This is a genomic window from Arthrobacter sp. 08Y14 (genome assembly GCF_002929455.1).
Lineage (GTDB): Bacteria > Actinomycetota > Actinomycetes > Actinomycetales > Micrococcaceae > Arthrobacter_B > Arthrobacter_B sunyaminii.
On sequence record NZ_PJIX01000001.1, the window covers coordinates 821157 to 1271191 of the forward strand.

Sequence of the window (450035 nt, forward strand, 5' to 3'; positions counted from 1 at the left end):
GATGAGTCCTGGCCGGCGCGCGGCATCGCCAGCTCGCACTACAGCCGGCACAAGGGCGAGCAGGAAGCACTGCTGGACAAGTTTGTTCGCGAGTACCCCGAAATCCCGGTGGCCCGGCTTCGTCCGGGGCTGATTTTCTCCTCGGATGCCGGCACGGAAATCGGCAACTACTTCCTGGGCCCGCTGGTGCCGAAGTTCATCCTGAACAAGCTGCGGCTGCCGCTCATCCCCCTGCCCAAGGAGTTCTCCTTCCAGATTGTCCACGCTGATGACATCGCCGATGCCTATTGGCGCGTGGTGGACCAGCGGGCCGAGGGCGCCTTCAACATTGCCGCCGATCCGGTAATCACCCCTGAGCTGCTGGCCGGAGTACTCGGTGCCCGCCGTCTGCTGAACATCCCGGTGAAACTGGTGCGCGCCGTCGTCGGCCTGACCTGGGCCGCGCACCTGCAGCGCACCGATCCGGGATGGATCGACATGGCTGCCGGTGCTCCGCTCATGGACACCTCACGGGCACGGGATCTGCTGGGCTGGACTCCGCGGCGCACCTCGGTGGAGGCGTTGAGGTTTGTCCTGGACGGAATGACGGACGGAGACGGAGTCAAAGGCTCGCCGCTGCTCGCTCCCCGCCGCTGAGCGCCGCCTCGGTGTCCTCCTCCAGCAGCTGTGCGTTCAGCGCCACTGCCAGACGGTAGGCGTCACCGGCTACCGCCACCACCTGGCCGGACGGATCGGTGACGTTCCCGACGGCCCAAATCCGGTCCGCCCCGGTCCTGCCGTTGTCATCCGTTTCCAGGCACCCGTCCGCGTCCAGGGTGCATCCCGGAATGTCGGCCAGCGCAGGATCAACAGTGGCCACCGGTTCGCAGAACAGGGCACGGCACGGGACGGTCCGGCCGTCCGCCAGGACCACCGCGTCCAGGGCGTCCTCGCGGATGAGCAGCCGCTGTGCTGTCCCCTCCACAACGTCCACGCCCATAGCCTCAAGGGAACGGACATCATCGTCTGAAAGCACGAGTCCGTCCTGCACGATCAGGGTCACGTCCGCGGAGAAACTCCGGACCAGGATGGACTGCTGGACGGAACTTTGCCCCGTTCCCAGGATGGCCAGCGCCTGGTCCCTCATCTCCCAGCCGTGGCAGTAGGGGCAGTGCAAAAGGTCCCGGCCCCACCGTTCCCGGGCACCGGCAATGTCCGGCAGGGTGTCCCGGAGTCCGGTCGCCAGCAGCAGATGCCTGCCCTGCAGCACCCTGCCGTCGGCAAGCTCGGCCTGCCGGTCCTCGTTCACGCGGATCACCTGGCCGGACACCAGCTCAACGTCGTACCGCTCCAGGTCCGACCGGCACAGCCGCACAAGTTCCGCAGGCGAAATGCCGTCCCGGGAGGGAAAGCCGTGAACCTGGTCCGCGGGACCGTTCCGGGGCTGGCCGGCGTCCACAACCGCAACCCGGCGGCAGGCCCGCCCCAGCAAGGTGGCAGCAGTCAGACCGGCTATTCCGCCGCCGATGATGACCACGTCATAGCGGTCGGCGGGCTCCACAAACACATTGGAAGATCGAGGCATGATTCTTTTCTATCGCACTTTTCAATAATCGTCAGCAAGCTTACTTTTACTCCATGACGAACAACCCGCAGGCAGCTTCCGCCTCGAAACTCAAACAGGGCATCACCGGTCCCATGCTGTACCTCTTCATCCTTGGGGATGTCCTGGGTGCAGGCATCTATGCGCTGGTGGGCGAGGTGTCCGGCGAAGTGGGCGGAGCCATCTGGGTGCCGCTGGCGGCAGCGCTGCTACTGGCGCTGCTCACCGCTTCCTCGTACGCCGAACTCGTTACGAAGTACCCCAAGGCCGGCGGGGCCGCTGTCTTCGCGGAGCGCGCCTTCAAGCGTCCGGCACTGTCTTTCATGGTGGGGTTCTGCATGCTCGCCGCCGGTGTCACGAGTGCTGCCGGACTGTCGCTGGCCTTTACCGGCGACTACCTCAACGCCTTCCTGGACGTTCCTCCGGTGCCTGCAGCCATCGTTTTCCTGCTCCTCGTCGCCCTGCTCAACGCGCGCGGGATTTCCGAATCAGTGCGGACCAACGTGGTCATGACCGTCATTGAACTCTCAGGCCTTGTCCTCGTCATCGTGCTGGTGGCCGTGATGGTTGGCCGGGGCGACGGCTACACGGAACAGATCACCGAGTTCCCCGCAGGCTCCAACCCGGCAACGGCGGTGCTGGCAGCTTCCCTGCTCGCCTACTACTCCTTTGTGGGCTTTGAGGTCTCGGCCAACGTTGCGGAGGAAGTCCGGGACGTCAGCCGGGTTTATCCGAGGGCCCTGTTCGGGGCGATGCTCACCGCCGGGGTGGTGTACCTCCTGATCGGGATCGCCGCATCCAGCGCCCTTCCCACGGAGGAGCTTGCAAATTCCAGCGGCCCGCTGCTGGCGGTGGTCAGCGCCACGGGCTTCGGCCTGCCGGATTGGTTCTTCAGCCTGATTGCCCTCGTGGCCGTGGCCAACGGCGCCCTGCTGACCATGATCATGTCGAGCCGGCTGACCTACGGAATGGCGGAGCAGGGCCTGCTTCCCGCAGTTTTCGGCAAAGTCCTTCCCAACCGGAAAACGCCGTGGGTGGCGATTGTTGTCACCACCGCCGTCGCCATGGTGCTGACCATGACCGGCGGCTTGGCCTCCCTGGCCGAAACCGTGGTGCTGCTGCTGCTCCTGGTCTTCCTCAGCACCAACATTTCAGTGATCGTGCTGAGGAAGGACTCCGTGGACCATCCGCATTTCCGTACTCCGCTGGTGCTGCCCTACCTTGCCATTGCATCCTGTGTCCTGCTGCTCACCCAGCAATCAGGGGCGGTATGGCTGCGGGCCGGAATCCTGCTGGCGATCGGCGGAGTGCTCTACCTCGTCCGCCGCGCCGTCAAGGGCAAGGTGGGCTGAGGGCCTACTTGAGGTCGTCGTCGTAATCCTTGCCGGCGTGCTGCTGACGCAGCTTGCGGCCCTCCTCGATGTCTTCTTCCATCTGTGCCTCGCGCTTTTCCGTCTGGCGGGTGTCACGCGGTGGCAACTGAACGCTTTCTTCAGCCTGGATACCGGCCTGCAGCTCGCGTCCGCGTTCCACCTCGGCGTCGAACTCCGCACCGAACAACAATGACAAGTTTGCCAGCCAGAGCCACAGCAGGAGAACGATCACACCACCGATGGCGCCGTAGGTTGCGTTGTAGTTGCCGAAGTTGGCCACGTAGAAGCTGAATCCCAGCGTGACGATCCCCAGCACGATCAGCGCAATGAAAGCACCCATGCTCATCCAACGGAACTTGGGCTGCTTCACGTTGGGCGTGGCGTAATACAGAATGGCGACAAGCAGCACGGCGAAGATCAACATCGCCGGCCATTTGGCGATGTTCCAGATCATGACGGCCTCTGAGCCGAGGCCAACAAAGTTGCCTATGGTCTCAGCGATCGGGCCGCTGAGCACCAGCATCATCAGCAGCGCGGCAACCAGCAGGACGAGCACCAGGGTGACCAGGAGCTGGGTCGGCAGCAGCTTCCAGGCCGGCCGGCCCTCGTCCACTTCGTAGATCCGGTTCATGGACCGGCCAAAGGCTTTGACATAGCCGGAGGCGGACCAGAGAGCGCCGACAATACCGATGATCAGGGCGAATCCTGCGCTGCTCGACGACGTCAGCTGGGTGATGGGGCCTTCCAGGACGTCCACTGCACTGGCCGGGGCGAACTCTCCGAGGAGCTCCAGCATGGCCTTGGTGGTGCTTTCAGCCTGCCCCACCACGCCAAGGATGGACACCAGCGCCAACAGCGCCGGGAAAAGCGCAAGGACCGTGTAGTACGTCAGCGCTGCCGCGAGGTCGGTGCACTGATCCTTGCTGAACTCCCGGATAGTTTTGCGGGCGATGTATTTCCAGTTGGGCTTCGTGACCTCGGCCGGAGTGTCCGGCTTGCTCGCGTCGTCCGGACTGGGAGCCGTTTGCGCCTGGTCCCCGCTGTTTTGCTGCGCCATGACAGCCTCCTCGGTGCGTTGGATGATCAAATTTCATCCTATTGCTAAGGAGGCTTACTACCAAAGACTGCAGGGGGCGGGTTTCGGTTTTATCCTGCCGGTGAGGTCAGAAATCCTTGTAGTAGTCCGTCAGCAGGGTCTCCTCCGCCGGGCTGAGCGCGCCGTCGGGATCAACCTGCGGCGAGTCATCCACCACCTGCCGGCTGTAATTCACGTAGATGTCGTCGTCGTCCCGGCGTGCGCCCGCCAAAGGAATAAAGTGCTGGCGGGCTTCAAACAGGCCCAGCGCAACAGTAATCCACTCCGGCACACCGGTTGCCCGGTCCAGGTGGACCTGGCCCACCAGCCCCAGCCGCTCACCGTCCTTGGCCCAGACAGTGGACCCCTGAAGTTCGTGGAGGACAAATTCATCTGCCATAACCGTTCCCCTTTTCATGTCCCGCCGGAGCGCACGTTATCCCAGCAGGCCAGAAGAGTGCCTGCCTGTCAACGGACAGCGGGAAGATGTCAGCGGCGCCGGAGTCCCTCGTCCTCGGCAGAGTTCTCCTCCCGCTCCGCATAAACCTCTTTCCCCGGCCCGGCAAAGGAATGCCGGCGGTCCACGGCTTCAAGCGAACCCGTGAAGAACTGCGAGGTGCTGGTGTCCGCCGGATCCCCGCCGGCCTGCGGACGGGTATTCCGATGCACCTCCGGGGCCTTGGACTTCACTTCTTCCCAGCGCTGGCGGGGCAGGCCTCCCGGATGCCATTCCTGCATATAGGTCACCATCGCTTCACGCACCAGGCAGCGCAGGTCAAACAGGGCACCGCTGTCCGCGGCACTGACCAGGATGCGCACCCGCACCAGGCCTTTTATCGCATCGGTTATCTGGAGAACACCGGTGCGGCCGTCCCAGAGGTCGGTTTCCGCCAGAGTCTTCTTCAGATGGGTGCGCAGGTCCCCCACGGGTGCACGCCAGTCCAGATCCAGTTCCACCGTGCCGAGGATGGCGGACTGCTTCCGCGTCCAGTTCTCGAACGGCGTGGTGGTGAAGTAGGTGGAGGGCAGGATCAGACGGCGGTCATCCCAGAGGTGCACCACCACATAAGTCATCGTGATTTCTTCGATGGTTCCCCACTGGGCTTCCACCACCACCACGTCATCCACCCGGATGGCGTCAGTGAAGGCAAGCTGCATGCCGGCAAAGACATTGGTCAGCGTGCTCTGCACAGCCAGACCGGCAACGATGGAAATCAAACCGGCGGAGGCAAGGATACCGGCGCCGAGGGCCTGAACCTCAGGAATGGTGAGCAGGACGCAGGCCACGGCAATCGTGATGATGATGGCCACGCCTACCCGCCGGCCCAGCATGACCTGCGTCTTGAGCCGGCGCATCCGGCGGTTGTCCTTGGTGTCCGTCGTGTACTTGGTGAGCAGCATCGCTTCGATGATGAGCAGGACAACAACGGCCAGCCAGGCCAGCGAGGCAATCAGGGCCAGGGTGAGGATATAGCTGACCGGTCCGAACCAGTCGAAGCCCACAGCGGTGGCACCGAGGGCAATCCGCGCACCGATCAGGGACAGCACCAGCCGCAGGGGGTTGCGTCCCAGCGCGATGACCTCACGGATCCGCGGGACGCGCCGGAAGATCTTTGCCATGGACTCACGCACTATCCGCGCCAGCACCAAGGCTGCCGCGACGGCGATCAGGAGGGCAAATACGGGTTTGAGGCCGGAGGCAACAGAGAGGACGTCTTGCATACCTTCGATCGTGTCAGCACCCCCGGGGGTGCTGTCCAATCGACAAAAAAGGGCATCCCGGCCACGCCGGGATGCCCTTTTGCACCGAAACTACTTGGCGGCGTCGGCCGCAGCGGCTGCTTCCGCAATCATCGGCACTACATTCTCCAGGGCATACGGGACGCTCAGGACGTTGATGGCTGAGACGGAGAAGACACGCTCGGCATCGGCATCGGCAACTAGGGCGCCGTTCTTAACCGCAGGAATCTGGCCCAGCAGCGGGTCGGCCTCCAGGGCCGCAGCGGCTTCGTCATCAGCCACCCAAGTTACGAAGATGTCGGAGTCCAGCTGGTTGGCGTCCTCATCGGCCCACGGAAGGTAGAAGGCGTCAGCCGGGGCCTTCTCATCCACGATCGGCGCCTGGACCATGCCCAGCTCAGTCAGGAACTTGGGGCGGTTATCCAGGGAGGTGTAGACGGAGGAGGCACCCTTGGCGAGGTTGCCGTATATGAAGGACTTGCCCTCCAGCTCCGGGTACTTGGCGGCAGCGTCCTTAATCGACTGCTCCGTATCTGCAACCAGCTGCCCGGCCTTTTCACTCAGGCCCAGCGCTTCACCGGTCATCTCAGCAGTTTCCTGCCACGAGGTGCCCCAGGGAGCGTCCGGGTACGCGACGACGGGGGCGATCTTGGAGAGCTTGTCGTATTCTTCCTGGGTCAGGCCGGAATAGGCGGCCAGAATAACGTCCGGGTTCGCGGCAGCAACATCTTCGAAGTCGATGCCGTCGGTGTCCGAGTACAGCGCCGGAGCATTCTCGGATCCGATCGGCGCATCCAGTTCTTCCAGCGCCTCATCAATCCAGGGCGTGGTTCCCTGTTCGTTGCCGCCGTAGCTGATGGCCGGCATGACCACCGGCACAACGCCGAGAGCCAGAGCTGTTTCTGCATTCGACCAGGCAACGGCTGCCACCCGCTCGGGAGCGGACTCTATGGTTGTTTCGCCGTAGACGTGTTCGATGGTGACCGGAAAGGAATCGGTTGCCGCTGCAGTGGAGCTGCCGCCGTCGCCCGCTTCACCGGTGGCACCGGTTGAGCAGGCGGAAAGGGACAAAACGGCGACGGCGGCAACAGCCGCAGCGCGGCGCATCCGGGACAGGGCCATGGTGGGCTCCTTGACTAAGGGTTGGACTCTTGAGGCAAAACCAGTGTCCGGAGAATCCGGACAAAAGTAAGGCTAACCTATCCTCAGATTAAATACGCAACGTCTGCCTTGCGTATTACGGCCACCATCCATCAGTTCACTGTTCCGGCGCTTCCCCCGGGTAAAGGTAGATGCCGTCGTCACGCGCTTGGACTCGATGCGTCTTGGCGTTCACCATGGCCGGCAAGCACAGGGCCTGGCCGGTGCGCAGGCAGAACCGCGCCGAATGGACCGGGCATTCCACCTCCGTATCCTCAATCCAGCCTTCCGACAGCGACGCTTCCTCATGGGTGCAGGTGTCATCCAGGGCGTAGTAGCTTCCGTTGTCGCTGTGGAAAACAGCAATGTCGTCCGAAGTGCCGGCAACCTCGGCGTCGACCTTTAATGCAGTTCCTTCATCAATTTCATCCGCAGCCGCAACACGAATGCCTTCGGCCATCAGTACCCTCCTCCAGCACGGGATGTAACAAGGTGTTCCTCCCTCCAACCACGTTACCCGGCACCCCGGCCTGCCCGCACAGGACATGGGACGGACCTACGCGGGGGCTACAGGGAGGCCGAGGCTCCTGTACGCCGGATCTCCAGCTCGCGAATGAGCCCGATGAGTTCCCGGCGAAGCTCCGGCCGGAGAGCTGCAGTGAAACCGGACCGCTCGATGTCATCGGCACGCCCCAGCACCTTCCGCCCATACTGGGAAATACTCACTGCGCGGCGCGAGCCGCTGGGCTCGGGCGGCAATTCCCCCACCAGCCCCTGGCGGGACATCGTCACCAGTGACGTGCCCAGCGTCTGCGCCGTCACCCGCAGCCTCCTCGCCAACTCCGCCCGCTTCATGGGCCCCTCAGCCTCCAGGACCCGAAGCACCGTGACCCGCTCCTGCGTCAGGCCAATGCTCCTCAACCGGTTGTCGACCTCGCGGCGCACCAGCCGGGCTGCCGTGGACAGCAGCCGGACAGCTTCCCATTCCCCCTCGTTCTGCATTTGCCTGCTTTCCTGTACGTATCTCCAGTTGGCATCAAAACAATCAGTGTGCTTACTATTCCAACGCCATGGTGGGGGGTCTTGTCAACAATTTGGACGTACGGCCGTCCGGCGGGGTCAAAGTCATCGGCCGAGAAGAGGGGCACCTGCACACCCTTTCTGCCCGCTGCCGCCGCGCGTAAGCTGTGGCGCACAGCCAACGGAGGTTGCCTGGAGCAGCCCGGAGCGAGGGGAAGTGCCATGAGCACCAAGGACCTGCAGGATGCGCGCACCACCGGCAGTGACGGCGTTCGGGAAGTCAAGGAACGCGTGGTCACTGCCCAGGATGCCCGTGCGCTGGCTGAAGAGTCCCGCATCGCCGAGGATCGGCGCCCCGGTTTTGCCAAAGGCATTTACATGGGCAGTTACAACTTGGATCTGATTCGGCCCCAGCCGGCGGATCCCGAGGAAGCCATCCGCGAGCGCGATTTCCTGGACCGGCTGGAAGCCTTCTGCGGCACCTTGGACGGGCAGGTCATTGAAACCACCGGCGTCATCCCCGATGAGTACCTGCAGGGGCTGACGGATCTGGGGGTCTTTGGCATGAAGATTCCGCGCCGCTACTCCGGACTGGGATTGTCCCTGCTCGCCTACGGCCGCGCATTGATGCTGCTCGGCTCCGTGCACCCCAGCCTTGGCGCACTGGTCTCGGCCCACCTGTCCATCGGCGTACCCGAGCCGGTCAAGGTGTTCGGCACCGACGAACAAAAAGAAAAGTACCTTCCCCGCTGTGCCGGCGGAGCCATCTCTGCGTTCCTGCTGACCGAGCCCGACGTCGGCTCCGACCCGGCGCGGATGCGCGCCACCGCCGTGCCCTCCGGGGACGGGAGCGAATATGTCCTGGACGGAGTAAAGCTCTGGACCACCAACGGCGTGATTGCCGAGCTGGTGGTGGTCATGGCCGCAGTGCCGCCGCACGGCACGGAAAAGGGCGGAATCAGTGCCTTCGTCGTGGAAATGGACACCCCCGGCATCACGGTGGAAAACCGGAACAACTTCATGGGGCTGCGCGGCATAGAAAACGGTGTGACCCGGCTGCGCGGTGTGCGGGTTCCCGCGGCCAACCGGCTGGGCAGGGAAGGCCAGGGGCTGAAGATTGCCCTCACCACCCTGAACACCGGGCGCTTGTCCATCCCGGCACTGTGCGCCGGTGCCGGAAAATGGTCGGTCAAGATCGCCCGGGGGTGGACCGGAACCCGCGAGCAGTGGGGCCGGCCCATTGGCCGCCATGAGGCCGTGGCAAAGAAGGTGGCTTTCATCGCTGCCACCACCTTCGCCCTGGAAAGCGTCTTCGAGCTGTCCGCCTCCCTGGCCGACGCCGGCACCAAGGACATTCGGATCGAAGCCGCGCTGGCCAAATTGTGGGCCTCTGAGATGGCCTACCGGATTGCCGATGAGCTGGTGCAGATCCGGGGCGGGCGCGGTTTCGAAACAGCAGCTTCCCTGGCCGCGCGGGGCGAGCGGGCAGTTGCCGCCGAACAGCAGCTGCGGGACCTGAGGATCAACCGGGTCTTCGAGGGCAGCACGGAGATCATGCACCTGCTGATTGCCCGTGACGCGGTTGATGCGCATCTGAAGGCAGCGGGTGACTTGGCGGTGGCGGATGCCTCTTTGGGCAACAAGGCCAAGGCAGCCGTAAAGGCCAGCGGATTTTACGGCCGCTGGCTCCCCACGCTCGCCGCCGGAAAAGGGTCCGTTCCCACCGCCTATGCGGAATTTGGCCCACTGGCGGGCTACCTGCGTTACGCGGACCGAGCTTCACGCCGGCTTGCCCGCTCCACGTTCTACGGGATGGCACGGTGGCAGGCGGGGCTGGAACACCACCAGGTGTTCCTGGGCCGGATAGTGGACATCGGCGCGGAGCTTTTCGCCATGTCCGCTGTGTGCATGCGGGCAGAAACCCTCCGCCGCAGGAATCCCGAAGAGGGTGCGCAGGCGTATGAGCTGGCTGCAGCCTTCTGCGCGCAGTCACGCGTGCGGACTGAAACACTCTTTGACGATCTGTGGCGCAACTCGGATGCAGAGGACCGCAAGCTCACCAAGGGCGTGCTTGCGGGACGCTACACCTGGCTGGAGAAAGGGGTGCTGGACCAGTCCGAGGGCACCGGCCCCTGGATCTCCGCGTCGGCAAACGGGCCGGATGCAGGTGAGGACCTGCACCGCCGGTACCGGTGACTACCGTTGGTTGCCCCACTAACCGTCAGCTACCCATGGCCGCGCGGGAAATCACCACATACCGGGCGGCCAGGTCTTCCGGGGACAGCTCACCGGCAGAGTGGTACCACTGGGCGACGCCGGTGCACATGGTAATCACGGCACGCGCGGATTCCGCCGGGTAAGGCGTGGCGAACACTCCGGCGGCGACGCCGTCGTTTACCACCTCCGTCAGCAGCAGCTGCTGACGGTCACGGGCGGCAATGTGCGCTGCGCGGGCATCATCATGGAGGCTGCGGATTTCCGATGCCGCAATGAAAGCGTGCTCGCTGCGGTGGGCATGAAACAGCACCAGACACTCGATGAGCAGCCGGAAGCGCTCCTCCACTCCCGGGCCGGCCTCCGCGAGGGCGGCTTCGCTCCGCTGGTACAGATCAGTCATCGCGCGCTGCGCTATGCCTTCCAGCAGTGCATGCTTTGAGGAATAGTGGTGATAGATCCCGGGAACGGAGAGACCGGCACGGCCGGCCACCTCCCGGATGGTGGTGCCGTGATAGCCCTGTTCCACGAAACATGCCAGGGCAGCCGCCAGCACCGGCGGCAGTTCCTGTTCGGAGTAATTCCGCCAGTCCGTGCCTGCGGCGGCCGACCGCTGCGCTTCCCCGCCGATACTGCCGCTGCCCATGCCGCTCCATCCCCTTCAATCGGCCGTAAGTGACCCTTGACACAGTTTTGCCCCTGCACCAGACTTAGCATACCCATGCGCCATACCGATCGGTTGCTCGGTCCAATGCTGTCGGTCCGATGCTGTCGGTCCGGTTCCTGCCGGTCCCCGTTCCATCCTGAGGAGCTCCATGCCAGAGAACAGCGTTCCCGCCCCCCGGCTGGAGGGAAAAACGGCCATTATCACCGGTGCCAGCCGCGGCATCGGTTTGGCAGTGGCCCGCCGGCTGGCGGCTGAAGGCGCCCGCGTCTGCATTACGGCCCGCAAGCCCGGCCCCCTGGCCGAAGCCGCAGCATCGTTCCCCGAAGGGTCCGTTCTTGCCATCGCGGGCAAGTCGGACGACGCGGACCACCGGGCCGAAGTACTGGACACAGTGGCAGCGGAATTCGGCCGGCTGGACATTTTGGTGAACAATGCCGGCATCAACCCGGTCTACGGTCCGCTAATGGATCTGGAGCCCGAGGCCGCCCGCAAGATCACCGATGTCAACCTGTACGGCACCCTCGGCTGGGTGCAGGCCGCCTATCACCACGAGAAGCTCGATTTTGCCGGCCGTGGCGGTTCCGTGATCAACCTGTCCTCGGTCAGCGCCCAAACGCCGTCTCCGGGCATCAGCTTCTACGGGGTCAGCAAGGCCGCCATTGAGCAGCTCACCCGTTCCCTGGCCGTGGAGCTTGGCCCGGCCATCCGGGTCAACGCACTGGCTCCCGCCGTGGTCAAGACGCAGTTTGCCCGGGCGCTCTATGAGGGGCGGGAAGAACAAGTGGCTGCTGCGTACCCGCTGGGCAGGCTGGGCACCCCGGAAGACGTGGCGGCCGCAGCCGCCTTCCTCGCCTCCGATGACGCAGCCTGGATCACCGGCCAAATCCTGAACCTCGACGGCGGCCTGCTGGCTGCCGGCGGCAACGCATAAGCCACGCAAAGGACACCGAATGAATACTCTCCCCCCGGACATCGAAGACCTGCGCTTGCGCACCCGGGACTTTATCCGCACTGTGGTCATGCCGGCGGAGCCCGCTCCGGGGGACCGACTGTCGGAGAATGAACGGGACCGCCTGCAGGCAGCCGCCAGGAACGCCGGCGTGTTCGCTCCTCATGTGGCGCGGGAATACGGCGGACAGGGTGTTCCCCTGCAGTTCTGGTCCCCCATCTTCCAGGAGGCGGGCTATTCACTGATCGGCCCCACGGTGCTCAATTGCCAGGCACCGGATGAGGGCAACATGCACATGCTCGAACTCATCGGCACGCCGGCACAGAAGGAGCAGTATCTGCGTCCCCTCGTCTCCGGTGCTGCGCGTTCCTGCTTTGGGATGACCGAACCGCATCCGGGCGCCGGATCGGATCCGGCTGCGCTGCGGACCTCGGCGGAGAAGGCTGACGGCGGCTGGGTCATCAACGGCCACAAACGTTTTATCAGCGGCGCCAACAATGCGTCCTTCTGCATCGCCATGGTGCGCACGCCGGCAATCGAGGCCACGGCCGACGGCGCCTCCTCCCCCGCCCCGGCCGGAGCCACCATGCTGCTGGTGGACATGGACACCCCCGGCGTCCGCATCGGCGAACAAATCTCCACCATGGACCGCGCCATTGGCGGCGGACATCCCCATCTGCACTTTGAGGACGTCTTTGTTCCGGACTCTGCCGTTCTGGGTTCGCCCGGAGAGGGCTTCCGCTATGCGCAGGTCCGGCTGGGTCCGGCGCGGCTGACGCACTGCATGCGCTGGCTCGGGCTGGCCCGGCGGGCAATGGATATTGCCCTGGACCGCACCAACACCCGCGAGATTTTTGGCTCCGCCATGCATGAACTCGGCATTGCCCAGGACATGCTGGCGCTGAACGTGATGGACCTGGAAACGTCCGATGCGATCATCACCAAAACGGCCGCCCTGCTGGAAGCCGATGCGAAGGCCGGCTCGGCGCTCTCATCGGTGGCCAAGGCACACACCTCCGAGGCTGTGTACCGGGTGATCGACCGCTCATTGCAGCTGTGCGGGGGCGACGGGGTTTCCGACCGCCTGCCGCTGGCGTCCTACCTTAACGAGGTGCGGGCCTTCCGCATCTACGACGGGTCCAACGAAACGCACAAGTGGGCGATTGCAAGGCGGGCATCCGCTGCCCGGCGGCGCGAGGTGGAAGCGGGAGCGCCGTTCCAGGCTTCCGTGGACACCGCTGCGGCCTACAGTTCCACGGAAGCCTAGGCATGGCTGTCACCGCAGCTTCCATGCACTCGGTCCCTGACGGCAGCGAGGTGGTGGCGACCTCGGCTGAGGCCGCCGCGCTCGCTTCGCCTCCGTTGCTGATCCTGGACGCAGTCACAGATTTCCTCGACAGCCACAACCTCGGCTCCGGCCCCCTGTCCTGGGCTCAGATTGGCGACGGACAGTCCAACATCACGTATCGGCTGGAGCGAGGCGGCGACGTGTTTGTCCTCCGCCGAGGCCCGCGGCCGCCCCTGCCCCGTTCAACGCATGACATGGTCCGCGAAGCGCGGATCCAGCAGCTCCTGCGGGGCCGCGGCATTCCGGTTCCCGCCATCCTTGCAGTGTGCGAGGACGAGTCCGTCCTGGGCGTGCCGTTCTACGTGATGACTTTCCTGGAAGGTCTGGTCATCACCAACACCATTCCACCGGCCCTGAGTTCTGCCGAACAGCGGCTGGCCACCAGCAACGCCGTCGTCGATACCCTGGTTCAGCTGCACGCGGTGGACGTGGCGACCGGCGACCTGGCATCCTTCGGCCGTGCCGACGGTTACCTGCGCCGGCAGGTGGAACGTTTCTCCGCGCTCTGGGACATCAACACCACCCGCTCCCTGCCCGACGTTGCCCTGCTGGGGAATTGGCTGGCCGACAACCTGCCAGCCAGCCAGCAGGCCTCGGTGCTGCACGGGGATTACCGCCCCGGAAACCTGATGTTCCATCCATCGGCGCCGGCACGCGTTACTGCCGTCCTGGACTGGGAGATGGCGGCAGTGGGCGATCCCCTGGCCGATCTGGGCTACCTGACCGCAACGTACGCACAGCCGGACAGCCCGCCCAGCCCGCTGGAGCTGACCGCCGTCACCCGTAATCCGGGCTATCTGACGCGCGGCCAGCTAATTTCCCGCTACCAGGAACAAACCACCCTGTCCCTGGACGCCCTCCCCTGGTATCAGGCGCTGGCCCTGTGGAAGGCCTCAATCTTCTGCGAAGCGATCTACACCCGATGGCTCAAAGGAGAGCGTCCCAACGACACCCTGTTCGCGCCGACACTGGAGGACGGCGTTCCGCAGCTGCTAGCCCAGGCACGCGTGTTTGCAGGCCTATCCCCCGCTGCCGCGCGGTAGGAAAAGGGCAAGCTAGGGAACGACGACGGCGCGGCCCAGGATCTGGTTGTTCTTGAGTTTTTCGTAGGCCTTCGGTGCATCGGCGAGGGAGAAAACCTCGGTGTGCACGTTGATCCCGCTGGACCGGGCCAAATCGAAGACTTCAATCAGTTCAGGCCGGGTGCCCCAGTACGGCGAACGGATGGATGCCTCCCAGGCACCGGCCATCAGTCCGACGGGCAGCACTCCGGCGCCCACACCAACCAGGACCTGGTCCCCCTGCGGCCGGATCATGGCCTGGCCCAGGTCCATGGTGGCCTGGTTGGCGACAAAGTCGAATACCACGTTGGCCCCTTCACCGCGGGTCAGGTCCCGGACCAGAGCCACCGTTCCCTGCTCGGACGGGAACGTGTAGTGGGCTCCCACTTCCGTGGCCAGGTTCAGTTTGTCCTCACTGATGTCCAGGGCAACCACCGTGGCCGGGGTCATCGCACGCAGCAGCTGCACTGCCACGTGCCCCAAACCACCCACGCCGATCACCACACAGGTGGCACCGGCATGCAGTTTGGCCAGTGAACCCTTGATCGCGTGATAGGGCGTCAGCCCCGCGTCGGTCAGGGACACGTTCTTCACCGGATCCAGGTCACCCAGGGGAACCAAATGCCGGGGACTGTCCACAATCATGTATTCCGCCATGGCTCCGGGCGCGCCCAGCCCCGGCGGAACAATGCCGTAGCGGGCAGCATTGGTGCAGTAGTTTTCGCTGCCTTTGGAACACTCATAACATTGTCCGCAGCCCCACGGGCCGTAGACCGCCACCGATGTTCCCAGCTCCAGGTGCTCCACGCCGTCGCCCAGCATGTCCACCACTCCGGCGCCTTCGTGGCCAAGGGTCTGCGGCCTGCCGTACACATACTGGTCATCGGGCAGGCTCATGATGAACTCATCGGAATGGCAGACACCGGCAGCGCTCACCTTGATGCGGACCTGCCCCGGGCCGGGCTCGGGAGTCTCGATTTCCACGACCTCAGGCGCCGAACCAATTGTGCGGTATTGAAGTGCCAACACGTCATACTCCTTTTCTCCGCGGAGCCGGCCGGGGCCGGAGCGGAACTGTTGAGTGGCTTGGTCCCCCATCGTGACACCGCTCCGGCCGCCAACACACCCCCTTCGGCGCAGTGGCGGCGGGAAATGCCCCAACAGCGTGCCGGGCGTCAGCCGAAGAGGGCAGCAGCCCGGGACAGGGTTTGGAAGACTCCGTAGGCCAGCGGCACACCCACCAGGAGCCAACTCACGGTGATCCGGATACTTGTCTTACTCACTTGTGATCCTCCTCCAGTTTGGCGGTGTCCGGCTTGCCGGCATTTCCCCCGCTGCCCGCGCCCCTGACCTTCTGATGCTTGTCCGGTTCGTGGTGCTTGGAATCGACCGGGCGCACCAAGAGGTTGGCAATGAAGCCAATTACCAGCAGGGCCACCATTGTGAGCAGTGCCGGCTGGTAGGCCTCGGCGTTCAGTTCCCCGGGTGTCCCCTGGGCATCAAGGAACGAGTTCACGATCAGCGGTCCGGCGATGCCTGCAGCGGACCATGCCGTCAGCAGCCGTCCGTGGATGGCGCCCACCTGGAAGGTGCCGAACAGGTCCCGCAGGTAGGCGGGAACCGTGGCAAAGCCGCCGCCGTAGAAGGAGAGGATTACAAAGGCCAAGAGAACATACAGGATGGTCGATGTGTTCCCGAACAGGGCGAGCATCAGGTAGAGCACTGCTCCTGCTCCCAGATACACCATGTAGATGCGCTTTCGCCCGATCACGTCGGAAGTGGCGGACCAGACAAAGCGGCCGCCCATGTTACCGATGGAAAGCAGGCCCACAAAGCCTCCGGCGACCGCCGCGCTGACGAGGGAAACGCCGTCGGGCTGGCGGAAGAAGTCCTGGATCATGGGCGCGGCCTGTTCCAGGATGCCGATTCCGGCTGTGACGTTGCAGAACAGGACAATCCAAACCAGCCAGAATTGCCGGGTCTTGATCGCATTGGCTGCAGACACGTGGTTTGTGGTGACCAGTGCCTTGGACGCAACTGTTTTTGGATCGAACCCTTCCGGCGCCCAGCCATCCGCCGGCACCCGGATGGTCAATGCCCCGTAGAGCATATATACGAGATAGATGGCGGCGAGGGTCAGGAAAAGTTTCCCGACGGCGTCGCCGGCGTTCGCTCCGGCAGTTCCGAAATCGGGATCGTAGAAGGTCAGCAGTGCCGAGGAGAGCGGGCTGGCGATCAGTGCGCCGCCGCCAAACCCCATGATGGCCATCCCCGTTGCCAGCCCGGGACGGTCGGGGAACCATTTGATCAGAGTGGAGACCGGAGAAATGTAGCCGATGCCCAGCCCGATGCCGCCAATGACTCCATACCCGATGTAGAGCAGCCAGAGTTGGTGAGTAAAGATGCCGAGTGCGCCCACTAGGAAGCCGCCGGTCCAGAAGACAGCGGAGACGAACATCGCCTTGCGCGGCCCGTTGCGGTCAACCCAGGTCCCCATGACGGCGGCGGAGAGGCCGAGCATGACAATCGCCACCGAGAAGATGATGCCGATCTGGGTCAGGCTGGCGTCAAAGTGTTCCACCAGGGCGTTCTTGTAGACGCTCGTTGCATACACCTGACCAATGCACAGGTGGACGGCCAGAGCCGCGGGAGGGATTAGCCACCGGTTGAATCCCGGCGGGGCGATGGTGTTTTCACGGTCGAGCCAGCTCATCCATAACTCCCTTGTGGTGCTGCGGCACGTGCTTAACTGCTGTGTCAGCCAGCATTCCCCATGCCGGCCTGCGGAAGACCGTGACACGCCGCCAGCCGGTTATCCGACAGACCGAAAATCCGCAACCTACTGGCCGGTAACTTTTTTCACCAGAATCCTTGCTTTGTTACCGAGCAGTAAGTTAGATGTAACAGACATCACACTCGTGTCGGGGGAATTCGTCATCAGAGCAGCGGCGCTTTCGGTCCGGCACGACCGAAATCGAGGGCCCACCGGCGCACTCCTCGCTGCCTGTCCGGTTATCGGACCGGCTTATGACCACAAAGGAATTTCAATGACGAGTTCTCTTTCCGGCCGGAACCGTTCCCGGCCGCATGCCCTTCTAACAGCTCTGCTGGCTTTGTTCCTCATCCTCCTCCTGGCTTTCTTTGTGCTGTTCACCAGCAGGGTTGCTGCGGGGGCCAGCCAGCTCAGTGACGGTGCCGTGCGCGCGTCGACCGGTGCCGGTGATCTGAAAGAGGGAGCCGCCAAAGCCCGGGAAGGTGCCGACAAGGTTGCCGCGGGCAGCGAGAAGGTCGACGCCGGTGCCAACACCCTGGCTGACGGCATCGCCAGCGCCAAGACCGGTGCCACGTCCCTGAAGAACGGCGCCGTGGCCCTGGATGAGGGAGCGGTAAAGCTTCAGACCGGCGCTGTATCGGCAGCCGACGGAGCGCTGAAGATCGCCGCTGGCGCGGGAACGGCCAACGCGGGTGCAGGCCAGCTCGCCAACGGCGGCATCCAGCTTCGCGACGGTGCGGCCCGCGCTTCCGACGGTGCGCAGCAGCTTGCTGCCGGTTCGGGGGAACTGAACAAGGGAGCGCTGAGCGCCGCTGAAGGTGCCGGTGCGCTTAACGCCGGTGCCGTAAAGCTCAACGACGGCGGTCTTGCACTTCGCAACGGAGCGGGACAGATTGTGGGCGGGGCCAAGGCGCTGAACGACGGCGGCGTGAAGCTCCGCGACGGCGCCAAAGCCGCCAATACCGGAGCGGGCCAAGTGGCCGCCGGAGCCGGGGACCTCAACAAGGGGGCCCTTGCCGCCAAAGACGGTGCCGACAAGCTGACCGTGGGCGCCGGAGCCGCCAAAGACGGCGCCGACAAGATTTCCGGCGGCGCCGGGGCCCTTGCCGACGGCGCCTCTGCTCTCACCGACGGCAGCGCCAAGCTGAAAACCGGTGCCGAGGATGCTGACAAAGGAGCACAGCAGCTCGCCGCAGGCACCAAGAACCTCAACGACGGAGCGCAGTCGGCCAAGGTTGGAGCCGAGGAGCTGGCAGAAGGTGCTGTCAGGGTAAACGCAGGCGCCTCCAAGCTGGCCAAGGGCGCCGGCGATCTCCGCGTAGGCGCAGTGGCCCTGTACGAAGGAACCGGATCTGCGGTGGCGGGCACCGAGGCGCTGCTGGCCGGCGCCAACCGGGTGAATGCGGGAGCGGCGGCTCTCAGCGACGGCGTCAACACGGCTGCAAACGGCTCAGCCGAACTGGCCGCGGGCGCACGGAACCTCTCCAACGGCATCAACGCCCTGGTCAACGGCGGACCGCTGCTGCGTGACGGTGCTGCAGAACTCGCAGCCGGGATTCCCCTGGTCAACGGCGGAGCAGCCGTCCTGGCAAGCAGCGCCGATACGGTGGCAGGCGGCGCGTCCAGCGCGTCCGCAGCCGCAGCAAACATGGTGGCCCAGCTGCAGCAGCTGCAGCAGGATGCACCGTCGCTGACCGAAGCTCAGCTTGCCGAGCGCCTGACGGCCATCACGGCACAGGCGCAGGGAACCAAGGCCGGCGTGGACGGCATCGCCGCCGGTGCCACCGATTTCAGCAATGCCTACAACACCCAGCTCAAGGACGGGCTGGAGCAGGTTCGTGCCGGCGCCGTGGATGCGGGTGCAGGCGCAGCGGCCGTGGCTGCCGGAGTCCCCGGCGTACGGGACGGCGGAATGCAGGTTGCCGCCGGCGCCGAGGCGCTGAACAACGGCATCCTCGCCATCAAGGCCGGTTTCGACGGCCAGGGCACGCCGGAGGAACCGGGTCTGCGCAACGGAGCCAAGGGCGTGGCCGACGGTGCCGCAGCGCTTGCCGCGGGTTCCCTGCAGCTGCAGGGCGGGGCGAAGCAGCTTGTTGACGGAGCCGGTGCGCTCGAAACCGGTGTTGCCGACCTGGCTGCCGGAACCGGCGCTTTGGAGAACGGATCCGCTGATCTGGCCGACGGCAACGGAAAGCTTGCTGCCGGTGCCGGACAGCTGGACACCGGGGCCCAGACCCTCGCGGCCGGCACCCCGCTCCTCTCCGCAGGTGCAGGTCAGCTCGCTGCAGGTGCCGGAGCGCTGAATGCCGGTGCAACGGAGCTTTCCACCGGAGCGTCAGACCTCTCCACTGGACTTGCCACGCTGCGCGCGGGTGCCGGCAGCATTGCCGCCGGCAACGGAACCATCGCTAACGGTGCGGGCACGTTGAATGCCGGTGCAACCGCTCTGGCGACGGGCACCAAGGCCCTGGAAACAGGCGCCACCCAGCTGGCTACCGGTGCGGGTGTCCTCACGGCGGGTGCTGAAACGCTTTACGCAGGAACCGGGGAACTCTCCACCGGTCTGGCCACGCTCCGGGCAGGTGCCGGATCGCTGGCATCAGGCAACGGTGCCATTGCAGAGGGCGCCAACAAGCTCAACGCCGGAGCATCCGAGCTGGCCGCCAAGACACCGGAACTGGTTGCCGGTGCAGACAAGCTCGCCACCGGCGCGCAGACCCTCTCCACCGGCTTGAGCACCCTTGAGACCGGCGCGGTGACGCTCTCGGAAGGCAACGACAAACTGGCTACCGGGGCAACCACTCTGGCCGAAGGCACCAGCAAGCTGGTGTCCGGCAGCGGCTCGCTTGCCGACGGCACCGTCAAGCTGGATGAGGGCGGCAAGACGCTCACCGCAGGAACGGGTGACCTGAAGGACGGCGCCGCTGAACTGGCCGAAGGCAACACCAAGCTGGCCGAGGGCAGCACAACCCTGGCCGACGGCAACGGGGAAATCTCCGACGGCGCCGACACAATGCGGGCCAGCACCACGGCCATGACCCCGGGCGAAATCGTTACTTCCCCGAAGGTTCTGGCAGTGCTCATCCCGCTGCTTCTGCTCATGATTCCGGCGGTCATGCTGGTTTCCGGCCGCTCACGCGAGTCACAGCACTAACAGCAAAATACGTCCCGCAGAAAGGGCGGAGCCGCGCACGCGGCTCCGCCCTTTCTGTGTGGACGCTCTTTGTGGACGCAGTGGCCTCTAGCCGGGCTCTTGGCCGTTGAACTCCTGGGAAATGGATGTGGCGGCAGAGCGCAGCAGCGGAACAGCACGCTTGGCAAAACTTTCATCCACCCGGGAGATGGGTCCGGAAACAGAGACCGCAGTGGGCGTGGGAGCATCCGGCACGGCGATGGCGAAACAGCGCACGCCCAGCTCCTGTTCCTGTTCGTCGATGGCATATCCACGCTTGCGGATCCGCTGGAGGTCAGCCAGCAGCTCATCCACGGTCCCGATGGTCTTGTCGGTGGGTGTCGGCATCCCGCTGCGGGCGACGATGTCGCGCACCTTGTCGTCAGGCAGCTGCGCCAGGATGGCCTTGCCGACACCGGTGGCATGGGGGTGCACCCGGCGGCCCACCTCGGTGAACATCCGCATCGAGTGCTGGGACGGGACCTGCGCCAAGTAGACCACCATGTCTGAGTCCAGCACCGCGATGTTGGCCGTCTCTCCGAGCCCGTCGACCAGCTTCTTGAGCTGGGGAAGGGCAAGGGATCCCAGCTGTTTTGTTGCCCCTTCCCCCAACGGGATGAGGCGAGGACCCAAGGTGTAGCGCCGGCTGGGCAGCTGGCGGGCATATCCAAGCGTTACCAGGGTCCGGAGCAGCCGGTGGATGGTGGGAAGCGGCAGATCCGTGGAAGCCGAGAGTTCGCTCAGTGTTACGGCTCCGCCGGCATCTGCAATGATTTCCAGCAGCTCAAAAACGCGTTCGACTGACTGCACGCCGGAACCGGCGGCTTTTCCGGCCATGAGTTTTCCTTCCGAGATTTTCCTGCAAACTTTATCGCATGGCGGAAACTCTTTATTGCACTTCGGTTAGAGACCGATGCGCGGCCCCATATCCGCGGTTCCGAAAGGGATCGGCCGCAGCCGCAGGTGGAAGGTACCGCTGGCCAGGGTTTCCGATTCGAGAACCTGGAACCCTGACGGTACGGACCCGGCATCAAAGAGACGCTTTCCAGTCCCCACCACCACGGGAAAGACGAGCAGCCGGAACTCGTCCACCATTCCGGCATCGTGCAGTGATCTGGCCAGCCGGTGACTTCCGTGAACCTGAATCTCGCCGCGTCCGCGCTTCAACTCTTCGATGGCATTGAGCGGATCCCCGGGGAGAACCCGGGTGTTGTGCCACGTCGGGTTTTCCACGGTGGAGGAGACCAGGTATTTCGGAAGGTGGTTGAGGGCGTAGGCAACGGGGTCGTCCGGGTCGGTGACAAGCTCCCAGAAGGGTTGCATCATGTCGTAGGTATACCTGCCCAGGAGCAGCGAATCAGCCCTCGCCAGCCAGCTGTTAACAATCTGTCCCACCGTTAGGTCATGGAGGTAAGGCGCCAGCCAGCCGCCGCGGTCAAAGCCTCCGGACAGGTCTTCGTCCGGTGAACCCGGGCCCTGCATCACGCCGTCCAGACTCAGGAAGATGTTGACGGAGAGTGTCATAAGGGAAAATTTACGCCGCGGCAGGGCGCCGCCGGTATGACCGCTGCACCTTTTGCCGCTCCGGAGCCTTAGCTCTTTGTCCCCTGTGCCCAGGCGTGCGGCGCCGGTCGGCGGGTGCTCGGGAGTGCGCCGTCGGCCCGCCACTGCCGAACCCACTCGGGCAGTTCCAGATCCGAGGGAGGCAGGACTCCGGCTGCTTTGAAGATCTCTTCGTTGCTCACCGGACCGTTCTTGGACACAAAACGTGCGGCAATGTAGGCACGTGCGTAAATCTCGCCGTCGGCCACCATGCGCTGCTCAATGTAGCTGGCGCGGTCATCGAAACCGATGACCTTGGTTTCGATCGTGTACCGCTGGCCCAGCTGAAGGGATTTGCGGAAGCTGATCGTCTCGTTGCCCACCACCGGACTCCAGCCGTTGCGCCGCATGCTGTCCCAGAATCCGCTGCGGACCATGAGGTCGAAGCGGCCGAGGTCCATCAGCGAAAAGTACATGCCGTTGTTCAGGTGCATGGCGATGTCGATGTCGGTGGGAAGCACCCGCATCGGGAGCGAGGACGAATCGAAGAAGTCCAGTTTCGGACGCCGGCGGGAACGGAACAAGACGAGGAGGGTGCGAAAAAGAAGGTGCATGGACGCTATATTACTGGCCAGTAACTTAGTGGGCTACCCATTGCCGTGGGGGAAACGGCTGCCCACACTGGTTTTATGACGAATTCACCCGACGCGAACCCGCGGTATGCCGTGGGCGACCAGGTTCGCTGGAACTACCGGGGATCGGATATTAGCGGCGAAGTCACGGAAATCCATACCGCTGACTTCGAGTTCATGGGCCGGGTCCGGGCCTGCTCCGAGGACGAGCCGCAGTACAAGGTCCGCAGCGACTCCTCGCACCGCCACGCGGTCCACAAGGGTTCAGCCCTCCGGGCGGCGGACGACTGAAGCTTCCCTCGTGGTGCGGCCTTAGGTTGGGAGCCCGCGCTGATTTCCCTCCACTTTGGGAAACGGCGACCGTTTTGGGAAAACGCTGCCGGTTTAAAACGGCAGTGAATTCCCAAAGTGGCAGGGAATTCCCAAACCGGAGCGAAACGAGGGCCGGAAAAGTGTCAGCTGAAGGACCAGCCCGCCGCTAGTTCTTCGCCGCGTCCCGCAGCGCCTTCCACGCACCGGTGGACCACAGGGCCCAGATCACCAGCAGGGGCTGGAAGAACAGCCGGCCCAGACGCTTGCCATCCGTATCCAGGCCAAAAGCATCAGTGTGTGTGACGTACTGGGAAATGTTGCCGGGGAAAATCACCACAAAGAACGCCGCCGCAGCCCATCCCACCGGCACCCGTCGCTTGCGGAGGAGGATCAGCGCCGCGCCAAGACTGATTTCCGCCACCCCGGAAAGCAGCACCACGGCGTCGTCATCCAGCGGAACCCAGTCCGGAACCTGCGCCTGAAACTCCGAACGGGCAAACGTCAGGTGCGATGTTCCGGCAAACGCCAGGAACGCACCCAGGGCGATGGCTCCCAGCCGTCGGGGTTTCGACGTCGGCGGGGCAGGACGGGCCGCAGCCGCGGCAAGGCGTGAAACGAGAGACATGCGGCCAAGCCTACGTCAGGCGGTTGTAGGCCAGCTGGGCCAGTGCGGCGGCCTGGTCACCCAGCACCGAGTCATCGAAAAGCACCCTCGGCGAGTGGTTCCAGGCCGCCGTTGCAGGATCCAATGACGGCGGCGTGGCACCCAGGAACAGAAAGGTCCCGGGGATTTCGTCCAGCACCAGGGAGAAATCCTCGGACCCCATCAACGGATCCCGGGACTCCAGCACCCGGTCCTCGCCGAACAACCCCCGCAGGTCCGTAAGTGCCTCACGGGTGCGGCCGGCGTCGTTGCGGGTGACGGGATAGCGGACGGTGAAATCGACGTCGACGCTGCAACCGTGCGCGGCAGCAATCCCTTCCGCGAGCGCCTTCGACTCCACAATCACCCGGTCCAGCGACTCCTCGGACAGTGTGCGCACGGACGCACCCAGTCTGGCCGTATCCGGAATGACATTGATGGCGTCCCCGGCCTCCAGCTGCGTAACGGTGAGGACAATCGGATCGAAGACGGAGAACCGGCGGGTGGACATGGTCTGCAGCGCGGAGGCAATCTCCGTGAGCGCAGGGACGGGGTCGACGGCGGTCTGCGGCTGGGAACTGTGGCCGCCTGAACCTTTGACCGTAATGCGCAGCTCGTTTGCTCCGGCCATCAGCGTGCCCGGCTTGGTGCGGAAAACTCCCAGCGGACCGGGACGCACGTGGATCCCGTAGGCGGCAACGGGGCGTTCTCCTGCGGCGTCGAGCACTCCCTCATCGATCATCAGGCTGGCTCCGTTGTGGCCTTCTTCGCCGGGCTGGAACATGAAGATGACGCTGCCGGCCAGGTCCTGCTGCTGAGCGCAGAGCAGCTTTGCGGCGCCAACCAGCCCTGCCACATGCAGGTCGTGCCCGCAGGCGTGCATGTTTCCGTTGGTCGAGGCGTATTCCAGGTCCGTCAGTTCGGTCACCGGCAGCGCATCCATGTCCCCGCGCAGCAGGACGGCCGGTCCCGGCTCGGCTCCCCGTAGCACGGCCACTACGGACGAGGCCTTCAACCCCAGAGTGATTTCCAGGTCCAGGCCCTCCAGCGCAGCAACGATGCGGGACTGGGTCCGCGGCAGGTCGAGCCCGGTCTCCGGATCCTGATGGAGTTCGCGCCGCAGCGCTACAAGTTCAGGGAGAATCGCCTGTGCTTCAGAAACAAACATGCATTGAGTCCTGTCATCCGCGCTGATGCCCGGCCGCAGCAGCGGCAGGAGTGTTACTAAGGAGTAAACCATCCCTGTTGCCCACGGCACAGCCGCCGCAGCGCTCCGGGACAGTCTCGGAAGCAACAGAACAAGAACATGACCCGCGGAAGTTTTCCACAGCCGGCAGCATTACGCTGCCGGTACGGAGCGTCCCTGCCTACTCTGTGCACACGAGTCTGGGGCACACGAGGGGGCAAGCCCATGAACTATGACATTGACACAGCAGCCGTACAGGCTGTGCTCATGGCCGTTGCCGTCGAGGGCACGGCACTGAACGAGTCAGCTAACGCTGCCAGGCAGGCGGGCGACGACGCCGCGGCCGGGTTCGGCACGGCGCAGGAAGTGGCGGAGGCCTTCACCAACTTCTGGAGAACCCGGGAAGATGTGGCACAACGGGTTTCCAGCTTGGTGTTCCGCAAGGCCGGCAGCGTCGCTGAAGCCGCCCAAGCCTTCGTCGCAGCCAACCAGGAGATGATGGACAGCGCCCATCAGGCTCTCACCCGCATCAATACGGACTTTGCCGCCCCCGTGCCACGGCACCGGCCGAAAACCCCCGTGGCCTGACACCATGGCATCCATCGACCCGGTTCTCCACATCGACGTCCCCTGGACTGACCTCACTGTTGCGGTGGAGGACATGCGGGCCAAGGCGTCGACCACCCCGAGCATCTTGGATGCTGCATCCGCTGCCTGGAACGGGCTGCAGCAGGCATATCGCCACCCCGGCACCCAGGACCGGGTTTACGCTGCGCTCAAGGACCTGCGTGATCCCACAGTCGATTGGGCCGTGGCGCTGTCCTTTGCCTGCGCAGCCGTGCAGGATTTTGCGGCGGCCGGGCGGCCGCTGCAGCGCGAATCGGAGTCCCTCGAAGCCGAACGCGCCGGGCTCCTGAGAACGGCCGCCGAAGCGGAAGACTCCAGCACTGAGGACCAGGACTCCGCAGAACGCGCCGTGACGGATTTCAATGACCGGGTCCGGTCCCTGCGGGACAGGTGGAACAGCCTTACTGCGAGCACAGCTGCAGAACTCGCCGGTATCACGGGAGGCACCGGAGACGGACTCCCGGTAACAGCCGCAATTGGCGGCCGAACACTCCCCTCGGTTGACTGGCTTCATCTGACTTCCACTCTGGACAACATCAGCGCAATCGATCCGGAAGCCGTGGTGGACTCCATCCTTCACCTTAACGCTGAAGAGCTCCGCGAGTGGGCCAAGGTCAATCCGGAGGCGGCCCTTGTCCTTGCGACAAACAAGATGCCCCACCACGGTCGGGATCCCGAGCGGACCATGGGCAACGTCAGCAGCTACGGTTACCGCCGCGAGCGGGGCAGCCTCGCCGCAACTCTGGCGCCGGAAGGCATTGCCCTGATCCGGGAGACCTGGCTGAATCTGACGGACCTGGAACAAAAGCGGCTGCTGCTCCTGTACCCGGGCACGTTCGGGAACATGAACGGCATACCGATGGAACAGCGCGCCTTTGCCAATATCGTCACGGCTGCCGGGTTGCGCGAACAGGTCACCCGGCAGATGGCCGCCATGGGAGGGGAACCGGTTAAGAGCAGCTTCGCGCAGAACCTCGGGGAGCAGGCGCTGTACACCTCACTTCGCTCCGTCTGGGACGAACTCAATAAAAAGAAGACGGGGCTGGACAATGCCGTGGAGAATAACCGGCAGGTGGTGATGGCCAGTTTGGAGGGAGACGGCCGTATTGTCACCATGAACGGCACTCCTTCGCAGGACGCTAAAACCAGCACCATACTGGTCCCCGGCACCAGCAGCGACCTGTCGGCTCTGGAGGATTACTCCCTGCGGCTGGACAACATCACCTCGGACCGGGGGGCGGACGATGTCTCGTTCTACTGGCAGGGCACCGATCTTCCCAACAAGGTGCCGGATAACAGGTTCAGCTCCTACAACGAAAGCGGCGGACCTCTTCTTGCCGGCTTCGACGCAGCCCTTGACCTTGAGTTGTCGCCGGAGACGAGAAGCACGTACATCGGGTACAGCGCCGGAGCCGCCCTTGTGGGGACCGCTGAACGCGAAGGACTCAATTCCACCAACATCATCTATCTCGCCCCTTCCGGGGCCGGCAACGAAGTCGACGGCGTGGAAGACACCCGAAACCAGGAAGCCCACAGATATTGGATCCAGACCCGGGACGATCCCATTGTGCTGGCGCAGCTCCTCGGCGGCATTTCCCAGGGTGGAGACCCTCAACAGATGGATGTGGTGCGGCTGGAATCCGGGTTCATAGACCACGCCAAGGGCGGCCCGTTGGTTTCGGGCCACGAGGAATACTTCTCACCGGACTCAACGGCCATGCTGAACATGCGCCGGGTGGTGCTCAATGAAGCCGTTTTTCCGTACGTTCCTGATGAAGCCTTCGTGGATGAAGGCGGCGTGTGGACGTACAGTCCATTACAAACCAGACCGCAGAATTACGCGGGAGAAAAAATGCCCTCGGTACCCGTGGAAAGTGCAGGCCCCTGATGCAGGAACGTTCCTCGAAATCGCCGCGTCTCGCGGCCGCCGCACTGTTGATCTTCAGCCTGGGAGGCTGCACCTTGATTTCAGAAGCCGGAACACCCGATCCGTCCACCGCATCCTCGCGTCCCGCCGCCCAGGTGCTGCCCGAACTGGAAACCATCCTGCCGGACCTCTTGGCGCTCGGCGGTGAGGCATCGCCGCTTGCCGTCCAGCAGCTCAAGGAAGAATCCTGTCTTGACCCCTTGCAGGAGGACAACTGGAATACCCAGACCCGCGCCCTGGGGTGGCTGGTAGGCAGATTCACGGATCATGAGTCAGCCCAGGGAGCCATGGACGCATGGAAAAGCCACCTCGAGACAGGGGGATGGGTCCAGGACGACGAGTTGCGCAACGCCCCGGAAACCAACGGCGATGTCCACGTCATGCGCTATCACAGCGAGGACCTGCAGCTGAGTGCCCGCTACGACCATGCCGAACTTAACGGCAGCCGGAACGTGAGCGTCGTGATCACCAGCCCCTGCATGAAGAACCCCGAAGACCACCGGATGACCCGCTCCAAGCTGGACCCCGACTACGGGGTCAGCAGTAAGTACTATGACTCCGATGCCGAAAAGGCTGACCCCGCCTAGCCCCGGAAGACATGCCGTCCCGCCCTAGACTGTGTTCCATGATCGAGAGCGCGACCATAGGCGAAACCGCCCCGCCCCAAAGCACCGGTTGGATCCGGGAGCGGCTGCGGAAGAAGAACGACGACGACTGGGAACGTCCGGCGCCTACGCGGGATCAGGTGCGGCGGGACGTCATTGGAACCGCCGCCGTCATTCTGGTTGCCGCAATTGCGCTTGAAACCAGCCGCGGATTCGGCGCCCTGGGCGGGGAGGACCGTCCGTTCTGGCTCCAGCATCTGGTGCTCGCGCTGATGGTGGTGCCTCTGGCTCTGCGGCGCCGCTTCCCGATCAGCGTCCTGCTGTTGTCCTCATTGCTTTTCTTTCTCCTGAGCACCTATATGCCGGCCATCAGCACCCAGCTCGCTTTTCAAGCCGCGTATTTCGCCTCCATCTACTCGGGTGTGGCCTGGGCGCGGGACCGGAGGATGCTTCGGCTGGCACTGGTGGCGGTGATCGCGGCAATGGCGCTGTGGTTGATCCTCGGCTTCACCGTGTCCAGCGCCTATGACTCCTTCCTCGAAAACCTCAAAGAGAACGCCCCGGCAGACGATGAAACCTACGGCGGTCTATTGCCTCCGCTGGCCTCCTACGCCGTGTACTCATTCCTGATCAATGCCGCCTTTTTCGGCGGAGCCATCCTGTTCGGCCTCACCTCCTGGCGCAGCGCGCACCAGCGCGAACGTCTCGCTGAACAGGCAGGGCAGCTGCGCGCCCAGTCGGCGGAGCTGGCGCACCAGGCGGTGGTGAACGAACGGCTGCGGATCGCCCGGGAACTGCACGACGTCGTCGCGCACCATATCGCGGTCATTGGCGTGCACGCCGGGGCGGCACGGCGCGTGATGGAGAAGAAACCCGAAACCGCTGCGGGCGCCCTGCAAACCATCGAAGATTCGAGCCGTGAGGCGGTGCAGGAAATGCGTTCCCTGCTGGGCGTGCTGCGGGCCAGCGATGAGACCGATCCCGCCGGCGACGGCGCCCATCGCCGGCCGGAACCGGGCCTTGCGGACCTGGATGCGCTGGTGGCCGAACATCTGGCCAACGGACTGCAGGTGACTTTCACCCGGGTGGAAGACACTCCGGGGGCGCTCGACGCCGTCGCGGCTCCGCTGGCGCTGTCCGTCTACCGCACCGTGCAGGAATCCCTCGCCAACGTGCGCCGCCATTCCACCGCCGGTACCGCCGTCGTTGCCCTGCGCAGCGGCTCGAGCGACGGCGTGCGCTGGCTCGAGGTGGAAACGGTCGACGACGGCCTTCCCCGGACGGGTGGACAGCCCGGCTCCGGATTCGGGCTGCGGGGAATCCGGGAGCGGGCGGCCCTGCACGGCGGCACTGCGGAGATTGGACCCCGGCCCGGCGGCGGGTGGCGGGTACGCGTCCGCTTCACACAGCGTTGAGATTCCGTGCGGCGGGAGGAAAGCCCGCTAAGCTCGTTGCCGGGGGATGAGGGACACCATGAAACCAATTCACGTACTGCTCGCTGACGACCAGGCCCTGGTGCGGGCCGGCTTCGCGATGATGCTCTCCGTCGAGGACGAGATCCATGTGGTGGGCCAGGTGGCCAACGGCGCCGAAGCGGTGGAATTTGCCGCCGCAAACCCGGTGGATGTCATTCTGATGGACGTGCAGATGCCGGTTCTGGACGGAATCCGCGCCACGGAACAGGTGGTGCGCGCCGGCACGGCCAAGGTCATCATCCTGACCACTTTCGAACGCGAGGATTACCTCTTCGATGCCATCCGGGCCGGCGCGAGCGGTTTCCTGCTGAAGAATGCGGACCCCGATGACCTGGTGGCGGCAGTGCACGCCGTCGCCTGCGGCCATGCCCTGCTGGCTCCGGAAGTCACCATCCGCGTGATCGAGCGGTTCGCCCGCTCGCTCGAGTCCGAGTCCGAGTCCAAGTCTGAGTCCGGCTCTGAGGAAAGGGCAGCTGGAACGTCCCTTCCCGCCACGCCCGCCACGCCCCCCACGGAGCAGCAGAAGCTCCTGGACACCCTGACCTCCCGCGAGCGCGAGGTTCTCATCCAAATCGCCGCCGGCCGGAGCAACGCTGAAATCGCCCGGGAAATGTTCCTGGCCGAAGCGACAGTTAAGACCCATATCTCCAACCTGCTCGCCAAGATCCAGGTTCGTGACCGCGTGCAGGCGGTGGTGTTCGCCTATGAAAGCGGTCTCATCCTTCCGGGGGAGAACCCGTCGGATCCCGCTGCCCGCAGCTCCTCCTAGCCGGCAACGGTTCACCCGCACGGCCGATCCGCCGCCTTCCCGCCGCACCTAGGGTTAAGGGAGAAGATTCCCACCATGCCCGGCGCGGCCGGGAAAAGGAGCAGCCACCATGCTGCAGGTGCAAAACCTGACCCGAACATTCGGGGACAAAGTGGCGGTCGACAACGTCAGCTTTGATGTTCCGTCCGGCCAGATGACCGGTTTTGTGGGCGCCAATGGTGCCGGCAAGACCACCACCATGCGGATGATCATGGGGGTCCTGAGCGCCACCTCCGGCGAGGTGCTGCTCGACGGTGCTCCCCTGACGGCCCTGGCCCGGTCGACCTTCGGGTACATGCCCGAGGAACGCGGCCTCTACCCCAAGCAGCCCATCCTGGATCAGCTGATCTACCTCGGTCAGCTGCACCGGATGAGCCAGTCGCAGGCCCGCAAGGGCGCCATGGACCTGCTGGAGCGGTTCGGCCTCGGCGGCCGGACCAAGGACAAGCTGGAGTCCCTGTCCCTGGGCAACCAGCAGCGGGTGCAGATCGCCGCTTCGCTGCTGCACAAGCCAAATGTGCTGATCCTGGACGAGCCGTTCTCGGGCTTGGACCCGGTGGCCGTGGATTCCATGGTGGAGTTGCTGCGTGAACGCACCTCCGCCGGAGTTCCGGTGCTCTTTTCCAGCCATCAGCTGGATCTGGTGGACCGGCTCTGCGACAGCATGGTGGTCCTGCAGCAGGGCAAGGTGATTGCCTCAGGCACGGGCGACGCCCTGCGTGCCCGGGCAGTCAACCGGCACCGCATTACGGTTTCCCCGGATGCCGGCTGGGTGCGGGACGAGCCGGGGATACGCGTCCTCGACGTTGCAGGTCCCACTGCCGTCCTGGAATTCGACGACGACGACGCGCGGCAGCGGCTGCTCGCCACCGCGCTTACCCGCGGCTCCGTAGAGGAGTTCGCCCCCATCCGACCGTCCCTGAGCGAAATCTACCGTGAGGTGACCGCAGTATGAGCTCCGTTTCCCGCCCCACGCCCCCGTGGGCGATCGTCACCCTCCGCGAGGTCATGGTCAAGGCCCGCGACCGCAGCTACCTGATCTCCACCTTGGTCACGCTGGTCCTGATTGTGGGCACCGTGGTCTTCAACGCCTACATGAGCACCCGCGCCGACGAATACACCGTGGCGGTGACCGAGATGCAAAGCACCGCCCTCGAAAATCCCGCCAAAGAAGTTGTTGAAGCCGCCAATGAAGCAGGCCAGGCCGACGACGGGAACACCAGTTTTGAGGCGATCTCCGCGGACTCGCCCGAGCAGGCCGAGGAACTGGTCCGTTCCGGGGAGGCCGACGCCGCACTCCTGATGGGCTACGACGGCTGGACGCTAACCGGCAACGAGGAACTCGACGGCGGCCTGCAGCAGGGCATCGCCGACGCCCTGCGCGCCTACACCTTGGAGATCAACGCCGGCTACGCCGGGACCACCGCAGAGGCACTGCTGACAGGCAGTGAGTTCCAGACCGCCCTGTTGGACGGAAACACGGAAAACCAGTTCATGGCCCAGTTCACCGGCTTCGTGTTCGGGTTCCTGTTCTACATGGCTGCGATCATCTTCGGGATGGCGATCGCCACCTCGGTCCTCGAGGAAAAGCAGAACCGGGTGGTGGAGATTCTGGCCACGGCCATTCCGATTCGGCAGCTGCTCTACGGCAAGGTGGCCGGCAACACCGTCCTGGCCATGATCCAGCTGGCCCTCTATGCCGGGGCTGCCCTGCTTGCCCTGAACTTCACAGACACTGCGGAACTGGCCGGGACCATCATTCCTGCCTCGGGCTGGTTCCTGGTCTTCTTCCTGGCCGGCTTCCTGATCCTCGCTTCCCTCTGGGCCATGATCGGTTCCATGGCTTCGCGGTCCGAGGATCTGAACAACAGCTCGGGGCCGGTGCTCACGATCATCATCGCGGCGCTCTTTGCGGGCCTGTTCGCCAAGGGACAGTTGCTGGTCGCGGCGTCCTACGTCCCCGTAATCTCCACCGTGGCGATGCCGGTACGGATGCTGAACGGCGACGTGCCGCTGTGGGAGACCTTCCTGTCGTTGGCGATCGCCCTGGCCGCGGCCTACGCACTGCTGCGCTTCGGCGAGAAGATTTACCGCCGGGCAGTGATGCAGAGCGGCGGCGCGTTGACCCTGCGCAAGGCGATGAAGCTGGAGTCCTGATCCGAAACCATCAGCACGGTACGCGGCACTTTGTACCGGGCCGGACGGCCGAAGAGGTGTTCATGCACCTCTTCGGCCGTTCCCCCGGACAGCTAAGTCAGATTGCGTCCCTGAGCAGGTCCGCCAGGGAGTTGAAACGCTCGTTGGACGGCAGATCATCAAGCAGAACGGCTTTGCCGTCCGGGCCGCAAAGCGGAATGCGCCAGTTAGGATACTCGTCCCCGGTGCCGGGCTGGTTTTGGGTGCGCCGCTCCCCCACCGCATCAGCCAGCGCGACGCCGATGAGCACGGACGGCGACTGGAGGATGAAGGAGTGCAGTGCCTCCACGGACTGCTGGACGTTATCCGTACCGCTGGCCCCAGCAGGCAGCAGCCCGGCGCTGCGAACCAGCTCCAGGACGGACTCCCGGGCCGCAGCATCCGCTGCCCGTTCCTCCTCCACCGGACGGTTCAGAAGCCCCAGGGACTCTCGCAGGTCCACGTGCTCTCCGGCCAGATAACCGGCAGTGGGCGGCAGGTCATGGGTGTTGACGGAGGTCAGGGCGCCCTTCCGGTATTCCGCCGGCGGGCGGGGACCGGCGTCGCCGTGCTCAAACCACAGGATGGACGTGCCGAGCACGCCGCGCTCGGCGAGGTACTCCTGCACCCAGGGCTCAAACACCCCCAAATCCTCGCCGATCACCACGGCACCGGCGCGCTGTGCTTCCAGGACCAGGATTCCAATCAGCGCCTCGTGGTCGAAGTGCACGTATGCGCCGTCGCCGGGCCCTGAACCCTGCGGGATCCACCACAGGCGGAACAGGCCCAGGATGTGGTCAACCCGGATGCCGCCCGCGTGGCGGAGAATGGTGCGCAACATGTCCCGGTAGGGAAGGTAGCCCGCGTCCGCGAGCCGCCGGGGATGCCACGGCGGCTGGCTCCAGTCCTGGCCCTGCTGGTTGAACATGTCCGGCGGAGCACCCACTGACACTCCGGGAGCCAGGACCGGGCGCAGTATCCAGGCATCTGCTCCGGCAGGGTGCACGCCCACCGCCAGGTCATGGACAATACCGATTTCCATGCCGGCGCTCCGGGCGGCACTCTGGGCTGTCTCCAGCTGCTGGTCGCAGATCCACTGCAGCCACTGATGGAACCGGCTGCGCTCCGTGAAGGCGGAGCGGTGCTGCCGGACCCATTCGCTGTCCGGACCGGTAATCTGCTGCCACTGGGGATCATCTGCCGGCAGCTGCTCGGACAGCGCACACCACAGAGCGAAATCCTGCAGTCCCTTGCCCTCCAGTGTGCAGAAGCGCTCAAACTGCTGCTGCCGCGCAATGCTTCGCGGCACGGCAAAGATTAGTTCCAGCGCCGCCAGTTTGGCGGCGTAGGTCGCGTTGCGGTCCAGGTTCTCGGCAGAATGGTTGGCCGCCCCGAGGGTCCGTGCAGCTTCCTCAACCCGGGCACGGTCTGCTCCCGGAAGATAGCCGTATTCGGGAATATCCTCTACCCGAATGTAGAGCGGGTTAAAGAATCGGCGCGTGGTGGGCAGGTACGGCGAGGGTTCCACCGGCGGAACCGGTTCCGCCGCATGCAGCGGGTTGGTCAGGAGGAAACCGGCGCCGTGGCGTCCGCCGGAGAGCGCTGCGAGATCTGCCAGGTCGCCCAGATCCCCGATGCCCCAGGACCGGGAGGAGCGTACCGAGTAGAGCTGAGCCATGAGTCCCCAGGCCCGGTGGCGGTCAAGGCCGGCGGTCGTCGTCAGCCGTTCCGGCGTGACCACGAGAACGGTGCCGGCCTGTCGCTCCCCGGCAGTCACTTCGAGCCGGTGCCAGCCCAGTGGAAGGTCCTCCGGGAGCGGAATCAGGGTGCGGCCGGTGAGGGTCCCGTCAACGTCCAGTTCCTCGCCGGGCACCGCCGGCCACTCCAGCTCACGCCGGTTTCCGTCCTCCAGCACGATCCGCACGTCCGCGTGCACTCCGGCAGGCAAATGGACGGGGACTGTTCGGCTGCGGTGTTCACGCACGACGACGGCGCCCGGCAGTGTTTGGTGCCACCCCTGCAGGCGTGCCGAAGCCAATGACTGCGACAGGTCCTCCCCCGTTGCCGTGGCCACCCCCAACGCGCCGAGCACTTTTTTCAGGGTCCCATTGGAAACCTCGCGTCGGGTTCCGTCCCAGCCGTTGAACGTGGTTGCTACATGGTGATGTTCGGCCAGCTCCTGCAGGAGCGCGGTCTCGCCGGCTGGTTCGCCTGTGATATTCGCTTCAGTCATGTCAGCCAATCTAGGCGTCCCGGGGTGCCTTCGCCCAGCCGGGTGGAACCAGCTATCCTCAGCTGCGTTTTTCGGTGAGCCGCCAACCATCCTGATAATCGGGGTGGTCCTGGTAGCCAGCAGCCATGGAGGCCAGCGCCAGCGAGGTCCACTCCAGCTCATCGGCGAACAGTTTGCCCTGGCCATCGGGATCCAGAAGCATCCGTGCCAGGGCATTGCGCCGGGCACCGCCGATGATGTCGATCAGCATGAGCTTGGCTTCGCACTCGCGCAGCAGCCGTTCCTCGTACCAGCGGTCAGACGGTGCAACGCCCCTGGCAGTAAGGAGCTTCCGGGACTCCGCGGCGTCGTCCTGAAAGCGTGTCAACAGGAAATCCACGATGTCCATGTCCATGCCCATGATCGTACGCAGGGATAAATGGCGGTGTCAGGGGTGGTACCCAAAATCCGCATGCCGGGGCAGGAATATTTCTTGCCGACGCTTGGTTGACATAACTAGTCGACCGAAAGAGAGCCCGTGCCAGCTGTCAGCGCACCGCACCACCCCTCACCCACCCGCTCCAAGCGGGTACGAAACATTCGCTCCATCCGCCGCGGAGATCATGTTGAAGTACGCAGCGGCGAACAGGTTTATTACCGCGGAGAAGTCCGTGAAACGGCTCCGGGTCTGGGCACCATCTGGATCCGCGGCGACGAAGAAGGAATCCGCACCGCAATCAGCGTTGAGGACTTCACCATTTGGAAGCTTCCGGCGTAGCCGGAAGCTTCACCTGACGGAACGCGCGTCACCGTGGCCGTGACTGTCGACGGTCACACCCAGGAAAGCACGGGCAATTGTTAGGATCAGGCATGGAGAATCCGACTGATATTCCCGAGCCGTCCTCCAATTACCGTCCGGGCGAGCCCCTGCGAGAATGGGAGGACACCCGCCCTGCCGGAATTGACCTCGCTCTGACAATCCAGGGAGCCCAGGCCGGAGAAGCACTCGTCCGCCTTATCAACGGGGAGGAGCTGTCCAAGGATGACATCATTGCTTTCGGGCGGCTGAACGCCATGGCCGTTCAGCTCTGGTACGAGCCCCTGATAAATCTCCTCGGCCCCAACAGCCCGTGGATGCCTCCCCAGTTCATCGAACTGGTGCGCAAGCACACCGGACTGTTCCGCCAACAGTAAGGGTTGGGTCAGAGGCCACCCTCCCCCTGCCGCACACATAAAGGTTCTGCCACCAAGGCATGGCGGGGAGATCCGCGTCGTCTACCGGTCGTGCCGGCTAGCGGTCCATGAGCGCCCCTGCACTGATATTCAAAGTTGCGGCAGTCATGCTTCCGGCTTTATCCGAAGCGGCAAAGGCTGCAGCATTCCCCACCTCTTCCAGGGTTGCCGCACGCCGCAGCAGGGTGGCGTCGACGATGCTGTTGGCAACGTCCTTCCTCCCTTCCATATCCGGCGGCAGCGATTCGGGGATGCCGCCGCTGCGCAGGGTCACAACGCGAATGCCGTGCGGCCCAAGCTCCACCGCGAGCTGGCGCCGCATGGCTTCCATCGCCTCGAAGGCGGTGATCAGTCCGCCCAGCCAGAGGCCGGGCGAAGGGTTGCCTGAACCTCCGAAAGCCAGGATCACGCCGGAACGCTGCTGCATCATGTGCCGGGCAGCGGCGCGCGAGGTCAGAAACATGGTTTGCACCGCCGTGGATACCGGCCGCAGATAGTCCTCCACGTACATATCCACCATTGGCTTGCCCTGCACATCACCGTGTTGAATGACATTCATGGAGATGTCCAGACTCCCTGCCGTAGCCGCGACATCATTGGCGTGGTCATCCACCGCCTGCCCGTTGGTGGCATCCAGCAGCGCGGATTCCACCAGCCCTCCGTTTGCCCGGATGTCCCGGGCAACCCGCTCCAGGGGTTCAAGGTGCCGGCCGGCCAGGAAAACGCGTGCTCCTTCCCTCGCGAAGGCCCGGGCCACCGCTCCCCCAATCGCTCCGCCTCCTCCGTAGATAACGGCATTCTTCTCGTTGAGCAGCATGGGAACCTCTTGCGTTAGCGGGGCATCTTCGGTAGCTGTGGCTGTCCATCATGGCACCGCAGTCCGGGCATGCACAGGGGGGCCGGGGTGTTGCCCGGGCCCCCTGTGCGCATTAGCGGGTTACTCTTTCTCCGCTGTTACCAGCGGACCTTTTTCTCCCTCCGCCCCTGTTTACCGAAGCTGTGCGTGGGCTTGTGGTCCTTGCCCAGGCTCTGCCACCCGGGGAGGGCGCTCTCGGTGTCCGTGCCGGGAACCGGCTTATCTCCGCCTTCGGCACCAAGCTTGGCTGCAGCTGCCGGGGCGATGTTCACTGTTGCCGTTACCGGCACCTCAGAGGTGACCGCAGACACGGACGTGAGGGAAGAGTCAGGGGCAGCAAGCCCCTTGAACGGAGTGGACGGGTGCTTTTTGGATGATGCCATGGTTGATCTCCGGACTGTTTAGGTACCGGCCGGGAACTGCGCTGATGATGGCCGTCCTGCACTGACAGCATGGACCGCCTACCCGGGCGATACGGGCGAATGGGGTCAGCGATGAGAGCGGGTGCTCGGAGCCGGTAATCCGGCCCGGAAGGTCCCTACTCGTAAATCAGTTCCATGGGCAAAACCTTAACAAGAAAAGACGGCACCGGGATAGACCCGGTGCCGTCTTTTCTTGTTGCCGAATGTGCTGACTAGATCAGGGCATCCGAGAGGTGGTTCGGCGTCCCGAAGCGGTGCGCGGTGATGCTCACGGCCTGCTCATGCAGGAACGGCAGCAGCTCAACGCGCCCCGCCTCGGTGACCGGGTTGGCGTAGACGGCCACATCGGGCCGTCCTCCAAGGGCGGTGGCCAGTGCCGAGGCGCCGGAGCCGATCAGCCGGATCCGGGTCCCCTGCGCTGCGGGGTCAAACCCTGCAGCGGAAGCCAGCCATTCGGCGTCGTTCTCCTCCGCCACGGGGACTCCCTGTTCCGTCAGGACGGCCCGGAGCGCCAGCGGCAGTTCGACGCCGGTGGAGACCCGCAGCGCGGATCCGGCCAGCAGCCCGGCAGCGGCTACGCGCACCAGGGCGTCGAGCGGCTCATCCTCGGACAGCCGGATGGTCACCGGCAGCGGCCGGTAGCGGAACACGTTGCGTTCCGCACTCAGCGCGGACACGTCCTTAGCGGTGCCAAACTCCTCGGCCCACGCCGCGGCATCGCTGCTCAGCGCACGCTGAAGGAAGGCGGTGTCAGCAAAGCTGCCGGACACAGCGGCGGCCAGGAGCTTGGCGGCACCCTGGTGGCTCACCGGAGCTCCGCTGCCGGTGGCCTTTGCAGGCTCCCATCCACCCAGGCCCATGAGGTAGTTGGGGCCGCCGGCCTTGGTTCCGGCACCGACTGCGGATTTCTTCCAGCCGCCGAACGGCTGGCGCTGGACGATGGCGCCGGTGATACCGCGGTTGATGTACAGGTTGCCGGCCGAGATGTTTTCCAGCCACAGGTCCATTTCCGCCGGATCCAGCGAGTGCAGGCCGGAGGTCAATCCGTAGTCAATCTGGTTCTGCAGCGCGATGGCTTCTTCGAGGGTATCGGCAGTCATCACGCCCAGGATGGGACCGAAGTACTCCGTGAGGTGGTACTCGGAACCTGGACGGACACCGGTGCGCACGCCCGGGCTCCAGAGACGGCCGGAGTCATCCAGCTGCTTCGGTTCGATGAGCCAGGACTCGCCGTCGCCCAGCACGGTCAGTCCGCGCAGCAGCTTGCCTTCGGCGGGTTCAATGATCGGGCCCATCTGCGTCACGGCATCCACCGGATAGCCGACCTTGAGCGACTGCACCGCGTCCACCAGCTGGTTGCGGAAACGCGGGGACTTGGCCACCGAGCCCACGAGGATCACGAGGGAGGCTGCCGAGCACTTCTGCCCGGCGTGGCCGAAGGCGGAGGAAACGACGTCGCGCGCGGCCAGGTCAAAGTCGGCGCTGGGCGTGACGATGATGGCGTTCTTGCCCGAGGTTTCCGCCAGGAGGGGCAGATCCGTGCGGAAGGACCGGAACAACTGTGCCGTTTCATAGCCTCCGGTGAGGATGACCCGGTCCACGGAAGGATCCGAGATGAGTTGGCGGCCGAGCTCACGCTCGCCCAGCTGCACCATCTGCAGGACATCGCGGGGAACGCCGGCTTCCCAGAGCGCTTCCACCATGACGGCTCCGCTGCGCGCGGACTGGCGGGCAGGCTTGATGATCACGGAAGAACCGGCCGCCAGGGCAGCCAGGGTGGAACCGGCCGGAATGGCTACCGGGAAGTTCCACGGCGGGGTGACCACCGTGAGGCGGGCCGGGACGAAGCGGGCGCCGTCGACCTTTTCCAGGTCCTTGGCCCGCTCCGCGTAGTAGTGCGCAAAGTCGATGGCTTCGGAGACCTCGGGATCGGACTGGTCCAGGGTCTTGCCGGTTTCGGCGGCCATGACCTCCATCAGGTCCGCCCGGTGATCTTCGAGGACGGTTCCTGCGCGGTGCAGGATCTCGGCACGGTCGGCGCCGCTGAGGGCGGCCCAGCCCTTGCTGGCAGAAACTGCTGTCTCGATGACGGCGGAGAGCGCCTTTTCGTCGGCCACCTGGGCGTCGGCGACGGCAGCCTTGCCCAGGGGTGAGCCCTCGATGCGGGTCAGGATGGACCGGCCCCAGGCCTGGTTGGCCGGCAGCGACGGGTCAGTGTCCGGCGTGTTGGTGAAGCCCGGATGGGCGCCGCCGGCTCCGGTGGGAGCATCCGGGCGCGGCTGGCTGCGGTCCTGGGTGCGGTTCGGGGCAGGAACCCGGTCATCCAGGTTTTCCAGCGAAGTGAGGAAGCGCAGCTTTTCGCGTTCAAAGAGGGCCTCGTTCTCGCTGAGCTCGAAGACCGCCGACATGAAGTTCTCGGAACTGGCGCCCTCTTCCAGGCGGCGGATCAGGTAGGCGATGGCGACGTCGAACTCCGCCGGGTGCACCACCGGCGTGTACAGCAGAAGCGAACCGACGTCGCGTTTGACCACCTCCGCCTGACCTGTGGCCATGCCGAGCAGCATCTCGAATTCGATGCCCTCGGTCACGCCGCGCTGCTGGGCAAGCAGCCACGCGAAGGCGACGTCGAACAGGTTGTGTCCGGCCACGCCGATGCGCACGTTGGCGACATGCTCGGGCTGCAGGGCGTAGGTGATGACGCGCTTGTAGTTGGTGTCCGTTTCAGCCTTGGTGCCGCAGGTGGCCAGCGGCCAGTCATGCAGCGAGGATTCCACCTGTTCCATGGGCAGATTGGCACCCTTGACGACGCGGACCTTGATGGGCGCGCCGCCGTCGGCCCGGCGGGCCGCAGCGAACTCCTGCAGCCGCATCATGGCGGAGAGGGCGTCCGGGAGATACGCCTGCAGGACAATGCCGGCTTCCAGGTCCTTGAATTCAGGCATGGACAGGAGCTTGGTGAAGACCGCCATGGTCATCTCCAGGTCCTTGTACTCCTCCATGTCCAGGTTGATGAATTTCTTCTGCGCGGAGGACGCTGCCCGCCGGTAGAGCGGGGTGAGCTTTTCCACCACATGCTCAACGGCTTCATCGAACGCCCAGTGCGAGTGCGGCGAGACGGTGGAGGACACCTTGATGGAGACATAGTCGACGTCGTCGCGCGCCAGGAGTTCGTGGGTGCCCTCCAGGCGGCGGGCGGCTTCGCGTTCGCCGAGCACGGCTTCGCCCAGGAGGTTCATGTTGAGCCGGACATCGTCCTTGCGGATGCCGGCAATGGCCTTGCCGAGGCGGGCATCGGTGGCGTCCACGATCAGGTGGCCGACCATCCGGCGCAGCACCTTGCGGGCCACCGGAATGACAACGTGCGGCAGCACCGGCGCCATAGCTCCGCCCAGACGGACGGCGGAGCGCATGTACCAGGGAAGGAAGCCCGGCACCCGGGGCGCGAGTGCGGCCAGATTCCGGCCGGCCACGCGGAGGTCTTCGGGGCGGATGACGCCGTCAACGAACCCAACGGTGAAGTCCAGTCCGGCCGGATCTTTCAGCACGCCGGCAAGCTGCGCAGCGGACGCGTCCACCGGGACGGTTGCCGCCTCGGCGAGCCAACGGCGGACAAGGGCTACGGCCTCATCAGCCAGGGCCTGTGGGGTGTCCGATCCCGCGGTGGTTTCGGTGGTGATGTTGCTCATGCGGGCAGCTCATTTCAACGTGCAACTGATAGGTATTCCTCTAAGTATCCGCACTATTTCCCATTAGGCAAAGATGGGTTTTCTTACCGATATAGATTAGATTTACTAATGAATTGAAAGGGGGAAATAACGGTGCTCGATGTTCGCCGCATGATCCTTCTCCGGGAAGTCAAAGCCCGCGGAACCCTGGCCGCAGTGGCGGAAGCGCTGAACCTCAGCCCTTCCGCGGTATCCCAGCAGCTGGGCCAGCTGGAGAAATCCGTGGGGGTGGAACTGCTGCGGAAAACCGGGCGGGGTGTACAGCTGACACCGCAGGCTGAGATTCTGGTGGCCCATGCCTCCGACATCCTTGAATCGCTGGAGCGGGCCGAAGCGGACCTGGCGTCGTCGCTGACCTCGGTGACCGGATCCATTCGGATAGCGGTGTTCCAGTCAGCCGCCTTGGCCCTGCTGCCCGATGCCCTCCGCATCCTTCGCCGTGAGCACCCGGAACTGCGCGTGGAAATGGTCCAGCGTGAGCCCGAGACAGCACTGTACGAAACCTGGGCACGCGACTTTGACCTGGTGATCGCTGAACAGTATCCAGGACATGCCGCCGTCCGGCATGCCCAACTGGACCGGGTGCACCTGACCTCGGATGCCATCCGCCTGGCCGTACCGCATGAGGGCCTTCCGCCGGTGCAGTCCCTGGCGGACACCGCGGGGCTTCCGTGGGTGATGGAACCGCGGGGCGCGGCCTCCCGGCACTGGGCGGAGCAGATTTGCCGGCGTGCAGGATTTGAACCTGATGTCCGTTTTGAGACGGCCGATCTGCAGGCCCAAATTCGGCTGATCGAGTCCGGAAACGCCGTGGCGCTGATGCCGGACCTGGTGTGGACCGGCCGGGATCCCAGCGTCCACTTAATGGATTTGGACGGCAAGCCGCACCGAAGCATCTTCACGTCCGTCCGGCGGGCCGGCGCCAACCGGCCGGCGGTCCTGGCCTGCCGTGAGGTGCTCGAGCGCACTGCCCGCCAGGTGGCGGCGTCATAAGAAAGCCATAACACCATGCGGGGTTCCGGCAACTGCCGGAACCCCGCACTCAAACGCTGCGCTTCAAGTTACCTGCCGCTGCCCGAGCTGCCCGAGCCGCCGCCGGAACCGCTTTCCCCGGACGTGCCGCCGGAGTGCCCGGAACCGCCGTGGGAATCCGTGCCGGAGCTTCGACGGATACCGTCGTCCGTCTCGGTTTCAATCTGCTCCTTGCGAACTTCCTCGGACACGCTTTCCGTGTCCGTGACGGTTTCGGTATCCATCCGGACCCGCTCCACCGGCACCGTCTTCTTGCTGATGACCGGCTCCTCGGCGTGAAGCGTCACCTCGTGCTCTTCTTCGCTGAGCTCCCGTCCGGCCATGGCGGAATCGACATTGGAATCCGTGATCGGCTCCGTCTCAATGCGGACCTCTTCATGGCTGACCGGAACCTCGGTGGTGACGGTCTCAGTGACGATGTACTTCCGCAGGCGCGCCTTGCCGGTCTCACGCGACCGGGTGCCCACATCCAGCCGCTCTTCCGAGCGCGTCATGGCGTCATCAGTGGTGGGGCCGGAAGTATCCCTGCCCACCGTCGCATCCGCTGACATGCCCGAGCGCGTCATGTCGCTGTCCTCCATGAAGTCCGACCGGTCGCCGGTCCGGGTTCCGACGCCGGAATCCGTCATGGTGCCCGAATCCGTCATGGTGCCCGCGTCCATGGTGGAGACGTCGTCACTGCCGTCGTCGTAAGTAAACCCGTAGTACCGGTAGAGCGTCACTTCCTCTTCAGGGGTGATGGATCCATCGGATTCGACCTGCGGGGAGTTCTTAACCTCGTCCTTGGAATAAGGAACCAGGACGTCCATACCCTCCACCGTTGCTTCGCTGAGGGGCACGAAGGACTCGTTCGTTCCGAGAATTCCGGTGTTGACCGTGACCCAGGCGGGCTCATTGGTCTGGTCATCCAAATAGAACGTTCCAACGGCGCCAATCTTGTCACCGTTGGGCCCCAAGACGTTGCCGGACCCTGCCATGAGACCTTCAACTTGCTGGTTGCTGATCATGCTGTTCTCCTTCAGCTGTGAAACCATCGCCGTTGTGCGGTCTGGTTTCACGTTTGGGCCGAACCTGCAACAGGCATCGCGAAGATACCTGCGGTGGCCTTATTGGGCGGCTGTAGTATCAGGCAGACTGAAATGCCAAGCCTGCTTACTATTCCAACCCAACGCCTTCGGAGCGTCAATAGGTAATCCGGAAGGGAGCCTACTTCTCGTTGGTCAGCAGTTCGCGCACCTGGCGGCGGAGCACCTTGCCCAACAGCGACTTGGGCAGCTCCTCGATGGCCACAATCCGGCGGGGAACCTTATACGGGGTAAGCCGCTCGCGGCACCAGGCCCGCAGCCCGGCTTCATCCAGTTCCGCACCCTCGGTCAGGACAACGGCCGCCACAACCTGCTCGCCGCCGTCGGGACGGGGCAGGCCCACCACGGCGACGTCGGCAATAGCCTGGTTACTGCGCAGCACTTCCTCCACCTCGGTGGGGGAAACGTTGAAGCCGCCGGTGATGATCAGTTCCTTGCGGCGGTCCACCACCTTCACGAAACCGTCATCATCCACTGTGACAATGTCGCCGGTACGCAGCCAACCGCCGTCGAGCAGCACCTGCTCGGTATCCTCTGTGTTGTTCCAGTAGCCGGCAAAGACCTGCGGACCGCGGATCAGCAGCTCACCCGGAACACCGTGGGGCACGTCGGAGGAGGGCTGTTCCGGATCGACAACGCGCATTTCCGTGCTGGGGAACGGAACACCGATGGTGCCGTTCCGGCGGCTCTCGGCAAACGGGTTACCCAGCGCGACCGGCGAAGACTCGGTGAGGCCGTAGCCCTCCACCAGGAGTCCGCCGGAGACCTCTTCCCAGAGCTTCACGGTGGCTGCCGGCAAGGTCATGGCGCCGGAGATCGCGAAGCGGATGGTGGAGAGGTCAATGCCGCGCTTCTTGGATTCCAGCGCCGTCTTTTCGTAGATCGGCGGGACGGCGCAGAAAACGGTGGGCTTGGATTTCTTCGCGGCTTCCAGCACCAGGTCCACATCAAACTTGGGGAACAAGACCAGCCGGGACCCGGTCAGGACGGAGAAGGTCAGGTACAGGGTGAGGCCAAAGGCATGGAACATCGGCAGCACGCCGTAAATGACTTCCTTGCCCTCCTGCGCGCCGTGCATCCAGGCCTGGCCCTGCAGCGCGTTGGAGCGCAGGTTGAAGTGGGTCAGCATCACGCCTTTGGGAACACCCGTGGTGCCCGAGGTGTACTGCAGTGCGGCGAGGTCCCGCACTGACGGACGCGGATGCGCGCTGTCGATGGGAGCTGAGCTCAGCAGCTTTTCCCACGACATCGTGTTCTCGGTCTTGACGGTGAGGCCGGCCCGGGTTCGGCGGATCGAGGGCAGCGGCAGCCGCAGCCCGATTCGCTTGAGCCGCGGCATGGCCTTGGTAATGTCCACGGCGATGACGGTCTTCACGGCAATGTCATCGGGGAAGTCCTGGATCTTCTCCACGGCTTTGTCCCAGACAATGGCCACCTGCGCGCCGTGGTTTTCAAACTGGTGGCGCAGTTCGCGCTCCGTGTACAGCGGGTTGTGGCCGACGACGACGGCGCCCAGGCGCAGCACGGCGTAGAAGGCAATGAGGTACTGGGGGCAGTTGGGAAGCACCACGGCAACACGGTGTCCCCGGCGCACGCCCAGCTTCCGGAGCCCCTCGGCCGCCCGGTTGATCTGGTCACCCAGCTCGGTATAGGTGGTTTCGGCACCGAAGAATTCCAAAGCCACCTTGGACCCGTAGCGGGCGACGGCGTCCTCCACCATGTCCGTCAGTGACTCGGTGGGCAGCTCAATGGTTGCCGGAACGCCGGACTGGTAGTTCTTGACCCACACTGGTTCCTGGGCGGCAGTCATTGGAGGAGCTCCTTCGGTTTCGATAACCCTGACTATATCGACGGGTTGCGCCGGGGGATAAATTGTTTGTCCTGCACCACGTCCCCCCGGTGCAGAAAGATGCGCCCCCCTAGGCGCCAAGCCCCTTGAGGTACTGAGCCAGCGCGCGGGGCGCCGAACGCGGGGCGGCAGCTTCGACCACGGCGTTGTAGTTGGTGTTGGTGTTCACGTCGTAGGTAAGGATGCGGCCGTCTGCCGTTTCCATGAATTCGATTCCGCAGACCTCCAGCCCGTTGCGCTTCGCGAACTCGATGTACTTGCCGATGATGGGATGGTCAAAGCCCTCCCGCAGGCTGAAGAGCTGGGTGTCTTCATCCGGAGCGATCGTGGCGCCGGGCGGCATGATCGGCTTGCCGGTGGACGGATCAATGGCACAGGCGTCCGCGGGGCAGAGCTGGAATCCGCCGCGGGCGGTGTCTGCGCGGATGGCGTAGATGAACTCCCCGCCCACGATCTCCACGCGGGTGATGAAGGGCTCGGCTGCGTTGATGAACTCCTGAATGAGGGTGATGCCGTCAGCGGGTTCCTCGAAGTCGGGCCCCGCCACATAGTCGGCGAGCTCGCCGTGGGACTCGAATTTCCGGACCCCCAGCCCCTTGCCTCCCTGGTTGTGCTTGGTGATGAAGGGAGCCTGGAATTCCTTGGCAGCGTCCAGGATGGAGTCCCGTCCGACGGCGGCCACTGTGCGCGGCGTGTCGATTCCGGCGGCCCGCAGCGCGGTGAGCTGGTCCACCTTGCTCATTTCCAGTTCCAGGATCCTGCGCCCGTTGACGGTCCGCCGGCCGTGGGCTTCCAGCCAGGACAGCACCGCCCGGGCATAGTCCTTGGACAGGGCGTGGTCCCGGGTGTGGGAGGAAGCGCTGATCCGGGACCAGAAGATGCCTTCCGGCGGCACGGAGTCCAGGTCCAGGACACCGTCGGTCAGCAGCCACTCCTCCACTTCCAGCCCTTCGGCTTCGAACGCGCGGGCAAACGGCGGAAACCACTCGGGGTTCTCGTGCAGGGCGTAAATCTTGGGGCTGGTCGAGCTCATGGCGCGTTGCCTTTCCTCTGTAGTTATTGGAATCCAGCGCTTAGCCGTCGATGTATATTCCATTGCCGGGGCCCATGGGCAGGCCGAAAACGAAGAACACGGTCAGCACACCCACCCACGCGAGCCAGAACAGCACGGTGAAGGGCAGCATCCGGGCGATGACCGTACCCAGCCCGGCCTGCGGTTCATATTTGCGGAGCATGGTCAGCAGCACAATCATGTAGGGGTTCAGCGGGGTAAGGATCTGCGTGGCGGAGTCCCCCACCCGGAACGCGCCCTGGATGAAGGCCGGTTCGAAGCCGAGCAGGGCGAACATCGGCACAAACACCGACGCCATCAACGTCCACATGGCTGAACCGGAGATGATGAACAGATTCAGCAGTGAGGCCAGAAGGATGAACCCGATGATGGCGGGGTAGCCGGTCAGCCCGATGGACTCCAGACCGGAAGCGCCGGCGACAGCCAGCCAGTTGCCGATTCCCGACCAGTTGAACAGCGCGATGAACTGCCCGAGAATGAACGCCAAGACCAGGAAGCCGCTCATGTCCTTGATCGAAGCCCCCATGACCCGCGGAACGTCCTTGCCGGAGGCAATGGTTCCGGTGATCTTTCCGTAGACCAGCCCCGGCACTGTGAACATGATGAAGACAATGAAGACGATGGAGCTCAGCAGCGGTGATTTGGGCAGGTAGCCGCCGTCTTCGTTCCGCCAGGGTGAATCCGGCAGCAGCGCTCCCGTGAGGATGACAGCGGCGACGGCGGCGCCGGCCACGACTGCCCAAATCACGCCGCGTCGTTCAACCGCGGTGAGGGTGGAGGACAGCGCGGCCGCAGGCAGGCCGCCGGGCTGCACACCCGGGACGGAGTCCTCGTCGGCGGCGGTTTCCTCGGTGGGCACATCCTGCCGGCGCAGCCGCGGTTCCAGGATCTTGTCGATAATGAACCCGGCCAGCAGGATCAGCACGATCGAGGACGCCGCGTTGAAGAAGTAGTTCGACAGCGGGTTCACCGGGGAACCCGGATTCGGCAGCGTCTCGGTGACCGCCGTCGTAATGCCCGAGAAAAGGGCATCGAGGCTGGTGACGAGCAGGGAGGTGGAGTAGCCGGCACCGGCTGCGGCAAAACCGCCCAGGAGACCGGCCACCGGATGGCGCCCGGCGGCCTTGAAGACCAGTGCCGCCAGCGGCGGGATGACCACGAAGGCGGCGTCGGACATGATCGAGCCGGTGACTCCCACGAAGCCGACGGCGTACGGGAGCGCCCACCGCGGCGCAGACCCGAAGGCTTTGCGGATCAGCGCCGAGAGCAGCCCCGATTTCTCGGCCACACCCACCGCCAGCAGAATGGGCAGCACCGTGGCCAAGGGCGGGAAGCCCAGGTAGTTCGCGCCCAGGGTGGTGGTGAACCAGCTCAGGCCCTCCGCGGTGAAAAAGCCCTTAATCACCGTTTCCTCGGTTGCCCCGGGAACGGTGACCGCAACGTGTCCCCAGGCCATGCCCGTGGAAGCCACGGCCACGATCAGGAAAAGAATCAAAAACAGCATGAACGGATCCGGCAGCTTATTGCCCACGCGTTCAATGCCGCCCAAAAGGCGGTCCGGAAAATTGGAGCGGCTCTTGACGGATGCAGAGGGGGTACTGGTCATGCCGGTCTCATTTCCTGTCAGTCGAAATAGCGGGCAACGTCAACCGGCCCGCCGGCAGCGGCAAATTCATCGGCCACGGCACGGCGGAGTTCCGGATCGCACAGATAATCAAGGGCCGTTAGGGCCAGGCCCGCGGCGCCGTCGAGTGCCCCGGATTCCGCGGCGGGGGATGCGGCCGCTTCAGCGAAGGCCCGGGTATGCAGGGCAACGTCCGCGGGCGCAATGCCAATCAGCGGATGGATGCCCGGAATCCGGTAACTGACGTTGCCGAAATCCGTGGAGGCGGCAATGGTTTCCGACACCACGCCGGCAGGCAGAGGGCTGCGGCCGCGGCGCTGCTGCGCGCTGACCCAGCGCCCGGTCAATGTGGTGTTGGTGCGGACCGGCAGCGACGGCGGATGTTCGTCCCAGTCAATGGTGACGCCGGTGCCGGTCATCAGGGCGGCACCGCGCGCAATGTCTTCCAGCCGGGAGCTGAGGTCCTTCAGCGTTTCCGGATACTTGGACCGGGCATACAGCTTCAGAACGGCCTTTTCGGGGATCACGCTGGGACGCTGCCCGCCCTCCGTGATGATGGCGTGGACCCTGTCCACGGGCGGCAGCTGCTGCCGGAGCAGGCCGATGGCACTGTAGGCCAGGGACGCGGCATCCAGGGCATTGCGTCCCATGAACGGCTGAGCGGAGGCATGGGCTGCGATGCCGGAGAAGGTCACGGTCAGCAGCCGGCGGCCCAGCCAAACCTGCTCGGCCAGGTCCATGGCATACGGGTGCACCATGACGGCCGCATCCACGTCGTCGAAGGCGCCGTTGCGGGCCATCACTTCCTTGCCGGAATGCCCTTCTTCGGCCGGCGTGCCCAGGAACACGACCCTGCCCGGGAAGGCCTGCGGGTTTTCCTCAAGCGTTTTCGCCAGCGCAATGAATGCCCCGGCTCCGGTGGCTGCTATGACGTTATGCCCGCAGGCATGACCCACCTCGGGCAGCGCATCATATTCGCTGAGGATGGCGATGGCGGGTTCGCGGTCCGCCCCTGTCTCTTCGGCCGCGGAGCCTGCCGTCCCGATTTCAGCCCTGACGGCAGTGGGCAGTCCGTAGGCCCCAAGCTCAGCCTTGATGCCGTGGCGGCGCAGCAGATCCACGAGGAACGCCGCGCTTCGGTACTCCTCATAAGCTGTCTCCGGATCCCCGTGCAGCGTATGGACAACGTCGTTGAGGTCCGCAGCCAGCGCATCCACCTGTGCTTCCACGGCCGCCGAAAGCCCGGCGGAAGCTCCGGCAAAAGCCGACACCGGAGCCTGCGCTGTTTCCATGCGGCGCCCGGTTTCGGCGTCGAGCTGGTTGAGGTACGCGGGACTGGGGTTTGTGGCGCTTGTCATAGCCACCCACACTAGGGGGCGGGCCCCGGAAGGATCGAGCTGGATTACGGCGTGTTCCGGACCGGGGGCGGCTACCGGCCGCGGCCCGCGATGCGTGCCACGAGTGCCTGCGGCCCGCGGGCGCCAAACCAGGCCAGCGCCTTGTACCGCTTGCTGGGAATGGAGATGCCCTTGCCGGCAAAGGCATCCGCCAGACCCTCGCGGACCACGCGTTCGGCATCCAGCCACATCCAGTCCGGATACAGGGTCTTGTCCATGTCCATGCGCTGGTGGAATTCCGTATGCACAAACCCGGGACACAGCGCCGTGACGTGCACGCCGCGTCCGCCGTAGCTGATGTTCGCCCAGCGGCTGAACGTAATGACCCAGGACTTGGCCGCACTGTAGGTGCCGCGGGGAATGAACCCTGCCACCGAGGCCACGTTGATGATGTGGCCCCCGGGTTCTTCCATCTTCGAGAGCATCGTGTTGAGAGCGGTGTGACTCAGCTGCAGCGGTGCCGCCACCAGAACGTTGAGATGGTCCATTTCGGCGGCCAGCTCATTGCGTTCAAAGCTGTTCTTCAACCCGTAACCCGCGTTGTTCACGAGCATGGCGATGTCCGGTTTTTCCAGCCGGCGGCTCACCCGTTCAACACCTTCGGGCTCGGCCAGGTCCGCCGCGATGTACTCCGTCTGCACGGAGTACTCGGCTGCCAGGCGGCCGGCGGATTCCTTCAACCGTTCCTCGTTCCGGGCGGTGAGGACCAGGTTGTAGCCGCGGTTCGCGAGCTGGCGGGCAAATTCGGCACCAATGCCGGACGTGGCGCCGGTAATCAAAGCTGTGGGAGTCATGGGTCCACCTTTCCACGCCCACCCTGCTATGCCCGGCAACCTTTCGCAATCCGCCGCACGGGATCACTGCCGGTGCCTTGCCAGCCGTGCCGGCGGCACCCTACCGTGTCAAGAAACCGGCCCCTGCAAGGAGGAGCCATGGCACCATTTAGCCGGTATCGGAACAGGCAGGACGCCGGAGTCCAGCTGGGCGTAGCGCTCGCTCCCTACCTCGGCGCGCCAAACCTGGTGGTGTTGGGCCTGCCGCGCGGCGGCGTGCCCGTGGCTGCCGAAGTCGCCAAGCTGCTCCACGCGCCGCTGGATGTTGTCGCGGTGCAGAAAGTGGGCCTCCCCGGGCAGCCCGAACTGGCCGCCGGAGCACTGGCATGGGTGGCCGGGACAGTCACTACCGTGCAAAACGAAGCCGTTCTTGCAGACTGGCAGAGCTCCCTGCATTCCGGCACCTCCTCCAGCGACGGTCCCGGCTCCGCGGAACAGGCCTTCGAAGCCGCCGCCGCCATCGCGCAGCTCGAGCTGATCCGCCGCGACAAGCTTTACCGCATGCGGCGGGACCCGTTGAATGTTTCCGGCCGCACGGTGGTGCTGGTGGATGACGGGCTGGCCACGGGCGCGTCCATGCGCGCCGCTCTGCTGGGACTCCGCGGGCAGAACCCGGCCAGGCTGGTGGCGGCGGCTCCCGTGAGCTGCGGGCCGGGTGCGGAAACCGCAGTGGCATTGGCGGACGACGTCGTCATCCCCTGGCAGGCGGTTGGGCTTACCGCCGTGGGCCAGGCCTACGAGACCTTTGACCAAACCACCGATGCCGAAATCCGGCACCTCCTCGGCCTGCCGTAAAAGCATCCTGTGAAGGGGAACACTCAATGAACAGAGCATCAGCAGACTGGACCGGAGCCCGGTACGTCGCCCTGGGCAGTTCGTTCGCATCAGCCCCCGGACTGGGCACTCCGGTGCCGGGCAGCCCGCCTGAGGCCGGGCGCACTGACGTCAACTATCCCCACCTGCTGGCCCGGCAGCTGCAGCTTTCCCTCACTGATGTCACCAGTTCCGGAGCCACCACCGCGGACGTGCTGTGGCGCTCCCAGTACGGGCAGGCGCCGCAGGCGGATGCCCTGGCGGCGGACACGGACCTGGTCACCGTCACCATCGGCGGCAATGACATTGGCTTCGCGGCGTCCCTCATGGCAGCAGGCCTGCCTCCGCTGGCCCGCCTCAAGCACCTGCCCTCCCTCGAAATGCTCAAGGCCCTTGCACCGGCCGTCCTGAACCGGCGGCTCGCGCTGCTGCCTGCGGCCATGGCCTCCGTAGGGCAGCTGATCCGCCGGCGCTCCCCCAACGCCGTCGTCCTGTTCGTGGAATATCTGACTGTGCTGCCGCTGGACCCGCACATCCGCGTGGCCGGCATGAAACCGGCGCAGGCCGCCGCCGGCCGTGAGCTGGCCGTGCATCTGGCGCTGGCAACCGAAGCCGGGGCCAACGCCACCGGCGGTTCCGTGGTGCGCGTGGCCAAGGCCAGCGCTGACCACTATGCCGGCTCGGAAGACCCGTGGACGGTGGGCGCCTTTGTCCCCACCGAGGGTGGGCCGCTGCCCTACCATCCGAACCAGGCCGGGCATGAAGCCGTGGCGCAAATGATCCAGGACCACCTCGCCCGGCTCGCAGGTACGGGTTCCGGCTTGCCGGAACGAATGGGTTAGCGTGCGGATGGATTAGATTGGGCGGATGACTGCGCAGACGCCCCCGGATATCCGCACGGAACCGCCCGAAGCAGCCGGGGAGCGCGAGACGCTGACCGGCTTTGTGGACTACTTCCGGGCCACCGTGGTTCTGAAGGCTGCCGGACTCAGCGATGCCGACGGCGCCAAACGGCTGCTGCCCTCCCTCACCACGGTGTCCGGGCTCGTCAAACACCTAACCGATGTTGAGCGCTATTGGTTCCGCACCCGGCTTGACGGGCAGCGGGATGTGCCCACGCGATGGTCTGCCGCTGACCCGGACGGAGAATTCCGGGTCGATGACAATGACAGCCTCGCGGAACTCATCAAGGATTATGAGGCTGCCTGCCGCGAATCCCGGGAGGTGCTGGAACGCTACGACCTCGAGGACCGCTGCCGCAGCAGAAGCGCCGGCGAGGGTGACGGGGACGGCGACGGCGACGGGCAGAACGTGCGGTGGGTCCTGGTGCACATGATCGAAGAAACCGGCCGTCACTGCGGCCACCTGGACATCCTGCGTGAACTGCTGGACGGATCCACCGGAGACTGACCGGCACGTTGTCTGGCCCTTCCGAGGGCTCTGCGGCAAGCCATCCCTAGAGATCAGGGCATCCCCGGAAGGATAATTTTTGGAACAGGGGCGCTGCCAGCCCGACTCTACGGGAGGTTCCACATGTCCATGTCAGGAAGTACTTTTGGGTTCGGCGGGTTGAGCCTGGACGTCAGCGAGCTCACCCACAAGGTGGTCCGGGGCATCCGCACGGGCATGGTCGTCACCGGGGTCCTCTCAGTGGTGCTGGGTGCGCTGGTTCTGTTCTGGCCCGGAGCCACCCTGGACGTGATTGCCGTCCTGTTTGGCCTGTATTTCGTCGTCTCCGGGGCGGTCCGCGTGGTCACAGGGCTGGTGACTCCGCTGGTCGGCGGACTGCGCGTCCTGAACATCCTCATCGGCCTTCTGCTCTTCATCGTCGGAGTGGCAGCGATCCGTAATCCGACGGCCTCCCTAACCGTCCTCGCCCTGTTCATTGGAATCGCCTGGATTGTGGAGGGCATCATGTCCCTGACCGAGGTGGAGAGCGGCGGATCACGGTGGTACGCCATCATCTACGGGATCGTCAGCATTATTGCCGGCGTGGTGGTTCTGTTCCTCCCGGTGAGCTCCCTTGCGGCACTGGTGATTTTCGGCGGCGTTGCCCTGGTGGTGCTGGGCATTGTGGAAGTGGTGCGTGCCTTTTCCTTCGGCCGCGGAATGCCGCTCAACTACTAGGAAACGTTCAGCGGGCATCCAGCAGCTGTTAACACAGGGATAACTTGCGCGGAAACGCGTTTGTAATACGGGGCGCCCACGCTGGGAGTAGCACGGTTTCCACCCGCCGCTCCGGCCCGCGCGGCCGGCCACCCCCGAATGGAGTATCTCCATGGACTCTGGAAACACCGCCTGGCTGCTCGCCAGTGCCGCCCTGGTTTGCTTGATGATTCCCGGCATCGCGTTCTTCTACGGAGGAATGGTCGGCTCGCGCCGGATCCTCAACATGATGTTGATGTGCTTCGGCGGCGCCAGCCTTGTTGCAACACTCTGGGTGCTGTACGGCTACTCGGCAGCCTTCGGCAACTCACTCACCGGCGCCGGTCTGCTCGGAAACCCGCTGGAATTCTTCGGTCTGTCCCAGTTGCTGGTTGAGGATCCGGACTCTTCGATTCCCGTGGCGTTGTTCGCCGCCTTCCAGCTGATGTTTGCCTGTGTGACCACGGCACTGGTGGCCGGCGCCGCCGCCGGCCGGATGAAGTTCGGCGCGTGGATGCTGTTTGCCGGACTCTGGGCCACCCTGGTCTACTTCCCCGTGGCGCACTGGGTCTTCGCCTTCAGCAGTGAAGACGGGTCGGTCACCGGCGGCTGGATCGCCAATCAGCTCGGCGCCATCGACTTTGCCGGCGGCACTGCCGTCCACATGAACGCCGGAGTCGCAGCCCTTGCGCTGGCCCTGGTCCTGGGCCGCAGCAAGGGCTGGCCGCATGCCTCCGGAAAGCCGCACAGCCGCCCGCTGGTACTGCTCGGCGCCGGGCTGCTCTGGGTGGGCTGGTACGGATTCAATGCCGGTTCGGCCCTGAGTGCCGGGCACTCCGCCGCCGTCGTCTTCCTGAACACGGCTGTGGCAGCCGCCGCCGGCCTGCTCGGCTGGATGCTGATGGACCGGCTGCGGCTGGGAACCTCGTCCTCCCTCGGAGCTGCCTCGGGTTTGATTTCCGCCCTGGTGGCCATCACTCCGGCCTGTGGTGCCGTCAGTCCGCTGGGCGCCTTGGCCATCGGACTGATTGCCGGCCTCGTTTGTTCCCTGGCCATCGAATGGAAGTACCGGCTCGGGTACGACGATTCCCTCGACGTCGTCGGCGTCCATGCCGTGGGCGGCCTGCTGGGCACCCTGCTGATCGGCCTGTTCGCCACCGACGCAGCTCCCAACGGTGTCAGCGGCCTGTTCTACGGCGGCGGGCTCGAACTGCTGGGCATCCAGGCCCTGGCCTCCGCTGCGGTGCTCGTCTACTCCTTCGTGGTCACCTGGGTCATCGCCAAGGTCCTGGCGATGACCATCGGCCTGCGCATTCCGGAGGAAAGCGAACTGCAGGGCATCGATATGGCAGCCCATGCCGAATCTGCGTACCTGAACGACGAGGAGCCCGTGCAGCTGGGCGCCCGGCCGTAACGTTCCGCCTGCGCAGGGATCAGCCCTCCAAGGCTTCTTCTTGGCGGAGGTAGACGGACAGGAGGTCCCGGGCGTGCTGCGTCTGGGGCCCTTCCTTTTCCATCGCTTCCATCATGGATGCTGCCTGTGCCTTGCCTCCGGGGAACGGCGGCAGGAGCGGAACGTCAGGATCCGAGACCACCTCAATGATGCACGGCCGGTCAGCCGCAAGCGCCTGGTCCCAGGCAGCACCGAGCTGCTCCGGATCGTCCACCCGGATGCCCTCAAAGCCCAGCAGCTCCGCGTAGCCGGCATAGTTGAAGTCCGGAAGCGCCTGGCTGTCCGGGAAGCGCGGTTCGGTTTCCATCTCCCGCTGTTCCCACGTCACTTCAGCCAGTTCCCGGTTGTTCAGGACGCAGACAACAAAGCGCGGATCCTCCCACTGCTGCCAGAGCTTGCTGACCGTAATCAGTTCAGTGATCCCGGCCATCTGCATGGCGCCGTCTCCGGACAGGGCAATGAGCGGGCGGTCCGGACGGGCAAGCTTTGCGGCCAGGCCGTAGGGCACAGCGCATCCCATGCTTGCGAGCGTACTGGACAGATGCGCGGGAACGCCGGCCGGCAGCCGCAGTTGGCGGGCGTACCAGTAGACGCTGCTGCCCACATCCACGGCTACCTGGGCGTCCGCAGGCATGCGCCTGCTCAGCTCGTAGACGGCGCGCTCGGGGTTGACCGGATCAGCCGGGGTAAAGGCCCGCTCTCGCGCCAGCTCATGCCAGGTACGCACCGCCTGTTCGACGTCGTTCCGCCACCCGGAGGGTCCGCGCTCCGCCAGCAGCGGCAGCAGGGCGTCCAGGCATGCGGCAGCTTCACCGGGAAGCGCCACTTCCACCGGGTACCGGTTGCCGATCGCCGCCGAATCGATGTCGATCTGCACGGCCCTGGCAGCCCCGGGCGGCGGATAGAACTCGGTCCACGGGTCATTGGAGCCAATGATCAGCAGCGTGTCGCAGTTGGCCAGCACATAACCGCTGGCCGAGGTACCCAGATGGCCCATGACTCCGGCCGCCAGCGGCAGGGACTCGTCCACATACGGCTTGCCGAGCAGGCTGGTGGTAACGGCAGCGCCCAGCTTCTCGGCCAGGGCCATCACCTGTTCCTGCGCGCCGCGGGCTCCCTGCCCCACCAGCAGGGCTACTTTCTTACCGCTGTTCAGCAGGTTGGCGGCAGCCTGCACGTCTTCGTCGCGGGGCAGGATCCGGGCCGGCCGCCATACCGGAGCGGTGGTGAGCACGCCGTGCTCCTGGTCCAGTTCCGGAGCCGGCGCCTGCTGAACATCATGCGGCAGGATCACCACGGAGGGAGTGCGGGTGGCAAGGGCTTCCTTGAAGGCCCGGTCAATGACCAGCGGCGCCTGCTCCGGGCTGGACACCTGCTGGCGGAATCCGGACGCAACGTCCCGGAACAGGTGCATCAGGTCCACTTCCTGCATGTAGCCGGACCCCAAAACGCTCAGGCTCTGCTGTCCGATGACGGCCACCACCGGCGCCGAGTCCATCCGGGCGTCATACAGGCCGTTGAGCAGATGGATGGCACCCGGGCCCTGGGTGGAGACCACCACGCCCACTTCCCCGGTGTACTTGGCGTGGCCCACCGCCATAAAAGCTGCGTTCTCCTCATGCCGGGCCTGGACAAACTCCGGTCCGCCCGCCCGCCGCAGGGCACCCATCAGCGGGTTGATGCCGTCGCCGCTGTACCCGAAGATCCGGCCCACTCCCCATGCCTGGAGCCGCTGGACCACCAGGTCCGCTACCAATTCCGGTTCATCCTGTGGTCCTGTGCCGCCCATTGCATGCCTCCCATGGAAGATCAGTGTGCTTGGTATCCCCCACTCTTCCATCCCGGGGGCAAGAAATGCACGTTTGGACGGCCCGCTGCTCATGCATTGATGTGTGACGCCGTGCCCGCCGCTATGCTCAAACGCATGGGTAAGGTCATCTATTACGTTGCATCGTCACTGGATGGCTACATAGCCACCGAAGACAACAAGCTCGACTGGCTGCTGGACTTCGGCTTCGAGGCGTTCCAAACGCACTATGACCAGTTTTTGGCCGGGGTCGGCGCCCTGGTGATGGGCTCGGTAACGTACGACTTCGTCCGCGCCGAGGACCCCGGTTCCTGGGCCTACGGCACCCTGCCCTGCCAGGTGCTGACCAGCAGAAATCTACAGGCGCCGCCGGACACCGGCGTACGTTTCGCCGCCGGAGACATCCGGGATATCTGCGCAGCCGCAGTGGCCGACGCCGGCAACCGGAACGTCTGGGTGGTGGGCGGCGGTCATGTCGCGGCCCAGTTTGCCGACGCCGGGCTGCTGGACGAAGTGCGGGTTACCTATATGCCCGTGGCGCTCGGCAGCGGGCGCCCCCTGCTTCCCGTCGCAGCGCCCACCGGCCGCATGCGGCTGACGGGGACGACGTCGTTCAACGGCGGGGCTGCCGAACTCCGCTTTTCCGCCGAATAGGCCGGCAGCCGCAACGTATCCCTGCCCGCTTTCCGGTTCACTGTAGAGTGTGTTCCGTGCGCGCCCTCTGGTGGCCCGGCCCCGCTTGCTGCGCACATCCTCCGCCAGTCTCAGTCTCGCTCTCAGTTCATTTCAAAGCCGAAGGTCATCTCATGGGGACAAACAGCCGTGTACGCAACAACGTTCGCATTCTGGGCAACCCGGAGGGCCCGGTGCTGATGTTTGCACACGGCTTCGGCTGTGACCAGGGCATGTGGCAGCGCCTGCTGGGCCGCTTCATGCCGGACTACCGAGTGGTCCTGTTTGACCACGTGGGCGCGGGCAATTCGGACCCGGACGCCTACGACTCGGCCAAATACTCCTCCCTGGACGGCTACACCGCCGACGTACAGGACATCATGGCGGACCTGGACCTCCGCGATGTGACCTTCGTGGGACACAGCGTCGGCGGGATGATGGGCGTGGCCGCCGCTGCCGCTGATCCGTCGCGGTTCAAAGCCCTGGTTTTCCTCGCCTCCTCCCCCAGCTACATGGACTACCCGGAGGACGGCTACGACGGCGGAACCTCGCAGGAAGACATTCGCGAGCTGCTTGCCTCGCTGGACAGCAACTACATGGTCTGGGCTGCCACCATGGCCCCGGTCATCATGGGCAATCCAGGATCACCACAGCTGCACACCGAGCTCGAGGGGAGCTTCTGCCGGATCAATCCCACCGTAGCCCGTGAATTCGCCAAGGTGGCCTTCCTCTCGGACGTCCGGCACCTGCTGAAGGAGGTCAGCGTTCCCACCCTCGTCATGCAGTGCACGGATGACCTGCTGGCTCCCGTGCATGTTGGCGAATACACGCAGCAGCACCTGCCGAACGCAACCCTGGCAGTCATGAAGGCCACCGGGCACCTCCCCCACGTCAGCGCCCCGGAGGAAACTGCAGACACGATCATCAGCTACCTCAACCGCGCTGCCTAACCTGACCAGTGGACGACGTTCCCGCAACCAAGCCGCTGCTGGACTATGAAGCCCTGTTTCAGGATGCCCCCGCCGGCTACGTGGTCACGCTTGAAAACGGCACCATTGTGGATGCCAACCGCACCCTGCTGGCATGGCTGGGGAAAAGCCGTGACGAACTGGTGGGAGCCAGTTTCCTGAAGCTGCTGCCCATCGGGGACCGCATCCTGTACGCCACCCACGCGTCTTTGCAGATGGGGGTGGCGGGTGCCATGGCCGAACTGGCGGTGGACATACTCAGGGCCGACGGCTCCAGAATGCCGTCCCTGCTCTCCGCCCGCCGCGTGCGGGCTTCCGGCCTGGATGAGCCGGCGCTGGACCGGATCATCATCTTCAATGCCTATGAGCGCAGGCTTTATGAGCAGGAACTGGTGAGTACGCTGCGCAAAACGGAGGAGGCCGAGTCGGCGCGGGCCAGCGCCGAAGCGTCGGTGGCTGCCCAGCAGGAGGTGCTCCGGCAGAAAGACCTGATCCTGAAGGAAAGCCTGGCGGAGAGCCAGCGGAAGGAATCCCTGCTGGAAACCATCCTGAACACCGTGGAAGTGGGCGTGGTGGTGGTTGATGAGGCGGGAAACAATATCCTCACCAACAGCCGCCAGGAGCACAACCGCAGGCGTGCCGTCCGGCCCGGAACCCGCGACCAGGACGAGTGTGAGCTGCTGATTTTCGGCCCCGACCGTGTGACGCCCCTTCCGGCGGACCTTCGTCCGATCCGGCGGGCTGTCCTTGGCGAATCCTTTTCCGATCAGCTGGTGTGGTTCGGTCAGGGAGACCAGCAGCAGGGCCTGAGCGTTTCGGCCCGTTCGGTCCGGGGCGAAGGCGCCTTCCGCGGATCCGTCATTGCCTTCAGCGATGTCACCGGGCTCGTGGACGCCGTGCGGGCCAAAGAGGACTTCGTTGCCAATGTTTCACATGAACTGCGCACCCCGCTGACGTCGATCATGGGATATCTGGACCTGGCCCTCGAAGACGCCGGCGACCTGCCGGGGCACGTCACCGCCTCCCTGAAGGTGGCGCTGCGCAACTCGGAAAAGCTGCTGGCACTGGTCTCGGACCTCCTCACGGCCGCCACCGGCGGCAGCACCGTCTCCCTGGAACCGGCGGACCTGACCGAGCTCATCCAGTCGGCAGTCAGCACCGCAGCTCCCCGGGGGGAGATCAACGGCGTCCGGTTCTCGACCGATCTTCCGGCATCTTTGCCGGACATTGTGGATCCGCGGCGCATGGGCCAGGTCTTGGACAACCTGCTTTCCAACGCGGTCAAGTATTCACCCGACGGCGGACGGGTCCTGATCCGTGCCCGTCGCACGAGTACGGAGACCCGGATCGAAGTGGCGGACTCCGGCATCGGCATGACCGAAGCTGAGCAGGCAGAAGTGTTCACGAAGTTCTTCCGGTCCGCCACAGCCCGCAAGGCAGCCATTCCCGGGGTGGGTCTGGGGTTGGTGATCAGCCGCAGGATCGTTGAAGATCACGGCGGCACCATCACTCTGCGCAGCGAGGCAGGGCGGGGCACTGTCTTCACCGTCACGCTGCCGGTCGGCGCCCCCGAGCCCAATTTTGTGCCCGAAGGGCGGCTGTGAAAACATCCAAAAGGAGCCGGCACCCTACCGGGCAGATTCAGCAGGGGAACAACCACATGGCGCAGCACGGCATCTCACCCATCCGCAAGGTACTGCGGCGCCTGGGATCTTTCTCCCTCGTCGGCGCAGTGGCCTTTGTCGTGGACGTTTCACTGTTCAACGTCCTGGCTTCGACCGTGCTCAATGACAGCCCCATTACCGCCAAGGTCATTTCGGTTACCGCTGCCACAGCTGTTTCCTGGGTGGGCAGCCGATACCTGACCTTCCGCAGCACCCGGGGGCGGAGCGTCCGCAGCGAAACCCTGCTTTTCGCCCTGACCAACGTGGTGGGGCTGCTCATCGCCACCGGCTGCCTGTACGTGTCTCACTACGTGCTGGGTTTCACCAGCCAGTTTGCGGACAACATTTCCGGCAACGTCATCGGTGTCCTGGCCGGCAACGTGTTCCGGTACTTCGCGTACCGCTACGTCGTTTTCACCACGGAAGAGGAACGGGCAGCCCGGAGTGCGCTGAAAGAAAACGCATAAGGGCTGCCCGACCGTTCGGCTACGCTACTTCCGGGACTGCGGCGTGCGGATCAGCTTCTTGTTGACGAACTCATCCATGCCGTAGCGTCCCAGTTCCCGGCCCACGCCGGAGCGCTTGACGCCGCCGAAGGGCAGGTCTTCCTGGGTTCCGGACACGCCGTTGATCCATACCATGCCCGATTCCAGCCGGTCAGCAACCTCAAGGGCCTTGTCCTCGTCAGCGCTGAAGACGGCGCCGCCCAGGCCGTACGGTGAGCTGTTCGCCAGTTCTACTGCTTCATCGGCGCTGGAGACCTTGTAGATCACGGCAGCCGGACCGAAGAGCTCTTCGGAGAAGGCACGCATATCTTCCGTGACGCCCGTCAGCACCGTGGGCTGAACGTAGGCGCCGGGCCCGTCCACCAACGCACCGCCGGTGTGGAGAGTTGCGCCCTTGTCCACGGCATCCTGAATCTGCTCCACCAGGGAGTCTGCGGCAGCCTGTGAGGACAGCGGCCCAAAGCGGGTGCCCTCGTCCAGCGGATCACCGGGCTGGATCTTCTGCATCTTCGCGGTGAACTTCTCCACGAAGTCATCGTAGAGATCCTCCATGACGATAAAGCGCTTGGCGGCGTTGCAGGCCTGTCCGGCGTTGCCCATGCGGCCGGCCACGGCGGACTTGACCGTGGTGTCCAGGTCCTCGGAATCCAGCACAATGAACGGATCGCTGCCGCCCAGTTCCAGCACGTACTTCTTCAGGTTCCGGCCGGCCACCTCGGCAACGGCGGAACCGGCACGCTCCGAACCGGTCAGGGAAACGCCCTGGATCCGGGGATCCGCAATGATGTCCGCGGCCTGGTCATTGGTGGCGAAAAGGTTGATGTAGGCATCCCGGGGCAGCCCGGCATCGCGGAAGATCTGCTCCATGGCCAGGGCTGACTGCGGGCAGTTGTTGGCATGCTTGAGCAGCACGGTGTTGCCCAGCATGAGGTTGGGGCCGGCGAACCGGGCCACCTGGTAGTACGGGTAATTCCACGGCATGATGCCCAGGATTGCGCCGATCGGTTCGGTGCGCACGGTGGCCCCGCCGCCGCCCTTTACGCTCAGTTCCTCATCGGCCATGAAGCCGGGGCCTTCGGCGGCGTAGTAGTCGTAGATGTCTGCGGAAAGGGCAACTTCGCCCTTGGCCTCACGCAGGGGCTTGCCCATTTCGGTGGCGATCAGGGCCGCCAGCTCACCACTGCGTTCGCGGTACAGCTCGGCCACCCGGGCGATGATCTTGCTCCGGGCCTCAACCGGCTGGCTGCGCCACGAGGCAAAGGCACCGTGGGCTGCGCTGATTGCTTCGTTGATTTCGGCGTCGGTGGCTTCGGCGAATTCTTTCAGTGTCTCCCCGGTTGCGGGGTTCACGGTTTTGTAAGCAGTCATGGGGCTCACGTTACCGGCGGCTGTGGCAGGAGCCACAGCGGTTCGCTCTTGGCTCAACCGCCGCGCCCGGCACCTCGGACGCGGCTAGCGGCGTGCCGGGGCGGCGTCGCCGTCGGGTTCCGGCGGATTCCGGCGGGCGGAACGAGGCCGGGGAAGGCGGCCGAACCGGGGCCGCGGCCAACCCTGTTCCTTCTTGCGTGAGCCGGCTTCGGTTGGCCCGGATCCGCTGTGTTTGCTGCGCGTCCGGCGCGGAAGCCGCACGCTCAGCTCCCCCGGGCCGGGCAGCCGCCAGCCGCGGCGGCGGGCCACCGTGCAGATAACGGCGGCAGAAACGATGGCCACGGCCATGCCTACATTGCGCAGTCCCAGATGATAGAGGACCGCCATTTCAATGGCGGCAATGAGGGCGCCGGTAGCGTACAGGGTGTTGCCGCCGAAGATCGCCGGCACCCGTCCCACGGCGATGTCGCGGATCATGCCGCCGCCCACCGCTGTGGCCACGCCGATCAGGATGGCAGGCAGCCACTCCAAGCCAAAGCCCAGGGCTTTGGATGTCCCGGTGGCAGCCCAGCAGCCAAGGGCAAAGGAATCAATGACTATCAGGAACCGATTAGCCCATTTCCCCTTGAGTTCAATCAGGTAAGCGATGAACGCACCGGCAATGGCGGCAAAGAGGTAGGCGGGATCGGTCAGCGCCACCGGGGTGCCCGCCTGCAGCAGCGTGTCGCGCAGGACACCTCCGCCCAGGGCTGAGGTGAGCGCCAGGACCACAAAACCCACCGGGTCCATACGCAGCTGCCGGGCAACCGCTCCGCCCAGTACGCCGTTCGCCAGGACTCCGGCCAGGTCCACGACCCTGAACACGGCCTCCGGATCCAAAATCTCCACGCCGCTCCCGCTGTTGATTGGTGCCGTGTTTTCCGGCGTCCAGTCTAGCGCGGCAGGCTCCCGGCTACGGCAGCATCACCTTTTATCAGTCACCGGACCGCAAAATGATCCGCCAGCTTTTCCAGCGTTTGTTCCAGACTCGCAGGATGCCGCCGGGTCACTCCCATGATTCGGTACATGACACGGTGGCGGACGCCCCTGGCATCCCACTGCTCGGTTACGAGGGTCCCGCCGTCTGCAGGCTCCAGCAGGTAGCGCCAGATATGACCGCCCATGTGCCGCCAGGCAATCCTGTGCCCCTCCTGAAACTCGGTGACCGTGTTGCTGATCTTGTAGGGAACGCCCATCTTCATATCCATGCCGAAAGTGGCTCCGGGGGCCAGTCTGGCAGGACCGTGGGGGTGCGCGTCACGGACGGTTCCAGACCCGTCGATAACACTGTGCATGGCCGGACGGGCCAGCAGGTCAAACACGGATTCCGGCGAGGCGGGAACAAAGCGCTCGCGGCTGATCAGGTAGGGGCTGTTCATCGGGCCAGTCTAACGGCACGTGAATTTCGGGCTCCGGGGTTCGGGTTCCGGGGTCCGGTTACAGGGTCCGTTCGTAGAGCCAGCTGTCTGCGCCCATGACCAGCCGGTGCCGGGCCTCCGGGTCACCGGGCAGCTGGGGGTACTCGGCGTCGCCGTGCCAGACCATTACCGGCGGCGTCTGGCCGGGCAGCTGGCGGGTTGTGTAGGTCTGCGGCGCGGCAGCGCCGGCCGCTGCGAGCGCGGCGGCAACCGTTTCCACCCCCAGCAGCCCGTGCAGGGTCACCCAAGTGGGCGGGTACAGTTCCATGCTCCCCTCCCGCTGCCGGCGGAAGGCCTCGGCGGGAGTCAGCCAAACCGCGTCCACGTGTTCTTCGGGGCTGAGCAGGATCTCTCCTTCGGGTGCATCGGCCAGGAAGAACCACGTCCTGTAGCGGCGCGGCGCTTCGGGCGGCGGCTCCCAGCAGGAAAGCTGCACCAGGTTGGGCTCCGCCAGGCGGAGCCCGGTTTCCTCTTCGGTTTCACGCACGCCGGCCCGGAGCGCGGCGGCGAGTTCACCGTCGTCGTTCGCCGTAGGCTGCGCTGAATCCGCCGGCAGTCCGTAGTCCTCGGGATCCACCCGCCCACCGGGAAACACCCAGGCTCCGGCAAAGGATCCCCGGTGGCGGGGACGCTCCAGCAACAGGACCTGCAGTCCGTCGGGCGCATCGCGCAGCAGCACCACTGTGGCGGCCGTGCCGTGAAGCATGATGGATTCCGTTCGTGAGGGGGAGACTTGCGGGACCGTACTGGAGTCCCTTGAAGGATGGTAGCCGTTATCCGCAGGCAGTAGCCGCGGGCACAGGACCCGCCCTATCCTGAAAACCCCGTGGAAGGGCGCGCCTGCTATGGAAAAGGCTGTAACGGACAAGTTCGACTTCAAGAAAAGCTACCCCGAGCTCTACGCCCCCAAGTCCGGCGATTTCGCCCTGGTTGAGGTTCCGGCCCTGCAGTACCTTGCCTATGACGGGCACGGGGATCCCAACACATCGAAGGAATATCAGGGCGCCTTGGAATGCCTCTACCCCACGGCGTATACGGTGAAGTTTGCGTCCAAAAAGGACCTCGGCCGCGATTTCACCGTGGGCCCGCTCGAAGGACTCTGGCGTGCGGCTGACATGGACGCTTTTATCCGCGGTGACAAGGATTCCTGGGACTGGACCATGCTGGTGGCCCAGCCGCCGTGGATTACCCCCGGCCTGGTTTCGGATAGCGTCGCCGCGGTTGCCAGGAAGAAGAACCCGCCGGGGCTGGACAGGGTGCGCCTGGTGACCCTTGAGGAAGGCACCTCGGCGCAGATCCTGTACATCGGAGCCTACGACGCCGAGGGCCCGGTCCTTGAGCGCCTGCATCACCAGTGGATGCCGGCACACGCACTCACCTTCAACGGCGACCACCACGAGATCTACCTCAGCGATCCGCGGCGGACCGCGGTGCACAAGCTCAGGACCGTGCTGCGGCAGCCGGTCCGCCCGCTGGGCCCTTCCGCCTAGGCTGGTTTGTCTGCCTAGCCTGGTTTGTCTGCCTAGGCTGGTTTGTCTGCCTAGGCGGACTTGTCCGGCCCGTGCGGTTTGGCGGCCGGTGAGCAGAGCATTGCTTCCAGTCGGTCATCGCTCACCCGTGTCAGGGCGGTGAGCAGTTTCACGATGCGGGCACGCTCCCGGGCGTCGAAGCGGGTGGCATCGAGGATGTCGCTGACCCACAGCCCGTCCATGGCCAGCCGGACAATAACGCCGATGACTCCGGTGGGCTGCCCGGGATCAAGGTTGTCCCGGTCCAGCCTGCGGTTCAGGTAGATCAGGGACTCTGCCAGGTTGGGGCGTCCGACGGCGGTGGCCAGCAGTGCCCCCTGGTCAGTGTCGCTGTTGGACTCGGCATCCGAGAACGCCTTGATGTAGGCGCGGTCCGAGGCTCCCACCTGTTCCGGGTCCGAGTCCGCGAGCCGGCCCAATTCGTGGACCAGCTCGATAATCATTGCTTCAACGTCCTGTTCGATTTCCTCCACAGGTGCGCCTGGCCTGAACATTTTTCCTCCAGCTCAACAGTCAACCGCCGTTCGGTTGACCGACCAGCTTAGCCCGGTTCCGTTTTATTCTCAGCTCCTGAACGCTTGCCGCGGCCGTGCGGGGCACCGGTTTGTTTACGGGTGGAAAACCGGCTTGTCTTAGTCCATGACGTGGATCACCGTACGCCGTGCCGTCCAGCTGCTGGCCGGCCTCTTTTGCTATGGCTTTGCCATCGGCATGATGATCCAGGCTCATCTGGGCGTTTCCCCCTGGGATGTGCTGGGACAGGGCGCAGCCCGTTCCTCGGGCATTCCATTCGGCGTCGTGACCGTCCTGATTGGCGCGCTGGTGCTGCTGCTGTGGATCCCGCTCAGGCAGAAACCCGGCATCGGCACCGTCCTGAATGTGCTGCTAATTGGTCCCAGCGCCGAAGTTTGCCTTGCCCTGGTGCCCGCTCCCGATCAGCTTTGGGCGAGGGTTTTGCTCTTCGCCGGCGGTCTGGTGCTGCTGGCTGCCGCCACCGGCGTCTATTTAGGGGCACGGTTGGGGCCGGGCCCGCGGGACGGGCTGATGACCGGGATGCACCGCCGCTTCGGATGGCCCGTTTGGGCCGCGCGCACCGGCATAGAGGTGGCAGTGCTCAGTGCGGGGTGGGCGTTGGGCGGCACCGTGGGTCTGGGAACAGTGGCCTTTGCCCTGCTGGTGGGGCCGCTGGTCAGCCGTACGATGCCGTTCTTTGATATCCGTGCGCTCGGTCCGCTTCCGGGAGCCTCACGTCCGCGGCCCGTAGGTCAGGATGGCATTGCCTGATGCAGTGGTCCGGGACTCGAGCAGCTTTAGCCGGGTGAGCGGGTCTCCGGGCTGAAACAGCCGCTGCCCCGAACCGGCCACCACCGGGTGCACCATGAGTGTCAGGGAGTCCAGCAGTCCGGCGAAAAGGAGCTGGCGCACCAGTGAAATGCTTCCGTTCACAGCGATGTCACCGCCGTCGCGCTCCTTGAGCCGGCGGACAAAGGCCTCCAGCTCGTCATCCATCAACCGGGAGTTGTTCCAGCTCAGGTCCTCGTCCGTGAGCGTCCGGGAGGCCACGAATTTCCGGACCGGGTTGATGAAATCCCCGAAGCCGTCCCCGGTGTTACCCGGCCAGTAGTCCGCCCATTCCTGATAGGTCGTCCGGCCCAGCAGCACCGTATCCTGGCCCGCCAGGACGGATGCCATCAAGGGCCCCATGTCCTCGTCAAAATGGTCAAACTGCCAGTCTCCCGGGTTCTCCACCACGCCGTCGACTGAGCTAAAGAGTGCCGCCGTCACCTTGCGCATCGTGTCCTCCTGCAGCTGCCGGTCTTGGAAACGTGTCCGCCAAATCGGGCTTCCTCCGCGAAGGTACCGCAAGACCCTTCCGGGCGGGAGGGAGCGGACTTAGGATGGCCGTGCCGGTTCGCCCTTCCGCAGGAGGAATCATCATGGTTGACGGCCCGTCTTCACCATCCGGAACGCAGGGACCGCCTGCCGGCTACGGCAATGTTCCGGTGATTTTCTCCGCCGTGCTGGCAGCGGTCGCGGGCGTAGCCGTGGCCGTCTTTTCCACCGGCGGAACAGAGCGGGAATTCCGGTGGGAGCTGGGACTCGCCGCTGCCTGCGCCACCTTCATCGTGTCCCTGCTGATTTTCCTGCTGCTGATCATCACGTCGCGCCCCAACCCTGAAGAATTGGGCAAGGGCACCGGCATCAAGAGAAGCTTTGGTTCCCTTCCGGACACGGCCGACGGCGATGACAGGTTCCGCCCGGACGGCACCGACCAGCGTTAGCTAGCTGCCGAAGATCCTCTCCAGGAGTACCCCTGCACGTTCCATGATGCCGGTGTCCGGCCAGACGCCGTCGTGCTCCAGGTGGTTCTGCTGCAGCACCACACGGACCACCCCCAGAGCCAGACCCACCACCATGCCGGCCTCCGCGGCGAGGTCCGGTTCGGATTTGCGGAGACCCGCAGCCGCGTAACGTTCCATCACCAGGTCCGTTAACTGTTTCTCGTGATCGGCCATCCATTCGTTCTGTTTGGAAAACAGAACAGGTGAGGCCATGATGGCCTTCATCCTGCGGCCGGCCAGCTCCGGATCGGGCTGGCCGGCCACCAGGGCGGAGACTACGGCCGCGGCAAGGCTCAGGACAACCGGGGTGCCGTGGTCGGGCAGGAACTCGCGGGCCACGGCGTCGCGCATTTGGGCGGGCGGCGGACCCAGGAAGACGCCTTCCTTCGAACCGAAATAGTTGAAGAACGTCCGCTGCGACACCATGGACGCAGTGCAGATCATGTCCACGGTGACGTTGTCATAACCCCGTTCCAGGACCAGCGCCACAGCCGTTTTTTCGATCTCATGCCGGGTGGCTGCACGCTTGCGGGCACGCAGCCCTCCGGATGCTTCAACGCCTTGGTCCATCGCTCCGCCTTCCGCCGTGATGCACTTTCCTGATGCCGCTGCTTACTCGTACCGCAGGGCGTCGATGGGGTTCTGCCGGGCTGCCCGGCGAGCCGGCAGCGTGCCGGCAAGGAACGCAATCAGCATGACGACGCCGATGATGACTGCTACGGAGGCCGGCGTGAACAGCATAATGCTCAGGCCGGGAAGGGCTGACAGCACCGTGTTGGACAGGACGGAGCTGATCGCCGTGCCGAGCCCGATGGCCACGCCGGCTCCCAGCGCGGATCCAAGGAAACCAATAAAGATCGCTTCGAAGCTGAACAGCGCGAAGATCTTGCCGCCGCCCATACCCATGGCCTTCATGAGGCCGATCTCGCGGGTGCGTTCCTGCACGCTCATCAGCAGGGTGTTGACGATGCCGAACCCGGCAGCCACAAGGGCGATGACGGCGAACGCGTTGAGGACGCCAATGATGCCGTTGATGACGGCCTGGATGGCACCGATCTGGTCCGCCACGGTCAGTGCGGTGAAGCCCTGGTCTGCGAGGTCGGACTTGATGCCTTCCAGCTCGTCCGCACTGATGTCCGTGGACAGGTAGGCAACGGAGGTGATGTAGCCGCTGGGAACACCGGCAGGCATGCCGGTTTTCTGCAGGGCGTCCATTTCGGTCCGCAGCTCCTCGTTGAATCCGGCACCGTCGCCAAACAGGGAATCGTTCTGCACACCGGCCACCACGGCATCCACCGTGTGCTGGGTTCCGGCGTAGTCAGTGACCGCAATGGAGACCGTCTGGTCCAGGGCTGCCTGCTCGTCGGCGAAGCCCATCGGCTCCAGGTATGAGGACGGAAGCAGCACTTCACGCGATCCGCTGCCGTCTTCAAGCTGCCGCCCGGCGGCAAGATCCACATCCGCCATCCCGATCATCGGGTTGACGGTCAGCTCGAACTTGGTCCCGCCGTCGTACTGGATGAAGTCCGGTGCCAGCATGGCGGCCGGTTCAACCTTGTCGATGCCGTCCGTGGCGCGGATGGCTTCGATGTCCGCCTCGGAGAGCAGCGTGAAGTTGCCCTGCATGGCGGCACCGTCGGGATCGTATTCCTTGGGCCCGTCATCGGCCGCTCCGGTTTCTGCGGCGGGCGAGACGGTGAGCAGATCGTCGCCGCCAATGGCGCCTATTTGCTTGTCGATATAGTCCGAGACGCCAGCACCGATGGCGCTGGTCAGGGTCAGCGTGAAGGCACCGATGAAGATGGCGACCACGGTCAGTGCCGTGCGGACCTTGCTGCGGAAGGTGTTGGATACTGCTGAGCGGAGAATGTCGCCGGCGGTCATGCTGAGGCCCCTGTGGTGATGGTGGTCGAGATGAGTTCATCGGCGGACACTTCGCGTCCGTCCTTGATGTAGAACTGGCGGCTGCAGCGGGCCGCGAGATCCGTGTCGTGCGTGACGGTAATCAGGGTGATGCCCTGTTCCCTGTTCAGCGAGAACAGAATGTCTTCCACGACGGCGCCGGTGGCGGTGTCCAGGTTGCCGGTGGGCTCATCGGCGAAAATCACCGACGGATTGTTGACCAGGGCGCGGGCAATGACCACGCGCTGTTTCTGGCCGCCGGAGAGGTCAGTGGCCTTGTTTCGAGCCTTGTCCGCCATTTCCAGGCGCTCCAGCGCCTCCATGCCGCGCTTTTTGCGTTCGGCGGGCTTCACACCGGCGATCATCAGCGGCAGCACCACATTGTCCAGCACGGAGGAGTTGGGGGTGAGGAAGAACTGCTGGAACACAAAACCGAAATCCCGGTTGCGCAGTTCGTTCAGCTCATTTTTTCCCAGCGAACGCGCATCCTGGCCCTTGACGGAAATGGTCCCCTCGTCGGGGCTGTCCAGCAGGGCGAGCAGGTGCATGAGGGTGGACTTTCCCGAACCGCTCTTGCCGACAATCGCCAGGGACTCGCCGCTTTCCACGGCCAGGCTGACGCCCTTCAGGGCATCAAACCTGTTTCCCCCCTGCCCGTACGTTTTCGTCAGGTTCTGCGCGCTGAGTACGTGTGGTGTCATCTTTCCGACGTTACATGCAGTTCCTGCAAGTTTGCCGGGCCTGCAACTTGGGCGGCTTTGAACCGGCTGGGCCGGCAGTACTCAGATCTCTGGAATCCAGGCGGGATCGCGCCCGGTCAGTCCCACCAGCCGGTCCAGCGGCGAAGCAGAGTCATCAACCGGAACCACCGGGCCGAAGAGATCCGGGTTACGGGGCTGTTCGCCGAGGAACTCCACACAGGCCTGTACGGCGCGCAGATCCGGGTTGTAGCTCTGTCCGGTGGAGCGCGCCAGATCCCAACCGTGCACAATGATCTCGTCCAGGGCAAACATGCCGGCTTCCACGGCATCGAGCGGAACCCGGCCCGCCACCGTCTCCCCGTCCCACGCCGAAGGATCCGCCCAGGCGCCGGCCAGGGCAGTGAGCTGGTTGGGAATGCGCTCACGCCAGCCTTCGGCCAGATTCCTGCCGTCCGCTTCAGGCACCTCCCCGGCTCCCGGCGGCAGGGCAGTCTTGTGCGCGGAGAGCTGGAATTCCAGCGACAGTCCGTCGATGTGCTCCAGAAGGTCGCCCACCGTGTAGTCGGGCGACGGAGTGGGCCAGCTGAGCTGTTCATCCTGGATTCCGGCGATCACGGCGCCGGTGTCACGGGCTGCATGATGGAAATCGACTGGAGCATGCATGGTTCCTCCTCGAGGAAAACGCATCGGTGTCTTTTCAAAAACCTGACTCTCTGACCCTGCCGTTATCAAAAACGGTAGCAACGCGGACTTCCGTCCGTAAGGGGAACCGGGTTCGGGCATTGCCAAGAGGTCCGGCTACCTATTGCAATATTGTGTCTAACACACCATAGTGTGACGCATGGAAGACGATCTGCTGGGTGGACACCTTCAGGAACTGCGCCGGGGAACCGTGGTGCTGGCCTGCCTCTCCATCCTGAAACAGCCCGGCTACGGCTACGGCCTGCTCGAAGAACTGGAACGGGCAGGGTTCGGCGTCGAGGCAAACACCCTCTACCCGCTGCTGCGCCGCCTGGAAAAGCAGGGACTGCTCACCAGCTCCTGGGACACCGAAGAAGCACGCCCGCGGAAGTTCTACACCACCAGCGAGCAGGGCATCGAGCTGCTTCAGGCCCTGTTGAAGGACTGGGAATCCCTACATACCTCCATCCGCCAGCTCAACGAAGGACAACCATCATGAGTACCCTCACTGACCGTTATGTCTTTACGGCGCTGCGCTCAATCCCTGAGGGACAGCGCGGCGACATCGAACGCGAACTGCGCGGCTCCATCACCGACGACGTCGAAGCGCGGGTGGAGGGCGGACAGGCACCTGCCGACGCCGAAACCGCGGTACTCACCGAACTCGGGGACCCAGCCCGCCTAGCGGCGCAGTACAGCGGCCGGCCGCTGTACCTGATTGGACCGGACCTGTTCCTGGACTGGTGGCGGCTGCTGAAGACCCTGGCCATCATCATCACTCCGTTTTCCTTCGTAGGCTCGGTCGTGGTGCGGATGGCCCTTGAGCCCGGTGACCCCGCCGTGGCCTTCGGAGCAGCGATCGGCACCGCGATCAACGTCCTGGTGCACTTGGGTTTCTGGGTGACGCTGATCTTCGCGATCATCCAGTTCAACGGCACCCGCCGGAAGGACCTGGGACTGCAGCCGTGGTCGCCCGCCATGCTCCCCCAGATTCCCCGGAAGTCCCAGGTGTCCCTCGGCGACACCATCACCACGGTGGTCTTCATCGCGTTCTTCATCGGCCTGCTCCTCTGGCAGCGGATCGGTTCGCTGCTGTACCTGAACGGGGAACCGGTGCTGGTCCTGCAGGAAGGCCTCTGGAGTTTCTGGCTTCCGTACGTGATCGTCCTGCTGGTCATCGAGGCGGGCTTCACCGTCGTGCTGTATCTGACCGGGCGGTGGACGTATGCCTTCGCCGCGGTCAACACCATCCTGGCCCTGGCCTTCATGGTGCCGGTGCTCTGGCTGCTGGCCACGGACCAGGTCTTCGACTGGACCTTCCTTACCAACATGGACTGGGAACCGGATGCCTCCACCTGGATCGCCGGCATCACGGCTGCGGCGGTGCTGCTCATCAGCGTGTGGGACATCGGCGACGGATTCAGAAAGGCCGCTAAGGTCTCACGCCAAACGCCGGCAGCGTCAATGCCGGCAGTCCCGTCTAACTGATCAGCGAAGCGCCCTGTTCAGCGAGCAGCATCAGGGACAGGCAAACCATCAGGACACCGCTGGCCAGCGTGACGGCACGGGCACCGCCCGGCCGCGAGCGCAGCAGCCGTCGGGCCGCAAGTGCCACACAGGTGTAGACCAGCACGGACACGCCAAAGTGGGACAGGCCCAGGACCAGGGTCTGCAGCGGTACGGCCAGGCTGGCATCGGCATCCACAAACTGCGGAATGAGCGCCAGATAAAGCAGCAGCGCCTTCGGGTTGGTGCCGCTGGTGCCCAACCCCTTGAAGAAGTCCTGCCGGCCCTCGCGGCGGGCAGGCCCGGGGCGGACAGGAATCGGAGGGGCGAGGGTGGCCAGCATGCCTCCGGCGTCAACCGATTCCGGCTGGGCCCCGCCGGGCAGGACGGGTCCTGCCCCGCCGGGCAGGACGGGTCCTGCACCGCCGGGCAGGACAGGTCCTGCACCGCCTGTCGACCCGCCGGCACCGGAACCCGAAGAACCCGCCGTCGTCGTCGTAAAACCGGCCGAACGCCAGGTGCGCAGCGTGGAAATCCCCAGCCAGAGCAGGTAAGCCGCACCGAGCAGTGTCAGGCCGGCCAGGAGCTGCGGGGTGGCGGCAATCAGCGCCGCGAGCCCGGCCACGATCAGTGCGGTGTGTAAAAGGTAGCCTGCGGACAGCCCGGCCACGGCGGGTGCAATCCTTCGGGCGCGCAGGCCGGAGGAGATGCAATATGCCCAGTCGGCCCCCGGAGTCATGGCCAGGGTGACAGAGACGATCGCAAAGCCCGCGAATTGCTGAAAATCCATCCCTCAAGCCTAGGGATCCAGCGGCGAAAAGTGCTGACCGGAATAGGCCCGCCCACGGCTTTGAACGATACGATTCTTGCGTGATTGACGCTATTGACCGTGAAATTTTGCGCCTGCTTCAAAATGACGGGCGGATGAGTGCCACGGCGCTCGCTGCTGAGGTGGGGCTGACGGTTGCGCCCTGCCACCGCCGCATCAAGGAGCTTGAACGCAAGGGAGTGCTGACGGGCTATCGTGCCGTGGTTGATCCCGCCGCCGTCGGGCTGAGTTTTCAGGCTTTGGTGTTCGTAACCCTGCGCGACCGCGCGCAGATGCTTACCTTTGAGAAGGCAGTGGGTGTTCACGAACAGATAGTGAAGGCGGACAGGCTTTTCGGGGATCCGGATTTCCTGCTCAAGGTCATCGCGGCGGATCTCCTCGGCTACCAGCAGTTCTACGATGAAGTGCTCGTGGGCCTGCCAGGCGTCGAGAAGCTCACCAGCACCATCGTGATGAAAACCGTGAAGGAAGAAGCCGGCCTGCCGCTGTGAGGTGAGAGGCCCGGACGAGTCCCGTAAATTGGAACCATGCCAGCTCAGTCCGAACATCTCACCGTGGCGGTCGGTGAGGGTAAAGTCAGCGCCGTCTGCGCACGGCCCGCCGATTCGTGGGCATCCCTTGTCGTGGCACACGGCGCCGGTTCCGGCATGGAGCACCCATTCCTCACCGGGTTTACCGATGCAATGAACGACGGCGGCGTGGCCACCTGGCGGTTCAACTTCCCCTACCGGGAGGCCGGGAAGAAATTCCCGGACCGAGCCCCGGCAGCGATTGAGACGTGGCGCGCGCTGATGTCCGCCGCTGAGGACCGTGCCCACGGATTACCTGTGTGGGCGTGCGGAAAGTCCTTTGGCGGGCGGATGGCGTCCATGGCCGTGGCCGAGGGGATGCAGGCAGCGGGACTGGTGTTCCTGGGCTACCCGCTGCATCCGCCCGGCAAACCCGAGAAGCTGCGCGACGAGCACCTGTACGGGCTTTCCCTGCCCATGCTGTTCTTGCAGGGTACCCGGGATCCCTTCGCGTTGCCGGGCGAGCTGGAACCGGTGGCGGAGCGGATCGGCCCGTCCGCCGTCGTCGAACGGATTGACGGCGGAAACCACATGTTCGAAGTGCGCGGGAACAAGCGTCCGCAGGAGCAGATCGGTGCATCCCTGGCGACGCCGGTGCTGGACTTCATGCGGAGCCATCAAGGCTAGAAGAGCCGCTCGTGCCGATATTCTGCTGGGGTGAAAAACGTGCCGCAGCCACAGACACTTCCACCGGAAGAATTCCGGGTGCCGCAGGGATGGACCCGGTCACCGAACCGGAATACCAGCCGATACGCCATGGAAGCCGCCTACGGTCGGCATGCCTGGCGCGGTGTCTACCTCAACGATGGAAGGGGCAACGGGTATTTTGCCCCGGGCTGGGACGGGCGACGGCTGGCGCGGAACATGCGCCGAGTACAGCGCATCCTTACCGCACTGACCGTGGCGGTAGCACTGTTTTTCACCGGCTGGGTAGTACGGGAGTACCAGAACAACATCAATTACTACCGGCTGGCGAAATCGGGGGTGGCCGCCACCGCCGTAGTGGGTGCGGTCGGGGTGGAACACAGCTACCGCGCCGGGCGCAGCAGTAACAGATATGTCACCGAAACGACGGCGGAGGTGAGGTATCAGGTGGACGGTCAAGTTTATGACGGCGTGCTTGAGGACCGCATGTCCTACGGCGACAGCTATCCGGAACCGGAGTGGGCTACAGGTGAGTCGGTGCTGCTCTACACCGAGCCCGGGGAACCGGAATCCTTCGTGGAATATGACGCCTATCTGGAGGACCGGGACGGACCGTTCACCGGCGCCATGGTTTTCCTGGCTGCCATCGGCTCACTGCTTGTCTCCGTCTTTGCGACGGTTGCCCTGGTCGCGCGGTCCAGCCGGCGCAAAGCGGAAGCACTGTGACAGGGTTCAGCCCTCCGCGCCGCTAAGCTCACCCCTATGAGAACGGATTTTGATCCGGCCGCCATGGGCGGCCCCAGTTTCTACCGGCTGCTTACCTCCGTGGTGGTGCCGCGTCCCATCGCCTGGGTTTCGACGGTCTCGGCCAACGGCGTGGACAACCTGGCGCCGCATTCCTTCTTCACTGTCGCCTCGGTCAACCCGCCGGTGGTGTCCTTCACCTCGGTGGGCGAGAAGGATTCGCTGCGGAACATCCGCGAGACGGGCGAGTTTGTCATCAGCCTCGCCCCGGAGAACCTGTTTGAGGCGGTCAACGCGACCGGCACCGGTTTCACCGCGGAGGTCAGCGAGTTCGACGCCGCCGGGATTGCCCGGGAGCCCAGTGCCACGGTGCGCCCTCCCCGCGTTGCAGGCTCTCCGGCTGCTCTTGAATGTCGACTGCGGGAGATTCATCCAGTGGGCGACTGTTTTGTGGTCTACGGCGATATCACCTTTGCGGCCGTCCAAACGGACGTGCTCGACGGCGATTCCCACCCGCGCATCGACAAGCTTCGGCCGCTCTCCCGGCTCGGTTTGAACGAGTGGGGTACCGTCGGCGAGGTCCGGGAGATTACCCGGATCCGTCCCGAAAAATGGCCGGGCCATTACCGGGGCGAGCAACTCCAGTAGGGCGCCCGCGATACAGCGCGCCGGCGATCCGCTAGGACGTTTTCCGGCGCTGGAGCCAAGGCTGCAGCAGCCCGGTGACCCAGGGCAGCACCCAGTACGCCATGATCGGCGTGAGGATGGCGGTGGTGAGGAACACGCGGAGCGGCATCAGCAGCGAATCCCACCACTCGGGCAGCAGCAGGCCCACCAGGGCGGTGAACGCAAGGTTCACGGGGAAGAAGCCCAACCAGATGGCTACAGCCTGCTTCCAGCGCGGCGGCTTGACCGGTGTCTCGAGATCGGTGGAGACCGACGGCGCATCAAACCAGCCCTCAATGCCGGTGCGGCGCAGAACGTGGCGGTCCTCGACCATGTCGCGGCCCCGCTCCAGCCAGGCAAGGCGGGGTTCGGAGTGCTCCCAGGCGTCCAGCGCTTCCTCATCGGCGAAGCGGTAGAGCATGTGCCATTCATCGGACTCGGCGGAGGCGCGGACCCAGCCGGAGCCCAGGAAACCGGGCCAGCTGTTGGCGAGGTTAACGCCTTCCTGGACCCAGTGGGTGGCCTCAGGCACACGGAGGGGATCGACCCGCCGGGTGATGGAGACCGTTACCGCCCCCGGCCCGCGGAGCGGGAGGGCGTCAGCGTGCGTTGAAGTCATGCTTTCCAGTATCCGGGGAGGATGACGCCGACGGCGAATCGGGTGCGGGATCCCACAGGCGCCTCACGCGTCAGTAGGGCGTGTGCTGGTGCCGGGCTAGTTTCCATGCGCGGTCTTCGCAGGTCCGGGGCCGCTTCCCTATCGCTCTGAGCGCCGGAAGTGTTTACTGGAGCTCCGCGACCCACGAAAAGGTCCGTGCCGCCCAGGAGCCACAAAGGAGTGGATATGGCCAACAATTCCCCGTCACAGCTGGACACCTCAGTTCAGGACTGGCTCAACAACCTCAACACCGCCCTCACAACCCGGAATACCGAAGCGGCGGCCGACTTGTTTGAGGACGACGGATTGTGGCGGGATTTCGTCTCCTTCACCTGGAACCTCAAGACGCTCGAAGGCAAGCAGCAGATCACAGAGATGCTCGATTCCGTCCTCGATGACGTGCAGCCCTCCGGCTGGACGCTGGCGGAGCCTGCCGCCGGCAACGCCGATGCAGCCGAAGCGTGGATCACTTTCGAAACCGCCGCGTCGCGCGGCTGGGGCCACCTGCGGCTGCGAAACGGAAAAGCCTGGACCCTGCTCACCACCATGCAGGAACTCAAAGGGCATGAAGAGAAAAAGGGTGCCACCCGGCGCAAGGGAGTGGAGCACACCGTTGAGCGCGGCCGGAAATCCTGGCTCGAGGAAAAGGAACTGCACCAGGCGCGCCTGGGCTATGAGGAGCAGCCCTACTGCGTCGTCGTCGGCGGCGGACAAGGCGGGATCGGACTCGCCGCACGGCTGCGCCGGCTAAACGTTCCCACCATCGTGATCGAACGGAACGAACGGGCCGGCGACTCCTGGCGCAAGCGCTACAAGTCCCTCGCCCTGCATGACCCGGTCTGGTATGACCATCTCCCCTACCTTCAGTTCCCCGACGATTGGCCGGTCTTCGCTCCCAAAGACAAGATTGGCGACTGGCTGGAGCATTACACGTCCCTCATGGAACTGGATTACTGGTCCGGCACGGAGTGTCTCGGCGCGCAGTACGACGACGAGGCCGGAGCCTGGGAGCTGAAAGTCCGGCGCGGGGGCCAGGACATTACACTGCATCCACAGCAGCTGGTGTTTGCGCTGGGAGTCTCCGGATATCCCAACATTCCGGAGTTCGAAGGAGCCAACGCATTCCTCGGCGAGCAGTACCACTCCTCGCAGTACCCCGGCGGCGGTGACCAGACCGGCAAGAAAGCACTCATCATCGGCTCGAACAACTCGGCCCATGACATTGCCGCCGACCTCTGGGAGCACGGCGCCGACGTCACGATGCTGCAGCGTTCCTCCACCCATATTGTCCGCAGCGAATCGTTGATGGAGTTCGCCCTCGGCGACCTGTACTCGGAGCGCGCCCTGGCAGCCGGCACCACCACTGAAAAAGCGGACATGCTCTTTGCCTCCCTCCCCTACCGGATCCTGCCGGAGGCGCAAATCCCGATCTACGAGAAGATCGCCGAGCACGACGCCGAATTCTATGATCAGCTGCGCGCAGCTGGGTTTGACCTCGACTTCGGCGAAGACGGGTCCGGGTTGTTCCTGAAATACCTGCGGCGCGGTTCCGGCTACTACATCGACGTCGGCGCCTCCCAGCTGATCATCGACGGGCGCGTGAAGCTGAAGCAGGGCCAGGTTGCCAAGTTCACGGGCAACGGAGCGGTGCTCGACGACGGCACCGAACTGGACGCGGACGTCGTCGTCTACGCCACCGGATATGGATCCATGAACAACTGGCTGGCGGACCTGATCTCCCCGGAGGTCGCCGATCAGGTGGGCAAATGCTGGGGCTTCGGCTCCGGGACCACCAAGGATCCCGGACCCTGGGAAGGGGAGCTGCGCAATATGTGGAAACCCACCAATGTGGATAATCTCTGGATCCACGGCGGGAACCTGCATCAAAGCCGGCACTACTCACTGTTCCTGGCCCTGCAGCTCAAGGCCCGGATGGAGGGCCTGCCCACCCCGGTCTACGGACTGCAGCCGTCCCATCATTCCCGGTAGCCCGGTCCGCAGCCGCATACCCGCCGCAGCCGGCTGTACGTGATGCAAGCCGCACCCCCTGTGAATGCGGGCAGCGCTTTCGGTAAGCTGTCGCCATGCTGAAGAGAGTGGCAAAGAAAGTCGCGGTGGCAGCACTCATTTTTACGGCCTTTGTTGCGGGCCTTGCTGCGGTACTGGGTTACGGTGCACTCCAGCTCGTCCAGGCTGCGGTGTTCGGTGACGAGGGCGACCCCTCCGTCTGGTCCTTCTTTGCCGCCTTCATGGCGCCGTCGCTTTTTATCGGAGCCCTGGTGCTGCTGACGGTGGGCGTGCGTTCCTCGCGGCGCCGCGCCCGGGCGGCGCAAAACAGGCGCAGCAATGCCGCTGCGCAGGCCGAGTCCTGGCGCCGGTTGTACGTACGGAGGGACGAACTGCTGGTGCGGTGGTCCCGTTACGAGACCGACGTCGCCCTAATGATCGACTATCCCGTCATGACGGACTACACGGACCCGGTGGTCCGGGACGTCATTGTCGCCATGCAGGGCATCCGTGCCGCCGAAGCCGAGGCTCTGGATCTGGACCGTGGCCCGGCCGAAGCATCCAAACTCTTTCATGCGGTCAACAGGTTTGAGGTTGCCTTCCTGACAGCTGAAAAGTATGCCCGGCGCTGCGGGCAGTCCAAGCTCAATCCCGCCGAACGCACCAAGCTTGCCGGCGCCCGGCAGGCACTGAACATCATCCTTGACGGCGCGGCGACGCCGTCCGAGGTGGAGGTTGCCTACCGAAGCCTGCGGGGTTCGCTGCGCGGGATCATCGATCTGCCGGACCGTGCCGTGGCTGATCTCCAGGCCCACACCCGGCAGAGCCTCGGCGTGCGGCCCCACGGTTCGTCACCGGCACCTGCTCCGGCACACCGGGCAGCCTAACCGCAGCAGCCCACCCGGTTACTGAGCATTCCCGCGGGGATACTCGTCCTCGTCGGTATCTCCGCTTTCCGTACTCTGCTCCAAGCGGTCCGCTTCCGAACCGTCAGCACGCAGCGGGTCACCGTGTGCCTGCACTGGGTCCTGGGATCCGGCGTCCTCCTGCCCGTCGGGGATGGCAGGGGTTTGCTGTTCCTGGGCATCGGCTTCGTTTTCGGTAGGTACAGCGGGGCGGTCATCTGCTTCGGACATCAGCATTCTCCTTTGCCGGAAACGTTTTCCTTTTGCGAGAAACGGGGTTTTCAAGCTCCGCTGTTGACGAAGAACGCGGACAGGTCCCCGTAGGGGTTTACCGCCGGATCGGCATCGAATCCGTTGTATTGCTTCCGCAGTCCAATGACGGCACGGGCGGTCTCATCGGTGATATCCGTGTCGCGGGCGAGACCCCAGGGGCCTAGTTCGGCGTCGAGCACCCGGCGGGCATCCGGCGCGTGCAGGTCACGGGCATTGGCGATCAGGTCAGCTGCCTCGTCCCTGTTGTTTGGCTCCAGGGCCCAGGCCAGTGCAGCCTCATAAGCCTCCCGGAAACGGAGGGCCGTATCCCGGTTCTCGGCATACCAGTCCCCGTTCCAGGCGGCCACGCTCCCGACGTAGGGCAGGCCAAGCGCTGACTCGTCGGCCAAATGATTCATCCCCTGTTGGCCTGCCAGTACTTCCAGTCCGTCGCTCAGCAAAGTGGCGGCGGCGTAGCCGTCTGTCATCTTTCGGTAGCGTTCGGCAACGCTGCCGGAGCTGACCACCGTATAGTCGGCGTCGCGGCGCAGCCCGGCTTTTTCGAGGATGGAGTAGAGAACGTACGCGTAGCCGCTGTTCGGTGCGTCCACGGCCACCTCGCCTCCCCGCACCGCCTCCAGGGACGTGATTTCCGGTGGACTGATGACGCTGAGGCCCATCCCCAGATCCAGGGCGAAATCAGCCAGGACGTTCAGAGTGCGTCCCAGGTCATTGGAAGCGTTGCACCGGTAGTTGACCACGTTGTCCCAGGAGGTTTGCAGGACGTCGTAATTTCCGGCGTCGAAGTCCCTGAACTGCTGTTCAGGGGACTCCACCTGTTCCAAGGTCACATGCACGTCATTGTCCGCAAAGTATCCCTTCTTCTCCCCCGCCGCCAACGCTGCCGAGATTGAAAAAACGCCCATTCTCAGGGGATTTGTGCTGCTGCCTGGCTGTGCCATTGAAGGTCCTTGATCTCTTGAAGGAAGCCCCCTGTCCATGTTCCAGCGTAGGGAGGCGCACCGTGCTGGAAAAGAACCCACGGTAATAAGGGCCATCTACAACCTGATGCGGCACACTGAACGCATGGGGACACACGGCCAGATCAGAGCCTCGGAGCTGGAGCTTCTGGCGTCCTCCACCCGGCGCGATGGGGCACGTTTGCGCCGCCTGCTGCACCCTGAGTTCCTGGAGATCGGACGCTCGGGGCGGCGGTGGACACGTGAAGAGATGATTGCGTCCCTCGGCGACGAGGAGCAGCGGCCTGCCCCGGAGACGGATGAATGGGAATTCTCGGCTCTGGCTCCGCACCTTGTCCTGGTTACCTACCGGATCCAAACCGGGACCACGGCGGATCCCGGACACCCGCAAAGCCGGCATACCTCCGTATGGGACACCTCGTCCGGGCAGCCGCGCCTCCGCTTCCATCAGGGAACTCCCGTCCTGGGCAGCAGCGAATGAAAACGCGAAAGGCCTGCCCCTGGGGACAGGCCTTTCAATGCCGCTGCGTGGAGATGGGGGGAATCGAACCCCCGTCCGATGTTGTATTGCCAGGGCTTCTCCGGGCGCAGTATGCGTCGGATTTTCTCGGCCCCAGCCATCCTGCAAACAAGTGGCTGATCCGGGCCCAGCCGTCCAAAAGTCCCGAACACCCAGACGGCGGGAGTGTTCAGCAGTGGCCCTCTAAACGACGCCAGGATCCGGAGCGAGAGCGGCTCCGGGCTGACGGACTACTCCGGCTGCTTAGGCAGCGAGAGCGAAGTCAGTGCGCATAGGTTTGGCACTTATTTTTTTGCAGAGAGCGTTTACGAGATAACTCTGCGTTCTCGGCCCGCTTCCCCTGACTCAACAGACATCGTCGAAACCGATCATCCCCGTATTCAGTTGCCAAGCCTTCCGGGCCGCCGCCTGCTGCCGGCGTCCACCATTTATAACGACACGGTACCGCGGATGATTCCCGGGCAGGAACCCTCCGTGGCGCTGGAATCAATGGCTGGTGGTTCCCTGCCGCGATTCCAGGTCAGGCGCAATCCAGGCGTCCGACACCATTCCGGTGACCCACGCGTAGATGGCCTTGTGCAGGACGTCGATAGCTCTTTCCTTCGCCGGCCAGGTTGCCGGTGGAGCACCGATGCCGGTGGCGTTTTCCAAGGTTTGGTCCGTTGCCAGCCGCACCACGGTGAAACCGGTGTTGGCTTCGGGCCCGCGGATACCGGTCACGGACCAGACACCGCGCAGCGCACCCAGCACGGCACCGGTCCCCCAGTGCATGGCGTGGTCCCAGACCGGCGGCTGCGCATCCGGAGCGGGGTGCCGGCCCAGCAGGCTCAGGAGCGTCCGGGCCGGAACATAGGAGTTGGGGCGGCTGGTCACTGCTTGTTCGAGCTTCTCGCCTGCGGTCATCGCGGCCACCCCTGCCAGACCTGCGACGGCACCCTGTCCGGCGGCTTTCAAGAGCATGCGTCCACGGGATTCTGCCATGTCTGCCTCCTGGTTGGGTGGGTCGAATCAGGACGGTTCGTGCCGCACTAGCGGCGGCGCCCGAAAATCAGCGAAGCAGCCGCCGTGGCAGCGGTGACCGTATAGACGGAGGGCCAGGCGCCGAGTTTCTTGGCCAGCGGGTGGGACAGCCCAAACGCTGCCACATAACCGGCGGTAAGGGCAGCGGCCGTGCCGGTTCCGGCGTCGCGCTTCCACATCATGAAGGCCGCCGTACCCGCCGCAGCCAGAACCGCACCGCCGAGCTGGCGGTTGCCGGTATCCCGGGCGGTCTTGTAGCCGCCGATCAGGCCGGCGCTGGAAACGAGGGAGGTCAGAAGTGCGCTCACAGTGGTTTTTCTCCTCTTGGCTGCTGATTACTGCTCCCAGCCTATCCCTCCGCGGCAGCGGCCGGAGTGTGTCTAGACTGTGAGCAAACTTCCCCCAACGCCAAAAGGACCGCGCATGCCGACAACGCCGCAGACTCTGCTCGCCCAGGACGCCGCAGTGGAGAAGGTGGCCACCGGAGCACAATGGGCCGAGGGGCCGGTGTGGATTCCCGCCCGTTCCGCCGTGCGCTTCAGTGACATCCCGGGCAACCGGATCCTGGAGTACCGCGAGGCCACCGGCGCTCTGGAGGTTTATGCCGCGGATGCCGAATTTACCAACGGCCGTGCCCTCGACCGCGAGGGCGCCGTGATCCAGTGCTCGCACGGAAGGCGTGCCGTTGAGCGCGACACCGGCACCGCGCCCGACGCCGTTCCCGCCGTTTCCACGCTTGTGGACTCCTGGAACGGCCGGCGGCTGAACTCACCCAACGACGTCGTTGTGAAGTCCGACGGCACCATCTGGTTTTCCGACCCCTCCTACGGCATCCAGAAGGAGGAAGAGGGACATCCGGGACAGGAAGAGTACGGCGACCGCTGGGTGTTCCGCTTCGATCCATCCAGCGGTGAGCTGACACCGGCGGTCATCGACGTTGAAGTCCCCAACGGGCTGGCCTTCTCACCGGATGAATCCATCCTCTATGTCTCCGACACCTCGCTGGGCACCCCCGCCATGGACGGCGGGCCGCGGCTGCACGGTCACGCGATCCACGCGTACGACGTCGTCTCCGGCCGGTTTGCGCGAAATGGCCGGATTTTTGTGGAGGTTGGGCCGGGAGTTCCCGACGGTTTCCGCGTGGACGTGCACGGGAATCTCTGGTCCTCCTCGAAGGAGGGCGTGCAGGTCTTTTCGCCCGAGGGTGAACGCATCCTGCAGATAGCTGTTCCGGAAACCGTCAGCAATGTCTGCTTTGGCGGCGACGACGGCCGCACCCTGTACATGACCGCGTCATCGAGCCTGTACCGGATCCGGACCACCGTCACCGATGCCGCTGCTGCACTGCGGACCTCCGAGGCTTAACGCCGGAAGGTCCGCAGGGATGCGACTAGTTTGCCGTTCCTTCACTTCCTCCGGCGGGGCGGTAGCTCCACAGCTCGGCGCTGACTCCCACCGGCCGGGCCCGGCGGGAATCTGACGAGGTGCCGCCGTCGGCCGTTTCCTGCCCGTGTCCATGGGCAAAATTCTTCGATGACACCCAGTCCTGGAAAGACTTCTCATCCCGCCAGCGGGTAACCACCAGCCAGGTGGTGCGCTCATCGGTGGGCTGCAGGAGTTCAAACCCTTCAAACCCCTCCTGCCCGTCCACGGCGCCGGCGCGTGCGGCGAACCGCCGGGCCAGCTCGTCTCCGGAGTCGGCGGGAACAGTTATGGCGTTGATTTTGACGATGCTCATGGCCCATTATCCCCACATCCGGCGGTGAACATCCTCCGGTGCGGGAGTATCCGGGAGGACTGTCCGGTTTGGCGGTGCCGCGTTTGCTACCCTAGGTAGCCAAGACCGGATCCCGGTCTCCGGACGACGGTTCAGTACCCGGACAGCGACAAGACTGGCCAAAGGATTTAGTCATGGCATGGGTCATCCTTGTTCTCTCCGGCATGCTGGAGGCCGTCTGGGCCACCGCACTGGGCAAATCGCAAAACTTCCGCCGGGTCTGGCCCACGGTGATCTTCGCCGCCGGCCTCCTGCTCAGCATGGCCGGACTCGCGGCGGCCATGCAGTCCATTCCCGTGGGCACCGCGTATGCGGTCTGGGTGGGAATCGGCGCAGTGCTGACGGCTGCCTACGCGATGGCGTTTGGCGGCGAGAAAGCCACCGCGCTGAAGGTCCTGCTGCTGCTGGGCGTCGTCGGCTGTGTTATCGGCCTGAAGGTGGTGGGCTGAACATGCCGTGGATTGTCCTGCTCCTGAGCGCCGTCCTTGAAGCCGTGTGGGCCACCGCCCTGGATGCTTCAGCCGGGTTCACCCTCCTGGTCCCCTCCCTCATCTTCCTTGCCGCATGCGCGGCCTCCATGGTGGGACTGGCTTATGCCATGAACTCCATTCCCGTCTCCACGGCGTATGCCGTATGGACCGGACTGGGCGCTGTCCTGACGGTCGCGTATGCCATGGTGTTCGGCAATGAACAGCCCGGACTGCTGAAGATCCTTTTCCTTGCCGGAATCATTGGCTGTGTGGTCGGCCTGAAATTTGTGGAGTCTGCTCCCCGGGACAAGAGCCCGGACACTGTTCCCAGGGACCCGGCGGGTTGATACTGCTCTGAGCGCCGGGAATGCTCCGGCGTACCGCGGTACCGGCAGCGATGATCGGAGCCTTCCATGTCCACAGCGGAAAGTGCGTCTTCCTCCCTTTTCCGGCGCAAGCCAATCGACGAGGTCGAAGACGAAAGGAGCGGCAGCAAACTCTTTAAAAGCCTGGGGCTGTGGCAGCTCACGGCTATCGGCGTCGGCGGCATCATTGGCATCGGCATCTTCACCCTTGCGGGTTTGGTTGCCAACGGCGGGCCTGACGCGCCCGGCGTCGGGCCGGGCGTGCTGATCTCCTTCCTTGTCGCGGGGCTGGCAAGTGCTGCAGCAGCCCTGTCCTACGCGGAATTTGCCGGAATGGTCCCGCGAGCCGGTTCCGCCTACACCTATGGTTATGTGGCTCTGGGCGAGATCATCGGCTGGTTTATCGGCTGGGACCTGCTCCTGGAATACACGGCCATTGTGGCCGTGGTTGCCATTGGCATCTCGGGCTATTTCACCGAGTTCATGAGCGGAATCGGCATTGACGTTCCGGCCTGGATGCAGGGCACCGGCGACACCGTTGAGGGCGGGGTAGTGAACGTGCCGGCCCTGGTGGTCTGCCTGTTCATTACCTGGATCCTCAGCCGGGGCACCAAGACCTTCGGGCGTTTCGAGCTGGTGGCGGTCGGCCTGAAAGTGCTGTTGATTCTCTTTATTGTGGGGCTGGGGTTCTTCTTCGTGAATACGGCCAACTACACGCCGTTCCTGCCGAACGGTTTTGGTGCTGTCTTCACCGGTGCGGCTACGGTGTTCTTCGCGGTGTTTGGATATGACGCGATGAGCACGGCCGCTGAAGAAGCTACCGACGGCAAAAAACACATGCCCAAGGCCATCCTGCTTTCGCTGGCCGTGGCCATGGTCCTGTACGTCCTGGCAACGCTGGTCCTGACCGGCATGCAGAATTACACCGAGATCAGCCCGACCGCCGGATTTGCCTCCGCCTTCCAGGCCGTAGGGCTTCCGGTCATTGCCACTGTCATCTCCGCCTTCGCCGTGCTGTCCATTCTCACCGTGATGCTCACCTTCCTGCTCGGCGTCACCCGGGTTTGGTTCTCCATGAGCCGCGACGGGCTGCTTCCGGGCTGGTTTTCGGGAACGGACCGGCACGGTACACCGCAGCGGGTCACCTGGATTGCCGGAATTGCCTCGGCACTGCTGGCCGGAGTGTTTCCGATCCGTGCCGTGGCGGATCTGACGAACATCGGCATTCTGGCGGCATTTGTGGTGGTTTCGGTGGCTGTGATTGTGCTCCGCCGGCGGCAGCCGGACGCTCCGCGGGAGTTCCGGCTGCCGCTGATGCCTTGGATTCCGGCCTTCGGCGTGCTGTCCTCAGGCTTCCTGATGCTGCAGCTGCACTGGGAGACCTGGCTGCGTTTTGCCATCTGGCTCCTGATCGGCATTGTCATCTACTGGTTCTACGGCCGCCGCCACTCGCTGCTGAATCCAAACAGTCCGCGTCTGGCCAAGCCGCCGCCGGCTCCGGAAACCGCCTGAGGCGCAGAGCCGACGTCATATTTTCAGCTCTCCGCAACGGCACTTCAGCTCTCCACAACGGCTGCGGTACGTGCGGTCATCCAGCGAAGGACCAGGCCCAGAACTACGCACACGAGGTAGCCGGTCGCCACAAACAACCAGCCCGCGAGGAATCCTCCCGAATACTGCAGCAGCAGTCCCATGGCCAGCGGACCCGAGGCGAATCCAACGTACATTCCCAGCGAGACCACACCGGATGCCGCCCCTACCCGGCCCGGCTCCACCTCCCGTATTGCTCCTGCCATCACCACCACATTCACCCCGAGCACCGTGGCCCCGTGGAGGGCCACTCCGGTCCACAGAAGTACGGGCATCCCTGTTTGCCCGGCGGCCAGCAGAAGCGCCGTCCCTCCGATGGCTCCCAGCGCCAGGATGAGCAGCAGCGACGCCACCGCGGTTCCGCCGGCAATTCGCCGACCCCACAGCACCCTGGCCGCTACGCCAACCACTCCGGCAACCGCGGCAGCCGCTCCGGCCATCAGCAGTGAAAAGTCCAGCTCGCGCTGCGCAAACATCGGCAGGTAAACGTTGGTGGCCTGCATCCCGGCGCCCGAAAACAGGGCAAACCCGGCCAGCAGCCAGACCGTGGGCGGGAACGGGTCGCGCGGGCCGGAAGCCGCACCCGTCCTTGGCAGCGCCGGAGGTGCAGCAGGCAGTTTGTTCCACGAATACATCAGGAGCACCGCCATGACGACGGCGGCTCCGGCGGCAGCGCCGCGCCAGCCGACCAGCAGTGCCGCAGCGGGGAAGAAGAGGCTGGAAAACAGCTGGCTCGCCTGCACACCGGACTGCTTGATCCCCAACCAGCCGGGACGCCGGACGGGGTCCACCTGGTGGGCAATCACCCTGTTGGTCGTGGGATTGGAAATCGCCTGTGCCGGTCCCGCCAAACCTACGGCAATCAAAAGCCACAAATAGCTTCCGGACACAGCCATCAGCGTGAGTGCGAGAGCCGTGCCTCCGAAAATAAGGATGAGCTGGGCACGTCCGGAAATCCTGTCGCTAAGCCGGCCCAGGGACACGGAAGACAACGCCGCGCTGAGGAAACAAACCGTGGCCAGCAGCCCAAACTGCGCTTCGCTGATGCCCAGGTCGCCGATGATGAGCGTGCTCGTGGCGCTGATGCCGTAATTCATGACAGGTCCGGCACCCATTGCGCACACCAGCACAAACAAAAGTCCGGGACCCGCTTTGTTGTTCACTTTCTGCCCTTCTCGCAACGACACAGTACATTCTGGCTCACCGGTGAACAACGCACTGACAAATAGCGGCTATCATCTGCTTAGGGCCGGTATAACCAGGCCTATTAGCTGGGGGAGTAGAAATGGGCGGGGAGTCTCAAACAGTGCCTTCTGTGCGGAAAAAATCCGCCATGCTTTTTCGTCGCGGGCGAACCATGCTCGCGCTGGTGGCCGTCTTTTGGCTGTGGCTGCTGCTGGGTAGCGCGAACTTCATAGCCGGCCTCTTTGATACCCCCTTTTACGCGATGCTGGCCCTGTACGGGCTGGGCGTGGTAACCCTCATTTCCCTGGGTGTGGCTGGAATGGCCATTTTCTACATGGTTGTCAACAAGCCTGCGCGTACAGAACTCCCCGCTGGCAGCTCCGCCCGTCCCGGTTTCTCGGAGCTTGCGCCCGTTATCCGCCTCGTTCCGCGCCGGGTTGCCGACCACAGTGCAGCCCTCACCAACAAAGCCGCTGCCAAGTGGCGGGATCTGGCTTCCTGACTTCCGGTTTTTAGAACTCCCGGCGTTCCGGTCCGGTCCCCGTCCCGGCCGCCTGACGGAACCGGATCGTGCGGCACATCAAAATGTCAGTGCCGCACGACAGTCTTGTGCCATGACAGTCACCCACGCCCCCTACCGCCGCGAGCCGTACGTCCGTTTTCGGACGCCGTCGTCGTTCATTGACGGCAAAGCTGCGGCCTGGACCCGTGTCTCGGTGCTCCTGCATTGGATTGACGACCTCGGGCGCGCCCACAATCGCTGGGTGCCGGCAGAAAACGTCCGCCGTGTGGCCCGGGATGATTCATCGTGGCAGGACCCCTATGACGACTGGGCCTTCTACTATCCCGGCGCTGCCGCAGGTTCTTCTCCGGAGCGTTCTTCCCAGGAACTTCTGCCGACGGCCGCCTAAAGTCCTTCCGGGCTCCTTCCCTTGACACGGGCCGGAGCCCACCCGCTTATGGAGGTACGGGCGGTTCGGCCCACGGGAGCAACCATTGGAACCGGTGAGTGGAGCAGAGCATGGAATTCAAGGGCATCATTGAAGCCACCGGCGAGCTTGTGGACCTGGCCGGGGTAGCCGTCATCATTGTTGGTGCCGTCCTCGCTACGGCGTCCGTGGTGCGCACCCTTCTGCGCCGTACGGGCCGCCCTGTCTACGAGGCGTACCGGCAGCAGCTGGGCCGGTCCATCCTGCTGGGCCTGGAGCTGCTGGTTGCAGCGGACATCATCCGGACCGTGGCTGTAACTCCCACGTTTGAATCGCTCGGGGTGTTGGCTCTCATCGTCCTGATACGGACCTTCCTTAGCTACACCCTGCAACTGGAAGTCACCGGACGGCTGCCCTGGCAGCAGGTTCGCCCAGCCGAAGCGGCACCTCCGCCGGGGTAGCCGGCAGATCGGGGACGCGTATCCGGCACTTGCGGAACGGTCGCCCGCGAGGCCTACCTGTCAGGCGCGGCGGTCGTCCCGCACCGAGACCACGAGCAGAGCCGCGGTCAGCCCCAGGGTCAGTATGCCCACCGGGTTGGCCAGTGCGGCGGAGAAGCCTGCCGCTTCCGCTCCGAGCAGCGCGGACATTACTGAACCGTCGCGCCCTGGTTCTCCGCCGACGTCGGGCACCAGGAAACCAAAGGCCCCGCCTGCCAGCCACAGCCCCAGCAGAAGAAAAGACGTGCGCAATGGTGCCCCGAAACGCGGCCGCCGGGCGGCAGCCACTGTGATGCGCGCTGCCGACAACAACATCAGGATGGCCATCAGCGGCCCAACAGTTGCCGCAAAGATCACTACCAGGTTCCCCTGGATGCCAAACAGCATCCGTCCTGCTGTGATCCACAAAGGAACCAGCAGAGCCATCGGGAGGCTTAACGCCGCCGCAACAGCAGAAAAAACGGCTGCGGGACGGACCATGGACCGTGCCGGGGATGTGGTGCTCATGGTTTAAGGCTAGGCGAGATTCACGGCTAAACATGTTTCCTGTCAGGCGCACGGGCAGCTCCCGGCCGTACTACTTGGGGACGGTACGGATCGCCCGCATGTCATCACAGGGGATGAGGTTATTTGTCCTGCCGGAACCCTATTCTGGAATGGCGTCCACCCCCCAAATAAACGGCGCGACCCCGTTCATTGTTTGTTCTGACTCCGTTCATGATGAAAGAGCATGGTTTTCGTTATGCCTATCGAATACCTGATGTGGGCTCCTCTGGTGGTGCTGTCATTGGTTCTGTACCTCACTTTGGCTGCCGCAGCGCTCTACAGTCTGGCCGGTTCTCCGTGGGTTTCCAGCTCGGCACGTCGCGGGTGGATGCTTGCTGTTGTGCTGCTTCCGGTGGTGGGGTCGGTGCTGTGGTTGGCCGCTTCCCACCGGAGGACGGCGGGCTTTCCCACCGACGACGGCGAAAACCCTCCCATGTCTGAGGCACCCGACGCGGCTGACACGCCGGAGGTACCTGATGCACCCGAAGAACCTGATGTCCTGCTGGACATCCGGGAGCGCTAGAAGGGCGGGGGATCGTCCCCGTAATCGTCCGGATTCTCGCTCACTGTCCCGCCGTACGAAACGAGCACAGCACCAGGTCTCCCCGCTGATTTCCCCGGCACCGTTCCATGGTCAGGCGCCAGAGTGAGGTGCGGGTCGGTGCGGTAGGTCCTTCCGCCGGGCGAGGTCCACTCGATGATCCCGGGTGCGTGTTGTCGGGCTTTCCAGAAGCCGCGGGTTTTGAACATGTGGTGTCGTCGGCAGAGATGTTCCAAGTTGTCGTGGTCGGTGGTCCCGCCGTGGGACCAAGGTTTGGTGTGATCTATCTCGGCGATCACGGCGTTGGTCCGGCACCCCGGGAACCGGCAGGTTCCGTCCCTGGCCCGCAGCCAGCGCTGCAGTCCGGCAGGGACTTTCCGGCGGCGTCCGACCCGCAGGATCTCGTCGGTGTCCGGGTGACGTTCCACGGGTGTCCAGTGCGCTGCCTGCCGGGCCAGCCGGCGGGCAGTTTCGGGGCTGATCGGCCCGTACCCGTGCAGTTCGGCAGGCTGTTCATCAGCTCCGAAGAGGGTATCGGCGGTGATGAGGACCAGGATTTCGGTTCGGGCTCGGGCACGGGACTTCTTCTCAGAGGCTTTGTCATCGCCGGCATCGCTACGGGTTCTGCCCTCACGGCCCGCAGCCCCGTGGTTACCACTGCCTTCATGACCACTGCCTTCGACATCCCTGTCACCCTCGAGATTCCTGTCACCGTCGAGCAGGTCAGCCAGAATGTCCGCCCGCAGCTCATCCACCCGCCGGATCTCCGGCAGCCTGTTCACCCCGGGCAGCGGTCGTCAGCTGCGTATAAATCAGCTGGGCACGTGCCGCCGGCAACAACGTCGACAACCATGACATGCCATCCTCATCCGGCGCCAGACAAACCCTTCGCCGCTCAAACGCTGTCTTATGCCGGACGCTAATTGTTTCCGGATACGCCTTTTCCCGCATCCGTTGGGCTTTCACTCGGAACTGGCTCGGCGTCAGACCCGCTGCCGCAACCGCCAGCAGATCCTTTTCAAAGCCAGCCAGATCAGCCTCGGGGACATTCTGGGACTGGTCCAGTACCGTCTGCACATGCCCGTAGCTGAGGGTGCCCGCTTCCAGGCCAGCCAGCGTGCCAGTGTGGGTGGAACACAGCTGTCCGGCGTCGCTCATCAGCATCTTCGCGGTATTCGTGGGAACGCGCAGGATGGCTGCGGCTTCCTCCGCCGCCAGGCTGAACGTCAGGGCCGGATCCTCCCGGCCAACATCTTCGAGCAGCTCGTCCCGGAAGAGGATTTCCATCCGGTGCAGCACTTTGGCCTGCTGAGCCTGCGCCCACCGCACCAAAGCATCCAACCGGGACAACACCACACTGGCTTCATCCTGGGTCAGGGCCTCCGCGCCCTGCAGGACCAACGAACCGGTAAGCCCGTCGCGGTAGGCCGGACCATGGGCCGGGGCCGGACCATGGGCCGGGGCCGGAGGGAAACCGTCTTGGTCGGAACCTGCATCAGCGACCCTGCGCGAAGCTTCAAAGACCGACAGGCTCGGGCCAGCAGCCTGGCCAGCAGCCTGCCCGGCACCAACGCAATCACCGGTGCCGCGTCGAAAAGATCCGTTCTGATCCATGCCCTCAGGCTTTCACCTGCCACCGACATTTCCGTCCCGAAAACAGCCCCAAAAACCCCAAAACAGGCCTCTTTCGGACGTTCCAAATACTCGACTTTTTTCCGGAACTACTTGCCAGGAGGAGGGCTGCCTACGTCGCGCCGGCCCACACCTTCAAAGCTCTCTATATCTGTTCCGCACATCCGCCGTCCGCCCCACCGTGGACGAACCCCCTCCCACCCCACCCCACCCGAAAAGTTCGCCATCCCCGCTACACCGTCTTCGGGGCACCGAACTTTTGTGTTACGTTGCTGTCATGAGCCGCAAGACTGCCCTCCTGAGGCCTGCCAAGCCGGCAACAGGCGCGCCTTCCCCTGTGCCCGCTTCCCCCACCGAAATACCCGCTGCCCCCAAACGCCTGATCTGGATGCTGGGACCCGCACTGGTTGCGGGAGTCGCCTATCTGGATCCGGGAAACGTTGCCAGCAACATGACGGCGGGCGCACGGTTCGGCTACCTGCTGGTATGGGTTGTGGTTGCCGGGAACATCATGGCCTGGCTCATCCAGTACCTCTCCGCAAAACTTGGACTGGTCACCGGCAAGTCCCTGCCCGAACTGCTGGGAGAACGCCTGGGCCGCAAAACCGGACGCCGCCTCTACTGGCTCCAGGCGGAGCTCGTAGCCATGGCCACCGATGTGGCCGAGGTGATCGGCGGCGCCGTGGCCTTGTGGCTTCTGTTCGACCTGCCGCTGCTCCTCGGCGGCGTCATTACCGGGGTCATATCCATGGCTGTTCTGGGCCTTCAGGGCAGCGGACGTCACCGCACGTTTGAGTACGTGATCGTGTCCATGATGGCGATTATCGCCGTCGGCTTCACGGCCGGAATCGTGATTTCACCGCCCGACGGGGGCGCCGTGGCTGACGGCCTCATCCCCCGCTTCGAGGGAAGCGAATCCGTGCTGCTCGCAGCGTCCATTCTTGGCGCCACGGTCATGCCGCACGCCATTTACGCGCATTCGGCATTGACCCGGGACCGTTTCCCGGACCGCACTGCTTTCCTAACGACCCCAAGGCTGATCCGCGCCACCCGCTGGGATGTCACCATTGCGCTGGCTGTCGCCGGAACCGTGAACCTGGCGATCCTGCTCCTGGCAGCGAGCTCCCTCCAGGGCGTCGCCGGAACGGACACCTTGGAAGGTGCGCACGCTGCGATCGCTGCGTCCCTTGGCGGCGCCGTCGCCACCCTTTTTGCCGTTGGCCTATTGGCATCGGGTCTGGCATCCACCTCCGTAGGCGCCTACGCCGGCGCCGAAATCATGCAGGGGCTGCTGAAGATCCGCATGCCGATGCTGCTGCGCCGCCTGATCACGCTGATTCCCGCTCTGCTGATCCTGGCGGCCGGTGTCGACCCCACCTGGGCGCTCATCCTCAGCCAGGTCATCCTGTCCTTCGGCATTCCGTTTGCCCTGATTCCGCTGGTGTGGCTGACCTCGCGCCGGGATCTGATGGGTGTGCACACCAACCGCTGGTGGACCACCGCACTGGGAGTTGTGGTGGCCATCCTGCTGGTGGGGCTGAACATTACGCTGCTCGTGCTGACCTTCACCGGCGCGGCTTAGCGCCGGGAAGGTCCAACACCACAGCACGACGACGGCGGGAACCTCCGTGTCACCGGTCCACCTGCTCAGTCGTTCAACGTCCCCTCCACCAGCGCGGTGGCAATGCTGTCAGCATCCTGCACCGCGGCCAGATAGCGTTCGGCGTCCAGAGCTGCGGCGCACCCGGTGCCGGCGGCGGTGATGGCCTGACGGTAGCGGTGGTCCACGGCATCACCGCACGCAAAAACACCGTCGGCGGAGGTAGCCGTGGTGGGTGCAGCCACCGTTATGTAACCCTCCGCGTCAAGGTCCACCTGTCCATGCAGCAGTTCAGTACGCGGCACATGCCCGATGGCGACAAACACCCCGGTAGCCGCCAGCTCGCGCCGTTCTCCCGTGACCGTGTCGGTAAGGGTCACCCCCGTCACCTTGTCCTGGCCGTGCACCGCGGTCACTTCGCTGTTCCACTCAAATCGGATCTTGTCGTGGCTCTTGACCCGCATGGCCATGATGCGTGAGGCCCGCAGCTCGCTGCGCCGCACAATCACCGTGACGGTCCGTCCGAACCGGCTCAGGAACAGAGCCTCCTCCATGGCGGAATCGCCGCCGCCCACCACCAGCACATCCTGGTTCCGGAAAAAGAAACCGTCGCAGGTGGCGCACCATGAGATGCCGTGGCCGTTGAGCCGTTTCTCCTCCGGCAGACCCAGTTCCTTATACGCTGATCCGGTGGCCAGAATAACGCTGCGCGCCTTGTGCTTGCCTCCGCCGCCGGTCTCCACCCGCTTCACATGCCCGCCCAAATCGACCGACACGACGTCGTCGTACTGCACCACGGCACCGAACTTTTCCGCCTGCCGGCGCAGGCTGTCCATCAGGTCCGGGCCCTGAATACCGTCCGGAAAGCCGGGAAAGTTTTCCACTTCAGTGGTGTTCATTAGGGCGCCGCCCGCGGTCACCGACCCGGCAAGGACACGCGGTTTCAGACCTGCCCGGGCCGCATAAATGGCCGCTGTGTAGCCGGACGGACCGGAGCCGATGATGAGAACCTGATCGGTATTCATGAGGTAGTCCTTGGCATGCGGTCTGGTCGGGAACAGCAAGGGCACTGATTCCAGTGTGACCGCCCCGGCTCCAGCCGGGAAGAAGTTCTGAGCCGGCGCCCCCATAATGGAGCGATGCCCTCTCCTTCACCAGCTCCTGCCCGGCAGCACCCCGCATCCCGGCGGCCTCCCATACACCTGGCGCAGTTGCCCGTGGCTGCCATTGACGCGCTGGCAGCAGGGGACTTGGACACCGCCAACCGGCACTCCCCCGTTCCCCTCACCCGGCATTTTTCCTCCGACCGGCAGTCGCTGTGGAAAATGCGCAGCGCCCAGCTTGCGGCAGCGCCCGACGACGCCGGCTGGATCACCGGGGCCATCGTCGACACGGAGTCGGGTAAGGCTGTGGGCTGCGCAGGTTTTCACGGACCGCCGGATCCGGACGGCATGGTGGAACTGGGCTATTCCGTGGATCCATCGTTCCGCCGCGGCGGCTACGCCCGCGCCGCACTGGAACTGCTGCTGGCCCGGGCCGCCCGCGAACCGGACGTCCGCACGGTGCGCGCCACCATCAGCCCGGATAACGAAGCCTCCCGCAACCTGGTGCTGCAGTACGGGTTCGAGGAAAACGGTTCCCAGTGGGATGAGGAAGACGGGCTGGAGATCATTTTCGAAGTGGCAGCGGGAAACCAAGCCGGCCCCCCAGTAGGCTGATCTGATGCTTCCCGAAAACCTCTTTGCCAACCAGGCCACCTTGACCACCGCCCGGCTCCGGCTGGAACCGCTCGGGCCGGAACATTTTGAGGGCGCCTGGGCCAGCCTGCAGGATCCGGAAGCACGGCGCCTGACCGGAACCCACGCAGAATTCACCCCCGAACAGATTCAGGCATGGCTGGCCGGGCTCGCCGGACAGCATGACCGCGGAGACTGGGCCGTCATTCGCCGCGCAGACGAAAACCACCCGGAGGAACGGTACTTGGGCGAAGTGGTCCTCAATGACCTCGATGCCGACAACGGGTCGGTCGGATTCCGGATTGCCCTGGCACCGGCGGACGTGCGGGGACAGGGGTACGGGACCGAGGCGACGGCCGCCGTCGTCGGGCACGCGTTTGATGACCTCGGCCTGCACCGGGTGGCGCTGGAGGTCTTTGCGTTCAATCCCCGGGCCCAGCGCGCCTATGAAAAGGCCGGGTTCACAGTGGAGGGCCGCCAGCGCGAGGCTCTGCTCTGGGACGGTGAGCGGGTGGATGCGATCAGCATGGGTATCCTCGCACGTGATCCGCGTCCTGCCCTGCCGGTCCCGACTGCCTGAATCAGCCGATGCGGCGCCGGATCTGAACGGCAGCCAGCAGGGTGAACACCACCGTCATGGCAACCAGAATGAACACCACATAGGGGTTGGTGACGGTCCAATCCCCCACTGACGCGGTGATGCCGAAAACCTCCCGCAGCTCGGTGGCGGCAGCCGGCTGGTCCGCCGCCAGGACCTGCAGCGAATCCGCCGTCATCTCCTGGCGGATCGGCAGCGCAGCCTGCATAAACGGCAGGGCGCTGACCACGGTGCGCACGCCTTCGGGCAGGGCCCCCACCGGAATGTAGGCGCCGGCCAGGAACCCCAGAATGGTGCCCACAATGGTCGACAGGGCTGAGTACGCTCCCGCAGTCCGCACAAACGAGACCGCAAAGGAGCTCAGCGCCGCAAACGCCAGGCAGCTTAGAGCCAGGAAGCCGTAAACGGTGGCGATCTGCCCGGCGCTAAAACTGATCCCGTCCACCAAATACAGATAGACCAGGCTGATGATCAACATCACGGTGGTCATAATCAGCGCCACAACGCCGGCAGAGGACAAATAGCCCAGGATCAGTTGTTCCCGGCGGATCGGCGAAACCATAAAATCCCGGAAACGGCCCGATGACGAATCCTCCACAAACACGTTAAGGGCGCCCAGACCGGTGGTGATGGAGGTAATGCCGACGATGCCGGCGAACATCCAGGTGTCCACGAAACCCTTGACGTCATCCCTCGTAGCTCCCGGGAAGGACTGTTGGAGGTCATCAATCTGGGTGCTGCCGAGAAACAGCGTATAAAGCAGGAACAGGATCAGCGCCGAGAGCAGCGAGAAAAACACGCCCATCCGGTCACGGAAGAACAGCCGCAGGTTGCGCAGCATCAGGTTGCCGACAATGTTCATGCGCCCTCCCCCTCGTGTCCGGTCAGCGCCAGAAAAACGTCATCCATGGTTCCGTGCCGGAATTCAAAGTCCGCCACGGCGTCACCGTGCTCCGTTAAAATCCTGCGGGCCGTCTCGGCGGTGTCGACGACGAGCCGCACCACCCCGCCGTCGTCCTCATCGCGGATGCCGGCGCCCGCAGCGGTTGCCAGCGCCAGCAGCGCCGGCCGGTTGTCCGTGGTGATGCTCAGGACGGAGTTGCTGTGCCGGGCGCGCAGCTGGGCGGGCGTGCCGTCGGCGATGATCCGGCCGCGTTCAATAATGCACACCCGGTCCGCTTCCTCGGTTTCCTCCATGTAGTGCGTGGTGAGGAAGACGGTGAGCCCGTGCCGGTCCCGCAGCTCACGGATGGTGGACCAGACCATGGCGCGGCTGGCCGGGTCCAGCCCGGCGGTGGGTTCGTCCAGGAAGAGGATCGACGGCGAATGCAGCAGTGCGCGCGCAATGTCCACGCGCCGCCGCTGTCCGCCGGAATAGGTGCCGTAGCGGCGGTCGACAAAGTCGTCGATCCCGATCATGGCGCTCAGTTCCTGGATCCGGGCATCGTTGGCCGCGGTGTCGGCCGAATAGAATTTGGCCCTCGTCCGCAGGTTTTCCCGGCCCGTCAGCAGCGGATCCAGCAAAGAATCCTGGAAAACGACGCCGATGTCCTTGCGGACTTCGCCGGCCTCGCTGCGTACGTCGTGCCCGCTGACGATTGCTTCACCGGCGTTGAAGGGAATGACGGTGGTGAGGCAGGAGATAGTGGTGGATTTGCCGGCGCCGTTGACCCCCAGAAAGGCGAAGACCGTACCGGAATGCACTTCAAAGGACAGGTCATCAACGGCTGTGGTGGCACCGTATTTCTTGGTCAACCCACGGACGGATATAGCGGTATCTGCGGATAGTGGCACGATTTCCCCGGCTTCCCGTTCTTCCGGCGGCATCGGCCGGGCTGGAGAAAGTCTAGCGGGAGAACTGGCGCAGATCGTCCCATTCAAAGGAGGTAGTCCCGTTGCTTTCCCAATCCTGCCGCAGGATGGCGTAGGCCACCGACGCCACCCGCGTACCATCCGCCGTGGGCCAGCCGAGGCGGTAATGGGCCTCCTTGAGAAAGCCTGCCCGGACGAAAGTCTTGCGCATGGCAACGTTGTCCTCCCGTGTCTGGCCTTCAAACCGCACCGGATCGGGAAACTTTTCAAACACCAGTGAGCACAGGGCCTTCAGGACCTGCGGCCCCAGTCCCCGGCCGCGGAAGTCCTCCGCCAGCCGCAGGTCGAACATGGGGGTGTCCTCCTCCAGGTCATCAAGCACCACCATCCCGACAGTTTTGGCATCATCGACGATCCAGTAGCCCACCGATTCCTCAGACCAGAACCTGCCGCTGTCCACCGCTTCCCGTGCCGACTTCGCCGTATGTTGTGCCGTCATATGGAAAGGAAAACTGTTTGAAGTCAGGAATTGCACAATTGCTTCCGCCTCAGACTCCGATTCGGCCATCAGGCGAAAGTTAATAACCATGGTGGGAGCCTATCCGACACCAGTAGGGTGTTGGTCATTAGGTGTCCACCAGCATTCCCACCCATTCCAAACCAGACTTGGGGATATTCATGAGACGAGTTGTTTCGACCGGGGAAATCACCGTTGAGTCGGCTGCACGGAATCTGCAGGACTATTTCACCGAACTCATGCCGCGGACCGGCAGGGTCCGCAGCAGTTCCCGCTTTGATTCCTGGGCCGGCGGCGGCGATGCCCCGGGCGTGGTGAACCGGTTCACGGCCGACGACGTCGTTGCCGCCTCCTTCCGCTCGGTGAAGATTCCGGCGCGGACGGCAGTTGCCCTGCTGGAAACGCGGGCCGGAGACATTTCCGATCTGCTGGCTTCCATCCCGGCGGACGTCGATCTGCCCGACGCGGACGCGGTGCAGGATTTGGGTGCCGGCAGCCCGGCGCGCCAGCTGTGGAACATCCTGCGCGGCAGGCACGACGACAACGGCGGCTGGGGCGTGGGCCCGAGCACCGCCAGCAAACTCCTTGCCCGCAAGCGGCCCCGGCTGATTCCGGTGTACGACTCCATCATCCGCCGGGTCACGGCGCTGCCCGGGCCCAAGGACCAGTGGGAGTACTGGCACGCCTCCTTTGCGGACGGGGTCCTGGCCGAACGGTTGACGGAGATCCGCGCCAAGTCGGGCATCACCGAACCCATTTCCGACCTTCGGGTTCTGGATATTGTGCTGTCCATGCACGGCAAACGGCAGGGGTTCGAAGCCCAGGAGGAGGATCTGGAGTCTTGAGCGCCCTCCCGTCTCCACCGTCCGGCGCTGGCGGGACCACCGTCCGCCCGGGTCCGGCCAGCCCATGGCTGGGTACCCCGCCGGGCATCATTGCCCTCACGGCGCTGGTCCTGTCCATTGTCCTTATACCGCTGTTCTTTCCGCTGGCCGGGCTCGCCCTGGTACTCGCGGTCGTGGCTTTGGTTCGGCGGCGGCCGCAGCCACGCAGCGCCTGGGTGATCGCAATTACCAGCGGTGTCCTCCTAGTCGTCGTCCTGGCCATCGGCATTCTGGCGTCAGTTTTCCTCTTTACAACGGAATCCGGCGGCACCGGCGATCCACAGCCGGCTACAACCTCGGTGTCCGTTCCCGCCGGCGAACCCTAAACAAAGGAAATGGCGGCCCATCCGTCGCCGCGCACCGGAATTCTCCTCATTTAATGCCGCCTGCAGATGAGATGAAAACGTTACTGGCCGCGAGCATAGTTCCGGGCCGGTTGTGAGGCATTCTTTGAGGTACGTGAGCCCGCAGGTTCACCGCCCGCACTCCTAAAAGAGGATATCCGTGCACCATTCTCCGCGCGCTGCTGCGCTTCTTGCCGCTTTGTGTTTCTCCATCGTCCTCGGCGGGTGTGGTTCGTCCGGTGAAGCTGAAGAACCTCCTGCCGCCAAGGATTCCCCTTTGGCCGAATTCATGTCCTCCGCCTATGAGAGCGGGATGAGCGTGGAGGAGCAGGAGAAGGAATACGCCGAACGGGAGCGCAAGCGGGAAGACCTCGTGGCCCAGTGCATGACGGAGGAAGGTTTCGAGTACACGCCGAATGTCCAGGATGTGTCCTTTTCCATGGGAACGGACACGGAATGGAATCCTGATTCCCGGGAATGGGTGTCCCAATACGGCTACGGAATGATCAATTTCCCCGGCCGGGATGACGAGCCCGTGGCCAGCGAACAGGAGTACGTAGATCCGAACGCGGATTATGTCTCCAGTTTGTCGGAATCTGAGCAGACCGCCTTTTATGAGGCGCTGCACGGCCCCACCCCCGACGAAGAGGATATGCCCGCCGAGGGGGAAATGACGGAATGGGACTGGACCACCGCGGGCTGTTACGGATGGTCGGAGAACGAAATAAACGGCGACGACGTCGACACCTCCGAGAAGCACCAGCCGCTGATGGATTCCATGAACGCCCTCTACGAGGACATGATGAGTTCCCCGGAACTCACCGAGGCAGATGCCGAGTGGTCCTCCTGCATGGCCGACGCCGGACACCCCGGGTTCACGGCTCAGATGGATGCGCAGAACAGCATCAATGAAAAGATGAACTCCGCCTACAACGGGGTGAGTGACAGCACCAGCGCCACCGCCGAGGCTGTTGACCCCGGCGCAATGGTCGAACCGGACATGGACGAGCTGGCCGAGGAAGAAATTACCCTCGCCCTCGCTGACCTGGACTGCCGGGAGAAGACAAACTACAAGGACACCATGGAGAGCGTGCAGTTCGAGCTCGAGCAGCAGTTCATTGATGACCACAAGGCCGAGCTGGAAGCTTTCCGCGCGGACATCGAGCAGGGCAACTGAGTGGCGGGGCTTGGACGCAAGGGTGCCGACCGGCCGGCGGACCAGGCATCGGGCGTGGGCCTGCTCCTGGAAGATGCTCCGGACCGGGCCCAGGAGCAGGACGTTCCCGCACGGTCATCAGCATGGGCAGGCATCATCACCGTTTTCCAACGTAACCGAACTCTCTGGATTGTGGCTGCTGCCGCTGTTCTGAGCCTGGTTGCCGGCCTGCTGCTGGGGCGGTTTCTGGTCTCGCCGGCTGACGCAGCAGGTGCGGCCGAGCCTCCGGTGCCGGGGCTGGTGACCGTTCCCGTGCAGTACGGCCAGCTCAGCAATGACGTAACCATCCGCGGAGAGGTGGCCTACGCGGACCCGGTGGAAGTGCGCATCGACACCACATCAATAGCCGGCCCCGCCGTGGTCACGGGCCAGGTGCCGGAGGTTGGAGCGGAACTGAAGCCCCTATCGATAGCCCTGGAGGTTGCCGGCCGGCCCGTCATGGTCCTGCCCGGCGAACTGCCTGCCTACCGGACCCTTTCCCTCGGCGCATCGGGCCCCGACGTGGTCCAGTTCAAGACGGCGGTTCGGACGGTGGGAATCGACGCCGGCGATCCGTCCGACCCGGTGTTTGGCGCAGACGCAGCCAACGCCGTCGCAACCCTTTATGCCACGGCCGGGTATTCGCTTCCGGAGTCGGAGGAGGGAAGCGCCGAATCCGTCCGCGCAGCGCAGGAATCTGTACGGATGGCAGAGCAGGGTTTGTCCTCAGCCCAGAACGAGCTGGCCATGACGCCGGTGGGTGCAACACCCGTGGAGATCCGGGAGGCCGACAATGCCGTAGCCGCCGCACAGCGCGAACTGGCCGCCGCGCAGCAGGCCACACCCCGGGATGCACTGCAGATCGGCAACCTGGTGGATGCCCTTGAACTGGCTGAACTGCGCCGGCAGCAAATCGGCGCCGACCGAACCGACGCTCCACAGCGGGCAGCAGTTGACGCCGCTGCGGTGCAGCTCGCGCAGGCGCAGGAGGACCTGGTCCTCGCCGAGCAGGCTGCGCTGCCGTCACTGCCTGCTTCAGAGGTGCTGTACCTGGCCGATCTGCCCCGCCGCGTCGACACCGTCACCACCGCGCGGGGTTCCATCCTGGAGGGATCTTCCATGACGGTCTCCGGCGCAACGCTGGGACTGTCCGGTTCCGCAGCGGAAGCTGATGCCCGCCTCCTCAAGGCCGGAGACAAAGCGTCTTTTGACCTGCCGGACGGCACCGCGCACGCGGCCACCATCACGTCCGTTGCAGCCGGAGAAGGCGACTCCGCGCGATGGACCGTTCAGCTGCAGCCGGACCCCCTGACGCCGGAGCAGATCCAGGAACTCCAGGGAACCAACGTTCGCGTGTCGATCGCCGTCGGCGCCACCGACGGCGATGTTTTGTCTGTTCCCTACGCGGCCCTCACCGCCGGCCCCGGGGGCGAAACACGCGTGGAAGTGGTGGAAGGAGATCCCCGTGAGGGCGAACGGACGGCCACCCGGCTGGTGGTTGTCCGCAGCGGTTTGGCGACTCCCGGTGCCGTGGAAGTCATCCCGGTGGAAGGGGAACTGGCCGAAGGGGACCTTGTTGTGGTGGGCAAGTGAGTGTCCCCCTCCTCGAACTGCGTGATGTCACAAGGTCCTTCCCGGGTCCGCCCGAAGTGCAGGCGCTGAAGGGCATCAACCTCACTGTGCAGCAGGGCGACTATGTGTCGATTGTGGGCCCCAGCGGATCGGGCAAATCCACCATGCTCAACATCCTCGGCCTCCTGGACCGGCCCAGTGTGGGCGAGTACCGCTTTGACGGCCATCTGACCGGAGTTCTGGACGAGGACACGCGCGCTGCCGTCCGCGCGCAGCGCATCGGGTTTGTTTTCCAGGCCTTTCACCTCATGCCTCGGCGGTCGGTCCTGGAGAACGTGATGATGCCCATGCTCTACAGCGGAACCCCGCGCATCGAGCGTGCTGACCGCGCCCGGGAGGCGCTCCAGCGCGTTGGCCTCGGCCACCGCATCGATTTCCTGCCCGGCACCCTCTCCGGAGGTGAGCGCCAGCGCGTGGCCGTGGCGCGCGCCGTCGTCACCCGCCCCAGCGTGCTTCTGGCCGATGAGCCCACCGGCAACCTCGACGGCGGCACCACGCAGGATGTCATGACGCTGTTCGAGGAACTGGTGACCGACGGGCTGGCCCTGGTCATCATCACGCACGACCAGGGCGTGGCCCGGCGTGCACCCCAGTGCGTCCGGATTGCCGACGGAAGGGTGGTCACGCCCGTATGAAGCTCGCGCGCGCCACACGAAACCGTCCCCCTGCCGACCCGCCAGCGGCAGGACTCCTGTCCCCCGTTCCTTCCGCAGACCGCTTCAGCTTTATCGACCTGCTGATCGAAGCCACTTCCGACCTCGGGACACGGCCCGGCCGGCTCCTGATGACGCTGGCCGGAACCATCCTGGGCATCGGAGCCCTGGTCGCCACACTCGGCTTCGCCCAGACCACCGCCGGACAACTGGCCAAACAGTTCGACGCCTTCGCCGCCACCCAGGTCATCGCCTCTCCCGCCACGGCCCAGAACGCCGACGGCAACAGCGTTGCCACCGCTTCCCTCCCCTGGGACGCCGTGGAACGCATGGAACGCCTTGCCGGCATTGAACAGGCAGCACTGATCACCGAAGTGAAACTCCGCGAAGGCTCCGTCACCGCCGTTCCCGTCAATGATCCTTCCGCACCCCTCACCTCACCGCCGCGGGTTTTTGCCGCCTCCCCCGGACTCATCGACACGCTGGAGGGCAAGGTCCTGCACGGCCGGCTCTTCGACGCCGGACACGACCAGCGGCATGACCGCGTGGCTGCATTGGGCAACCGGCTCGCAGACCGTCTTGGCATCACCCGGGTGGATTCCCAACCGTCCATCTTCATCGACGGCCTGCCGTACGCCGTCGTCGGTGTTTTCGGCGACGTCCAGCAGCGCTCCGAGCTGCTGGAGAGTGTTGTCATCTCCACCGGCGCGGCCCGTTCAGACTTTGGCCTTGGTGCGCCGGGAGAGGTGCAGGCGCGCATTGTTGTTGGCGCCGGCCCCCAGGTGGCGGACCAGGCTGCCCTCTCCCTCTCCCCCGATGAGCCCGGGCGCATCGACGTCGCAGCCCCGCAGGGACGCTCCCAGCTCGCGGGCAATGTCCAAGCGGACGTCAACCTCATTTTTGTGGTCCTGTCCGTGGTGGTGCTTCTGGCGGGCGGCGTTGGAATTGCGAACGTGACGATGCTTTCCGTCATGGAACGCACCGGAGAGATCGGTCTGCGCCGTGCCATCGGTGCCACCCGGCGCCAAATTGCCGCGCAGTTCGTCGCGGAGTCAGTCATTATCGGACTCCTGGGCGGGATCCTCGGCGCGGCCGCGGGAGTTTTCGCCGTCATCGGAATCTCCCTGTCCCAGCAGTGGACGCCCGTCCTTAACCCGCTTGTCGCCTGCGGCGGGGCGCTCCTGGGAGCGCTCGTCGGGCTGGTCGCCGGCGGATTTCCGGCCCGCAAGGCCACGCGCATTGAACCCGTCGTGGCCCTGCGGGGAGCCTAGTGCGCTTTGTACGGCACCGGGTCCGGCAGCCCCGCTTCACGGCGTACCCGGCGTGAGAACCGTTCGATGGATTTCAGTGCGGCTTTGACGTCGGCTGGACCAACATCGAACGGCATGGACTTCATGGTCTCAGCGGGAACAGTGGCAGCCTCCGCCACCAGATCCAGTTCACGGGCGTCGTCCACGGACAAACCCACCTCGGTAAGGGTGTTCGGCAGGCCGACGCGCGTTGTGAACTCCACAAAATCCCGGATCTCAGCGGTGGGAGCGCCCTCCAGCACCAGCTGCGTCAGTGAACCGATGTTCACCTTCTGTCCGTGGGCCAGGCCGTGCGTCTGGGGTGCTGCGGTCAACCCGTTGTGGATGGCATGGGCGGCAGCCAGTCCGCCGGACTCGAACCCCAGGCCGGACAGCAGGGTATTGGCCTCGATGACCTTTTCCAGCGCCGGCGTGACGAGGTTGTCCCGGGCGGCGTCCAGAGCGGGAAGCGCGAACTCCCACAGCACGTCCCAGCTCAGCCGCGCCAGCGCGGTGCCGGTCTCCGTGGGCAGGCCGCCGGCCATGGTCAGCGAAAAAGATGCAGCCGTGGCGCGTGCTTCCAGCCAGGTGGCCAGCGCGTCGCCCACCCCGTAGGCAAGGAACGACGCCGGCGCGTTGGCCACAATCTGCGAGTCCACCAGCACCAGATCCGGGTTCCGGGTGAAGAACCGGTACTCCTCGAAGGCTCCGTCGGCGGTGTAAACGACGGCGAGCGCCGACGTCGGCGCGTCAGTGGATGCGACGGTGGGCACCGATGCCCAGCGGATGCCGGCTGCGTCGCCGGCGGCCTTGCACGCGTCGATGGTGCTGCCGCCGCCCACTCCCACCACCACGTCAGCGCCCGCGGCGCGGATGGCACCGGTCAGCCGGTCAATTTCAACGGCTGTGGGTGTTCCATTGAAGACTTCCCGGGTGAGTGGCAGCTGGGCAACCTGCAGGGACGTGCCGATGTCATGGCCGACAAAGCCCCAGACGACGTCGTCGGCCACCAGCAGCGGTGTCTTCCCGACCTGGCTAAGGAACTCTCCGAGCCGGTGGATGGCGCCGGCGCCCTGTACATAGCGGCCGGGACTGATGACGGTACGAATTGGTGCCTGCTTCATCGTGAGCTCCTGAGGCGGTTCCGACGGCGGCCGACTGGCTGCCGCTGCCAGCCTAGGGGCCGGCCGAAACGGCAGCTAGGGGCAGCCTGCATCCGGGTGCGCTGATCACCCGATCCCGACGTCGCGCCGCCGGAAACCCGTAAAACCCGCCGCGACGAGGACTGCTGCACCCGCCGTCAGAACCGCCAGCGGGGCAGCCTCCGGATCGGCGCTGGGCACCAGCGCCACATGGGCGAGGGGTGACAGGTCCATGGCCCAATCGGGCAGAGCCAGCAGCTGTCCCAGAAAGAGCACAATGGCGCTCCACACCACCGGCGCCCACGCCAGTGCAGCGAGCCGGGGAAACAGACCGTAGAGGGCCACCGCGAGGGACGCCGTCAGTGCCAGGGCGGGCAGGTAGGTGAGGGCGGCCAGGGCCAGCCTTCCGGACCACCCGCCGTCGCCGGTTCCCGCGGCCACTCCCAAACCTGCGCCGAGCCCCACGACGGCGGTCATCAGGACGGTCTGCGCGGTGACAACGGCAAGCCAGGCGCCCAGCAGTCCGGAACGGGAACTGCCGGTGGCGAGCAGCTGCTCGACACGGCCCGCGTCTTCCTCTGCGCGCAGCCGCAGGACGGCCGAGACGCTGAAGATGAGCGGGGCAACGATGACGAAGGAGACGATGGCGGACGCAAAACTGGTGGTCACATCGGCCAGGTCCACGGTGATGAAATCCGCCAGCTGCGGGAGGTCGGAGAATGATTCCTCCAGGGAATTGGCCAGCGCCCCAAAAGCGGCCGCGAACAGGAAAGCGGAGACGGTCCAGGTGGCAAAGGAGCCGCGCAGCAGCCGGCCGGCCAGACCCGCCGGGGAAAGCAGGGCGGGCCTGGCGGTTGCCGGACCGGGCCGGGGCGTCCGCAGCCCGGCGCCAAGGTCCCGCCGCCGGGCCAGTTCCACGGCGAGCACCAGCAGTATTGCAGTGGCCGCAGCCGAGAGGAGCAGCGGCCACCAGCGCAGGTCCACCCAGAGGCGGGTCTGCTGCGGCCAGGCAAGCGGCGAGAACCAGGACAGCCAGGATCCCTGGTTGTTGATGACGTCGCCGATTCCCCGGATCAGGAAGGCGGCAGCCAGAACCGCCATTGCCGTGCCGGTGGCTCCCCGCGCGTGCTCATTGAGCTGGGCGGCAACCGCGGCAACCGCACCGAAAACCATGCCGGTGAGTGCGGTTCCGGCGCCCAGGGCAAGCGAACTGGCAGGGTCCAGGGACGATGTGCCCGCGAGCGCCGCCACAACGGCCGCCCCGACCGCGGCATTGGCGACGGCGACCGTGATGATTGCGGCGGCGGCCGGTGCAAAAGGGCCCACCGGCAGGGCACGGAGCATTTCCATCCGGCCGGATTCCTCCTCCGCCCTGGTATGCCGCACCACGAGGAGGATGCTCATGATGGCGGCGGCCAGATAGAGGTACAAGGAGAGTTCGTTGGCGACCATCGCGCCGAACGTGTAATTCTCCAGTCCAAAGGCCGGTCCGGTCATCATGACCGTGGCCGGGTTGTCCATGAGCGACGCCCGGGCCTGCAGTGATTCCGGGGTGGTGTAGGTCGTCTCGAAAGTGGCCATGGACCCGGCAACTCCTGCGCCGACGGCCAGGGTCCAGACCGGAATAATGATCCGGTCCAGCCTCAGGTGCAGCCGCAGCAATCCGCCGGTGGCAGCCCACGGGTTGCGGAAGGACTGCCGGCGGGCAGTGGGTGGTGCGCTCATTGCGCTGCTCCCGCCTCGTCACCGTAGTGGCGCAGGAACAGCTCCTCCAGTGACGGCGGGGCAATGGTCAGGTTTTGCACGCCGGCTTCGGCCAGCAGTGCCAGGATGCTGTTCACCTGCGCATTGTCGACGTCGAACCGCAGATATCCGTGCTCCGCACTGAGGTTGTGCACCCCCGGTGCAGCGGCCAGCGCGGCCGGATCCGCCGTCGTCGTCGCCGTGACCGTGGACCGGGTGAGGTGGCGCAGCTGGGCCAGGGTGCCGGTTTCCACGTCGCGGCCGGAGCGGATGATGGTGACGGTGTCGCACAGCTTTTCCACCTCGGCGAGGATGTGGCTGGACAGGAGCACGGTACGTCCCTCGCTGCGCAGGTTCCGGATCTCCTCGGTGAACGCGGCCTCCATGAGCGGATCGAGGCCCGAAGTGGGTTCATCGAGCAGGAACAGCTCAGCATCTGAGGCGAGCGCGGCGACCAGCGCCACCTTCTGCCGATTGCCTTTGGAATAGGTGCGCGCTTTCTTGGTGGGGTCCAGTTCAAAGCGTTCCAGCAGCTCGGCGCGTCGTGTCGCCTGCCGCTTCGCGTCCCGGCCCTTCCCGGCGGTCCGCTTGCCGGCATGCAGCCGGGTGAAAATATCGATGGCTTCCCCTCCGGTGAGGTTGGGCCACAGGGTGGTGTCCCCCGGCACGTAGGCGATCCTGCGGTGGATGGCGACGGCGTCTGACCACGGGTCCAGCCCCAGCACCGCGGCGGTGCCAGCGTCAGCGCGCAGCACGCCGAGCAGCACCCGGATTGCGGTGGATTTTCCAGCTCCGTTGGGTCCCAGGAAACCGGCAACCTGCCCTGCCTCCACCGTGAGCGAGAACCCGTCCAAAGCGCGCGTAGAGCCGATGGTCTTGACGAGGTTTGTCGTTTCGACAGCGGGCTGGTTCATGGGAACTCCGGTGGCATGAGACGCGGCCGGGGCCCGTCTTGCGCCCGGTCTGCCCTGGCTGGCAGCAATGTCCACCCAGTCTGCGGCAACTTGCGCCGTTCGCCAAGGTGTTTTCCATGCTCGGTGCTAACCTGTTGGTATTCGAAGGTGTGTTCTAGGGAGGTGTGCGGTGCCCGTGTTTTCCTCCGGCTCCGCGCCGCGTTCCGGCGGCGCGAATGAGCAGCCTCCGGCCCGCGGTTCAACCCTTCCGGCCGGGTTCGCCTCACCAGCCCAGGACTATTACGACGCCGGCATTGACCTGAACCGGCACCTGATCCGTGATGCCACATCCACCTTCATCATGCGGGTTTCCGGCGATGCCATGGACGAAGCCGGCATCAGCGACGGAGACGAGCTGATCGTGGACCGGTCGCTGACGCCCAAAGACGGGTCGGTGGTTGTTGCCGTTCTGAACGGAGAGCTGATCATCCGGCGGCTGCTGTTGACCGGCCAGGGGATCTTCCTGCACGCGGACAGCCCGGATTCAGAAGACATCCGGGTGCCGGATCCCGCGGAACTGTCCGTCTGGGGTGTCGTGACCCGGTGCCTGCACCATGTCTAGGCCGTCTCATGGCTGAGCAGCACCGCATCGCACTGGTGGACGTAAACAGCTTCTATGTCTCCTGCGAGCGCGTTTTTGACCCGAAGCTGGCCGGCATTCCCGTGGTGGTGCTCTCCAATAACGACGGCTGCGTGGTGGCCCGCTCCGATGAGGCCAAGGCCCTGGGCATCAAGACGGGTGAGCCGTGGTTCAAGCTGGCCGAGGCCGCTCCTAAGCTGGGCCTGGTACAGCGCTCGAGCAACTATGAGCTGTACGGGGACCTGAGCTCGCGGGTGATGCAGCTGCTGGCACGCTTCTCCTCCGAGCAGGAGATTTACTCCATCGACGAGTGTTTCCTGCACCTGCACGGCACCGATGACGAACTGCGGACCCGGGGCACTGACATCCGGGCTGCCGTGGCGAAGAACATCGGCCTGCCGGTCTGCGTGGGAATCGGTCCCACCAAAACCCTGGCCAAATTCGCGAACCGGATCGCCAAGCAGAATCCCCACATGGGAGGGGTCTGCAACCTCGACACCCTGGATCCCGCCGTCGTCGACACCATCATGTCCCGCGTGCCGGTCACCGGCCTGTGGGGCGTGGGCGCGCGCAACGGTGTCCGGCTGAATGCGCTGGGCATCCACACCGTCGCGGATCTGCGCGCCGCCGATCCCGCCGCAATCCGTGCGAAGTTCTCCGTGGTGCTGCAGCGCACGGTGCTGGAACTGAACGGCACCGCCTGCATTCCCATGGAAACCGAGTCCGCAGACAAGCAGCAGGTCCTCTTTTCACGCAGCTTCGCGACGCCGGTGACTACACAGGAATCGATGCGCCAGGTCATGAGCCTGTACGCCCAGAAAGCGGCCATTCGACTGGCCAAGGAGGGACAGCTGGCCAGCGTCATGACGGTTTTTGCGTCCACGTCGCGGTTCAGCGGCACTGAAGCATCCTCGCCCTCGGCCACGGTCCGGCTTCAGCGGCCCACCGCGGATCCGCTGGTGCTCACCCGGGCCGCGATTGACGCCATGGATCCCCAGGTGGTGGAGGGTGCCCGGTATGCCAAGGCCGGAATCATGCTCACGGGCCTCTCCCCCGCCGGCGCCGAGCCGGTGTTCGACCTGTTCGATGCCGGACCGGAGCAGAAGGACATCGGGCCGCTGCTGGCGCAGGTCACCGACAAGTACGGCGCTGCCAGCATTGGCCTGGGACTGGCCGGAATGTCCACAGCCAAGCCGGACTGGACCATGGCGCGGAACTTCGCTTCCCCGCGCTACACCACCGAGTGGTCCGATCTGGCGGTGGTGAAGGCGGTTTAGCGGCCAGTTTTCCTGCCGGCTCCAGGGTCCGGAAATTCGATCAGGCTGGCGGTGATTCCGGCAAGGAATTGCGACCCCAAGTCTGTCAGGGAGATCTCCTTGCGCTTTGCCCCGGTGCGCGGGACATCGACCTCCGCACTGTGCAGGAGACCGGTGTCCTGCAGCCTTTTCAGGGTGCGGTAGAGACTGCGCTCGGTGATCTCCCAGCCGGTGCTTGCTGCAACCTCTTCTGCAACCCTGGCCACCGTCACCGGCTGACGCTCGGCCACTGCCCGCAAAACCACCGGCGTCAGCATCGATTTCTTGTAGGTCTCCACCCAGGATTCAACCCGGGCTTGAACCCATTCCTGTTCCTCAACGGGTCGGGCCACGCTCAGTCTTCCCATCCGCGGCCCAGCACGACGCCGGCGAGGTGGACGAGGAGCCCGGCTCCCCAGGCGGCACTCATCACGAGCGTGGCGCCGAACCAGGGGGTGGATAGAAGCTCATGGGCCGCGGCGCCGTCGGCTCCGCCGGCCGAACCCAGCGAAAGCGCACGGATGACGGCGTGCAGGTTGAAGGATGCCGTTACGGTGACAAAAGCGAGGGTGTGCGCAATGGCCAGGCCAAAGCGGATCTTGGTGAGTTTGCGGTAGTTGCGCCAAAACCAGACGGCAATTCCGGCTGCAACCAGGGCAGTGAGGATCCCGGCGAGAAGGGTGATGTCTCCTCCGGTGAAGGCGATCGCGGCTTGGACGCCCGCCATGGCGGCGACCAGAACCAACAGATACGGCAGGAGCACGGTGCGTGCATTGACGGTTGGTTGAGGCAGGGTGTTTGTAGTCATGGGTGGCACTGTACCAATGGGACACTACCGATGGAAGAGTACTTTTCACGGTGCTTCCCCGGCTAACCCATGCGAGGCTGGGGGTATGGACTTGATGGTGTCGCCCGCGCTCACGATTCCCGCATCGGAACTGAGCTGGCGCTTCTCGCGCTCGTCCGGTCCCGGCGGGCAGCACGTCAACACCTCCGACAGCCGGGTAGCACTGTCCTGGAATGTGGCAGCCTCGACGTCCCTGACCGATACCCAGCGGCAGATCCTGCTTCGGCGCCTCAAAAGGCACCTGATTGCCGGAACCGTCACCGTCACCGTTTCGGAACAGCGCTCCCAGCTGCGCAACCGGGAGATCGCCCTCACCAAGCTTGCCGAGATGGTGGCAGACAGCCTCGCCCCGGAGGCAGCAGCCCGGCGGAAAACCAAACCCACCCGGGGCTCAAACTACCGGCGCCTCGACGCCAAGAAGCAGCGCTCCGCCACCAAGCGTCAGCGGCAGCGCCCGCCGTCCGATTAGCCGGCTGCGCCGTCGTCCTTCCGAAGGGCCTTTCCATCGGCATCCAGGTAGTCACGCCACGAGCGCTTGGGCTGCCAGCCGAGCATCCGCTGGGCCTTGGCGCTGGAGATGCCTGAAGCGTCGGGCCGGTCAAGATCGCGCAGTTCGATCTGGTTGCCGTAGTACTTCGTCAGCACCTCCGCGAAGTCATGGCCGCCCGCGTTGTCCGGTGAGGCGATGTAGAAGACTTCGTGTCCGGGCAGGTCGGACTCGGCGGCGAGGACAATGGCGTCAGCCAGGTCATACACATCGATGTAGCTCCACAGCCCGGGGCTGAGCACCGAAGCGTCGCGGATCTGCGGGCCCAGATTGTTTTCGTAGTTGCCCTCGAACTGCACCCAGCTGGGCCGGATGGAGATGCACCGGATGTCGGACCGGGCAACAGCGGCGTCCATGAGCTGCTCACTAAAGTGTTTGGCGAGCGCGTAAGGGTCCTGCGGGTGGATCGGGTGCTCTTCATCCACGGGAGCGTACTCCGGAAGGAAATCACGTTCCGGGAAAAAGAAGCCGGGCACCGTTTCGCTGGAGATGAAGACAAAACGCCGAACGCCGAAGCTGACGGCGGCCTCAAGGACGTTGAAGGTGGACATGAGGTTGTTCTGGAAGACAACCTGGGGAGCATGGCCCGTGGGCTCGGGGATGGCGGCGATGTGCACGACGGCGTCGACTCCGTGCACGACGGCGTACGCCTGCCCGGCATCCGTGAGGTCGGCCATGACGTAGCGGGGCGTGCCTTCCGGCTTCCGTTCGTAGCTTGGCCTGCTGAGATCGGTGGTGATGACTTCGTGCCCGGCGGCGATCATTGCCTGGGTGGCGGCGCGTCCGACTTTTCCGTGGGCTCCGGTGATGAGGACTTTCATGGTTGCTCCTTGGATGTGATGCAGGTCGGATCTGTGCTGTCGGATTCATTGCACGTCCGGATTCATTGCACGTCGCCCGAGTATAGGGCAAGGAATCGTGCGGGACTCAGCCACATGGCTGTGGGACACGCCTTATAAAATTGGGGATATGCCCCGAACCGATGCAATACAGGTTCGACCCTGGGAGTCTGGCCAAAAAGAGTCCTCCCAAGCGTCCTCCCTCATCAATTACTGAAAGGAAGGCCGCGAGCACCCTCTTTGCCGACACAGAAAGGGGCCCGCTTTCCTTTGGAACAAGGAAAGCAGGCCCCTTCAAAACTGTGGAGCTTAGGGGAATCGAACCCCTGACCTTTTCATTGCGAACGAAACGCTCTACCAACTGAGCTAAAGCCCCAGTCCGGCCAAAGCCGGACAACCCCGAGGGGCATAACCCCGATTCTAGACCCGGGCACAGGTTCATAGGCAAATCGCCGCAGTGTTCTGGCCCCCCGCAGTGCCTCTGGCCGCTCACGCTCTGGTTCGGTCTTCCGGCGCAGGGCTATCCTGACAGCCCGGGCCGCAGCATCCCCGGCCGCACTCCCGGCGAAACCGCACCGATCAGCGAACGCAACAAGGAGCAGTGCCATGAGCCTCATCGAATCCATCCTCAGTGAACGTCCCGACGGCGCCGGAACGGACCTCGAGGCCGTCTCCACCTGCGTCATTGCCTGCTTTGACTGCGTACAGGTCTGCACCGCCTGCGCCGACGCCTGCCTCAGTGAGGACATGCTCGGCGACATGGTGGAATGCATCCGCAAGGACCTCAACTGCGCCGACATCTGTGCTGCCACCGGCACCGTCGTAGCCCGGGTTGGAACCCGGTACGCCGGCTATCCGGACAGCACGTCAGCACTACTGCGTGCGTGCGCGGCGGCCTGCCGCCAGTGCGCGGAAGAATGCGCCCAGCATGCCGCCGAACACGGACACTGCCGGATCTGTGCGGAGACCTGCCGCCGCTGCGCCGCCATGTGCGAAGAACTCCTGGTGGTTATGTCCCGCAGCTGATCAGCGCGCAATAAACAACGACGACGTCGGCCGACGGCTACAAACCCTCCGCCACCGCCATCCCGCGAAGGTAAGCGGCCTGGCCCACGTGTTCCAACCCGTCACCGAGGATGCTGATCAGCCGTACCCCGAGGGTCACTGGCGGATCCCAGGCGGTGTCCACCACTTGGTCCAGGTCCTGTCCGGAAAGTCCGGAAACAAAGGCGGCCGTGCGTGAATGCACCGCCTCGTAGTAACCCACCAGCACATCGGCTGAGTGAACCTGTACGGCCGCCACCTGCTCTGAGTTGTGGCCGTATCCTGTGTCTTCGACCGCAAGCGGAAGCCCCACCCGCCCGTACCATCCCTCCGCGGTCCACGCCTGTTCATGCCCGGCCAACGGAGCAATCTGGGCATCCTCGCCCCGGGCCAGATGCCAGATCAGCCACGCGATGGAGTTGCCCTGCGGATAAGGCCGGTGGTTCAGTGCGCCCGCGTCCAAACCGTGGGTGGCGCTTCGGACCGCCTGGGGAAGCCGGCCAAAGGCGTCAATGAGGAGCTCGCTCTGTTCCATGTCGGTACTCCAGTCGTAGAGAGGAAAAATTGCCACGCCGATAAACCACAGAAGAAGTGCAGCGGCGGCGCCCGGCACACAGGATCGCCGCCATCATTTCACGGGTGCACGCGCGGGGATAGAGCAGCGGCATTGACGGATGCGGCTGAGAAAAAAGCCACTCCCAGCCGGGTGCAAACGGTCCGGACAGGCTTAACCTTGCCGCATGAGTTGGACCGACGAGCGTCCTCCGTGGCTTCCGCCCCTCCCCTCGCCCAACCGCGGACGTATCCGCATAGTGGTGGGCATGACCATGGTCATTGCCTGCATGCTGGGCATCCTGGTGGTCGCCTTTCTGGGCGAAACCCTGAGCATGTACACCTGGTGGCCGCTGGCCGGCGGGCTCGCCTTCCTCATGTCCGGCCTGCTGAGCCGCCGCCGAATGCCCTAGCTTCGGCCGGCCCCGGCCGTGTCATCCTAAGATGGCTCCATGACTGAACCCTCCGGCCCCGACGGCGCATCCGCATCTGCCCCTTCCCCGGGGGCCGGCGGAGCCGGATCCTTATCCCAGACCCTCTCGCGCGGCCTGCACGCCCTGGAACTGCTGGCGGAGGCGGAGGCGCCCATGACCATCGCTGAACTGTCGCAGAGCCTCGGCGTCCACCGTTCCATCGCCTACCGAATCCTGCGCACCTTGGAAGCGCATTCGCTGGTAATGCGCGACGACGCCGGCCGGGTGGCGACGGCGCCCGGCCTCGCAGCGCTGGCCCGCGGTGTATCGCGGGACCTCCAGACGGCGGCACTGCCCGAGCTGACGGTCCTGGCCGAAGAACTCTCCATGACCGCTTTCGTGGCCGTGTGGGACCAGCACGACTGCGTCACGCTGGTGACAGTGGAACCGCGACACAGCCGCACGGCACTGGTCCAGCGCCCGGGAACCAGGCACTCCTTCGCTTCCGGAGCGCCGGGCATTGCCATCCAGTCCGCCGTGGGCGAGGAACAATGGGCCAAGTTGGCCCCCGGGCAGCCCTACCGGCCGGAATCCACTTTGGCGCGAGCCCGGGGCTATGCGGTCAGCCACGACGAAGTCATCGGCGGAGTCTCCGCCGTCGCGTCTCCCATCACCGTTTCCGGGCAGCTGCCGGCGGCCGTGTCGGTGGTGTACTTCGGCTCCGGCAGGGATGAAGAAACACTGGGCCGGCGGCTGGCAGAAACGGCGCGTTCGATCACCGCACGGATGAACTAATCCGGCCTCGGAGTTAGGCAAGCCATCTCTTGCTGGCGGGGGTCCTTGCGGCAGGCCTATAACGGGAGACATGAGAGTTCTTCGTGCAATCCGGAGGTACCCGGTGGTGGCGGCAACCATGGTCGTCGGCGTGGTGGTTTTCGCGCTGCTGGGCGCCCATCTCAATACCCCCGCCGCATGGATCGCCTCACTTTTCGCGCTGCTGATCGCCGCTGTCACCAGCGTCCGCATGATCCGTGACATCCTCCGCGGTCATTGGGGCCTGGATATCCTGGCCGTGGTGGCCATCCTGTCCACCGTGGCGGTGGGGGAATACGTCGCCTCCCTGATCATTGTGCTGATGCTCTCCGGCGGCGAGGCGTTGGAAGACTACGCCGCCGGGCGGGCGCGCGGGGAGCTGGATGCCCTTCTCTCACGGGCACCGCAGGCGGCACACCGGCTGCCGCCGAATTCCCAAACACCTCAGGACATCCCGGCAGGTGCGGTGGTCCCGGGCGATGTGCTGCTGATTAAACCGGCTGAACTGGTTCCGGTGGACGGCGTCCTGCTCAGCCCGGAAGGCAGTTTTGATGAATCCTCCCTGACCGGCGAACCCCTGCCGGTGACCATCACCGAAGGACAAACAGTGATGAGCGGCTCGGTCAACAGATCGCAGGCTGCGCTGATCCGGGCCACCGCGGCCACGGAGGACAGCCAGTACCAGCGAATCGTCGCCCTGGTGCGCGAGGCCGCCGAGTCCAAGGCCCCGGTGGTCCGGCTTGCCGACCGCTTTGCCGTCCCGTTCACTGTCTTCTCCCTCCTCCTTGCCGGCATTGCCTGGTGGGTGAGCGGGGAGCCGGTCCGGTTCGCCGAGGTGTTGGTGCTGGCCACTCCGTGTCCCCTGCTGATCGCCGCACCGGTGGCCTTCATGGGCGGTATGAGCCGGGCCGCCAAGGACGGCATCATCGTCAAGGGCGGGGCAACCCTGCAGCAGCTGGCCGGAGCCCGCAGCATTGCTTTCGACAAGACCGGCACGCTGACCTATGGAAAGCCCGAGCTGACAACTATTCAGCCCGCTTCCTCCTTCGCAGCCGACGACGTGCTGCGGCTGGCTGCCTCGGCCGAGCAATACTCGTCCCATGTGCTGGCCGCCGCCGTGCAGAATGCCGCCCAGGAGCGCGGGCTGCAGCTGAGCCCGGCCACCACCGCTTCCGAGGTTGCGACCAACGGCGTGCGCGCCGTTGTGGATGGCCACACGGTCCTGGTGGGCAAGCGCCGCTTCGTTGCCGCCGAGGCTCCCGACACCGGAGACGGCGGTGAAACGAAGGCCGGCGCACCCGGCGCCGGGCAGCTCAGGGTTTACGTGGCGGTGGACGGACGCTTCGCCGGCACCCTCCTCCTCAGTGACACGCCGCGGCGGAACGCAAAGGCCACCCTGGAGCAGCTTGCCCGGCTCGGCCTGGAACCGCCCGTGATGCTCACCGGGGACGGCCGCGCTTCTGCTGAAAGCGCCGCGGCGGCTTTGGGGATCCAGCAGGTCCATGCGGAGCTCCTGCCCGAGGACAAGGTCCGGCTGGTGGCAGCGATGCCGTCGCGCCCGGTCATTATGGTGGGCGACGGCGTCAATGACGCACCTGTGCTCGCTGCCGCCGACGTCGGCATTGCCATGGGCGCACGCGGTTCCACTGCCGCCGGGGAATCGGCTGACGCAGTGATCGTGGCGGATGACATTTCCAAGGTGGCCGACGCCGTCGTCATTGGCCGGCGAACGATGCGAATTGCCCTGGGCAGTATCTGGCTGGGCATCTCGCTCAGCGTCGGGCTGATGCTGGCCGCCGCCTTCGGATTCATCCCCGCAGTGGCCGGAGCCCTGATCCAGGAGCTCGTGGACCTGGCCGCCATTCTCAACGCGCTGCGCGCCGTGGGCGGCGGATCCGCCGCAGCCCGGCCGCTGGGCCGGATCGACGGCGCCGCGGAAGTCTCCCGGCGTGGTGCCGGGAACGGTTCAAAACTGAATTCCGCGTAACAGCAGGGATAATGAACTTTTGTCCGCGCCGCACCTGCCCGCGGGCGGCAGCAGCCAACAAACGGAGGGACGTCCATGACACTGATCGACAACGGGGTGTATGTGGACGGAAAGCGCCAGCACACACCGGACAGTCTGGATGAAACGTTCGAGCTGACCCGCACTTCCGGCGGCATGGCCTGGATCGGTTTGTACCGCCCCGACGACATTGAGCTGTTGGCCGTCGCCGAGGAATTCGGATTGAACCTGCTGACCGTGGAGGACGCGCTTGCGGGCCACCAGCGGGCCAAGCTCGAGCACTATGACACCACGCTGTTTACGGTCCTGCGGCCGGCCCGGTACCTGGACGACGTCGAACGCGTCGAGTTCGGCGAGCTGCACCTGTTTGTGGGCCCCAACTTTGTAGTGACGGTGCGGCACGCCGAATCCCCTGACCTGGGCCGCGTCCGGAAGCGGCTGGAACAGGAACCGGACCTGCTGGCCCTCGGTCCGCATGCCGTGCTCTACGCAGTCCTGGACCAGGTGGTGGATGAATACGCACCGGTGGCGGCCGGGCTGGAGAACGACATCGATGAGATCGAGGACCAGCTCTTCGGCGGCGATGTTGAAGTATCCCGGCGCATCTATGAGCTCTCCCGCGAAGTCATCCAGTTCCAGCGTGCCATTGCACCGCTCGAAGGCATGGTGGGAACCCTGCGGAGCAACACCGGAGAGTTCGGCATTCCGGATCAGCTGCAGGACAATCTGGGCGACGTCCTGGACCACGTCCTGCGTTTGATCGACCGGGTCAACGCCTACCGTGCCCTGCTGGAGAACGCCCTGAACCTCTCCTCCACCCTGGCCTCGAACCGTCTGGCGGAAACCTCCATTGCGCAGAACGAGCAGGTCAAACGCATCTCCTCCTGGGCTGCCATCCTGTTTGCTCCCACCCTGATTGGGGCCATCTACGGCATGAACTTCGAAAACATGCCCGAACTGTCTTGGGAGTGGGGGTATCCCTTGGCCCTGGGCGCCATGGTCGTCATGGCGGCAGCTCTGTATCTGACCTTTAAGAGGAACAAATGGCTGTGAGCATGCGACGCCGCCCTGCAGCGCCGCTTCGGACCGCGCTCATGCTGGGTGCTGGGCTGGTGGCGGCCGGACTGTCGTCCTGCGCTGACTCTGCCGGAACACCTTCCTCCTCCGTTGAAGGCAGCTGGGGTAACACCGAGGATTCCGGCATGCCGTCCCTGGTGTTCGAATCCGGCGGCCGGTTCAACGGCACCGACGGCTGCAACACCCTAATGGGCCGCTGGGACCAAAAAGGTTCCGCGGTGGAACTGAAAGACGTGACCTCCACCTTGGTGGGCTGCATCGGCGTCGACACGTGGCTGTCCGGTGCGGCCACCGCCGAGGTTGACGGCGAAACTCTCGCGCTGTTCAACAACGACGGCGACCCCATCGGCACGCTTCAGCGCTAAGGAATCACTCCCCGTCAAAATGGATAATCTGGCGCAGGGCACGGCCCGCGGCCAGATCATCCATGGCAGCGTTGATGTCCTCCAGCGGAATCCGGGCCGACACCAGCTTTTCCACCGGAAGCCTGCCCTGCCGCCAGAGGTCCGCGAAGATGGGCACGTCCCGGGAAGGAACGGCTGATCCCAGATAGCTGCCGATGATGGTCCGGGCCTCAGCCACCAGGGTGAGCGGTGAAATCTGCGCCAGGGCCGTCGGAGCCGGCAACCCCACGGTAATGGTGGTGCCGCCGGGCTCTGTGAGCGCCACAGCTGCCTCAAAGGCCCGGGCATTGCCGGCAGCTTCCACCACGGTGGGCGCCGTGATGCCAAGCTCCGCAGCAGCCGCCGGCGTGTAGGCCTCCGCAGCGCCCAGGGCCTGGGCCTGCCCCAGCTTTTCCTCATTCGCGTCGATCCCAATGACCTCGGCACCGAGGGCGCGTGCCGTGAGCAGGGCAGCCATTCCCACACCGCCCAGCCCCACCACCATCAGGGTGTCCCCCGGCTCCGGTTTGGCCAGGTTGAGCACGGCTCCGCCGCCGGTCAGCACGGCGCAGCCCAGCAATGCGGCGACCTCCGGCGGCACATCGGCTCCCACCTTCACCACCGACCTCTTGTCCACGACGGCGTGGGTGGCGAATCCGGAAACGCCCAGGTGATGCAGCACGTCTTCGCCGCCGCGGTGCAGCCGGACCTGTCCCGACAGCAGGGTTCCCTTGGTGTTGGAGGCGGTTCCCTCAGTGCAGGGAAGGAGCCCGTTGGACCGGCACCCGCGGCATTCCCCGCACCGGGGAAGGAACGTCATGACAACGCGGTCACCGGGCACCAGTTCCGTCACGGTATCCCCGACACTTTCCACAATGCCGGCGGCCTCATGGCCCAGAAGCATGGGCACCGGGCGCACCCTGTCGCCGTTGACCACGGACAAATCCGAATGGCAGATCCCGGCGCATTCGATCCGGACCCGGATTTCATCGCCGGCTGGCTCATCCAGTTCCAGGTCACAGATGGTCAGTGGCTTGGAATCCGCGTAGTTGGGTGTTCTGCCGATCTCCTCGAGCACCGCTCCCCGGATTCTCACCGCTTGTTCTTGTGCACTTCATCGACATGCAGGTCAGCGCCCCGGGTTTCCTTCACCATGCTCGCCGCAGCGAAGGAGATGACGCAGAGCACCATGATGTAGATGCCGATGGACGGCGACCATCCGGTTTCATTGAGCAGCATCTGCGCGATGGTGGGAGCAAAGGCGCCGCCGAGGATTGCACCCAGCGCATAGCCGATGGACACCCCGGAGTACCGGACCCGGGCGGGGAACATCTCGGCGTACAGCGCTGACTGCGGGCCGTAGGACAAACCGAGCCCAATGGTCAGCACAAAGATGGCGACGGCGAACAGGACGATGTTGGCGGTGTCGATGAGCAGGAACATGGGGACGGCCCAGAGGAACACCCAGGCGTAGCCGATCTGGAAGGTCCGGATCCTGCCGATCCGGTCCGAGAGGATCCCGCCGTACATGGTGAAGATCAACCAGCCGAAGGACCCCAGCGTGGTGGCCAGCAGCACTGAGGGGCGGTGCATCCCCAGCCCGCCGGCCTCGGCTTTGCCTGTGGCATAGGAAGCGAAAAATGCGATGACCAGGTATCCGGCGGCGTTGTTGGCAATGAAGATCAGGGCGCTGAGGACAACTTCGCGGGTGTTGTGCTTGAACAGCTGGGCCAGCGGCGCGGAGGATTCCTTCTTGCGCTCCTGGATTTCCAGGAAGACCGGACTCTCATCCACGGACCGGCGGATGAAGTATCCCACCCCGATCAGCACCACGGAGAGCAGGAAAGGAATGCGCCAGCCCCAGGACAGGAACTGCTCTTCAGTGAGGCTGGTGCTCAGCACGTACATGACGAACGTCGCCAGGATCATGCCGATCGGAACACCGATCTGCGGATAGGCGCCGAAGAGTCCGCGCTTATTCACTGGTGCGTGCTCCACGGACAACAGGGCCGCACCGCCCCACTCGCCGCCCGCCGAGAAGCCCTGCAGGATGCGCAGCAGCACCAGCAGGATGGGAGCCGCAACGCCGATCTGGGCGTAGGTGGGAACGAGCCCGATGAGTGCCGTCGAAGCACCCATCATCAGCAGGGTGAAGACGAGCATTTTCTTGCGGCCGAGCTTGTCACCGAGGTGCCCTGCGACAACGGCGCCCAGCGGCCGGAACAGGAAGCTGATGCCGATGGTTGCGAAGGACACCACCTGTCCCAGCGGTCCTTCGCTGACCGGGCCGAAATAGAGCGTTGCCAGGACCAGGCCCGCTGCCTGGGCGTAGATAAAGAAGTCGTACCATTCGATGGTGGTGCCCACGAGGGTTCCCGCGAGGACCTTGCGTTCCTCCCGTGACATCTTGCCGGCGGCGGGGGCTCCCGCGATGCTGCTGCTCATGAAAACTCCATTGTTCATCCGAGGGCTGGAATAACTGAAAGAACGTTCGGTATGCACCTTGCGGATAAGATACCGGAATTGTGACATAAAACACAGGCATGTCCGGAGTGTGACTCGGCGCCGCAGATGCAGCAGCGCCGAAGCTGCAGCGGCATCGCGTCAAATGATCCTTCGGAGCCGGCGCTGGGAGTGTCCGGCGATGAGGAGCCGCTTCCCCGCGTAGGGAACTCCGCCCCTCATCCGCCAGCCCACCGCCAGCCAGATGCTGACCGCACGCTCCGCCACCCACAGCGGGGCCCACAGAGCAGCGTCCGCCTTGAACACCCGCGCTCCGCCCGCCCGGCGCCGGCCAATCTCGGCTGTCATGACGCTGATTGCCGCAACCATTGCCAGCCGTGCCGGTTCCTTCCGGAGTATCAGAAGCAGCGGCAGCAGCGCAGCCTCAGCGGCAAAGCGACCTGGCTGGGCAAAATCGTCATAGGCCTGGCGCACCCGCTGGCCCCAGAAATGACGGACTGAACAGCAGATCCTGGGGACATAGAGGTCATCCGCCCGAATTTCCCGGCCGCCCGCGGCCCGGATGGTGCGAATGAGTTCGAGGTTCTCGAAGAGGACATCGCCGCTGTAGCCGCCGGCCGCCTGCAGCGTTGACTTGCGGATGGCCAGCGTCCCGGGATAGTCAGAGCCGAGCGCTCTGTTGATCAGCGTCCTGGCGGTGTCCCAGCGGGCATGCCACGGTCCTGAGTCCGCGAAATAGTTCTGGGGGCGGACGGCGTCGGCGTTTTCGAGCAGTGCGACCACACGCTCGAGAGATTCGCAGGTGTACCGCACATCGTCGTCGGCAATCACCAGGTATTCAAACGCGCTGAGCTGTACCCCCGTCAGCACGCCCTCGACTTTCCCGTTCGTCAAACCCAGCGGATGAGGGCGGCAATGCCGTACAGCCGGAGGGAAAACCTTTGCATGCAGGGAGAACTGGGGGGCAGGAGAACCGTCAACCACCAGGACGGAGATCCACTGGCTCAGCTCTTCCAGATACCGGCAAAGCGAGGCAAGGTCCCCGCCGTCGTTCCATTTGAGCGGCAGGATATAACCGGCTTCAGCCAGTACGGGACGAACCACAACGCCACGCCTCCCCAGATGAGCCCGCCGCCGGACCGCTTACTGCCATGTGGATGCCGGGGTTACCGCCGGACCTGTGGACGGCGGCAGCCCCGGCACCAGCTCTTCAGTTACTCCTTGTGCAGCTTGTCCTGAACGCTGCCGGCCATCTTTTCGACTATGTTCGGCAGATCAGTGGTGCCGTAATAGCGGGCATCCACCCTGGTGGGAGGCGGCATGGGCGCGGAGGTGGTCGGTCCGTCGTGATAGCTGAACTCGCCCAGACCGTCCGGCGTGGGACCCGAAGCCCATGATCCTTCCGAAGCTGTCTTTCCGTCCGAGAAGTTCAAATACTGGTACGAGACGGAGCGCTCTTCCTTCTTGATCGGGAAGTTGGACGGTACCGGAAGAGATTCAGCGCCTTCGGCCTGCAGCTCCCTTGCCGCCGCCAGCCACTGGTTCTGATGCATGGTGTCGCGGGCCAGCAGGAACGAGAGCATATCCCGCACGCCGTGGTCATCGGTCATATGGTAAAGACGGGCCACCTGCAGCCGGCCCTGCATTTCGGCATTGGCATTAGCGGTGAAGTCAGCCAGCAGATTGCCGCTGGCAGTGATGTAGCTGCCCTGCCACGGGTTTCCGTTGGAATCCACCGGACGCGCACCGGCCCCGGCCACGATGGCCTGCTGAACATCCATTCCTCCCACAACCGCAGCGACCGTGGGGTCGGACTGTACGGCGTCTTCGGTAATGCCCAGCGGGGCCTTCTCCAGAAGCTGGGCAATCATGATGGCCAGCATTTCCACGTGGCCCATTTCCTCTGCACCAATTCCGTACAGCAGGTCCCGGTACTTGCCGGGAATGTGGGAATTCCACGCCTGGAATCCATACTGCATTGCGACCGTGATCTCACCGTACTGCCCGCCAAGTACTTCCTGGAGCTTGCGGGCATACACCGCATCAGGTTTGTCCGGCGTGGCTTTGAATTGGAGTTCCTGCTTATGAAAGAACAATCTGCGCCTCCGTCACTTTCCCGACTTACGGTCCAGTCCGCGGACCCGCGGGGCTGGTAGCTAAACTACCCAAACCATAAATAATCAGCAAGCTTTCTATTATTAGCGCGTCTTGCAGGCGGCACCCGCGCAGAGACTTGGCCCCGGACCGTGTCCGGGGCCAAGCGCCGTGTTACGGAACTATTCCTTGTTCAATTTGTCCTGCACCGCTCCGGCGGTCTTCTCTACGATGTTGGGAAGATCAGTGGTGCCGTAGTAGCGGGCATCCACGCGGGTGGGCGGGGGCATGGGGGCCGACGTCGTCGGGCCGTCGTGGTAAGTGAACTCACCGTGTCCGTCCGGAGTGGGGCCGGATGCCCAGCTGCCTTCGGATGCCGCCTTGCCGTCTGAGAAGTTCAGGTACTGATAGGAGACCTCGCGGTACTCCTTGTTCAATGGGAAGTTACTGGGGACGGGCAGCTGCTCCATTCCGCTTGCCTGGAGCTCCAGAGCCGCCGTGGTCCACTGGTTCTGATGCATGGTGTCACGGGCCAGCAGGAAGGAGAGAAGGTCCCGCACGCCGTGGTCATCGGTCATATGGTAAAGCCGGGCAACAGCGAGCCTGCCCTGCATTTCGGCGTTGGCATTGGCGGTGAAGTCGGCCAACAGGTTACCACTGGCAGTGATGTAGCTGCCCTGCCAGGGATTGCCGTTGGAATCCACCGGACGCGCACCGGCACCGGCCACGATGGCATGCTGCACATCCATGCCTCCAACCACAGCCGCCACTGTTGGGTCATTCTGGACGGCGTCTTCCGTGATTCCCAGCGGCGCCTTCTCCAGCAGCTGGGCAATCATGACGGCCAGCATCTCCACATGGCCCATTTCCTCCGCACCGATTCCGAAGAGCAAGTCGCGGTATTTGCCGGGAATGTGGGTGTTCCAGGCTTGGAATTCATACTGCAGGGCAACCGTGATTTCACCGTACTGGCCGCCAAGTACTTCCTGAAGCTTGCGGGCATACACGGCATCGGGCTGGTCAGGTGTGGACTTGAATTGGAGTTCCTGCTTGTGGAAAAACATAGATACCTCCGTGAGGGGTTGGAGCACCCGCTTCCGCACCGCTTTGACAGCCGGGGAGCCGGTGCGCGGACCCCCAACGTAGCCGCGGCAACCCCTGCAAGGGAAGAGTGGTCAGCATACTTAGTGTTGGCTGTCGGTCAGTTCATCGGCGATCAGGCGGCCAATTTCCAGCGCTGCCGTGGCCGCCGGAGACGGTGCATTAAGCACGTGAATCTGCCGGGGTGCCCGCTCATACAGGAAGTCATCCACCAGGGTTCCGTCCCGCCGCATGGCCTGTGCCCGCACCCCGGAATGTGCCGGCACGAGGCAGTCATCCGGAAGAGCCGGTACCAGTTCGCGCAGTCCGGCAAGGAAGCGTTTCCGTGACAGTGACCGGGCAGTTTCAGAAAGTCCCACCCTCCAGAACTTTGCTCCCAATTTCCAGAGCCCCGGCCAGGCGGCGCTGTCCAGCACATCCCGCGGGTTGACCGTCAACCAGGTGTATCCCTCCCGGGCCAGGGCAAAGACGGCGTTCGGACCGGCGTGTACGGATCCTGTGGTCATTTTGGTCAGATGGACGCCCAGAAACGGAAAGGCTGGATCCGGCACCGGGTAGATCAGCCCGTTCACCAGATGCTGTGCCTGCGGAGTCAGCTCGAAGTAGTCGCCGCGGAACGGGATGATCCGCACATCGGGCCGGATTCCGGCCAGGCGTGCAACGCGGTCGCTGTGCAGCCCCGCGCAGTTCACGAACTGATGGCCCCGGAAAGTTCCGGCATCCGTCTCGACGGTGACCCCGCCGGCGTCGGAATGCACAGCCGACACCTCGGCATTGAGGTGTATTTCTCCCCCGGCCTCCCGGATCAGGCGGACCAGCGCTGCGCAGACGCCCCGGTAATCCACAATCCCGGTGGACTCCACCCGCAGCGCCGCGAGGCATTGGACGTTCGGCTCATAGCCGCGCGCTTCTTCCGGTCCAATGAGACGGCAGGGAACACCGTTCTCCATTCCGCGGCGAAGCAGCTCCTTCAGGGCCGGCAGCTGGCTTTCCCGGGTTGCCACTACGAGCTTTCCCGTGATCCGCACATCCACGCCGTGGGTTTCGGCGAAGCCGCGCATGGAGCTGGTCCCGGCGGCGCCCAGGGCTGCTTTCAGGCTTCCCGGCGTGTAGTACAGCCCGGAATGGATGACGCCGGAGTTGTTGCCGGTCTGGTGCGCCGCCACGGAACTTTCCTTGTCCAGGACCGTCACCCGGTTACCCCGCCGGGCAAGTTCAAGTGCCGTGGCCAGTCCGACGATTCCGGCGCCGGCTATTACTGCATGGTTTGGGTCCTGTGCCACTTAGGAGCCGCCGGAGCCGGTGACGGGGTTGATGAGCTCCGGAAGCCCGCTGATCCGGCATTGCGCAGTATCACCGGCCCGGATCTGAAGGGCGCCCGGTGTGCCGGTGGAAATGATGTCCCCTGGAAACAGGGGCATGACCTTGCTGTGGAAACTGATGAGGAAGGCCGGGTCATAGCGCATGTGGGACACGGTGTTTGTGCGCTGCTGCTCTCCGTTCACCACGGTGGAAACCACCAGGTCCCCCAGCGTCCCCTCCCCCACGGCCTCGGCCAGCGGAACAATCTGGGGACCAAAGGAGAAGAATCCCGGAAAGTTCTTGGCTCGGGTGAGGAACCGCGGATTGCGTTCCAGGATGTCTTCAGCCGTCTGGTCCAGCACCGGCACGAGGCCTGCCGCGTAGGACAGGGCGTCTTCGGGTTCCACATTGCGGCAGTAGCGTCCGATCACCACACCCACTTCCGCCTCCGTGGTGGTGCGTATGCTCTGTTCCGGAACAGGAATGGCTTCTCCGGGACCAATGACGGTGTGGTCGCCCTTGATAAAGGACGCCGGTTCGTCGGGAACAACTTCCGCCAGGTCAGAAGCATGTTCCAGATAGTTCAAACCGATGCCCCAGATGAGCCGTGGATGACGGTAGGGTGCGCCGTAGGTGACGGACCCGGGATTGGTGAAGACGGCGTCGTCCGCTTTCTCCGCCGCGTCCTCCAGGTCCCCGAGCAGTCCGTTGTTCAGGACTGCCAGGAGATCACCGGTGAATCCCGGCAGCAGGTCGCGGACCAATGCCGTGCCGCGCTGTGGATGGACGACGGCGGGCGCTTCCACCGGGTGTTCCGGGCTGGAGCTGCCCTCATGGATGGAACACAGGCGCAGGATACGGGGAGTCACGGAAACGGTCCTTTCAATAGTGGGCGAAGGCGTCCGGCAGGAACTCTCTAATAGGAACGGACCAGTCCGCCGTCACACCGGATCTGCTCCCCGGTGACGTAGGACGCGGTGGTTCCGGCGAGGAAGGTGACGACGGCGGCAAACTCCTCGGGGCGCCCGTACCGTCCGGCGGGGATCGAGGCTTCGGAAGCTGCGCGGACCTCTTCGGGGGTTTGTCCGGACCGCGCGGCGGCAGCGGAATCCAGGGAGGCAACGCGGTCTGTATCTATCCGCCCGGGAAGCACCATGTTGACTGTCACCCCTTCAGCGGCAACTTCAGCCGCCAGGGTTTTCAGGTAACCGGCGAGGCCTGCCCGGGCCATGTTGGACAGGGCGAGGTTGGGCAGCGGCTGCTGAACTCCGGAGGAGCCCACCGCGATAATCCGCCCCCAGCCGCGGCGGCGCATGCCGGGCAGGACCAGGGAGGTGAGCCGCAGCTGCTGGAGGAGCAGCTGGTTCACGGCCGCGGCTGCCTGCTCGGCCGTCAGATCCGCGGCAGCACCCGGCGGTGGACCGCCGCTGTTCAGCACCAGCACGTCAACCGGCCCAAACGCCTCCTCCGCCAGCCGGGCCAGCTCCTCCGGGGCACCGCCGTCGTTCAAATCCACCGTCACGCCGACGGCGGATGCCAGGCGGGCAGCCTCCGCCTCCACAACTTCCCTCCTGCGGGCGGCGAGCACCACGTTGGCACCCTCCTCGCTGAGTGCGCGTGCAATGGCCAGGCCGATCCCGGAACTGGATCCCGGAATGAGCACATTCTTGCCTTTCACCCCAATGTCCATCAGATGACCTCCATTCGAACTGCTGCGAGCTGGGCTTCAATGAGATCGGACAGTTCCGGCGGAAGGGACGGTGCCGGCGGACGGACGGACGCTTCGGCAATAATGCCCCGCCGACGCAGCACCTCCTTGCGCAGCGCCAGGCCAACACCGGGCTGGGCTTCGAAATTGGCTAGCGGCAGCCAGGGCGCGAAGGCTGCCCGCGCCTCGTGGAATCCCCCCTTGCGAAAGCCGTCCAGCGCGGCGAGGAGCCCTTCCGGGTGCGAGAACCCGGTCATCGCTCCGGCGGCTCCCGCTGCCAGTTCATCAAGCAGTCCCACTCCGCCCAGGCCTCCGAAGACCGGAATCCGGGTTCCGCGGGTGAGCCTGGCGACGGCAAGGGCCGTGGGAGGAGCCTCTGACTTCACTGCCGTAATGAACGGGCAGCGTTCGACGACGGAGAGGATCTGCTCGGCACCGATATGCACTGATGACGCCACCGGATAATCCTGCAGCACAATTCCGGCACCGGTGGCCTCGTGGATGGCGCTCAGATGGGCGGCGAGGACCTCGGGGACCGGACTGTTGACCTGCACCATCAAAGCGGCAAGGCTGCTGCCGGCGGCCCGGGAGGCGGCAACAGCCTGTTCAAGCGCCGGAGCAGTGCTGCGTGCGGAGATTCCCACCACCAGGGGGCATGTCCCGGCGTCCCGGGCAACGGAGCGCACGGTTAGTTCCTGCTCCTCGGAACTCAGTGCGGCACCCTCGCCAAAGACACCCAGCACCACCACTCCGGCAGCGTTGAGACCCGTGTACAGCTGGACTTCCCGGCGCAGGGATTCAGTGTCCACAGCCAGCGCGGGACCGTAAAAAGGCGTGGCCAGTACACCCCAGAGTCCGGGAGCCAGCGGGGATACGGACGTGGTCATGAGGCGTCCTTTCGCGTTTTCACGGCAGAGCCGGCACTCACGGCGTTTCCGTGGCGGCCGGCGGGACGGGTGAGGGCGCCCGGTGGCTGCCTCGGCGGACGACGGCGGCGGGCGGAGCGGCGCTTCTGTCCGGCAGTTGGTCGGGGGTGTCCCCTGCGCGCCTGCGCAGGCCGACCAAATGCACCAGGACGCCCGCAGCAATAATGCCCAGACCAATACCGATATACATCGGTTCCATAATCAGCATCGGCAGTGAACCAATGCCCAGCAGAACCCGTTCGGGCCAGCGGGCCAGCCCAAAGAGCCATCCTCCGGTCGCCACGGCCAGAGCAGCGACGGCCACCAGGGAGACGGCCAGCGCGAGGATAACGGTGGCCGGCCCTCCCTGCATCAGCAGGCCGATACCCGGTCCGGACATCACGAAGATGAAGGGCACCAGGAATGCGGAGAGTGTGTACCGCCAGGTCAGCCACATGGTTTGGATGGGCTTGCCGCCGGTGATCGCTGAGGCCGCGAACGGCGACAGTGCGGTGGGAGGCGAGACCTCACTCAGGACGGAGTAGTAGAAAATGAACATCGCCGCGGCAAAAGCGGGAACGCCAACGTCCTGCAGCGCCGGACCGATGATGACCCAGGAAATGATGAAGCTGGCGGTCACCGGAACAGCCAGGCCAAGCAGGGTTACTGAAATCGCCGAGAAAACAGCCGTCAGCAGCAGGCTTCCGCCGGCGAAGTCCACAATGATGTTGGCCAGCTTCAGGCCCAGTCCGGTCAGCGTCATCACGCCCACGATCAGTCCGGCGGCGGCCATGACCGGAATGACGGACAGGGCACCGGTTGCGCCTGCGGACAGGGCGTCCCAGATGCGCCTCGGCGTCATCCAGGACTGCCGGTCCAGGAAACTCAGGACAAAAGCGAGTCCGGTGGCATACACCACCGCCCGGAACGGCGTCATGCCCATCATCATGAACACGACAATCGCCACCAGCGAGCTGAAGTGGTAACCGAAGCGCAGCAGGAGCCTGCCGACGGGCTTGACCTCGAAATCGACGGCCTTGGTCTTGAACCGGCGGGCATCCATTTCGATGGCCAGGATGATGCCGAAGTAATAGAGCAGCGTCGGGATCGTGGCCCAGATCAGGACCTGCAGGTAGGACACGCCCAGCAGTGCGGCAATAATGAAGGCAGCTGCTCCAAGGGTGGGCGGAGACATGATGGCACCAATACCGGCCGCCGCCAGGATGGCGCCGCCGTGTTCCTTCGGGTAACCCGCCTTGCGCAGCAGGGGCCATGAAATTCCGCCGAGTGTCACCGTGGTGGCTACGCCGGATCCGGAGACCGTGCCCAGCAGGAACCCGGCCAGGGTGACTGTCCGGCCGGGGCCGGATTTGGACTGGCCGAAGGCCGAGAAGGACAGGTCAATGAAGAATTTCGTGGCACCGGAGGACGCCAGTACGGCGCCGTAGATGGTGAAGAGGATGATGTACGACGCCGCCACGTCGGTGGGCACGCCGAACAGCCCCTGGGTACCCATCACGTTGTGGCCCACCAGCCGGATCCAGCTGAAGTCCGAGGTGTTGAACGGTGCAGGCACCAGGGTTCCGAAGGACGCGTAGACGAAGAAGACCAGCACCACAAGGGGAACAAGGATGCCCACGGTCCGGCGGGAGGCTTCCAACGTGACCAGGATGGCGATGATTCCCATGACCAGGTCCAGGTAGGTGGGCGTGATGGCCCGGCGGAAGAATCCGTCCCAGTTGAAGGCGATATAGACGAACGGCACCAGCGCAATAACCGCGAGCAGCCAGTCTGCAACCTGCGGGTTGTCGGCCTTTCCCTTCGCCTTGGCCTTTTCCGAGCGCCCCCAGCCCCGGTAGACGAGAAAGGTCATCGCCAGTCCCAGGCCCAGGAACATGGGCAGATAGAACTGGGTGGGCATGGGCCTGAAAACCCAGTACAGGGCAAACAGGGACAAGCCTGCACCGAACGCCTTGATCACCGAGGCGGGGAGTCCGCTGAGCTGGCGGGCCGGTTTCTCGGCCTCGAATTCGGCGATCAGGGCGTCTTCGTCAATGATGCTCTCGCGCTCGAGCGGGCTGACGACCTCGTCGCCCGCTTTGCCCAGCTGCTCCGATCTGAGCAGCGGATCTGATGCAGTGGGCGATTCGGAGCTTCCGGCGGCACCCTGGGCCGGAGCTTTGACGGCGCCGCTGCCGCGGGGTCGCTTGATCATTGATTCTCCTTGAGTTCCAGCGTCACGAAGGGATCGCCGTCGTCCACCAGCGTCCACAGTTCCAGCGGCGGCGCCCCGTCCGCATGGACGGCGCGCTGTCCCAGGTCGGTGGCCGCCAGGGACAACCGCGTGAAGGCGGCGGGCCGGGCCGGATCCGGGTCAGCAACCCACTGTCTTCTGTCCGGCGGTTCCGCCGCCTCGGGGGCACCGGGCACCGCATAGTATTCCTCCAGCACCGCCATCTGGTCCGCCGCGAGCTGCACCAGCAGATAACTGCCGTCGGGTCTGACCTCGTAGCGTTCTTCGGCCACGGTGCCGTAAATCGAGTTCCGGTAGCTGACGGCGAAGGAATCCCCGTGAAGGGGAACCTCCGCCAGCCGGCCGCTGTCATTGCTGACGCTCAGCGTCCATTCGACGGATTGCTGCCGGTGCCCGGCTGCCCCGGCAACGCCGGCCAGTCCGGCAGCCCCCGCAACTCCCAGCATCACGACGACGGCGGCCGGCCGGCGCATGAGGGCTAGCTTCCCGCCTGGTCGAAGTAGGTCGCCGCTCCCGGACAGGTGTCTACGTAGGAAACGTCACCGGCTGTGGCGGCGTCCATTTCTTTGGCCGAGGGATGCACTTTTTCGAGTTGCTCAACGTTGTCAAAGAGCGCAGCGGCAATGTCCTGCTGCAGCTGCTCGTCCATCTTGGGGCTGGCAATCAACAGGTTGGGCGAGGCGATGGCCTGGACGGCTTCGGTTTGGCCCTCATAGGTGTTGGCCGGGATTTCTTCGGCCAGGTAGTACTCGCCGTAGGTTCCCGCCATGGATTCTGCATACTGCCCGATGGGAAGCAGGACCATATCGCCGTCGCTGGCCAGGTCGATCAGCGCACCGGTGGGCAGTCCGCCGGACCAGAATCCGGCGTCGATGGTTCCGTCCCGCAGGGCTGCCACCGTTTCCGCGACGCCCAGCTGGCGCCGTTCCACACTGTCCGGGTCAACGCCGGCCGCCTCGAGGATCCGCAGTGCACCAACTTCGGTGGCTGATCCCGGAGCTCCCACTGAAACAACCTTCCCGACAAGCTGCTCCGCGCTGGTAATACCCGTGCCGTCAACGGTGACGGCCTGCAGATAGTTGTTGTAGATGTTGCCCAGCGAACAAATCTCCTGCGGCTTGCCTTCGAATTCTCCAACGCCTTCCACGGCGTCGGAAACCACGTCACCCACCGAAAAAGCGATCTGGGCTGACCCGTTGGCTATCAGCAGCACGTTGTCCACGGAAGCATTGGTTTCCTGGACTGTGGCGTCATAGCCCTCAATGTTCTCTCGGATAGCGGTGGCAAAGCCGCCGCCCAGCGGGTAGTACACACCACCGGTGCCGCCGGTCGCAATGGACAGCGTGCCGCCGCCGCCGTCCGCGCCGGCCCCGGAATCGCCGGACGTATCGGGGCTGCCGCAGGCGGAGAGGAGCAGTGCCGGGGCGATGAGCGCTGCCGTGCCGAGACGCAGCCAGCTCCGTTGGTTCAAAGGCATGGATTCTCCCTGGTTAAGCGCGCCGCGGGCGCGAGTAGATGAGAAGCGTTAAGGATCCTGAAACTGCCGGTGGAACAGGCGCGTGGCCTGCAGCGTTGCAGGCCAGCACCTCTGGGGGAGAACCTATCCAAGTCCCCTTAAAAATGTAAGGTGCGTCACATAATCGTGACGTGCGCCCTGATCCGGCCCGCAGGTGTGGAACTGGTTAGACTGCTCCAATGCCCCATGACGAGCAGCACCAGGACGCCGACAATCAGCACCAGAGCCGTGAGAACCCCGGAAACGGCGGAGAGCCGGAAGGAAGGAACCCGAGGGTTACCGATGATTTCACGGTCCGCCGCCACACTCTTCCAACCGGCCTGAAATACACCACCACGGCCGGACGCCTGGTGCTGCGGCGGGAAGAAACCAAGGACGGAAAAGCGGACGGTTTCCTGCCCAAGGCCGAGATTTTCCTCGTCGCCTACACCGCTGATCCGGGCGAACCGGCGGCGGAAGAGCAATCACCTGCCCCGCAGGCAAACCGCCGTCCGGTGGTGTTCGCCTTCAACGGCGGCCCCGGCTCGTCCTCGGTGTGGCTGCATATGGGCCTGCTGGGACCCCGGATGGTTGATTCCGGGGACGTTGGGGCACTGACGCCTCCTCCGTTTGGCCTGGTGGACAATCCGGAAACCATCCTGCAGCACGCGGACCTGGTGATGATCGATCCGGTCAACACCGGGTTTTCCCGAGTGGTGGACGGCAACGAGGCCGCAGAGTTTCACGGCTTTGAAGAGGACCGGGACCTGGTGGCGGAAGTCATCCGGCTCTGGACCACCCGCAACAACCGCTGGCTCAGCCCCAAGTACCTGGTGGGCGAGTCCTACGGCACCCTGCGTGCCGTCGCCGTCGCCGGACGGCTGTTCGATGCCTACGGCCTGGCGGTCAACGGGCTCGGACTGATTTCCACGGTCCTGAACATGGCCACGCTGGATTTTGCCCCGGGCCGCGACACTCCGTACGCACTTCATCTGCCCACTTACGCGGCCATCGCGCATTTCCACGGGCGGCACGGAGACCGGCCGCTGGCTGACGTAGTGCGCGAGGCGGAGGAATTCGCCGGACGGGAGTTCGGCTACGCACTGACCCAGGGTTCCCGGCTGAGCACGGAAGATCTCGACGACGTCGTCCGCCGGCTGGCGGAAATCACCACCTTGGATGAGGGGTTTATCCGGCGCACCAACCTGCGGTGGGATTACGCCCAGTTCTCCGCAGAGCTGCTGCGCAACGAGAACCTCGTGGTGGGGCGGATAGACGGCCGGTTCACTGCACCTCCCGCGAACCAACAGGATTCCATCAACTGGGATGACCCCAGCCTGCAGGCCATCAACGGACCGTACTCGGCCGCCGTCAACCACTACGTCCGGGCCGAGTTGGGGTACGAAAACGACCTTCCGTATGAAATCCTCACCGGCCGGGTCCAGCCCTGGAGCTACAAGAGCTTCGAAGGGGTTCCCGTGGATGTCACCGGAACACTCGAACGGCTGCTGGCGCACAACCCTCACCTGCGCGTGCACGTGGACTACGGCTACCACGACGGCGCCACGCCCCACTTCGCTGCCGAGTACGTTTGGGCGCACATGCGGCTGACTGATGCTGCGCGGGCACGGTTCACGCACCACTATCACGAGGCAGGGCACATGATGTATCTGAAGCCGGAGTGCCGGCTGGACCAGCTCAACGCGCTGGCGGAGTTTGTCAGCGCCGGCTAGCCCGTATGCGGAGGGCTGGTCAGCGGCTGGTCAGCGGCTGGCGAAATGCCACCAGATCCCGCCCGCAAACACGGATCCGGCTGCGAAGGCAAGGCCCAGTTCCACCAGGATGCCCAGCCCCATCGCCTTCAGTGCGGCATAGCTGGCCGACCACGCCTCGGGCAGGCTGCGGCGGCGAAAGAACTCACTGAGCAACAGACCCGCCACAAACCCCACAATGAGCCCCACCACGGGAATCAGGAACATTCCCACAACACCCACCACCACTCCCGCCAGAACGGAAGTATTGGGGACCTGGCGCTGCTTCAACCTCCTGCCGGTCAGCACCGCACTGGCGAGCAAACCTGCCAGCGCCAGCACGGCGCCCACTCCGAAGGTCCACCATGCGGCTGTGCTTTGCATGCCTAGCGCCCAGCCAAGCAATGCGGCGATGATCAGAATGCTGCCAGGCAGAACCGGAATGATGATTCCGGTGAGACCCACGGCGACGGCAAGGGCGGCAATGACGGTAATGACTATGTCGGGGTCCATTCCTCCAGTGTTTCATTTGGGCGCCGACCCCGGATGCCGACCTGCCGGTGCGGAGTTTTCCCTCCGGTTTGGGATTCTTCTCCGGTTTGGGAAAATCCGTCCGGTCCGCCGCGGCAGGGATTTCCCAAACCGGTCGATTTGTCCCAAAGCGGAGTTCCAGGCGGGCAGCCGGGGATCATGGGCAAGTGGAGAAAATAGTAAGGATACTTATAAGCTGGCTCTGACAGCCCGATCACTCGATGGCAACAGGAGACACAGATGAGCACGGAACCAGGCAACAACGGCCGGGCCGGAGCCAACAACTCCGGCGACTTCGGAAATTCCACAGGCCCGGACGGCGGACGCCTGCGCGACAGGTCGGACCGATTGGCTCCCGCCGACGAAACCCAGGTCCTGCCCGCGGGCAACGGATCCGAGGCACAGAACTCCCCGGCGACCGGGGCAACCGCAGCAACCGGAGCAACCGCAGCCGGGAACCCTGCCACAGGAACCTCGACGGGGGCTTCCGGCAACAGGATGAACGACGACGGGCGCACCCAGGCGATGCCGGTGAGCCACACCAAGGATCCCAACGCAGACTATGACGACGGCACCGAATACCGCCCCGGGGACGGCGGACGCCACACCGGCGACGACTCCGGACGCACGGCCGTTCGCAGCACCGAAAACAGAGGTGCCCTGCCCGGCAAGGCCAACCGCGAGGCCCTGCTGGCGATGGAAAAGGAACGTTTTGGCGGCATGAAGTTCGGAGCGGCTTTCTTCGGCTGGCTGACCGCCACCGGAATGGTGGTGCTCCTGTCCGCTCTGGCAGCAGCCATTGGCGCCGCCGTCGACTTCAACACCGACAATGACCTGGGCCAGTCCCTGGACCAGGCGATGGCCAATCAGAGTGCCGGCATCATTGGCACGGTCATTTTGCTGCTGGTCCTGCTGCTGGCCTACTTCGCCGGCGGGTACGTGGCGGGACGGATGGCACGCTTCAACGGCCTCAAGCAGGGTCTGGCCGTTTGGCTGTGGGCCCTCATCGCCGGACTGGTTGTTGTGGTGCTTGGACTGATCTTCGGTGACGACATCCGCAGCATCACCCAGCTGAACACTGTGGCGCCCCTTCCCGATGACCTCGACGGGGCCACAGCGGCAACCTGGCTCGCCGTCGCCGCAACGCTGGCCGCGACCCTCATCGGTGCACTGCTCGGCGGCCTTGCCGGTATGCGCTATCACCGCCGGATTGACCGGGCCGACTACAGCGACGCAGACGTCCGCGCCTGATCTGTTCTGACTTTCCGGAGCAGACAAAAGGAACCGGCCCGCACCTTTCGAGGTGCGGGCCGGTTCCTTTTGAGCTAAGCGGGACGCCTGATCCTTACGGAGTGGGCATGCCGCCGTTGACGTTCAGGGTTTCACCGATGACGTAGCTGGATTCCGGGGACGCCAGGAAGACGTAGGCCGGGGCAAGCTCGGTGGGCTGTCCGGCGCGACCCAGTGCGGTGTCCTTGCCGAATTCCGGCAGTGCTTCCTTGGGCTGGCCATCGGACACCTGCAGCGGCGTCCAGAACGGACCCGGCGCCACGGCGTTCACGCGGATTCCCTTGGGTGCCAGCTGCATCGACAGCCCCTTGGTGAAGTTGTTGATGGCCGCCTTGGTGCTGGCATAGTCCAGCAGGAACGGTGACGGGCTGTATGCCTGGATGGAGGTGGTGTTGATGATGCTCGATCCGGCCGGCAGGTGCGGGAGGGCAGCCTTGGTGATGCGGAAGAACGCGTAGATGTTGGTCTTGAACGTGTCATCCAGCTGCTCATCAGAGAGATCTTCAAGATTCTCCACGGCAACCTGCTTACCGGCGTTGTTCACCAGGATATCCAGGCCGCCGAGGGCTTCCACGGCGTCTGCAACCAGCTGCTTGCAGTAAGCCGCGTCCCGCACGTCGCCGGGAAGGGCCACAGCCTTGCGGCCGGCATCCTCCACGAGGCGCACGATTTCCCGGGCGTCTTCCTCTTCCTCGGGCAGGTAGGCCAGTGCGACGTCGGCGCCTTCACGTGCGTACGCAATGGCAACTGCCGCACCAATACCTGAGTCAGCGCCGGTGATCAGGGCCTTGCGGCCTTCCAGCCGGCCGGTGCCGCGGTAGGATTCCTCGCCGCGGTCCGTTTTGGGTTCCAGGGTCGCATCCAGGCCGGGCTCGGGCTGGTCCTGCTTCGGCGGCGTAATGGTCGGGAAGCGGTCCACGGGGTTCTGGAAGGTGTACTGGTCGCTTGTGTTGCCGTTGGTCATAGAGTTTCCCACTTTCGGTAGGTCATTCTGCATGCGGTACGCCAATCAGGGGCGGACTTTCACCGCCCCAACAAGAAGCGTAAGTAGGCTTACTATTCTAGGCCCATGAGGCGGCATCCCTCAAGTTTGGGCTCGCTGCGCGCGGCGAAAGGGGCGCGCGGCGGGTCAGAAGAGCATGCCGAGGAACCCCACGCTGAGGCTGCCCACCAGTGCGATGATGAGGAGCCAGACGATGAGCGTTCGGTACTTGTTCATGGTTCGCATAGTCCGTCGAGTCTACCGACCGGAGGCCGAACGCGTGCGGGTGGCAATCAGCGCAGCCACGGCTACCAGTGCGGACAGCGTCATGATGACCGCCAGCGGCACCGCGGATTCCTCGCCGGCAAGTCCCGTCAGCGGTGAGACCAGTGCCCCGGCAAAGAACTGGCCGCCGCCCAGCACCGCCGATCCGCTGCCCGCGGCGAGGCCCACTTCGGCGAGGGCCAGTGACGTGGTGTTGCCCATGATGAAGCCCACCGAGGTGGCTGCGAAGAAGATGGGTACCGCCAGGAGCAGCGGTGGTGCGGCCGAAACTGACAGCACCAGAACAGCGACGGACATGGTGAGCAGCACGGATACCGCCGCCGTGACCGTCTTCCTCGGCGGTATCCGGCGGGCCAGCCGGGCGGAGACAAATCCGGCACCGACCAGGCCCATGGCGTTCACTCCGAAGGCAAGTCCATAGGCGGACGCCGTCAGTCCCATCAGGTTTTGGTACACAAAGGGCGAGGCCGAGATGTAGGCCATCAGCACACCGAAGGTACTGGCAAAGAGCACGGCATAGCCGAGGAATTTGCGGTTCGCGACGACGCCTGACAGCCCGGCCAGCAGCGGCCCGCTGCTGCGGTGGTGCAGGGGCTGGGATTCCGCCAGCACACCCGCCACACACACGAACATCACCAGTGCCAGCCCGGCAAGCACCCAGAGGACGCCGCGCCAGCCAAGGTGTTCCGCCAACACCCCGCCCACTGTCGGCGCAACCACCGGGGCCACGCCGCCGATGGTCATGAGCAGGCTGAAGGTGCGTGCCGACGTCGCGCCCGTAGTCAGGTCCGCGACCATGGCGCGCGCAATAACCACCCCTGCCGAAGCACACAGCCCCTGGAGCAGCCGGCCTGCTACAAGTACGCCCAAGTTCGGCGCCAGGGCACACACCGCGGACGCGACAACAAAGCCTCCGGATCCAAGGAACAGCGGACGGAAGCGGCCGTACCGGTCCGAGAGCGGACCGAACACCAACTGGCCGGCCCCCATACCGAGAAGGAAGGCGGTGAGGGTCAGCTGCACTGCAGTGGCGGACGCCTCGAGCTCATCGGTCATGGCCGGAAAGGAAGGCAGGTAGAGATCGGTGGCAAACGGCCCAGTGGCGGAGAGCAGGGCCAGAACCAGCAACAACCCGGTTGTCATGGCGGTAACCGGCTTGCGGCGAAACGGACTAAACATAGGCCTGATGGTACGTGGCCCCTCCCCCGCGGCTCCATTCAGGTGGAGGATGGCAGCACGGCACCATCCAGCACGCCCAAAGCCAACGTTGAGAAGGACGGATGCACCATGAGCAACGGTGAAGAGGACCGCAAACGCATTGTTGTGGGGGTGGACGGCTCCCGGCTCTCCATTGAAGCGCTCTGGAAGGCCCGGCGCCTGGCCGCAGTGCTGGGGTGCTCTCTGGAGGTGGTGACCGTCTGGGAGTACAGCATTTCCCTGGCCCCGCCGGTTCCCACGGACGTCTGGTCTCCGCAGACCCAGGCCGAGCTGACGCTCAAGGAGGCAGTGGAGGAAGCCTTCGGCGAGGACGTCCCGGCGGATCTCAAGCAGACCGCCCTGGTGGGACTGCCGGTGGAACTCCTCATCGAAGCCAGCCGCGGGGCGGAAATGCTGGTGGTGGGCAACCGCGGACGCGGCGGCTTTGCGGGACTGCTGCTCGGATCCGTCAGCTCAACGCTGGCGGCGCATGCCCATTGTCCGGTGCTGATCGTGCACCGCGGCGAATCTGCTTAGTTCGCAGGCACGGAAGGGTGGGAGAGGGCACCTGAGTGCCTACCCCCACCCCTGTGCTCAGCTACGACGAAGGCAGCGACTCGAAGAATTCACAGTTATGCAGCTCGTAAAGACCTGTTGTGACGTGGACGTCCGGTGCGAAGACGATTGCCTTGTCGCCAGCCGCCGTGTAGGCCGGCCATTTCAGCTCGCCCCGCGCAGCCGGTGCCCCGGACTTGGCAAACGCAGCCCAGTAATCCTGCATTGAATGGCCGAGTTCCTGTTCTTGGTTCGAAAGCGGGCGATCACCCAAGGTGAAATCGAACAGGTAAGCCAACTCGGCGCTGTGGGCACTCGACATGTCGATCCCTTCAGGCTGGAAGCCGAACAATGTCGGGCTGGTCGGATCATCGAAGAGGTAGCGGTAGACAGGCACGCCCTGGCCTGCGAACAATTTGGCATTCCTGTCCACTGCACAGCCGGCACCGGCGTCCGTGCGCATTGCGGCCAGAGCATAGAAGGGTGCCTCATACTCACTGGCAGGGTATTCCGCCAAAACCAGAGGACCGGCAATGTCTCCGTAGCTCTCCATCACCATCGCCTCGTATTCCGCTTCGGTGATGCCTGCGAGCTGCTGGTTCTGAAGCTTCTGTTCCCAACGGGTGTTTCCCACAATGACGGGAACCTTGTGCCAGTTGCCGGCGGCGATTGCGGCTCCCGGTGATTGCGGCAAGGTGGGTGTCCCCGTATACGCGCTCGTTCGGTTCACTACTGCCTGCGCCTTGACGAGGTCAGCCGGCCAGGCTTTTCGAAGGCAGTCAAGCTGGTTCGGGCCGACCGGGCACCCTACGGCGTCCGCGTAGTACTGTCCGCTGGCGTGTGCAGTCTCTTTGGTGATTTCACCAGCGGTGCAGGACGAACTCTGGATGGCCGCCCGGTCAACGAGCCCCTCGGTCAACGGCGTCACCAGCAAGCGGCAAACGGCCCCGCCGCCAGCGGATTGACCGAAGATGGTTACGTTGTTTGGATCGCCGCCAAAGGAACCGATCGACTTCTGGACCCACTTCAACGCTTCCACCTGATCCAGCAACGCGAAGTTCCCGCCTGCGCCAGCATCTTCCGCGTCGAGTGCCGGCAGCGCGAGAGTACCGGAGGCGCCAAGACGGTAGTTGGTGCTGACGACAATGACATCCCCCCGGTCGGCAAGGGTCTGGCCTCCGTAAAGCACGCCTGATCCCTGGGTCCCGGCGCCTCCATGATAAAAGACCATGACCGGCAGCTTGGCGCCCCTTTTGGACTTAGCCGGGCGGTACACATCCAGGTACAGGCAGTCCAGGCTCGTCGCCTGATCGTTCTTCACACCGGTGGGTTCAAACTGGAGGCAGGCAGGTTCCTGTTCGGTGGCGTCCCGCACACCACGCCATGCCTCCGGAGCCACGGGGGCCTTCCACATCAGGTCATACACGGGAGCTTGGGCGAAGGGCAGGCCGAGGAAGGCCTGCGAAGCACCCATGTCTTTTCCCCGCACCTTGCCGTAGGGAGTCTGTACCTCCAGCCCGTTGCGATGCTGCTTGTGGTTTGGCGACGCTGTTGCTGTCAGGGGCAGGGCGAGCGTGCCTGCGATAAGTGTTGTGGCCAGTGCGCTCACGACCACCAGCGCTGCAGCCCTCCGCCTTCGGGCAAACTGCCGTAGCCTGCGATGAGTTCTCAACATTGAGTAGCTCCTCTGATCACCCAGCTCGACGCATACGGGCTGTGGGATCACCGAGTATTGAGTCGCAGCTTTCCGTGCACAAGCGTCATGCCGCAACAAAAGCCAAATAGCGTGAACAGCTGCTCGCGAGGAAGCCAGACTCTTGACAAACCTCTAGGCCCGCACCGCACTTTCCCGGCCCACCGGGCAGCATGCCCCCATTACGGGCCGGAACGGATCCTAGCCACATCACACTTAGTGCCCGGCCGGAGCCTTGCGCAACAGCACGCCGGCGCCGGCGGCAGCCACCAGCATGATCACCACGCCGATCAGGGACGTGACACTGACACCCGAATCAAAAGCGGCCTGCGCCGAGTGCAGCAGAGCCGAACCCTGTTCCGGCGGAAGCGCCTGCGCTGCATCGACGGCGCCGCCGAGGGTCTGGCCGGCCGATTCGGCTTGTTCGGCGCTCAGTCCACCCGGGACCTGCACGCCGTTGCGGTACGCAGCCGTGAGGATGCTGCCCAACACCGCGGTGCCCAGGACGGAGCCGATCTCGTAAGCCGTCTCGGAAATGGCCGAGGCGGACCCGGCGCGGGACGGGGGAACACTGGCGAGGATCAGGTCATTGGAAATGGTTTCCGCTGCGCCCACTCCGACGCCCAGAAACAGGAAGGCCACCACCAGCTGGAGCACTGTCACGGACTCGCCGGCGAAAAACACCAGAGCGTAGCCGGCGGCATTGAACAGCAGCCCGCCGGCCACCACGTAGGCGGGGCGCAGATGCTTGACCAGCGGCACCACGGCCAGTCCGGTGACGACCGTCAGCACCAGTCCGGGCAGCATCGTCAGGCCCGCTTCGATGGGCGACTGCCCCACCACCAGCTGCAGGTGCTGGGAGAGGAAGAAGATGAAGCCCACCATGGCGAAGAGGCTGAGCAGGTTGGCACTGATGGACCCGGTGAACACCGGATTGCGGAACAGGCGGACGTCCAGCATCGGCTTCTCGCGGCTCAGCTGCCGGCGCACAAACAACGTCCCCAGCACCAGGCCGAGGAGGATGAACGGCAGGCCGTGGGCGGCGCCGTCGGACGCAAAGGACTTGATGCCGTAGGTGATGGACAGCATCGCACCCATGACCAGCACGACACCGGGCACGTCCACGGCTCCCGGGCTCGGATCCTTGGATTCAGGCAGCAGGATGGGTCCGAAGACCAGCAGCGGAAGCAGCACCGGAATGGACAGCAGGAACACCGAGCCCCACCAGTAGTTCTCCAGCAGCACTCCGCCCACAATCGGGCCCAGGGCGGCCCCTCCGGAGAACCCCGCAGCCCAGATGGCCACCGCAACGCGCCGCTGGGACGGAACCATGAAGATGTTCCGGATCAGGGACAGCGTGGCAGGCATCAGCATGGCACCGAAAACACCCATGAGGGCGCGGGCCAGGATCAGCATGGAGGCCGAGGGTGCAAACGCCGCGACCAGTGACATGACGCCGAAACCTACGCTGCCGATCATCAGCACCCGGCGGCGGCCGATCCGGTCCCCCAGGCTGCCCATCGGGACCAGCAGTCCCGCCAGCACCAGCGCGTAGATATCCACGATCCAGAGCAGCTGCGTGCCGCTGGGTGCCAGGGCCCGGGACAGCGACGGGATGGCGAAGCTGAGGACATTGTTGTCGATGGAGATCAGCAGCACTGGCAGCATCAGGACTGCAAGTCCCCACCATTCGCGCTTTCCTGCACGCGTAATAGCGGGCCTTTCCTGAACGGCCGTCACGGCGTCCTCCTTCTAAAAGTCGTGGGGGGGATTTGGGCAGAGATAAGCCCGGCAAGCTACTGTACCGTCTAGACTGTACAGTTCTCAAATTGCGACTGCTTTCCGGCATGATGGCGTAGCGTAAAAGCATGTCCAACACTCGTCCTGCCCGGGACCGCATCCTTGATGCCTACGAGGAGCTGCTCATCAATGAAGGCCCACGCGGCGCCACCCTCGATGCCGTGGTGGCACGCGCCGAAGTCTCGAAGGGCGGGCTGCTCTATCACTTCAAGAACAAGGAAGCGATGGCCGCGGCCCTCATCGCCCGCCTCGAGGAACTCGCCGCGGCCGACCTTGTGAGGATGGGCGCCGACCCGGAAGGCCCGTCGCGGTACCTGGTCCGGGAGTCCGTTTATGTTGGCAGTGCCCTGGACCGCGCGCTGATCGGCGTCGTCCGTCTTGCCCAGGCCTCCGATCCGGATGCCTCAGCGGTGCTGGAACGAATCCACCGCAGCTGGATGGATCTGGTCCTCGAGGAAGTAGGCCATCCGGCCATTGCCCGTGCCATTGTCCTGCTCGGCGACGGACTCTATTACAACGAGGGCCTGCCGGGCGGCTGGCCGCGGGACCGGGATTCTTCCGCCGCCCAGTCAGTGGCTGACCTGCTGGAGGTCGTGGATGTCCTGAAGGCGCATGCCGCCAGTGTTCCGCAGAACCGTTAACTCGTGCCACAGTGGTCCCATGGAAATCAGCACAGCAGACCTCTATGACCAGCACGGTGAGTCTTTGGCTTCCGCCTCCCTGCAGTTCCAGGACCTCGGTGGGCGCCTGTCCTTCACCGGTCCGGTCCGCACCATCCGATGCCGTGAGGACAACGGCCTGGTCAAGTCCGTCCTCAACTCACCCGGCAATGGTGCGGTGCTGGTGGTGGACGGCGCAGGATCCCTCAACAGTGCCCTCATGGGAGACATGATTGCCGAGGCTGCCGTTGCCAACGGCTGGGCCGGCGTTGTCATCAACGGACCCATCAGGGACCGCGCCGCCGTGGCCAAACTTCCCCTGGGCGTGAAGGCGCTCGGCTCCAACCCGCGCAAGAGCGCCAAGGACTCTGTTGGCGAAGTGGACGTGCCCGTAGAGTTCGGCGGTGTCACCTTCCGTCCCGGCGCCATGCTGTACGCCGACGAGGATGGAATCCTCGTCGAACGCTAGGAGCCGGCATGGCCAACATCCTGCTGTTCCATCACGCCCAGGGCCTTACTCCGGGCATGGACGCGTTCGCGGACGTCCTGCGCGATGCCGGACATACGGTGACCGTGCCCGATCTTTACGACGGGCGCACCTTCAGCGAACTGGAGGACGGAGTTGCCTACGCCCAGAAGATCGGCATGGACACCATCGAAGAGCTGGGCGTCAGTATTGCGAACCGGTTCCCGGAGGAAATGGTCTACATCGGCTTCTCCCTCGGCGTGATCCCGGCCCAGCGGCTGGCGCAGACCCGCCCCGGCGCCCGTGGCGCAGTGCTGATCAGCGGCTGCGTGCCGCTTGGCGCCTTCGGCGACACATGGCCGGCGGGAGTGCCCGTGCAGATCCACGGGATGGACGCCGACGAGGAGTTTGTTGACTCCGGCGATCTGGACGCCGCGGAGAACCTGGCGGCCTCCACTCCGGACGCCGAGCTATACCTGTACCCGGGCGCTTCGCATCTCTTCGCGGACATCAGCCTGCCGGATTATGACCCGGATCAGGCCTTTGCCCTCACCCGCACAGTGCTCCAATTGCTGGGCCGGGTGGACGCGAGCTAGCTGTAACTCTCACGGAGGTTGTGAACGGCGTGGCAAAAGTTAGACAGATACCGTGCCCACGGTCTTGCAGGAATGAAGGACCTGTCCTTGATTGGTACGTGAAGGATACTCCGGAAGCATGCTCAGCAATTGAAGCAGAATTACACCTGAGGCAAATTAATACGAGACATATTGCCACCGCAAAGCCGTTGAGCCATCGATCTATGCGTGGTAGCGTCCAACTACTTGCAACGAACGAAACTGGGGCGAATGAATTGATGCGTAAGAATATGACATACCCGGCCATTCCCCTTTTGGCAGTGGGAGCCTTTCTTGCAACAGCACTTCCTGCTCAGGCGGCCGAACCCGTTCCACGAGTCAAGTGATCATCAGCCCCGGCACCGACACCGAACAGACCGCTGCCATCCTCTTCCCGGACGTTGCCGTCACAAGAAGGTGGCGCCGGCAGCCACTAGCAACGGCCGTCCCCTGGGTGGTTAATAAGATGGGGCCGCGCGGCTGATGGGAGGTAATGGACCCGTCGCAGAAACCGACAAACGGAAATCACCATGGCCGGGGAGAACAGGTAAATCGCTCGTCCTGACCATAATTCTGGGACTGGTTAATTACACAGTCTTTCAGCAAGGAAATTTCTGGTACGAATCGCTTTTCCTTGTACTTGCTTTCCTGCTGTGTTTACTACTTTTCAGTGCAATCGATGGTGTTGCCGAAAAAATAAGGCAGCGGACTGAAAAGCGAGCCGATTGAACAAGTATTCTGCGTTAGTAGGGTTTCCTCACGGGACTCGCATTTGTTTCGGGGCATTCCGGCCGACTCCGAACGCGCTCATCGGGGACGGGAAGCAGGTCGCACAAAAATGGCAGACCGGCCCCATACCGGCATCAAAGGCCGCCCACCTATCGAACGCGTTCATAACGTCCGTGAGAGTTACATCTGGCCGGGGGCGGCGCAGCCCTGCTATTCAGGAAGGCTAGGCGTTCCAGAGTCCGTAGGAGTCAGCCAGCGAGGAGATCTTCTGGGCGCGCGCCAGTCGCGGCAGGTAGGAACCGTCGCCCACGACGGCACCTGCAGCGTGTGCCTCGAGCAGCTCATGCGCCCACGTGATCTCGGATTCGCTCGGCGAAAGTCCGTGGTTGATGAAGTCCGCGGCCTCGGGCATCAGGCACAGCTTGCCCGTCATACCCATGGACTGCGTGACCTTGCAGGCGTCCAGCAGTTTGTCGCCCAGAGCACCAACCGTGGGGCCGTCGATCGGGCCGGGAAGCTGCCCCACGCGGGAAGCCACCACCAGCTTGGAACGGGCGTAGGCCAGAGCCATGGGATCGTCGGAGGCACCGGTGTCGCGGCGGAAGTCGCCCACACCGAAGGCCAGGCGGAAGGTGCCGGGAGCCGAAGCAATCGCCGTCGCGTTTTCAATGCCAAGTGCGGACTCCACCAGGGCCAACACCGGGGTGCCGGCCTGCAGGCGCATGGCCGTGTGGGTGACCTGCTCCGGCTTTTCGGTCATCGCCAGCATGACGCCGCGCAGTCCCGGAGCCTTGGACAGCGCCGCGAGGTCATCGGCCCAGTAATCCGTTTCGATGCCGTTCACGCGCACCCAGGCGGTCATTCCGGTGGACAGCGCCTCCACAACGCGCTCACGGGCCTCAGCCTTGCCGGCCGCGGGTACTGCGTCCTCCATGTCGAACACCACGGAGTCCGCTTCCGACGCGAGCGCCGGCCCAAAATTCGCTTCATCGGCAGCCGATGCCAGAAGCCAGGAACGGGAAAGTTTTGCAGGCAGCGACGCAGCGCGGCTGTTACGAAAAGGAGCCATACCTAGACCCTACTTTCCGCGCTGGCCGTTCCTTAAATGCGACGCATGCCTTTGTGGCAGCCATCACTGCCTACCGGCGCAGCAGGCGCCCGGCCGGGACAGCGGGATCGACGTCGGCACCCGCCAGCACCGTGCGGCGCACGACGCCGGTGAGCTGTTTCCCGGCATAGGGCGTGATCGGATTCCGGTGCTGCAGCGCCGCCGGATCCACCGTGAAGGTGTCCTCCGCGGCGAACACGGCAAAATCGGCGTCTTTGCCTTCCACGATGCCGCCCTTGCGGTCCAGGCCGGCCAGTGCTGCGGGTGCGGCGGACATCCAGTGCAGCACCCGCTCCAGCGCAATGCCCCGGATGCGGGCCTCGGTCCAGATCAGTGCCAGCCCCAGCTGCAGGGAGGACACCCCGCCCCAGGCCACGCTGAAGTCTCCGTTTTCCAGGTCCTTCAGGTCCAGGGTGCTGGGCGAATGGTCCGAAACGATGCAGTCGATGGTCCCGTCCGCGAGACCGGCCCAGAGCTCTTCGCGGTTGGCGTCCCCGCGGATGGGCGGGCAGCACTTGAACGCCGTGGCGCCGTCGGGAATCTCTTCGGCCCGCAGGGTGAGGTAATGCGGGCAGGTTTCAGCCGTGAGCCGCACGCCATCGGCCTTTGCTGCCCGGACCAGGGGCAGGGCTTCGGCGGAGGACAGGTGCAGGATATGGGCGCGCGCGCCGGTGCGTGCCGCCGCGTCAATGACACCGGATATGGCGGTGTTCTCCGCCGCCGGCGGGCGGGAGGCCAAGAACCCCGCATAACCGCTGCCCGGCGGTGTGTCCCGGATGGCTGCCGGATCCTCGGCGTGCACAATCAGCAGACCGTCAAAGGTCTTCAGCTCGGCGAGCGCCGCCTCCATTTGCGCCGGTTCCAGGTGCGGAAACTCATCGACGCCCGAGTGGACCAGGAAGCATTTGAACCCGAAGGCACCGGCTTCGTGCAGCGGACGCAGATCGGCAAGGTTCCCGGGGACCGCTCCGCCCCAAAAACCCACGTCAACAAAGGCCTGCGAGGCCGCGCAGTTCCGTTTGATGTTCAGTGCCTCTACATTCACGGTGGGCGGAATGCTGTTCAGCGGCATGTCGATCAGCGTGGTGACCCCGCCGGCGGCCGCCGCACGGGTGGCGGAGGCGAACCCCTCCCACTCGGTGCGTCCCGGCTCGTTGATGTGCACGTGCGTGTCCACCAGCCCGGGCAGCAGGGTTTCGTCCGCGGCCAGTTCAATGAGCCGCTCCCCTTCCAGCCCGGCCCCTAAGGGCACGACGGCGGCAATCACCCCGCGCCGTACCCCCACCTCGGCCGGGATGGTTCCCTCGGGGGTCAGTACGGCATGCCCGCGGATCACCAGGTCAAAGGGTTCAGGCGCCGACATATCCGGCAACTGAGCGGTCACGGCTGGCCGCCGAGCAGGATCTGGCGGTTGACGTCCTTATAGAGGAGGTAGCGGAAGTTCGACGGGCCGCCGGCGTAACAGGCCTGCGGGCAGAAGGCGCGCAGGGACATGTAGTCGCCCTCTTCCACCTCCACCCAGTCCTGGTTCAGCCGGTACACGGCCTTGCCCTCCAGCACGTACAGCCCGTGTTCCATGACATGGGTTTCAGCGAACGGAATGACGGCGCCTGGTTCAAACGTCACCACGTTCACGTGCATGTCATAGGCGACGTCATCAACGGGGATCATCCGGGTGGTGCGCCATTTGTTGTCCGTGCCCGGCATGGGCGTGGGCTCGATGTCCGCCTCGCTGCCGAAGACCGGCTGAGGGATGTGGCCCGCCAGCGGCTGATAGGCCTTGCGGATCCACTGGAACTTGACCGGTTCCCCGGATTCGTTGAAGGCACTCCACTGTGCGTCAGGCGGCAGGTAGGCGAATCCGCCGGGAGCCAGGACATGGTCCTCGCCGTGCAGGCGGACGGTCAGCGTGCCCTCGAGGATAAAGACGAAGGATTCCACGGTCGGCTGCGGTTCCGGTGAGGTGGAGCCGCCGCCCGGGGCAACCTCCACCAGGTACTGGGCGAAAGTGGTGGCGCCGCCGGCCACCGGCCGGTTCAGGATCCAGGTGCGGGTATCGGTCCATTCGGGCAGCACGCTGGTGACAATGTCACGCAGCACGCCGCGCGGAATCACGGTGTACGCCTCGGTCACCGCCGCTCTTCCGGTGAGCAGTTCGGTCTGGGCCGGCAGGCCGCCTGCCGCGGAGTAGTAGCGCGGGGTGCCGCGGTGTTGGGCGTTGTGCTGCGGGGTGTTCATCTAGCGGACCTTCTCTTTGATGGGTGATACGGCAGTTTTGGGATGGGCCAGCGCGGCGAGTTCGACGCCGGTCAGCCCTGTGCCCTGTTCTATTTCCGCTTCGGTCAGGGCACCGCAGAGCAGGCCGCGGTGCACAAACCGGGCCAGTGCCCGGGCGGTGGCGGGTTCATCCAGGACCGTGCCGACCTGTTTCCGGACGTAGGTGTCCAGCCGCCGGGCAGCGGCGTCGAATCCCTCCCGGTAGAAGGCATAGGTGGCAAGGAAACGGGTGGGAAGCTGCGCGGGGTGCAGGTCCCAGCCCTGATAGAACCCGCGTTCCAGCGAGCGGCGCACCAACCGGGCGTGCAGCTGCCAGGCGGTCCGGATTTCCCCGGGCGTTCCCAGCGGCAGGATATTGGTGGAGCCGTCCGAGAGCCGGACTCCGGTGCCGGCAGCCGCCACCTGCATCACAGCCTTGGCGTAGTCCGCGGCCGGGTGTTCCATGGACTGGTATTGCGCGGCAATCTGCACCGAATCGCTGTAGTCGTAGGTGCCGTAGTGCAGGGCCGAAACGCGGCCCCGCCCGCGGTGGATCAGCTGCGCCGCGGGCACGGTGCCGTTGGCGGCCAGGATCAGCTGCGGGGTTTCCACCTGCACTTCAAACCGCAGCCGTCCCGGTTCCAGACCGTGGGCCTCTTCGAGCTGCCCGCAGATGTAGACCATGGCCTCCACCTGTTCCACGGTGGACACCTTGGGCAAGGTCAGCACCAGCCCGTCGGGCAGTTTTCCGGCGGCCAGCAGGCCGGCGAGGAACAGGTCCAGGGTCCGGACGCCGCGGGCCCGGGTGGCCGCTTCGAAGCACTTGAACCGGATTCCAATGAACGGCGGCGCAGTTCCGGCAGCCACGGCGTCAGCCACGGCGGCGGCGGCCAGCACGGCGTGGCCGTCCTCCTCCGCGTCCGGCCGGATGCCGTAGCCGTCCTCGAAGTCCAGGCGCAGGTCCTCGATCGGCTCGGTGCGCAGCTTCGCCTCCACAAGGGGCACGACGGCGGCTGCCAGACCGGCGTCCAGGCCCGCCAGTTCGGCCAGGCCCGGCAAACCGCCCCGGCCGCCCTGCCCGAGGGATCCCTGCGCCTCGACGGCCGCAAGCCCGTCTCTCCCCCAGCCTGACGGCAGGGCCGGCACGCAGCGGTCCGCCGGGATGTAGACAGTGTGCACGGGCTGGCGGGTGCCGGCGTCTCCGGGGTAGTTGTCGACCAGCAGCCGGTCGGTGTCCGCCAGGACGGCATCGAGCCTTTGCAGGTGGCCGGAGCCGAGGACGGGTGCGGGCTCAGTGGACGGAGGCGAGGAGTTCAAAGTCATGGTCCTAGTGGGAATCGGTTTCAGCGGTACCGGTGGCGGCCAGCGGTACTTCCCGGCCGTCGGCGTCGAGCAGTTTTCCGTCCAGCACGTGGTCGCCGTCCTTCAGCGCCGCCGTGTCCTCGAGACGCACAATCCGGTTGGCGCCTTCGGCCCACACGGAGGGGTTCTTCGGGTTTCCGGTCCGGATGTGGTTGAAGAGGATGTTCATCAGGATGGCCATCACGGCGGCGGAGCTGATGCCCGAATGGAAGATGGTGCCGAACCAGGCGGGGAACTCGTCGTAGAAGGTGGGCGCGGCAATCGGAATCATGCCGAACCCGATGGACGTGGCCACAATGATGAAGTTCATGTTGTTGCGGTAATCCACCCTGGCCAGGGTGCGGATGCCGCTGGCCGCCACCGTGCCGAACAGGACAATCCCGGCGCCGCCGAGCACCGGCGTCGGAACCGCCGCCACCACCCGGCCCAGGACCGGCAGGAGGCCAAGGATCACCAGGATCAGGCCGCCGGCGCTGACCACAAACCGGCTCTTGACGCCGGTGATGGCCACCAGCCCCACGTTCTGGGCAAAGGCGCTCTGCGTAAACGAGTTGAACACCGGGGACAGGGCGCTGGAGAGCATGTCCGCGCGCAGTCCGTTGGCAATGCGCTTGGAGTCCACCTTGGTTTCCACGATCTCGCCCACTGCGATGATGTCCGCGGTGGTTTCGGTCAGGGTCACCAGGATGACGATCACCATGGAGATAATGGCGGCGGCCTCAAAGGTGGGCATGCCGAAGGCGAAGGGCTCCGGGACGGCGAAGATTGCCCCGCTGCCAACGGCGGAGAAATCAGCTTTGCCGGTCACCACGGCGAAGATGGTGCCCAGCACAATGGCGATGAGGATGGAGAGCCGGGAAATGGCGGAATTGCCGAGCTTGCTCAGCAGCAGCACCAGCAGCAGGGTCAGCCCGGCCAGGCCAATGTTGGAGACGCTGCCGTAGTCCGGGGCGGCGCTGCTGCCCCCCATGGCCCAGTTGGCGGCCACGGGCATCAGTGTCAGGCCGATGGTGGTGATCACGACGCCGGTGACCACCGGCGGGAAGAAGCGGATCACCTTGGCAAACACCGGGGTGATCAGCAGCCCCACCAGGGAAGCAACGATCACCGCTCCGAAGACGGACTGCAGGCCGCCGCCGCCGTCGAGAATGGCCGTCATAGTGGCCACACCGGCGAAGGAAACGCCCTGGACCAGGGGCAGCTGGGAGCCGAAGAACGGGATGCCGATGGTCTGCAGCAGGGTGGCCAGGCCGCCCACGAAGAGGCAGGCGGCCACGAGCATGCCGACGTCGGCGGGATCCAGTCCGGCAGCGGTGCCGACAATCAGCGGCGGGGCGATGATCCCGCCGTACATGGTGAGCACGTGCTGGAAGCCGTAGGCGAAGGTGCTGCCCAGCGGCAGCCGGGCGTCTTCCGGGCGGCCTGCGGTTCCGGCCGTGCCGGCGGCATTGGAGCGCTGTTTGCGGCTCATCAGCAGAAACCGCCCACGGTATTCCAGACCGGTGAATCGGCGGCCGTGCCTTCGCGCAGCACGGAGGCTTCGATCAAACCGTACGGGCGGTCCGCGGCGAAGAAGACCTCGTTGGGATTGTCCAGGCCAAACGGTGCCAGGTCCACCAGGAAGTGGTGATTGTTCGGCAGTGAGAGCCGGACCTCGTCAATCTCCGGGTGGGCGGTGATGACGGCCTTACCCATTTCGAACATGGTCTGCTGCAGGGCCAGTGAGTGCGTGTTGGCGAAGGCATCCAGGAGCAGGGTGCGGGCGGAGGCGTAGAGAGCGTTGAAGTCCAGGCTGCTCACATCCGTATCCGGAGCGTAGCGCCACTTGGCGGTGACATCCGTGGCCAAAATCCGGTCCGTGGTCTCGGCCAGGGTGGTGTAGCGGTCCCGGGGGAAGCCGGAGAACTCGGAGCCGGTGGACTTGAGCACCGTCAGGCCGCTGATGCCGGAGACCAGGTGCTGGCGGCCGGCTTCGGAGACCAGCACCGCGGTGCGGATCTCGGACTTGTCCTTGGCAAAGGCGTGATCGTGGTCGCTGATCCGGTTCCAGAAGTACTGTTCGGCGGCCCAGCGGCCCCCGGAAACCCAGTCGAATCCGCCGGTGAAATGCTGCTCCAGGCGGAGCAGGAACTCCTCCGGTGAGCCGACGCCGTCGCGGGCGAAGGCGTAGATGGTGTTCTTCTGCGTATCGGTGGCCACTACGTGGGAGTTGTCTCCCTCCGTGTGCGCGGCTTCGAAGTCGCCGTGCAGCTGGCTGGTGATGCTGAGGTCTTCGAGCCGGTGCCGGGCGGTGTCTCGGGTGACCTTGACCAGGCGTACCTCGGCTTTGCCGTACTGGTTGTTGCCGAGGACAATCCGGGTGTTGTCTGCCCTCTCCTCTGAGGGGGCCTGAGTTGTTTCAGTCATGGTTCAACTTCCTCGGTAGGTGGAGTAGGCGAAGGGGCTCAGCAGCAGCGGTACGTGGTAGTGCTGGCCCGCGTCGGTCAAGGCAAAAGTGAGGGAAACGCTGGGGAAGAAAGTCTCCGTGCCGGCGGCGGCAAAGTACTCTCCGGTGGCGAAGTCGATCCGGTAGGTTCCCGGCTCCAGCCGTTCTGGGCCCAGGCTGCCCACCCGGCCGTCGTCGTCCGTGGTTCCGTCCCCGATCCGGGTCCAACCGCCTTCCCCGCTCCCCCAAAGCGATACGGCGACGCCGGAAGCCGGCTTCCCGGCAGCGGTGTCCAGGATGTGGGTGGTGACGTGGCTGCGGGTCATGAAGAGAGCAGTCCTTCCAGACGCAGGATGGCGATGTCCCGGAGTTGGCCTGCAATGAGGGGAACTTCTTCCTCCGGGGTGTGCTCCAGGCGTTCCTGCAGATTGGCGAGGATCTCCTCGGCGCTGCGGCCTGCCGCGCGGATCAGGAAGACCCGCCCATGCTTGTCTTCATAGGCGCGGTTGCCGGCGGTCAGCTGCTCCTGGACGTCGTCCAGCCCGGTGACCGAGGCCTGCTCGCCGCGCGAGAAGGTGGCTTCAGTGCCCGCTCCGGCGGGGCGCTCGCCGATCCGCGGATGGCGGGCCAGGGCACCGTCGATCTCTGCTTCAGTGAAGTCCGGCGCCGCCAGTTCGGCGAAGCTCAGCAGTTCGCCGGGGGTGGCGAAAGGCCGGGCTGCGGCAATTTCATTGCACCAGCGTTGAATGTCCAGGCAGGGACGGAGCATTTCTTCAGCCTCGGCGTATCCTGCCCTGTTGAAGGCTGCCAGGAAGTCCGGAACCGGTGACTCTGCGGCGGTTCCCGGGGTTGACTCGAAATATGGTTCTGGGCGCACGGGTGTCAGCTTTCGGTAGATCTGTTCCATTGCCGGCGCTGAACACCCTTGACCATCGGCGGCGCCGACTTGATTCGATGTTTCCGGCAGTTGGAATTGCTATTTCCGACAGTGTGAGCGAGCGCGGGCAAATCTGTCAACAGGTAAATAAATATTGCAGAATAAAACGGCGTCTTGTTTCACGGGTGTTAATTCTGTGCAAACAATCTGCCGTTTTTACGGGAATGTATTGCTTCCGGTTCCGGGCCTTTTCAGAATCCCGGAGGCCTAACCCGCCACCATCCTCCGGGCCGCCGCGGTGTGCCGGGCAATCAGTGCCGGCAGATCGACGCCCGGAAGCGCACCGTCCACCACGCGCCAGTTGCCGCCAACCATCACCCGGTCCGCACGGTCCGCCCCGCAGAGCAGCAGGGCCGAGAGCGGATCATGGCTGCCGGAAAAGCGCAGGTCATCCAGCCGGAACATCGCCAGGTCCGCCTGCCGGCCCGGCGCCAGTTCGCCCACATCCTTCCGGCCCAGGGCGCGTGCAGATCCCCTGGTGGCCCAGCCCAGTGCACGTTCGGGCGTGATGGCTTCGGCGCCGTAGCGCAGCCGCTGCAGATACAGGGCCTGCCGGGCCTCCAGGATCAGGTTGGAGGCGTCGTTGGAGGCCGAGCCGTCCACTCCCAGCCCTACCGGAGCACCGGCATCCTCCAGTTCCGCCATCCGGCCGATGCCGCTGGCCAGGCGCATGTTCGACGTCGGGCAGTGCGCCACGGCGGTGCCGGCGGCACCCAGGCGGGCAATCTCGTCGTCATTGAAGTGCACACCGTGCGCCAGCCAGGTCCGGTTCCCCAGCCAGCCGACGCTCTCCAGGTAATCCACCGTCCGCAGCCCGAACGTCTCCAGGCAGAAGGCTTCCTCGTCCATGGTTTCGGCCAGGTGGGTGTGCAGCCGGACGTCATATTCCTCGGCGAGCGCCGCACTGTCGCGCATGATGTCCCGGGTCACCGAGAACGGCGAGCAGGGGGCCAGGCCAATCTGGATCACGGCGCCGTCACCGCGCTCGTGATAGTCCCGGATCAGCCGGCGGCTGTCCTCGAGAATCACGTCCGGCGCCTGGACGGTGTGCTGCGGCGGCAGGCCGCCGTCGTCCTCCCCCAGCGTCATGGAGCCGCGGGTAAGCATGGCCCGCATGCCCAGTTTCCGGACCACGTCCACCTGCACGTCGATGCCGTCCTCCAGCCCGTCGGGGAAGAGGTAATGATGGTCCGCGGCAGTGGTGCAGCCGGAGAGCAGGAGCTCGGACAGGGCCACGGTGGTGGCCAGCTCCAGATCCGCCGGGGTCAGCCGCGCCCACACCGGATACAGGTTCTTCAACCACGGGAACAGCGGGGTGTTCACCACCGGCGCCCAGGCACGGGTGAGGGTTTGATAGAAGTGGTGGTGCGTATTGATCAGCCCCGGCAGCAGCACGTGGGCAGAGGCATCAAACACCTCTGCACAGGGCGCGGCGGGACTCTGCCCGGCGGCCAGCACCTCGGTGATAACCCCGTTCTCGATCACCAGGCCACCTGCGGCATCCAGCTCATTGGCGGTGAAGGCGGCCAGCGGATTCTTCACCCACAAGCGGCCGCTGCCGGGTGCAGGTGCTGCTGAAGCGACGGGTGCGGCGGTGGTATTGGTGGCGGCTGGCATGGAAACAGTCATGGGACATCCTCGGGCATGCAGACCCCTCCCGGGGCCAGCTCAGTGGGCTTGTCTGCTGATCCAAGAGGCCGGGTCCTGCTCCAACCACCCGGCCCGCATGGAGGCCGGGTTTTGCTGCGCCGGTGGCCTAACCGTCCGCACGCGACCACCTTACATCCGCGGTGACACCCTCCCTTCGAATATGAAGCAGCGGGGTGTCCCGCACGGCGGATTGCCGTGGTAGGCTTCCGTGCAATTACCTGAAACAATTACGGCAGATCTGGTTCCCGGCGGTGCTGAAATTTACATTGTCGTGCTGACATTTATATTTCTTTCCGCCCGCCATAATGCTCAAAAAATGCCCTAGTATGTTTCATCAATGTCATTGTTTGCGGATTTAAGGCCTCTGCCCGGCATCTGGGGCAGGGGGAACTCACCGCTTTGGTTACTGGGTTAGCCGGTGGCGGTCAGCCGCCGGCGGGTATCGCTGGAGGGCAGGGGCGCATGCTTGACATGCTTGACGCACTGGCTGCGGCCACGGCGGACGGCTTTCCCTGCGCCGCCGCAACCATCGTCCGCGCGTCCGGATCCGTGCCGCGCCCGGTTGGCACCTCCATGCTCATCCACCAGACCGGCCGAATCACGGGGTCCCTCTCAGGCGGATGCGTGGAAGCCGCTGTGGTTGCCGTGGCCGAGGAGGTCCTCGCTGACGGCCAGCCCCGGGTTGAATCCTTTGGCTACAGCGATACTGATGCCTTCGCCGTCGGGCTCAGCTGCGGCGGCACCCTGGAGGTGTTGATCCAGCTCCTCCAACCCGGCACCTTTCCCGTAATCCCCAAGCCTGTTGCCCCCTGCGCCCTCGTCCGGCGAATCGACGCCGGAGGCACAGCACAGAACGCCGGAGGCACAGCACAGAACAATGCGGCACAGCTGCTGCTGGTCCCCGACCCGCGCCGCGCCGCCTCGACCGCAGGTTTGCTTGCCGACCACGGGGCAGCGTTGGCTGCGATGCTGGATATGGACCCGGCGCATGCCGCCGCACGGCTGGCACCTCTGCTGGCGTCCGGCCGCACGGGGATCGTGGAGCTTGGCGGTCCGGTGTTGTTCCTTGAGTCCCGGCTTGCGCCTGCCCGGCTGCTGGTGATCGGCGCGAATGATTTCTCGGCCGCCCTTGCCCGGCAGGGGCGGCTGCTCGGTTACCACGTGACCGTCTGCGATGCCCGGCCCGCCTTCACTGTTCCGGAACGTTTCCCCGCAGCCCATCAAGTGCGGGTGCAGTGGCCGGACCAATACCTGAGAGAGGAAGCCTCGGCGGGACGCCTGGATGCCCGCTCCGTGGTCTGTGTGCTCAGCCATGACGCCAAGTTCGATATCCCGGTGTTGATCGAGGCGCTGCGCCTGGACCTGGCCTATGTCGGCGCCATGGGATCGCGGCGCAGCCACGAACAGCGGATGACCGCGTTACGGGACGCCGGGCTGAGCGCAACTGAGACGGCAAAGCTGCACTCTCCCATCGGACTGGACATCGGGGCCGCGACACCCGAGGAAACCGCACTGTCCGTCTTCGCCGAAATAGTGGCAGCACGTTCCGGTGCCGCCGTTAGCGGGCAGCCCCTGCGCGCGCTCAGCGGCCCCATCCATCCGTTCACCCGCCAGCACGTCAGCCATTGAGGGATTCATCTATGGACATGCCCACCGTTTCCGAACTGGTCCGCACCAGTGACCCCAGCGACTGGCGTCCCGGAGATGCCTGGCTGGCCGGCGGAACCGTGCTTTTCTCCTACGGCAGCGACTCCCTGCAGCGGTTGTTGGACATCACCGCCGCAGGTTGGGAACCGCTGAGCGTGTCCGACGGCGGACTCGAGATTGCGGCAACCTGCACCATCGCGGAGCTGCACGCCTTTCCCGGCACGGCCCCTGCCGGCGTCCGGGCTGAGTGGCGGGCGCTGGATCTGGTGCAGTTGTGCTGCGATTCCTTTGTGGCTTCCTTCAAAGTCTGGAACGTCTCCACGGTGGGCGGAAACATCTGCACCGGCCTGCCCGCCGGCCCCATGACGGCTCTGACCGCTGCGTTGGACGGCGTTGCGCTGGTTCACTCCCCCGGCGGCACTTCCCGCGAAATCCCGGTGGCCGAACTGGTGATCGGTGACGGCCGCACTGCTCTGGAGCCGGGAGAACTGCTGCGCAGCGTGACCCTGCCAGCAGCCGTCCTGCGGGCCGGGACCGCGTTCCGGCGGCAGTCGCTGACCAATCTGGGCCGCTCCGGGGTTCTGCTGATCGGCCGGGTGGACGAGGACGGCGGGTTTGTCCTCACCATCACCGCCGCCACGAAGCGTCCGGTCCAGCTTCGGTTCCCCTCGCTGCCTACCGCCGTCGAGCTCCGGACGGAACTCAGTGAGCAGATCGACGGCGAACTCTGGCATGACGACGTCCACGGCCTGCCCGAATGGCGGCACTACATGACGGACCGGCTGGCCGAAGAAATCCGGGCCGAGCTGGCCGCATCCGGCTCGAAGGAGGAGTTGCTGTGACCTACCGGATCAATAAGACCGAGGTGGAGGCCGCGCCCTTCCCCGGCCAGTGTCTGCGCACCTTCCTGCGGGAACAAGGCAATCTGGGCGTCAAAAAGGGCTGCGATGCCGGTGACTGCGGTGCCTGCACCGTCCATGTTGACGGTAAGCCCGTGCACAGCTGCCTCTATCCGGCAGTCCGTGCCGAGGGCCGGGAAATCACCACCATCGAAGGGCTGGCCAATGGGGAGGAACTGCATCCCATGCAGCAGCAGTTCCTGGACGCACAGGGCTTCCAATGCGGTTTTTGCACCGCCGGCATGGTGATGACCGCTGCTGCGTTCGACGAGGAGCAGAAAGAGAACCTGCCCCGGAACCTCAAGGGCAACCTCTGCCGATGCACCGGCTACCGCGCCATCGGGGACGCAGTCTGCGGGCACCGCACGGTGGATGTCCCGGCCGGAACCTCTCCTGTTGCCCGGACCGTGGGCGCCAGCATTCCGGCTCCGGCCGGCCCGGACATTGTCACCGGCCGTGCCCGGTACACGATGGACGTGCCGGCAGCGGAGCTGCCCGGTCTGCTGCATATGAAAATCCTGCGCTCCCCGCACGCACACGCCCGCATCGTTTCCATAGATGCACGCGCTGCCCTGGCGGTGCCCGGCGTTGAGGCGGTCCTCACGCACGAAGATGCCCCGAAACAGATGTTCTCCACCGCGCAGCATGAACTGCATACCGATGACCCGGATGACACCCGGATCCTGGATGACGTGGTCCGTTTCCACGGCCAGCGGGTGGCCGCGGTTGTTGCCGCGTCCGTGGGCGCCGCTGCCGAAGGCGTGCGTGCGCTCAGGGTGGAATACGAACTGCTCCCGTCGGTTCTGGACACCGGTGCCGCCCTGGCCGACGGCGCACCCGAGGTTCATCCGGGCACCGCCGGCAACATCGTCGCCGAACTGCACTCCGAACTCGGCGACACGGCCGCCGGACTGGCGGCAGCCGACGTCGTGCATGAGAACACCTACGAAAGCCAGCGCCTGCAGCACATGGCACTGGAAACGCATGGCTCCATTGCCTCCTTTGACGAAGCGGGCCGGCTGGTGGTGCGCACCTCCACGCAGGTTCCGTTCCTCATCCGGCGGGCGCTGTGCCGGGTGTTCGGGCTGAAACCCGAATCTGTGCGGGTGCTCACCGGACGGGTGGGCGGCGGATTCGGCGGCAAGCAGGAAATGCTCACCGAGGACCTGGCCGCGCTGGCGGCGATCAAGCTGAACCGGCCGGTGCAGCTGGAGCTAACCCGGCAGGAGCAGTTCACGGCCACCACCGTGCGGCATCCGTTTTCCGTCCGGGTGCGGGCCGGAGCACGCCGGGACGGCACGCTGACCGCACTGGAGCTGGATGTCACCACCAACACCGGAGCCTACGGAAACCACGCCCCGGGCGTGATGTTCCACGGCTGCGGCGAGTCCGTGGCCGTATACCGGTGCGACAACAAGAAAGTCGACGCGCGGGCCGTCTACACCAACACCGTTCCGTCCGGAGCCTTCCGCGGCTACGGACTGAGCCAGATGATTTTCGCCGTCGAGTCCGCGATGGATGAACTGGCGCGCGGCATCGGCATGGATCCGCTTCAGTTCCGCCGCCGCAATGTCATCGCCCGGGGCGACGCCATGCTCTCCACGGCGCCGGTTCCGGCGGAGGACGTGCATTACGGCAGCTACGGGCTGGACCAGTGCGTGGAACTGGTCCGTGCTGCGCTCGAACGGGGAAAACTGTCCGCGGAAATCTCCGGCGAAGATCTGGACGAGGAGTGGCGGGTTGGCACCGGCACCGCCGTTGCCATGATCGACACCGTTCCGCCCCGCGGGCATATGAGCCACGCCCGGATCCGGCTGCAGGAAGACGGACGGTACGGGCTCGACGTCGGCACCTCCGAATTCGGCAACGGTACCACCACCGTGCACACCCAGCTCGCGTCCACCGCGCTGCACACCACGGCGGACCGGGTTGTCATCCGCCAGTCGGACACCGATCTGGTGGAACATGACACCGGCGCCTACGGCTCCACCGGCACCGTAGTGGCGGGCAAGGCTTCCCTCGCCGCGGCGGAGGAACTGGCTGTTTTGCTCAAGGGCTTTGCCGCTTCCCTGTTTTCCAACACCTCGGCGCAGGTGAGGTTGCTGCCGGACGCGGTGGAGTGCGACGGCGAGCGGATAGCGCTGGCCGACGTCGCAGCCCGCGCGCGGGAGGCAGGGATCGACCTGTCAGCCCAGGGCCGCTGGGGCGGAACGCCGCGGTCCGTGGCGTTCAATGTGCAGGGCTTCCGGGTGGGCGTGCACACCGGTACGGGTGAAATCCGGATTCTGCAGAGCGTGCATGCGGCGGACGCCGGAGTGGTCATGAACCCGCTGCAGTGCCGGGGCCAGATTGAGGGCGGCATAGCCCAGGCGCTGGGTGCGGCACTGTTTGAAAAGGTCCGGGTCAGCAGCACCGGCGAGGTGCAGACCAAGATCCTGCGCGAATACCATGTGCCGGCTTTCGCGGATGTCCCGCGCACGGAGATCTACTTTGCAGAGACCAACGACTCGCTGGGGCCCATGGGTGCCAAGTCGATGAGCGAAAGTCCGTTCAACCCCGTGGCTCCGGCCCTGGCCAATGCCGTCCGGGATGCCACGGGAGTCCGGTTCAGCGCCCTTCCGCTGGCCCGCGACGTGGTCTTTCTGGCGCTGCGGGATCAGACTTTGCCGAGTTACCCGTAGCGTCTGCCCTAGAGCGTTCGGTCCCGTTCTTCGTGGTGGTCCCAGTATGACGTTGACGGACGCGACTTATGCCGTTCCCCACAACGACGATAAGTTCCGCCGTTGACCTGTTTACATGCCAAGAATCGGCTTTCCTTGGCTACCCGTAGATCCTCTGCAATACGGCGCGCGTTGCGGCGTTCCAGCGCTGATACCGCAAGCATGGTAAGCAGTGGGCCAATGGCACTAATGATTAATGCGGCCATCTCGACACTCTGATTATTCGTTTCAAGGCTCATGGAATCAATATGTAGAGAACGGGGACCTTGCACTTCCCGAAGACATTACGTTGTCGATAAGGCTTTGCCCCGCTATTGCGCGGTCGAATCTGACGCCGACAGCCCTAGGCTGACCTGCCTCTGCATTGCCGAAGCAGTGGTGCGCGCCATCCTTAGGGGGCGACGTCGACATGAATGCGGAAAGTTAAATTAGTGCCGCGAAGATGAGGGGCCAAGCAGGAACACTTGGCCCCTCGCGGCGCTAGCCTAGGACGCGAATGCGCCGCCACTCACAGCAGCACACGTCGAATACCTCCCAATAGCACTTCGATCCCGCTATTGCCGAACTGACCCGCCGCACGCGCGCCTCCGGCGCCAGCCCCGCCAGGGCCTGAACGCGACTCACTTGCTGCCCCGTCCGGCGGCGTTCTTGGTGCGATCGACAAGGACGTAGCTCTGCCCCGCCTTTGGCGTAGGCGGCATGGGCTTCCCACGTACCGCCGTGCGCTCCTGGTTAGTCAGTCCTCCACGAGGGCCGACGATTGCATACTGCCCTGAGTTCGGCGCGGCGTCGCCAGGCCTGATAGTGGTACCCATAATGAGCTCCTTACTGTTGATGAATACGACAGCAGGAGTCGAATCGCACACCGGAAGAGCTTTGGTGTGCGGCTACCGAGCATGTAGTGTCTCTCTTGAAACGACAAATGTTTAAAGAGCTCAAACAAACTCGGTGACCCCTGTTTATTGCGAGCGCAGCATCAAGGCTTGTTAAGGGCGGGAATCCCTTAATGGGCCTTTTTGCGTTGCCGACTAAGACTACATCGAGACACTACATCTAGTGCGCAGCCCCATTGGGAACCACAAGATGATGTATTACAACTATGTCATTCACCGTGCCGTTCATCCACAGTCAATGCACAGGATGCGTCCAGGAAATTGGCGGATTTGAGCGGCTCGCCCGCACGTTCTCCACAGGCTGTGCAAAGCGAATGCACAGCCACAAATTCAAGGCGTGTCCTCGCTCCTCTGGCGTGTCGTCCACAGCGTGTCGTTGATCGTTTTTCCTAGTCACCGAACAAACGGGGTCCGTCGACCCCGAGGCTCATTGGTGCCGACATGGCCTCAGCTGGTGAGCTCAGCATTGTGCTTCATTTCGACAAAGGCTGTGCGCCGCCACCTTTCGAAGGAAGCACAAAGAAAGCAACGCCAGCACCCATGAGCCTGACCGCCAGGACGAGTGATCGGATGAACCCCAGCTTGGTGAACCGGTTGCTCTCAGGGGCATATCTGGCGGCCGGGTCGTGGTGTGCCTGGCGCTGCGGGAGGCGCTAGCCGAGTCGTCCGGTGCCCGGGGCGCCCTGCCCGGAGGCGGCTGAGCGCATCTCGGCAATGCGCAGCCGCAGAAAGATGATCAGCAGCACCAGCGCCCACACCGATAGAACGGCGACCGCCGCAACGATGAGGAAATACGGGAGGGCGAAAAGTGCGCCCACTCCGGATATGGCTGCCATTCGTTTCCCCGATTAAAGTCGCCCGGCGCGGTGCCGCTCCTGTCTGGTGCCCCGATGCTGCCAGGCTCAGATGGCCTTTCCGGGATTGAGGATGCCCAGCGGATCCAGTGCGCGGCGGATGGAGTGCTGCACTCCCACTGACACGTCGCCCAGCTCGGCGCCCACCCAGTCGCGTTTCAGCAGCCCCACCCCGTGTTCACCGGTCAGGGTGCCGCCGAGCCGATTCGCGAGGAAGAACATTTGCCCCAGGGCATCCTTGGCCGGACCCTCCGTGACCGAATCCTCGGGATCCATCACGATCATGGGATGCAGGTTTCCGTCGGAGGCATGGGCGATGGTGAAGATCCGGACCCCGGTGGCAGCGGAAATCTCTTCGAGCCCGGTAACGGCTTCGGCCAGCCTTCCCCGCGGCACGCCGATGTCGCCGATGGACACCCGTCCCATCTGTTCCAGCGACGGGATCGCATCCCGCCGGGCGCTGACCATGGCCGCTGCCTCGTCGTCGTCGGCCGCCTTTCCGCAGGAGCCCGCGAAGGGGCGCACGGCTTCCAGCACCACGTCCTGTTCCAGGAAGGCGCCGTAGCCGTCGGTCTGCACCAGGAGAAAAGCCGCTCCGCGGGACCGGTAGTCAGTTCCGGTGGCTGCATCCACGGCTTCCAGCGTGGGCCCGTCCATAAGTTCCATCATGGAGGGCTGAATGCGCGCGGCCACCACCGCCGACGCGGCGCGGGCGGCGCTTTCGACGTCGGGGAAGAAGGCAGCAACGGTGGCAGTGGCCACCGGCGTGGGCCGCAGCCGCAGCGTGGCTTCAACGACGACGCCGAGGGTTCCTTCGGAGCCGATGATGAGCGCGTTCAGGTCATAGCCCGTGACCCCTTTGATGGTTTCCCGTCCGGTGCGCAGTTCGCGCCCGTCGGCGAGGATGACGCGCAGCGCCAGCACGGATTCGCGGGTCACCCCGTATTTGGCGCAGCGCATGCCGCCGGCGTTGGTGGCAATGTTGCCGCCAATGGAGCAGATGGCCGTGCTCGCCGGATCCGGGGCATAGAACAACCCGTATTCACCGGCAGCCGCATTGATTTCAGCGTTAAGGACCCCGGGCTGGACCACGGCCAGCTGTTCCACCGGGTCGATGCGCAGGATCCGGTTCATGCGGGAGACATCCAGCACCACCTCACCCGTGCGGGCGGACGATCCGCCGGCCAGCCCGGTGCCTGCACCGCGGGGCACCACCGGCACGCGGTGCAGGGTGGCCAGACGCAGGGTTGCCGCCACGTCCTCGGCGGACTCGGCAAACACCACACCGTCCGGATGCGTTTGGGCCACGAAACCGGAGCGGTCGGTGCTGGCCTGCTCGCGGTGTCCGGGTTCGATGGACGCGTTCGGGGCGAGGCCCAGCAGGGTGGCGCTGGGAGCGGGATCCGGCAGTCCCACGGTCGAATCGGAGTCGGAGAAGATGCTCATTTACGGCACCATCCAACCGAGAATGGACGTTGACTGCAGCCAAATCAGCAGTGTCATCAGCACCAGCAGGCCCAGACTCCAGCCGATGAGTTTGCGCAGCAGCGTGCTCTCTGCACCTTCCAGTCCCACCGCAGCCGAGGCGATGGCCAGGTTCTGCAGGGAGAGCATCTTGCCGAGCACTCCGGCGGACGAGTTGGACGCCGCCATCAGGGTGGCGGACAGGCCCGTCTCGTTGGCCGCTGCCACCTGCAGCTGGCCGAACAGCGAGTTCGAGGAGGTGTCGGAACCCGTCAGCGCCACACCGATCCAGCCCAGCAGCGGTGACAGCAGGGCAAAGAATCCGCCGGCGGAGGCCAGGGCCACGCCCAGCGTGGTGGTTTGCCCGGACAGGTTCATCACGAAGGACAGGGCCAGGACAGCGCAGACCGTCACAATGGTCCAGCGCAGCTGCTTCAGGGTTTCCCCGTACACCTTCGCGCCTTCGCGGGGCCGGATCCGGTACAGGATCATAGTCAGGATCCCGGAGAACAGCAGGAGGGTGCCGGTGGCCCGGATGTGGTCAAAACGCAGCGTCTGGGCGGCAACGGCCTTCCCGTTGGAGTCCACCACGTCCAGTCCCGGCCAATGAAAGGTGACGCTGCCGATGGACGTCAGCCAGGTTTTGATGGCCGGTATCTGGGCCAGTGAGAACACCACAATGATGATCAGGTACGGGGCGGTGGCCATCCATACGCTGCGGGCATCGGGACGGGCGGTGTTGCTCGTGGACCCGGGGCCCGCCGGGGGCGCGGAGTCTGTCCCCGCGGAGCCGGCCGCCGTTGCGCCAGCGGCCGGCAGGGCTGCCGCGCGCCGCCCGCGGCCGGTTTTGACCGGCTCTGCCGTGCCGGATCCGTCGAGAATGTCTGTTGTACTGCCGGAACCCGCGGCGTCTACCGTTTCCCGCGAATCAGCGGGAACCTCCAGGTCTTCCTGCACCTGGCCGGACATGCCGATGGTTTCGGCCGGCTGCCAGACGCGGAGCATCAGCAGCACGGCGATAACGGTGGCAACGGCGGCCACGACGTCGGTCAGCTCCACCACGAAGAAATTGGAAGCGACGAACTGGGCCAATCCGAACACAAATCCGCTCACCAGGGCCACCGGCCAGGTTTGTTTCAGGCCGCGCTTTCCGTCCACCAGGAAGACCAGGATCAGCGGCACCACCAGGGCGATAAACGGGGTCTGCCGCCCGGTCATGGAGGACAGCTCCTGCAGCGGAATGCCGGTCACACCGTTCAGCGCGATGATCGGGGCGGCCATGGCGCCGAAGGCAACCGGAGCGGTGTTGGCCAGCAGCGCCACAATGGCCGATTTCAGCGGCTTCATGCCCGCTGCCATGAGCATGGCTGCTGCGATGGCCACCGGTGCGCCAAAACCGGCGAGGGATTCCAGCAGTGCCCCGAAGCAGAAGGCGATCAGGATGGACAGGATCCGCAGGTCATCCGAGATGGAGCGGATGGTCCTGCCCAGGACCTCAAACCAGGGCGTGGCCACCGTGAGTTTATAGATCCACAGGGCGTTGATGAGGATCCAGAGGATGGGGAAGATCGCGTAAAACGCCCCCAGCCCGGTGGCGGCAGCCACCTGTCCCACCGGCATCTGCCAGCCGATTACGGCGAGCAGGATGGACAGCACCAGCGAGATGAGCCCTGCCTGGTAGGCCTTCATCCGGAAGACGCCCAGCAGGACAAACAGGAGCAGCAGCGGCAACGCCGCAAGAACCGCGGAGAGGACCAGGGAATCCCCGATGGGATCGAGTGGTTGCTGGAAAGCGGCTAGCTGTGTTCTCACAAAAACTCCTTTGTCTTTGTTTCACATCCGTCCGCACTGTTGCCGAGCCAGCCCCATCCGCGGTGACGATGGGTTGACCCTAGGCCCGAATCCGCAAATTGGTCAACGGTGGCGGCGGGAGAACGAGGGCGGCCACCGTCGGTGGCAGTGGTCAGGACCGCTTATCGGCAGGACGACTGCTCATGTGAGAGGACACTTTTGCTCACATGATAAATTGAGCCGCACCTATCCGACTCAGGCCCCAGGTGGAACCATGAACAAGCTCAATTCCGCGTCCCTGTCCGGGCTCCCGGCCCGGCTTTCCGTTCCCGGGTATGACCGCTCCGAGCTGAGTGTGGGTATTGTCCACTTCGGGGTGGGAGGGTTCCACCGGGCGCACCAGGCGATGTATGTGGACCGTCTGATGAACGACGGCGGCGCCAGGGACTGGGCGATCTGCGGCGTGGGCGTCCTGCCGGGAGACTCGGCCATGAAGACGGTGATGGATGCGCAGGACTGCCTGTACACGCTGGTGCTGAAGAACCCGGACGGCACACGTGAGGGCCGCGTCATCGGCTCCATTATCGAATACCTGCTGGCTCCCGAGGACCCGGAAGCCGTCATCGAGAAAATGGCCGCACCCGGCACCCGAATCGTTTCACTGACCATCACCGAGGGCGGTTACAACTTCCACCACGTGACCGGCGACTTTAACGCCGCGAACCCCGCAGTAGCGGCGGATCTGCAGCCGGGCGCCGTGCCGACCACCGTATTCGGGCTGGTCTGTGCGGCTTTGCAGCGCCGGAGGGACAGGGGGCTGCCGCCGTTCACGGTCATGTCCTGCGACAACATCCAGGGCAACGGAGACGTGGCCCGGAAAATGTTCACGGCCTTCGCCTCCCTGCGGGATCCGGAGTTGGGCGCCTGGATGCAGGAGAACGTAGCCTTTCCCAATTCCATGGTGGACCGGATTACGCCGGTCACCACGGATGAGGACCGGACGATGGTTGCCCGGGACTTCGAAGTGGAGGACGCCTGGCCGGTAGTCAGCGAGGACTTCGAGCAGTGGGTCCTGGAGGACCACTTTCCGCAGGGCCGCCCGCCCTTTGAAGACGCCGGGGTCCAGGTGGTGGATGATGTGGAACCCTACGAACTCATGAAGCTGCGCCTGCTCAACGCCAGCCACCAGGCCCTGTGCTATTTCGGCTACCTTGCCGGTTACCGGTACGCCCACGAAGTGTGCCGGGATCCGCTGTTTTCCGGTTTCCTGCTGGATTACATGGTCCGGGAGGCAACCCCCACACTGGCGCCGCTGCCCGGGGTGGATCTGGATGCCTACCGGCACCGGCTGATCGAACGGTTCTCCAATGAGCACGTCCGCGACACACTGGCCCGGCTGTGCGCCGAAAGCTCGGACCGGATTCCCAAGTGGCTGCTGCCGGTGATCCGCGAGAACCTGGCCTCGGGGGGAGAAATTCACCGCTCGGCAGCGATCGTGGCAAGCTGGGCGCGCTACGCCGAGGGAACGGACGAGCAGGGCGCACCAATCGACGTCGTAGACCGGCTCCGCGAGCCCCTGATGGCCGCCGCCGCGCGGAACCGCACTGACCCGCTCGCCTTCGTTGAAGACCGGGATCTCTTCGGAGATCTCGCGTCCAATGACCGCTTTGTCCAGTCCTATACGGCCGCCTTGACCTCGCTGCATGAGCACGGCGCCCGGACAACGCTGGAGGACCTGGCCGCGGGGCGGCCGACCTAAGCCATACCGCTTGTCAGGCGGGGGCACCGCCGGACAGCGCCGCGGCGAGCTCTTCATCCACCAGCAGGGTGGTGACGAACCCCGCGGCCAGTACCGCACGCACCGCCTCAACGCGGGCGGCACCCCGGGCCACGGCCACCACCCGGGGCGTGTGCTGCAGCTGGGCTATGGTCACGGCCAGCACGCGTTCATCCAGCTCCGAGACCACCGGGTGCCCGGACGCGTCCAGCAGCCGGCCCGAGCATTCGGCAACCGCCCCGGCCCGGGCCGCCTCCAGGCGCAGGCGGTTATCCACCCGGTCCCACACGGTGGACAGCCCGGGCTGCCAGGCGCCCACGGCAACGATTGCGGCATCCAGGGTGTTGGCCTGCGCGAGGGTCTCGCCAATCTCGGGCTGCCGGCGAAGGCTCTGCGCGGTCGCGGCGTTTTCCACCACCAGCGGCGCCCAAAGCGGCCAGGTTTCCACGCCGTCCAGCCGGCCCAGAGATTGAATAAGTTCCAGCGAATTGCCGCTGCCGGGAACCGGCAGTGCACCTGCCAGCTGGACAATTTCGCAGGGCGGCAGGTCCGTCACATATCCGGCCGCGAGGTCCAGGGTCCGGGACCATGACACTCCCAGGGTGGCGCCGTCGAACGCCGCCGCCATCAACTCCTCGGCCGCACTTCTGGCCATGGCCTCCCGGGTGCTGCGGTCATCAGCGCCCGTCGGCGAGATGCGGACGCGTTCCACGCCGAGCTCAACCGCCAGCTGCTGCGGATCCAGGCCCGCGACGGAGGCGGGGAAACGGATGTCAATGCGCACAATGCCCAGCGCGCGTGCTTCTTCCAGATAACGGGCGACCTGAAATCGGGAAATGCCGAACCGGCGGGCAATATCAACCTTCGAATGGTTGTGAAGGTAATAGTCGCGGCCAATCCTGGCCAGCAATTCCTCATGGGACGCATCTGTACCGGTAATGATTCGACCCCGCCTGTCTTCGAAAGATCGCAACCTATTGCTCATTCGAGTCTATCTGTTTAGAGTTCCCTCCAAATGAGCAGAAAGCAATTCTCAGATGAGCAAAGGTGACGCATGAGAGCAGAACGCAGCACGCTCGGTGGCCGCAGGCGGAGTTCCGGAAGGAGCACGGCAGCGGGCGCTGCGGCCCTGGCGCTCATCCTGGCAGGATGCGGCAGCGACTCCGCCGACGGCCCCGAGGAGATTGTGGTGGCCATCGTGTCCAACCCGCAGATGACTGACGCCATCTCCCTCGAGGACGAATTCCGGGCCCAGTATCCGGATGTGGACCCCCAATTTGTCTCCCTCCCGGAAAACGAGGCCCGTGCCAAGATCACGGCGTCGGTGGCCACCGGCGGCGGGGAGTTCGACGTCGTCATGATTTCCAACTATGAGACGCCCATGTGGGCGGAGAATGGCTGGATTACCAATCTGCAGGAGTATGCAGATAACACTCCCGGCTACGACCCGGACGATTTCATTCCGAATATCCGCGAGTCCCTCAGCTACGAAGGCGACATGTACTCCGTGCCCTTCTACGGGGAATCCTCTTTTCTCGCCTACCGTGAGGATCTGTTCGAGGAAGCCGGCCTGGTCATGCCGCCCAACCCCACCTGGGCGGACATCAGCGCGTTCGCTGAGCGGCTCCATGACCCGGACAACGGCTTTTCCGGCATTTGCCTGCGCGGGCTGGCCGGCTGGGGCGAGGTCATGGCACCCCTGACCACCATGATGAACACCTACGGCGGAGGCTGGTTCGACCAGGACTGGAACGCCACCCTGGATTCACCCGAGGTGGAGGCCGCCGTTACCGACTACGTGAATCTGGTCCGTAACTCGGGACAGCCGGGTGCGGCCACCTCCGGCTTTGGTGATTGCCTGACCCAGTACAGCCAGGGCAACGCGGCAATGTGGTACGACGCCACCTCCATGGTCTCCACCGTGGAAGACCCTGCCTCGTCCCTGGTGGTGGGAAAGACCGGATACGCCCAGGCCCCCGTGCAGGAAACCGACTCCTCGGGCTGGTTGTACAGCTGGTCCCTGGCCATTCCCGCCACCAGCGAAAAGAAGGATGCTGCCTGGGACTTTGTTTCCTGGATGACCAACAAGGACTACATCCAGCTGGTGGGGGACAAGATCAGCTGGGAGCGCGTCCCGCCCGGCAGCCGACTGTCGACTTATGAGATTCCCGAATTCGCAGACGTCGCCCAGGCCTATGCGGAGCCCACGCTGACGGCCATGGCCGGGGCCTCGCAGGAGACCAGCATGACCGGTTCAGTGCCGTATCCGGGACTGCAGTTTGTGGGCATCCCGGAGTTCCAGGACCTCGGCACCCGTGTTGCCCAACAGATCTCCGCCGCAATCGCCGGACAGAAAACAGTGCCCGAAGCCCTTGAACAATCACAGCGCTATGCCGAAACCGTTGCGGAAAGCTACCAGTCAGGAGAGAACAAATGAGCGCCCTGGTAGACAAGCACCACGCCAAAGTCCGGAGGGAGGCTGAGCAGCGCCAGGCCCGCGGCATGTCCAGGGCCGAAGGGTGGCGGCGCCGCAGCCCGCTCCTGCCTGCGCTGATCTTCACGCTGGTGGTGACGCAGGTTCCGTTCCTCTTCACCATTTGGTACTCGCTGCAGAACTGGAACCTGCTCAATCCCGAGGGTGACCGCTTTGTGGGGCTCTCCAACTACATCGAAATCTTCGCAGACTCCACGTTCCGCCAGGCCGCGTTGAATTCCGTGATCTTCACCCTGGGCTGCGTGTTCTTCGCGATGCTTCTGGGCATTGTGTTCGCCATCCTCCTGGACCGCTCCTTTGCCGGCCGCGGGGTGGTCCGGACCCTTCTGATCACCCCCTTCCTGATCATGCCGGTGGCCGGCTCCCTGCTGTGGTCCGTATCCATCCTGAACCCCAGCTATGGACTGCTGAACTGGCTGATCGGACTGGTGGGGATCTCCCCGGTGGACTGGACCTCAGCGCATCCGATCGCTTCCATCCTCATGTCCCTGGTCTGGCAATGGACACCGTTCATGATGCTGCTGGTCCTTGCCGGTCTTCAGTCACAGCCCAAGGACGTGCTGGAAGCGGCGCAGGTTGACGGTGCCGGGTGGTGGCGGACGTTCATTTCGGTCACCCTTCCGCAGCTGCGCCGGTACATCGAGCTGGGTGTCCTGCTCGGGGCCATCTACGTGGTGAACACCTTTGACCAGATCTATCTGATGACCGCCGGCGGTCCCGGGACCGCCAGTGCCAACCTCCCGTTCTACATCTACCAACGGGCGTTCCTGGGCTTCGATATCGGCCAGGCGGCTGCCATGGGCGTGGTGGTGGTCATTGCGACCATTGTCATTGCCACCTTTGCCCTCCGCCTGATCTTCCGCAGCTTCGACGTAAAGGATTAGCCGTGAGCACACAAACCGAACCGGCTCCGCCCCAAGGCGCCCCTTCCACCTCCGGCTCCTCCCCCGCACGGCAGCGGAAGGGCAAACCCCGTACGGGAGCTTCCCTTCTGACCGCGCTGACCTGGATCCTGGCGATCGGCTTTTTCTCACCCGTGCTGTGGATGGTCCTGACCTCTTTCAAACAGGAATCAGCCGCCGCATCCAATCCGCCCACCTTCTTCTTTGCGCCCACGCTGGATCAGTACCGCGCAGTGCTCGACGCCGGGGCCGGCAGCTACTTCGTCAACTCCATGATCGCCACGGGCGTTTCCACCCTGCTGGTGGTGATCATGGCGGTTCCGGCGTCCTATGCGCTGAGCATCCGCCCGGTGAAGAAGACCTCCGACGTGCTGTTCTTCTTCATCTCCACCCGGATGCTCCCGGTGGTGGCGGTCATCATGCCGATTTATGTGATTGCCGGGCAGCTGAAGGTGCTGGACAACATCTGGACCCTGGTGGTCCTGTACACCTCCATGAACCTGCCGATTGCGGTGTGGATGATGCGCTCCTTCTTTCAGGAAGTACCTGCCGAAGTCCTCGAGGCCGCCCAAATGGACGGCGCCGGACTGATGAAGACCCTGTGGCGGGTGCTCATGCCGATGGTTGCGCCGGGACTGGCGGCCACCGCCCTGATCTGCGTGATCTTTGCGTGGAACGAGTTCTTCTTCGCCCTGAACCTCACGGCGGCCAAGTCCGCCACGGTGCCGGTCTTCCTGGTGTCCCAGATGACCAGCGAAGGCCTGTACCTGGCCCAGCTCTCCGCCGCCTCTGTCCTTGCCTCACTGCCGGTGGTGATTGCCGGCTGGGTGGCCCAGAAGCAGCTGGTGCGCGGGTTGTCTATGGGTGCCGTGAAGTAGGAGGAACCGCTCAGGCGTTGGCAGCGGCTTCTTTGATGTCATCCTCCTCGATGCCCAGCATTTCCAGCTTTCCGCTCTTGCGGTCCGCCAGGTATTGCTTCATTTCCCGCTTGATGACCGGAAGCAGGAGGTAGACGCCCAGCAGGTTCACAAAGGCGCAGACAAACAGTGCTGCGTCGGTGAATTCGATGACCTGGCTGAAGGACAGCACGCAGCCGGCAACGGTGAAGGTCAGGAAGATGACCTTGTACGTGATTTCCCGGCGGCGGCCGCGGCCGAAGAGGTATTCCCAGGCCTTCAGCCCGTAGTAGGACCAGGTGATGAGGGTGGAGTAGGCAAAGAGCGCGACGGCGATGGACAGCACAACGGGGAACCACGGCAGGACGGTGGCAAAGGCATCCGAGGTGAGGATCACGCCGTCGGGCGGGCCTTCTCCGCCCTGGACCTGGTCGATGCCGGCCTGCAGGCTGGGGGTGCCGGCCATAATGATCGCGAGGGCGGTCATGGTGCAGATGAGGACGGTGTCCACGAGCGGTTCGAAGAGCGCCACAAAGCCTTCACTGACCGGCCGGCGGGTCTTGACCGCCGAATGGGCGATGGCAGCGGATCCCACGCCGGCCTCGTTGGAGAAGGAGGCACGCTGGAAGCCAACAATCATGACCCCGATGATGCCGCCGGCGAAACCTTCGGGCTTGAAGGCACCGTCAATGATGGCGCCGAAGGCGGCCGGCACATTCTCGATGTTCACGGCAATGACCGCGAGGCAGGCCAGGATGTAGATGCCGCCCATGGCCGGCACGAGCTTGGAGGTGGTGGCGCCGATCGACTTGATGCCGCCAAGAATGACCACGGCCACCGCGACGGCCAGGATCAGCCCGAACACCACGGCTGCTCCGGCGCTGCCGAGGATCCCGTCATCGCCGCCGGTGACGTTCTGGACCTGCGCGAAGGTCTGGTTGGCTTGGAACATGTTGCCGCCGGCCACGCCAAAGAGCAGGATGGCGACGGCGAAGGTGCCGGTCAGGATTTTGGCGGGCCACCGGCCGAAGCGTTTGAACGCCACCGGAAGGTACTTGAACGGGCCGCCGCTGATGGACCCGTCTTCATGGACTTCGCGGTATTTCACTCCGAGGGTGCATTCGGCGAACTTCGTGGCCATACCCAGGAGCCCGGCGATGATCATCCAGAAGGTTGCTCCGGGACCGCCAAGGGCCATGGCGGCTCCGACGCCGGCGATGTTCCCCAGGCCTACGGTGCCGGAGAGCGCGGAGGTCAGGGCCTGGAAGTGCGGCACTTCGCCCGGGTCGTCCTTGGAGGAGAATTTTCCCCGGATGACCTGGGTTCCAACCCGCAGTCCGCGGAACTGGATGAAACCGAAATAAACGGTGATGACAATGCCGGCAATAATCAGCCAGGCGACAACCGCAGGGAAACTGAAATCGCCAACGGTGACGGGAAAGAACACGATGGCGGAGAAAATCTCTGTGATCGGCTCGAAGAACGAGTTGATGCCCGCGTCAACCGAGCCGAGCCACCCTACTTCCTCGGAAGCGGGTGCCATCTGCACAGATCGGGGTGCGTTCATCGTTCGAACCTCGGTTTCAGTAAGCCAGCTGTCGAATGCGTGGACCCAGCTTTGCTTACAACCGCAGTGTTAGACAAATCACAAATCGGGATATAAGTTAACCCGCTAATGCCTCACAAAAGCCTGCAGGGCAGGGTTCAGCTCTCGCGTGATTTCCGGGTCGCAGCGGCATTGGCCTTCTGGAGTGCCTCCACCAGCTCATCTTTTGTCATCTTTGAGCGGCCGGAAATATCGAGCTTGGAGGCCAGGTCATACAGGTGCTTTTTGGAGGCATTTGCGTCCACGCCGCCGGCGGTTTTCTTGGCGGAATTCCGTCCTTCGGCAGCCTTGGCATCGGAGGGACCGTTCTTTTCCTTTTCTTCCCAGTGGTCCCCCACCTTTTCGTGGGTGTGCTTGAGCGATGCATACGCCGTGCGCGCAGCGCGCTCCTCATCGCCGTATTCCTCCATGGCCGAGTCGTACGTCTTCGCGAAGGTGTCCTGCGCCTTGGAATCGGAGCGCTGCAAAGTTGAAGGCAGCTCGTCCTTGATGGGCGCTCCGTTTTTGGCCGTCTTGGGCATGGCCTGTCCTCTCCGAGCGGGAAACCTCAGAAGGTCCTGAGGATCAACACTCCACCACGTTCACGGCCAGGCCGCCAAGGGCGGTTTCCTTGTATTTGGAACTCATGTCGCGGCCCGTTTCCCGCATCGTGACGATGACTTCATCGAGGGAAACGCGGTGGTCGCCGTCGCCCCAGAGCGCCATTTTCGCCGCGTTCACGGCCTTGGCGGCGCCGATGGCGTTGCGCTCGATGCAGGGCACCTGCACGAGTCCGCCAATGGGATCACAGGTCAGGCCCAAGTTGTGTTCCATGGCAATTTCAGCGGCGTTTTCCACCTGTTCGGGGGTGCCGCCGAGGATTTCGGCCAGCCCGGCGGCGGCCATGGACGACGCCGATCCCACCTCGCCCTGGCAGCCCACCTCCGCGCCGGAGATGGAGGCCTGCTCCTTGTAGAGGACGCCCACGGCACCGGCGGCGAGCAGGAACCGCACGACGACGTCGTCCTTCTGTTCCTGTGTGGCGTTTTCCATACCGGGACCATAGTGGGTGGCATAGAACATGACGGCGGGGATGATGCCGGCCGCGCCGTTGGTGGGAGCGGTGACCACCCGTCCGCCGGAGGCGTTTTCCTCGTTGACGGCCAGCGCCACCAGGTTCACCCATTCCTGCCAGAACTTGGGATCCCGGTTCGGATCCTCGGCGCGCAGCCGGGTGTGCCAGGCCGGTGCACGACGGCGGACCTTCAGTCCGCCGGGCAGCAGGCCGGTGCGGGCGATGGCGGAGTTTTTGCACTCCTCCATCACGTCGCGGATGTGCAGCAGACCGGAGCGGATCTCTTCCTCGGTCCGGGACGCTTTTTCGTTGGCGAGCATGACTTCTGAGATGCTCAGCCCGTTATTGGTGCAGTGTTCCAGCAGGCCGACGGCGGTGCGGAAGGGGAACGGCAGCTGCGCCTTGGTGGACTCCAGCTCCTCGCGGGCAGCGTCTTCTTCACCCTCGCGCACAATGAAGCCGCCGCCTACGGAGAAGAACGTTGCCGCGTGCAGCACCGACCCGTCCGCAGCACTGGCGGCGAACTTCATGCCGTTGGTGTGGCGGGGCAGGACGGTGAGCGGATGCAGGACTATGTCCGCTTCCCCGTATTCCAGCACGCAGGCATCGGCGCCGGGGACCTGGGAGCACAGCTGCAGTTTGCGGGTCGATTCAATGGCCGCGAGGCGTTCCTCTACCTCTTCGGGCAGGATTTTTTCCGGCGCGAAGCCTTCCAGCCCCAGCAGCACCGCAGTCATGGTGCCGTGGCCGCGGCCGGTCGCCGCGAGTGACCCGTACAGGTCAACGCGGAGACCGGCCACAGAGTCCAGGATGCCGGCGTCCACCAGTTCCGCCGCGAAAACGGCAGCGGCACGCATCGGGCCCACGGTATGTGAGCTCGACGGGCCGATGCCCACGGAGAACAGGTCAAAAACGCCAACAGCCATCAGGATTCCTTAGACGTGCGCAGGTGAGGAGGCCAGGTCGGCCACCTCGGTGTAGAGCGGATGCGCCTCGGCCAGCGCGGTGACGCGTGCCTTCAGCTCCGAGAGGTCATCGTCCGCACCGGCAACCAGAGCCAGCGCAATGATGTCGGCGACTTCACGGAACGCGTCTTCATCAAATCCGCGGGTGGCCAGGGCCGGGGTGCCGATCCGCAGGCCCGAAGTCACCATCGGCGGCCGCGGGTCGAACGGAACAGCATTGCGGTTCACCGTGATGTCGATCTGCGCCAACCGGTCTTCAGCTTCCTGCCCGTTGAGCTCGGCATTGCGCAGGTCCACCAGCACCAGGTGCACGTCGGTGCCGCCGGAGACCACGGAGATGCCCTTGGCAGCGACGTCGTCGGCCAGCAGCCGCTCCGCGAGGAGGCGGGCACCGGCCAGGGTGCGCTCCTGGCGTTCCTTGAACTCCGGGGTGCCGGCGATCTTCAGTGCGGTGGCCTTGCCGGCGATCACGTGCTCCAGCGGTCCGCCCTGCTGTCCGGGGAACACTGCCGAGTTGATCTTCTTGGCGATGTCGGCGTCGTTGGAGAGGATGATGCCGCCGCGCGGACCGGCGAGGGTCTTGTGCGTGGTGGAGGTGACCACGTGCGCGTGGGGTACCGGGCTGGGATGCAGTCCGGCGGCCACCAGGCCGGCGAAGTGGGCCATGTCTACCATCAGGAAAGCACCCACCTCATCGGCGATGCGGCGGAATTCGGCGAAGTCCAGCTGGCGGGCGTACGCGGACCAGCCGGCCACGATCAGCTTGGGCTGGTGCTCGCGGGCCAGGCGCTCCACCTCGGCCATGTCCACCTGGTGGGTGTCTTCGGCAACGTTGTACGGCACCACGTTGTACAGGCGGCCGGAGAAGTTGATCTTCATGCCGTGCGTGAGGTGGCCGCCGTGCGCCAGGGACAGGCCCAGGATGGTGTCGCCCGGACGGATCAGGGCATGCATCACCGAGGCGTTGGCCTGGGCGCCGGAGTGCGGCTGCACGTTGGCGAAGCCGGCGCCGAAGAGGTCCTTGGCGCGGTCGATGGCCAGCTGCTCAATGACGTCCACGTATTCGCAGCCGCCGTAGTAGCGGCGTCCCGGGTAGCCCTCGGCGTACTTGTTGGTCAGGACGGAGCCCTGGGCTTCCATGATGGCCACGGAGGTGTGGTTTTCCGAGGCGATCATTTCCAGGCCGGACTGCTGGCGGCGGCGCTCGTTGTCGATCTGCTCCGCCACCTCCGGATCAATCTGCGCGAGGTGCGAGTTCAGGTAATCGGTCACAGCTCGCCGCCGTTCTTTTCCGCGTACTCCTCGGCGCTGAGCAGTTCACCCTCGGACGTGGTGTTGACCGTGAAGAGCCAGCCGGCACCGTACGGGTCCTCGTTCAGGAGTGCCGGGTTGTCGATGGCTTCCTGGTTGATCTCCACGATTTCGCCGGAAACCGGTGCATACAGGTCGGACACGGACTTGGTGGACTCGACCTCGCCGCACGTTTCGCCGGCGGTGATCACGGTGCCGACCTCGGGCAGGTCAACGTACACCACGTCGCCCAGGGCGTCGGCGGCGACGGCGGAAATGCCAACCTTCACGGGGCTGGAACCGTCCACCCACTCGTGCTCTGCCGAATAACGGAGTCCTGCGTTCACTTTGCTCATGGGGTTGCCTTTCGGTGCATCTGAAGTCCTGCGGGTTAGTTCAAAGTCTAGGTCGGCACTGCGGCAGCACGGCATTCCGCCGTGCTGCCGGCGGGGAGGTTACTGTCCGCGCTTGTAGAACGGCAGCCCGACGACGGTGAACGGCTCGGGCTTGCCGCGAAGATCCACCTGCACTTCGGTGCCGGGCTCCGCGAAGGCGGTATCCACATAGGCCAGGGCAATCGGATAGCCCAGGGTGGGGCTGGGCGCACCGGAGGTGACTTCACCGATCACTGCACCGTCGGAAAGAACCGGGTAGTGCGAGCGGCCGGCGCGGCGGCCGGATCCTTTCAGGCCCACGAGGCGGCGGGCCGGAGCCTGCTGCTTCTTGGTTTGCAGCGCGGCGCGGCCCACAAAGTCCCCCTCCTTGGAGAGGGCGACGACGGGACCCAGGCCTGCGGCGTAGGGATCCAGGTCCAGGGAGAGTTCATTGCCATACAGCGGCATGCCGGCCTCCAGGCGCAGCGAGTCACGGCAGGCCAGACCGGCGGGGATCAGGCCCCGGTCCGCTCCGGCGTCGAGCAGTGCAGCCCAGAGGATGGGGGCGGCGTCGTTGGGCACGTAGATCTCAAAGCCGTCCTCGCCCGTGTACCCGGTGCGGGCCACCAGCAGTTCCGCGCTCCAGGCGCCCAGCGCCATCGGCACCTTGGCCGCGGCGTAGTACTTCATCCCCGTCACCGCGTCCCGGTGCTCGGCGGGAACCAGGGCCAGCAGGATGGCCTCGGCGTTGGGCCCCTGCACGGCCACCAGGGACGTGTCGTCGGAGATGTTGTTGACGGTGACGTCAAAGCCCTCGGCCCGCGCCGCCAGTTCGACGGCGACCACCGGCGCGTTGCCGGCGTTGGGCACCACCAGGTAGGTCTCGTCGTCGAGCCGGTAGCTGATCAGGTCATCGATGATCCCGCCGTCGGCATTGGTGATCAGCGAGTACTTGGCCTTGCCCACCTTGACGGCGGACAGCTTGCCCACCAGTGCGTAATCCAGGAAGGCACCGGCGTCCGGGCCGGTGACCTTTATTTCGCCCATGTGGGAAAGATCGAACAGGCCCGCTGCTTTGCGGACGGCGTGGTGTTCGGCCAGCTCGGAGCTGTACTTCAGCGGCATCTGCCAGCCGCCAAAATCGGTGAAGGAGGCGCCGAGGCGTTTGTGCTCTTCGTAGAGCGCGGTGTATTTCTCAGTCATTGTTCTTAGCCTTTGCGCTCTAGTTTTCGAAATCTTCGATGGGCGGGCAGGAGCAGATGAGGTTCCGGTCCCCGGCTGCGCCGTCGATCCGTCCCACCGGCGGGAAGTACTTGTCCATCCGCTGGCTGCGCATCGGGAAGGCGGCCTGTTCCCGCGGGTAGGCGCGGTCCCACTCATTGCCGGCCACCACGACGGCGGTGTGCGGTGCGTTGCGCAGCGGGCTGCCCTCCAGGGTGAAGTCGCCGGCGGCGACCTGGTCGATTTCGGCGCGGATGGCGATCATGGCGTCGATGAAGCGGTCAATTTCGCCCAGGTCCTCGGACTCGGTGGGTTCCACCATCAGGGTGCCTGCCACCGGGAAGGACAGCGTGGGGGCGTGGAAACCGTAGTCCACCAGGCGCTTGGCCACGTCTTCGGCGGTGACTCCGGTCTTCGCGGTGAGTTCGCGCAGGTCCAGGATGCATTCGTGCGCCACGAGTCCGCCCTTGCCCGTGTAGAGAACCGGGAAGTAGTCGTTGAGCCGTGCGGCCACATAGTTGGCGGCCAGCAGGGCGCTCTTGGTGGCTTCGGTCAGGCCTTCCCCGCCCATGAGGTTGACGTAGGCCCAGGAGATGGGAAGCACTCCGGCGGAGCCGAAGCGCGAGGCGGAGACGGGGATGTCCTCGCCCTCGGTCCAGGTGGCGGCGTCGCCGGGCAGGAACGGTGCCAGGTGGGACTTCACGGCCACCGGGCCGACGCCGGGACCGCCGCCGCCGTGCGGGATGCAGAAGGTCTTGTGGAGGTTCAGGTGGGAGACGTCGCCGCCGAATTCGCCCGGCTGGGCCAGCCCCACCAGGGCGTTGAGGTTGGCGCCGTCAATGTAGACCTGGCCGCCGGCTTCGTGGACGGCGTCGCAGACGTCGCGGACGTCGTCGTCGAACACGCCATGGGTGGAGGGGTAGGTGATCATGATGGCGGCGAGGTTGTCGCGGTGCGCATCGATCTTGGCGCGCAGGTCGGCGTGGTCAATGGCGCCGTCGCCGGCGGTGGCAACCACCACCACCTTCATCCCGGCAAGGACGGCGGAGGCGGCGTTGGTGCCGTGCGCGGACGCGGGGATGAGGCAGACGGTGCGCTGGTTCTCGCCGCGGGAGTGGTGGTAGCCGCGGATGGCCAGCAGGCCGGCCAGCTCACCCTGTGACCCGGCGTTGGGCTGGATGGACACCCGGTCGTAGCCGGTAATGACCGCGAGCTTCTCTTCGAGATCCGCGATCAGTTCACGCCAGCCCTCGGTCTGGGAATCCGGGGCGAACGGGTGGATGGAGGCGAACTCGGGCCAGGTCATGGCCTGCATTTCGGCCGTGGCGTTGAGCTTCATGGTGCAGGAGCCCAGCGGAATCATGGTGCGGTCCAGGGCCAGGTCACGGTCCGAGAGGCGGCGCAGGTAGCGCAGCATCTGCGTTTCGGAGCGGTAGGAGGAGAACACCGGGTGGGTCATGAACTCCGAGGTGCGCCGGATATCCTCCGGCAGTTCGAAGCCTTCCGGCTCGGCGGCTGAGTCCAGGGAGGCGCCAAAGGCGGCGGCAACCTCGGCAAGGACGGACGGCGTCGTCGTCTCATCGCAGGAGATTCCCACGGTGTCCGCATCAATGGAGCGCAGGTTGATGCCGCGGGCTTCGGCTGCCGCAATGATCTCGGCGGCGCGGCCCGGGACGCGGGCGGTGACGGTGTCGAAGAAGCTCGTGTACAGCAGTTCGATCCCGGCGTCCTGCAGTGCAGCGGCCAGGGTGCGGGCGGAGTTGTTGGCGCGGCGGGCAATGCGCTTCAGGCCCTCGGGGCCGTGGTACACGGCGTACATGGAGGCCACGATGGCCAGCAGCGCCTGCGCGGTGCAGATGTTGGAGGTGGCCTTCTCGCGGCGGATGTGCTGCTCGCGGGTCTGCAGGGCCAGCCGGTACGCGGGGGTGCCGGCGGAATCCTTGGAGACACCCACCAGGCGGCCGGGCAGGGACCGTTCCAGGCCCTTGCGGACGGCCATGTAGGCGGCGTGCGGGCCGCCGAAGAACAGCGGAACGCCGAAGCGCTGCACGGAGCCAACAGCAATGTCGGCGCCCTGCTCGCCGGGAGGCGTGATGAGGGTCAGGGCCAGCAGGTCCGCGGCTACCGTGACGAGCGCGCCGCGTTCCTTGGCTTCGGCAATCAGGGCTTCCTGGTTCCGGACTACCCCGGAAACGCCCGGCTGCTGCAGGACAAGGCCGGTGATTTCGCCGTCGGGCAGTCCGTTGGCCAGATCCGCCACGATCACGTCGAAGCCCAGGGCCTTGGCCCGGCCCTTCACCACGGCAATGGTCTGCGGCAGGGTTTCAGAGTCCAGGACGATCGCGCCATTCGCTTTGGACTTGTTGGACCGGCGCATCAGCAGCACGGCCTCCGCCACTGCGGTGGCTTCATCCAGCAGGGAGGCGTTCGCGATGGGCAGGGCGGTCAGGTCCTGGACCATGGTCTGGAAGTTCAGCAGGGCTTCGAGCCGGCCCTGGGAAATCTCCGGCTGGTAGGGCGTGTAGGCGGTGTACCAGGCGGGGTCCTCGACGACATTGCGCAGGATCACCGGCGGGGTGTGGGTTCCGTAGTAGCCCTGGCCGATCATCTGCACGGCGGTCTTGTTCTTGCCGGCGATGGCGCGCAGCTGGGCGAGGGTTTCCTCTTCGGAGCGGGCGGGATCGAGAACCAGCGGGCTGCCCTGCCGGATGGCGGCGGGAACGGCCATGTCCGCCAGAGCGTCCAGGGAGTCATATCCCACGGCCTTGAGCATCGCTGCGGCGGAGCCGGCGCGGGCACCAATGTGGCGGTCAACAAAACCCTCGGCGAGCGGCGCGGCTGCCGCGGAACCAAGGGAGTTCGCGGCGGACGTGGCGGGGGTTTCGGCGGTGGACAGATCAGCAGTCATTCAGGGCTCCTGGAAGGCAGACGGGGTACGCCAACAAACGTTGGGTCCTCCCCGCTCTGTATTGGACCTGAGAGATTCCGCGGGGGTGGGCCCGCTTGCACCGTCGGTGAGTGCCGCACGCATTGTACGGAAACTGCTTTCCAGAGTTGCCTCGCTGTGGCGGTACAGGGGCCTGAGAGATTCCCGGGGAGGGTTTGCTCCTACGGCGCCCGCCGGTGCTCGCCTCCCCATAGGGAGACTGCATTCGCGGGACTCTCCCGCCACGGCTGATAAAGGCATATTCACTTGTGTATATCCACCTGTGACCCTACCCTCCCGGAGGTGCCTCATCAAGAGAATGACGGCCGCCGGGTCCTCTTTGACGTTCGTGTGCGGCGTCACGGCGTCCTTTGACCGGGCGGAGACGCCAAATTGACATCGCCCGCCCGTGACTTCCACACTTGAATGTCGGCGGTGGCGCCAACATCTTTCTTACGGCCTGGGTACGAGCCTTCCGTGCGCGTGGCGGCGTCACGCGCGCCGGCGGGTGCCTAAATAAGAAAGATCCCCATGTCTGACCGCCTGACCCGCCCCACCCCCGCGGAGACTTCTCCCGGTGTAAAAAGCTCTTCCGAGCCGGAGCTCTCCCGCTCCCTCTCCAGCCGCCACATCCAGCTTCTGGCCATCGGCGGCGCCATTGGAACAGGCTTGTTCATGGGCTCCGGAAAAACCATTTCGGTGGCCGGACCGTCAGTGATCTTTGTCTACATGACCATCGGCTTCATGCTGTTCTTCGTCATGCGGGCCATGGGCGAACTGTTGCTTTCCAACCTCAACTACAAGTCCTTCACCGACTTCTCTGCTGATCTGCTGGGCCCCTGGGCCGGGTTCTTCACCGGCTGGACCTACTGGTTCTGCTGGGTGGTCACTGGAATAGCCGACGTTGTGGCCATTTCGCACTACGTCACCTTCTGGTGGTCGGACGCGCCGCTGTGGATTCCGGCCCTGGCCTGCATCCTGGTGCTACTGGCATTGAACCTTCCCACCGTGAAGGCCTTCGGCGAGACCGAATTCTGGTTTGCCCTGATCAAGATCCTGGCGATTGTCACCCTCATTGTGGTGGGCCTGGTCATGATTTTCACCCGTTTCGATTCCGGCGACGGCGACGTAGCGGGCTTCAACAACCTGTGGGAGCACGGCGGGATGTTCCCCACCGGCCCCATGGGCTTCGTGGCGGGTTTCCAGATTGCCGTCTTCGCGTTTGTGGGCATCGAGCTGGTGGGTACGGCAGCAGCCGAAACCAAGGATCCGGAAAAGAATCTTCCCCGGGCCATCAATTCCATTCCCCTGCGCATCATGCTCTTCTACGTAGGCGCCCTGGTGGTCCTGATTTCCGTGGTTCCCTGGGACGAGTTCAGTGCGGACGAAAGCCCGTTTGTGGGAATGTTCGCCCTGGCCGGGCTCGGAGCCGCGGCCGCCGTGGTGAACTTTGTGGTCCTGACTTCCGCCGCAAGCTCGGCGAATTCCGGGATATATTCCACCTCGCGCATGGTTTTCGGCCTGGCGCACGACGGCGACGCCCCCAAGGCGTTCGGCCGCCTGTCACGGCGCAAGGTGCCCCAGAACGCACTGTTCTTCTCCTGCACCTTCCTGCTGGCCGGCGTCGTTCTTTTGTACGCAGGGGAATCGGTCAGCGCGGCTTTCACCCTGGTCACCACCATCTCGGCGCTGTGCTTCATGTTTGTCTGGACGATCATCCTGCTCAGCTACCTGGTGTTCCGGAAGCGCCGTCCGCACCTGCATGAGGCATCGAAGTTCCGTATGCCCGGCGGCGTGGTGATGGTCTATGTGGTGCTGGCGTTCTTCGCCTTCATCCTCTGGGCCCTGACCACCCAGGCTGACACCCTGCAGGCACTGCTCGTGACGCCCATCTGGTTTGTCCTGCTGGGCGTTGTCTATGCGTTCCTGCGCCGCACTCCGCTGCATCAGGCTCGGGTGGCAGAGTACAAGGCCATGGCGGCTGCCGAGCGGGCCGCACTGACGGCCCACCCGGAAACGGCCAAGTAACCGGAACCGAAATCCTTATCCACCGCTTAAAGCAGTAACGCCGCTGCGCAGTGATGCGCAGCGGCGTTACTCCTGCCGGTCTACCCCCGGACTAAGCCTGGACTAGGCCTGGGGGTAAGGAACGTACTGCTGCTGCCGGGCACCGGCATCGAAGCGTGCACCCTCGGGATTGCTGGGCATCAGGGCGAACACCAGGAACGCGATTGAGCCCGCAAACGGAATGAGGCCAAGCAGAAGGAACCAGGCGCTGAAACCGCCGTCGTGCAGGCGGCGGACCAGCAGTGCCAGTCCCGGCACCAGGACCGCCAGCCCATACAGTGACAGCAGGGCATACGGAAGGATGTATGAACTGCCGGTCAGTTCATTGGTCCATGGGTCGATGCTGGCGACAAGGGCGCTGAACGCCCAGAAAGCCAGAAGACCGGTGATGACTCCGTTAAACAGCATCACCCACCAGTACTCGCTGCGGCTCGCCCGGCCGGAAAAGGTGGCGTACTTCTTAAAGAACCGCTGAAGAGCCTGCCCGAAGCTTGCGCCGGGGAGCGGCTGTGCCAGCCCTCCGGAGCTCGCAGGATTCGGGTAGGCGTGTTGCGGATGTTGGGCATACTGATTAGACATTGGTCCCCCCATGGGTCGAATAAAGACCTAAGCCTACTTCCTTCTCCGCCGCTGCTCGTGCAGAGCCGCGTCGGAGGGTGGTCCCGCGGAACCGGTCAGGCTTCAACCTGCTGCTGGTCCTCAATCCGTGCGTTCCGAAACCGTGACAACGCGAGCAGGAGACCGGCCAGCAGCAGGGTGCCGGCTGAAAACCACAGTGCAGGGCCGACGCCCCGGGTCGTAGCGAGATATCCGCCCACCGGGGCGCCGAGAACGATCATTCCCCGGTTCGCTGAACGCATGGTGGCACTCATCCGGGCCAGCAGCCGGTCCGGTGTGACGGCCTGGCGGTACCCCATTTCCAGCGGACCTTCTATGCCCATTCCCAGACCCAGCAGCAGTTGTCCGGAACACACCAGCACCATGGCTCCCGCTGCTGCCGGCCAGCTGCCGGGGCCCTGCAGTCCCGGATTGTCCTGGGCGCCAAGGGCAGCGGCTGCCAGCAGGGCAACGGCGAACGGCTGGAGCAGCCGGGCGCAGGTTACTGTGCGGCCGGTGCCCCACCGCTGCCCCAGGCGGGCGGACAGTAAGGTCCCGAGCACCGCTCCTCCCCCGGCGCAGGCCAGCACCAGGCCAAGTCCCGCAGCACCGGCTTGGAGGTTTTGCAGCACCAGGGCCGGCAGTACTGCGCCGAGGGCGGAGAAGCCCACAAACCACAGGTGGGTGCTCCAGGCCAGGGGCGCCAGCTGCGGATGCCGGTAGACCCAGCGCAGGCCTTCCCCGATCTTGTTCCGGAGCTTGTGCCGTTTCGGACCGGCTTCATCTGTGCTTTCAGCGGCCTGCTGGGAGGGTGCCGCAGCTGGGCGGCCCATGGTCAGGAGCACTGCTGCCGAGAAGAGGTAGGAAGCCGCGTCCAGAAGGAGGGCAAAAGGGGCCGAGAGAAGCGCCACCAGACCCCCTGCCACCGCGCCGCCTGCAGTTTGGGCCACGGTGTCGCTTTGCTGGAGCCGGGCATTGGCCCGAACCAGCAGCGGCCGGGGCACCAGCTGCGGAAGGTAGCTTTGGTAGGCTGCGTCGCCGGTGAGTGCCAGGGTGCCGAAGATAAACAGCAAGACCGCCAGCACCGGAACGGAAAGCATCCCCATAACTGCCACCGTGCAGATCACGGCCAGGATCAGGCCTCGGCCCAGGTCCGCACCAACCATCGCTGTCCGGCGCGGGAACCGGTCGATCCACACTCCGGCAAACAGCCCAAACACCAGGTACGGCGCCCACCGTGCCGCGTTGGCGATGCCCTGGTCCAGGGGCGTCCCGTCCATCGTGACGAGGATGAGGACGGACAGCGCCACCGTGGTGACGTAGGTGCCGAAGTCGGACACGGTGGATGCCAGCCAGAACCGGACAAAGGCCGGGCTGCGGCGGAGCTTGGCGTGCACGGAAGTCGATGCGGCGTTGATTTCCATGGCCCTCCCTCCTGCTCGATGGCACAGAGCCTAGCTGGAAGTGCTTGCGCAATCTCCCGGTGACCGGGGTGAACAGCAGGGTGCCTGCTGAAAAGGCAGGTGAGGATCCCGCTAAGCCGGCGCCTCGACGTCAATCACCCAGGTCACGCCGAAACGGTCCGTGAGCATCCCGAATCCCGGGCTCCATGCCGAGGCGGCGAGCGGCTCGATGATCTGCGCACCGTCAGCCAGTCCGCCCCAGAGCTTCTCCACTTCCTCCAGGGTTTGTCCGCGCAGGGACTGAAAAAAGGTGCGGTCGGTGATGGTGGTGCCGTTTTCACGGCGGGTGGTGCCGGCGGTCGCTTCGCCGTCCGCGCTGTCCGTGCCGGGGATGTCGTAGGCCATCAGGCGGAAACCGTCCGGGGTTGCGAGCTGACCGAACACGATCTTGTCCGCTCCCGGCACCTCTGGCGGCATGCCGAAGTCGCCGTAAGTGGCGGCGCTGATGCTGCCCCCGAAGACCGACCGGTAGAACTCCAGTGCCTGGGCTGCGGTTCCCCGGAAATTCAGATGGGTAGTGGTGGTGATGCTCATGGGATAGATCCTTTGCCTGTACTAACGGTGGCTGTGCTTCGTCCGCGGATTGCGGCTCTAAGCCCAGATTGGACCTAATAGCGGACAGGTAGTGTCCTCTTCTGGCTCCATACTGGAACCATGTCCGGAACCTCGTCCCGAATGCTCAAACTGCTCTCGCTGCTGCACTCCCGCCGGGACTGGCCCGGGCGGGTGCTGGCCGAGCGCCTGGATGTGACCGCCCGGACCGTCCGCCGCGATGTAGACCGGCTGCGTGAGCTCGGTTATTCCATCGCTGCCATCAAGGGGCCCGACGGCGGCTACCGGCTGGCGTCCGGCTCAGAACTGCCGCCGCTGCTCTTTGATGACGAGCAGGCGGTGGCGATTGCCGTCGCGCTGCAGAGTGCGCCCTCCAGCGGCGTGGATCTGGACGAAGCCGCTGCCCGGGCCCTGACGACGGTGAAGCAAGTGATGCCCTCCCGGCTGCGGCACCGCATTGAGGGAATCCGGTTTGCCGATGCCGGCGCCTCCGCTCGGGTGGATCCGCTGGTCCTTGAAGCGGTCAGCACCGCCGCCGGGAGCCGGCGGATTCTCCGCTTCGACTACGGGGAGGATGAATCCCGCCCGCCCCGGCGCGTGGAGCCGCACTCCGTCGTCGCCCGCCGGGGCCGCTGGTACCTGATCGCCTGGGACCTGGACCAAAACGGGTGGCGGATCTACCGGCTGGATAAGATGACGCCGAAAACCCCAGCCGGAGCCGCATTTGTGCCGCGGCCGATCCCCTCCGGAGATGCAGGAACGTTCCTCGCCGCACGGTTGAAAGGCTCCGACGACGGCGACCGCTGGGCCTTTTACGGGGAGCTTCTCATCGAGCTTCCCGCCACCGCGATTGCGCCGTGGCTGGGCGACGGTGAACTGGAGCAGGTATCCGATACCGCCTGCCGAGTCCGTGTCGGTTCCTGGTCCTGGGCAGGACTGATCGCCTGGGCAATGCGTTTCGACGCCCCGTTCGCGGTCCTTGGCCCCGAGGCGTTCACCGCCTCAGTTCCCGGTTTCGCTGCGCGGCTGGGCGCAGCCCGTCAACTCGATGCCAAGAGCTAGGCCGCACGGCCGTAGTCAGGATTCGCTAAGGACCTTGCTGAACAGCACATAATCGCCGTCCTGACCCGTAGTTTCATAACCCGCGGCCGCGTAGAGCCGGCGGGCCGGGTTGCCTCGGTGAACGCCGAGTTTCACAACGCGAACTCCGCTTGGGGTTACCCCCTGCTCGAACGCCTCCAGAAGGCGCCGCCCGAGTCCCTGGCGGCGTTGGCTGCCGAGGACATGGATCGAGACCAGGGTGGCGCTGTCATCCTGGAGGGTCCACATTGCATATCCAAGTTGCCGCCCGTCGTCGTCGACGGCAAACACCGTACACGGGAGGCAGTCGATCCAGTCTGCGAGGTTCAACTCAATGGCTGACATCCACCCCTCGAGGCCATCCGGCTCGAGGGTCTCCATATACTCGAGCTCCTTGCTGAAGATGAACGGCAGATCGTTCACCTCGGCGGGACGGAGGCGTGCTGGGGTGGTCATGGACTAGAGCATCTCACGTCGGGTTATTCGAGGCCGACGGCGGCGGGAGGGGTCCAGAGGCTGGCAAAGCGTTGTCCACGGATTGGTCCTCGGGCCAGGGCAACACGGTCAGCGAAGGCCACTGAGCAAGCCATCTTTGAGTTTTCGCCTCGTACACTTCCCGAGGGGCAAGGACCGGGTTCGGCACGATCCGGCGCGCGAACAAGTCTGCGTAGCCGTGCGGCGCGTAGGTGCTGAGGTTGCCCGCCGGGTCCGACGTGACCGCGAAGCAGCAGGTTTTCGCGGCGAAATGATCCACCGCATCGGTGGTGCCGGTGAAAGGGACGGCCGGAACGCCGAAATGGTCCTCGTACCAAAGGTGCACCCGGGCTTCGTTGCGCACTTCCACTTCGACGTCCAGGTCCTGAAACACCTCACGCGCTCGGACAATGACCGCATGCTCCGCCTCGTAGGACGTGTCTTCGTCGAAATAGAACAGGTCGTAGTCGCGGATGCCCGTCTGCGGGTCCCTGCCCTCCAGCACATTCCACACGGTTTGGAACAATGCACCGGCCGTCAGCCACCAGTCGGAGACACCGAGCAGCGGCGCCAGCTGCAGAATCCTCCCGTTGACCGGGTTCTTCAGGATATGGGCCAGGAAGAGCTGCTCGTCATTGGTGGTCACCGCATCATCCTGCCTCATCACGAGCGGTTCGCCCCGCCGTCGGACGGGATGACTAGGCTATGGGGATGGCAACAGTAATCCTCGTGCGGCACGGCCGCACCACAGCGAACGCCTCCGGGCTGCTGGCCGGCCGGACCCCCGGCGTCGAACTCGACTCCGCAGGCCGCGGCCAGGCCGCCGTGACCGGGGACCGGCTCGCCGTCGTGCCCCTCGTCGGCGTGGTGTCGAGCCCGCTCGAGAGATGCCGGCAGACCGCGCAGTTCATTTTGGACCGCCAGTCCGGCACCCCGCATGCCCAGGTGGAGCAGGAGCTGACCGAGTGCGATTACGGCTCCTGGCAGAACCGCACGCTGGAGGAGCTGGCGAAGGAGGAGCTGTGGAAGACGGTGCAGTCCCAGCCCTCCGCCGTCACCTTCCCCGGCGGCGAGTCCATGGCGGCCATGCAGGCGCGCTCGGTGGCCGCCATCCGGCGCCACGATGCGGCCTTCGAAGCGGAGCACGGGCCGGGCGCCGTGTGGGCGGCGGTGAGCCACGGCGACATCATCAAATCGGTCCTCGCCGATGCATTGGGCATGCATCTGGATCTGTTCCAGCGCATTACCGTGGGGCCGGCCTCTGTGTCGATCGTGCACTACGGCAAGGGGCGCCCCACCGTTTTCGCCACCAATACCGACGCCGGAGATCTCTCGTGGCTGGCCGCTCCTCCGGCGTCAGAGGATGCTGCGGTTGGCGGAGGCGCGGGACATGCGGCGCCTCAGGCCGAAGGAGCCTAAAGTAGTCCTATGCCTACAACCGTTCACGAGTTCGCCTGGCCTGACCGCGTCGTCGTCGGCACTGTCGGCGTCCCGGGGCAGCGCACGTTCTACCTGCAGGTGCGCACCGGGAAGCAGCTTGTCAGCATCGCCCTGGAGAAGCAGCAGTCCGCCCAGCTTGCCGAGAAGATCGACGAGATCCTCGACCAGCTCATGACCGTCGACGGCAATCCCTTCCACGTTCCCGCCAGCACTCCCCTCGAACTCGTCGACAATGACGACCTCGAGACAGTGCAGGAACAGTTCCGCGCCGGCGTGATGAGCCTGGGCTGGGACCCGACCACGGCGCAGCTCGTCATCGAGGCCTATCCGCTCGAAGAGGTGGACGAGGACGATGACGGTTTCCTTGAGGAGGATGAAGACGCCGATCCCGCCGAAGTGCTGCGGGTCAGCATGCCGGTGGGCACCGCCCGCGCTTTTGCCAAGCGCACGCGGGAGGTAGTGGGCGCCGGGCGCCCCATCTGCGTGATCTGCGGCCAGCCGATCGACGCCGACGGGCACACCTGCACCTTCCCCGGGGCCTGATGCCGGCGCCGGATCTGGTGACCGCGGAGCTGACACTCACCGGCCGCATTACGACGGCGTCCAACGCCACCTTCTTGGGCAGCATCGGCGGCGCGTCAGTGGTCTACAAGCCGATCGCCGGCGAGAAGCCGCTCTGGGATTTTCCTGACGGGTTTCTGGCGCACCGGGAGGTGGCCGCTTACCTGGTGTCGGAAGTGCTGGGCTGGAACATCGTGCCGCGCACCTGGCTGCGGGACGGCCCGCTGGGCGTTGGCATGGTGCAGCTCTGGCAGGACACCGATCCGGAGCAGACCGCGGTGGATCTGGTGTCGGTGGATGACATGCCGGAAACCGGCTGGAAAGAAGTTCTCGAGGGCGAGGACCAAAGCGGACAGATTGTTGCCCTCATTCACGAGGACACCCCGGCGCTGCGGCGGATGGCCGCGTTCGATGTCCTGGTCAACAATGCCGACCGCAAAGGTGACCACGTCCTCGCCATTGGCGGCGGGCACCGGTACGGCGTGGACCACGGGCTGACCTTCCATCACGAGCACAAGCTGCGCACGGTGCTGTGGGGCTGGATCGGGGAGGCGCTGAGCGCCGGGGAACTCGCGGGCATCGACCGGGTTCTCGAAGGACTGCAGGGTGAACTGGGCCGGCAGCTGGCGGACCTGCTCACCGCCGAGGAGATTGCGGCGTTTGCTGCGCGCTGCGCCCGGTTGCGTTCAGCGGGCGCGTTTCCAGCTCCCAGCGGCGGCATGCCTGCCGTGCCGTGGCCGCTGTTCTAACGGCTTCCAGCGAAAACGGTGCGCCTATCCGCGGGTGAAGGCAAGGTACCGCCGAGCGGATTCCTGCACAATGCGGTCTGCGCCGTGCGGAATTATCCGGTCCCACCAGCCCCCGTACAACCGGTCGTAGCGCAGCGGTTCCAACCGGGCAGCGGCATCCTCCACTACCTCCGGCCGTTCGGGAATCTGGTTCGGATAGCTGTACAGAAAGGACACGTGCGTACGGTCAGGGATGACATTGACGATGTCTGAGCTGAAGAGCGCTCCGCCGCCGGCCGGATCGCCGGACCAGTGCAGCACCGTGCCGCCGGGAAAGTGGATCCCCGCGCGGTGAAGGGTCAGGTCCCCGGCAAGCGCGACGCTGTCCCCGCTCCAAAACTCCAGCGCGGGGTCGGGCCGTCCCACCCACTGCCTGTCCGCATTGTGCAGATACACCGGAGCATCGAATTCATGCGCCCACTCCACCATGGTGGTGTAGAAATGCGGATGGCTGACGGCGATCGCGGAGATTCCGCCCTCGGCACGGATCAGGGCGGCAAGCCCATCATCCAAATACGCCTGGCAGTCCCAGAGCACATTGCCGCTTGACGCCTTGATCAGCAGAGCACGCTGTCCAATCGCGAAGGACGGTTCACATCCGATTCCCAGGACACCCGGGCCCTGCGCATGAATTGTTCCCCGGTGCGAGGATCCGCGCAAACGTTCGAACGTTGTCCAGGCCTGCCCCGTCAGCGGCACGTACTGTCGTTCGTCGTCGCAAATGGGGCAGTCCCGGCGCTCCGCTCCGTATTGGGTTCCGCAGGTGATGCAGAGGGGAAGATCCGGTGCGGATGACATGGATGCTAATAAACCACAGTTCCGCCCGGGGTCACCGGGCCGCCGGAGAGTCCCTGTTTGTTGCTCGCCTCCAGCTGGACCCCCAGACTGTGCAGCGGGTTCTCCAGCGCCATGGCCAGGTGAGGCACCACGGCTCCCTCAATCTGGTCCATGACCTCGCGGATATCCGCCCAGGCATTGACCGTGACCTTCAACGTCAGATCCGGTTCCTCGGCAGTTCCGCGCAGCAGCGCCGTCGAATCGACCACACCGGGAATCCGCTCCGTGTCATCCTCGACGGCCGCGGCCAGCACTGACGGGTTGCAGACGGTGATGCCGCGGGCCGGGTTCTCCTGCAGCCTGAACGTGTCCGCCTCAACGCGCCGCGGGATCTGGACCAGCATCCACCACAGTCCGAGGGTTCCCAAAATTAGTCCGGCGATCAGGACGGCACCGGGCGCATAGTCGGCCCCCGTGACATCCTCCGGCGGTCCGGACAGGACGGGGCTTTCGGCTGTCCCTATCACTCCTGAAGCCAGCAGCAGGAGGTAGACGCCTGCCGCCAGGCACAGCAGCGCAAGGAGGGTCAGCCAAACACGGTTGGCGGTGCCTGCATGCTGGCGCATGGTGTTCCCTTTCAGTTGTCAGTGGTCCTTCAGCGGCCGGGTCGGATCGAAACGCTAATGTTCGGCACCGGATCCAGGCCGGAGGCCTGAAGCCGGGAGCGTACGCCGTCGGTGACCCAGTGCTGCAGGTCGGCGGTGTCGTGCAGCGGCGTGTGCACGGACACATGCACCTCTTTGTCCGATGCCGTTGCCGAGGCCGTGGAAACGCCGTCGATATGTTCACAGGTGGCCGCAGCAAGCCGGGCAACAGCCCGGCGCGACATCACCGCACGGCTGTCGCCGCTGACCTCACGGATGGGATCCAGGCGCAACGGAAGCGCGTGAAACTTACCGGGCACCAGCGCTGCCAGCAGCAGCACCACACCGATGACAGTGAGGACGACGCCGACGGTCCAGCTTCCGGGGCTGTTCCAGTTCAGCGTGACAAGCCAGTCCGAAACCGCCGTAAAGAAGGGCGGCCACACCCCCATCGTGAGCCGGGCAACGGCAGCCCAGACCAGCACCACTCCCGCAGCCAGCAGCACCAAGCCGCAAATGATGGCGGGTACCGCGCGGCTGGGCCGGGGCCGCAGAGACACCGGCAGGTTGCCGCTCACTGCAGCCTCCGGCGGCCGTCAACGGGTTCATCCGGCCGCAGCCACGAGACGGTGACATCCACCTGGCGCACTTCCACACCGGTCATCTCACTGACCCGACTGGAAATCCGGTCCCGCAGCTGATCAGTGGCCTGCCGCAGGGGCACCGGATACGGCAGACCCACTTCCACCTTCAGCGAGGCAACGTTGCCGGCCAGTTCAACCTTGGCCTGGGGACGGGCGGACAGGTCGGCCCGCGCGCCGATGCCCAGAAAACCGCCTGAACTGCCGCCGGCAAACGTTTCGTCCACCACGATTTGGGCGGCCACCTTCTCGAGGACCTTGCGGGCCAGCACCGTGCGGCCGCGGTCGCCGACGTCGAGCCGCTGCCTGCGCGCGGCCGGGGACCTCGCGTCCTGGATTCCGGGTGCGCTCATCTGCTCGACGCTCTGCCGAACATGGCCTGGACATCAAGCTTCCCGTCAGCGGCCATGCCCACCAACAGCCCCACCAGGCCGAACAACACTGCCAGCAGGAAGGCGTACCAGCCTCCGAAGGCCAGCACGATTCCCAGGACGAGGCCCACTGCCAGGCACCATTTAGTTGCGGACATGTTGTCCTCCTTCGATAGGTTGCCGGCGGCACCGCAGCACCTGTCCGGCGGATTTCTTATGCCGGAGCGTCATTCCAACCGGTCTGATGGTTTCTTGTTCGCATCCTGATCGTCGTCGGAATCGTCTTCCGGCAGGTGCACGTCCGTGACGTTGACGTTCACTTCGAGAACTTCCAGTCCCGTGGCGTTTTCGACGGACCGGATAACGTTGCGCCGGATCCCCTGGCTGACTTCCACGATGGAGTAGCCGTATTCAACCACGATGCTTACATCGATTGCCGCCTGCCGCTCGCCCTTTTCGACGCTGACGCCGTTGCTGACGTTGGTCTGGGAGCCGGGAATCCGCTCGGTCATGGAGCTGAACACGCGGCGTGCCGTATTGCCCATGGCATAAACACCGGGCACCTCACGGGTCGCCAGTCCCGCGAGCTTCTGGACCACCGTCTCTTCAATGGTCGTGTCACCGTGCGGCGTATGCAGCGGTCCGGATTTGCGGGCCGGTTCCGTGTCGCTGACGCTGGTCACGGTGCCCGACGAGGAGGTGTCGGTGCTCCCGCCCGATGAATGTCCGCTGCCCGGTGACGAGGACACCGGTCCGGAGGATGGTCCTGATGGTTTCTGGGCATCTGCCATGTCGCTCATCTCCTGCTTGAAACTGGTCCCGTTCGGGGAACGCTTGCGAGCTTAAAGACGCACTGCGGGGGTATTTGTCACACCGTTTGGCAAACTTCCCCCACCCGCACCCGTTGTGCCCGCGCACTGTTCCGCCCGCGCAGACGCTCTGGGATTATTTGGGTGGGACCGGCGTCTGCCGGACCGGACAGGGGCGCCCATGGCTGCGGCTGAATCGCCGGACGAGTCCGGCACTGTTACACGGTCCCGCAGCACGGCACCCGCCCCCGGGTACAAGGGGCTGGATGAGGCCACTGTGGTGGCGCGTGCCCAGGACGGAGATCTATCCGCCTTCGAACACCTGGTGGAGTCTTATCAGGGACGACTGTTCCGTCTGGCATACCGGCTGCTCAATGACCGGGGTGACGCAGAAGACGTTGTGCAGGACACCCTGACCGCCAGCTGGCGTGCCCTTCCCGGACTGGACCGCTCAAGCGCCTTCGGCAGCTGGGTCTACCGGACAGCTACCAACCGGTGCCTCGACGTTCTCCGCCGCCGCACCGCCCATCCTGAAGACAGCGTCGATTTAACCGGCCTTTGGCCTGCAATCGGTCCGCTGTCCGGAGATCCGCACCGGACAGCAGAACTGGCGGCCCAGTTGGAGTGTTTGTCCCGGGCACTGGCGGAACTTCCGCCCGACCAGCGTGCGTGCTGGCTGCTGCGCGAAATGCACGACCAGAGCTACGCGGAAATAGGCGCCACCCTGGGAATAGGAACGGGCACGGTGCGCGGCCGGTTGGCACGGGCACGGGAAAAACTCGCGGAGGCGATGATCCAATGGCATTAGAGATGCGCGCTGACCAGGTTGACTGCGGGCGCACCGTCAACCGAATCTGGCAGGACATGCTGCAGCCGCCGGACCGCCACACCCGGTCCTGCCCGGACTGCCGAAGCGTCCGTGCCGATCTGGAGCCGCTGTTCAGGGCCACGAACGTGCTTCGGGACCACGATCTGCGGCACCCGGGTCTCCGGCCGCCGTATGCGCTGAAAGAAAGGGTCCTGGATGCGGCCTTCCTACAGATGCGGCGCAGCCCCCGGTTGTTCCTGGGCGGCTCCGCTGGGGGACGGGTGGAGATCAGTGAAGCGGCCCTCGCCGCCGTCGTGCGCGACGCAGCCCGTGCCATAGGAGGTGTGCGCGCCCGCCGCTGCCGCATTCACCATGAGCCGGAAACAGGTGCCGGGCTGCTGATCCATCTGCGCACTGCAGTGGCCCCGGGAGTCGACATCTGCCGGGCCATGGACTTCCTGCGCCTGACCATTCACGACGCCGTTGAAACGTCCGTGGGCGTTGCACCGCAGGCGGTCCATTTGACGGTCGAGGATCTGTACGATGACTGACCGGCCGCTGCGCGGCAAGGTGATCGGCAGTTCGGTGATAGCTTCTGTGGCCGCACGGGCCGCTAGGGAGACACCCGGCATCCTTCGATTGGGGCCGCCGCTGGGGCAGCTGGTGGCGCGGGTCCGTTCGGCAGCCCGCAACACCCTGCGCCGGGTTCCGGATGCAGGCTACCGGACGAGCCGGGACGGGGTTTTTGCCGCCGTCTCCGACGGCCGTGCGACCGTTGACGTGGAGGTGGCCACGGATGCCCGGTTCAATGCCCTGGAAGTTGCGGCTGACCTCCAGGAACGCGTTCGCCACGCCCTGCGCAGGACCGGAGTTGCCGTCAGTTCGGTGAACGTCACCATCCTCGCCATTGAGGAACCGCCGCCCCCTGCGTCCTCGGGGCGGTGAACCGCGCTTGGGGCCGTGGCAAGGCAACTTCACGCAGTGGGCACCGGTGTGGGCGGCGGTGCGCGGGCTGGGAAGCACCCTGGACGGGGACGCGGTGCTGATGGCCCCTTTTGGCGGGGGCGCACCGCAGTATGTGGTTACCTGGCCCGGGCGGAACACTCCCCGGGCCGCCGCGGAGGTCTCCGCGACCCCCGGCGCCCGGCTCACGCTGGTGACCGATGATGCGGACACGGCAAGGGAGTTTGCCGCCGGGCAGGGACTCGCTTCGCTGTCCACCCTGGCGCTGATGACCGCTGATCCCGCGGACCTTCCCCAGGTTCCCCAGCTACCCGAAGGTGCAGACCTCACCCTGGCGGAATCCCGGGACTATTCGGTGGTGGAAATCAGTGCCTTCGGGGAACCTGTGGCCCGCGGACGGATTGCACGGGGCGAAGGGTTTGCCGTGTTCGGCGGCATCGATATCCGCCGGCCGGACCCCGACCACACCATGGAAACCGCGGTGCTGGCGGCCCTGGCCGAGGAAGCAGCAGTGCGGGACCTGCCGCTGATCCTGATGCCGGCCCTGCCCAAGTCCGGGTTCTGGTATGCCCGCCAGGGATGGAGCACGGCGGCGGAAGTTCTCACCTTCATGCGCACGCTGGACGCCTAAACTTTTCGTCATGTTTTCACTAAACAGACAAAAATATCCACGATGCGGAAGGCATTGGAAAGAAAGAGTGTAAGCTCCAACGCATCGATGCATCGGCTGAAAACCCAGCCGTCTCACCACTCGTAGGGAGAAACACCATGGCCATTGATGTGAGCGACATGTCCCCCGCCCCGGGGGCTGAGAAAATCCTGACGCCGGATGCGCTGGCGTTTATCGAGGAGCTGCACCACCGGTTCCGGCCCACGCGGGACAACCTGCTGGCAGCCCGGGCTGACCGCCGCAACCGCATCGCGGCCGGAGAAAGCCTGGATTTTCTGCCCGAAACCGCCAGCATCCGCGAGGGCGCCTGGAAAGTAGCTGAGGCCCCCGCTGCCCTGACCGACCGCCGCGTGGAGATGACCGGCCCGGCATCGCCGGCCAAGATGGCCATCAACGCACTCAACTCCGGAGCAAAAGTGTGGCTGGCGGACTTGGAGGACGCCCACACCCCCACCTGGCACAACGTGGTGGACGCCGAATACAACCTGTACCGGGCCGCGAGGGGGGACCTCTCCTTCACCTCGCCCGAAGGCAAGGAATACACGCTGCGCACGGACATGCCGCTCGCCGTGCCCGTTGTACGGCCCCGCGGCTGGCACCTTCCGGAAAAGCACGTAACGGTCGACGGCGAACCCGCCGTGGGCGCGCTTGTGGACTTTGGCCTGCACTTCTTCCACAACGCCCGGCAGCTCCTCGACAACGGCCAGGGACCCTACTATTACCTGCCGAAGATGGAAAGCCATCTGGAGGCCCGGCTCTGGAACGACATCTTCACCTTCTCCGAGGAATACGTGGGCATCCCTCAGGGCACGATCCGCGCCACCGTCCTCATTGAGACCATTCCGGCCGCCTTCGAGATGGACGAGATCCTCTACGAACTGCGGGACCACGCCTCCGGCCTCAACGCAGGCCGCTGGGACTATCTCTTCAGCATGATCAAGGTCTTCCGCGACTCCGGCAAGGATTTCCTGCTGCCGGACCGCGCCGACGTCGCCATGACGGCACCGTTCATGCGCGCCTACACGGAGCTGCTGGTCAGCACCTGCCACCGCCGCGGAGCCTTCGCCATGGGCGGCATGGCAGCCTTCATCCCGAACCGGCGGGAACCGGAAGTCACGGCCAAGGCCTTCGAAAAGGTGACAGCGGACAAGACACGGGAAGCCAACGACGGTTTTGACGGGTCCTGGGTGGCCCACCCGGACATGGTTCAGACCTGCCGTGAGGTGTTCGACTCCGTCCTCGGGGATAAGCCGAACCAGGTGGACAAGCTGCGCGACGACGTCTCCGTCACGGCCAAGGACCTGCTGGACGTCTCCACGGCGGAAGGCGCCATCACCGAGGCCGGCCTGCGGTCCAACCTGTATGTGGCCGTGGCCTACACGGCCGTCTGGCTCTCCGGAAACGGTGCCGTGGCCATCCACAACCTCATGGAGGATGCAGCCACGGCTGAAATCTCCCGCTCGCAGGTGTGGCAGCAGGTGCATAACGGCATTGTCCTGGAGGACACCGGAGCCACCGTAACCCCGGAACTGGTGGAACGCCTGCTGGCCGAAGAAACCGAGCGCCTGCGCAGCGAGGTTCCCGAGGAACAGTTCACCCGCTTCTACGCTCCGGCGAGCCAGCTGATTGCAGACATCAGCCTGGCCGACGACTACGTGGACTTCCTGACCCTGCCCGCCTATGAGCTGATCGACTGAGGACCCGCCCGCAGCTCCGGTGACGCTTCCGGGGCTGCGGGCAGGTAGCCCCGCGCCCACTGGTCCACAACCGCGTAGGCACGCCGGCGCACCGGCTTTGCGGACAGGAAAACATCGTGCAGGGCGTCCGGCACCCGCGCCACGGTCACGCAGTTTCCCAGCGACAGTGCCCGGTTGGCCACCACGTCCACGTCCAGCGCGACGTCGGCCTTTTCGGCGTCGGCTGACCACCGGGGCTGCAGATAGCTCTTGTCGGAGAGCAGCACGAGCGCGGGAATGTCGAGGCGGAGCCCCTGGGCGACCACAGCCTGGGCGCGGAACACCGCGTTGAGGAACGCAACGGTGCCCGGAAACCCCCGCAGCGGACGCCACAGAAGGTTGTAGGTCCACTCTCCGCCGAAGGCGGAAAAGACGGCACGGGCGTAGTTTCCGGCGTCCACCGGAGGCAGCGGTGCGAGAGGGTGCCGTTGTGCCTCCCTGCCGATCAGCGGCGAGATGATCCGCCTGCCCAGCTCCGTAGCCTGGAATTCGAGCCACGGACTGTTCAGCACCAGGGCCGAGGCCGCCCCCGGATGCCGGGAAGCCCAGAGACTCAGGGTGAGCCCGCCGGTGGAATGCCCCAGCAGAATCAAGGGCCGCGCAGGCGTCCCGGGACGGGCGGCCTGGCCGGCATTCGGCGGGGCGGGCCTCCCCATCGCGTCGAGCGCCGCGGCGATGTCGGCGTCGTACTCGGTAAGGTCCGTGGTGAATCCGGGGCTTTGCCCCGGACGGAGGCTGCGGCCGTAGTTGTGCAGATCCAGGGCATAGAAGCGCATCCCGGCCTGCGCCCAGTACCGGGCAAGTTCGGTCTGGAAAAAGTAGTCCGACCATCCGTGCACGTAAAGGACATCGCCGCCGGCGCACTCCCCGCCGGGCGGCATGTCCGGGGGCGAGTAGCGGACCAGTGTCGCCGGAGCACCGTCGGGCAGGTCAAGTGTCAGCTGCTCAAAGCCTTCACCGAGAATGTCCGGCTGCCAGGCTGCCCGGGACGACCGGTTCCGTTCTTGCAAGACAAAGTTCCCTTCATGCCGCTCGCCCGGAGACCGGATGGCGTCCGCGCGGCTACCGTCCATGCTCCCGCGCCGCCGAGTCTGCGGTCAACGCAGCCGGGCGGCGGTGCCGCTTGACCAGCGCACGGAGCGGGTGAGGTTATTGCCGGGGATCTTTGGCAAGATGGCAGCATGACCCCGACCCCTCTCCGTACATCTCCGCTCCCGGCCGCAGAGGTGCGGGCACTGTCCCGTGCACTTTCCGCGGGCGACGTGACCGTTTTTGTTGACGGGACTGCGCTGCGCCTGCCCGCTGCCGCCCGCGATGCTGTGCTGGACCTGCTCGCACGGCTGGGCCGGGGTGAAGGCGTTGTGGTGGCCTCCGATGACGGGGCCGAGCCGGCGGCATCACGGCCGACGGCGGCGCAACCGGCGGCGCAGCCGTCCGGGGCACCGTCAGTGCCGACTACCCCGGGTGCCCGGAGCGGCTCCAACATTCCCCTCCTGACGACATCGCAGGCTGCGGCGGCAGCGGGGATCTCCCACACGTATCTGCGCAATCTCACGGATGCCGGAATCATCCCCGTTGAATACCGCGGCACGCACCGCCGCATCCGCCTGTCCGACGTCGAAGCCTGGCTTCAGGCGCAGCAGGCGGCCAGGCCGGCACGGACACAGGACAGCGGCGCACAAGTTGAGGAGTGAGGGCTCCACTCCCCTATGCTGGGGAGAAACCCGGCGGTTGCCCGCCTCACCTGCAATGCAACGGAGCTAGCTGTGATTATCGGTATCCCCAAGGAAATCAAGAACAACGAATTCCGGGTGGCCATTACGGCCTCCGGCGTCCACGAGTTCACGACCCGCGGGCATCAGGTGCTGGTGGAATCCGGCGCGGGGACAGGTTCCAGCATCAGCGATGCCGAATATGCCGGGGCTGGTGCCTCAATTCTGGATTCGGCTGATGATGTCTGGGACCAGGCCGATCTCATCCTGAAGGTCAAGGAACCGGTGGAAGCGGAATACCGGTTCTTCCGTCCCGATCTGGTGCTGTTCACCTACCTGCATCTGGCGGCCGCACCCGAACTGACGAGGGCACTGCTGGCATCGGGAATGACGGCCATTGCCTATGAAACAGTGCAGGAAGGACGGGTGCTTCCGCTGCTGGCGCCCATGTCCGAGGTGGCCGGCCGCCTCTCCGTCCAGGTGGGCGCACAGTGCCTGACGTCCCCGGCAGGAGGTCCCGGACTGCTTCTTGGCGGCGTGCCGGGTGTTCGTCCGGCAAAGGTGGTGGTCCTCGGTGCCGGAGTGGCAGGCACCAATGCTGTGGCTGCGGCAGTGGGCGCCCACGCCGACGTCTCCGTCCTGGACATCAACATTGACCGGCTGCGCCAGCTCGATGCCCAGTACGCCGGCCGGATCCGCACCATCGCGTCCAACGCCTTTGAAATTGAGCGTGCGCTGGCGGATGCCGACCTGGTCATTGGTTCGGTGCTCATTCCGGGAGCCCGGGCCCCGAAGCTGGTCACCAATGACATGGTCTCGCGGATGAAGCCCGGCAGCGTCCTGGTGGACATCGCCGTGGACCAGGGCGGATGCTTCGAGGACTCCCGGCCCACCACCCACGAGGATCCGACCTACCGGGTCCACGGGTCCCTGTTCTACTGCGTGGCCAATATGCCCGGCGCGGTGCCCAACACCTCCACGTATGCGCTGACCAACGTCACGCTGCCCTACGCCGTCGCACTGGCCGACCGCGGCGTCCGCGGCGCGTTTGACGCCTCCCCGGCGCTGGCCCGCGGGCTGAACATCGCCGGCGGCAAGGTGGCCCATGCCTCAGTGTCCACGGCACTTGGCTTGGGGCTGACGGAGGACTGGTCCGCGCTCGTCCCGGCCTGATGAGCAAACGCGCGGACGGCGGAACATTCCCGGCCGTCCGCGCCCCGGGCCGCTAGCCTTCAGTGAAATGGGTGGCGGCAGGTTCACCGTTCAGCCGCTCAACAACTTCGCCCGCCAGGACCCGCACCTTGACGTTGCGGCTGTTGGAGGCCCGCCGCAGGATGTCAAAAGCCTCCTGCTGAGTGCAGCGGCTTTGTCCCATGATGATGCCCACGGCCAGATCTATGGTGGTCCGTGAGGCGAGCACACCCTGCAGATCCTCTACGGTGGCCGCATGCTGTGATACCCGCACCGCCAGAAGCAGGGCCTGCGAGGCTTCGGCGGCGTAAGTTTGGGCGACGCGGCGGAAGTCCTCGTCGAAAACATCCGGGCTCTTGGCGTACAGATTCATTGCTGCTTTGGCTTGCCCGCCCAGCTTGAGCGGAACCGCATACATGGACCGGATGCCGTAGTTCCGGATGCAGTCCATGTACTCCGGCCAGCGGCTGTCGGTGGCAGCATCGCGCACGTGCACCTCGGCCTGGATCCGGATCGCGTGCAGGCACGGCCCGTCCCCGAATGCGTACTGGAGTTCATCCATCTGCAGCGCCTCGCTGTCGCTGCTGGCCACGGTGAACTGGTGGTCGCGCGAGCGCTGGAAGGTGATACCGCAGTATGTGGTTCCCCGAAGGGAAAGCGATGACGCCGTCAGAACCGCAAGTTCAGATAGAAAGTCCTGCACATCCTCGTGGTGAACGAGCAGATCCTGCAGTTGTGCCCACGGGGCACTTGTGGTGCTTGAGTCGTCCATAATTCCTCTGCTGGCACATGCCACATCGGATAGGACGGCGGCAGTATGCAATGACGGGCGGCAAGCCCGGGCGCGGAATTGTCTGCCGTGCCGTTTGATATTACGATAAAAATTTCACGGTCAAGACGCGGCCATGGCTTTCTGCGCACCCTCCAGCAGAGGATATCCATGGATCCTGCAGTTCAAATTCCCGTCTGTCACCAGTGCGGTGTGGACGACTTTCTCATTTTTGAATCCTTCACCCCGGCGGCAGGCGATACGCCTGCTATGGCCAACTACACATGTTCCGTCTGCGAATCCTTCGCCGGACACTTCGTTCCGGCCGGCTGGTTCCCTCCCGGATGGAGCAAATGAGCGCTTCGACCGACCGGTCCGCGCCCGGATATGTTCCCCGGCTGCTTTCCGCCGCAGCGTTCCTCACCAACCGTGCCACCGAAGAATCCCTGGCGGAGCTGCGCCTTACCCATGAACGCACGCTCATCCTGCGGTTGTTGGCCGAATCTCCGGCAACGGAGGATCAGCTCTCCGTGAGTTCAGGGCTGCCCGCCGCCTGCGTCCGCGACTGTCTGGCGGCCCTTCAGCCTTGCGGGTACATCACCTCAGGCGCCGGAGGCCAGTGGACGATCACTGCCTCCGGGGAGAGCATCAGCGCGCAGGCCACCCACGCCGAAACCCAGCTGATGCTCCTCGCCGACGCCGACGTCGAAGGCTTGCGGGCTGAACTGCACTCCCTGATCAGGGCCCTGACGCCGCCCCGCTGAGCACGAACCCGGTTGACGACGAAAGGGGAAGCCAGGCGGTGACTACCGCCTGGCTTCCCCTTTTGAAAGATGCTGCCCGGTTTCCGCGCAGCGTCCCGGTTACGGAACCATCGTCGGGAAGCGCTCCCAGACGCGGTGGCTTGCCAGCAGTCGGCTGACGCCTGCCGTTACCTCGGCAGGGGTTCCCACCACAACGCCGGGGGCGTCCACAGGAACACCTGCGGTCATGAGGACCGAGCCGCCGTCGCCCAGTGCGCCAATGGCCTTGGCATGGCGGAAGGCCTCAGCCAGGAGCATGGTGACGCGCGGGTCAAGGGACGGATGGCCCTCGGGGTTGCCTGCCTTGGCATCCAGGCTATCGACGGCGTCCGGAGCCGGTGCGCCCGTTGCCGCCACCACAATGGCGTCAAACTCGGTGGAGCGGGCGGTCAGGTAGGTCCGCTGAATGGTAACTTCGCCGCCCAGCTTGCCGCCGTGCGGAGCGATCACCAGCGGAACCATGCCCTCGGCGGTGACAGCGGAGAGCACTTCGTTCAGCGCACCCAGGTCCGTTGCGTCGTCGGCCACAACGCCAACCAGACGGCCGGCCACGGGCCAGGTGCCGCCCAGCTGGCTCAGCGCCGGGCTCGGCGGGGTGTCTTCAACGACGACGTTCGGTGCCGGCGCTTCAAGGCCCAGACCGGTTGCCACCTCAGTGGCGAGGCGCTCGTCAATGTTAGCCAGGGACTGGAGCTGACGCAGCCGGATGTTCTCCTCGTAGCACTTGCCGAGTTCAAACGTGTAGGCCTGCACCACATGGTCCTGCTCCACCGGCGTCAGCGAACGGAAGAACATCCGCGTCTGGCTGTAGTGGTCATCGAAGGTTGCCGGATTTTCGCGGACCTTGCGGGACGCCGGCACCTCGGTGGGGACGTCGATGAAGGCACCCATGTCCGCGCCGGCCATGAAGGGGCAGCCGCCGTCGAGGGAGTTGGGCTGGTACGGAGCAACCCCCGAGTGATCCGCGTCCTGGTGGAAGCCGTCCCGGAGCATGTCGTTGACCGGGGCGTGCGGACGGTTGATCGGAATCTGGGCAAAGTTCGGACCGCCCAGACGGGTCAGCTGCGTGTCGATGTAGGAGAACAAACGGCCCTGCAGCAGCGGATCATTGGTGACGTCGATACCCGGCACCAGGTGTCCGGGGTGGAAGGCCACCTGCTCTGTTTCAGCGAAGAAGTTCGTGACATTGGCATTCAGGGTCATGGTACCGATGATCTGCACCGGAGCCAGTTCCTCGGGAACCAGCTTGGTGGGATCGAGGAGGTCGATGCCCTCGAACATTTCGTCTTCGGTGTCCGGGAAGACCTGGATGCCCAGATCCCACTGCGGGAAGGCGCCGGCTTCAATGGAGTCTGCGAGGTCCCGGCGGTGGAAGTCGGGGTCCATGCCGTTGATGATCTGTGCTTCTTCCCAAACCAGCGAGTGCACGCCCTGCCGCGGCTTCCAGTGGAACTTCACCAGCGTGGTTTCGCCGGCGGCGTTGACCAGGCGGAAGGTGTGAACGCCGAAGCCCTCCATGGTGCGGTAGGAGCGCGGGATGCCGCGGTCCGACATGTTCCACATGGTGTGGTGCTGTGCTTCGGTGTGCAGGGAGACAAAGTCCCAGAAAGTGTCATGGGCACTCTGAGCCTGCGGAATTTCGCGGTCCGGGTGCGGCTTGCCGGCGTGGATGACATCAGGGAACTTGATGGCGTCCTGGATGAAGAACACCGGGATGTTGTTGGCAACCAGATCATAGTTGCCCTCGTCGGTGTAGAACTTGGTGCTGAAACCGCGGGTGTCACGGACGGTGTCCGCGGAACCGCGGGAGCCCAGGACCGTGGAGAAGCGGACAAACACCGGCGTTTCGGTGCCCTTGGCGAGGAAACCTGCCCGGGTGACGCCTTCTGCGGCGCCGTTGGCAACAAACACGCCGTGGGCAGCAGCACCGCGGGCATGGACTACGCGCTCGGGGATGCGCTCGTGGTCAAAGTGAGTGATTTTTTCCCGCAGGTGATGGTCCTGCAGAAGGATCGGTCCGCGGGGACCTGCCTTGAGTGAATGGTCCGTGTCGCCGAGCCGGGCTCCCTGTGCGGTGGTCAGGTACCGGCCGCTCTGCGCGTTGGAGGATTTGGGCGCTCCGGTGGGAACGCCGGTGGGTGAGACCGTTTCGGGTCCGTCCTGGTCGGGCTTCGGGGGCAGCGGTTCCCGCGGCTCGGTCGGCTCGGCCAGTTCCGGAGCCTGCGGCCCCGGTACGCCCGGAATCGAACCGCCGGGTACGGATGTGCTCTTGTCAGACATGTAGCCTCCATCATCGTTCGGACCAGACGCCGCCCAAATACGGCGGCCTTTAGACACCCTACTAAATTAGTAAGCCTACTGACACTTATTTGCTGTCACCGAGTCCACTAATTCCAGCCAGCCTTCGGTTATCCGCTCCAGCGGCATCCCCGCACTGCGATGCAGATGCAGCAGCAGCCCGGCTTCCAGGAAGGACTCCAGCTGGTAGGCGGTCAGCTCCGGATCGCGGATCATCGGAAGGGCGGACAGGAGCATCCTGAGATGGCTCAATTCGAGCTGGCGGGCCGGATGCCGATAGTGCATCAAGGCATCGACGTCGGCCGCCCGCCGCAGCTCCCCGGTGATATCCAGCGCCTGGATCCGCGCAACCCCGAATGCCCGCAGGCGTTCCAGCGGCGGCGCTCCCGGCCCCAGAGGTGCGGGACCGGCCATATAGCCTTCCTGAAAGTCCCGTTCTGCGTGGTCAAGCAGTGCCCGCATCACGCCGGCACGGCTGCCGAAGCGCCGGAAAACCGTTCCTTTGCCCACGCCTGCACGGCGTGCCAGATCGTCCATGGTGAGTGCTTCCGCACCCCGCTCGGAAACCATTTCCAGTGCGGTGCGCAGCAGCAGGCTGCGGTTTCTTGCCGCATCCAGACGCTCGCATCCGCCGCCCGCGATCTCTTCCCTGCCTGCCTGCATGCGCGCCAGTCTAACCCCCGCGGAATAAAGCGGACCGTAGTCCGCTTATAGTCTTAGATGCAATACCTGTGCCTCAAACCGGCACGGTCCCTGATAGGAGTTTCCTTGAGCACTAAAGTACTTACCCTGGTCGGCAGCCTTCGGGCCGGTTCCGTCAACCGTCAACTTGCCGAAACGGCCGTCCTGAACGCCCCCGAGGGTGTTGAGATTGTCATCCACGAGGGCATCGGAACCATCCCGTTCTACAACGAAGACATCGACGTCGAGGGCTCCATCCCTGAAGCCGCTGCGGCGCTGCGCAAGGCAGCTGCTTCCTCCGACGCCCTGCTGCTGGTGTGCCCGGAATACAACGGAACAATGCCCGCTGTCCTGAAGAACGCCATTGACTGGCTGTCACGCCCGTTCGGCGCTGGTGCCATTGCCGGCACCCCCGCAGCCGTGATCGGTTCCGCCTTCGGCCAGTTCGGCGGGGTTTGGGCCCATGATGACGCCCGCAAGTCCCTGGGAATTGCCGGTGCCCACCTGGTGGAAGACGTGCGCCTGTCCATTGGCGGCTCCGTGACCCGCTTCGCCGAGATCCACCCCAAGGATGATGCCGAGGTGGTGGAACAGGTCCGCACCGTGGTTTCGTCGCTTGCCGGGGCTTCCGCCTCCACCGCTGCCTAGCAGCCCCGAAACGCAAAACAGGACGGACCCTGCTGCTGCCGCAGTTGGGTCCGTCCCTTTTTGTGTCTCAGTCCGGCTTTGTGTCTCAGTCCGGTTTTGTGTCTCAGTCCGGGAAGTTTATTTCCTCAAACCCAGAAGCCGCCGGCCCAGGCCGCGTCCCGCAGGTAGTCACGTGCGGGACCAACGTCCCAAAGCTCTCCGCTGGAGGCAACAATCCCCTTGTCCCGCAGTTCTTCAACAACGTCTTCGGAGCACCCAAGGGCCTCTGACAGGTCTTGGGAAGTCGACGCTACTATGAACTCGTTGCGGCTTGTCACGGGGTCTCCTTCTGGTAGGGCTTGATCGTTTCCTAGTGCCGGTCCAGCAGTGCCGCTTCGCGTTCAGTGCTCCAACTGCGTGCATACAGGCCCAGTGCGGCCTCTTCCCGCAGTGACAGCCCGAGTCGGTTCAGCAGCATGTGCGCCTGATACACGGTCAAATGCTGTGCACTCCTGCTGAGCCTGGCTTTGTCCGCCCGGTAGAGGTAATTGTCGACGCTCCTGAACCAGCGGCGGCGCCAGTTCTCCACTGCGTTTTCGGCGGCGGTGGCAGCCATCAGACGGTGGGTGGGCGTCACCTTCGCGGCAACCTGAATAGTCATCGCCTCCCTGACGCTTCCGGCCCGCTGCCCAAAGCCGGCCGTGCAACTGCGCAAATGGCTGTCCCAGTAGTAGTCCCAGGAGATTCGCCGACGGTCCGGCCAGCTTGCCGAGTGGGGGCCCTTCATCATGGCGCGGGCGGAATCGAACAGCAGGAGCGATCCAAAGGCCCACCTGTTCTGAACTTTCGGAAACCTGACCGTGGCCCAGGCGCCCAGCTCCGAGGAGAGTTCAAAGACCTCTTCCGCCAGGGCCAATCCTTCCAGGCCGCCGTATTTGGCCAGATCGGCCTCGAGCCTGGGATTCTGATGTTCCGCTCCGCCGGGACCCAGACGGTCCGTGGCCGGATCGCTGATCTGCTGGGTCATTTCGAGATGGCCAATGACGCCGCTGGCCTGATCCCGCAGCGCGCCCAACAGGGGCGTCAGCCGCTCAAATATTTCGGGTTCCCCAAGGAACCGGACTCGCACATGCGCGTTGGCCGGTTCCAGGCACCTCGTGTAGTACCACCTGCTGGCCCCGTAGGCCTGTGCTTGGGCCGCCAGCGGGGTAACCAGTTCTCCAATGATGCCGTCCGCTACATCGAAGCCCCCGGTATAAAAGGAGACTGTCCACCATTGTGCCGTCGGGCGAGTTCGTGAGGCGTTTCGAACTGCTGTCAGCTGTGTCATGGCGTGAGTCCCCTCCGGGGTTGGTGCTTGGTTACCGCCGCTGAGCGGGGTCTTGCTGGTTACTCGTTGTAAATCAAGTTGCTTTCCCCCTGAGGGGATTCCTTAGATCCAGTCCCAAACTTTGGTCATCTTCATTCCCCTCCTGTACCTGCGGCCGATATGCCGGCCTGTGCGGTTGGTTGACTCCGAAAGCTTCCCCCGCTGCGCAACGCCTCGTCTACCCTTTCGGGTGCCCGGTTCCTGTCATGGCCCCTTTGGCCCTTGCCTGTCATTTATTTCCCTCTGCACTTGACGAATCGGCCGCATGCCAACAAGGAATATGGCGGATATCCGGTCTTTCTGTGCCGGCTTCCCTGCGATGGCATTAAGCGGTCATGGCAGTCTTTTCGCGGCGGCTATTCTTCCGGCAGCTTGGCCCGCAGGATGTCCCGGATGTAGTTCCGGTTCATGGCGGCCACCGAGAGTCCGTCACCGCCGTAGTGCTCCACGCACATCGGACCGTCAAACCCTGTATCCAGGGCCATGCCAATGGCCTCCCGGTAATTGATGAATCCCAGGGCCAGCGGCGCGGGTGCCGAGGCGTAGGCACCGGTGGCGGGATCGTAATCCCGGAAGTAGTTCTTCAGCTGCCAGTAGTTGGTGTGCGGGAGCATCGTGACCAGCATTTCGCGCCAGTCCTCAATCGGACGGTGGAGGCGCACAATGTTGCCGATGTCGGGGCAAAGCCCCACGTTGGGCAGATCCACCGCCTTCACCAGCTGAACGGAGCTGTCCGCCGTTCCCAAAAAGGTGCCTTCATACATCTCCAGCGACAGGCTCACTCCGCGTGTCGCGGCATACTCGCCCAGCTCCCTGAAGCGCCCGGCAGCCTTGTCCCGGTTGGCGGTGGTGTCCTCGTCCTCGATTCCCTTGGCGAGCCAGAACCAGGTCGCATCCTTCTGCTCCTGCGTGAGGGGATCATGCAGCCCCAGGCAGACCATGGGTGCTTCGAGCTCCGCCGCCGCGTCAATGGTCCGCTTGGTGTAGGCAATGTTTCGCTGCGCCTGCTCTTCATCTGCGGTGATCACACTTTTGCGGGTGACGGCGAGGTCACTGAAAGCGAGCCCGTAGGAGCGTGCCGTCTCCAGCAGCTGACGGCGCCCGCCGGCGTCGAGGTCCCCAGCCCGAACCCATGAATCCGTCAGGTCCACGTGGTCGAACCCAGCCACCCTGACTTCCCGCAGGGTCTGTTTCCAGGCCTGCGGTCCGGCCTCGGTACGGTCCAGACCGTCCTGCGTTACTCCCGTGAAGTTGAGCAGGGCCGCTCCGATGGGCCATGTCTCGGCCGTGTACGTCATGTTCTTCTCCTTGCGTTGGTCGATGATGCGGGTTAGTGGGCGGATTTACACCGGGGCGGCAACTTCAGACGGGCGGCCAACCCGCTGCACGGGAATGTCACCGGACAAAGCGGCCTTGCGATCCTCGCTGAGCGGACCGCCCATGATGTCCGTGTCGATGGGTCCCGGGACAACGGCATTGCAGGTGATGCCGTGCGGCCCGAGCTCCCGGGCTGCACCGCGGGTGAGCCCCAGCACGGCTGCCTTTGCCCCCCCCCCCCCGCGTACCCCGTCTTCGAGAAGGCTCCACCGCCAGCGCAGCCAGGAGGGCCTGTGGGCCAGGACGAGTGTTTCAGCGGGTAGACAGCGGGAATGCGCATAGAGGGAACACCTTTGTTCGCTGGAGTTACTCCACGGGTATGCGATATGGGCCACAGTTCGGCGCGTCTCGGCTATACCCTATAGGATATTGGGATACTGTCCAGCTGGCCTTCGACCCGCACGGAACGGTGATCCTTCAGCCGCCACGCTGTGAACCCCGGGCGGGGCGGAACACTGCCTTGTGGGAAAATCTTGAAGGCACACCAACGCGGGACCAAGAGGAGCACCATGGGTACGGATGCAGCAGGGAGCGGTGCCTGGGTGCAGCGCAGCGTTTTGGCGGATCAGGTTTACACGGAGATTCTTGCGCGCCTCATGGACGGAAAGCTTGCCTCAGGGGACCCGCTCAGCATTGACGGCACCGCCAGGGATCTTGGCGTATCCCCGACCCCCGTCCGGGAGGCATTGGCCAGGCTGGAAGCAACCGGCATGGTGGTGCGCGCCGCCCTGCGCGGCTACCGTGTGGCTCCCGTCCTGAGCCATGACGAGCTCCTGGACCTCATGGATGCCCGGCTGCTGATCGAGGGGCACGCCGCCGAGGTTGCCTGCACGTACGCGGATGAGGCGTTTCTGGCGGAGCTCGAGCGTTCCATCGAAGACCTGCGGCAGGCGCCCAACGGGCCCAACTTTTCCGATTACCGGTCCTACTGGGAGGCAGACGAGCGTTTCCACCGGACCATCGCCGAACAAACCCGCAACCGGTTCCTCCTGGGCGCCTACAACTCCCTGGGTGGGCACGTCCACCGCTTCCGCCTGTTCGGAGGAACCGGAGTCCGGGATGCACGCAGTGCCATCGAGGAACATACCCGGATTGTCGCCGCCATGCGCCGGGGTAACGCTGAGGAAGCACGCGCCGCAATGGCCGGCCACATCTGCGGCGTTCGGGACCGTGCTGCGCGGGAACATGAGGCAACCCGCACCGGCACCGGGCAGCCGGACTGACAATCCGCCCCTAATTGGCCCACCTGGCATGTGGTTGACATCACAGTGCAGCACATGGATCCTATAGGAAAGATGAAATAACTCCGGTTGAATCCGACCGGACGAATCATTGACCAGTGCATCGGAGGACTCGCCAGTGACCCAGCGAACAGTAGCCGTAGTGGGTTCCGGATACATGGGCGGAGGCATTGCGCAGGTCCTCGCCCTGGGAGACGCACGAGTTGCGCTGGCCGATGTGTCGCAGGAAGTTGCCGAGAAGAACCTCGAACGCCTGCTCGCCGAAGCGGAGTTGTTCGTTTCGGACGGCCTGTTTCCCGAAGACGCGGTCCGGCGGCTGCGGGAAAACCTTTGGGCAGCCCCCAGCATTGAAGATGCCGTGGCGGATGCCTCCTACATCGAAGAAGCCGTCCCTGAAATCCTTGAGATCAAGCACGCCACTTTGGCGCGGATCAGTGAGGCTGCACGGCAGGACGCTGTTATCGGCTCCAACACCTCCACCATCCTGATCGCCACCCTGGCCGAGGCAGTCTCGAACCCGGGCCGCTTCCTGGGGGTGCACTTCTCCAACCCCGCACCCTTCATCCCCGGAGTGGAAGTCATTCCCCACGCGGGCACCACCGCAGCAACCGTTGACACAGCCCGGGAAATTGTCGCGCTCACGGGCAAACATGCCGCCGTCGTGAAGGATGTCACGGGCTTTGTGCTCAATCGCCTCCAGTACGCGCTGTTCCACGAGGCCGCACAGGTGGTTGAGGAGGGCATTGCATCCGCGGAGGACGTGGACACCCTGGTCCGGACCACTTTCGGCTTCCGGTTACCCTTCTTTGGCCCGTTTGCGATCGCCGACATGGCAGGCCTGGACGTTTACTCCTTCTGCTACGCATCGCTGCAGACTTCCTTCCCGGAACGGTTTGCGACCCCGGGAATCCTGAAGGACCTTGTCAATGCCGGGAAGCTCGGCACCAAGTCGGGAGCCGGCTTCCTGCAGATTCCCGCGGACAAATCCCAGGACCTTGTGGCCTACCGGAACAAGGCGTATGTTGCCATGTCCGGGCTGCTGAAGGAGCTCGGACCCAGTCCCGCCGAGGAGGCAGGCCTGGAGACCGCCCACACTTCCACGGAAACCCGCTGACCCCATGACGTACCTCCTGAACGACCCCGCAGACTTCGCCGTCGACGCCCTGCGCGGATACGCTGCAGCACACCCGGCGCATGTGATGCCCGCGCACGGCGGCGTGGTGCGCTCCACGGAAACGCCGGAAAACCAGCCTGCCCTGGTGATTGGCGGCGGTTCAGGGCACTACCCGGCTTTTGCCGGCTGGGTGGGCCCGGGCCTGGCCCACGGTGCACCGTGCGGCAACATCTTTTCCTCCCCGTCCGCCTCCCAGGTGTACTCCGTTTCCCGGTCGGCGGAAAACGGCGGAGGCGTTCTCCTGGGCTTCGGGAACTATGCCGGGGACGTCCTGCACTTTGGCCAGGCGGCCGAAAAGCTGCGTGCCGAGGGCGTCGACGTCCGAATTATCAAGGTCTCGGATGACATCGCCTCCGGCCCCGCCGAATCCCACCGGGACCGCCGCGGAATTGCCGGGGACCTGATTGTCTTCAAGATCGCCGGCGCGGCCATTGCGGCCGGTGCAGATCTGGATGAGGCCGAGCGGGTGGCCTGGAAGGCCAATGACGCTACCCGCTCCTTTGGCGTGGCGTTTGACGGCTGCACACTGCCGGGAGCCGGGGAAGCCCTGTTCCACGTGCCGGACGGACAGATGGCCATCGGTCTGGGAATTCACGGTGAACCGGGAATCCGCGAGGTTCCCATGGGAACTGCTTCGGAAGTCGCAGACCTGCTGCTCAACGGCGTCCTCGAAGAGGAACCGGAGCGGAACGGCCCCTACAGCGGCCGGGTCTCAGTGGTACTCAACGGCCTCGGCGCGGTCAAGTACGAGGAACTCTTTGTGGTCTACGGCCGGGTGGCTGAGCGGTTGTCCGAGAAGGGGTTTACGGTGGTGGCCCCGGAAATTGGCGAACATGTCACCAGCCTCAACATGGCCGGGCTCTCGCTGAGCATCGTGTTCCTGGACGATGAACTGGAGCAGTATTGGCTGGCACCGGCGGACACCCCCGCTTTCCGGCGAAGCGCGGCCCAGGAGCCGTCGGCACCGCCGCGGACCGGAGTGCACGTTCCGGGCGAGGACCCGATTCCGGAGGCGGCGGAGGAATCCCGGGCATCCGCTGCGGGGATCGTGCAGGTGCTGGAAATGCTGCGCGACACGGCGGCTGAGCACGAAGAGCATTTTGGCCGGCTGGACGCGGTGGCCGGCGACGGCGACCACGGCCAGGGGATGGCCTACGGAACCAGGGGTGCAGCGAAAGCCGGCAGTGAAGCTGCAGCCAAAGGCGCCGGAGCGCGGACGGTCCTGCTTCATGCAGGAGACGCCTGGGCAGAGGAAGCAGGCGGCACCTCCGGGGCGCTGTGGGGGGCGGCCCTCACCGCGGCCGGCAGCGTCTTTGACGACACCCGCGCCGTGGCGGCACCTGAAATTGTCCAGGCTCTTGCCGCGGGAATCGACGCCGTTGTCCGGCTTGGCGGGGCCCGCCCCGGGGACAAAACCATGGTGGACGCCGCGCTTCCTTTCCGCGACGTCATCGCGGCGGAATTCGCTTCCACCGGCGACCTGGCCGGCTCGGTAAAAAAGGCCGCGGCCGCGGCGCAGGAAGCAGCCGAAGCAACGGCAGGCATCACCTCCCGCCTGGGGCGGTCCCGCATCCTGGGCGAAAAGAGCCTGGGTACGCCCGATCCCGGCGCCCATTCCTTCTCGGTCCTGATGGAGGCGCTGGGGAGTTTCCTCAGCTCCTCACCCGGCACCTCCTGAGGAACAATCGTGACCGTTTGGGTTGGCACCAGCTGGAAGATGAACAAAACCCTCGCCGAGGCCAAAGGGTACGCGCGCGGCCTGCTCACCGGTCTTGACGGCCGGCGGCTGGGCGCCGTCCAGCCCTTCATTATCCCCCCGGTCACAGCTCTGTCCGCGGTGGCCGGAATCCTGGAAGATGACCCCCGGGTGCTGCTGGGAGCACAGAACGCCCACTGGGAGGACAACGGCGCATGGACCGGAGAGGTTTCCGTTCCCCAAGTGGCCGATGCCGGTGCGCAGCTGGTGGAAATTGGCCACTCGGAGCGCCGCGCGCACTTTGGGGAGACCGATGAAACGGTTCGGCTCAAAGTGGCAGCAGTTTTGCGGCACGGACTGACTCCGCTGCTGTGCGTCGGTGAACCTGCCGACGTCTTGGATGCGGGGAATTCCGCCGAGCTCATCGTCCGGCAGGCCGCCGCGGCGCTGAACGGCCTTTCCGGGCAGGAAATCTCCCGGGTCCTGATTGCCTACGAGCCTGTCTGGGCGATCGGTGCCGCCGGGCGGCCTGCCGAACCGGATGAGCTCCGGGACCCGTTCGCAGCCCTCGCACGCAGCTGCGGACACCGGGTGGCCGGGCTGCTTTACGGCGGATCGGTGGCACCGGACAACGCCGCCGCCCTGCTTGGGATCCCGCACGTGAACGGACTGTTCATCGGTCGCGCCGCATGGCAGGTGGACGCTTATCTGAGCTTGCTTGACATTGCCGCGGACACTGCAGGGTGCCGGATCCCCGACCCGGTCGACAACAAGACCACCAGCGGAACAAGGAACTGAGGAAATCATGAGCGAGGCCCGAAAACTGCGGATAGTGATCGGCGGAGACGACGCCGGATTTGATTACAAGGAGGTTCTGCGCCGGGATCTGGAGGCGGATGACCGCGTTGAAAGCGTTGTGGACGTGGGTGTTTCCGACTCGGAGAATACTGCCTACCCCCACGTCGCCGTCGACGCCGCACGCATAGTAGCCGCAGGCGAAGCGGACCGTGCCCTGCTGATCTGCGGCACGGGCCTGGGAGTGGCCATTTCCGCGAACAAGGTTCCCGGCATCCGGGCGGTCACCGCCCATGATTCCTACTCCGTGGAGCGCTCCGTGCTCAGCAACAATGCCCAGGTGCTCTGCATGGGCCAGCGAGTGGTCGGCATTGAGCTGGCGCGCCGCCTCGCCAAGGAATGGCTGGGTTACGTGTTTGACCCTGCCGGTGCTTCAGCGGAGAAAGTGGACGCCATCTCCGGCTATGAAAACGGATGACAGCATGCCTTGGCGCATCGGCGGATAAGGTAGCCTCAGCCGAATCGAAAGGAACGGATGTGGATGACTTGTCCCAAGCTGTCTACCGTTACGCCGTAAGCAGTCCGGGCTGGACCGTAGATGATGCTTCCGAGGCGCTGGGCTTCACCACGCGTTCCATCGAAGCGGCCGTGAACTCTCTGGTGGAGCGCTGCCTGCTGGTCCAGGCCAACACCGGCCGGCGCAGCTACACAGCCGTCTCCCCCGACGTCGCACTGGCTGAACTGGTTGATCCGGACGAGAGGGCACTCCTTGATCTCCGTTCGCGGATCGGAGCCAAACGCCGTGAGCTCGCCGCACTGGTTCCCGTCTTTGCCGAGGCCAGCCGGCGGGTATCCACCGATGCCCCGGTGGAGGTCCTGGAGGATCCGGACCAGGTGATGCGCATCCTGATCGAATACGCCAGATCGGCGTCAGAGTGTGTCCTGATGGCGCGGCCCGGGCAGGGGGCCACCGCCGATACCCAGGAAGAGAGCATCCAGAAAGATGTGGACATGCTGCAGCAGGGAGTGTCCCGCCGCACCCTCTACCACTCCAGCATCCGGGACCATATGCCCACCCGCAGAGCCGTGGAGGTTGTCACTGCGGCCGGCGGAGAGTTTAGGACCCTCCCCCAGATGCCGCTCCGGGCAGTGATTTTCGACCGCAAGGTTGCAGTGATCCCGCGGGCAGCACATGCTCAGGACCGGGCGGGGTTGGTCATCCGGGATCCCAACGTGGTTTCCGTCTTTGTCCGGTTGTTCGAGTTTGCCTGGGAGCTGGGCGAGCCGTTCCTTGCCGAAGAACCGCATGGAAATCAGCTGAGCAGTGTGCAGCGCTCAATCCTTCGCGCCCTGGCCTCCGGACAACCCGATGAGGTCATAGCCCGCCGCATGGGCATCAGCGTGCGGACCTGCCGGCGCCACATCGCCAAGATGCTGGAGGACCTGGGCGCAGAAAGCCGCTTCCAGGCCGGAGTAAAAGCCCACCGGGCCGGGTGGATCTAGACAACTATTGTTGCCGAGAGAGCAACAAGCCGGGCTAGGATGTGGGGATGACTTCCGAGGAGACGACCGCCACAGTTCTGACAGCAGAGACCCAGGCAGCCCTTGACCGTGCCGTTTCTTCCACGCACCGCCATGAAGCCCTCTTTTCAGACCGTGCCTTCCATATCAAGCAGTCGGCGGTGCGTGACGTCTTTGACATCTCCATCCGGCCGGGGCTGATCTCGCTGGCGGGAGGCAGCCCCTACCTTCGTTCGCTTCCCCTGGCTGAACTGGGCCTGTCGGCGCAGCGCATCATCGCCGAACACGGACTCGAAGCGCTGCAGTACGGTGCCGGACAGGGCATGGAGGAGCTCCGCATCCAGGCCTGTGAGGTCATGGCGGCGGAAGGAATTACCGACGCCGATCCTGCGGACATTGTCATCACCACGGGCTCCCAGTCCGCCCAGGACGTTGCCGCCAAAGTGTTCTGCAACCCCGGAGACGTGGTGCTGTGCGAGGACCCAACCTATGTTGGGGCACTGAACGCCTTCGAAGCGTACGAGGTTCAGATGCACGCCCTCCCGGTGGACAGTGAGGGCCTGGTGCCTGAAGCGCTGGAGGAAGCGATCGCTTCGCTGCGGAAGCAGGGCAAGACCATCAAGATGCTCTACACCATTCCCAGTTTCAATAATCCCAGCGGAGTGACCCTGTCCGCCCGCAGACGGCCCCGCATTGTCGAAATCTGCGCGCAGGCGAACATCCTCATCCTCGAGGACAACCCCTACGGAATGCTCCGCTTTGACGGGAACCCGCTGGTACCGCTGCGGGCAGGCAATCCCGATGACGTCCTGTACCTGGGTTCCTTCTCCAAGATCTTTGCCCCGGGCGTCCGGGTGGGCTGGGCACTGGTCCCCCGCCATCTGCACCGCCGCTTCTATCTGGCCTGCGAGGCTGTGGTGCTTTGCCCGTCGCCGCTCACGCAAATGCTGGTGTCCGCCTATCTGCGCGACTACGACTGGATGCAGAACATCCGCGACTCCCGGATGCTATATGCGTCGCGCTGCGCCGCCATGCTCGCGGCGCTGTCCGAAGAACTGCCCGACGGCGTGAGCTGGACGGTGCCCGACGGCGGGTTCTTTGTGTGGCTGAGCCTGCCCGAAGGCGTGGACACCTACCCCCTGCTGTACGAGGCCATCGATGCAGGTGTGGTCTTCATCCCCGGAGCCGCGTTCTCACCCTCGGACGAACCTTCCAACAAGTTGAGACTGGCCTTCAGCGCTGTTTCAGAGGAGGACATTGCCGAGGGCGTGCGGCGGCTCGCCCCGGTCCTGCGCCGCGCAATGGACCGCGCTGCAGGCTAGCGGTTCCTTCGCCGCCGTTCCAGGAACGGAAAGACGACGAGAAACAGGCCCAGGATGATCAGCAGGCGCCAGAAGGTGCCCAGTCCGGGGAACAGCATAATCAGCAGGCTGGAGATGACAAAGGCCACTGCCAGCAGGATGAGCGTGCGTTTGAGGTCAATGCGCGGCGGGCCGCCTTGCCCCTGGGGGCTCCGAGGAATAGTCATAGTGTCCCGATCGTATCCGCGGTCAGCGGCGAATACAGTGCCTGCTGTGCGTTTGGCTTCTCCGCTGCCTAATCCAGCAGCAGTGCAGGCTCCTCCAGGATGGACGCGACGTCGGCCATGAAACGCGCGGAAAGGTCACCGTCCACCACCCGGTGGTCGAAGGATCCGCCCAGGGTGGTCACCCAGCGCGGAACGACTTCGCCGTCCACCACCCAGGGCTTTTGCTTGATGGTCCCGAAGGCCACGATGGCCACTTCACCGGGGTTGATGATGGGTGTGCCGGTATCGATGCCCAGGGCACCGATGTTGGTGATGGTGAGGGTTCCGCCCGACATGTCCGCCGGCGGGGTTTTCCCTGCCCGCGCCGTCGTCGCCAGGGAGTTGAGCGCAATCGCCAGTTCCTTCAGAGACAGGTCCTGGGCGTCCTTGATGTTCGGGACCATTAGTCCGCGGGGCGTGGCGGCAGCAATTCCGAGGTTCATGAAGTGCTTGACCAGGATTTCGTCCCCGGCCCAGGTGGCGTTGACCGACGGGTTGCGGGCGGCAGCCCAGATCACGGCCTTTGCCAGGATCAGCAGCGGTGAGACCTTGATGCCGTCAAAGTCCCGTGACGCCTTCAGCCGCTTGACGAACTCCATGGTCCGTGAGGCGTCCACATCCACGAAAATGCTGACGTGGGGTGCGGAAAATGCGCTGTCCACCATGGCCTTGGCCGTAGCCCGGCGCACTCCCTTAACCGGGATGCGTTCAATCCGCTCGTCACGGGGCTTCTGCGCGCCTGCCCAGAAGGTATCCGCGGACTTCTGCTCGGCTTCGCGCTGCGCCTGGTAGCTGATCAAGTCCTGCTTGGTCACCTCGCCGCTGGCGCCGGTTGCCGGCACTTCCGCCAGGTTGATGCCGAGGTCCTTCGCCGCCTTGCGCACCGGCGGCTTGGCCAGCACCCGCTGGATCAGGCGGGAGAGGGTGTCCTGCACCGCGGCGCCTGCAGCAGCGACGGCCGGCGTACGGGCATCGAGTGAACGCCCGGGGTTCGGTGCCGGCGACGGCGCCGCGGGTGAGGGCGCCGCGGGTGAGGGTGCCGCGGGTGAGGGAGCCGGTGCAGCCGGGGCCGGCTGGCTGACGGGCGAAGGAGCAGTCCGGCCGGTCCGTGGCCGCCGCTTCACGGCGTCGGCCTTGGGGCCTGTGCCGGTGAGGGAAGCGCTGGGCTGCCCGTCGTCGTCGGCTGCCGCCGGAACGGGCGCGGGCGTCATGGGCGCCCCGGGCTGCTGGCCGCTCTCCTGGGCCGGTGAACCGGCCGTGACGCTGATGATGGGCGTTCCGACATCCACTGTCTGCCCCTCCTCCACCAGCAGCGCAGACACGGTGCCGGCGTAGGGCGAGGGGAGCTCCACCAGTGATTTTGCCGTCTCAATCTCAACGATGACGTCATTGACGGCCACGGTGTCGCCGGCTTGAACCTTCCACTGGACAATGTCGGCCTCGGTCAGGCCCTCGCCCACGTCGGGAAGGTGGAACGTTCTTTCAGTCATGGTTTCTCAATCTTTGTGTGCGGCAAACTGCTTGGCGGCCGGAGGTTAGTAGGCGAAAGACCGGTCCAGGGCATCCATCAGCTTGTCAATGTCCGGCAGATAGTGCTCTTCGACCTTGGCCACCGGATACGGCATGTGGAAACCGCCGACACGGATTACGGGTGCCTCCAGGGACAGGAACGCGCGTTCGGTTACCCGGGCCGCGATCTCCCCGCCGATTCCGCCGAACGTGGGGGCTTCGTGGGTAACGATGAGGCGGCCGGTCTTGCGGACCGACTCGGTGACGGTGTCGAAATCGATCGGCGAGATGGAGCGCAGGTCAATCACTTCGATGCTGCGTCCGTCTTCCTCAGCGGCCTTCGCGGCGGCGAGGGCCACCGGCACCAGCGGTCCATACGCCACGATGGTGGCGTCCGTGCCTTCGCGCAGAACGTGGGCCGCAAACGGATCACCCGAGGGCTTTTCCGTGTCGACGTCGCCCTTCAGCCAGTAGCGGCGCTTGGGTTCGAAAACGATCACCGGATCAAGGCAGGTCATGGCCTGCTGGATCATCCAGTAGGCGTCCTGGGGGCTGGACGGGGTAAGGATCCGCAGCCCTGCCGTATGGGCAAAGAGTGCTTCCGGTGATTCCGAGTGGTGTTCAATGGATCCAATTCCGCCGCCGTAGGGGATCCGGATAACCACCGGCGCGCTGAGGGCTCCCTCGCTTCGCGAATGCATCTTGGCCAGCTGGGTGGTGATCTGGTTGAACCCGGGGAAGACAAAGCCGTCAAACTGAATTTCGCAGACAGGCGTGTAGCCGCGCAGCGCGAGACCGATAGCGGTACCGATGATCCCGGATTCCGCCAGCGGAGTGTCCATTACCCGGTCCGCGCCAAAGTCCGCTTTGAGCCCTTCGGTTACGCGGTAAACGCCGCCCAGATCGCCAATGTCTTCGCCCATCAGCAGCGACTTGGGGTTCTGTGACAGTCCTGCCCTCAGTCCGGCGTTAATGGCTTTGGCCATGGTCATCGTGCTCATGCGGTGGGCTCCTGGGAGTCGGCAAAGCCGGCCTCGTAGCGGCGGTGGAACTCCAGTTCCTCCTGGATCAGCGGGTGTGCTTCGGCGTAGACGTCGGTAAAGGCATCCGTAAACCCCGGTGATGACATGGCAAGCACGTCCTGACGGAGCTTCTCCGCCATGGCCTGTCCTTCCGCCGCCAGCGTCTCGAAGAATTCGTCATCCGCCAGTCCCGCGGCACGGAGGTGCTTCTCCAGCCGGGTGAGCGGATCACGCGAGATCCAGGCTTCCTCATCGGCGCTGAGACGGTATTTCGTGGGGTCGTCGGCGGTGGTGTGGGCACTCATCCGGTAGGTGAAGGCCTCGATCAGCACCGGCCCCTTGCCCGAGCGTGCGTGTTCCAGCGCCCAGCTCGTGACGGCCCGAACGGCAACCGCGTCATTGCCGTCCACGCGGATGCCCGGGAAACCGTAACCCTTGGCCCGGTTGGCGAGCGGAATGCGGGACTGCACTTCGGTGGGCACCGAGATGGCCCAGTGGTTGTTCTGGCAGAAGAACACCACGGGCGCGTCGTAGGAAGCTGCGAAGACCATGGCTTCGTGGACGTCGCCCTCGGAGCTGGCACCGTCACCGAAGTAGGCCACCGTGGCGGCCTCGGGCAGCTGCGGATCCAGCTTGCGGTCACGGGCCATGCCCATGGCGTAGCCGACGGCGTGAGGCACCTGTGCGGCGAGGACCAGCGTGTAGAGGTGGAAATTTGTTTCGCTGGGGTCCCAACCGCCGTGGGATACACCGCGGAACCGGCGCAGCAGCGAAGACAGTTCCAGGCCCCGCGTCAGTGCGACGCCGTGTTCCCGATACGTGGGGAAGACATAGTCCTGCGGCTGCAGGGCGCTGCCGGAGCCGATCTGCGCGCCTTCCTGCCCGGTCATCGGCACCCACATCACCAGTTCACCCTGGCGCTGCAGCGCCGTGGCTTCCTGGTCGAAGCGGCGGATTGTGTACATGTCCCGGTACATGCCGCGAAGATCTTCGGCGTCCAGCTCTGCAGCATAGGCACCGTAGGGACCCTGCAGGAGAAGCTCACCCTCCGGGCTGAGCATCTGCACCATGGCCGGATCGGCCTCCCTGCCCAGAATGCCGATGTCCGCGTTGCCTGCCTCGTCTTCAGGCAGGCCGGAAGCGTTTGCCTCCGACCGGACAGCCAGGTGCTTCAGATCCATGCTTACTCCTCGCCGGGGCGGTCAGCGACCTACCCCGCGCTAGATACATATGCCTCAGAAGGAATAGATCACCACTGCGGCATATATGCGGAACGTACCTCCCCAGCCTAACGAGGGCCGCGTCCCGGTCCGCAGTCAGGACACGCTAGGAAACCCCGGGTCCCTTTGTATAGGTCGCACATAGCGCGAGGAATCGAGTGTTGGCCTCCTGCTCACCGATAGTGACCCGGACACCCTCCGTGCCGAACGCCCGCACCGCCAGGGCCTGCTGCTCCGCCAGTGCCGCAAACTCGGGGGTATTCTCCCCCAAATCCAGCCAGACAAAGTTTCCCTGTGCCTCGGGTATCCGCCATCCGAGCGCCTTCAAACCCGCCACAACACGGGTCCGCTCCTCGACGAGTCCTTGTATTCTTTCCACAAGTTCACCGTGGTGCTGCAGTGAGGCAACGGCAGCTGTTTCCGCCAGCTGGGAGACGGCAAACGGCACCGCCGCCGCCCGCAGGTACTGGGTCACCGGGGGGTGCGACACGGAGTACCCGACGCGCAGGCCTGCCAGTCCGGCACCCTTCGAGAACGTCCGCAGCACCACAACATTGGAATGTTCCCGGTACATCTCGATCCCGTTCACGGCCTCCGGATCCCGGACAAAGTCTTCATACGCTTCGTCGATCACCACCAGTACGTCAGCGGGCACCTGGGCAAGGAAGTCCTCAACCTGGACGGAGGTCAAAGCCGGACCGGTGGGGTTGTTGGGCGTGCACAGCAGGATCACGCGCGTCCGGTCGGTAATAGCCGCCGCCATGGCTTCCAGGTCATGAGTGCCGTCCGCCCGCAGCGGCACCTGCACACTGTCCGCTCCGGACAGCCCCACACTGATGGGATACGCCTCGAAGGAGCGCCACGGGTAGATGACCTCGTCCGGAACGCCGTGCTCGTTCTGTCCGGCAAACGTGGAAAGCAGCTGGCTCAGGGCACCCAAGCTGCCGGCGCCGGTGACGATGTCCTCAGCCGGCACGTCCAGGAACGCCGCGAGTTCAGTACGCAGGGCCGTGGACAACGGGTCCGGGTACCGGTTGATGTCCTGACTGTTACTGATGGCCTCAAGCACGGCCGGAAGGGGCGGAAATGGGTTTTCATTCGAGGACAGCTTGTAGCTCTGCAGCCCCTCGATAATCGCCGCCGGCTTGCCCGCGGCGTAGCGGGGCAGCTTCCCCATCACGTTTCGGGGGCGGATCTCGGGGGTCCGGACCTCAGCGGCGTCGGTGTCCTTTTCGGTGGTCGTCATGGACTTAAGCCTAGTCGCCTTCCACCAGTGGGTGATTTGGAACACTGAAGCTGGTCCATGCCCCCCTCCGCGTCTTGAGCATGCGGCTGTGTCAGCATGGAGCCATGCGCTTCCTGATCCAAATCATGATTAATGCCCTCGCCCTGTATGTGGCCGCGTGGCTGTTTCCCGGCATCACGGTCTTCGAAGCGGGCGACGCCGTCACCGGCAATCCCACCATTGATCTGGTGCTGGCGTTCCTCTTTATTGGCCTGCTGTTCGGTATTGTCAACGCGCTGATCCGGCCGGTCGTCAAGCTTCTCACTCTGCCGCTGACCATCCTGACTTTGGGACTTTTCACGATTATCGTCAACGCGGCCATGCTCATGCTGACCTCTTGGCTGAGCAGCTACACCCCGGTTGATTTCAGCGTGGATTCCTTTTTCTGGACCGCCATACTCGCCTCAATCGTCATCAGCCTGGTCTCCATGGTGGCCGGTTCACTGACCGGGACCCGCCGGTAGCGGGGATGGTGCCCGCGGAGAAGGCATTGGCGCGGGAACGGGCGCTCGTTTCGCCTGGCCGGCCGAATTCTTCGAAGGCGTGGACGCCGGTTTCCGGGCAAAGCTGAAGAGGCTCCTCGTGGCAATTGATGCGGGCGGAATGATGTCCGCGAGGTATCCCAGCGAATCCTTCAAGGACGGGTCTTCACTGGCATCCGTCTGGTCGGCCAGCTCCAAATAGAGGTCCAGGTCATGCGCCGGCCCCAGTCCGTCACGCCTGGCATCCGCGGGAACCGCGGTCCGTCCCGTCACCGTAACCCGGTCGGCGGTGTCCGGGTTCAGGGTTCCGTCCGCGCCGGGGACCCAGTCCTGATAGTGCTCCAGATGGAGCACTTTCACTCCATCCGGCGTGTTCCTGTCCCCGGCGGGCGCGGCCGCTGTCACCACCATCTCAACGGAGAATTCTCCCGACTCTGCCAGGCGTGCTCCGGTATTCACGGCGTGGATCCCGCCCTGGCTGTAGCCGACGAGGATGACCGCGTCCTCTGCCGAGGCTCCCGCCTGCCGCAGGGCGTCCGCCACGGCATCGGCAACATACTGGCTGTCCCGGGCACGGCCCTCCGCGTTCCCGTAAATGTCAAAGGGGTTTGGTCCCACCATCAGGCTGCCCGAGTCCTGCATGCCGGGCAGGGTGACAATCCGGACACGGCGTTCCCCCTCGTCCACGGTGAGTATTTCCACCACACCCCGTTCCGGTCCGTGCAGCAGGGTTTTTGAACGTTCCAGCAAACCCCGGGCCGATCCGGCAAGCGGAACCGGCGCCCCGCTGTCCTCCAGCGCGGTGACTTCGATCGGCCTAAGCTCTCCGAACCTGCCCTCTGCCAGCCGCTCCAGCAACTTTTCAATGAGAAAGCCGTCAAACGGCGGAACCATCAGTTCGCTCACACTGCGCTCGGGGAAGCCGCCACCGCCTCTCCGCCACACTTCGATCCCCGCCGGCACGCCGACGGCCAGCCACGAAATCGCTTCTTCCAACCGCCCTTCCGTGTCCAGATAATTCCGGGCAGCCCGGCGAAGATCAACGGCTGCTTCCTCCAGCTCCTGCTGGTTCCGGGAAAGGCCTTTGATGACGAGCTCCGCAGCGCCGGCTGCCTCACGGGCGTGGATGTGCACCGCGCTCGTTCCAACGAGCAGCAAATACATCTCCATGCATCCGGACCGCAGGGAGGTGAGCTGTCCAACGGTTTCCTCCAACGCACCGGCCACTGACTCCAGCTCCCCGTATTCCACCGTCAGGCCGTGTGCACCGCCCCGGACATGGATTCCCGCCGCGGCATTGTCTTCCGTGGACCATTGATAAGACATCTACGACACCTCATGACCAGAGGCACGGATTTCCTCCACATGCCGGGCAACGGCCTCAGCACAGGTTCTCAGATCTTCCAGCGTGGTCGACACGTTCCTGATGTGCTGCCGGAGGAGGGCCGTGAATTCCCCCGCCGCCGGGGAATACCAGTCCATCCGGATGAGGGCCGGCAGATCCTGTTCGATACCCGCCAGGTCCTTCACCGCACTGGCGACCCAAGCGGCTGCCTCGCCCGCAGCGTAGACGTCGCGCGGGTTGACCACAATCGACTCCGCAGACCTGTCCATCAGCCACCTCCCTTTTCTGGCGGGCTGAACACCCGTTCAGCGATTGCCGTTTCAGTTCTTTCATGTCCGGTCCTCCAGTTGTTCTTCCGGGCTGGGGATGGGGAGGAGCATTCGCCGTCGTCACAGTGCACGCGGCCCTGTGGAGGACAAGGACCGGGTCCCGACCCTCCTATGTCACAGAGCGCCTATGTCACAGAGCGGGAGGCCCCGGTGGAACATGAAAGAATTACCGCATGGCTGAATCCGCTGCTCCCCGCGTCCCCCTTGCCTCCGTCACCCCCGCCATTGCCCTTGGCCCGCTGGACGGCCGCTACCGCGGCGTCACGTCACCGCTGGTGGACTACCTGTCTGAAGCGGCCCTGAACCGCGACCGCACGCACGTGGAAGTGGAGTGGCTGATCCACCTCACCTCCAACTCCGTGCTGCCGGGCACCTCCCCGCTCAGCGAAGAGCAGCAGGCACAGCTGCGCGAAATCGTCACCGGCTTCGACGGCGCCTCCATCACGGAACTGGCTGAGATTGAGCAGGTCACCGTCCACGATGTGAAGGCCGTGGAGTACTACATCGGCCGCCGGCTGGCAGCGGTCGGCATTGAAAACCTGACGGCCCTGGTGCACTTCGGCTGCACCTCCGAGGACGTCAACAACCTCTCCTACGCCCTGGGTATTAAGGGTGCAGTGGAAAACGTGTGGCTTCCCGCAGCACATGACCTGGTGGACCGAATCACCGTCATGGCCGAAGAAACCCGTTCCGTGCCGATGCTCTCGCGCACCCACGGCCAGCCGGCTACGCCCACCACGCTGGGCAAGGAACTGGCTGTCACTGCGCACCGGCTCACCCGCCAGCTGCGCCGGATCGAGAAGACCGAGTACCTGGGCAAGATCAACGGCGCCACCGGCACCTACGCCGCCCACTACGCTTCGGTGCCCGGCGCCGACTGGGAGCAGGTGGCCCGCAGCTTCGTGGAGGGCCTGGGCCTGACCTGGAATCCCCTCACCACGCAGATTGAGTCCCACGACTGGCAGGCCGAGCTCTACGCGGACATCGCCCGCTTCAACCGGATCCTGCACAACTTCTGCACGGACGTGTGGAGCTACATCTCCATTGGCTACTTCAAGCAGATCCCGGTTGCCGGCGCCACCGGTTCCTCCACCATGCCGCACAAGGTCAACCCGATCCGCTTCGAGAACGCCGAGGCCAACCTGGAGATTTCCAACGGCCTGCTGGACACCCTTGCCTCCACGCTGGTGACCTCCCGCTGGCAGCGCGACCTCACCGACTCCTCTTCCCAGCGCAACATCGGCGTGGCCTTTGGCCACTCCGTGCTGGCCATCTCCAACGCGGCCAAGGGCCTGGAACGGCTGGATGTGGCCGACGACGTCCTCGCCGCGGATCTGGACACCAACTGGGAGGTGCTCGGCGAAGCAATCCAGATGGTGATGCGCGCCGAGGCCATCGCGGGTGCTCCCGGCATGGAGAACCCGTATGAGCGCCTCAAGGAACTGACCCGCGGCCACCGCGTGGACGCGGAGCGGATGCGCGAATTTGTCACCGGCCTGGGGCTGCCCGCCAAGGCTGAGGCCCGCCTGCTGGACCTCACCCCCGGCAAGTACATCGGCATTGCCGATTCCCTGGTAGACCACGTCACCAAGTAGTCCAAAACGTACGACGACGGCGGGAGCCCGGGTTGCAAAACCCGGCCTCCCGCCGTCGTCGTTCAACGGCCCCGAAGCCGTGAAATACCTGTGGTGCCGGATCAGGAAAATGTCCGGCTCAACGTGCCCGCCATGGATCCCTCTGCGTAACAACCAAGCGTTGACTTGGACGTCAGCCTCGTCGGCTCCCCCATTGGCTGTCCCTCACGCAACCAGAGCATCCGAGCAAGGACCTCCAGGCTGCTTTGGGGCGAGTGGCTTCTTAGACATAGGGATCGAAGACGTCTACCGGTGGTTAGTGAGTTAGCGTCAAGATTTGATCATGGGATAACACGCGGTCGGCGTACAGCAACATCATTGCCGCTGGGTCGGGGTCAGAGTTGTCCGGCCCCTCCCATTGTTTGCGAAGTCCCACTCGTTCGATCGCACGTTGGGAGCGTGCGTTGGGCTTCGCGACAACCGCCGTTACGGGAAAGTCAGGACGTGTCGCCCGTGCATATTCGATGCCAGCTATGGCGACTTCCTGAGCGTAGCCGCGCCCCCAGCTCTGGGGCCGCAGGCTAAAGGATAGATTCCACGCGGTGGCTGTCAGCAGCTGACAGCCACCCATGCCGACCAGCTCACCCGATGAGGCGCCTTCCAAGGTTTCCAGTACCCACAATCCGTGCCCATGCTGTTGCCACTCAGCGATCCGGCGGCGGAGGACTGCTTGTGTATGTGTGATCGAGGTGTGAGCGAGCATGGGGTCACAATCAATGAGACGAGTGTCTGAGTACATCCGGAACAGCTCGCCCACATCGCTAGGAACAGGTGGACGCAAGGCCAATCGACCACTTGACGTTTGCATGACCTGTTCGATGATGGCTCCCCCTTCAGGCGTTGCTTCTGAAATCTATTCAGTGTCCCAGTATGGTCCGCCAGTGGGTCGCCGCCGCTACCACCTATCCCGCCAACAGATTGTTGCCTCCCAGCGCATGCGCCCCTAAGATACCGGGCGGCTTCCTGCTAACGTTCGCGTCGTGGATACCTCATGGCACGTGCCAGCCCCAACCAGCGGAGACACGACTTGGACTCAACTTGCGCAACTAGTCGCAACTAATAACTTTCTGCTGCATGGTTCACAGACGCCAGGCCTCTCAATTCTCGAACCTCGGGCGCCCGTCGACTACAGCCTCGACGAGTTCTCAAAAACGACAGCCGTCTATGCGACCGAAGACCCAACCTGGGCTATCGCATACGCCGTCCGCTCATCATCCTGCCGAGGTTTCTTGAATGCCTGCTTCTACCCGGGCGCAAGTGCCGGGGACCCATCCGAGCGGCGCATTTTTGTCTCATTCGCGGCCAATGAGAACGGCCAGGCTCCTATCAAGGCAGGAGTGGTGTACATACTCCCCAGCAAGGGTTTCACCAGGATGCCCAGCTATCTGGACCCCATTCTCGGACTGATTACAGAGTGCCAGTTTGTTAGCACCGAGCCTGTCCGTGTCATGGCGGAAATCTCAGTGCAACCCGCGAACTTACCGTTCACTCCGTTACTCCACGATTTCGAAACTGTTTCCAGATGCGCATCTCTGAACCCGCTAGGTTTTCCATGGCTCCATTGAAGGGTCGACCTTCCTCAACGCCTGCCCGCAAGCCGATCCCTTTGCCTGGACTACTGGTTTTGATTGGAAGTCGTTTCGACAAGGATTGCGGCGTTATCGTTCAACCATGAGCGCGTCGTCCCGGTCCGGTGATTCCCTTGACCCACCTCCTGAAATGGTTATGCGGCTGATGGAGCGGATCGTGGGCGAGCAGTGGCCCTCAGGGTTAGAGAGATTCAGTAGCTATTTCGCACGTCTTGGTTGCGTATTGGGCTCGCCGGCGGAGCCCGATGACGAGGCAGCCCCAGGTGTGGCTCAGGGGCGGTTTGACGTGCCTGGTTGCGAAGTGAAGAACGCCTCCTGGGACGCGTTGAACGATGACCTCTTCTCCCTGAACCTTTTTGTTTATGAGGGTTCGGAGAATTTTTCCTCGGCGGACGTCATTGCCGGCTATGACGCCGTCCGGGACGGCATCTCTGCTGTGTTCGGCCCTTCGCCGGACGAGCGTACTGATCGACACGGCAACCGGTCTGCTGTCTGGTGGGTTCAAGGGACCGTCATCGAGTTGTATGCGCACGTAAGCGTCGCTCCCGCGGTGCAGGTCGGTGCAGCTCACGAGGGACGAACTGCGGTCTACCATCAGCTCATCGCGCAGTTACCGAAACACCTGAGGCACTAAACAAGCACGTCCGGTGAAATAACCTGGGCCCGGAGATGAAGCGTACGGCGAGGGGTGCTTTGCTGTTACACCTTTTAACGGACTCTCTCTGGAGTCTCAGCCCGTTGGAATTCCGGTGCCACGACTCCGACTATGCTTTCGTCATGGAACATTCGCGGGTTGCCCTTCCCGAGCCGAGCTATCTCGCCCGTATCGGTGAAATCGCGTACACGATGTCCTCGATGGAGTGGACGATCCTCGGTGACATCCATCGGCTTGAGGCCGATGTGCCAGAAGCTCTCTTGCTCGATCAACTAGAGCCGGAGATGACGTCAGGCATTGCGGCCAAAATCAAGGCGGCGACCACCGAGATGACGGGCGGGCCAACGAAGGAGTATCTGATTGCGGTGTACCGCGCGCTCTACGCGGCTGCAGCAATCAGAAACGACGTCCTTCATGCTCGCCCAGCCACACATCCAAGCGGCTCTCAACGCCTATTACGCGCAGAGACCACGAACAAGCAGACCACTGGCGTCCGTTTTTGGATCGACGATGAATGGATCGACGAGGCAATCTTCAAACTGAACGACCTACTGACTGCAATGAATGACCGTCGGCCACCCCTCAGCTGACCCAACAAGTATGCCGATCCTTTTCGCAGGCCATTCCACTAGCCGATCCCTTATGGGCCACCATGGTGCTGACGGTTGTTGTTCCAGATCTGAAAAACTCCGAGCGCAATGACGCCTAGCCCTATGAGCATTGCGTACCACGGACCGCCATTCACCCACATATAGACGGTTGCGAGGAAGACTAAGGCTCCGGTAGCTGTCTGTGACCAGGCCCATATCCGGCCGCGTTCATAGTTGGTATGCCTAGGAATGCTATTTCCCTGCATTAGTTTTCTCCCACCATCTGTGCTCGATTTCTGCGATATTTTCGAGGAAGCCCATGGAGTCTAGTCCGCCACGTATGTTTTGCTCGTTCTCTGCATTATCTGTTGCCCGATCCGAAAAGGTTCCTGTGGCTATGCTTACTCCACAGCCCCACCCAAAGACGCTGCCAGACCTGCCCCGCCCGTGATTATCCCCAGACCGAGCCCGAAGGCTGTACATAAGCCGGTCCCTCAGCGCCGCGTTAGTCGAAAGCGAATATCACTAGAACTGAGCTCCGGATAGGGCGGCAATGAGCGCGAAGGCTCCAATGGCTATGGCAACGAATCCTACGAACATGATGGCTGTAGGGGTTGACCGCTGAGATCTGGTATCCCCACTTTTGCCAAAGAACGATCGTTGAGCTTGGGCGTTCATTGCAGCTATTTTTGTGCGCATCACAATCAAGATGGTGCCTAGAGCAAGCGGAATGATCGAAAGGACCGCCACAACGGTGTTCTCTTGCATACGGGAACTCGCTTTTCTAAGAAGTAGGGGACGACTTGGTCAGATGCGGGTCAGGGTTTGCGGGTTGAGAACGCTCGTCGCGCATTGAAGCTGATGATGCCGACGACAAAGAGGGAGAAGAACACCTTGATCACCGGGGATGTGTTGTCGAACTGGACCCACAGATAAGTCAATATGACTATTGCGGCGACGGTGCTGATGATGAATAGGGTTTTCGCGATAGGGGTGTTCGGTCTCATGAGTTATGTCTACCGGTGTGGAGCTGTAACAACAAACCCGTAGTCGAGGTACATATAGTTCCTCTTTACGTATCCTTCACTGCAGAGCACAGTGGCCCTGGTTAGCCGACTCGTGCGGTGATCGGGTCTGGATCCAATAGCGCCTGACGGCGCTCTCGTGTGCTGTTTGATCCAGAACGCCACCCTGGTGCTCGAGAGTTCTTATTGATGCGGTGTTGGTGGACGCGCAGACCGCCATGACCTGATTCATGCCGATCATGTGCGCTCTTTCGACTATTTGACCTATTGCCCACATAGCCAGGCCACGCCTGCGCGCTGATGGGCGAATTCCATAACCGATGTGCCCGGCTCGCGGTATGAGCGGATGGGATGCGTGCCGCAGTGCGATTCCGCCGAGGACCTGATCGTCTTCTGTGATCCACCAATACGTGCATTGTTTGTCGTCGGAAAGTCGTCTTAACCAGGAGACGAAGCCAGGGAGCGCTGTGACGTCGTCGCTGGTCGACAGTCCGAAACCGTCTTCGTGTAGGCCTGGACCCCACTCGCGATGTGCTTCAAGCCACGCGGGATACAAGGTAGCTTCGGGGGTTGTCAGGGCGGTCATGCCAAGACGCTATACGCTCCGGCCCACCGGTTGGGCGAATACCGGTGAGTGTCTTCCTCAACTCGTGAGCCGATCCTCCACCGCTCCGCCCTCGTCGTCCGCAGGATCAACGTGGTCATTTCTTCCCGGAACAGCTGTGTTGGTTGAGTAATTAGCTTTTCTCGGAGGCACTACCAGTCAGCAAGTTGGAAACAACAGAGGTCTTGGACTGCGTGTAGTCATCCCAGTTTCTTGCTGCTTTCGCGGCGCCGACCTTGGTATGAAGGTATTCAGCACGGGCGCTTTCGTCGGACCTGAGTAGATCACGAAAGCTAATGCGCCTGCGCCACGGCAGGCTTTCGTATTCCACTACATGAACAATGTAGGTACGGGATGATCTGGAAGGATGACTAAGCCAACAATGGTGATCGCGTTCACCTTCAAGATCGAACCCGATCGTGGCGAGATGCTGTGAAACGCTGCTGACTCTATCTGCTTCGACACCAACAAGGATGTCCACAACATCCTTGGCAGGAAGATCAGGCACGGCAGTGGAACCAATGTGCTCCAGATGGACACCGTGGACCTGTTGACGGATCTTGTCCATCATTTCAGCCGCCATTCCCGTCCATTCGGAGTAGCGGCTCGGAACGAGGAAAACAGGTTGATCGGGTGTCATGGAGTCATCTTTGCATAGGCCCCATCCTGGCTGCTGCAGGCGCTGTAGAACAAGCTTCACCCAGTGCTTAGCGGATCCTTTACCGGCCATGGGGCGTCACCTTTCATGCTCGACTGGCGAGAACAGCGCCGGGTTAGGAAATCGATAAGCCTATCCCCATGGCCACGAAGAATACGCCCATGATCATGTACATGAATCCCATGCCTCTTATGGTGGGTACGTCGGCGAAAGTGAAGCCATCTGGGCTGATCCCGTGGCTCTCCTTATAGATCTTCGACCATGTGCTGGCAGTTCCGTTGAGGTCTCGGAACACGTGCAGTCCAAACAGGAAAACGAAGACACCAGACACACTCAGGCCGAGGGCAAACCAGTTCACTCTAGTTATGACCAGGAGAAGAAAAGCACCCAGGAAAAAACCGATGAAACACCTCTGGAATGTCCTCGCCGGTTGGGGCAGCTCGATGAATAGTCGTTTGATCCCCCGGATAGTCTTGATGATCTACCTTTCTCTGGCTTTGTGGCTCTGTCGGATTTGGACCAGATCTGAGAGTTCGAGTCGCGCACCGGCAGCCTGACTCTACCTCGAGACGTTATGGCCTCGCGGCCCGACTAACAGCATCGCCAAGTGTCCCAGCAGGGGGTCGCTCAGCGCGACATACTGCCGCCGATTCCCCTCCGGGGACGTCGCCACGTTCGCGACCGGCGCCGAGCATGTGCATATATCCCGCCCGCAAACGGGTCCGATGAGCGTGGGTCAAACGTTATGGCCCGTGCTGTTGCATGCGTTCACGGAAACGGTGCCGGTTGAGACCACCAACGTTTGCGTGCACGTTCCATCACCCTCAACTGTCTGGGACTAAGCGACCGGAGCTCTTGCTGTCACTTCCAAAGTCCCGGCGCCGTTATGGTGGGCCCATGATCGAATTCCCGCAGCTGCTCCACACCGTTTTGGACACACCCGATGTGCGGGGACTGGCGGAGTTCTACCGCCAACTGCTAGGGCTGCAGTACCGCAGAGGAGATGAACCCCCACCGCAGGGTGCGGACGACGACGTCGATTGGCTCGTGCTGACCGATGCGCACGGGAACCGCCAACTCGCCTTCCAGCAGGAAGAATACCTGAAGCGCACCACCTGGCCCCGGCCTGATGTGCCCATGCAGATGCACCTGGACCTCACCGTTCCCGACCGGCAGGCACTCGAAGACCAGCATGCCAGGGCAATGGCGCTGGGCGCTGAACTCCTTTTCGACCGGACAGATGATCCCGATGAGCCGTTATACGTCTACGCGGATCCGGCCGGGCACCCGTTCTGCATCTTTCGTGGGCTGAAGCAGTCTCAGGACTCCGCATTTGGGCAGTGGCCCGTTCACAGGCAGACTGGCCCCATGGAATTCACGGCAAAGATTCAGCGGTATCTAGGCGTTCAGCCGGTAGAGGTCCTCGACCAGTATGAGAAAGCAACACGCGCAGCACATTTAACGTGCCGGAGGTGCGGGGCCTTTGTCGCAGCTGAGCACCAGATGTTGCACAATAACTGGCACGCGGCCCACGATGGGTAGGGGCTGATGCCCCTACCCGCCCACGGGTTTCCGGGTTCTTAGTCCGCGGCAGCCAGCTGACCGCAGGCGCCGTCGATCTCCTTGCCGCGGGTGTCGCGCAGCGTGGTGGGGATGCCGGCGTCGATCAGGTGGTTGATGAACTCGCGGGTCACGTGCGGTTCCGGCGAGGTCCAGATGGAACCCGGCGTCGGGTTCAGCGGAATCGGATTCACGTGCACCCAGCCTCGGCCGCGGGAGTTCAGCTTCTTGGCCAGCAGGTCCGCGCGCCACGGATGATCGTTCATGTCCTTGATCAGCGCATATTCGATCGAGACGCGGCGGCCGGTGACGCGGTAGTAGTTGTACGCGGCGTCCAGGGCCTCGTCCACCTTCCAGCGGCTGTTCACCGGAATCAGCTCGTCACGCAGTTCGTCATCCGGAGCGTGCAGGCTCAGCGCGAAGGTCACCGGGATGTTCTCCTCGGCCAGCTTGTTGATGGCCGGCACCAGGCCCACGGTGGAAACAGTGATGTTCCGGGCGCTCATGCCCAGGCCCTCGGGAACCTCGGCGGCCATCCGGTGCACGGCGTTCATCACGCGCTTGTAGTTGGCCAGCGGCTCACCCATGCCCATGAAGACAATGTTGGTGACGCGCTCGGCGTCATGCCCGCCGTCGCGGCGCTTGCCGCCGAGGCCGCCTTCCTTGATCACCCGGTTGGCCTGGACAATCTGGTCCAGAATTTCCGCGGTGGACATGTTCCGGGTCAGGCCGGCCTGGCCGGTGGCGCAGAACGGGCAGTTCATGCCGCAGCCGCACTGGCTGGACACGCACAGCGTGATACGGCCGGGGTAACGCATCAGGACGGACTCCACGAGGGAACCGTCGAAGAGGCGCCACAGGAACTTGATGGTGTCGCCGTTGTCCGTGGTCAGGCGTTTGACCTCGGTGAGCAGCGTCGGGAACATTTCCTTCACCAGGTCATCGCGGCGCTCCTTGGGGAGGTCGCTCATGGCTTCGGGGTCCGTGGTGTAGTGCTGGAAGTAATGCACTGAGAGCTGCTTGGCACGGAACGCCGGGAGGCCCAGTTCTTTAAGCTTGGCCTGGCGCTCGGGCAGAGTCAGGTCAGCCAGATGGACCGGGGGCTGCGACACCCGCGGGGACTTGAACTGGAGCAGCGGTCGGCCGTCGGGTTCCTTGGCCTGTTCCCAGCCCTCGGTGGCGGGCCGCACCTGCGTCTTCCGTGCCTGCAGCTGGGCCTTGGAGGTACCAACCGGCCTGGACGGGTTTGCGGGGGAAGTATCGAGGGAAGTCATCCCTTCCATTTTTGCATGCATCCGGATTCTCCGCTTCTCTTAGCCAACTTGCCATGCAGCTGAAACACCGCTGAAACGGCACACCCCTAGATTGAAGGAAAATCCCGTTCCGGAGCACCCTCAGCAGGAGGCCCCATGCTTGCCGATCAGCCCCCGCACCTCACCATCCGCGAAGTGCCCTGGAGCAACCCCGTGGGCGCTGATCTGCGCGCCGCCCAGCAGGCAGAATTGAACAGCCGTTGGGGAACATCCGCACCCGAACCGGCGCCGCCCACCGCCGAAGACGTGGCCGTTTTCCTCGTTGCGTATGAGAAGAGCTCCGGCCAGCCGCTTGGCTGCGGCGGGCTGCGGCGGCTGGATGACTCGACGGCCGAAATTAAACGGATCTATGTTCTTCCCTACGCCCGGGGTTCCGGCGTAGCCACCGCCGTGCTGACCGCCCTGGAGTATCGGGCGCGGGCCGCCGGATATGCCGTCATCGCCGCCGAATCAGGGTCGGCCCAGCCCGACGGCCAGCGCTTTTACCGGCACGGCGGCTACACCGTGGTGCCCAACTTCGGCCCCTACGCCGAGGTGGCGGACTCGGTGTGCTTCGCGAAGACCATCGGCCCGGGCGTCCGGCCGCCGATCCCTCCGGCGTCCGCTCCCTGGGGCAGGCTCGGCTGAGGCGTGGCCAACCGGCCGAGCGCAGCCGCACGTCAGTAGTCGATGCGGTTCTCCGCAACAGTCCAGGCCTCAAACGGGGCGGTTGCCGGCACGTCCTGAGCCGCAGCCTGCGTCACCTGAAGCGAGCGCTCCCCAACCGGCATCTCAAAGTACTCGTAGAACACAGCGTCATCGAAGCCTGCGCGGGCCGCATCATGGCGGTCCGCCGCAAAAACCACACGGTCCAAACGAGCCCAGAGTGAAGACGCCAGGCACATGGGGCAGGGTTCGCAGCTGGTGTACAGCACGGCGCCGCTGAGGTTGTGGGTTCCGGTGCCGGCACCGGCGGCCCGGATGGCCGTCACTTCGGCGTGCGCCGTTGGGTCATTGTTGGCGGTGACCCGGTTGAGGCCCTCAAAAACCGAACCGTCGGCCGTGACGACGATGGCGCCGAACGGACCGCCGCCGGCGGCAACGTTGGCGGTGGCCAGGTTGATGGCACGGGCAAGGTACTGAGCGTCACTGGTGGTCATGGATATCTCCTTGAACGCGGATGGCGGCAACAGTTGCCGGATCTGCCAGGTAGATAGCACCATGCGGTGCCCGCCTTCGGCAGCACAAGGCTAACATCGCAGGCCGGTAAAGGGCTGCACCGTGATCCGGCTCTGGACGGGGCAGCGCAGCTGTGACAGCGTTCTTAGAGGGGGACGGATGGCTGCACCTTCGAAAGGACATGGCCGTGGAGCGCATGATTTTCCCCAATCTCCCTGTTGCCGACCTTCGCAGATCCACTGAGTTTTATCTGGGTTTGGGATTCAAGCAGAGCCCCCAGTTCAGCAACGACGACTGCGCCGCCGTGATCATTTCCGACACCATTGTTGTCATGCTGCTTCACCAGGAGTTCTTCTCGGGGTTCCTTCCCGAAGGCGACACCCCGCACCTGCGCGCGGCGGGCAAGGAAGTGCTGAACTGCCTGAGCTGCGACACCCGCGAAGAAGTGGACACTTTCCTGGCGAACGCCGCGAAGAACGGCGGAGCCGTGTTTCAACCCGCACGCGAACAGATGCCGGGCATGTATTCCGGCGCCGCCACCGACCCGGACGGGCACGTCTGGGAGTTCATGTGGATGGATCCGTCCATCCCCGAGTAGAGACCCGGCAGGGCCTGGGAGGGCTTCGCTTGTATCCCGTCATTTATCCGCACCTCCCGGTGTCCGACCTGGACAGGTCCACCGGCTTTTACATGGGCTTGGGCTTTACCCTCAATGAGCGGCTCAGCAATGTTGATCTCTCGGCCCTGAACATTTCTGCCGCCATTGTGCTGGTGCTTTTGCCCAGGCCGTTCAGCCAGGAAGGCCGCACGGCCCTGGCGTTTCCCACCCGCGGCGAGGTGGATGAGATTCTCGCCGCCTGCGCGCCGAGCGGCGGCAGGGTGGTGTCCCGTGCCCGGCTCCGGGACAAGGGCGTCTATCTGGGAAGGGCCGCGGATCCGGATGGGCACTTGTGGGATTTTTTATGCCGGGACGGCGAGCCGTGGGAGGGGAACCTGTAGCCTCAGGCGGAAGTACTGACACTTACCGAAGGAACCCACGGGCATGGCCATCACTCCAGGAACCGCAGCGCAAACCGGCTCCCCGTCTGTGCATGCAGCCGACAGCCAGGACGTGATCCGGGTCTCCGGAGCACGGGAAAACAACCTCCGGGGGATCAGCCTTGAGATCCCCAAACGCCGCCTCACTGCCTTTACCGGCGTCTCCGGCTCCGGCAAGAGCTCGCTGGTCTTCGGCACGATTGCGGCGGAGTCGCAGCGCCTGATCAACGAAACCTACAGCGCCTTTGTGCAGGGCTTCATGCCCAATCTGGCCCGCCCGGATGTTGATTTGATGGAGGGGCTGACCACGGCCATCATCGTGGACCAGGAGCGGATGGGAGCCAACCCGCGGTCCACCGTGGGCACCGCCACAGACGCCAACGCCATGCTCCGGATCATCTTCAGCCGGCTCGGCCAGCCGCAGATCGGCTCCCCCAACGCGTATTCGTTCAATGTCCCCTCGGTGAAGGCCAGCGGAGCCATCACCGTGGAACGCGGCGGCCGGACCAAGGCAGAGAAGGCCACCTTCAACCGGCTCGGCGGCATGTGCCCGCGCTGCGAAGGAATGGGGTCCGTGACTGACTTCGATCTGACAGCACTCTACGATGACGGCAAATCCCTGAATGAAGGCGCGCTCACCATCCCCGGCTACAGCATGGACGGCTGGTACGGCCGCATTTACAGCGGCACCGGCTTCTTCGATCCGGACAAGCCGATCGCCAGGTTCACGAAGCGGGAACTGCACGACCTGCTCTACAAGGAACCCACCAAGATCAAGGTGGACGGCATCAACCTGACCTATGAGGGGCTGATTCCCAAAATACAGAAGTCCATGCTGTCCAAAGACCCGGAGGCCATGCAGCCGCACATCCGCGCGTTTGTGGATAGGGCCATCACGTTCACCACCTGCCCCGAGTGCGGCGGCACCCGGCTCAGCGCCGAGGCCCGTTCCTCGAAGATCAACGGCAGGAACATCGCCGACGCGTGCGCCCTTCAAATCTCCGACCTCGCGGAATGGGTCCGCACCCTTAACGAGCCGTCAGTGGCACCGCTGCTGGCCGGGCTGCAGCACCTGCTGGACTCCTTCGCTGAAATCGGTCTCGGCTACCTCAGCCTGGACCGGCCCTCGGGAACGCTTTCGGGCGGGGAGTCCCAGCGCACCAAGATGATCCGCCACCTCGGATCCTCACTGACGGACGTGACGTACGTTTTTGACGAACCGACCATCGGCCTGCATCCGCATGACATCGAACGGATGAACCGGCTGCTCCTGCAACTGCGGGACAAGGGCAACACCGTGCTGGTCGTCGAGCACAAACCCGAAACCATCGCCATCGCCGACCATGTCATCGATTTGGGTCCCGGAGCCGGGAGCGACGGCGGAACGGTCTGTTTTGAAGGCACGGTGGCGGATCTTCGCAACAGCGGCACCGTTACCGGAAATCACTTTGACGACCGGGCACGCCTGAAGGACAGTGTCCGCGCCCCCGACGGCGTACTGGAGGTCCGCGGCGCCGAGACGAACAACCTCCGGGACGTCGACGTTGATATCCCGCTGGGCGTGTTCTGTGTGCTCACCGGCGTGGCAGGTTCGGGCAAAAGTTCGCTGATCTCCGGGTCGGTGGCCCGCCGGGACGGCGTCGTCGTCATTGACCAGGGCGCCATCAAAGGGTCCCGGCGCAGCAACCCGGCCACCTACACCGGGCTGCTGGAACCCATCCGCAAGGCCTTCGCGAAAGCCAACAACGTCAAGCCCGCACTGTTCAGTTCCAATTCAGAGGGCGCCTGCCCGGTCTGCAACGGGGCCGGCGTGATCTTCACCGATCTGGGCGTGATGGCCACGGTGGAGTCCACCTGTGAAGAATGCGCAGGCAAGCGTTTCCAGGCGGCCGTGCTGGAATACACCTTGGGCGGCAAAAACATTTCCGAAGTGCTCGGCATGTCCGTCACCGACGCCGAGCTCTTCTTTGGCAGCAGCGGTGAAGCCTCCACCCCGGCAGCCCACCGGGTCCTCGTTCGGCTCGCCGACGTCGGCCTGGGCTACCTGCACCTGGGCCAGCCGCTCACCACGCTCTCCGGCGGAGAACGGCAGCGGCTGAAGCTGGCCGCCCAAATGGCCGAAAAGGGCACTGTCTACGTCCTGGACGAGCCCACCACCGGACTGCACCTCGCGGACGTGGAACAGCTGCTGGGGCTGCTGGACAGGCTGGTTGATTCCGGTAAATCGGTGATTGTCATTGAGCACCACCAGGCCGTAATGGCGCACGCCGACTGGATTATCGATCTGGGCCCGGGTGCCGGGCACGACGGCGGCCGGATAGTTTTCGAGGGCACCCCGGCGGACCTCGTGGCCGGCAAAACCACGCTCACCGGCCAGCATCTGGCGGCTTATGTGGGCGCCTGAGCTGTCTTAGCCGGCCGGCTGCACGCAGATGGTGTCCATGGTGACGGTTACCGCGCCGTCGCCTTCTTCTGCAGTGAGTGTGACCTGGATGCCGCCGGTCTCCTTCAGGGAGGCAGCGTGCGTTCCGCCGCAGGGAATGGAAACAGTGCCCCCGGGCAGGTCAACGGCCCAGCGGCGCATGTCGGTGAGGCCGACGCCGTCGCACTCGATCCGAACCTCGGCACCGGCGGCGGTCCAGTCCGCCAGGATGGCATTGATGCCGGCTTCCGCAGCGGGCAGGTCCGCCAGCAGGGTGTCCGGGACAAAACCCTTGCGGCGCAGGGATTTGCCGAGCCGGTACACGTCGGTGGAGCCGTGCTCGGTGATGGTGGAGGTCTCGATGGCCAGGGCGTCAAAGTTCGGGTTGCCGGCAGCGTCGCTCAGGACGTCCTTTTTCCAGGCTCCGGCAAGGTGCCGGTTCAGGGCCAGCGACGCCAGGTGGCAGGCCGTGTGCCCCGTGGAAAGAGCGCTCCGGTAGGCCTCATCCACCTCGACCCGGACGGAGTCCCCTTCCCGCACTGCCGCGCCGGCCGGGAGCAGGTGGGCAACCGTGAATGCCCATCCTTCGGTGCCCTTCTTCACCGGAACATCCGCGCCCAGGAACAGATCGGTTCCGTCGGTGGCAGCCACCACGGCGTCGCGGATTTCATGAGAGGTGCCGTCGGCAGTGGTCAGCACCGCACGGTCCGCGCCCTGGTCCGGCCACCCGGCATCCACCGGATGTACGGCGGTGGTGTCCAGCAGGACCACGCGGGCGCCGTCGGCGTCTGAAATGTGCAGCACGGTGCCGGAGGACTCCACGGCGCCGGCGGGATAGGTGACAGTTGTATCTACGGTAGGCAGGCTCACAGCCCCACCCTACCGAGGAAACATTGCCGCCTCGAGCGTGACGGCGGTCACTGGATTCTTCTTTCCGGCTCGCATGGGGGTAGAGTTCTAAGCACGACGCGGGGTGGAGCAGTTCGGTAGCTCGCTGGGCTCATAACCCAGAGGTCGCAAGTTCAAATCTTGCCCCCGCAACCAAGAAGATGGTCCCCATCGGTGAAAACCGGTGGGGACCGTTTTGTTTAAGCGGACAGGACGGTTGTCGGCATCACACCGCCTCCGGTAGGTTTCAGCACCAATGGGACTCTACTCAAGGGCGGTGCGTAAGTGGATGCTGAAATTACCCTGCAGGTGGACGGCAGTGAACGGACGCTGACCGTGGACACCCGCACCACCGTGCTGGACGCGCTGCGGGACCGGCTCGGAGTGACGTCCCCCAAGAAGGGCTGCGACCACGGGCAGTGCGGGGCCTGCACCGTGCTGCTGGACGGGCGGCGGGCCAATTCCTGCCTGACCCTTGCGGTGGCGCACGACGGCGCGAAGGTCATCACGGCGGAAGGACTGGCCGACGTGGTCCCGGACGGGCACCTGCATCCGGTGCAGCAGGCTTTCCTGGAACAGGACGGCTTCCAATGCGGTTACTGCACTCCGGGGCAGATCTGTTCCGCGGCCGGAATTATCGAAGAAGCCGCTGCCGGGTATCCCTCCACTGCTACAGATCCGGCAGCCGAGGGCGGCATCGACCTCACCGATGATGAGATCCGCGAGCGCATGAGCGGGAACCTGTGCCGCTGCGGCGCCTACGTCAACATTGTGGCCGCAGTGCGGCAGGCGGCCGAGGCGGCCGCTTCTCTCCGCAAGGGACTGCCCGATCCCGCCGAACCTGCCGTCCCGGATTCCCCCACCGCAGCATCAATGCCCTCCCATCCGGAGGACCGGTCATGATCCCCTTCGACTACCGGCGTGTCGAGGATGCCGCCTCCGCCGTTGCCCTGGTCTCAGCGGATCCCAACGCAGCGTTCCTGGCCGGCGGCACCAACCTCGTGGACCGGATGAAACTCGGGATTGCCTCACCCGCCCTGCTGGTGGACGTCAGCCGGCTGCCGCTGGACACCGTGGACGTGCTCGACGACGGCCGGGTGCGGATCGGCACCAACGTCCGCAACGCAGACCTCGCGGCCAACACCCATATCCGCCGCCGCTATTCCGCCCTGTCCTCCGCACTGCTGTCCGGGGCCTCCGGACAGCTGCGGAACCTGGCCACCACCGGCGGCAACCTCCTGCAGCGCACCCGCTGCGTGTACTTCCAGGACCCCACCACCCCCTGCAACAAGCGCGAACCCGGGACCGGCTGCTCCGCCGTCGACGGCTACACCCGCTACCACGCCATTTTGGGCGCGTCGGAGGACTGCGTCGCGACGCATCCCTCGGATATGGCGGTGGCCCTGGCCGCATTGGACGCCGCCGTGGTGGTCCTCGGGCCGGCCGGGGAACGGATCATTCCCCTGAGCGACTTCCACCGGCTGCCCGGAAACGAGCCGCAGCGGGACACTGTGCTGGAACACGGCGAGCTCATCACCGCCGTCGAACTCCCCCCGGCACCCGCCCGGTCCGCCTACCGCAAGGTGCGGGACCGCGCGTCGTACGCCTTCGCACTGGTCTCCGTCGCGGCCGCCCTGGAACTGGAGGACGACGGCGCGAACCCTCCGGTGATCCGTGACGTGCGCATTGCCCTGGGCGGCGTGGCGCACAAGCCCTGGCGCGCACTTCAGGCGGAGGCCGCACTGCGTGGAGCGGAGGCAACCGAAGAGAATTTCCGCGCCGCCGCGGACGCAGAACTGGCGGCAGCTGAGCCGCTGCGGGAGAACGGCTTTAAGATCCCGATGGTCCGCAACACGCTGGCCGCGGTGCTGCGGGATCTGGCCGGGGCCCCTGCCCCCGACGCAAGCGCTGCAGGAACTGATCATCCCGAAGGCCCTGACGGACCCGGGGACACCGGCTGGGAGGAACTGGATTCATGAGCAACCTGCTGCCCGGGAGGGCCATCGGCACGCCGTATGAACGCCTCGACGGCGAGCTAAAGGTCAAAGGCACCGCCCCGTACGCGTATGAGCAGCCGGTTCAGAACCCGCTGTATCTGTATCCCGTGCTTTCAACCATTGCCCGCGGCACTGTGGAGCGGGTGGAAACCGCCGCCGCCGAAGCCGTCGACGGCGTCTTCACCGTCCTTACCTCCGAGACAACGCCCCGCCTGGAAGACCCGTCCGACCGGGAGCTGGCAGTCCTGCAGGACAACGCTATCGGGTACCGCGGGCAGATTGTTGCCGCGGTCCTGGCCGAATCCCCGGAAATCGCCCGGGAAGCCGCGGCTGCCGTCACCGTCACCTACACCGAGGAGCCGTTCTCCGCCCAGCTGCGCGCAGATGGTCCGGAATTGTATGCGCCCGAGGAACTCAATGCCGGCACGCCTACGGACAGCAGCGAGGGGGACGTGGATGCCGCCTTTGACACTGCTGCGCTGAAGATCGACCAGACCTATTCCACTCCGGCCGAGCACAACAATCCGCTGGAACCGCACGCCACAGTGGCGCAGTGGGACGGCGCCGTGCTGACCCTGTGGGACTCCACCCAGGGCGTGCATGCCGTGAAGGGCACGCTGGCGCAGGTGCTCGGGATGGAAGAGGAACAGGTCCACGTCATTGCCCCGCATGTGGGCGGCGGTTTCGGTTCCAAGGGCATGCCGCACGTCCATGTGGTGATGGCCGCCCTGGCGGCGCAGGTCACCGACGGGCGGCCGGTGAAGTTTCCGGTCAGCCGCCAGCAGATGTACACGCTGACCAGCCACCGCACCCCCACCCTCCAGCGCATCCGGCTGGGAGCCGCCGACGACGGCCGTCTCACCGCCATGTCACTGGACATCGTGGAACACACCTCCCGGATCAAGGAATTCGCCGAGCAAACCCCGGCGCCGTTCCGGATGATGTACGCCGCCCCCAACCGGAGCACCACCACCCGCCTGGCACCACTGGACATCCCGGTGCCCTCGTGGATGCGCGCCCCGGGCGAGTGTCCGGGCATGTTCGGCCCCGAAGTCGCGATGGATGAACTCGCCGCCGCAGCCGGGCTGGATCCCATTGAACTGCGGCGCCGGAACGAGCCGGAGGTGGATCCGGAGACCGGGAATCCCTGGTCCAGCCGGCATTTGCTGGCGTGCTTTGACCTCGGCGCCGATCGCTTTGGCTGGGACCGGCGGGTCACCCGGCCCCGCTCCGTGCAGGAGGACGGCTGGCTGGTGGGCCTCGGCACGGCCAGCGCCGTCTACCCGTTCATGCGTCAACCGTCCAACACCGCGCGGATCCGCTATGAGCAGGACGGCATCTACTCGGTGCAGATTGGGGCGGCGGACATTGGCACCGGCGCCTGGACGGCCCTGACGCAAATCGCCGCCGACGCGCTGGACGTGCCGATCGACCGGATCCGGCTGGGCATCGGCGACACGAAGTTTCCCGCCGCGTCGGTTGCCGGTGGATCTTCGGGCACCGCCAGCTGGGGCGGAACCATCATTGCCGCCGCGCGTGCGTTCCGGGCCGACCACGGAGAACATCCCTCCCCCGGGGCGCAGACCGAGGCGAACGCTCCGGAGGACCCCGAGGCGGACGACCTGGCCCTGTATTCCTTCGGCGCGCATTTCGCCGAGGTCCGGATCTCCTCGGACACCGGCGAAATCCGGGTACCCCGCATGCTGGGGGTTTTTTCCGCAGGCCGGATCATCAACCCGCGCACCGCGCGGTCCCAGTTCCTGGGCGGCATGACGATGGGCCTGGGCATGGCGCTGCATGAGCAGAGTGTCCTGGATCCGAGGTTCGGGATCTTCGTGAACCACGACCTGGCCGAATACCACATTCCCACCAACGCCGATGTGCTGGATATGGAGGCGCTGTGGATTGAGGACGTGGACGAGCATGCCGGCCCGCTGGGCGCCCGCGGCATCGGCGAAATTGGAATTGTGGGCAGCGCGGCGGCGATCGCCAACGCCGCGTACAACGCCTCCGGGATCCGGGTCCGGGACCTGCCGCTGACGCCGGATAAGTTTCTGCTCTGACCGTCCGTCATAAGGGTGCCGGGAGGAGCCGTCGTCTTAGGCTGACTGCATGACTGCCGTGCGCCCCGCCTCCTCCGTGCTCACCGGCCGGTTTGTCCGGCTTGAACCGCTCACAACCGGTCTGCTTCCGGAGCTGCACCGTGCCATCGCCGTTCCGGAAGTCTTCGCCGGGGGCTACGGCGGCGGCCCCGCGGGACTGCACCCGGAGCCGGACGCCTTCGCCGCCTGGGCGCAGACCTACTACCGGTGGGATGCCCTGCCATTCGCGGTGCGGCTGCTCCAAGACGGCAGGCCCGGTCCCGTGGCGGGCACCAGCACCCTCGCGGACCTGGACCTGCGCCAGGAGACGATTCAGCTGGGGTGGACTGCGTACAGCCCTTCTGTCTGGGGTACTGCCGTCAACGCCGAGACCAAGCTCCTGCTGCTGGAGCATGCCTTCGACGCGGGATTTGGCCGTGTCAGTCTTCAGGCCGATTCCCGCAATGCCCGCTCAAGGGCCGCCATCGAAAAGCTTGGCGGGACGTTCGAGGGGATCCTGCGCCGGGACCGGCTCCGAGCGGACGGCAGCTGGAGGGACACTGCGGTTTATTCCATCCTCGCGCCGGAGTGGCCCGGAGTGCGGGCCGGCCTGGTGGACAGGATTAACCGGTTCTCCGGCATTGCGAACGCCGGTCCGACCGTGCAGGGGCAGCGTCAGCGCTGATCCGGGCCCGGTCCACCCGGCGTGGTGGAACCAACTGCCGGCTCAGGCGCACTCCGGCAGCGTGCCGCTAGACCGCGGGGTAGCCGACCCGCGGCCACCACTGGGGCAGCAGGTACACCAGGGACGCGAGCCAGGCCTCGACGTCGTCGTCCTCGGACAGGACCCACTGCTCAATCCAGGAGGCGTACGCACCGCCGAGGAAGGCAGCCGCAGCCTCCAAATTGATCCGCGGCACCACCCCGTGGGCCTGCCAGACATGCAGGGACAGGAGGAAGCGGCGGCCCAGCCCGACCGCCATAATGCCGAGGAAGGTCTCGGTGTGGAACAGGGCGCGGTACACCTTCGCTTCAGACTTGGTGTGCTGCAGGATCCGACGCACCGAATCCACGTAGAGCAGGTTGATTTCCTCCACCGTTCGGCCGGTGCCGCGCTGGTCCACGTCCACGGTGCCCAGCCGGTCCACCACCCCGGCATAGACGGAACCGGCAAACTCGAAAATATTGCGGTGGTGGCCGTAGAACGTAGTGCGGTGAACCCCGGCCTGGCGGCACAGCGCCGACACGCTGATATCCGCGAGTTCGTGATCCCGCAGCAGCTCCCAAAGTCCGGATTCCAGCGCTTCCCGGGTACGGACCGTGCGGGGTTCGTCCGGGGAAGAGCGCCGCTGCGGCTTGGGGTCTTCCGGTTTTGACATAGGACTTATCTTGTCAGATACACGGAAGGGCCCCGCCGAAGCGAAGCCCTTCCGTGCCGCGGCGCTGGGGGACGCCGCAAGTCTATGTAGTTGCCGTTAGTGGTTGGCCAGGCCGGCCGTTTCGCCGCCGTCCACCACAAATTCGGCGCCGGTGGAGAAGGAGGAATCGTCACTGGCCAGGAACAGGATCATGTTGGAGACTTCCTCGGCCTCGCCCATGCGGTGCAGCGCGACGTGGTTCATGGGGTTGTCCATGCCTTCGGTCATCGGCGTCTTGATGACGCCGGGGTGCACCGAGTTGACGCGGATGCCGTACTTGCCCAGGTCCAGGGCGACGGACTTGGTCAGGCCGCGCACTGCGTACTTGGTGGCGGTGTAGCCGGGAAGCTCCACGAAACCCTGCAGGCCGGCGGTGGAGGAAATGTTGATGATCGAGCCGCCCCTGGATTCCTTCAGCGCCGGGATGGCAGCCTTGATGCCCAGGAAGACGCCAGTGAGGTTGATTCCCACGATGGCGTTCCACTGATCCAGCGTGAAGTCCTCGATGTGGCCGAAGTTGGCAATACCGGCATTGTTGACCAACACGTCCAGGCCGCCGAATTCAGTCACTGCGGTCTGGACCGCGGCTTCCCAGTCTGCGGGACTGGTGACGTCCAGGTGGACGTACCGGGCGTTCGCGCCCAGTTGCTCAGCGGTCTTCTGACCCTCGTCATCGAGAATGTCACCGATAACGACGCGGGCGCCTTCGTTGACCAGGCGCCTGGCGTGCGCGGCGCCCATGCCCCGTGCGCCGCCGCTGATCAGTGCAACTTTTCCGCTCACGCGTCCCATAACAAATCTCCTTAGGTGTGAACACGATGTTCTTTGTTATTCAACACCTGTCGAACAGATTCTAGTCCCGATTGAATCCGTTTGTGGCACAGGGAACAAGGCGGCGTGTCGCGCACCTCGCCCGAAAGACCGCTGCCGGACTCTAGCCGGCCTCCGCCGCAGGCCGCAGCCCTTGCCGCGGCGGCAGCGGAATGATGGCGGACGTTCGGTACTGGTACTGCACATAATCCGGGTAACGGGACCGCGAGATGCTCTCCGTGAACACCGTGGACCCCATAAAGAGCAGGGTGAGCAGTAACGCCCCCAGGACGGTCCAGTGCAGCCACGCCCCTGTGGCAGCCACCGCAAAGCCGTAGAACAGCCACCACTGCGCCTGCTCAAAAAAGAAATTGGGGTGGCGGGAGTACCGAAAGAGCCCGGACTGCAAAAAGCCTGGCTTCGGGGTGCGCCCGGACTTCCGCTCCTGGCCCTTCCACTGCTGGAAGTTCCACTGCTGCTGGTCAGCAGTGGTTTCTCCGGCCAGGGCGCCCGCGAACAGCACTGCGAGGATCCAGTCTCCGGCGTTGAGCGGGGCAGGGTTCTGGTACACGGTCAGGGCTGGAAGGGTCATCAGGAAGATGATGATGTTCTGGTAAACGCTGATGAACAGAAGGTTGAAGACGGCAAACTGCCAGGGCTTCAGGCGGCGGCGGAGGATGGCCCACCGGTAGTCTTCCCCTCCGGGAGCGTAGCCGCCCTTGCGGGCAAAGTTGAACGTCAGCCGGGCGCCCCACAACGTGACCAGCACTGCCATCAGGACCAGCCGGCCCTCAAAGCCGGAGGCCACAGCAAAGACCCACACATAGGCGAGGGGAACCAGGGACCAGATGCGGTCGGTCCAGGAGTACTCCCGCGTGATGAGCGAGAGCAGCCAGGTCCCGGCGCAGACGGCGGCGAAGATCCACAGGCAAACCATGACCGGGTTCATCTTTGGAGACTACGCGCGGGGACGGTGCAGGGGAACGCCGGCCGGCCGTGGACGGGACGCAGCTCAGGTTATGTGCCGCGGCGGCTGGTAGCCTCGGCCCGTGACCTCACTTTCCCTGCGGCCCTGGCGGCAGTCCGACGCCGGCGCACTGGTTGCCGCTTACAGCTGCAGCCCTGATCTGGAACGCCAGCTGAGCCCCGCCGCCGGAACAGGCACGGGGGCGCAGCGCGTCATCCGGGAGGACCTCGGCTGGGACCGGCGGACGGCATGCAATTGGGCCATCGAGGACGGCGAAGCAGTGGTGGGCAATGCCGGCATCGGCCGGATCGACCACCTTCACCACACGGCATGGATGTACTACTGGCTGGCTCTCCCGGCACGGGGAAAGGGGCTGGCAGCACGGGCCGTGGCCTCGCTGGCATTCTGGGCGCAGGAGGAACTGAAGCTGTACCGCCTGGAACTGGGCCACCGCACCAACAACCCCGCATCCTGCCGGGTGGCACTGGCCGCAGGGTTTGCGCCCGAGGGAATCCAGCGCGCCAAGCTGCGCTACGGCACGGAGTGCTTCGACGTCGAAACGCACGCCCGGCTCGCCACTGATCCGGCACCGGACCTGCCCCTGATCCGGCTCGTGCTGCCGTGAGCTGTGGACTCTATTGGAAGGTTATCGGGCCGCGCAGGTCCGGGCTTCCTGAGGGATCCCGGCAGACCTGTTAGCCTGTCCACACCGGCGGCTGGGGAACTGCACGGAGCACTGTCCCGCTGCATACAGGCACGGCAGCGAAAGGGCAGCATGCAGACAGGACTTTTCCGTTTCCCCCACAGGACAACCACCGGGCGGTTTCGCAGGCGCGGACTCGTGGCAGGACTGGCCGCCGCCCTGGCACTCTCGGTGACTGCCTGTTCCAGTACCGGGGCGCAGGCAGAACCGGAATCCCAACCCACCGAAACCAAAAACGCCACCGAAGCAGCTCCGCAGCCTGCGGTGGGGCTTCCCAATACGCCGGCAGGCCTGCAGGCACAGTGGGTCCTGACACTGATCAATAGTGAAACGGCGGTGGCTACTGATGGCTTTGCGGACAAGTTCGCGGACGTGATCCTCTCCGAACTGTCTGCTGAGCAACTGGCGGAGGTGCTGGAGCAGGTGCGCTCAGAAGGTCCCTGGACTCCCATCAACGTGAACGCAGCGGACACCCAGGGCATCTTCACGCTGCAAAGCAAGCCCAATGACCTCATGGACCTGCAGCTCTCGGTCGATGAGGCAGGGTTGATCAACGGCATTTTTTTCGGCCCCGGAACGCCCGTCCGCACACCCGCCGCCAGCTGGGAGGAAGTGGAAACCAGCGTGGCAGCCCTGCCGGACGGCTCCGGGCTGGCGGTTTACCGCGCCGCGGACGGCACCTCAATTCTGGATATCGATGCCGACACCGCCAAGCCCGTCGGCTCCATCTTCAAGCTCTACGTGCTGGTGGCCGTCACTGATGCGGTGGATGCCGGAACACTGTCCTGGGATGCCAAGCTCACCGTCACCGATGACCTGCGCAGCCTGCCCTCCGGAGAACTGCAGGACGCACCGGCGGGGACCACCGTCACCGTCCGGGACGCGGCGCAGAAAATGATCTCCATCAGTGACAACACCGCCACCGATCTGCTGATGGACGCCGTCGGCCGCCCCGCCGTCGAACAGGCGCTCAGCGACGCCGGACACGCGGATACGAATCGCAACATCCCGTTCCTGAGCACCCGGGAACTTTTCCAGCTGGGCTGGGGCGTGGAGGATTCCGTGCGCGGGCAGTGGGCGGAGGCCGACGACGACGGCCGCCGGGAGCTGCTGCAGACTCTGCCGGGCGGCGTGCTGGACATTCCAGCCGCGGCGGTCACCACCCCGGTCTGGCAGCAGGACCTGGACTGGTTCGCCACCGCGGAGGATCTGATGCGGGCGCATCTGGCCCTGCAGGAGCGGGCCGCAACCGACGCTGGTGCGCCACTGCGGGACATCCTCGGCGCCAACAACGGACTCAACCTGGAGATCGGCGGCGACTGGACCTACATCGGCTTCAAGGGCGGCAGCGCGCCGGGCGTGATGGCCGGGTCCTGGTACCTGGAACGCAACGACGGCGAGCGCTTTGTCGTGGTGCAGCAGGGTGCTTCCTCATCTCCGGCAGAGGTAGCCGATCCCATGACGTTCTTCGGACCGGCGCAGGACGCCATTGCCCTGCTGGCGGCGGAGGGCAGGGACTGATCCCAAGCGTTGTTTCGGTTCATACGCAACAGTCCGGATCCCCTTACCCGTGGCCACTGTCATTCTCCTCCAGACGCTCCCTGCGGCCGGCGGACACCACTTCAACGTCGCCGCGGACGGAGAATCGGCCCAGCGCTGCCGCCGCACCAATGCTGAGGATCCATCCCATGACCGGCAGGTCGGTGCTGAACCCGGTCCAGGCCCACAGCATGGCCGCCGGCACCGCGAAGAACGCGGCCACGTGGATCCACTGCCCGCGCACCGGGCGCAGCAGAAGACCTAGGACCACGGCCAGGGGACCGCCCAGCAACAGGGCTCCGCCGGCTCCCCACATCATCAGCGCCAGCCAAAACATGAAGGCTTCCATGTCCCACGCAGGCTCGTCCCGCCCCGCGAGGATGGCCGCCACGATGTACACGACCGTTACCAGCCCCAGCCACAGCGCGGTGGCAACGAACCACCCCTTGATCAAGGCAAGGTTGCCCAGCACAATCCGGGGTCTTTGTGTGGACAGGTTCCTTTCGCCCATCATGTCCCCCCGTTCCGTCATGTCCCGTTTCCACTGAACCTACACGGGCGCTTCCTACACGGTGCGTTGCGGTCCGGGGTCGTAAAGTGTGCCGTTGGAGAAGCGGTCGCTGAAATTGCCCAGGGCAAAGTCGCGCAGTTCCCCGTCTCCGGCAAGCTCAGCAGCCGCCGCCACCTGAAGCGACAGGGACGCGCGGTGCAGCTGCGCCCGGGACACCAGGTCCGGATCAGCAATGTCAGTAACCGCAGCAGCGCCAAAGGCGCCGATCAACGGCGCCAGGTCCATCGCGGGGTCCCCGAGGCAGGCGTTGTCAAAGTCCACCAACCCTGAAACCCCGGGACCGTTCCACAGCACGTTGTGCAGGCCCAGGTCGCCGTGCACGACGGCGGGAATCACCATTTCCTCGGCTGCCAGGACGTCCGCCACCACGCGCCCGGCTGCTTTGGCTTCACGGCCAGGCAGGGCTACGGTGATGCCGGCAACTATGGCGGGCCACTCCCCCGCACCGCACCATTCCCGAACCGGGCGGAGGCTGCTTCCGGGCCGCGGAATGACGTCGGCCAGCGCCGCCAAGATCCGCGCAAGGGGCTCGCGCACCGCGGTCCATGCTTCAAGCGGCCGGTGGTCGCCGGGAACATAGCTGTTGAGCTGTGCGGACCAGCCGGAGCCGTGAAACGGTGTCCGCAGCACGGCCGGGATGAGGAACGGCAGCCCCGTATGGGTAAATGCGGCCAGGTTGCCCGCTTCACCCTCTGTGCTCTGCACATGGCGTGGCCCGTAGACTACGCGGACAACTGCGGCTTCTCCGAGCACCGCCACGTAATGAAAGGCTCCGCGGCGAAACTGCGCCGCGTCCCAGGGAAGATCCGGCCAAATGGAGCGGAGCGCTGTCCAGGGGTCGGACGGGCGGCTGTCCCTTCCGGGCAGGCTGGCATCAGCGCTGTGCACGGGACCGGGGACCCCGGAGCTAATCTTCAGCGCCGGTCAGGCTCACTTCAAGGCGGCCCTCGCGGACCCGGGTCCGGAACACCGGCTGCGGCGCAGTAGCCGGACCGTGCACCACTTCCCCGCTCTCCACAGAGAAGACACTGCCGTGCCAGGGACACACCACGCATAGCTGGCCGCGGGATTCCTGCAGGTGTCCTTCATGCAGCGGTCCACCCAAATGGGAACAGGTATCGGCAAGCACCGAGATGATGCCGGTTCCGTCTTCGCCGTCCGTACCCTCGCGGCGCAGCACCATCAGCGGAACGCCGCCCAGTTGTGCCGGGCGCGGCCGCCCCTCGGGGAATCCCTCCACCGGACCCAGGGAATGCCATCCGGACGGAACCTCCTCAGGAAGGTCTTCATTGCGGTTCACTCCCGCTCCCTGCCGGTATGAAAGGTGTCCGCCGAGGAAACCCCCGATGCCGGATACCGCGAGCCCGGCGAACCCCAGCAGCTTTCCGTTGCCGTGTTCGCCGCGGTTCCTCGCCAGCCACGATGCTGCGTACAGCACGGTGGCAACGGCGGTGCTGGCCTCGTGGACCACGCCCGTCCGCTGCTGCTGTGTGTCGAGCTGCGAGAAGTCGGTGACGCCGGTCAGCGCGGTGGGCATCGCCGACAGCACGCCCAGGGCCACCAGGGTTTTGGCGGCCCGTTCGTTGCCCGGCAGCAGATCCAGAACCGCAGCGGAAACCCAGGCTCCCAGCGGCACAATCACCATCAGCGGATGCACCGGGTGCCCCAGCGGAACGCCGTGAAGCGCATCGGTGACGCTCCCGGGCGGCAGCGTCTTCTTCACCAGCCGGGACACCGTGCCGGCGGCGGGATCAAGCCAAGCCGCCCGTTCCAGCTTGTCGACGGTACTGACCAACGGCAGACGCGGCATGTTCTTCTCCTCAGACGGTGCTGGCAGGGTGGTCATCAGGGTAGCCACAGCGCTGTCCGGGCACCACCCGTAAGCTGGATTTCATTGTCGGCAGGACAGGAGCAGAGCCCACCCGCCCGCACTCGAAGAGCCCGGGAAATTCACCGCCGCATTAAGCAGCCGCCGCCGTTTTGGGATTTCGCTGCCGGTGCGCACCGGCAGTAATTTCCCAACACGGCAGCGAAAGGACTAACCGGGCACTAATCCGGCAGACTGGCCCCATGACTTCGGGGGAAGAAACTCAACCAAGAACGTTCCGCACTGCCATGCCGCTGCGCTACCGGCTGGTCCTGGGACTCCTGGGGCTCCCGGGTGCAGCCGGCTGTGTGCTGGCCGTCGCCGAGGGCGGACGGGCCGCCGTCATCACCGGCGTGTTGGTGGCCGGCCTCTTTCTCGCCGTCATCATGATCACCGTTCACCTCCACGTCGGTGAAGAGGGCCTGCGGATCCGTGTGGCCGGAATCTTCTCGACCGAGGTTCCCTACCGGGAGATGACAGCCGTCTCCCGGGGGCCAGTGACCGGCATGCGGTACGGAATGGGCCTGCGGATCCTGCCGGAGGGCACCGGGTACCTCGTCGGCGGACCCTCCGTCCGGATCGAGTGCCGGACCGGGAACCTGCTCGTGTCCTGCAGCCACCCCGATGAGCTGCTCGCCGCCCTGGCTCCGCGGCTTTCCGCCAATCAGGCGGCGGCGTAGTTCAGGCGGCGGTGTAGTTCAGGCGGCGGCGTAGCTAGTAGCGGCCGCCCGATGCCGCCGGCGCGTTGTCCAGCATCATCAGGTCCTCGCCGCTGAGCATCAAATCCCCGGCGGCCACGTTGTCCCGCAGATACTTGGGGGTCTTGGTGCCCGGAATGGGAATGATCCGCTGTCCCTGCGCCACCACCCAGGCCAGCGCCACCTGGGCCGGCGTCGCACCCACCCGTTCGGCGACGTCGTGCACCCGCTGCACAATGGCCAGGTTCGCCTTGAGGTTGTCCTGCTGGAAGCGGGGAAGCCTGCGGCGCATGTCATCGGCGGGCAGCTGGTCAAAGGAGGTGAACCGCCCGGTGAGGAAGCCGCGCCCCAGCGGCGAGAACGGCAGGAACGCGAGGCCGTGCTCCTCGCAGTAGGGCACGACGTCGGACAGCCGGTCCCGCGTCCACAGTGACAGTTCGGATTGCACAGCGGTCACCGGATGCACCGACTGCGCCAGTTCAATTTCCTCCACACTCGCCTCCGAGATCCCGATTGCACGGGCCTTGCCGTCCGTGACCGTCTGAGCCATGGCGGCCCAGGAATCCTCCAGCGGCACCTCCGGATCCACCCGGTGCAGGATGTACAGGTCAACGTGGTCGGTGCCAAGCCGCAACAGGCTGCCGTCGATGGACTTTCGGATGTGCTCCGGACTGCCGTTTTTCACCAGCCCGGGCATGGTTCCGGCCGCCGGCGCCGCGTCACTGACCTCCAACCCGACCTTGGTGGAAAGCACCGCCCGGTCCCGGTAACCGTTTTTCAATGCCCGGCCCACCAGCTCCTCATTTGTGTACGGCCCGTACACATCCGCCGTGTCAATCAGGGTGGCACCAAGTTCAATGGCGCCGCGGATTACCGAGATGGACGTTTCCTCGTCCCGTTTGGCCTCCATGTCGTAGGCGTAGGTCATGCCCATGCAGCCCAGGCCAATGACGCCGACCTCCGGTCCGTTGATTCCCAGCGTGGTGGTGCGCATAGCAGGCTCCTCTGGTGGTTTGGCCTGAGGCCGTTCGGGCCGCGGAACACGGGCCACTTCAAGGCTAGGAGGGCGGACCGGTCCGCGGGAAGGGTCCGCGGCCAACCGGGCGGGCACGCGCCGGGGAGGTTAAGCGAAGGTGCCGCCCTCCTCCGACCGGAGAAGAGCGGCACCTTGGCACTGCAGCGGGTGAGGCAGATCAGCTGCGGGCAGTCACGCCGTCGGCCTTCGCGGACGGGGAATGTTCCCCTGCTTGCCCCGTCTCATGCGGGTGGCGGCGTTCCAGGGACGCGCCCTCGACGTCGACGTCCGGCAGGATCTTGTCCAGCCACTTCGGCAGCCACCAGGCCTTGTCTCCGGCCAGGTGCATCAGGGCCGGGATCAGCAGCATCCGCACCACAAAGGCGTCCACAAGGACACCAAAGGCCAGCGCGAAGCCGATGGGCCGGATCATGGTGCTGTGCGAGAAGATGAAGCCGCCGAACACCGACACCATAATGATCGCGGCCGCGGTGACCACGGAGCGTCCGTTGCGGAAGCCCTGCATCACGGCCACGCGCGCCGGCGAGCCGTGCACGAAGGCTTCGCGCATGCCCGAGCCCAGGAAGAGCATGTAGTCCATGGCCAGGCCGAACAGGATGCCCACCAGGATGGTCGGCAGGAAGTTCAATACCGGACCCGGGGTCTCCACGCCAAAGATGCCGGACAGCCAGCCCCACTGGTAGATGGCCACTACGCCGCCGATGGCTGCGAAGTAGGACAGGATGAAGCCCAGCGTCGCGATCACCGGGACAAAGATGGACCGGAAGACCAGGATCAGGATCAGCAGGGACAGGCCCACCACTACGCCCAGGTAGATGGGCAGCGCATCGGAGAGCTTCTCGGAAATGTCGATGTTGCCGCTGGCGGTACCCGCCACGCCCAGTTCCACGTCACCGTTATCGGTAGTGATCGGGGACAGGTCACGCAGCGTGTGCACCAGTTCCTGGGTGGACTCGCTGGTGGGGCCCTCCTCCGGAATGACCTGGAAGGCGGTGACTGTGCGGTCCTCGGAGGAGCCGATGGGAGCTACGGCCGCCACGTCCTCCTGGTCGAACAGCGTACGGGCGATGTCGCCCTGGGCCACCAGCGCTTCTTCCTCACTGGGGTTGCCGGGCAGGTCCGCGACCACCAGCAGCGAACCATTCTGGCCCTCGCCGAACTTCTGCGAGACGGCTTCGTAGGCCTGGTACTGGGTGGAGTCGTGGGCCTCGGAGGACCCGTCGGGCAGGTTGGTGCGCAGGTCCATCGACGGGATGGCAATAACGAGCAGCCCCGCGATGGACACCACCACGGTGAGCACGGCGCGCATGGTGGACATCTGCTTCACCGGGATGGATTCCGGCTTGCCGGCGGAGGCGGAGGCCTCCTGGTCCTTGTCCAGTGCCGCGCGCTCCTTGCGGCTGAGGATCTTCATGCCGGCCAGCTTGAGCAGCGCCGGAGTCAGTGTCGTGGCGATCATGACCGCAATGGCCACGCAGGCCGCACCCACCGTTCCCATCAGGCCCAGGAAGGGGATGCCGGTGATATTCAGCGCCAGCAGGGCGATGAAGACCGTAGCGCCGGCAAACACCACTGCGTTGCCGGAGGTGCCGTTGGCCAGGGCGATGGATTCCTCCAGGCCGTAGCCTGCCTTCAGCTGGCGGCGGTGCCGGTTGACGATGAACAGGGCGTAGTCGATGCCAACGGCCAGACCGAGCATGACACCCAGGATGGGGGTGACGGACGCCATTTCGACGACGCCGGAGAAGGCCAGCGCGCCGGCGGCGCCGATGCCCACACCGATCAGTGCGGTCACCAGCGGCAGGCCGGCACCGATGAAGGTGCCCAGCATTACCACCAGCACGACGGCGGCAACCGCGAGGCCCACCACCTCGCCGACACCCAGGATGCTGGGGACGCCGGCGGAAACCTCGGAGGAGAAGTCCACCTTGACGCCGTCGATCGGCTCATCCTCAAAGGCCGCGACCAGGGCGTCCTTGGTGTCCTGTTCGACCTCCATCTGCGTTTCGCTGAAGACCACGTTGACCACTGCCGCGCTTCCGTCCTCGGACACGGTACGGATTTCAGTGGCCATCTCCAACAGAGCGGCGCCCTGTTCGGCCTGCACGGCACCGGCTTCCAGCTCGGCGCTCTGCGCGTCGAGCTCGGCACGGTTGGCGTCCAGGACCTCCTGCTGGGCATCCAGCTCGGCAATCATCGGCGCCGGGGCACCGGCCGCTTCGGCCTGCTCCCGCGCTGCGTCGAGCTGGGTTTGTCCGGCCTCCAACTGGGCCCGGCCGGCGTCGATCTGGGCGCGGCCGGCGTCAATCTGGGCCTGCCCGTCCTGAAGCTGCTTAGCCTGCGCGGCACGGTCCGCCTCGGTGGCGAACGGGTCGACGACGGTTTCCACGCCATCCACGTCACCGGCCTTGGCTACCAGGGCGGAAATGTCCTGGCGCTGGGCGTCGGTGAAAGCCGAACCGTCCTCGGTCTGGACCACCACGGAGCCGGAACCGCCGGAAGCTTGCGGGAGTTTCTCCTGCAGGTGGTCAGTGACCTGCGTGGTCGGAGTATTCGGGATCGAGAAGCCGGTGGCAAGCGTGCCGCCGAAGAGCGCAAAAGCCGCTCCGGCAAGCACCAGCACTCCGATCCATGCCGCGAGCACGGTTTTCGCGCGGCGGGCAGCCGCGGCTCCGAGGCGGTAGAGGAATTCAGCCATTTGAGGGTCTGTCCTTTTATGGGGATAGGGGGAACTACGGGTGGAGTGATTGGGGGGAAGCAGGGCCGCAGGCATAGCCCGATCGCACCTTTTCAAGGAGGGCATCCAGAAGATCTGCCCAGGCCCGGCGGGATTCGGTGGTGTCGACGGCGCCGGTGGCGCAGTGCCAGTGGTGGTACAGCACGCCTAATCCGCTGGTCATGGCCCCGACAAGCAGATGCACGCTGAGCTTGTCGGCTTCGGGGTAGCGGTTGAGCATCGCGGCGCAGAGCCGCTCGCTCAGCTCGGTAAAGGCGCGCAGGGCGACGGGGTGTGCCTGCGCCTGTACGGGAGTCGGAATCGGACTGTTGCCGAGCAGGCGGGTCAGGTACGCCATCGGAGCCACCAGGTCCGCGGCACGGAACGCTTCGGCGATTTCCTCGAACATGCCCGGACGCGCGGCGTCCAATCCTGGGACGGTGATCAGACTCTCCACAGCAGCGCTGAGGACGTCACTGCACACTTCGGAGACGATGTCGCGGACGGAGCCGAAGTGGTTAAACACGGTTCGGCGGGACACATCGGCCCGCTGAGCCAGCTCGTCCACGGTGAAATCCGTGGTTTGCCCCTCGTGCATCAGCGCCGCCGCGGCAGCCACGATCGCCTGCCGGTGGCGGTCCTTGAGCGCCTGGCGGCGGTCTTCAACGGGCACGGAAGTCTGCACATTTCATACACTACGTGCAACGATGCACCAAGTGCAATTTGCTTTCGATGCCATCACCGCGGCCATTATTCGACGCCGTTGACCACCCTGGCAACACCGTCCAGTGCAGCCCGGGCTTCGGGGGTGAAGGTGGCGGCAACGTAGACATGGAATCCGTCGGGGGCAACCTGCAGCTCCACCGGCGATGACGCCGCGGCCGCTTTGGCCGCGAAGCGTTCTGCATCCGGCAACAGCAGATCCCGTCCTCCCTGGAACAGATGCACCGGCGCCAGCCCGGCCAGGGTGTCGTTGATCGGACTGACCTGCCAGGCGTCCAGCGGAAGGCCGCGGGCCCAAAGTTGGGCGCAGTACACCAGCCCGGGGATGTCCAGCATGGGATCCCGCCGTTCCAGCACGGGGATGCCCGGGTTGGACATGGTGCAGTCCACCCAGGGGGCGAACAGAAACACAGCCCGGGGCTGGCTTTCGCTCCGGTTGCGCCGGTCGATCACGTGCGCCAGGGCCAGTCCGCCACCGGCTGAATCACCCGCCAGGAAGACGCGGGCGCCGGCTGTCCGGCGGGCAACGGCCCGGTGCACGGCGTCGACGAACGGCAGGGCCTCTGCCACCGAGTGCCACGGTGCCAACCCATACAGCGGCACCGTAACCGTAGCTCCGGTACGGCGGATGAGGGCGGTGATGATCCACCAGTGGGCCTCCCGCAGCGGGAAGACGAAAGCACCGCCGTGAAGGTAAATCAGCTCCCGTCCCGACGGTTTTCTGGGGGTCAGCGTCATCACCGGAAACCCGGCCACGACTTCCTCCCGCACCCGGCATAAACGGCGAAGAGTGAGCGGAACGGAAGGCCGGCGCCGCCGTGCAGCGGTGCGCCGGACCACCTCCGGTGTCCGGAAGGCCCGCGGCGCCGCACGCAGGGCCAGCCCGGCCAACCTCATTGAAAGCGACATGGACACTCCGGTTTTGCCGTTGCTCGTCTGAGTGGATTCAGCCTAGGGCACCGACAAAGAAAATCCCCACCCCTAGTGCTGACGAAACCTCTCCCAGGCGGATTGCCGGGACATCCCCAGGGCCGAACCAATGCTGGCCCAGCTGATTCCGCGCACCCGGGCGGCTTCGACCCAGCGCCGGAGATGGGCTTCGACCTGCTCCCGCGCCTCGGCAACCTGCGGCAGCCGGGCCATCAGTTCGTCATCGGAGAGCCCGCCCCAAGGAGTATCCGGAAGCGTTTCCCCGGAAACCGGGGCGGCATCGAGCAGAGCGGTGGCGCGAGCGGCGCAGTCACGGCAGATGGAGGCTGTAGGCGCCCCGGCCAACAGGCCCGTTTCCTTCCTGGAACGCAGACAGAAAGAACACATGAACGGTGCCGCAGTGGATGCCGGCACTAATGCATCTCTGGAGGTGTCGGGCATAGACGTCAGTCTATTCGTTTGCCGGATGCTGAAAATGACCCCTTGTTCTGTCAGGAAGTACCTGACAGTATATCGGACGTCAGGAATTACCTGACGGAACGCTGGGGGGGAACCATGGCACGTGAACAAGCAATCAGCACCGACCTGCCGGGCAGACAAAAGGCTTCGTTCCGGTTCCTGCTCGGGTCAAACACTGTCGAGGGGTTCGCGGACTCCCTCACCCGAACCCTGCTGCCAATCCTCGCGGTGACCGCGCTTGGGCTGGGCTCGGGATTTCTGGGTCTGCTCAACGCAGCAGGGCTGGCCGCCTTTCTGCTTCTGGGCGTGCCGGCGGGTGCCGTAATCGACCGGCTGAAGGACCGCCGGCGCGTCATGACCGCAGCCACATGCCTGCGCGTCCTTGTCACGGCAACGCTGGCCATCTCTACTTTCACCGGCTGGCTCAGCGGCCCGCTGCTGCTGGGGGCAGCCGTTACGGTGGGGATCGCCGATGTTGTCTTCACCACCGCTCTCAGCACCGTGATTCCACGGGTGACACCTGCCGGCACATTGAAACGTGCCTACTCGCAACTGGCTGTTGCCACCCAGACCGCGTCAACGGCGGCCGCCGCCGGCACCGCAGCACTGTTGGGCATCCTGGGCATGGGCGCGGCCCTGGCTGCCGCCGCAGCTTCCTACGGCATGTCTGCGATGCTGCAACTGGGCATCAGGCTCGGCGCCGCGCCGGCTCCTGCCAACGGAGAGACAGCAAAAATCCGCCGGGATTTGGGCAGCGGCTTCCGCACACTTCGGGCCACGCCCGCACTTTGGGCACTGACAGTTTCGGGGGCACTTACCAATGCCGGAGCGATGCTGGGCAACACCGTGTTGCCGGTGTTTATTCTCCGGGACCTGGACATAGCCCCTCCCCTATTCGCGGGGTTGGGCGCATTGGCTGCCGCAGGAGCCATCGGCGGCGCCGCAGCGGCACCGTTTCTAACGGCTGCATGGGGTTTGCGTAACCTGCGGACAGGCGCCGCGGCGGCGTCGGCGCTGTGCGTCTCCGGAGCAGCCCTCTGCCCCTGGCTCCCCGGGCCGGAACTGGCCTGGCTGGCGATTCAGTCACTGGGCTGGAGTTTCCTCGTGTCAGTGTCAGGCGTGGCAGGAGCCGAGGTGCTTCCGCGGAGCGTTGCGCCCGGCAAACTGGCGTCCGTGGCAGCGGCGCAGCGGACAATCACGCTGGGGGTGATGCCGGCCGCTGCCCTGCTGGGCGGAGCTGCGGCCGGGCTGGCTGGCACCCTTCCGCTGCTGGGTGTGTGGATCGTACTTGCCGGCGCCGCCGCCGTTCCGGTGATTCGTTCGCGGGAACTGGCGGAGTATCGGTGAGCCCCGCCGTCGGCCCGTAAAGACCGGCGAGGCGGCGGCACACATTCTCCGCTGCGCAACCGATACCTGCGCCGGAGGCACGCGATATGCAAGGGTGGAGGGTACTGAAAGTCTCATCCTTTGACTTCACGATCGAACCATCGGCAGGAGAACACCATGAGCAACCAGGACCAGCCCATCAATTTCGGAGCCGACGCCACCGAGAACAACCTCGCCGGCACACGGGACGAGTTTAATGACGAGGTGACTGCTCAGCTTCTCGACGAAGTGAAGGCGGAGAAGCAGGCGAAGGCCAAGGACAACAACGAGGAGTCCCACAGCCAGGAAGCTGAAGAGCGCGAAGAACGCGAGGAGCAGCCGGCTCTGGAAGTTGATGAGGAAAGCCCCGCCTCCGAGGCGAAGCCTGCCTCCTGATTCCCCGAGCGTGAGGCATTTCCGGGTTGCGGGGCCTGGATCTGCTGATCGGCTGTGCGGATGAGTTAGTAAGCGCCCTGTGTTTTGGGCCTCATTCTTTCTATTCTTGAGAGAGGGGTTCTCGGAGGCGCCCATACCCAGCAACCGCAAGGAGTCCTCCCATGAGTACCAGCGCAGGAGCGGCGGGGCAGCCTGCCCGCAAACCAAACCGGGCCGGCACGGGCCAGGGGGCAGCAAACCCGGCTGCCCGTGACGGCGGAAGCGAAAGCCGCGAACGGGTAGTCGGCCGGGAGAAGGAACAGTTTGGCGGCGTCAAGATCGGCTCCGCCTTTTTCGGCTGGCTGGCAGCAGCGGGAACCACGGTGCTGCTGAGTGCGATTGCCACCGCTTTTGGGGCGGCACTGCTCGCCAACAACGTTGATGCCGCCGGGGAGGCCGCAGCGAACCCTCAGGACGCAGGCGTGGCCGGAGTCATCCTCCTCATGGTCATCCTGTTTGTGGCCTATTTCTGCGGCGGCTACGTCGCTGGGCGGATGGCCCGGTTTAACGGCGTCATGCAGGGCGTGGCCGTGTGGATTTGGGGAATCGTGATCGCCCTTGTACTGGCCCTCATCGGCGCTGTGGCGAGCAGCGAACTGGACATCAACGCCCAGCTCAACACCTACCCCCAGCTCTCCGGCGACAACACGGCAGCGGCTGTAATCTCCGCGGTCATTGCTGCCCTTGTTGCCCTGGGCGGCGCCATCCTCGGAGGCTTGGCCGGCATGCGCTTCCACCGCCGCGTCGACAAGGCCGGGCTGGGCGACTGAACACAATGCACCCACCACAGCAGCCAGCACAGCACTGCCCATTTTCGGCGGACCGGTGAAATCAGACAGTTTTCCGCCGTGGATACGCCGGACAGGGATCGAAGTTGCGGGCTGGTTGCTGATCATCTTTGGGCTTGTCGCCCTGGTACTGCCCGGCCCCGGGCTCCTGGGCCTGGTCGCCGGCCTGGCCGTCCTGTCGCTGCGGTACCGGTGGGCCAACCGCCTCCTGCGTCCGGTTAAGGCCAAGGCATTCAAAGCGGCGGAGCAGGGTGTGCAGACCTGGTTGAGGATCAGCGCCAGCATCACCGGCGCACTCCTGGTTATGGCCACCGGCGTTGTCTGGGGCGTGTGGGCCAGGCCGCCGCACTGGTGGCCCTACAGCCAGAGCCTGTGGCTGCCCGGCGGCTGGGGCACCGGGACGGGCCTGATTCTTTCAGGGCTCATTGCACTGGCACTGATTGCGTACAGCTACCGCCGGTTCCGCGGGACGGGATCACCTCAGCAGGCGAAATCCGAAGATCTCAGCTAGAACCCGGGAAGGTCTGGTCTGACCTCAGCCGGGAGTTCAGCGCCTGAAGCGCCTGTGCGGCATCATCCAGGGCGGCGGCCTGCGCAGCATCCAACCCTGCCAGCGCCTTTCGAATGGGCCCTGCCCACGCATCCCCAATGGCCTCATCCTGGGCCAGTGCTTTGTCCGTCGGAAACAACCGGCTGATACGCCGGTCACTTGCACTGCTCTCTTTGGTCACCAGTCCGCGGTCGGCGAGCGTCCGGACGGCCGCACTGGTGTTGCTCTGCTTCAGTGCCATGTGCCGCGACAGTTCAGTCACCGTCATCCCGGGCGCCTCCAGCACATGCTTCAGCACGGCAAGATCCGTCGAGGTCAGCGGCTCGATCCCCGTGACATCGGGAACCCGCCGATGGATGGTCCAGGAAAGGTCCCGCAGGAGCATGGCCAATTCGCGCCGTCGCGCCGCAGCCTCCGTGTTGTCCGCCATGCGCCAATCCTAGCTCATATCTTGACATACATATGTGCACATATGTATAGTTGAGCGCTCCACCACCGCACCCTCGAAAGAAACCATGCCTGATTCCAGCGCCGCTCCTCCCTCCGCCGTGCACCGCACGAGCGGACAACTCATTCTTCTCCTGGCCCTGCTGACCGCACTGGGCCCGCTGTCCATTGACCTATATCTGCCGGCATTCCCGGGCATGGCAGCTGATCTGAACACCACCGCAGCCGGCGTCCAGCTGACCATGACAACCTTCCTGGTGGGCCTTGGCCTGGGGCAGCTGTTTATTGGTCCGCTGTCGGACGGCATCGGACGGCGCAAGCCGCTGCTGGTGGGCACCTTTGTCTGCGCCGCGGCCAGCGTTGTCTGTGCGGTTGCTCCGAACGCGGAAATCCTGGCCGGCGCACGGTTCCTCCAGGGGCTGGGCGGTGCTGCCGGCGTCGTCCTCGCCAGGGCCATTGTCTCCGACACCGCCCGCGGTGCCGCCGCTGCCAAGCTGCTGGGCGTGCTGACCATCATCTGCGTCATCGCTCCAGTCATTGCACCTCTGGCCGGCGGTGCGATCATTGCCGCCGCGGGATGGCGTGCCGTGTTCTGGACCCTGGCCGCCCTGATCCTGCTGCTCTCCGTCTGGGGCCTGTTTGGAGTCAAGGAGACCCTGGCTGCCGAAGACCGCAACCGCGGCGGCATCAAGACCACCCTGCACGTTGCCGGCGTGGTCCTTAGCAACCGCAACTACACCGGCTACCTGCTGACCTTCTGCTTCGCCTTTGCCGGGCTGTTTGCATACATTTCCGCCTCCCCGTTCATCATCCAGAACATCATGGGCCTGTCGGAAACCCGGTTCTCCCTGGTCTTCGCCATGAATGCCCTGTGCATCACGATTGTCAGCGTCATCGCCGCTGCGCTTGCCGGCAAGGTTGCCTACCGCACGATGATCTCCATCGGCCTGGTGGTGGCTGTGCTGGCGGCTGCCGGACTGCTGGTTTTCGCGCTTTCCGGGACACCAATGGTTCCGATGCTGGTTCTGTTCGCTGTGTTCCAGGGATCCCTGGGCTTCATTTTTGGCAATGCCACAGCCCTGGCCCTCGAAGAAGCCGGCCATCATGCCGGAACGGGCTCAGCCTTCCTGGGCTGCCTGCAGTACGTGCTGGCAGCTGCAGTGGCGCCCCTGGTGGGTCTCGGCGGAGAGGAAACGGCCGTGCCGATGGGCATCGCCATGGTCAGCTTTGCCCTGCTGGCGGCCATCTCCTATATAACACTGACCCGCAAGACCAGCACAGCCTCCGCTGGTGACGAATCCGATCTGCCGGTCAAGGATGCCCTCAGGTCCGCCTCCTAGTTGCTGCCTGCACGCGGGCTAACCTGCCGGACGCCCCACGCCTGCACATCACTGATTCCCTTCCGGACGCCGTCAAGGCAACCGGAAGGGAATCTGTTTAACCGGCCCCCGCCGGGCCGGCCGCGACGGTCATGCACACAGGACGCACCGGCACGGGAGCGAGTCCGAACTGCCGCCTCCCCCGGACATTTGCCCCACCCCGCTGAGACTGGTCGATTCGAAGAGCTGGTCCAGGAATTCACCCACTAAGCCGTTGGCACAGCACCCGGACGGAGCCAGAACCGAAGGCAGCGGATACATCCGCTGCATGTCGAGGTCTTCCACGTCGGTGTTCAGGTCTGCTGCCAGCACTTTCAACAACCTGTCCTCGACCCCCGGACTCATGGTTCGCCGCTTGGAAATCCGGTCAATCCTGGGGCCGAGCCCGCCGGCTGCGGCACAGAGGTCCATGTTCAGGCGCAGTACGTACTCCATAGCGATCAGATCCACCTCGTGGAGCGCGGGACCGTCGGTCCAAGCCACGTCTATGGTGGCAACGTCGTAGGCCACGAGAGGGAGGACCTGAAACTGCACTCCGGTGAAGGCACCCTCCAAATAGGTACTGAGCCTGCCGGCAACTTCCGCCGCCCACCAGTGGTCTTTCATGTGCCTTTGCCGATCCGTAAATGTTGGCTGACCAGCCGCGTGCCGCGGTTGGATCAGCCTTGCCGGCGAAAATGTCGTTGTCGGCAACGTATTGGATTGTAAGGCTCGGCGACCGTCAGCACCAGAGGGACCGGACACATGCCGGTTCTCCACCCGCTCCCCCACCACGAGATTTCGACTCCCGCCGGGACGGTGTCGAGCCGGCATGGGACAGAGCGCACTCCGCGCATGTCTCCTGCGGTGTTGTACCCCTTTTTTCCGCAGGCGCAACTAGTTTCTCGGTTTTGAAGACAATTTGAAAAAGTCTCTGGTGGTTACGGCGTGGCTGCTGGAAGGATGTGAGCCTGACGGCATCACATCTTCATCCAGCCGGCAGACATTTAGTATCCGTATCCAAGCACCCGTCTAGTTTCCACCCTCCGGCCGGCACGGCAAGTGAAATCTTCTGATTCACGGCGCAGGCGCCGGATCCCGCCCGATGGCGACCCCCAACCTCAACAGTGGTTCGACAACGCCACCACTGTGCCCGCACCGCCGCCCGACTTGCCCCAGGCCGGATGGACAGCGGTTTTCAATCTCTTTTCTCCAAGGCCGGAAGTCACCTTCGGCATGACACAAACGGGAGGATCTCCAATGAGCCAGTTAGCAGCAGCACAACAGGTTAAGCCGCTGACCAACGGAGCCGAGTGGTGGTCACTGACCATCCAGCCTACAGATACGGACTTGTGCGACGCCGTCCTTGCTGACGTTGTCATCCCACTGGCAGCTCAGGGCAGGTCCTGGGGCGCCCAGCGGTGGTTCCATACGCGGTGCATGGACCCGGCGCACCCCTTGATTCAGGTCCGGATCCTTGGTTCTCCCCGGGTCCTGGACCGGCTGGAATCCCTGATGCGCGCACTCGTTGACCAGGCCGCCCCCCCGTCTCGGGGAGCTGCAGACTTCCGAATACCGGGAGGATGCCATACCCACACGGTGGGACTACGGGCCCGTCTCCCCCCGAGCCGAATCCGATCTGGCAAAATACGGCGGGGCCGAAGGACTGGCTCTGGCAGAGGAGGTCTTCGAGCTGTCCTCTGATCTGGCGGCTTGGGCAACATCCCGCTTTCCGAAGGTAAACAGCCGGTCTTCCCTGGCCGCCCTTCTTCTCTTTGATGCCGGCTACGCCATGATGCGCGGGCCGCGGTCCCCGGTTTGGGCGGACCGCCGGGCCATTTCGTGGGACTTCTACTGGGACAGCCATCTTCGCAGCTGCACCGCGGGATCCGGCCCCCAGGCTGCCCATATGCGCAACGCCCTGACGTCCCAGCTGGCGCCGCGGATCCTTCCGGCCCACCGGCTGATGGCCGCAACAGCTTCGGAGCCGGCCGTGGACAATTGGCGCAAGCGCTGGTCCCGGGCCATCGACACCTACCTGTACCGGGCGGACAAGGTCAGGGCCAGCCGAAGCGCCCAGCAGCTGACCGTGTACCAAAGCCGCCTCATGCTGAACCGGCTGGGCATATCCGTCCGGGACGAGGCCGGGCTGGGACTATATGCACGGTCCTGGAGCAAGGAACGTGAAGCGGACTTCCTTCGGATGGCCCCCTAGGGAAAAGCCTGCGGCGCCCGCCATTACCGCAGCACTTTCAGGATCTTCACAGGTCAATTGGTGATACTAATAGGGCAACGCGAGGGGCGCCTCCGGAAGTGAGACCACCGGAGGCGCCCCGCCTCTTTAAGCCGTCCTTTAACCGGTCAACGCAGGTTTCCGGCCCGTTTTTCCCCGCCTGTTCCCTTTGACAAAATATGAAGGGATGAAGCGCGTGCCCTCCCGCGGCACGCAACACGGTAAACGGGAATCTGAAAGGCGGCCCCGGGCATGCACTTCTCCTGCACCTGCATTTACCATCCCCATCCGGTGACTGCCCGGCTGGAGATTGAGGTCTACGACCCCTTCTGCACTCAGCGGGTGCACCGCGTCTCCGGCTCCACCAAATACGAGCCCAACTACATCTTCCGCAGTTAGCCTTTCACACGCTGCCGGGCCGGCCAGCGTCCGGCGACACCTGAGCCTCAACGGGCTCAGGAGGCTGCGGCTGCGGTCCGTGAACCTCGTCCGACCCGGCCGCAGCCGGCACCTCACCCGACACGGCGGCGTTGGCCGGGGTCAGCGACTGGTCCCGCAGATACCGCAGCACCACAATGCCGACGGCGGTGGCCGGGACCGCCAGGAACGCGCCGACGATGCCAAAGAGCGTACTTCCGACGGTGACGGCTCCCAGCACGACGGCGGGATGCAGCTTCAGGGTCTTGCCCACGAGGAAGGGCTGCAGGATGTTGGACTCCAGCTGCTGCACCACCAGCACCAGACCAAGGACAATCAGCGCTGTCACCCATCCGTGCGCCACCAGGGTGACCATGGTGGCCAGGACGCCGGTGGCCACGGCTCCGACAATGGGTATGAAGCTGGCAAAGAAGATCAGAACCATCAGGGCCAGGGCCAGCGGCACGTCCAGGAACCACAGGCCGAGGCCAATTAAGACGGCATCTGCGAGAGCTACGGTTGCCTGGGCAAAGATGTAGGCGGACAGGGTTTTCCATGCCTCTTCGGACACCCGGACCGCGTGCACAAAGGCTTGGTTGTTGGTCCAGCGGCTGGCCCAGGGCAGGAATTTGTCCCCGTCCTTCAGGCAGAAGAACGTGAACACCAGGGTTAGCAGGAACACCACGGTGACAGAGGTGACGGTTCCCAGCCCGGCGGTAATACCGGAAATGATGTCGCTGCTGTGTTCCCGCAGCTGTGCCAGACCGGCGTCGAGCAGTTCATTGAAGTCAACTGTCTGGACGGCGAAGGGAAGCCCGGCAACGAAGTCGCTGAGATCCTGAAGATTCTCCCCTGCCCGCCGGACCAGTTCTTTCGAGCCGGATGAGATTGAGGGAAGCACCAGCACGGCCACGGCGGCGACCGCAGCCAGCAGGCCCACGAGGGAGAGCAGTGCGGCAATCCCCTTGGGCAGCGCCTTTCGCAGAACCCGGTTCACCGGCCACAGGATTGAGGACAGCAGCAGGGCCAGCAGCCCGGGAAGAGCGATGGACCACAGCGACCGGATACCGAACCACACCACCACCAGCCCGGCCAGCACGATCAGCCCCCGGGCAACCCATACCGATGATGCAGCGAGGCCGCGGGCAAAGGTGCCGCGGGGCTTCAACCTGCCGCTGCCGGAATCCGCAGCGGCCGCTGATGACGCTTCGACGGAAGATTTTTGGGGCGGCGAGGCTGGAGAATCGGTCGTAGTCACCGTTCCATCTTGCCTCACCCGGCAGGGGAAGTTATTCCGTCAACTGCGGCTGGGTTTCGATGAAGACCCAGTCCCGTTCCCCAAGAATCGGCTCAATCACCGGGCCGCCCGCTTCCGCGATGCGGTCCTGCACCTTTCGTGGGAGGCCTTCGTCACGAAGGTTCTCCCGCAGCCACATTTTGGCCGAACCGTCTAGATACGGCCACCAGCGCTCGATCTGGATCGGTTGCATTGCTGCCCCCTTAAACTCGCGGTGAAACAACGTTGCCACCGCGGTCCGGACCGCGCAAGGGGGGTTGCCTAAGTGGCGGCCGCCCAAGGTGACAGGCGGCCGACGTGCCCCAGCTAGGGCAGGGTGCCGATGCTTTCGATGGACTCGCGGGCCTGTTCCGCCAGGGTTGCCGGGATGGGAGCACTCTTGGCAGCGTCCTCCGAGGCCGCCTGCCCTTCGTCGCTGACCACGTACAGCCCAAACGCCTTTACCAGCTCCACCGTGTTCGGATCCTCATAGCCGCTGCAGTAGATCTGGTAGGAAACAAGAACCAGCGGATAGGCGCCGGGGACCGTGGTGGTGCGGTCCAGGTGGAGGGCAATGTCATGGGGGCCGCGGTCCGGAACGCGGCTGGCCTGCTCGACGGCGATTGCCGCGCCCTCTGCACTGATGGGGACGTACTCCTCCCCGACCAGCAGATTGACGGTGCCCATGGAGTCGTCGATGACGGAATCGTCCGCGTAGGTCACGGCACCCTCGGTGCGGGTCACCGTGCTGACCACGCCGGCGTTCCCCTGTGCGTTTTCACCGCCCAAACCGCCCGGCCATGTCCCCGAAGGGCTGTCCTGCCAGGCATCAGGAGCGGCGTCATGCAAGTACTCGGTGAAGTTCTCGGTGGTGCCGGAGTCATCGGCCCGGCTGACCGGGGTCACCGGGAGGTCCGGGAGATCAACCCCGGGATTCTGCCCGGCAATGGCGGGATCATTCCACCTGACAATTTCGCCGCGGAAGATCCGCGCGATGGTTGCGGCGTCCAGGTTGAGGGAATCGATGCCCGGCAAATTGAAGGCCACGGCAATCGGTGAAATGTAGGCCGGAATATCCAGGGCGCCGCCCGGGCCGCAGACTTCGCGGGCCTGCTCCATTTCCTCCTCCTGCAGATAGGCATCCGAGCCGGCAAAATCCACGGCCCCGGCCAGGAGGGCGCTGCGGCCGGCGCCGGAACCGTCCGGGGAATACTGCAGCTGAACCTTCGGGTGCAGGAGGCCGAAGCCTCCAATCCAGGCGTCCATGGCCGGTCCCTGGGCGCTGGACCCGGAGCCGGAAAGGATGCCGGAGAGAGTGGAGGTGCTGTTTTCCGCTGCTTCGCGCTGCGCGTCGCCCAGTGGATAGTCCGATCCGCAGGCGGACAACGCCAGCGCGGCGGCGGCAACCACGGCAAGGGTGCGGGCGGGACGGGGTTTCGGCACGGAGGCTGTCCTTCCGGGGACTGTGACTGTGGGCGGTTTATGTGCCCAAACGAGCTCCCGGAGGAAAGACCGGGCGCCTCTTCAAGGCTAGCGGCCATTCCCACTCCTCCGCCAACCGAAAGACCTTCCGGCCCTTGGCCGCCCGCACTGCCGGTGAAACGATGGAAAGACCGCGACGGCTGCCTCTATTGTTCCCGGACGGAATTCCGGACCCGGAATCAGCTGTCATCGGCCCAGGAGGAGTCAAAGTGCTCATTACCGCAGCCGTCTTTGCCGTGATAGCCGCGGCTATCCATCTGTACATCTTTGTGCTGGAATCCCTGCGCTGGACTGCGCCGGCAACCATGGCGGTGTTTAGAATCTCCACTCCGCAGGAAGCTGCCTACACCCAGGGCCTGGCCTACAACCAGGGCTTCTACAACCTCTTCCTGGCCGTGGGGGCGATGCTGGGTGTGGTTCTGCTCGGGGCCGGCAGCCGAGTGGCCGGGCTGACCCTGATGAGTTTTGCCGCTGCGTCAATGGTGCTGGCCGCTTTGGTCCTGGTGTTCAGCAACCGCCGGATGATCCGTCCGGCCCTTATTCAGGGCGGGCCGGCCCTTGTCTGCCTCGCGTTCACCCTGCTCGGTGCCTGACGGTGCTCTTGTCGCTTGTCTTTTCCGTTCGGGCAACCCCGTAGGCAGCTGCAGTCCACAGGTGGAACAAGGCGTAGGCACGCCACGGCCGCCAAGGTTCGGAGAGCGCCGCCGCCGCACGCGCCGTCGCAACTCCCAGCGCCCGCTTAAGCACCAGATCGTCGGCCGGATACGCGTCCCGGTCACCGAAGACACGCACCGCAAGATAATCGGCGGTCCAGGGCCCAACTCCCGGCAGCGCCAGCAGTGCGCTCCGGGTTGATCCCGCGTCAGCTTCCGGGCTGATCTCCAGCCCGGAAGCCACTGCTCCGGCCAGCGCGGTGACGGTGCGTGCCCGGGCGTGCGTCAGCCCCACGGCCAGCTGCAGTTCCGACGGCGGCACGGCAGCCAGCTCTTCAGGCGAGGGGAAGGAACGCAGCCCGTCCCGTTCGGCACCGCCGTAGGATGCCGCGAGCCGGGCGCCGAAAGTACGGGCAGCCGCCAGCGAGACCTGCTGGCCCAGCACCGTCTGGACTGCGGTCTCGAAGCCGTCCACCGATCCCGGCACCCGCAAACCCCGGGACACCGCCACCAGCGGCGCCAGAAGGTCAAAACCGGAGAGAAACGGATCAATGACGGCGGGATCCGCCTCCAGATCCAGCCAGCGCCGAACCAATGCGAGCACCGCGGCTTCTTCCTGCCCCCGGGCCTTAGCCGGAGTCGCCCCATCCAGGGAAAGCTCTGCCTCCACGGCGCCCGGATGGCCGAACCGGACGCGGACCAGAGCCGGCCCGGACGGCGCGGGAACCAGGCGCTCCACCCACGCCCCGCCGTCGTCGTATTCCGCGCGCTCCATCCCGGGCACTGCGTGGGCCGCAAGAGCGCGGAACAGCGGCTGCCAGGCGAACGGTTCGGCGCAGGGCAGAACGTGCCGGACACTCCGCGTCAGCGCCGGCATCAGGACAAACCGGTCATGCGCAGGGTGATGTTGATCCGGCCCCGGGCAAGTCCGGAAGCGGGGTCGGCTGTGTCCGGAAAGGTCTTCGGCACACCGTGGTACGCAAACCGGGAGGGGCCGCCAAACACGAAAAGATCACCGGAGTTCAGCTCAATATCGGTGAACGGCCGGGTCCTGGTCAATGTATTCCCAAAGCGGAATATACAGGTGTCGCCGATGCTCAGGGAAACCACGGGGGCGCTGGACTTCTCATCCTTGTCCTGGTGCATGCCCATGTGTGCGCCGTGCGCGTAGTAATTTATCAGCGCCGTGTCCGGGGTGTAATCCTCGGGCTTCCACAGCTCCGGGGCGTAACCGGGCCGGCCGGGGGTGCCGTACGCTTCGGCCAACGCCCGCCGGCCCAGGGTGATCAGCCAGTCGGGCACATCGGCCACCCGTCCGCCGCCGGCGTCGTCCGCAGTGCGGGTGTACTTGTACGGCTGCCAGTGCCAGCCCAGGCATACCGTCTGCACCGACATCGGATGCCCGCCAGGCATGACGGCGGCGCGCATGGGCACCGGTCCCACCGCCCACTGCCGGCAGGCCCGGACAATCTCCCGCTGGGCCGCCAGGTCCAGCCACCCGGGTACGTGGACGGCGCCCGGCCCCGGTTCGGTTCGTTCGGGCGGAAAGAGTGCATTGTTCATGCGGCTGCCTCCAAGTTCAGCAGAAGCCGTTTGGCAGCTGGGCCGCCGCGGTAGCCGCCCGTGCTGCCGTCCGAGCGCACCACCCGGTGGCAGGGCACCACCACGGGCAGCGGGTTAAGGGCGCAGGCGGTCCCGACGGCTCGGACCGCGCCGGGGCTTCCTGCCAGGGCGGCAACGGCCGAATATGTTGCAGTGGATCCGTAGCCAATGTCCCGCAGACGCTCCACGACAGAGCGGCGGAAACCTGCCGTTAGCCGCAGATCCAGGGGCAGGTCGAAAGTGCGGCGGGCTCCGTCAAAGTACTCGGTGATCTGAGCCGCGGCGACTTGGAGCCGGTCCGGTGCGGCCAGGATCCGGGGGCTGATGCGTTCGGCCAGCACGGCCAGCACGGCGTCATGGTCTTCGCAGTCAAAGGCCACCCGTACCAGGCCTGCCTGCGTGGCGGCCAGCAGCAGCTTCCCCACCGGGGTCTCAACAACTGTGTACCCCACATCCAGCAGCCCGGCTTGCTCGGCGGCAGCCCCCAGACGTTTCTGCAGCCGGCCCAGGGTGTCACGGTCGGCCATCTCCCGTCCGGGTCCCGGCTCCTGAATCAGGCGTTCCAGCGGGCTTTCCTGTAGTGGGTTGTCCTGCAGCGGGATCATCGGGACTCCTCCAGGTTCAGGCTGCGCAGTTTCTTCATGCCGTCCGCTGCCGACCGACGGCACGCTGCCTCGGTTCCACCCAGCAGCACTGCCACCTCGGCATAGGGCAGGCCTGCCAGGTGGTGGTACGCAAGGGCTTCACGCTGGCGCTGCGGCAGAGTTTTGAGTGCCTCCCACAGCGGGTCAAAGCACTCGGAGCCCTCCGGTGCACTGCCGTTTCCGGGGGCACGGGCAACAGACCCCGGGCGGAACGCGGTCTCGGGCAGTTCACCGACGGGCACCGGCCGCCGGCCGGCGGCACGGTGGACGTCTATGGCCTTGCGCTTGGCGATCGTTACCAGCCAGGCCTGGATGTTGGCTCCCGGCGGCAGCCCGGGATAGGCGCGCAGCGCTGCCAGGAACGTTTCCGACCAGGCGTCCTCGGCGTCCTGGGGGCCCAGCACGGCACGGCAGACCCGCAGCACGGCCGGGCCGTGCTCCCTGACAATGGCTTCGAACGGTTTCACTTCCACACCCGGTAGACGTTTCCGAAACAGCTTTTGTGAGTAGGCTCCGGTTTCAGCTCCCATGGTCTCACCGCACGGGCTCGCCCGCGGGTTTCAGAACAGCACGTCCTGGACCCGCCGGGGATCCTCCAGCCCCAGCAGAAAGTGCTTGCGCTGCAGTCCGCCGGCATAGCCGGTCAGCGCACCGGCCGCGCCGACGACCCGGTGGCAGGGAATGATGACGGAAACCGGATTGCGCGCATTTGCTGAACCGACGGCCTGGGCCAGGTTTTTATCGCCCAGCTCGCGGGCCAGGTCGCCGTAGGACCGCGTTGCGCCAAAGGGAATCTCCTGCAGGAGGGCCCAGACCCGCTGCCGGAACGGATTTCCCACCGGGGCGAGCGGCAGGTCGAACTCCCGCCGGTCACCGGCGAAGTACTCGCCCAGCTGGTCCCGCGTCCGCACCAGGACAGCGGCAGCGTCCAGGGGTACCGGCGCCCCCAGCGTGTCCGGCGCAGGTCCGCGCCGGTGGTTCTCCATGTACACCGCCGTGAGGGCACCGCCGTCGGCCACCAGGGTCAGTAACCCGATGGGCGAAGGGATGACGGCATGCACGGCACTCATGAGCCGAGCGTAGCGCCTTAGCCGCCCAGCTGGCCGCTGAGCCGGGAACGGATGGCGTCGGAGGAGTCATTCAAACCGGTGATGCGGACGGTCTTGCCCCGGCTCCGGTACTTTTCCGTGATGGCGTCCAGCGCGGCCACCGTCGAGGCATCCCACACATGCGAGGCGCTGAGGTCAATCAGCACGTCATCCGGATCCAGGGCGTATTCAAACTGGGTGTAGAGGTCATTGGAGGAGGCAAAGAACAACTCGCCGCTCACCGTGTAGGTGACCGTGCCGCCGTCGTCCGCCGCTGCGCGCTGCACGGTGACGAAGTGCGCCACCCGGCGCGCGAACAGCACCATGGCGGCGAGGGTTCCCGCTCCGACGCCGATGGCCAGGTTGTGGGTGAACACCGTGGCCACGACGGTGATGACCATGACGGCTGTTTCGGACTTGGGCATGCGGCGCAGGGTGGAGGGCCGGATGCTGTGCCAGTCAAAGGCCGCCCAGGCGACGAAGATCATCACGGCCACGAGTGCCGCCATGGGGATCAGCGCCACGATGTCCCCGAGTGCCACCACCAGGATGAGCAGGAACACTCCGGCCAGGAAAGTGGAAATCCGGGTGCGGGCACCCGAGGCCTTGACGTTCATCATGGTCTGCCCGACGACGGCGCAGCCGCCCATGCCGCCGAAGAATCCGGTGACGATGTTGGCGATGCCCTGTCCGGCGGCCTCCCGCGGCTTGGAGGACCGGGTGTCGGTGATGTCATCGACCAATTTGGCGGTCAGGAGGGATTCCAGCAGGCCCACAAAGGCCATGGCGACGGCGTACGGAGCGATGATCTGCAGCGTCTCGAGGGTCAGCGGCACGTCGGGAAACAGCAGTGCGGGCAGGCTGTCGGGCAGCGACCCCTTGTCCCCCACCGTGGGGATGTTCCAGCCGGCGGCGACGGCGGCAACGGTCAGCACCACGATCGCCACCAGCGGTGCGGGCACCGCCGTCGTCAGCCGGGGCAGGCCGAAAACAATGACCAGCCCGACGGCGACCACCGGGTAAACCAGCCACGGCACCCCGATCAGCTCGGGCAGCTGGGAGGAAAACACCAGGATGGCCAGGGCATTGACGAAGCCCACCATCACGGAGCGCGGGATGAAGCGCATGAGCTTGGCGACGCCGGCGAGTGCCAGCAGGATCTGCAGGATGCCGGCCAGGATGACCGTTGGCACCAGATACTGCACGCCGTGGCTGGCCACCACCGGGGCGATGACCAGGGCGACGGCGCCGGTGGCAGCGGAGATCATGGCCGGGCGGCCGCCCACGAAAGCGATGGTGACTGCCATGGTGAAGGACGCGAAAAGACCCATCCGCGGATCCACGCCGGCGATCACGGAGAACGCGATTGCTTCGGGGATCAACGCCAGGGCCACCACGAGTCCGGCCAGGACCTCGGTTTTCAGCAGCCGCGGCGAGCGCAGCGTGGACAGGACGGACTGCCGGGCGGCCGGGGCAGGTGCACTTGGTGTCATAGCGGGCAAGGCTGTTCCGTTCGGATGTGCTGGGAGGATCCGGTGGCCGGGACGGGGTGTGCGGGGCCGTGCGTCGAATCCGCTTCCAGATTACCGCCGCTCAGGCACCCTCCGATCCGGCTCTGCGGCGCGGGCGGCCGATGTCACACTGGCCCGGGCTCTGTGAGGAGGGCAGTGATGGTCTACGGCCAGGACCTGACCTCTCCGGAACGTCTTTGTCTGGGAACATAATGCATACTAATGCGCAGCGGAAAGTGTGTTCGCTGCACAGAATCGGAGGGAGCGTGCATTGTTTACCGGCCTGAGCGCTTTTCCCCTGACACCGCTGCACAATGACGCCGTGGATGAAAGTGCTTTTGTCCGCCTGATGGTGCGGCTGGCCGCGTCCGACGTCGATTCGATCGCGGTGCTGGGCTCCACCGGTTCCTACCCCTATCTGAGCGCCGGGGAGCGCCGGCGCGTGGTGCAGCTGGCCGCGGCAAATGCTGGATCGAAGCCGCTGATCGTCGGGGTCGGGGCGCTGCGCACTTCCGAGGTCCTGGCCCATGTCCGGGCCGCGGAAGAAGCAGGCGCCGCAGGGATCCTGCTGGCTCCGGTGAGTTACCAGTCCCTGACTGACGACGACGTTTACGGCCTTTTCCGGGAAGTCACGGACTCCTCCAATGTGCCGGTCATTGTTTATGACAATCCCGGCACGACCCATTTCACTTTCAGCACCGCACTTTACGGCAGAATTGCGGAACTGCCCGGAATAGCGTCGATCAAGATCCCTCCGGTATCCGCCGCAGCCGCACCGGAAAGGGTCAGCGCCGTCCGTGCCGTGATTCCGGACCATGTAACCGTCGGAATCTCCGGGGATGCGGCTGCCGCCGGGGGACTCGCCGCCGGGTGCGACGCGTGGTACTCAGCCGCCGCGGGCACCCTGCCCGGCGAGATGGTGCGGATCATGCGTGCAGCACAGGAAGGCCGGCACGCAGACGCGGCAGCCGAGTCCGCACGGATGACACCGCTGTGGGAGCTTTTTGCCGAACACGGGAGCCTGCGCGTCATTGCGGCCGTCGCCGAGCAGCTGGGCCTGGCTCACCGAAACTGCCTCCCCCTGCCGGTGCGCGGGCTGGGGGTACGGGAACGCAGGCACCTTGCCGGCGTCGTCGAGAAGCTGGAACTCGCGTAACCGCCCCGCAGTCCACCCAGCACGGTCTGCTTGATTTCCGTCCGGTAGGCAACGATCCCGCCGCTCAGCCCGCCAGAGGGTTTGTCACCGCGTCCATATACAGCTTTGCCACCTTCCAGCGTCCGTATGCTATTGATTACTAACGGTACTTACTATTTCATCTCCCGCGCCGCTCCCGGTTCTTACCGGCCACGGCGCCTTGAAGAAGCGGGGTCACAGATTGCAGCCGCGGAACTCCATACGGGTGGCGAGCATTCCTTCCGGACACGTCTACGTCCGCCATCTGGACCCCCTGCCGGGAACTGCGCCGGAAATCCCCGAGATTGTCCGCCTCCCGGACCCGGACCCGGACTCACCGGACAACCCGGCCACGGGCAAATGGTGGCCCCCGGTGATGCTCTCCGCCCAGTGGATTGACGCCAACGCGGATCTCTTCGATGTGTTCCACATCCACTTCGGCTTCGACGCCCTGGACCCCCGGGACCTGCAGGAGGTGGTGGCGGCGCTCCGGCGGAACGGTAAGCCGCTGGTCTACACCGTGCATGATCTTCGCAACCCGCACCACGAGTCCCCCGCGGCCCACGACGCCCACCTGGATGTCCTGATTCCCGGCGCTGACGCGCTGATTACCCTGACCAAGGGTGCCGCAGCGGAAATTGAACACCGCTGGGGCCGCCGCCCGGACGTCATTGCCCATCCGCACGTCGTCGAACCCCAAACCATGGCGCATTATGCCCGGCGCGCAGAGGAGGCCGGGACCGGCAGCCCTTACCGCGTGGGCGTGCACGTCAAGAGTCTCAGGGCCAGCATGGACCCCCTGCCGGTGATCCGGGTGCTGCTGGAACTCGCGCGGGAAGACGGCGGCATGGTGGTTCAGGTGAACGGGCACTGCGATGTCCTGGAGCCCGGCGGTGCACGGTACGACGCCGAGCTGGCGCAGTTTCTCGAACGAAAGTCCCGTTCCGGCGAACTCGAACTGCACATCCACGACTTCCTGCCGGACGATCAACTCTGGGACTACCTCGCCGCCCTCGATCTGTCAGTGCTCCCCTACCGCTTCGGCACCCATTCGGGCTGGCTGGAAGCCTGCCGGGACCTCGGCACCTCGGTGGCCGCACCCGACTGCGGATTCTATGCAGATCAAGGTCCGGTGTTCGGTTACTCCCACAATGAGGACGGACTGGATGCCGCCTCCCTGAAAGCAGCCGTCCGGGCCGCACGGCACGCCGGCCCGTCCGTGCCGCTTGAGCCCCGCGCCCGGGCCGAGCAGCGGAACGCCATTGCCGCCCGTCATGCGGAACTCTACGCGGAGCTCCTCGAGCGCAGCGGTGTGCTGCAATGAGGCTCTGCATCATCGGTCCCTCCCGCTTCCCCATCAGCGAACCCTTCGCCGGTGGCCTGGAGGCGCACACCCACGCCCTGGTCTCCGCCCTGACGGCCCGCGGGCATGACATCACCCTCTTCGCAGCGGCCGGTTCCGACCCGGAGCTCCGGGTAAACTTCCTCGACATCCCGATCTTCGAAATGAGCCAGACGGCACGGAACGACGTCGGAGCCCTCCCCGAGCAGTGGATGGCAGAACATCATGCGTATCTCTCGCTCATGCTCGACCTGGCCGAACACGGGCATGAAAAGTACGACGCCGTCCTGAATACCAGCATCCACCACCTGCCCATCGCGATGTCCCGAATGCTCCGCGTTCCGCTGATCACCACCCTGCACACGCCTCCGGTGGGATGGATCGAGTCGGCAATCCGTGTGCGCGGCGACGCCACGCGGTTTATTGCCGTTAGTTCCCACACCCGAAATGCCTGGGCGGACCTGGTGGACAGCACGGCCATCCTGAACGGTATCGACACCGGGCGCTGGCAGCAGGGCCCCGGCGGCGGCTCCGCCATCTGGTTTGGCCGGATTGTGCCGGAGAAGGGAACGGCCCTTGCCATCCAGGCGGCCAAAGCCGCCGGAATCCCCCTGGACCTGGCCGGTCCGGTCTTCGACAGCAGCTACTTCGAAACCGAAGTCCGCCCGCATCTTGGCAAGGACATCCGCTACTTGGGACACCTGGACCATTCCCATCTGCGCCGGGCCGTCCAGGGCGCCTGTGCAGCGCTCGTAACCCCGCGCTGGGATGAGCCGTACGGCCTGGTGGCGGCCGAAGCCCTTGCGGCAGGCACCCCGGTTGCCGCCTTCGAGCGGGGCGCCCTGCCCGAAATCCTCACTCCGGACTGCGGCCGGCTTGCGCCGGCGGACGACGTCGGCGCCCTTGCCGTGGCCCTGCGCGAGGCGTCCGCCCTGGACCGGAACGCCGCGCGGCGCCGGGCTGAGACGTTCTGCTCCCATGAGCGGATGGTGGACGAGTACGAAGCACTGCTTCTTGAAGCCAGCCGGCAGATGGTCACAGCATGATCGGCTACTACATCCATCATCAGGGCATGGGGCACCTGCGCCGGGCCCAGGCAATCGCAGCGCACCTGCCGGCCGGAAGCGTGACGGCCCTGTCCTCCCTCCCGCGGCCGGGCGGCTGGGACAACCCGTGGATCCAGCTGGACCGGGATGACACCGGTTCGGAACCGGCGTCCGTGGATGCCAATGGCCGGCTGCACTGGGTGCCGCTGCACGATGCCGGCCTGCGCGAACGCATGGGACAGCTGTCGGCCTGGCTGCGGGAGGCTGCTCCGGCTGTTCTGGTTGCCGACGTCTCGGTTGAAGCCGCCCTGCTGGCACGGCTGCACGGTGTTCCCGTGGTCTCCGTGGCGCTGCCCGGGCTGCGCAGGGACCCTGCCCACACGCTCGGTTTTGGAATTTCGGACGCCGTGATTTCGGCCTGGCCACCTGAAGCCCCGGACATGCTCGCCGTCTCAGATGACTGCGTCAGCGGAAAACTGGTCCCTGTCGGCGCGATCTCCGGCATCCCGGTCCGGCCCGGACGGCCGCCCGGGCCTGTCACGCGGGTCCTGGTGCTGGGCGGCGCCGGCGGCGGAGGGATGAATGACGCCGACATCGAGGACGCCCGGCGCCAGACACCCGGTGTGGACTGGGTTGCGCTGGGGACAAACCCCGGAAACCGGACCGCGGATCCTCTCCCGCATCTCAGGGATGCTTCCCTGGTGGTTACCCACGCGGGGCAGGGCGCCGTTGCGGATGCCGCCGCTGCCGGTGTACCCGCAGTGATCGTCCCCCTGGACCGGCCACATCAGGAACAGTTCACCACCGGCCGGGCACTGTCCCGGATGCCCGGACTCCCCGTCATCGTCTCGCGCAGTTTCGCCCGAAGTGACTGGGCCCAGGTACTGGCAGCTGCCGAAAAACTGGACGGCCGCGGCTGGGCTGTCTGGAACGACGGTCAGGGAGCGTCCCGCGCCGCGCAGGTCATCGCTGACGTGGCCGCACCAAGACCTGTCCCGGCGGGAGCGGCGCCGTGAAGGTCACTGTCATCACCCTGGTGCACGGCCGGCACGCACATCTGGCGGCGCAACAGCAGGCGCTGCTTCGCTCCTCGCAGCTGCCCGATGACTACGTGCTCGTCGCCATGGATGACCCCGAAATTGCTGCTTCCTTCCCGGACCCGCGCCTGCCCGGAACCGTCGTCGAACTCCCCCGGACGGACACGGCGCTGCCGCTGGCCAAGGCCCGGAACGCCGGGGCGCGTGCAGCACTGCAGCGCGGCGCTGACCTGCTGCTCTTCCTGGACGTCGATTGTCTCCCCGGAACGGACCTGGTGGCCGGCTACGCTGCGGCAGCCAAGGATGACACCGTCGCAGGGCGGCTGCTCTGTGGCCCGGTCACCTATCTGGAGCCGCCCGGGCCTGAGGGCTACTGTCTGGACCGGCTCCACGATTTGGACTCGCCGCACCCTGCCCGGCCTGCCCCGCAACCGGACGAAATCATCCCTGAGGACAACCCGGATCTGTTTTGGTCCCTGTCCTTTGCCGTCACGGCGGCAACCTGGGATCGGATCGGCGGGTTCTGCGAGGACTACACCGGCTATGGCGGCGAGGACACCGACTTTGCACGCCTGGCCGGACGGGCCGGGGCCGGCCTGGCCTGGGTCGGAGCGGCACGGGCCTACCACCAGTTCCATCCCACTCAGGATCCACCCGTCCAGCACCTGGCGGACATTGTGCGGAACGCCAACCTGTTCCATGCCCGCTGGGGCGCCTGGCCCATGGGCGGCTGGCTGCAGGGATTCCGTGAACTGGGGCTCATTAAGGGCGGGCACGGGACAACGCCCTGCACCCTCACCGATCAGATTGGACAACCCGCCTGAACGGAGCGTGTTCCCGCGGCGGAAATTTTCACCGCACCACCCCGTCAGAAGATGTCCGGGCAGGTTACACTGCGTACATACCGCTCAGTATGTGACGCTGGTCACCCATTTGCCAGTAGGATGCTGACCCGGTTCCATGTCTGATCAAAGGAGATCTTCATGCAAAACCTCGCCGGAATTCTCACCGATACGACAGCCCGGATTCCGGACCGCCCGGTCCTGAAACTCGACGACACCACGGTCACGTATTCGCTGCTCGATGCCATGAGCGCAAAAGTCGCCGGCGTCCTCGCGGACCGCGGGATTGAACCGGGAGACCGGGTTGCCCTGATCATGCCCAACATTCCCCAGATGGCTTTCGCCTACTACGGGGTGCTTCGCTACGGCGCCGTGGTGGTGCCCATGAATCCGCTTCTCAAAGCACGCGAAGTGGCTTATCACCTGCAGGATTCCGGCGCGAAGCTGGTTTTTGCCTGGGAGGGTATTGCCGCCGAAGCAGTGGGCGGCGCCGAGGAAGCCGGCGGCATCGAGGTTATCCCCGTGGACGCCGGCGGCTTCCTGCAGCTGCTGGCTGAGGCTGACCCGGTGACTGAGGTGCAGGACGTGGACGGGGAGGACATCGCCGTCATTCTCTACACCTCGGGCACCACGGGACGGCCGAAGGGCGCCGCTCTGACACACAACAATCTGGTCAGCAACGCCGAGATCTCACGGAACCTGCTGCACACCCTGGAATCGGACGTCATCTTCGGCGGACTGCCGTTCTTCCATGTGTTCGGCCAGACGTCAGCGCTGAACTCCGCGGTCATGGCCGGAGCCTCGATCAGCCTGCTCCCGAGGTTCGATGCCGGAAAGGCACTGGAGATCATTGAGCGCGACGGCGTCACCATTTTTGAGGGCGTCCCCACCATGTACGTGGGCATGCTGCGTCATCCGAACCTGGCTGCGACTGATGTTTCCACTCTCCGCGGAGCGATAACGGGCGGCTCAGCCATGCCGCTGGAGGTGCTGCATGAGTTCGAACGGGTTTTCGGCACTCAACTGCTGGAAGGCTACGGCCTCTCCGAAACCTCACCCGTGGTCTCCTTCAATCTGCCGGGCCCGGACCGCAGGGCCGGCTCCATCGGCAAGGCGGTGGACGGCATGCTGGTGCGCGTGGTGGACCAGGACGGCGCTGATCTGCCGGTGGGGGAAGTCGGCGAGCTTGCCGTTCAGGGCACCGGCGTGATGAAGGGGTACTGGAACAACCCCGAAGCAACGCAGGCGGCCATTCCGGACGGCTGGTTCCGCACCGGAGACCTGGGCCGGGTCGACGAGGCCGGAAACCTCTACATTGTGGACCGCAAGAAGGACGTCATTTTGCGCGGAGGTTACAACGTCTATCCCCGCGAGGTTGAGGAGGTGCTGTACGAGCATCCCGCCGTCGCGGAAGCTGCCGTCATTGGTGTCCCCGATGAACTGCACGGCGAGGAAATTGTGGCAGTGGTGGGCCTGAAGGAGGACGTCCTGCCTGCCGACGACGGCGCCCGGGCAGCGCTGCTCGCTGAGATCCGTGACTTCGCCAAGGACCGGTTGGCAGCCTACAAGTATCCCCGGCGGGTGCTGCTGACCGACGCCCTGCCCAAGGGCCCCACGGGCAAGATCCTCAAGCGCGAGATCCGGGTGGATGCGGCAGCGGGTGCGAACGAGGCGCAGGTCGAACCGCAGGTTTAGTCGACGGACCCGCCGCAGCGTGCAAGCGGGCGGCGGGCCTCAGGCCGACGGGTCCGGTTCCGGCAAAGCCTCCCCGGGCATACCGGCGGTTTTGTCGGAGCGGACCAGCACCACACCCAGAACAATAAGGGCACCGCCGATCAGCTGCACGGTGCCGGGCAGTTCGGACAGGAACAGCCAGGCCCAAAGCACCGCAAAAAGCACTTCGGTCAGCGACACAAACGAGGCCACGCGGGATCCGAGGGTCCGTGCTGCCACAATCCCGGTGACATAGGCCAGTACCGTCGAGAACAGCACCAGACCCGCCAGCGGAACCCACCACGGGGCCACCCGGCCGGCCAGCACCACGTCGCCGGTACTGAAACCGGTGGGAAGAATGCCCACGGCGCCCAGCACCACCATGGTGGCCGCCCCCACGATCATTCCTCCGGTGGCCAGCACGAGCGGCGGCAGGGAGTCGTTCTGCCTGGCGGTAAGGAAGAAGTAGATGGCAAGGCACACTGCCGCCGCCAGGCCCCAGAGGACACCCACCGGATCCAATTGCACCTCCCCGCCGATGTCCAGTACAAGCACAAGTCCGGCGATTGCCGCCAGGGCTCCGCCGATGGTCTTCAGCCCGGGCCGCCGCCGCGTGGCGGCCCAGATCCACAACACCATGAGCACGGGTGCCAGGAACTCCAGGAGCAGTGCCACACCTACTGACAACCTTTCCACTGCATTGAAGTAGAAGAATTGACAGCCCGCGACGCCAATGAATCCGAACGCAAGGATGGTTTTCCAGTTCTCATGGACCTGATGCCAGCGGCCGTGCAGCACAAGCAGCGCCGGGATGAACAGCACCAGGGCGGCACCGCCCATGCGGACGGCAACCGCCGAAGTGGACGTCCACCCCGTTTCCAGCAGAGATTTGGCAAACGACCCCGAGAGACCAAAGACGGCAGAGGACAAGAGGGCAACCGCAATGCCCGTGCTGCCCGGCCCTCCGGTACTCCCGGAACTGTCAGCCATCGTGGGCCCCTTACCCGCGTAACGTTTCACGATGCCTCCAAGAGGGCAGAAGAGAGTCCCTCGGGACCTGTCAGGTTCATTCTGACCCCTAGACCATTACACTGAGAAGACCCTGTTACCAACATGTCAGGAATCATAATGGCTTTAGGACATGACACTGCGGACTCGCTCAGCACGGTGGCAGCGCTTATCAACACCGCAGCAACCGGTCCCGATGCCCTGCTCACCCCTGCCGATTTGGACATATTCCTGGCCCGGGAGCGTTTCAGCGGGTCCCGCACGCATACCGCGGCGGAACTGCGAGCGGTCCGGCATCTCCGGACCGGACTGCGTCAGCTGTGGACAGCGGACGAAGAGCGCCTGGCAGTCGGCGTGAACCAATTGCTGCGCAACGCCCGCGCTTTGCCGCAGGTGGTCCGCCACGACGAGTGGGGATGGCATCTGCACTGCACCTCGCCCGCGGCGCCTCTGGAGGAACGGCTCGCCACGGAGGCTGCCATGGCACTGGCGGACGTCCTGCGCGGCGGCGAGCTGGACCGGCTGGGAACCTGTGCCGCTCCGGACTGCGCGGCGGTCATCCTCGACCTGACCCGCAACCGGTCCAAGCGTTACTGCGACACGGGAAACTGTGGAAACCGAGAGCATGTTCGCTCCTACCGCAGCCGGCGGGCGGCAACACAGCAGGCTGTCCGCTGACCGCAGAAGCCTGCACGGGTTTTCTTGCCCCCGCTGTCCCCCAAAGCTGGTAAGTGGTCTTGTTAGTTTAGTCACCTGCGGCTATGATCACGTTGAGCTTCGTCCGCCGTCATGGCGAACGGCCATTCAACACAGTCTCGATTCCGCGATGGTCCGGCCAGGGTTACCCCTGTGCCAATTACGGGGATGCGGTCTGTGCCAGTACAAAATGGGGGTTTCAATTGCAGGACAACTCGAGCGCGTTTTACAAACGCGTGGGCGCCTTGGGCGCCGCAACAGCACTGGCGGTGAGCGGAGCGTTTATCGCTTCGCCGGCCATCGCCTCTCCGGCCGCAGAGCCGGACATCACACCAGCCACCGCAACCGCCGAAGCGCCGGTTGACGAGACCGTCGTTGAAGAAACGGTTGTCGAAGAGGCCACTCCCGCTGAAGAAGAAGCTCCCGCCGAAGAGGCAGGAACCCTGGCTCCCGGCCTGGCCGAAGCCCTTCTGCGCGACCTCGGCATGACAGTCGAGGAATTCGAGGCAGCCGGCGAGCTGGGCAAGAAGGCAGCAGATGCCCTTCCTGAGCTCCAGGCCACCGAAGGCTACGTGGGCATTGCCATCGAAGACGGCAAGATTGTCATCACCGGTTCGGGTGAGTCCCTTGAGGCTCTTGCCCTCAAGCTGGACGCCACTTTGGTGGCTCCTGCCGCCGAGGAGGCCGAGGTTGAGGCTCCGGCAGAAGCTCCGGCTCCCGTTGAGGCGGCCGAGGCTCCGAGCGCCGAGGCCACTGAAGCGCCCGCCGTTGAGGAAGAGAAGGCCGCTCCGGTCAGCCTCTCCGGTGACTACCGCGCCAACATCGAAAAAATCCGTGCCGATTACATTGCCAACGTTGGCGTGGTGGGCCTGCAGTCCATCATGTGGAACGGCACGGGCTACGTCATCAGCGTGGACAGGGACGCCACCCTCGGCAGCTCCGTGCTCGCGAAGGAACTGGCCAAAGTAGCCGGCTCTCCGGTTGACGCCATTGCCGAGAAGTACCTCAACGTCACTGTTTCCGACTCCTCGGGTACAGCCACCCCCGTGGATGACGTGGTCAACGGCCAGGGTTACGCCAGCCCCATGGGCGGCGGGTCCTACGCCACATGCTCCATCGGCTTCAACGGCTTCAACCCTACCGGTGACCCTGCTGTCATCACCGCCGGGCACTGCAGCCAGGATGGAGAGGCCACAGACGTGGTCCTCACCGATCCCCGGGGCGACAACGCCAGCGGCAACGACCAGTTCACTCCCGCAGCTGACCTCGGAACCTGGGGCTTCTCCCAGTTCGGCGGCGCCAACAACTCGCCGATCGACCTGGAGACAGGTGCCAACGTGGGTACGGATGTTGCGGTCATCGACGGCATCAACAGCGAGCTGGATCTGCTGCCCGAGGTTACCCAGTGGGAAGATGCTGCGGACCTCACCGCAGCCACCACCAAGATCACCGGAACCACCGACGCAGTTGTCGGCGCACCCGTGTGCAAGTCCGGCCGCACCACCGGTTGGAGCTGCGGCGACGTCACCGCCGTCGGCGAGTTCTATGTCGGCGGCCATGAAGGCACACAGGAAGACATCCGCGGCGTTCTCGGCTTCGAGTCGACTCTGACCGCAAACGCGCAGCCGGGCGACTCCGGTGGATCCACCATCTCGGGTCCCAACGCCATGGGCATCAACAGTGCCGTGGGCACGCGTGAAGGTGTGGAGCGCATGTTCTCCACTTCGCTCTCGGACGGCCTGGGCTACCTGAACGGCTACACCGTTGCCGTCTTTGTTGACGCTCCGGCTTTGACTTCGCATGAGGACAAGGGCACCGTTCTGACGGGCGAGGCCATTACCGGAACCGCCACCGGCACCAAGGTCCAGCTCACCATTAACGGTGAGAGCACGGACCTGGACGTTGTGAACGGAACCTGGAGCTTCCCGGCTCCGGCCACCGTTCCCGAAGGCGGCAAGTTCGAGTTCAAGGTCCAGGCAGTCAACGGCTTCAACAAGTCCAAGACCGTCACCTACGAGCTCACCGTCAAGGAAGCCCCGCTGGCTGCTCCGGTCATCACCAACCCGGCTGCCGGCGCACAGATCGCTGATTCATTGACGACCATCACCGGCACCGGCGCTCCCACGGCCGAGGTCACTGTGAAGGTCTCCGGCAGCAAGACTGTCGAAGACGCCGAGAAAACTGACACCGCCGAAACACTCGCGGTCGAAGCTTTTGAAGAGACCGGCACCGCCACCGTCGATACCGCCGGCAACTGGGAATACAAGCTGGACGAGGCACTGTCCTACGGCGACTACACCGTGAGCGCGACTCAGGGTGGAATCGACGGCAAGGAAGATTCAGTGGAGGCAACGTCCAAGTTCGCCGTCGTCCTGATGGCTCCGGCCATCACCTCGATCGAAAACGGCCAGGAGTTCACTGAGGGCTCCACCCCCAGCGGCATGTCCGGTACCGGTACCGCCAATGCGGAGATTGACGTCACCGTCGGTGACACCACACTGACTGCAACTGTTGCCGACAACGGCGCCTGGAGCGTCAACGGTTTCCCCGCCCTGGTTGCTGGTGACTACAAGGTTTCCGCCGTGCAGAAGCTCTCAGGCGCAACCTCTGCGTCCACTGACATGGCCTTCACGGTCAAGGCAGTAGTCGTCGAAGAGCAGGCACCGCCTGTAGTGCCGCCGGCTCCCCAGCCGGGCGACCCCGCGCCGACCACACCGGCGCCCGCCCCGGCACCGGACAACAACGGTGACGGCCTGCCCGACACCGGCGCTGCCGGCATGGGCCTCTTTGCCGGAGCAGGCGCACTGCTCACCATCGGTGGCATCAGCGCCCTGCTGATGAACCGCCGCCGGATGCAGGACGCCTAATCTGCAGCTAGCGTGAAAACACCAAAGCGGGTCCCGGCCTTGTGCCGGGGCCCGCTTTGGTATTTCGTACTTGGAAACCCAGGAGGCAAGATGTCCATCCCGAAAAAGACCCGCGGCGCCGCTGCGGCACCGATTGCGGCGCTGGCCACCGCTGTCCTGTTGCTCCTCAGCGGCTGCGGACAGGATCCACAGTCTCAGGGGCCCTCTGCTTCCCCGGCTTCCGCGGGCGCAGACTCATCAGCGAATCCCAAAACCCCGGCAACCGCTGCCGCACCGGACAGCACCGCCGCCGGGACGACGGGCGCCGTTCCGGCCACGCCCTCTGGCCCCGACACAGCAACGGATGAAAACATGACCCAGCTCCTGCAGCTGCACACACAGCTGAAAACCGATCTTGGTTCCGCATATTCCGATGCCTGGATCGAGGACAACCAACTCCACGTGGCCGTTACCACCCCGGAAGCCGAGGCGGCAGTGACGGAAGCCGGAGCCGTTCCCTACCTGGCCCAGTTCACGGCTGACCAGCTCAGGGATGCTGTGGATGCGTTCAAGACCTGGCTGGGCACGGACTCGGCTCCGCAGGTCCAGCTGCACTGGCTCGGCACCAGCGGACGGACCGGCAGTATCACGGTCCGCGTTCCGGCAGAGCAGGTCCAGCCCCTGACCGATGCCGTAGCTACCCAGCAGCCTACCGGGGCGGTGAAGGTCATTGTGGAGGAGTCCAGCGGCCCCGCAACCCCCCTCGCCACAAACGGACCGTAAACGGGCAACTGGCTGGTCCGGTCCGGTTGGGCCTGCCTAGACTTGAGGGCGTCGAGCAGACGGCACCACGGCCTCTTCCTAGGACCTGTTCATGGATCAGAAGCTGCAGAACCTGTTCTTGTCCCTTCCATCCCGGACCGCCTGGATCATCATCGGCAGCTGCGCCGCGTACTGGCTCATCTGCCTCACCGGCCTTTTGACGCCGCCGTTAACGGCGCCCGCGAGCATCGCCCTGTTCTGGTTTTACGCCATGCTGATGCTGGCCCTGGCCTCCGGCCTTGCCGCCGTCGCGCTTGGAGGCCTGCTTGTCATACGGGGCCGGCGCGGCACTGTTGTATCCGCCGCCGCACAGCCCGGGTCAGGGGTGACGGATCGCGAGGACCGGGACCAACTCGCCGGACTCGGCCGGATGCTTGATGGTCCCGAGAACCTGCGGGCACCTGCAAGTCCCGCTCCCCCGGTTAAAGACCCCGGAGGAAAGAAGCGTAAGCGGCGCCGCTAAGGGGCGGCGACTGACTAGGCGGTGGGGTCAGCGGGGCGGGACACGGACGGGCGGGATTCGCCGCCGGCTTCCGGCTGCGTGCTTTTGCTGCTCTCCCGGGCGGTGCCCTCCCCGGCCTTTGGCCCGGTGGCTGAGCCGGGGGCGCCGATGGAACCGGCCCCACCGGGAATCTTGGCGGAGCTGCGGTGTACGCCGGATCCTTCGCTGAGGTGGTCCGGGTTCGGCTTTTCCGTCATGAGGAGCAGCGAACAGATCAGGAGTGAGGCGATGAACGCGATGCCGGCAGCCGTGAGACCCAGATCCACCCGCAGTTCCTTCTCGGCGCCGCCGGTGGCAAAGATCATGGTGGCAACACCCGCAATCACAGCCAGCACGGCAGAGAAAATGAGCGGGGCCTTCACGGAGTTCCGCTTCTGCGGCCTTCCGGATGAGCTGTTCGCCACTGTTGTTCCTCCTGCTGCGTTGAATGTTCTCAGTTCTACAGTAGGTAGAACCGGAGTTGTCTAGTTTACGGCTTTTGTTGGGCGGCCGACGACGGGCGGGACTGGCCGCCCTGCGACCGGGCATCCCACCGGGCTCCAAGTCCCGAAGTGGCCAGCATAACGGCGATGATGATCGCTGAACCGCCGGTGACGCCCAGCATTGCATGGGCGCCGAGATCCAGGAGCTGCACGCCAACCAGGATGACGGCCGTTCCCAGGCTGACTCCGCCGGTGATCAGCCAGTCGCGTGCGGGTAGGAAGGTCTTGCGGGAGGTGTTCCAGAGGTAGAGTTCCACCGCGCCGCCCACCACCAGGGCAAGTCCGCCGGCAACCAGAAAAGCTTCCACCGACCGCAGTGCAAGGACTGCCAGACCCGCCGCCAGGTACGCCGCGGCCTCCAGCCGCTGCAGGCCGCGGATCCGCGGTTCTCCCTGAGCCCCGGCCAGCACGGCCATCCGCGACACGGCGAATCCGGTCAACAGCAGGTACAGGCCGCCGGCAACGGAGAGTACGCCCACTCCGGGTGACTGCCAAAAGACCGTAAGGATGGCAAAGGCAGCCGCCGTTGCGGACCGTAGGAGGATTGGTACCCACGGGGTGCCGTGGTTGGAATCGCCCACTGCCGAGCCTCCGCTTTCATGTCTGCGCATCGTATGGCCGGTTGGCCATCCACAAGCTTAGTCGCTTACGGCGCCCGGTGCCGCCCCGGTGACCATCCACGCATCCTGGCGCACCCGCCAGGTCAGGGTCACGGCACGTGCACTCATGTAGCCGAGGGCAAAGGCCGCCCACAGCCAGGCAATCCCGCCCGGGCCCTCCAGCCCCGACGCGTGGACCCACCACAGCAGCGGCAGGTAGGCCACAAGATTCAACACACCCGTGACCGCCAGGTACCGTGCGTCTCCGGCGCCGATGAGTACGCCGTCGAGCACAAAAACCAGCCCGCAGATTGGTTGGGACGCGGCCAGCACCCACAATCCCGCGGTAAGTGCGGACTGCACCCCGGCGTCGGGCGTGAAGATCCAGCCGGCAAAGGGAGCGGCGGCAGCCAGCAGCGCTCCGGTGATGACGCCGAAGCCCACCCCCCAGCGGATCATCCGGCGGGTGAGTTCCCGGGCCAGTGTCCGGTTTCCGGCGCCGAGCTCCCTGCCGATGAGCGCCTGTGCGGCAATGGCCAGGGCGTCCAGGGCAAAGGCGAGGAAGGTGAACATGGTCATGACCAGCTGGTGGGCGGCCAGTGACTGCGGTCCCTGGGCGGTGGCCACGAGCACGGTGGCCAGCACGGCCAGCCGCAGGCTCAGCGTGCGCAGCATCAGCCAGGAACCAACATGCGCGGTGGCCCGGATGCCGGCGGCTGCGGGACGCAGCGGCACCCCGGCCCGGCGCGCCATCCGGCCCACCATGATCAGGTAAACACCGGCCATCCCCCACTGGGTGATACTGGTGCCCAAAGCGGATCCGGCCACCGAAAGGTTAAAGCCGTACACCAGCAGATAGTTCAGCCCCACGTTCACGCCGCAGCCGACGGCGGCTACCGCCAGCGGAGTGCGGGTGTCCTGCAGCCCGCGCAGGACACCGGTGGCCGCCAGCACCACGAGCATGGCGGTCAGGCCGGGCATCGAATACTGCAGGTAATCCACGGCGAAGGCGTGCACTTCCCCGGTGGCCCCCAACGCGGTGGCGAGGGCGGGCGCAGCCAAGATGCCGGCGGCGGAGAGCAGCACCCCCAGGATGAGGGCCAGCCCGATGCCGTCCCGGCCGGCGGCCACGGCCTCGCGGTGGCGGTTGCCGCCCAGGTGCCGGGCCACGGTGCCGGTGGTGGAGTAGGCCAGGAAAACCATGAGGCCGACGGCGGTCTGCAGCACGGTGGATGCCAGGCCCACGCCGGCCAGCTCATTGACACCCAGGTGGCCCACGATGGCGGAATCCGCAATCAGGAACAGCGGCTCGGCGATCAGCGCACCGAGTGCGGGTACGGCCAAGGCAAGGATGCGCCGGCCCAGGGAGGAGCCGGAGGTTTGTGCTGGAGTGCCCACCCTCAAAGTTTACGGTCCTCCGGGTGACCCGGCCGAGCCGGCTGAATCAGCAGTGGAACCCGTGCCTGACTCCGGCGTGAGCACCACGGCAGCGGTTCCGGCTGCGAGAGCCATCAGGGCGCCCACAAATCCACTGAGTCCGGCCCAGCCCCAGGTCTGAAAGAAGATGCCGCCGACCCAGCCCAGCAGGCTCGATCCGGCGTAGTAAAAGAGGTTGTACAGCGACGAGGATTGGGCCCGGCCCGCAGTGGCGAGGAACGGCGCCCAGCCGGAGGCAATGGAGTGGGCAGCGAAGAATCCGCCCGTGAACACCACCAGCCCGGCAATCACTGCGGGCAGCCACGCAGTGAGCGTGAAGGCCAGCCCGGCGGCCATGACGGCAATGGAACCCAGCAGCACCGTTTTGCGGCCGCCGCGGCTGGAAAGCCGGCCGGCGAGAACTCCGGCGGACCGCGAGGACCAGGTACCGGCAAGGTAGGCCAGGAACAGGAAACTGGCCACGCTCTGCGGCAGTGAAAACGGCGCGGCGCCGAGCCGGAAGCCCAGATAGTTGTAGACCGCCACAAAGCCGCCCATCAGGAGGAACCCCTGCAGATACAGGGTCAGCTGCCGCGGGTTGCGCAGATTGGCCAGCAGGCGCCCGCCCAGTCCCGGACCCGGATCGGACCGGCGAAGCGGAGCAAATCCCTGCTGTTTCGGTGCGGTGAGCATGAACACGATACCGGCGCCGGCGGCCAGGAGGCTGACGACGCCGACGCCGACGCGCCAGTCCGCCGCATCGGCCACCGGAGCGGCAACCAGGCGCCCGGCCAGCCCGCCGATGGTGGTGCCGGAAACGTAGCTTCCGGCCGCGACGGCGGCGTGGACGCGTGATACTTCCTCGTTAAGGTAAGCCAGGGCAACAGCGGGAATCCCGCCCATGGCCGCACCTTCGGCGAACCGCAGCACCAGAAGCACGGGCAGATCGGGGCTGAACGGCACCACCAGCCCCAGCACCACCGCCGCGATGATCGCCAGCCGCATCACGGGCAACCGGCCAAACCTGTCCGCTGCAGCTGACCACGGAATGACTGCTGCAGCCAGGCCCAATGTTGCAGCCGAGACCGTAAGCGCGGCGGACGATGCGGTGATGTCCAGATCCCGGGCCATTCCGGGCAGGATCCCCTGCACCGAGTACAGCTGCGCGAAGGTGGCCATGCCGGCAGCGGCCAGACCAATCAGCACACCCCGGTAACCCCGGCTGCCTTTGGCGTGCCCGGCCCACGGCTGGTCCCTGCTGCTCCCTGCTCCTGTTTCTGTCCCCTTGCGCACCATCAAACTGTAGGCCCTCCCCCTCCCAGCCTGCACCGCGGTCAGGCAGGCTGCGGTAGTTCCCCTTCGGACCTGAGGTTGCTGCGCGCCTGCTCTTCCCAGCGGGCGCGGGCAACGGGTGCGGAAAAGATCGGATCGAGGTTCAGCAGGTCGGCCACCACGCGGCGGCGGCCCGCTTCGAAGGCTGCATCATTCAGATGCGGATACTCCAGCCGAACATCAGCCAGATACCGGCGGTAGGCTTCCGGGCTTCGGCCCAGGACCGACAGATCTGCGTCGCAGAGCAGCGCACCCGACACATCCCCGGGTTCCGGGCGGTGGCCGGCCGTCAGCCGGACCAGTCGCTGGACCTCACGGATTTCCCGCCCCGGGCTTCCGGCTTCAGCGAGCAGGCTTCCGGCGAGGGAAGCTGAGTCCTCCTCGTCGTCGGCGGTGCCGCGGTACACGGCGTCGTGGAACCAGGCGGCCAGCAGCACCGTCCGCGGCGGCTCCCCGGAGAGCTGTTCCGCTGCTTCCAGCACCGCGAGCAGGTGCCGCCGGTCGTGGTAGCGGCGGTGCGGTTCGCCCCAGCGGTTGAGCAGTTCCATGCCAACCTCGCGCGCACCCGGAACCAGCACCTCCCAGCGGGCCAGAAGCGGATGCACGAGTGAGGAATTGCGCTCCCGCGCCTTGATCCGCAGGCCGCTGCGGATGAGCACGCGCACCAGCATGCCGCCGTCGACCTCCACCGCCCCGCTGGCCACCAGATCCCGGTAGCGGTGCCGCGGTACGTCATAGTGGTCCAGGTCGAAGGCACGGGTGCTGATCCCGGCGGCTGCGGCGAAGGCGTGGAGCTCGGACAGCGACGTGTCCGAAACCAGATGCGAAAACACCGTGCCATGGGCGGGCCACCGCGGCGGATCAATGTAGATCATCGCGCTGCGGGCCGGGACGGAGACAGGAAAGCCATATCCCATACCTACCGGACCCCCGCCCGGATTTCCACGCGAACCTTTCGGCATGCCCTTGTCCGTGCCGCGGGTCCGTGGTCCAATACCTGCATGAATGAAGGGGACACTGCCGTCCTGGCCATCGGAACACGCAAGGGTTTGTGGCTGGCGACCAGTACCGACAGGCGTGATTGGAAGCTGACCGGGCCGCACTTTTTGATGGAAGAGGTTGCTTCCGTGGCCCTGGATACCCGGGGTCCGGTTCCGCGGATCCTCGCGGGCATCATGGACTGGCACTGGGGCCCGTGCGTGGTCCACTCCGATGACCTTGGGCAGACCTGGAGTGAGCCGGAGGACGGCGCGGTCCGGTTCCCGCCGGACACCGGAGAAGGGCTCACGCGGGTCTGGCAGCTGCAGCCGGACAGTGCCGGGCGCCCCGGCGTGGTCTGGGCAGGTGCCGAACCCATTTCCGTGTGGAAATCCACCGACGGCGGAGAGCACTTCGAGATGAACCAGCCCTTCTGGGACCACCCGCACCGCAGCGGGTGGGGGGCCGGGTTCGGCGGAGCAGCCGCGCACACCGTTCTGCCCAGCCCGGACGATGACACCGTCCACGTGGCGATCAGCGTCGCGGGCGTCTACCGGACCGACGACGGCGGAGCGTCCTGGATACCGCGCAACACCGGCATCAGCGCCTATTTTCTTCCCGACCCTAATCCGGAGTACGGCCAGTGCGTGCATAAAGTGGCTCGTGATGCAGGTAATCCTGACCGGCTGTACGCCCAGAACCACCACGGCGTGTACCGCACTGACAACTCGGGCGATTCGTGGCAATCCATTGCGGACGGGCTGCCGGCGGATTTCGGTTTTGTCATGTTGGCGCATCCCACCAGGCCCGGCACCATCTGGACCATCCCGTTGAAGGCCGACGGCGAGCGCATTGCCCCTGAGGGACATCTGGCGGTGTACCGCAGCACGGACTGCGGGGATTCCTGGACGCGGCTCGACGACGGTCTTCCCGAGACCGATTTCAACGCGGTGCTGCGTGATGCCGCCGCTGTGGACAGCGCCAATCCTGCCGGAGTGTACTTCGGCACCCGCGGCGGGCAGGTGTTCGGCAGCGCCGACGAAGGGGACAGCTTCTCTCTCATTGCCGGCAATCTTCCGGACGTGCTCTGTGTTCGGGCCGGCATTGTGCCGGCGGGTTCCTTGGGATGACAGCGCCGCCGGTCCGCGTGGTTCTTCCTGCCGCACTCTCAGCCGATGCCGGAGGGCAGCGCGAACTCGTCCGCCCCGCGGGCCCGGAACTGACCGCAGCCGCCCTGCTGGACGGGCTGGCCGCCGACTATCCGCGGCTGGAACGCCGGATCCGGGATGAGGCAGGGAAGCTTCGCCGCTACGTGAACGTGTATCTCGACGGCGAAGAACTGCGCGCCCTCAACGGCCTGGACAGCCAGGTGCCTCCGGGCTGCGAGGTTTTGATCCTGGCGTCCGTGGCCGGTGGCTGAACGGCGGAGATCATCCCTGATGCATCATCCCTGTATATAACGTGTGAAGGCGCCCCGCCGATGGCGGAGCGCCTTCACACTGTGATTTCCCGGTTCCCTAGCGACGCCGGGAATCCGGCTTAGACCTTCATTAGGCCGGCAGCTGCAGGACCTGGCCGGTGAAGATCAGGTCATGGTGGATGATCGAGTCGGCGTTGGCGTTGTACAGCGCCTGCCATCCACCTTCAATACCCAGCTTCTCGGCGATGGTGGAAAGCGTGTCGCCGGCCTGGATGGTGTAGGTCTCACCGCTCACCGCAGGAGCAGGGGCCTGCACCGGTGCGAGCTCCTGGACCTGGGCTTCCGGCAGCACCGGAGTCTGCGGTACGACAGCCTCGGGGGCAACCTGGACTTCAGGCTGAACCGGAGCCTCCGCCACGTATTCCTGCGTGGCCTGCGGAGCGGTGTACTGCTGGGTCTGCTCCGGAACGGTGGTCTGGCTCTGGGTGCTCACAGAACCGGTGGCACCGCCGGACAGGCCAAGCTTGGCGGAGCAGGCGGGCCAGGCGCCCCAGCCCTGGCCGGCAAGAACGCGCTCGGCCACAGCGATCTGCTGTTCGCGGCTGGCGGAGGCAGGGTCACCCGTGCCGCCGTAGGCTGCCCAGGTGCTCGGCAGGAACTGAAGGCCGCCGGAGAATCCGTTGCCCGTGTTGATGCCCCAGTTTCCGCCGCTCTCACACTGTGCCAGTGCATCCCATGTACTTGCGTCGGCAGCCTGGGACGGTGCTGCGGTCAGTGCTACTCCTGCACCCGAGATGGCGGCTACTGCGAGTCCCCGGCGCACGATTCGGCTGATCTTAGACTTGGTCATTGGTATTGGCTGCTCCTAGGGTCCACCTGCGTTCCACCCTTCCCAGGGCTTCCTTACGCCGTCGCCAACCCCTTTGACGAATAGAGGTCATGGTACGGTGCCTGACGATGTGGCGACGTGAGATGGCTCGAGGCACCGAGCGCTTGCGGCGGCACCTGGAACGGCGCCCGCCTGATGCCGGGACTTGGATGCCCGGCGGGGTTCGTTTTTCGAACCGTTAACCACCATAGGGCAAGAATCGATATATAACAAAATGATAACGGTCACACAAGCTGGTGACCCGGGACGCGTCGCGGCGGTGGGTGTTCACCCCGCCTCTGGCCGGCCCGACAGCGGATTCTAGACAGCACACCAGCGGCAGGTCTAGGGTTTGACCTCGTGCTGACATTCTTCAATGCGCTCAAACGCATTCTGGTCGGGCGCCCCTACGGCAACGAACGGCTGGCGCACACCCTTCTGCCCAAGCGCATTGCGCTGCCGGTCTACGCCTCCGATGCGCTCTCATCCGCTGCCTACGCTCCGGACGAAATTCTGCTTACCCTGGCCCTCGCAGGTGTCACTGCGGTAACGCTCTCACCGTGGGTCGGTCTTGCTGTGATCATCGTCCTGCTAACGGTAGTGGCGTCTTACCGGCAGAATGTCCATGCCTATCCCTCCGGCGGTGGAGACTATGAGATTGCCAGCACCAACCTGGGCAAACCTGCCGGATTGACGGTTGCTTCGGCACTGCTGGTGGATTATGTGCTGACGGTCGCCGTCTCGATGTCTTCCGCCTCCCACTATTTGATAACGGCGGTGCCGGCCCTGAACGGACTGCAGGCGCCCATTGCCGCCGTCGGCGTCGCTGTCCTGGTCCTGGTCAACCTGCGCGGCATCCGCGAGGCGGGGGCGGTGTTCGCGGTGCCCACCTATGTTTTCATGGCCTCGGTGCTGGGCATGTGCGCCGTTGGCGCGTTCCAGGCAGCCACCGGAAATCTGGCCCAGGCGCCGTCGGCCGGTTTTGATCTGGTACCCGAATCGGGACTGGACAGCGGCCTGGTGGGACTGGCCGGAGCGTTCCTGCTGCTGCGGGCCTTCTCCTCGGGGGCTGCGGCCTTGACCGGAGTGGAAGCCATCAGCAACGGGGTTCCCACCTTCCGCAAGCCCAAGAGCATCAACGCAGCCAGCACGCTGCTGCTTCTGGGCGGAATATCAGCGGCCATGATGGCGGGCATCCTGGCGCTGGCCAACGCCACCAACGTCCGCGTAGTCCAGGATCCGGCCACCCAGCTGACCAGCAACGGCACCCCCGTCGGACCGGAGTATGTGCAGCATCCGGTCATCAGCCAGCTCGCGGAAACCGTATTCGGTGACGGCAGCATCGCCTTCTACATCGTGATTGCCGCCACCGGTCTGATCCTGGTCTTTGCCTCGAACACCGCCTTCAACGGATTCCCCGTGCTGGCCTCCATCCTTGCCAAGGACGGCTTCCTGCCGCGTCAGATGCGCACCCGCGGAGACCGGCTCGCCTTCAGCAACGGCATCGTTGCCCTGGGATTGGGTGCACTGGTTCTGATCCTGCTTTTTGACGCCGATGTCACCCGGCTGATCCAGCTCTACATTGTCGGAGTGTTCGTCTCATTCACGGCCAGCCAGCTCGGCATGATCCGGCACTGGACGGCCCGCCTGCGTACGGAACGAAGCCGGGACGCGCGGCGCGGCATGAAGCGCTCCCGGATCATTAATGCCGTCGGGTTCGGCATGACTGCTCTGGTTCTGGTTATTGTCCTGGTCACGAAGTTCACCCACGGCGCCTGGATTGCCCTGCTGGCCATGGGCATGCTGTACCTGCTGATGTTCCTCATCCGGTCCCACTATGACTCAGTAGCCCGGGAACTGGCCGTGGATGACGAGGTGCAGGGCCTCGCCCTGCCGTCGCGGGTCAATGCCGTGATCCTGGTGTCCAAGGTCCACAAACCCGCCCTGCGGGCGCTGGCCTACGCTCGCGCGTCGCGCCCTTCCAGCCTGAACGCCATCATTGTGGACATCGACCCCGAAGACACCAAGCGGGTGATGGAGCAGTGGGACCGGATGCAGATCCCGGTGCCGCTGACCGTGCTGTCGTCCCCATACCGCGAGACCGTGTCCCCCGTACTCACATATCTTCGCGAGGCCCGGCGGAATTCTCCCCGTGAGCTCTTTGTGGTCTACATCCCCGAGTACGTCGTAGGGCGCTGGTGGGAGCAGCTGGTCCACAACCAGACCGCGCTGCGTATGAAGACCCGCCTGCACTTTGAACCGGGCATCATGGTGGCCAGCGTTCCCTGGCAGCTGGCGTCCAGCCGGGATCGGGACGCTACGCCCACACCGGGTTCCGGGCTGTAACGCCTCCGAAACCGGGCGCCCGCAGCCTCCCCGGTTCCTCCGGCCGTCAGCTGTCAGCGCCGGGGGCGGACAATCCCCTGCCTGCCAGGACCGACTGGTAGGCGTAGTCCGTGAGCCGGCTCTCTGCGTGTGCCTGCACCACGTTCTCGAAGGACCGCGGCCTGGATTCCGCCGTGTACGGGAAGTGGATCAGCTCAGCGATCAGCTCCCAGTCTTCGGCAATGGTGTCGATAAGGTCATCGGGAGTTTCCTCCGGTCCGGGGCCGCCGCCCAGGACCGTCCATGTTCCCTCCGGAACGCGGTAGGCCTCCAGCCGGTCCAGGTCGGCAACGAGTTCTTCCAGGGACCCGTATTCGGTCTGGGCCTCGGGCGGAACGGACCCGTCCGGTGTCGCCAGCTGGCTCACGAATCCGGTTTCCAGCGGGAAGACGGACGTCGGCACGGGCTCGCCCTCCTCCAGGTAGGCGGGCAGCTGCGACGGCATCCAGTACCAGGCGTCGCCGTCAAGCGCGCCGCCGGGCTGGTTCCGCTCGCTGATCCAGCCGCGGGACGTCAGCAGAGCCTCACCCTCGTCACTGGTAAAGGATTCGGTGTTGCCGAAAATCCGGTTGGTTTCATGCTCGGCGCGGCGGGCCTGCTTCTTCTTGGCGACGGCCTTCTTGCGGGGCTTGGACTTGGGCACGGAACTCCTTGGATACGGCTGGTCGGGGATGGCACCGTGAGCGGACACGGCGCCGACCGGCAGCACCAATTCTAGTCGGGCGGCGGCTAGAAGCCTGAGCCGCCCTCCACCGCCATGTTGGAGAAGCGGGAGTAATGGCCCTGGAAGCCCACCACGATGGTTTTGGTGGGCCCGTTACGGTGCTTGGCAACAATGACGTCTGCCTCGCCGGCGCGCGGGGATTCCTTGTCATAGATATCCTCGCGGTGCAGCAGGATGACCATGTCGGCGTCCTGCTCAATGGAGCCGGATTCACGGAGGTCGGACACCATGGGTTTCTTGTCGGTGCGCTGCTCAGAGCCTCGGTTCAGCTGGGAGAGCGCAATCACCGGCACTTCCAACTCCTTGGCCAGCAGTTTCAGTGCACGGGAGAACTCCGAAACTTCCTGCTGCCGGGACTCCACCTTTTTGCCAGAGGACATCAGCTGCAGGTAATCCAGCACCACCAGCTTGAGGTCATGGCGCTGCTTCAGGCGGCGGCACTTGGCCCGGATTTCCATCAGGGACATGTTCGGGCTGTCATCGATGAACAGCGGGGCGTCATTCATCCGGCCCATGGTGGTGGCGATCTTGCCCCACTGCTCGTCCTTGATGGTTCCCTTGCGCAGGTCCTGCAGCCCGATGGTTGCCTCCGCCGAAAGCAGGCGCATGGCAATCTCGTTGCGGCCCATTTCCAGCGAGAAGAAGACGGTGGTCATGTTGTTCTTGATAGCCGCGGAACGGGCAAAATCCAGGGCGAAGGTGGATTTACCGACAGCCGGACGGGCGGCAATAACGATCATCTGGCCGGGATGCAGCCCCTGGGTCAGCTCGTCGAGTTCGTAGAAGCCGGTGGGCACACCGGTCATGCCTTCACCGCGGTGGCCGGCGGATTCAATCTCGTCCACCGTGCCTTCGATGATGTCCTTGAGGGGTACGTAGTCCTCCGCGGTGCGGCGCTCAGCCACGGCGTACACCTCAGCCTGGGCAGCGTTGACGATGTCATCCACTTCCATGCCGTCACTGGAGTAGCCCAGTTGGACGATCTTGGTGCCGGCGTCCACGAGCCGGCGGAGAACGGCACGTTCACGCACAATCTCCGCGTAGAAACCGGCGTTGGCTGCGGTGGGAACCGACTGGATCAGGGTGTGCAGGTAAGCCGGTCCGCCTATGCGGCCAATCTCACCGCGCTTGGTGAGTTCATCCGACACGGTGACGGCGTCCGCGGGCTCCCCGCGGCCGTAGAGGTCGATGATGGCTTCAAAGATGGACTCATGGGCGGGACGGTAAAAGTCGATGCCGCGCAGAACCTCAACAACATCGGCGATGGCGTCCTTGGAAAGCATCATGCCGCCCAGAACGGACTGCTCGGCCACCAAATCCTGCGGCGGTGTCCGCGCGAAGTCGGAGCCCGAACTCGATGCCGGTGAGTCAGTATGCGTGAGCGACACTGTGTAACCCTTTCCCAAGGTACTGCTGTGGTGCGATCCCTGCCGGTAGGCAGTTGTTTCAGGTCTATCCCGCCGCGGTGACACTTTCATGTGCGGCGGCCGCCGTTTCAACGGCACCGTCCCGAAAACGGGCAAGGAGTCGAATAGGAGGGATTCACCCGCAACCGTAGCCCTGAAATCCCCTGCTCCCAAACGAGTTATCCACAGCCCATGTGGACAAGGTGTTCATAACCCGGCGTATCTTGTGCACAGGTTGGGCATAAGGGTGTGGATAAAGTATTGATTTCTCCCGAAACATGGCTCTGACGTGGGAAAACGTCTGTCCACACCTGTGCATAGCAGGTATATTTTCCAACATTCATCACCTGGTTTCAGGTTGACAGATGATAAAAACAGGCCTAAGGGGTGAAGTTATCCCCGGCGGGCAGGCAATTTTCCACAGCCGATATCCACAGACACGCCACGGTATCGGAGCCCAGGGCGCACAACGTCCGCTGCGGCTTCCGGGCATGCAAAAGCGCCCCCCGCTTACGCGGAGGGCGCTGACGCTCTACACGCCCTCAGGGCGTGTTGATGGCCGTATTACTAGCTGGCTACGACGTTGAGGTCGATGACAGCAGCAACGTCGTCGTGCAGACGAACGTTGGCCTGGAAGGAGCCAACCGACTTGATGTGAGTCGGCAGTTCAACCTTGCGCTTGTCGATGGTGCCGAGACCGGCAGCCTCAACAGCAGCAGCAACGTCGGCGGGCTTGACCGTGCCGAAGAGGCGTCCGGACTCGCCGGCCTTGACGGTCAGGGTGACCGGCTTGGCGGAGAGTGCAGCAGCCTGCTTCTGAGCATCTTCCAGGGAAGCGTGCTCGCGGGCAGCGCGGGCAGCCTTGATGGACTCAACCTGCTTCTCGCCACCCTTGGTCCAGGTCAGAGCGAAGCCACGGGGCAGCAGGAAGTTACGTGCGTAACCGTCCTTTACCTCGATGACGTCGCCGGCAGCGCCGAGACCGGTTACTTCGTGGGTCAGAATGAGCTTTGCCATGTGTTTAGGTTCCTTTCCTTAGCCGCGGCCAGCGCCGGAGTACGGCAGGAGAGCAACTTCACGGGCATTCTTGATTGCCTGTGCAATTTTGCGCTGTTCCTGCACGGTTACGCCAGTTACGCGACGGGCGCGGATCTTTCCGCGGTCGGAAATGAACTTGCGCAGCAATGCTACGTCCTTGTAGTCGATGACAGTGATGTCAGCGGCCTTCAAGGGATTGGACTTTGGTTTGGGCTTGCGAAGTTCAGCCTTAGCCATCGTGGAGCTCCTTATGTCTAGTGGAGCCCGTGGATCATTCCACGGGATGGGCTCGACGGCGAATGCCGTCTGAGGTTGCGCCCGAAGGCGCAGGGGTGAAGGGCTGCACGCTTACCAGGGGGAAACGTGCCGCTCTTCGGTTGAGATTTAGAAGGGAGGATCGTTGGAGTCCGGTCCGTTGCCCCAGCCGCCGGCGTTTCCGCCGCCTGCGGGAGCACCCCAGGGATCGTCAGCCGGCGCAGCCTGTGGCTGCTGCTGTCCGCCGCCCCACGCGGGGTTGGAATTGCCGCCGAAGCCGCTGTTTCCGGAGTTTCCGCTGTTGCCGCCAAAGCCGCCGCCACCGCCGCCGGAGCGCTGGGTGCGGGTAACCTTCGCGGAAGCGTACCGAAGCGAGGGGCCAATCTCGTCGACCTCAAGCTCCATTACGGTGCGCTTTTCGCCTTCTTTGGTTTCATACGAACGCGACTTCAGGCGGCCCTGGCAAACAACACGCGTCCCCTTTGTCAGGGATTCGGCCACGTTCTCAGCAGCTTCGCGCCAGACAGATGCACGGAGGAACAGCGTTTCGCCGTCCTTCCAGTCATTTGACGTGCGGTCGAAGGTCCGCGGAGTCGAGGCAATGGTGAAGTTGGCCACTGCCGAACCTGACGGCGTGAACCGGAGTTCCGGATCATTCGTTAGGTTGCCGACGACGGTAATAGTTGTCTCGCCTGCCATGTTGCCTCCTGATATCGGTTTGGTTTGCAGAAATTACTCTGCGGAAACCTTTGCAGCTTCAGCCTTAGCGGCCTTCTTGGCATCCTTCTTCGAGATCTTCTGCTCTTCCGGGCGGATGATCTTGGTGCGCATGATGGTCTCGTTCAGGCTCAGCTGGCGATCCAGTTCAGCAGCAGCTGCAGGCGTCGCGGTGAAGTTAACCACAGCGTAGATGCCTTCAGTCTTCTTCTGGATTTCGTAGGCGAGGCGGCGACGGCCCCAGATGTCGACCTTGTCGATGGTTCCACCATCGTTGCGGACAACATTGAGGAACTTGTCGAGCGAAGGCTCGACTGTACGCTCTTCTACCTCGGGGTCGATGATAACCATCAGTTCATAAGCACGCATTTGTGAACCCACCTCCTTTGGGCTATACGGTCACGGCATTTCCGTAACAGGAGGTTCTTTTGCGTTGTCGTCCCGCCGTGCCTGGGTGACCAGGTGGCAGGAAAAGCGTCGGCAAGGCCGACAGCACAGACTTAGCTAGTCTACCGGACGGCGGCAGGTGTTTCTGACGCCGCGCACCCGGGCCGGCATCTGCGCCGGTTGGTGTCAGCGGATAAAGAACACTTCACTCACCCGTGAAAGATAGAAGGGATCCTGCACACCGGCCATCTCCCTGGCCGAATGCATGGACAGCAGCGGAATACCGACGTCGACGGTACGGATCCCCAGCCGGGTGGCGGTCAGCGGCCCGATGGTGGACCCGCAGGGCATCGAGTTGTGGGAAACGAACTCCTGGTAGGGAATTCCGGCGTCCCGGCATAGCCGGGCCCAGCGGGCGGCACCGGGAGCATCTGTGGTGTAGCGCTGGTTGGCATTGATTTTGAGCAGCGGACCGCCGTTGAGCACGGGATGGTTGGCCGGATCATGGCGCTCGGCATAGTTGGGATGCACGGCGTGGCCGGCATCCGCGGAGATGCAGAACGACGCCGCGAAAGCCTGCTGCCGCTCCGCCTCCGACGCGCCCAGTCCGGCCGTAATCCGGTTCAGCACATCTTCCAGGAAGGGGCCTGCGGCACCGGACCGGCTCCCGCTGCCCACCTCCTCGTGGTCGAAGGCAGCCAGCACGGCGATGGAGCCGTCCGTCTTGTTCTCCGCGGCGGCAATTAGCGCCGCCAAGCCGGCATGAACCGAGGACAGGTTATCCAGCCGGCCTGAAGCGAAGAACTCATTCTCGGCTCCAAATGTCCGCGGCTCCTGGGTGTCTGCGGCCACGATGTCGTAGCCGCCGATCTCCTCCGGCGCCAGGCCCGCTTTGGCGGCCAAAAGGCCCACCAGGTCCGCGGCGGAGGGATCCCCCAGACCCCAGACCGGGTTCATGTGCTGCTGCTTATCCAGCTTCAGGCCTTCGTTCACGGCGCGGTCCAGGTGGATGGCCAGCTGTGGAAAACGCATGAGCGGACCGGTTTCCACCAGCCGCTCCTCGCCATCGAAGGTGACCAGACGCCCGGCCAACTGGAGTTCACGGTCCAGCCAGGAATTCAACAGCGGTCCCCCGTACACCTCCACGCCGGCCTGCAGCCAGCCGAGCTTTCCGGTGGTGGGGCGGGGCTTGAGCTTGAAGGACGGCGAATCGGTGTGGGTGCCCAGAATCGAGAATCCCGTTCCCGCTCCGGCTCCTTCCGGAACGATCCAGGCGATCAGGGCACCGTCCCGCACCACGAGGTACTTCCCCGGCCCGGCCGGCCAGGAGTGGTCCTCGCCGAGTTCGGTGAACCCGGCAGCCGCGAGGCGGCGCGCACCCTCGCGGGCCGCATGGAAGCTGGAGGGGGAGGCGCTGACAAAAGCGCCAAGGTCATGAATGTGATCCAATGCATCAGGCATACTCCGATTCAACCAGAGCCTGCTCCGCGTGCGTAATGGCTGCCCGAAACCGTGGGCTGCCAACTTGTTAAACACAAAAACTCCCCACTGTGGAGGAGTTTGAGTGCCCGGCAACGGGGATCCGGGGAAAGAGGCTGCGGCCGTTCTTCCGCATCCTCCGTCCCCGAAGAATTCAGTCCCTAGACGTCGCGGCGTTTGGCCACGAGCAGGGAGATGATCAACAGCGCAACAGCCCAGGCCGCCATAACCAGGCCGCCTTCGAGGGCGGTGAGCTGCCCGGCTTCATCAGCCGGAATCAAAAGCATCCGGTCCCCGGCGTTGGTGGGGAGGAAGCGGGCGGCGTCAGGGATCCAGTCGGCCAGCCCCTGAATGAGGTTCACGATGATCACGGGGAAGACGAAGAACAGTCCAATGGCCGTCACCACGCCGCCGGCGGTGTTGCGCAGGAGCGTGCCGATCCCCATGGAGATCACGGCGATGAACGCCAGATAGGTTCCGGTGTTCAGGATGGAGCGCAGCACTCCGTCCTCAGTCAAGTCGAACTCCAGATTTTCCGCGCCGAGGATTGGCTGGGCCAGGAAATAGGAGATGAATGCCGCGCCGGCACCCAGGACAAAGGCGATGAGGGCAATCACAAGGTTCTTGGCCAGCAGGGCAGGAATGCGGGCGGGAACGGCCACCATGGTGGACCGGATCATGCCGGTGCCCCACTCAGAGGCGATCAGGACAACTGCCAGCGAGGCAATCAGCAGTTGGCCGAAGATGTAGCCGCTGGCCGGTGCCATCAGCGCCTGTTCCCGGAGCATGTCCATGCCTCCACCCATCTGGGCCTGCATTTCCGGAGAGGCGTCCGCCATGAACTCAACGGACACTGCTAACTGCCAGGCATAAAGGGCGCTGAGTCCCACCATGACGACGAGCGTGATGGCCAGGAGGATCACGGTGGAGGGCACGGTGGTGACCTTAATCCACTCCGAGCGCAGGATGCGCCCGAAACTCAGGCCCGAGCCGTCCCGGCTTCGAGCCGGAGCAGGTGTTGGTGCTGTTTGGATGCTCATGCTTATTTTCCTCCGCCGCTGATCAAAGTGGCTTCGGCTGCGGGGGCCTGTGCCTCTGGCTGCTCGATGGCCTGTGACTGATATTCGACCTGGTCCCGGGTCAGTTCCATGTACGCCTCTTCGAGGGAGGACTGGCGGGGTGTCAGTTCATAGATCAGGATCTGCCGGGCCAGGGCGGCCTCGGCGATGCTGCGCGGATCCCGGCCGGTAATCTCCAGGAGGTCCGGTTCCAGCTGCGTGAACGTGGTTTCACGGTTCTCGAGTTCACGGCGCAGTTCTTCCGGCTGGTCTGTGCGCACCAGCGTGCGGATCTTGTCCTGCCCGGCAATGATCTCGGTAATCGGTGCATCGGCAATGATCCGGCCGCGCCCGATCACGATCAGGTGATCCGCGGTGACGGCCATTTCACTCATCAGGTGCGAGGAAAGGAACACCGTGCGCCCCTCAGAAGCCAGTCCCTTGGCCAGGTTGCGGACCCACAGGACCCCCTCCGGATCCAGTCCGTTGACCGGCTCGTCGAAGATCAGGGTCTGGGGGTCGCCCAGCAGTGCGACGGCGATGCCCAGCCGCTGCCCCATGCCCAGCGAGAAGCCGCCCACCCGCCTCTTTGCCACCGGACCCAGCCCGGTCAGTTCAATGACTTCGTTGACCCGCTTGTTGGAGATGCCGTGGGTGGCAGCCAGGGCGCGCAGGTGGTTGTACGCAGAGCGCTTGGTGTGGACGGCCTTCGCATCCAGCAGGGCCCCCACCTCATGCAGGGGTGCCTTGTGCTGCTTGTAGGGCTTGCCGTTGACGGTGACGGCGCCGCCGGTGGGACGGTCCAGTCCCACGATCATGCGCATGGTGGTTGACTTGCCGGCGCCGTTCGGGCCGAGAAAGCCGGTGACCTTGCCCGGCTGGACGGTAAATGAAACGTTGTCGACGGCGGTTTTGGCACCGTAGCGTTTCGAGAGGCCGAGTGCCTCGATCATGGTGATCCTCACATTGGGCGGAAATACATTGGGCGGAATAAAATCTTGGGGGGCTTCCCCCACCCTAGAGGAGCGCACGGCGGCCCGCACCGTCCTAGAGGATGATTTCGGTGCTTTTCCGGGTCCCCCCGGAGGATGACTCAGGGAAGACCCTGAGTCCGTTCAGCCGCCCCGCCCCTCGTTCCCGCTTAGACGTCCCGTTTTTTGAGGACGACGACGGCGGCGGCAAGCAGCACCACGGCCCAGCCGGCAAGAATGAGACCGCCTTCAGCCTGGTTGAACGCGTCCGGCTGGACGCGTGTGGCTACCAGCGCGGCAGAGGCGCTGCTGGGCAGGAAGCGGTCGGCGTCTTCCACCCAGTCCGCAAGGCCGGAGAGTAGTCCGGTGATAATCGGCAGGACAAAAAGTGCTCCGACGAGGGTCACCACTCCCCCGGCCGTACTGCGGAGCAGGGCACCGATGGCCACGCCCATGACGGCGATCAGGGCCAGCACCGTGCCGGTGTTGATGATGGAGGGCAATACCCACGGCGCATCCAGCCCAAAATCCAGGTTGGACCCGGACAGTATCGGCTGGGCCACCAGATAGGTGGTGAACGCAGCCAGGACACCAAGAACAAAGGAAATGACAGCGATCACGAGGGTCTTGGCCAGCAGTGCGGGGGTGCGGGTGGGCACGGCCACCATGGTGGAGCGGATCATGCCCGTGGTGTATTCGGATCCGATCAGCACCACGGCCAGCGCGGCGACCAGCAGCTGGCCGAAGGGCAGCCCGGATGCCGGGATGTCATAGGCCAGGCTCTGCGCTGACGTGCCGAACCCTTCGGGAGGGCCGGCCGCCGGGTCATTCACCAGCTGAACTGTTCCCCAGGCGACCAGGGCGCCCAGCCCAACCATCACCGCGAAGCTCACCGCCAGCAGGATAACGGTGGAGGGGACCGTGGCGGTCTTGATCAGCTCGGAGTGCAGCACCCGGGCGAAAGTGACACGGCCGGCGCCGGAACTCCGGGGCCCCCGTACGGCCCCTGCTGCTGTGCTCATGATTGTTGTCCTTCTCCGGCCGGCAGATAGGGGGCGGTCCTCTGCTGTGACTGGTACTCAACCTCGCCGCCGGTCAGCTCCATGTAGGCGTCCTCCAGGGAGACCTGCTGCGGGGTGAGCTCGGTGATGAGGATCCCCCGGGAAAACGCAGTTTCAGCGATGCTGCGGGTGCTCAGACCAAGGATCTCCAACTGATCCGCCTCCTGTCTGCGCACTTCCACTCCCGGTGAGCCGAGGGCGGCGGCCAGGGCACCTGTGTCGTCCGTGCGCACCAGGACACGCTCCTGCTTGCTGCCGGCGATTACCTCGTCGATGGGAGCATCGGCCAGGATCCGGCCGCGGCCAATCACTATCAGATGGTCGGCGGTCACCGCCATCTCGCTCATCAGGTGGGAGGAGATGAAGACGGTGCGACCCTCGGCTGCCAGTCCCCGGACCAGGAAGCGCACCCATTTCACGCCTTCCGGGTCCAGTCCGTTAACCGGCTCATCCAGGATCAGGGTTTGCGGGTCCCCCAGCAGCGCCGCTGCCAGACCCAGCCGCTGCCCCATGCCCAGCGAATACCCGCCGACCCTCTTCCGCGCCGCGGAACCGAGGCCCGTGAGCTCGATGACTTCGTTGACGCGGGCCGCGGAAATACCTTCGGTGGCGGCCATGGCCCGCAGATGGTTGTAGGCGGTGCGTTTGGGGTGCGCTGCCTTAGCCTCCAGCAGGGCACCCACCTCATGGAGGGGAGACCGGTGCCCGGCGTACGGTTTTCCGTTGACGGTCACGGTGCCGGCGGTGGGATGGTCCAATCCGACGATCATCCTCATGGTGGTTGATTTTCCGGCACCGTTCGGCCCAAGGAATCCGGTGACCTTGCCCGGCGGGACCGAAAAGGTAATGCCGTCGACGGCGGTTTTGTCGCCAAAGCGCTTGGTGAGTTCGCGTGCCTCGATCATGGTGTGTCCTCACACTTGGTGTTTCCATCTTGCAGCCTGGGGTTCCTACCGGGAACTCACCGACTCAAACTTCCTCACGGCAAGCGGAACAAAGATGAGCAGCATTACCGCAGATCCAATCAGCACCGTGGCCACCGCGTGCTGCATGGGCCAGGTGTCGGGTACCGGGGTGGTTCCCAGGTTTCCGAACAGCTCCCGGACCGCCTGGACCAGGGCTGAGACGGGGTTCCAGTCCGCGAAAATGCGCAGCGGCGTAGGCAGCGTGGAGCTTTGCACAAACGCATTGGAAATGAAGGTGATGGGAAACAGGATCATGAACGAAGCATTGTTGATGGTTTCGGGGGTGCGCACGGTCATGCCGAGCAGCGCCATGACCCAGCTGAAGGAGTAGGAGAAGAGCAGCAGGAGCCCCACGGCGGCCAGGAAGGACGCAAAGGACGTATTGACCCGCCAGCCCACCAGCAACCCCGTGCCCATCATGATCAGCACCGAAATCGCGTTGAGCGCCAGGTCCGAGTTGGTCCGTCCGATCAGCACTGCGGAGGGGCTCATGGGCAGGGTGCGGAACCTGTCGATGATCCCCTCTTTCAAGTCCTGGGCCATGGCGGCACCGGAGAAGGTGGATCCGAAGACCACGGTCTGCGCAAAGATCCCGGCCATCAGGTACTGCGTATAGTCCGTGCCGGCAACGTTGATGGATCCGCCGTAGACCTGGCTGAACAGCAGCACGAACATGACCGGCTGCAGGACGGCGAAGATGATCATGTCCGGGGAGCGCTTGATCTTGATCAGGTTCCGTTTGGTGACCGTCCAGCCGTCACCGGCCCAGTTGGCCGCGGCCGAGTTACCGCGGGCGGCGGTTGCAGGAAGCCGGGTTGCGGCGGCACTCATTGGCGGGCTCCTTCCCTGTGCCGGGCTGCTTTGCCGTGTCCTTCAGCGGTGACCGCGGCCTCCGGTTCCTGTTCCTCCTCCGCCGGCCGGCCGGTCAGCTGCAGGAACACGTCATCGAGGGTGGGCCGCCGGATGCCGGCGTCGTGCAGTCCAATGTCCTGGGTTTGAAGGTCCGCCAAAACCAGCTGCAGGGAGGCCGGTCCGTTCTGAACCGCCACCTCCAGGGTCCTGCCGTCATCAGCGGTGTGGGGTGCAGCGGATCCGTGCCGGGCGAGTATTTCCCGTGCCGCGCCGGCGTCGTTCCCGTCGATCAGGGCCACCGCAACACTGTGACCGCCAATCCGGGACTTCAGCTGGTCCGAGGTGCCCTCGGCAATCACTACACCGCGGTCGATCACGGCCACGGCGTCGGCAAGCTGGTCCGCTTCTTCCAGATACTGGGTGGTCAGCAGGAGCGTGGTCCCGGCGGCAACAAGGTCCTTGATCACCTGCCACAGGGCCAGGCGGCTGCGCGGGTCCAGCCCGGTGGTCGGTTCATCCAGGAACAGGACCCGGGGACTGTTGACCAGGGCGCCGGCCAGGTCCAGGCGGCGGCGCATGCCGCCGGAATAGCCTTTCACCGGCCGGTTGCCGGCATCCGTCAGTTCGAACATGTCGATCAATTCCGCGGCCCGTGTCCGGGCCTCTTTGGCGGACAGGTGGTAGAGCCGGCCCACCATCCGCAGGTTTTCCTGGCCGGTGAGGTTTTCATCGACGGCGGCATATTGGCCTGAGACGCCGATGATGCGGCGCACTTCCTTGGGGTCGGCCAGCACATCGATACCGTCAATGCTCAGTGTGCCGGCGTCGGGTTTGATCAGGGTGGTGAGGACTTTGACGGCCGTGGTTTTCCCGGCACCGTTGGGGCCCAGCAGGGCCATGACGGTACCTTCCGGCACGGAGATATCCAGGCCGTCCAGCGCGCGGACCGGACCCGATTTGGAGGAATAAACCTTCGTGACTGCCTGCGCCTGGATGAGTCCCGGGACGGGGCCGGGCAGCCCCGAAGAAGAAATGGGGGTAGTGGACATCGTCCGAAGGTAAACCGTGCGGTCAGCGTTCGGAACCCCTATTGCGGACAGGTCCGGTCCGCTGGAACAAGACCCGGCCGGCTGATCAGGGCTCCTGGATCGAAACCTTTTTTTGCTCGGCGGCGGCAGGCGCAAAAATGATGGAAAGCAGCATGGCTGCGCCCACCACCAGCAGGGAATTACGGATTCCCCAGTGTTCGCCCAGGAAGCCGAGCACCGGCGGCCCAATGAAGAAGGCCGAGTAGCCGATGGTGGAGACAACGGACACCCGGGCCGCAGCGTGCGCCGGGTCCTCGCCGGCGGCCGACATGCCCATCGGGAAGCCCAGCGCTGCGCCGATTCCCCACAGGACGGCGCCAAGCGCGGCCAGGGGAAGGTTGGGTGCCAGGACAAAGAGCAGCAGGCCTACGAGAGACGCGCCCATGCAGATGCGCAACGCCGGCACGCGGCCCATCCGGTCGATCAGCCGGGCACCGAACCAGCGCGTCAGAGTCATGGCGGCCACAAAGACGGCGAACATTACGGCGCCGGCGGACTCACTGGTTCCCAGCCCGTCCACGGTCGCCTTGGCCACCCAGTCATTGGCGGCGCCTTCGGTCAGCGCCGCGCCCAGAACCACGACGCCGATCAGCAGCGTGCGTCCTTCTTTCCAGGCGCCGAAGCGGGAGGGTTTGACAGCCGCGCCGGTACCGTCGGTGCCGTGGACGGCATGTGACAGCTGCAGGAAGTTGCGCGGCACGATCAGCACCGCAATGCAGACCACGGTCAGGATGCCCAGCAGGTGCAGGGACAGCGAGATACCCAGAGCGGATAGCCCGGCGCCGATCAGGGCGCCCACAAAGGAACCGCCGGAGAACGCGCCGTGGAATTTGGGCATGATGTTCCGGCCAAGCCGGCGCTCCACGTCCGCGCCCTCCAGGTTCATCGCAACGTCCCAGCCGGCAATGCCGACGCCAAAGATCAGCAAACCCACGGCCGTCAGCGGAATCGACTCCAGGTACAGTCCCGCGGCGATGATCAGGGACGCGGCCGACGTCGTAATCCCGCCGGCACGCACAGTGCCGGCGGTGCCGATCCGCTGTGCCACCGAACCGGCCAGCGGAAGCGCCGTTACCGAGCCGATCGCGGAAAACAGCAGCAGCAGCCCCACGCCGGCCGCACCAATACCGAGGTCCTGGGCCGCGGCCGGAATGCGGGCCGCCCAGCTGGCAAAGACAAGGCCGTTGAGGCCGAAAACCACGAAAACGGCAATGAGTGCCTTGTTGAGGGCAGTCTCTTTTTGGGCAGTGTCAGTCGGGTTCTTTTCGGTCACGGCAATATTGTCCCCTACCGCGCGCGGACCACGCGTTTCTCATCCCAGACCGGAGTCTCGGATTCATAGACCTTTCCGTCGGAACCGAACACCAGGAAACGGTCGAAGCTGCGGGCGAACCAGCGGTCGTGGGTGACGGCCAGAACGGTTCCTTCGAACGCCTCGATGGCCTTTTCCAGGGCTTCGGCGGAGTGCAGGTCCAGGTTGTCGGTGGGCTCATCCAGCAGCAGCAGGGTGGCACCGGAGAGTTCCAGCAGCAGGATCTGCAGCCGCGCCTGCTGCCCGCCGGAAAGCGAGTCGTATTTCTGCTCGGAGGACGCCGCCAGGCCGTAGCGGTCCAGGGCTCCGGCGGCGGCTTCGCGTCCGAGGCCGGAGCGGTGTTCATCACCGCGGTGCAGGATGTCCAGCAGGGTTTTTCCGAGCAGGTCCGGACGCATCATGGTCTGGGCGAAGAACCCCGGCCGGATGCGGGCGCCGAGCTTGACGGACCCCTCATGCGGAACGGGCGAGATTTCCACCTCGGACACCGGCTCGTGTTCCTTGTCCGGGTCGGTGCCGCCCAGGGCCAGCAGGCGCAGGAAGTGGGACTTTCCGGACCCGTTGGAGCCAAGCACACCCACCCGGTCGCCAAACCAGATTTCCGTGCTGAACGGCTTCATCAGCCCGGTCAGCTCCAGTTTCTGCGCCACGACGGCCCGTTTGGCGGTGCGTCCTCCGCGCAGGCGCATCTTGACGTTCTGTTCAATCGGCAGGGCTTCCGGCGGGCCCGCTTCGAGGAACTTGGCCAGCCGGGTCTGGGCGGCCTGGTACCGGTTGGCCATGTCGGAGCGGAACGCCGCCTTGTTCTTGTACATGTTCACAAGCTCTTTGAGCTTGAGGTGCTCCTCATCCCAGCGCCGGCGCAGTTCCTCGAACCGGGCGTTGCGGTCCTCGCGTGCCGTGACATAGCTGCTGAATCCGCCGCCGTGGATCCAGGCCGACGCGCCGTTGATTCCCGGTTCCAGGGTGACGATGCGGGTGGCGGCGTTGTCCAGGAGCTCCCGGTCGTGGCTGACGAACAGGACGGATTTCTTGGACTCAGCGAGTTTGGCTTCCAGCCAGCGCTTGCCGGGAACGTCCAGGTAGTTGTCCGGCTCATCCAGCAGCAGCAGCTCATCCGGGCCGGAGAACAGTGCCTCCAGGACCAGGCGTTTCTGTTCGCCGCCGGACAGGGTGGAGGCTTTGCGGTACTGGGCGCGGTCAAAGGGCATGCCGAGGGCCGCCATGGTGACCTCGTCCCAGACGGTTTCCTGCTCGTAGCCGCCGGCGTCTCCCCAGTCGGCAATGGCGGTGGCATAGCGCATCTGGGTGGGCTCGTCGTCGTGCTCCATCATCGCCAGCTCCGCATCATCCACGGCTTTGGCGGCCGCGGCGAGCGCCGGCGGGGCGGCGGAGACCAAAAGGTCCCGGACCGTGCTGTCATCGCGGACCTGGCCCACGAACTGGCGCATGATGCCCATGGATCCGGATTTGGACACGGTCCCCTCGTCGGCCTTGATGTCCTCGGCGATGATGCGCAGCAGGGTGGTCTTGCCGGTGCCGTTGGGTCCGATCAGGGCCGTCTTGTGCCCGTCCCCCACCTTGAAGCTGACGCCGTTGAGCAGCTGCCGGCCGTCGGAGAGGAAATAGTCAATGTTGGATACGTCGAGGTGTGCCACACTTCCATCCTCCCATCCCGCCGGGATGGACAGCCGCGGCCCTGACGTGCCTAGGATGAAGGCCGCGTGTCTCCGCCCGGGACACGCCGGAAATACCCCGCTAAGGAGCGAAGATGATCTTCATTACCGTCAAGTTCAACGTCAAGCCGGAATGGGTGGAGCGCTGGCCGGAACTGACCAAAGATTTCACCGCCGCCACCCGTGCCGAGCCCGGCAACCTGTGGTTCGACTGGTCACGAAGCCTGGAAAACCCCAACGAGTTTGTCCTCGTGGAGGCCTTCAAGGACGACGCCGCCGAGGCTCACGTGGGCAGCGAGCACTTCCAGCAGGCCATGAAGGATATGGTCCAGGCGCTGGTCGAGACTCCGAAGATCATCAACACGGTCATCGAGGGCGAAGACTGGTCCCGGATGGGTGAACTGACCGTCGAGTAGCCACCGGCCACGGGCCGGCGGATCCTACTTGGTGTCCAGCGTGTATCCGGCCCGGGTCAGCATTTTGCGCAGGTCCACAACGGTCTGCTCGTCAATGTCCTTGCCCCGCGGAGGCTCCAGATAGTCGGTTTCACCGGCGAGGGTAACCTCATACTTGCCGTTGTGTTCCCGCGTGGTGTCGGCGACGGCCTCCAGCAGGGAGCGGACTCTCTTCCACTCAATGTTGGAACTGGTGGGATGCCGCAGGATCTGGTCCAGGGTGTCCCGGTGGTGGTTGTTCAGGTGCACGGTCATCGGTAAACCTCCTGGTTCCAGTTGCCCATGCCGGGGTCCTGAGCGCAAGGGACGCAGGCCAGGTCCGGGGCGGCCGGCGTCAGTTCCCGGGGGTCCCGCTGAAGAATGCGGCCATCCGCCGCGGCACCAGGTGCCCCAGCTGAGGGGCCAGTGTCCGCGAGCCCGCTTCGATCACCACTCCCCAGCCAGCCATGACCAGGAACGTCCACCAGGCGGGGCCAACGATTCCCGCGCCCGGGCCGAACCCGCTGCCTCCGGCGGCGCCCTGTCCCGCCGCCACGAGGCTGATGACAGACAGCAGCGCGCCGCCCAGACCGAAAACCGCCGGCAGGGTCAGCCATGATTCCTGCCCTGCCGGCTCGCCCCGGTTACGGCCCCGGCTGAGGGACCAGAGGACTGCCGCCGCCGTGGCCAGCAGCAGCGCCAGGACTCCGACGGCGGCACTGGCCCAGACGGGCAGGTCGCCCACGGTCAGCGGAAAGAGTCCCGGCAGCGGCAACCCCAGGTTCGCCACTGCGGACAGATGGCCAACGGCGAAGGCCCAGGCCGACGCCGTCGGCAGCCAGAGCGGTGCGGCGAAGGCCACCGCAGCCCCGCCGTGCGCCAGGGCCGTGACGAGCAGCGCCAGGCCAATCACGCAGGTGTAGGCCAGATAATGGCAGCCGGCCAGGCGCAGCGCCGGCCGAAGCCCCGGCAGTGCTGCTTCAGCCCGCCTGAACCAGCGAAGCTCCGTACCGGCCTCGCGTTTCCGTCCCGCCCAGCTGGCCGCCGTCCCCAGCAGGGCGGCGCCGGCCACCAGGCTCGGTGAGGCAGCGGTCAGGAACGCGTCACCGGTGTCAGTGTTTCCACGCAGTGAAACCAGGAGGCTCAGCAGCACGGAGAAGGCAGCCAGCGCCAGTCCCGTGAGTCCTGCGTAAATCCAGCGGGCCCCGTCTGATTCCAGTGCGGCCTTACGTTCCGCGCGGCGGCCAAGGCGCCAGAGTGCTGCCGTTGCCACAGCTGTCAGCGCCAGGGGAAGAACCCCCACCCACACGCTGACCAGCGGCGCGCCGAAGTCCGTTACGGTGGAGGACACTGTCAGGACCGTTGTTCCGCCCAACGCCATCGCGGCCAGGAAAAAGGGATAGATCGCCAGGGCCGAGGGGCCGTCAAGCCTGGCCCCCATACTGCCGGCCGAATCATTCATGGCGTTCAGGGCACCTGCCCCGCCCAGGAAGAATCCCAGGACCAGCAGCGCCATGGTCACCAGGGCTGCGCCCAGGGTCAGGCCGTAGGCAATCAGTGCCGACTGCACCGCCAGCCACCAGCGCGGGCTCAGGCGCCCGGTTACGGGAGGCGGGACGAGGGTGTCCGGATTCGCCGGCTCCCCATTGTCCTGGTTGTGCATGGTCCATTCCCCCTGCAGAGCGTGAGCGGGGTTCCGCTGGATTTAAACATACAAGCTTGCAGCGGTGTCTCTTATCCGGCGCCGCTTTGTTCCCGTTCCGTCACCGGGCCGGGCTCCCGTTCCTTAGCTGTTTACCCCAAGGTCCGGCATCGGCAGGGCATGCCGGCGCAGTGCCAGCCCGGCGGCATGAAAGCCACCCATACCGTGGACCCCGGGCCCCGGCGGCGTAGACGCCGAACAGAGATAGACCCCCGGAAGCGGAGTTTGCCATGGATTCACTGCCGGTACGGGGCGCGCCGCCATCTGCCACAGGTTCACTGCGCCGCCGCCAAAGTCACCGCCCACATAGTTCTCGTTGTAGCGCTCCAGGTCCGCCGCCGTCGTCACCTGCGAGCGCACGACGACGTCGCGGAAGCCGGGTGCGAACCGTTCAATCTGCGCGGTGACGGCTTCGGTCATGTCCACCGTGGAACCGGCCGGAACGTGGCAGTAGGTCCACAGGATATGGCGGCCCGCCGGTGCCCGGGAGGAATCAAAGCTGCTGGGCTGGGACAGCAGGACGTAGGGCTTGTGTGGATGTTCTCCCGCCGCGACCTGCGCCTCCGCGGCGGCAAGTTCGGCGCGGCGCCCGCCCAGGTGCACCGTTCCGGCCCGTCCCACTTCCCGGTTGGCCCACGGCACCGGGCCGGAGAGGATGAAGTCCACCTTGCAGGCAGCGTTGCCGTACCGGAACCGGCCCAGCGCTCCCGCATACCGTCCCGGCAGCTCCGGCCCGGCGAGCTCCAGCAGGGTCCTGGGGGAAACATCGAGCAGGACGGTCCTGGCGCCGCGGACCTCATCCAGCGAGGACACCCGGTGGTCCGTGACCAGCTCCCCTCCGTGTGCCTGCAGATCCTTCACCATGGCATCGGCAATTGCCTGGGATCCGCCGTCGGGCACCGGCCAGCCCACGGTGTGGGCGAGCAGGGCCAGGAGCAGGCCGCCGCCGGCCGACGGCAGTGAGGGCATGCGTCCCACCGGGTGGGCGGCGACTCCGGTGAGCAGGGCCGACGCCTTGTCGGCGGTGAACCGCGTGTTCCACAACGGGGTGCCCTGGTCCAGGACGGCGCGGCCGAACGCCAATGCCGCACCGGGCTGCCGGTAGCCCCGGATCAGCGGGGACATCAGCAGCTCGGTGATGGCTTCGCTGCGCCGTACCAGCGGGGACATCAGCTTACGGAAGGCAGGCCCGTCCGCCCCCAGCCCCTCGACGGTGCGTTCCAGGTCCTTGTAGGCCAGTCCGGCGTCGCCCCCGTCCAGAGGATGCGCATAGGAGATCTCCGGCACCGTGAGCTTGATGCGGTCGGCCAGTTCAAACCGGCGGAAGAAGGGGGACGCCAGGGCCATGGGATGCACGGCCGAGCACACGTCGTACCGGTGGCCGGGCTCCAGCAGTTCCTTGGTGCGGCTGCCGCCGCCGGCCGTTGGCCCCGCTTCGAAAACCTGCACCGACAGCCCCGCACGGGCCATGATGACCGCAGCCGCCAGACCGTTGGGCCCGGAACCAACCACCGCAACATCGGTCATGGTGTTCCTGCTTCCCTCGGAGTGGATGTCTGGGTGCCGGCTTCCCCAGCTGCCGTGCCGCTGATCCTGCGGCGCAGCCGGAACCGGTCGGGTGCGTGGTCGAAGGGACCGCCCTGCGGATCATCGATGTTCAGCCGACGCACCGGATCGCGGGCCGGCACCAGGATGTCCCTGACCACCTGGGACATCAGCCAGGCCGTGGCCAGCACGTGCCCGGCCACGGCCCACACGTAGTAGGCGGCGTCGATATTGTTCTGGGCGGAGCCGCCGGAGGTTTGGGCGCCCAGATACATCCAGATGGCCCACCAGTGGAGCACTTCGAAGAACTGCCAGATCAAAAAGTCTCTCCACCGGGGACGGGCGAGCGCCACCAGCGGAATCAGCCACAGGACAAACTGGGGCGAATACACCTTGTTGCTCAGGATGAAGGCGGCAACAATCAGGAACGCCAGCTGCGCCAGCCGGGGCCGGCTCGGAGCGGCAAGTCCCAGCAGGGCAATGCCCGCGCAGGCCGCGGCGAACAGGAAATAGGCCCAGAAATTGATGAACCCTGAATCCGCCTGCGGCTGCCCCCACCGCTCCGCCAGCACGTTCCACGCAAACCATACGGAGGAGTATCCCGCAGGCCGCTCCCCGGTGAAGGTCAGGAAGAACTTCCAGCCGGTGAAGTCGGCAACCATGAACGGAACGTTCACCACCAGCCAGGCGGCCGCAGCTGCGCCCGCTGCCTGGAAGGCCGGGCGCAGCCGCCCGGTCCGCAGTGCCAGAACCAGCACGGCGCCGAGGATCAGCACCGGATAGAGCTTCAGCGCCGCCCCCAGACCCAGCAGCACTCCGGCTAGGACCGGGCGGCTGCGCGCAAAAGCCAGCATGCCCAGCGCCGCCAGCAGCACGGCCCAAATGTCCCAGTTAATGAACACCGACAGGATCATGGCGGGGGCCAGCGCCACCATGGCAGCGTCCCAGGGCCTGCGGTTGGCCATCCGCATGGTCGCGATGACCGTGCCGATCCAGGCCAGGACCGCCAGGACCGCATTGATGTCGAAGTAGGCCAGCGCGCGTTCCTGCGATCCGCCGTCGGGCACCAGCAGGGCAACGGCGCCCGCCAGCAGCCCCAGCAGCACGGGATACTCGAAGGCGGCGTCCGGGGTCAGGAAGGGAAAAACGCCCTGCGCCAGACCGCGGGAGTCGAACAGGACCGGCCAGTCCGAGTAACAGGCCTGATAGAAGTGTGTCGGTGCGGTCCAGCCGCCGGTGCGGCACGGCATTTTCACCAGCACCGCCAGCAGAGCTGCTGCCGTGGTGAGCAGGATCAGGACCCGCTCCACTGTAAAGAACCCGGGCGTCACGATGCCCGGGGCGGTGTGGCGGCCCAACGGACCGCCAATGCCCTCGGTGAGTTCCCGCAGCAGCGGGTCATTGCGGCTGGGCACCACTATCCGCAGCGGCTGGCGTCGGGGCTTGGGCTCCATGGTTACCAGTATGCCGCTCCGCCCCGGCTTCTCCGGGTGCCGGGCGGAGCCGCAGTCTCCGCCGCTGCTTGAAGCTGTGATGCCAAACACTAATTGCTTGGGTAGAGGCCGTAGACTGGGCCCGGTCTTGCCGCCGCAGGTGCGGCGGTTGATAACTCGTCTTCAAAGGAGAACCGTGGCTAAGAACCCCATTCGGGTCGCAATCGTTGGTGTGGGAAACTGCGCGGCATCGCTGGTGCAGGGCGTGCAGTATTACCGCGATGCAGATCCGGACCTGACGGTCCCCGGTTTGATGCATGTGGAGTTCGGAAGCTACCACGTCAATGACGTGCAGTTTGTCGCCGCCTTTGACGTCGACAGCAAGAAGGTTGGCCTGGACCTGGCCGACGCCATCGGCGCCAGCGAGAACAACACCATCAAGATTGCTGATGTTCCGGAAACCGGCATCACCGTGCAGCGCGGCCACACCCTCGACGGCCTGGGCAAGTACTACCGCGAGACCATCGTAGAGTCCGACGCCGAGCCGGTGGATATTGTTGCCGCACTGAAGGACAACGCCGTTGACGTGATGGTCTGCTATCTGCCCGTCGGTTCCGAGCAGGCTGCCAAGTTCTACGCCCAGTGCGCCATCGACGCCGGTGTTGCCTTCGTGAATGCCCTGCCCGTCTTCATTGCCGGCACCAAGGAGTGGGCGGACAAGTTCACCGCCGCCGGCGTTCCGATCATCGGCGATGACATCAAGAGCCAGATCGGCGCCACCATCACGCACCGGGTGATGGCCAAGCTGTTCGAGGACCGCGGCGTCATCCTGGACCGCACGTATCAGCTCAACGTTGGCGGCAACATGGACTTCAAGAACATGCTTGAGCGCGAGCGCCTGGAATCCAAGAAGATCTCCAAGACGCAGGCCGTCACCTCCAATACCTCAGCCGATTTGAAGGCCGACGACGTCCACATCGGCCCCTCGGACTACGTTGCCTGGCTCGATGACCGCAAGTGGGCCTTTGTGCGCCTTGAGGGCCGCAACTTCGGCGACGCTCCGGTGTCCCTGGAATACAAGCTGGAGGTCTGGGACTCCCCCAACTCCGCCGGTGTCATCATCGATGCCATCCGGGCGGCCAAGATTGCACTGGACCGGGGTGTGGGCGGACCAATCCTCTCGGCGTCAAGCTACTTCATGAAGTCCCCGCCGGAGCAGTACAACGATGACATTGCCAAGGAAAAGGTGGAGCAGTTCATCCGCGGCGAGGTGGAGCGCTAAGAACGGCGCTTGCCCCGCTCGGCACGCCCGCCGGCTATGACAGGCCGGAGGGCGTGCCGTCCGCGGCAACGTCCATGCGCATTGCTGCCGGAACCTTCGGCAGTCCCGGCATGGTCATCACGGCACCGGTCAGCGCAACCACAAACCCGGCTCCGGTCTTCAGGATCAGGTCCCGCACGTGCACGGTGAAACCGGTCGGTGCTCCGAGCAGGGCCGCGTTGTCCGAGAAGGAGTACTGGGTCTTGGCCATGCACACCGGCAGCGAATCCCATCCCCCGGCCTTGATTTCCTCCAGCCGGCGCAGGGCCGGCAGGGAAAACTCGACGTCGTCGGCTCCGTAAATGTCCCGGACCACCGTCCGGATCTTCTCCTCGACCGGCATATCCAACGGGTACAGATAGCGGAAATCCGCCGGTTCCTCCAGGGCTTCCAGCACCTTGGCGGCCAGCGCATCACCCCCGCTTTCCCCTCCTCCGTTGGCCCAGACATCGGCTGCGGCAGCGGCCACACCCTCACCTGCACACCACTGCAGCAGCCAGTCCACCTCCTCCTGCGTGTCCGTGGTGAAGGTGTTCACCGCAACCACAGGACTCAGGCCGAACCTGGCGATGTTGCGGATATGCCGGCGCAGGTTGGCCGTTCCCGCCTCCAGCGCGGCGAAGTCCGGCTCACTCAGCCGGTCCTTCGGCACCCCGCCGTGCATCTTCAGGGCCCGGATCGTTGCCACCAGGACGACGGCGTCCGGGGCCACATCCGCGGCCCGCGAGGCGATGTCCATGTACTTTTCGGCGCCAAGGTCGGCGCCGAAGCCTGCCTCGGTGACCACGATGTCGCCGACGGTGCGGGCCAGTTCGGTGGCGATCACCGAGTTGCAGCCGTGTGCGATGTTGGCGAACGGACCGCCGTGGACCAGTGCCGGCGTCCCGGCGAGGGTTTGGACCAGGTTCGGTTTCACGGCGTCTTTGAGCAGCAGCGTCAGGGCGCCCTCCACGCCCAGATCCCGCACCGTGACAGGCCGCCGGTCGTAGGTGTACCCCACTGTGATCCGGGCCAGCCGCTCCTTGAGGTCGGCGAGGTCCCGGGCCAGGCAGAAGACGGCCATGACTTCCGAAGCCACGGTGATGTCAAACCCGTCCTGGCGCGGCACGCCCTGCACCGGGCCGCCCAGGCCGATCACGATGTCCCGCAGCGAGCGGTCATTCATGTCCATGACGCGGCGGAAGGTGATCCGGCGCGGATCGATCCCCAGCTCGTTGCCCTGGTAGATGTGGTTGTCCAGCAACGCCGTCAACGCGTTGTTGGCGGTGGTGATGGCGTGGAAGTCGCCGGTGAAGTGCAGGTTGATGTCCTCCATGGGCACCACCTGCGACCAGCCGCCGCCCGTGGCACCGCCCTTCATGCCCAGTACCGGCCCCAGTGAAGGTTCACGCAGGGCTATGACGGTGTTTGCTCCGGCTTTGGCCAGTGCATCGCCCAGTCCGACGGTGACCGTGGATTTACCTTCTCCGGCCGGGGTGGGGCTCATGGCGGTGACCAGCACCACCTTTCCGCGGGTGCTGCGTGCGGGCACCAGTGCCGGGTCAATCTTGGCCTTGTACCGTCCGTACAGTTCCAGGGCTTCTTCGGGGATGCCGGCCGCACGGGCGATGTCCGTAATGGGCTTCATCACGGCCCGGCGGGAGATTTCCAAATCACTGGACATGTCAGCGGCTGCGCGCATCATTGCGGTCCTTCCGGGTTCCCGCCGGTGGTCTTCATCGACGGTGGTGGCCTATCACCAAGCTATCAGCGGACGGAGTGCGCCGAGAACTGTTCGGCGGCCTGCAGGTAGCTCTGCGCCGTGAGTGTGGCTGTGCGCTTCCAGCCAAACGCGGCAGCGTGCACTGCGGCGCCGTAGCCCAGCGCCCGCCGCATCCCGTCGTCGTCGTACAGCCGTTCCAGCTCGGCGGACCAGCGCCCGCTCTCATGGCCGTCCACCAGAAGCCCGGTGCGGCCGTGTTCCACAGCCTTGGGCAGCCCGCCCACGTTGGCGGCCAGCACGGGAGTGCCGCAAGCCTGGGCTTCAAGGGCCACGAGACCGAAGGATTCGCTGAAGGAGGGCACGGCAACCACGTCTGCGGCCCTAAACCAGTCGGCCAGCACTGCGGCCTCCACGGGCGGATGAAGGGTCACCTTTCCGTGCAGCCCCAGCGAATCCGCCAGCGGCTGCAGGTCCAAAACATCGGCGCCGCTTCCGGCGCCGAGCACGGTGACGTGCAGCGGGATGTCCGGACGGCGGGCGTGCAGTTCCGCGGCGGCCCGGATCAGCACCTGGGGGCCTTTCATCCGCTGGATGCGGCCGGCAAAGACGACGTGGAACACGCCGCGGGGCACGCCCAGCCGGGCGCGGGCCGCGCCGGAGTTCCGGCTGGAGAAAACCTGCAGGTCCACTCCCGGCGCGACGACGTCCACGGCTCGGGGGTTGGCTCCGTACAGCGATTCCAGCTCGGCGGCCTCGGTGCTGGTATTGGCTATCAGGCGGGTGGCACCGCCCACGATGTCCTGTTCCCCGTCAATCCGCACCCGGGGCTCCGGCTTCTCTCCGGCCTGCAGACGCAGGTTCTTCACCCGGGCCATGGTGTGCATGGTGTGCACCAGTGGAAGGTCCCAGGCGCGGGCAACAGCCAGGCCGGCTGTGCCGGAGATCCAGTAGTGCGAATGGATGACGTCAAAGTGCCGGTGGGAAGGGAATTGATGGCTGCCCGTCACGGATGCCGCCAGGGCAGCTTCCAGCCCGGGGAGAGCCTCTTTGGCAATCTTTCGGCGCGGTCCCGCTTCAACGTGGCGGACCGTCACACCGGGAACAAGTTCCACGGACGGCCGCTGGTGCCGGTCGGTTGCCCGGGTGAAAATCTCCACCTCAACGCCTGTGGCAGCCAACTCCACGGCCACGGAGCGCACATAAACATTCATGCCGCCGGCATCACCGGAGCCTGGCTGCTCCAACGGTGACGTATGCAGGGAGAGCATGGCGACACGCTTTACCTGAAGCAACAGCTCTCCCTTCCTGGCCGGCCGCTGTCCTTGTCCCCTACTGACTTTATAACGACACTGCGCAGAGCATGGTTTCCAGGCAGGCTGCGCCCACCACACAAAACGGGGAGTCCGCACTGCAGTACAGCGCGGACTCCCCCGGTTTTGTTCCCGTCGGTTCGGGGGGCTACTTCGCCGACCAGGTGTTGTGGGCCATCAGATACCGGTGCGGACCGTTCCAGCACTGGTCCAGGCGTGCCTGATGAACGGCATCGGAACGGGCGAAGGACGCGAGCAATCGGAAAAACATGGCGGACACCTCCTTTCGCAGCGGTGTGGGGACGCGGGCCAGACCGGGTGACTCGCGCACTTCGGTGGGGCTAGGTGCGTCGGTGGCATCGAGTGCTTGAGCTGGTTCGCACGCTTCAGGCGGCGCGAAGGGTTTTATCGGAACCGAAAAGGGCAGGCTGGATTTAGGCACAGTAAACTCCGGAAAAAGGCGCATGTTTTTGGGTGCGCAAAAGGAAACAATGGAAGAAGGAATGGCTTAATGAGGCCGCAGGGAAATGAAGAGAATTACCCTGAAAAAGAACGTGCGGGAAATGAGAGTCCATACACGGGGAACACTGCCTCCCGGCCGTCCGGGTCCCTGCGGTTCCTCACTGCGAGACCGTCACTTAAAGCTTCACGGCAGGGCCGCACCACGAGCACCGCGCAGCGGACGCCGGGAAGTTCAGTGAGGTGTCGAAGGAAGGATCAGCGCCGCACGCCGTCCGGCGCAAAGCCCCGGGCGATGGTGGGAACATGCCTGGAGCCGCCGAACTGCGGCTACGAAAGGATAGGCAGTCAGCCTGCGGTTACCCGCCGGACGATCGGCCAGGGATTACCCGCGGCCGCCGTCGAACGGGGGCCGTCGCCAGGAGACTCCAAAACCCGCCGTGCCGGTGCCGGCCACCCGCCGTCCAAGGGGCCGCATCAGCGGCCCTGCAGTCGAAGGGATGGACGTGCGGGCCTGCGGGCAGGCAACCGTCGTGGCAGTGAGGAATTTGTGGATGTTCATTACCCCACCTCCCTTTCATGAGTGCATGGACTTGTGGATGGACCGGTCACAGAGCTGCGGACCGGAATAACATGTATTCACTGGCTGGTGCGGTATCCACCTGCAAGAAAGGTGGCCGCAGGAAAAACATACAACAGGTTTCCGTTCCCTGCCAAGACATTTACGGAAACTTTTTTACATTCTTTTTGCGACTAATAGTCCCAGCGCACTATCGCGGGAGTGTGCTTGTCCCAGCCCAGTGTGCAAACCGCAGCGGTTCCAAGGACAAAATGCCGTCCCTGGTCCGCCCGAAGACCGAGCCAGCGGGCGGCGAGGATCCGCAGGAAATGTCCGTGCGCCACGAGGAGGACCTTCTCCACCGGGGTGGCGTCCGGCGTGCGGTCCATCGGTGTTCCGCAGCCGGCCTGGACGAGCGAGATGATGCGGTCGGCCCGCTCCGCCACCTGGTCCAGGGTTTCACCGTTGGGTACGCCGTCGTTCCAGATGAGGTACCCGGGGTTCTCGGCACGGACCTGGGTGCTCTTGCGGCCCTCGTTGTCTCCGTAGTCCCATTCATGGGCGTGGGGAAGGATCTGAGGATTGGGGTAGCCCACCAGTTCGGCGGTGCGCCGCGCCCGGACCAGCGGAGAGGACAGGACAAGATCAAAGTCCACGGCCCCGATCTTTTCCCTGGCGGCCCTGGCCTGGGCCTCGCCCGCCTCCGTCAGGGGGATGTCCGTCAGACCGGTGTAGTTGCCCTCCCGGGACCACTCCGTTTCACCGTGGCGCAGCAGCCACAGGCGCGGCAGCCGGGTACCTGCCGGCGTCGTATCCGGAACCGCGGGACCGAAGTCCTCAGCGTTACTCATTTACTTCCTTCCGCTTGTCAGGACGGGTTTCCGTCCGACTCCATTTTGGCACCGCCGCGGGCGGCGGCATCGCCGGAGTTGTCAGCGGAAGGCTCTGCGGGCGCCGCGGCAGTATCGGAGTCTCCGGCGGGGGCGGCAGCGGAATTGTCGGGATTCTCGGGCTGGGAAGCCCACCAGCTGCGCAGCAGATCCGCCGCTTCAGCCTCGCTGGACGGCCCCTTTTCCATCCGTTCCTCCAGCAGGAACCGGTAGGCGCGGCCCACCACGGGGCCCGGCCGGATGCCCAGCAGGGCCATGATCTGCTGCCCGTCCAGATCGGGCCGGATGGCGGCGAGTTCCTCCTGCTCGGCGAGCGCAGTGATGCGGGCTTCCAGGTCGTCATAGGCGAAGGCCAGGCGTTCGGCCTTGCGCCGGTTGCGGGTGGTGACGTCGGAACGGGTCAACCGGTGCAGCCGCTGCAGCAGGGGGCCGGCGTCGTTGACGTAGCGGCGGACGGCGGAATCGGTCCAGCCCGCATCGCCGTACCCGTAGAACCGCATGTGCAGCTCCACCAGCCGCGAGACCGCTTTGATGGTGTCATTATCGAAGCGCAGCGCTTTCATCCGCTTGGCGGTGAGCTTGGACCCGACGGCGTCGTGGTGCAGGAAACTGACGGAGCCGTTCGGTTCGAAGCGGCGGGTGGCGGGTTTGCCGACGTCGTGCATCAGCGCAGCGAAACGAAGGACAAAATCCGGACCCGGCACTGCGCCGTCGGCGTCCGTCTCGTGGCCGCAGGCCTGCCGGAGCACCGTCAGCGAGTGCTGGTAAACGTCCTTATGGCGGTGGTGCTCGTCGATCTCCAGCTTCAGCGCGGACACTTCCGGCAGGACATGCTCGGCCAGTCCGCTTTCCACCAGCAGGTCAATGCCGGCCCACGGCGCCTTGCCGTTAATGAGTTTGACCAGTTCGTCGCGGACGCGTTCGGCGGAGATGATCGTGATGCGCCCGGCCATGTCCTTCATTGCCTCGAAGACCTCGGGCGCCACGTCCACTTCCAGCTGGGAGGCAAAGCGTGCGGCGCGCATCATCCGCAGCGGGTCGTCGGAGAACGACGTCGAGGGGGCGCCGGGAGTGCGCACGAGGCCCGCGTGCAGGTCCAACACTCCGCCGAACGGATCGACCAGTTCCATGGAAGGCAGCCGCAGAGCCATCGCGTTCATGGTGAAGTCGCGGCGGAAGAGATCGTCTTCGAGCTTGTCTCCGAACGCTACGGCCGGTTTGCGCGAATCCGGATCGTAGGCGTCCGCCCGGTACGTGGTGATTTCAATCTGGAAGCCGGCCTTGCGCATACCGATCGTTCCGAACGCACGCCCGATCTCCCAGTAGGTGTCACACCAGCGGCGAATCACGCTGATGATGTCATCGGGGCGGGCGTTGGTGGTGAAATCCAGGTCCGGGGATACGCGCCCCAGAAAGAGGTCCCGCACCGGACCGCCCACGAGGGAAAGCTCGTAACCGGCGTCGTGGAACAACTGCCCGAGGTCGCCGACAACGGAGGGAAGGGGAGTTTTCAGGGCCGAGCTGTCAGAAAGGTGCGCCATAGTGCTTTAAGCGTGCCAGATAAAAGGTCCGGGGGTGCACATCCGGCTCCTTCCGGAACCCGGACACGCCGGGCATTCCCGCTTCCCCGCCGGGGTACCGCTGCCCAGTCATCATCCCCGGACAAAGATCGTTAGAGTGGTCCTATGGCCCATCCCGTACCGAGCGCACCCAAGCGAACCCCGTTGACGGCGTCAATGGGAAATGCCGCCGCGCATCCGGTGCATGCTTCCCTTCCAACAGTGGAAGAGGTCTCCGCAGGGGGAATCGTGGTGGATGCCGCTTCAGCGGACCTGCCCGTGGCCATTATTGCCCGTCTGAACCGCGGCGGGCGGCTGGAATGGTGCCTTCCCAAAGGCCATCCGGAAAATGATGAAGACAGCCGGGAAGCAGCCATTCGGGAAATCGCCGAGGAAACCGGCATCGACGGTCGGATCCTGACAGCCCTGGGAAGCATCGACTACTGGTTTACGGTGAGTGGTCACCGCGTGCATAAAACCGTGCACCACTTCCTGCTGGCTGCCACGGGCGGTCACCTGACCATCGAAAATGATCCGGACCACGAAGCCGTGGATGTCGCCTGGGTTCCGCTGGCGGAACTGGGCAAGCGGCTTTCCTTCCCCAATGAACGGCGCATCGCTGACCTGGCGCGGGAAATCCTGCCCCGGTACCTCTGACGGAACCGGTCCTGCATTGCTGTGTTCCAGTGCTGGTGCAGTACTGCGTTTTATCGGCTGCCGCACTGAAGTGAGAGCATAGGGACACCATGGCCGAAAACAATATTGCTCCCAGCACGGCGCGTTCCAGCGCCGTCATGGCAGCCGGAACCCTCGTCTCCCGTGTCCTCGGCCTCGTCCGAACCGCCCTTTTGGCCGTGGCCATTGGCAACACGGGCCTGGTAACGGACATCTTCAGCTCCGCCAACGTGCTGCCCAACTTTATCTACCTGCTGCTGGCCGGCGGCGTTTTCAACGCCGTGCTGGTTCCGCAAATCATCAAGGCCAGCAAGCGGCCGGACCGGGGCCGGGAGTACGTCTCGTCGATCATGACCCTGAGCCTGCTCGGGCTGGGCGTCCTGGCGCTGGTTGCAACCCTTGCCGCCCCGTGGATCCTGACATTGGTGACACAGCTGGACGAAACGCAGCTTCCGCTGGCCACAACCTTCGCCTACTGGCTCTTTCCGCAGATCTTCTTCTATGGCGCGTATGCGGTCATCGGACAGACGCTCAATGCCAACGGCCGCTTCGGAGCTTATATGTGGGCTCCGGTCGTCAACAATGTGGTGGCTATCGCCGGACTCGTGCTGTTCATCGCGCTGATCGGACGGGAAGAGACCAACGCCTTCTCGCCGGAGAACTGGACCACGTCCGCCACAGTGCTGCTGGCCGGCAGCACCACCCTCGGCATCGTTGTCCAGGCCCTCGTCCTCTTAATTCCGCTGCGCAAACTCGGCCTGGGCCTGCGCCCCAACCTGCGGATGCGCGGCATCGGCCTGCGGCAGACCGGAAAAGTGGCCAAGTGGACGATCATCACGATGCTGGTGGGCAACGGCGCCTATCTCGTTTACACCAACATTGCCACCATCGCCACGGCCGCACGCCCGGCCTACGCTGCGATGAACCCGCCCGAGGTCATTGCCGGGCACCTGAACCTTGAGACGGCTTCCATGTTCTACATGATTCCGCACTCCGTCATCACGCTCTCGCTGGCCACGGTGCTGTTCAACCAGATGTCCCATGCCTTCACCGAGGGGAACCTTAAGGCAGTCCGGGACACCGTTTCCTCAGGCCTCCGCGCCATCGGTGTGGCAACCGTCTTCTGTTCCGCCGTGCTGGTGGTGCTGGCCGGTCCCCTGAGCATGTGGTTCAGCGGCGGCTCCATTGCCTCCGCCGTGGTCCAGGGCCAGGTGCTGATGCTGCTGGCGATCAGTGCACCTTTCCTCAGCGCCACTTTCCTCATGAACCGTGCGTTTTACGCCGATGAGGACGGCAAGACACCGATGATCATGCAGATCATCCTGTCCGTTTTCGGCATCGCGCTGGCACTGGGTGCCGCCGCTCTTCCGCCCAACCGGATTGTCTTCGGTCTTGCCGTTGCGTATTCGCTCGGCAACGTGGCCGGCGTGATCATCAGCCATATCTTCCTGACCCGGAAGCTGGGTTACTACGGAGCCGGCGAAATCTTCGATGTCCACGTCCGGCTGACGGTCGCGGCCCTGGGCAGCGCCGTCCTCGGATCAGCGGCGCTGGGACTGCTGGGCGGCTATTCCGCTGACGGTTTCGCCTGGTCGTCCCTTACCGGTTCGCTGGTGGCTTTGCTGATCTGCGGATCTCTGATGGCCGTGTCCTACTTCTTCATGCTGCGTGCCCTGAAGGTGAAGGAGCTCGATGCCTTCCTCGCACCGATTCTGGCGAAGGTGCGCCGCTAGGCAGGCATGCCGCGCCCGGGAACCGGCGGTGCCTTCTGAAAGATTTCCCATTGCCCGCAGGTAGCATGGGTACAAAGCATGCGATGCAGTCTCGTCACGAATAATCAGCAGGTCAGTCCGCAGCAAAAATGAACGCAGTAATTTGCCGTTTCCATGGGAGGAACACGTGCCACAGCCGGTAGACGTTGGCTCAACGCTGGGAGGCCGCTACAAAGTGACCGCCTGGGTCCTGGCCTCTGCAGAAAATGATCTGGTCCTCGACGGCGTGGACCAGGTGCTGAACCGTGCGGTAAGCATCCTCCTGGCTGCACCCGAAAACACCTCCCAGGTCAGTGCCAGTGCCCGTGAAATTGCCACGGGTGAACGGGCCAGCAATGTGCAGGTCCTGGATCTCGGCGTGAGCGACGGCCGCACCTATCTGGTGACCAACAATGCAAATGCAGCGGATTTGCTGGACCTGGTTATTGAGCGGGACGCACCGTATGTTGAACCCTTCTTTACCGACACCCTCGGCTCCGAAATTTTCGGTATGCCCCGTTCGCGGGAACCGGAGAACGAAGAAGAGGAAAGGTACGTCGAGGAACCTGCCGAACGTGCACCGCGCAAACCACTGATGTCCGGCCGGCCGCTGCCCAGGCTTCCCAAGTTTGGGCGGGGGGCTGCCGCGGCAGGGACCGGTTCCATGGTCTCCGGCGCCGAAGAAGCCGCCGCCGCACGCGACCTGGAGTTCGGCGACGCCGAAGACGCTCCCGCAGAAGCAGCCACCGGTGCAGCCACGATGCCGCCGCCGCCTTCCGCACGCCCCAAGGGTCCCCGCGTCCAGGAACGCGGCACGGCGCCGGCCACCGGCCAGACACCCAAAGTTTCACGCTGGACGGACACTGACTATTCCGAGGAGGCCGTGTCCGACGGCGATGACACCGCCGCGGCCCGCATGTCGGAGACAAATCATCCGGTGCAGGATTCCGGCCGCCGGCCCTCCAACTTCCCCAAGTCCGCCGTGGCTGCGACCGCCGCAGGATCCGGCAATGACTACAGTGAGAACTACCCGGACGACGGCGGCTACGACGAAGACGAGGACGCCCCGCCGCGCACCAACCGCACCATGGGGCGTGTCCTCGTGGGGACCCTCCTGACGCTGGTCCTGATCGTCGCCGTCGTCCTGTCCGTCAGCACCCTCGGCAGCCTCAAGGACCCCGACCCCCTGGCCGGCACCGACACAACGCCTACAGCAGCCGCGCCGGAGCAGGCACCGGCCGCCGAAGCCCCGGCTGAGGAACCCGCAGCCCCGGCTCCGGTACCTGCAGGAGTCAGCCGGTTTGTCCCCGCCAACCCCGCACTGGATGCTGAACATGACGGCGAACTTCCCCAGATCCTTGACGGCAATCCGGCAAGCTACTGGTCCAGCTACGAATACGCTAATGACGCCTTCGGCGGGTACGCTCCCAACCTGGCCCTCGTCGTCGAGCTGGAGGAGAAATCCGCGATCAACAAGATCGACATCACCCAGCTCAACGGCACCGGCGGCAGCTTCTCCGTGCTGCTCAACGATTCTCCGACTCTGGACGGTGCCGTCACCGTAGCCGAGACCGGATTCACCGGCCCGACCACCAGCATTCCGGTACCCAAGACGAATGGTGAAACAGCCACCGCACAGTACGTGATTGTGAACTTCACGCAGCTGCCGCGACTGACCGGGGTGCAGACCGCCTTTCCGTGGGGCCTGCGAATCGCCGAAATCGGCGTCTCCTAGCCCCAACACCGTCACGGATCGGGCCGGGCCGCACCCGGGCCGCTCTCCTGACATGTGCGGGACGGGCTGCCCGGAATAAGCTGGAGCCTGGAACGGTTGTGCCCAGTGATCCCGGAGTAAGCACACAGAACATGATTCGTCAGGACTACTGCAGGATCGCTGAAGTTTTCAACAGGAAGAGGAACACCTAACCGTGAGCATCGAAACCCCCGCAGCCGCCGACGGCGTACGCGACGTCATCATTGTCGGTTCCGGTCCGTCCGGTTACACCGCCGCCGTTTACACGGCGCGCGCCAACCTCAAGCCGCTGCTGATTGCCAGCTCGGTTACCGCCGGCGGTGAGCTGATGAACACCACGGACGTGGAGAATTTCCCCGGCTTCCCCGAAGGCGTCATGGGTCCGGATCTAATGGCCCAGTTCGAGAAGCAGGCAGCGCGCTTTGGTACGGAAATCCTTTTTGAGGACGTCACCTCCCTGGAGCTCGACGGCGACATCAAGAAGGTCACCATCGGCACCGGCGAAACCTTCCTGGCGCGGGCCGTCATCATCTCCACCGGCTCCGCCTACCGCGAGCTGGGCCTCGAGGACGAGAAGCGCCTGTCCGGCCGCGGCGTCAGCTGGTGTGCCACCTGTGACGGTTTCTTCTTCAAGGGCCAGGACATCGCCGTCATCGGCGGCGGCGATTCCGCTCTGGAAGAGGCCCTGTTCCTGACGAAGTTTGCCTCCAGCGTGACCGTGGTCCACCGCCGCTCCACTCTGCGTGCGTCCAAGATCATGCAGGACCGCGCCCTGTCCCACGAGAAGATCCGCTTTGTCTGGGATTCGGAAGTGGCTGGCATCCACGGTGAAGACAAGGTCACCGGTCTGCGCCTGCGCAGCACGGTGGACGGCTCCGAGTCCGACCTGGACGTCACCGGCGTCTTCGTCGCCATCGGCAACGACCCGCGGACCGACCTCGTCAAGGACCAGCTGGAACTGACCAGCGAAGGCACCATCGCCGTCGCCGGGCGCACCTCCAAGACCTCCCTGCCCGGCGTGTTCGCCGCCGGCGACGTCATTGACCCCACCTACCGCCAGGCGATCACCGCTTCGGGTTCGGGCTGCGTGGCTGCCATCGACGTTGAGCATTACCTGGCTGACCTGGGCGATTCGGTGGCCACCGCTGCCGAAGTGCCCACCCCGCCGGCTGAAGCCGTATCCGAACACGCCGCCCTCTAAGTTCGCAGAAATCTGTAAGGAGCACCACAATGAGCAACGCTAAAGATGTCACCGACGCTTCCTTCGACGCCGACGTCCTCACCGCCGACAAGCCCGTCATCGTTGATTTCTGGGCAGAGTGGTGCGGCCCGTGCCGCATGCTCTCCCCCATCCTCGACGATATTGCCGCGCAGTACGCGGACAAGGTGGACGTCGTGAAGGTCAACGTGGATGACAACCCCGCCATCGCCGCCAAGTACGGCATCACATCCATTCCCGCTGTCTATGTTTTCCAGGGCGGTGAAGTGGCTGCCACGTCCATCGGTGCCAAGCCCAAGCAGGTCCTGGAACAGGAATTTGCGGCCTTCCTGAAATAAGTCACCGACCATGCACCCGGCAGGAGAAACCCTGCGGAGAATGGACGCCGGCCGGCGTGTCAGGGCGCTTCGCGAAGCGCTGCTGAGCGCCGGCATCTCCATGTCCTATTTGGCTCCGGACTCCGTCAACAACCCCGATCTCTTTGACGATCACGTGGACGCCGCCGTCCGTTCCTTCCAGCAAAGCCGCGGGCTCATCGTGGACGGCGTGGCCGGACCCGACACCCTGCGTGCCCTGGCTGAAGCACAGTTCCGCTTCGGGGACCGCGTCTTGGCCCTGGTCGAAGGCCAGCAGCCAATACGGGGCGATGACGTTGCAGAACTCCAGCGGCACCTCTCGCACCTGGGGTTCTACTACGGCCACATCGACGGCGAATTCAACGTCCGTACCCGTTATGCCGTTGCCGAGCTGCAGAACAACCTCGGCATTCCCGGCACCGGTGTCTGCGACCAGGACACTATTCGGGCCATGGCCCGGGTTAACCGCGCCATCACGCCCAGCCAGGCATTTGCCCTGCGTGACTACGAGCGGTTGGACCGTTCCACCGCCGCGCTGCGCGGCCGTTTGATCGCCCTCAGCACCGGAAGCTCCGAGCTGGCCTCCCCCCACGCCGTCGACCGACTGACATCCCGGCCACTGACCGAAGCCATGGTTGCCGCCGACATCGGGCAGCGCGTGGAGCGTATTCTGCGCGAGTTCGGTGCCGGAGTTGTTTCCCGTGCCTCCGCCTACTCCGGTGTGGACGGCGGCGGCGAGAGTGTCCCCAGCCTCAGCCTGGATCTCCACTGTGACTGGCTGGACCAGCAGGCAGCTTCCGGAATCGCCGCTTTTTACTGGGGCTTGCCCGGAACCGGTGAAGCACGATCACCCATCGGTCACCGTGCCGCCATCCTGCTGATGAAGGAACTGGCCGCCCGGACCGGTATGGACAGCCTGGGCGTCCACGGCCGCACGTGGGACACCCTCAAACTCTCCGGAATCCCCTCCGTCGGTCTGGACCTTGGTTACCTCAGCAACCGCGGCGACGCGGAACGGCTGGCTGATCCGGTATTCCGGCAAACGGTGGCCGATTCCATCGTTATCGGCATTCAGCGCCTCTACCTGCTCGAAGAAGAGGACCAGCCCACGGGCACCTTGGCTCTGGACGATGTGTTCCGTTTTAATCCGGCGGAAGTTCCGGAGGAACGGCGCGTAGCCGGGCTCTAACAGGCATCCACCGCACAATACGACGGCGGCGTCCCCTTTGCGGAGGACGCCGCCGTGGCTGTTTAGGCCTCCCCGGCCGCTTGCTCGTCTTTGCTGTGGAGGCGGCTACCGGCCAAGTGTCCTCGACAGCCTCATTACCGAGTTTGGTGCCCACGGCCGAGGCCGCCGAAATGACAAAGCTGCCGGAGAACACTTTCCGTGCCGTGAATATCGCCCTGGCCAACGAGTTCGCCGATGTCTGCGGGGCTCTGGATATCCCGGTGATGGATGTCATCGACGCCGCCGACACCAAACCCTTCGGGTTCATGCGGTTCAATCCTGTGCCGGGGCGGGCGGGCACTGCATCCCCTGCGATCCTCACTACCTGCTCTAGCAGCTGCACAGCGACCGCATAAACGCCCCGGTCATTGAACAGGCTTGCAGGTCATCGCTGCACGGCCGCGCCGCGCAGTGGACCGCTGCCGAGGAAATCCTGGCCGGTCTTCTAAAGGAAGGCGCGGAAGTCACCTACATTGATCCCCTGATCATACGAATAGGCACCAAGGGAATCGTCCTGGAACCCATACCCGATGCGCCCGGTTTTGCTGCCGACCTGGTCATCGTGCACGCCGCACACCGACTTTGACCTGTCATGGCTGGCCTCGGTACCCGCCGTACTGGGCGCCGCCTACAGCCTTCGCGCAGGCCCCAACATCATTGCGCTGTAATTCTCAGCCGCACCATTTCTTTGTAGGAATACACCACCGTGAAACAGCAATAGCGGGCGGCGCCGGCTTGGCTACCGGCGACGACGTGACGGTCCTGGATGATTTGTCCACCGGTTCCCTGGAAAACCTCCGCGGAGTGCTGGACCACCCCGGCTTCCGCTTTGTCGAGGGAGCCATTTTGGACCGGACCGCCGTTGACAGCCTGATCGCCGGTGCGGACGGATTGTTACATCTGGCCGCCGCCGTCGGCGTCAAGCTCATTGTCGAAGACCCGCTCACAAGCCTGCGCACCAATATCTACGGAACCGAAGTGGTGCTGGACGCCACCCTAGCTGCCGGTGCCGTCCTGCTGCTCGGCTCAACTTCCGAGGTCTACGGCAAAAACACCGGAGATTCACTCCCGGAAGAATCAGACAGGATTCTGGGGTCGGTACTGAAGTCACGGTGGACGAATCGGGTGGGCCAGGCGCAACGCGGTGAAATACTTAAGCTCTTTGGCGGCGTGCTGCAGACCAGGTGCTTTTCCTATGTGGCCGATGAGTCCCCGCAGCCGTCAGCATTGCGGACCACCCGGATGCCTCCGGCAGGGCATTCAATCCGAGTGGAACTCGTGAGATCTCTATTCTCGATTTTGCCAAGCGGTCAGCGAGCTGCTGGACAGCACCATCATCCCCTATGACTACTTGGGGTCTAACCCCACCACAACCATCGACCAGATCATCACCAATGTTGCTGCCGGAACCCCCGGACGGCATGGCCAGGATGGTCTCCTCGCCTTCGCGTGCCAACGTTTAGGCAGGAGGCTGAACCGGCCGCCGCTGGGCTGGTTGAGTTGGCAGTCTTTGAATATGGGCACCAAGTCTGCTCGCCGACTGCCGTCACGCCGCAAACATAAACGGTCCCTGCAAGCCTTTGGCGCTTTCCTGGTGCTGTCTCTTCCCGCGGCCTTCCTGATCTCCGGAGGCCAGTGGCTGGCAGCGGCCGGCTGGGGTCCCCCGGAAAATACACGTGCCGTCGCGGAAGCACAGCCCCTTCCGGCTACATACCCTCCGAGCTGCTTCCCTTCGTTCCCGGGCAAACGGTAGTGAGGCTGACGTTCGACGACGGGGTGAGTGGTGCGGCACGTGTGGCTGAAATCTTCAGCGCCGTGGATTAGGAAGGAACCTCCCACGTGAACTCAGGTTTGCTGGATAACGCCGGATTCATGAACCTCCGGCAGGCCAAAGACGTTGCCGGTCCACTGATACTCAAAGCCCAGCTCCAAGAGTTTGTCGCTTGGCTGGCAATACGGGAAACCACCAGTCCGACTGTCCGTTCAGCGCAGGACGTGATTGGTGGGCCTTGGCGGGCCCGGTCTCGGCGGAGGCAGCTGAGCCGCGGAGTTGACCAGAGCACCTGGCCTACAGGGAGGCACGGGTGCGGAGGTGACCGTGCGAGGCCATGAAAGCAGTAATGCCAAACTGACACAGACGCAGGATCTGGGTGCGTGTTCCCCTGCCGTCCAACCTTGTCGCCGTTACTCGTTGAGACTCTCCTACACTGCGGATGTGCCAACCAAGCTCAGTGTTTACTGCAGGGCCAATTTTGGTGAATGTCAGTTCGGGACGTCGGGTCCCCTTCCTGGAACCCTCCGAGGACTTCACTCCCGCGGCGTGGGCAAACCCCTCCGGTTCCCGAAGGCGCCAACCGGCCTGACGTATGGTCCCTCATTGAGCAGTGAGGGATCCGCCGTCACAGATGGCTATGCCCTGTACGACGTTGAATCCGCACCGCCGGAACCTGCTCCCTCGATTGTTCCAGCCAGCGGATCGTCCGGGAGCCCTGCGGACGTCTACGGAGGTGTGACGGAGCGGTCATCGACCATAGCTGCGAACCCGAGCTGCGGGCAGAAGACGGGGGTTGGTTTTCCCCGGAGTATGACCCCCAGCGACAATCCGTTCTGCCTTGATCTCCCCTACTACGACATCGGCTTTCCCCCGGCCTTCGCTATGAGGGGTTCCGTCATCACGTGGGCGGGACGAGCGGGAGTACGCCGACCGGGCGACACCATTTGCAATCGGTGCCGGCATGGACGTCTCGCCGGCACTCAACGGCGGCCTGGGTTTTGAATCCTTGAACGGCGCCGCCGACTGTGTGAATTGGCAATTCCTGAGCCAGACGGCCGTGCGGGACGGCGCCTGGCGGGAAGTCGTCCACGCCCGGCCAGGTGCAGCATGAGTGAACCAGCAGCCACCCGCCCCAGTTCGATGTTCATCTACAAAGTCTTTGGGGGTAGGAACGTGTAACCATGGGCAATGCTGGTCATTGCACTGCTGATGCTGGGGATCACCACTCCCCTATGGAGCACGGTCGACCTGCTTCGGCGGATCGGGGAATTACATAACCAAAGCATCCCGAACCAGTTGCCCAGACATCACGCTGTGTTCCCGAATCGGATTGCCGTCTTGATAGCAGCACACAATGAAGAACGCGTGATCGTGATCGCGGAAACCATCGCCTCAGCCAAAGTGCTCGTCCCTTGCCTCCAACATTCCCGTTGTTTCGGATGGTTCAACCGACGCAACTTCGGTAATCGCTGAAGCCGAAGGGGTGAACTGTCTGGAACCGCACCCGCACCGGGGAAAGGCAGGTGCGTTTGCCGCCGGACCTGAGTACTACGATCCGGCGTCCGATGATGAGGTCATACCCCCTCCCTCTACCGATACACGGTTGAGCCCGGATTACTCCAAGACCAGGCTGCCTCTGTTCGCCGCAGCCGAAGTCGTCGCAATCACCGGCCGGGGCGAAGTCCCTCCCTGACAGCGGATGCTGGAATCCGGTGGCATGGGTTTTGCCCGCATGCCGGGAACGCACTAAACAGCACTACTCAACGGAACCGGGAGTGAACTGGCCTTCCCTCTCGGACTAACTCATTCCGTTCGTTGAATTACACAGACGACGGTACTACTCGAGTAGTTGCTTCATGCAGTACATCGAAGTTACCTGCGGACGCCCGCAGATTTGAGCACCCCGAGATACGCCCGCTGCATCCACTGAGGCTGGTCATCCATCCATGCCGTCTCAGCACCCAGGATAGCCACGGTCACCGCTTCACTGAGGTGACGGGTTTCGACACCGCCGGCACCCGTCACCCGGCCACCGCCTTCATTGGCGTGAAGTGCCCGGCATTCCTGAACTCGACGGCTCGCGGCCTGCCTCACCCTGGTCGACAGCGTTTCACGTGAAACAAGGAACGGTATGGGGGTCGCCGAATGGCCATAGCCACGGCCGACCATGGCAAGTGCACTTGGAAGCCCACCGAAACCGGCCGGAAGTCCACATGCGGCACCGGAGTAGGACCGAGGCGGGTGACAAAAATGGTCTCTCGCGACATCATAATGGACTCATGTTGGGCGCCGCACCGGGGAGGAGTTCAACACTTGTTTCACGTGAAACAGCCATAGCGACCATGATGGACTCACCGCGCCTGGCAGGTGATGACCGGCGATGTCAGGACCTGCCAGGCGCTGGCAACGAGTCTGATCGCCTGCCGGAACTGGCGTTCAAACGGCTCACGTCCCCACCAAGCCAGCTGCACGCTCACAGTCAGGCCAGCGAACATTAGTGCTGAGTGCCGGGATGGGCAGAGGCACGCAGTCAAGCCGACGGGGATCCGCGGCTAGACCGCACGTGGTGACCCGGCAAAGTCTAAGGCTTTCCCGCATCACCGAGAGCAGAGGCCTCCGCCAGGCGGACCACTTTTCGCACCTGTACCAGCTCGTGCGAAGCCGGCCTACAGTGCTAGGAGGCTGCTGCATGCGCACATCGTTCGGGGATCACTAGCTACCAGGGTTTACTGCTTCATGGCCGGCGAGGAACCAGTGGTCCTGTGCGGACGCCGGATCGGGATGGTACCGGCTCACGGTCCGTCAATGACGTTTCACGTGAAACAAGAGGGACCGTACGGCGTCCAGTACGAATCGAGCCGCCCTTCTATGTTGTGTCGGGCGGTCCGCATTCGCTCGGCTGTGAATGTCCACGCGGGCAGAGCATAAGGAGCAGTCGGGCCAAGCAAGGTCTCTCTGTTGTTACCCCAGATACTGACAAAGCTCGTCCAGCCCCGAGGGGCACCGGGTGACGCGATGCAATCCTGCTGCCGAACGAATTCGAACGTCGGTCATGGGACACGCACTGCAGCCAGGACTGACGGGATCGTAACGTTTCACGTGAAACAGAAGGACAAATGGCTACGGACTCGGCTGCGGGCGACTAGAGACGATGTCGTGGAGTGCCCGCAATCTAGTGCTCATAGGCGGCACCACTTAGCATGCTTCTCTTGTTCACGGTCCGTTGCACCCCGACACACATCGCTTGAATCAGTGACGACCATGAGGGAAAGCGGATAGTCGCCTATCCAGGAGCTGCACTGCACTGTGACCGTACGTCCACGAGATAGGCTGATAAATGGCGACGGCGCCCCGCGTCAGAAGACCATGTTCCACGTGAAACAAAGGAACCGGTACACCACAGATCCGGTAGGGCCGCGGCAGGAACCATGCCGGTGTTCAGATCTGACTGCCGGTACGCTTCGTCGCACACCGATCCTGGGGCTCTTTATGCAACGACCCACTGCGCCCAACAGGGGAACTGTCCCTCGCTCCAACTGCTGACGGTGCGTGCGGCCAACGATTTCACACCGCGACCAGAGTGCGCTCCTCGGTCGCAGTGCGGCCGTTATCCCAGTCTCGGACAGGCATCGCTGCCGCCGCGAGGGCGGTACAGGACAGCTGGACTGGCGGGTGTTTCACGTGAAACACCACACTGGCACTAGTTCGTCGGCGGGGCCAGCACTCCCATAATCCGGTTCAGATCATCAACGCTGGCGAACTCAATGCTGACCTTGCCCTTGCGCGCACCCAGTGTGATCTTCACATTGGTATCCAGCCGGTCTGAAAGGGAGGTGGCAAGGTAGTCAAGGCGTTCATGTCGTGCGCCGGTTTTAGGTTTCGCAGCCTTGGCGGGACGCCGAAGCCCGTCACTAAGAGCCACAATCTCCTCAGTTGCACGAACGGAAAGACCCTCCGCGACAATGCGCTGCGCCAGCTTCTCCATCTCCGCCGCATCGGCCAGTCCCAGCAGTGCTCGTGAATGCCCGGCGGACAGTATCCCGGCGGCAAGCCGGCGCTGTACGAGAGGAGGAAGTTTCATCAACCGCAAAGTGTTGGTAACCTGCGGGCGCGACCGTCCAATGCGGTCCGCCAACTCCTCGTGAGAGCACTCAAAGTCATCCAGAAGCTGCTGATACGCCGCCGCTTCTTCCAGTGGATTCAGCTGGCTGCGGTGAAGGTTCTCCAGCAGGGCATCCCGGAGCAGATCCACGTCCTGGGTGGAGCGGATAATTGCCGGAACAGCTTCCAGTCCAGCCTCACGACTGGCCCGCCATCTGCGTTCACCCATGACCAGTTCATAAGGGTGCTCGGGATCATTCTCAGCGGAGGGCCGGACCACGATCGGCTGAAGAACACCGATCTCGCGGATAGAGTGAACCAGCTCAGCCATGTCCTCTTCATCGAAGACCGATCGAGGCTGTTTTCTGTTCGGATGGATGGAGTCCACCGGGATCTCGGCAAAGGTCGCTCCGGGCACCTCCACTAGTGTTTCACGTGAAACAGTGCTGCCCTCAGTGGCCTGTACGGCGTCCTGAGACGGCTCGACACCCTGGTTGTCACCGCTGCCGCCGGAGCCGCCGCCAGGAGCCTTCACGGCCTTTGCAGCACGCTTGTCAGCCCTGGACGCGGTGGATGCCACGTCCGAAGTCTCTTCGCCGGCAACTCCCAAGCCGTCCTCATGACCCGACGGCTGTGTGCGGTTCTGCTGACGCGGCGACGACGCAGCCGAGCCTTTGGAAGCGGGGCCACGGAGAGCATCCTTGTTGATGCCGCTGCCTCTCCGGACGCCCTGGGCAGCCGGCCGAGAAGGCGTTACGTTGTCTGCGGCGGAAGGAAAGAACAAATCGACGGGACGCCCGGCACGTGGGGGCACTGAAGACGTGGATGCAGGTTCCTCGGGTGCTGCACTGCTGGGGATTAGTGCCCCCAGGCCTCTTCCCAAACCACGACGCTTTTCGGTCATGGGTATGTCCTTCCCTTATGCACACAAGCGGCATGGATTGTTTGTGACTGTATTCTACGATTCATCGCGTCGGTAACGGCGCAAGGACCGACCCGGGGTGTCTAACCGCGCTGGGCGATCTCTGCTGCGGCCTCAAGGTAAGACAAGGCGCCGCTGGAAGACGGATCATATGTCATGACCGTCTGCTGGTAACTCGGGGCTTCAGAAATACGGACCGACCGCGGCACCACTGCACCCAAAACCTGATCCGGGAAATGCTCCCGCACTTCGGCTGCCACCTGCGCCGCCAGGTTGGTGCGTCCGTCGTACATGGTCAGCAGAATCGTGGAGACAACCAAGTCAGCGTTCAAGTGCTTCTGAATCATCTCAATGTTCTTCAGCAGCTGGCTTAGGCCTTCGAGCGCGTAGTACTCGCACTGAATAGGAATGAGGACCTCCCGCGCCGCAACAAACGCGTTGACGGTCAACAGTCCCAAACTCGGCGGGCAGTCAATAAAAATGTAGTCCAGTCGCTCCTGGCCGTTCCGTTCACGCTCCGCGGCATAAACGTCGATGGCTCTCCGGAGCCGCTGCTCACGGGCCACCAGCGAAACCAGCTCAATCTCAGCACCAGCCAGGTGAATTGTTGCCGGCGCGCAGATCAGGTTGGAGATATCGGGGCACTGGGCCACAACATTTCCAAGCGGGAGGTCATCGATGAGCACGTCATAGATGCTCTCTACTTCGGCGCGGTGATCGATGCCGAGGGCGGTAGAAGCATTTCCCTGCGGATCTATGTCAATCACCAGGACGTTCAGACCCGCGGTGGCAAGTGCGGCAGCCAGGTTCACGGTGGTGGTGGTTTTGCCTACACCGCCCTTTTGATTGCTAACCGTCATGATGCGCGTTTCCGCGGGGCGGGGAAGAACGCGGCCGCGGAGCTTTTCGCGGCGGCGGTTTTCGTGTGCCAGTTCCCGGGCAAGCGGGGTGCTTTCGTCCATCAAATCCATAACGTCCACCGACGTCGACGGTATGACCGCCGCGTCAGATACACCACCTTCGATAGCCTCGGGGGCCGCGGACGGTTCGACCGCGGTCTGCAGGGGAACAGCACTGTGTGTCGTTTCACGTGAAACAAGCTCGGTCCCGGCTGCAGGCACGGAATTGCCTGCTGCGGGTCGATCAGGTTCCGTCGACGGCACCAGTGCGGTCTGATTCACAGGTGCCTCCGTTACCGGTTCTTGAACCTCGGGAGCACTTGATGGAATCTGTGCGGGATCTTGAGTAGTTGCAAACATTTGGGGTTGAATCCGGGAGAACTGTGCGGAGAGGGCAGAACCCAAAGCAGCAAAAGGGGGAATTCGTTTTGCTCCGGAATCGCGGCGCGCACTCACCTGGACATGCTCACTTTCCAAACATAGGCATTAGTCCATCCAGCCTATCCGCTGCCCGGCAAATATCCCGGATCGAGGCCGGTGTGTGCACAAGATAGTGCTGCGGGCCACTACCCCACGAGGATGCGAACAACCGTTGTGTGTTCTTCCAGAAGGTCCTCGCCAGCCGTCACAATGGACGTTTCGCGGCCTCCGAGCTTACGGATTGCTTTGGCAGCCTTGGCAATCTCTTCCTCGGCGCTGCGTCCCTTGATAGCCAGGACCTCTCCCTTTCCCTTCAGGAGGGGAATGGTTAGACCGGCCAGAGTGGACAGTGCTGACACCGCACGGGCGGTCACTACGTCTGCATCAACATCCTTGACTACCTGTTCCGCCCGTCCCCGAAGGACTGTCACGTTGTCCAGGCCGAGGTCCTCCACGACCTCATTCAGCCAGTTAACCCGGCGCTCGAGGGGCTCGATGAGGGTGAGGTGAAGATCAGGACGGGCTATCGCCAGGCACAGGCCCGGAAGGCCTGCACCGCTGCCGACATCTGCCACCCGCAGGTTTTCATCGATGAGGTCCGCGACGACGGCGCAGTTCAGCACGTGCCTGCTCCACAGCCGTGGCACCTCTCGAGGCCCCAGGAGGCCCCGTTCCATCCCCGACGTAGCCAGGTGTCCGACATAGCGTTCCGCCAGATCCAGCCGGGAGCCGAAGATTCTTTCCGCCGCTATGCGTTCAGCGGGCGATGTTTCAACCACGAAGTGTGTGTCCTTTGTCTGCAGTGCAGTTTCCAGTAGTAAGTGGCCCGGCCTAGGCCTCGGCCTGCGACACCACAATGTGGCGCGCGGCCCCTTCGCCCTCGGATTCGCTGACGAGCCCGAGATCCGCCACGGCGTCGTGCACGATCTTTCGCTCGTAGGCACTCATGGGGCTAAGTGCGATTTCCTTGCCGCTTTCCCGGACCTGGGCAACGGCCTTCTCCGCAATGATCTGCAGTTCGGCGCTGCGCTCCTGGCGGTACCCGGTGATGTCCAGAACGAGACGGGAACGACTGTCAGTGGCAGTCAGTACGGAAAGCCGTGTCAGTTCCTGCAGTGCTTCCAGAACTTCGCCGTCCTTGCCAACAAGATGCTGCAGACCGCTGGCGTCGCCTTCTTCCGCCACTACCGAGATGTAAGTCCTGCCGCTGCGGACCTCGATGTCGATGTCTCCGTCGATATCGGCGATGTCCAGCAATTCCTCGAGGTAGTCCGCAGCAACGTCTCCCTCTTCTTCGAGGCGGCCGGGGCGGGCAGCGCCCGCCTGCGGATCAGCAGCAGGTTCAGTCCCTGCTGTCTCCAAACCAGTTTCCGGTGTCTCCGCGGCGGGCTCTGTGGTCATCGCTTTTTCCTGTTCTTCCGCTGGGGCTGGACACGCTGGGTCTTTACGGCCACCGGAGCCGGCTCAACGGTCTCGGACTTCTTCTCGCCGAGCAGCGGGACCATGGGAAGTCCCTTTTTCGCACGGCGTTCGGCCATTGCCTTGGCAGCAGGGGAGCCCGGGGTGGGCATCCGGCGGATGACGAAGAACTGCTGTCCCATGGTCCACAGGTTGGTGGTGGTCCAGTAGATAAGCACGCCGATGGGGAAGTTGATGCCACCGATACCGAACACGAGCGGCAGGATGTAGAGCATCATCTTCTGCTGCTTCATGAAAGGGCTGGCCAGGGCCTCTTCCGACATGTTCTTGGACATGATCTGCTTCTGGGTGATGAACTGCGAAGCGGTCATGGCCAGGATCATCACGATGGAGAGGATGACGACGGCGAGCTGGCCGTCTCCGCCGCCGCCGTGCAGCAGCGAGGAGGACAGCGGAGCACCCAAGATGGTGGCTTCATCGAACTGCTGGATGGCCTCATGCGAAAGGGCACCCTGGCCTTTGCCTGCAGCGTTGGATGAGGAAATTCCGTTCAGCACCTGGAACAGGGCGAAGAAGAACGGCATCTGGATCAGCATGGGCAGGCAGGCCGCAAACGGGTTGGTGCCGTGCTTCTTGTACAGCGCCATCTGCTCCTGCGTCATAGCCTGACGGGAGAGCTGGTCGGTTTTACCCTTGTACTTCTGCTGGAGTTTCTTCAGGTCCGGCTGCAGCGACTGCATGCCGCGCTGTGCCTTGATCTGCTTCACGAAGACCGGGATCAAGGCGGCCCGAATCACGATCACCAGGCCAATGATGGACAGCGTCCATGTCCAGCCGGATGCGGCATCCATCCCGAGGAAAACAAAACCCTCGTGGAAGATCCACATGATCCAGGACACTACCCACTTAAAGGGGAACAGTATCGTCTCGAAGAAACCCATTTATACTCCTCAGGCCGCTTCGCGGCTGTCTTCGTCGGCTGGAATCACGGGGTGATTCAGCACAATAATTCTCGGAACCCTGTTGGGATCCCAATTCCTGTCTCCGTGCGGGACATGGTCCACCCCGCCGTCGTTCCAGGGGTGGCAGCGAACCAGCCGCCGGGCAGCCAGCCAAGTGCCGCGTACTGCCCCATGAACAGTCACGGCTTCAAGAGCATAGGCGGAGCAGGACGGAAAGAACCTGCAGACCGGCCCGTAAAGGGGCGAAATGGTTTTTCGATAGGCAACCAGGAGGCCGATCAGCATGTAGCGCGGCAGATTCCACACAAAAGAGGCAACCCTCTGAACAGCCTTTCCCGGATTGGTACCGGAGCGGCTCATCAGCAGATCACCTCTTCTGGTCAAACGATGGAACACGGTCGAGTTTGCCTACACAGGTGCGAAGCGCTCCCATATAGTCCGTACGGAGTTCCTGCCACGACGCCGTTGCCGCCGGCGGCAACGCACGGACCACCACGTCGTATCCGGTGGGGTACTCACGCAGACTCTCCGCAGCTGCTTCCCTCAGTCTTCTCTTAACGAGGTTGCGTGTCACTGCGTTCCCGACGCTTTTGGCGACGATGAAGCCTACGCGGGTAGGGCATGGCCCGGTTCTCACCGCATATAACACTACGTTCCGGCGCCCACTTCGGGCACCGGAACGTACAGTATGAGAAAAATCCGTCGACGTCCGCACCCGGTTTCCTACGGCCAGCATTTAGGCCGCCAGGAATCGATTGCAGAGCTGCAGATAAGCAGCATCGACAAACTTAAAGCTGTTTATGCCGACAGTTCGGTGCGGCCCTTGGCGCGGCGTGCGGAAAGGATTCCACGGCCGGCACGGGTACGCATGCGAAGGCGGAAGCCGTGCTTCTTGGCACGACGGCGGTTATTCGGCTGAAAAGTCCGCTTGCTCACGGTAGTTACTCCAAGACAATCTGAGTTGCGCTGGCTTGCTACGACAAGGGGGAAGAACAAGCGGCGCTTTTTTCATGTGACTGACTGCTCTCAACCCGGACCTGGACCCTGATTCCCAGAACCCTGATGGGCATGAATGAGTGCAGATAGCAGACACAAAGGACTACTCCACGTTAGGGGCAGGACCGCCCCCAGTCAAACCGGGATTGGGCTGCCCGGACCACTTGCCTGTTCATACAGTTTCGTCCACACCTGTGGACAACTCCTCTCAGCATACCTGCCCACAGGGTGGTGTGAGCCCTGTCCCAGAGCCTGTCCACAGCCGGATTCCAGCTACCACAGGGGGAAATCATCCCTTAGGCTTGGCGTCGGGCGGTTTATCCACCAACTGTGTATAAGTCTGTGGATGAATCGCCGGAAACCCGCCCGGGCTTCCATGTTTTCTGAGACCGCTGAGGGCGATCACGAGAGGTTTTTGTGGGCACGGACGAAATCAACGACGTCGGCAGTTCCTGGCGCAAGGTTATTCGAACGCTGGAAACGGACGACCGAGTCTCTCCCCGGCAGCGCGGATTCGTGGTTCTGGCCCAGGCACAGGGCCTGATCGGAACCACTCTGCTGGTGGCGGTGCCCAACGAACTGACCCGCGAGGTTCTGCAGACCCAGCTCAAGCACATTCTGGACGAGGTCCTGCGGGGGGTCTTCCAGGCCGATATCCAATGTGCTTTCGTCATTGACGCGGACATGCTGCCTGCGGTGAAGGCCGATCCCGAACCGGAACCCGAACAGCCCGCTCCGAATCCGGTCCCGAGCGGAGAAAGCGCCCCCTCTCCCACGCCGCCCAGCACCTCCCAGGAATTCGGCCGGCTGAATCCCAAGTACGTCTTCGAGACGTTCGTGATCGGCTCCTCCAACCGGTTTGCGCACGCCGCTGCGGTGGCTGTGGCCGAAGCCCCCGCCAAGGCATATAACCCGTTGTTCATCTATGGCGATTCGGGGCTGGGAAAGACCCACCTGCTGCACGCCATTGGGCACTATGCGCGGCACCTTTACACGGGCATCCGCGTGCGGTACGTAAATTCCGAAGAGTTCACCAACGACTTCATCAACTCCATCCGGTATGACGAGGGAGCCAGCTTCAAGCAGCTCTACCGCAATGTGGACATCCTGCTCATTGACGACATCCAGTTCCTGGCCAACAAGGATGCTACGCAGGAAGAGTTCTTCCATACGTTCAATGCCTTGCACAACCACAACAAACAGGTCGTCATCACTTCCGATCTGCCGCCCAAGCAGCTTTCGGGCTTTGAGGAACGGATGCGGTCCCGCTTCGAGTGGGGCCTGCTCACCGATGTGCAGCCGCCGGAGCTGGAAACCCGTATTGCGATCCTGCGCAAGAAGGCCATCGGCGACAGCCTGAGTGCTCCTGACGATGTCCTTGAGTACATCGCCTCCAAAATTTCCACCAACATCCGCGAGTTGGAGGGCGCCCTGATCCGGGTGACTGCTTTCGCCAGCCTCAATCGGCAGCAGGTGGACGTGGGACTGGCTGAGATTGTGCTCAAAGACCTGATTACCGACGACGGCGCCCAGGAAATCACCGCGGCATCAATCCTCGGGCAGACGGCAGCCTATTTCCAGATCTCGCTGGAAGAACTGTGTTCGAAGTCCCGCACCAGGACCCTGGTCACCGCCCGCCAGATCGCCATGTACCTCTGCCGTGAACTTACGGACATGTCCCTGCCCAAGATCGGGCAGGAACTCGGCGGGCGTGACCACACCACAGTGATTCACGCGGACCGCAAAATCAGGGAGCTCATGGCAGAGCGCCGCGCTATCTACAACCAGGTCACTGAACTAACAAACCGCATCAAGCAGCAGCAGCGGGAGGCATAATCCCCGGAATTCCGCGGATGCAGAGCCCCGCAGGGGCTCGAAATTAACACGTGTGGACAAGGGTGTGGATAACCCGGTGGATAACTCCCAATGAGCTGCACTTCCCTGTGGATACGCGGAATTACAAAAAAGTTCCCCACAGCCCGGCCCTGGCGCGGCATGCGGTGCCCACAGGTTATCCACAGGCAACAAACGCCATGACGCCGCGATCGACTAGGTTATCCACAGTATCCACAGGAGTTATTAACACTACGAACCTTAAGAAATTCGGTTCCACCAAATAACATCTGACCTTTCCGGACCACTTGCCCTTCCTTGCCGGAACGAACATCGGATGTCTCTTCAGATCACAGAGGACGGCATCCGCAGATGCCTCCGGCGCCGTGCATATGCAGCGGGTCTGGCGCTAAGCTGGCACAGAGTATTGTTGTCATTCGCAGCCCATCCTGAGATGGTGTCTCGAACGCGGTGCAGCTGCGGCGCCGCAGCGCGCGGCGATGCTCCCTCACTTGTCATGAAGATTCAGTTGTACTGAGAAGTACGTTGTGAAAGGCGGCACCCTGCAGTGAAGTTCAGAGTTGAGCGGGATGTCCTGGCCGAAGCGGTTACATGGACAGCGCGTTCCCTCTCGCCGCGTCCCCCGGTTCCGGTTCTGTCGGGCCTGCTGATCAAAGCGGAGAGCGGATCACTGAGCATCGCAAGCTTCGACTACGAGATTTCGGCCAGGCTGCAGATCGCGGCCGATATCGCCGAAGAAGGGACCATCCTGGTCTCGGGCCGGCTGCTCGCCGAAATCTGCCGCAGCCTCCCGTCGGCACCCGTCGAGGTGGAAACTGACGGGTCGAAGGTGACCCTGACCTGCCGCAACAGCCGCTTCAACCTCGCCACTATGCCCGTGGCCGAATATCCCGAACTTCCCGCCCTTCCTGAGGTCAGCGGTGTTGTGGACGGCGATGCGTTTGCGCAGGCTGTCTCCCAGGTCATCATTGCCGCCAGCCGGGATGACACGCTTCCCATCCTCACCGGCGTGCGGATGGAAATCGAAGACGACCTCATCACCTTCCTAGCCACGGACCGTTACCGACTGGCCCTGCGGGAACTGTCATGGAAGCCGTCCACTCCCGGCATCTCCACCAGTGCACTGGTCAAAGCCAAGACCCTGAACGAGGTGGCAAAAACCCTCGGCGGCGCCGGTGACCTGAATATTGCCTTCTCCGATGACAGCGAACTGATCGGCTTCGAAAGCGGCGGCCGCCGCACCACGTCGCTCCTCGTCGACGGCGACTACCCCAAGATCCGGTCCCTGTTCCCGGACAACACACCCATTCACGCCACAGTGGAAACCAGCGCCCTGGTCGAAGCCGTGCGCCGTGTGTCCCTGGTAGCAGAGCGGAATACTCCGGTCCGGCTTGCCTTCACCGACGGCCAGGTCACCCTGGATGCAGGCACCGGCGAGGATGCCCAGGCCTCGGAGGCACTGGAGGCGTCCCTGATCGGCGACGATATTACCGTGGCTTTCAATCCGCATTATCTCAGCGAGGGTCTGGGCGCGTTCCCGAGCAAGTACGTGCGTTTCTCCTTTACGACGCCGCCGAAGCCAGCCGTTATTTCGGCCCAGGAAGAGCTCACGGGGGACGACCGGGAGGACTACCGGTACCTGTTGATGCCGGTGCGGCTGCCCAACCAATAGGCCAGCGCCGCGGAAGCCGTCCGCGACCGCAAAGAAGAGGAACCTGCCATGCACATAGGCCTCATCGGACTCGGCAAAATGGGTTTCAACATGCGCGAACGGCTGCGCCGCAGCGGCATTGACGTTACCGGCTTTGACCGGAATCCCGTGGTCAGCGACGTGATGTCAGTAACCGAGCTGGCCTCGGAACTTCCTTCACCGCGGGTGGTGTGGCTGATGGTACCGGCAGGGGAGGTCACTGAAGCCGTTATTCATGAGCTGGCGGAAGTGCTCTCACCCGGTGATCTGGTGATAGACGGGGGCAATTCCCGGTACGACGCCGATATCCGCAACGCGGAGAAACTAGCCGCAGCGGGAATCCGCTTTATGGACTGCGGCGTCTCGGGAGGAGTCTGGGGCAAGGAGAACGGCTACGGCCTGATGGCCGGCGGCGAAGCGGCGGATATTGCCCTGGCGATGCCTGTTCTGGACGCTCTGCGGCCGGAGGGTGAGCGTGAGCGCAGCTTTGTTCATGCCGGCGCCGTTGGCGCGGGTCATTACGCCAAGATGATCCACAACGGCATCGAGTACGGCCTGATGCAGGCCTATGCCGAGGGCTACGAACTGCTGGCAGGCAAAGACATCATTACGGATGTTCCCGGAGTGATGCGGGCCTGGCAGGACGGCACCGTCATCCGGTCGTGGCTGCTGGATCTGATGGTCAACGCCCTGGACGAGGATCCGGGCCTTAGCCGCGTTGCCGGCTACGCGGAGGATTCCGGCGAAGGCAGGTGGACGGTCCAGGAGGCTGTGGCCAATGGCATCCCCGCGCCGGTCATCACGGCCGCCCTGTATGCCAGGTTTGTGTCCCGGCAGGAAGATTCACCGGCCATGAAAATGGTGGCTGCGCTGCGAAACCAGTTTGGCGGTCACAGCGTCAGGTCAACGGATGACGTCGTGCCGCCCGAAACGCCTCCGGACGTGGCCTCCCGGCGGCAGGATCCAGACGTGCCGCGGGCAGCAGTCGATGAGACTGGAAGCCCGGAGTAATCTGCGGCAGTAGGGTGGGAAGTACAGGACTAGTTGCAGGTGGAAGGCAGGAAAAGGTGGACGGGTTTGTACATTGATTACCTCTCCCTGACTGGTTTTCGCAGTTATGCGCAGCTTGATCTGGAACTTAAGCCCGGAGTCACAGTTTTTGTCGGCCCCAACGGCACCGGGAAAACAAACATCGTCGAAGCGATCGGTTATCTGGCGTCGCTCTCCTCCCACCGGGTGAGCAGTGATGCCCCGCTGGTGTCTTTTGACGCAGGCCAGGCCCTCGTCCGCGCCCGGCTCGTGCGGGGCAGCCAGCGCACCAGTGTTGAACTGGAACTCAATCCGGGACGGTCCAACCGGGCCCGGATCAACCGCGCCAACCCCGTGCGTGCCCGTGACATCCTGGGCATGTGCCGCACGGTACTGTTCGCCCCTGAGGATCTGGCACTGGTCAAGGGAGATCCGTCCAGCCGGCGCCGGTTCATTGATGAGTTGATCGTGTCCCTGGTCCCCCGCCATGCGGCCACCCGAAGCGACTATGAGCGCGTCCTGAAACAGCGCAACGCACTGCTGAAATCCGCCCGCGCCGCCGGACGGTTCACCTCGTCCCACGAAGCAACCCTGGAAGTATGGGACCAGCACATGGCGGTGGCCGGTGCCGGCCTGCTGGCGGCCCGGCTCTCCGCTCTGCAGCGCCTGCAGCCTCACCTGCAGAGCGCCTACCGTGATCTGACCGACGGCAGCAAGGCGGCCCGGGCCGTGTACCGCTCCACGCTGCAGGGCGCAGTGAACGACGACGGCGCCGTCGTCGGTGATTCAGACCCGGAGGAACTCTACGGGCTCAGCGAACAGGAGCTGGCCGAGCGGTTCCTGGCGGCGTTTGCCGCCAACCGGCGCCGGGAACTGGAACGCGGCATCTCCCTGGTGGGACCCCACCGCGACGATCTGGAGCTGATCCTCGGGCAGGCACCGGCCAAGGGCTATGCCTCCCACGGCGAGACCTGGTCGTTTGCCCTGGCCCTGCGCCTGGGAACGTACTATTTGCTCCTCAGCGATGATGAGACTCCGGGAGCGGGCCCCATCCTGATCCTTGACGATGTGTTTGCGGAACTGGATGTCCAGCGCCGCGGCCGCCTGGCCGGGATCGTCGCCGGCGCGGAACAGGTGCTTGTTACCGCTGCGGTGGCCGGAGACATTCCCGAAGCTCTTGCCGGGGAACAGATCACCGTAGTTCCCGGAGGCATTAGTGTTCCCGCCCTCTGACGCCGATGAAAACCGGGAAACCGGGGAGCCGGAGGTCCGCCAGGATGCTGCGCAGGCCCAACTGAACCGGATGCGCCAAGCCGCCCAGTCCCGCGGCAACCAGCGAATTTCTCCGAGCCGGCGCAAGGCCGGGCAGAAGCGGTCCGCCCTGCCGTTTGTGCCCGGCGAATACACCGGCAGGGACCCCCAGGGGGTGGGCAAGGTCTTCAACCGCTTTGTCAGCGAACGCGGCTGGAATTCGCCCGTAGCGGTGGGATCGGTGATTTCCCGCTGGGAGGAACTCGTGGGCCCCGAGGTCAGTGCGCACTGCACACCCGAGTCCTTTTCGGACACAACAGTGCAGGTCCGCTGTGATTCCACCGCCTGGGCCACCCAGCTGCGGCTGCTGCGCAGCTCGCTGATCAGCCGGTTCGACGCCGAGCTGGGTCCCGGCGTAGTGACCAAAATTGAAGTGATCGGCCCGGCCGCGCCGAACTGGCGCAAGGGCCTGCGCAGCGTCAAGGGCCGCGGCCCGCGCGACACTTACGGGTAACCGGCGTCCGCCCGCCGGTCAAAACAATCGGATCCCCGGGAGTTGCCTGACGCCGTTCAGCGGCTCGGGAACCCCTGCAGTCATATCCGGACTTGGAGAAGGGGCTGGAATCGTCTCAAAACATGCTTTGGTGGCCGCTTAGGGGGTGTTTTGGCCGGTATTGACCCCCGCGACACGGTAGAATTGGTGGTTGAGACGCCTGCCCTGGGGGAGGCGTTCTAATTTGACCAACACACTGAGGAGTCGACAGCACCTGTGGCTAACGACAATGAGATGGACAACGCTGACGTAACGCCAGAGCACCACAGCGAGGCTGACGCACCTGCTCCGCACGAGTATGGCGCCAACGAAATCACCGTGCTGGAAGGACTGGAAGCCGTCCGGAAACGTCCGGGCATGTATATCGGTTCCACCGGGCCCCGCGGGCTGCACCACCTGGTGTATGAAGTGGTGGATAACTCCGTTGACGAAGCCCTGGCCGGCTACTGCGACCGCATTGACGTGACGCTCCAGGCCGACGGCGGTGTACGGGTCAGCGACAACGGCCGCGGTATCCCCGTGGACATGCACCCCACCGAAAACATGCCCACCGTCCAGGTGGTCATGACCATCCTGCACGCCGGCGGAAAGTTTGGCGGCGGCGGGTACGCGGTCTCCGGCGGTCTGCACGGTGTGGGCATTTCCGTTGTCAACGCTCTCTCGGCCCGAGTGGAAACCGAGATTCGGCGCCAGGGATTTGTCTGGCACCAGAGCTTCGCCGACGGCGGTCATCCGGTGGGAGGCCTTCGCAAGGGCGAGGCCACCGACGAGACCGGCACCACCCAGACGTTCTATCCGGACCCCTCCATCTTTGAAACCACGGAGTTCGACTTCGAGACCCTGCGGGCGCGGTTCCAGCAGATGGCGTTCCTGAACAAGGGACTGCGGATTGTCCTCACCGATGAGCGGACCGTCGAAGAAGACGTCGAGGAAATCGCCGAAGCACCGTCTGAGGACGGAACTGAGACCGGTCCCAAGCACCGCGTGGTCGATTACATGTACAAGGACGGGCTCCTTGACTACGTCAAGTACCTGAACACGTCCAAGAAGTACGAAGCCGTTCACGACGACGTCATTGCCTTTGAAACCGAAGACAGTGACAAGAAAATGGCCGTGGAAATGGCCCTGCAGTGGACCACCGCCTACTCGGAGAGCGTCCACACCTACGCCAACACGATCAACACGCATGAGGGCGGCACCCACGAAGAGGGTTTCCGTGCTGCCATGACGTCCCTGATCAACCGGTATGCCCGCGAGAAGAACATCATCAAGGAAAAGGATGACAACCTCACCGGTGATGACATCCGTGAAGGCCTGACCGCAGTCATTTCCGTGAAGCTGGCCGAGCCGCAGTTCGAAGGCCAGACCAAGACGAAGCTGGGAAACTCCGAGGTCAAGGGTTTTGTGCAGCGCGTGGTCACCGACCAGCTCGGCGACTGGCTGGAGCGCAACCCCGGACCCGCCCGTGACGTGATCCGCAAGTCCATCCAGGCCTCCCAGGCGCGCCTCGCAGCCCGCAAGGCCCGCGAGTCCACCCGCCGCAAGGGCCTGCTGGAATCGGGCGGAATGCCCGGCAAACTCAAGGACTGCTCCTCCAAGGACCCGTCCAAGTCGGAAATCTACATTGTGGAGGGTGACTCCGCAGGCGGTTCCGCCGTCCGCGGCCGCAACCCCGAAACCCAGGCCATCCTCCCGCTGCGCGGCAAGATCCTCAACGTGGAACGCGCCCGCCTGGACCGCGCGCTGGGAAACGCCGAAGTCCAGTCCATGATTACCGCCTTCGGTGCGGGCATCGGCGAGGATTTCGACGTCGAGAAGGCCCGCTACCACAAGATCGTGCTGATGGCCGATGCCGACGTTGACGGCCAGCACATCACCACGCTGCTGCTGACGCTGCTCTTCCGCTACATGCGCCCGCTCATCGAGAGCGGCTACGTATACCTGGCGCAGCCGCCGCTGTACCGCATCAAGTGGTCCAACCATGCCCACGACTACGTTTACAGCGACCGTGAACGCGACGAAGTGGTGGCCCGCGGCCTGGCCAACAACCAGCGCCTGCCCAAGGACAACGGCATCCAGCGCTACAAGGGCCTGGGCGAGATGGACTACACCGAGCTCTGGGACACCACCATGGACCCCGACCACCGCACGCTGCTGCAGGTCACCATGGACGATGCCGCTGCCGTGGACCAGATCTTCTCCGTCCTGATGGGCGAGGACGTTGAATCCCGCCGCAACTTCATCCAGCAGAATGCCAAGGATGTGCGCTTCCTGGACATCTAGGAACGAAATTCTCCCTGCGCCCGCGGATTTACAGAGTTTTTGAAGAACGGAACAACCAATGAGTGAAGAGACCCTCTCAGACCGGGTTGAACAGATCGATCTGCAGACGGAAATGCAGCGGTCCTACCTGGACTACGCCATGGCGGTCATCGTCGGGCGTGCCCTGCCTGATGTGCGCGACGGCCTGAAGCCCGTGCACCGCCGCGTGCTTTACGCGATGTTCGACGGCGGCTACCGCCCCGAGCGCTCGTTCAACAAGTGCGCCCGCGTGGTGGGTGAAGTCATGGGCCAGTACCACCCGCACGGCGACTCGGCCATCTACGATGCCCTGGTCCGCCTGATCCAGGACTGGACCATGCGCTACCCGCTGGCTCTGGGACAGGGCAACTTCGGCTCCCCCGGCAACGACGGCGCAGCCGCCCCGCGGTACACCGAAACCAAGATGGCACCTCTGGCCATGGAAATGGTCCGTGACATCGACGAGGAAACCGTCGATTTCATGGACAACTACGATGGCCGCAACCAGGAACCCACCATCCTGCCGGCACGGTTCCCGAACCTCCTGGTCAACGGTTCCTCCGGCATCGCGGTGGGCATGGCCACCAACATTCCCCCGCACAACCTGCGCGAAGTGGCCGACGGCGTCCAGTGGTACCTGGAAAACCCGGACGCCCCCAACGACGTCCTGCTCGAGGAACTGATCCGGCGGATCAAGGGCCCGGACTTCCCCACCGGCGCTCAGATCCTGGGCCACAAGGGAATTGAAGACGCCTACCGGACCGGCCGCGGATCCATCACCATGCGCGCCGTCGTCAACGTCGAGGAACTCCAGGGCCGCACCTGCCTGGTGGTGACCGAACTCCCCTACCAAGCCAACCCGGACAACCTCGCGATCAAGATCGCCGAACTGGTCAAGGACGGCAAGGTCTCCGGCATCGCCGACATGCGCGATGAAACCTCCGGCCGCACCGGCCAGCGCCTGGTGATCGTGCTCAAGCGCGACGCCGTGGCCAAGGTGGTGCTGAACAACCTGTACAAGCACACACAGCTGCAGGAAAACTTCGGCGCGAACATGCTGGCGATCGTGGACGGAGTGCCCCGCACCCTGAGCCTTGACGCGTTCATCCGCCATTGGGTTACCCACCAGTTGGAAGTTATCGTCCGCCGCACCCGCTACCGGCTGCGCAAGGCCGAAGAAGTGGCACACATCCTCATTGGCCTGCTCAAGGCCCTGGATGCCCTGGACGATGTCATTGCCCTGATCCGCCGCTCCACCACGGTCGAAGAGGCCCGCAACGGCCTCATGGGACTGCTGGACATCGACGAACTGCAGGCCCAGGCCATCCTGGACATGCAGCTGCGCCGCCTGGCCGCCCTGGAACGCCAGAAAATCCAGGACCAGCACGCCAAGCTGCAGACCGAAATTGCCGAGTACAACGCCATCCTGGCCTCGGACGCGCGCCAGCGGCAGATCGTCAGCGAAGAATTGCACGAAATCGCGGAGAAGTACGGCGATGACCGCCGCACCCACATCGTGATGGGCTATGACGGCGACATGAGCATGGAAGACCTCATTCCCGAAGAGGAAATGGTGGTCACCATCACCCGCGGCGGATACGTCAAGCGGACCCGCAGCGACAACTACCGCCAGCAGGCACGCGGCGGCAAGGGCATCAAGGGCGCACAACTGCGCGGCGACGACGTCGTCGAGCACTTCTTCGTCACCACCACCCACCACTGGCTGCTGTTCTTCACCAACCTGGGCCGCGTGTACCGTGCCAAGGCCTACGAACTGGCGGAAGCCGGCCGTGACGCCAAGGGCCAGCATGTGGCCAACCTGCTGGCCTTCCAGCCGGATGAGCACATTGCCCAGGTCCTTGACCTGCCCGGCTACGACGCCGCCCCGTACCTGGTCCTCGCGACCAAGCGCGGACTGGTGAAGAAAACCCGTCTGGAGGACTACGACACCAACCGTTCCGCCGGCGTCATTGCCATCAACCTGCGCGACGGCGACGAACTCGTTTCCGCCCAGCTGGTCTCCGAAACCGATGACCTGATGCTGGTGTCCCGCAAGGGCCAGTCACTGCGCTTCACCGCCACTGACGACGCCCTTCGCCCCATGGGCCGGGCCACCTCGGGCGTCACCGGCATGAAGTTCCGCGAGGATGACGAACTGCTGGCAGCGGACGTTGTCACCGAGGACTCCTATGTGTTCATTGTGACCGAAGGCGGATACGCCAAGCGGACAGCGGTGGATGAATACCGGGTTCAGGGCCGCGGCGGTCTGGGTATCAAGGTTGCCAAGTACGCCGAGGACCGCGGGCATCTGGTGGGCGCCATGATCGTGCAGGAAGAAGACGAAGTCCTGGTGGTCATGCAGGGCGGCAAGGTTGTCCGCTCCTCCGTTGCCGGGGTTCCGGCGAAGGGCCGCGACACCATGGGCGTCATTTTCGCCAAGCCGGACAAGAATGACCGCATCATCGCTGTGGCCCGCAACTCCGAGCGCGATCTGGCAATTGAAGAGACGGACGACGACGCCGGTGAGGGCGTTCCCGATGCCGCTGACGGAGCCACGGGGACGGTTGCAGAGTCTGTAGGCACCGGTGTGGATGAAGTACCGTTGGCTACAGACAAAACGGCTGAGCAGGATGCACAGTCAGCAGAAGATGGAGGTAACGAGTGAGCTCGACCAACTCAAATCCCAGGTCGGCTTCGGGCACAGGACCCCGGGTAAAGACACCCGCGCGCCCCGCCCAGCGTCCCGGAGGTGGTCAGAGCGCTCCGGCGAACCGGCAGCCGCTGGTAAAGCCGGCTCCCAAGGCCAAGGCCCGCAAAGCCCGTCTGCTCGTGAGCAAGATCGACCCGTGGTCGGTCCTGAAGATGGCTTTCCTGCTGTCGGTGGCCCTCGGCGTAGTAACCGTGGTGGCCGCGATTGTGATCTGGACCGTACTGGACCTGACCGGCATTTTTGACCGGGTCAACTCGCTGCTCGGCGAGATCGCCGGGAGCGAATCCGGCGGATTCGACCTGCGTGAGTTTGCCTCGCTGGGACAGGTGGTCTCCTTCGCCACCATCATCGCCGTCGTCAACGTCCTGCTGCTGACCGCGCTGTCCATGCTTGCTTCAGTGCTGTACAACATTGCCTCCACCCTTGTGGGCGGCATCGGCGTCACCCTGACAGACGACTAAAAAGCCGGTTGTATTTTCGGTTTTTCCTGCGGTCCCGGAGAGAAAAAACTCCGGGACCGCAGGAAAAACCGAACCGGATTTGGGTTCCGGGCAGAGGTGGGGTAAAGTTTTATCTCGGCCCGAGAAGGTATCGGGGCGCATAGCTCAGGCGGTTAGAGCGCTTCGCTGATAACGAAGAGGTCCCAGGTTCAAGTCCTGGTGCGCCCACGGAACATCACCTCTTGGTGGTGAACCACAAGGCAAGGAGGCACTGTGAAGAAGTTGCTGGCACTAGCTGCAGCGGCGGTCGCAGGAATCTTTGCCGCAAGAAAATGGCAGGAATCTGCTGCGGAGAAATCCGTATGGAAGGCATCAACCGACAAGGTTGACTAAATTTCCACAAAAGAATGATTCCGGTTCCACCGCACGTCAGGGTGGGATACACTGGATGAGTTCACATTCGGGGGCATGGCGCAATTGGTAGCGCACCTGCTTTGCAAGCAGGGGGTTCGGGGTTCGAGTCCCCGTGCCTCCACCGAAAGAAAGTCCCGGCCGATTGGCCGGGACTTTCTGCTTTAACACCCGGCTCAATCACGCAGTGCCTGCGGTCATCTATTGTTGCTCTGGTGATCGTTTTACTCGCCGTGATCGGCGTCCTGGGTGTATCAGCCTCCGGCCCCATCATGGCGGCAACGGCTGCGCCGGCTCTGGCCATTGCCTTCTGGCGCAACGCCCTGGGCGCGGTGATCATGGGAGTTCCCACGGCACTGCGCAATCCCGGCGGATTTACCCGGCTCTCCCGGACCGAGGCCAAGTGGACCCTCATCGCCTCGCTCGCACTCGCCCTGCACTTCGCCTGCTTCATCACCTCCCTCAAACTGACCTCCGTTGCAGCAGCAACAGCGCTGGTCTGCCTTCAAGCGGGCTGGATAGCCCTCTTCAACCTGTGCCGGGGCATCCACGTTGCCCCACGCGTGCTTGCCGGGCTGGGAGCGGCGCTGGCCGGCGTCGTTGTCATTACCGGCTTTGACCTCACGCTTTCCCGTGAAGCAGCCCTGGGGGATCTGCTGGCCGTCGCCGGCGGAGCTCTGGCAGGCCTGTACACCATCGCCGGAGGCAAGGCCCGGGCCACCATGAGCACCGGAACCTACACCTCCCTCTGCTACGGCCTGTGCTCGCTGATCCTGCTCCTCCTGTGCGCCGTCTTCGGGCAGCCCGTGGTGTCTTTCACGCCCGAGGCCTGGCTCGGGATCCTGGCCGTGACCCTGGTGGCCCAGATCCTGGGGCACAGCGTCTTCAACCACCTGCTGGCTGTCATCTCGCCGCTGGTCGTCTCCATGATCATTCTGCTGGAGATCCCCGGGGCAGCCATTCTTGCCGCTGTGTTCCTCGGAGAACAACTGCCGGCCGGGACGTACGGGGGCCTGGCGCTTATCCTCGCTGGCCTCGCCGTTGTGGTCACGGGCCAAGGGCGCAAAGCTGCCCGCAGGGGCGCTCTGCCGCCGGCACCCCCCGCACTGGGCGGAGATATCGAGAACTAGCAGGAAGGATCTCCCGCTAATAGGGCTGCACGCAAAAGAGGGCCCCCGCTGAGCGGGAGCCCTCTTGAAGGTTAAGCGTACTGCGGGACCAGGCCTGCTTACTCGGCAGTCTTTTCGGCCGGCTTGTCAGCGTGTGCACCGGAGGTCTTCACAGCGTCGGATGCCTTGGCTGCTGCTTCCTTGCTGTGCTTGCCTGCTTCGGCGGCCTTCTCGCCGCTGCGGGCAGCTGCGCGTTCGGCTGCTTCCTTGATGCTGGCCACGGTTTCCTTGGTTTCCTGCACGGATTCCTTGCCGTTGGCAGCAGCCTTGGACGCGGAGTCCTGGGGCTTGGCAGCAACCGGAGCAGGCGCGGTGGCAGCTGCGGCGGCCTTGGGGGCTGCGGGTTCGGTGGAAGCAGGCTTGGGCTCGGGAACCTTGATGGTCTCCGGCTTGGCGGGGGCCGGGGTCTTCCAGGGGTCCTCCACCGGGCGCGAGGCACGCCATGCTGCAACTCCGGCTGCAACTGCCGCTGCAATGATGCCGAAGATCAGCCAGCCCTTGCCGCCGCCCTTCTGGTTCTTGCGGGCTTCCTTCGCAGCGCGGGCGGCAGCCTTCTGGGCCTTCTTCAAGGCCTTCTTGTTGCCGGTAACCTTCGCTACAGCTGTCTGCACGGGCACGGACGCGGTACCGAGGGAACGCGTGACCGTTGCCGATGCATCGCCGATGCGGTTGGACAGGGTGGGAATGTAATCATCCACCACCTTGTCACGGGCTCCGGTGATGACCGGAGTTGCACGGTCGAGGGTGTGCTGGATACGGGGAGTTGCCTCGTCCACTGCGTGGCTGATCTTCGGACCCACCTTCTGCAGACCATCCTGGATGCGCGGCGTGACTGTTGCTACCCCGGCAGCAACGCCGTCGCCGGCGCGCTTGATGCCTTCCTGGATTTTGGGTGAAGCGGTCTCGATACCCTTTTCGATGCGGGGCATTGCCCAGTCACGAGCGGCCTCAACCTTGGGCGCTGCCCAGTCACGTGCTGTTTCTACGCCTGCAGTGACATTGGATTCAAAGTCACGGGCCATGCGGTCCTTCTTCTTCAAAACTACCTCCCGGGATAGTGTCGGTTCATTCCTTACCCTACGTTGACTTGGCAACTGTGTGCTATTGACGGGCTGGGCGGGGCGGACTTTTCACTGTGCGCTGAACCGGCGAAATTCTGCCCGTCTGCTGGCCTGCCGTGGAAGAATGTTGCATATGACTGCTATTCCTACCGCAATTGCGACCATCCACACGTCCATGGGCGACATCAAGGTGAACCTCTTCGGCAACCATGCGCCCAAGACCGTCAAGAACTTTGTTGGCCTGGCCACCGGTGAAATCGAGTGGACCGACCCGGCGACGGGTGAGAAGACCAGCCGCCCGCTGTATGACGGCACCATCTTCCACCGCATCATCAAGGACTTCATGATCCAGGGCGGCGATCCTCTGGGCCGCGGCACCGGCGGACCGGGCTACCAGTTCGATGACGAGATCAACCCGGACCTGGACTTCTCCACCCCGTACAAGCTGGCCATGGCAAACGCCGGAATCCAGATGGGCCGCGGAACCAACGGTTCACAGTTCTTCATCACTTCGGTCCCGACCACCTGGCTGCAGGGCAAGCACACCATCTTCGGCGAGGTAGCCGACGACGAATCACGCGCCCTGGTTGACCAGCTCAACGCCGTCGCCACCGATATGCGCGACAAGCCGGCCGAAGACGTTGTCATCAACAGCATCACCGTCGAACAGCTCTAACCAGTTCACGGATGCCCCGGTCGGAAATTTCGGCCGGGGCCTTTCGTTCATCTGGCCTCATTTCTCTCTGGGAGTAAACGCAAATGTCGTATGGAGTGCCTGCTGAAACACCTGCCTCGCAGGTGCCGGTCTGTCCGCGTCATCCGGATCGGATCAGCTACATCCGCTGCCAGCGCTGCGGCCGTCCGGCCTGTCCTGAGTGCCAGCACACGGCGCCGGTGGGCATCCAGTGTGCGGACTGCTTTCGGGAAAGCCGGCGCCAGTCACCTGCCTACCGCACCCCCTACGGCGGAAAGGTCTCCTCGGGAAAGCCGGTGGTCACCATCACCCTGATGGTCATCTGCGGGATCTTCTTCGCCGTCCAGTTCTTCTACCCGCCGTTCACCTACGAGCTCTGGTACGCACCGCTGTACACCGGAATCGAGCCCTGGCGGATGCTGTCCTCAGCGTTCCTGCACTCCCCTTCCGGAATACTGCACATAGCTTTCAATCTCTACGCCCTCTGGTTCCTGGGCCAGGGACTGGAACCGGCGCTGGGCAGGTTGCGTTTCGCTTTGCTGTATCTTGTGTCCGCACTGGGCGGATCGGTGGGCGTGCTGCTGCTCAGCCCCATCAACCAGCCGGTTGTTGGTGCATCGGGGGCCATCTTTGGCCTCTTTGGTGCCCTGCTGGTGGTGCTGCTGCAGCGCCGGGCCAGCGTGCGAAGCGTGCTGATCCTGCTGGCGGCCAACTTTGCGCTGGGATTCTTTGTGCCCAATATTGCGTGGCAGGCGCACCTGGGCGGATTGCTGACCGGTATCGCCTGCGCGGCGGTCCTGGTCTACGCGCCCAAGGGGAAGAACCGGAACCTCGTGCAGTTTGGCGGCCTGGCCTCAATCGTGGTGTTCCTGTGTGTTATTTCCGCGGTGCTGGCGGCAGCTAAGGGTCTTGTCTGACGCTTCCAGGGGCGGATCCGCGATCCACAACCGGCCTGGTGTTATCCACAGGGATACCCACAGTGTTAATAACTCGGCGGAGTCCATGGGCTGCGGCCGCTCCTTCCCGGGGACTGCGGTACGGCAAACCTGCGTCGATTAAGGCTCCGCGGCACTGATTCCGGGTGAGCTGCGGCGCCTCCGCTCCGGATCAGGCGGTCCGGGTCCGGGGTGCTATCCACGGATGACCCAGAGTTATCCACAGGATCGATGGACGGCTATGAACAGGTTATCCAGAGGCAAAAAGAAGTTACACACATGTAATTCCACAGTTGTGGATAACTCTCAGCCCCGTGACCTCGCGGATTTCTCCGCCTATTCGGGAAAAGTTACACACACCTGTGGATAACTCTGTGCACAGAGTGTGTACAAGGTTTGTGCACAGGCAGAGAAAGAAAACGCCTCCGCTGCGGAAGGCAGCGGAGGCGGACAGGGTGCTGGTGCAGCTGGTCAGCGCCAGCGCGTGGTCATGAGGAAGCCAACAATGGCAATGCCGAATCCCACCAGGATATTGCCGCCGCCGAGCGCCGGAACCGGGTAGGCACCTTGGGAAATGTAGAAGACGATAATCCACAGCAGGCCAATAATCATCAGGCCAAACATGACGGGCTTGTACCAGACCGGATTCGGCTTCGGCGCTGACGAGGCCTTGGCAGCGGGCGGTGCAGCTGCGGGCTTCTTGCGGGACTTGGACTCGGGCACGGATCCTCCTAGCGGAACCGGCTCTTGGACGCCGGTCGGTACGGTCATGGCGGGGCCGTGGGTGCAGTGCTGCCGCACCGGGCTGCTGCCCGGCTGTATCCTGACTGGGGGCGCCACCGCACCTGGCTGTTTCCCTTGTAATCATCGTAGCGAATGGCGCGGCGTGTGCGCGCCGTCTGCGCCGGCCCGCATCTATTTCTGGAAAGGGGAACCGTGGCCATGTCTCGCAGGGAAGTTCACGCTCCCGTGGGGTCGCACGGCGCCCGCAACCGCCGGCAGGGGCGCAGCCCCGGCCAATGGATTATCCAAATTTTTGGCGAGCTGCTTATTACTCTGGGGTTGCTACTGGTCCTGTACGTGGTGTGGGAACTCTGGTGGACCAACATCGACGCCAACCGCAAGCAGGACCAGGCTGTGGGCAGCCTGTTCGCGGAGTTCGATGGCCCGGTGGAGCCGCTGCCGGAGCCGGCAGCGGACGGTCCTGATTACGGAGACCCCGCGGTCCTTCCTGCCATCGAAGAGGAGGGCCGCACCTTTGCCGTGGTTTACATTCCGAGGTTCGGAGAGACGTACTCACGCCCGGTGACAAGCGGAGTGGGGACCGCGGTGCTGGATTCGCTGGGGCTGGGTCATTACCCCTCAACTGCTATGCCCGGAGAAGTGGGCAACTTTGCGGTGGCGGGACACCGCCAAACCCACGGGCAGGTCCTTGACGCCATCCACACCCTGGTCCCGGGCGATAAAATTTACGTTCAGACCAAGGACGGCTATTACAGCTACGTCTACCGCAACAACCAAATTGTCCTGCCGGACCGGGTGGACGTGATCGCGCCGGTGCCGACGCAGCCGGCTGCGGTGCCCACCGAACGGTTCCTCACCATGACCAGCTGCAATCCCCGGTTCGGCGCCGAGGAACGCATCATTGCGTACGCGGTCATGGACTCGTGGCAGCCGCTGTCTGCCGGTCCCCCGGCAGAGATAGCACCCCAGGTTGCCCATAATGCCGAAGGAGCAGGCTAAATGTACGGTTGGATCTTTCGGAGCCTCCCGGGTCCCCTCTGGACCCGTATCCTCATCGCCCTCGTGCTGATCGCCGGTGCTGTGATCCTGCTCATGACCTGGGTTTTCCCGTGGTTCTCCGAATTCAGCTTCCTCAGCCCCCTCACTGATTCCACGATTGAAGGTTCCTAGCCCCATGAGCACCATCCGCATTCTGGTCGTCGACAACTACGACAGCTTTGTCTACACGCTGGTGGGATATCTGCAGCAGCTTGGAGCCGAAACCACAGTGGTGCGCAATGATGACGTGAGTCTGCCGGAAGCGATCGAACTGGCCTCCGCCCGCGACGGTGTTCTGATATCACCGGGCCCAGGAGCACCGGCCGAAGCGGGGGTATGCGTCGATTTGATCCGCTGGTGCGGAGAGAACAGCAAACCCATGCTGGGCATCTGTTTGGGACACCAGGCTCTGGCCGAGGCATACGGGGGAACCGTTACCCATGCCCCGGAACTGATGCACGGCAAGACGTCTTCGGTCCGGCATGAGGGCACTGATGTGTTCCGCGGTTTGCCCAGTCCGGTGACGGCAACGCGCTACCACTCACTGGCCGCTGTCGCCGACACCATTCCCGGGGACCTCCAGGTCACGGCACGGACGGACAGCGGCATCATTATGGGCCTGAAACATATCTCGGCTCCCCTGTCGGGCGTCCAATTCCACCCCGAATCCGTCCTGACCGAGGGTGGATACCAGATGCTGGGCAACTGGCTGGAAAGCCTGGGTTTGGCCGGAGCAGCAGAGCACGCCGCTACCCTCAGCCCTTTGATGTCCACGACACGGGAAAAATCCCCGCACTGAGGCTCCGGTTAGTCGTCCTTCTTCTTTTTCGCCGGTTCGGACGGCGAAGGATCAGGGGAAGCAGTGGTACTCGGCGAAGGCTCCTTAGTGGGTTCCGCGGGCGCCTTTGCCACTGTCAGGGAGATCGTGGCGCCCTGCTCGACGTCCATGCCGGCGGGAATACTCTGCTCCATCACGATGCCCGGCTCCACCAAAGCGCTCTCGACCTCGTTGACGGTGAAGGTCAGCTGCAGGGTCGAATCCGCCAAGATGATTTGCGCGCTCTCCAGCGGGGTCCCCACCAGATCCGGGACCGTCACATTGCCGGTGGACAGCACGAGGTCCACCGTGGTTCCCGGCGGGACGGATGCCCCGGTGGCGGGAGTGGTGGACAGGACCCTGCCGGCGGCCACGGTGGCACTGTTGGCTTCGTTTGTGGTTCCGCCCTGCAGACCAAGGGATCGGAGGGTATCCCGGGCTTCCGGCTCGGTCTTCCCCGCGAGATCGGGAATCACGACCGTTGACGGCCCCTGCGAGATGAACAGGATGACCTTGCGGTCCAACGGAGCATCGGTACCGCCCTCGGGCTCGGTTCCGATGGCCAGGCCGGCCTTCACTGTGTCGCTGTACTGCGGCTCGATGGTGGGCGGCCCAAAGCCGGCGTCCATGATGATGTTCAGGGCATCTGTCTGCGTCTTGGACTGAACGCTGGGCATCAGCTTGGTTACCGGTGCGGTTTCCTTGGGATTGAGCATGTTGTAGGCCATGACCGAACCGGCTCCGAGCAGAAGAATCAGAACAATGATCAGCGTGGTGATCCATGCCCGGCGCCGGGCCTTCTGATCCGGATCCCGGTCTCCGGTGTTGCCGATGGCCAGTGCCGCCGGCACATCGCCGTCGTGGTTGCCTGCCGCGTTCGGAGCAGTGGTGAGCGGTCCGCCGGACTGGACCCGGGCCATGGCCCGGGTCCTGGGTTCGTCCTCAATCGGGCTGACATCCACGGCGGGACGTTTGGCGGGGGATACTGTCAGTGCCTCGGTTGGATGGGTAGCAGGGGACGGATCATCGGCGGCAGGAGCCCCGCTCCGGGCGCGTAGGAGTGCCTCGCGGAACTCGTGGGCGTCCTGGTAACGGTCGGCACGGTCTTTGGCCAGGCCGCGTTTGAGTACGGCATCAAGTGCCGCCGGTATCTTCGGGTTGAAGCTGCTGGCTGCCGGCGGGACTTCCCGGACATGCTGGTACGCCACGGACACCGGACTGTCGCCGATGAAAGGCGGACGTCCTGCGAGCATTTCAAAGAGCAGGCAGGCAGCCGAGTACAGGTCGCTGCGGGCATCCACGGTTTCTCCGCGGGCCTGTTCCGGCGACAGGTACTGCGCGGTGCCGATAACCGCCTGGGTCTGCGTCATGGTGGCAGCGGAGTCAGCCATGGCCCGGGCGATCCCGAAGTCCATGACCTTGACGCCGCCGTCGGAGGTCACCATGACGTTGGCGGGCTTAATGTCCCGGTGCACGATTCCTGACCGGTGGCTGTATTCCAGTGCTGAAAGGACTCCGAGGGCGTAATCGACCGCCTTTTCGGTGGTGATTTCGCCGCTCTTGACCAGCTCACGGATGGTGCGGCCCGGGACATACTCCATCACGATGAAGGGCAGGCGCACATCCTCGGGAGAGGCTCCGGGGGACTCCTGGTCACCGGTGTCGTAGACGCTGACGACGGCGGGGTGGTTCAATCCTGCGACGGCCTGGGCCTCACGCCTGAACCTGGACTGGAAAAGCGGATCGCGGGCGAGATCAGGGCGCAGAACCTTAATGGCAACGGAACGGCCCAGCCTGATGTCACGGCCCAGGTACACGTCAGCCATGCCGCCGCGCCCAATGAGCTCGCCGATCTCGTAACGGTCGTTGAGTACCCGTTCTGTGTTCAGTGTGGGGTGTCCTTTAAGGAATTCAGCGCTCATGTCCGCTTACCCGGCCGAAGTTGCTGTGTTGGGCTGCGCCGGGGCAGTGTCTGCGGTGGTGGCCGTGGGTTCAGGCACGCTTGTCGGAGCAGTCGTCTCCGCTGCGGGACCCTCGGAGGTGAAGTAGGTGACCGTGGAACCCTGTGGCAGGGGTGCACCCTCGGACGGGTTTACGGCCAGCACGGTTCCCTGCGGCTGGCTGGACGGCTGGGTGCCGCCGTTAACCGGTACCAGGCCGGCAGCGGTGATCAGCTGTTCGACCGCGTTGGCCGTCTGTCCGGTCAGACCGCCGGGCACGGTTGTCATTGACTGCGTGGGAGTGGCCTCCTCCTCTTCTTCCGGTCCGGTTGACACCGTAACCGTTACCAGGGTGCCGGCGGGCAGCGGACCGACGGGATTGACGCCGGTAACAATGCCTTCGGGGTAGTCCGAAGACGGCTCGTCAAGCCGGCTGACGGCCAGTCCCAGGTTGGTCAGTTCTGCCTGGACTTCGTCATAGCTGCGGCCGATGTAGCTGCCTGCGTTCACGGGGATACCCTCGTCGTCCTCCTCCGTGGGGGTGGCCGAAGCAGACCGGGAGGTGGTGCTGGGGCTGGGAGCCGCTGAACTGGTGGCCGGAGCCGGGGCGGGATCGTCATCATTGTTTCCCGTCAGCACAACGGCGGCAACCGCCGCGCCCACCAGCAGCACCAGCAGGGCGATGAGCGGAATGGTCCACGGGCTGCGGCGCTTTGCCGGCGCTTCGTCACCGGTTCCACCGTCATCGCCTGCGTCGTCGACATCGTCGACTTCTTCATCGGTCCAGTCGCGTGACGCCGCCACTTCGCCGGTGGCGTCGTCTGCCCCCACTGCTGCCCCTGCAACGGTGGGAAGGGCTGACGTGGAAGGGGTGGTGTTCACTACGCGGGTAGCGGAAGTGCCGGCTGTCGGGACCGGGGCGGTAACGGCGTCGTCAACGGCCGTTGCTCCGCCGCCGCCAAAGAGCAGCATGCCGGGTACGGCAGCTTCGGCAGCTGTGATGTCTCCGCGGCGGATGGCGGCGACGGCGCGGGCCAGGGCTTCGGCGTCGGACGGCCGGTCCGCCGGATCCTTGGCCAGCATGGACATGATCAGCGCACGCACCGGAAGCGGAATGCTCTCGGGCAGCGGAGGCGGCGTGTCATTGACCTGGGCCAGGGCAATGGCGATCTGGGATTCGCCGGAGAAGGGGCGGGTTCCGGCCAGCAGCTCGTAGCCGATGACACCAAGCGCGTAGATGTCACTGGAACCGGTGGCCTGCTGCCCGGTGGCCTGTTCGGGTGCCAGGTACTGGGCCGTGCCCATCACCTGGCCGGTAGCGGTCAGCGGCACCTGGTCGGCGAGGCGGGCAATGCCGAAGTCGGTGATCTTGACCCGGCCGTCGGGCAGGATCAGCAGGTTGCCGGGTTTGACGTCGCGGTGGACCAGTCCCTGCTTGTGGGCTGCAGCCAGCGCGGTGGCGGTCTGCCCAATAATGGAGAGAGCGCGGTCCGGCGGAAGGCTCTTGTCGCGTTCGATGATGGAGGAAAGCGGCAGGCCGGGCACCAGCTCCATGACCAGGTACGCCGAACCTTCCTCTTCGCCGTAGTCAAAGACATTGGCGATGCCCTCGTGGTTCAGGAGGGCAGTGTGGCGCGCCTCGGCCCGGAACCGGTTGAGGAACCCGGGGTCACCGGTGTATTCCTCCTTGAGGATCTTAATGGCAACAATGCGGCCCAGGACCAGGTCCCGTGCCTTCCAGACTTCGCCCATACCGCCGATGGCAATACGGTCGGTGAGCTGGAATCTGCCGCCTAAGGTGATTCCCGATGTAGGCCTCACTTATTCAACACCGCCTCTAGGAGTTTCTGCGCGCTTGGAGTGGTCAATTGGGCTCCGGTGGTCAGGTCCACGTCTTCCATGACGACGGAAATGACCACTTCGGGGTTGTCAGCGGGTGCGAAGCCGGTGAACCAGGCATTATCGCCACGGCCCTCCACTTCCGCCGTGCCGGTTTTGCCGGCCACCTTCACGCCGGGAATCTGCGCTGCGGACGCGGTGCCGTTATCCACGACGCCGACCATCCAATCGGTGAGCTGACGGGCGGTTTCCGGGCTCACTGAAGTGTTCAGGACCTCGGGTTCCGGCTCGTCGATGATGGACAGATCGGCGGCCCGGACGTTGCGGATGAGATTGGGGGTCATCTGCACGCCGTTGTTGGCTATGGCCGCGGACATCATGGCGATTTGAAGCGGCGTGGCCGTGACGCTGTACTGCCCGATCGATGCCTGGGCCAACTGCGCCTGGTCCAGTTCCGTGGGGAAGCCGCTGGCAACCACCCGGTCGATACCGCGCTCGGGGAGGTGCAGGGCGGTGTTCCAGCCGAACTTCTCCGCCTGGGTTACGATCGCCTCTTCACCGAGGTCCCAGGCAATCTGGGCAAAAACGGTGTTGCAGGACTGTTCCAGGGCAAACCCGATGGTGGCCTCGGAGCGGGTGCCGCAGTTTCCGTTCGTGTAGTTCGGCAGGGAAATGTTCGTGCCCGGAAGGGGAAGGGCAGACGGATTGTCGATCTGTGAATCGGCGTTGAAGTCACCCGACTCCAGCGCTGCGGCGGCATCTACGAGCTTGAAAACCGAGCCGGGTGCCAGCAGCGATTCGGTGGCGGCATTGGTGTAGGGGGACAAGCCTTCCACGGTGAGCAGCTCCTGCATGTTCTGCTCCACGACCTTGGTGTCGTGGCCGGCCAGGAGGTTGGTGTCGTAGCTGGGCTTGGAAACCATGGCCAGGATATTCCCGGTCTTCGGCTCCATCATGACGATGGAGCCCTTCTGCCCTTCAGGAATGAGGTCATAGGCCAGGCGCTGCAGTTCGGGATCGATTGTCAGCTCAACAGAGGCACCCTGGGCCTGGTTTCCGGAAACGAGCTGCACCAGGCGGTCGTAGAACTGCTGGTCACTGGTTCCGGTCAGTTCCTTGTCCATAACCCGTTCCAGCTGCGTGACGCCGCTGACCAGGGAGAAGTACCCGGTGAGCTGCGAATACAGTTCCGGCTCGTAGTACACGCGCTGGAAGTTGAACTGGTCACCCGAAGGCACCGATTCCGCGATCGGCGCCCCGTCCACCAGAATTGAGCCGCGGTTCTGGCCGAAGTTCTTGTAGATCGTGCGGTTGTTGTTCGGGTTCGCGTTGAGTTCTTCGGCTGCAAAGAACTGGACGTAGGTTAGGGAACCGAGAATGAGGACAAACATGGACAGGGCCACGATCCAGCTGTTCCGGATGGCTTGATTCATGAGCCGCTTGCCTCCTTTTTCCTCAGTGAGCGTTTGTGCGGGGCCGGCTTTGCACCGGCATCCTGCATGGCTGGAACCATGGGACCGCGCATCGGGCCCATCGCGGCCGGGCGCCGGGCGGCTTCGGAGATCAGCAGCAGCAGGGCAACAATGATCCAGTTGGCCAGCAGCGAGGAGCCGCCGGCGGACATGAACGGCGTGGTCAGCCCGGTCAGCGGGATCAGGCGGGTCACGCCGCCGATCACCACGAAGCACTGCAGTGCGATGGTGAAGGACAAACCGCAGGCCAGCAGTTTGCCGAACCCGTCACGGGTGCCCAGGGCTGCACGGAATCCGCGGGACACCAGGAGCACATACAGCAGCACGATGGCGAAGATGCCGATGAGGCCGAGTTCTTCGCCCAGGGCCGCAATGATCATGTCTGAATTGGCGTAGATGACCAGATCCGGCCGGCCCTGTCCCAGCCCGGTTCCGGCGAGTCCGCCGCTGGCCAGTCCAAACAGGCCCTGGACCACCTGCCAGCTGCCGCCCGGACGGTCGATAACCTCCGGGTCGAAGGCGTTGAGCCAGCCGTCGATCCGCAGTGCGACATGGCTGAAGAGCTGCATGGCAACAAGGCCGCCGGCGGTGAGCAGGGCAACACCGATGATGACCCAGCTGACGCGGCTTGTGGCCACGTAGATCATGGCCATGAAAAGGCCAAAGAACAGGATGGAGGACCCCAGATCGCGCTGCAGGACCAGCACTCCGATGCTGACGAGCCAGGCCGCGATCATGGGGCCAAGGTCCTTGAACCGGGGCAGCTGAAGCGGGCCTACCTTTCGGCCGGCCAGCAGGATGAGGTCGCGGTTGGTGGATAGATACCCCGCAAAGAATATAGCGAGGGTGATTTTGGCGATTTCTCCGGGCTGGAATGTTCCGGAGCCAACCTGGATCCAAATGCGGGCGCCGTTGAGTTCCAGTCCGATGGGTGTCAGAGGCAGGAGCAGGAGGATGGCGCTGACGATCAGGGAAATATAGGTGTACCGGCGAAGGATCCGGTGGTCCTTGATCACAAAGAACACGGCGATTGCCGCGGCTACGGCGACGGCGCTCCAGAGCAGCTGCCGGTCAGCGGCGGTCTCGTTGTTCGCGATGTCCAGGCGGTGAATCATGGCGAGGCCGATTCCGTTGAGCGCCGTGACGATCGGAAGTATTACCGGATCGGCATATTTAGCGCGGATCCGCAGGACTATGTGGAAGGCAAGAACCAGTCCCACGAGGGTGGCTCCCTGGGTCCAGAAGTCCGCGTCGAAGGCACGGTCCTGGTCCAGGCCAACCACCATGTTGGCGCCAACGCCCACGAGGAGGGCAAGGAGGAGCAGTACGGCCTCGATGTTGCGCCGGGGTTTGGGCACTGTCAGTACATCAGACATTACTTCCGCCCTCCGCAGTTGTCGGGATCGGCAGCGGACTGGGCGGCCGCGGTGGATCCGGCGGACGCCGTGGGGCTGGGAGCGGGACTGGCGTTGGCCTTCACCGGTGTAGCCGGAGCGGAGGGGCCGCAGCTGCTGATGCGCGCGGCGCCCCGGAGGTCTTCAACAATTTGCTCGGCGTGCAGCAGGTCCTTGGCGGGAATGGTGCCCTCAACCCGGTTGCGCTGGTATTCCGGCAGGCTGTCCAGGGGGATGTCGGTCTGCTCTGTGACGGAGGAAAGCTTGATGGGGCCAAGGGACTGGGAGACGCCGTTGTAAATGGCGACATTGCTGTCACTGGAACCCACGTAGTAGCGGGTTTGGGTCCAGGTGTAGCCAACCCAGAGAACGGCCGCGAGCAGAACCGCCAGCAGGGCAAGGAACGCCGGGACAACCCAGCGCCGCTGCGGCGCCGCTTCGGGTTGCTCAGGGGCGGCCGGCTCTGACCCGGGGGGCGCCTTGTGGGTCAGCAGACGGGCAGCACGGCGCTCGGCAGAGCGCTTGGTGACAATCGGGATCTGGCCGGTCTCGGTGGCAAGGGATGCCGCACCCACCAGAATGTGGGGACGTGAGGAAAGGTCCTGGCGGATCAGCTCCGCCCGGGCGGGTTCGTCGTCGTCTGCCTCCGAGTCTCCCGGATCCCGTTCCGTCAATGGAACAGCGGGCGGTTCAGTGCCTGCGGCGCCTGGTGCGGAGACGGGCACATCCGCCGCCGCCGGGGAATCATCCGGAACTTCTTCGATTTCCAGGACGGCAACCGTCACGTTGTCAGGTGAGCCTCCGGAGAGGGTGAGCTCAACCAGGGTGTCGACGCAGCGCTGGAGGTCGCTGGTGCCCCGCAGGACGTTCTCTATGTCGGAGTCCCTCAGGACTGCGGTCAGCCCGTCGGAGCACAGGAGCCATTTTTCGCCCGGCTCCACTTCGAAGGTTGCCAGATCGAGTTCGGGACTGGCATCCACGTCCCCCAGAACGCGCATAAGGACATTCTTGTGGGGGTGGACTTCGGCTTCTTCGGGTCGGAGCCGGCCCTCGTCGATCAGCCGCTGGACAAAAGTATGGTCAATGCTGATCTGCTCAAAAACACCGTCTTTGAGGCGGTAGGCGCGTGAATCGCCGATGTGGGCGAAGGCAAACCTGTTCCCGTGGAGCAGGAGTGCGGTCACCGTTGTTCCCATGCCGGACAGCTGCGGGCTGGTGGTCACCAGTTCCGAGAGAAGCGAATTCGCCGCCTGAATCTCGTCTGCGAGCACGGTGAGGGGTTCGTCGTCGTGCGTCCCGCGGTCCAGGTGCACCAGATCCAGGACGGTGGAAGCGGAAGCGACATTGCCGCCGGCATGGCCGCCCATGCCGTCGGCAACGACGGCAAGATAGCGGCCGACATAGGCGGAATCGTCATTTTTCAGACGAACCATGCCCACATCGGACCGTGCTGCGTATTTGAGGACCAGAGCCACGGTTAGGGCCTCAACTCAAGGACCGTCTTACCGATGCGGATAGGAACCCCGGGTTCCACCGGCAGGGCGCGCGTGAGCTGGCTGCCGCCCAGGAAGGTGCCGTTGGTGGATCCAAGATCTTCAATAAACCAGCGGCTTCCCTGGGGGAACAGGCGGGCATGCCGGCCCGAGGCATAGTCGTCTTCGAGCACGAGCGTTGCTTCCTGCGCGCGGCCGAGAAGAATGGGGCTTGAGGCCAGCTCCAGGGTGGTGCCGCGCAGGGGCCCTTCCGTCACGAAAACCTGACGTGCGGGGAGTTTTGCCGGTGCGGGGACCTGCTTCTCCAATTCGGGATTCTTGCGGATCTGCCGGGCAGTGGGTGTGCCGGTGCGGTTGCGGCTTCCCACCACCAAATCACGCCGGATGGCACCGACAACACTGATCACCATGAGCCACAGCACGAGCAGGAACCCGTACCGGAGCAGGGTCAAAACCAAACTACCGTCCACTAACGTCCTCCGGTCCGAACAGGAAGGAGGCGGAAGGTGATGCGGGTGCGGCCCATCGCGATCGTTGAACCATCCGTGAGATCTGCTTCCCCTTGTACTTTTTGGCCGTTGACGAAGCTTCCGTTTGTGGAGCCAAGGTCGATGGCGCGGCTAACACCGTTTTCGGTGCGGATTTCAAGATGCCGGCGGGATACGCCGGTGTCATCAACGAGGATATCGGCTTCGGAGGAACGCCCGAGCACGACGGACGGAGCATTGAGTGAATACCGCTGCCCGTCGATGTCCAGGACCGGCTGCATGCGGGCGGGTGTCTGCCGCGGGGCGGGCGGGGCAGGCTGGCGCGGTGCAGGACTGCCCGCCTTTTCTGTGGCGGAGTCAACCTCCAGCACTCCGGCTTTCAACGATGAATCGCGGGTGAAGGACACCCGGACCGGACCCTGAAGGGTGTACGACTGGCTCCTGGCGTGCTTAATGACCACATCGCACAGCTCCTCGGCCAGCGGGGCTCCCCACTCCTGGGCACGCTGGAAGTCTGCATCGGACAGGCGGGCAGTGAAGACATTAGGAGCCAGCGTTCGTCCCTGACCCACGGTGAAGGAACGCTCATCAAGTTCGCGCCGCAGGGCGATGGCCAGCTCAAGGGGTTCCACCCGGCCGGAAGACCCTGTGGAGAAGGCACCTCGTACAACTTTTTCGATGCCGCGTTCAACGTTATCGAGTAAGCCCATGTTCGCCTCCTTCCCTATCCTCTGTCCGGACTGTCCGGTTGAATCCGGAGCGTCTCCAAGGCAGGCCAAGGATACAAAGCTCCTCTTCGATACTACTCATCTCTCCCAACAATCAACGTAACGGCTTCACGACGGTTCCCCTGCGGCGAAACGGCCGGGATCTATGGAGCGGAAGGCTCCTGCCCGTCCGGATCCACGGCTGCAGGGCCCGGAAAATCCGCGTCAGCGCGGGGAACTTAGCCTCCCCGGACGGCCGTTTAGGTGTTTGGGGAAATTGTGGGTATGCTTGATTCTGCTGTTCCCGAGGAATTGAGACGCAGAAGGTCGTGAGACTGAATGCACACTCACCGAGGGAAACCATTTTTGCGCGAGTGGCGGAACGGCAGACGCGCTGGCTTCAGGTGCCAGTGTCCGAAAGGGCGTGGGGGTTCAAATCCCCCCTCGCGCACAAACAGAATCACCCCGGTTGAAGAAACCGGGGTGATTTTTTTATGTCCTGTTCCGTGTGCTGCTCCCCGGCCCGGGGAACAGCACACGGAACAGGACGCTGGCAGTTAGCCCTGTTTGCTGGCCTGCTGTGCGGTCTGCTCTGCCTTCCTGGCCTTCTTGGCTTCTGCTTCCTTAACGCGCTTGGCTTCGTCGCGGACAGCGGCGAAGCTCGCCCTTTCCTGAACCAGCCATGCCGGCGGTGCGGCCAGCAGTGCGGTGATCTCAGCAGAGGTCAGCGCATCGGTGATGCCCGACCGGGTGAGGCCGCTGATGGAGATGTTGAGTTTCTGGGCCACCACGGGGCGGGGATGGGGACCGTTGCGGCGAAGATCAACGAGCCACTGCGGCGGATTGGCCTGGAGCTCGTCGAACTGGGCGCGGGAGATGGGCCCGTCCTGGAACTCCTGCGGCGCTGCGGGCAGATAGATGCCCAGTTTCTTGGCTGCCGTGGCAGGTTTCATGGATTGGGATTTCTCGGAAGTCATCTTCCAAGGATATCCGCCGCAGGCCCGGTCCCGGGTGCACGGGAAGTTCACGGGGGGAGTGCAGCCTGCGGCGGAAAGAAGGAGGACCAGGCTGGGCTAACCTGAAAAGGTGCCTGAAGATGCTTACCCCCGCCAAACCCGCCCGGCTCGTCCGCTGACTGTGGCCTACGTGCCCGGTGTGACGCCCGGAAAATGGATCGGGCGGTGGACCGAGCGCCAGGACCGTGAACTGGTCTCCTATCAATGCGGTGAGGACACGGTCTTTGACGAACTGCGCGCCGGTGAAGCGGATGTGGTGTTTGTGCGGGTACCGGAGCAGGGGTTTGTCCGGCCGGCGGACCTGAGCGTGATTGCCCTTTACGAGGAGCGGCCGGTGGTGGCTGCGGCGAAGGATTCGGCCGTTGCTGCCTTTGATGAGCTGGATCTGGCAGATCTGGCCGGTGAGAACCTGCTGGACCTGCGGGATATGGGAAGCACCGACGTCGGAATGGAAGTAGTGGCCTCGGGTGCCGGTCTTTTGATCCTGCCGATGTCCGTTGCGAAGCTGTATTCGCGCCGCGACGTTGTTGCGCGGCCGCTCAGCGGCTCCCCGGCCACGAAGATTGCCGTTGCGTGGCTTGAAGATGCCCAAGACCCCGGTATTGAGGAGTTTGTGGGGATTGTTCGCGGGCGCACGGCGAACAGCTCACGCCAGCCCTCGGTCCAGGAAGAGCAAAAAACCACCGCCCGGCAGCGCACCAAGGAACGGCAGAGCCGCAGCGGGGAGAAGCCGGGGTCCGGCGGGAAAGCGTCGAAGTCTGCCGGACGCACCGGCGCCAAGGGCGGAGCCGCGGCCAGGGGCGGCACGGCGAAGAAGGGCAGCGGCGCCAAGGGCGGCAGGACGCGCCGGAGCCATTAAAGGAAATCGGTACCTGTTTTTGGTTTTACGGGAGCCTGCAGCGCTCTGGCGGCAACGCCGGGAGTATTCTTTCGCCCATGCGCGTAAAGATGAGCAGTATCCACGTGATTGATCCGGCCGCCGCTTTTGACTTCTACACCGGCACCCTGGGCTTTGAGCCGCTGATGGTGCTGCCGGAGTACAACCTCTTCATCGTCCAGGCGCCGAATATTCCTGACGGGCCCGGTCTGCTCCTGGAGCCCAGTGACCATCCCGTCGCTGAGGCCTACCGCACCGGTGTCTACGACAGGGGACTGCCCGCGGTGGTGCTGGGCGTTGATGATGTCCAGGCCGAAATGGAGCGCCTCAGTGCATTGGGAGTCCGGTTCACCGGGCCTCCGTCCACGGATGGCATGGGAACCCAGGCCGTGTTCGACGACGGCTGCGGAAACTACATTCAACTCCATCAGGATTAGCCCGGACCGCACCCCGGCGCTCAGGCCGTTAGTGCTCACCCAGCCGCGGCCTGAGCCGTGATTCCTCCAGATCCAGCAGCCGCTGGGCATCAGCGAGGGTACGCGAGGGGAAGTGTCCCTCCCGGCGGGCCTGCAGCAGCGCGTTCCGCTCCGCGTCTACAACGGCACGGCGAAGTTCACGGTACTGCAGCTGGGGGGTGGGTGAAGTGCCGATGCCCAGCGCCTTGACGCGTTCCCACGCGAGTTCGCTGCGCAGGAAGGTGCTCTGGCGCACCCGTTCCACCACGTCCGGGTCCACGCCTGTATCTTGGTCCAGGCATTTGGCCGGGTCTTCCAGAACCTTAAGGCCCGCGTCGCTGATCTGGTCCAGCAATGTGGCCAGATCCCGCTGGTCCTCTGCGGCGTTGCGTCCGCGGACACCCAGCAGCTGGATAACCCAGGGCAGCGTCCCGCCCTGCAGCAGCAGGGTCACCACGGCCACGGTGAAGGCGATGAGGACTAGCTGTTCCCGATAGGGAGTGGCTTCCGGCAGGGACTGCGCGGCGGCCAGAGTTACTACGCCGCGCATTCCGGACCAGCCGATGACGACGCCGCCGCGCCAGTCCAGTCCTTCGCTGCGGAGTTGGGCGATGTCCGCCCGGCGCCTTCGGTACAATTCTTCGCCGCGGGTATGGCGGCGCTGGGTGCGGGCGTCGGCCAGTCCTCTTGCCGACATTCTGTCCAGTGCCGTCCGGAACCGGCTGGTGCGGCGCTCCTGATATCGGACCTTGGCACGCAGGAACAGGATGAGTGGGCCCATCCACGCGAAGCGAATCACGATCAGCAGGGCGGTGACAGCCAAGCCGATCATTACCGCTTCCCGGACGGTCAGCAGCGCGGGATCGACGTTTTCAACCAGATAGCGGATCTCGAGTCCCATCAGCAGGAAGACGCCGTTTTCCAGCAGGAACTGGACCGTGTGCCAATTGACGCTGTCATTGATCCGGGCCTGTGCGCTGAAAGCTGCTCCCGCACGGTGGCCCGTGTACAGCCCGGCCACCACCACGGCCAGAACGCCGGAAGCGCCGAGCTCCTCCGCCGGAATGAAGGCAAGGAAAGGAACCACAAATGAAATAGCGGTGTCCAGCACGGGATCATGAAGCTTGGAACGGATGAACACCGTAACGAATCCCACCAGCAGGCCGACGACGACGGCGGCCACGACGGCAAAGCCAAAGTCCGCGACACCGTCCCAGATGCTGGCCAAGCCACCGGCGCTGGCCGCGATAGCGGAGCGCAGCAGAACCAGCGCGGTGGCGTCATTGACCAGTCCCTCGCCTTCCAAAACCGTTACCAGCCGCGGCGGCAGGCCGAGCTTCTTGCCGATTGAAGTGGCGGCTACGGCGTCCGGTGGACTTACCACGGCACCCAGCGCGACGGCGGCGGCAAAGTTTAGGTTCGGCAGCAGAATGTACAGCAGCAACCCTGTCGCGAAGGCGGAGAACAGGACCAAAAACACCGACAGGCTGGAAATGGCACCGAAGTTGCGCCGGAAATCCACCACCGGGACGTTGACCGCTGCCGCATAGAGCAGCGGGGGCAGCACACCCATCAGGATGACGTCATGCGGCACCGTAAACGTGGGCAGCCCCGGCAGATAGGACAGTCCCAGCCCGACCACCACCAGGATCAAGGGCGCGGCAATGCCCAGGCGCTTGGAGAATGCGGCGACGGTGACTATGAGAGCCACGCCGATGACAGCTAACAGGGCTAGTTCCACAACCTCCATTATCGTTCACAGGGGTGAACTATTCTAACGCGCAGGCTGTGAGCCCGGTCCGGCGTTCTATACAGATGCCCACTGGGCCAGGGCAAAGAAGGCGGCGTGGACCACTCCGTACATGGCGTACACCGTCACCGGAACCATCAGGGCCCATTCCCGCCAGGACCCGGCGGCGCCGATCAGGGGCAGTGACATGCAGCCGCTGCTGCGCCACAGCTTGTTCACCACCGGCATGTTCGCCAGGGAGCGCGGGCGCTTGATCCGCAGTGGCCAGAGGATCATGACGCCCTGATGGGTCAGCAGGTCCCCGACGATGTGGACGGCAACACCGAGCCCGACGGCCACGGGCAGCCAGTCATTGTTTTCCGGGGCGTAAATCGCAATAAAGGCCGAAAGCCCCAGGGCCAGCAGCCAGCTGCGGCCGGCACCGCCGGCGATCTTCAGTGCCTTCAGGGCGAAACCCATCAGCAGCACGGACAGCAGGCCCGCTCCCACTGCCACAGAGCCGAAGAAGGGGACAACGGCTGTGACCTTTCCCAGCGCTGTGGACAGGGCAACGAACACCGCCAGTCCCAACAGGGAATGCGTGCCGCGGCGGTGTCCGCCGCTGATCTGCTCGGTGATCCGGGCCAGGATCTTGGTGACCGGAGGCAGCGAATGCGCAATGGTTCCGCTGTGGTGGTCGAGGTCCGGGAGCAGGGCCGCTCCGGCGGTTAGCAGGGCGCCGGTAACCACACCCAGAGGCGTCACCGGATACCAGCCGAGGGCGTGCGGTGCGGTTGAAGCAACAGCAATCCAGGCTGCGGCGCCTGATGCTGCGTGATGACCACCCATCATGGTGCGTGGGGTCCTTCCCTAGGGCGGTGTGGAGCACCGAAAACTTTCGTAACTTCTCATGTTTTCATGCGCCACTGACACTCCGGGCGCAACAGTCTCCCGCGCACCACCGGCGGACACGACGACGGCGGGGCACCCGCCCGGGTGCCCCGCCGCCGTCGTGCGCCGGTTAGGCCAGCGAAGCCAGGCCGAAGATGGCGGCCGCCAGGGCAAAGCCCATGACGCCGATCAGCGTTTCCAGCACGGTCCACGTCTTGAGCGTGGTCTTCACATCCATGCCCATGAAGCGCCCCACCAGCCAGAAACCGGAGTCGTTCACGTGGCTGACCACGACGGACCCGGCGGCAACGGCCACCACCATGGCGGCGGTCTGGACGGTGTTGTAGCCGGCCTCCAGGACACCCGGAGCGATCAGTGCGGCGGCGGTGGTCAGGGCCACCGTGGCCGAGCCCTGGGCGATGCGGAGGATCGCGGCGATCAGGAAGCCGGCGATGATCAGCGGGACACCGAGGTCGCTGAGGACGTCGCCCAGTGCATCACCGATGCCGGAAGTGCGCAGGACGCCGCCGAACATGCCACCGGCACCGGTGATCAGGATGACGGAGCAGACCGGGCCCAGTGCGGACTCCAGCACCTTCTCGATGGCGGTTTTGGATTCGCCGCGGCGGGTGCCCAGGACCACGCAGGCCACGAGGAGGGAAATCAGCAGTGCCACCGGTGTTTCACCCAGTGTGCGCAGGAAGGCGAACCACGGCTGTTCGGCCGCTTCGGCGGAAACGACGCCGGCCGAGGCAAGGGTGTTCAGGCCGGTGTTCAGGAAGATCAGGATCAGGGGCAGCAGCAGTACGGCCACCACGGTGCCGAACTTCGGCGGGTTCTTGATTTCGTCGCCGTCGATCTCGCCGAGCACCGCCGGCACGGGCAGGACGAACTTCCTGCCGGCCCAGAGGCCGAACAGATAGGACGTGACGTACCAGGTGGGCAGGGCAATGATGAGGCCGAGGATCAGCACGATGCCGATATTGGCTTCAAAGAACCCGGAGGCAGTGACGGGGCCGGGGTGCGGGGGTACAAAGACGTGCATGACGGAGAAGGCACCGGCGGCGGGAAGGCCGTAGCGGAGCACGCCGCCGCCGAGGCGCCGGGCCACCGAGAAGATCACGGGGAGCATAACCACAAGACCCGCGTCAAAGAAAATGGGGAAACCAAAAATCAGTGAGGCGACGCCGAGTGCAAACGGTGCGCGCTTCTCGCCGAAGATCCGGATCATGGTGTCGGCAAGGACCTTGGCACCGCCGCTGGTTTCCACCAGCCGGCCCAGCATGGCGCCCAGACCCACGAGCAGGGCAACTGTGGCCAGTGTTGATCCGAAGCTGCCGGTCAGTACGGTGACAACGCTGCCGGTGGGGATTCCGGTGGCGAAAGCAGTCAACAGGCTGACCAGGATCAGGGACACGAAGGCGTGCAGGCGCAGCTTCAGAATCAGGAACAGCAGCAGCGCTATGGCTCCGCCGGCGATCAGGAGGAGGGGGCCCGCACCGAGGGTTTGGGACCAGCCTTCAATTGTCATGGGTTTAGCTCCGTTACTAAATGAGTGACTGTTGGAAGTGGCTGCGGCGCAAATGTGCCGGAGCGGGGAGGGGGAGTCGGGGTCAGTTCGCGGGCAGGTCAAGCCTGTCGAGGATGTCTGCGGCGATCTCTGCAGGTGAGTGGAGGATGTCGATGACAATCCCGGGTTCGTCCTCGGCCAGCGGTTCCAGGGTGTTGATCTGGGAAGGCAGCAGGGACGCGGGCATGAAATGGCCGCTGCGGGTCTTCATCCGCTCACGCAGTACCTCGGCGTCGCCGTTGAGGTGGACAAAGTGCAGCTGTCCGGAAGCGGAGGCCAGGACGTCCCGGTACACACGCTTCAGCGCGGAACAGGTGACGATGGTGGACCGTCCGTTCTCCGCCTGGGTGTCCATCCAGTTCCGGATGGAATCCAGCCAGGGCCATCGGTCCTCATCGGTCAGTGGGGTGCCGGACGCCATCTTGGCAATGTTGGCTTCGGAATGGAACTCGTCCGCTTCAGCCGCAATCCAGCCCAAATGCTCCGAAAGGAGAGTGGAGATGGTGGTCTTGCCTGAACCGGACACACCCATAATGACCAGGTGCTGCGGGGCGGGGCTCATATTTCTCCTTGGACGCCGTTGTCGCCGGAAGCGGGCTGGCCCCCTCCGAAGTGATCTGCAGGACAAAGGTATCACCATACAAGTGATTGATGACACCAATGCCCACGTTAGGCTGGTTCAACGCAGATTTCGGGTCACTGCCATTGAAGGACACGCCTTATTGGCATTGCGGAACCCGGTTCGAAAAGCCGAATCAACATTGCACGTTTTGAAAGTCAGGGGAACAGCGTGGACACCAGGGAGCCTCCGCGGGCGGCGGCAGCGGTCCTGAACGGGGCAATAATCGATGCCATCGGAGCGGATGTCGTGGCCGGAACGCTTCGGCCCGGAGACCGGCTGACGCTGGAGGGGCTGCAGGAGGAATTTGGTGTCTCGCGGACAGTGGTGCGGGACTGTATGCGGATCCTCGAGTCCATGAATCTGGTGTATTCCAAACGCCGCATTGGCATTGTGGTCCAAGACCCGTCCCACTGGAATGTTTTCGATTCGCGCATTATCCGCTGGCGTTTGAGCGGCCCGGGCAGGGACGGCCAGTTCCGGACACTGACGGAACTGCGGGTGGCGGTGGAGCCCATGGCGGCCGCCGGCGCTGCCCGGCATGCCGGGGAAACGGAGCGGTCCGCGCTGGTGGAACTGGCGGCACGCATGCGGGTGCTGGGGGAAGCAGGCAAGCTGGAAGAGTTTCTCGCCGCCGACATTGCCTTCCACACCCTGTTGCTGCGCTCCAGCGGAAACGAAATGTTCGCTTCCCTTGACGAGGTGGTCGCGGAAGTCCTGACCGGGCGCACACACCAGGGCCGCATGCCCAATCATCCGCGCGAGGTGGCCCTGCGGGGCCACGAGCTTGTGGCCGGGGCAGTGGCCGTCGGCGACGTGGATGAGGCGATGAAGCAGATGGCGGAGCTGCTGGAGGAGGTCCGGACGGCAGTGGCCTAAGCCTGCCCGGGCTCGGCGTTCGTGCGGAGATCTAACACCGGCAAACAGCAGCGGCCGGCTTCTCCCGGAGGGAAGAGCCGGCCGCCGGGGTGCCGGTGCTAGACAGTCGGCTGGGTATTTGCGTCTTCGGGGGTAACCACTTTGGCAGTGGGCAGGACGTTTTCCGCATCAACCATCCAGGCGTACTGCTCGAGCTTGCCGATGAAGCCGTGCAGGATGTCAGCGGTGGTGGGGTCTTCCTCGTCCACCTGGTCGTGCACCTCACGCATGGTGCCCACGGCCGCGTTCAGCATGGCGACCGTCAGCGTGACGGTGTCCTTGGTGTCCACGAGGCCTGCGGGGAACGGGGCAAGCGAGGTACCTTCGGCCACTGCAACACTCCGGCCGTCGGGGATGGCTCCCAGCGCGCGCATGCGCTCGGCCAGTTCATCCGCGAAAAGCCGGGCGTCTTCGATGATTTCATCGAGCTGCAGGTGAAGGTCGCGGAAGTTCTTGCCCACAACGTTCCAGTGTGCCTGCTTGCCCTGCAGGTGCAGCTCAATGAGGTCTACGAGGACGGCCTGCAGATTGGTGGTCAGTTCTTTGGATGCCTTCACGTTTCCTCCAATGTTGACGAAATCTGTTGACTAAGGACGACTGTGTTCTCCCGGGTTTCCGGTGTGGAGCCCCGGCCGCAGCCGCCAACCTAAGTAAGCTTACCTTCTCCTTGAAGTCGATGTGCCCGTTCGGTAGCGTGATGTGCCCGAAGCGGAATTTTCGCTTCCAACCGGCACGATCCGCCTACCGGAGGGACCTCCATGACCACCGTAGAAGAGTCCATTGACGTTGCAGTTCCCGTGTCCACGGCTTACAACCAGTGGACCCAGTTTGAATCATTTCCCCAGTTTATGGGCGGAGTGGAATCCATTACCCAGACTTCGGACACCAACAACCATTGGGTAACGAAGATCGGCGGAGTGGAGCGGGTGTTCGACACGAAGATCACCGAACAGCATCCGGACGAGCGGGTCGCCTGGAAGAGCACGGACGGAACCACGCACGCCGGGGTGGTGACCTTTCACCGGCTTGGAGACGAGGAAACCCGGGTGACCGTTCAGCTGGACTGGGATCCGGAAACCTTCATTGAGAAAGTGGGCTCCGTGGTGGGAGCAGATGACCGGCAGGTCAAGTCAGATCTGAAGGCCTTCAAGGAATTTATTGAGTCTCAGGGTGCTGCCACAGGTTCCTGGCGGGGTAACGTCGACGCCCCGCCCACGGCGCCCGATGCACCCGTCACCTCGACCTCTCCCCTGGCAGCGGCGCCTGAGGCGGATCCCGCCATGGACGATCCGGAATCAGGCGGTCCGCGGGCAGGGCTCTAGTTTCACCGTCCGGGGGTTGGCGCATCAGCCGCGGTCCAGCCCCCGGACCGCTGGGCCTTCCAGCAGCTTGCCGTCCGCTGCAAACCGTGAACCGTGCAGCGGGCAGTCCCAGGATGCCTCGGCGTCGTTCCAGGCAAGCACGCCGCCCAGATGCGGGCAAACGGCAGAGACCCTGGATATTTCGCCGTCCACGGTGCAGATACCCACAGGCCGCAGATTCTTGCGCACCACCTTTCCCTGGCCCTCGGGCGGGGCGGATTCGTCCGCCCCGGCCAGCGATGACGCCCAGCCGGCCAGCATTTCAAGCCCCACTTCGGCGTTGTCCCGGACGGCGCTAAGAACATCGCGGGAGGAAAGTTTCGGCTGGTACCAGTGAGGGGCCCCGTCGCCCTCCGCCGCAGGGGCAATGGCCTGGCTCAGCGCAAGGGCGGCGGCAACTGCGTTGGTCATGCCCCATTTGTTGAAACCCGTTGCCGCGAAAATGCTGCCGTCTCCAAAAGGAACCTGCCCCACATAGGGCACTCCGGAGGCGGGCTCATAGTCTTGGGCGGACCACGCATAAGTGGGATCCCCCACCGCAAAATGATGCGTGGTCCACCGTGACAGGTCCTCCACCAGTGACTGCGGATGCGGATGGTGTCCAACGGCATGGCCGTTCCCGCCGGAAATGAGGTAATCCGTTCCGCCGACACGGGCCGTACGCAGGGACCGTGAGGGGGAGTCAATGGACAAGTACATTCCCTGCGGCACCGCTCCGCGGATCGGATGGGCCATTGCGTAGGAACGCAGCGGCAGGAGCCTCGCGAAATAGCCGCCGCGGTCCAGGATTGGTATTCCGGTGGCCAGCACCAGATGGCGAGCTGACACGGAACCGGAGGGGGTCAGGACGCGGACCCGATTGTCCGCCGCCTTGCCTGCTCCGGTGACCCGGACCCCCTGGACCAGGGTCCCTCCCGCTGCCCGCAGTTCCGCAGCCAGTGCTGCCAGCGCCTGCAAGGGATGGATCTGCGCCTGTCCGGGCAGTTCCAGGGCTCCGGAGACTTCAAACGGCAGTTCGGTTTCCAGTGTCATCTGCGGTGACAAGCCGGCCGCTGTGGCGGCTGAGAATTCTTCCTCCAGGCTCTGCCTGCCCTTCTCGCTGACGGCATAGGTGTAGGCGGTGCGGATGTCGTGGTCCACCCCATGATCGCGGCAGAAACGGAGCAGCCATTCCTGGCCTGCCCGGTTGGCGTTCACATAGTTGCGGACGGCGTCGGCTCCTTGGTGGGAGGCGATGGTGGACAGCTGAACACCTTGGAGCAGGGAGACCTTTGCCGTGGTGTTCCCCGAGGTCACCGCTCCAACCTGCCGGGCCTCCAGCACCGCAACCTTCTGGCCGCGGCGGGCCAGCAGCAACGCAGCCGCAAGTCCGGTCAGGCCGGCTCCGGCCACCACAACGTCATATTCCGCCGAGGGAATAAACGGGTCGGAGGGGACGGGCGGGGCAGTGGACAGCCAGAGACTTTCCATGGTCAGGCCTCCATCCAGTCGGTGGAGACAATGTGCGAGCCGCCCTGCGGCCCCATCTGCAGCATCCCGCCGTCAACGGGCCAGGAGGCGCCGGTGACGTAGCTGGCGGCGGGGGAGGCAAGAAAGGCGACGACGGCGGCGATCTCGCGGGCGTCGCCGGGCCTGCCCAGGGGGATGCCGGGACGCTCCGCCCGGTGCGGGTCCTCGTCATGCTGACCCGTCATGGGGGTGGCGATTTCGCCGGGAGCCACCGAGTTTGCGGTGATCCCGTACCGGCCAAGTTCAAGGGCCATGACCTTCATGAGGCCGCCCAGCCCGTGCTTGGATGTGGTGTAGGCCGCCGATCCCACCCGCGGCTGGGTTTCATGAACGCTGGTCACGGCGATCAGACGCCCTTCCCGCCCCGATGCCACCATTATTTTGGCGGCGTGCTGCAGGCAGACAAAGGCTCCGTTGAGGTTGGTGTTCAGGGTGTCCATCCAGGTGGGAAAGTCCAGTTCGAGGAAGGGTTTGCCGTCCCCGGTGCCGGCGTTGTTGACGAACACGTCCAGTGATCCCAGCTCCGCCGCAAGGTGGTCAATGACCTGCCCGCAACCCGGGAGGTCCGTGGTGTCCAGCCGTGCTGTGACTGACTTTCGGCCGAGGGCGCGCACTTCCTCCGAGGTCTCCCTGGCCCCCTGCTCATCGGTGTGCCAGGTGATGCCCACATCCATTCCTGCTGCTGCGAGGGCAACCGCGGTGGCCCTGCCGATTCCGGAGTCGGAGCCCGTGACGATTGCGGTGCGAGGAGCGAAAACCATAATGGGGGGAGCCCTTTCGATGCAGGTCAGTTCAGGATGCTAAGTATGCTTCCCATGATCTGGTGATTGTGCAACAGTTGAGGAATTATTCGCTCCGGGGAATACGCGTTGAGCACTAGCCGGCCGCGGCCGGCAACACATGTCGCCAAGGCATAAGGAGTTTCCAATGTCCTATCCCATCCGCGGCAGGTCGCTCCGCCGCACCAATGCACAGCGAGCCTCCTGGTATTTCGGCATTATCTTCATCCTGATCGGTGTTCTGGGCTTCGTTCCCGGAATCACCTCCAACTACGACGTCCTTTATTTTTCAGGGTTTGAATCCGAAGCACTGCTTCTGGGTGTTTTCCAGGTGTCCATACTGCACAACATCGTCCACCTGCTGTTCGGGTTTCTAGGACTGATCATGGCCCGAACCAACAAACTGGCCCGGATCTACCTCGTTGGCGGCGGCATCGTCTATCTTCTGCTGTTCCTTTACGGACTCATCGTGCCGCACCACTCCGAAGGGAATTTTGTTCCCGTGAACTCTGCGGACAACTGGCTCCACCTGATCCTGGGGGTCGCCATGGTGGGACTGGGCCTGCTGTTCGGCTCACGTTCCGTTCCGGGGCGTACCTCTCCGGCCTAGCCGTTCGGGAACGTTCACCCGGGGCGAAGAAGAGGAATCCCGTTCCCGAAACTGGCAGACTGGGGACAAACTTCTACAACGCACCATGGACAGACTGGAAACCGTTCCTTGGAGTAAGGAAACGGTGGACATCACAGCCAACCCCGCAGCCGAGCTGGCTTTCGGATCACAGGAGGTGCCGGACCTTCCGGACCTCGCCCGAAAAGCGTCGGCAGTCCACGGCAGCGCCGACGCCGGGCTGCGTCTGGCCCGCGACATTGCAGCAGCTGCCCCGTTCCCCGGTCAGGGGCGGACCAAAACGCTGTGGTCCATCCTCGCCACCGTTGCTGCAGCCGACCTCACGGCTGCCCGGTCAATAGAGCCGCACCTGGATGCCCTGGCCATCCTGGACCAGGCCGGAATCTGCGCTGAGCCCGGAACCTGGGGAGTGTTTGCCGCCGAAGGGCCCGGCATGGCCGTCACGGCTACCCTTGGCGCGGATGGATGGGAGCTGTCCGGGCGCAAGCCCTGGTGTTCCCTCGCAGCCCGCCTGGACCACGCTGTGGTTACCGCCCACACCGGCAACGGCCGCCGTCGCGCTTTCGCCGTGGACCTGCGTCAACCGGCAGTGACACCCGTGCCGGAAACATGGGTGAGCCGGGGCCTGGCCGATGTCGACAGCGGACCGGTGGATTTCCAGCGTGCATCCGCCCGCCCCGTGGGTGCAGACAATTGGTACCTCGGGCGGCCCGGCTTTGCCTGGGGCGGAATGGGAGTGGCGGCCTGCTGGTACGGGGGAGCAGCAGCAGTGGCCCGGCGCATGTTCCGGGCTGCCGCGGAACGCGAACCGGACCAGATTGCCCATTCGCTGCTCGGCAAGGCTGACGCCCGGCTGCAGGCAGCCCGCGCCGTGCTGGACGACGCCGCGGCCCGGGTCGACGCCGGTGACGCTGCCGGGCGCGACGGCGCCATGCTGGCGCAGCGGGTCCGGGGCATCGTGGCCGATGCCGCGGAAGAGGTCCTCACGCTGGCGGACCACGGACTGGGTCCGGGGCCGCTGGCACTGGAAGAAGATCACGCCCGGCGCACCGCAGACCTTCGGATTTACCTTCGCCAGCACCACGCGGAGCGCGACTACGCAGCCCTTGGCCGGTCGCTGCTGCAGGGCGGGGAGATCCCGTGGTGAGCTTCAGCCACCTGGACGACTCCGTCCCCGAAGCCCGGTGGCTTTCAGCGGTTGAAGGCCGCAGCCACCTTGACCCGGCCCGGCTCTGGCCGCACGGAACCGGCCGGCTCGTGGTCCTGGCCGCCCATCCGGATGATGAAACCCTCGGAGCCGGCGGGCTCATCGCGCTGACGGCTGCCCGCGGTATCGCCGTCGACGTGGTGGTGGCAACGGCCGGCGAGGCTTCCCATCCGGACTCTCCCACTTTCTCTGCCGAGCAGCTGGCACGCGTCCGGCGGGTTGAACTGCGCGACGCCGTCGCACTTCTGGCACCCGAGGCCACCGTGCACTTCCTGGACCTGCCCGACGGTGGACTGGCCCGGCACCGGAGCGAACTCGACGCCGCGCTGGCTGCCATTGTAGGCCCCGCCGCTAAGGAAAGCACGGTTCTGGCCGCGCCGTGGCGCAGCGACGGACACACCGACCATGACACCGCCGGGCAGGCGGCGGCTGCCCTTGCCCGAACCATGGGCCTCCCGCTGCTGGAATATCCGATTTGGCTGTGGCATTGGGGCCAGCCGGGAGATGTCCCGGAAAACCTGGTGCTGCTGCCTCTCGGTGACGCTGCCGCCGCCAAGAAACGGGCGATGGACGCGCATGTTACCCAGGTGCGGCCCCTCTCGCCGGCACCGGGAGACGAAGCGCTGCTCAGCCCTGCCGTGCTGGCCCACTTTGAACGCAGCTTTGAATCGTTTGCGCTGTCCACCCCGCGACCGCCCCGCGAAGTCTTTGAGGATCTGTATCAGAGCAGCTCTGATCCCTGGCACTTTGAGGACAGTTTCTACGAGCACCGCAAACGCGCGCTGTGTCTGGCCATGCTTCCGCGCCCGCATTTCTCAGCGGTTTTTGAACCCGGCTGTTCCATCGGGGTTTTCACCCGGGAACTGGCGGGCCGCGCTGATGCCGTGCTGGCGACGGACATCAGCGACCGTGCACTCGAACTGGCCCGGCAGCGGCTGACATCGGCCGGGCACGTGCACCTGGAACAGGGGGCCGTGCCGGAAGACTGGCCCCCGGGCCGCTATGACCTGGTGGTTGTCTCGGAGATCGGATATTTCCTCCAGCACAGTGCGCTTGAGGAACTCATCGAGCGCACCAGTGAATCCCTGACGGACGACGGCGTGGTCCTGCTCTGTCACTGGCGCCATCCAAACGAGGGCTGGGAGCTGACCGGCGACCAGGTCCACGAAGCCTTCCGGGCACGGAGCGGCCTACAGGTCATCGCGGAGCACCGAGAACAGGACTTCCGAATTGACGTGCTGGCCCGCACGGAGGCGCCGTAGCGGATGCCCGCACCCGAACATTTGGCCGTTGTGATTCCGGCCCGCAACGAAGAGCAGCTCCTGCCCGAGTCCCTGGCATCGGTGTGTGCTGCCATGCGCGCGGCGGGGGAACAGTGCGGCATCGAGGGTTCGGTCACAGTGGTGCTGGATTCCTGTACGGACGGATCTGCGGATGTGGTGGCCGGGCTGCAGTCCCAGTGGGCTTCGGAGCTGGACCTGAGGATGGTGGCCGGTTCCTTCGGCCTGGTCGGCGCTGCCCGGGCAGCCGGCATTGCGGCCCTTCCGCAGCGGTCCGGACTCTGGATTTCCTCCACCGACGCCGACACGGTGGTTAGGCCGGACTGGCTCATCCGACAGTATCGGCTTGCCGCCGTTGGTTACGGCCTGGTCCTGGGCACCGTGGTTCCCGCTGCGGCGGATCTGAGTGCTGCGGAGCTGGCGGAGTGGCAGGGACAGCATGTTCTGGCCGAGGGGCACCCCTACATCCACGGCGCGAATCTGGGGTTCTCCCTCACGGCGTATCTCCGTGCGGGCGGGTTTGCCGCGCTGGCCGCCCATGAGGATGTGGATCTGGTGGCCCGGATCAAGGACACGGGCACACCGTGGATTGCCACCGACCAAACCCGGGTTGTAACCTCCGGTCGCAGGGACGGCAGGGCCCCCGAAGGGTTTTCGCAGTTCCTGAGACAGCTGCTCCCGCGCTGACGCTCCCCTCGCCGGGCATCTGCAGTGCGCCCGTGATGTCCATCCTCCCCAACGTTATGGTCACCGGTCGGCCGGATGGTTAGCGTAGGGACATGGACGTTACCGAGATTCAGCACCGCATTTCAGAACTCGTGGAGAAGGAACAGGAGCTGCGGGATTCCACGGCCGACGATCACCCCGAAAAGCGGCTGGAGCAGCTGCGCCGGGTTGAAGAGCAGCTGGACCAGTGCTGGGACCTGCTGCGGCAGCGCCGCGCCCGTCTGCACGCCGGGGAAAACCCGGACGACGCGACGGTGCGGCCGGTGGGGGAAGTCGAAGGTTACCGGCAATAGCCCCTGCAAGAACCCACAGCTGAGCCACCCGTTAGCGGCGGGGCAGGACCTCGCGGGCCAGGGCGGCCATGCCCAGTGTTCTGCGGAACGGACTGTTCCCCCGTGCTGCCTCCAGCGATGCCCAGAGGATCAGGGAACCTTTGCTGAGGGACCCCAGAACTTCCTGATACTTCGGTGTCAGGGCCATCATGGATGCCGCTCCGAGACCTGCCCACGCCAGGATGGGCAGGTTGGGGACTTCGACAATTCGGAGGCGCCCGTTGCGGTCCCGGAAAAAGTTTGTCAGCGCCATGGTTTAGGCACCCTTCCTGGTTTTGGCCGGAGCTTTGCGTGCGGGTTTCTTTTCCGCAGGCTTGGCGTCGTCTTTTTGGGTGCGGGTAGAGGAACGCGTTCCGGAACCTGAGGGCTTGGACCCTGACCCGGATGATTTCTTGTCGCGGTTTTTTTCCACGCTGCGCCGCAGGGCTTCCATAAGGTCCAGGACTTTTCCACCCTCCTCTTCGGTTTCGGTTCCGAAAGTCTCTTCGGTATCCAAGGCTTCGCCCTTTTCAAGCTTTGCTTCGATCAGCGTTTTCAACTGCTCCTGATAGTCGTCAGTGAACTCGGCCGGGTTGAAGTCCGAACTGAAGGACTCCACGAGGGTTGAAGACATCTCCAGTTCCTTGGCGCTGATCCGGACTTTCTCATCCAATGACGGGAAAGCAGCTTCCCGGACTTCGTCCTCCCACAGCAGGGTTTGCAGGGTCAGCACGTCGCCGCGGACCCTCAGCGCACCCAGCCTGCTCTTCTGCCGGAGCGAAAACTGCACGATGGCCGTGCGGTCAGTGTCCTCCAGCGTCCGTCGCAGCAGCACATAGGACTTCGTCGATTTCGAATCGGGTTCCAGATAGTACGTCTTATCGAAGAGGATGGGGTCCACCTGCTCGCTGGGCACAAATTCGACGACGTCGATCTCCCGGCTCTTCTCCACCGGCAGGGAGGCCAGTTCCTCGTCGCTGAGGACCACCGTTTGCTCGCCGTCGTCGTATGCCTTGGCAATGTCCTTGTATTCCACTACCTCGCCGCAGATTTCACAGCGGCGCTGGTAGCGGATGCGTCCGCCGTCCTTCTCATGGACCTGGTGCAGGCTGACGTCGTGGTTCTCGGTGGCGGCATAAACCTTGACCGGCACGTTGACCAGCCCAAAGGCTATGGCACCCTTCCAAATGGCTCTCATGTCTCCCAGTGAACACCAAACCCGGGGGCCTCGACCAGAGTGCCGCGGAGCGCTCAGCCCAGCTTTAATTCGGTTCCGATGGCCCGGTATACGTCGGGATTGGCAAAATAGGCACTGTGCGAACCGGGAAACGGCTCTCCGGACGCAACTTCCTGATCGATGATCCGGTCACCGCGTCCGGCAAAGACCCGTTCGCTGCAGAAGGACAGCAGATCACGTTCATCCCAAAAGTTGAGCCAGGGTGCCGGCAGCGTACCCGGTCCGCCCGGGGCCAAATGTGCGAGTCCGCCCAGCAGATAGAGCCAGGGACTTTGGGAACCGGCGGTGACGAGCAGGTCCAGCCGAATGCCTTCAGCTTTCCACCCGGGATCGGAGACCAGGTCCACGGCGGCCACCCCGCCGAGGCTGTGGCCGAAGAGGACCACGGGGGCGTCCTGGTTCGCCATCCGGAGGGCATGCGTGACGGCGGTGCGGGCCTCGGCGCCCCGGCGCAGGTAGTAGATGATGCTGCGGGAAAAATCCGATGCTGCATCTGTCAGCGGCACGCGGCGGCGGATTGCGACGTCGGTGACCAGGTTCAGGGTTAGCCGCTCCAGGCTGCTGCCCAGCAGGTTTTCTTCCGCGGCGTTGACTGCGGCAACGTTGTTCTCCTCTGTTCCGGTTTGGAGTTCGGCTGCGGCGGTGTCCGGGAGGCGGTGGAGCGGCGGAGCATTGAGAAGGTCCAACCCGGCCAAGGCCAACCCGCGTTCCGCCCCGGCGAGTTCCGTCGGGGTCTCGGCCGTTGCCGGCTGGTAACGCGGCGGGAGCGCGGAAACCACGCTGATGTCCGGGGCGGCACCGGCAGCCCACGAAACATCAAGGACCGCATAGCCTTCCAGCGCCGGATCCCGGGCAAGCATCCAGCGAATGGTTTCGGCGGGGACAGGATCAGGATTGCCGGTGCCCTGCAGGAAAACCAGGGTGCCTGCGGCATCAGGAGCTGCGGGGAACAAATTGGCCTCTCTGGGGTTGGCGTTGGCACATGGTCAGGGCGCCACTCTCACACCTCCGGGGCCGGACCGCCAGACCCGGGGGTGAAATCGCTGCGCATCGAGTGTCCGGATCAGGGCCTTCAGCTCCATCGAGTGACGCACACATGCGGCGGATCCTGCGCTATTCCCGGATGAGCCGGCCACTCGGCGGGTGTGTGCAGGTTTGCCAGGGCGGATAATGGAACCCGCAACGGAGGGAGCGGCTGTGGGCAGGGAAGCATCAACCGGCGGGGAAGCGGCAGGGCGGTCCGAACTGACGGTGGGCCAGATGGCTGAACGCAGCGGGGTGAGCGTTTCAGCCCTGCACTTCTATGAGCGGCAGGGGCTGATCAGCAGCCGCCGAACTGCGGGGAACCAGCGCCGATTCGACCGCTCGGTTCTGCGCCGGGTGGCGGTCATCCGCGCTGCGCAGCGTGCAGGCATTCCGCTGTCCGCCATTGCGCGGGCACTGGATGAGCTGCCCAAGGACGCCGTCCCGGACCAGAACGACTGGCAGCGGCTGTCCTCTGCCTGGCGCCAGGACCTGGACGCGAGGATTCATTCCCTCGAGGCTCTGCGGGACCGGCTCGGCGGATGCATCGGGTGTGGCTGCCTCTCGCTGGCCGAATGCCGGTTCGTCAACCCAGACGACGCGTCAGCCGACCGGGGAACCGGCGCCCGCGCCTTCGAGTTTTAGGGCGCGGTCCGACGGCGCGTACCGGCCGCCGATTTGACCTCAACCATAGTTGAGGTTCTAGCGTTGACTCATGCTGACAGACCATTTCAAGGACGCCTTCCGCGCCCATCCGGCCGGAGTTGCCGTTATTACCGCGTACGGCGACGCCGGTCCGGTCGGATTGACTGCTTCGTCCGTGTCCTCCGTCTCCGCAGACCCGCCCATTCTGGTCTTCTCACTGGCGTCAGCTCAGGGATCAGCCGGTGTCATTGCCGCCGCTGACACCGTGGTGGTGCATCTTCTGGGGGCACGCAACGCTCCACTGGCCTCCCTGTTTTCCCGGCCCGGAACGGACAGGTTCACCCCGGAGCTGGCCTGGGAGAAGCTGCCCACCGGCGAGCCGCTTCTCACGGATGCACCGCATGCCCTGCGTGCCCGCGTCCTGAGCCGCACCGCCGTCGGATCCTCTGTCCTGGTGACGGGAGAAGTCCTGAACATTCTTGCCTCCGGAGAACCGGATGCCCCGCTGGTCTATCACAACCGCACCTACCACCGCCTGGGGTCCCACTCCGCGCTCTGAGCGTCCGGCTTCCCGGCCCGCAGGACACGCAGGCGCAGGACGGACGTGGCTGCAGCCGGGTTTGTTGGAATGATGGGAGGAATTACCCATCATCAACTGAAACGGGAGCACCATGGCCACGAAGAAATCCCTCAAGGACCTCACCAGCCAGCAGAAGAAGCTGGTGGGCGTTTCCGCCACCGTGCAGTTTGCCCTTGCCGGCCTGGCGCTGGCGGATATTTGGCGCCGGCCCGCGTCCGAAGTCCGCGGTTCCCGGGCCCTGTGGTCCGCAGCCTGCGCCGTGAACTTCATCGGCCCGCTGTCCTACTTCGTTTTCGGCCGGCGCAAGTAAGCGTGGCTCCGGCAGGCCGCCGCCCGCCTGTCCGCAAATCCGCATCCGGAAAAACCAAGCAACCTGCTGTGGACCCCGTTTCGCTGCAGGGTTTGGAAGAAGCACCGGCACCGGAAGACGCTGGCACGTTTGAAGGCCTGCGTTTTGACGGGGAGTCCTTCGACGGCACGGATCTGCAGGGCAGCACCTTTTTGGAATGCGAGTTCAGCGCGGTGTCCATGTCGGACACCGCGCTGCGCGGCGCCCGGTTCCTGGAATGCCGTTCCTTCGGCCTGTATGCACCGGTGTTCCGTGCTCCGCGGGCCACCTTCCGCGACGTGGTCCTGGAGGGCAGCCGGCTTGGATCGGCGGAACTGTATGACAACGGCTGGAACTCCGTGCACGTGGACGGCGGCAAACTGGATTATGTGAACCTGCGCAACTCCAAGCTCACCGACGTCCTGTTCACCGGCTGCACCATCGAGGAACTGGACCTGGACGGCGTCCACGCCACCCGGGTGGCCTTCCGCGACTGCCGGATCGGTGCCCTGAGCCTCACTGGAGCGGTGCTGCAGGACGTGGACCTGCGCAGCACGGAGCTGCGGTCCATCACGTACCTGGCCGGATTACACGGCGCCACGATCGATGACGGGCAGCTGATGATGCTGGCCCCGCTGCTGGCCGCCAACATCGGGCTGCGCGTGGAGGGCTGACTCAGCTTTCCTGGGCGAGCTTGGACGCGTTCTTGATGATGTTCTTGGCCATGGACGGGAAGATCAGGCCGTGGAACGGGGCAATGAGCCACCAGTAGAGTTTCCCGGCCAGTCCCTTGGGAAAGTAAATGGCGCGCTGCCGGTACAGGCTGCCCCCGCCGTCGGGATCCACCCGCAGTTCCAGCCAGGCCTTTCCCGGCACCCGCATTTCGGCGCGCAGCCGCAGCAGGCTGCCGCGCTCCAGCAGTTCCACCCGCCACCAATCCACCACGTCCCCGGTGAACAGGGTGGTGGGATTGCGGCGGCCGCGGGTCAGACCGGCGCCGCCCACGGTCTTGTCCAGCACGCCGCGGATGGCCCAGGCCATCGGCAGCGAATACCAGCCGTTCTTGCCGCCGATTCCCTCAATCACCTTCCACACATGCTCGGGAGCCACCGAGGAACGGCGCTGCCGGGAGTCCACATAGACCGTCTGCCCGGCCCAGTTCGGGTCAGTCGGCAGCGGTGAGGACGCATCATCGGCCGACGGCGACGCGCTGGCCCACGTGGTTTCCACCTCGCCGCGCTTTTCCTTGCCCAACGCCCGCTTAACCGCTTCCTGATACCCGGTGCGGCCGCCGTCGGGCTCCGCCACAAACTGGTCAATGTCGTGTTCCTTGGACACGGCGTCGTGCTGCAGGGATTCCACCAGCGGCAGCGACATGGACCGCGGAATCGGGGTTACCAGGGCCACCCACATGCCGGCGAGCCGGGGTGCGGGCAGCGGCAGGGCATAGATCCGCCGCCGAGGCAGGCCGGCCTCTTCCGCGTACCCGTTCATGATCTCCGCATAGGTCAGGACCTCGCGGGAGCCGATATCGAAGGTGCGGTTCACATCGGCGGGGAGGTCGACGGCGCGGACCAGATAGTGCAGGACGTCGCGGATGGCGATGGGCTCGATTTTCCGCCGCACCCAGCTCGGAGCCGGCATGACAGGCAGGGTTTCGGTCAGGTGCCGGATCATTTCAAACGACGCCGAACCGGAACCGATGACCACGCCGGCCTGGTAGACAACCGCGGGAACCTTGCCCTCAAGGAGGATCCGTCCCACCTCGGTGCGGGAGCGCATGTGCGGGGACAGCTCACCTTCCGGATGCAGTCCGCCCAGATACACGATCCGCTGCACCCCCGCCTCGGCCGCGGTGTCCGCAACAATGTGCGCGATCCGCTCCTCCTGGCTGGCAAAGCCCTTGCCCGAGGCCATGGAATGCACCAGGAAGTAGACGGTATCCATGCCCTGCATGGCCTCGGCGACGGAATCCTTGTCCGCGAGGTCACCCTGGATGATCTCGACGTCGTCGTGCCACGGAACGTCGTGCAGTTTCTCCGGGGAACGCACCAGGACCCGCACCTTGTGGCCGTCCTGCAGGAGCAGCGGCACCAGCCGCCCGCCAATGTAGCCCGTGGCGCCTGTTACCAAAACCCGCTGTGACTCAGTCATTTTCCCAACGTACACAGTTCTTCCGACGCTGAGCAGTGGCTGCGGAACGCCGTTGGCGTAATCTGCCCAGCAGGCTCACAAATACTGGAAATTGCGTGCCCATCCCGGTAAGACTAGGGACCATGGCGAGCAGCGGAGCGGGTCTGAAGCAGCAGGAAACTGTGAACGTGGACGGCCACCGCCTCCGGCTGACCAATTTGGACAAGGTGTTGTATCCGGAAACCGGAACCACCAAGGCCGACGTGCTGTCTTATTACGCCGCCGTAGCCGAGGCACTGCTGCCGCATTCCCGGGACCGTCCGGCCACCCGCAAGCGCTGGGTCCACGGAGTGGGAGTGCCCGGAGATCCGGGGCAGGTCTTCTTTCAGAAAAACATCGAGACCTCCGCTCCCACGTGGGTGAAGAGATTTCCGATTGAACACAAAAGCGGCACCAACATTTATCCGCTGGTCAACGACCTGGCGACATTGACCTGGCTGGCCCAAAGCGCGGCCCTGGAAATCCATGTTCCGCAGTGGCGGTTTGGCCCGCGCGGCAAGATCAATAATCCGGACCGCCTGGTGCTGGATCTGGATCCGGGGGAGGGCGTGGACCTGGCGCAGTGTGCCGAGGTGGCCCGCCTGGCCCGGGACATCCTCTCCGACATGGGACTGGACGCCCGCCCGGTCACCAGCGGTTCCAAGGGTATCCATCTGTATGCCGCGCTGGACGGGAAGCAGACCTCGGACGAGGTGAGCGCCGTCGCACACGAACTCGCGCGGGCCCTGGAAGCGGACCATCCGGACCTGATCGTGTCCGACATGAAAAAGTCCCTGCGGACCGGCAAGGTTCTGCTGGACTGGAGCCAGAACAACGGCAACAAAACCACCATCTGCCCCTATTCGCTGCGCGGCCGGTTCACGCCCACAGTGGCGGCGCCGCGTACCTGGGAGGAGCTCGAGGATCCGGACCTCGCCCAGCTGGACTACGAACAGGTGATGCAGCGGCTGGCCGAGGACGGGGATCCGCTGGCCGGCATGGACTCCGGCTCCGGGGAACTGGCCGCCGAGGCACTGGAGGACGCCGTGGCGGAAGGAACCGGTGCGGGACCCGCGGACCGGCTCAGCAAGTACCGCAGCATGCGCGACGCCGCCAAAACCCCGGAACCCGTTCCGGCCGAACCCGCGGAGCCCTCCGAAGGCAACAGCTTTGTCATCCAGGAGCACCACGCCCGGCGGCTGCACTGGGACTTCCGGCTGGAACATGACGGCGTCCTGGTCTCCTGGGCGCTGCCCAAGGGACCGCCCGATTCCCCGGACCAGAACCATCTGGCAGTCCAGACTGAGGATCATCCGCTGGACTACGGCAGCTTTGCGGGAACCATTCCCAAGGGCGAGTACGGCGCCGGCGAGGTACGGATCTGGGACCACGGAACCTATGAACCGGAAAAATGGCGCGACGGCAAGGAGGTCATTGCCGTGCTGCACGGCCAGCCCGACGGCGGCCTTGCCTCCGAAGGCAGCGCGGACCGCCGCTTCGCCCTGATCCACACCGGCGGCAAGGGCGGGGCAAACAACTGGCTGATCCACCTCATGAAGCACCAGCCTGAGCCGCGGGATCCGGCGGACACTCCGGATGCTCCCGGTACTCCCGATACTCCCGATAAGGCGGACAAAGCCAACAAAGCGGACAAAGCTGATCTGAAGGCCAGGGATACTGACGAGGCGGAAGATTCACCCGTCGAAACCGTGGCAGCCGCCGCCGCAGCGCCGCCTCCCGGGGCCAAAACCCTTCCGGATACCGCCGGGACAGCCAAGGCCGTGGCTGCCGACGCGAAAGAGCACGGCATGCCGCAGGTGGAACCCATGCTGGCTACCCTCGGCACCCGGGCGGACGTCAATGAAGACGACGAATGGGCCTTTGAAATGAAGTGGGACGGCGTCCGAGCGGTGGTGGATGTGACGCCGGAGGGAACCCGGCTGATCAGCCGCAACGGCAATGACATGACCGCCGCCTACCCCGAACTGCAGGAACTGGGGCGGCGCCTGTTCGGGGAACGCGCGGTCCTGGACGGGGAAATCGTGGCCATCAACAAGGCGGGCCGGCCGGACTTCGGGCTGCTCCAGCCTCGTATGCACCTGACCAAGCGCCGCGACATAGAGGCCGCTGCCGCACGCACCCCGGTTCACCTGATGATCTTTGACCTGTTGTGGCTGGACGGAAACTCGCTGATGGAGCTGCCGTACTCGCAGCGGCGGGAGATCCTGGAATCCGCAGTGGAACCGGCGGGGGAGGACGGCCACGTTCAGGTGCCGCCGGCGCTGGAGATGTCCATGGATGAGGCCGTGGAGGCGAGCAAGGAGCTCGGCCTTGAAGGAGTCATGGCCAAGCGGCGAACCAGCACCTATTCCCCCGGCCGGAGGTCCAAGAGCTGGATCAAACTCAAGAATTCCTTCACCCAGGAAGTGGTGATTGTGGGCTGGCGCCCGGGCAAGGGCAACCGGGCATCCAAGATCGGTTCGCTGCTGGTGGCCGTTCCGGACGGTCATGAGCTGACCTACATTGGCCGGGTTGGATCAGGCCTGAGCGAGAAAGATCTGGCCCTGGTGGGCGGGAAACTGAAAAAACTGGCCCGCAAGACACCCCCGCTGGAGGGAGTTCCCCACGCGGACGCCTCCGACGCCCAATGGGTCCGCCCCGTCCTGGTGGGTGAAGTGACCTATTCCGAACGCACCGCCACCGGCAAGCTCCGCCACCCCGCCTGGCGCGGACTGCGCCCGGACAAGAAACCCTCCGACGTCGTCGTCGAAATCCCCTGATCCGTCTGCCCAACATTCAGCCGTTCCCAACCCCAGGAGGCCTGCATGACTGCCGCACCCGTTGCACCGGACCAGCCGCTCAGTGACACCCTCAAGGATGTGGACACCTGGTGGCGCGCCGCTAACTACCTCTCCGCCGGGCAGATCTATCTGCGGAACAATCCGCTGCTGCGCCGCCCGCTGGAGAAGGAGGACGTCAAGGCCCGGCTGCTGGGACACTGGGGCACCACTCCCGGGCTGAACTTCTTTTACGCGCACCTTAACCGGGTGATCCGCGACCAGCACCGTGAGGTCCTCTTCATCACCGGACCCGGGCACGGCGGTCCCGCCAACGTCGCCAACGCCTGGCTCGAGGGCACCTACTCGGAGATCTACAGCCACGTGGGACAGGACGAGGCCGGGCTGCAGACGCTCTTTCGACAGTTCTCCTACCCCGGCGGTGTTCCCAGCCATGCGGCTCCAGAAACCCCCGGGTCCATCCATGAGGGAGGCGAGCTGGGCTATTCGCTGGCACACGCCTACGGCGCGGTGTTCGACAACCCGAACCTGATCGCCGCCACGGTGATCGGCGACGGCGAGGCCGAAACCGGGCCGCTGGCAGCCAGCTGGCATTCCAACAGCTTCCTTGACCCGGCCGTGGACGGCGCCGTACTGCCGATCCTGCACCTGAACGGCTACAAAATCGCGAACCCCACCATCCTCTCCCGCATGCCCGAGGAGCAGCTGGTGAAGCTGATGGAAGGCTACGGCTACCACCCCTACCTGGTCACCGTGGAGGATCCCTCGGCCACGGCGCAGGCGCACGTCGATTTCGCTGCAGCACTGGAAGCCTGCCTGGCAGAAATCGACGAGATCCAGGCACCCTACCGCAGCGGCGAGCAGGTGGCAGTGCCTGCAGATGCCCCGGATGCCGATGACTCCCAAGATGTGCGGAACGAGCACGCCCCGCGCTGGCCCATGATCATCTTTCGTTCGCCCAAGGGCTGGACCGGACCCGCCGTGGTGGACGGCCTGCAGGTGGAGGGCACCTGGCGGGCGCACCAGGTGCCGTTGTCCGGCATCCACGACAACCCGGAACATCTGGCGCAGCTTGAGGAATGGATGCGTTCCTACCGTCCGGAGGAACTGTTCGACGACGCCGGCCGGCTGCGGCCCGAAATCGCCGCCCTGGCCCCGGAAGGCAACGCGCGGATGAGTGCCACCCCGTACGCCAACGGCGGGAGACTGCTGCAGGACCTCAAGCTGCCGGCGTACGCGGACCATGCCGTGGACGTGGAAAACCCCGGAACCAAGCGGATCTCGCCGATGATTACCGCCGGCGAATACCTGCGCGACGTCGTCTCGGCAAACCCGTCCAACTTCCGTATTTTCGGCCCGGATGAGACCGCGTCCAACCGGCTGCAGGCCGTCTATGAGGTCACGGACAAGGCGTGGCAGCAGCGCATCGACGAGATCGATGAGCACCTCGCCCGCAGCGGCCGGGTGGCGGAAGTCCTCAGCGAGCACCTCTGCGAGGGGTGGCTGGAGGGGTACCTGCTCACCGGTCGGCACGGCGTGTTCAACTGCTACGAAGCCTTTGTCCACATTGTCGATTCCATGTTCAACCAGCACGCCAAGTGGCTGAAAGTCAGCCGCAACCTGTCCTGGCGCCAGCCCATTGCCTCGTTGAACTACCTGCTTTCCAGCCACGTCTGGCAGCAGGACCACAACGGCTTCTCGCATCAGGATCCCGGCTTCATCGACCACGTGGTGAACAAGAAGGCCGAAGTCATCCGGGTGTACCTGCCGCCGGACGTGAACACCATGCTCGCCGTGACCGAGCACATCCTTGGCACCCGGGACCGGGTGAATGTGGTGGTGTCCGGCAAGCAGCCCACGCCCGCCTGGCTGAATCCGGTGGATGCTCAGCTGCATGTGGAGCGGGGTGTGGGCATCTGGGACTTCGCCGGCAGCGAAACCGCAGGACCCGGCACCAAAACCGATCCCGACGTCGTGCTGGCCTGCGCCGGCGACGTACCCACCCTGGAAACCGTGGCCGCGGCCGGCCTGCTGAAGAAGCAGCTGCCGGACCTGAAAATCAGGGTGGTAAACGTGGTGGACCTGATGCGGCTGCAGGACCCCGGAGAGCACCCGCACGGGCTCTCTGACAGGGATTTCGACACCCTGTTCACCAAGGACCGGCCCATTATTTTCGCGTACCACGGTTATCCGTGGCTGATCCACCGGCTCACGTACCGGCGCACCAATCACGGCAATCTGCACGTACGCGGCTACAAGGAGGAGGGCACCACCACCACACCCTTCGACATGGCCATGCTCAACCAGATTGACCGGTTCCAGTTAGCCATCGACGTGCTGGACCGGGTAGCGTCGCTGGGATCAACGCAGGCCGGTTTCCGGCAGTGGCTCCAGGACGAACGGATCCGCTGCCGGCAATATACCCGGGACGAGGGGCAGGATCCGCCGTACATTACGGGCTGGGAACTGCAGGAAGCCTCGGAACAAACCGCGGACTGAGCCTGCGGGTACGTACGATCCATCTATTGAAGGAGAGTTCATTGACCACTGATCACAAGAGCATCACTGTTTCGCGAGTTATTGATGCCCCAGCCAACGACATCTTCAACCTCCTGTCCAACCCGGCGCGCCACCACGAGCTGGACGGCTCAGGCATGGTGGTTTCGGACGAGAAAACCGACCGCATCACCAAGTCCGGGCAGGTTTTCACCATGAACATGAACAATTCCAAAATGGGTGATTACCAGACGGACAACCACGTCACCGGGTATGACCACAACAAGCTCCTGGCCTGGCAGACGGCTGTGGCCGGCACCGAGCCCATGGGCTGGCAGTGGGTCTGGGAACTCGAGCCGCACGGTTCGGACTCCACCGAGGTCACGCTGACCTACGACTGGTCCCACGTCACCGACAAGGAGACGCTGAAGAAGGTGTCCTTCCCGATGGTGTCCAAGGACGAGCTCGAAGACTCCCTGAACATGCTGGCCGCCGGAGTTTCCGGGGCCTAAGGCATAACACCGCATAACGACGGCGGCCGCACCTTCCCCGTGAAGGTGCGGCCGCCGTCGTTGTAGGGTGGGGCGCATGATCCGCGAAGGAACATCGCAGGACATTCCCGAACTGGCGCAGCTTCGTGCGGTGTGGACCGCCGAGGCCGGACTGGAGGTGCCCGGCGACCCGGACTTTGCCAGTGCCTTCGGGGACTGGCTGGCCGCGAACCCGCGAACATTCTTCGTCGCCGAAAGTCCGGCCGGCTCCCTGATCGGGATGCTGAACCTGATGCTGTTCGAGCGGATGCCGAAGCCGGGAAAGCCGCTGTCCGTGTGGGTCTACCTGGCCAACGCCTTCGTGCTGCCGGCGCACCGGAACGCCGGGGTGGGCGGGGCACTGGTGGCTGCGGCGATCGACTATTCGCGCCGGATCGGGGCGGCGCGGATCGTCACCTCGCCGTCACCGGCGTCGAAGTCCTTCTATGCCCGGCAGGGCTTCGAGCCGGCGGACGAGCTGGCCGTTTACCGTTTCTGACGGCACCCGGACTCAGTCGAACCGGACCACCACCTTGTCTGCCGCACCCGGGGTCTTCGCCAGTTCCAGGGCTTCAAGGGAACGGTCGAAGGGAAGGACATCGCTGATGATGAGCTGGTACTTCTCCCAGTTCTCGATGATGTCGTCGGTAACCTCGAAGATCTCCGTGGGGTAGCCCATCGCGAAGACGATGGTGAGCTCGGTGGTGAGGATGGAACCAAAATCCAGCTCCACGGGCTTCTTGTGCACCGCCACGACGCCCAGGACCGCACCGGACTTCGCCACATTGCCGACCGTCTGGGGGATCACGGGCGCCCCGGCGGCGTCGAGGAAGATGTCGGTTCCGGATCGGGTGCCGCGGACCAGCATGGTGGCCCCGTCACCGTGCAGCTCGACCAGTCGGGCCGCCACGTCCTCTTCGGAGGAGTTGATGACGGCATCCGCGCCGATCTCCAGTGCCTTCTCCAGACGGGAAGGAATGATGTCCACGACCACGATGTGCGAGGCCCCCCGGCGGCGGTAGCCGAGGACGGCGCCGAGCCCGATGGGGCCGGCGCCGAAAACCACAACCTTGTCGCCGGGCTGAGGGTCGGTGCGGTTGACTGCGTGATAGGCCACTGCCATCGGCTCATTCAGAGCAGCGACTTCCCACGGAATGTCGCTGGGAATGACCCGCAGCTGGCGTCCCGGCTCGGCATCCTTCACCAGGACATATTCCGACAACCCGCCCTGCGCACCGCCGCTGCCCAGCAGCCCGTCGGTAAACGCCATGGTGTCGATGACCACGTGGTCGCCGACGGCGAACCCGGTGACTTCGGCGCCGACCTCCGCTACTTCGGCGGCCGGCTCATGCCCCAGCGGGGTGGCGCCCTGCCGGGGCGGAATGCCGCCGACCTGGCTGTACATCGCGTCGGAGCCGCAGATCCCGCAGGCCTTCATCTTCAACAGGACATCACGGGGACCGGCGACGGGCCGCTCGACCTCCACCCACTCGTTGGTGTCCGGACCGGTGACGTGGACAGACTTCATGGTTTCTCCTTCGTTCTCGACGGCAGGGCGGGATTACCGGCTGGGGCTAAACCGCGGACCAGCCGCCGTCGGAGGGCAGGATGGCGCCGTTGATATTCACGCCGTCGTCGCTGAGCAGGAACGTGATGGACGCTGCCAGCTCCTCGGCCGATGCCAGGCCCGGAATGTTGATGCGGGCGGGGCCGAGGCGGGCTTCGCCGTACTCGCTGGTTTTACCGCCCATCGGAATGCCGGTGGCCACGCCGCCCGGAGCAACTGCGTTTACGCGGATGCCTTCCTTGGCATACATGAACGCGGTGCTGCGGGTAATGCCCACAACCGCGTGCTTGGAGGCCGTGTAGGCCACACCGGATGCCGAGCCGCGCAGGCCGGCCTCGGAGGTGATGTTCACGATCGAGCCCTTGTGCGCTTCGAGCATGGTCGGCAGCACGGCGCGGGTCAGGCGCATCAGGCCCTCCACGTTGACGGCGAAGATCTTCTGCCACATGGCATCGGAGACCTCGTGCAGCGGCGAGAAATCGTCATTGATGCCGGCCACGTTGGCCAGGCCGTCAATCTTGGTGCCGGCAGCGGCCATGATGCTGTCGATGGCGGCGGCGTCGGTCAGGTCGCCCGCAACCGGAACAATGGCGTCGCCCAGTTCGGCGGCGAGCTCCTTGATCTTCACCTCGGCAATGTCGACGGCGATGACGCGGCCGCCTTCACGGACAATCCGTCCGGCGGTGGCGCGGCCAATGCCGGAACCGGCGCCGGTGACGATGACGGTGCGGCCTTCGAAACGTCCTTCGACGGTCGGCAGAACGGTGTCGGCGGTTTCGGGCATGACGCCGCCGTTGGCTGCCTTGACGAGTTCATCCACGGCTGCCTGCGGGAACTTGCCCCCGCTCAGGTCGACAAGCTGCTGCAGCTTCAGGGTCAGTGCCGGGCCCAGCGTTGACTCATCGCTGCCGGCCTGCGCAAGCATGCCGCGGATGGCGGGTCCGCCTGCCGGGTGGTCGAGCCACTGCTGGACGGTGTTCTGGGCGGTGATGGGCGAGTTGGCCATGGACCGGTCCTTTCGTTGCGGAGGCGGCCGGATTGTGTCGGCCGCGGTTGCAGGCGGTCTACGCGGGGAATTCCCGTGCTGCTTACACGTGTAAGTTGCCTGTAATGTCAGAGTACCGGAGAAATCCGGCGGATATAAGGCAGAGATTTTCAGCGGAAAGGACGGCTCGTGGAGCGCAGGGCTAACTCCTCTGACGTGGCCCGGGAAGCAGGCGTTTCCCGGGCCACGGTCAGCTACGTGCTCAACGGCCGCAGCGGGCAAAGCATCTCCGCCGCCACCCGGGACAAGGTACTGGCGGCCGCCCGGAATCTGGGGTACATCCCGTCCGCCGCTGCCCGCACGCTGCGCAGCGGCCGCAGCACCTTGGTCCTGATGCTGCTGCCGCCCGAACCGCTGGGCCGGGCCCAGGCCATGGTGATCGACGCGGCCTCGGAGTACCTGGAGCAGCACGGGTTGCGGCTGGTGGCCCACCGGCTGCCCCGGAGCGGAGGCGCGGTGTCCCTGGTGCATTCCCTGGTTCCTGCGGCACTGATCCTCATCACCCCGCTGGAGGACGCGGAGCTGGCTGCCCTGCAGGCCACCGGGATCAGGGTGGCCTCATTGCACTCGACACTGCATGATCCGCTCGGGCCGGACCTGGGCATCGGCGCACTGCAGGTCCAGTACCTGGCCGACGCCGGGCACCGCCGGATCGGCGTGGCCGTACCGGAGGGCGCCGGCTACGGCTGGCGCGTGCAGGTGCGCCTGGCCGCCATCGAGCATGCCTGTGATGTCCTTGGCCTGCCGCGTCCCGCCGTCGCGCACCTTCACCTGGATGCCGCCGATGCCGCTGCCGCCGTAGCCCGCTGGCTCGAAGGCCCGGAGGCGGTAAGCGCAGTGTGCGCGTTCGACGACGATCACGCTTTTGCGCTGCTGTCCGGATTAGCGGTCCACGGGTGGACGGCGCCGCGGGACCTGGCTGTCATTGGTGCCGAGGACATTCCGCTGGCGTCCCTCGCCGTGCCGCCGCTGACGACCGTCCGGCTTGATGCCGCACGGTTGGGAAAGCGGTTTGCACAGATGGCGCTGGGAGAAACGGCCGCTGAAGAACTGCCGCCCGTCAGCCTGGTCCAGCGGAACTCCGCCTAACTGCGCCGATCGGCGTTGACCGACCGGGCAGTGCAGGATTAACCGTGCGGCCAGGCGGCAATCGCCTGGTCAATTGCCCGCCGCGCCGCCGCCGGAATCCGCTCCACCAGATCCACCACCGGTTCCGTCCCGGACTTGGCCGTGGAGCGAGGCAACCGCCAGGTGCCAACGGTGACCCCGTCCACCACCACCGCCGGGCGGAAAATTCCGTTGCGGCCCGGTACCAGCGCTTCGAACATTGCCGGGCTGGCTGTCAGGGAACGGTCCGTGTAGCCCAGGATCCACTCATCAAACCCGGGCAGCAGCACAGCTCCCGTGGCCGTTGCGGGGTCCGGGTCCGGATGATCCACGCCGGCGTGCCGTCCAGTTCCACCGTGGTGAGGTCCTCCACTGCGGCGGCTGCACGCCGCAGGACAGCCCGGGGAAGCTTGGTCCACCAGGCCAGGTCCGCCTCGGACACCGGCCCCCGGGCGAGGACAAACCCGCGGACCACTGTGGCCAGCGCTGCTTCAGGATCCGCCGGCGCGTGATCCGGGGAAAGGGTGAGGAGTTGTTCGGGGCGGTCCGGATTGAACTGTCCCCAGTGCACGTGGCCGGCCACGGCCAGATGCATCAGCAAGTGATACCCGGGGCCGCCGGCCGTGGGGATGCCGGCCGCGTCCCACAGGGACAGGACTTCTGCCCGGCGCAGCGGCCGGATTTGGAGGGCTTCAAGCAGTACGTCCCGGGCGCGGCCAACCGTGCGCTCATCCAGCCCGAGTTCCTCCCGGCGCCGCACGGTAGCCCGGTGAATGCGCTCCGCGGTGAAGAACAGCAGCGTGCCCAGATGCTCCGGCGTCGTGGCGAACAGTGTGCCCCGCATTGGCCAGCTGCGGACCAGCGCGCCGGTGTTGAACGCGGCCCGCACATCGGCCACAGTGGTTCCCGGCTCTGAGCGCAGAGCGACGGCGCGCAGGACGGCGGGCAGATCCTGGCCCTGCAGCGCGACCGCGCGCTGCACGACGCCGGCAGGCAAAAGGTCCGAGCCGTTCAGCAGCTGGGACCGCACCCGCATCCGCCGGGCATCCTCGCCGCTGAGTTGGAATCCCATCCGCTCACCGTAGGCGGCACAGGGGCAAGCGGCAAGAAGGAGCGCTGCCCCAGGCCGCGCGTCAGGAAACCCTCCGTTTTGGGAGTTCCCCGCCGGTTTGGACTTTTACTGCCGGTCCGCGCCGGCAGCAAAATCCCAAACCGGTAGCCGAATCCCAAAACGGCCGCGGAACCAGCCTCAGGCGTTCTCTTCCCGGGCCCGGAAAAGCTGCATCTGCCGGTATCGTCGGCCCAGCGACTCGCGCCGCGGCTTGACCGCCGCGTCCTCGGGCTCCGCGGTCAGGTCAATGTGCTTCTTGCCGAAGCGCCAGAGCAGCAGGTCATCGAGCAGCCGGTCCGGTCCGGGGGAGTACCGGTGGTCCAGGGCCTTGCGGACCTTGGTGATGATGTCCGCCTGCAGCAGTCCGGCCAAATCCATGGTGGTCTTCATGCCGTGGGCGGCCAGCAGTTCGGCGGCCCACCCCCAGTCATCCCCGGCCTTGCGGTTCACATGCGGCAGCAGCGTCATCCAGACGTCGCGGATCCGGTTGGGAGTCAGCGGCGCGCTTCCCTGTCCGTCCTCGTCCCAGAAACCGGTGACTGTTTCATAGCGCTCATGCAGTTCGGCAAACGCGGTCTCCACGGTCTCCAGCATGGCCGCCGTGGCAGTGAACTGGCGGTCGAAGTACGGGCTCCAGGCCCGCGGATCACCGGCTTTGAACCGGATGTCATGCTCAATTTCGGACCAGGCGTGGGCCAGCACGGTGCGGATCTGCACTTCAAACTGATAGCTGCCGTTGGGCCGCTGGTCCGGGTCCAGGAGCTTGTGGAATTCCCGAACGGTGTCATTCTGGATGGTCCGAAGGACCAGGTGCCGGCTGGAATAGCCGTAGGTGCCGGATTCGATGGATCCAATGTCCTTTTCCCGGTCCCCGCGGCAGTCAAACTCGGCACGCTGGCGCTTGATCAGGTTGGCGGCCTCGTCCACCTCGTGCGGCAGGGTGACGATCACCCGCAGTCCCACCAAATCGATCAGGTTCCGCAGCGGATCGGGAAACAGCAGGGTCGGAAGCTCGGAGGGATCCTCGGACGGCAGGGTCCGGGCAGCCTTGTCCCGGAAGGACTCCACCGTTTTGGTCCGTGAGGCCACGAACAGCGGACGGACGGGACTGTCCGTGAAGATGGCCCGGAGGCTCTCCTCCATTTCCCGGGTGAGCTTTTCCAGAGCCGGACGGACCCGTGCGTATTCATCGGTGCTCGCCTGGACCACCGGACGCAGCCGGTCATCGAGGCTGTCCCACGCGCCCATAGAAAAAACCCCGTTCCTTCACCTTGGTTGTGTTGCCGGCCGTCCGGCGTACCGGACGCTAGGCTCAACTACCAGATTAGGCCAGATGAAGGGGTGGTTATGATGCCGTTCGACCCGCGGAGCCTTGCCTACGGTGAACATCCGGACCAGTACGCCGAACTCTCGCTGCCCGACGGCGGCGGCGCCGCGCCCTCCGGAAACGCCCCCGCTGTGGTGGTCATTATCCACGGAGGATACTGGCGCTCCCGGTACACGGCAGAACTGGGCCGGCCGGCCGCACGGGATCTCGCCGCCAAAGGGTATGCCTGCTGGAACCTGGAGTACCGGCGGGCCGGAAACGGCGGCGGGTGGCCCGAAACGTTCGAGGACATCAGTGCCGGCATCGATGCGCTCGCGCCGGTGGCCGTGGAATACGGTCTGGACCTGTCGCGGGTTACTGTGCTGGGACATTCCGCCGGCGGGCACCTGGCGGTGTGGGCCGCCGGCCGCACCGGAGCCGTGGTTCCCGTCACCGCCGTCGTCAGCCAGGCCGGGGTTCTGAACCTGGCCGAGGCGATGGAGCTGAACCTCAGCGACGGCGCGGTGCTCAATTTCCTGGGGTCCTCACCGGAGGCGGATCCGCACCGCTACCGCAGCGCGGATCCCGTGCAGCGTCTGCCGCTGTCCGTTCCCGTGATTGCCCTGCACGGGAACGCTGACCGGCATGTGCCGCTGAGCCAGTCCGCCGGATTTGTTGAGGCCGCAGTGCAGTCCGGCTCACCCGCGGAACTGCGGATGGTCCCGGGAGACCACTTTGACCTGATCACCCCAGGAACTGAGGCGTGGGCCGCCGTCGTTGAAGCCGTGGCCGCAGTGTCGGAAGCGCGGCTAACATAAGGAAACCTGGCGGGTGCTCTGTTAGGTTGAGAAGCGTGCTTACAGTCATCGGCGAAGCCCTCGTGGACGAGGTTCTCAGCGACACCGCTCCCAAACGGTTCCATCCCGGCGGGAGTCCGCTCAACGTGGCCGTGGGCGTTGCCAGGCTCGGCCGGCCGGTGCAGTTTGTCGGCCGCTACGGCACCGATGCCTACGGGCAGCTGATCCAAGAACATCTGCGGGCCAACTCCGTCCTGACCCCGCTGCCGCCGGATGACCTGCCCACCAGCGTCGCCACCGCTCTGCTGGATCCGGCTGGAGGGGCCCGGTACACCTTTGACCTCAAGTGGCAGCTCCCGTCCCTGGCCGAGGCGCTGCCCCGGCTGCTGGACGGCACCACCATGCTGCACACCGGCTCCATTGCGGCCATGCTGCAGCCGGGCGCAGACGCGGTGCTGCGGGCAGTGGAACGCGCCCGCCCCTCGGCAACCATCACCTATGATCCCAACTGCCGGCCCTCGATCATCACGGATGTGTCCTACGCCCGGGAACAGGTGGAGAAATTCGTCGCCCTGGCCGACGTCGTGAAGGCCTCGGACGAGGACCTCGCCTGGCTGTACCCGGACGAAGACCCCCGGGACGCCGCCCGGCGATGGCTGGCCATGGGGCCCGCGCTCGTCGCCGTCACCGGCGGATCCAAGGGCGCCTGGGCCGTAACCGCCGCCGGGGAAGCCGAGGCCTCCGTTCCACCGGTTACCGTAGTGGACACCGTGGGCGCCGGGGACTCCTTCATGTCCGCGCTGCTGGTGTCGCTCATGGACCGGGAGCTCGACGGCGGTGCCCGCCGTCCCGAGCTGGCCCGCATCAGCGCCGGGGACTTGAATACCGTGCTGGGCTTCGCCGTCCGCGCCGCAGCCGTCACCGTTTCTCGGGCGGGCGCCAACCCGCCGTTCCGCGAAGACCTTCCCAACCCCTGACGACTCACGCCAAGGAGAACACGATGCAAAGCTATGACCCGTATGAGGCGCTTCCCTCCGTGCCGGCCTTTGCCGTCACCAGCGAGGACGTCGCCAATATGGAGCCGTTTGCCCCCGCGCAGTACAGCGGAAAAATGGGGATCCCCGGAGGGAAGGACGCCTCCCCGCAGTTGACCTGGTCCGGAGCTCCGGCAGGCACCAAGAGTTTCGCCGTCACGATGTACGATCCCGATGCACCCACCGCCAGTGGCTTCTGGCACTGGGCGGCCTTCAACATTCCGGTGTCCACCACATCACTGCCCGGTGATGCCGCCAATACGGACAACATGCCGCAGGGCACCGTGCAGCTGCGGAACGACGCCGGGTTTGCCGGTTTTGTGGGAGCGGCACCGCCCCCCGGCCACGGACCGCACCGCTATTTTGTGGTGGTTCACGCGGTCGACGTCGAAACCCTGGATGTTCCGGCCGATGCAACCCCGGCTTTCCTGGGATTTAACCTGTTCAGCCACACCCTGGCCCGCGGCCGCCTGGTGGGCCTGGCGGAAGTTTCCGCCGACTGACCCGGGTGCCTGTGGCCGCATCCGGCCGCCCGGGCCGGATAGTCTGGATTTCTGCGCAGCTGCGCAGAGATCCAGCAAGTGAACGGGGTGCGCGGTGCGTCTGGTAGCAAGCGACCTGGACGGGACCATTGTGGGTCCGGACAACAGGATCAGCGACAGGACCGTACGCGCGTTCCGGGACTGCGCGGACGCCGGCGTCGAGATCGTTTTTGTCACGGGCCGTCCGCCCCGCTGGCTGACCCCCCTCACCGATGCCTTGGGGCACTCCGGCACCGTCATCTGTTCCAACGGCGCCGTCACCTACGATCTGGGGACGGGCCGCGTGCTCAAGGCGCGGGCCTTGGCCCTGCCGGATCTCTTCTCAGCTGCCGCCATCATTCGCAACCTCTATCCGGCGGTCCGTTTTGCCGCTGAAACTGTGGAGGGCTTCCACCTGGCTCCCGGGTTCCTCGAATCCGGGTCCGAGGAACTGCCGGGAGCAACAGCACCGGCTCCGCTGGAATCCAGTCTTACCGAGGCGGACACGGTGGTGAAGTTCCTGGCGCGCGTGGACGGCGCGTCACCGGATGAGTTTCTGCAGCGGGTCCGCCCCGCGGTGTCGCATCTGGTGTCCGCGACACATTCCGCACCCACCGTCCCGCTGCTGGAGATGTCGCGGCACGGCTTGAACAAGTCGGTGACGCTGGCCGACTACGCCGCATCCCGTGACATTGCGCCGGCGGATGTGGTGGCCTTCGGGGACATGCCCAATGACGTGCAGATGCTGCAGTGGGCCGGGTGCGGCTACGCCATGGCTTCCGGCCACGCCGAGGCTCTGGCGGCAGCGGACAAAGTGGCGCCGGCGTTCTCAGACGACGGCGTGGCCCAGGTCCTGGAATCACTCCTGCACCGGCTGTGACGTGGGGTTGGCTCGGCAGTCGCCCCGCAGCGGCGGCCTTTAGGGGCCGGCGTCAACGCCCAGAGCTGCCGCCCGGCGCGAGTGCAGCAACCGGTGGACAGTGATGACCACCGCCAGCCAGGCCAGTCCCAGCGTCCAGGCCACCAGGACATCGGTAAACCAGTGGTGCCCCAGATATACACGGCTCAGGCCCACGGCCAAAGCAAAAACAGCGGCGGCAGCCACCGTGAGCAGCTTGGCCCATTGCGACTCAAGCCGCAGGATGATCAGGTAGGCCACCATGCCGGCGATCACCACCGAATTCAGCGAATGCCCGCTGGGGAACGACGCCGAGTATTCGTAGGGCGGAACGGCGTCCGGCAGCGGAGGCCGGATCCGGCCGATGAGGTCCTTCCCTGCCACCGTCATCAGCAGCGACCCTGCGGCTGCGGACACCATGAGCAGCACCGGAGTCCAGGACCGCCAGCGCCAGGCCAGTATCAGCATGGCTGCCCCTGCCAGGATGGGCATGCCCACGGTGCCGGCCAGGTTGGTGAACCCGGTCACGGCTGAGTTCATCCAGGGGGACCGCACCGCCAGCGCCGCATCCAGTGCCGGCTGGTCCAACATGGCCACACCGTCGGACTCCACCACCGATTCATAGACTTCAGCAGAACCCAGCGTCAGCAGCACGGCCGGAATCAGCCCCAGTGCCAGGGTGATCAGCAGGGCCGCGTGCGGGGATGTCCACTGCGCGAGGCGGTGCAGAAACGAAGCCGGCCCGGCCTCGGGTCCGGATCCGGACTGCTGCCGGCGGCGGTCATGAGGGTCCGGGGGAGGGTGTCCAGCTGAGTCATCCGTCATGAAACCAGTATGCCCAACCGGCGGCAGAGCCAATCCAAGTTGTTCGCCAGCCCTGCCTTCCAGACCTGCCAGGAGTGTCCGCCGGGCAGCACCTGGAAGGTCACATCCATGCCCGCGGCTTTTGCCGCCTCGTAGACCCGGCGGCCCTCGGGCGTGTACACGGAGTCATCGGCGCCCACAGCCACGATGCCGGCGGAATCCGGAAACGACTGCGCTGCCAGCCGGTCCAGCGCGTTCTGGGCCGTGAACCGGGACTCATTCCCGCCGAAATAGGTGCTGATCAAGAAATCCCGGCCCTGCACAACGGTGGGCTCTGCCTCTCCGGCGATGTCGATGAACGTGGGATAGGCGTCAGGATAGTTCGCGGCCAGCTGCATGGCGCAGGAGCCGCCGTAGGAATACCCTGCCACCGCCCACTGGCTGCCTCCGCTGAGTCCTGCTGCCAGATTCTGCCGTACCCAGGCAGGGACATCCACGGCCAGATAGGTCGCCGATGAGCTGATGTCCGAATCCAGGCAGAGGGGCCAGTTGGTGTTGTCCGCGTTGGACGCATCGGGCATGACCACCACGGGAGCCAGACCCTGGTGCTTTGCGGCAAAGGTGTCCATCATGTCCAGCAGCTGTCCACCCACGAGCCAGTCATTGGGGGAGCCGGGCTGGCCGTGGATGAGGACGAGGACGGGAAGGTTGACCGCCGGCTGCTGGGCCAGATAGGCGGGCGGGAGATAGATCAGTGAGGAGTTGGAGGCATAACCGGAGGTGGTGCCGGGAATGTCCGCCGAGTAAACCCTGCCCTCCGCCGGCATGTCCGGCGGAGCGGTCCAGCTCGCGTCAGTGGTGGCGGGCAGGCCGGCGGCCGCCGCCGGGTCCCGCGTGGGAAGCGCTTCATCCGCCGGACGGGGCGGACTGATCAGGGATTCCAGAGTTGGATACTGGGCGTAGGCGGCATTGACGGTGACCGCTACGGCTGTCAGTGCCAGCGACGCCGCAGTCACTGCCAGGGCCCGGTCCCACGCCGCGTCCACCCGTCGAATCCGCAGCACGGCAAGGATGACAGCTAGTATTCCAAGTCCGGCATATACGTAGAGCATCCGGGGAAAGGCCGCGTTCCACCAGTGGAAGACTGATTCGGCCATCAGGAAGAGCATGAAGGTGATAACGGCTGCAGCCGCGGCGGCCAGCGGCACCACCACGAGCAGATGGCGGGGTCTGCCGGCCGCCAGACACACCAGCGACAAGCCTCCCAGGATGAGCAGCACCGCAGGGAGAACACCGGTCAGCAAAGAGACAGAGTTCACCGAACGCCGTCGACAATCCGGCGCATCAGGGTGAAGCTCTGGCTCAGCGAAACCTCCGGCAGGTAGGCCCGGGCCACTGCATTCCCGATGGCGGGCAGGGACGCCGGGTCAAGGTAGGTCATGTAGAGAGGCACGTACTGCGGCTGGAACTTTGCCTTAAAGGCCAGCAGGGAACGGAAACCGTACACCGGCTCCAGAGTGGCCCCGAGTAAATCCAGGACGTGGTCCAGGATCGGCGCCTCACTCTCGCCGGCTCCGCGGGAGCGGGCCAGCGGCGCACCGCTGAGACTGAGGGTTTCGTATCCTTCGTCCTGCAGCAAAACCGCGGCCGAGGCTATGAGGAAGTCCATGGCCGGACGAAACCCGGAGCTGCGCCTGCGCATGAAGTCCAGCGTCCAGCCCACAACATCGCCGTCCCGGTAGATTGGCAGCCATGAGGTGACACCGTGCACTGTGCCGTCCCGGTCCACCGCCAACAGGCAGCGCACCTCCGGGTCATCCATCTCGTCAAGGCCGCCCAGGGTGAAACCCATTTCCGGCATCTTCTTATCCGCCACCCATTCCTCGGAGATGGCATGAAGCTGATCGATGACGGCCAGCGGGGCGGTGGAGTAGTTGATCCACCGTGCTTCGATCCCGGCTTTTCGGGCATGGTTCATGGCGGTGCGGACGTCCTGGAACTTCTTCCCCTTGAATTCCAGTTTTCCCAGCGGGAGTACTGTTTCCTCGGCCACCTGCAGGCGGGAAAAACCCAGTCCCGCGGTGATCTTCTCCGTTTCGGCTGTCACCGAATAAAGGCATGCCGCCAACCCGTTTGCGGTGCAGTAAGCGGCAAACCCCTCGACGGTCTCCCGCAGGTCCTCGGGCGGTCCCACCGGCTCACCCACGGTGAGGGCAACGCCCATCCCCGGGCGGAACGCCACGTAGGAATCCCCTGACGGTGCAAACCAGTACGTGTTTCCGGGCCACAGGGTCATCCAGGACATGGTGCTCCCGCCGTGCTTCATCAGCAGTTCACGCGCCCGGCCTTCGTCTCCGGCCCCGGGTGCGTGCGCGGGCTTCAGCCAGGACCCCAGCAGCATCACGCAGACAAAAACCCAGAAAAGAACTCCCACCCCCTCATACAGGAGGTCGGTGAACAGCGTCACGGGCAGCACCCCCGGGACTGCGGAAGTCAGTTCCAGGACCGGAAGGAAGCGCTCGGGCAGGTCCGCTATCAGCAGTGATGCCGAAGCACGGGGCGTGAAACCGTCCCGGTCCAGGAGGCCGCCGGCAACGTAGACAATGCTCAGGACAACCGCCGCCCCGGCAACCCGGAGCGCGAACCTGCGGTAGGTTCCCGACGGCGCCGAAACGGTGAAGTGGCGGCGCGTTGCGGCCAGCAGCACCAGCACCGCCAGCGGAACAAGCATTGGCAGCGCCAGCGCCAGGGCATTCTGTGCCGTTCCCAGGTCATAGCGGTTTCCCGCAGTGTCGCCTCCAAGGACGCGGATCACGCGCAGGCCTGCCAGAACCGTCATCACGCCCTGCAGGATCAGCGCGCCCACCCACGCGAACCGGCGCCCCCGGCGCAATCCGTCGGAGAATACGGCCAGGAGTATCTGCGGCAGAATGGCCAGGAAGAAACCCGCGGGTCCGGCGCGCAGCTGCAGCTTGGCGGAATTGCAGTCCACGGCCTGCCCCGGATCACCGCAGAGCTGGGCGAGGGTTTGCGGGTCCGTAATCTCCACATAGGTGAACAGATAGCGCAGGACTGCCAGCGGACCCACAGCCTGTGAGCTGAGGGCCGAAATCACCGGGCCCACAGCCGAGGCAAAGACCACCAGACCCACCAGAACGCGTGCTTCCCTGCGGGTGGAGACCAGCCGCCCGGGCCAGCGCGGCAGCCGGCCAAAGAGCAGGGGACCGCCGACGGCGCCCACGGTTGCCGCTGCCAGAACGGTGACGCTGTGAAATGACCCGCCGTACAGGGCCAGGAGCGCCAACAGAGTGAGGAGACCCACGCGCAGCCGGCGCCGCCACAGGGTGGAAAGCCGTGCGCTCAGTGCCGTGAGGGCGCCGCAGGCCAGGGCCACCGGCCCCACGAAGGATTCTGATTCCAGCGCCCGTGACCACTCCCCGGGTATGGCGTTCGCGGTGTGGGTGAAACCAATGGCAAGCAGCGCGCCGAGGACCTGGGTTATCACTGCTGCCAGGGCGAACCGCACCGATCCCATCAGCCGCTCGGAGGGGAGCCCGGCGCCCAGGATCAGCACGGTTGCCGCGAAGTAACCCGGCAGCCCGGACGCCCAGAAGCCGGAAAGCAGCAGAGCGGGCCAATGGCCCGGAAGAGAATCCGCTGACAAAACCACCCAGTGTGCCAGCGCGCCCTTCGGGCCGGAGCGCAGGCTTCCAGTTGCTGCACCCGCAATCCAGTAAAAGGCGAGAAAGGCCAGCGTTACCGGTACCCGCCGGACGCCGCCGCGAAACCACTCCGCCGGCCAGAGCAGCGTCCTGCTGACGCCGGCCCGGCCGAATCCTGCAGCAGGGCCAGCGGATGATGTAGTTGCCAAACCAGGTACCTCCGCACCGCACGGATGTTCCGGGAACCGCGGTACAGCGGCCCGTCGGGTGGTGACAGTCTAGGGCGGACGCAGCCCCAAATGGCATGCCCTTCCGGGCTGCGGCGGATTTCCCGGATAAAGTACGCGGGTGAGCTACCCCTACTTCAACGCCTCCGGCCCGCTGGGCTTCGCCCACCGCGGCTTTTCCCGGGAAGGCCTGGAAAACTCCATGCCGGCGTTCCGTGCCGCCGCCGCCCTGGGGTTCGGTTACCTGGAAACGGATGTGCGCACCACGCGCGACGGCGTACTCCTGGCCTTTCACGACGCCACGCTGGACCGGGTTGCCGGTGCCGGAGGCCCGGTGGGAAACCTCAGCTACCGGCAAATCCAGGCAGCCCGAATCGGCGGACGCGCATCCATTCCCACCTTCGAACAGCTGCTGACGGAACTGCCGGGGGTTCGCCTGAACGTGGATATCAAGGACGCCGCGGGATCGCCTGAACTGGCCCGCCTGCTGGACAAGCACGGAGCCCATGAGCGCGTGCTCGTCACCTCCTTCTCCGACCGGCGGCGGCTGGCGGCGCTGCGGATCCTGCGCCGCTCGGGACGGAGCGCGGCGAGCTCCGCGGGAGCCGTCTTTACGGCCCTGACGGTGCTTCTCGCACCCGTGGGCCTGGCCCGACCGCTGGCCCGGGCGGGCCGCTACCAGTGCCTGCAGGTGCCGGAACGCCAGGGTCCGGTAAAGGTGGTGACGCCGGCGTTCCTGCGCCGCTGTCACCGCGCCGGCCTGCAGGTGCACGTGTGGACCGTGAATGAGCCCGCCGACATGGAGCGGCTGTTGGATGAGGGTGTGGACGGCCTGGTCTCGGACCGCGCGGACCTGCTCGCCGAGATCCTGACGAAGCGTGCAGTCTGGCCGCAGCAGGATCCGGAGGGGATGGCAGGATAGGGGCATGCGCGTTCTCATAGCCCCGGACAAGTTCAAAGGTTCCCTTTCCGCAGTGGAGGCGGCTGCCGCCATGGCCGAAGGGGTGCTCGCTGTGTATCCGGAGGCTGACGTGATGCTCGTTCCGGTGGCCGACGGCGGCGAGGGCACCCTCGAAGCGGCGCTGGCCGCGGGTGCGCAGGAACGCATGGCCACTGTCCGCGGGCCGCTGGGGGGAAACGTCACCGCCCTGTGGGCGCTGACCGGCAGCACGGCCGTGATTGAAACCGCCCGGGCCTCGGGCCTGATGCTGGTGGAACCCTCCGTGCAGTCGTCCCTGGCCGCGTCGAGTTACGGCAGTGGAGAACTCATCCGCGAAGCGCTGGACGCCGGAGCATCGGAGATTGTCCTCGGCATCGGCGGATCGGCCATGACCGACGGCGGTTCCGGTGCCCTTACCGCGCTCGGGCTGCGGATCCTGGATGCTGCAGGTAACCCGGTGCCGCCCGGCGGAGCAGGCCTGTCCCTCGCCGCCGCCATCGACGCCTCCGGCCTGGATCCCCGGCTGGCCGGAGTGCGGATCCGCATCGCCGCCGACGTCACCAATCCGCTGACGGGCAGCGAGGGTGCGGCACACGTGTTTGCCGGTCAAAAGGGAGCGGATGCCACCGCACGGCTGCTGCTGGATGAGGCGCTGGTCAAGTGGGCGGCGCTGCTGCTGCAAACCACCGGCGTCGACGTCGATACTGCCGGCGCGGGCGCGGCCGGAGGCTTCCCGTCGGGGTTCCTGGCGGTCACCAATGCCACGCTGGAAAGCGGCTTCGACGTGATTGCCCTGCTTACCGGACTGGACACAGCGCTGGAAAAGGCCGATTTAGTGCTGACGGGTGAGGGATCACTGGATGAGCAGTCCCGTTACGGCAAGGCGCCGCTGTCAGTGGCCGAGCGCGCACGGGATGCCGGCATCCCGGTAGTGGCCCTTGCAGGACGTATCACCCTGCCCCCGCACATCTTGGCCGGGTACGGCGTGGTGGCGGCCGTCAGCCTGCTGGACCTGGTGCAGGATCCGGCCGACGCGATGGTCCATGCCCGGCGGTGGCTGACCCGGGCCACCATTCAGGCGCTGGAAGGGGCTTAGCCCGCCTAGCCCAGGCGGCTCGGCTTGGAGCCCAGATCCTCACCGGGCTCATCGGGATCGGTGCCGCGCCAGCGGGCAATCGACTGCATGCCGTGGAAGGCGATCAGGGTGGCGCCGGTGCCAAGGGCAATACCGCCGAACTCCACCCCGGCAACAACCCAGGTGAAGTTGGCAATGGCAATGATCAGCCCCAAACCGGCGGTGGACAGATTGATCGGGTTGGAGAAGTTCACCCGGTTGTCCACCCAGATCCGCACGCCAAGGATGCCGATCATGCCGTAGAGAATGACCCCCGCTCCGCCCAGGACCCCTCCGGGGACGGTGGCGATCATGGCGCCGAACTTAGGGAACAGGCTCAGCAGGATGGCAACGATGCCCGCGACCCAGTAGGCAGCGGTGGAGTAGACCCGGGATGCAGCCATAACGCCGATGTTCTCCGCGTACGTGGTGGTCGCCGAGCCGCCGCCGGAGCCGGCCAGGACCGTCGCGAGGCCGTCGGCCATCAGGGCCCGGCCGGCATAGGGATCCAGGTCGCGTCCGGTCATGGCCGCCACCGACTTCACATGGCCGATGTTCTCCGCGACCAGCACCAGCACCACGGGAACAAACAGGCCGATGAGCGAGAAATGGAAGGTGGGGGACTGGAACTCGGGCAGGCCAAACCAGGCGGCATCGTTGATGGCCTGGAAATCCACTTCGCCCTGGATGATGGCGGCGATGTACCCGGCGACGACGCCGATCAGGATGGAGAGGCGGCCCAGGAAACCCTTGAACAGGACGGTCGCCAGCAAAATGGCCACCACTGTGATGGTGGCGGTCAGCGGGCCCTTCTCGAAGTTGTCCCGCGCGGAACCGGCGAGGTTCAGGCCAATGAGCGCCACGATGGTGCCGGTGACCACGGGCGGCATCAGGATCTGGATCCATTTGGTGCCGGCCCGCTGGACAGCCAGGCCCACCAGGAACAGGACGGCGCCGGCCATGATGATGCCGCCCAGCGCCCCTCCGGGGCCGTGCTGGCTGGTGGCGGCCGTGATCGGGGCTATGAACGCGAAGCTGGAACCCAAATAGCTGGGCACCCGCCCCGCGGTGATGATCAAAAAGAGAATGGTGCCGATCCCCGAGAACAGCAGGGTGGTGGCCGGCGGAAAGCCGGTGAGCAGGGGCACCAGGAAGGTTGCCCCGAACATGGCCACCACATGCTGGGATCCGATTCCGATGGTCCGCGGCCAGCTCAACCGTTCATCCGGAGCAACGTACTCTCCGGGTTTGATGGTTTTGCCGTCGCCGTGAATCGTCCAGGCCGTACCGAATTTGCTCATTGAAGTGCCTTTCGAAGACCCGCGATTGGTTCGTGCAGAATAGTACCGGGCTATGACAGCTGGAGTGTTATGTTGCAAACCCCCTTATTTTACCGGAGGACAACCTGGTGGAGACCGTGGTTGCCGCCAGCGAACGGACGGAACAGCATGGGCATATCAGCAGGGGGCCGCACGGTCCTTGTAACCGGGGCAGCGATGGGCATGGGCAGGCTCTATGCGGAGCGGGCAGTGCACGACGGCGCCGCTCACGTAGTGCTGTGGGACCGCAACGCCGAGGCACTGGAGGCCACCGCGGCGGACTTGCGGGCCCGGGGCGGCAGCACCGTCCACCTCTATGCCCTGGATGTCAGTTCCGTGGCCGAAGTTACTGCCGCCGCCCAGAGTGTCCTGGCCGAAGCCGGAGTTCCCGACATCCTCATCAACAATGCCGGCATCGTCCGCGGAAAGTACTTCTGGGAGCATGACCATGAGGTCGATATTGATGCCGTCATGCAAGTGAACACGCTGGCTCCCATGCACATCACCCGGGCGTTCCTGCCGCAGATGATTGCCCGCCGCACCCCGGCGCGGATCCTGAACGTCGCTTCGGCGTCGGGCACCTTGTCCGTGCCGAAGATGAGTGTCTACACCGCCTCCAAATGGGCTGTCATCGGTTGGAGCGATTCGCTGCGGCTGGAACTGAATGAATCAGGCAATGGGCACGTTCAGGTCACCACCCTGATTCCGAGCTACATCAAAACCGGAATGTTTGCCGGCGCACGCGGCCCGCTGCTGACGCCGCTGATGGAACCGGAGTATGTGGTGGACCGTGCCTGGGCTGCCCTGATGGAGGGCAAGGCCCGCATCCAGCTGCCCTGGACCGTGCCGCTGGCCAGCGCCCTGAGAGGGCTGCTGCCGCAGCCGGTATGGGATGTGGTGGCAGGACGGGTTTTCAAGGTGTACCAGTCGATGGACCATTTCACCGGACGTCCTGCCGCTCCTGCGGCAGCGGAGGGCAAGCGATGAGTGCAACAGCCCAACACGAGGTCACGGGAGGAACTTTCGGTGCGTCCATCCCCTCCGTGGTGGCAGGGGTGCGCCGCGCCTACGATTCCGGGGTCACCCGCCCGCTGGACTGGCGCCGAAAGCAGCTGCAGGGACTGATTCGACTGCTGACCGAACGGGAAGCCGAACTCAGCGCGGCGCTGGCGCAGGATCTGGGAAAAAACCCGCTGGAAGGCTACCTGACCGAAATCTCCCTCACCGTCTCGGAGACCGAATATGCCCTCAGGCATTTAGCGCAGTGGACCCGCAGCACCAAGGTTCCCGTGCCGCTGGGCCTGAAACCCGCCTCCGCGAAGACCGAACCCCAGCCGCTGGGTGTGGTGCTGATTATTGCGCCGTGGAACTACCCGGTGCAGCTGCTGCTGGCTCCGCTCATCGGAGCGCTCGCCGCGGGCAACGCCGCGGTGCTGAAGCCTTCCGAGCTGGCGCCGGCCACCTCCCGGGCCATGGCCGAACTGCTGCCCCTGTATCTGGACCCGGCCGCCGTCGTTGTGGTGGAGGGCGGGCAGGAAGCGAGCACGGCGCTGCTGGCCGAGCGGTTCGATTCCATCTTCTTTACCGGCGGGGAGCGGGTGGGCCGGGTGGTCCTGCAGGCCGCCGCCCAGTACCTGACTCCGGTCACGCTGGAGCTGGGCGGGAAGTCACCGGCAGTGGTCCTGGACGGCAATTTCGCCGCCATCGCCCGCCGTCTGGTGTACGGAAAAATGCTGAATGCCGGCCAAACCTGCGTGGCGCCGGATTATGTGCTGGTCACCGAGGAGGCCGCACCCAAACTGCGCAAGCATCTGGTGCGGGCCGTGGCCGAGCTGTTCGGGAAGGATCCGGCCAAAAGCCCGGACCTGGGGCGGATCATCAACGAGCAGCACTGGGACCGGCTCCACGGCCTGCTGGACAGCGGCACCGCGCTCGCCGGCGGCCGGGGGGACCGGAACTCGCTGTACCTGGAACCGACCATCCTCACCGATGTGTCACCGGATTCGCCCGTGATGCAGGAGGAAATCTTCGGACCGATCCTGCCACTGCTGACGGTGAAGGACCTGGACGAAGCCATCTCCTTCATCAATGCCCGCCCGGTGCCGCTGGCGTCCTACCTCTACACGCAGTCGGCGGCCGCCCGAAAAACCTTCGAGGCCCGGGTGCGGGCCGGAAGCGTGAACCACAACGTGAGCACCGTGCAGCTGGCCGTTCCCGGCCTGCCGTTCGGCGGGGCCGGTGCCAGCGGCACCGGCGCGTATCACGGCAAGTACACCTTTGACACGTTCAGCCAGCTGCGCCCGGTGTTTACCAAGGGCACGGCGCTGGACACGCTGAAGGTGGCCTATCCGCCGTACAACGGACTGAAGCGGCGGCTGCTGCGGCGCCTGCTCTGACCTGCCGGATACAGGGAAGGGCCGCACCAGGCGGTGCGGCCCTTCCCATTTTATGGCGGAACCTAGGAAATAACCCCGTCCACAATGGCCTTGGCTTCGGCCTGCACCTGGTGCAGGTGTTCCAGGCCCTTGAAGGACTCAGCGTAGATCTTGTACACGTCCTCCGTGCCGGAAGGCCGGGCAGCAAACCAGGCGTTCTCCGTGGTGACCTTCAGCCCGCCGATGGGTGCGCCGTTGCCGGGCGCTTCGGTCAGGCGTGCGGTGATGTCCTCGCCGGCGAGGGTGGTGGCGGTGACGTCCGACGGCGAGAGCTTGGCCAGCGCTGCCTTCTGCTCCCGGCTGGCGGGCGCGTCCACGCGCGCGTATTCCGGATCGCCGAAGCGGGAGGTGAGTTCCCGGTACCGCTGGGACGGGGTCTTGCCCGTCACGGCGGTGATCTCCGATGCCAGCAGGGCCAGCAGGATCCCGTCCTTGTCAGTGGTCCAGGCCTTGCCGTCCAGGCGCAGGAAGGAGGCGCCGGCGGATTCCTCGCCGCCGAAGGCCGCTTCGCCGGAGAGCAGCCCCGGAACAAACCACTTGAAGCCCACCGGGACCTCCATCAGGGTGCGGCCCAGGTCGCCGGTCACCCGGTCGATCATGGAGGAGGAGACCAGGGTCTTGCCCACCATGGCGTCCTTCGGCCAGCCCTCACGGTTCCGGTACAGGTAATCGATGGCAACGGCGAGGTAGTGGTTCGGGTTCATCAGCCCGCCGTCGGGGGTGACGATGCCGTGGCGGTCGGCGTCGGCGTCGTTCCCGGTGGCAATGTCATACTCGTTGGCCCGGGCAATCAGCGAGGCCATGGCGTACGGGGAGGAGCAGTCCATGCGGATCTTCTCGTCCCAGTCCAGGGTCATGAAGGCCCACTGCGGATCCACGTTCGGGTTGACGACGGTCAGGTTCAGGTTATGCCGTTCCGCGATGGCACCCCAGTAGTCCACGGATGCCCCGCCCAGCGGATCAGCGCCGATATGCAGCCCTGATTCGCGGATGGCGTCCAGGTTCAGGACCGAGGGCAGATCGTCCACGTAGTTCTGCATGAAGTCGTAGGTTCCGACGCCGTCGGCCAGCCGGGCCTCGCCCAGCGGAATCCGCTTCACGCCCCGCAGCCCGTCCTCCAGCAGCTCATTGGCGCGGTTGGCAATCCAGTTGGTGGCTTCGGAGCCGGCCGGCCCGCCGGTGGGCGGGTTGTACTTGAAACCGCCGTCGGCAGGGGGGTTGTGCGAGGGGGTGATGATGATGCCGTCGGCCTGATCGGTGCGGCCGTTGTTGTACTTCAGGATGGCGTGGCTCAGTGCCGGGGTGGGGGTGAAGCCGTTGCGGGCATCAATGAGCACGTTGACGTTGTTCCCGGCGAGCACCTCCAGTGCGGTGTTCTGGGCGGGCTCGGAAAGTGCATGGGTGTCCTTGCCCATGAACAGCGGGCCCGTGATGCCCTGGCCGCTGCGGTACTCAACGATTGCCTGGGTGATCGCGGCAATGTGCGGCTCGTTGAAGGCGCCGTTCAGCGACGAACCGCGGTGCCCCGATGTCCCGAAGACCACACGCTGGGAGGGATCATTCATATCCGGAGAGAGGTCCTGATAGGCGTCCAGGAGGGCCGTCAGATCAACGAGGTCGGAGGGTTGGGCAACTGTGCCGGCGCGATTAGACATACCCCTAAGCATGCCAAACAATTGCCGCCGGCGGCAGAAGGACCGCCGGAACCGCAGCCGGCCCGCCGCCGGGACTGAACGCGGCGACCCGTTAAACGCAGGACGACGACGGCGGAAGGCCGCCGTCGTCGTCCGCTTGCCGGTGCAAACACCGCAGCGCAGGGGAAGCGCTTAGCGCACCCCGCCCATCAGCTTCTTGATGGAAGGGGTTGCCGCGGCCAGGGCAACGCCCAGGACGATGGCCGTGATGCCGCTGAACATGAAGTAGCTGACTTCAGTCTCCGTGCTGTAGAACTGCGCCAGCCAGCCGGCAAGGGTGGTGCCCAGCGAAACGGACAGGAAGAACAAAGCCACCATCTGGGTCCGGAAGATCGAAGGTGCCAGTTTCGTTGCCACGGACAGGCCGATCGGGGACAGGAACAGCTCGGCGAAGGTGAACAGCAGCAGAATGCCGGCCAGGGCCAGCAGCGGGGTGCTGTTGGGGCCGCCGCCGGAGAACGGAATAAAGGCCAGGAACGCCAGGCCCATGACGGCCAGACCCAGGGCGAATTTGAGCGGGGAGGAGGGCTGCTTGTCGCCCAGCTTCGTCCATACGGCGGCGAAGACCGCAGCGAAGATGATGATGAAGATCGGGTTGATGGACTGCACGAAGCTCGGCGGCATTTCCCAGCCGAACACGTTCCGGTCCAAAGAGGTGTCAGCGTAGATGGCCACCACGGTGAACTGCTGCTGGAACAGGGCCCAGAAAGCTGCGCTGGCGACGAACAGCGGCATGAAGGAATAGACGCGGCGGCGCTCCACCTTGTTGACTTTCTTGCTGCTCAGGATCACCACGAAGTAGCCGATGGAGGCCAGGATAGCCAGGACGGCCATGATCGGGGCAAGGTTCTGCGCGGTCAGCAGGCCGAAGACCACGGCCAGGACGATCACAACGAGGGCCGCAGCCGTCAACGAGGCGACCTTTACGAACTGCGCGCGGGGCAGGGGGTTGCTGACTGTGTGGGCGGATTCCGGCAGGTACTTGCGCGTGAGGCCGTACTGGATGAGGCCGATGGCCATGCCGATGGCAGCCAGGCCAAAGCCGTAATGGAAGCCGTATTCACTCCAGGCCAGGCCGGTCAGCAGGGGGCCCACCAGGGCTCCGATGTTGATGCCCATGTAGAAGATGGAGAAGCCGGCATCGCGGCGTTCGTCCTTCTCTGCATACAGGGTGCCGACGAGGGAGGTTGCGTTGGCTTTGACGCCGCCCGAACCGAGGGCAATGAGGATCAGGCCGGCGGCCAGACCTGCGGCGCCCGGAAGGACGGCCAGAGCAATGTGGCCGAGCATGACGATTGCCGCGGCGTAGAACAGCACGCGCTCGGATCCCAGCAGTCGGTCCGCAATCCAGGCACCAAGAATGGTGGACAGGTACACGCCGCCGCCGTACGCGCCGACAAGGCCAGTGGCAACGGCCAGGTCAATACCCAGCCCGCCGTCCGTGACCGAGTAGTACATGTAGTAAAGCAGGATGCCCTGCATGCCGTAGAAGGAGAACCGTTCCCACAGCTCAACGCTGAAGAGGTTCGCCAACATGCGGGGATGGCCGAAGAAGGATTTGCGGGCCGGCGGAGCGGCTGAGGTGCTGGGATTAGAACTCACCATTGCATGTTCGCACCGGAATATGTGTGCCTTGAAGGGGTAAAGGGTGAATTCTCCCGTATCTAGGGGCCAGTATGCTTACGAAACGTGACAAGTCTCACCAGGATTGCGCGCCTGACCTGCACTGTTACGAGGCGGGGCGCCGGACATTCTCAGATGCTGCGATAAGATTCGCTGTCAATTTTCCAGCTGGGCGGCGACGGCCAGGAGATCGGCCTCGGCTCCGGGCCGCCCGATCAGCTGGATTCCCATGGATAGCCCGTCCTCAGTCTGGTGGGTGGGAAAGGTGATGGCCGGCAGTCCGCATACATTCACCATTGAAGTGAAGGGGGAGTACTGGCACTGCAGGTCATAGTCCCTGAGCCCCTGCGCATCGCCCTCAAGGGAACCGTCCCAGTACCAGCCCACCGGGCGCGGAGTCTGAGCCAGCGCCGGAGTCAGAATCATGTCGTAGGCGCTGTAGGCGCGGATGGTGTCCTGCTCGAAGCGACGCAGGACATCGATTGCCGAAACCAGGTCCGCCGCGGACCGCTGCTGTGCCCTGCGGCGCACGGCGGCCGTGATCGGCAGGAGCCGCTCCTCGCCGCCGTCCGGCAGTTCGAGGGTGGACAGTCCGGCGGTCCACACGGCCTGGAAAGCGTCCGGGTAGCGCTCGTCGTAGCTCAGTTGCGCCTCCGTGACATCATGTCCGGCGCCGGCCAGCGCTTTGATGCCGGCCTCCAGTGCCTGCGCTGCCTCCGGGTCCAGGCTGATTTCCAAGCGGGAAGAAAAGGGGGAGAGGGTGCTCAGCCCAATCCGGAACCTGCCCTCCGCACGTTGGGCAGCGGCAAGAAAGCTTTCCCCGGCCGGTGCTGCGGAGGTTGCATGGAAGTTTGGCTCGGCAACCATGGCGTCCAGCAGCAGCGCGGCATCAGCGGCAGTGCGGGCCAGTGGTCCGGCCACCACAAACTGGCCCAAATCGGACTGTCCGGATCCGGACGGGACGCGTCCGCGGTTGGGTTTGAGGCCAACCAGCCCGGTGGCGGCGGCCGGAATACGAACTGATCCGCCGCCGTCGGTCCCGGGTGCGAAGGGCAGCATGCCGGCGGCGACTGCCGCGGCGCTGCCCCCACTGGAGCCGCCGGGGCTGAGTGCGGGGTCGAGAGGGTTGCGGGCCGGAGGTCCGATGAGGTTCTCGCTGTAACTGCTCAGGCCAAATTCGGGGACCTGCGTCTTGCCCAGGCTGATGGCGCCGGCCCGGCGCAGCACAGCGGGAAGCGGGCCGTCCGTTTCCGGAACATAGGCAGGCAGTGCTGCCGTTCCAAGCGTGGTGGGAACCCCGGCGACGTCGGCAAGGTCCTTGTGCGCAAGCGGCATCCCGTGGAGCTGGCCCAGCGGCCCGCCGCGGGTAAACCGTTCATCGGCGGCGGCGGCGTCCTTCAGTGCCGCTTCCGGAGTGGTCAGGAGAAAGGCGCCCAGAGCCGGGTTCAGCTTCTCGATCCGGGCCAGGAAATGCTCTGTCACCTCACGGGCGCTGAGTTCACCGGCGGCAAGGAGATTGCGCAGCTGCAGCGCCGTAAAATCCCGCAGTTCTCCGGATGAAACGGAATGAGGTTGATCAGGCATGTGACCTCCGGGGCGGGAATATTATTTTCCGGGCAGGACTCCCACTATAGGCTGGGAGGAAGAAGACCCCGGGGACTGCTGACGGCACACCGCCGCAGCTCCCCTGACCCGAGGACAGGAACCGGAAAATGGAAAACGTATCGGTTGACGCCATCAGCAGCGGCGCCAAGATCCTGGACGTGCGCGAAGACTATGAATGGGAAGCCGGCCACATCGACGGCGCCCTTCATATTCCGTTGGATTCGCTGCCGGACCGTCTCGATGATCTTGATCCGGACACGGATCTTGCCGTCATTTGCCGCAGCGGCGGACGCAGCGCACGGGCAACCGCCTGGCTGGAGTCGCACGGCTACTCGGCCGTGAACGTTACCGGCGGCATGGGCGCCTGGCTGGAAGCCGGAAAGCCGATGGTCTCGGACAACGGTCAGGATCCGACCGTCGTATGAGTGCTTCGCTCGGCGCCGCCTCCGGTGTCACGGACTCGGTAATCTACACCTATCTTGGCCCCGAAGGAACCTTCACCGAAGCCGCCCTGCTGCAGGTGCCGGGAGCGGAGTCGGCGGAGCGGATTCCCTCCACCAGCGTCAGTGCCGCGTTGGAGATGGTGCGCAGCGGGCGGGCGGATGCCGCCGTGGTGCCCATTGAAAACTCGGTGGAAGGCGGTGTCAGCGCCACGCTGGACGCCATTTCCGCAGGGGAACCGCTGCGCATCCTGCGCGAAATCCTGGTGCCGATCACCTTTGTCCTGGCCGCCAGGCCCGGCCTCGCGCTGGCCGACATCGGCACTGTCTCCACCCATTCACACGCCTGGGCACAGTGCAGGAACTGGGCCGACGCAAATATTCCGCAGGCGGAATATTTGCCTGCCTCCTCCACGGCTGCAGCCGCGGTGGGCCTGCAGGAGGAGGAACCGGGGTACGACGCCGCCATCTGCTCGCCGCTGGTGGCGCAGCGGCTGGGTTTGTCCGTGGTGGCTGAGGACATTGGAGACATCACTGATGCCGTCACCCGCTTTGTCCTGCTGAGCCTGCCCACCTCCCTGCCCGAGCCCACCGGGGCGGACAAGACCACCCTGGTGGTGCCGCTGCCCGAGGACCATCCCGGGGCCCTGATGGAAATCCTGGACCAGTTCTCCGCCCGCGGGGTGAACCTGAGCCGGATTGAGTCCCGTCCCACCGGATTGTTCCTCGGCGATTACTTCTTCAGCATTGACGCGGACGGGCACATCGCCGACGCACGCATGGCCGACGCCCTCAGAGGGCTGCACCGGATTAGTCCGAACCTGAGATTCCTGGGTTCCTATCCCCGGGCGGACCACCGCGAGCCGGAGGTTCCGCGGCACAACACCGATGAAGCGTTCCGGCGCGCGGACGTCTGGCTTGAGGGGCTCCTCAGGAGCTAACCTCTCCGCAGGGCATTACTGTGCCGACCGGCACTGCGAAGGCGGGCAATAGGGAAGGGCACTGTGCGGCTGCGGCGAAGCAACTGTGAGCATCCGGGGTACTCCCGGCGAAAGCGCGGGCGCGGTTTCAGTTACACCGGGCTGCGCGGGGACCCGTTGACGGAACGGGAAACCCTGGAGCGCATCCGCTCACTGGCCATACCGCCGGCCTGGGCCAATGTCTGGATCAGCCCGTACGCCAACGGCCACATCCAGGCCACCGGCACCGATGCGGCCGGGCGGCGGCAGTACATCTACCATCCCTACTGGCGGGAAATGAAGGACCGGGAGAAATTCGACCGGTCCCTGGCCTTCGCCCAGTCCCTGCCGGCCGCCCGCAGGCTGATTACCAAGCACCTGCGCACGGACGGGGCCGGACCGCAGCGCGCCTACGCGGCGGCCCTTCGCATTGTGGACGCCGGAGCGCTGCGGATCGGCGGGGAACGCTACGCGGAGGTCAACGGGTCCTACGGCACCACCACTCTGCGCGTTGAACACGTTTCGGTGCAGGGGGATGAGGTGCGGTTCGACTTCCCGGGAAAGAGCGGGCAGGAATGGCACACCCTGATCGAGGACCCGGACCTCGTGGCTGCCCTAAAACCCATGCTTGCCCGTCCCGATCCGGACACCGCCCTGGCCTACGAGGGGGCCGACGGCACCTGGCACAGCATCGCCGCATCGTCGCTGAACGACTTCCTCAAGGAAGTGACCGGCGGAGACTTTACGGCCAAGGATTTTCGCACCTGGCAGGCCACCGTGGTGGCCGCCATGCATCTGGCCCGGGCCTTTCCCCTGGTCTCCACCAAAAGAGACAAGCAGAAAGCCGTCACTGCCACGGCCGTGAAAGTGGCGGAACATTTGGGCAACACGCCGGCGATAGCCCGCAAGTCCTACATTGACCCGCGGGTGGTGGACCGGTTTTTCGACGGGGAAGTCATTGCCGTGGCCGGATTCTCCGCCTCGGAGACGGCGGTGCGCCTGATGCTTACCGACTAGGTCCCCGGTCGGCTTCGGGGCCCGCTTTTCCCGTTCCGGTGTTCGTAAGTATGCTGATGTTATGAGTGCGGATCCATTCCGTGCCGAAGGTGCAGGATTGAATCCGGTCCTGTTTCACGATCAGGAAGGTAAGCGAATGTCTGAGTACCCCAATGAGGAAGAACAGCTGACCGACCCGAAGCCCAGCGGCCAGTCCACCGGCGACGACAACTATCGCGGAGACGCCGGCGACCAGGGCAACGACATCCGGTTTGCCGAGGAAGAAGCCTTGATCCGGGAGCAGGCTTCACCGAAGTCGCTCAACAAGGACGACGAGGGCGAATACACGGACCGCGATGACGCCGACGGCAGCCGGAAGTCCAAGGACGAAGGCGGCTACACCGACGCCGAGGGAACCCAGGACTAGTTCCGCGTTCCCGCCCGGAACGAGGGCCGTGCCATGGTGTACGGGCTCTGCGGGCGGGGGTGCTGCTGGTCCGGTGACGGTGCCCGGACCAGCAGCGCCAGGGGATCAACCTCCACGCGGACACTGGTGGCTGCGCCCGTGAGGTCTCCGTCCAGCTGCGTTTCAGTGGGCTGGCCGACCTTGATTTCCACGGTCCGGGCCCGGCGGTAATCGATGACCGGTATGTTCCGCGGATACTTGGTCACCACCTTGCCCGCCACCCACAGCCAGCCGGCCAGGCTCCGCGGACTCATGATGACCACGTCCAGCAGGCCGTCATCCATTTTTGCTTCGGGGATGAAATCAATTCCGGCGGGAAGCCTGCCCAGATTCGCAAACAGGATGCTCCTGACCTTGTGCACCTGAGGCGGTTCGCCGTCCACGGAGATGCTCATTTTGGTGCGGCGGCCCGGCAGCAGCCTCACGCCCGCCTCGCTGTAGGCCAGCCAGCCCACGTGCTTCTTAAGGTCATCCCGAGTGGCTGCAATGACTTCGGCATCCAGGCCGATTCCCCCCATGACGAGAAACGCGCTGCTGCGGCGTTCACCGGTGACCGCGTCATCAAAGTCAATGGTGCCCATGTCAATGCGCCTCTGGTGGCCGTGCAGCGCCGTGCGGATCGACGCCGCCAGATCTGCCACTGGAATCCCCAGGTTCCGCGCCAGCAGGTTGCCCGTTCCCAGCGGCAGCAGCCCCAGCGCCGCGGGAGAGTTGGCCAATGCCCGGGCCACCTCCCGCACCGTTCCGTCCCCGCCGCCGGCCAGGACGACGTCGGCCCCCAGCTCCACCGCGCGGCGTGCCTGCTCGTACCCCGGAGACTGCCGGGTGGTTTCCAGGATCAAAGGGGGATCCCAGCCGGCCAGTTCGCAGGCCTCGGCCAACAGCGTCCGTGCGGCAGGAGCCTGCGCCTTAACGGGGTTAAGCACCAGCGCAATCCGCTGGTCACCCGGCGCCAGGGTCTTGACGACGGTACGCTTCGCAGCCTGCCGGCGTCGGCGTCGTGCCACCTGCCATGCTGCAAGGGCCGCCAGGGCAGCGGCCAGCAGTACAAGAAGGACGATCAAAGGTGCGGACATAGTGATTCCCAGCCTAACCCGGTCCCGGGCGGAGGTTAGTCGAAGCCCGTGCCGGTGCCCGCCCGGGTTTTCGGTACTCTTGAAGCGTGATCGATGTTAATGAGCTCCGCGAAAACCCCGAAAAATTCCGAGCCTCCCAGCGCGCCCGCCAGGCGGACGAGTCCCTGGTGGACGCGATCATCGCTGCCGATGCCGCGCGCCGCGATTCGCGCACCCGGTTCGAAAGCCTGCGCGCCGAGCAGAATGCTTTCGGCAAGCGCGTTGCCAAGGCCAAGGGTGAGGAAAAGCAGGCCCTCCTGGCAGAGGTCAAGGAACTGGCCGGTGCCGTGAAGGCCGCCGGTGCCGAGGCGGACGCCGCCCAGGCTGAATCTGATGCCCTGCTGCGCCGCATCCCGAACCTGGTGCAGGACGGCGTACCCGCCGGCGGCGAGGATGACTTCGAGGTCCTCAAAACGGTTGGCACGCCCCGGAACTTCGAGGCCGAAGGCTTCACCCCCCGCGACCACCTGGAAATCGGTGAACTGCTGGGAGCCATCGACATGGAACGCGGCGCCAAGGTGTCCGGCTCCCGGTTCTACTTCCTGCGCGGGGTTGGCGCCCGCCTGGAACTGGCGCTGCTGAACATGGCCATGGACCAGGCCGTCCAGGCCGGTTTTGTCCCCATGATCACCCCCACGCTGGTCCGCCCGGAGACCATGCAGGGCACCGGCTTTGATGTGGCGCACGACGCCGAGATCTACCGCCTCGCCGAAGATGACCTGTACCTGGTGGGTACTTCCGAGGTGCCGCTGGCCGGCTACCACGCCGATGAAATCCTGGACCTCAACGGCGGTCCCGTCCGGTACGCCGGCTGGTCCTCCTGCTACCGCCGCGAGGCAGGCTCGCACGGCAAGGACACCCGCGGCATCATCCGCGTCCATCAGTTCAACAAGGTGGAAATGTTCATCTACACCAAGCCTGAAGACGCCGCAGCGGAACATCAGCGGCTGCTGGCCTGGGAAGAGGAAATGCTCGCCAAGGTGGAGCTGCCCTACCGGGTGATCGACACCGCCGCGGGGGATCTGGGCATGTCCGCTGCCCGGAAGTTCGACTGCGAGGCCTGGGTTCCCACCCAGAATGCCTACCGCGAGCTGACCTCCACCTCCAACTGCACCACGTTCCAGGCGCGCCGCCTGAACATCCGCGAACGCCAGGACGGCGACGGCAAGGGCACCCGTGCCGTCGCTACGCTCAACGGAACCCTGGCCACCACCCGGTGGATCGTGGCCATCCTGGAGCACCACCAGAATCCGGACGGATCCGTAACTGTTCCGGCTGCCCTTCGCCCGTACCTGGGCGGACTTGAGGTCCTGCCGGTCCTGTAACGCGATCCGCGGTTCGGGTTCATCCCTGCGGCAGTTCCTGTTCCGGACACCCGGAACAGGAACTGTTTTCCGCACCCCACCTGCGCACATATGTGAGCCGCGTCCTTTCGGGATCTGCGGCCATCTGTTTAAATGAGGCGATGACAACTATGACAAGCACCGGCATCGAAGACCGGCAGAACCCTGACCACTTCCCCCATTTGGTGGCACTGGACGTGGACGGCACCCTGGTGGACCATGACGGGCATATGTCCGCGGGCGTCCGCGAAGCCGCCGAGGCTGCAATTGCCGCCGGCCATCACCTGGTTATCGCCACCGGACGGTCCTACGGGGCAGCCCTTCCCATCCTGGAACGCCTTGGCATCACCGAGGGGTATTGCGTGGCCTCCAACGGCGGCGTCACCCTGCGGGTGGACACCTCCCTCCCGGACGGCTACGAAGTGATTGACCGGGTGGTGTTTGATCCACGGACCGCCCTGGACGCCTTGCGCATCAAGCTGCCCACTGCCAAGTTTGCCCTCGAGGATTCGCACGGGAACTTCCTCTCCACCGAGCGCTTCCAGGATGCCAGCTTTGGGGTGGAGGCACAGGCGGTGGACTTTGAGCGGCTGCGCAGTGCCGAAGCAGTCCGCGTGGTGGTCTTCAGCGTTGATTCCACGGCTGAGGAATTCGGTGAGGCAGTCCGGGCCATCGGCCTGCACGGCGTGACGTACTCAGTGGGCTGGACCGCATGGCTGGACATCGCTGCCGAAGGCGTCACCAAGGCCAGCGCACTGGAAAAAGTCCGCAGCAGGCTGGACATTGACCGGAAGTACACCCTGGCCATGGGCGATGGACGCAATGACATCGAAATGCTGGGCTGGGCCGCCCGCGGCGTGGCCATGGGCCAAGCTCCCGCCGAAGTGCTGGAAGTGGCAACCGAGGTCACCGGAACCGTGTATGAAGACGGCGCCGCCACCATCCTGCGCGGCCTCGCAAACAACTAACTGTCTCGCAAACAACTGACCGTCCCGCAGGCAGCCTGTTTCAGGCTCCCTGTGCCGCTGGTTCGAAGACCCTGACTGAGGGTGGAAGTGAAACCGGTCCGGTGCTCAGCGCGAGCAGCCGTGCCGCCGCGGGCCGGGTGGCCCACTCCTCCTGCCAGTGGGAGCGCACCACTGCCTTGCTGACTGCCTGCGTGGTGATGCCAAGGATTTCCGCCACGTACTTTTGCTGCCCGCGGGCGCCGGGAGTCATCAGGTCCAGCACTTTCCACTCGGCATCGGTGCGGCTGGCCACGATCTGGCCGAGCAGCCGCAGTACTGCCTGGGCTTCTGCGGCGATGTCAGCGTCCGGTCCGTCCACGGCCAGCGGAATGCGTTCGCCGGTCTTCTGCGCCCGGACCACGGCACGGCGGGCATAGACGAGCCCAAACCCGTCATTGTCCAGGATGTTCTGCTGAAGCGGCGGATGCAGTTCGCCAACACCAATGCCCACGTTCCAGCGCCGCTGCCGGATGGCAGTCAGTGCGGCATCGACGGCCGTGGCAGCGTCCGCCAGCACGCCCTGCGCTTCATCGCCCACCGAGCGCTGAAACGGAACGGCGGCGGGCAGATGGCGCAGCGAACGGATGAGCTCTGGAACCAGGTCCCCAGATTCGCGCGAGTCCCGCTGGTTGATCGTCAGCACATAATGCATGGGTTCAGCATGCCAGAGGACCCCAAAGACAACCGGGATCGGTTGCGGCGCGTCCCGTGTGCGCATGATCGTGGCTTCCTGGGGTGTGGGTGCCCCTGTTCCGCCCATCCCTTCTTCAACGACGACGGCGGCCGCCCCCGCAAGGGGACAGCCGCCGTCGGGCGCCGGATCGATCCGAACCCGGAACCGGGCCCGGGAACGCGCTAGTTGTTCTGGGGGTCGGCGTCGACGTCCCGGCCCTGGGGCTCGTCTTCTTCGCTGCCTTCGCCGAGAGCGGCGAAACGGGCCAGGGAAGCTTCCACCTCGGCCTCGGCTTCTTCGCGGCCGGCCCAGTCTGCGGCTTCAACCCACTTGCCGGGCTCCAGGTCCTTGTACTTGGTGAAGAAGTGCTTGATCTCGTCAAGCAGGAAATCGGAAACGTCCGAGATGTCCTTGATGTGGTCAAAGCGGGGATCAACCGGCACGCACAGGACCTTGGCGTCTCCGCCGCCGTCGTCCACCATGTTGAAGACGCCGATGGGGCGGGATTCCACCAGCACGCCGGGCATCAGGTCGAAGTCCTGGAGCATCACCAGTGCGTCCAGCGGATCTCCGTCTTCGCCGAGGGTGTTCTCGAAGTAGCCGTAGTGGGTGGGGTAGGCCATGGACGTGAACAGGATGCGGTCCAGGCGCAGGCGGTGGGTTTCGTGGTCGATTTCGTACTTGACCCGGGATCCCTTGGGGATCTCGATGGTGACGTCGAGCTTCATGGATACTCCTCTGGCGTGGCGCCGGCATGGCACCACAAACGGAACAGGCCGCGGCGGTCAGGAAAAAGTGCTGCCGTGAACCTAGGCTGATAAATGCGCCAACAACCGCAGGTTTGTCCGCGTCAATGCGGGCGGCGGCGCCGGTCTAGTCTTAAAGATATATGTCTTGGTCCGTTATCACTGCCCGCCGCAGTGCGGGACCTATAAATGGAAAGCAGCGGTGAGGTGATGGGAAGGGTTTTTTCCGGCCTCCTGCTGACTCTGGTTATGGCTGTCCTGGTGGTTCCGCTGTGTCTTTATGCCGGCCCGCCCGTGCTGGCAGCGCTGGCCCGGGAGCAGCCGCAGCGGCAGCTGGTGGTGCCCGCTCATCAGCAGGCGCCGGGGGCTTTATCCTCCGGGCGCACTGAATTTCCAGTGCCCGCAAACCTTGGCGCGCCCCTGCCGGACCGGCAAGCGCTGGGCGATCTCCTTGACGCAGAACTGGTGGTTCCCGGCAGCGGAGAGTTCCACGGTGCCGTATTGGATGCCCGGACGGGTGAAATCCTCTATGACCTGGACGGCGATGCCGCGGCAACCCCCGCCTCCAGCCTCAAGGTCCTGACCGCCGCTGCTGCCCTTTCCGTGCTCGGATCCGACACCCGGTTTGAAACCTCGGTGTATGAAGGCGGCACACCCGAGACGGTGGTGCTGGCAGGCGGCGGTGATGTGCTGCTGGGGACCGGAGAGTCGGATGAGACCGCCGTCGTCGGTCATGCGGGGCTGCAGACGCTGGCCGAGGAAACAGCAGCGGCCCTTTCCGGGCGCGAAGTATCCGGGACGATCAGCATCCAGGTGGATGACTCACTGTTCACCGGGGACACTCTCTCGGCGGCCTGGAACAAGGAGGACGTGGAGGCAGGGGAGGCTGCGGCCCTGTATCCGCTGGCCGTTAACTCGGCGTGGGCGGTTGAGGGACAGCAGTACGGGGCCCGGGTCGACGACGCCGCGCTCGCCGCCGGTGACGCTTTCGCTGCCGCTCTGGAAACCGCTGCCGCCGGCTACGGCTTTAAAGTGGACCCCCAGGTCACACGCGGAACAGCCGGCGACGACGCTGACCGGTTGGCGGCCGTAACATCGGCTCCGGTTTCAGAACAGGTGACGCAGATGCTGCTGATTTCGGATAACTACCTGGCTGAAACACTGGGCCGCATGACGGCGTTGAAAACCGGCGGTGAGGGCTCCTTCGACGGCGCAGCAGCGGCCGTGAAAGCGGCAGTTTCCGGGCTGGGGGTCAACACCTCCGGAATGGTGCTGGCCGATGTCTCCGGGCTGGGCAGCGGAACGGAGATCTCCGCACTGCAGTTGGCCTCGACCGTTCGGGCCGCCCTGACGTCGTCGGACAACAGCGTCCGGGACCTGCCCTACGCCCTCCCGGTGGCCGGATTGAGCGGAACCCTGGCGTCCCGGTTCACCGAGGATGCCTCTACGGAGCCTGTTGGCGCAGACGGGCTGCCTGAGGCAAGCCCGGCGGCAGGACTGGTCCGCGCCAAAACCGGCACCCTGTTTGCGGCGACATCACTCACCGGATTTGTGACTGACGCCGACGGCCGGCTCCTGTCTTTTGCGTTCGTAGCCAACGGGCTGGAGGACAACACTGCGCAGGCCCGAGAGGCCGTGGACGCGGCTGCTGCCGTCCTGGCCGGCTGCGGGTGCCGCTGAGCCGGGTTCGGCGGACAGCGAACCCTCCTGCCATTGGAGAACCTGTGTGTTCTGATGGACGGATGGAGAGCTATCAGCAGCACCCCGTCCCGGCCGCCGCCGACTTGGTGAACTGGGACCTGGCCGCAGGAACGGCTGCCACCCTGGTGTCCGCCGGACCAAAGATGACCGCAAAGGAAATCCGCGGTGCCGTAGCGGACCTTCGGGCGAGGGCAGATGAGGCGGTCACCCATGTGCATCGGATCACCGGGCTGGAAGCCGCGCGTGATCTGCGTGATTCCGAGGTCCTCGTGGTTGACCGCGCGTCCTGGGCCAAAGCCAATTCCCGCAGTTTCGCCGCGCTCATGAATCCTGCGCTGGAGAATTTGGCCCGCACGCATCCGGAGCAGCTCAAGGGTGCCAATACCGCGCTCAGCGGCACGCTTACCGGTGCCCAGCTGGGTGCCGTTCTGGCCTTCCTCTCCTCCAAGGTCCTGGGACAATACGATCCCTTCGCGGCGCAGACCCCCGGCGGCCCCGCCGGTGGCCGGCTGCTGCTCGTTGCGCCCAACATCATTACCCTGGAACGCGAGCTGAACGTGGATCCGGCGGACTTCCGGCTCTGGGTCTGCCTGCATGAACAGACCCACCGGGTGCAGTTCGCTGCCGCGCCCTGGCTCCGCGGACACATGGTGGAACAGATCGGTCTGCTGACCAACGGCTTGATGGACAAGGCCCAAACCCTGTCCGAGCGGCTGAGCCACGCCGCCAAGACGCTTGCTTCCCCCGAAGGCCGTGCGGCTATCACCGGCGGAAACGACGACGACGTCCCCAGGCGCCCGATGGACATCATGTCCCTCCTTCAGGATCCGGCGGACAAGGAACGGATGTCCCATCTGACCGCCGTGATGTCGCTGCTGGAGGGACACGCCAACGTGGTCATGGACGCCGTGGACGCGAGGATTGTTCCCAGCGTGTTGACCATCCGCCAGCGGTTCAACGCCCGGGGAAAGAGCCACGGCTGGCTGGACCGCTTTTTCCGCCAGATCATGGGCCTGGACGCCAAGATGCGCCAGTACAAGGACGGATCCAAGTTTGTCCGTTCCGTTGTTGACCGGGTGGGAATGGAAGGATTCAACCGGGTCTGGGAGGGCCCGGAGAACCTGCCCACCGAAGCTGAAATTCACAACCCGTCCCTCTGGATGACCCGGATGGGGCTCTAACAGAACGTGCAGATGTCCACTGATTTTGATCCCCCCGCCTCCACATCCTTCTCCACGCCGGAACGCAGGCCGCGCAAACGCCTAAACCCAACCCTGGGCAAAGCCCGCAACATGCTCCGCGACGCCCTTCGGGACGCGGGCCTTGAGCCGCGCGGCACCGCGCAGGAACAGCCGCCCCTGCTGCTGGTGGCCTGCAGCGGCGGACCCGACTCGCTGGCACTGGCCGAAGCGGCCTCCTTCTTCGCCCGCCGCGGCGATTACCGGGTGGGCGCCGTCGTCGTGGATCATGCCCTGCAGCCCGGATCGGCCGAGGTCGCAGCCGCAGCCGCGGCGAAACTTAGGGAAATGGGCTTGGAGCCCGTCCAGGTCCGCACTGTTTCGGTCCCGGTTTCCGGCATGGGGCCCGAGGCGGCCGCACGGACTGTCCGCTATGCGGCGCTGGACGCAGCCGTGGAAGAGACGGGCGCCGACGCCGTGCTGCTGGGCCACACCCTCGACGACCAGGCCGAACAGGTGCTCCTGGGCCTGGCACGCGGGTCCGGCACCCGGTCCCTGGCCGGGATGCGCCCGATCCGCGGAAAGTACCTGCGCCCGCTGCTGGGGCTGCGGCGGAGCGAAACCGAGGAAATCTGCGACAGCCAGGGGCTGGACCCGTGGCTGGACCCCAGCAACGCCGATCCGGCGTTCGCGCGGTCGCGGGTCCGGGCCGAGGTGCTGCCCTTCCTGGAGGAAAAACTTGGCCCGGGAATCGCCGAAGCTTTGTTCCGTTCCTCACGTATCCTCGCCGGTGACGCAGACTACCTCGACGCCGTGAGTGCCGACACTTTCGCCCGGCTGCGCGCACAGCCGGACTCCGCATCAGAGCCGCCAGCTCCCTCGAAGGACACGATCCTGTTGCCCGAGGCACAGCTGCGGAAGCTGGCTCCCGCGGTGCGGCAGCGCGTTCTGGCCCTCGCCGCCGTCGAGCTCGGAGGCGCCCAGCCCAGCTGGGAACGGCTGCGGTCGGTGGAAGCACTGCTGCGCCGCACAGGCTCAGCCGGACCCGTGGAACTGGTCGGCAAAGTCAGCGTGTACCGGCAGGTGCGCACCAATCCGGTTCCCCAAGGCCCCTCCGGCTATGGCAATCTTGTCTTTAGGAAAAAGAGCAGCACCTAAAATCCAGCTGCAACATCTCGCACCCGGGAGCCATTCGTGGATTCACACGACGTCCAGTCAGACCTCAAGCACGTTCTCTACACCAAAGAGCAGATCCAAACACGGGTTAACGAACTCGCGGCAGAGATTGACCGCGACTACGCCGGACGCGATGTCCTGCTGGTGGGCGTGCTCAAGGGTGCCGTAATGATCATGGCAGACCTGTCCCGCGCCCTGCACAGCCACGTCACCATGGACTGGATGGCAGTTTCCTCCTACGGTTCCGGCACGCAGTCCTCCGGCGTTGTCCGCATCCTCAAGGACCTCGAAACGGACCTTCTGGGCAAGCATGTGCTGATCGTTGAAGACATCATCGACTCCGGCCTGACCCTCTCCTGGCTGCGCACCAACCTGCAGTCCCGCGGACCGGCCAGCGTCGAGATCTGCACGCTGCTGCGCAAGCCCACCGCCGCGAAGGTTGAAATCGACGTCAAATATGTCGGTTACGACATCCCCAACGAGTTTGTGGTCGGTTACGGCCTGGACTTCGCCGAAAAGTACCGCAACCTCGACTTCATCGGCACCCTGGCTCCGCACGTCTACGAGTAAGCTCCAACGCAGTTCTGCGGCACCGGACGGCGGCCTTCGGGCGACTGCCTCCGGTGCCGCATCCGCGATCAGCATCACGCCGGCCGGCTACGCCCTGAGGGAACTTTCCCGGTATTCCGGACGTGTTCCATCAGGTAACGGTGTATAGCTTGTTCGAGTATATTTCCGCGCATTATCAGCGTTGTTGATCAGGAGGGACGGGGCGTACGCCCTGACGACGAATGAAATCTAAGAACTTCTTCAAGGGGCCAGGCATTTGGATAATCCTGGCACTGGCCCTTCTGGTGCTCATTCTTCCCACCCTTTCCCCCAACGGGGCAACCCAGGTGGACACAAGCGTGGGCCTGCAGCTGCTCAAGGACCAGAAGGTTGAGCAGGCCAAGATTTATGACGGTGAACAGCGCGTCGACCTGACGCTCCGTGGCGATGACCCCGATCCGGCCAAGAACGTCCAGTTCTACTTCGGCACCGCCCGCGGCGAGGACATTGTCGATGCGGTAAACGATTCCGGTGCCTCCGGCTTCACCGACCAGCCGGTGCAGACCAACTGGTTCACCAGCTTCCTTGGATTGTTCCTGCCCTTCATCATTCTCGGTGTCATCTTCTGGTTCCTGCTCTCCCGTATGCAGGGCGGCGGTTCGCAGGTCATGAAATTCGGCAAGTCCAAGGCCAAGCTGACCAACAAGGACATGCCGCAGGTTACCTTCGCCGACGTTGCCGGAGCTGACGAGGCAGTGGAGGAACTGCACGAAATCAAGGAGTTCCTGCAGGACCCGGCCAAGTTCCAGGCCGTGGGTGCCAAGATCCCCAAGGGTGTCCTGCTGTACGGTCCTCCCGGTACCGGTAAGACCCTGCTGGCCCGCGCGGTGGCAGGCGAGGCCGGAGTGCCGTTCTACTCCATTTCCGGTTCCGACTTCGTGGAAATGTTCGTCGGTGTGGGTGCATCCCGCGTCCGCGACCTCTTCGAGCAGGCCAAGACCAACGCTCCGGCCATCATCTTCGTGGACGAGATCGACGCCGTCGGCCGCCACCGCGGTGCCGGCGTAGGCGGCGGCAACGACGAGCGCGAGCAGACCCTGAACCAGCTCCTCGTCGAGATGGACGGCTTTGACGGCAACACCAACGTCATCCTGATTGCCGCGACCAACCGCCCCGACGTACTGGACCCCGCGCTGCTGCGCCCGGGCCGCTTCGACCGCCAGATCGGCGTCGAGGCCCCCGACATGCAGGGCCGCCTGCACATCCTGCAGGTCCACGCCAAGGGCAAGCCGATGGCCGACGGCGTAGACCTGGAAACCGTGGCCCGCAAGACTCCGGGCTTCACCGGTGCGGACCTCGCCAACGTGCTCAACGAAGCGGCGCTGCTGACCGCGCGCTCCAACGCCCAGCTGATCGATGACCGGGCGCTGGATGAAGCCATTGACCGTGTCATTGCCGGTCCGCAGAAGCGCAGCCGCGTGATGAAGGAACTCGAGCGCAAGATCACCGCGTACCACGAGGGCGGACACGCCCTGGTGGCAGCCGCTCTGCGGAACACGGACCCGGTCACCAAGGTGACCATCCTGCCGCGCGGCCGTGCCCTCGGATACACCATGGTGCTGCCGCAGGATGACAAGTACTCCGTGACCCGCAATGAGCTGCTTGACCAGCTGGCCTACGCCATGGGCGGCCGCGTTGCTGAGGAAATCGTGTTCCACGACCCCTCCACCGGTGCTTCCAATGACATTGAAAAGGCCACTGCAACGGCCCGGAAGATGGTCACCCAGTACGGCATGAGCGAGCGGATCGGTTCCGTGAAGCTGGGCTCCGGCGGCGGCGAGCCGTTCCTGGGCCGGGACATGGGCCAGGAACGTAACTACTCTGACCAGGTGGCCTACGTGGTGGATGAGGAAGTCCGGCGCCTGCTGGACAACGCCCATGACGAGGCCTACCAGATCCTGACCGAGAACCGGGACGTCCTGGACCGGCTGGCCCTGGAACTGCTGGAGCGCGAGACGCTGAACCAGGCCGAAATTGCCGAGGTCTTCTCCGACGTGCGCAAGCGTGACGTCCGCGAAGTGTGGCTGTCCAAGCCCACCCGCCAGGTCCACAGCCTGCCGCCGGTGGTTTCCGCCAAGGAACGCCGGGAGGCAGCAGCCAACGGGCAGCCGGATCCGGACACGGTATCCCCGCAGGACCAGATAGCGGACGCTGACCTGCCCCAGGACTTCGACGTGTCCGGCAACGGGCTCCCTCAGCCCGAGGGAAGCGGATCCGGGCATCCCGGACAGGGCGGCACCGGCGGAACAGCCGGCCGCACCGACGGGACCGACACTCCGGAACAGACCAACCGATAGCAGCGAACGGCGGCCCGGCACGGAAGTGCCGGGCCGCCGTCGTTCCGAACAGTCACGGTAGGATCAAGCAGTGACGGATTTCGACGATGAACTGACAATGGAGAATCTCTCCGTTCCCCCGGCCCCCGTGGACCAGCCCCGAATCGAAAAGGCGATCCGCGAGATCCTCCTGGCGATCGGTGAGGATCCTGACCGCGAGGGACTGCAGGACACGCCAAAGCGCGTGGCGAAATCCTACGCAGAGATCTTCGCCGGGCTGCACCAGGACCCCGCTGATCTGCTGGCCACCACCTTTGCGATCGAGCACGAAGAGATGGTGCTGGTGAAGGACATTCCGTTCTTCTCCACCTGCGAACACCATCTGGTGCCGTTCCACGGCACCGCCCACATTGGCTACATTCCGTCACAGGATGGTTTGGTTACCGGACTCAGCAAGCTGGCCCGGCTGGTGGAGGTCTTCGCCCGCCGCCCCCAGGTTCAGGAACGGCTAACCACGCAGATCGTGGAGGCCCTGATGGACAACCTGAACCCGCGCGGAGCCATAGTCGTCATCGAGTGCGAACACCTGTGCATGTCCATGCGCGGGGTCCGCAAGCCCGGAGCCAAAACCGTTACCTCCGCAGTGCGCGGCCAGCTGCGTGAAACGGCTACACGCGCCGAGGCCATGAGCCTCATTCTCGGACGTTAGGACGTCTGCCCCATGGATTCACTCGCAGCTGCTCCGGGAACCGGCCCGGCCACTTCTCCGCTGAGGCTCCTGCGCCCGGCCGGGGCGCCGCGGCGGTTCGAGGACCTTCCCTCCGGCCGCACACTGGTGATGGGAATCCTGAACGTTACCCCGGATTCCTTCAGCGACGGCGGCCGCTTCGCCGACACCGGCGCAGCCGTCGATGCCGGATTGAAAATGCACTATGACGGCGCCGACATCATTGACGTGGGCGGCGAGTCCACCCGCCCCGATTCCGTCCGCATAAGCCCGGAAGAGGAACAGCAGCGCATCCTCCCCGTGGTGGCTGCCCTGGCCCGGGCCGGAGTCCTGGTCAGCGTGGACACCATGAACGCATCCACGGCGGAAAAAGCCATTGCCGCAGGCGCCTGCCTCATCAACGATGTATCCGGCACGGAAGTCGATCCCGCCATGCCGGCCCTGGTGGCCCGCACCGGCGTCCACTACGTCCTGATGCACAGCCGCGGCGCGGTCCGCAGCGCCGATCCGCGTGCCGCCTACGACTCCGTGGTAGACGAGGTCATTTCCGAACTCGAACAGATCCGGGAAATGTTCTACGCAGCCGGGGTTGCCCCCGAGCAGATCATCATCGATCCCGGGTTGGGATTCTCCAAAGACGGTTCCGCCAACTGGGAACTCCTGCGGGCCACCGACCGCCTGAACGCCATGGGCCACAGGGTGCTGATCGGTGCATCCAGGAAGCGTTTTTTGGGTTCGCTGCTGACACGCGCCGGCGAGCCGGCTCCGCCGGTTGAGCGTGACAGCGCCACGGCGGCCGTAACCGCGCTGGCCGCCTTCTCCAACGCCTGGTGCGTGCGCGTGCACAACGTCGGCCCCAGCGTGGACGCCGTCAAGACCGCTGCCGCCTGGAAAGGCTGACCCATGAACACAACCAACGCCTCCGACGTACGCACAGCTGTGCGCGGCGTCCGCGACACCATCACCCTGACCGGCATCACCGCGCAGGGTTTCCACGGTGTCTTCGAGGAGGAACGCCGCAACGGACAGCCGTTTGTGGTGGACCTCGTGCTGCACGCGGACCTGCAGCCGGCCGGAATCAGCGATGACCTGACCAAGACCGCACACTACGGCGTCCTTGCCGAGCAGGTGGCGGCCATCATCAGCGGCGAGCCCCTGAACCTGATCGAAGCACTGGCCGAGCGCATTGCCGCGGCCGTTCTGGGTGGCTTCGCCGGCGTGGATGCCGTGGAAGTAACAGTGCACAAACCGCAGGCACCCATTACGGTTCCGTTCGGCGACGTATCAGTGACCATCCGCAGGAGCCGGTCATGAACGCCGGTGCCGTAACCGCAGTCCTGGCCCTGGGCAGCAACCTCGGCGAGAGCCGCGACACGCTCTCCGACGCCGTCGCCCAGCTGGCCGACCATCCCGGCGTCCGCCTGCAGGCAGTTTCTCCGGTGGTCCGCACCCGTCCCGTGGGCGGACCGGACCAGCCGGACTACCTCAACCTCGTCATATCCGTGGAGACGGATCTGGCCCCGCATGACCTGCTGGCGCACTGCCAGGCGGTGGAAAACGCACACCACCGGGTCCGCGAGGTGCGCTGGGGTCCGCGGACGCTCGACGTCGACATCATTACCTACGGCGACACGGTGCTCGACGACGAAACCCTGACCCTGCCCCATCCCCGCGCTTCCACCAGGGCGTTTGTGCTGCAGCCCTGGGCCTGGATGGATCCGGGAGCAGTGCTTTCGGGTACCCCCGTTGCTGAACTGGCTGCCAAAGCCGAAGACCTGCCCGGCCTGGAAATCTTCGAAGGGGACTGATCCTCACCGTGGGAAGCATCCGATACCGCTGGCTGGCTGTCATTGTCCTTGCGTCCGGTGCTGCCGGCTGGCTGGTCAACGACTGGGCAACCCGCAACTCCCTGCCCCCGGCAGTCCTGAGCATCATCGGGCTGCTGACCGTCGTGCTGATATCGGGAGCCACGCTCTTTCTCGGGCTGCGGGTGCGGCGCTGGCAGCAGGGCAGCCGCGACCGCGAGCTGGACCCGATCGCGGCCACCCGGACGCTGGTCCTGGCCCAGGCCACGGCCTATGCGGGTTCGCTGCTGCTGGGCTGGCATGCAGGGGTCTTCATCCAGCAACTGCCGCTCTGGTCGCTGCGTCCGGGGCATGCCGCCACCTGGGGGTCATTGGCTATGATCGCCGGAGGGGTCCTCATGATCTCCGTCGGGCTCCTGGTGGAACGCTTCTGCCGGCTTCCGCCGGATGACTCCAACGGGCGCGGCACGGCCGCCCGCCCGGATGACGCAGATGAACGGGAAGACGGAGAATATGCCTAGCGAAGCCATCGATCCGGGCGGTCTGTCCTGGGAGCACATCTCGCCCAGGTACCTTACGGTCCGCCTCATCGGCTGGGCGGTGGAAGCCGTGCTTACAGTGGCCGCAGCCTGCCTGCCCCTCATCCTGCGAAGCGTCGGCGCCTGGACCTGGGTTCCGGACTGGCTGGCCTGGGGGCTTCCCGCGGTGGTCGCAGCCGCTTATCTCTGGCGCGGGGTTCTGCTGCCGCGGCAGGTCCGCGCTGTCTGTTACGCAGAACGCAACGAGGACTTCCTGCTGCGGCGCGGCATCTTTTTCCAGCGCACCCTCGTGGTTCCGTACGGCCGGATGCAGTATGTGGACGTGACCGTGGGCCCGCTTGAGCGCGCTTTCGGTTTGTGCTCCGTCAAACTGCACACTGCCGCCCCCGGCACCAATGCCGTGCTGCCCGGTCTGCCTGCCTCCGAGGGTGCACGTCTGCGGGAGCACCTGTCCGAACGCGGCGAAACGCAGTTGGCCGGACTGTGAGCGTCCCGCAGAACGGGGAGTGGGCCCGCGTCCATCCGGTGTCACCTCTGGTCCGCGGGTGGATTGCGCTGGCCGCAATCGCTTTTGTTATCGGCCGGAACTGGTTCGAGGAGACAGCGGGCTTCCGCGGTAACAACAGCTCAGGACCGGGAAACCCGCTTGACGGGACCGCCCTGCTCATTGGTGCAGGCATCCTCGCCGCGGTCCTGCTGATCCTGGCCGGCATCTTTTTCCTGTCCTGGTGGTTTACCCGCTACCAGGTCACGGATGACCACGTCCGTGTTCACTCCGGAGTGGTGTTCCGCAAGCAGCGCCAGGCACGCCTGGACCGGGTGCAGGCCATCGATATTGTCCAGCCGCTCCTGGCGCGCCTGTTCGGGCTGGCCGAACTGCGCTTTGAGGTTGCCGACGCCGGAGAATCAGCGGTTCAGCTGGCGTACCTGAAACTGAATGATGCGCAGCGCCTGCGGGCACTGCTCCTGAACCGTGCCTCCGGTGCCGGCACCGGCACCGAGGTTGCCGCCGAAACCGGCGGGACGGAAACCGGCTCCCCGGGCGACGGCGCTGAACGCGTTCCGGGTGCACCGGGAACCGATCCCGCCGGCGGCACCTTTGTTTCCGGCCCCCGCGAGGCCCCGGAGCAGCCCGTCCTGGAGCTGCGGCCGGGACGGGTCATTGCCGCCACTCTGCTCTCCGGCACCACCCTGTTCCTGCTCATCGGCATTGCTGTGGTTCTGGTTATTACGGTCGCCACCGGAGAGGCGATCAGCCTGGCCATCATGCTGCCCATCCTCTTTGGCACTGTTGGAGGGTACTGGACCGAATTCTCCACGTCCTTCAATTTCCGGGCTTCGGTCTCCCGGGACGGCATCCGGCTGCGCTACGGCCTGCTGGATACCCGCACCCAGACCGTGCCTCCGGGCCGGATCCAGGCGGTGTCCGTCACGCAGTCACCGTTGTGGCGGCTCACCGGGTGGTATCGGGTGTCCGTCAATGTGGCAGGCTACGGCGCCGGAACCACCTCCGATACCCAGGCCCGCACCAAGCTGCTGCCGGCAGGGACGCTGGCCGAAGTGTTTGCTGTTCTCGCCCTTGTCCTGCCCGAACCGGGCACCGAACGCCCGGTGGACGTCTTTACGGCCGGGATCACGGGCCGGGACGGTGCTGACGGATTCACGACGACGCCGCGCCGGGCCCGCTGGATCGCACCGCTGAGCTGGCGCCGCAACGGTTATGCCCTGACGGACACTGCACTGCTGATCCGCAGCGGAGCGCTCTGGCGGGTCCTTTCGGTGGTGCCGCACGAGCGCACCCAGTCCATCGCCCTGGAGCAGGGTCCGCTGCGCCGGCGCTTCGGCACCAGTGACCTGATCCTGCATTCCACTCCCGGTCCCGTCCGTCCGCACGTGCGGAAGATCGACGTCGACGATGCCCGCACGCTGTTCCTGGAACAGGCCGTCAGGGCACGCGAGGCCCGGCGCCGGGACCGCACCGGCCGCTGGAACAGCTCCGCGGCCGCCCCGGCACCCGAGGACCCGTCACCACTTCCCGCTGAAACAGTTTCCAAGGAGTACCCCCATGAACAGCTCTGAGATGAGCACCGCTGACAAGCGGCGGCGCGGCCGGCTCGGCATCGGCGTGATCGGCGCCGGACGGGTCGGAGCCGTCCTGGGTGCGGCCCTGCGCGCGGCTGAGCACGCCGTCGTCGGCGTTTCTGCAGTGAGTGAGGAAAGCCGTGAGCGTGCGGCCAACCTGCTGCCCGGCGTCCCCGTCATGGAGATTCCGGACATTGTGGAACGTTCCGAACTGGTGCTCCTGGCTGTTCCGGATGACGCCCTGGGTCCGCTGGTCTCCGGACTGGCGGCAACCAATGCCTGGCAGGCCGGGCAGCTTGTTGCCCACACCTCGGGACGCTTCGGCACGGAAATCCTCGAGCCCGCCCGCCGGGCCGGCGCCATCCCGCTGGCCCTGCATCCGGCCATGACCTTTACCGGTATGAGCCTCGACCTGACCCGGCTGGCTGATTGCTCCTTTGGCGTGACCGCCCCTACCGCGGTGCTGCCCATCGCCCAGGCCCTGGTGGTGGAGATGGGTGCCGAACCCGTGGTCATTGATGAAGCGGACCGTGTCAACTACCACCTGGCACTGGCGCACGCCTCCAACCACCTGGTCACCATCACGGCCCAATCCACACAGCTGCTCAAGGACATTGGGGTGGAGAACCCGGACCGGCTGCTGGGCCCGCTCATGCGGGCTTCGCTGGAAAACGCCCTGGCCTCCGGAGAGCATTCCCTCACCGGACCTGTAGCCCGCGGGGACGCCGGAACCGTGAGCGCGCACCTGCAGGAAATGGCCGCCCAGGACAGCGCCAACCTGAGGGATACCTATCGTGCCCTGTCCCTGGCCACTGCACTGCGGGCCATCGACAGGGGTCTGCTGAGCGAAGAGCGCGGCAAAGCCGTTATTGACGCCTTGAGCCCGGACGAGGGACAGTGAATTCTCCTCAGCTGGTGCGCACGGCTGCGGAACTGAAGGCTGCCATCGCTGAAGCGCTCGCTGCAAAAAGTGCCGCCGGGGCCGGCGCGCGGGAGGAACCGCTGAGTCTTGGCCTGGTACCCACCATGGGCGCCCTGCACCAGGGCCACCGCTCCATGATGGATGCCGCGCGGGCCGAGAACGACGTCGTCGTTGCCACCGTGTTCATCAATCCGCTGCAGTTCAACGATCCCGAGGACCTGCGCCGATATCCGCGCACCCTCGAAGCGGATGTGGAACTACTGGGCGACGCCGGCGTGGACCTCGTGTTCGCACCCGACGAGGACGAGGTGTATCCGGAAGGAGCGCCGCTGGTGCGGGTAAGCTCCGGAGACCTGGGGGCCCGTTATGAGGGAGCCTCGCGCCCCGGACATTTCGACGGCGTGCTGACCGTGGTGGCCAAGCTCTTGCACTACGCGTCCCCCGCCGCGGCATCCGGCACTCCGGTCCGCTACCGGGCTTATTTCGGACAAAAGGATGCCCAGCAGCTGGTGCTGATCCGGCGGATGGTCGCCGACCTCAACTTCGACACGGAGGTCAAGGCCGTGCCTGTTGTTCGGGCCCCGGACGGACTGGCCGAGTCCAGCCGAAACGGGTTCCTGGACCCTGTCCACCGCCGCGCCGCAGCGGTGCTTCCGCATGCCCTGTTTTCCCTGCGGGACCGGGTATCCGCCGGTGAAGCGCCGGACCTGGCCGCCGCCGTCGCCCTTGTGAAAGCACAACCGCTGGTGGAACTGGACTACTTCGACATTGTGGACCCGCAGACGCTGCAACCGCTCAGGGCCACCGACGGTCCGCTGGAGAAGCCCGCATTGGCGCTGCTGGCGGCGCAGGTGGGGTCCGTGCGCCTGATCGACAACCTGCCGCTGGAGAACCCGGACACCGCTTAAACCATCAGACTGTGCATTAAACCATCAGACTGTGCGCCCGCCGCGAACAAGCTGGGTGCGGGCCGTAAGCCCGCGCCGCGCGGCTCTGTAAACTTAAGGGTGTGACCACATCTAACTCCGTTCCCGGATCCAGCCCCGTTCCCGAAGCAGCCGACACCTCCGAGCAGATGCGCATCCGCGCTGAGAAGCGGGCGCGTCTGATCGCCGGCGGTTCCGAGGCCTACCCGGTGGGTGTGGAACGCACGCACTCGCTGAAAGAGATTCGGGAAAAGTTCGGACACCTGCAGGCCGATGAGACGAGCGGCGAAGTTGTCGGCGTCACCGGCCGTGTCGTCTTCATCCGCAACACCGGCAAGCTGTGCTTCGCCACCCTCCAGGAGGGAAACGGCACCCGCGTGCAGGCCATGCTGAGCCTGGCCGTGGTCGGAGAAGAGGCCCTGGCCGAGTGGAAGGCGCTGGTTGATCTTGGTGACCACGTCTTCATCCGCGGGGAAGTCATCTCCTCGCGGCGCGGCGAGCTCTCAGTCATGGCGCAATCCTGGTCCATGGCTTCGAAGGCCCTGCGCCCCCTGCCGGTACTGCATGCCGGACTGAACGAAGAGACCCGGGTCCGGCAGCGCTACGTGGACCTGATGGTCCGCGAGGAAGCCCGGGACATGGTGTACAAGCGGGCAGCCATCATTCGCGGTGTCCGCGACACTCTGCACAGCCACGGGTACGTGGAAGTGGAAACTCCCATGCTTCAGCTGATTCACGGCGGTGCCGCGGCGCGTCCGTTCGAGACCCACCTGAATGCCTTCGACCAGAAGATGACGCTGCGGATTGCCACTGAGCTCTACCTCAAGCGGGCGGTTGTTGGCGGCATTGAGCGGGTCTTTGAGCTGGGCCGCATTTTCCGCAATGAGGGTGTCGACTCCACCCACAGCCCTGAATTCACCACGCTGGAATGCTATGAGGCGTACGCCGACCAGTACGTGATGGCGGACCGCATCAAGGAAATTATCCTGCACTGCGCTGACCTGGTGGGCAGCCGCCAGATCGAAACTGAGGCTGGAACCATTGATTTGGACGGCGAATGGAAATGGCTGTCCGTTTACCCCGGTCTTTCCGAAGCCGTTGGTGTGGAGATCACTCCGGACACCAGCGCCGAAACCCTCCGGGGCATCGCCGAAAAGCATGCCGTCAAGGTGGATCCGAAATGGGATGCCGAGAAACTGGTGGTGGAGCTCTTTGGGGAGATTGTCGAACCGACCCTGATTCAGCCGACTTTCGTCTATGACTATCCGCCGTCGGCCCAGCCGCTGGCCCGCCCCAACCGGAATGACCCGCGCCTCATTGAAGCCTGGGACCTCATCATCGGCGGCATGGAGCGCGGTACTGCCTTCTCCGAACTCATTGACCCCGTGATCCAGCGTGAGCGCCTCACCGCGCAGTCGCTCAAGGCCGCCGGTGGTGACGATGAGGCCATGGCCCTTGACGAGGACTTCCTCCGCGCCCTTGAATACGGTGCCCCGCCTATGGGCGGAATCGGGCTGGGAATTGACCGTTTAGTGATGCTTTTCACGAACACAGGTATCCGGGAAACAATTTTGTTCCCCCTGTTAAAGCCGGAAATGGGTTAGAAGCATGGAATACGTTGAAGTTCTCCTGCCGTCAATATGTGTTGGAGCTCTCTTTTATTTTGTGATGAAGGCCCTGCTCAACGTGGACCGTTCGGAACGAAAGGCGCTTGCTGAAGCGGAGCGCGAAGCCGACCTTGCGGCGGATCCGGATACAAGTAGTGGAACCCCGGAAAAAGAAAGTAATTAATATAGCCCCCCGGCTTTGACGGGACATTCAAAATTGCGTCATACTCTAGGTGGTCTCATTATCGTTTTTTTCGGGTTTAACACTGCTTAGGAGCCTGTTGTGGCGCAAAAAGTAAAAATCATTCTGGTTGATGACCTCGATGCCGGAAGTGCGGATGAGACCGTACGGTTCGGCCTGGACGGATCCCAGTACGAGATCGATCTCTCCAAAGACAATGCAAAGAATCTTCGTGCGGCCCTGAAGCCCTACCTGGATGCAGGCCGCAAGGTGGGCGGCCGCACCGGGCGCCCCCGTGCTGCGGGTTCTGCACGCAGCAACGAAGCGGCGCAGATCCGTGAATGGGCCCGCAACAACGGATACACCGTTTCGGAGCGTGGACGCGTAAACAGCGAAATTATCGAAGCGTACCGGGCCGCGCAGGGCTAGGGCCCGGCAGGGGCCTCCCGGGAACCTTATTCGGGGCCGTGGTCACGCCTACGGCGAACACGCTCCTTAAGCACGCGCAGGACACGTAGCATCGAATTACGCGTTAGCTAGGAGTGTGCCTCATGTTTGAAAGATTTACCGACCGTGCCCGTCGCGTTGTCGTGCTTGCCCAAGAAGAGGCTCGCATGCTCAACCACAACTACATCGGCACCGAGCACATCCTGCTCGGGCTCATTCATGAGGGTGAAGGTGTCGCAGCTAAGGCCCTTGAATCCCTGAGTATTTCGCTCGGTGCCGTGCGTGAGCAGGTGCAGGAGATTATCGGTCAGGGCCAGCAGGCCCCGTCCGGCCACATCCCCTTCACCCCGCGTGCCAAGAAGGTTCTCGAACTCTCCCTCCGGGAGGCCCTGCAGCTTGGCCACAACTACATCGGCACCGAGCACATCCTGCTCGGGCTGATCCGTGAAGGCGAAGGCGTTGCCGCACAGGTACTGGTCAAGCTTGGCGCTGACCTGAACCGGGTGCGCCAGCAGGTCATCCAGCTGCTCTCGGGTTACCAGGGCAAGGAACCTGTCAGCTCCGGCGGCCAGCAGCAGGAAGGCCAGCCGGCCGGTTCGGTTGTCCTGGACCAGTTCGGCCGCAACCTCACCCAGGCAGCGCGCGAGTCCAAGCTCGACCCGGTGATCGGGCGCGAGCATGAGATGGAACGGGTCATGCAGGTCCTGTCCCGCCGCACCAAGAACAACCCTGTTCTGATTGGTGAGCCCGGCGTCGGCAAGACGGCAGTCGTTGAAGGGCTGGCCCAGGCCATTGTCCGCGGCGATGTCCCGGAAACCATCAAGGACAAGCAGCTGTACACGCTTGACCTGGGTTCCCTCGTTGCCGGTTCCCGCTACCGCGGTGACTTTGAGGAACGCCTGAAGAAGGTCCTCAAGGAAATCCGCACCCGCGGCGACATCATCCTTTTCATCGATGAGATCCACACCCTCGTGGGCGCCGGTGCCGCCGAAGGCGCCATCGACGCAGCTTCCATCCTGAAGCCGATGCTGGCCCGCGGGGAACTGCAGACCATTGGTGCCACCACTTTGGACGAGTACCGCAAGCACATCGAGAAGGATGCGGCACTTGAGCGGCGTTTCCAGCCGATCCAGGTCAACGAACCTTCCGTTGCGCACTCCATCGAAATCCTGAAGGGACTGCGGGACCGCTACGAAGCGCACCACCGCGTGTCCATCACGGACGCCGCGCTGACTTCGGCGGCAACCCTGGCGGAGCGCTACATCAGTGACCGTTTCCTGCCGGACAAGGCCATTGACCTGATCGATGAGGCCGGCGCCCGCCTGCGGATCCGCCGCATGACGGCTCCGCCGGAGCTCAAGGAGATCGATGAGCGCATCTCTGCGCTGAAGCTGGAGAAAGAATCAGCCATCGATTCCCAGGACTTCGAAGGCGCTGCCAACCTGCGGGACAAGGAGCAGAAGCTCCATGACCAGCGGGCTGAAAAGGAGCGCCAGTGGAAGTCCGGCGGCCTGGATGACATTGCCGAGGTGGATGAGGAGCTCATCGCCGAGGTGCTGGCCAATTCCACCGGCATTCCCGTGGTCAAGCTCAACGAAGAAGAATCCACGCGCCTGCTCAAGATGGAAGACGAGCTGCACAAGCGCGTCATCGGTCAGGATCAGGCCATCAAGTCCATCTCGCAGGCCATGCGCCGTACGCGGGCCGGACTCAAAGACCCCAAGCGTCCGGGCGGTTCCTTCATCTTCGCCGGTCCCACCGGTGTTGGTAAGACCGAGCTGGCCAAGGCCCTCGCTGAGTTCCTCTTCGGCGACGAAGAAGCACTCATCACGCTGGACATGTCCGAATACTCCGAGAAGCACACTGTTTCCCGGCTCTTCGGTGCCCCTCCGGGATATGTCGGATACGAAGAAGGCGGGCAGCTGACCGAAAAGGTCCGCCGCCGTCCGTTCTCCGTGGTCCTGTTCGACGAGGTGGAAAAGGCCCACGCGGACCTCTTCAACTCGCTGCTGCAGATCCTCGAAGACGGCCGCCTGACGGACAGCCAGGGCCGCGTGGTGGACTTCAAGAACACCATCATCATCATGACCACCAACCTGGGAACCCGGGACATCTCCAAGAGCGTCTCCACCGGTTTCCAGTCCGGCACCGACACCAAGACCGGTTACGACCGGATGCGGGCCCGGGTCACGGAGGAACTGCGTCAGCACTTCCGCCCCGAGTTCCTGAACCGTGTTGATGACACGGTGGTCTTCCCGCAGCTCACGCAGGACGAGATCGTGCAGATCGTGGACCTGTTCCTGGAACGTCTGGGCAAGCGCCTGGCGGACAAGGGCATGACCATCGAGCTGACCCCCGCGGCCAAGGTTCTGCTGGCCACACGGGGCTACGATCCCGCCATGGGTGCCCGGCCGCTGCGCCGGACCATCCAGCGCGAGATCGAGGACCAGCTCTCCGAGAAGATCCTGTTCGGGGATCTGAAGCCCGGAGAACTGGTGTCCGTGGATGTGGAGGGCGAAGGAGACGACGCCACCTTCACCTTCGTGGGACACGGCGTACCGAAGGCCCTCGAAGAGGCACCGTCCGCAATTGAGGCGGGCGTCGGCGACTAGCCTGCGGCGCAGTGTGAACACATGCGCAGATTGAACAGATGAAAGGACCCGGCGGGCATGCAGCCCGCCGGGTCCTTTCGCGTTTCCGGATCCCTTCCATTGCGTGCCTTGACAGCCGTTTTGCGGCGCGCAGACCGTGCAGTCCTAGACTGGACCGGTGACTTCCACCACCATCACTGTCCGCCGAGCACGCACCTCCGATGTTCACCGCATTCGTTCCCTCGTGGCGCCCCTGGCCGACGAGCGGATCCTGGTGGCGAAGGAAGCGGTTGCCTACTACGAGGGGCTCCAGGAGTTCCGGATTGCGGAAGGGCCCGACGGCGAGGTGATTGGCTGCGGTGCGCTGCATGTCATGTGGGAAGACCTCGCCGAGGTGCGGACCCTGGCCGCGGACCGCCGCTGGCGCGGGCACGGCGTTGGCCACGTCCTGCTGGAGGCACTGCTGGCCGATGCCGTGGAGATTGGTGTGCAACGTGTCTTCTGCCTGACCTTTGAGGTGGACTTCTTCCGACGCCACGGATTCGAGGTGATGGCCAATCAGTCGGCCGTGGATCCGGAGGTCTACTCCGAACTGCTGCGCTCCCACGACGAGGGAGTGGCCGAGTTCCTGGACCTCGCGCGGGTCAAGCCCAACACCCTGGGAAACACCCGGATGATCCGCACGCTGTAGCACCGCTGATGCGGCGGGTGTTCGCGATCAGGGGAACTGACCCGCACCGGCTGGCCTTTTGCTCCTGCCGGTGGATAAGCTCAGGGTACTTAGCATCATTCACGGTCCGGCGACCCGGCAGTTGCCGGCGGACCACGATCAGAAAGCGGGATCCAATTATGGGCGCAGATGACAAGGTGCAGAATTCAGCCGAGAAGCTTGGCGGCAAGGTCAAGGAAGGCCTCGGTAAGGCCACCGGCAACGAGCGCATGGAAGCTGAAGGACACGGCGACCAGGCCAAGGGCAGTGCCAAGCAGGCCGGCGAAAACATCAAGGATGCCTTCAAGGGCAAGTAGACCTTCCTCGGACATAACACGTCCGGGAGGCGGCGGGAGGGGCATGATGCCCCTCCCGCCGCTGTTTAATGCGATCCCTCCGTTCGCTGTCCAACGGTCAGTCCCGGGGGTAGGGTCGAAAGCAGTCTCACAGATGTCCTGATCCCGAACACACCGGTGCAGCCGCATCGCCTGTACGGGCCGTTGCGCTGAAGGAGCTGCTCAAAGATGAAGAAGCTGATCAATGACCCGCGCAGGGTTGTCTCTGAGTCCCTCGCAGGATTTGGGCTGGCCCACCATAACCTGGTTCGTGTCCACAGCGATCCTGACCTCGTGCTCCGCCGGGAGCCGTCGCGGGGCAAGGTATCCCTGGTTTCCGGCGGCGGCAGCGGACACGAACCGCTGCACAGCGGTTACGTAGGCACCGGAATGCTGGACGCGGCAGTCCCCGGAGCCGTGTTCACTTCCCCCACTCCGGATCAGATCCTTCCTGCAATCACTGAAACCGACACCGGCGCCGGGGTCCTGCTGATCGTCAAGAACTACACCGGGGACATCCTGAACTTTGAGACCGCTGCTGAACTGGCGCAGGCGGAGGGCGTCACCGTCGCCACAGTGGTGGTGAACGACGACGTCGCGGTGGAAGATTCGCTGTACACGGCGGGCCGCCGGGGAGTGGCCGGAACGGTTCTTGTGGAGCGGATCGCCGGCGGGGCAGCGGAACGGGGAGACACACTGGAGCAGGTGGCCGCGGTGGCGGAACGCGTCAATGCCAATGTCCGGTCCATGGGAGTGGCCCTCGCCCCCTGCACCGTTCCCCATGCCGGGGAACCAAGCTTCACCCTGGCCGACAATGAAATTGAGCTGGGAGTGGGAATCCACGGCGAGCCGGGCCGGCGCCGGATGCCCATGGCGGACGCCAACAGCATCACGGACCAGCTGCTGGAACCCGTTCTGCAGGACCTGGGAGCCTCCTCCGGGGACCCTGTGCTCCTGTTCGTCAACGGCATGGGCGGAACCCCGCTGAGTGAGCTGTACATCGTCTACCGCCGGGCAGCGGAAGTGTTGGCCGAGCGCGGTATCCGGGTTGAACGTTCCCTGGTGGGAAACTACATCACGGCCCTGGACATGCAGGGGGCCTCGGTGACGGTGCTGCGGCTGGACAATGAAATGACGGAACTTTGGGACTCGCCGGTGAACACGCCGGCCCTGCGATGGGGGATGTAACCATGTCACTGGACGCAGCGTGGGCAGACCGGTGGATGCGTGCAGCAGCCGCAGCCATGGCCGAGAACCGGCAGCACCTGATCGACCTGGACCGGGACATCGGTGATGCGGACCATGGCGAGAACATGGACCGCGGATTTTCGGCGGTGGTGGAGAAGCTGGATGCGGACGGAACCCCGGCCACTCCGGGTGACGTGATGAAGCTTGCCGCCATGACCCTGATGTCCAAAGTTGGCGGGGCAGCCGGGCCGCTGTACGGCACGGCATTCCTGCGTGCTGCCACGGCGGCGGGACCGGCAGCGGACCTGGATCCAGGAACGCTGGTCACTGTCCTCACTGCCGCACGGGACGGAATTGTTGCCCGCGGAAAAGCCGAAGTCGGAGACAAAACCATGGTGGATGCCTGGACGCCGGCAGTTGAGGCAGCCCAGACAGCAGCCGGCGCCTCGGCCTCATCGGCTGAGGTGCTTGCCGCCGCATCAAACGGAGCCCGGGCCGGCCTTGCCGGCACCGAACCGCTGATAGCCCGCAAAGGCCGCGCCAGCTACCTCGGAGAGCGCAGTGCCGGCCATCTTGATCCCGGGGCTGCTTCCACAGTCCTGATCCTGCAGGCGGCGGCACAAGCAGCGGAAGAAGGCTCATGAGCGTTGGACTGGTGATCGTTTCGCACAGCGCCAAACTCGCTGAGGGTCTCCGGGAGCTGGCGGCGCAGATGGCACGGGACGTCACCATCGAAACGGCCGGAGGTACGGACGACGGCGGGATCGGCACCAGCTTGGAGAAAATCTCCGCTGCCATTGCTGCGGCGGACACCGGCGACGGGGCACTGCTGCTTGCAGACTTGGGATCGGCGGTCATGACCGCCGAAACGGCAGTGGAATTCCTTGAAGACGAGCAGCGGGCACGTGTCCGCCTGGCCGACGCGCCGCTGGTTGAAGGAACCGTGGCGGCGGCAGTTGCCGCCCAAACCGGAAGAACCCTGCAGGCAGTGCTGCAGGAAGCCGAGTCGGCAGGGAGAATACCGGGGCGGGCGGGCACCCGGGACACCGGCACCCAGGACTCCGGAGCCCAGCCCGGCACGGAACCGACAGCCGCCGCCGGGGAGCCGGGCGATGCCGGTGACGATGATTTCGATCCCGATGATGCGGGGGTTCACACCGGTTCGTGGGAGCTCATTAACCCGGCGGGACTGCATGCCCGCCCTGCCGCAGCCGTGGCCCAGGCCATGTCGGACCTGGATGCGGAGGTCCGCATCAACGGAGTGGACGCCAAGTCCATGATGATGCTGATGACGCTCGGGCTGGGACAGGGGCAAACCCTGACCGTGACGGCACGCGGTCCCGATGCGGCCCGGGCCGTGGAGATGATGGCACTGGAAGTCCGCAACGGTTTCGGCGAGATTTAGCCTGGGGGAGCCCGGCGGGGCTGCTGCGCTCAGACGGGAAGCTGCAGGCCGGCGTCGTTTTCTTCGGCCAGCTTGTCCGCCAGCAGACCGGCCAGGGCGCGCTCCAGCTGTTCGGCGGGCGCCTGCAGGGCGTATAGCTTGGCCAGCGCGGCTGCGTCCGTCCCGGGGTCCGCTTCCACTGAGCTTGCCGCCGTGTTGTAAGTTGCGGCGGCGGCCGTCATCAGGTCCGCCGGGCCAAGGAGCAGATTCCGCGGGACCGGCTCCCGGGCCTGCCGCAGCACGGCCATGAGGGCGCCGCGGACCTGCCGGTCGGTGCCGGCCCAGGTCTGTCCCTTGGGCACATAATCGGGTGCTGGTTCTCCGGCGGCCACCCAGGCACAGCGCTGCCGCACCGGACACACCGCGCATTTGGGGGA

At 64.8% G+C, this 450035-nt stretch carries 444 protein-coding genes, 5 tRNA genes, 1 other RNA gene, 5 pseudogenes and 2 riboswitches (2 of these 457 cut by a window edge); of the genes and pseudogenes, 223 read left to right on the plus strand and 232 right to left on the minus strand.

From position 1 onward, the window contains the following. Nucleotides 1-636, plus strand: partial view of an NAD-dependent epimerase/dehydratase family protein gene (locus CXR03_RS03845; RefSeq protein ID WP_104102029.1) — the 3' portion only. Its footprint begins 402 nt before the window's first position; 636 of the gene's 1038 nt are visible here — the last part of the coding sequence; its start codon lies beyond the left edge, outside the window; the stop codon is at nt 634-636. Here the strand turns inward: CXR03_RS03845 and CXR03_RS03850 are convergent. After that, nucleotides 602-1564: an NAD(P)/FAD-dependent oxidoreductase gene (locus CXR03_RS03850; protein ID WP_104102030.1), complete on the minus strand. Its 963-nt coding sequence runs from the start codon at nt 1562-1564 to the stop codon at nt 602-604. The two genes, CXR03_RS03845 and CXR03_RS03850, sit on opposite strands and share 35 nt — an antisense overlap. A gap of 53 nt (nt 1565-1617) precedes the next feature. Between CXR03_RS03850 and CXR03_RS03855 the strand changes: the two genes are divergently transcribed. Beyond that, complete coding sequence (locus CXR03_RS03855) at nt 1618-2934, plus strand: APC family permease (protein WP_104102032.1); 1317 nt, start codon at nt 1618-1620, stop codon at nt 2932-2934. Nucleotides 2935-2938: 4 nt separating this feature from the next. Here CXR03_RS03855 and CXR03_RS03860 read toward each other — a convergent pair whose 3' ends face one another. From CXR03_RS03860 to CXR03_RS03885, 6 genes are all read right to left on the minus strand, one after another. Then, nucleotides 2939-4012: a YhjD/YihY/BrkB family envelope integrity protein gene (locus CXR03_RS03860; RefSeq protein ID WP_104102807.1), complete on the minus strand. Its 1074-nt coding sequence runs from the start codon at nt 4010-4012 to the stop codon at nt 2939-2941. A 106-nt stretch (nt 4013-4118) separates the two neighbouring features. After that, complete coding sequence (locus CXR03_RS03865; protein WP_104053188.1) at nt 4119-4430, minus strand: PRC-barrel domain-containing protein; 312 nt, start codon at nt 4428-4430, stop codon at nt 4119-4121. 89 nt (nt 4431-4519) lie between these two features. Continuing rightward, nucleotides 4520-5752 (minus strand): mechanosensitive ion channel family protein, encoded by a 1233-nt coding sequence (locus tag CXR03_RS03870; RefSeq protein WP_104102035.1) that lies wholly within the window; start codon nt 5750-5752, stop codon nt 4520-4522. A gap of 90 nt (nt 5753-5842) precedes the next feature. Next, nucleotides 5843-6892, minus strand: coding sequence for an ABC transporter substrate-binding protein (locus CXR03_RS03875; protein ID WP_104102036.1), 1050 nt, complete (start codon nt 6890-6892; stop codon nt 5843-5845). Between the two features lie 136 nt (nt 6893-7028). Further along, a complete protein-coding gene (locus CXR03_RS03880; RefSeq protein WP_104102038.1) occupies nt 7029-7370 on the minus strand; it encodes a bifunctional 3-phenylpropionate/cinnamic acid dioxygenase ferredoxin subunit in 342 nt (113 codons plus the stop codon). 107 nt (nt 7371-7477) lie between these two features. Further along, nucleotides 7478-7912 carry a MarR family winged helix-turn-helix transcriptional regulator gene (locus CXR03_RS03885; RefSeq protein ID WP_104102039.1) on the minus strand — a complete coding sequence of 145 codons (435 nt, stop codon included), beginning with the start codon at nt 7910-7912 and terminating at the stop codon, nt 7478-7480. Nucleotides 7913-8152: 240 nt separating this feature from the next. Between CXR03_RS03885 and CXR03_RS03890 the strand changes: the two genes are divergently transcribed. Then, nucleotides 8153-10126 (plus strand): acyl-CoA dehydrogenase family protein, encoded by a 1974-nt coding sequence (locus CXR03_RS03890; protein ID WP_104102041.1) that lies wholly within the window; start codon nt 8153-8155, stop codon nt 10124-10126. A 25-nt stretch (nt 10127-10151) separates the two neighbouring features. On the opposite strand, the gene CXR03_RS03895 is transcribed toward CXR03_RS03890, so the two are convergent. After that, a complete protein-coding gene (locus tag CXR03_RS03895; RefSeq protein ID WP_104102042.1) occupies nt 10152-10790 on the minus strand; it encodes a TetR/AcrR family transcriptional regulator in 639 nt (212 codons plus the stop codon). 169 nt (nt 10791-10959) lie between these two features. Here CXR03_RS03895 and CXR03_RS03900 point away from each other — a divergent pair, with 169 nt between their 5' ends. The 3 genes from CXR03_RS03900 to CXR03_RS03910 are packed head-to-tail and all read left to right on the plus strand — an operon-like array spanning nt 10960 to nt 14151. Then, on the plus strand, nt 10960-11742 hold the full coding sequence (locus CXR03_RS03900; protein ID WP_104102044.1) for an SDR family oxidoreductase: 783 nt from the start codon (nt 10960-10962) through the stop codon (nt 11740-11742). A 19-nt stretch (nt 11743-11761) separates the two neighbouring features. Further along, nucleotides 11762-13027, plus strand: coding sequence for an acyl-CoA dehydrogenase family protein (locus CXR03_RS03905; protein WP_104102045.1), 1266 nt, complete (start codon nt 11762-11764; stop codon nt 13025-13027). Between the two features lie 2 nt (nt 13028-13029). After that, entirely contained in the window at nt 13030-14151 is a 1122-nt protein-coding gene (locus CXR03_RS03910; protein WP_258073476.1) for a phosphotransferase family protein, read from the plus strand. A 12-nt stretch (nt 14152-14163) separates the two neighbouring features. On the opposite strand, the gene CXR03_RS03915 is transcribed toward CXR03_RS03910, so the two are convergent. Beyond that, nucleotides 14164-15198: an NAD(P)-dependent alcohol dehydrogenase gene (locus CXR03_RS03915; RefSeq protein ID WP_104102810.1), complete on the minus strand. Its 1035-nt coding sequence runs from the start codon at nt 15196-15198 to the stop codon at nt 14164-14166. Between the two features lie 250 nt (nt 15199-15448). Continuing rightward, nucleotides 15449-16882 carry an OFA family MFS transporter gene (locus tag CXR03_RS03920; RefSeq protein ID WP_104102812.1) on the minus strand — a complete coding sequence of 478 codons (1434 nt, stop codon included), beginning with the start codon at nt 16880-16882 and terminating at the stop codon, nt 15449-15451. 334 nt (nt 16883-17216) lie between these two features. On the opposite strand from CXR03_RS03920, the gene CXR03_RS03925 reads away from it, so the two are divergent. Next, the gene (locus CXR03_RS03925) at nt 17217-20096 is read left to right on the plus strand and encodes a hypothetical protein (RefSeq protein ID WP_181034481.1); all 2880 of its coding nucleotides are present in this window, start codon (nt 17217-17219) and stop codon (nt 20094-20096) included. Nucleotides 20097-20183: 87 nt separating this feature from the next. Here CXR03_RS03925 and CXR03_RS03930 read toward each other — a convergent pair whose 3' ends face one another. From CXR03_RS03930 to CXR03_RS03940, 3 genes are all read right to left on the minus strand, one after another. Then, the gene (locus CXR03_RS03930; protein WP_104102048.1) at nt 20184-20951 is read right to left on the minus strand and encodes an IclR family transcriptional regulator; all 768 of its coding nucleotides are present in this window, start codon (nt 20949-20951) and stop codon (nt 20184-20186) included. A 66-nt stretch (nt 20952-21017) separates the two neighbouring features. After that, nucleotides 21018-21638, minus strand: a complete 621-nt coding sequence (locus CXR03_RS03935; RefSeq protein ID WP_104102050.1) for a dihydrofolate reductase family protein — start codon at nt 21636-21638, stop codon at nt 21018-21020. 68 nt (nt 21639-21706) lie between these two features. Continuing rightward, nucleotides 21707-22270: an acyl-CoA thioesterase gene (locus CXR03_RS03940; RefSeq protein ID WP_104102052.1), complete on the minus strand. Its 564-nt coding sequence runs from the start codon at nt 22268-22270 to the stop codon at nt 21707-21709. A 75-nt stretch (nt 22271-22345) separates the two neighbouring features. Between CXR03_RS03940 and CXR03_RS03945 the strand changes: the two genes are divergently transcribed. Next, the gene (locus CXR03_RS03945; RefSeq protein ID WP_104102054.1) at nt 22346-22579 is read left to right on the plus strand and encodes a DUF2945 domain-containing protein; all 234 of its coding nucleotides are present in this window, start codon (nt 22346-22348) and stop codon (nt 22577-22579) included. A gap of 187 nt (nt 22580-22766) precedes the next feature. Here CXR03_RS03945 and CXR03_RS03950 read toward each other — a convergent pair whose 3' ends face one another. Beyond that, nucleotides 22767-23225: a hypothetical protein gene (locus tag CXR03_RS03950; RefSeq protein WP_219816191.1), complete on the minus strand. Its 459-nt coding sequence runs from the start codon at nt 23223-23225 to the stop codon at nt 22767-22769. Nucleotides 23226-23235: 10 nt separating this feature from the next. Continuing rightward, a complete protein-coding gene (locus tag CXR03_RS03955; protein ID WP_104102055.1) occupies nt 23236-24411 on the minus strand; it encodes a M20 family metallopeptidase in 1176 nt (391 codons plus the stop codon). Between the two features lie 243 nt (nt 24412-24654). Between CXR03_RS03955 and CXR03_RS03960 the strand changes: the two genes are divergently transcribed. The 7 genes from CXR03_RS03960 (at nt 24655) to CXR03_RS03990 (ending at nt 32028) form a co-directional block, all read left to right on the plus strand. Then, complete coding sequence (locus CXR03_RS03960) at nt 24655-25017, plus strand: DUF6507 family protein (protein ID WP_104102057.1); 363 nt, start codon at nt 24655-24657, stop codon at nt 25015-25017. A 4-nt stretch (nt 25018-25021) separates the two neighbouring features. Next, nucleotides 25022-26944: a hypothetical protein gene (locus CXR03_RS03965; protein ID WP_104102059.1), complete on the plus strand. Its 1923-nt coding sequence runs from the start codon at nt 25022-25024 to the stop codon at nt 26942-26944. After that, a complete protein-coding gene (locus CXR03_RS03970; RefSeq protein WP_104102061.1) occupies nt 26944-27570 on the plus strand; it encodes a hypothetical protein in 627 nt (208 codons plus the stop codon). Before CXR03_RS03965 ends, CXR03_RS03970 begins: the two co-directional genes overlap by 1 nt. Nucleotides 27571-27608: 38 nt before the next feature. After that, the gene (locus CXR03_RS03975; protein ID WP_181034482.1) at nt 27609-29003 is read left to right on the plus strand and encodes a sensor histidine kinase; all 1395 of its coding nucleotides are present in this window, start codon (nt 27609-27611) and stop codon (nt 29001-29003) included. Between the two features lie 58 nt (nt 29004-29061). Next, on the plus strand, nt 29062-29832 hold the full coding sequence (locus CXR03_RS03980) for a response regulator transcription factor (RefSeq protein WP_104102815.1): 771 nt from the start codon (nt 29062-29064) through the stop codon (nt 29830-29832). Between the two features lie 109 nt (nt 29833-29941). Next, a complete protein-coding gene (locus CXR03_RS03985; protein WP_104053211.1) occupies nt 29942-30826 on the plus strand; it encodes an ABC transporter ATP-binding protein in 885 nt (294 codons plus the stop codon). Continuing rightward, a complete protein-coding gene (locus tag CXR03_RS03990) occupies nt 30823-32028 on the plus strand; it encodes an ABC transporter permease (RefSeq protein ID WP_104102064.1) in 1206 nt (401 codons plus the stop codon). The genes CXR03_RS03985 and CXR03_RS03990 overlap by 4 nt, the downstream gene beginning before the upstream one ends. A gap of 97 nt (nt 32029-32125) precedes the next feature. Here the strand turns inward: CXR03_RS03990 and malQ are convergent, their stop codons facing one another. After that, nucleotides 32126-34279 (minus strand): 4-alpha-glucanotransferase, encoded by a 2154-nt coding sequence (malQ, locus tag CXR03_RS03995; RefSeq protein WP_104102066.1) that lies wholly within the window; start codon nt 34277-34279, stop codon nt 32126-32128. 58 nt (nt 34280-34337) lie between these two features. Further along, the gene (locus CXR03_RS04000) at nt 34338-34673 is read right to left on the minus strand and encodes a DUF6221 family protein (protein ID WP_104102068.1); all 336 of its coding nucleotides are present in this window, start codon (nt 34671-34673) and stop codon (nt 34338-34340) included. A 123-nt stretch (nt 34674-34796) separates the two neighbouring features. Here CXR03_RS04000 and CXR03_RS04005 point away from each other — a divergent pair, with 123 nt between their 5' ends. Continuing rightward, on the plus strand, nt 34797-35036 hold the full coding sequence (locus tag CXR03_RS04005) for a hypothetical protein (RefSeq protein WP_104102070.1): 240 nt from the start codon (nt 34797-34799) through the stop codon (nt 35034-35036). A gap of 92 nt (nt 35037-35128) precedes the next feature. Beyond that, nucleotides 35129-35452, plus strand: coding sequence for a hypothetical protein (locus CXR03_RS04010; protein WP_104102071.1), 324 nt, complete (start codon nt 35129-35131; stop codon nt 35450-35452). A gap of 97 nt (nt 35453-35549) precedes the next feature. On the opposite strand, the gene CXR03_RS04015 is transcribed toward CXR03_RS04010, so the two are convergent. The 3 genes from CXR03_RS04015 to CXR03_RS04025 all read right to left on the minus strand — a co-directional run bounded on the left by CXR03_RS04015 (nt 35550) and on the right by CXR03_RS04025 (nt 40455). Beyond that, the gene (locus CXR03_RS04015; RefSeq protein WP_104102073.1) at nt 35550-36308 is read right to left on the minus strand and encodes an SDR family NAD(P)-dependent oxidoreductase; all 759 of its coding nucleotides are present in this window, start codon (nt 36306-36308) and stop codon (nt 35550-35552) included. A gap of 137 nt (nt 36309-36445) precedes the next feature. Continuing rightward, on the minus strand, nt 36446-36730 hold the full coding sequence (locus tag CXR03_RS04020; protein ID WP_104102075.1) for a hypothetical protein: 285 nt from the start codon (nt 36728-36730) through the stop codon (nt 36446-36448). A gap of 251 nt (nt 36731-36981) precedes the next feature. Continuing rightward, nucleotides 36982-40455, minus strand: a complete 3474-nt coding sequence (locus CXR03_RS04025; RefSeq protein WP_104102076.1) for a bifunctional proline dehydrogenase/L-glutamate gamma-semialdehyde dehydrogenase — start codon at nt 40453-40455, stop codon at nt 36982-36984. Nucleotides 40456-40587: 132 nt separating this feature from the next. Here CXR03_RS04025 and CXR03_RS04030 point away from each other — a divergent pair, with 132 nt between their 5' ends. Beyond that, complete coding sequence (locus CXR03_RS04030) at nt 40588-41487, plus strand: LysR family transcriptional regulator (protein WP_104102078.1); 900 nt, start codon at nt 40588-40590, stop codon at nt 41485-41487. A gap of 68 nt (nt 41488-41555) precedes the next feature. On the opposite strand, the gene CXR03_RS04035 is transcribed toward CXR03_RS04030, so the two are convergent. From CXR03_RS04035 to CXR03_RS04060, 6 genes are all read right to left on the minus strand, one after another. Continuing rightward, complete coding sequence (locus tag CXR03_RS04035; RefSeq protein WP_104102816.1) at nt 41556-42533, minus strand: YsnF/AvaK domain-containing protein; 978 nt, start codon at nt 42531-42533, stop codon at nt 41556-41558. A 199-nt stretch (nt 42534-42732) separates the two neighbouring features. After that, on the minus strand, nt 42733-44421 hold the full coding sequence (locus CXR03_RS04040) for a long-chain-fatty-acid--CoA ligase (protein ID WP_104102080.1): 1689 nt from the start codon (nt 44419-44421) through the stop codon (nt 42733-42735). A 109-nt stretch (nt 44422-44530) separates the two neighbouring features. After that, nucleotides 44531-45493, minus strand: coding sequence for a RimK family alpha-L-glutamate ligase (locus CXR03_RS04045; RefSeq protein ID WP_104102081.1), 963 nt, complete (start codon nt 45491-45493; stop codon nt 44531-44533). Nucleotides 45494-45533: 40 nt separating this feature from the next. Beyond that, nucleotides 45534-47138 carry an AbgT family transporter gene (locus CXR03_RS04050; RefSeq protein ID WP_104102083.1) on the minus strand — a complete coding sequence of 535 codons (1605 nt, stop codon included), beginning with the start codon at nt 47136-47138 and terminating at the stop codon, nt 45534-45536. A gap of 17 nt (nt 47139-47155) precedes the next feature. Continuing rightward, nucleotides 47156-48514 carry a M20 family metallopeptidase gene (locus CXR03_RS04055; RefSeq protein ID WP_104102084.1) on the minus strand — a complete coding sequence of 453 codons (1359 nt, stop codon included), beginning with the start codon at nt 48512-48514 and terminating at the stop codon, nt 47156-47158. A 71-nt stretch (nt 48515-48585) separates the two neighbouring features. After that, on the minus strand, nt 48586-49347 hold the full coding sequence (locus tag CXR03_RS04060) for an SDR family oxidoreductase (RefSeq protein ID WP_104102086.1): 762 nt from the start codon (nt 49345-49347) through the stop codon (nt 48586-48588). A gap of 138 nt (nt 49348-49485) precedes the next feature. Here CXR03_RS04060 and CXR03_RS04065 point away from each other — a divergent pair, with 138 nt between their 5' ends. The 5 genes from CXR03_RS04065 (at nt 49486) to CXR03_RS04085 (ending at nt 53758) form a co-directional block, all read left to right on the plus strand. After that, nucleotides 49486-50181: a phosphoribosyltransferase gene (locus CXR03_RS04065; RefSeq protein WP_104102088.1), complete on the plus strand. Its 696-nt coding sequence runs from the start codon at nt 49486-49488 to the stop codon at nt 50179-50181. A 26-nt stretch (nt 50182-50207) separates the two neighbouring features. Next, nucleotides 50208-51041, plus strand: a complete 834-nt coding sequence (locus tag CXR03_RS04070) for an SGNH/GDSL hydrolase family protein (RefSeq protein WP_104102089.1) — start codon at nt 50208-50210, stop codon at nt 51039-51041. Between the two features lie 25 nt (nt 51042-51066). Further along, on the plus strand, nt 51067-51609 hold the full coding sequence (locus CXR03_RS04075) for a DinB family protein (protein ID WP_104102091.1): 543 nt from the start codon (nt 51067-51069) through the stop codon (nt 51607-51609). A 129-nt stretch (nt 51610-51738) separates the two neighbouring features. Beyond that, entirely contained in the window at nt 51739-52326 is a 588-nt protein-coding gene (locus tag CXR03_RS04080) for an HdeD family acid-resistance protein (RefSeq protein WP_181034483.1), read from the plus strand. 151 nt (nt 52327-52477) lie between these two features. Further along, a complete protein-coding gene (locus CXR03_RS04085) occupies nt 52478-53758 on the plus strand; it encodes an ammonium transporter (RefSeq protein WP_104102094.1) in 1281 nt (426 codons plus the stop codon). Nucleotides 53759-53777: 19 nt separating this feature from the next. Here CXR03_RS04085 and CXR03_RS04090 read toward each other — a convergent pair whose 3' ends face one another. Next, the gene (locus CXR03_RS04090) at nt 53778-55586 is read right to left on the minus strand and encodes a thiamine pyrophosphate-requiring protein (RefSeq protein WP_104102096.1); all 1809 of its coding nucleotides are present in this window, start codon (nt 55584-55586) and stop codon (nt 53778-53780) included. Nucleotides 55587-55721: 135 nt separating this feature from the next. On the opposite strand from CXR03_RS04090, the gene CXR03_RS04095 reads away from it, so the two are divergent. From CXR03_RS04095 to CXR03_RS04110, 4 genes are all read left to right on the plus strand, one after another. Then, the gene (locus tag CXR03_RS04095) at nt 55722-56258 is read left to right on the plus strand and encodes a dihydrofolate reductase family protein (protein WP_104053722.1); all 537 of its coding nucleotides are present in this window, start codon (nt 55722-55724) and stop codon (nt 56256-56258) included. Nucleotides 56259-56410: 152 nt separating this feature from the next. Then, a complete protein-coding gene (locus tag CXR03_RS04100) occupies nt 56411-57226 on the plus strand; it encodes an alpha/beta fold hydrolase (RefSeq protein ID WP_104102098.1) in 816 nt (271 codons plus the stop codon). 8 nt (nt 57227-57234) lie between these two features. After that, a complete protein-coding gene (locus CXR03_RS04105; protein WP_104102099.1) occupies nt 57235-58848 on the plus strand; it encodes a PAS domain-containing sensor histidine kinase in 1614 nt (537 codons plus the stop codon). A 56-nt stretch (nt 58849-58904) separates the two neighbouring features. Beyond that, on the plus strand, nt 58905-59375 hold the full coding sequence (locus CXR03_RS04110; protein ID WP_104102101.1) for a GtrA family protein: 471 nt from the start codon (nt 58905-58907) through the stop codon (nt 59373-59375). Between the two features lie 24 nt (nt 59376-59399). On the opposite strand, the gene CXR03_RS04115 is transcribed toward CXR03_RS04110, so the two are convergent. From CXR03_RS04115 to CXR03_RS04130, 4 genes are all read right to left on the minus strand, one after another. Beyond that, nucleotides 59400-60782: an NAD-dependent succinate-semialdehyde dehydrogenase gene (locus CXR03_RS04115; RefSeq protein WP_104102818.1), complete on the minus strand. Its 1383-nt coding sequence runs from the start codon at nt 60780-60782 to the stop codon at nt 59400-59402. Between the two features lie 84 nt (nt 60783-60866). Further along, nucleotides 60867-61670 carry a trimeric intracellular cation channel family protein gene (locus CXR03_RS04120; RefSeq protein ID WP_258073477.1) on the minus strand — a complete coding sequence of 268 codons (804 nt, stop codon included), beginning with the start codon at nt 61668-61670 and terminating at the stop codon, nt 60867-60869. An 89-nt stretch (nt 61671-61759) separates the two neighbouring features. Then, the gene (locus tag CXR03_RS04125) at nt 61760-62200 is read right to left on the minus strand and encodes an SRPBCC family protein (protein WP_104102104.1); all 441 of its coding nucleotides are present in this window, start codon (nt 62198-62200) and stop codon (nt 61760-61762) included. A gap of 58 nt (nt 62201-62258) precedes the next feature. Beyond that, complete coding sequence (locus tag CXR03_RS04130; RefSeq protein ID WP_104102106.1) at nt 62259-62945, minus strand: NUDIX domain-containing protein; 687 nt, start codon at nt 62943-62945, stop codon at nt 62259-62261. A gap of 139 nt (nt 62946-63084) precedes the next feature. On the opposite strand from CXR03_RS04130, the gene CXR03_RS04135 reads away from it, so the two are divergent. Next, nucleotides 63085-63729, plus strand: a complete 645-nt coding sequence (locus tag CXR03_RS04135) for a GyrI-like domain-containing protein (RefSeq protein WP_104102108.1) — start codon at nt 63085-63087, stop codon at nt 63727-63729. 50 nt (nt 63730-63779) lie between these two features. Here the strand turns inward: CXR03_RS04135 and CXR03_RS04140 are convergent, their stop codons facing one another. Continuing rightward, a complete protein-coding gene (locus tag CXR03_RS04140) occupies nt 63780-64241 on the minus strand; it encodes a TetR family transcriptional regulator (RefSeq protein ID WP_258073478.1) in 462 nt (153 codons plus the stop codon). A gap of 166 nt (nt 64242-64407) precedes the next feature. Here CXR03_RS04140 and CXR03_RS04145 point away from each other — a divergent pair, with 166 nt between their 5' ends. Continuing rightward, on the plus strand, nt 64408-65052 hold the full coding sequence (locus CXR03_RS04145; RefSeq protein ID WP_104102111.1) for a YitT family protein: 645 nt from the start codon (nt 64408-64410) through the stop codon (nt 65050-65052). Here the strand turns inward: CXR03_RS04145 and CXR03_RS04150 are convergent. Further along, a complete protein-coding gene (locus CXR03_RS04150) occupies nt 65014-65562 on the minus strand; it encodes a dihydrofolate reductase family protein (RefSeq protein WP_104102112.1) in 549 nt (182 codons plus the stop codon). The genes CXR03_RS04145 and CXR03_RS04150 overlap by 39 nt on opposite strands. Before the next feature lie 143 nt (nt 65563-65705). On the opposite strand from CXR03_RS04150, the gene CXR03_RS04155 reads away from it, so the two are divergent. After that, nucleotides 65706-66050, plus strand: a complete 345-nt coding sequence (locus tag CXR03_RS04155; protein WP_146067186.1) for a hypothetical protein — start codon at nt 65706-65708, stop codon at nt 66048-66050. Here CXR03_RS04155 and CXR03_RS04160 read toward each other — a convergent pair whose 3' ends face one another. The 4 genes from CXR03_RS04160 to CXR03_RS04175 form a co-directional block, all read right to left on the minus strand. Continuing rightward, nucleotides 66051-66680 carry a TetR/AcrR family transcriptional regulator gene (locus CXR03_RS04160; protein WP_104102115.1) on the minus strand — a complete coding sequence of 210 codons (630 nt, stop codon included), beginning with the start codon at nt 66678-66680 and terminating at the stop codon, nt 66051-66053. Nucleotides 66681-66722: 42 nt separating this feature from the next. After that, on the minus strand, nt 66723-67994 hold the full coding sequence (locus tag CXR03_RS04165) for an ABC transporter permease (protein ID WP_104102117.1): 1272 nt from the start codon (nt 67992-67994) through the stop codon (nt 66723-66725). Next, on the minus strand, nt 67991-68713 hold the full coding sequence (locus CXR03_RS04170; RefSeq protein ID WP_104102118.1) for an ABC transporter ATP-binding protein: 723 nt from the start codon (nt 68711-68713) through the stop codon (nt 67991-67993). Before CXR03_RS04170 ends, CXR03_RS04165 begins: the two co-directional genes overlap by 4 nt. A gap of 81 nt (nt 68714-68794) precedes the next feature. Beyond that, nucleotides 68795-69376, minus strand: a complete 582-nt coding sequence (locus tag CXR03_RS04175) for a TIGR03086 family metal-binding protein (protein WP_104102120.1) — start codon at nt 69374-69376, stop codon at nt 68795-68797. Nucleotides 69377-69554: 178 nt separating this feature from the next. Between CXR03_RS04175 and CXR03_RS04180 the strand changes: the two genes are divergently transcribed. Together CXR03_RS04180 and CXR03_RS04185 are read left to right on the plus strand one after the other, a co-directional pair. Next, nucleotides 69555-69893 (plus strand): PadR family transcriptional regulator, encoded by a 339-nt coding sequence (locus tag CXR03_RS04180; RefSeq protein ID WP_104102122.1) that lies wholly within the window; start codon nt 69555-69557, stop codon nt 69891-69893. Then, nucleotides 69890-70882, plus strand: a complete 993-nt coding sequence (locus CXR03_RS04185; protein ID WP_104102123.1) for a permease prefix domain 1-containing protein — start codon at nt 69890-69892, stop codon at nt 70880-70882. Before CXR03_RS04180 ends, CXR03_RS04185 begins: the two co-directional genes overlap by 4 nt. Here CXR03_RS04185 and CXR03_RS04190 read toward each other — a convergent pair. Beyond that, nucleotides 70875-71690 carry a LysE family translocator gene (locus tag CXR03_RS04190; protein WP_104102125.1) on the minus strand — a complete coding sequence of 272 codons (816 nt, stop codon included), beginning with the start codon at nt 71688-71690 and terminating at the stop codon, nt 70875-70877. The genes CXR03_RS04185 and CXR03_RS04190 overlap by 8 nt on opposite strands. An 80-nt stretch (nt 71691-71770) precedes the next feature. Here CXR03_RS04190 and CXR03_RS04195 point away from each other — a divergent pair, with 80 nt between their 5' ends. The 4 genes from CXR03_RS04195 to CXR03_RS04210 all read left to right on the plus strand — a co-directional run bounded on the left by CXR03_RS04195 (nt 71771) and on the right by CXR03_RS04210 (nt 74335). Next, nucleotides 71771-72220, plus strand: a complete 450-nt coding sequence (locus CXR03_RS04195) for an Lrp/AsnC family transcriptional regulator (RefSeq protein ID WP_104102127.1) — start codon at nt 71771-71773, stop codon at nt 72218-72220. 36 nt (nt 72221-72256) lie between these two features. After that, on the plus strand, nt 72257-72925 hold the full coding sequence (locus CXR03_RS04200; RefSeq protein ID WP_104102129.1) for an alpha/beta family hydrolase: 669 nt from the start codon (nt 72257-72259) through the stop codon (nt 72923-72925). 129 nt (nt 72926-73054) lie between these two features. Continuing rightward, nucleotides 73055-73669 (plus strand): hypothetical protein, encoded by a 615-nt coding sequence (locus CXR03_RS04205; RefSeq protein WP_104102130.1) that lies wholly within the window; start codon nt 73055-73057, stop codon nt 73667-73669. A 36-nt stretch (nt 73670-73705) separates the two neighbouring features. Further along, on the plus strand, nt 73706-74335 hold the full coding sequence (locus CXR03_RS04210; protein WP_104102132.1) for a flavin reductase family protein: 630 nt from the start codon (nt 73706-73708) through the stop codon (nt 74333-74335). A gap of 31 nt (nt 74336-74366) precedes the next feature. On the opposite strand, the gene CXR03_RS04215 is transcribed toward CXR03_RS04210, so the two are convergent. Further along, entirely contained in the window at nt 74367-74972 is a 606-nt protein-coding gene (locus tag CXR03_RS04215; RefSeq protein ID WP_104102134.1) for an antibiotic biosynthesis monooxygenase, read from the minus strand. A gap of 225 nt (nt 74973-75197) precedes the next feature. On the opposite strand from CXR03_RS04215, the gene CXR03_RS04220 reads away from it, so the two are divergent. Next, entirely contained in the window at nt 75198-77000 is a 1803-nt protein-coding gene (locus CXR03_RS04220; RefSeq protein ID WP_104102135.1) for an NAD(P)/FAD-dependent oxidoreductase, read from the plus strand. Between the two features lie 125 nt (nt 77001-77125). After that, complete coding sequence (locus CXR03_RS04225; protein WP_104102137.1) at nt 77126-77905, plus strand: hypothetical protein; 780 nt, start codon at nt 77126-77128, stop codon at nt 77903-77905. A gap of 18 nt (nt 77906-77923) precedes the next feature. Here CXR03_RS04225 and CXR03_RS04230 read toward each other — a convergent pair whose 3' ends face one another. Together CXR03_RS04230 and CXR03_RS04235 are read right to left on the minus strand one after the other, a co-directional pair. Continuing rightward, the gene (locus CXR03_RS04230; protein ID WP_146067184.1) at nt 77924-78154 is read right to left on the minus strand and encodes a hypothetical protein; all 231 of its coding nucleotides are present in this window, start codon (nt 78152-78154) and stop codon (nt 77924-77926) included. A gap of 50 nt (nt 78155-78204) precedes the next feature. Further along, complete coding sequence (locus CXR03_RS04235; RefSeq protein WP_181034484.1) at nt 78205-79101, minus strand: ABC transporter substrate-binding protein; 897 nt, start codon at nt 79099-79101, stop codon at nt 78205-78207. Nucleotides 79102-79261: 160 nt separating this feature from the next. Between CXR03_RS04235 and CXR03_RS04240 the strand changes: the two genes are divergently transcribed. Beyond that, nucleotides 79262-79636 carry a DUF4440 domain-containing protein gene (locus CXR03_RS04240; protein WP_181034485.1) on the plus strand — a complete coding sequence of 125 codons (375 nt, stop codon included), beginning with the start codon at nt 79262-79264 and terminating at the stop codon, nt 79634-79636. A 45-nt stretch (nt 79637-79681) separates the two neighbouring features. Here the strand turns inward: CXR03_RS04240 and ssrA are convergent. From ssrA to CXR03_RS04255, 3 genes are all read right to left on the minus strand, one after another. Next, nucleotides 79682-80051, minus strand: a transfer-messenger RNA (tmRNA) gene (gene ssrA / locus CXR03_RS04245). A gap of 110 nt (nt 80052-80161) precedes the next feature. Beyond that, nucleotides 80162-80656, minus strand: coding sequence for a hypothetical protein (locus tag CXR03_RS04250; RefSeq protein WP_219816192.1), 495 nt, complete (start codon nt 80654-80656; stop codon nt 80162-80164). Nucleotides 80657-80703: 47 nt separating this feature from the next. Next, nucleotides 80704-81003 carry a hypothetical protein gene (locus CXR03_RS04255; RefSeq protein ID WP_104102140.1) on the minus strand — a complete coding sequence of 100 codons (300 nt, stop codon included), beginning with the start codon at nt 81001-81003 and terminating at the stop codon, nt 80704-80706. A gap of 115 nt (nt 81004-81118) precedes the next feature. Here CXR03_RS04255 and CXR03_RS04260 point away from each other — a divergent pair, with 115 nt between their 5' ends. Then, on the plus strand, nt 81119-82060 hold the full coding sequence (locus CXR03_RS04260; RefSeq protein WP_104102141.1) for an SMP-30/gluconolactonase/LRE family protein: 942 nt from the start codon (nt 81119-81121) through the stop codon (nt 82058-82060). A 25-nt stretch (nt 82061-82085) separates the two neighbouring features. Here CXR03_RS04260 and CXR03_RS04265 read toward each other — a convergent pair whose 3' ends face one another. Continuing rightward, nucleotides 82086-82433 carry an antibiotic biosynthesis monooxygenase gene (locus CXR03_RS04265; RefSeq protein WP_104102143.1) on the minus strand — a complete coding sequence of 116 codons (348 nt, stop codon included), beginning with the start codon at nt 82431-82433 and terminating at the stop codon, nt 82086-82088. Between the two features lie 98 nt (nt 82434-82531). Next, nucleotides 82532-82596, plus strand: a riboswitch (guanidine-III (ykkC-III) riboswitch). A gap of 10 nt (nt 82597-82606) precedes the next feature. Between CXR03_RS04265 and CXR03_RS04270 the strand changes: the two genes are divergently transcribed. The 3 genes from CXR03_RS04270 (at nt 82607) to CXR03_RS04280 (ending at nt 84819) form a co-directional block, all read left to right on the plus strand. Beyond that, nucleotides 82607-82921, plus strand: coding sequence for a multidrug efflux SMR transporter (locus CXR03_RS04270; protein WP_104053259.1), 315 nt, complete (start codon nt 82607-82609; stop codon nt 82919-82921). A 2-nt stretch (nt 82922-82923) separates the two neighbouring features. Next, nucleotides 82924-83289 carry a multidrug efflux SMR transporter gene (locus CXR03_RS04275; RefSeq protein ID WP_104102144.1) on the plus strand — a complete coding sequence of 122 codons (366 nt, stop codon included), beginning with the start codon at nt 82924-82926 and terminating at the stop codon, nt 83287-83289. A gap of 66 nt (nt 83290-83355) precedes the next feature. Continuing rightward, nucleotides 83356-84819, plus strand: a complete 1464-nt coding sequence (locus tag CXR03_RS04280) for an amino acid permease (protein WP_104102146.1) — start codon at nt 83356-83358, stop codon at nt 84817-84819. A 44-nt stretch (nt 84820-84863) separates the two neighbouring features. Here the strand turns inward: CXR03_RS04280 and CXR03_RS04285 are convergent, their stop codons facing one another. Then, a complete protein-coding gene (locus tag CXR03_RS04285) occupies nt 84864-86060 on the minus strand; it encodes an MFS transporter (protein WP_258073479.1) in 1197 nt (398 codons plus the stop codon). 170 nt (nt 86061-86230) lie between these two features. Between CXR03_RS04285 and CXR03_RS04290 the strand changes: the two genes are divergently transcribed. From CXR03_RS04290 to CXR03_RS04300, 3 genes are all read left to right on the plus strand, one after another. After that, entirely contained in the window at nt 86231-86584 is a 354-nt protein-coding gene (locus CXR03_RS04290; RefSeq protein WP_146070450.1) for a hypothetical protein, read from the plus strand. Nucleotides 86585-86696: 112 nt separating this feature from the next. Further along, nucleotides 86697-86993 carry a hypothetical protein gene (locus CXR03_RS04295; protein ID WP_104102149.1) on the plus strand — a complete coding sequence of 99 codons (297 nt, stop codon included), beginning with the start codon at nt 86697-86699 and terminating at the stop codon, nt 86991-86993. A gap of 110 nt (nt 86994-87103) precedes the next feature. Further along, nucleotides 87104-87472 (plus strand): DUF1622 domain-containing protein, encoded by a 369-nt coding sequence (locus CXR03_RS04300; RefSeq protein ID WP_104102151.1) that lies wholly within the window; start codon nt 87104-87106, stop codon nt 87470-87472. A gap of 60 nt (nt 87473-87532) precedes the next feature. On the opposite strand, the gene CXR03_RS04305 is transcribed toward CXR03_RS04300, so the two are convergent. After that, on the minus strand, nt 87533-88018 hold the full coding sequence (locus tag CXR03_RS04305; protein WP_146070451.1) for a hypothetical protein: 486 nt from the start codon (nt 88016-88018) through the stop codon (nt 87533-87535). Nucleotides 88019-88253: 235 nt separating this feature from the next. Here CXR03_RS04305 and CXR03_RS04310 point away from each other — a divergent pair, with 235 nt between their 5' ends. Further along, nucleotides 88254-88580 carry a PLDc N-terminal domain-containing protein gene (locus CXR03_RS04310; protein ID WP_181034486.1) on the plus strand — a complete coding sequence of 109 codons (327 nt, stop codon included), beginning with the start codon at nt 88254-88256 and terminating at the stop codon, nt 88578-88580. Here the strand turns inward: CXR03_RS04310 and CXR03_RS04315 are convergent. Together CXR03_RS04315 and CXR03_RS04320 are read right to left on the minus strand one after the other, a co-directional pair. Then, nucleotides 88577-89380 carry an HNH endonuclease signature motif containing protein gene (locus tag CXR03_RS04315; protein WP_146070452.1) on the minus strand — a complete coding sequence of 268 codons (804 nt, stop codon included), beginning with the start codon at nt 89378-89380 and terminating at the stop codon, nt 88577-88579. The two genes, CXR03_RS04310 and CXR03_RS04315, sit on opposite strands and share 4 nt — an antisense overlap. Next, nucleotides 89346-90212, minus strand: a complete 867-nt coding sequence (locus tag CXR03_RS04320) for a DUF222 domain-containing protein (RefSeq protein ID WP_104102158.1) — start codon at nt 90210-90212, stop codon at nt 89346-89348. The genes CXR03_RS04315 and CXR03_RS04320 overlap by 35 nt, the downstream gene beginning before the upstream one ends. 295 nt (nt 90213-90507) lie before the next feature. On the opposite strand from CXR03_RS04320, the gene CXR03_RS04325 reads away from it, so the two are divergent. Further along, nucleotides 90508-91812 carry an Nramp family divalent metal transporter gene (locus CXR03_RS04325; protein ID WP_104102159.1) on the plus strand — a complete coding sequence of 435 codons (1305 nt, stop codon included), beginning with the start codon at nt 90508-90510 and terminating at the stop codon, nt 91810-91812. Nucleotides 91813-91877: 65 nt separating this feature from the next. On the opposite strand, the gene trxB (CXR03_RS04330) is transcribed toward CXR03_RS04325, so the two are convergent. Beyond that, a complete protein-coding gene (gene trxB, locus CXR03_RS04330; protein ID WP_104102824.1) occupies nt 91878-92855 on the minus strand; it encodes a thioredoxin-disulfide reductase in 978 nt (325 codons plus the stop codon). 192 nt (nt 92856-93047) lie between these two features. On the opposite strand from trxB (CXR03_RS04330), the gene CXR03_RS04335 reads away from it, so the two are divergent. Together CXR03_RS04335 and CXR03_RS04340 are read left to right on the plus strand one after the other, a co-directional pair. Further along, nucleotides 93048-93548: a GNAT family N-acetyltransferase gene (locus CXR03_RS04335; protein WP_258073480.1), complete on the plus strand. Its 501-nt coding sequence runs from the start codon at nt 93048-93050 to the stop codon at nt 93546-93548. A 4-nt stretch (nt 93549-93552) separates the two neighbouring features. Next, nucleotides 93553-94146, plus strand: a complete 594-nt coding sequence (locus CXR03_RS04340; protein ID WP_104102162.1) for a GNAT family N-acetyltransferase — start codon at nt 93553-93555, stop codon at nt 94144-94146. 1 nt (nt 94147) lies between these two features. Here the strand turns inward: CXR03_RS04340 and CXR03_RS04345 are convergent, their stop codons facing one another. The 3 genes from CXR03_RS04345 to CXR03_RS04355 form a co-directional block, all read right to left on the minus strand. Then, on the minus strand, nt 94148-95026 hold the full coding sequence (locus tag CXR03_RS04345) for an ABC transporter permease (protein ID WP_104102164.1): 879 nt from the start codon (nt 95024-95026) through the stop codon (nt 94148-94150). Then, nucleotides 95023-95919: an ABC transporter ATP-binding protein gene (locus CXR03_RS04350; protein ID WP_258073481.1), complete on the minus strand. Its 897-nt coding sequence runs from the start codon at nt 95917-95919 to the stop codon at nt 95023-95025. The genes CXR03_RS04345 and CXR03_RS04350 overlap by 4 nt, the downstream gene beginning before the upstream one ends. A gap of 91 nt (nt 95920-96010) precedes the next feature. Further along, the gene (locus CXR03_RS04355; protein ID WP_104102167.1) at nt 96011-96565 is read right to left on the minus strand and encodes a GNAT family N-acetyltransferase; all 555 of its coding nucleotides are present in this window, start codon (nt 96563-96565) and stop codon (nt 96011-96013) included. 89 nt (nt 96566-96654) lie between these two features. On the opposite strand from CXR03_RS04355, the gene CXR03_RS04360 reads away from it, so the two are divergent. The 6 genes from CXR03_RS04360 (at nt 96655) to CXR03_RS04385 (ending at nt 102472) form a co-directional block, all read left to right on the plus strand. After that, entirely contained in the window at nt 96655-97338 is a 684-nt protein-coding gene (locus CXR03_RS04360; protein ID WP_104102168.1) for a DUF6308 family protein, read from the plus strand. Next, nucleotides 97335-97703 carry a hypothetical protein gene (locus CXR03_RS04365; RefSeq protein ID WP_104102170.1) on the plus strand — a complete coding sequence of 123 codons (369 nt, stop codon included), beginning with the start codon at nt 97335-97337 and terminating at the stop codon, nt 97701-97703. The genes CXR03_RS04360 and CXR03_RS04365 overlap by 4 nt, the downstream gene beginning before the upstream one ends. A gap of 295 nt (nt 97704-97998) precedes the next feature. Further along, nucleotides 97999-98898: a hypothetical protein gene (locus tag CXR03_RS04370; RefSeq protein ID WP_104102171.1), complete on the plus strand. Its 900-nt coding sequence runs from the start codon at nt 97999-98001 to the stop codon at nt 98896-98898. Beyond that, nucleotides 98899-100509: a hypothetical protein gene (locus CXR03_RS04375; RefSeq protein ID WP_258073482.1), complete on the plus strand. Its 1611-nt coding sequence runs from the start codon at nt 98899-98901 to the stop codon at nt 100507-100509. After that, nucleotides 100506-101183, plus strand: a complete 678-nt coding sequence (locus tag CXR03_RS04380; RefSeq protein ID WP_104102173.1) for an ABC transporter ATP-binding protein — start codon at nt 100506-100508, stop codon at nt 101181-101183. The genes CXR03_RS04375 and CXR03_RS04380 overlap by 4 nt, the downstream gene beginning before the upstream one ends. After that, nucleotides 101180-102472, plus strand: coding sequence for an ABC transporter permease (locus CXR03_RS04385; RefSeq protein WP_104102175.1), 1293 nt, complete (start codon nt 101180-101182; stop codon nt 102470-102472). Before CXR03_RS04380 ends, CXR03_RS04385 begins: the two co-directional genes overlap by 4 nt. Here the strand turns inward: CXR03_RS04385 and CXR03_RS04390 are convergent. The 3 genes from CXR03_RS04390 to CXR03_RS04400 all read right to left on the minus strand — a co-directional run bounded on the left by CXR03_RS04390 (nt 102469) and on the right by CXR03_RS04400 (nt 106289). Next, complete coding sequence (locus tag CXR03_RS04390) at nt 102469-103614, minus strand: glycerol dehydrogenase (RefSeq protein ID WP_104102177.1); 1146 nt, start codon at nt 103612-103614, stop codon at nt 102469-102471. The genes CXR03_RS04385 and CXR03_RS04390 overlap by 4 nt on opposite strands. Before the next feature lie 105 nt (nt 103615-103719). Then, a complete protein-coding gene (locus tag CXR03_RS04395) occupies nt 103720-105357 on the minus strand; it encodes an ABC transporter permease (RefSeq protein ID WP_104102178.1) in 1638 nt (545 codons plus the stop codon). Continuing rightward, complete coding sequence (locus tag CXR03_RS04400) at nt 105354-106289, minus strand: ABC transporter ATP-binding protein (RefSeq protein WP_104102180.1); 936 nt, start codon at nt 106287-106289, stop codon at nt 105354-105356. Before CXR03_RS04400 ends, CXR03_RS04395 begins: the two co-directional genes overlap by 4 nt. 169 nt (nt 106290-106458) lie before the next feature. On the opposite strand from CXR03_RS04400, the gene CXR03_RS04405 reads away from it, so the two are divergent. Both CXR03_RS04405 and CXR03_RS04410 read left to right on the plus strand, forming a co-directional pair. After that, on the plus strand, nt 106459-106890 hold the full coding sequence (locus tag CXR03_RS04405) for a LexA family transcriptional regulator (protein WP_104102182.1): 432 nt from the start codon (nt 106459-106461) through the stop codon (nt 106888-106890). A gap of 8 nt (nt 106891-106898) precedes the next feature. After that, nucleotides 106899-108185, plus strand: coding sequence for a Y-family DNA polymerase (locus CXR03_RS04410; RefSeq protein WP_104102183.1), 1287 nt, complete (start codon nt 106899-106901; stop codon nt 108183-108185). Here the strand turns inward: CXR03_RS04410 and CXR03_RS04415 are convergent. Together CXR03_RS04415 and CXR03_RS04420 are read right to left on the minus strand one after the other, a co-directional pair. Beyond that, nucleotides 108182-108502, minus strand: coding sequence for a PadR family transcriptional regulator (locus CXR03_RS04415; RefSeq protein ID WP_258073483.1), 321 nt, complete (start codon nt 108500-108502; stop codon nt 108182-108184). The two genes, CXR03_RS04410 and CXR03_RS04415, sit on opposite strands and share 4 nt — an antisense overlap. A 56-nt stretch (nt 108503-108558) precedes the next feature. Next, the gene (locus CXR03_RS04420; RefSeq protein ID WP_146070453.1) at nt 108559-109011 is read right to left on the minus strand and encodes a hypothetical protein; all 453 of its coding nucleotides are present in this window, start codon (nt 109009-109011) and stop codon (nt 108559-108561) included. An 85-nt stretch (nt 109012-109096) separates the two neighbouring features. Between CXR03_RS04420 and arfB the strand changes: the two genes are divergently transcribed. Continuing rightward, the gene (arfB, locus tag CXR03_RS04425) at nt 109097-109519 is read left to right on the plus strand and encodes an alternative ribosome rescue aminoacyl-tRNA hydrolase ArfB (protein WP_104102188.1); all 423 of its coding nucleotides are present in this window, start codon (nt 109097-109099) and stop codon (nt 109517-109519) included. Here arfB and CXR03_RS04430 read toward each other — a convergent pair. Then, nucleotides 109516-110418, minus strand: a complete 903-nt coding sequence (locus CXR03_RS04430; RefSeq protein ID WP_104102189.1) for an NAD(P)-dependent oxidoreductase — start codon at nt 110416-110418, stop codon at nt 109516-109518. The genes arfB and CXR03_RS04430 overlap by 4 nt on opposite strands. A 321-nt stretch (nt 110419-110739) precedes the next feature. Continuing rightward, a tRNA-Ala gene (locus CXR03_RS04435) sits at nt 110740-110812 on the minus strand. Between the two features lie 230 nt (nt 110813-111042). On the opposite strand from CXR03_RS04435, the gene CXR03_RS04440 reads away from it, so the two are divergent. After that, nucleotides 111043-111462 carry a four-helix bundle copper-binding protein gene (locus CXR03_RS04440; RefSeq protein WP_104102191.1) on the plus strand — a complete coding sequence of 140 codons (420 nt, stop codon included), beginning with the start codon at nt 111043-111045 and terminating at the stop codon, nt 111460-111462. 37 nt (nt 111463-111499) lie between these two features. On the opposite strand, the gene CXR03_RS04445 is transcribed toward CXR03_RS04440, so the two are convergent. Continuing rightward, nucleotides 111500-112051, minus strand: coding sequence for a DUF664 domain-containing protein (locus tag CXR03_RS04445; RefSeq protein WP_308470573.1), 552 nt, complete (start codon nt 112049-112051; stop codon nt 111500-111502). A 169-nt stretch (nt 112052-112220) separates the two neighbouring features. On the opposite strand from CXR03_RS04445, the gene CXR03_RS18115 reads away from it, so the two are divergent. From CXR03_RS18115 to CXR03_RS04465, 5 genes are all read left to right on the plus strand, one after another. After that, the gene (locus tag CXR03_RS18115) at nt 112221-112445 is read left to right on the plus strand and encodes a hypothetical protein (RefSeq protein ID WP_146068446.1); all 225 of its coding nucleotides are present in this window, start codon (nt 112221-112223) and stop codon (nt 112443-112445) included. Nucleotides 112446-112484: 39 nt separating this feature from the next. After that, nucleotides 112485-113240, plus strand: a complete 756-nt coding sequence (locus CXR03_RS04450) for an IclR family transcriptional regulator (RefSeq protein ID WP_104102193.1) — start codon at nt 112485-112487, stop codon at nt 113238-113240. A 70-nt stretch (nt 113241-113310) separates the two neighbouring features. Further along, nucleotides 113311-115245 carry a heavy metal translocating P-type ATPase gene (locus CXR03_RS04455; protein ID WP_104102194.1) on the plus strand — a complete coding sequence of 645 codons (1935 nt, stop codon included), beginning with the start codon at nt 113311-113313 and terminating at the stop codon, nt 115243-115245. 75 nt (nt 115246-115320) lie between these two features. Then, nucleotides 115321-116316 carry a magnesium/cobalt transporter CorA gene (gene corA, locus CXR03_RS04460; protein WP_104102196.1) on the plus strand — a complete coding sequence of 332 codons (996 nt, stop codon included), beginning with the start codon at nt 115321-115323 and terminating at the stop codon, nt 116314-116316. A gap of 2 nt (nt 116317-116318) precedes the next feature. Further along, on the plus strand, nt 116319-116705 hold the full coding sequence (locus tag CXR03_RS04465; RefSeq protein ID WP_258073531.1) for an META domain-containing protein: 387 nt from the start codon (nt 116319-116321) through the stop codon (nt 116703-116705). 4 nt (nt 116706-116709) lie between these two features. Here CXR03_RS04465 and CXR03_RS04470 read toward each other — a convergent pair whose 3' ends face one another. From CXR03_RS04470 to CXR03_RS04525, 12 genes are all read right to left on the minus strand, one after another. Next, complete coding sequence (locus tag CXR03_RS04470; protein ID WP_104102199.1) at nt 116710-117819, minus strand: alcohol dehydrogenase catalytic domain-containing protein; 1110 nt, start codon at nt 117817-117819, stop codon at nt 116710-116712. Beyond that, on the minus strand, nt 117816-119168 hold the full coding sequence (locus CXR03_RS04475; protein ID WP_104102201.1) for an MFS transporter: 1353 nt from the start codon (nt 119166-119168) through the stop codon (nt 117816-117818). The genes CXR03_RS04470 and CXR03_RS04475 overlap by 4 nt, the downstream gene beginning before the upstream one ends. A gap of 159 nt (nt 119169-119327) precedes the next feature. Further along, nucleotides 119328-120290, minus strand: coding sequence for a glycosyltransferase family 2 protein (locus CXR03_RS04480; RefSeq protein ID WP_258073484.1), 963 nt, complete (start codon nt 120288-120290; stop codon nt 119328-119330). Between the two features lie 110 nt (nt 120291-120400). Next, nucleotides 120401-121282 (minus strand): manganese catalase family protein, encoded by an 882-nt coding sequence (locus CXR03_RS04485; protein ID WP_104102203.1) that lies wholly within the window; start codon nt 121280-121282, stop codon nt 120401-120403. Between the two features lie 180 nt (nt 121283-121462). Then, complete coding sequence (locus tag CXR03_RS04490) at nt 121463-122344, minus strand: manganese catalase family protein (protein ID WP_104102204.1); 882 nt, start codon at nt 122342-122344, stop codon at nt 121463-121465. Nucleotides 122345-122464: 120 nt separating this feature from the next. Next, nucleotides 122465-123664: an L-2-hydroxyglutarate oxidase gene (lhgO, locus tag CXR03_RS04495; protein WP_104102206.1), complete on the minus strand. Its 1200-nt coding sequence runs from the start codon at nt 123662-123664 to the stop codon at nt 122465-122467. Then, complete coding sequence (locus CXR03_RS04500; protein WP_258073485.1) at nt 123665-124552, minus strand: fumarylacetoacetate hydrolase family protein; 888 nt, start codon at nt 124550-124552, stop codon at nt 123665-123667. Nucleotides 124553-124599: 47 nt separating this feature from the next. Continuing rightward, a complete protein-coding gene (locus CXR03_RS04505; protein ID WP_104102208.1) occupies nt 124600-125373 on the minus strand; it encodes an SDR family oxidoreductase in 774 nt (257 codons plus the stop codon). Next, nucleotides 125373-126278: a dihydrodipicolinate synthase family protein gene (locus CXR03_RS04510; RefSeq protein WP_104102209.1), complete on the minus strand. Its 906-nt coding sequence runs from the start codon at nt 126276-126278 to the stop codon at nt 125373-125375. Before CXR03_RS04510 ends, CXR03_RS04505 begins: the two co-directional genes overlap by 1 nt. Before the next feature lie 37 nt (nt 126279-126315). Next, on the minus strand, nt 126316-128511 hold the full coding sequence (locus CXR03_RS04515) for a TRAP transporter fused permease subunit (protein ID WP_104102211.1): 2196 nt from the start codon (nt 128509-128511) through the stop codon (nt 126316-126318). Next, nucleotides 128508-129023: a hypothetical protein gene (locus CXR03_RS04520; RefSeq protein WP_104102213.1), complete on the minus strand. Its 516-nt coding sequence runs from the start codon at nt 129021-129023 to the stop codon at nt 128508-128510. The genes CXR03_RS04515 and CXR03_RS04520 overlap by 4 nt, the downstream gene beginning before the upstream one ends. Nucleotides 129024-129028: 5 nt before the next feature. Next, nucleotides 129029-130027 (minus strand): TAXI family TRAP transporter solute-binding subunit, encoded by a 999-nt coding sequence (locus CXR03_RS04525; RefSeq protein ID WP_104053301.1) that lies wholly within the window; start codon nt 130025-130027, stop codon nt 129029-129031. A gap of 218 nt (nt 130028-130245) precedes the next feature. Here CXR03_RS04525 and CXR03_RS04530 point away from each other — a divergent pair, with 218 nt between their 5' ends. Further along, a complete protein-coding gene (locus CXR03_RS04530; protein WP_146070454.1) occupies nt 130246-131778 on the plus strand; it encodes a S10 family peptidase in 1533 nt (510 codons plus the stop codon). 30 nt (nt 131779-131808) lie between these two features. Here CXR03_RS04530 and CXR03_RS04535 read toward each other — a convergent pair whose 3' ends face one another. Then, nucleotides 131809-132309 carry a DUF456 domain-containing protein gene (locus CXR03_RS04535; protein WP_104102214.1) on the minus strand — a complete coding sequence of 167 codons (501 nt, stop codon included), beginning with the start codon at nt 132307-132309 and terminating at the stop codon, nt 131809-131811. Nucleotides 132310-132567: 258 nt separating this feature from the next. On the opposite strand from CXR03_RS04535, the gene CXR03_RS04540 reads away from it, so the two are divergent. Continuing rightward, nucleotides 132568-133578, plus strand: coding sequence for a YrzE family protein (locus CXR03_RS04540; protein WP_104102216.1), 1011 nt, complete (start codon nt 132568-132570; stop codon nt 133576-133578). 94 nt (nt 133579-133672) lie between these two features. On the opposite strand, the gene CXR03_RS04545 is transcribed toward CXR03_RS04540, so the two are convergent. Continuing rightward, entirely contained in the window at nt 133673-134581 is a 909-nt protein-coding gene (locus CXR03_RS04545) for an SDR family oxidoreductase (protein ID WP_104102217.1), read from the minus strand. A 276-nt stretch (nt 134582-134857) separates the two neighbouring features. Beyond that, nucleotides 134858-136063, minus strand: coding sequence for a multidrug effflux MFS transporter (locus tag CXR03_RS04550; RefSeq protein WP_104102219.1), 1206 nt, complete (start codon nt 136061-136063; stop codon nt 134858-134860). A gap of 108 nt (nt 136064-136171) precedes the next feature. Between CXR03_RS04550 and CXR03_RS04555 the strand changes: the two genes are divergently transcribed. Continuing rightward, nucleotides 136172-136618: a universal stress protein gene (locus tag CXR03_RS04555; RefSeq protein WP_104102220.1), complete on the plus strand. Its 447-nt coding sequence runs from the start codon at nt 136172-136174 to the stop codon at nt 136616-136618. A 61-nt stretch (nt 136619-136679) separates the two neighbouring features. Here CXR03_RS04555 and CXR03_RS04560 read toward each other — a convergent pair whose 3' ends face one another. Together CXR03_RS04560 and CXR03_RS04565 are read right to left on the minus strand one after the other, a co-directional pair. After that, nucleotides 136680-138311, minus strand: a complete 1632-nt coding sequence (locus tag CXR03_RS04560) for a carboxylesterase/lipase family protein (protein ID WP_104102222.1) — start codon at nt 138309-138311, stop codon at nt 136680-136682. Between the two features lie 234 nt (nt 138312-138545). Further along, on the minus strand, nt 138546-140069 hold the full coding sequence (locus tag CXR03_RS04565; protein WP_258073486.1) for an MFS transporter: 1524 nt from the start codon (nt 140067-140069) through the stop codon (nt 138546-138548). A gap of 128 nt (nt 140070-140197) precedes the next feature. On the opposite strand from CXR03_RS04565, the gene CXR03_RS04570 reads away from it, so the two are divergent. The 3 genes from CXR03_RS04570 to CXR03_RS04580 are packed head-to-tail and all read left to right on the plus strand — an operon-like array spanning nt 140198 to nt 141850. After that, the gene (locus CXR03_RS04570) at nt 140198-140770 is read left to right on the plus strand and encodes a TetR/AcrR family transcriptional regulator (RefSeq protein ID WP_104102223.1); all 573 of its coding nucleotides are present in this window, start codon (nt 140198-140200) and stop codon (nt 140768-140770) included. A 19-nt stretch (nt 140771-140789) separates the two neighbouring features. After that, a complete protein-coding gene (gene rraA, locus CXR03_RS04575; protein WP_104102225.1) occupies nt 140790-141257 on the plus strand; it encodes a ribonuclease E activity regulator RraA in 468 nt (155 codons plus the stop codon). A gap of 8 nt (nt 141258-141265) precedes the next feature. Next, a complete protein-coding gene (locus tag CXR03_RS04580; protein WP_104102226.1) occupies nt 141266-141850 on the plus strand; it encodes a dienelactone hydrolase family protein in 585 nt (194 codons plus the stop codon). A gap of 970 nt (nt 141851-142820) precedes the next feature. On the opposite strand, the gene CXR03_RS04585 is transcribed toward CXR03_RS04580, so the two are convergent. The 9 genes from CXR03_RS04585 to CXR03_RS04625 form a co-directional block, all read right to left on the minus strand. Beyond that, nucleotides 142821-143666, minus strand: coding sequence for a CoA ester lyase (locus CXR03_RS04585; RefSeq protein ID WP_104053310.1), 846 nt, complete (start codon nt 143664-143666; stop codon nt 142821-142823). Nucleotides 143667-143736: 70 nt separating this feature from the next. Continuing rightward, nucleotides 143737-145068, minus strand: coding sequence for an allantoinase AllB (gene allB, locus CXR03_RS04590; RefSeq protein WP_104102833.1), 1332 nt, complete (start codon nt 145066-145068; stop codon nt 143737-143739). 17 nt (nt 145069-145085) lie between these two features. Continuing rightward, nucleotides 145086-145943, minus strand: a complete 858-nt coding sequence (locus CXR03_RS04595; protein WP_104102228.1) for a bifunctional allantoicase/(S)-ureidoglycine aminohydrolase — start codon at nt 145941-145943, stop codon at nt 145086-145088. After that, the gene (locus CXR03_RS04600; protein WP_104102229.1) at nt 145944-147284 is read right to left on the minus strand and encodes an aldolase/citrate lyase family protein; all 1341 of its coding nucleotides are present in this window, start codon (nt 147282-147284) and stop codon (nt 145944-145946) included. 4 nt (nt 147285-147288) lie between these two features. Next, entirely contained in the window at nt 147289-148794 is a 1506-nt protein-coding gene (locus CXR03_RS04605; RefSeq protein ID WP_104102231.1) for a nucleobase:cation symporter-2 family protein, read from the minus strand. After that, nucleotides 148794-149729 carry a factor-independent urate hydroxylase gene (pucL, locus tag CXR03_RS04610; RefSeq protein WP_104102233.1) on the minus strand — a complete coding sequence of 312 codons (936 nt, stop codon included), beginning with the start codon at nt 149727-149729 and terminating at the stop codon, nt 148794-148796. The genes CXR03_RS04605 and pucL overlap by 1 nt, the downstream gene beginning before the upstream one ends. 3 nt (nt 149730-149732) lie before the next feature. Further along, nucleotides 149733-150074, minus strand: coding sequence for a hydroxyisourate hydrolase (uraH, locus tag CXR03_RS04615; RefSeq protein ID WP_104102235.1), 342 nt, complete (start codon nt 150072-150074; stop codon nt 149733-149735). Continuing rightward, complete coding sequence (gene uraD / locus CXR03_RS04620; protein ID WP_258073532.1) at nt 150071-150559, minus strand: 2-oxo-4-hydroxy-4-carboxy-5-ureidoimidazoline decarboxylase; 489 nt, start codon at nt 150557-150559, stop codon at nt 150071-150073. Before uraD ends, uraH begins: the two co-directional genes overlap by 4 nt. Nucleotides 150560-150892: 333 nt before the next feature. Continuing rightward, a complete protein-coding gene (locus CXR03_RS04625; protein ID WP_104102834.1) occupies nt 150893-152302 on the minus strand; it encodes an 8-oxoguanine deaminase in 1410 nt (469 codons plus the stop codon). A 495-nt stretch (nt 152303-152797) separates the two neighbouring features. Here CXR03_RS04625 and CXR03_RS04630 point away from each other — a divergent pair, with 495 nt between their 5' ends. The 3 genes from CXR03_RS04630 to CXR03_RS04640 are packed head-to-tail and all read left to right on the plus strand — an operon-like array spanning nt 152798 to nt 157562. Next, on the plus strand, nt 152798-153964 hold the full coding sequence (locus CXR03_RS04630) for an XdhC family protein (RefSeq protein ID WP_104102237.1): 1167 nt from the start codon (nt 152798-152800) through the stop codon (nt 153962-153964). A gap of 11 nt (nt 153965-153975) precedes the next feature. Then, nucleotides 153976-154824, plus strand: a complete 849-nt coding sequence (locus tag CXR03_RS04635) for a xanthine dehydrogenase family protein subunit M (protein ID WP_104102836.1) — start codon at nt 153976-153978, stop codon at nt 154822-154824. Next, nucleotides 154821-157562, plus strand: coding sequence for a molybdopterin-dependent oxidoreductase (locus CXR03_RS04640; protein ID WP_258073487.1), 2742 nt, complete (start codon nt 154821-154823; stop codon nt 157560-157562). Before CXR03_RS04635 ends, CXR03_RS04640 begins: the two co-directional genes overlap by 4 nt. An 8-nt stretch (nt 157563-157570) precedes the next feature. Here the strand turns inward: CXR03_RS04640 and CXR03_RS18120 are convergent, their stop codons facing one another. From CXR03_RS18120 to CXR03_RS04660, 4 genes are all read right to left on the minus strand, one after another. After that, entirely contained in the window at nt 157571-157840 is a 270-nt protein-coding gene (locus CXR03_RS18120; protein WP_146070455.1) for a hypothetical protein, read from the minus strand. Nucleotides 157841-159147: 1307 nt separating this feature from the next. Further along, the gene (locus tag CXR03_RS04650; protein ID WP_104102241.1) at nt 159148-159330 is read right to left on the minus strand and encodes a hypothetical protein; all 183 of its coding nucleotides are present in this window, start codon (nt 159328-159330) and stop codon (nt 159148-159150) included. Nucleotides 159331-159396: 66 nt separating this feature from the next. Then, nucleotides 159397-160794, minus strand: a complete 1398-nt coding sequence (locus CXR03_RS04655) for an FAD-binding oxidoreductase (RefSeq protein ID WP_104053319.1) — start codon at nt 160792-160794, stop codon at nt 159397-159399. Further along, on the minus strand, nt 160795-162624 hold the full coding sequence (locus CXR03_RS04660) for an L-lactate permease (RefSeq protein ID WP_104102243.1): 1830 nt from the start codon (nt 162622-162624) through the stop codon (nt 160795-160797). A gap of 253 nt (nt 162625-162877) precedes the next feature. Between CXR03_RS04660 and CXR03_RS04665 the strand changes: the two genes are divergently transcribed. Next, nucleotides 162878-164362: a mannitol dehydrogenase family protein gene (locus CXR03_RS04665; protein WP_104102245.1), complete on the plus strand. Its 1485-nt coding sequence runs from the start codon at nt 162878-162880 to the stop codon at nt 164360-164362. Between the two features lie 13 nt (nt 164363-164375). Here the strand turns inward: CXR03_RS04665 and CXR03_RS04670 are convergent, their stop codons facing one another. After that, a complete protein-coding gene (locus tag CXR03_RS04670; protein WP_104102247.1) occupies nt 164376-165365 on the minus strand; it encodes a sugar-binding transcriptional regulator in 990 nt (329 codons plus the stop codon). A gap of 69 nt (nt 165366-165434) precedes the next feature. Between CXR03_RS04670 and CXR03_RS04675 the strand changes: the two genes are divergently transcribed. The 3 genes from CXR03_RS04675 to CXR03_RS04685 are packed head-to-tail and all read left to right on the plus strand — an operon-like array spanning nt 165435 to nt 168654. Further along, a complete protein-coding gene (locus CXR03_RS04675) occupies nt 165435-166817 on the plus strand; it encodes a sugar ABC transporter substrate-binding protein (protein ID WP_104102248.1) in 1383 nt (460 codons plus the stop codon). After that, nucleotides 166814-167758 (plus strand): carbohydrate ABC transporter permease, encoded by a 945-nt coding sequence (locus tag CXR03_RS04680; RefSeq protein WP_104102249.1) that lies wholly within the window; start codon nt 166814-166816, stop codon nt 167756-167758. Before CXR03_RS04675 ends, CXR03_RS04680 begins: the two co-directional genes overlap by 4 nt. A 2-nt stretch (nt 167759-167760) precedes the next feature. After that, nucleotides 167761-168654 (plus strand): carbohydrate ABC transporter permease, encoded by an 894-nt coding sequence (locus CXR03_RS04685; RefSeq protein WP_181034487.1) that lies wholly within the window; start codon nt 167761-167763, stop codon nt 168652-168654. Between the two features lie 10 nt (nt 168655-168664). Here CXR03_RS04685 and CXR03_RS04690 read toward each other — a convergent pair whose 3' ends face one another. The 7 genes from CXR03_RS04690 to gcvP form a co-directional block, all read right to left on the minus strand. Continuing rightward, nucleotides 168665-170239, minus strand: coding sequence for a sodium:alanine symporter family protein (locus tag CXR03_RS04690; RefSeq protein WP_104102251.1), 1575 nt, complete (start codon nt 170237-170239; stop codon nt 168665-168667). Between the two features lie 137 nt (nt 170240-170376). Continuing rightward, the gene (locus tag CXR03_RS04695; RefSeq protein ID WP_104102252.1) at nt 170377-170799 is read right to left on the minus strand and encodes a ChaB family protein; all 423 of its coding nucleotides are present in this window, start codon (nt 170797-170799) and stop codon (nt 170377-170379) included. 43 nt (nt 170800-170842) lie between these two features. Continuing rightward, nucleotides 170843-172258 (minus strand): L-serine ammonia-lyase, encoded by a 1416-nt coding sequence (locus tag CXR03_RS04700; RefSeq protein WP_104102254.1) that lies wholly within the window; start codon nt 172256-172258, stop codon nt 170843-170845. 9 nt (nt 172259-172267) lie between these two features. After that, the gene (glyA, locus tag CXR03_RS04705; RefSeq protein ID WP_104102255.1) at nt 172268-173569 is read right to left on the minus strand and encodes a serine hydroxymethyltransferase; all 1302 of its coding nucleotides are present in this window, start codon (nt 173567-173569) and stop codon (nt 172268-172270) included. Then, a complete protein-coding gene (gene gcvH, locus CXR03_RS04710; RefSeq protein ID WP_104053329.1) occupies nt 173566-173943 on the minus strand; it encodes a glycine cleavage system protein GcvH in 378 nt (125 codons plus the stop codon). Before gcvH ends, glyA begins: the two co-directional genes overlap by 4 nt. A 99-nt stretch (nt 173944-174042) precedes the next feature. After that, complete coding sequence (gene gcvT / locus CXR03_RS04715) at nt 174043-175164, minus strand: glycine cleavage system aminomethyltransferase GcvT (RefSeq protein WP_104102257.1); 1122 nt, start codon at nt 175162-175164, stop codon at nt 174043-174045. A gap of 19 nt (nt 175165-175183) precedes the next feature. Beyond that, a complete protein-coding gene (gcvP, locus tag CXR03_RS04720) occupies nt 175184-178090 on the minus strand; it encodes an aminomethyl-transferring glycine dehydrogenase (protein ID WP_104102259.1) in 2907 nt (968 codons plus the stop codon). A gap of 150 nt (nt 178091-178240) precedes the next feature. Then, a riboswitch (glycine riboswitch) is annotated at nt 178241-178360 on the minus strand. Between the two features lie 279 nt (nt 178361-178639). On the opposite strand from gcvP, the gene cycA reads away from it, so the two are divergent. Beyond that, nucleotides 178640-180136, plus strand: a complete 1497-nt coding sequence (cycA, locus tag CXR03_RS04725) for a D-serine/D-alanine/glycine transporter (protein ID WP_104102260.1) — start codon at nt 178640-178642, stop codon at nt 180134-180136. Between the two features lie 102 nt (nt 180137-180238). Here the strand turns inward: cycA and CXR03_RS04730 are convergent, their stop codons facing one another. The 3 genes from CXR03_RS04730 to CXR03_RS04740 all read right to left on the minus strand — a co-directional run bounded on the left by CXR03_RS04730 (nt 180239) and on the right by CXR03_RS04740 (nt 182769). Further along, the gene (locus CXR03_RS04730) at nt 180239-180754 is read right to left on the minus strand and encodes a DUF805 domain-containing protein (RefSeq protein WP_258073488.1); all 516 of its coding nucleotides are present in this window, start codon (nt 180752-180754) and stop codon (nt 180239-180241) included. A gap of 95 nt (nt 180755-180849) precedes the next feature. Continuing rightward, nucleotides 180850-182196 (minus strand): MFS transporter, encoded by a 1347-nt coding sequence (locus CXR03_RS04735; RefSeq protein ID WP_104102264.1) that lies wholly within the window; start codon nt 182194-182196, stop codon nt 180850-180852. Between the two features lie 111 nt (nt 182197-182307). After that, the gene (locus tag CXR03_RS04740; RefSeq protein ID WP_104102265.1) at nt 182308-182769 is read right to left on the minus strand and encodes a VOC family protein; all 462 of its coding nucleotides are present in this window, start codon (nt 182767-182769) and stop codon (nt 182308-182310) included. 120 nt (nt 182770-182889) lie between these two features. On the opposite strand from CXR03_RS04740, the gene CXR03_RS04745 reads away from it, so the two are divergent. Beyond that, nucleotides 182890-183849: a YafY family protein gene (locus CXR03_RS04745; protein WP_104102267.1), complete on the plus strand. Its 960-nt coding sequence runs from the start codon at nt 182890-182892 to the stop codon at nt 183847-183849. A gap of 15 nt (nt 183850-183864) precedes the next feature. Here CXR03_RS04745 and CXR03_RS04750 read toward each other — a convergent pair whose 3' ends face one another. Together CXR03_RS04750 and CXR03_RS04755 are read right to left on the minus strand one after the other, a co-directional pair. Beyond that, on the minus strand, nt 183865-184323 hold the full coding sequence (locus tag CXR03_RS04750; protein ID WP_104102269.1) for an N-acetyltransferase: 459 nt from the start codon (nt 184321-184323) through the stop codon (nt 183865-183867). 13 nt (nt 184324-184336) lie between these two features. Beyond that, nucleotides 184337-184987 (minus strand): nucleotidyltransferase family protein, encoded by a 651-nt coding sequence (locus CXR03_RS04755; protein ID WP_258073489.1) that lies wholly within the window; start codon nt 184985-184987, stop codon nt 184337-184339. A 65-nt stretch (nt 184988-185052) separates the two neighbouring features. Here CXR03_RS04755 and CXR03_RS04760 point away from each other — a divergent pair, with 65 nt between their 5' ends. Genes CXR03_RS04760 through CXR03_RS04770 form a run of 3 tightly spaced genes read left to right on the plus strand, consistent with a single transcriptional unit; the run spans nt 185053 to nt 187091 of the window. After that, entirely contained in the window at nt 185053-185760 is a 708-nt protein-coding gene (locus CXR03_RS04760) for a histidine phosphatase family protein (protein WP_104102837.1), read from the plus strand. A 9-nt stretch (nt 185761-185769) separates the two neighbouring features. Next, nucleotides 185770-186324: a DUF3090 family protein gene (locus CXR03_RS04765; RefSeq protein ID WP_104102273.1), complete on the plus strand. Its 555-nt coding sequence runs from the start codon at nt 185770-185772 to the stop codon at nt 186322-186324. After that, entirely contained in the window at nt 186324-187091 is a 768-nt protein-coding gene (locus CXR03_RS04770; RefSeq protein ID WP_104102274.1) for an SCO1664 family protein, read from the plus strand. Before CXR03_RS04765 ends, CXR03_RS04770 begins: the two co-directional genes overlap by 1 nt. 24 nt (nt 187092-187115) lie before the next feature. On the opposite strand, the gene CXR03_RS04775 is transcribed toward CXR03_RS04770, so the two are convergent. The 6 genes from CXR03_RS04775 to CXR03_RS04800 form a co-directional block, all read right to left on the minus strand. Continuing rightward, the gene (locus tag CXR03_RS04775; protein WP_104102276.1) at nt 187116-187928 is read right to left on the minus strand and encodes an MBL fold metallo-hydrolase; all 813 of its coding nucleotides are present in this window, start codon (nt 187926-187928) and stop codon (nt 187116-187118) included. 5 nt (nt 187929-187933) lie between these two features. After that, complete coding sequence (locus CXR03_RS04780; protein WP_104102278.1) at nt 187934-188533, minus strand: hypothetical protein; 600 nt, start codon at nt 188531-188533, stop codon at nt 187934-187936. Nucleotides 188534-188562: 29 nt separating this feature from the next. After that, nucleotides 188563-189129, minus strand: coding sequence for a DUF6286 domain-containing protein (locus tag CXR03_RS04785; RefSeq protein WP_104102280.1), 567 nt, complete (start codon nt 189127-189129; stop codon nt 188563-188565). Next, nucleotides 189126-189545: an Asp23/Gls24 family envelope stress response protein gene (locus CXR03_RS04790; protein ID WP_104102281.1), complete on the minus strand. Its 420-nt coding sequence runs from the start codon at nt 189543-189545 to the stop codon at nt 189126-189128. The genes CXR03_RS04785 and CXR03_RS04790 overlap by 4 nt, the downstream gene beginning before the upstream one ends. Next, on the minus strand, nt 189542-189721 hold the full coding sequence (locus tag CXR03_RS04795) for a hypothetical protein (protein ID WP_104053344.1): 180 nt from the start codon (nt 189719-189721) through the stop codon (nt 189542-189544). The genes CXR03_RS04790 and CXR03_RS04795 overlap by 4 nt, the downstream gene beginning before the upstream one ends. A 69-nt stretch (nt 189722-189790) precedes the next feature. Continuing rightward, entirely contained in the window at nt 189791-190354 is a 564-nt protein-coding gene (locus CXR03_RS04800; protein ID WP_104102839.1) for an Asp23/Gls24 family envelope stress response protein, read from the minus strand. Nucleotides 190355-190553: 199 nt separating this feature from the next. On the opposite strand from CXR03_RS04800, the gene CXR03_RS04805 reads away from it, so the two are divergent. The 5 genes from CXR03_RS04805 (at nt 190554) to aceB (ending at nt 194510) form a co-directional block, all read left to right on the plus strand. Further along, nucleotides 190554-191180, plus strand: a complete 627-nt coding sequence (locus CXR03_RS04805; RefSeq protein WP_104102283.1) for an RNA polymerase sigma factor — start codon at nt 190554-190556, stop codon at nt 191178-191180. Continuing rightward, nucleotides 191171-191731, plus strand: coding sequence for a hypothetical protein (locus CXR03_RS04810; RefSeq protein WP_146070456.1), 561 nt, complete (start codon nt 191171-191173; stop codon nt 191729-191731). The genes CXR03_RS04805 and CXR03_RS04810 overlap by 10 nt, the downstream gene beginning before the upstream one ends. Then, nucleotides 191724-192125 carry an Asp23/Gls24 family envelope stress response protein gene (locus tag CXR03_RS04815; protein WP_104102286.1) on the plus strand — a complete coding sequence of 134 codons (402 nt, stop codon included), beginning with the start codon at nt 191724-191726 and terminating at the stop codon, nt 192123-192125. The genes CXR03_RS04810 and CXR03_RS04815 overlap by 8 nt, the downstream gene beginning before the upstream one ends. A gap of 7 nt (nt 192126-192132) precedes the next feature. Then, the gene (locus CXR03_RS04820) at nt 192133-192774 is read left to right on the plus strand and encodes a hypothetical protein (protein ID WP_104096780.1); all 642 of its coding nucleotides are present in this window, start codon (nt 192133-192135) and stop codon (nt 192772-192774) included. Nucleotides 192775-192911: 137 nt separating this feature from the next. After that, nucleotides 192912-194510, plus strand: a complete 1599-nt coding sequence (aceB, locus tag CXR03_RS04825) for a malate synthase A (RefSeq protein ID WP_104102288.1) — start codon at nt 192912-192914, stop codon at nt 194508-194510. On the opposite strand, the gene CXR03_RS04830 is transcribed toward aceB, so the two are convergent. Next, nucleotides 194492-195559, minus strand: a complete 1068-nt coding sequence (locus CXR03_RS04830) for an alpha/beta hydrolase (RefSeq protein WP_258073490.1) — start codon at nt 195557-195559, stop codon at nt 194492-194494. The two genes, aceB and CXR03_RS04830, sit on opposite strands and share 19 nt — an antisense overlap. A 171-nt stretch (nt 195560-195730) precedes the next feature. Here CXR03_RS04830 and CXR03_RS04835 point away from each other — a divergent pair, with 171 nt between their 5' ends. Both CXR03_RS04835 and ald read left to right on the plus strand, forming a co-directional pair. Further along, nucleotides 195731-196243, plus strand: coding sequence for a helix-turn-helix domain-containing protein (locus CXR03_RS04835; protein ID WP_104102292.1), 513 nt, complete (start codon nt 195731-195733; stop codon nt 196241-196243). Between the two features lie 72 nt (nt 196244-196315). Next, nucleotides 196316-197434, plus strand: coding sequence for an alanine dehydrogenase (ald, locus tag CXR03_RS04840; RefSeq protein WP_104102841.1), 1119 nt, complete (start codon nt 196316-196318; stop codon nt 197432-197434). A 52-nt stretch (nt 197435-197486) separates the two neighbouring features. On the opposite strand, the gene CXR03_RS04845 is transcribed toward ald, so the two are convergent. Continuing rightward, a complete protein-coding gene (locus tag CXR03_RS04845) occupies nt 197487-198224 on the minus strand; it encodes a GAF and ANTAR domain-containing protein (protein ID WP_104102294.1) in 738 nt (245 codons plus the stop codon). Between the two features lie 350 nt (nt 198225-198574). Between CXR03_RS04845 and CXR03_RS04855 the strand changes: the two genes are divergently transcribed. Then, entirely contained in the window at nt 198575-198985 is a 411-nt protein-coding gene (locus CXR03_RS04855; protein WP_104102297.1) for a hypothetical protein, read from the plus strand. Between the two features lie 99 nt (nt 198986-199084). On the opposite strand, the gene CXR03_RS04860 is transcribed toward CXR03_RS04855, so the two are convergent. Both CXR03_RS04860 and CXR03_RS04865 read right to left on the minus strand, forming a co-directional pair. Beyond that, the gene (locus CXR03_RS04860; RefSeq protein WP_104102299.1) at nt 199085-201304 is read right to left on the minus strand and encodes a catalase; all 2220 of its coding nucleotides are present in this window, start codon (nt 201302-201304) and stop codon (nt 199085-199087) included. 75 nt (nt 201305-201379) lie between these two features. Beyond that, the gene (locus tag CXR03_RS04865) at nt 201380-201985 is read right to left on the minus strand and encodes a TetR/AcrR family transcriptional regulator (RefSeq protein WP_104102301.1); all 606 of its coding nucleotides are present in this window, start codon (nt 201983-201985) and stop codon (nt 201380-201382) included. Nucleotides 201986-202042: 57 nt separating this feature from the next. Here CXR03_RS04865 and CXR03_RS04870 point away from each other — a divergent pair, with 57 nt between their 5' ends. Further along, on the plus strand, nt 202043-202651 hold the full coding sequence (locus CXR03_RS04870; protein WP_104102302.1) for an NAD(P)H-dependent oxidoreductase: 609 nt from the start codon (nt 202043-202045) through the stop codon (nt 202649-202651). A 125-nt stretch (nt 202652-202776) separates the two neighbouring features. On the opposite strand, the gene CXR03_RS04875 is transcribed toward CXR03_RS04870, so the two are convergent. From CXR03_RS04875 to CXR03_RS04890, 4 genes and pseudogenes are all read right to left on the minus strand, one after another. Then, complete coding sequence (locus CXR03_RS04875; RefSeq protein ID WP_104102304.1) at nt 202777-202968, minus strand: hypothetical protein; 192 nt, start codon at nt 202966-202968, stop codon at nt 202777-202779. 32 nt (nt 202969-203000) lie between these two features. After that, complete coding sequence (locus CXR03_RS04880) at nt 203001-203960, minus strand: lantibiotic dehydratase C-terminal domain-containing protein (protein ID WP_104053359.1); 960 nt, start codon at nt 203958-203960, stop codon at nt 203001-203003. Nucleotides 203961-204355: 395 nt separating this feature from the next. Beyond that, nucleotides 204356-205297, minus strand: a complete 942-nt coding sequence (locus CXR03_RS04885; protein WP_104102305.1) for a sugar phosphate isomerase/epimerase — start codon at nt 205295-205297, stop codon at nt 204356-204358. A 48-nt stretch (nt 205298-205345) separates the two neighbouring features. Then, nucleotides 205346-205590: pseudogene (locus CXR03_RS04890) on the minus strand (SDR family oxidoreductase); the annotation flags it as partial. 295 nt (nt 205591-205885) lie between these two features. On the opposite strand from CXR03_RS04890, the gene CXR03_RS04895 reads away from it, so the two are divergent. From CXR03_RS04895 to CXR03_RS04925, 7 genes are all read left to right on the plus strand, one after another. Next, entirely contained in the window at nt 205886-206599 is a 714-nt protein-coding gene (locus CXR03_RS04895) for a GntR family transcriptional regulator (protein ID WP_104102307.1), read from the plus strand. A 136-nt stretch (nt 206600-206735) separates the two neighbouring features. Continuing rightward, entirely contained in the window at nt 206736-207731 is a 996-nt protein-coding gene (locus tag CXR03_RS04900; protein ID WP_104102309.1) for a 3-hydroxyacyl-CoA dehydrogenase family protein, read from the plus strand. 4 nt (nt 207732-207735) lie between these two features. Beyond that, on the plus strand, nt 207736-209469 hold the full coding sequence (locus tag CXR03_RS04905; protein WP_104102310.1) for a dihydroxyacetone kinase family protein: 1734 nt from the start codon (nt 207736-207738) through the stop codon (nt 209467-209469). A 9-nt stretch (nt 209470-209478) separates the two neighbouring features. Then, entirely contained in the window at nt 209479-210285 is an 807-nt protein-coding gene (locus CXR03_RS04910; protein WP_104102312.1) for a triose-phosphate isomerase, read from the plus strand. A 7-nt stretch (nt 210286-210292) separates the two neighbouring features. Beyond that, a complete protein-coding gene (locus CXR03_RS04915; protein ID WP_104102313.1) occupies nt 210293-210760 on the plus strand; it encodes a ribose-5-phosphate isomerase in 468 nt (155 codons plus the stop codon). Nucleotides 210761-210819: 59 nt separating this feature from the next. Continuing rightward, nucleotides 210820-211785 carry a LuxR C-terminal-related transcriptional regulator gene (locus tag CXR03_RS04920; protein WP_258073491.1) on the plus strand — a complete coding sequence of 322 codons (966 nt, stop codon included), beginning with the start codon at nt 210820-210822 and terminating at the stop codon, nt 211783-211785. A 47-nt stretch (nt 211786-211832) separates the two neighbouring features. Further along, nucleotides 211833-213125 (plus strand): PLP-dependent aminotransferase family protein, encoded by a 1293-nt coding sequence (locus CXR03_RS04925; protein ID WP_104102316.1) that lies wholly within the window; start codon nt 211833-211835, stop codon nt 213123-213125. On the opposite strand, the gene CXR03_RS04930 is transcribed toward CXR03_RS04925, so the two are convergent. The 5 genes from CXR03_RS04930 to CXR03_RS04950 form a co-directional block, all read right to left on the minus strand. Further along, entirely contained in the window at nt 213122-213331 is a 210-nt protein-coding gene (locus tag CXR03_RS04930) for a hypothetical protein (RefSeq protein ID WP_104053370.1), read from the minus strand. The two genes, CXR03_RS04925 and CXR03_RS04930, sit on opposite strands and share 4 nt — an antisense overlap. Nucleotides 213332-213399: 68 nt before the next feature. Continuing rightward, the gene (locus tag CXR03_RS04935; RefSeq protein ID WP_104102318.1) at nt 213400-214860 is read right to left on the minus strand and encodes a dihydrolipoamide acetyltransferase family protein; all 1461 of its coding nucleotides are present in this window, start codon (nt 214858-214860) and stop codon (nt 213400-213402) included. Between the two features lie 45 nt (nt 214861-214905). Then, nucleotides 214906-215880 carry an alpha-ketoacid dehydrogenase subunit beta gene (locus CXR03_RS04940; protein ID WP_104102320.1) on the minus strand — a complete coding sequence of 325 codons (975 nt, stop codon included), beginning with the start codon at nt 215878-215880 and terminating at the stop codon, nt 214906-214908. After that, nucleotides 215877-216971, minus strand: coding sequence for a pyruvate dehydrogenase (acetyl-transferring) E1 component subunit alpha (pdhA, locus tag CXR03_RS04945; protein ID WP_104102842.1), 1095 nt, complete (start codon nt 216969-216971; stop codon nt 215877-215879). The genes CXR03_RS04940 and pdhA overlap by 4 nt, the downstream gene beginning before the upstream one ends. Before the next feature lie 256 nt (nt 216972-217227). Continuing rightward, nucleotides 217228-218367 (minus strand): histidinol-phosphate transaminase, encoded by a 1140-nt coding sequence (locus CXR03_RS04950; RefSeq protein WP_104102322.1) that lies wholly within the window; start codon nt 218365-218367, stop codon nt 217228-217230. A gap of 104 nt (nt 218368-218471) precedes the next feature. On the opposite strand from CXR03_RS04950, the gene CXR03_RS04955 reads away from it, so the two are divergent. Beyond that, nucleotides 218472-218870, plus strand: a complete 399-nt coding sequence (locus CXR03_RS04955) for a phage holin family protein (RefSeq protein ID WP_104102324.1) — start codon at nt 218472-218474, stop codon at nt 218868-218870. On the opposite strand, the gene CXR03_RS04960 is transcribed toward CXR03_RS04955, so the two are convergent. Together CXR03_RS04960 and CXR03_RS04965 are read right to left on the minus strand one after the other, a co-directional pair. Next, nucleotides 218847-220214 carry a hypothetical protein gene (locus CXR03_RS04960; protein ID WP_104102325.1) on the minus strand — a complete coding sequence of 456 codons (1368 nt, stop codon included), beginning with the start codon at nt 220212-220214 and terminating at the stop codon, nt 218847-218849. The genes CXR03_RS04955 and CXR03_RS04960 overlap by 24 nt on opposite strands. Further along, complete coding sequence (locus tag CXR03_RS04965; protein WP_104102327.1) at nt 220215-220502, minus strand: hypothetical protein; 288 nt, start codon at nt 220500-220502, stop codon at nt 220215-220217. A 233-nt stretch (nt 220503-220735) separates the two neighbouring features. Here CXR03_RS04965 and purB point away from each other — a divergent pair, with 233 nt between their 5' ends. Further along, nucleotides 220736-222157 (plus strand): adenylosuccinate lyase, encoded by a 1422-nt coding sequence (gene purB / locus CXR03_RS04970; protein ID WP_104102329.1) that lies wholly within the window; start codon nt 220736-220738, stop codon nt 222155-222157. A gap of 295 nt (nt 222158-222452) precedes the next feature. Here purB and CXR03_RS18815 read toward each other — a convergent pair whose 3' ends face one another. Then, the gene (locus tag CXR03_RS18815; RefSeq protein ID WP_104102331.1) at nt 222453-223004 is read right to left on the minus strand and encodes a GNAT family N-acetyltransferase; all 552 of its coding nucleotides are present in this window, start codon (nt 223002-223004) and stop codon (nt 222453-222455) included. A gap of 863 nt (nt 223005-223867) precedes the next feature. Between CXR03_RS18815 and CXR03_RS04980 the strand changes: the two genes are divergently transcribed. Next, nucleotides 223868-224419 (plus strand): hypothetical protein, encoded by a 552-nt coding sequence (locus CXR03_RS04980; RefSeq protein WP_146070457.1) that lies wholly within the window; start codon nt 223868-223870, stop codon nt 224417-224419. A gap of 143 nt (nt 224420-224562) precedes the next feature. Beyond that, entirely contained in the window at nt 224563-225030 is a 468-nt protein-coding gene (locus tag CXR03_RS04985; protein WP_146070458.1) for a hypothetical protein, read from the plus strand. Nucleotides 225031-225848: 818 nt separating this feature from the next. Here CXR03_RS04985 and CXR03_RS04995 read toward each other — a convergent pair. The 3 genes from CXR03_RS04995 to CXR03_RS05005 form a co-directional block, all read right to left on the minus strand. Next, nucleotides 225849-226037 (minus strand): hypothetical protein, encoded by a 189-nt coding sequence (locus CXR03_RS04995; RefSeq protein WP_104102337.1) that lies wholly within the window; start codon nt 226035-226037, stop codon nt 225849-225851. Nucleotides 226038-226113: 76 nt separating this feature from the next. Further along, nucleotides 226114-226641 carry a GNAT family N-acetyltransferase gene (locus CXR03_RS18820; protein WP_104102339.1) on the minus strand — a complete coding sequence of 176 codons (528 nt, stop codon included), beginning with the start codon at nt 226639-226641 and terminating at the stop codon, nt 226114-226116. Between the two features lie 151 nt (nt 226642-226792). Continuing rightward, on the minus strand, nt 226793-227299 hold the full coding sequence (locus tag CXR03_RS05005) for a GrpB family protein (protein ID WP_181034490.1): 507 nt from the start codon (nt 227297-227299) through the stop codon (nt 226793-226795). Nucleotides 227300-228214: 915 nt separating this feature from the next. On the opposite strand from CXR03_RS05005, the pseudogene CXR03_RS05015 reads away from it, so the two are divergent. Next, nucleotides 228215-228625 (plus strand): annotated as a pseudogene (locus CXR03_RS05015) (VOC family protein); the annotation flags it as partial. A gap of 272 nt (nt 228626-228897) precedes the next feature. Here CXR03_RS05015 and rlmN read toward each other — a convergent pair. Beyond that, nucleotides 228898-230151 (minus strand): 23S rRNA (adenine(2503)-C(2))-methyltransferase RlmN, encoded by a 1254-nt coding sequence (rlmN, locus tag CXR03_RS05020; protein ID WP_237685545.1) that lies wholly within the window; start codon nt 230149-230151, stop codon nt 228898-228900. Nucleotides 230152-230286: 135 nt separating this feature from the next. Here rlmN and CXR03_RS05025 point away from each other — a divergent pair, with 135 nt between their 5' ends. Next, the gene (locus CXR03_RS05025) at nt 230287-230817 is read left to right on the plus strand and encodes a GNAT family N-acetyltransferase (RefSeq protein WP_104102343.1); all 531 of its coding nucleotides are present in this window, start codon (nt 230287-230289) and stop codon (nt 230815-230817) included. Between the two features lie 32 nt (nt 230818-230849). Here CXR03_RS05025 and CXR03_RS05030 read toward each other — a convergent pair whose 3' ends face one another. Next, nucleotides 230850-231329: a nucleoside deaminase gene (locus CXR03_RS05030; protein WP_104102344.1), complete on the minus strand. Its 480-nt coding sequence runs from the start codon at nt 231327-231329 to the stop codon at nt 230850-230852. Nucleotides 231330-231544: 215 nt separating this feature from the next. Between CXR03_RS05030 and CXR03_RS05035 the strand changes: the two genes are divergently transcribed. From CXR03_RS05035 to CXR03_RS05045, 3 genes are read left to right on the plus strand one after another with little or no spacing between them, the layout of a single operon-like run. Then, the gene (locus CXR03_RS05035; protein ID WP_237685606.1) at nt 231545-231946 is read left to right on the plus strand and encodes a VOC family protein; all 402 of its coding nucleotides are present in this window, start codon (nt 231545-231547) and stop codon (nt 231944-231946) included. A gap of 29 nt (nt 231947-231975) precedes the next feature. Next, on the plus strand, nt 231976-232347 hold the full coding sequence (locus CXR03_RS05040; RefSeq protein ID WP_104102345.1) for a VOC family protein: 372 nt from the start codon (nt 231976-231978) through the stop codon (nt 232345-232347). Nucleotides 232348-232390: 43 nt separating this feature from the next. Further along, nucleotides 232391-234790 (plus strand): excinuclease ABC subunit UvrA, encoded by a 2400-nt coding sequence (locus CXR03_RS05045; protein WP_104102346.1) that lies wholly within the window; start codon nt 232391-232393, stop codon nt 234788-234790. Between the two features lie 6 nt (nt 234791-234796). Here CXR03_RS05045 and CXR03_RS05050 read toward each other — a convergent pair whose 3' ends face one another. After that, a complete protein-coding gene (locus CXR03_RS05050; protein WP_104102348.1) occupies nt 234797-235678 on the minus strand; it encodes a metal-dependent hydrolase in 882 nt (293 codons plus the stop codon). Nucleotides 235679-235775: 97 nt separating this feature from the next. Between CXR03_RS05050 and CXR03_RS05055 the strand changes: the two genes are divergently transcribed. The 5 genes from CXR03_RS05055 (at nt 235776) to CXR03_RS05075 (ending at nt 240459) form a co-directional block, all read left to right on the plus strand. Continuing rightward, nucleotides 235776-235852: transfer RNA gene (locus tag CXR03_RS05055), tRNA-Met, on the plus strand. A 129-nt stretch (nt 235853-235981) separates the two neighbouring features. Further along, the gene (locus CXR03_RS05060; protein ID WP_104102349.1) at nt 235982-236599 is read left to right on the plus strand and encodes a (2Fe-2S)-binding protein; all 618 of its coding nucleotides are present in this window, start codon (nt 235982-235984) and stop codon (nt 236597-236599) included. Next, nucleotides 236596-237675: a xanthine dehydrogenase family protein subunit M gene (locus CXR03_RS05065; protein WP_104102351.1), complete on the plus strand. Its 1080-nt coding sequence runs from the start codon at nt 236596-236598 to the stop codon at nt 237673-237675. Before CXR03_RS05060 ends, CXR03_RS05065 begins: the two co-directional genes overlap by 4 nt. Further along, nucleotides 237672-239756, plus strand: coding sequence for a xanthine dehydrogenase family protein molybdopterin-binding subunit (locus tag CXR03_RS05070; protein WP_104102353.1), 2085 nt, complete (start codon nt 237672-237674; stop codon nt 239754-239756). Before CXR03_RS05065 ends, CXR03_RS05070 begins: the two co-directional genes overlap by 4 nt. Before the next feature lie 49 nt (nt 239757-239805). Beyond that, a complete protein-coding gene (locus tag CXR03_RS05075) occupies nt 239806-240459 on the plus strand; it encodes a GNAT family N-acetyltransferase (RefSeq protein WP_104102354.1) in 654 nt (217 codons plus the stop codon). 67 nt (nt 240460-240526) lie between these two features. On the opposite strand, the gene CXR03_RS05080 is transcribed toward CXR03_RS05075, so the two are convergent. The 3 genes from CXR03_RS05080 to CXR03_RS05090 all read right to left on the minus strand — a co-directional run bounded on the left by CXR03_RS05080 (nt 240527) and on the right by CXR03_RS05090 (nt 242951). Continuing rightward, nucleotides 240527-241153 carry a TetR/AcrR family transcriptional regulator gene (locus tag CXR03_RS05080; protein ID WP_104102356.1) on the minus strand — a complete coding sequence of 209 codons (627 nt, stop codon included), beginning with the start codon at nt 241151-241153 and terminating at the stop codon, nt 240527-240529. Between the two features lie 96 nt (nt 241154-241249). Further along, complete coding sequence (locus CXR03_RS05085; RefSeq protein ID WP_104102357.1) at nt 241250-241984, minus strand: glucose 1-dehydrogenase; 735 nt, start codon at nt 241982-241984, stop codon at nt 241250-241252. Nucleotides 241985-242126: 142 nt separating this feature from the next. Beyond that, nucleotides 242127-242951 (minus strand): DUF1295 domain-containing protein, encoded by an 825-nt coding sequence (locus CXR03_RS05090; RefSeq protein ID WP_104102359.1) that lies wholly within the window; start codon nt 242949-242951, stop codon nt 242127-242129. A 100-nt stretch (nt 242952-243051) separates the two neighbouring features. Between CXR03_RS05090 and CXR03_RS05095 the strand changes: the two genes are divergently transcribed. After that, nucleotides 243052-243594 carry a GNAT family N-acetyltransferase gene (locus CXR03_RS05095; protein WP_104102361.1) on the plus strand — a complete coding sequence of 181 codons (543 nt, stop codon included), beginning with the start codon at nt 243052-243054 and terminating at the stop codon, nt 243592-243594. 216 nt (nt 243595-243810) lie between these two features. Further along, complete coding sequence (locus tag CXR03_RS05100; RefSeq protein ID WP_181034491.1) at nt 243811-245193, plus strand: serine hydrolase; 1383 nt, start codon at nt 243811-243813, stop codon at nt 245191-245193. Between the two features lie 43 nt (nt 245194-245236). On the opposite strand, the gene CXR03_RS05105 is transcribed toward CXR03_RS05100, so the two are convergent. From CXR03_RS05105 to CXR03_RS05115, 3 genes are read right to left on the minus strand one after another with little or no spacing between them, the layout of a single operon-like run. Continuing rightward, on the minus strand, nt 245237-245743 hold the full coding sequence (locus CXR03_RS05105) for a hypothetical protein (protein WP_104102364.1): 507 nt from the start codon (nt 245741-245743) through the stop codon (nt 245237-245239). Between the two features lie 33 nt (nt 245744-245776). Then, a complete protein-coding gene (locus CXR03_RS05110) occupies nt 245777-246670 on the minus strand; it encodes an aminoglycoside phosphotransferase family protein (protein ID WP_308470574.1) in 894 nt (297 codons plus the stop codon). 19 nt (nt 246671-246689) lie between these two features. Further along, entirely contained in the window at nt 246690-247628 is a 939-nt protein-coding gene (locus CXR03_RS05115; protein WP_258073492.1) for a Rieske 2Fe-2S domain-containing protein, read from the minus strand. Between the two features lie 224 nt (nt 247629-247852). On the opposite strand from CXR03_RS05115, the gene CXR03_RS05120 reads away from it, so the two are divergent. After that, nucleotides 247853-248329 carry a hypothetical protein gene (locus CXR03_RS05120; RefSeq protein WP_146070459.1) on the plus strand — a complete coding sequence of 159 codons (477 nt, stop codon included), beginning with the start codon at nt 247853-247855 and terminating at the stop codon, nt 248327-248329. 34 nt (nt 248330-248363) lie between these two features. Here CXR03_RS05120 and CXR03_RS05125 read toward each other — a convergent pair whose 3' ends face one another. From CXR03_RS05125 to CXR03_RS05145, 5 genes are all read right to left on the minus strand, one after another. Beyond that, nucleotides 248364-249341, minus strand: a complete 978-nt coding sequence (locus CXR03_RS05125; RefSeq protein ID WP_104102371.1) for an aldo/keto reductase — start codon at nt 249339-249341, stop codon at nt 248364-248366. 199 nt (nt 249342-249540) lie between these two features. Continuing rightward, nucleotides 249541-252081: an MMPL family transporter gene (locus CXR03_RS05130; protein ID WP_104102373.1), complete on the minus strand. Its 2541-nt coding sequence runs from the start codon at nt 252079-252081 to the stop codon at nt 249541-249543. Nucleotides 252082-252115: 34 nt separating this feature from the next. Continuing rightward, nucleotides 252116-252784: a TetR/AcrR family transcriptional regulator gene (locus CXR03_RS05135; protein ID WP_258073493.1), complete on the minus strand. Its 669-nt coding sequence runs from the start codon at nt 252782-252784 to the stop codon at nt 252116-252118. 65 nt (nt 252785-252849) lie between these two features. Next, entirely contained in the window at nt 252850-253731 is an 882-nt protein-coding gene (locus CXR03_RS05140; protein WP_104102374.1) for an alpha/beta hydrolase, read from the minus strand. 72 nt (nt 253732-253803) lie between these two features. Next, nucleotides 253804-254193 carry a ClpX C4-type zinc finger protein gene (locus CXR03_RS05145; protein ID WP_104102376.1) on the minus strand — a complete coding sequence of 130 codons (390 nt, stop codon included), beginning with the start codon at nt 254191-254193 and terminating at the stop codon, nt 253804-253806. 114 nt (nt 254194-254307) lie between these two features. On the opposite strand from CXR03_RS05145, the gene CXR03_RS05150 reads away from it, so the two are divergent. The 4 genes from CXR03_RS05150 to CXR03_RS05165 all read left to right on the plus strand — a co-directional run bounded on the left by CXR03_RS05150 (nt 254308) and on the right by CXR03_RS05165 (nt 257310). Next, nucleotides 254308-255558, plus strand: coding sequence for an MFS transporter (locus CXR03_RS05150; protein WP_104102377.1), 1251 nt, complete (start codon nt 254308-254310; stop codon nt 255556-255558). 156 nt (nt 255559-255714) lie between these two features. Then, the gene (locus CXR03_RS05155) at nt 255715-255972 is read left to right on the plus strand and encodes a hypothetical protein (protein WP_104102379.1); all 258 of its coding nucleotides are present in this window, start codon (nt 255715-255717) and stop codon (nt 255970-255972) included. 161 nt (nt 255973-256133) lie between these two features. After that, nucleotides 256134-256781, plus strand: coding sequence for a hypothetical protein (locus CXR03_RS05160; protein WP_104102381.1), 648 nt, complete (start codon nt 256134-256136; stop codon nt 256779-256781). Between the two features lie 55 nt (nt 256782-256836). Next, on the plus strand, nt 256837-257310 hold the full coding sequence (locus tag CXR03_RS05165; RefSeq protein ID WP_104102382.1) for a PGPGW domain-containing protein: 474 nt from the start codon (nt 256837-256839) through the stop codon (nt 257308-257310). On the opposite strand, the gene CXR03_RS05170 is transcribed toward CXR03_RS05165, so the two are convergent. Beyond that, nucleotides 257303-257779 carry a MarR family winged helix-turn-helix transcriptional regulator gene (locus tag CXR03_RS05170; protein WP_258073494.1) on the minus strand — a complete coding sequence of 159 codons (477 nt, stop codon included), beginning with the start codon at nt 257777-257779 and terminating at the stop codon, nt 257303-257305. The genes CXR03_RS05165 and CXR03_RS05170 overlap by 8 nt on opposite strands. 85 nt (nt 257780-257864) lie before the next feature. Here CXR03_RS05170 and CXR03_RS05175 point away from each other — a divergent pair, with 85 nt between their 5' ends. Then, complete coding sequence (locus CXR03_RS05175; protein ID WP_104102384.1) at nt 257865-259136, plus strand: multidrug effflux MFS transporter; 1272 nt, start codon at nt 257865-257867, stop codon at nt 259134-259136. 129 nt (nt 259137-259265) lie between these two features. On the opposite strand, the gene CXR03_RS05180 is transcribed toward CXR03_RS05175, so the two are convergent. After that, on the minus strand, nt 259266-259781 hold the full coding sequence (locus CXR03_RS05180) for a hypothetical protein (RefSeq protein WP_104102385.1): 516 nt from the start codon (nt 259779-259781) through the stop codon (nt 259266-259268). Nucleotides 259782-260414: 633 nt separating this feature from the next. Here CXR03_RS05180 and CXR03_RS18825 point away from each other — a divergent pair. From CXR03_RS18825 to CXR03_RS18230, 3 genes and pseudogenes are all read left to right on the plus strand, one after another. Then, nucleotides 260415-260669 (plus strand): annotated as a pseudogene (locus tag CXR03_RS18825) (lantibiotic dehydratase C-terminal domain-containing protein); the annotation flags it as partial. A 13-nt stretch (nt 260670-260682) separates the two neighbouring features. Then, nucleotides 260683-261369 (plus strand): lantibiotic dehydratase C-terminal domain-containing protein, encoded by a 687-nt coding sequence (locus tag CXR03_RS05185; RefSeq protein WP_104102387.1) that lies wholly within the window; start codon nt 260683-260685, stop codon nt 261367-261369. Between the two features lie 270 nt (nt 261370-261639). Then, complete coding sequence (locus tag CXR03_RS18230) at nt 261640-261786, plus strand: hypothetical protein (RefSeq protein ID WP_181034493.1); 147 nt, start codon at nt 261640-261642, stop codon at nt 261784-261786. A gap of 4 nt (nt 261787-261790) precedes the next feature. On the opposite strand, the gene CXR03_RS05190 is transcribed toward CXR03_RS18230, so the two are convergent. From CXR03_RS05190 to pstS, 3 genes are all read right to left on the minus strand, one after another. After that, the gene (locus tag CXR03_RS05190) at nt 261791-263062 is read right to left on the minus strand and encodes an AI-2E family transporter (RefSeq protein ID WP_181034494.1); all 1272 of its coding nucleotides are present in this window, start codon (nt 263060-263062) and stop codon (nt 261791-261793) included. Nucleotides 263063-263093: 31 nt separating this feature from the next. Next, nucleotides 263094-263294, minus strand: coding sequence for a hypothetical protein (locus CXR03_RS05195; protein ID WP_237685543.1), 201 nt, complete (start codon nt 263292-263294; stop codon nt 263094-263096). Nucleotides 263295-263407: 113 nt separating this feature from the next. After that, nucleotides 263408-264523 (minus strand): phosphate ABC transporter substrate-binding protein PstS, encoded by a 1116-nt coding sequence (gene pstS, locus CXR03_RS05200; protein WP_104102390.1) that lies wholly within the window; start codon nt 264521-264523, stop codon nt 263408-263410. A gap of 248 nt (nt 264524-264771) precedes the next feature. Between pstS and CXR03_RS05205 the strand changes: the two genes are divergently transcribed. Continuing rightward, entirely contained in the window at nt 264772-265155 is a 384-nt protein-coding gene (locus CXR03_RS05205) for a DUF1304 domain-containing protein (RefSeq protein WP_237688627.1), read from the plus strand. Here CXR03_RS05205 and CXR03_RS05210 read toward each other — a convergent pair. The 6 genes from CXR03_RS05210 to CXR03_RS05235 all read right to left on the minus strand — a co-directional run bounded on the left by CXR03_RS05210 (nt 265136) and on the right by CXR03_RS05235 (nt 270042). Further along, nucleotides 265136-266092: a DNA-3-methyladenine glycosylase gene (locus CXR03_RS05210; RefSeq protein ID WP_104102392.1), complete on the minus strand. Its 957-nt coding sequence runs from the start codon at nt 266090-266092 to the stop codon at nt 265136-265138. The genes CXR03_RS05205 and CXR03_RS05210 overlap by 20 nt on opposite strands. Next, the gene (locus CXR03_RS05215) at nt 266092-266778 is read right to left on the minus strand and encodes an alpha-ketoglutarate-dependent dioxygenase AlkB (RefSeq protein WP_104102394.1); all 687 of its coding nucleotides are present in this window, start codon (nt 266776-266778) and stop codon (nt 266092-266094) included. The genes CXR03_RS05210 and CXR03_RS05215 overlap by 1 nt, the downstream gene beginning before the upstream one ends. Further along, complete coding sequence (locus CXR03_RS05220) at nt 266775-267344, minus strand: methylated-DNA--[protein]-cysteine S-methyltransferase (protein ID WP_104102850.1); 570 nt, start codon at nt 267342-267344, stop codon at nt 266775-266777. Before CXR03_RS05220 ends, CXR03_RS05215 begins: the two co-directional genes overlap by 4 nt. Nucleotides 267345-267418: 74 nt before the next feature. Then, a complete protein-coding gene (locus CXR03_RS05225) occupies nt 267419-267934 on the minus strand; it encodes an RNA polymerase sigma factor (protein ID WP_104102851.1) in 516 nt (171 codons plus the stop codon). Between the two features lie 87 nt (nt 267935-268021). Beyond that, the gene (locus CXR03_RS05230) at nt 268022-268531 is read right to left on the minus strand and encodes a methylated-DNA--[protein]-cysteine S-methyltransferase (RefSeq protein ID WP_104102395.1); all 510 of its coding nucleotides are present in this window, start codon (nt 268529-268531) and stop codon (nt 268022-268024) included. A gap of 17 nt (nt 268532-268548) precedes the next feature. After that, the gene (locus CXR03_RS05235; RefSeq protein WP_104102397.1) at nt 268549-270042 is read right to left on the minus strand and encodes a SulP family inorganic anion transporter; all 1494 of its coding nucleotides are present in this window, start codon (nt 270040-270042) and stop codon (nt 268549-268551) included. A 289-nt stretch (nt 270043-270331) separates the two neighbouring features. Between CXR03_RS05235 and CXR03_RS05240 the strand changes: the two genes are divergently transcribed. From CXR03_RS05240 to CXR03_RS05265, 6 genes are all read left to right on the plus strand, one after another. Further along, on the plus strand, nt 270332-271216 hold the full coding sequence (locus tag CXR03_RS05240; protein WP_104102398.1) for a dihydrodipicolinate synthase family protein: 885 nt from the start codon (nt 270332-270334) through the stop codon (nt 271214-271216). A 244-nt stretch (nt 271217-271460) separates the two neighbouring features. Beyond that, nucleotides 271461-272558, plus strand: a complete 1098-nt coding sequence (locus CXR03_RS05245; protein ID WP_146070460.1) for a glycosyltransferase — start codon at nt 271461-271463, stop codon at nt 272556-272558. Further along, nucleotides 272555-273622: a glycosyltransferase gene (locus CXR03_RS05250; protein ID WP_104102401.1), complete on the plus strand. Its 1068-nt coding sequence runs from the start codon at nt 272555-272557 to the stop codon at nt 273620-273622. Before CXR03_RS05245 ends, CXR03_RS05250 begins: the two co-directional genes overlap by 4 nt. After that, entirely contained in the window at nt 273619-274638 is a 1020-nt protein-coding gene (locus CXR03_RS05255) for a glycosyltransferase (protein WP_104102403.1), read from the plus strand. Before CXR03_RS05250 ends, CXR03_RS05255 begins: the two co-directional genes overlap by 4 nt. Continuing rightward, entirely contained in the window at nt 274635-275483 is an 849-nt protein-coding gene (locus CXR03_RS05260) for a glycosyltransferase family 2 protein (protein WP_104102405.1), read from the plus strand. Before CXR03_RS05255 ends, CXR03_RS05260 begins: the two co-directional genes overlap by 4 nt. A gap of 159 nt (nt 275484-275642) precedes the next feature. Next, the gene (locus CXR03_RS05265; protein WP_104102406.1) at nt 275643-277196 is read left to right on the plus strand and encodes a long-chain fatty acid--CoA ligase; all 1554 of its coding nucleotides are present in this window, start codon (nt 275643-275645) and stop codon (nt 277194-277196) included. 39 nt (nt 277197-277235) lie between these two features. Here the strand turns inward: CXR03_RS05265 and CXR03_RS05270 are convergent, their stop codons facing one another. Then, nucleotides 277236-278204 (minus strand): DMT family transporter, encoded by a 969-nt coding sequence (locus CXR03_RS05270; protein ID WP_104102408.1) that lies wholly within the window; start codon nt 278202-278204, stop codon nt 277236-277238. Between the two features lie 138 nt (nt 278205-278342). On the opposite strand from CXR03_RS05270, the gene CXR03_RS05275 reads away from it, so the two are divergent. From CXR03_RS05275 to CXR03_RS05290, 4 genes are all read left to right on the plus strand, one after another. Next, on the plus strand, nt 278343-278900 hold the full coding sequence (locus CXR03_RS05275; RefSeq protein ID WP_104102409.1) for a CGNR zinc finger domain-containing protein: 558 nt from the start codon (nt 278343-278345) through the stop codon (nt 278898-278900). 221 nt (nt 278901-279121) lie between these two features. After that, nucleotides 279122-281785, plus strand: coding sequence for a S1 family peptidase (locus CXR03_RS05280; protein ID WP_146070461.1), 2664 nt, complete (start codon nt 279122-279124; stop codon nt 281783-281785). Between the two features lie 90 nt (nt 281786-281875). Then, nucleotides 281876-282547 (plus strand): hypothetical protein, encoded by a 672-nt coding sequence (locus CXR03_RS05285; protein WP_104102412.1) that lies wholly within the window; start codon nt 281876-281878, stop codon nt 282545-282547. Between the two features lie 91 nt (nt 282548-282638). Continuing rightward, on the plus strand, nt 282639-283049 hold the full coding sequence (locus CXR03_RS05290) for a hypothetical protein (protein WP_104102414.1): 411 nt from the start codon (nt 282639-282641) through the stop codon (nt 283047-283049). A gap of 14 nt (nt 283050-283063) precedes the next feature. Here the strand turns inward: CXR03_RS05290 and CXR03_RS05295 are convergent, their stop codons facing one another. The 5 genes from CXR03_RS05295 to CXR03_RS05315 form a co-directional block, all read right to left on the minus strand. After that, the gene (locus tag CXR03_RS05295; RefSeq protein WP_181034495.1) at nt 283064-283492 is read right to left on the minus strand and encodes a hypothetical protein; all 429 of its coding nucleotides are present in this window, start codon (nt 283490-283492) and stop codon (nt 283064-283066) included. 65 nt (nt 283493-283557) lie between these two features. Further along, nucleotides 283558-284151, minus strand: a complete 594-nt coding sequence (locus CXR03_RS05300; RefSeq protein WP_104102416.1) for a hypothetical protein — start codon at nt 284149-284151, stop codon at nt 283558-283560. A gap of 57 nt (nt 284152-284208) precedes the next feature. Beyond that, a complete protein-coding gene (locus CXR03_RS05305; RefSeq protein WP_104102418.1) occupies nt 284209-285567 on the minus strand; it encodes an MATE family efflux transporter in 1359 nt (452 codons plus the stop codon). Between the two features lie 9 nt (nt 285568-285576). Continuing rightward, complete coding sequence (locus CXR03_RS05310) at nt 285577-286878, minus strand: MFS transporter (protein ID WP_258073496.1); 1302 nt, start codon at nt 286876-286878, stop codon at nt 285577-285579. Between the two features lie 41 nt (nt 286879-286919). Continuing rightward, entirely contained in the window at nt 286920-287834 is a 915-nt protein-coding gene (locus CXR03_RS05315; protein ID WP_258073497.1) for a DUF4031 domain-containing protein, read from the minus strand. 84 nt (nt 287835-287918) lie between these two features. Here CXR03_RS05315 and CXR03_RS05320 point away from each other — a divergent pair, with 84 nt between their 5' ends. Continuing rightward, nucleotides 287919-289025, plus strand: coding sequence for a sialidase family protein (locus tag CXR03_RS05320; protein ID WP_104102421.1), 1107 nt, complete (start codon nt 287919-287921; stop codon nt 289023-289025). Then, nucleotides 289022-289315, plus strand: coding sequence for a MoaD/ThiS family protein (locus CXR03_RS05325; protein ID WP_104053435.1), 294 nt, complete (start codon nt 289022-289024; stop codon nt 289313-289315). Before CXR03_RS05320 ends, CXR03_RS05325 begins: the two co-directional genes overlap by 4 nt. Before the next feature lie 130 nt (nt 289316-289445). Here CXR03_RS05325 and CXR03_RS05330 read toward each other — a convergent pair whose 3' ends face one another. Further along, a complete protein-coding gene (locus CXR03_RS05330; RefSeq protein ID WP_104102423.1) occupies nt 289446-290165 on the minus strand; it encodes a transglycosylase family protein in 720 nt (239 codons plus the stop codon). Nucleotides 290166-290543: 378 nt separating this feature from the next. Between CXR03_RS05330 and CXR03_RS05335 the strand changes: the two genes are divergently transcribed. Continuing rightward, entirely contained in the window at nt 290544-292529 is a 1986-nt protein-coding gene (locus CXR03_RS05335) for an APC family permease (RefSeq protein WP_104102424.1), read from the plus strand. A 46-nt stretch (nt 292530-292575) separates the two neighbouring features. Here CXR03_RS05335 and CXR03_RS05340 read toward each other — a convergent pair whose 3' ends face one another. The 15 genes from CXR03_RS05340 to CXR03_RS05410 form a co-directional block, all read right to left on the minus strand. Then, nucleotides 292576-293211 (minus strand): hypothetical protein, encoded by a 636-nt coding sequence (locus CXR03_RS05340; protein WP_104102426.1) that lies wholly within the window; start codon nt 293209-293211, stop codon nt 292576-292578. An 86-nt stretch (nt 293212-293297) separates the two neighbouring features. Further along, nucleotides 293298-294680, minus strand: a complete 1383-nt coding sequence (dnaB, locus tag CXR03_RS05345) for a replicative DNA helicase (RefSeq protein ID WP_104053439.1) — start codon at nt 294678-294680, stop codon at nt 293298-293300. A 585-nt stretch (nt 294681-295265) separates the two neighbouring features. Then, nucleotides 295266-295715 (minus strand): 50S ribosomal protein L9, encoded by a 450-nt coding sequence (rplI, locus tag CXR03_RS05350; protein ID WP_104053440.1) that lies wholly within the window; start codon nt 295713-295715, stop codon nt 295266-295268. Between the two features lie 18 nt (nt 295716-295733). Continuing rightward, the gene (rpsR, locus tag CXR03_RS05355; protein WP_003800144.1) at nt 295734-295973 is read right to left on the minus strand and encodes a 30S ribosomal protein S18; all 240 of its coding nucleotides are present in this window, start codon (nt 295971-295973) and stop codon (nt 295734-295736) included. Nucleotides 295974-296120: 147 nt separating this feature from the next. Beyond that, nucleotides 296121-296690 carry a single-stranded DNA-binding protein gene (locus tag CXR03_RS05360; protein WP_104053441.1) on the minus strand — a complete coding sequence of 190 codons (570 nt, stop codon included), beginning with the start codon at nt 296688-296690 and terminating at the stop codon, nt 296121-296123. Nucleotides 296691-296723: 33 nt separating this feature from the next. Then, a complete protein-coding gene (gene rpsF / locus CXR03_RS05365; RefSeq protein WP_104053442.1) occupies nt 296724-297077 on the minus strand; it encodes a 30S ribosomal protein S6 in 354 nt (117 codons plus the stop codon). 204 nt (nt 297078-297281) lie between these two features. Beyond that, nucleotides 297282-298556, minus strand: a complete 1275-nt coding sequence (locus tag CXR03_RS05370; protein WP_104102427.1) for a M18 family aminopeptidase — start codon at nt 298554-298556, stop codon at nt 297282-297284. 179 nt (nt 298557-298735) lie between these two features. Next, nucleotides 298736-299614: an ABC transporter permease gene (locus CXR03_RS05375; protein ID WP_104102429.1), complete on the minus strand. Its 879-nt coding sequence runs from the start codon at nt 299612-299614 to the stop codon at nt 298736-298738. Nucleotides 299615-299616: 2 nt separating this feature from the next. Further along, nucleotides 299617-300585 (minus strand): ATP-binding cassette domain-containing protein, encoded by a 969-nt coding sequence (locus CXR03_RS05380; protein WP_104102430.1) that lies wholly within the window; start codon nt 300583-300585, stop codon nt 299617-299619. A gap of 188 nt (nt 300586-300773) precedes the next feature. After that, the gene (locus tag CXR03_RS05385) at nt 300774-301625 is read right to left on the minus strand and encodes an ABC transporter permease (RefSeq protein WP_104102431.1); all 852 of its coding nucleotides are present in this window, start codon (nt 301623-301625) and stop codon (nt 300774-300776) included. Continuing rightward, nucleotides 301622-302569, minus strand: a complete 948-nt coding sequence (locus CXR03_RS05390) for an ABC transporter ATP-binding protein (RefSeq protein WP_104102432.1) — start codon at nt 302567-302569, stop codon at nt 301622-301624. Before CXR03_RS05390 ends, CXR03_RS05385 begins: the two co-directional genes overlap by 4 nt. Nucleotides 302570-302614: 45 nt before the next feature. Continuing rightward, nucleotides 302615-303460 (minus strand): ABC transporter permease, encoded by an 846-nt coding sequence (locus CXR03_RS05395; protein WP_104102433.1) that lies wholly within the window; start codon nt 303458-303460, stop codon nt 302615-302617. Beyond that, the gene (locus CXR03_RS05400) at nt 303457-304530 is read right to left on the minus strand and encodes an ATP-binding cassette domain-containing protein (RefSeq protein WP_104102435.1); all 1074 of its coding nucleotides are present in this window, start codon (nt 304528-304530) and stop codon (nt 303457-303459) included. Before CXR03_RS05400 ends, CXR03_RS05395 begins: the two co-directional genes overlap by 4 nt. Before the next feature lie 85 nt (nt 304531-304615). Continuing rightward, nucleotides 304616-305842 (minus strand): MFS transporter, encoded by a 1227-nt coding sequence (locus CXR03_RS05405; protein ID WP_104102436.1) that lies wholly within the window; start codon nt 305840-305842, stop codon nt 304616-304618. Between the two features lie 14 nt (nt 305843-305856). Continuing rightward, a complete protein-coding gene (locus CXR03_RS05410) occupies nt 305857-307539 on the minus strand; it encodes an ABC-F family ATP-binding cassette domain-containing protein (protein WP_104102438.1) in 1683 nt (560 codons plus the stop codon). 113 nt (nt 307540-307652) lie between these two features. Here CXR03_RS05410 and CXR03_RS05415 point away from each other — a divergent pair, with 113 nt between their 5' ends. After that, nucleotides 307653-307973: a putative quinol monooxygenase gene (locus CXR03_RS05415; protein ID WP_104102440.1), complete on the plus strand. Its 321-nt coding sequence runs from the start codon at nt 307653-307655 to the stop codon at nt 307971-307973. Nucleotides 307974-307997: 24 nt separating this feature from the next. Here the strand turns inward: CXR03_RS05415 and CXR03_RS05420 are convergent, their stop codons facing one another. The 4 genes from CXR03_RS05420 to CXR03_RS05435 all read right to left on the minus strand — a co-directional run bounded on the left by CXR03_RS05420 (nt 307998) and on the right by CXR03_RS05435 (nt 312692). Continuing rightward, nucleotides 307998-308267, minus strand: a complete 270-nt coding sequence (locus CXR03_RS05420) for a hypothetical protein (protein ID WP_104102441.1) — start codon at nt 308265-308267, stop codon at nt 307998-308000. A 79-nt stretch (nt 308268-308346) separates the two neighbouring features. Then, on the minus strand, nt 308347-309654 hold the full coding sequence (locus CXR03_RS05425; RefSeq protein WP_104102443.1) for a hypothetical protein: 1308 nt from the start codon (nt 309652-309654) through the stop codon (nt 308347-308349). A gap of 123 nt (nt 309655-309777) precedes the next feature. Further along, nucleotides 309778-311220 carry an NAD(P)/FAD-dependent oxidoreductase gene (locus CXR03_RS05430; RefSeq protein ID WP_104102445.1) on the minus strand — a complete coding sequence of 481 codons (1443 nt, stop codon included), beginning with the start codon at nt 311218-311220 and terminating at the stop codon, nt 309778-309780. After that, a complete protein-coding gene (locus CXR03_RS05435) occupies nt 311217-312692 on the minus strand; it encodes a glycosyltransferase family 87 protein (RefSeq protein ID WP_181034496.1) in 1476 nt (491 codons plus the stop codon). The genes CXR03_RS05430 and CXR03_RS05435 overlap by 4 nt, the downstream gene beginning before the upstream one ends. Before the next feature lie 175 nt (nt 312693-312867). On the opposite strand from CXR03_RS05435, the gene CXR03_RS05440 reads away from it, so the two are divergent. After that, nucleotides 312868-313953, plus strand: coding sequence for an inositol-3-phosphate synthase (locus CXR03_RS05440; RefSeq protein ID WP_104102446.1), 1086 nt, complete (start codon nt 312868-312870; stop codon nt 313951-313953). 34 nt (nt 313954-313987) lie between these two features. Here the strand turns inward: CXR03_RS05440 and CXR03_RS05445 are convergent, their stop codons facing one another. The 6 genes from CXR03_RS05445 to CXR03_RS05460 all read right to left on the minus strand — a co-directional run bounded on the left by CXR03_RS05445 (nt 313988) and on the right by CXR03_RS05460 (nt 320453). Continuing rightward, nucleotides 313988-315673 (minus strand): formate--tetrahydrofolate ligase, encoded by a 1686-nt coding sequence (locus CXR03_RS05445; RefSeq protein WP_104102855.1) that lies wholly within the window; start codon nt 315671-315673, stop codon nt 313988-313990. A 65-nt stretch (nt 315674-315738) separates the two neighbouring features. Beyond that, nucleotides 315739-316986 (minus strand): D-inositol-3-phosphate glycosyltransferase, encoded by a 1248-nt coding sequence (gene mshA / locus CXR03_RS05450; protein WP_104102448.1) that lies wholly within the window; start codon nt 316984-316986, stop codon nt 315739-315741. Between the two features lie 166 nt (nt 316987-317152). After that, entirely contained in the window at nt 317153-317275 is a 123-nt protein-coding gene (locus CXR03_RS18560; RefSeq protein ID WP_258059776.1) for a hypothetical protein, read from the minus strand. Between the two features lie 573 nt (nt 317276-317848). Continuing rightward, nucleotides 317849-318025 carry a hypothetical protein gene (locus CXR03_RS18235; protein WP_181032192.1) on the minus strand — a complete coding sequence of 59 codons (177 nt, stop codon included), beginning with the start codon at nt 318023-318025 and terminating at the stop codon, nt 317849-317851. 191 nt (nt 318026-318216) lie between these two features. After that, nucleotides 318217-318873 carry a histidine phosphatase family protein gene (locus CXR03_RS05455; protein WP_104102449.1) on the minus strand — a complete coding sequence of 219 codons (657 nt, stop codon included), beginning with the start codon at nt 318871-318873 and terminating at the stop codon, nt 318217-318219. Between the two features lie 17 nt (nt 318874-318890). After that, nucleotides 318891-320453: a CCA tRNA nucleotidyltransferase gene (locus CXR03_RS05460; protein ID WP_104102451.1), complete on the minus strand. Its 1563-nt coding sequence runs from the start codon at nt 320451-320453 to the stop codon at nt 318891-318893. Nucleotides 320454-320597: 144 nt separating this feature from the next. Here CXR03_RS05460 and CXR03_RS05465 point away from each other — a divergent pair, with 144 nt between their 5' ends. The 10 genes from CXR03_RS05465 (at nt 320598) to CXR03_RS05505 (ending at nt 330700) form a co-directional block, all read left to right on the plus strand. Further along, the gene (locus CXR03_RS05465) at nt 320598-321128 is read left to right on the plus strand and encodes an NUDIX hydrolase (protein WP_104053459.1); all 531 of its coding nucleotides are present in this window, start codon (nt 320598-320600) and stop codon (nt 321126-321128) included. 89 nt (nt 321129-321217) lie between these two features. Beyond that, nucleotides 321218-322879 (plus strand): murein biosynthesis integral membrane protein MurJ, encoded by a 1662-nt coding sequence (murJ, locus tag CXR03_RS05470; RefSeq protein ID WP_104102452.1) that lies wholly within the window; start codon nt 321218-321220, stop codon nt 322877-322879. Nucleotides 322880-323045: 166 nt separating this feature from the next. Then, nucleotides 323046-324632, plus strand: coding sequence for an ABC transporter substrate-binding protein (locus CXR03_RS05475; RefSeq protein ID WP_104102454.1), 1587 nt, complete (start codon nt 323046-323048; stop codon nt 324630-324632). A gap of 193 nt (nt 324633-324825) precedes the next feature. Next, nucleotides 324826-325851 (plus strand): thioredoxin-disulfide reductase, encoded by a 1026-nt coding sequence (gene trxB, locus CXR03_RS05480; RefSeq protein ID WP_104102456.1) that lies wholly within the window; start codon nt 324826-324828, stop codon nt 325849-325851. A gap of 29 nt (nt 325852-325880) precedes the next feature. Then, nucleotides 325881-326207: a thioredoxin gene (trxA, locus tag CXR03_RS05485; protein WP_104102457.1), complete on the plus strand. Its 327-nt coding sequence runs from the start codon at nt 325881-325883 to the stop codon at nt 326205-326207. Between the two features lie 10 nt (nt 326208-326217). Further along, complete coding sequence (locus CXR03_RS05490; RefSeq protein ID WP_104102459.1) at nt 326218-327414, plus strand: peptidoglycan-binding protein; 1197 nt, start codon at nt 326218-326220, stop codon at nt 327412-327414. 170 nt (nt 327415-327584) lie between these two features. Then, nucleotides 327585-327809 carry a hypothetical protein gene (locus tag CXR03_RS05495; RefSeq protein WP_308470575.1) on the plus strand — a complete coding sequence of 75 codons (225 nt, stop codon included), beginning with the start codon at nt 327585-327587 and terminating at the stop codon, nt 327807-327809. Between the two features lie 174 nt (nt 327810-327983). Further along, nucleotides 327984-328121 carry a hypothetical protein gene (locus CXR03_RS18240; RefSeq protein WP_181034497.1) on the plus strand — a complete coding sequence of 46 codons (138 nt, stop codon included), beginning with the start codon at nt 327984-327986 and terminating at the stop codon, nt 328119-328121. 67 nt (nt 328122-328188) lie between these two features. Beyond that, a complete protein-coding gene (locus CXR03_RS18565; protein WP_258073498.1) occupies nt 328189-328800 on the plus strand; it encodes an NAD-dependent epimerase/dehydratase family protein in 612 nt (203 codons plus the stop codon). A 1615-nt stretch (nt 328801-330415) separates the two neighbouring features. Continuing rightward, on the plus strand, nt 330416-330700 hold the full coding sequence (locus CXR03_RS05505; protein ID WP_104102460.1) for a hypothetical protein: 285 nt from the start codon (nt 330416-330418) through the stop codon (nt 330698-330700). A gap of 399 nt (nt 330701-331099) precedes the next feature. On the opposite strand, the gene CXR03_RS18245 is transcribed toward CXR03_RS05505, so the two are convergent. From CXR03_RS18245 to rpmH, 10 genes are all read right to left on the minus strand, one after another. Then, complete coding sequence (locus CXR03_RS18245) at nt 331100-331252, minus strand: hypothetical protein (RefSeq protein ID WP_181034498.1); 153 nt, start codon at nt 331250-331252, stop codon at nt 331100-331102. A gap of 326 nt (nt 331253-331578) precedes the next feature. Then, entirely contained in the window at nt 331579-331722 is a 144-nt protein-coding gene (locus tag CXR03_RS18250; protein ID WP_181034499.1) for a hypothetical protein, read from the minus strand. A gap of 1205 nt (nt 331723-332927) precedes the next feature. Continuing rightward, nucleotides 332928-334232, minus strand: coding sequence for a ParB/RepB/Spo0J family partition protein (locus CXR03_RS05510; protein ID WP_104102462.1), 1305 nt, complete (start codon nt 334230-334232; stop codon nt 332928-332930). Between the two features lie 101 nt (nt 334233-334333). Further along, nucleotides 334334-335275 (minus strand): ParA family protein, encoded by a 942-nt coding sequence (locus CXR03_RS05515; RefSeq protein WP_258059912.1) that lies wholly within the window; start codon nt 335273-335275, stop codon nt 334334-334336. A gap of 440 nt (nt 335276-335715) precedes the next feature. Then, nucleotides 335716-336348, minus strand: a complete 633-nt coding sequence (gene rsmG / locus CXR03_RS05520) for a 16S rRNA (guanine(527)-N(7))-methyltransferase RsmG (RefSeq protein WP_104053471.1) — start codon at nt 336346-336348, stop codon at nt 335716-335718. Between the two features lie 52 nt (nt 336349-336400). Next, the gene (locus CXR03_RS05525; protein ID WP_104102463.1) at nt 336401-336970 is read right to left on the minus strand and encodes a R3H domain-containing nucleic acid-binding protein; all 570 of its coding nucleotides are present in this window, start codon (nt 336968-336970) and stop codon (nt 336401-336403) included. Beyond that, nucleotides 336967-337929 (minus strand): membrane protein insertase YidC, encoded by a 963-nt coding sequence (gene yidC, locus CXR03_RS05530; protein WP_104102465.1) that lies wholly within the window; start codon nt 337927-337929, stop codon nt 336967-336969. Before yidC ends, CXR03_RS05525 begins: the two co-directional genes overlap by 4 nt. A 9-nt stretch (nt 337930-337938) precedes the next feature. Next, on the minus strand, nt 337939-338310 hold the full coding sequence (gene yidD, locus CXR03_RS05535; RefSeq protein WP_104053474.1) for a membrane protein insertion efficiency factor YidD: 372 nt from the start codon (nt 338308-338310) through the stop codon (nt 337939-337941). A 7-nt stretch (nt 338311-338317) separates the two neighbouring features. Continuing rightward, a complete protein-coding gene (gene rnpA / locus CXR03_RS05540; protein WP_104102467.1) occupies nt 338318-338686 on the minus strand; it encodes a ribonuclease P protein component in 369 nt (122 codons plus the stop codon). A 62-nt stretch (nt 338687-338748) separates the two neighbouring features. Continuing rightward, complete coding sequence (gene rpmH / locus CXR03_RS05545; RefSeq protein WP_056010217.1) at nt 338749-338886, minus strand: 50S ribosomal protein L34; 138 nt, start codon at nt 338884-338886, stop codon at nt 338749-338751. 477 nt (nt 338887-339363) lie between these two features. Between rpmH and dnaA the strand changes: the two genes are divergently transcribed. The 12 genes from dnaA (at nt 339364) to CXR03_RS05600 (ending at nt 352315) form a co-directional block, all read left to right on the plus strand. Then, nucleotides 339364-340782 (plus strand): chromosomal replication initiator protein DnaA, encoded by a 1419-nt coding sequence (gene dnaA / locus CXR03_RS05550; RefSeq protein WP_104053476.1) that lies wholly within the window; start codon nt 339364-339366, stop codon nt 340780-340782. Nucleotides 340783-341347: 565 nt separating this feature from the next. Next, on the plus strand, nt 341348-342472 hold the full coding sequence (gene dnaN / locus CXR03_RS05555) for a DNA polymerase III subunit beta (protein ID WP_104053477.1): 1125 nt from the start codon (nt 341348-341350) through the stop codon (nt 342470-342472). 48 nt (nt 342473-342520) lie between these two features. Beyond that, nucleotides 342521-343501 (plus strand): phosphogluconate dehydrogenase (NAD(+)-dependent, decarboxylating), encoded by a 981-nt coding sequence (gene gnd / locus CXR03_RS05560; protein ID WP_104102468.1) that lies wholly within the window; start codon nt 342521-342523, stop codon nt 343499-343501. Between the two features lie 66 nt (nt 343502-343567). Further along, nucleotides 343568-344752, plus strand: a complete 1185-nt coding sequence (recF, locus tag CXR03_RS05565) for a DNA replication/repair protein RecF (protein WP_104102470.1) — start codon at nt 343568-343570, stop codon at nt 344750-344752. Next, complete coding sequence (locus CXR03_RS05570) at nt 344736-345284, plus strand: DUF721 domain-containing protein (RefSeq protein WP_237688633.1); 549 nt, start codon at nt 344736-344738, stop codon at nt 345282-345284. The genes recF and CXR03_RS05570 overlap by 17 nt, the downstream gene beginning before the upstream one ends. Nucleotides 345285-345557: 273 nt before the next feature. Next, nucleotides 345558-347606, plus strand: a complete 2049-nt coding sequence (gene gyrB / locus CXR03_RS05575) for a DNA topoisomerase (ATP-hydrolyzing) subunit B (RefSeq protein WP_104102472.1) — start codon at nt 345558-345560, stop codon at nt 347604-347606. Nucleotides 347607-347664: 58 nt separating this feature from the next. Beyond that, nucleotides 347665-350289, plus strand: a complete 2625-nt coding sequence (gene gyrA / locus CXR03_RS05580) for a DNA gyrase subunit A (RefSeq protein WP_104102473.1) — start codon at nt 347665-347667, stop codon at nt 350287-350289. After that, nucleotides 350286-350795 (plus strand): DUF3566 domain-containing protein, encoded by a 510-nt coding sequence (locus CXR03_RS05585; protein WP_104053482.1) that lies wholly within the window; start codon nt 350286-350288, stop codon nt 350793-350795. Before gyrA ends, CXR03_RS05585 begins: the two co-directional genes overlap by 4 nt. Before the next feature lie 133 nt (nt 350796-350928). Next, nucleotides 350929-351002 (plus strand) — tRNA-Ile (locus CXR03_RS05590). Between the two features lie 45 nt (nt 351003-351047). After that, the gene (locus CXR03_RS18440; protein WP_219816195.1) at nt 351048-351167 is read left to right on the plus strand and encodes a DLW-39 family protein; all 120 of its coding nucleotides are present in this window, start codon (nt 351048-351050) and stop codon (nt 351165-351167) included. A gap of 69 nt (nt 351168-351236) precedes the next feature. Beyond that, nucleotides 351237-351309: transfer RNA gene (locus CXR03_RS05595), tRNA-Ala, on the plus strand. Nucleotides 351310-351400: 91 nt separating this feature from the next. Beyond that, the gene (locus CXR03_RS05600; RefSeq protein WP_104102475.1) at nt 351401-352315 is read left to right on the plus strand and encodes a DMT family transporter; all 915 of its coding nucleotides are present in this window, start codon (nt 351401-351403) and stop codon (nt 352313-352315) included. 98 nt (nt 352316-352413) lie between these two features. On the opposite strand, the gene CXR03_RS05605 is transcribed toward CXR03_RS05600, so the two are convergent. Then, nucleotides 352414-353394 (minus strand): hypothetical protein, encoded by a 981-nt coding sequence (locus CXR03_RS05605; protein ID WP_104102477.1) that lies wholly within the window; start codon nt 353392-353394, stop codon nt 352414-352416. A 154-nt stretch (nt 353395-353548) separates the two neighbouring features. Here CXR03_RS05605 and CXR03_RS05610 point away from each other — a divergent pair, with 154 nt between their 5' ends. Both CXR03_RS05610 and CXR03_RS05615 read left to right on the plus strand, forming a co-directional pair. Then, entirely contained in the window at nt 353549-354091 is a 543-nt protein-coding gene (locus tag CXR03_RS05610) for a peptidylprolyl isomerase (RefSeq protein WP_104053485.1), read from the plus strand. Nucleotides 354092-354309: 218 nt separating this feature from the next. Beyond that, nucleotides 354310-355026: a rhomboid family intramembrane serine protease gene (locus CXR03_RS05615; RefSeq protein ID WP_308470576.1), complete on the plus strand. Its 717-nt coding sequence runs from the start codon at nt 354310-354312 to the stop codon at nt 355024-355026. A 489-nt stretch (nt 355027-355515) separates the two neighbouring features. On the opposite strand, the gene CXR03_RS05620 is transcribed toward CXR03_RS05615, so the two are convergent. Continuing rightward, entirely contained in the window at nt 355516-355767 is a 252-nt protein-coding gene (locus CXR03_RS05620; protein WP_104053487.1) for a cell division protein CrgA, read from the minus strand. A 219-nt stretch (nt 355768-355986) separates the two neighbouring features. Here CXR03_RS05620 and CXR03_RS05625 point away from each other — a divergent pair, with 219 nt between their 5' ends. Genes CXR03_RS05625 through CXR03_RS05630 form a run of 3 tightly spaced genes read left to right on the plus strand, consistent with a single transcriptional unit; the run spans nt 355987 to nt 357625 of the window. Further along, a complete protein-coding gene (locus tag CXR03_RS05625; RefSeq protein ID WP_104102480.1) occupies nt 355987-356787 on the plus strand; it encodes a class E sortase in 801 nt (266 codons plus the stop codon). Next, on the plus strand, nt 356788-356958 hold the full coding sequence (locus tag CXR03_RS18255; protein WP_181034500.1) for a hypothetical protein: 171 nt from the start codon (nt 356788-356790) through the stop codon (nt 356956-356958). It abuts the gene before it with no gap. A 4-nt stretch (nt 356959-356962) separates the two neighbouring features. Then, a complete protein-coding gene (locus tag CXR03_RS05630) occupies nt 356963-357625 on the plus strand; it encodes an aminodeoxychorismate/anthranilate synthase component II (protein WP_104102481.1) in 663 nt (220 codons plus the stop codon). Between the two features lie 8 nt (nt 357626-357633). Here the strand turns inward: CXR03_RS05630 and pknB are convergent, their stop codons facing one another. The 7 genes from pknB to CXR03_RS05665 are packed head-to-tail and all read right to left on the minus strand — an operon-like array spanning nt 357634 to nt 366979. Further along, nucleotides 357634-359565 (minus strand): Stk1 family PASTA domain-containing Ser/Thr kinase, encoded by a 1932-nt coding sequence (gene pknB / locus CXR03_RS05635; protein WP_181034501.1) that lies wholly within the window; start codon nt 359563-359565, stop codon nt 357634-357636. A gap of 6 nt (nt 359566-359571) precedes the next feature. Next, entirely contained in the window at nt 359572-361404 is a 1833-nt protein-coding gene (locus CXR03_RS05640) for a protein kinase (protein ID WP_104102483.1), read from the minus strand. Next, nucleotides 361401-362855, minus strand: coding sequence for a penicillin-binding protein 2 (locus tag CXR03_RS05645; protein ID WP_104102484.1), 1455 nt, complete (start codon nt 362853-362855; stop codon nt 361401-361403). The genes CXR03_RS05640 and CXR03_RS05645 overlap by 4 nt, the downstream gene beginning before the upstream one ends. Then, nucleotides 362852-364270: an FtsW/RodA/SpoVE family cell cycle protein gene (locus tag CXR03_RS05650; protein WP_104102486.1), complete on the minus strand. Its 1419-nt coding sequence runs from the start codon at nt 364268-364270 to the stop codon at nt 362852-362854. The genes CXR03_RS05645 and CXR03_RS05650 overlap by 4 nt, the downstream gene beginning before the upstream one ends. Next, nucleotides 364270-365721 carry a PP2C family serine/threonine-protein phosphatase gene (locus CXR03_RS05655; RefSeq protein ID WP_104102859.1) on the minus strand — a complete coding sequence of 484 codons (1452 nt, stop codon included), beginning with the start codon at nt 365719-365721 and terminating at the stop codon, nt 364270-364272. Before CXR03_RS05655 ends, CXR03_RS05650 begins: the two co-directional genes overlap by 1 nt. Before the next feature lie 44 nt (nt 365722-365765). Beyond that, nucleotides 365766-366191 (minus strand): FHA domain-containing protein, encoded by a 426-nt coding sequence (locus tag CXR03_RS05660; RefSeq protein ID WP_104053761.1) that lies wholly within the window; start codon nt 366189-366191, stop codon nt 365766-365768. Between the two features lie 59 nt (nt 366192-366250). Next, entirely contained in the window at nt 366251-366979 is a 729-nt protein-coding gene (locus tag CXR03_RS05665; protein WP_104053493.1) for a DUF3662 and FHA domain-containing protein, read from the minus strand. A gap of 365 nt (nt 366980-367344) precedes the next feature. Here CXR03_RS05665 and CXR03_RS05670 point away from each other — a divergent pair. Beyond that, nucleotides 367345-367427 (plus strand) — tRNA-Leu (locus tag CXR03_RS05670). Between the two features lie 106 nt (nt 367428-367533). Here CXR03_RS05670 and CXR03_RS05675 read toward each other — a convergent pair. Beyond that, nucleotides 367534-367953, minus strand: coding sequence for a DUF5997 family protein (locus CXR03_RS05675; protein ID WP_104102487.1), 420 nt, complete (start codon nt 367951-367953; stop codon nt 367534-367536). Nucleotides 367954-368062: 109 nt separating this feature from the next. On the opposite strand from CXR03_RS05675, the gene CXR03_RS05680 reads away from it, so the two are divergent. Both CXR03_RS05680 and CXR03_RS05685 read left to right on the plus strand, forming a co-directional pair. Further along, complete coding sequence (locus tag CXR03_RS05680; protein ID WP_104102489.1) at nt 368063-368851, plus strand: LysR substrate-binding domain-containing protein; 789 nt, start codon at nt 368063-368065, stop codon at nt 368849-368851. Nucleotides 368852-368928: 77 nt separating this feature from the next. Further along, nucleotides 368929-369306, plus strand: a complete 378-nt coding sequence (locus tag CXR03_RS05685; RefSeq protein WP_104102491.1) for a VOC family protein — start codon at nt 368929-368931, stop codon at nt 369304-369306. Nucleotides 369307-369334: 28 nt separating this feature from the next. On the opposite strand, the gene CXR03_RS05690 is transcribed toward CXR03_RS05685, so the two are convergent. From CXR03_RS05690 to CXR03_RS05705, 4 genes are all read right to left on the minus strand, one after another. After that, the gene (locus CXR03_RS05690) at nt 369335-371074 is read right to left on the minus strand and encodes a sodium:proton antiporter (protein ID WP_258073499.1); all 1740 of its coding nucleotides are present in this window, start codon (nt 371072-371074) and stop codon (nt 369335-369337) included. Between the two features lie 57 nt (nt 371075-371131). Then, nucleotides 371132-371905 (minus strand): metal-dependent hydrolase, encoded by a 774-nt coding sequence (locus tag CXR03_RS05695; RefSeq protein WP_258073500.1) that lies wholly within the window; start codon nt 371903-371905, stop codon nt 371132-371134. A gap of 169 nt (nt 371906-372074) precedes the next feature. Next, nucleotides 372075-373475 (minus strand): GntP family permease, encoded by a 1401-nt coding sequence (locus tag CXR03_RS05700; protein ID WP_104102493.1) that lies wholly within the window; start codon nt 373473-373475, stop codon nt 372075-372077. 82 nt (nt 373476-373557) lie between these two features. Next, the gene (locus tag CXR03_RS05705; RefSeq protein ID WP_104102495.1) at nt 373558-374076 is read right to left on the minus strand and encodes a gluconokinase; all 519 of its coding nucleotides are present in this window, start codon (nt 374074-374076) and stop codon (nt 373558-373560) included. Between the two features lie 228 nt (nt 374077-374304). Here CXR03_RS05705 and CXR03_RS05710 point away from each other — a divergent pair, with 228 nt between their 5' ends. Beyond that, nucleotides 374305-375012 carry a FadR/GntR family transcriptional regulator gene (locus tag CXR03_RS05710; RefSeq protein WP_104102496.1) on the plus strand — a complete coding sequence of 236 codons (708 nt, stop codon included), beginning with the start codon at nt 374305-374307 and terminating at the stop codon, nt 375010-375012. A 98-nt stretch (nt 375013-375110) separates the two neighbouring features. Here CXR03_RS05710 and CXR03_RS05715 read toward each other — a convergent pair whose 3' ends face one another. Beyond that, nucleotides 375111-375608, minus strand: coding sequence for a Dps family protein (locus CXR03_RS05715; RefSeq protein ID WP_104102498.1), 498 nt, complete (start codon nt 375606-375608; stop codon nt 375111-375113). A 201-nt stretch (nt 375609-375809) separates the two neighbouring features. On the opposite strand from CXR03_RS05715, the pseudogene CXR03_RS05720 reads away from it, so the two are divergent. Beyond that, a pseudogene (locus tag CXR03_RS05720) lies at nt 375810-376256 on the plus strand (SRPBCC family protein); the annotation flags it as partial. A 141-nt stretch (nt 376257-376397) separates the two neighbouring features. Here CXR03_RS05720 and CXR03_RS05725 read toward each other — a convergent pair. Continuing rightward, the gene (locus tag CXR03_RS05725) at nt 376398-377882 is read right to left on the minus strand and encodes an FAD-dependent oxidoreductase (RefSeq protein ID WP_104102501.1); all 1485 of its coding nucleotides are present in this window, start codon (nt 377880-377882) and stop codon (nt 376398-376400) included. Between the two features lie 2 nt (nt 377883-377884). Then, nucleotides 377885-378682: an SDR family oxidoreductase gene (locus CXR03_RS05730; protein ID WP_104102503.1), complete on the minus strand. Its 798-nt coding sequence runs from the start codon at nt 378680-378682 to the stop codon at nt 377885-377887. Between the two features lie 166 nt (nt 378683-378848). Between CXR03_RS05730 and CXR03_RS05735 the strand changes: the two genes are divergently transcribed. The 5 genes from CXR03_RS05735 to CXR03_RS05755 all read left to right on the plus strand — a co-directional run bounded on the left by CXR03_RS05735 (nt 378849) and on the right by CXR03_RS05755 (nt 382834). Further along, a complete protein-coding gene (locus CXR03_RS05735; RefSeq protein WP_104102505.1) occupies nt 378849-379310 on the plus strand; it encodes a DUF4383 domain-containing protein in 462 nt (153 codons plus the stop codon). A gap of 85 nt (nt 379311-379395) precedes the next feature. Then, the gene (locus CXR03_RS05740) at nt 379396-380475 is read left to right on the plus strand and encodes an acyl-CoA dehydrogenase (RefSeq protein WP_146070462.1); all 1080 of its coding nucleotides are present in this window, start codon (nt 379396-379398) and stop codon (nt 380473-380475) included. Next, a complete protein-coding gene (locus tag CXR03_RS05745) occupies nt 380472-381797 on the plus strand; it encodes a PIG-L family deacetylase (RefSeq protein ID WP_258073501.1) in 1326 nt (441 codons plus the stop codon). The genes CXR03_RS05740 and CXR03_RS05745 overlap by 4 nt, the downstream gene beginning before the upstream one ends. Nucleotides 381798-381800: 3 nt before the next feature. Continuing rightward, entirely contained in the window at nt 381801-382502 is a 702-nt protein-coding gene (locus tag CXR03_RS05750) for a glycosyltransferase family 2 protein (protein ID WP_104102510.1), read from the plus strand. A 92-nt stretch (nt 382503-382594) separates the two neighbouring features. Beyond that, nucleotides 382595-382834 carry a DUF2630 family protein gene (locus CXR03_RS05755; protein ID WP_104102511.1) on the plus strand — a complete coding sequence of 80 codons (240 nt, stop codon included), beginning with the start codon at nt 382595-382597 and terminating at the stop codon, nt 382832-382834. A 31-nt stretch (nt 382835-382865) separates the two neighbouring features. Here the strand turns inward: CXR03_RS05755 and CXR03_RS05760 are convergent, their stop codons facing one another. From CXR03_RS05760 to CXR03_RS05770, 3 genes are read right to left on the minus strand one after another with little or no spacing between them, the layout of a single operon-like run. Beyond that, nucleotides 382866-383126, minus strand: a complete 261-nt coding sequence (locus CXR03_RS05760) for a hypothetical protein (protein WP_104102513.1) — start codon at nt 383124-383126, stop codon at nt 382866-382868. Nucleotides 383127-383129: 3 nt separating this feature from the next. Beyond that, nucleotides 383130-384050, minus strand: coding sequence for a Ku protein (locus CXR03_RS05765; RefSeq protein ID WP_104102514.1), 921 nt, complete (start codon nt 384048-384050; stop codon nt 383130-383132). Between the two features lie 53 nt (nt 384051-384103). Then, a complete protein-coding gene (locus tag CXR03_RS05770) occupies nt 384104-385042 on the minus strand; it encodes a hypothetical protein (RefSeq protein WP_104102516.1) in 939 nt (312 codons plus the stop codon). Nucleotides 385043-385259: 217 nt separating this feature from the next. Here CXR03_RS05770 and soxR point away from each other — a divergent pair, with 217 nt between their 5' ends. The 4 genes from soxR to CXR03_RS05790 all read left to right on the plus strand — a co-directional run bounded on the left by soxR (nt 385260) and on the right by CXR03_RS05790 (nt 387339). After that, the gene (gene soxR / locus CXR03_RS05775; RefSeq protein ID WP_104102517.1) at nt 385260-385757 is read left to right on the plus strand and encodes a redox-sensitive transcriptional activator SoxR; all 498 of its coding nucleotides are present in this window, start codon (nt 385260-385262) and stop codon (nt 385755-385757) included. A gap of 70 nt (nt 385758-385827) precedes the next feature. Continuing rightward, nucleotides 385828-386316, plus strand: a complete 489-nt coding sequence (locus CXR03_RS05780; RefSeq protein WP_104102519.1) for a flavin reductase family protein — start codon at nt 385828-385830, stop codon at nt 386314-386316. 112 nt (nt 386317-386428) lie between these two features. Further along, nucleotides 386429-386647: a PLD nuclease N-terminal domain-containing protein gene (locus CXR03_RS05785; RefSeq protein ID WP_104102521.1), complete on the plus strand. Its 219-nt coding sequence runs from the start codon at nt 386429-386431 to the stop codon at nt 386645-386647. A gap of 68 nt (nt 386648-386715) precedes the next feature. Then, nucleotides 386716-387339, plus strand: coding sequence for a pentapeptide repeat-containing protein (locus CXR03_RS05790; RefSeq protein WP_258073502.1), 624 nt, complete (start codon nt 386716-386718; stop codon nt 387337-387339). Nucleotide 387340: 1 nt separating this feature from the next. Here the strand turns inward: CXR03_RS05790 and CXR03_RS05795 are convergent, their stop codons facing one another. Continuing rightward, nucleotides 387341-388819, minus strand: a complete 1479-nt coding sequence (locus CXR03_RS05795) for an SDR family oxidoreductase (protein ID WP_104102524.1) — start codon at nt 388817-388819, stop codon at nt 387341-387343. 122 nt (nt 388820-388941) lie between these two features. Between CXR03_RS05795 and CXR03_RS05800 the strand changes: the two genes are divergently transcribed. The 4 genes from CXR03_RS05800 (at nt 388942) to CXR03_RS05815 (ending at nt 395160) form a co-directional block, all read left to right on the plus strand. Further along, nucleotides 388942-391617 carry an ATP-dependent DNA ligase gene (locus CXR03_RS05800; protein WP_104102526.1) on the plus strand — a complete coding sequence of 892 codons (2676 nt, stop codon included), beginning with the start codon at nt 388942-388944 and terminating at the stop codon, nt 391615-391617. Between the two features lie 45 nt (nt 391618-391662). Then, the gene (locus CXR03_RS05805; protein ID WP_104102528.1) at nt 391663-394134 is read left to right on the plus strand and encodes a phosphoketolase; all 2472 of its coding nucleotides are present in this window, start codon (nt 391663-391665) and stop codon (nt 394132-394134) included. 41 nt (nt 394135-394175) lie between these two features. Then, a complete protein-coding gene (locus CXR03_RS05810; RefSeq protein ID WP_104053518.1) occupies nt 394176-394643 on the plus strand; it encodes an SRPBCC family protein in 468 nt (155 codons plus the stop codon). Between the two features lie 76 nt (nt 394644-394719). Further along, nucleotides 394720-395160, plus strand: a complete 441-nt coding sequence (locus CXR03_RS05815; RefSeq protein ID WP_104102529.1) for a GNAT family N-acetyltransferase — start codon at nt 394720-394722, stop codon at nt 395158-395160. A gap of 12 nt (nt 395161-395172) precedes the next feature. Here CXR03_RS05815 and CXR03_RS05820 read toward each other — a convergent pair whose 3' ends face one another. Further along, a complete protein-coding gene (locus CXR03_RS05820) occupies nt 395173-396189 on the minus strand; it encodes a zinc-binding dehydrogenase (RefSeq protein ID WP_104102531.1) in 1017 nt (338 codons plus the stop codon). A 46-nt stretch (nt 396190-396235) separates the two neighbouring features. After that, complete coding sequence (locus CXR03_RS05825; RefSeq protein WP_104102533.1) at nt 396236-397234, minus strand: SDR family NAD(P)-dependent oxidoreductase; 999 nt, start codon at nt 397232-397234, stop codon at nt 396236-396238. A 168-nt stretch (nt 397235-397402) separates the two neighbouring features. Between CXR03_RS05825 and CXR03_RS05830 the strand changes: the two genes are divergently transcribed. Next, a complete protein-coding gene (locus tag CXR03_RS05830) occupies nt 397403-398362 on the plus strand; it encodes a LacI family DNA-binding transcriptional regulator (protein WP_104102534.1) in 960 nt (319 codons plus the stop codon). Between the two features lie 38 nt (nt 398363-398400). Here CXR03_RS05830 and CXR03_RS05840 read toward each other — a convergent pair. Both CXR03_RS05840 and CXR03_RS05845 read right to left on the minus strand, forming a co-directional pair. Next, nucleotides 398401-399452: pseudogene (locus tag CXR03_RS05840) on the minus strand (crosslink repair DNA glycosylase YcaQ family protein). 177 nt (nt 399453-399629) lie between these two features. Next, nucleotides 399630-400739 (minus strand): GTP pyrophosphokinase family protein, encoded by a 1110-nt coding sequence (locus tag CXR03_RS05845; protein WP_104053524.1) that lies wholly within the window; start codon nt 400737-400739, stop codon nt 399630-399632. 99 nt (nt 400740-400838) lie between these two features. Between CXR03_RS05845 and CXR03_RS05850 the strand changes: the two genes are divergently transcribed. The 4 genes from CXR03_RS05850 to CXR03_RS05865 all read left to right on the plus strand — a co-directional run bounded on the left by CXR03_RS05850 (nt 400839) and on the right by CXR03_RS05865 (nt 404029). After that, a complete protein-coding gene (locus CXR03_RS05850) occupies nt 400839-401615 on the plus strand; it encodes a S9 family peptidase (protein ID WP_258073504.1) in 777 nt (258 codons plus the stop codon). A gap of 35 nt (nt 401616-401650) precedes the next feature. Beyond that, nucleotides 401651-402571, plus strand: coding sequence for a carbohydrate kinase (locus CXR03_RS05855; RefSeq protein WP_104102539.1), 921 nt, complete (start codon nt 401651-401653; stop codon nt 402569-402571). Nucleotides 402572-402594: 23 nt separating this feature from the next. Next, nucleotides 402595-403131, plus strand: coding sequence for a YbhB/YbcL family Raf kinase inhibitor-like protein (locus CXR03_RS05860; protein ID WP_104102541.1), 537 nt, complete (start codon nt 402595-402597; stop codon nt 403129-403131). A gap of 94 nt (nt 403132-403225) precedes the next feature. Further along, nucleotides 403226-404029, plus strand: a complete 804-nt coding sequence (locus CXR03_RS05865) for an HAD family hydrolase (protein ID WP_104102543.1) — start codon at nt 403226-403228, stop codon at nt 404027-404029. Nucleotides 404030-404068: 39 nt separating this feature from the next. On the opposite strand, the gene CXR03_RS05870 is transcribed toward CXR03_RS05865, so the two are convergent. Genes CXR03_RS05870 through CXR03_RS05880 form a run of 3 tightly spaced genes read right to left on the minus strand, consistent with a single transcriptional unit; the run spans nt 404069 to nt 408722 of the window. Next, entirely contained in the window at nt 404069-404872 is an 804-nt protein-coding gene (locus CXR03_RS05870; RefSeq protein ID WP_104102545.1) for a phosphatase PAP2 family protein, read from the minus strand. Then, nucleotides 404869-406170 carry an esterase family protein gene (locus tag CXR03_RS05875; protein WP_104102547.1) on the minus strand — a complete coding sequence of 434 codons (1302 nt, stop codon included), beginning with the start codon at nt 406168-406170 and terminating at the stop codon, nt 404869-404871. The genes CXR03_RS05870 and CXR03_RS05875 overlap by 4 nt, the downstream gene beginning before the upstream one ends. Next, nucleotides 406167-408722, minus strand: a complete 2556-nt coding sequence (locus tag CXR03_RS05880; protein ID WP_258073505.1) for a bifunctional lysylphosphatidylglycerol flippase/synthetase MprF — start codon at nt 408720-408722, stop codon at nt 406167-406169. Before CXR03_RS05880 ends, CXR03_RS05875 begins: the two co-directional genes overlap by 4 nt. A 139-nt stretch (nt 408723-408861) precedes the next feature. On the opposite strand from CXR03_RS05880, the gene CXR03_RS05885 reads away from it, so the two are divergent. Both CXR03_RS05885 and CXR03_RS05890 read left to right on the plus strand, forming a co-directional pair. Then, the gene (locus CXR03_RS05885; protein ID WP_104102548.1) at nt 408862-409662 is read left to right on the plus strand and encodes a glycerophosphodiester phosphodiesterase; all 801 of its coding nucleotides are present in this window, start codon (nt 408862-408864) and stop codon (nt 409660-409662) included. Between the two features lie 4 nt (nt 409663-409666). Beyond that, nucleotides 409667-410776 (plus strand): glycerate kinase, encoded by a 1110-nt coding sequence (locus CXR03_RS05890; RefSeq protein ID WP_104102550.1) that lies wholly within the window; start codon nt 409667-409669, stop codon nt 410774-410776. A 5-nt stretch (nt 410777-410781) separates the two neighbouring features. On the opposite strand, the gene CXR03_RS05895 is transcribed toward CXR03_RS05890, so the two are convergent. Next, nucleotides 410782-412095 carry a uracil-xanthine permease family protein gene (locus tag CXR03_RS05895; RefSeq protein ID WP_104102552.1) on the minus strand — a complete coding sequence of 438 codons (1314 nt, stop codon included), beginning with the start codon at nt 412093-412095 and terminating at the stop codon, nt 410782-410784. 147 nt (nt 412096-412242) lie between these two features. Here CXR03_RS05895 and CXR03_RS05900 point away from each other — a divergent pair, with 147 nt between their 5' ends. Both CXR03_RS05900 and CXR03_RS05905 read left to right on the plus strand, forming a co-directional pair. Next, nucleotides 412243-413100: an SDR family oxidoreductase gene (locus CXR03_RS05900; protein ID WP_104102553.1), complete on the plus strand. Its 858-nt coding sequence runs from the start codon at nt 412243-412245 to the stop codon at nt 413098-413100. Further along, nucleotides 413097-414509: an aldehyde dehydrogenase family protein gene (locus CXR03_RS05905; RefSeq protein WP_104102555.1), complete on the plus strand. Its 1413-nt coding sequence runs from the start codon at nt 413097-413099 to the stop codon at nt 414507-414509. The genes CXR03_RS05900 and CXR03_RS05905 overlap by 4 nt, the downstream gene beginning before the upstream one ends. A 62-nt stretch (nt 414510-414571) precedes the next feature. On the opposite strand, the gene pgm is transcribed toward CXR03_RS05905, so the two are convergent. The 3 genes from pgm to CXR03_RS05920 form a co-directional block, all read right to left on the minus strand. Then, nucleotides 414572-416203, minus strand: coding sequence for a phosphoglucomutase (alpha-D-glucose-1,6-bisphosphate-dependent) (gene pgm, locus CXR03_RS05910; RefSeq protein WP_181034503.1), 1632 nt, complete (start codon nt 416201-416203; stop codon nt 414572-414574). Nucleotides 416204-416374: 171 nt separating this feature from the next. Next, a complete protein-coding gene (locus CXR03_RS05915; RefSeq protein ID WP_104102558.1) occupies nt 416375-417847 on the minus strand; it encodes a peptide MFS transporter in 1473 nt (490 codons plus the stop codon). Nucleotides 417848-418021: 174 nt separating this feature from the next. Continuing rightward, the gene (locus tag CXR03_RS05920) at nt 418022-419449 is read right to left on the minus strand and encodes an amidase (RefSeq protein ID WP_104102560.1); all 1428 of its coding nucleotides are present in this window, start codon (nt 419447-419449) and stop codon (nt 418022-418024) included. A gap of 128 nt (nt 419450-419577) precedes the next feature. Here CXR03_RS05920 and CXR03_RS05925 point away from each other — a divergent pair, with 128 nt between their 5' ends. The 4 genes from CXR03_RS05925 (at nt 419578) to CXR03_RS05940 (ending at nt 422292) form a co-directional block, all read left to right on the plus strand. Then, a complete protein-coding gene (locus CXR03_RS05925; protein ID WP_104053539.1) occupies nt 419578-419895 on the plus strand; it encodes a rhodanese-like domain-containing protein in 318 nt (105 codons plus the stop codon). After that, nucleotides 419892-420851, plus strand: coding sequence for a prephenate dehydratase (pheA, locus tag CXR03_RS05930; protein ID WP_104102562.1), 960 nt, complete (start codon nt 419892-419894; stop codon nt 420849-420851). Before CXR03_RS05925 ends, pheA begins: the two co-directional genes overlap by 4 nt. 63 nt (nt 420852-420914) lie before the next feature. Then, nucleotides 420915-421886 (plus strand): DNA topoisomerase IB, encoded by a 972-nt coding sequence (locus tag CXR03_RS05935; RefSeq protein WP_104102563.1) that lies wholly within the window; start codon nt 420915-420917, stop codon nt 421884-421886. A 136-nt stretch (nt 421887-422022) separates the two neighbouring features. Then, complete coding sequence (locus CXR03_RS05940; RefSeq protein WP_104102565.1) at nt 422023-422292, plus strand: hypothetical protein; 270 nt, start codon at nt 422023-422025, stop codon at nt 422290-422292. Here the strand turns inward: CXR03_RS05940 and CXR03_RS05945 are convergent. Continuing rightward, nucleotides 422289-423407, minus strand: a complete 1119-nt coding sequence (locus tag CXR03_RS05945) for a diacylglycerol kinase family protein (protein ID WP_104102567.1) — start codon at nt 423405-423407, stop codon at nt 422289-422291. The two genes, CXR03_RS05940 and CXR03_RS05945, sit on opposite strands and share 4 nt — an antisense overlap. Before the next feature lie 86 nt (nt 423408-423493). On the opposite strand from CXR03_RS05945, the gene serS reads away from it, so the two are divergent. Further along, a complete protein-coding gene (gene serS, locus CXR03_RS05950; protein WP_104053544.1) occupies nt 423494-424771 on the plus strand; it encodes a serine--tRNA ligase in 1278 nt (425 codons plus the stop codon). A 140-nt stretch (nt 424772-424911) separates the two neighbouring features. Beyond that, nucleotides 424912-425757, plus strand: a complete 846-nt coding sequence (locus tag CXR03_RS05955; protein ID WP_104102569.1) for an HAD family hydrolase — start codon at nt 424912-424914, stop codon at nt 425755-425757. A 40-nt stretch (nt 425758-425797) separates the two neighbouring features. Here the strand turns inward: CXR03_RS05955 and CXR03_RS05960 are convergent, their stop codons facing one another. Next, nucleotides 425798-426448: a hypothetical protein gene (locus CXR03_RS05960; RefSeq protein WP_104102866.1), complete on the minus strand. Its 651-nt coding sequence runs from the start codon at nt 426446-426448 to the stop codon at nt 425798-425800. A gap of 203 nt (nt 426449-426651) precedes the next feature. After that, on the minus strand, nt 426652-427197 hold the full coding sequence (locus CXR03_RS05965) for an inorganic diphosphatase (RefSeq protein ID WP_104053548.1): 546 nt from the start codon (nt 427195-427197) through the stop codon (nt 426652-426654). A 207-nt stretch (nt 427198-427404) separates the two neighbouring features. Here CXR03_RS05965 and dacB point away from each other — a divergent pair, with 207 nt between their 5' ends. The 23 genes from dacB to dhaM all read left to right on the plus strand — a co-directional run bounded on the left by dacB (nt 427405) and on the right by dhaM (nt 449619). After that, entirely contained in the window at nt 427405-428895 is a 1491-nt protein-coding gene (gene dacB, locus CXR03_RS05970) for a D-alanyl-D-alanine carboxypeptidase/D-alanyl-D-alanine-endopeptidase (protein WP_104102570.1), read from the plus strand. Between the two features lie 62 nt (nt 428896-428957). Then, on the plus strand, nt 428958-430097 hold the full coding sequence (locus CXR03_RS05975) for a zinc-dependent metalloprotease (protein WP_104102572.1): 1140 nt from the start codon (nt 428958-428960) through the stop codon (nt 430095-430097). 12 nt (nt 430098-430109) lie between these two features. Continuing rightward, complete coding sequence (tilS, locus tag CXR03_RS05980; RefSeq protein ID WP_258073506.1) at nt 430110-431252, plus strand: tRNA lysidine(34) synthetase TilS; 1143 nt, start codon at nt 430110-430112, stop codon at nt 431250-431252. Nucleotides 431253-431288: 36 nt separating this feature from the next. Then, nucleotides 431289-431840 carry a hypoxanthine phosphoribosyltransferase gene (gene hpt / locus CXR03_RS05985; protein WP_104053551.1) on the plus strand — a complete coding sequence of 184 codons (552 nt, stop codon included), beginning with the start codon at nt 431289-431291 and terminating at the stop codon, nt 431838-431840. Between the two features lie 221 nt (nt 431841-432061). Continuing rightward, nucleotides 432062-434176 carry an ATP-dependent zinc metalloprotease FtsH gene (ftsH, locus tag CXR03_RS05990; RefSeq protein WP_104102574.1) on the plus strand — a complete coding sequence of 705 codons (2115 nt, stop codon included), beginning with the start codon at nt 432062-432064 and terminating at the stop codon, nt 434174-434176. 97 nt (nt 434177-434273) lie between these two features. After that, on the plus strand, nt 434274-434864 hold the full coding sequence (gene folE / locus CXR03_RS05995; RefSeq protein WP_104102869.1) for a GTP cyclohydrolase I FolE: 591 nt from the start codon (nt 434274-434276) through the stop codon (nt 434862-434864). Nucleotides 434865-434876: 12 nt separating this feature from the next. Next, a complete protein-coding gene (folP, locus tag CXR03_RS06000) occupies nt 434877-435782 on the plus strand; it encodes a dihydropteroate synthase (RefSeq protein ID WP_104102576.1) in 906 nt (301 codons plus the stop codon). A 3-nt stretch (nt 435783-435785) separates the two neighbouring features. Next, nucleotides 435786-436196 carry a dihydroneopterin aldolase gene (gene folB / locus CXR03_RS06005; RefSeq protein WP_104102577.1) on the plus strand — a complete coding sequence of 137 codons (411 nt, stop codon included), beginning with the start codon at nt 435786-435788 and terminating at the stop codon, nt 436194-436196. Next, nucleotides 436193-436690, plus strand: a complete 498-nt coding sequence (gene folK, locus CXR03_RS06010; RefSeq protein ID WP_104102579.1) for a 2-amino-4-hydroxy-6-hydroxymethyldihydropteridine diphosphokinase — start codon at nt 436193-436195, stop codon at nt 436688-436690. The genes folB and folK overlap by 4 nt, the downstream gene beginning before the upstream one ends. A gap of 8 nt (nt 436691-436698) precedes the next feature. Further along, nucleotides 436699-437208 carry a DUF3180 domain-containing protein gene (locus CXR03_RS06015; protein WP_104102580.1) on the plus strand — a complete coding sequence of 170 codons (510 nt, stop codon included), beginning with the start codon at nt 436699-436701 and terminating at the stop codon, nt 437206-437208. Continuing rightward, nucleotides 437201-437713, plus strand: coding sequence for a PH domain-containing protein (locus CXR03_RS06020; RefSeq protein ID WP_104102582.1), 513 nt, complete (start codon nt 437201-437203; stop codon nt 437711-437713). Before CXR03_RS06015 ends, CXR03_RS06020 begins: the two co-directional genes overlap by 8 nt. Beyond that, the gene (locus CXR03_RS06025; protein WP_258073507.1) at nt 437710-439305 is read left to right on the plus strand and encodes a PH domain-containing protein; all 1596 of its coding nucleotides are present in this window, start codon (nt 437710-437712) and stop codon (nt 439303-439305) included. The genes CXR03_RS06020 and CXR03_RS06025 overlap by 4 nt, the downstream gene beginning before the upstream one ends. Next, nucleotides 439292-440209: a Rossmann-like and DUF2520 domain-containing protein gene (locus CXR03_RS06030; RefSeq protein WP_258073508.1), complete on the plus strand. Its 918-nt coding sequence runs from the start codon at nt 439292-439294 to the stop codon at nt 440207-440209. The genes CXR03_RS06025 and CXR03_RS06030 overlap by 14 nt, the downstream gene beginning before the upstream one ends. Before the next feature lie 44 nt (nt 440210-440253). Continuing rightward, nucleotides 440254-441138 carry a pantoate--beta-alanine ligase gene (gene panC, locus CXR03_RS06035; RefSeq protein WP_258073535.1) on the plus strand — a complete coding sequence of 295 codons (885 nt, stop codon included), beginning with the start codon at nt 440254-440256 and terminating at the stop codon, nt 441136-441138. A gap of 167 nt (nt 441139-441305) precedes the next feature. Continuing rightward, nucleotides 441306-442760 carry a lysine--tRNA ligase gene (lysS, locus tag CXR03_RS06040; RefSeq protein WP_104102872.1) on the plus strand — a complete coding sequence of 485 codons (1455 nt, stop codon included), beginning with the start codon at nt 441306-441308 and terminating at the stop codon, nt 442758-442760. A 4-nt stretch (nt 442761-442764) separates the two neighbouring features. After that, nucleotides 442765-442947, plus strand: coding sequence for a hypothetical protein (locus tag CXR03_RS06045; protein ID WP_104102586.1), 183 nt, complete (start codon nt 442765-442767; stop codon nt 442945-442947). A gap of 99 nt (nt 442948-443046) precedes the next feature. Beyond that, nucleotides 443047-443373 carry an Lsr2 family protein gene (locus CXR03_RS06050; RefSeq protein WP_104053561.1) on the plus strand — a complete coding sequence of 109 codons (327 nt, stop codon included), beginning with the start codon at nt 443047-443049 and terminating at the stop codon, nt 443371-443373. A 122-nt stretch (nt 443374-443495) separates the two neighbouring features. Beyond that, the gene (locus CXR03_RS06055; RefSeq protein ID WP_104102588.1) at nt 443496-446003 is read left to right on the plus strand and encodes an ATP-dependent Clp protease ATP-binding subunit; all 2508 of its coding nucleotides are present in this window, start codon (nt 443496-443498) and stop codon (nt 446001-446003) included. A gap of 157 nt (nt 446004-446160) precedes the next feature. Beyond that, nucleotides 446161-446673 carry an amino-acid N-acetyltransferase gene (locus CXR03_RS06060; protein WP_104053563.1) on the plus strand — a complete coding sequence of 171 codons (513 nt, stop codon included), beginning with the start codon at nt 446161-446163 and terminating at the stop codon, nt 446671-446673. A gap of 158 nt (nt 446674-446831) precedes the next feature. Further along, complete coding sequence (locus CXR03_RS06065; protein ID WP_104053564.1) at nt 446832-447008, plus strand: CsbD family protein; 177 nt, start codon at nt 446832-446834, stop codon at nt 447006-447008. A 207-nt stretch (nt 447009-447215) separates the two neighbouring features. Next, complete coding sequence (gene dhaK, locus CXR03_RS06070) at nt 447216-448214, plus strand: dihydroxyacetone kinase subunit DhaK (RefSeq protein ID WP_104102590.1); 999 nt, start codon at nt 447216-447218, stop codon at nt 448212-448214. A 2-nt stretch (nt 448215-448216) separates the two neighbouring features. Next, nucleotides 448217-448858 (plus strand): dihydroxyacetone kinase subunit DhaL, encoded by a 642-nt coding sequence (gene dhaL, locus CXR03_RS06075; protein WP_104102592.1) that lies wholly within the window; start codon nt 448217-448219, stop codon nt 448856-448858. Next, nucleotides 448855-449619 (plus strand): dihydroxyacetone kinase phosphoryl donor subunit DhaM, encoded by a 765-nt coding sequence (dhaM, locus tag CXR03_RS06080; protein ID WP_104102594.1) that lies wholly within the window; start codon nt 448855-448857, stop codon nt 449617-449619. The genes dhaL and dhaM overlap by 4 nt, the downstream gene beginning before the upstream one ends. A gap of 29 nt (nt 449620-449648) precedes the next feature. Here the strand turns inward: dhaM and CXR03_RS06085 are convergent, their stop codons facing one another. Beyond that, nucleotides 449649-450035: the end of an A/G-specific adenine glycosylase gene (locus tag CXR03_RS06085; protein WP_104102595.1), read on the minus strand. 603 nt of this gene lie beyond the right edge of the window; only the last 387 of its 990 coding nucleotides appear in the window; its start codon lies beyond the right edge, outside the window; it ends in the stop codon at nt 449649-449651.

What these genes read in the sequence shown, in the direction of transcription:
- CXR03_RS04860 (WP_104102299.1), bottom strand. Translation starts at nt 201,304, where the DNA reads ATGTCTGACAAGAGCACATCCGTACCCGGCGGTTCGATTCCGGGCGTA.
- CXR03_RS05705 (WP_104102495.1), bottom strand. Translation starts at nt 374,076, where the DNA reads ATGAGCCCCGCCCCGCAGCACCTGGTCATTATGGGTGTGTCCGGTTCA.
- CXR03_RS05130 (WP_104102373.1), bottom strand. Translation starts at nt 252,081, where the DNA reads ATGGCTGAATTCCTCTACCGCCTCGGAGCCGCGGCTGCCCGCCGCGCG.
- CXR03_RS03965 (WP_104102059.1), top strand. Translation starts at nt 25,022, where the DNA reads ATGGCATCCATCGACCCGGTTCTCCACATCGACGTCCCCTGGACTGAC.
- CXR03_RS05825 (WP_104102533.1), bottom strand. Translation starts at nt 397,234, where the DNA reads ATGGCCAACTCGCCCATCACCGCCCAGAACACCGTCCAGCAGTGGCTC.
- CXR03_RS03890 (WP_104102041.1), top strand. Translation starts at nt 8,153, where the DNA reads ATGAGCACCAAGGACCTGCAGGATGCGCGCACCACCGGCAGTGACGGC.
- CXR03_RS03940 (WP_104102052.1), bottom strand. Translation starts at nt 22,270, where the DNA reads ATGCACCTTCTTTTTCGCACCCTCCTCGTCTTGTTCCGTTCCCGCCGG.
- gyrB (WP_104102472.1), top strand. Translation starts at nt 345,558, where the DNA reads ATGGACAACGCTGACGTAACGCCAGAGCACCACAGCGAGGCTGACGCA.
- CXR03_RS04625 (WP_104102834.1), bottom strand. Translation starts at nt 152,302, where the DNA reads ATGCCAGCCGCCACCAATACCACCGCCGCACCCGTCGCTTCAGCAGCA.
- CXR03_RS05360 (WP_104053441.1), bottom strand. Translation starts at nt 296,690, where the DNA reads ATGGCAGGCGAGACAACTATTACCGTCGTCGGCAACCTAACGAATGAT.
- CXR03_RS04065 (WP_104102088.1), top strand. Translation starts at nt 49,486, where the DNA reads ATGGCACCATTTAGCCGGTATCGGAACAGGCAGGACGCCGGAGTCCAG.
- CXR03_RS04355 (WP_104102167.1), bottom strand. Translation starts at nt 96,565, where the DNA reads ATGGTTATTAACTTTCGCCTGATGGCCGAATCGGAGTCTGAGGCGGAA.
- CXR03_RS04700 (WP_104102254.1), bottom strand. Translation starts at nt 172,258, where the DNA reads ATGGCTGTTGGCGTTTTTGACCTGTTCTCCGTGGGCATCGGCCCGTCG.
- CXR03_RS04475 (WP_104102201.1), bottom strand. Translation starts at nt 119,168, where the DNA reads ATGAGCAGCAGCATCGCGGGAGCCCCCGCCGCCGGCAAGATGTCACGG.
- CXR03_RS04980 (WP_146070457.1), top strand. Translation starts at nt 223,868, where the DNA reads ATGAGCGCGTCGTCCCGGTCCGGTGATTCCCTTGACCCACCTCCTGAA.
- CXR03_RS18255 (WP_181034500.1), top strand. Translation starts at nt 356,788, where the DNA reads ATGTACGGTTGGATCTTTCGGAGCCTCCCGGGTCCCCTCTGGACCCGT.
- CXR03_RS03875 (WP_104102036.1), bottom strand. Translation starts at nt 6,892, where the DNA reads ATGGCCCTGTCCCGGATGCGCCGCGCTGCGGCTGTTGCCGCCGTCGCC.
- CXR03_RS05250 (WP_104102401.1), top strand. Translation starts at nt 272,555, where the DNA reads ATGAGGCTCTGCATCATCGGTCCCTCCCGCTTCCCCATCAGCGAACCC.
- yidD (WP_104053474.1), bottom strand. Translation starts at nt 338,310, where the DNA reads ATGAGCCGCTCCGGTACCAATCCGGGAAAGGCTGTTCAGAGGGTTGCC.
- cycA (WP_104102260.1), top strand. Translation starts at nt 178,640, where the DNA reads ATGTCTGACCGCCTGACCCGCCCCACCCCCGCGGAGACTTCTCCCGGT.
- trxA (WP_104102457.1), top strand. Translation starts at nt 325,881, where the DNA reads ATGAGCAACGCTAAAGATGTCACCGACGCTTCCTTCGACGCCGACGTC.
- CXR03_RS05370 (WP_104102427.1), bottom strand. Translation starts at nt 298,556, where the DNA reads ATGCCTGATGCATTGGATCACATTCATGACCTTGGCGCTTTTGTCAGC.
- CXR03_RS04100 (WP_104102098.1), top strand. Translation starts at nt 56,411, where the DNA reads ATGGGGACAAACAGCCGTGTACGCAACAACGTTCGCATTCTGGGCAAC.
- CXR03_RS04135 (WP_104102108.1), top strand. Translation starts at nt 63,085, where the DNA reads ATGGAAAAGGCTGTAACGGACAAGTTCGACTTCAAGAAAAGCTACCCC.
- CXR03_RS06055 (WP_104102588.1), top strand. Translation starts at nt 443,496, where the DNA reads ATGTTTGAAAGATTTACCGACCGTGCCCGTCGCGTTGTCGTGCTTGCC.
- CXR03_RS05525 (WP_104102463.1), bottom strand. Translation starts at nt 336,970, where the DNA reads ATGACCACAGAGCCCGCCGCGGAGACACCGGAAACTGGTTTGGAGACA.
- CXR03_RS05695 (WP_258073500.1), bottom strand. Translation starts at nt 371,905, where the DNA reads ATGATGGGTGGTCATCACGCAGCATCAGGCGCCGCAGCCTGGATTGCT.
- CXR03_RS05030 (WP_104102344.1), bottom strand. Translation starts at nt 231,329, where the DNA reads ATGACCACCAGTGACGCTCAGTACCTTGCCCGTGCCATCAACCTGGCC.
- CXR03_RS05630 (WP_104102481.1), top strand. Translation starts at nt 356,963, where the DNA reads ATGAGCACCATCCGCATTCTGGTCGTCGACAACTACGACAGCTTTGTC.
- CXR03_RS05140 (WP_104102374.1), bottom strand. Translation starts at nt 253,731, where the DNA reads ATGTCGCTTTCAATGAGGTTGGCCGGGCTGGCCCTGCGTGCGGCGCCG.
- CXR03_RS04045 (WP_104102081.1), bottom strand. Translation starts at nt 45,493, where the DNA reads ATGAGCTCGACCAGCCCCAAGATTTACGCCCTGCACGAGAACCCCGAG.
- CXR03_RS18230 (WP_181034493.1), top strand. Translation starts at nt 261,640, where the DNA reads ATGCACTTCTCCTGCACCTGCATTTACCATCCCCATCCGGTGACTGCC.
- CXR03_RS05255 (WP_104102403.1), top strand. Translation starts at nt 273,619, where the DNA reads ATGATCGGCTACTACATCCATCATCAGGGCATGGGGCACCTGCGCCGG.
- CXR03_RS04525 (WP_104053301.1), bottom strand. Translation starts at nt 130,027, where the DNA reads ATGCCTTTGAACCAACGGAGCTGGCTGCGTCTCGGCACGGCAGCGCTC.
- CXR03_RS04205 (WP_104102130.1), top strand. Translation starts at nt 73,055, where the DNA reads ATGGAAGCCGCCTACGGTCGGCATGCCTGGCGCGGTGTCTACCTCAAC.
- CXR03_RS04275 (WP_104102144.1), top strand. Translation starts at nt 82,924, where the DNA reads ATGCCGTGGATTGTCCTGCTCCTGAGCGCCGTCCTTGAAGCCGTGTGG.
- CXR03_RS04340 (WP_104102162.1), top strand. Translation starts at nt 93,553, where the DNA reads ATGCTTCCCGAAAACCTCTTTGCCAACCAGGCCACCTTGACCACCGCC.
- purB (WP_104102329.1), top strand. Translation starts at nt 220,736, where the DNA reads ATGGCTGAATCCGCTGCTCCCCGCGTCCCCCTTGCCTCCGTCACCCCC.
- lysS (WP_104102872.1), top strand. Translation starts at nt 441,306, where the DNA reads ATGCGCATCCGCGCTGAGAAGCGGGCGCGTCTGATCGCCGGCGGTTCC.
- CXR03_RS04665 (WP_104102245.1), top strand. Translation starts at nt 162,878, where the DNA reads ATGAACAAGCTCAATTCCGCGTCCCTGTCCGGGCTCCCGGCCCGGCTT.
- CXR03_RS05380 (WP_104102430.1), bottom strand. Translation starts at nt 300,585, where the DNA reads ATGATCGAGGCACTCGGCCTCTCGAAACGCTACGGTGCCAAAACCGCC.
- CXR03_RS18115 (WP_146068446.1), top strand. Translation starts at nt 112,221, where the DNA reads ATGAGTTGGACCGACGAGCGTCCTCCGTGGCTTCCGCCCCTCCCCTCG.
- CXR03_RS05730 (WP_104102503.1), bottom strand. Translation starts at nt 378,682, where the DNA reads ATGGTTTTCGCTCCTCGCACCGCAATCGTCACGGGCTCCGACTCCGGA.
- CXR03_RS05750 (WP_104102510.1), top strand. Translation starts at nt 381,801, where the DNA reads ATGCCCGCACCCGAACATTTGGCCGTTGTGATTCCGGCCCGCAACGAA.
- CXR03_RS05940 (WP_104102565.1), top strand. Translation starts at nt 422,023, where the DNA reads ATGTCTGAGTACCCCAATGAGGAAGAACAGCTGACCGACCCGAAGCCC.
- rpsR (WP_003800144.1), bottom strand. Translation starts at nt 295,973, where the DNA reads ATGGCTAAGGCTGAACTTCGCAAGCCCAAACCAAAGTCCAATCCCTTG.
- CXR03_RS04235 (WP_181034484.1), bottom strand. Translation starts at nt 79,101, where the DNA reads ATGGGCGTTTTTTCAATCTCGGCAGCGTTGGCGGCGGGGGAGAAGAAG.
- CXR03_RS04760 (WP_104102837.1), top strand. Translation starts at nt 185,053, where the DNA reads ATGGCAACAGTAATCCTCGTGCGGCACGGCCGCACCACAGCGAACGCC.
- CXR03_RS04810 (WP_146070456.1), top strand. Translation starts at nt 191,171, where the DNA reads ATGGCATTAGAGATGCGCGCTGACCAGGTTGACTGCGGGCGCACCGTC.
- CXR03_RS04320 (WP_104102158.1), bottom strand. Translation starts at nt 90,212, where the DNA reads ATGGATCAGAACGGATCTTTTCGACGCGGCACCGGTGATTGCGTTGGT.
- CXR03_RS03865 (WP_104053188.1), bottom strand. Translation starts at nt 4,430, where the DNA reads ATGGCAGATGAATTTGTCCTCCACGAACTTCAGGGGTCCACTGTCTGG.
- rpsF (WP_104053442.1), bottom strand. Translation starts at nt 297,077, where the DNA reads ATGCGTGCTTATGAACTGATGGTTATCATCGACCCCGAGGTAGAAGAG.
- CXR03_RS18820 (WP_104102339.1), bottom strand. Translation starts at nt 226,641, where the DNA reads ATGACCGCCCTGACAACCCCCGAAGCTACCTTGTATCCCGCGTGGCTT.
- CXR03_RS04430 (WP_104102189.1), bottom strand. Translation starts at nt 110,418, where the DNA reads ATGAAAGTCCTCATCACCGGAGCCCACGGAAAAGTCGGACGCGCCGCC.
- CXR03_RS06045 (WP_104102586.1), top strand. Translation starts at nt 442,765, where the DNA reads ATGGAATACGTTGAAGTTCTCCTGCCGTCAATATGTGTTGGAGCTCTC.
- CXR03_RS04395 (WP_104102178.1), bottom strand. Translation starts at nt 105,357, where the DNA reads ATGAGCGCACCACCCACTGCCCGCCGGCAGTCCTTCCGCAACCCGTGG.
- CXR03_RS03870 (WP_104102035.1), bottom strand. Translation starts at nt 5,752, where the DNA reads ATGCAAGACGTCCTCTCTGTTGCCTCCGGCCTCAAACCCGTATTTGCC.
- CXR03_RS04675 (WP_104102248.1), top strand. Translation starts at nt 165,435, where the DNA reads ATGAGAGCAGAACGCAGCACGCTCGGTGGCCGCAGGCGGAGTTCCGGA.
- CXR03_RS04680 (WP_104102249.1), top strand. Translation starts at nt 166,814, where the DNA reads ATGAGCGCCCTGGTAGACAAGCACCACGCCAAAGTCCGGAGGGAGGCT.
- CXR03_RS04200 (WP_104102129.1), top strand. Translation starts at nt 72,257, where the DNA reads ATGCCAGCTCAGTCCGAACATCTCACCGTGGCGGTCGGTGAGGGTAAA.
- CXR03_RS05915 (WP_104102558.1), bottom strand. Translation starts at nt 417,847, where the DNA reads ATGGTGAGTTCTAATCCCAGCACCTCAGCCGCTCCGCCGGCCCGCAAA.
- CXR03_RS05895 (WP_104102552.1), bottom strand. Translation starts at nt 412,095, where the DNA reads ATGAGCAAATTCGGTACGGCCTGGACGATTCACGGCGACGGCAAAACC.
- arfB (WP_104102188.1), top strand. Translation starts at nt 109,097, where the DNA reads ATGGACTTGATGGTGTCGCCCGCGCTCACGATTCCCGCATCGGAACTG.
- CXR03_RS04230 (WP_146067184.1), bottom strand. Translation starts at nt 78,154, where the DNA reads ATGTCCGAAGCAGATGACCGCCCCGCTGTACCTACCGAAAACGAAGCC.
- CXR03_RS04745 (WP_104102267.1), top strand. Translation starts at nt 182,890, where the DNA reads ATGTCCGGAACCTCGTCCCGAATGCTCAAACTGCTCTCGCTGCTGCAC.
- CXR03_RS04010 (WP_104102071.1), top strand. Translation starts at nt 35,129, where the DNA reads ATGGAGAATCCGACTGATATTCCCGAGCCGTCCTCCAATTACCGTCCG.
- CXR03_RS04400 (WP_104102180.1), bottom strand. Translation starts at nt 106,289, where the DNA reads ATGAACCAGCCCGCTGTCGAAACGACAAACCTCGTCAAGACCATCGGC.
- CXR03_RS04570 (WP_104102223.1), top strand. Translation starts at nt 140,198, where the DNA reads ATGTCCAACACTCGTCCTGCCCGGGACCGCATCCTTGATGCCTACGAG.
- uraH (WP_104102235.1), bottom strand. Translation starts at nt 150,074, where the DNA reads ATGACCCGCAGCCACGTCACCACCCACATCCTGGACACCGCTGCCGGG.
- CXR03_RS05085 (WP_104102357.1), bottom strand. Translation starts at nt 241,984, where the DNA reads ATGGGACGCGTGAGCGGAAAAGTTGCACTGATCAGCGGCGGCGCACGG.
- yidC (WP_104102465.1), bottom strand. Translation starts at nt 337,929, where the DNA reads ATGGGTTTCTTCGAGACGATACTGTTCCCCTTTAAGTGGGTAGTGTCC.
- CXR03_RS04865 (WP_104102301.1), bottom strand. Translation starts at nt 201,985, where the DNA reads ATGCAGGCAGGCAGGGAAGAGATCGCGGGCGGCGGATGCGAGCGTCTG.
- CXR03_RS04260 (WP_104102141.1), top strand. Translation starts at nt 81,119, where the DNA reads ATGCCGACAACGCCGCAGACTCTGCTCGCCCAGGACGCCGCAGTGGAG.
- CXR03_RS04790 (WP_104102281.1), bottom strand. Translation starts at nt 189,545, where the DNA reads ATGAGCGCACCCGGAATCCAGGACGCGAGGTCCCCGGCCGCGCGCAGG.
- CXR03_RS04950 (WP_104102322.1), bottom strand. Translation starts at nt 218,367, where the DNA reads ATGACGACCACCGAAAAGGACACCGACGCCGCTGAGGTCCGGACCCCC.
- CXR03_RS05435 (WP_181034496.1), bottom strand. Translation starts at nt 312,692, where the DNA reads ATGGAGCCCAAGCCCCGACGCCAGCCGCTGCGGATAGTGGTGCCCAGC.
- CXR03_RS04240 (WP_181034485.1), top strand. Translation starts at nt 79,262, where the DNA reads ATGGGGACACACGGCCAGATCAGAGCCTCGGAGCTGGAGCTTCTGGCG.
- pknB (WP_181034501.1), bottom strand. Translation starts at nt 359,565, where the DNA reads ATGAGCGCTGAATTCCTTAAAGGACACCCCACACTGAACACAGAACGG.
- CXR03_RS04490 (WP_104102204.1), bottom strand. Translation starts at nt 122,344, where the DNA reads ATGTTTTTCCACAAGCAGGAACTCCAATTCAAGTCCACACCTGACCAG.
- CXR03_RS05905 (WP_104102555.1), top strand. Translation starts at nt 413,097, where the DNA reads ATGAGTGCAACAGCCCAACACGAGGTCACGGGAGGAACTTTCGGTGCG.
- CXR03_RS05455 (WP_104102449.1), bottom strand. Translation starts at nt 318,873, where the DNA reads ATGAGTAACGCTGAGGACTTCGGTCCCGCGGTTCCGGATACGACGCCG.
- CXR03_RS04540 (WP_104102216.1), top strand. Translation starts at nt 132,568, where the DNA reads ATGAGCACGGAACCAGGCAACAACGGCCGGGCCGGAGCCAACAACTCC.
- CXR03_RS03990 (WP_104102064.1), top strand. Translation starts at nt 30,823, where the DNA reads ATGAGCTCCGTTTCCCGCCCCACGCCCCCGTGGGCGATCGTCACCCTC.
- CXR03_RS04420 (WP_146070453.1), bottom strand. Translation starts at nt 109,011, where the DNA reads ATGACTACAAACACCCTGCCTCAACCAACCGTCAATGCACGCACCGTG.
- CXR03_RS05215 (WP_104102394.1), bottom strand. Translation starts at nt 266,778, where the DNA reads ATGAACAATGCACTCTTTCCGCCCGAACGAACCGAACCGGGGCCGGGC.
- CXR03_RS04465 (WP_258073531.1), top strand. Translation starts at nt 116,319, where the DNA reads ATGCGACGCCGCCCTGCAGCGCCGCTTCGGACCGCGCTCATGCTGGGT.
- rnpA (WP_104102467.1), bottom strand. Translation starts at nt 338,686, where the DNA reads ATGCTGGCCGTAGGAAACCGGGTGCGGACGTCGACGGATTTTTCTCAT.
- CXR03_RS04510 (WP_104102209.1), bottom strand. Translation starts at nt 126,278, where the DNA reads ATGACCACGTCCGTATCCCCGCTGGCTCCCGGACTCTGGGGTGTACTG.
- CXR03_RS05320 (WP_104102421.1), top strand. Translation starts at nt 287,919, where the DNA reads ATGAATGAAGGGGACACTGCCGTCCTGGCCATCGGAACACGCAAGGGT.
- CXR03_RS04670 (WP_104102247.1), bottom strand. Translation starts at nt 165,365, where the DNA reads ATGAGCAATAGGTTGCGATCTTTCGAAGACAGGCGGGGTCGAATCATT.
- CXR03_RS05330 (WP_104102423.1), bottom strand. Translation starts at nt 290,165, where the DNA reads ATGACCAAGTCTAAGATCAGCCGAATCGTGCGCCGGGGACTCGCAGTA.
- CXR03_RS05125 (WP_104102371.1), bottom strand. Translation starts at nt 249,341, where the DNA reads ATGCGCACCACCACGCTGGGAATCAACGGACCGGAGGTCGGCGTCATT.
- CXR03_RS04580 (WP_104102226.1), top strand. Translation starts at nt 141,266, where the DNA reads ATGGCCAACATCCTGCTGTTCCATCACGCCCAGGGCCTTACTCCGGGC.
- CXR03_RS04740 (WP_104102265.1), bottom strand. Translation starts at nt 182,769, where the DNA reads ATGAGCATCACCACCACTACCCATCTGAATTTCCGGGGAACCGCAGCC.
- CXR03_RS05395 (WP_104102433.1), bottom strand. Translation starts at nt 303,460, where the DNA reads ATGAGTGCCGCCGCAACCCGGCTTCCTGCAACCGCCGCCCGCGGTAAC.
- folP (WP_104102576.1), top strand. Translation starts at nt 434,877, where the DNA reads ATGGATTCACTCGCAGCTGCTCCGGGAACCGGCCCGGCCACTTCTCCG.
- corA (WP_104102196.1), top strand. Translation starts at nt 115,321, where the DNA reads ATGACACTGATCGACAACGGGGTGTATGTGGACGGAAAGCGCCAGCAC.
- CXR03_RS04270 (WP_104053259.1), top strand. Translation starts at nt 82,607, where the DNA reads ATGGCATGGGTCATCCTTGTTCTCTCCGGCATGCTGGAGGCCGTCTGG.
- CXR03_RS05005 (WP_181034490.1), bottom strand. Translation starts at nt 227,299, where the DNA reads ATGACACCCGATCAACCTGTTTTCCTCGTTCCGAGCCGCTACTCCGAA.
- CXR03_RS04020 (WP_104102075.1), bottom strand. Translation starts at nt 36,730, where the DNA reads ATGGCATCATCCAAAAAGCACCCGTCCACTCCGTTCAAGGGGCTTGCT.
- CXR03_RS04325 (WP_104102159.1), top strand. Translation starts at nt 90,508, where the DNA reads ATGAGCCGCAAGACTGCCCTCCTGAGGCCTGCCAAGCCGGCAACAGGC.
- CXR03_RS04695 (WP_104102252.1), bottom strand. Translation starts at nt 170,799, where the DNA reads ATGCCCAAGACGGCCAAAAACGGAGCGCCCATCAAGGACGAGCTGCCT.
- CXR03_RS05945 (WP_104102567.1), bottom strand. Translation starts at nt 423,407, where the DNA reads ATGTCCGCACCTTTGATCGTCCTTCTTGTACTGCTGGCCGCTGCCCTG.
- CXR03_RS03860 (WP_104102807.1), bottom strand. Translation starts at nt 4,012, where the DNA reads ATGGCGCAGCAAAACAGCGGGGACCAGGCGCAAACGGCTCCCAGTCCG.
- CXR03_RS03930 (WP_104102048.1), bottom strand. Translation starts at nt 20,951, where the DNA reads ATGGCCGGAAAAGCCGCCGGTTCCGGCGTGCAGTCAGTCGAACGCGTT.
- CXR03_RS05445 (WP_104102855.1), bottom strand. Translation starts at nt 315,673, where the DNA reads ATGCGCGCAGCCGCTGACATGTCCAGTGATTTGGAAATCTCCCGCCGG.
- dhaL (WP_104102592.1), top strand. Translation starts at nt 448,217, where the DNA reads ATGTCACTGGACGCAGCGTGGGCAGACCGGTGGATGCGTGCAGCAGCC.
- CXR03_RS04295 (WP_104102149.1), top strand. Translation starts at nt 86,697, where the DNA reads ATGACAGTCACCCACGCCCCCTACCGCCGCGAGCCGTACGTCCGTTTT.
- CXR03_RS04115 (WP_104102818.1), bottom strand. Translation starts at nt 60,782, where the DNA reads ATGACTGCTTACAAAACCGTGAACCCCGCAACCGGGGAGACACTGAAA.
- CXR03_RS05145 (WP_104102376.1), bottom strand. Translation starts at nt 254,193, where the DNA reads ATGCCCGACACCTCCAGAGATGCATTAGTGCCGGCATCCACTGCGGCA.
- CXR03_RS04215 (WP_104102134.1), bottom strand. Translation starts at nt 74,972, where the DNA reads ATGACTTCAACGCACGCTGACGCCCTCCCGCTCCGCGGGCCGGGGGCG.
- CXR03_RS03950 (WP_219816191.1), bottom strand. Translation starts at nt 23,225, where the DNA reads ATGTCTCTCGTTTCACGCCTTGCCGCGGCTGCGGCCCGTCCTGCCCCG.
- CXR03_RS04130 (WP_104102106.1), bottom strand. Translation starts at nt 62,945, where the DNA reads ATGCTTCACGGCACGGCCGCCACAGTGGTGCTGCTGCGCGATGCGCCC.
- CXR03_RS04345 (WP_104102164.1), bottom strand. Translation starts at nt 95,026, where the DNA reads ATGAACATTGTCGGCAACCTGATGCTGCGCAACCTGCGGCTGTTCTTC.
- CXR03_RS05460 (WP_104102451.1), bottom strand. Translation starts at nt 320,453, where the DNA reads ATGGCGCACCTTTCTGACAGCTCGGCCCTGAAAACTCCCCTTCCCTCC.
- CXR03_RS04635 (WP_104102836.1), top strand. Translation starts at nt 153,976, where the DNA reads ATGGACATGCCCACCGTTTCCGAACTGGTCCGCACCAGTGACCCCAGC.
- CXR03_RS03985 (WP_104053211.1), top strand. Translation starts at nt 29,942, where the DNA reads ATGCTGCAGGTGCAAAACCTGACCCGAACATTCGGGGACAAAGTGGCG.
- CXR03_RS05390 (WP_104102432.1), bottom strand. Translation starts at nt 302,569, where the DNA reads ATGATCGAGGCACGCGAACTCACCAAGCGCTTTGGCGACAAAACCGCC.
- CXR03_RS05780 (WP_104102519.1), top strand. Translation starts at nt 385,828, where the DNA reads ATGCTGACAGACCATTTCAAGGACGCCTTCCGCGCCCATCCGGCCGGA.
- CXR03_RS05195 (WP_237685543.1), bottom strand. Translation starts at nt 263,294, where the DNA reads ATGCAACCGATCCAGATCGAGCGCTGGTGGCCGTATCTAGACGGTTCG.
- CXR03_RS04595 (WP_104102228.1), bottom strand. Translation starts at nt 145,943, where the DNA reads ATGAACACCCCGCAGCACAACGCCCAACACCGCGGCACCCCGCGCTAC.
- CXR03_RS03960 (WP_104102057.1), top strand. Translation starts at nt 24,655, where the DNA reads ATGAACTATGACATTGACACAGCAGCCGTACAGGCTGTGCTCATGGCC.
- CXR03_RS03850 (WP_104102030.1), bottom strand. Translation starts at nt 1,564, where the DNA reads ATGCCTCGATCTTCCAATGTGTTTGTGGAGCCCGCCGACCGCTATGAC.
- CXR03_RS05375 (WP_104102429.1), bottom strand. Translation starts at nt 299,614, where the DNA reads ATGAGCATCCAAACAGCACCAACACCTGCTCCGGCTCGAAGCCGGGAC.
- CXR03_RS05265 (WP_104102406.1), top strand. Translation starts at nt 275,643, where the DNA reads ATGCAAAACCTCGCCGGAATTCTCACCGATACGACAGCCCGGATTCCG.
- gyrA (WP_104102473.1), top strand. Translation starts at nt 347,665, where the DNA reads ATGAGTGAAGAGACCCTCTCAGACCGGGTTGAACAGATCGATCTGCAG.
- CXR03_RS06020 (WP_104102582.1), top strand. Translation starts at nt 437,201, where the DNA reads ATGCCTAGCGAAGCCATCGATCCGGGCGGTCTGTCCTGGGAGCACATC.
- gcvT (WP_104102257.1), bottom strand. Translation starts at nt 175,164, where the DNA reads ATGACTGAGAAATACACCGCGCTCTACGAAGAGCACAAACGCCTCGGC.
- CXR03_RS03855 (WP_104102032.1), top strand. Translation starts at nt 1,618, where the DNA reads ATGACGAACAACCCGCAGGCAGCTTCCGCCTCGAAACTCAAACAGGGC.
- CXR03_RS05735 (WP_104102505.1), top strand. Translation starts at nt 378,849, where the DNA reads ATGTCCTATCCCATCCGCGGCAGGTCGCTCCGCCGCACCAATGCACAG.
- CXR03_RS04630 (WP_104102237.1), top strand. Translation starts at nt 152,798, where the DNA reads ATGCTTGACATGCTTGACGCACTGGCTGCGGCCACGGCGGACGGCTTT.
- CXR03_RS05805 (WP_104102528.1), top strand. Translation starts at nt 391,663, where the DNA reads ATGACTGCCGCACCCGTTGCACCGGACCAGCCGCTCAGTGACACCCTC.
- CXR03_RS04015 (WP_104102073.1), bottom strand. Translation starts at nt 36,308, where the DNA reads ATGCTGCTCAACGAGAAGAATGCCGTTATCTACGGAGGAGGCGGAGCG.
- ftsH (WP_104102574.1), top strand. Translation starts at nt 432,062, where the DNA reads ATGAAATCTAAGAACTTCTTCAAGGGGCCAGGCATTTGGATAATCCTG.
- CXR03_RS05430 (WP_104102445.1), bottom strand. Translation starts at nt 311,220, where the DNA reads ATGACCGATGTTGCGGTGGTTGGTTCCGGGCCCAACGGTCTGGCGGCT.
- CXR03_RS04770 (WP_104102274.1), top strand. Translation starts at nt 186,324, where the DNA reads ATGCCGGCGCCGGATCTGGTGACCGCGGAGCTGACACTCACCGGCCGC.
- CXR03_RS05685 (WP_104102491.1), top strand. Translation starts at nt 368,929, where the DNA reads ATGCGCGTAAAGATGAGCAGTATCCACGTGATTGATCCGGCCGCCGCT.
- CXR03_RS03895 (WP_104102042.1), bottom strand. Translation starts at nt 10,790, where the DNA reads ATGGGCAGCGGCAGTATCGGCGGGGAAGCGCAGCGGTCGGCCGCCGCA.
- CXR03_RS05290 (WP_104102414.1), top strand. Translation starts at nt 282,639, where the DNA reads ATGGATCAGAAGCTGCAGAACCTGTTCTTGTCCCTTCCATCCCGGACC.
- CXR03_RS05230 (WP_104102395.1), bottom strand. Translation starts at nt 268,531, where the DNA reads ATGAGTGCCGTGCATGCCGTCATCCCTTCGCCCATCGGGTTACTGACC.
- folK (WP_104102579.1), top strand. Translation starts at nt 436,193, where the DNA reads ATGAACGCCGGTGCCGTAACCGCAGTCCTGGCCCTGGGCAGCAACCTC.
- CXR03_RS04995 (WP_104102337.1), bottom strand. Translation starts at nt 226,037, where the DNA reads ATGAGACCGAACACCCCTATCGCGAAAACCCTATTCATCATCAGCACC.
- CXR03_RS04815 (WP_104102286.1), top strand. Translation starts at nt 191,724, where the DNA reads ATGACTGACCGGCCGCTGCGCGGCAAGGTGATCGGCAGTTCGGTGATA.
- CXR03_RS04535 (WP_104102214.1), bottom strand. Translation starts at nt 132,309, where the DNA reads ATGGACCCCGACATAGTCATTACCGTCATTGCCGCCCTTGCCGTCGCC.
- CXR03_RS03955 (WP_104102055.1), bottom strand. Translation starts at nt 24,411, where the DNA reads ATGTTTGTTTCTGAAGCACAGGCGATTCTCCCTGAACTTGTAGCGCTG.
- CXR03_RS18560 (WP_258059776.1), bottom strand. Translation starts at nt 317,275, where the DNA reads ATGTTTTTCCGATTGCTCGCGTCCTTCGCCCGTTCCGATGCCGTTCAT.
- CXR03_RS05955 (WP_104102569.1), top strand. Translation starts at nt 424,912, where the DNA reads ATGACAACTATGACAAGCACCGGCATCGAAGACCGGCAGAACCCTGAC.
- CXR03_RS05090 (WP_104102359.1), bottom strand. Translation starts at nt 242,951, where the DNA reads ATGAACCCGGTCATGGTTTGCCTGTGGATCTTCGCCGCCGTCTGCGCC.
- CXR03_RS04165 (WP_104102117.1), bottom strand. Translation starts at nt 67,994, where the DNA reads ATGACCGCCGGCGACATTCTCCGCTCAGCAGTATCCAACACCTTCCGC.
- CXR03_RS04390 (WP_104102177.1), bottom strand. Translation starts at nt 103,614, where the DNA reads ATGAAGCAGGCACCAATTCGTACCGTCATCAGTCCCGGCCGCTATGTA.
- trxB (WP_104102824.1), bottom strand. Translation starts at nt 92,855, where the DNA reads ATGAATACCGATCAGGTTCTCATCATCGGCTCCGGTCCGTCCGGCTAC.
- CXR03_RS05725 (WP_104102501.1), bottom strand. Translation starts at nt 377,882, where the DNA reads ATGGAAAGTCTCTGGCTGTCCACTGCCCCGCCCGTCCCCTCCGACCCG.
- CXR03_RS04780 (WP_104102278.1), bottom strand. Translation starts at nt 188,533, where the DNA reads ATGCGCCAGCATGCAGGCACCGCCAACCGTGTTTGGCTGACCCTCCTT.
- CXR03_RS03910 (WP_258073476.1), top strand. Translation starts at nt 13,030, where the DNA reads ATGGCTGTCACCGCAGCTTCCATGCACTCGGTCCCTGACGGCAGCGAG.
- CXR03_RS05800 (WP_104102526.1), top strand. Translation starts at nt 388,942, where the DNA reads ATGGCGAGCAGCGGAGCGGGTCTGAAGCAGCAGGAAACTGTGAACGTG.
- allB (WP_104102833.1), bottom strand. Translation starts at nt 145,068, where the DNA reads ATGTCGGCGCCTGAACCCTTTGACCTGGTGATCCGCGGGCATGCCGTA.
- CXR03_RS04930 (WP_104053370.1), bottom strand. Translation starts at nt 213,331, where the DNA reads ATGACTATTCCTCGGAGCCCCCAGGGGCAAGGCGGCCCGCCGCGCATT.
- CXR03_RS04080 (WP_181034483.1), top strand. Translation starts at nt 51,739, where the DNA reads ATGTCAGGAAGTACTTTTGGGTTCGGCGGGTTGAGCCTGGACGTCAGC.
- CXR03_RS05850 (WP_258073504.1), top strand. Translation starts at nt 400,839, where the DNA reads ATGATGCCGTTCGACCCGCGGAGCCTTGCCTACGGTGAACATCCGGAC.
- CXR03_RS04560 (WP_104102222.1), bottom strand. Translation starts at nt 138,311, where the DNA reads ATGTTGAGAACTCATCGCAGGCTACGGCAGTTTGCCCGAAGGCGGAGG.
- CXR03_RS18235 (WP_181032192.1), bottom strand. Translation starts at nt 318,025, where the DNA reads ATGAACATCCACAAATTCCTCACTGCCACGACGGTTGCCTGCCCGCAG.
- CXR03_RS05755 (WP_104102511.1), top strand. Translation starts at nt 382,595, where the DNA reads ATGGACGTTACCGAGATTCAGCACCGCATTTCAGAACTCGTGGAGAAG.
- CXR03_RS05150 (WP_104102377.1), top strand. Translation starts at nt 254,308, where the DNA reads ATGGCACGTGAACAAGCAATCAGCACCGACCTGCCGGGCAGACAAAAG.
- CXR03_RS04385 (WP_104102175.1), top strand. Translation starts at nt 101,180, where the DNA reads ATGAAGCTCGCGCGCGCCACACGAAACCGTCCCCCTGCCGACCCGCCA.
- CXR03_RS04795 (WP_104053344.1), bottom strand. Translation starts at nt 189,721, where the DNA reads ATGTCCGCAACTAAATGGTGCCTGGCAGTGGGCCTCGTCCTGGGAATC.
- CXR03_RS05420 (WP_104102441.1), bottom strand. Translation starts at nt 308,267, where the DNA reads ATGACCGTGCACCTGAACAACCACCACCGGGACACCCTGGACCAGATC.
- CXR03_RS05820 (WP_104102531.1), bottom strand. Translation starts at nt 396,189, where the DNA reads ATGAAGTCTGTCCACGTCACCGGTCCGGACACCAACGAGTGGGTGGAG.
- CXR03_RS05425 (WP_104102443.1), bottom strand. Translation starts at nt 309,654, where the DNA reads ATGCACAACCAGGACAATGGGGAGCCGGCGAATCCGGACACCCTCGTC.
- CXR03_RS04145 (WP_104102111.1), top strand. Translation starts at nt 64,408, where the DNA reads ATGACGTGGATCACCGTACGCCGTGCCGTCCAGCTGCTGGCCGGCCTC.
- CXR03_RS05275 (WP_104102409.1), top strand. Translation starts at nt 278,343, where the DNA reads ATGGCTTTAGGACATGACACTGCGGACTCGCTCAGCACGGTGGCAGCG.
- CXR03_RS05155 (WP_104102379.1), top strand. Translation starts at nt 255,715, where the DNA reads ATGAGCAACCAGGACCAGCCCATCAATTTCGGAGCCGACGCCACCGAG.
- CXR03_RS05785 (WP_104102521.1), top strand. Translation starts at nt 386,429, where the DNA reads ATGGCCACGAAGAAATCCCTCAAGGACCTCACCAGCCAGCAGAAGAAG.
- CXR03_RS04505 (WP_104102208.1), bottom strand. Translation starts at nt 125,373, where the DNA reads ATGGACATTGGGGTGAAAGGCAAGAATGTGCTCATTCCGGGATCCAGT.
- CXR03_RS05665 (WP_104053493.1), bottom strand. Translation starts at nt 366,979, where the DNA reads ATGGGCTTACTCGATAACGTTGAACGCGGCATCGAAAAAGTTGTACGA.
- CXR03_RS18250 (WP_181034499.1), bottom strand. Translation starts at nt 331,722, where the DNA reads ATGTTCGCTGGCCTGACTGTGAGCGTGCAGCTGGCTTGGTGGGGACGT.
- CXR03_RS05315 (WP_258073497.1), bottom strand. Translation starts at nt 287,834, where the DNA reads ATGGGATATGGCTTTCCTGTCTCCGTCCCGGCCCGCAGCGCGATGATC.
- dhaM (WP_104102594.1), top strand. Translation starts at nt 448,855, where the DNA reads ATGAGCGTTGGACTGGTGATCGTTTCGCACAGCGCCAAACTCGCTGAG.
- CXR03_RS04450 (WP_104102193.1), top strand. Translation starts at nt 112,485, where the DNA reads ATGACTGAACCCTCCGGCCCCGACGGCGCATCCGCATCTGCCCCTTCC.
- CXR03_RS04000 (WP_104102068.1), bottom strand. Translation starts at nt 34,673, where the DNA reads ATGGACATGGACATCGTGGATTTCCTGTTGACACGCTTTCAGGACGAC.
- CXR03_RS04210 (WP_104102132.1), top strand. Translation starts at nt 73,706, where the DNA reads ATGAGAACGGATTTTGATCCGGCCGCCATGGGCGGCCCCAGTTTCTAC.
- CXR03_RS04305 (WP_146070451.1), bottom strand. Translation starts at nt 88,018, where the DNA reads ATGAGCACCACATCCCCGGCACGGTCCATGGTCCGTCCCGCAGCCGTT.
- CXR03_RS05975 (WP_104102572.1), top strand. Translation starts at nt 428,958, where the DNA reads ATGGAGAGCTATCAGCAGCACCCCGTCCCGGCCGCCGCCGACTTGGTG.
- CXR03_RS04190 (WP_104102125.1), bottom strand. Translation starts at nt 71,690, where the DNA reads ATGGATTTTCAGCAATTCGCGGGCTTTGCGATCGTCTCTGTCACCCTG.
- CXR03_RS04775 (WP_104102276.1), bottom strand. Translation starts at nt 187,928, where the DNA reads ATGTCATCCGCACCGGATCTTCCCCTCTGCATCACCTGCGGAACCCAA.
- murJ (WP_104102452.1), top strand. Translation starts at nt 321,218, where the DNA reads ATGGCCGAAAACAATATTGCTCCCAGCACGGCGCGTTCCAGCGCCGTC.
- CXR03_RS04170 (WP_104102118.1), bottom strand. Translation starts at nt 68,713, where the DNA reads ATGACACCACACGTACTCAGCGCGCAGAACCTGACGAAAACGTACGGG.
- CXR03_RS04730 (WP_258073488.1), bottom strand. Translation starts at nt 180,754, where the DNA reads ATGTCTAATCAGTATGCCCAACATCCGCAACACGCCTACCCGAATCCT.
- CXR03_RS04220 (WP_104102135.1), top strand. Translation starts at nt 75,198, where the DNA reads ATGGCCAACAATTCCCCGTCACAGCTGGACACCTCAGTTCAGGACTGG.
- CXR03_RS05655 (WP_104102859.1), bottom strand. Translation starts at nt 365,721, where the DNA reads ATGGTTCGTCTGAAAAATGACGATTCCGCCTATGTCGGCCGCTATCTT.
- CXR03_RS04965 (WP_104102327.1), bottom strand. Translation starts at nt 220,502, where the DNA reads ATGGACAGGTCTGCGGAGTCGATTGTGGTCAACCCGCGCGACGTCTAC.
- gcvH (WP_104053329.1), bottom strand. Translation starts at nt 173,943, where the DNA reads ATGAGCAAAGTGAACGCAGGACTCCGTTATTCGGCAGAGCACGAGTGG.
- CXR03_RS18240 (WP_181034497.1), top strand. Translation starts at nt 327,984, where the DNA reads ATGCGCCCGGTTTTGCTGCCGACCTGGTCATCGTGCACGCCGCACACC.
- CXR03_RS04655 (WP_104053319.1), bottom strand. Translation starts at nt 160,794, where the DNA reads ATGAGCATCTTCTCCGACTCCGATTCGACCGTGGGACTGCCGGATCCC.
- CXR03_RS05760 (WP_104102513.1), bottom strand. Translation starts at nt 383,126, where the DNA reads ATGGCGCTGACAAACTTTTTCCGGGACCGCAACGGGCGCCTCCGAATT.
- CXR03_RS05845 (WP_104053524.1), bottom strand. Translation starts at nt 400,739, where the DNA reads ATGGGCGCGTGGGACAGCCTCGATGACCGGCTGCGTCCGGTGGTCCAG.
- pdhA (WP_104102842.1), bottom strand. Translation starts at nt 216,971, where the DNA reads ATGGTGCAGATGCTCAGCCCGGAGGGTGAGCTTCTCCTGCAGGGTCCC.
- CXR03_RS05660 (WP_104053761.1), bottom strand. Translation starts at nt 366,191, where the DNA reads ATGGTGATCAGTGTTGTCGGTGCCATCCGGCGTGATTTGGTGGTGGGA.
- CXR03_RS05415 (WP_104102440.1), top strand. Translation starts at nt 307,653, where the DNA reads ATGATCTTCATTACCGTCAAGTTCAACGTCAAGCCGGAATGGGTGGAG.
- CXR03_RS04885 (WP_104102305.1), bottom strand. Translation starts at nt 205,297, where the DNA reads ATGACGTACACGGCCGAGACATGGCCCATCGGAGCGGCCCTGCTCAAC.
- CXR03_RS03880 (WP_104102038.1), bottom strand. Translation starts at nt 7,370, where the DNA reads ATGGCCGAAGGCATTCGTGTTGCGGCTGCGGATGAAATTGATGAAGGA.
- CXR03_RS05400 (WP_104102435.1), bottom strand. Translation starts at nt 304,530, where the DNA reads ATGTCCACTACCCCCATTTCTTCTTCGGGGCTGCCCGGCCCCGTCCCG.
- CXR03_RS03980 (WP_104102815.1), top strand. Translation starts at nt 29,062, where the DNA reads ATGAAACCAATTCACGTACTGCTCGCTGACGACCAGGCCCTGGTGCGG.
- CXR03_RS05610 (WP_104053485.1), top strand. Translation starts at nt 353,549, where the DNA reads ATGACTGCTATTCCTACCGCAATTGCGACCATCCACACGTCCATGGGC.
- CXR03_RS04265 (WP_104102143.1), bottom strand. Translation starts at nt 82,433, where the DNA reads ATGAGCATCGTCAAAATCAACGCCATAACTGTTCCCGCCGACTCCGGA.
- CXR03_RS04605 (WP_104102231.1), bottom strand. Translation starts at nt 148,794, where the DNA reads ATGAGCCGCAAACAGCGCTCCAATGCCGCCGGCACGGCCGGAACCGCA.
- CXR03_RS05285 (WP_104102412.1), top strand. Translation starts at nt 281,876, where the DNA reads ATGTCCATCCCGAAAAAGACCCGCGGCGCCGCTGCGGCACCGATTGCG.
- CXR03_RS05510 (WP_104102462.1), bottom strand. Translation starts at nt 334,232, where the DNA reads ATGACCGAAAAGCGTCGTGGTTTGGGAAGAGGCCTGGGGGCACTAATC.
- soxR (WP_104102517.1), top strand. Translation starts at nt 385,260, where the DNA reads ATGGAACCCGCAACGGAGGGAGCGGCTGTGGGCAGGGAAGCATCAACC.
- CXR03_RS05210 (WP_104102392.1), bottom strand. Translation starts at nt 266,092, where the DNA reads ATGCCGGCGCTGACGCGGAGTGTCCGGCACGTTCTGCCCTGCGCCGAA.
- dhaK (WP_104102590.1), top strand. Translation starts at nt 447,216, where the DNA reads ATGAAGAAGCTGATCAATGACCCGCGCAGGGTTGTCTCTGAGTCCCTC.
- CXR03_RS05675 (WP_104102487.1), bottom strand. Translation starts at nt 367,953, where the DNA reads ATGACTTCCGAGAAATCCCAATCCATGAAACCTGCCACGGCAGCCAAG.
- CXR03_RS04175 (WP_104102120.1), bottom strand. Translation starts at nt 69,376, where the DNA reads ATGCATGCTCCAGTCGATTTCCATCATGCAGCCCGTGACACCGGCGCC.
- pucL (WP_104102233.1), bottom strand. Translation starts at nt 149,729, where the DNA reads ATGACTGAAACAACTCAGGCCCCCTCAGAGGAGAGGGCAGACAACACC.
- CXR03_RS03900 (WP_104102044.1), top strand. Translation starts at nt 10,960, where the DNA reads ATGCCAGAGAACAGCGTTCCCGCCCCCCGGCTGGAGGGAAAAACGGCC.
- CXR03_RS04075 (WP_104102091.1), top strand. Translation starts at nt 51,067, where the DNA reads ATGACTGCGCAGACGCCCCCGGATATCCGCACGGAACCGCCCGAAGCA.
- CXR03_RS04550 (WP_104102219.1), bottom strand. Translation starts at nt 136,063, where the DNA reads ATGTTTAGTCCGTTTCGCCGCAAGCCGGTTACCGCCATGACAACCGGG.
- CXR03_RS05115 (WP_258073492.1), bottom strand. Translation starts at nt 247,628, where the DNA reads ATGACCACCCTGCCAGCACCGTCTGAGGAGAAGAACATGCCGCGTCTG.
- CXR03_RS03905 (WP_104102045.1), top strand. Translation starts at nt 11,762, where the DNA reads ATGAATACTCTCCCCCCGGACATCGAAGACCTGCGCTTGCGCACCCGG.
- CXR03_RS04905 (WP_104102310.1), top strand. Translation starts at nt 207,736, where the DNA reads ATGACGTACCTCCTGAACGACCCCGCAGACTTCGCCGTCGACGCCCTG.
- rplI (WP_104053440.1), bottom strand. Translation starts at nt 295,715, where the DNA reads ATGGCAAAGCTCATTCTGACCCACGAAGTAACCGGTCTCGGCGCTGCC.
- CXR03_RS05035 (WP_237685606.1), top strand. Translation starts at nt 231,545, where the DNA reads ATGATTTTCCCCAATCTCCCTGTTGCCGACCTTCGCAGATCCACTGAG.
- CXR03_RS05070 (WP_104102353.1), top strand. Translation starts at nt 237,672, where the DNA reads ATGAGCAACCTGCTGCCCGGGAGGGCCATCGGCACGCCGTATGAACGC.
- CXR03_RS04985 (WP_146070458.1), top strand. Translation starts at nt 224,563, where the DNA reads ATGGAACATTCGCGGGTTGCCCTTCCCGAGCCGAGCTATCTCGCCCGT.
- rraA (WP_104102225.1), top strand. Translation starts at nt 140,790, where the DNA reads ATGGAAATCAGCACAGCAGACCTCTATGACCAGCACGGTGAGTCTTTG.
- CXR03_RS04050 (WP_104102083.1), bottom strand. Translation starts at nt 47,138, where the DNA reads ATGACCAGTACCCCCTCTGCATCCGTCAAGAGCCGCTCCAATTTTCCG.
- CXR03_RS04650 (WP_104102241.1), bottom strand. Translation starts at nt 159,330, where the DNA reads ATGGCAGCCATATCCGGAGTGGGCGCACTTTTCGCCCTCCCGTATTTC.
- gnd (WP_104102468.1), top strand. Translation starts at nt 342,521, where the DNA reads ATGCACATAGGCCTCATCGGACTCGGCAAAATGGGTTTCAACATGCGC.
- CXR03_RS04545 (WP_104102217.1), bottom strand. Translation starts at nt 134,581, where the DNA reads ATGACCAACGGCAACACAAGCGACCAGTACACCTTCCAGAACCCCGTG.
- CXR03_RS04960 (WP_104102325.1), bottom strand. Translation starts at nt 220,214, where the DNA reads ATGTCTTATCAATGGTCCACGGAAGACAATGCCGCGGCGGGAATCCAT.
- CXR03_RS05965 (WP_104053548.1), bottom strand. Translation starts at nt 427,197, where the DNA reads ATGAAGCTCGACGTCACCATCGAGATCCCCAAGGGATCCCGGGTCAAG.
- CXR03_RS04280 (WP_104102146.1), top strand. Translation starts at nt 83,356, where the DNA reads ATGTCCACAGCGGAAAGTGCGTCTTCCTCCCTTTTCCGGCGCAAGCCA.
- CXR03_RS04940 (WP_104102320.1), bottom strand. Translation starts at nt 215,880, where the DNA reads ATGAGCACGATGACCATGGCCAAAGCCATTAACGCCGGACTGAGGGCA.
- CXR03_RS05870 (WP_104102545.1), bottom strand. Translation starts at nt 404,872, where the DNA reads ATGACGGATGACTCAGCTGGACACCCTCCCCCGGACCCTCATGACCGC.
- CXR03_RS04035 (WP_104102816.1), bottom strand. Translation starts at nt 42,533, where the DNA reads ATGATCAGCAACCAGCAAGTTGAAGGTCTCATGGCAGGGTCCGGCAAC.
- CXR03_RS03945 (WP_104102054.1), top strand. Translation starts at nt 22,346, where the DNA reads ATGACGAATTCACCCGACGCGAACCCGCGGTATGCCGTGGGCGACCAG.
- CXR03_RS05105 (WP_104102364.1), bottom strand. Translation starts at nt 245,743, where the DNA reads ATGACGGAACGGGGGGACATGATGGGCGAAAGGAACCTGTCCACACAA.
- CXR03_RS05270 (WP_104102408.1), bottom strand. Translation starts at nt 278,204, where the DNA reads ATGGCTGACAGTTCCGGGAGTACCGGAGGGCCGGGCAGCACGGGCATT.
- CXR03_RS05065 (WP_104102351.1), top strand. Translation starts at nt 236,596, where the DNA reads ATGATCCCCTTCGACTACCGGCGTGTCGAGGATGCCGCCTCCGCCGTT.
- CXR03_RS04555 (WP_104102220.1), top strand. Translation starts at nt 136,172, where the DNA reads ATGAGCAACGGTGAAGAGGACCGCAAACGCATTGTTGTGGGGGTGGAC.
- CXR03_RS04110 (WP_104102101.1), top strand. Translation starts at nt 58,905, where the DNA reads ATGGCGCAGCACGGCATCTCACCCATCCGCAAGGTACTGCGGCGCCTG.
- CXR03_RS05120 (WP_146070459.1), top strand. Translation starts at nt 247,853, where the DNA reads ATGACTTCGGGGGAAGAAACTCAACCAAGAACGTTCCGCACTGCCATG.
- CXR03_RS03970 (WP_104102061.1), top strand. Translation starts at nt 26,944, where the DNA reads ATGCAGGAACGTTCCTCGAAATCGCCGCGTCTCGCGGCCGCCGCACTG.
- folB (WP_104102577.1), top strand. Translation starts at nt 435,786, where the DNA reads ATGAACACAACCAACGCCTCCGACGTACGCACAGCTGTGCGCGGCGTC.
- CXR03_RS04455 (WP_104102194.1), top strand. Translation starts at nt 113,311, where the DNA reads ATGAGAGTTCTTCGTGCAATCCGGAGGTACCCGGTGGTGGCGGCAACC.
- CXR03_RS04090 (WP_104102096.1), bottom strand. Translation starts at nt 55,586, where the DNA reads ATGGGCGGCACAGGACCACAGGATGAACCGGAATTGGTAGCGGACCTG.
- CXR03_RS04690 (WP_104102251.1), bottom strand. Translation starts at nt 170,239, where the DNA reads ATGAACGCACCCCGATCTGTGCAGATGGCACCCGCTTCCGAGGAAGTA.
- CXR03_RS04185 (WP_104102123.1), top strand. Translation starts at nt 69,890, where the DNA reads ATGAGTACCCTCACTGACCGTTATGTCTTTACGGCGCTGCGCTCAATC.
- CXR03_RS04160 (WP_104102115.1), bottom strand. Translation starts at nt 66,680, where the DNA reads ATGGACCAAGGCGTTGAAGCATCCGGAGGGCTGCGTGCCCGCAAGCGT.
- CXR03_RS05900 (WP_104102553.1), top strand. Translation starts at nt 412,243, where the DNA reads ATGGGCATATCAGCAGGGGGCCGCACGGTCCTTGTAACCGGGGCAGCG.
- CXR03_RS05025 (WP_104102343.1), top strand. Translation starts at nt 230,287, where the DNA reads ATGCTTGCCGATCAGCCCCCGCACCTCACCATCCGCGAAGTGCCCTGG.
- CXR03_RS04410 (WP_104102183.1), top strand. Translation starts at nt 106,899, where the DNA reads ATGGCTGAGCAGCACCGCATCGCACTGGTGGACGTAAACAGCTTCTAT.
- CXR03_RS05860 (WP_104102541.1), top strand. Translation starts at nt 402,595, where the DNA reads ATGCAAAGCTATGACCCGTATGAGGCGCTTCCCTCCGTGCCGGCCTTT.
- CXR03_RS04800 (WP_104102839.1), bottom strand. Translation starts at nt 190,354, where the DNA reads ATGGCAGATGCCCAGAAACCATCAGGACCATCCTCCGGACCGGTGTCC.
- pgm (WP_181034503.1), bottom strand. Translation starts at nt 416,203, where the DNA reads ATGTCTAATCGCGCCGGCACAGTTGCCCAACCCTCCGACCTCGTTGAT.
- rlmN (WP_237685545.1), bottom strand. Translation starts at nt 230,151, where the DNA reads ATGACTTCCCTCGATACTTCCCCCGCAAACCCGTCCAGGCCGGTTGGT.
- CXR03_RS05385 (WP_104102431.1), bottom strand. Translation starts at nt 301,625, where the DNA reads ATGAGCACAGCAGCAGGGGCCGTACGGGGGCCCCGGAGTTCCGGCGCC.
- folE (WP_104102869.1), top strand. Translation starts at nt 434,274, where the DNA reads ATGGAGAATCTCTCCGTTCCCCCGGCCCCCGTGGACCAGCCCCGAATC.
- CXR03_RS04515 (WP_104102211.1), bottom strand. Translation starts at nt 128,511, where the DNA reads ATGATCAAGCGACCCCGCGGCAGCGGCGCCGTCAAAGCTCCGGCCCAG.
- CXR03_RS04750 (WP_104102269.1), bottom strand. Translation starts at nt 184,323, where the DNA reads ATGACCACCCCAGCACGCCTCCGTCCCGCCGAGGTGAACGATCTGCCG.
- CXR03_RS04180 (WP_104102122.1), top strand. Translation starts at nt 69,555, where the DNA reads ATGGAAGACGATCTGCTGGGTGGACACCTTCAGGAACTGCGCCGGGGA.
- CXR03_RS04530 (WP_146070454.1), top strand. Translation starts at nt 130,246, where the DNA reads ATGCCCCATGACGAGCAGCACCAGGACGCCGACAATCAGCACCAGAGC.
- CXR03_RS03975 (WP_181034482.1), top strand. Translation starts at nt 27,609, where the DNA reads ATGATCGAGAGCGCGACCATAGGCGAAACCGCCCCGCCCCAAAGCACC.
- gcvP (WP_104102259.1), bottom strand. Translation starts at nt 178,090, where the DNA reads ATGACTGCTGATCTGTCCACCGCCGAAACCCCCGCCACGTCCGCCGCG.
- CXR03_RS04585 (WP_104053310.1), bottom strand. Translation starts at nt 143,666, where the DNA reads ATGGCTCCTTTTCGTAACAGCCGCGCTGCGTCGCTGCCTGCAAAACTT.
- CXR03_RS04025 (WP_104102076.1), bottom strand. Translation starts at nt 40,455, where the DNA reads ATGAGCAACATCACCACCGAAACCACCGCGGGATCGGACACCCCACAG.
- CXR03_RS05160 (WP_104102381.1), top strand. Translation starts at nt 256,134, where the DNA reads ATGAGTACCAGCGCAGGAGCGGCGGGGCAGCCTGCCCGCAAACCAAAC.
- CXR03_RS06065 (WP_104053564.1), top strand. Translation starts at nt 446,832, where the DNA reads ATGGGCGCAGATGACAAGGTGCAGAATTCAGCCGAGAAGCTTGGCGGC.
- CXR03_RS05890 (WP_104102550.1), top strand. Translation starts at nt 409,667, where the DNA reads ATGCGCGTTCTCATAGCCCCGGACAAGTTCAAAGGTTCCCTTTCCGCA.
- CXR03_RS04520 (WP_104102213.1), bottom strand. Translation starts at nt 129,023, where the DNA reads ATGCGCCGGCCGGCCGCCGTCGTCGTGATGCTGGGAGTTGCGGGGGCT.
- CXR03_RS04150 (WP_104102112.1), bottom strand. Translation starts at nt 65,562, where the DNA reads ATGCGCAAGGTGACGGCGGCACTCTTTAGCTCAGTCGACGGCGTGGTG.
- CXR03_RS05180 (WP_104102385.1), bottom strand. Translation starts at nt 259,781, where the DNA reads ATGAAAGACCACTGGTGGGCGGCGGAAGTTGCCGGCAGGCTCAGTACC.
- CXR03_RS04055 (WP_104102084.1), bottom strand. Translation starts at nt 48,514, where the DNA reads ATGACAAGCGCCACAAACCCCAGTCCCGCGTACCTCAACCAGCTCGAC.
- CXR03_RS04880 (WP_104053359.1), bottom strand. Translation starts at nt 203,960, where the DNA reads ATGACACAGCTGACAGCAGTTCGAAACGCCTCACGAACTCGCCCGACG.
- CXR03_RS04290 (WP_146070450.1), top strand. Translation starts at nt 86,231, where the DNA reads ATGCTTTTTCGTCGCGGGCGAACCATGCTCGCGCTGGTGGCCGTCTTT.
- dacB (WP_104102570.1), top strand. Translation starts at nt 427,405, where the DNA reads ATGGAAAGCAGCGGTGAGGTGATGGGAAGGGTTTTTTCCGGCCTCCTG.
- CXR03_RS04870 (WP_104102302.1), top strand. Translation starts at nt 202,043, where the DNA reads ATGCAATACCTGTGCCTCAAACCGGCACGGTCCCTGATAGGAGTTTCC.
- CXR03_RS04765 (WP_104102273.1), top strand. Translation starts at nt 185,770, where the DNA reads ATGCCTACAACCGTTCACGAGTTCGCCTGGCCTGACCGCGTCGTCGTC.
- CXR03_RS04845 (WP_104102294.1), bottom strand. Translation starts at nt 198,224, where the DNA reads ATGGACGACTCAAGCACCACAAGTGCCCCGTGGGCACAACTGCAGGAT.
- CXR03_RS05045 (WP_104102346.1), top strand. Translation starts at nt 232,391, where the DNA reads ATGGCCATCACTCCAGGAACCGCAGCGCAAACCGGCTCCCCGTCTGTG.
- CXR03_RS04735 (WP_104102264.1), bottom strand. Translation starts at nt 182,196, where the DNA reads ATGGAAATCAACGCCGCATCGACTTCCGTGCACGCCAAGCTCCGCCGC.
- CXR03_RS04600 (WP_104102229.1), bottom strand. Translation starts at nt 147,284, where the DNA reads ATGACTTTGAACTCCTCGCCTCCGTCCACTGAGCCCGCACCCGTCCTC.
- tilS (WP_258073506.1), top strand. Translation starts at nt 430,110, where the DNA reads ATGTCCACTGATTTTGATCCCCCCGCCTCCACATCCTTCTCCACGCCG.
- CXR03_RS05690 (WP_258073499.1), bottom strand. Translation starts at nt 371,074, where the DNA reads ATGGAGGTTGTGGAACTAGCCCTGTTAGCTGTCATCGGCGTGGCTCTC.
- CXR03_RS03885 (WP_104102039.1), bottom strand. Translation starts at nt 7,912, where the DNA reads ATGCAGAACGAGGGGGAATGGGAAGCTGTCCGGCTGCTGTCCACGGCA.
- CXR03_RS05220 (WP_104102850.1), bottom strand. Translation starts at nt 267,344, where the DNA reads ATGGCCGACCGTGACACCCTGGGCCGGCTGCAGAAACGTCTGGGGGCT.
- CXR03_RS04925 (WP_104102316.1), top strand. Translation starts at nt 211,833, where the DNA reads ATGACTTCCGAGGAGACGACCGCCACAGTTCTGACAGCAGAGACCCAG.
- CXR03_RS06030 (WP_258073508.1), top strand. Translation starts at nt 439,292, where the DNA reads ATGAACAGCTCTGAGATGAGCACCGCTGACAAGCGGCGGCGCGGCCGG.
- CXR03_RS05625 (WP_104102480.1), top strand. Translation starts at nt 355,987, where the DNA reads ATGTCTCGCAGGGAAGTTCACGCTCCCGTGGGGTCGCACGGCGCCCGC.
- CXR03_RS05645 (WP_104102484.1), bottom strand. Translation starts at nt 362,855, where the DNA reads ATGAATCAAGCCATCCGGAACAGCTGGATCGTGGCCCTGTCCATGTTT.
- CXR03_RS04895 (WP_104102307.1), top strand. Translation starts at nt 205,886, where the DNA reads ATGGGTACGGATGCAGCAGGGAGCGGTGCCTGGGTGCAGCGCAGCGTT.
- CXR03_RS05490 (WP_104102459.1), top strand. Translation starts at nt 326,218, where the DNA reads ATGCACCCGGCAGGAGAAACCCTGCGGAGAATGGACGCCGGCCGGCGT.
- CXR03_RS04915 (WP_104102313.1), top strand. Translation starts at nt 210,293, where the DNA reads ATGAGCGAGGCCCGAAAACTGCGGATAGTGATCGGCGGAGACGACGCC.
- CXR03_RS04805 (WP_104102283.1), top strand. Translation starts at nt 190,554, where the DNA reads ATGGCTGCGGCTGAATCGCCGGACGAGTCCGGCACTGTTACACGGTCC.
- CXR03_RS03925 (WP_181034481.1), top strand. Translation starts at nt 17,217, where the DNA reads ATGACGAGTTCTCTTTCCGGCCGGAACCGTTCCCGGCCGCATGCCCTT.
- CXR03_RS04040 (WP_104102080.1), bottom strand. Translation starts at nt 44,421, where the DNA reads ATGACTGCCGCCCAGGAACCAGTGTGGGTCAAGAACTACCAGTCCGGC.
- CXR03_RS04095 (WP_104053722.1), top strand. Translation starts at nt 55,722, where the DNA reads ATGGGTAAGGTCATCTATTACGTTGCATCGTCACTGGATGGCTACATA.
- malQ (WP_104102066.1), bottom strand. Translation starts at nt 34,279, where the DNA reads ATGACTGAAGCGAATATCACAGGCGAACCAGCCGGCGAGACCGCGCTC.
- CXR03_RS05925 (WP_104053539.1), top strand. Translation starts at nt 419,578, where the DNA reads ATGGAAAACGTATCGGTTGACGCCATCAGCAGCGGCGCCAAGATCCTG.
- CXR03_RS18120 (WP_146070455.1), bottom strand. Translation starts at nt 157,840, where the DNA reads ATGAGCCTTGAAACGAATAATCAGAGTGTCGAGATGGCCGCATTAATC.
- CXR03_RS05075 (WP_104102354.1), top strand. Translation starts at nt 239,806, where the DNA reads ATGACTGCCGTGCGCCCCGCCTCCTCCGTGCTCACCGGCCGGTTTGTC.
- CXR03_RS04085 (WP_104102094.1), top strand. Translation starts at nt 52,478, where the DNA reads ATGGACTCTGGAAACACCGCCTGGCTGCTCGCCAGTGCCGCCCTGGTT.
- CXR03_RS05795 (WP_104102524.1), bottom strand. Translation starts at nt 388,819, where the DNA reads ATGACTGAGTCACAGCGGGTTTTGGTAACAGGCGCCACGGGCTACATT.
- CXR03_RS04835 (WP_104102292.1), top strand. Translation starts at nt 195,731, where the DNA reads ATGACCCCGACCCCTCTCCGTACATCTCCGCTCCCGGCCGCAGAGGTG.
- CXR03_RS05170 (WP_258073494.1), bottom strand. Translation starts at nt 257,779, where the DNA reads ATGGCGGACAACACGGAGGCTGCGGCGCGACGGCGCGAATTGGCCATG.
- CXR03_RS05815 (WP_104102529.1), top strand. Translation starts at nt 394,720, where the DNA reads ATGATCCGCGAAGGAACATCGCAGGACATTCCCGAACTGGCGCAGCTT.
- CXR03_RS05740 (WP_146070462.1), top strand. Translation starts at nt 379,396, where the DNA reads ATGGACAGACTGGAAACCGTTCCTTGGAGTAAGGAAACGGTGGACATC.
- CXR03_RS05920 (WP_104102560.1), bottom strand. Translation starts at nt 419,449, where the DNA reads ATGCCTGATCAACCTCATTCCGTTTCATCCGGAGAACTGCGGGATTTT.
- CXR03_RS04250 (WP_219816192.1), bottom strand. Translation starts at nt 80,656, where the DNA reads ATGGCAGAATCCCGTGGACGCATGCTCTTGAAAGCCGCCGGACAGGGT.
- CXR03_RS04125 (WP_104102104.1), bottom strand. Translation starts at nt 62,200, where the DNA reads ATGAACAGCCCCTACCTGATCAGCCGCGAGCGCTTTGTTCCCGCCTCG.
- CXR03_RS05765 (WP_104102514.1), bottom strand. Translation starts at nt 384,050, where the DNA reads ATGAGAGCCATTTGGAAGGGTGCCATAGCCTTTGGGCTGGTCAACGTG.
- CXR03_RS05080 (WP_104102356.1), bottom strand. Translation starts at nt 241,153, where the DNA reads ATGTCAAAACCGGAAGACCCCAAGCCGCAGCGGCGCTCTTCCCCGGAC.
- CXR03_RS05175 (WP_104102384.1), top strand. Translation starts at nt 257,865, where the DNA reads ATGCCTGATTCCAGCGCCGCTCCTCCCTCCGCCGTGCACCGCACGAGC.
- CXR03_RS05505 (WP_104102460.1), top strand. Translation starts at nt 330,416, where the DNA reads ATGCTGGTCATTGCACTGCTGATGCTGGGGATCACCACTCCCCTATGG.
- aceB (WP_104102288.1), top strand. Translation starts at nt 192,912, where the DNA reads ATGGCCATTGATGTGAGCGACATGTCCCCCGCCCCGGGGGCTGAGAAA.
- CXR03_RS05650 (WP_104102486.1), bottom strand. Translation starts at nt 364,270, where the DNA reads ATGTCTGATGTACTGACAGTGCCCAAACCCCGGCGCAACATCGAGGCC.
- CXR03_RS04155 (WP_146067186.1), top strand. Translation starts at nt 65,706, where the DNA reads ATGGTTGACGGCCCGTCTTCACCATCCGGAACGCAGGGACCGCCTGCC.
- CXR03_RS05325 (WP_104053435.1), top strand. Translation starts at nt 289,022, where the DNA reads ATGACAGCGCCGCCGGTCCGCGTGGTTCTTCCTGCCGCACTCTCAGCC.
- CXR03_RS05960 (WP_104102866.1), bottom strand. Translation starts at nt 426,448, where the DNA reads ATGCATTATGTGCTGACGATCAACCAGCGGGACTCGCGCGAATCTGGG.
- CXR03_RS04070 (WP_104102089.1), top strand. Translation starts at nt 50,208, where the DNA reads ATGAACAGAGCATCAGCAGACTGGACCGGAGCCCGGTACGTCGCCCTG.
- CXR03_RS05235 (WP_104102397.1), bottom strand. Translation starts at nt 270,042, where the DNA reads ATGACACCAAGTGCACCTGCCCCGGCCGCCCGGCAGTCCGTCCTGTCC.
- CXR03_RS04935 (WP_104102318.1), bottom strand. Translation starts at nt 214,860, where the DNA reads ATGACTGAAAGAACGTTCCACCTTCCCGACGTGGGCGAGGGCCTGACC.
- CXR03_RS04855 (WP_104102297.1), top strand. Translation starts at nt 198,575, where the DNA reads ATGAGCGCTTCGACCGACCGGTCCGCGCCCGGATATGTTCCCCGGCTG.
- CXR03_RS18815 (WP_104102331.1), bottom strand. Translation starts at nt 223,004, where the DNA reads ATGCAAACGTCAAGTGGTCGATTGGCCTTGCGTCCACCTGTTCCTAGC.
- CXR03_RS04300 (WP_104102151.1), top strand. Translation starts at nt 87,104, where the DNA reads ATGGAATTCAAGGGCATCATTGAAGCCACCGGCGAGCTTGTGGACCTG.
- CXR03_RS03935 (WP_104102050.1), bottom strand. Translation starts at nt 21,638, where the DNA reads ATGACACTCTCCGTCAACATCTTCCTGAGTCTGGACGGCGTGATGCAG.
- CXR03_RS05465 (WP_104053459.1), top strand. Translation starts at nt 320,598, where the DNA reads ATGGCCCATCCCGTACCGAGCGCACCCAAGCGAACCCCGTTGACGGCG.
- CXR03_RS04955 (WP_104102324.1), top strand. Translation starts at nt 218,472, where the DNA reads ATGCGCTTCCTGATCCAAATCATGATTAATGCCCTCGCCCTGTATGTG.
- pheA (WP_104102562.1), top strand. Translation starts at nt 419,892, where the DNA reads ATGAGTGCTTCGCTCGGCGCCGCCTCCGGTGTCACGGACTCGGTAATC.
- CXR03_RS05495 (WP_308470575.1), top strand. Translation starts at nt 327,585, where the DNA reads ATGACAAAGCTGCCGGAGAACACTTTCCGTGCCGTGAATATCGCCCTG.
- CXR03_RS04440 (WP_104102191.1), top strand. Translation starts at nt 111,043, where the DNA reads ATGAGCCTCATCGAATCCATCCTCAGTGAACGTCCCGACGGCGCCGGA.
- CXR03_RS05700 (WP_104102493.1), bottom strand. Translation starts at nt 373,475, where the DNA reads ATGACAATTGAAGGCTGGTCCCAAACCCTCGGTGCGGGCCCCCTCCTC.
- CXR03_RS04310 (WP_181034486.1), top strand. Translation starts at nt 88,254, where the DNA reads ATGCCTATCGAATACCTGATGTGGGCTCCTCTGGTGGTGCTGTCATTG.
- CXR03_RS04360 (WP_104102168.1), top strand. Translation starts at nt 96,655, where the DNA reads ATGAGACGAGTTGTTTCGACCGGGGAAATCACCGTTGAGTCGGCTGCA.
- CXR03_RS04060 (WP_104102086.1), bottom strand. Translation starts at nt 49,347, where the DNA reads ATGACTCCCACAGCTTTGATTACCGGCGCCACGTCCGGCATTGGTGCC.
- CXR03_RS03920 (WP_104102812.1), bottom strand. Translation starts at nt 16,882, where the DNA reads ATGAGCTGGCTCGACCGTGAAAACACCATCGCCCCGCCGGGATTCAAC.